The organism is Adhaeribacter pallidiroseus (assembly GCF_003340495.1).
Taxonomy (GTDB): domain Bacteria; phylum Bacteroidota; class Bacteroidia; order Cytophagales; family Hymenobacteraceae; genus Adhaeribacter; species Adhaeribacter pallidiroseus.
In genome coordinates, this window is the sequence record NZ_QASA01000001.1 from 4,957,699 (window position 1) to 5,419,071 (window position 461,373).

Genomic DNA, 461,373 nt, shown 5'->3' on the forward strand with positions numbered 1-461,373 from the left:
CTGCTGTACGTATTTTTAATTTTAGTAGCGATAGTAGTTGGGTTACTGGCCGGTAGTTACCCGGCGTTTTTTTTATCGTCGTTCCAGCCGGTAAAAGTATTAAAGGGCCGGTTAAGTGGTAGTTCGGGCAACCCGTTTATACGCAAAGCCTTGGTAGTTTTTCAGTTTGCCGTTTCCATATTCCTGATAATTGGTACCGTAGTTATTTTCCGGCAAATGCAATACGTGCAGAATAAACAACTAGGCTTCGGCAAAGAAAACATACTTAAAGTACCTGTTGATAATGGCGATATTGATCAAAAACTTTACGGATTTATGCGGCAGGTCCGGCAATTGCCCGAAGTTAAAAATGTATCGGTAATGTCCGGGGAACCCGGCGGTTTTCACGATCGGTATACCATCAAAATTGTTGAAAAACCAGAGGAGGATTGGTCCTTCCGCACTGTTTTTACCGATTACGATTACATTGCCACCTTAGGAATTAAGCTGGTAGCTGGCCGCGGTTTTTCCCGCAATTTCCCTACCGATTCTGTTTCGGCTATTATCCTTAACGAGGCCGCAGTTAAACAAATTGGCTGGACGCCGCAGAATGCCTTAGGAAAAGAATTTCTGGATGTGCCCCGGGATGGCGAGGCCTCTCCCATTCGTCTCCGGGTAATTGGGGTAGTAAAAGATTATAATTTTTCGTCGTTAAAAGAGGCTATCCAGCCCTTGGCTATCATGATGCGGAACGATCACCGGGTAATCGCGATAAAACTGGGGCCGGGTAATCCGCAGCAAGCCGTTGCGGCTATCCAGAATGTTTACACAAAAGTGGCCCCCAAATACCCTTTTGAGTTTACTTTCCTGGATCAGGACTTTGATAAACTGTATAAAAATGAGCAGAAGCAAGCCGTATTGTTTACCCTGTTTGCTACGCTGGCCATTTGTATTGCCTGCCTGGGTTTATTTGGCTTGGCACTTTATTCAACGGAGCAACGCCGGAAAGAAGTAGGCATCCGGAAAGTACTGGGCGCTTCGGTGAGCGGGGTAGTAGCCTTGCTCTCGAAAGATTTTTTAAAATTAGTGCTGCTGGCCAATGTATTGGCTTGGCCGTTGGCTTATTGGGCCATGCATAAATGGCTGCAGGAGTTTACTTACCGCACCGAATTAAATGCATTTATATTTATTGCGGCTGGCATTATAGCTCTGGTAATCGCTATTATAACGGTAAGTTTTCAGGCCGTAAAAGTAGCCATTGCTAATCCGGTAAACGCCTTGCGCGATGAGTAAGAAATATCAATTTTTAAATTTTTTGTACGTACGGCTATGTTGAAAAACTATTTTATAACTGCTTGGCGCTATTTGGTCAAACAGAAAATGTATGCGGCCATTAAAGTGGGCGGTTTTGCCTTAGGTATTGCGGCGTGTTTTTTAATTTCTTTGTACATCCAGGAGGAACTCAGCTATGACCGCCATATTCCCAACGCCGACCGAATTTACCGGACTATTGTTGAATACAACGACCCGGGAGCTTATGAAAAAGGGGTTCATTTTCCGGCTCCCTTTGCCAAAACTCTAAAAGAAGATTTTCCCGAAATTGAGAAAGCGGGGCGTCTAAATGCCAGTTCTCTTTTTGGGGCCGGCAGTGCCGAGATCAGGCGTGCCGACCAACCGAATAACTCCTACGAAGAAGGCATTACCTACGCCGATCAGGAACTAGTAGACATTCTCCGGTTGCCCATGATCTACGGGAACGCCAAACAGGCACTGGCCGAACCGAATACAATCATTATCTCCCAAAGAAAAGCCGATAAGTTCTTCCCCCACGAAAATCCGGTAGGTAAAACGCTAATTTTAAATGATAACGTCCAAAAGCCTTATAAAATAGGCGCGGTCATGCAAGATATGCCTGCCACTTCCCACTTGCAATATGACTTTCTGCTGACTCTGCAAGGAGTAGAGCTTTTTCCCGGCGAACAAACTAGCTGGCGGAATAAGAATTATATCACTTATATTTTGCTGCGCCCGGGAGCAGATGCGCTGCAATTGGAAAAAAAGTTAACCCGCATCCTGGAAAGGCACGTGGTGCCCATTCTGCAAGCCGAGGGCAATGCCGAGGCTTTAATATCCGCTAAAAACACCGTATTTCAATTGCAGGCCTTACGTGATATTCACCTGAAGTATGACGGCATCCCGGATTCCTGGACCAAATACGGCGATGTGCGGTTTGTGTATTTGTTTGGCGCTATTGCCGCCTTTATTTTAATTATTGCGTGCATTAACTTCATTAATCTTTCTACGGCTAAATCGGCGAACCGGGCCAAAGAAGTAGGTTTGCGCAAAGTGCTGGGTTCTTACCGGAGCAGCTTAATCAAACAATTCTTAACCGAATCGCTGTTATACAGCGTTATCTCCTTTGGGGTAGGACTGTTCCTGGCCTGGCTCTTACTGCCTTACTTTAATCAACTCGCCGCTAAAACGTTAGTTATTCCGTGGCGGGCTTGGTGGTTACTACCCACTTTACTAGCCGCTGCTTCTATTATTGGAGTAGTAGCAGGGGTGTATCCAGCTTTTTACTTGTCGGCTTTTCAACCAGTGAGCGTGTTAAAAGGGGCTGTTAGCCGCGGCAGCAAAAGCTCCGGCACCCGCAGTTTTTTGGTAGTTTTTCAATTTACTACTTCCATCGTTCTGATAGTCGGCACTTTTATTATTTACCGGCAAATGAACTACATCCTGCACAAGGAAATCGGTTTTGAGAAAGACCAGGTAATCTTATTGCAAGGAACTAATACTTTAGGTAAAAAGGTAAAAACTTTAAAAACAGAACTCTTGCGTTTACCCGAAGTGAAAAATGTCAGCATCAGCGATTACTTGCCTATTTCGGGTACCAACCGCAACGGTAATCCTTTTTGGGAAGAAGGAAAAACGGTGGTAGAAAAAGCAGTAGATGGCCAATTATGGGTAGTTGACCAGGAGTACGTGAAAACCTTAGGCATGAAAATGACCGTGGGTCGAGACTTTTCCCAGGATCTGGCTTCCGATTCTCAGGCAGTAGTTGTGAACCAGGCGCTGGTGCAGAAATTTAATTTTGCGCAGCCCATTGGCCAGCGCATTACCAACGGTGGCCAAACCTGGACGATAATCGGGGTAGTTGAAGACTTTCATTATGAAACTTTCAAACGAGAAATAGAACCAATTTGCCTGACCTTGGGCAATAGTCCGTCGGTTGTGGCAGTTAAAGTAAATACCCCCCAAATGGCCAAGCTGGTGCAGGACCTAACTACTGTTTGGAAAAGAGTAGCGCCGCATCAACCTATCCGCTTTAGCTTCCTCGACGAGTCGTATGCCCGCATGTACGAAGAGGTGGAACGCATGGGCCAGATATTTAGCAGTTTCGCGGTACTGGCTATTATTGTGGCTTGTTTGGGTTTATTTGCTTTGTCGGCGTATATGGTGGAGCAACGCAGCAAAGAAATCAGTATTCGGTTGGTACTGGGGGCCTCTACGTTTCATATTTTCCGGTTGCTTACCCAGAATTTTTTAAAATTAGTATTAACGGCCCTGATTATTGCGGTGCCCATTGCCTGGTACGGCATGCAAACCTGGCTGCAAGATTACGAGTACCGCGTTGCGATTACCTGGGATGTATTTATAGTGGCCGGCATACTGACCGTTTGCATTGCGGTACTTACCATTAGTTACCAGACTTTTCGGGCGGCGTTTACTAAGCCGGTGAAAGCTTTGCGGAATGAGTGATCTCCGAACCCTGGTTTACGCGATTATTGAATTATCGCAATTCGTTTATTTTTTAAATTATTCATCTTGTAAAATTAGTTTCTAAGCCTGAATTTCAATGATGGTCATCTATGGTCATCTTCCCTATTCTTTATTAACGATAAGGTATAATTTAATTGGCGGTCATTGTTATGTAGCAAGTCGGCGGGAATGGTTAGTACTTCGTGATCCGGAATAACGCCGCAGTCGGTTCGGGGCCTAGTGGGTGCTTGCCAGACGAGCGGAATATCTATTTCCAGGTGCGAATACGGTAAATGCAAAAAGAAAAACTGACTACCGTTTAAACCTTGTTTGGTGCCGCCGGTCTTCTCGCCGATTAAAGTGGCTGCTTGCGTGGTTTGCAGCAAATCGGCCATGGTAAAGGTAGTAGAACTATTTTTGGCATCAATTAACACGTACACTTTACCGGTAAAGGCCTTCGGTTTTGGTTCGATGCTGCTGCAATTGGCCGCTTTGGGTTTGTACAAGTTATCGGCAAATGATACGTACTGCAAAGAATCTTTCGGTTTTTTAAAATCCTCGTTCCAGGTTTGCAGGTAAGGCAAAAGCGGATTAGGCACGCGCAGGTACCGGTAAATTTTCTGCTCCGGGTTAGCGCAGCCAAAAGGTTGCCGGATCAGGTAAGACAGTAATTCGTTCCGGGTATCATCATCGCCGCCTTCATTGCCCCGCACATCAATAATCAGGTTTTTCGCGGAGGAGTTTTGCAACTCCGTAAACAGGCTATCCAGGTATTTTTATAATCTTTTTTCCACGACCAGGTAACAAAATTTCCGATTTTAAAATAGGCAATGGAGGAGTCTAAAAATTTAAATTGCCAGCTTTTTTCCCCTGCCGGAAGTGCCCCGTACCGGGCTACGTAAGTGGCGTGCCGTTCTTTTTTAGTGAGGGCTTTGATGGTCGCTTTTTTACGTTTTTTATTCGGCTTAATTACTTCCACCGTAAAAGTTGCGGCATTAAAGCTTTCCGGAAAGAACAAAGGGAAAAAGACATCAAACAAGGTGTAGGCGCTGCTATCCACATCCGGGGGCAATACATTCAGGTTATTTAGTTTTTTATTTAAAGTATTATTACCGTCGGCCCGGCTCACCGTTAATAAACTATCCATGATTCTCTTGGTAGTAATTCCGTTAATAGCCGTGATTTCGTCGCCGGGTTGGATGATTTTATCAGCGGCAAGATTAGCAGCCACAATTAATTTTCTTTCGATTACCTGAAATAACAAGGGAAAAACAGTTTCGGAAAAGATTGCTTTTTTAGCGGCACTTTGCTGATTCCAGGGGTTAAGATACGTATGCCCGCATTTTAGGTTTGAGGCTAATTGCGATAGCAAAATAAAATATTGTTTGTCCGTCGCAGTCATGGCTTGTCGCGCTAATTTTTCAAAATCCTGCTCTAACTGGGCTTTTGTATGGTACCGGTATAATCCCGGGTGCAATTGCTGAAAAGCCGTGCGGATAATGGTCACCTCTTCCAATCTTTGTTGTTTTAACAAGTTGTTGCTACTACTTTGGGCCAGTACGAAAAAGTGACAGGAAATAAAAAGTAAAATTAAGAGAAGTCGCATTGCTGGTTATAAGTTTCGGGTAATATAACACTGCAGAAGACAAATACAATAACCGCGCAGGGTTAGTTACTATTAGTTAGTTCGGGAAACTTACAAGAACCAGCTCTTTAAAAATTCTAGCAAAAATCTCTTCTCTGGATAGCTGATGGCAAGAATACGCCTCTTTACATTTAGTAAATAAAAAAATATAATTTGCCGCTCCAGCACTACCTATACCAGCCCATGCCCTGCCTGTTCCGGAACCGGACAAACTATTGTATCAAAACCGGACATTTTTAAATTTTAATTGCGCCGACACCTAGTTAAATCCTTAAAAATTAAATAGTTATAATCATGGCATTTTTATTACACGCTAAATAGTACCGGTAACCTAAACTGCTTCGGCCATGCTACTCAATTATTTTAAAATTGCTATCCGGAATTTGTTACGGCACAAGTTGTTTTCGTTCATTAACATCTTTGGGTTGGCCGTGGGTTTAGCGTGTTGCTTGCTGATTGCCCTGTTTATTCTTCAGGAATTAAGCTACGATCGGTTTCATGCCCATGCGGATCGCATTTACCGGGTGGGGCGCTACTTTACCGGTGAAGATGGGATGCCCGGGGTACAATTAGCCAATATTGCCCCACCCTTTGCCCCTTTGCTTAAAAACGATTTTCCGGCGGTAGAAGAAGTTACCCGCTTGTTGCAGCATAAAGCAGTAATAGCCGTTAATCCGCAGAAATTCTTTACCGAAGAGAATGTATTTTTTGCGGAACCTTCTTTTTTTAAAATTTTTACCGTGTCGCTCCGCAGCGGTCATGCGCAAACAGCTCTAAGCGAACCAAATACCATTCTGCTCACCGAAAAGCTAGTTACCAAGTATTTTCCAAAGCAAAACCCTATTGATCAGCTTATCCGCTTAGATAATAAAGTTACGTTAAAAGTTACCGGTGTATTTAAAGACTTTCCGGTAAATTCTCATTTTCACCCCAATTTCCTGGTTTCGTTTAGCACCCTGCAGGATAGCATTCTTTTTGGCCGGGAAAACCTGGCTAATTTTAGCATAAACCGATTTACCACTTACGTGTTGGTTCCCCCCAAATACAACGTAGCTTCTATCAGCGCCCAACTGCCGGCCTTCCTCGACCGGCACATTGAATACCAGAATACCCGTCCTTCGTCGTACAACAACCTGTTTTTGCAAAAACTTACCGCTATTCATTTACATTCTCACCTCGATACGGAACTGGAAGCGAACGGTGATAGCAAGCAAGTGTATTTATTTGGAGTAATTGCGCTGTTTATATTGCTCATTGCCTGCATCAATTTCATGAATTTATCTACAGCCCGCTCGTCGCTGCGTGCGAAAGAAATTGGGGTGCGTAAAGTAATGGGCGCCAACCAGAGCAAGCTCATTGTGCAGTTTTTAAGCGAGTCGCTGCTGTTTGCAGGTATTGCGGTACTGCTGGCAGCCGTGTTTACCGATCTGGCTTTGCCGCTGATGAATCACTTGACCGGTAAAGAACTAATTTTTAACCCGGCAAACGGTTGGCTGGCCGGCGGGGTAGTACTGGGGTTAGCGGTACTGGTTGGTTTGGTAGCTGGTTCATATCCGGCTTTGTATTTATCCTCGTTTCAGCCGGTAAAAGTTTTAAAAGGTAAAATTGTTCATCTCCATGGCACCGTATCGCTGCGCAAAGCTTTGGTAGTGCTGCAATTCACTATTTCGGTAGTATTGGTAGTAAGCACGGCGGTGGTGTATAAACAATTAGGCTATCTGCACACTAAGGCTTTGGGTTTAAATAAAGATTATATTGTTACACTCCCTTACATTCCATCCTTATCCCCGCGTTACCAAGCTTTCCGGAACGAACTCTTAGCCAATAATGCTGTTACGCAAGTGGCGCGTTCCATCGAAGCGCCTTCCGAGCGTTTATTAAATTCCTGGGGCGAAATGGGCGTTGAATCCGGTGGTACGTACAAGGAAGCTTCCCAATCGTTTGAATTTTTGGGCATCGACTCTTATTTCGTGCCGACTTATAAAATTAAGGTTGTGGCGGGCCGCAACTTTTCCGAGGCGTATCCTACGGATAGCACCAAGGCTTTTCTGCTGAACGAATCAGGGGTAAAAGCATTAGGCTTTAAAACGCCGCAGCAAGCCCTAGGAAGTACCCTGGATTACGGCGACCGAAGGGCTAAGATTGTAGGCGTATTGCCGGATTTCCACTTCGAATCGATGCACCAGAAAATTAAGCCCATTCTGTTTATGATTCCGCCGGCTGCTGAATTCCGGCACTTATCGGTGAAATTATCGGGCACCGATTTAAAAGCCGGAATAACTCTACTGGAAAAAACCTGGAAACAGTTCCTACCGGATTATCCGTTGGAATACGCTTTTCTGGACCAGACATTTGGCCAGCTCTATGCAGCCGAACAGCGCCAGGGATTATTATTTACCTTATTTGCCGGCATGGCTATTTTAATTGCTTGTTTGGGTTTGTTTGGCCTGGCTACGTTTGCCACTGAGCAGCGCACTAAAGAAATCGGCATCCGCAAGGTACTGGGCGCCTCCGTGAGCAGCATTGTGGCCCTGCTCTCGAAAGATTTTTTAAAATTAGTATTGTTAGCGAACCTGTTAGCCTGGCCCATTGCCTGGCACGGCATGCACCGCTGGCTGCAGGACTTTGCCTACCGAACCTCTATCTCGTGGTCTACATTTGGGCTGGCTACATTGCTGGCGCTCTTTATTGCGGTGCTCACCATTAGTTTTCAGGCTATAAAAGCCGCTATTGCTAACCCGGTGGAGGCGTTGCGGAATGAATAAGTTATAATTTAAAAAATACGGTGGTCTATCGACCAGTCCTTATCGACTAAAACTATGTGGCTTAATTACTTTAAAATTGCTTTCCGGAATTTACTGCGGCACAAAGCTTTTTCGCTGCTGAACATTGCCGGTTTATCGGTGGGGGTAGCCGTGGCTTTGCTGATCTTTTTAATCGTGCGTTTTGAGTTGAGCTTCGATACGTTTCATCAAAAACGCGACCGCACTTACCGCGTGGTAAACGAGTTTACCCACGAAGCCGGCAAAGATTACCAGGTGGGCGTACCTTTCCCGTTTGTGCCTGCCTTAAAAACCGATTATCCGCAGTTAGAGAAAGTGACTACGGTGTTCGAGGGTTATAATTCGCAGATTACCATTTTAGATGAGCAAGGAGCAATTGCTGAAAAGTTTAAGGAAGAACTAGGCGTTATGTTCGCCGAACCCGAGTTTTTTCAAATTTTTGATTACCCCTGGCTGGCCGGCGATCCGCGGAAATTTTTAGGCGAGCCCAATACCGTAGCGCTCACCCGTTCGATTGCCGAAAAATATTTTGGTTCGTGGCAAAAAGCTTTAGGTAAATTCATTAAGCTCGATAACAAACAATTGCTGCAGGTAGGCGGCGTTTTACAGGATTTGCCCGATAATACTGATTTTCCTTTTCGTTTGGTTGTTTCATTTCCCACCCTGCGCCAATTTATTGATGCCGGCGAATTTAGCAACTGGGGCAGTGTCTGGAGCAGCACGCAAAGTTATCTGGTATTACCCCCCAACACCTCCCAAGCGCAATTTGATCAGTCGTTAATTTCTTTTCTTAAAAAACACAACCCCGACGACCGGAATCATATTTACAAACTGCAACCCTTATCGGATCTGCATTTTAATACCCATTATCCCCCCATGACGTACCGCAGCATCAGCAAGCCCACTATTTTGTCGCTGGTGCTGATCGGGGCCTTTATTCTGGTGATTGCCTGCATTAATTTCGTGAACCTGGCTACAGCGCAGGCCGTGGGCCGGGCCAAAGAAACCGGCATCCGCAAAGTGCTGGGCAGCAACCGCGGGCATTTAATCGGGCAATTCCTCGGCGAAACTTTCTTTATTGTACTGCTGGCGGTATTTGTAGCGGTGTTATTAGTAATGGCTGTGCTGCCCCTGGTGCGTTCCATTTCTAACCTTCCCGAAGATTTTCAGCTGTCCTTTTCTTTAGAAGTAGCCGGCTTTTTAATTCTCCTGATTTTGCTGGTTACAGTGCTTTCGGGTTTTTACCCGGCGCTAATTTTATCGGGTTTTCAGCCGGTACAGGCTTTAAAAAGCAAAATGACCTTGCAAACCGTAGGTGGCATTTCGTTACGCAAAGCTTTGGTAGTCATGCAATTTTCTATTTCGCAGGTCCTCATTATTGCTACGCTTATTGCCATTACGCAAATGGATTATGTACGGAGCAAGGATTTAGGTTTTAACAAAGAAGCGGTATTACTGGTAAGTGTGCCCGAAGACAGTGTCAGTCAGCAGAAACTGCAAATTTTAAAAAACCGGTTTACGGCTTTGCCCGCCGTCCAGCAGGTAAGCCTGCACTCCGCTGCCCCAGCCGCCGGCAGCAATTCCATGACTAATTTCCGGTTTGGCAAGGCGTCCGAAGATGCAAAATTCCCGGTTAGCTTAAAAGCCGGCGATGTGGATTATTTCTCTACTTTTCAATTACGGTTAGTGGCCGGCCGCATTTATTTTCCCAGCGATACGGCCCGCGAAGCCGTGGTAAACGAAAAATTACTCCGGCAGGTTGGCGTAAAGAATGCCCAGGACGCTATTGGCCAGACCATCCGGATTAACGACCGAAATTTTCCGGTAGTAGGCGTGGTACAAGACTTTCATAATCTATCGCTACGCGACCCGATTGCGCCCATTGCCATCCTGGCCAACAAAAGCAGTTACCGGCAGGTAGCCTTAAAACTAAAATCCACGAGCGCCAACATAAAAGAAACCACGCGTACCATTGCGCAGATTTGGAACGAGACCTTTCCGGAGTACGTGTACGAGGCGAATTTCCTCGATGAGCGTCTGGCCGAATTCTACGAAGGCGAAACCAAACTAGCTGCTTTATTTAAAATTTTTGCCGGTATTGCTATTTTTATTGGCTGCCTGGGCTTGTACGGCCTGGTATCGTTCGTGGCGGTGCAAAAAACCAAAGAAATCGGCATTCGCAAAGTACTGGGTGCCTCGCTCACCAATATTGTAACCTTACTTTCCAAAGATTTTCTGAAGCTGGTTTTGCTGGCCAATGTGCTGGCCTGGCCCCTGGCCTGGTGGGTAATGCAACGTTGGCTGCAGGACTTTGAATACCGCATTCCGATTGGCTGGTGGATGTTTGCCGTGGCCGGTCTGGGAGCTTTAATGATTGCTTTAGTAACCGTAAGCTTTCAGGCGGTTAAAGCGGCTATTGCCAACCCGGTAGAGGCCCTACGACGGGAATAAATTTAGAACCCGACCGGCTAAACCTGAAAAATGCACCTTGCCAGGCAAAGAGCTAAAACAAAATATCTAATCCATTTACGTGAGGGTACGATCAGTTCCTGAACCTGATCGCAACGAATCTTTAAAATCTACCGGTATGATCCAGAATTACCTTAAAACAGCATTCAGAATATTTATCCGCAACAAAACCTTTACGGCAATAAATGTATTGGGCCTATCTATTGGCATCAGTGCTTCGTTGATTATTTTCTTGATTGCGCATTACGAGTTTAGTTACGATACCTCCGTACCCAATGCCGATCGGGTGTACCGGGTGGTTATGAATTTAAAATTTAACGGCGACGAAAGCCATAGCGCCGCCGTTCCCGGCCCTTTAAGCCAGGTTCTGCCACAGGAAACCACAGGCCTAGAATTAACCGTACCCGTCATGCAGTTTCAGGGCGATGCTACGGCCAAAGTAAGTATCCAGAGAGATAAAACGGCGGAGCCGCTGGTTTTAAAAAAACAAACCGGCATTGTATTTACCAATCCGCAGTATTTTTCGTTGCTGCCCCACCAATGGCTAGCGGGCTCGCCAGTTAGCGCGCTTAAAAACCCGTTTACCGTAGTCCTCACCGAGAGCCGGGCCAGACAATATTTTCCGACGGCAAACCTGCCCGACATGCTGGGTAAAGAAATAAAATACAATGAAGATTTTACCGCCACTATTTCGGGTATTGTGCAGGATTTAAATAATACCACTTCTTTCGAGGCCGTAGAATTTATCTCGTTCGCTACCATTGCCCAAACCCACCTGCAGAACAATTTTATGATGCAAGTTTGGAACGACTGGATGGCTTATTCGCAGGTGTACGTGAAACTGGCTCCCCACACTAAGGCCGCTAACGTAGAACACCAGTTAGCTTTGCTTTTAAACAAGTACAACAAAGATGCTAATAAAGATAAGGCGAATACCATACGCTTCTATTTACAACCTTTAAGTGATCTTCACTTTAACAAAGAATACGTTGGTTTTAATCAAAGAGTAGTCCCTAAATCTGTTTTGTACGGTTTATTTGCGGTGGCAGGCTTTTTATTGTTGCTGGCTTGTATCAACTTCATTAATCTTACCACGGCTAATGCGGCCCGCCGCGCGAAAGAAATCGGCATCCGAAAAACAATGGGCAGTTCCCGAAAGCAATTGATCATGCAATTTCTGGGGGAAACCTTTTTGTTAACCTTGCTGGCCGCTCTTGTATCTTTTTGCTTAGCTCCCGCCCTGCTAAAATTATTCGCTGATTTCATTCCGGCAGGTTTACAGGGGCAGTCGTTGCGACAACCGTATGTGTTTTTGTTTTTATTTCTGCTCACGGTACTGGTAAGCTTCTTGTCGGGCTTGTATCCGGCCTTTGTTTTATCGGGCTATCAACCCATTAAAGTTTTAAAAGCGCAAGCGTTCATCAGGGGCAACGAAACCAAACAAGTATGGATCCGGAAAACCTTAACTATTTCGCAATTTGCCATTGCGCAAGTTTTTGTAGTAGCTACTTTAATCGTGAGCAAACAAATTAATTACGCCTTACACACCGAATTAGGCTTTAATAAAGAAGGCATTATTACTTTCTTTTTGCCCCGCGATACGGTTACTACCCACCGGCAGCAGTTATTAAACGAAATAAACGCTATCCCCGCCGTAGAATTAGCCAGTACCGGCTTTCTGGCTCCTATGGAGGATGGCCCCGCTTTCACCCATATAGCTTACTCCCCTAAACCCGAAATAAAAGAACCGGTACAGATACGCTGGGGCGACCCGAATTATATTCATGTTTTTAAAATAAAGTTAATAGCCGGCCGAAACATCCTGGCCAGCGATAGTATTCAGGAATTTCTGATAAATGCTACTTATGCCAAGCTATTAGGTTTTCAAAACCCGGAGGACGCCATTGGCCAGCACCTCCGGTTTGGCGAAAAAAAATTACCTATTGTGGGCGTAATGCAGGATTTTCATGAACAATCCATGCATGCTGCCATCACGCCGCTGGTGTTGGGCGGCAATAACGGCGATATTTTCCATGTTAGATTAAAGCCAAACATGGCCGGAAATAATAACTGGCAACAGGCGATTCGTAAAATTCAAAAAGCGTATCACCAGATATACCCTGACGAAGATTTTGATTACAAGTTTGTAGACGAAGCAGTAGCCCATTTTTACCAAACCGAACAGCGTACCGCGCATCTTTTAAGCTGGGCCACGGGCTTATCAATACTTATTAGTTGTTTAGGTTTAGTAGGTTTGGTAATGTACACCGTTCATTCCCGCACCAAAGAAATCGGTATCCGCAAAATACTGGGTGCTTCGGTGAACAGCATTGCCGCCATGCTCTCCCAGGATTTCCTGAAACTGGTAGTACTAGCCAATATTCTGGCCTGGCCCCTGGTGTGGTACGGCATGTACCGTTGGTTGCAAAACTTTGTTTATCGCATCGAAATTAGCTGGTATCTTTTTGTATTGGCGGGAGTAGCGGCTTTACTTATTGCTTTAATCACGGTAAGTTTTCAAGCCATAAAAGCCGCTGTGGCCAACCCAGTAGAGGCCCTACGAAGCGAGTAATGTCGGAACTTACCTCTACTCCTATTCCCAAGATCAACTCCTAAAACCACTTTGTTTAGCCATCTGTATTGGATCGGTAAACGGAGTTGTTCCGTATAGCTACGAGTTAGCGGTAACTTAAAGATATAAAGAATGAAAAGGTTGAAAGCAGCCATAATATTTGGAACAAAACCAAACTTTGATAAGGACGCATTTATGTACTTTATTCTATACGTGAATAAAATACAGAGTACTTATGAGTTTTGCTTTCCTGATGTATCGAGTTATCCTTTTGAAAAAGAGGTTGTAGATTACAATACTAGTCCTCAAAAGGTTAACGAGTTTGTAAAAGAAAATTCAATAGTTGCAGACATCTTTATTTCAATTATTACCAGTAGTTTCAATAATAACTACTTTTTTTATGCGGACTATCATCAGCCTTCAATTATAACAACTGATATTTGGGATAGGCATTTATCCCCACCTTCTCTTTTTGAATATTTACTTCACAGTATTTATTCCTGTTTAATTTATACCCAAGTTTTGCCAAATGATACAACTTTAACTAATAAGCAATTATTGATAAAATTAGATTCCCACAATGATACTAGAGGATGTATTGCTGACTTTACAAGGCAAAAGTATGATGATAGAATTGATATTATACTTGGATACATATGCGAAGAACACACAAATGATATCAAACAATTCTATGGAGAAGGATATTTAAATGATTTACAATATGTAATTAGTAGAAAATGGATTGGAAGCATTGAAGAAAAAGAAAGCGCAGCATATAACTTAAAGCACATTTATAAATTTGACATAAATAAAGATAGTGGATTTAATAAAACTTTATGGGATAAAATAAAAGCTAAGTTTTATGAAATCCCAGGTTCATTAATTGCTGAAATTATCAAGATTATTTTAACTGCATTTTTAACATACTATTTAATTAAATTGGGATTTATAGACAAAGAATAAGTTACCGCTAACTTATAAAATGAATGTATTAAAAAAATATCATGAAGAAATAAAGTATGATTTGGAGCAATCTAAGGAGAGGATTATTACTAAAATAAACAAAGGAAAAACAAAGCGAAAAAGCTTTATAGACTACTTCATAGACGACCTTCCTGATTTTGAAAAAATCAAAGTTCTTTCTACAAATAAATTTGAAATACCTGTAAATCCGACAATGTTCAATCCATTGAAAGGAACAGGTAAAATTATAATTTCTCTAAAGGATAATATAAAAAAAACCGGTACAGAAATTCAAATTGAGATAATCCCCTATAATGAAGCTTATGTTGCCACTATTTATTTAGTATTCATCTTTCTGGTTGTCTGGACAGTATTTGGATTGGCAATTAGGGCAAAAACGAATACCTTTATTGTTGTTGCTTTTGGCTGGATAATTTTTCCGTTTATATTATTTATAATTCCATTGCAAAACAGAAGTAAATTGAGAAAATATCGCGACGCCTTTATCGCAATGTTAAAAAATAAGAGTAGCCGCTAACACCAGTTATAAAGCATTATAATTAGTGTTAGTAGTTATGCATGATAACAACAATTCCCGCTCCACTGACTTTTCTCTTCATCCTGCCGCTTTTAGCCTTACAATTGTCGCATGCTCCCCCCATCCGGCTACGTATTCCTGGCGAAATTTGTATCGGAACAAAACCAAATTTACCATAGCTTTAGAAGAATAAACAATAACAGAAAATAAAAGAATATGAGACAAATAATAGTTATATCCATGATTACGCTGGACGGAGTAATGCAAGCACCGGGGGGACCGGAGGAAGATACTTCCGGCGGTTTTAAATATGGTGGTTGGGTAGCCCCCTACAACGACGACGTATCGGATAAGGTTATACAAAAACTAATGCAGCCGGCAGACCTGCTTTTGGGTAGAGAAACATTTAAGATTTGGGAGAACTACTGGCCCCAACATGCAGCTAATTGGCCCAGTATTAATGATGTCACCAAATATGTCCTATCTAAAACCATAAAAAAGTCAGGTTGGAAAAACTCTGTTTTCTTTAGTAGCCTGGCAGATATTGAAAAGCTTAAAAACTCAAACGGTTCGGCCATTCAAGTGTGGGGCAGTAGCCAGCTCGTTCAGCTACTGCTAAAGCATGATTTAGTGGACGAACTCTGGCTCAAAATTTACCCGCTGACGCTTGGTGAAGGCAAAAAGTTGTTTGATAATGGACCAATACCGGCAGCCTTTACATTAGTTGAAAGTGTTGCTACCCCAAGCGGAATTATAGTTGCCAATTACAAGCGAGCCGGGGAAGTCAGGACAGGTACTATCGGATCTTAAAGAGAAACAAAGGCCCACTTACCACTATGGAATGGAGAGGAGCATTCGGTTTAATTCTCCAGAAACAATTTACGATTATTAAAAAACTGAAAAGTATTTTATCAAAAACGAGTGATTTCTACAGAACTCCGATCTTATTGGAATAAATTACTTTTCTTTAATTGGGTATTGGGATTGCTGCTGTTAATAGCTATCTGTATCCCCAGGTTTTGGCTGGTTTTAAATGCCAACCAAACTGGTAATTATGGCAACATAGGCATTATTATGGTTATTTCGGCCCTGGTTCCTTTTATTTTATTATCTAAAAAAGGCCGCACAAAAATAGGAATAACCAAGCCAGCAAGTTTTACCTGGGTACTGTATTCTTTTCTAGCTGGTATTTTAATCAGTGCCCTGATGTTTGCTTTAGGCAATGCATTATACACCAATACTATCCATAATTGGTACGTGTATATTGGAAAGTCATACAAACTGGCTACAGACTTAAATGCGCATGATAAATTCATTTATTTCCTGATTTATGCTACCACCGGAATGTGCTTTAGCCCGATAGGGGAAGAATTGTTTTTTAGGGGAATTGTGCATTCCAGTTTCAGCGCCAGTTTAGGAGAGAATAAAGCAACTGTAATGGACAGCCTGGCATTTGCCTTCACGCATTTAGCTCATTTTGGAATAGTATACATAGCTGGCAGGTGGCAATTTTTGTTAATTCCCTCTGTACTTTGGGTTTTAGGAATGTTTATCACCAGTTTGGTTTTTATCCAGTGCCGAAAAAAAACAGGCTCTATAATGGGTGCCATTGCTAGCCACGCAGGTTTTAACCTGGCTATGATTTATTTCATTTTTTATCATTTGTAAAACTTCTAACTGCTTTGTGATCCCCTCCGGTTCGGCTAGTGGTATCGCTGCTGCTTACACCTGATACGGGTAGGCAAAATTGGCCTATAAAAACTTAAAATAATGTGCGTTCGAGCTAAGCCCTTACCAACAAAAGAATATCCCTGTATAGCCAAAATGATAAAACAGTAATGTTACCCGTCTATTAGATTCTTCCAGAATAACTCTAATCCAGAATGACCGGAATAAAGAAGATTAGCTTATATTTCAGGCAGGCTTTGCTTAGCTCGAACGAACGTTAAAAAATACCCATGAATTTCATTAAACTGGTTCCCAACATATTTTACAAGAACATAAGCGGTGGTCTGAAAACTTTTGTTAACTGCCTGGAATTTACGGTAGGCTACGAGGAATTAAGTGCTGAACAACCTTTTTGTGTAGTGGAGAAAGGTGACTTGCGCATTAATTTATTCCAAAACCAGCAACTAGCGGCGGAACACCATCCTGAATTCAGGCTGGTGACGGATAATATTGAGGAGGTATACGAAAAAATAAAGGCTAAATACCCCGAATTGCTGCATCCGAATCTGAATGGAATTACGTTACGGCCTTGGGGCGCTAAAGAATTTGCTTTGATGGACGAGCAAATAGGAATAATCATCCAGCAATGGTAAAATAGAAGCTTTGCCTCACCACGGGCATAAGTTCTTGCAATTGCCGGCTGAATCTGTCGTTATTTTTAAAAAAATGCCTAGCTACTTAAAACAATAACCTTGCTCGCTACTGCGCCACCTCGCCTCCAGCATAAAACGCTAATAGCCAGACAGTTTAATAAAAAACTAACGGGCGCTACTGTACAGCTAATAATTAATACTATGTTTCAGCATAAGTACTTCTATTTGAATATTATACTCCAGCCTGTTGCATGAAAAAAATAAAAACCTCTATTCAGCCCTGGCTTTCCGTCCGGAATAGTGCCAAAGCTTTAAAATTTTATCAGGAAGCATTCGGAGCCCTAGAAACGTATCGCCTGGACTCACCAGATGGAGGTCTTGTATTAGGACTTTCTATAGATGGTGCTGCTTTTTGGGTAAGTGGGCACTCTGCAGATACCACCGAGGATTTGCCAACAAACTCCGTTGGTGATTCAATTAAATTTATTTTAACGGTTGATAACCCGGATCTGGTTTTTAGCCAAGCCCTTCGGGCAGGAGCCGAAGAAATCTTTCCGGTTGGGGAGGACTTTGGGTGGAGATTAGGAAAAGTTGCTGACCCTTTTGGTTTTCATTGGGAAATAGGAAAACAATTGTAATAAAAGCAGACCAATAGGGAGCCTATCAAACGGTAAACTACGCCGCCCGAATTAGTTAAAATTTAAAAAATTAGTCAAAATTAAAAAAAACAACCAACCCGGTAGAAGCCTTGCGCGAGGAGTAAGCATAACCTGGCTTTATAAAATGTTTGAACCCCGATTTGTTTAATTTTTGAATTACCTTAATAAATAAAATTTAAAAAATAACCTCTGTAAACCGGATAAAAGACAATACCAAGCAAACCATAGTCCTTTCATCTTTGAATTCGGCGAATTAAGGTTCAGACAAAATACCGAAATACTAGAGACCCCGACTAAAACCTAAAACGATGCTGTATCATTATGTTATAATAGCGTACCGGGCGTTGCGGCGTTATAAGCTATTTTCTTTGATTAATATAATGGGCCTGGCAATGGGCATGGCCGCTTTTTTACTGATTTTACAGTACGTCCGGTACGAATTAAGCTACGATACTTTTCACGAAAAAAGCAAACAGATTTACCGGGTGGGCACTACCTTTTACCGCGAAGGAACACCCACGGAGTATGCCGGTTCTTTCTTAGGTTTGGGGCCCGCCTTAAAAGCCGAATTTCCGGAAGTACAGGCGTTTACCCGTTTAAGTTTCCGGCGGAGCGTGGTTTCTTACCAGAATCATTCCTTTACCGAACCTAATTTATTTTTTGTGGATCCGGGCTTTTTAGCCATATTTTCCTTGCCATTGCAACCCGGCAGCAAACAAACCCTGGCGGCTCCCAACGAAGTTATTTTGTCGCAGTCGATGGCCCGCAAATACTTTGGGTCGGAGGATCCGTTAGGCAAAATTATTACCTTAAAAAGTAAGCTTTATAGTCAAAATGTAACGGTTACCGGCGTATTTGCCGATCTGCCGGCCAACTCGCATCTTGCCCTGGATTTCCTGGTTTCCGTGCCTACCTTGGCGAGCCATTTGGGCCCGGACCGGTTAAACGGCTGGGATAGCCTGGACCATTTAACCTACATTCTGCTGGCGCCGGGAGCCGATATAAAAAATTTAAAAATAAAGCTGCCGGCGTTTATTGATAAGTACCTGGGCAAAATATGGGGCGCCGAATCCGGCTTAGGAGTGGGCCCGAACCGGACTGCTTTTGCACTGCAGCCCCTACGGGATATTCATTTGCATTCTACCGTTAAGAACGAGGCCGAAGCCAGCGGCAGTTATGCGGTAGTGCAGCTTTTATTGTTTGTAGCGATTTTTATTTTGCTGTTGGCTTTAATTAACTACGTGAACCTGGCTACGGCCCGGGCCATGGAGCGGGCCAAAGAAGTAGCCGTCCGGAAAGTAATTGGGGCGCTCCGGCGGCAGTTAACTACGCAGTTTTTTGTGGAGGCGGTATTGCTGAACCTGGCCGGCGTAGTACTGGCGTTTACCTTAGTGCAGGTAGCAGGACCTTGGTTGAATGCCCTAGTGGCCAAGCCCTTTTATGTGTTTAGCTGGTCAGATTATGCGCTGTGGCTTTCCTATGCCGGTATATTGGCGTTGAGTTCTTTTTTATCGGGCCTTTATCCGGCTTTGGTGTTATCGGGTTATCAGCCGGCGCCGGCCTTAAAAGGAAAAGGACATGCCGCCGCCCGTACTTTTTCGCTCCGCAAAGGATTAATTACGCTGCAATTTGTGGTAGCCGTTTTACTCTTATCCGGCACGTACGCGGTGTACCGGCAAATGCAATTTATGCGCGCATACCATTTAGGCATGAACCTGGACCAGCTCCTGGTAGTAAAAGTGCCCCAGCAAAAAGTAGCGGATTCTGTTTTTAGTAAAAACACCAATTTTTTTAAAAATCAATTGCTTTCATTGCCCGCAGTATCCCGGGCTACCCTTTCTTCATCGGTGCCTAACACCGACATGTACAGTACTCTGGGCGCTGTGGGCCCTTTGGGTAGCAAACCCGCCGATATTGGATTTTCTTTTAATCACATTTACACCGATGCCGATTTTATTCCGGCTTACGGCATGCAAATTTTGGCCGGCCGTAATTTTTCAAAAGATTTTAGTACTGATAAAAACAACTTAATCTTAAGCGAAGCGGCGATTAAAATTCTTGGTTTTAAAAATCCAGCGGCCGCCTTAAACCAGAAAATAGAATACGAGGGAGAAAAACAAATCATTGGCGTTATTAAAGATTTTCACCAGTATTCAGTGGCGCAGGAGATTGCCCCGGTTATTCTGGAACTCCGCTTCACCGACCAAAAATACTTCTCCGCTAAAGTAAACCCCGGCCAAATCAGCCAGACCATTGCGGCAGTAGAACACCAGTACGAACAGCTGTACCCGGGCTACCCGTTTGAGTATTTTTTTATGGATGCGCATTTTGCCAAACAGTACGAAGCCGACCAACGATTTGGCCGGTTGTTTAGCTTATTTTCCGGCTTGGCGGTTTTTATTGCTTGTTTGGGTTTGTTTGGCCTGGTTTCGTACGCTACCGTGCAACGAAGTAAAGAAATTGGTGTACGCAAAGTGCTGGGAGCAACCGTAGCTTCTATTTTAACTTTGCTGGCCAAAGACTTCCTGAAACTGGTGCTGCTGGCCAACTTGGTGGCCTGGCCCGTAGCTTGGTGGCTGATCCACGAGTGGCTCGCCAACTATGCCCGGCACATACCCATTAATACCAGCTTTTTTCTATTTCCGGCCGTGGCCATTGTTTTGTTTGCCTTGTTTACCATCAGTTACCAGGCCATAAAAGCCGCCCTGGCAAATCCAGTGGAGGCGCTGCGGAATGAGTAAATGCCCCCTGATTCATCGGATTTTGGATTACCCGGATTGATAATTTAGAGACCAGAAATTTTTACTATTAAATAAGATAAACTATAAACTATAAACTATAAACTATAAACTATAAACTATAAACTATAAACTATAAACTATAAACTATAAACTATAAACTATAATCCTTCAAGCCTTTAATCCCGCGAATCAAGGTTCAGACAACGAGTAAAATAATATTTAAATGCGTGTTACCTTTTCCGGCAGATGCAGTTACCCTTTTTAGAAAAACAGATCCATTTCACTTAATAATCAAATCCATGAAAAATGTAGTGTATGCCTTCTTGTTGATTATTATTGTTTCGGGCGGCGTAGCAGCCCAAACCAATGTGGCCGCTTCCGAAGTAATGGCGCAAATAAACCGCGGGCAGGCCGTTAGCTATAAAAACGTGGAAATTACCGGCGACCTGAACCTGACACAACTAAACAACAAACAGCTGAAAGAGCAGCCGGAAGAGATGCAGCCGAACAAAGTATTCATTAGTACGGTTACGGCTCCGCTTAATTTTACGAATTGTACCTTTACGGGCAAAGTACTAGCTTACTTTAACCCAGACCAGGGTAGAATAAATTTAAATAATAACGGCGATAGCGAGGTTTACAGTACTAATTTCGCCAAAGAAGTACGCTTTAACAACTGCACTTTTCAGCAGGATGCTATTTTTAAATATTCGGAGTTTAAGCAAGAAGTTTCATTTGCCGGTAGCCACTTTAACGACGAAGCTTTTTTTAAGTACACTAAATTTGCGCAAGCCCCGGATTTTGGCCGAGTAAAGTTTACGGATAACGCCGTTTTTAAATACGTGCATTTTCCGGCGGGTACCAATTTCAGTCAGGCCGTTTTTACCGGGGATGCTGATTTTAAGTACGCTAAATTTTGGGGCCAAAGCAATTTAGAACGGACGCAGTTTAACGGCTTTGCTAATTTTAAGTACACCGAATTTTCCGACGACGTGAAAGTGCAAGGTTTGGCTTTTAACGGCGGTAAAGATTTCAAATACACCCAAATAGGCGGCAAGAAATTCAACGATGCTTTTCTGGAGAAAAAGTAAGAAACTCATCTGCCAGTTAGGATATTTAGAATTAGGTTGACGCTGGCGCGCGCGTACCGCTCGTGTCTACTAATCTAGTAGGCCTCTGGCCGGGCGAGCCAATAGACTTAGATTAAAGCAATTCAGCAGCCATTCCCAACCGGCCAGAGGCCGGACGATGATAATCACGAGCGTAGACGCTCGCGATAGGGATTTCTTTGACACTTAACAATACAAGCCGCAAGCTTGCCCCAGCCAAATTTTTAAAAAACAGGCGAGTTTGCCAATCGTCACTAGTCACAAATTCTATTTAGCTGTAAACCCTTTTAACATCATACCTATGCTCCGTAATTATTTTAAAATTGCCTGGCGCAACATGCGGCGGCACCGTGGCTTTACTTTTATAAATTTATTTGGTTTAGCCGTTGGCCTTACCTGTTGTTTGCTCATTGCCTTGTACATCCGGCAAGAGCTAAGCTACGATACTTACCACCAACATGCCGACCGCATTTACCGGGTTACCCGCAATTTCTCCGACCCGGATGGTAACGTAAACTTACATTTGGCGAGCGTAGCGCCTCCCTTTGGGCCTCTGTTAAAAAACGATTTTCCGGATATCCAGCAAATCGCCCGTACTTTGCAAACCAACACGTTATTAGCGGTAAACCAGGAGCGGGTATTTAACGAGCAGGAGGTTTTCTTCGCAGAGCCGGAATTTTTTAAAATTTTCACGGTGCCGGTGCAACAAGGCAACCCCGACAAAGCGCTAGCGGAGCCTTATGCTATTATGCTCACCGAAAAAATGGCGAAGAAATATTTTCCGGAGCAAAATCCCATGGGGCAGGTATTGCGCCTGAACAACCAGTTTAACGTGAAAGTAGCCGGCGTGTACGAATCGTTTCCGGTAAATTCACATTTGCACCCCGACTTTCTGGTTTCGTTTACCACCTTGGAAGACAGCACCATTTACGGTAAACAAAACTTACTTACCAATTGGGGCAATAATTCTTTTACCACTTATTTGCTCCTGCCGCCAAATTATCCGGTCAAAAACCTGGAAGCCCAGTTCCCCGCTTTTCTCGATCGCCACATGACCGACAACCCGGGTAATGCCGTAAAACCCTCGTCCTGGACTAAGCTGTTTTTACAAAAACTCACCGATATTCACCTGCGCTCGCACCTCGATTCCGAACTGGAGCCCAACGGCAACATTACCAACGTGTACTTGTTCTCGGCGGTGGCCTTGTTTATTTTATTGATTGCGTGCATTAATTTTATGAATTTATCTACGGCCCGTTCGTCGTTACGGGCTAAAGAAATTGGCCTGCGTAAAGTAATGGGCGCTACCCAATCTACCTTAATCCGGCAGTTTTTGAGCGAATCTACGTTATTTGCCTTACTGGCGGTGGTATTGGCGGTAGCCTTTACGGGGTTGTTTTTACCGCTCCTGAGTAAATTTATTGGCCAGGAAATAAGCTTTGGCTTAGGTAATACCTGGTGGCTGGTTTTAGCGCTGGTGGGGCTGGCCTTGTTGGTGGGGCTGTTGGCGGGTTCGTACCCGGCTTTGTTTTTATCATCGTTTCAGCCGGTAAAAGTACTCAAAGGCAAACTTACTATTGGCCGCAATTCGGTATCGCTGCGTAAAACGCTGGTAGTGCTGCAATTTGCTATCTCGGTGATTTTATTGGTATGCACGGCGGTGGTATACAAGCAATTGCACTTTTTACGCAACCAAACCTTGGGGTTTAACAAAGAGCATGTGGTTACGGTAAATTTTCCGAACGAGCTGGCCGAGCCTTATAATGCTTTCCGGAACGAAGTACTGGCCACGGGCCAGGTTGCTGCCGCGGCCCGTTCCGTGGGAGTTCCCTCCGACCGCTTGCTAAATTCCATGGGTACCGTCCGGATTCAGAAAGAAGATTCCCTGGCTCCCTCGCCGGTTTCTTTTCAGTACTTAGCCATAGATGATGCTTTTGTAAATACTTACCAGTTAAAAGTTGTAGCGGGTCGTAATTTTAATCCTCGGGAATACCTCACCGATGATTCTCTGGCTTTTTTGCTGAATGAAGCCGGCGTTAAAATGCTGGGCTTTACCAACCCCCAGGAAGCCCTGGGCCGGAACATCGAATACGGCAACCGCAAAGGAAAACTGGTAGGCGTGCTACAAGACGCGCATTTTGAATCGTTGCACCAAAAAATCAAACCTTTAATCTTTTTTATGCCCACTAGCGACGGCTACAACAATCTTTCCTTTAAATTACCGGGCAACCAATTACCAGCCGGTCTGGCGCACCTGCAAGCTACCTGGCAGAAACTGCTACCGCACCGCCCCTTAGAATATACTTTCCTGGACGAAAAGTTTGGCCGCTTGTACGCCACCGAACAGCAGTTGGGCACTTTGTTTACTATTTTTTCCGGCATTGCCATTTTAATTGCCTGCCTGGGCTTGTTTGGTTTGGCTTCTTTCGCCATGGAGCAACGCGCCAAAGAAATCAGCATTCGTAAAGTACTAGGCGCTTCGGTAACGGGCATTGTTACGCTGCTGTCGCGCGATTTTTTAAAATTAGTGCTGCTCGCGAACCTGCTGGCCTGGCCAATTGCTTGGTACGGCATGCATCACTGGCTCCAGGATTTTGCGTACCGCACCTCCTTATCGGCCTGGACTTTTGGTTTGGCTACGGTGCTGGCCCTGTTAATTGCTTTGTTAACGGTTTCGTTTCACGCCTTAAAAGCAGCCTCCAGCAACCCGGTAAATGCTTTGCGGAATGAGTAACAGGTGCCCAGTGTTACTTTTTTGATTAACAAATTTTAATTAAACCAAAAGCCAGACCTGCCGCACGGGTCTGGCTTTTTAATGCGCTTTTTTTTCCGTTGCAGATTAGTCAGTTACCGGGTGTTATAAAAGCGAACAATAATTTGTATCGGAAACGGACAATTCCGGAAAGGTATCCGGATGATAAATCTTGTTAATTTACTGATAAACAAGCATTTATTGAAATGGCATCTTATTGTATATTCTTTTTTAAAAGTAGATCGGGTTTAAGGGCTACCGGCACCCGGCCATCTATTTTAACCGAGCCACTAAGCAAACCGCTATTATTATGTCTAAACTTGTAACATTTACTCTGGTTTTTTTACTGCTCTGCTCTACCGGAAGATTGGCTGCGCAAACTCCCCGCGTATGGTCTTTAGATTCGTGCATTAACCAGGCGATTGCGCAAAATATTCAGGTAAAACAAAGCGAATTAAATTTACAGGCCAGCCGGGTAATTAACGCGCAGGCCAAAGCCGCCTTTTTACCAATCAGTCAGTTTACCGGTTCACATTCCTATAATACCGGCCGGTCCATTGACCCATTTACCAACCAACCGACCACCGAACAAATTCAATCCAATAATTTTGCGCTGTCCGCCGATTTAATTTTGTTTAACGGCGGGCAGTTGCAACACCGGTTGCAGCAAAGTAATCTGGGCTTAAAAGCCAGCCGCTACGAACTAGAGCAAACCCGGCAAACCATTGCTTTAAACGTAACGCTGGCCTATCTTCAGGTATTGTTCAGTCAGGAGCTACTAACCATTGCGGAGAACCAGTTGAAAAATACCAATTTACAGGTAGAGCGTTCTAAACACCTGGTAGATGCCGGCGCGCTGGCCAACTCTACCCTCGCCGATTTAGAAGTGCAAGCTACCCAGGACGAGTTGCAGCAGGTAACCGCCGCTACCGATTTAAAAACGGCCCGGCTTAATTTATTGCAGTTGCTGAACTTACCGGCCACTACGGCGTTTACTATTCAGCCTTTGGCAACCGAAGTACCCGCTACTAACCCTTATGCCCAAAGTACTGCCGAGCTGGTAGCCCTTGCCGAAAAAATGCAACCCGGTATTATTGGCGCCGACTTACGGGTAAAAAGCGCGAACAGAGGGGTACGGGCCGCGCGCGCGAGTTTATTGCCAATGTTAAGTTTGGGCGGTTATATTGGTAGTAATTATTCCAGTGCGGTACCAACCTCCCGGTTTGTGGCCGATGGCACCGGCTCCACCACCCGCGAAGTACCTTCCGAAACGGATTTCGTGTTAATCAACGGAACGCGCACGCCTATTATCAACACGAAAACCGAACCGAACGGCGCCATGGAAAACTTTTACTATTTCGACCAGTTGCAATTTAACATGCGCAAGAGCATCGGCCTTAATTTAAGTATCCCTATTTTGAACAGCTGGCAAAACCGGGCACGCCTGAGTAACGCGCTTATTACGGAAAAAACCGCCGAGTACGCCGCCGAAAACGTACGTTTGCAACTGCGCCAGAACATTGAGCTGGCGCACAATAACCTCGAAGCAGCCCAGATTCGTTATAAAACGGCTACTCGCCAGGTAAATGCCTCTAAAGTAGCTTACGACGCCGCGCAAAAACGCTTCGAAAGCGGCAGCGTACACTACGTAGATTTAAACCTGGCCAAAACTAATTACGACAAAGCCCTGAGTAACCAGGTACAAGCCAAGTATGATTACCTTTTCCGGGAAAGAGTATTAAATTTTTACTTGCAGGATACTGCTGCTAAGTAAAAATTTAAAAAATTAAAAAAGCTGCTTCTCCGCCAGTCTAAAATGAGCGGAGAAGCAGCTTTTTTAATTTTTTAAACACAAACGAGTAAGCTGGAATTTTAAAAAAATTCTGCTCAAATTTAGGTGCCGCGCGTTTGGCTTTTCCCAAAATCAAGTAAAATGCTTCGTTTTCCAGGCAAGCAACCGGGTATTTATTACGCACTGAAATTTAAAAATACCTATCCGGCGCTGCCGGGGCCTCGGAATACCAAGACTACTGAGATCTATCGCCATGTGACCCAACACGGACTCGGAAAATAATTAGCCCGCTCGATAGATTATTAATTTAAATATAGTATTATTAACATTAAATAAATGCGAATTCCTGTAACCACACCTGGCTTTTAAGGTGTACTATTGCTGAAATGCATTACATAATTGATTAGCAACAATACACAAAAAACAATAGCTATTCGCCAAAGTGGATATAAACACCAGTACTGGCATTTAGCAGTAAGTTGGGCAAAATCCGAAATTATAAAATGTACTTTGTGACCATACCTGTAGTTAAAGAAAGATTCAAGAAGGAGCTTACAGAAGTAAGGACTGATGAATCTGGTTGGATTAAGTACTACTACGATAAGGCAACAGAAAAGGAGTGGGTTGAATACTACCCCTATCAAGAAGACAGGGCACCATCCATTCTTAAAAGAACTGACCTGCCAACTGAGTTAGAAAGTTTAATGAATACATGCTTCTCATCGGATGAAGTTGAAGATTGGCGAGGTTTAGGTGCTGAACTTTCTTCTAAGGAATATGGCATCAGCAAGATAGCAAAGGTTCTTAAAGCTAATGCCCAAAAATGGTCAGGTGAAGCCTTATCAGAATTTAAGAAATCCTTCCGACCGATTGATAACAGAAATATTATAGGAATGAAGATGGATGAAGTTGAAAAGAGTTATCGTGAATTTGTTGATTCAAAAAAAGAAATAGATAATATTATAAAGTAAAGAAGCACTTTGCCCAACAAAACCTATAGTGCATAAACGCACCATAGCAGAGACGTTGGTAGTCATTTATGAAAAATAAACTAACCTCATTTGACGCTCAAGAAAATGAAACCATTCATGATTATGGCAAAATCTATGAAGTAGAAGAAACTCTAAATTCAGAAAGGCTGAAAATAGGAGCTTCAAAGAATCAGATTGGTCTTTTACTTGATTTTCTTGACTGTTTAAATCCGCCTTACTTTATACTTTATGTTCTGGTAGTAAGCAGATTAAAAAACGAGCATGGACGTTACCAATCTCCTTTATTGGAAACTAAACAAGAGGTTATTGACTTTCTGCTTGACTTTAAAGAATTTTTAGAAACGGACGCAAGACATCATTTCTGGATAGGGACAGCAAATAATAATGGTACTTTAATATTTGACCAGCACGACGTTATTTATGCATATGGACCTATAAATGCTTTTAAACAGATCCTTGAAAAGTTAGATTTTAAAGAAGAAGAGTTTTTGTTCCCTGCACCACATTGCCATCATTTTCACGACTCCAACGATGTATTTGAAAAAGAAATATTAAATTACTGGGAATGGAGTTTATTCCCCCTCACCGACAATGATGAGTATGATTAAGTTTAAGAAAAACATCTACCAACATGGTGTAAACGCCAGCTTTGGCCGTCAGTTACACAAATACGTTACCTGCCATTTAAAATTATGAATTTTAATTTCTTTGCAAGTAACAAAATAGATTTGGACAATTTCCAAGACATTGGAGAATTCGTTGAAAATTACCCAGATTTTCAAACAATAATGCTGAATGATGAAAATGAACTCAAATTATTGTTAGAATTAATCGGGATTAATGAAGTCTATAACCAAGATTTAAATGATTCAGAATTCGTCAAATATTGGGACTTATCTTCTTACAAACTCCCATATTTAAGTGCTGAACAGTATGACGATTTTTATAGAAACTGGATTATTAAGTCAAAAAGAGAAAATAATATGGATGAGTACGGAAGTCTAATTTTTCTGCAAGGACTAAGTTCAGATTGGAATCAAATGCATTATAGACTAATTGTAAAAGAAAAGTAAAACTTCACCCAATGTTTAGTATATACAAAAACCTTGCTTTGCTTCAGCCCTTGGCATGTATTAAACGTTAAGTGTTATTAAAATAATGAACATACAAGCAGTTAAACATGTAAGATTATTACTTGTCTTAATTTTTGGAGTAGATTTTATATTTAGAATCTTCCATCTTTCTCCTAGTCTCGTCACATTCATATTGATTCCTCTCATTTATACTATAATCTACTTAAATAAGAGTGTAATATATTTCAGCATGCTGCAATATATAGATGGTATCCTGATGCTACTTTGTATCTGCTTAGTTTTAATTATCCCATTAAAGATATATTTTACTTACTTTAATATTTACCTTTCCATTGTATTGATAAGCCTTTGCATTTATTTTTATAAAGCTTTTTCTTTAAAATTTGAGTCTGATAAGTGGAAGACAACCTTAGTATTGCTAATCGCCTTCGATTTAATTTTAATGATAATTCCTAACAATTCTATATTGGCATACTTAAACTTAAAATACAACAGATGGAGCCCAAATTTACAAAAGAAGGATTTTAAGGGCTCCCCAAAAGACAATCAGGTATTTTCGGCCATTATTGATACTGAAATTCTATATAGAGTAAACAAAGCTTATAACTATCCTGCAGGAACCGTAATCTCCATTATGGATCCTTATAACTCATATGTAATGGAGCAACCTCAAAATACAGGTCCTACCTTAAGGAATTTGGCTGAAAAATATTTATTAAAGCACGAACAAACTCACTTTGACATCACTGAATTTTATGTTAAAAAGATTAATGAAAAGCTAGCTTCTAAATGGCTTTTAAATGAGCAGGAAGCTTCTTATATAATAGAACAAGCTACAAAAGAAAATAACAAAACGCATCTACTATATGATTCTTTAACGAACCATGGCAGGGATACTCTTCAACAATCAAGATGGTCACGGGAATACAGAGAAAAATTAAAAATAAATTAACACCACCTAACCACACCTATACGGCAGCTTCGCCACTGCAAAGCTAATCCGTTAGCAGGCAGGCATAGGAACAAAAGAAAGACTTGCAGTATATACAAAAAGAATATACTTTTGTACAAACTGACAACTATGAAAAATTTATCATTAAAATTGGAAGACACTATTTTCCAGGAAACGGAAGATATTCTAGCAAAAGTCCATAAGAACAGAAACAGATATATAAATGAAGCTTTAGAGTTCTATAATAAGCTTCAAAAAAGAAGGCTCTTGGCTAAACAAATAGATCAGGAATCGAAGCTCGTTGCGGGCGAATCTCTTTCGATATTAACGGAATTTGAAGCCTTGGAAGATGAAGGTTAAGCAGTTTGAATTATGGATAGCTGATTTAAATCCAAAAATAGGAACTGAAACAGGAAAAATACGACCTGTTGTTATCATTCAGACAGATCTTTTAAACAAATCTCATCCTTCTACAATTGTTTGCCCCATTACCACAAACGTCCAGACTGCATCCGACATATTAAGAGTTCATCTGACTAAAGGAACGGTTAACGTGAAAGAGGATTATGACATCATGATTGACCAGATTAGAGCAATCGACAACTCTAGACTTATACATAGAATTGGTCAGTTGGATGATGCCGTAAAAAATAAGATAAAGCAGAATATAAAAATTGTGCTGGACTTGGATTAAAAAGCACGTCCGCCAACAACGGCTAAAAAGCATTAAAACGCATTTTAGCCTAACCGTTAGGCATGATGCTAAAACTGGTAAAGTAAAAAATCATATCTTTGAATAAGGCAAAGAAATTGAAACATGGCTATACCAATTCAATTTATCATAGACAATGAGGGGCACAAGAAGTCAGTTGTTGTGCCTTATAAGTAATGGGAAGAGCTGAACCAGCGATATGAGAAACTCCATAACAAAGTGCAGATACTTACTGGAATCCAAGAAGCTTTGAAAGAAGTAGCCAATTCCCGCAAATTAAGGAAGAAACTGCAAAGCCTGTCCGATTTTCTGAATGAAAGCAGAGATTAGGGTTACCAGTAACTTCAGTAAGCGCGCAAAATACCTGATAAAGAAGTACCCGTCTCTGGTAGATGACCTAAAGGCGCTTGAGAAAGCCCTTGCTGATAAACCGCCACTAGGCACCCCTCTTGGAAGCGACTCCTACAAAATAAGGCTTTCCATCAAAAGCAAAGGAAAAGGTAAAAGCGGCGGTGCAAGGATGATTACCCACATTGACGGCGAAATTGTAGGAACAGTGGAACAATCTACAGACGGCAAAGTCACAGTTTACCTTCTCACCATCTATGACAAGTCTGAGACTGTGTCAAGATCAGCTAAAGAATAAAGGAGCTTATCAAACACAAAAACTGACAAAAAAAGCACCTCGCCTAACATTGTGCATGAGGCCGTTAGCGGGTATTTAAAATAAAGTTTTCACTTGAAGTTACCGGAACGGTAACTTTTTTATTTAGATTTAAGTTTTAAAAGAAAGATGTGCGAGTAATAGCAAAACGAACTCTGCGGGATTTCTGGGAAAAGCATGCCGATAGTGAGCAGCAACTAAAAGCTTGGTATAATGAAGCAGAACAGGCCAACTGGCAGTCGCCAAACGAGATAAAGAAAGACTATCCTTCCGCTAGTATCTTAGAAGATAATAGAATGGTCTTCAATATCAAGGGAAATAACTACAGGTTAATCGTCAGAATCAACTACAAGTATGGTTTAATATGGATTCGGTTCATCGGGACGCACGCCGAATACGATAAAGTGGACGTTACTAAAATTTAAGTAAAAAGAAATGAACGTTAAGCTAATAAAAACAGAAGAAGATTACCAAGTGGCCCTGCAAAGGCTGGAAGAAATATTTAGCGCTGAACCGGACGCACCGGAGGGCGACGAACTAGAGGTACTTTCTTTCCTAATTGACTCTTATGAGAAGGAACACTTCCCAATTGAAGTACCAGACCCGATTGAGGCGGTAAAGTTCAGAATGGAGCAACTCGGCATTAAGCAGAAAGACCTAGCCGAAGTGCTAGGCTTCAAGAGTAGGGTAAGTGAAGTGTTAAACAGAAAAAGGAAATTAACTTTAGAAATGATACGGAATCTCCACAAAAGACTGAACATTCCGACAAATGTGCTTATCCAGGAATACTAAAAATAAAAACACCCTCTAACACTGTATATACAAGATCCTTGCTCCGCTACGGACTTCGCATATACAAGTCCGTTAGGGGCAATTTATAAGCTAAAGAGTAATAAGTTGAAGAAACTTTACCGACCTGTAGGATTAAAAGAACTGGAGCTTATTCTCACCAGCAACTCAAAGAAATTTCCTCCCCGATTGAGCTGGTAGCCAATATTCTACCCAGTCCTGAACTTTGAATATGCCGCACAGATTTGCTACCAATGGAACGTTGTGGACGACAATTCAGGATTCAGCGGATTTGTGACTGAATTCTCTCTGGATGAATCATATTTGGAGAAATTTGAGGAGCAGGTTGTCGGCGGAGACATACACAGGGAACTATGGGTGCCGGCCGAAGAATTAGAAGAATTCAATAACAGAATAATTGATGGAATACAGGTTACGGCTGCTTTTTATGGAGAGAAATACATCGGCAACATTAAAAGCTCCGACCGATTCAAAACTTTAACCGCGCAACAGCAGCTATCGGCAGTAAAGCTGGATTGGGAGAACGGGAACTTCAGTTTACTTCTCAAAGAAGAGTCCGTAGCTATTCAGGCCAACTTCAGTTACTGGAAATCACTTCCGCAAAGTGACCAACTGGAAAGCTTATTCGAGAATATGGAGAGAGAATGGAGTGTTTTACATCCAAAGAGAGCCCTAATAAAGGAAAAAAATAACGCCACTTAACCAGGCATAAACCCCATGCTCTACAGCCTGGCACGTTGTTGATACAAGCCGGCAGGACTACCGCAAGGATTTAAAATGAAAATAATTGTTATTGCGGTAATTACTGGAATAATTACAAGTTGTAATAAAAAATCTTTCTTTTCAGAAAAATCATCCTTGCCTACTAATTTCCATTCTGTTTCAAAGAAAGTAGTGAGAGCGGCGATTGGGAAATTAGGTATAGCCCCTATTTTGATAAAAATGGAAATACATTCGCATTGAAAAGGCAAATTAGGGTTTTCAGTACGGTTTGCCCAAGCCATGGCAACTGTAATAAATTAACTATAGAAAGTATAATTAAAGTAACTTTTTAGCATTTTACGTTAGCATTTACTGCAAAATACCCTAACATCAAAAAAGCCTACAAGATTTCCCAATAATGACTACCCAAAGTATTACCCTGGCTAAAACTCAAGAAGAAGATTTAAATCTATTTTTTCAATTTCAACTGGACCCGGAAGCCAATTATTTAGCCGCTTTCACCCCGAAAGACCCAACCGACAAAACGGCTTACCTGGCAAAGTATCTAAAGCATATAGCTGACCCAACTATCCAGTCGCAAACCATCCGCGTGAATCAGGAAATTGTGGGAAGCATTGCCAAATTTATGAGGGACCATGACGCAGAATTAACGTACTGGATCGACCGGAAATACTGGGGACAGGGCATTGCCACAGCGGCGCTGCAAACCTTTTTGCAACTAGAAAAAACCAGACCTATTCATGCACGGGTGGCTTTTGACAATTATGGCTCCCAGAAGGTATTAGAGAAAAACGGTTTTGTAAAAATTGGTACGGATAAAGGCTTTGCTAATGCCCGACAAGCAGAAATTGCAGAATACATTTATAAACTTTCCGACTGATTAGGTATTAACCTTGACGGACTAACCTCAGTTAAATAATACCCCCGCCGACGTGCTTACCTGAAACCCAGCATACTACCCGAACCGCATTAACTTTGCGCCCCCGGATTTATCCTAGCCCCGGCAAACGTTTTAATAAAAAAAGGCCTTAGTAACGTAAGGATCCCCAAACGCATCTATACCACCGCAAACTGGCAAACCGTACAAATTGATCTAATTAACGAACGATTTACGAATGGTAAAGTCTAGCAGAAGATTTCAGCTTAAATGCGACTGATGGCAGGCAGAAATTTAAAAAAACTCGCTCAACCACGAAAGGCGCAGGTTCCGTAAAGTAAAAATTTTATCGCCTGTTAATTCTTACATTAAACAAAACTGCCCCGCCCAGATAAGTCATATTTTTATCCAGGCGGGGCAAGTTTGTTTTTTTAAATTTTGGCAGCTTTCGGGTTTACCGGACGGCCTGTTTTTTAAAATTTTAAGTCGAAGGCTTTATTTACGCTGCTCCTATTTACAACTACAGTTGAGCAATCCGCTATTTTCGGGCGCTGGCTTTGCTCCCGTAAGTTATGCGGTAAATGGTCCCTTTTAAATCATCGGACACGTACAAAGCGCCATCCGGCCCTTGAGCCAACCCACTGGGCCGGTGCTGAATGGGACCAGTAGGCTGCACCAGGTCTACGCCGGCAAAATTATCAGCAAAAATTTCCCACTTACCCGCTGGTTTGCCGTTCTTAAACGGTACAAAAGCCACCAGATAGCCTTTCTGCAACTCCGCTGATTTACCGTGTAGCGTCACAAAAGCGCCGTTTTTATACCGGGCCGGAAACTGGTTGCCCGTGTAAAACAATAGCGCGTTGGGCGCCAGGTGCGCCGGAAAAGCGACTACCGGATCTAAAGCCTTTTCGCCACCGGTTTTCTTGCCATCGCCGCCGTATTCGGGGGCCAGCATTTTCTTTTGTTGCAGATGATCGTAATACACGTAAGGCCAACCGCCATCCCCGCCTTTGGGTACTTCAAACATGGTTTCGGCGGGTAAAATAGTACTCTGTTCGGCGGTATAATATTGCGGATACTTGTCATGAAACTGCCCCCGGCCGTGCTGCATCGCGAACAACGAATTGGTTTGGGTATTCCAGTCCAGGCCCACTACGTTTTTTAACCCGGTCGCGTAACGCAGGCCATCGCTGTAGCTCTGGTTCGTTTTACTGGTTTTAAACTGCCAGATGCCCGCTACCGAATCTAACAACGGACAAGGCATCATGCCTTGGCCGGTTCCTTCTTCGCGGCAGGCATCGTTATAAGAACCCACGGTTACGTACAGGTTGCCTTGCTTATCCAGGGTAATGGATTTAGAAACATCGCGGGCTTTGGCTACTAAACCCCGTACAATGGTTTCGGGCTGCTCCGGCTGTATTACTTCTTGTTTCGCGTTTAATTGGTACCGGTAAACCCCTGTGTTAGAAGCCGAATATAAGTAATTGTTGTGCAAAGCAATACCGGTTCCAGGATAACTGCCAATCCCGGTTTGCTGATCCAGGAAGCCATCTTGATCGGTGTCGTGTAAATGGTACAGGCCTTTTCCGTCTTTTAGCCGGGATAGTTTCACGTACACATCGCCTTGCTTACCGACCACCAAATGCCGGGCAGCCCCTAAATCATCGGCCACAATAGTAGCGTTAAAACCGGGGGGCAGCTTTAGGGTAACTGGTTCGGTGGGTTTGTTTTTAGGTACAGATTCAGTCTTCTGGTGGTAAGCCGATGCCCCTATAAAAAAGACGCAGGCAGTAGCTAGAACAGCAGTTTGTATCATTTTTCTTTTCATTAATCTTGCTCGTAAAAATTCTCTGAATTTTAAAAATTTTAAATTTCTTTAACTTTCGCTCCAGAATTATAACCTTAAATAAGTATTGCTTCTTATAGCTAACTTTGCTCTTTTCAAGAAGTCCGCATGCTAGCAGCGTACGCAATATATTATTTTAACTCAGCATTATTTTAACTACTCCCGCGTAATTTCCACGAGTTATCAGCCGGAAGCCTAAACAAGCTTTTAGAGTTAAAGGAAGATTGTAAAACATGTAATTTCCCGGATAATGCTGGTTTTTATTGCGCTTACTGGAATAACCATGAAAACGAAGCAGGCCATAAGGGATAAAGTAGTTATAGGTTTCCGCTTACTTTTATACTTATTAGGGAGGCAAATAGGCCCGTTATTATGCTGATTTTGGATTTAAACCGCTGCTCTTTATTACCAATATAGCCATTATAGCGGCCCTGGTATAAGTAACATGGTGGCTAAAAAGAAAACTATGCGACAGTATTTAGATAATTTTAACAGCTTTTATAAACAGCCATTTGCTGTTCCCCGGAAAGCCCGCAACAGGATACGAGGCATTTTAATGGGTTTTCCGGGAAAGAGTTACCAGGTTTTGGAAGTGCATTCCGGCCATATTACCCGATCGTTTTTTTAAATTTTGATGCAGCCGGGGCCGGTATATTTACCATTACGCCGATGTTACTAACTTTGCTTTTAAATGCCCCCATTATAGTTTTAATCTAAATTTTAACTTTAGTGGCGCCCAAAATCAACTTAAAAAGCAAAGTTACTCAACAAAGTAGCGGGCGGCTGGGTTAACAAAATAAAAGGTAAACAGATGCATGTAGCCAACAACAAAATTTTAATAACAGGAGGGGCCAGCGGTATTGGCCTGGGTCTTACGAAAGATTTATTCAGGAAAATAATGCTGTTATTATTTGCGGACGCCGGGAAAGTGCGCTCCAAGAAGTAGCCGAAAAATTCCCGGGGGTTATTACCCGGGTTTGTGATTTAGCCCTATAGCAGGAACGTATAGCCCTCTACGAGTGGATTTCCGAAAATCATCCGGATGTAAATGTGCTGGTTAACAACGCCGGTATTCAAAATTGGATGCAAGTTTCGGACGCTGACTTTTACCAAAAAGCTAAAACCGAACTGGCTACCAATATGGAGACCCCGCTGCACTTAACAGCGCTTTTTTTTAAATTTAAAGGCTTTAAGCACCGTGATAAATGTAACCAGCGGTTTAGCGTTTGTGCCGTATACCAAGGTGCCGGTTTATTCGGCTACCAAGGCCTTTTTTCATTCGTTTACTTTATCGCTGCAATACTTACTTCAATCCAAAAACATCGAAGTAATCGAAATTATACCGCCGGCGCTTAACACCGATTTAGGCGGTAAAGGCCTGCACGATGCCGCACCGCCGGTAAGCGATTTTATTCAAGCTATTTTTAACCAATTACAAGCCGGCAAAACAGAACTAACTTTTAGTTTTAGCGAAGTCCTGGTCAAAGCCAATCCTGAAGAATTAAAAAGCGCTTTCCAACGCCTGAATCCTAGTTAAAATTTAAATTTTTTCTCTTTATATGCCCTTGTAATCCCGGATTGCAGGGGCATTTTTATTACATAAAGAACGGCAATCAGCCTTGCCAAAAAAATGCTTGCACGTTCAGAATACTTTCTTACTTTTACTGACTGATTAGTCAGTTATGAAATATTGGTATATTCTGGTGGGTATTATCTTTTTAATAATAATGAGTGCTTTTATTTTTTTAAAACAAGCCCAATTTGGCAAATTACCTTCCGGGGCCCGGCTGGAACGCGTTAAAAAATCGCCTAATTACCGGAACGGCGCCTTCCAGAACGAAAGCGTTACGCCCGACCTTACCGACGGGGCCACCTATTTTTCGGTAAGTAAAGAATTTTTCTTTGGCAAAAACGCAAGAGTGTCCCCCACCGATTCTATACCTTCTACTAAAACCAACTTATTAACGCTGGATAGCCAGCAGGATGTGCTGGTATGGTTCGGGCATTCTTCTTACTTTATGCAAATAGATGGCACACGCTTTTTAGTAGATCCGGTTTTAAGTGGTGCAGCGTCGCCGGTGTCTTTTACTACGAAAGCTTTTAAAGGCACCGACCGCTATACGCCCGACGACCTGCCGGAAATAGATTACTTGCTTATTTCTCATGACCACTACGACCACCTCGACTACAAAACCATTGTAAAATTGCAACCCAAAGTAAAGCAGGTTATTTGCGGCTTGGGCACCGGCGAACACCTGGAATACTGGGGCTACGATGTATCTAAAATCATGGAAAAAGATTGGAACGAAGAAATAGATCTGGGAAATGGCTTTACCGTGCATACTGTACCGGCCCGGCATTTTTCGGGACGCAGCCTTAAAAGAAATCAAGCGCTCTGGACCTCTTTTGTCCTGCGTACGCCCACCCAGAAATTATTTATTGGCGGCGACAGCGGCTACGACAAACACTTCGCCAAAATCGGAGAAAAATTTGGCCCTTTTGATCTGGTAATTCTGGAAAACGGGCAGTACAACAAAAGCTGGAAATACATACATATGCTACCGGGCCAGATTTTACAGGCCGCCCAAGACTTAAAAGCCAAACGCATTTTTCCGGTGCACTCGGGCAAATTTGCGTTGGGCCTGCACGCCTGGGACGAGCCTTTGAAACTTTTGATGGAAGATAATAAAACCGAAAATTTAAAAATTATTACGCCCATTATCGGCGAACAGGTAAACTTAAAAGATACTACGCAGCAATTTTCGCAGTGGTGGCTGGGCGTTAATTAGTTGTTGGTTGATCGTTATTGGTTGTTGGGTTGCCAATTACTCTAATCAGCCAGTAAAAGAAATTTTTAAATTTTTACCATTTTACCCGGCTTGGCAAGCGGTTGTAGTTGGTTCGGGCGAGATACAGTTTACCGGATGGATAAAAAAGAAAAATTATTAACAACTGCGCTTCACCTTTTTGTGGAGTATGGTTTTCATAACACGCCTACCAGTAAAATTGCCCGCGAAGCTGGTATTGCCAATGGCACTCTATTTTACTTTTACCCCACCAAAGACGACCTGGTAAAAGCTTTGTACCTGGCCGTAAAAGGTAAAATGGCCCAAGATATTGCCGTGGAAATCGAGCACAAAGAAACCTTTCACGACATTATGCGGGGATATTATAGCGCCTCGCTCAACTGGGCTCTAAAAAACAAAACCGAGTCCCGGTTTATGGAGCAGTTTAACTCGTCGCCGTATTTAAAGCAAATTGCCGAAGAAGAAATTAAAAAAAATAACCAACCCCTGCGGGAGCTTTTACAAAAAGCCATACACGAAAAAATTATCAAACCACTGGATGTGGAAATTATTTTTACGCTGATCAGCGGGCATGTTTTTAGCATCAACCAGTACCTCGTGCGCAAGCAATTTGCCAAACCCGAACAAGACAAAGTTATTCAGGATACTTTTGATTTGCTCTGGGACATGATTACCTAAATAACGTGCGTTCGAGCGAAGCCCTTACCAACAAAAGAACATCCCTGTATTAGTCAAAATAATAAAACGATAATGTTTCCCATCTATTCCGGTCCTTCTGGAAGAATCTAACCGGTTACTTACGGGTTACATTCTTCCAGAAGGACCGGAATAAAGAAGATTAGTTTATATTTCAGGTAGGCTTTGCTTAGCTCGCACGCCTGTTAAATACTACCCAGCTACGCGCAAGCCTGGCAATACCCGGTTAATAAACAATTTACATTTTGGAGTTGGTAGCCGGCTGGTACTTTTACGGCTACTTCTTCTTTCAGGCACTCTACTTTCTGGCATTTTAAGCACCGGAAATGAAAATGATTATGGTAGTGCTTTTTTTCTTCGCAGCTGGTGCAGAGGGCAAAGTAATGCTTGCCATCGTCAGATAAAATTTTGTGCACGTAACCATCTTCGCAAAAGCTGTTTAAAATGCGGTACACCGTTACGCGGTCCATGCGGCCTTTCACTGCTTGCTCAATATCCTCCTGATTTAAAGCTTTTCCGGATCCATGTAAAATGTTCAATACGGCTTGTTTCGCCGGGGTATTTCTTCTTTTCATAAATTGTTAATGCAACATAATTGCAATAATAAAAAATAATATTAAGTTTGCCAATCAGAAATGCACAATCTGTGGCTAAAGACCAGGCTATTTCCAGCACTGCCCGCTAAGGTTGGCGGCATTTTCGTTATTTCACTCTGAAAGTTAAGACACATGACAGACTTTAAAAACTTAGATGTAATTATAATTGGTGGCAGCTACTCCGGGTTAGCCGCCGCCATGAGTTTGGGCCGCGCTTTGCGCCACGTATTAGTTATAGATAGCGGTAAGCCCTGCAACCAGCAAACACCCCATTCGCACAACTTTATTACCCAAGACGGAAATACGCCCGCGCAAATCCGGATTACGGCCCAAGCACAAGTAGCTCGCTACCATACTGTTTCGTTTTACAAGGGCCTGGCTATAAGGGGTGCTAAAACGGAAAGTGGCTATGAAATTATTACTGAAAGAAAAGATACTTTTACCGCTAAAAAATTGTTGTTTGCCACGGGTTTAAAAGACCTTATGCCGGATATACCGGGCTTTGCCGAATGTTGGGGAATATCGGTGATTCACTGCCCTTATTGCCACGGCTACGAAGTAAGAAACCAAAAAACCGGACTTCTGGGTAACGGCGACGCTGGCTTTGAATACGTCCGGATGATTGCGCACTGGACGCAAGATTTAACACTTTTCACCAACGGGCCATCTACGCTAACCCCAGCGCAAGCCGCTAAACTAGCAGAACACCGCATCGCCCTAGTCGAAACGGAAATCCAAAGCTTGCAACACAACCAGGGTAAAATTACAGAGGTGATTTTAAAAAACAATTCTGCAGTAGAATTAAACGCTATGTACGCCCGGCCTAAAACGGTGCAGCACAGTACTATCCCCCAGGACTTAGGCTGCGAATTAACGGAGCCTGGTTTCTTAAAAGTTGATATGTTTCAAAAAACTACTGTACCCGGCGTGTATGCCAGCGGTGATAATTCAGTGTTTGCCCGCTCCGTGGCCAGTGCCGTTGCATCCGGAACTTTTACCGGGGCCGCCATTAATAAAGAACTAATCGAGGAAGAATTTTAAAAATAGAACGGTTAGCGTACTATCCGGAGGTTCGCAACAATTATTAATAGGCGCAGGCAATCAAAAATTTAAAAAATACTTACTTTAGCCAACAAGAGCGCAACGCTTTACCCTTGTTAGCCGCCTATTCTCTGACAGACCTAACCCGGCCCGAAAAGCTTAATTTTCATTAACTTAAGTGCCGGAAATTCTGCTGAAAAATAATGGCGAGTAATAAAGAATACGTGCTACAATTACTTTTACTAACTACTTTATGGCCGCTACCACTTTCATTAGAACTGATTCCAGCAATCCGGATTTTCAGAAATTAGTTGCTTTACTGGACCAGGACTTAGCCATCCGCGATGGCGCCGAGCATGCTTTTTATGCCCAGTACAATAAGATAAATTTAATAAAACACGCTGTAGTTGCTTACCAACAAGAGGTGCCGGTTGGTTGCGGCGCCATAAAAGCCTACGACGATCAGACTACCGAAGTAAAAAGAATGTATGTGTTACCAGAATACCGCGGTCAGGGAATTGCCGCCATTATTCTGGCAGCGTTGGAAAAATGGGCTCATGAATTAGGCTACGCGAGCTGTATCCTGGAAACCGGCAAAAAACAACCCGAAGCCATCCGGCTGTATCAAAAATCGGGGTACAACCAGATACCTAATTATGGGCAATACGCCGGTGTAGAAAACAGCATTTGCCTGATTAAAAATTTAAACCTTGATTCGTAGGATTAAAGGATGTCCATGATTCTGAAAAAGTAATAGAACCCCGATTTTAAATTTTTAAGAGAATCTTGATTATTGTATAATAAAATTAAATTTAAAATCAGGACAATCTCTTAATCCGATAAATCAAGGTTCCGACGTATTATGAAACACGAAGAAACTACCAAGAAGATTATTGGCTGTGCCATGCAGGTACATCGAACGCTGGGTAACGGGTTTCAGGAAGTTATTTACCAAAGAGCTTTAGCCATTGAAATGCAATTAACCGGACTTTCTTTTGAACGGGAGAAAGAAATGAATATCTATTACCGGAATGAATTAATTGGCACCAGAAGAGTAGACTTCTTTGTAGAAAACATTATTCTGGTAGAGTTAAAAGCCCTGGTAAGATTAGAAGATGTTTACCTAGCCCAAGCCATTAATTACTGCGAAGCATACCAGATGGAATTAGGTTTACTCATTAATTTTGGCCCAAGAAGTCTGGGGTTTAAAAGAGTGCACAACAAAGCCTTTTCTTAAAACCATTCATATTCCTAAAAGTAAGCCAATAAGTACTTATATTCTTAGCCCATTCAATCATCCTGGTACTCCGCTAACCTTATAAAATTAAAGTTCCGACCGTAAAATGACCGATACTCAAACCATCCTGCGGCATACCCTGGCTACCATTGCTTACCGGTTAAGTAAAACTTTAAACAGCGCTGATTTAAAATTTCTGCGTTTTCAAACATTTCACGGGGTACGCACACCAGCAGAAATCATCTTTCACATGGCATCGGTTTTAAGTTTTTGCCGGGCCGCTATAGAAAATAAAACCGTGGAAAAACCGGCGGCGGTAGAAGAGGCCAAAGAAACATCCCGGTTTTTTGATTTGCTGCAACAAACCGATATAGCCTTGCAAAATCATTCCGTGGATTTAGAGTTGGCCTTGCAACTTATGCAAGGCCCCTTAGCCGATATGCTCACGCACATAGGCCAAATAGCGCTCCTCCGGCGATATTACAACCAACCCGTTCCGGCGGAAAACTTTATGCTGGCCAAAATTAAAGTAGGTAATATTTCCCCGGAAGATCAGGAAGCCTGAGTAAGGCTGCTTCCGCTGCGAAGCCGATAGTTCCTACCCGTACTTTATGTTAACTACCGGCGAGAAAATTTTAGTTTCCCAGCCCCTTAAATAATATGCCGAGTTGTTAATGCCGCACCAATTTATTCGCACCCACCAAAACCATTTAGTGAACCCAGCTTCTGTTAAAAGCTGGCTGAAAGAAAATGGAGGTGCTCTTTTATTATACAACGGCAGTTGCATTCCCGTTGCCCGGCAGCACCGGTAACGTGTAAAAAAGACTTAAAAGCTGTTCAAAAAATCCAAGAATCCCCTAATCCTATCAATCCAGGTTCCGACTACTTTTGCTGGCGCAAATACACGTTATTATGAATGGTTTCCAGGTTAATAGCGGTGCCCCCGCCGTTTACCAAACCGCTTAGCCGCTGCTCGTCTTTTTTACCGGAGAACTGAATGGCCAGGTTAGAAAATACATCGCCGTGCACGGTTTTTAAGGTAACTGCCGCCCCTTTTTTATCAGGCCAATTCATATCCACAAAACCATGCACCGACTTGGCGCGCACCGGGCCGGTTAAACCCCGCAACTCCATGCTGCAATGCACACTTTTTACCGTTACATCCGCGTCCCGGGGCACAAACACTTCGTAGTCAATCTGCTGGCAGGTAAATATTGCTACGCCGTCCTGGTAGTAATGATTTAGGTTGCGCTGGCTATCGGGGCAATCTTCGGCCCGGCCGGTTTTCATTTTTTCCCGATCAAACGTTACATCAATGCGGGCCACGCCGTTTTCGGCCGTAAAGGTGGGCTGCAGGGCATCGTTCAGGCGGCCGTTGTTAATCAGGTAGGTCATTTTAATTGAAGCATCTTTCCGGTCCCAGGCGGTAATTTTAATGTTGTTACCAAAATCGAATTACAGATCTACTTTTTTATCGGCGGGTACCGCCATGGTTTTCTCAATGATTTTGGGTTGGGCTTGTAATTGCCGCGTAAACAAACCGCACAATACAACCAGGGCCGAAAGTATTTTCATGGTATAAGCAGCTTTACGTTCCATTACTTTTGCTTCCGGATGTAAATATTACTGTGTACCGCCGAAACGTTCATTTCTACGCCGCCATTATTGGTTTTTCCTTTAATGGTGCCTCCCCCGGCAATTTGGGGTAAACCATTTTTGCTGTTGCTGGGCCGGCTAATATCAAAGTCGGTGTAAATTTCGCCGTGGTTAGCTTCTAATTCCAGGTCGGCTTTGGTGTTGCCGGGCAAGGTAATATCGATGGGGCCGTGCACCGATTTAATAGAACTGCTTTTGGCCTGGTTCAGCTCGGCAAATTTAATATCCAGATGCCCGTGTACGGTATTGGCGTTTACCGGGCCGGTGATGTTGGTAAGCGTGGCGCCAGCGTGGTGCAGTTCCAGATCTATTTCGCCAGCCGTATCCGTAAGTTCAAATTTGCCCCCGAACGGGCTGCTTTCGTGATACACCACCGCAACGTTTTTCGGCACTTTAATGGTGTAGTGGCCCCCGCGCCGGTTGGCCTGCACAATTTTTAAAATGTTGTTGTCTTTGTTTACCGACAGGCCCAATTTGGTATTATCTTCTGCCTCGCTGAATAAAGACCGCAAGCCTTCGGCCCGTTCCGGCACCTCATAGTCCGGAGCTTCAATAATTACTTCGTCGGCATTATGCCCCACGATCGCCACCGAACTCCGGTACACCTCAATTTGCACCTGGTTGTTTTTGTTGTTATCTAATTTGATTTTGTAGGTTTGGTTTTTTCCATCCGGGGTTTCATCAACCGGGATCTTTTCAAATAACTGGGTAGCTGCCCGATTGTTCCCTGGCAATTGTTCCTCGTGCCGGTGCGCTACTACCCCACCGGTCGTAATAATTATAATACCTAGCGCCGCGAGTATTCCTGTTTTTTTCATGTGCGTTTTAATTTAAAGATAGGTTTAAGTAGTCTTGTAAAGCAGTTCTCTTTTAAAGACGACTAAAGCCGGCATACATTACAGGCCTACCGAATAATTTAAAATTTTAAATTTTCGACTAGCCACCAGGTCCTGGCCGCAACTTTTTGTATTTAAAACAGGTCAATTATACCTTCCTCTTGCGGAAAGCCGGTCCCTTGTAGCAGCAGTTAAGCGGCAGCAACTATTCGCCTTGTTGGGGCCTAGGCGGGCTTGGCGGTTCTTCAAACCAACGTACCTGGGGATAACGCTTGCTTATTTTAACCAACCATTCTGAGCGTTGCAAAGCAATCTTTACTCTATATTGTTACTATGCCACCAGTAGCCAACTATTCCGTATAAGTACCACATTCCGTATTCCACACAAATAATTGCTCAATAGCGCAACTTATTACCGGCATTCAGGTTAAAATATTATAAAAAATTTACGGATTGATTTGATGACACAGCCTGTATCATTAAAAAAATTGTAATACCATCCTTCCAGTTTTTCTTAGTCAGATAAGAGGCTCCGTTGTTTTCTGTCAGTCGTTTATTCCATTATTTTTTAAAATTTTAACCAATAGGTGTAAACTATGAGAAACCCATTACTCCCGCTTTTTCCTACGCTGGTTGTTTTTCGTTCCGGACGATGCTGGCCTAGTTTTACTGCTCTCTTCCCGGTACTGGTATTTGCCTTGCTGGTATACAGCAGCCGCCTGTACGCGCAAACCGCCATTACGGGTACCGTTTCGGGTACCGGAGGCGAAGCCTTACCCGGCGTAACCGTTATCTTAAAGGGTAGCACCAATGGTACTACTACCGATGTAGGCGGCAATTATACTCTTTCTATACCGGCTGGTCAGGAAAATGGCACGTTAACGTTTTCCTTTATTGGCTATACCAGTCAGGATGTAGCTATAAACAACCGCACCACGGTAAACGTTACTTTAGCCGAAGATACCAAAGCCCTGCAGGAAGTAGTGGTTATTGGCTATCAAACCGTGCGCAAGCAAGATTTAACCGGAGCGGTTTCGGTAATTAACCCGGCGGCGGCTAACCGGGTGAGTACAAATTCGGTAGTAGAATCGCTGCAAGGCTTAGCGCCCGGCGTAAACGTTCGAAGCGGCGGCGCTCCCGGCCAAATGTCGCGGATTGAAATTCGCGGGGCCGCCAGTTTTGCCAACACCGATCCTTTGTACGTGATTGATGGTATGATTGCCGATGCTAATACCACTATTAATAACAACGATATTGCTTCTATTCAGGTGTTAAAAGATGCCTCGGCGGCGGCTATTTACGGCTCGCGGGCGGCTAACGGGGTAGTTATTATTACTACTAAACAAGGCAAAGAAGGTCCGGCGCAAATCAGTGCCTCGGCGAAGTACGGCATCCAGCAAATTCCCACACGCTGGGATGTAATGAACGCCACTGAATTTGCGGCCACCCAACGTACCCAATACCAAAATTCCGGCTTAACCCCACCGGTTAGTGTGGGCACGGGATTTAACCCGGCTATCGACACCGATTGGCAGGATGAAGTCATGCAAACCGGTAATATTCAGGATTATAACTTATCATTGTCCGGCGGCTCCCAAACGGCTACGTACCTGATTTCGGGCAGTTATTTTACCAACAAAGGCGTATTAAAAGGACACGATTTTAAACGGGGCAGTTTGCGCGTAAACACCCGCAGCACCAAAGGCCGCGTTACGTTCGGCGAGAACCTGGTAATCACTAATACTAACAGCAAAGCGCCCAGCGAAGGCAATCCGTTCTACGACATGCCGCAAATGCTGCCTACCATTGCGGTGCAAGGCCCGCAGTACGTAAGCCCTACTAACCCGGAAGGCTACGGTTTTGGCACGCTCGACGCGGTAACCTACGCCAGCAACCCGGTAGCCATTCGGAATCTGGCCCAACGCACCGATAACTTCGCCAAGCTGGTAGGAAATGCTTACCTCGACGTAAAAATTGTGGAAGGTTTAAATTATAAGTTTAACACCGGCGCCGAAGTAAGCTTTGATTTCACCAGAAATTTAAGGAAGGTGGGCATCTGGCGTTTAAATAATACGGCCTATCCCAGTTCCGTGAACGAAGACCGCTCCCGGTACTTAAATCTCTTGTTTGAACACACGCTTAATTTCAACAAAACTTTTGGCGTACATAATATCAACGGGGTAGTCGGTATTTCGCAGCAACATATTACCCGCGAAGTTACTTCCGGCGGGCGTTCTAATCTGCAGATTTATAACAACCAATACCAAACTACTATTGGCTCCGCGACGGGTTTGTCTTCGGCGGGAGGTGGCGTTCCGGTTGATTACCGCACCTACGGGTATTTAGGCCGGATAAATTACACCTATAACGATAAGTATTTACTTACCTTAACCGGCCGCGTGGACCAGGATTCGCGATTTGGCGAGAACTACCGCACCGGTTTTTTCCCATCCGTAGCGGCGGGCTGGCGCATCAGCAAAGAAGGTTTCTTTAATGCTGCGTGGGTAACCGATTTAAAACTGAATGCCTCGTACGGTGAATTAGGTATTGTGCCTTTAAATTCCTGGGATTATACTGCTTATATCAACAGTGGTCCGCGCGCGGTGTTTGGCTCGGACCAAACGGCTTACGTCGGTACCACCCAGGCGCGGTTAGCTAATCCGGATTTAAAATGGGAAGAACGCATTGTCCGGAACATCGGCATTGATGCCAGTTTTTTTAATAATCAACTATCCGTGTCCCTGGAAGCATATAATTCTTTGTCGAAAGATAATTTACTCGCCCTGACAGTAGGCGGCTATTTAGGTAATCTGGGCGGTTATCCATTTGTAAATGCCGGCTCCATCCGCAACAAAGGCATTGAGTTTTCGGCTACTTACCGGAGCAGCCAAAATGCTTTTAAGTGGGATGTATCGGGTAATTTCACCACCATCCGGAATACCGTGGAAAGCGTCGGCGACCAGGGCGGCGGCATTAACTACATTCAGGTAGGTAATACCCGAACCCAAATTGGGCGTTCGCTGGGTGAGTGGTTTTTACTTAAAACCGATGGCTTGTTCCAAACCCAGGAAGAAGTAAATAATCATACTACCTTAGTAAATGGCGCTGCCAAGCAAATTCAGCCGAACGCTAAACCCGGCGACGTTAAGTACATTGATCAAAACGGTGATGGGGCGATCAACGCCGACGACCGGGTATTTGCCGGTTCGCCGTGGCCCAAACTGCAAACCGGCGCGCAATTCAACGGCAGCTACGGTCCGTTCAGCATTAATATTCAGCTAGTGGGCGTATTTGGCAATACTATTTACAACGATGTAAGAACTATTCTGGACTCTTACCAACTCTCTAACTTCCGGAGCGATATCAACCCCTGGCGGCCCGATAATACCGATACGGAGGACCCGCGCCTGGGCGTGAACACCGAACCCGGCATTATTGATAATAACTTAACTATTAGCGAGCGCTGGATCGAAAACGGGTCTTACGTGCGCTTACGGAACCTGGAACTGGGTTATAACATACCCGAAACATTGCTCCGCCGGGGCGGTATCCAGAATGCCCGCGTGTTTGTGAGCGGCCAAAACTTATTTACCATTACCAAATACTCCGGCCTCGACCCCGATGTGGTAGGCAACACCGATCCGAATAACGGGCAGGCCCGCATTTTAGAAAGAGGGGTAGATTTTGGTAACTGGCCTGCCAGCCGCTTAATTTCCACCGGTCTTCAGTTTGGGTTTTAATAGTAGTGTAGTTTAGTCGAAAATCAGATATGAAAAAGATAATAATAAGTTCCGTGATCGCCGTAAGCTTAGCATTAGGCGGCTGCGAAAAAGAATTAGATATAGAGAATCCGAACCAAGCCACCGTAGAAGTATTCTGGAAAACCGCCGATGATGCCGTAAAAGGTGTAAATGCCGTGTACAGCACCTTGCACCGGGGTGCTATTTCGCGCTGGATGCCGTTTTATTACATTATCCGAGCCGACGAAGGCACCAGCCGCAGCCCCAACGTAAACTTAATCAACAACATGCAGGACTTCCGGATAACCGATTACAACTTCGGGGAGGCCTACGGCATCTGGAACGATAATTACGTGGGAATTTTCCGGGCCAATCAGGTACTCGATAATGTACCCAATATCACCATGGACGAAACGCAAAAGCAACGGGTACTGGGCGAAGCCAAATTTATGCGCAGCTTGTTTTATTTTCACCTGGTAACCTTGTGGGGCAATGTGCCGCTGATGCTCACTACTTCTACGCCTGCCGATAAACCACCTACCTCCCCGCAGGCTGATGTATGGGCGCAAATTGAAAAAGACCTGACCGAAGCCGCTGCTGTTTTACCACTTACCTATACTGGCGCCGACCTGGGCCGGGCTACCAAAGGCGCGGCGCAAGCTTTGTTAGCCAAAGCGTATCTGCAGCAACGTAAATTTACCCAAGCTTTGGTACCGCTGCAAGCCTTGGCAGAAGGCGAAGGAAAATCGGTATACAGCCTGATGCCCAATTACCGGGACAATTTTTTAATTACCTCGGAGAATAACCGGGAGTCAGTATTTGAGTGGCAGTTTGCGTTAAACCTTACCGAAAACCACGACGATGACATTGACCCGCGGGTAGATAATTTAAATTACGGCTCGTCGCTGCCCAAATTTATAGCGCCGCCGGGTGGCCCGGGCTTTTCCGATGGCGAAGCCAACCGGTGGGTAGTACGGGAATTTTTACAGGAAGAAACCACCAACAACCAAAGAGATCCACGTTTAGCCGCATCTTTCTTGTACGACTCTACCGATGTACGCGGTCCGGAATTTACGGTCATCTATGACCAAACCTTTCGGGAACGTTACGGCGTAGATAACCAACGAGTATGGTTCCGGAAGTTTTTGAACGATCATTGGCGCACCGTAGACGAAGCTTTTAACTCGCCTAATAACTGGCGCTACATCCGGTACGCCGATGTGCTACTCATGTACGCCGAAGCTTTAAACGAAACCGGCAGTACCGCCCAGGCTTATACCTACGTGGATCAGGTACGGCAAAGAGCGGGTTTGGCCAAGTTATCCGATGCGAAACCGGGTTTAACCAAAGAACAGTTTCTGGCGCAGCTCAAACACGAAAGAATAACCGAACTGTCCGGCGAAGGTCACCGCTGGAACGACCTGGCCCGCTGGGGTGATCTGGGGCCAGCACTGGCGCCCCGCGATCCGGGCTTTGCGAATTTCGAAAAAGGCAAACACGAGTTTTTACCCATTCCGCAACAGGAAAGAGATATTAACCCGAACCTGACGCAGAATCCGAATTGGTAGAGGCATACTTAAAAAGATAAAAGGGCCATGAGGCTCTTTTATCTTTTTATCATAATCCTATTCTCATTGATTAATGGCACTACAGTTTTTTAAATTTTTAGCTGTTCCAGTGCTTTTACCCTTCCGCCTACGGCACCTTCCCTAAAAACAGGGAAGGAGATGCGGCTTTTGGCATTTACCAGAGTTTATTTACCAGTTACCAGCTATCATTTATAACAGCTTGTTTCCGCAATATTCACGGAACAACAGTATCCTTTAGCCTCCTGGCTTGCTGCTAGCTAAAAACATTGGCGAAACATGCGTAATCCATTACCGATATCAGGTTACTGGTAGGGGCACCTGGTAATTGCAAAAAAGCTCCCCGCCTTGGGTAAGGAGGGGTTGGAGTGGTTGACTTCTCTCAAGAATAGTGATTTTTTTAAATTTTTCTTAATTCTAATCATACAAAAATTTAAAAAAGCTAACCGACAGAAAAACCGTAGCTACTAAAAAGACATCAGTTTGGCTCTAGAGGGCCTTCTAAGGTTCTGGTGTCGACGCAGGAGACATTCCGAGGAACGAGGAAAGGAAGCTTAGACCAGCCCGGAAGAGCCAAACGGGGACCGCCGGCCTTTGAGGCAAAATTTGAAGTCTGCAAGCTAGATAGCACCAACCATTGGAGACTTGAAAAGGCTCTAAAGAAAACAACGTCTTACCAATAAACTATATTTAATTTTTGATTTCTGCGTTTTATTAACAGAAGAAAGCATCTTATAAATGAAACAATATTACCTTACCCGTACACTTGTAATTTTTTTAAATTTATTCCTCTTTACGCAATGTAAAGACGACTCCGGCACCGATCCGGTGAACCCGCCCGTCAGCAACGTTCACCCGGATGAACAGCCGCCCGTCGATAATACCACGCCCACGCTTACTATTCAATGGGAGGCTACGGCTACTAAATTATCGCACAACGTGTACTCCGCGGAGTACGGCCGCATGCACCGGGTAAAAGGCGATACCTTGTTGTTTACCTACCATTTTGGGCCGCAGGGCGAAGAATGGGATAACATTGCGCTAAAAAGAAGCATAGATGGTGGTACCACCTGGTCGGAAGCCGAGGTTTTGGTGGCCGATACCGATCCGAATTACTACGGATTTTCGAACCCGGATATTTTAGTGGCGCAAAATGGCGATGTGCTCCTGACCTACACGGGCCGGGGCCGCCCCGACGATAATGTGCACGCGAACATTCAGGTACGCCTCAGCAAAGACCGGGGCTGGACTTTTGGGCCACCTACTTTAATTCCAACGGGGCGGGCCTGGGAACCGGCCATTATACAATTGCCCAACGGCGAGCTGGAATTATTTTACTCCAGCGAAGCCAACTGGTGGCCCAGTACCAATCCGCAACAGGAAATCCGGATGGTTTCCTCTACAGACAATGGTTTAAGTTGGGGCAATTCCAAATCTGTAGCTTATACTGCGGGTATGCGCGATGGCATGGCGGTGCCCCTGGTTTTAAAAGATAACAAAGGCATTGTGTTCCCGATTGAATCGGTAAATAACTCCAAATCGCCGTGGGTGGTGTGGTCGTCGCTGGAAGCTAAATTTAATTACGCGGGGGCCGGCACGGTGCAAAACAACCGGCGCTGGCTAGCTACTTCCGAAAATATCTGGGGCGGCGCACCTTACATCATCCAACTACCAACCGGCGAAACTATTCTGTCGTGCCAGGATGCGGGTGGCCGATCAGTAGGTTCCGATTGGAAAAAGAATACCATGCTGGTGCTCACGGGCAACAGCCTGGCGCAAAAGTTCACGAACATTAGTTACCCCTGGCCCAATTTACCCGCGAACGAAGGCGCCTACTACAGTTCTTTATTTTTAAAAGACGCAAGTACTTTGGTGCTGGTTACTACCCGCAATTTCGCCGATGGACACAGCGAAATTTACCTGAAAGAAGGTTACATTCAGCGGTAAAGCTAGTACTTATTTGAGCTCCTTATCTTCCGTGTTACAAACAAAATTCAAAAAAATGCGCGGTCGGGATAAGCACTGGCTGGTGCAAACAGCATCAGAAGGCATATTTGCCAGAAGAGTAAAACTTCATGTATTGGCCATTTTCTCTTCTATTTGCGTCATTCAGGAGGAAACTATTTTGCTACGTAGCTGAATAGTTTCCTCCTGAATGACGTAAAGGTCGGCATGGAGAATACTGCTCTGGAGCGGTGCAGTCGATTAGGCCTTCACAAAAGGCTGTCTTTTCGCGAAAATTCAGACTTAACTTCTAGAGTTAAAACTAGTGCCTTTCTGGGTAAGCAAGCCATCAAAAAATTTAAAAAAATCAGCAGATTAGTGGTTTAAATAGTATCCGCTGGTAATAGGCTGCCTTCTGGTAAAACAGTGTTTGGGGTCCCAATAATTTTTAATAAATTTCAAGATTATCTCACTATCCATCCAGGTTAAAAACTATTATTTCGTTTAAGTAAGTGCCGAAAATATTTTTAATACTTCTTCTCTTTTTGCTGGTTAATTCTTCTTTATTCGCGCAGCTAAAAAACGAGGGAGTACCGTTTATCAATAATTTCACGCAGAAAAACTATAAAGCTTCGCCGCAAAACGGGGCCATTGTGCAGGATAACCGGGGCGTGCTATTTTTTGGCAATAATTACGGTTTTCTGGAATACGATGGCAACCGCTGGCGCCTGGTGGAGTTGCCGAACAAAACCATTGTGCGGTCGTTGGCGAAAGATAACAAAGGCCGGATTTACGTGGGCGGGCAAAACGATTTCGGGTACCTGCAACCCGATGCCCAGGGGCAAATGAGCTATGTTTCCTTAAAGCCACTTATTCCTCAAAAATACAAAGAGTTTGAAGACGTCTGGGATATTTACCCGACTAAAGAAGGCGTTTACTTTGCTACCAGTGCCGGCTTATACCGGCTGCAAAACAACCAGGTAAATTACTACCCGGCACCAACGGGGCAGGGCGGCTCTTCCTTCTACGTGCAGGAGCAATTATTTATGCGGGTGCCGGGCAAAGGCATCTACGAATTTAAAAATGGCCGGGCTACGTTTATCCCCAACAGCGAAGCCCTGGCCCCATACAACATCGTGGACATGCTGCCGTTTACCGATAACCGTATTTTGATGGTAACCATGGAGCACGGCATTTTTGTGTACGATGGCTACAGTAGTTTTAAGCCCTGGAAAACGCCCGCCGAAGATTTTTTTAAAAAAAACCGGCTAAGCTGCGCTATTGCGCTGGCGAATGGCTACGCGATAGGGTCTACGTTGGGCGGCTTGCTGCTACTGGACCAAAACGGCAATCCGCAAAAGCTTTTAAACCGCGAAAATGGCTTGCAGAACAGCCATATTCAACACATTTACCAGGATAATTCCGGCAACTTGTGGCTGGGCTTAAACAACGGCATCGACTACGTAGAAATCAACTCGCCTTTCACGTTATTTAATGCTAAAAACGGCGTGCCGGGTACGGGGTACGCTTCGTTTCTGCACGCCGGCAAAATGTACTTAGGCACCAACGATGGGTTGTATTGCAAAAAATGGCCGACGGAAGAAAGCCCTTTGCATCCCGAACCTTTTCAGTTGGTGGCGGGCACCCAGGGCCAGGTAAACAACATCCAGCAAATACATGACAAGGCTTTACTGGCGCATCACAACGGCCCATTTGAACTCATAAACGATCAAGCCGTCCGAATTTCGGAACACACGGGCACCTGGTTGTTCCTGGCTTTAAAATCGCATCCGGGGTATGTGCTTTGTGGCACTTACAATAATCTTTTGCTTTACAAACTAGAAGCCGGCAACCTGGTGTTCGTACGCCAGATAGCTGGGTTCAAAGAATCGTCCCGGATAATGGAAGAAGATGCCGCGGGCAATATCTGGATTTCACACGTGTATAAAGGCATTTACAAATTAAAGCTATCCGCAAACTTAGATAAGGTCGAAAATTTAAAATTTTACGATGCCCGCCACGGTTTTCCGTCTAACTTGTTTATTAACGTGTATAAAATAAATAACCAGCTGGTGTTTACCGGCGAAAAAGGCATTTACCAATACAATCCGCAAAAAGATTACTTCGAAGAAAACGAAGAGTTTAGCAAGTATTTCGATAAAAATAAGCCGGTCCGGAAGCTGATTCAGGACCGCGAAGGCAATATCTGGTTTGCCGCCGGCGACGAAATGGGCGTGTTGCAAAAGCGGGGCGACGGCACGTACACCCTCGAAAAGAAAATTTTCAACAAACTGCAAGGCCGCCTGGTAGCGGGGTTTGAACACATTGCCGCTTATAACCCCACCACCGTTATCATTGGTACCAACGAAGGCTTTGTGCGGTACAATCCTACCTTTTCTTTAAATAAAAAACCGGAGAATGCTTTCTCTACCTTAATCCGGCAAGTAGAAATCACCGGCGGAACCCGCGATTCTTTGTTAACGGCGGGCGCGTATTTGGTTAAAGGCGTAACCACGACTATTCAGCCCACTGGTAAAATGCCGCACCTTCCGTACCGGCTAAATTCCTTACGCTTTACTTACAGCGCTACTGCCTACGAAGAATCGGATAAAATGCAGTACCAGTATTTCCTGGAAGGCTACGATAAAAACTGGTCGGCGTGGACCGTAGCTACCCAAAAAGAATACACTAATTTAGTAGAAGGCACCTACGTGTTTCACGTACGGGGCCAGGATATTTACAACAAAACCGGCACCGAAGCCACGTATACTTTCACGGTTTCGCCGCCCTGGTACCGAACCGGCTGGGCGTATGCGGCTTATATTATTATCGGGGTTTCGCTGCTTTTATTACTCAAAAAAATAATAGAACAACGCGAAAAAAAAGAGCGCGAAAGGTTACAACAAGAACAGGAAAAAGCCTTACGGTTGCAGGAAGCCCAGCACGCCGAGCAAGTCTTAAAAGCCGAAAAGGAAATCATTAAATTAAACAACGACAAGCTGGAGAACGAGCTGCAGCATAAAAATAAAGAGTTAGCTTCTTCGGCCATGCACGTAACCCAAAGCCTGGACAGCATCCAACGTTTAAAAGACCAGCTCCAGGAAACCATGATCCGGATTAGCGATGGCGAGGCGCTGCACCAATTGCGGAAGCTGTTACGGTCCGTGGAAGAAGAGATAAATTTTGAAAATAACTGGGAACAGTTCGAAATACACTTCAACCAGATTCACCAGGATTTTATCAAACGCCTCCGCTGCGAGTATCCGCAACTCACCCACCGCGATATTAAATTATGCACCTATTTACGACTAAACCTGTCGAGTAAGGAAATTGCCTCTTTGCTGAATTTATCCTTACGCGGCATCGAAACCAGTCGCTACCGGATAAGAAAGAAAATGAACCTGGAACAGGACATTAACCTAACCGAGTTTATTTTAAAGTATTGATTCGGCGGTAATAGAAGGAATATATATAATTATTTATGGAATCTAGCGCGAAGTGCAATCATTAATAATATGCAATTGATGAAGTTATGCGCCGTGCTAAAAGAAAGATTCTATACGTTCCAGGACTTATAAGTTTGACCTTATTAATTTACTGCTGCTACTTTTATCTGGAAAGTCACCGCATTTTTCGGCAACAATCTATGATTGAAGTTAGCTGGTGGAATCCTAAATCAAGGTTTTTCATGGGCGCAAATCCTTATAAGCCTCAACCCATAAGAAATTACATCACTTATAGGTTAACCGGCCAAGTAAACCAAGATAAAGAAACGCTTCATTTAGCTCAAGCTGAAATCAGAAAACAAAAAATACAGAATGATACTTTAAATGGGGTTCATTTTTACTTTGAGGATAAAGCCAAATACCGGAGTTTAGTAAAAGTATTTGACATTTGCTTAGAGGAAAATGTCAAATACTTTTACCATTCCAAAGTGATATCTGGATTTTCAACTTCCCGAAACCTAAAGAAGAATTTATAATTTGCGATATGTACAATCGGCCCGATAGCAATTACTTATCAGACGAAGAAATAGAAGCACAAAAAAAGAAAGAGATGGATTTTATCATCAACTCCTTGCAACAATTTTGGCCATCTCTTATTATCTTTCTGCTGTTCCCAATTTCTATCTTACAACAGAAAAGAAGAAATATTACTTCGTAATCTTTACCCAATCCACCAGTACTTTGCCTTGGCCGTTTTTAATTTTTTGTACCGTAGCTTCCGGGATGCCGTTGTAAAGGGTTTTTACGCCGTTGGTTTTATAAGGGTAAGCGCCACCTAAAGCCAGGTTTACAATTAAGTACTTGGGATTATCAAAAGTCCATTTGCCGTAATGTTCTACCATGGGGCGGGTTGCCCGGTATATAACAGCATCGTCTACTTTAAAAACCAGCGAATCCGGAGTCCAATCGACGGAGTACACGTGCCATTGGGTAATATCCGTGCCTGGTTTTAAAAAGCCTTTGTTTACCAGGGGAGTTTCGCCGGAGTAACCCGGGCCGTGTAAAGCAATACCGGTCCAGTCGGGTTCACCTACGTTTTCCATAATATCAATCTCGCCGTTATCAGGCCATTTACCGTCGCCCATGGCCCAAAAGGCCGGCCAGAAACCGGCACCGGCTGGTAACTTCATGCGGGCCGAGGCGGTACCGTAGGTAAAATCCACCTTTTTGCGCGTATCTATTCTACCGGAAAGAAAATCAAACTTTTTCCCGTCTTTGGTTACAAACCCCGGACTAAATTGCGGTTGCAGTACCAGTACGCCATTTTTTGCTCCCGCCGTTTCAGTTGGTTTTTTAGAAATAGACACGGTAGCCGCCGAATCAACGTAGGCTTGCTGTTCGTTATTTACATGAAAGCCCGTTACAATTACATTCCACTTGGTACGATCCAGGGTAGCGCCCGAAAAATCGTCGAAGAAAACTACCTTTTCTTTAACTGCGGATTTTACTGTATTGGATTTCGGGTTTTGGGCAAAAAGCGACAAGGAACATGCAAGTACCGAACAGGTAAAGAGTGCTTTCGTTTTATAATGGGTCATTCAGAAGGAGGGGTAAAGATTTTTAAAATTTTTAAATTTTTGCGTTTAAAGCTTGTTGCTTGAGCTTTTACGCGCATGGTAAAATTAACAGGCAAAGTATTAATTGCTTTTATTTTGGCTACACTTCCGCTACTTAGCCGGTACTTCAAAACTACTTCATGTTTCTGTTTTCGGGTTTCCGGAAGTTTTACCAAGCAGCGCACAAGTTAATAGCGCTTGAAACTAGTGTTTTTGTTTGCATGGTTATAGCTGTTGCTTCCGCTACCTATTTATTATCGTTCGCATAGTTGCGGAATTTAGTTTCATTTCTAGTTCATTCTTGTTCGCATAGTAGCGGCAGTAGCTTTATTTCTAACTGATTGTCGTTCGCATAGCTAGCGGAGTTGCTTTATTGCTTAGTGGAGTTGTTTCATGGCTTGTGTATTTGTTCTTTTTGTCTTGACACAAAAAGAACCAAAAAACGCAAGACGCTAAAAACTCGCGGAACAACAGAACAGTTTAGCGTCAACTTCTGCACCAGGCTAAGGCTGTTTGTTGCATAGCTAACAGGCAAAAATTTAAAAATTTTCGTCATTCAGGAGGAACCTATTTAGCTACACAGCAAGGAAGCTTCATTTAGTAATGCCCGCTTCTGTATTACAATAATGCATCCGCCTAATTTGTTGATAAAAGTTCCCCTTCGGAGGGGATAGGGGGAGAATGATTACCACGATAATATATTGGTAACTGGCGCCTGGTAAATGGTAAAGGTAAAAAAGCTCCCCGCCTCAGATGAGGAGGGATTGGGGGTGGTTGATTTCAAATAAACCGAACCTAAATCATAGACCCGTTTGGTTCAGGAGCGCAATTTTTCTATGGTTCCGGTCCACAACAACCTGCAGCAGAGCGAGGAATGGAAAAAAGCAATAGCGGCATCTCCTCCCCTGTTTTTAGAGGAGGTCGCGCAGGGGGAGGGGTGAACGCTACCACCCGCGAGGCAAACGAACTACATGTCCAGCTAGGTAGCACCCCAAATAGAAACTAAAAAAGGCTCCAAAACCAAAAGAAGCACTATCCGGAAAATTTACACTAATTGGTAAGCTTCTACTTTTTTCGCTTTGCGGGTGAGTACATGAATAATCAGCCAGGCGGTTAAATACGTAAACCCACAGATGGTAAATAACAAATTATAGCCGCCGGCTAAGTTTCCCTGGGCTTTGTAGGTATCGAGTAAATAACCCACCAGAATCGGAAAAAGAATGCCCCCAACGGCTCCGGCCATGCCCCCAATTCCCACTACCGAGCTAACCGCCTCCTTCGGGAACATATCCGAAGCCGTCGTGAAAATGTTAGTCGCCCAGGCCTGGTGCACGGCTACGGCTAAACTAATCAGGCCCACGGCTACCCACACGTCGGTGGCAAACTGGGCCAGAATAATCGAGACCTCTAAAACGGCAAAAATGAACAAAGCGGTTTTCCGGGCTTTTAAAGTAGGCATTCCTTTTTTAATGAGCCACGACGAAAAATACCCACCCCCAATGCTGCCCACCGTAGTAGCCAGGTAAATGAGCATCAGCGGTAAACTCGGTTTTTTTAAATCCAGGTTAAACGTAGAAGAAAAATAAGACGGCAGCCAGAATAAAAAGAACCAGTATATCGGGTCAATTAAACCTTTGCCAGTAACAAATGCCCAGGTTTGCGGAAACGTAAATAATTTATACCATTTTATATATTGGCCCGTGGCTGGCTGAGCCGCAGTTCCTTCTTCCTGGCCACTGGTAATAAAGTGCAACTCGGCGACCGATAACCGTTTTTGCCGCGCGGGCACTTCGTAAAAGAGAAACCAGAAGATTAACCAGACAAAGCCTAAAGCCCCGGTAATCCAGAAAACTTCCTGCCAGCCATGATATTTTAAAATCCAGGGCACGATGATGAGCGCCATAACTACCCCGATGCTGGTACCGGCGTTAAAAATACCGGTAGCTTTGGCCCGTTCGCTTTTCGGGAACCACTCGGCGACGGCTTTCATGGCGGCCGGAAAATTGCCGGCTTCGCCGAGGCCCAAACCTACCCGGGCCAGTCCAAAACCAAAAGCACTGCGGGCTACGGCGTGCAGCATAGCGGCTACGCTCCAGACCACTACGGTAATGGTGTACCCCAGCTTCGTCCCGATTTTATCAATTACCCGTCCCGATATTAGCAGTCCCACCGCGTAGGCAGCGGTAAAGGCCATAACAATGCGGGCAAAATCGGTTTCGGTCCAATTAAATTCTTTTTCCAGGGTCGGTTTTAATAAACCAATAATTTGCCGGTCGAGGTAATTAATGGTGGTAGCGGTAAAAAGCAAAGCAACAATAACCCAGCGGTAATTTCCAATCTTAGGACCCGGCATAAAGTTGAGTTTATTAAATATTTTGGTTTAAAGGTTTATATAAGATCAACGGTTAGGCGCCGGTATGATATTCCCGCACAAAGGCTTCGAAATGTGCTTTTAGCGCTGACCAGTTTTCTTCCTGAATCATTTTTTTATCAAACAGCTGGCTGCCAATACCAAAACCATCGGCGCCCGCTTGTAAAAATTGCGCCAGGTTGTTTAGGTTTACGCCCCCGGTGGGCATTAATTTTACCTGGTCCAACGGAGCTTTTACATCTTTAATGTATTCCGGACCCAACGCCGTTGCCGGATAAACTTTTACCATACGCGCGCCCAAAGACCAAGCCCGGTAAATTTCGGTGGGCGTATAAGCTCCCGGGAAAATGGGAATATCTTGCTCTACACAACTCCGGATTACTTTTTCATCTATAATCGGCGTTACAATAAACTGCGCTCCGGCGGCCAAAGCGCGTTGTAAATCAGCTTCGGTGCAAACCGTACCGGCACCTACGTTTAAAGAACCGCCGTATTGGGCCAGCGCATAAGCAATCATTTCTGCTACCCCGGGAGTGTTCATGGTTATCTCGATGGTGGTAAAACCAGCCGCCAGGTAAATGGGCAAAATTTGCCGGATACCGTCGAAAGATATGTTCCGGACTATGCCCACTAAAGGCATTTGCCGGAAGCGCTCCTGCGAAAATTGGTGTACATTCATTTAGTAGGTTTTATTAACGGTACTTGCTGCTGTTGAAAGATGGTGACTTGCCCCGCGATAGTGGCTTTATCAATGAACTCCGGCGGAATAATAATGGTATCGTTCAGTAGCTGCAATTCTTCCAGGGCCAGCTTATAAAATTTAAATAAATTGCTACCACTGCTTAAAATAATAGGGGCAGCTTCTTTTGGCAATAAACTCCTTAACTCCGTGCCGATGAGTAAACCGCTTAAATAATAGAAATTTTGTTTTTTGGTAAGGTTCCGGAATAATTGGTTGGTTCTAACGGTAAATAAGCCGTGTAAAATAGTAGAGTTACCCGATTCCCGGACCCCGCTTCTAAAGCCGTTTAACTCGGGTTCTTTTATTTCGGCACTGTCCGGACTTTCGATCGAATCTTTTAAAATACTGGCACCGGCCATTAAATTAAAAATTTCGCCGGTCATAAAAGTTTGGAAGCTGATTACCTGCTGCTGCCGGACCGTAATGTGTTTGGAGTGCGTACCCGGAAAGATAAAAATAGATTCGCCGGTAATTCCCGCCAGATCCATTAAGTGAATTAAGCCTACTAACTGCGTTTCTTCGCCGCGCATAACGTCTCCATCGGTCCGGATGCCGGAAATCAGCAACAAGTCGTGCGGAAAATCGGGCTGGCGTTCGAAATGCCGGATGCCCGCCTGGCTGCCATCTACGGCAAACGGTAATTCGGCGTACGGCAGTTCTTCCAGTCCCAGCGAAGAAGAGGCCATGCCGGAAAGCACCAATGGGGTAGCATCTAAGTTGGTGTGCAGTTTAGCGGCCAGATTTTGAATGTGGTGGCGCAGCTGCTCCTGAAAAAACTGTTTCCGGGAAACGCCGTTGGTTTTAGCTTGGTTTTTCCAGGCGTTAAAGGTACTGGCAATACCTTCCGGATTGATTACTTCGCCTAAAATCTGCCGGGTATCTTTATTTACCAATCGTAATCGAAAAGACGAGGTTCCCCAATCACAACATAATAAAGTATGGCTCATGTAATGGTTTGTTTGTTGCTGTATGAGTAGGAGTACGCTAAAACGGTTCGCGGGTAGTTTGCCAATATTGAATCATTAAAGAATTATCATGGTGTGAAAATCACTTTCGCCAAAAGGCTTACGAAAGGCCAGGCAGAGGCACGATGGTTCTTTAATGAATAGCCAATATATTAAGCTTAATCGTTAAAACAATATCCGGGCGATTATAATTTAAAATTTATTTATTATTTACCGTTAAGTTAAGCTGCCTCTTTTTTCTTCTCCCAAATCTTTCTTGTTTTATTTTAAAAAGCGCAATACAACAACCCTATTTACTGTTAATTTATCAACAAAAAACCCATATACTACATCATACCAGTAATTTATTCAATATTTTTGAATTTTATTGTCTTTTTTTTAAATTTTCGTGAGGATTAAAGCTTGCATCCCTTAAAATTTAATAAATTTTACAAAATAAATCTGGAAAGCTTTTTTTGTTTAAACGATTAAATTAAGTTTGAAATAAGCCTCCTGTTTCTATTCTTGCCAGATGAATAAAAAAGTTTCTCTTAAAGACATCGCGCAAAAAGCCGGCGTTTCTACCGCCTTAGTGTCTTATGTACTGAGTGGCAAAGAAAAAGAAAGCCGGGTAGGTCAGGAAATGGCTATTAAAATCAAGCAAATAGCCAAAGAGCTGAATTACCAGCCCAACCACCTAGCTAAAAGCCTGCGCAGCGGCAAAACGCACACCATCGGGTTAATTATCGCCGATATCTCTAACCCGTTTTTCGCCAATATCGCTCGGATTGTAGAAGACGAAGCCAAAAAATCAGGCTACACGGTTATTATTGGCAGCTCCGACGAAAACCCCGACAATTCCTGGGATTTACTCAATGTTCTGCTGAACCGCCAGGTAGATGGTTTTATTATTGTTTCTTCGGAAAACTCGCAAAACCAAATTTATTACCTGAAAGAACAACACGTTCCTTTTATTTTACTCGACCGCTATTTCCCGGAAATTCAGGCTGACTTTGTATCCATCAATAATTTTAAAGCAGCGTACGATGCGGGCGTACATTTAATAAAAAATAACTACCGCCGGATTGGGTTTATTGGCTACAAGTCGCAGCTTTTTCACATGCAGGAAAGAATTCGGGGTTACCAGCTAGCTTTAAAAGAACACAAAATTACGCCGCACAAAAGCTGGTTAAAAGAAGTCCGGATTCAGCACATCGAAAAAGAAGTCCGGCTGGCCATGGATGAATTTATGGCGGCTGAAGCACCGGTTGACGCCATTATTTTTGCGACTTACAGTTTAGCCACCAACGGCCTTAAATATTTAAACGAGCTCCAATTAAAAGTACCGGCCGATGTAGGCATCGTTAGTTTCGGGCAGGCCGAGGTATTTGATTTGTATTACTGCCCCATTACCTATTTACACCAGCCCATCGGCGATTTAGGCAAAACCGCGGTGGAGCTTTTGATAAAAAAATTAAAAAATCCGGACGAAGGCATGCGGCAGGTGTTAATGGAAGCCAAACTTATCAGCCGCGAATCTTCCAGAGCGAAAGAATAGGATTTTTTTAAATTTTAGCTTAATCGATTAACGATTTTTTAGGGTTTACTATTGCTTATTTAATTACCGCGGTAAAATCAGCTTATACATTTTAATATCCAGCTGATTATAAACGTTTTAGCAATCGAACATCGAACAACGAATAACGAGCAAAACTTACATACACATTATGCAACGAAGACATTTCCTGAAGTCCGCCATGCTGGGGTCCGCCGCCGTTTTGGCCGGTTTCCCGCTCATTAAAGCCGAGGCCGCTTCTAAAATGAAAATTACGAAAATCCGGTACTACAGCGCACCGGGTTACAACAAGCCCTTGTTTAACCAGGCCCGGGGCATTGTGGAAATCGAAACCAGCGGCGGCATTATCGGTATTGGCGAAGGCGGCTCCCGGGACATGATTGAGCAATGCGCCCAGATGATGATTGGCGAAGATCCTTTCCGGATTGAGCATATCTGGCAAACCTTGTACCGGGGCATGTTTTACCCGCCGGGCCGCGAAAAACTACACGCCCTGGGTGCCCTGGAAATGGCCTTGTGGGATATTAAAGGCAAAGCCTTAAACGTGCCGGTCTACGATTTACTCGGCGGCGCCACCCGCGATTATGTAGAATGCTATGCTACCGGGTTCCGGGCCTCTAAAGCCAAAGACGAAGAACAACGGGCCCGCGACTGCATCGAAGCGGGCTTACGCGCTTACCGCATTGGTCCCACCGGCGGCAACGGCGACGCCCCGTTTGATTTTTACGAAAACGCCAAGAAAACCATTGAGTTCTCGAAACGCATCGATGCGGCGGTAGGCGGCGGGGGCAAATGGGCCATTGATTTACACACCCGCTTTGATACGCCCGAAGCCATTAAAATATGCACCGCTTTGGAAGAGTTAGAACCTTTTTTTGTGGAAGACCCGATTCGCTCGGAAAACCCGGATGTATTCAAAACCTTGCGCCCCATGCTGAAAGTGCCGCTAACCGTAGGCGAGCAATTCGGCGACCGCTGGGATATTAACACTATGATGGAACAGCATTTAATTGATTACTCCCGGGTAACCCTGCCCAATACCGGGGGCATTACCGAATTTAAAAAAATCACGTCCATCGCCGAAACCCACTACGTCGGTATGATTCCGCATTTCACGGGGCCTTTGTCTACGGCGGCGCTGGTGCATACTTTGGGTTCCAGCAGCCCGATCCGGGCCATGATCGAACTGGCCGGGGGCGAGCCCGAGAAAATACCTTATTTCAACGATGATTATGTACTTTTTAAAAACGGCAAGCTTTACCTCAATCCGGCTCCGGGTTTAGGCGTGAAGTTCAACCCGAAAAAAGCTGATTTTGTGTTGGAAGTTACTGCTAATACCAAGTTCCCGCACCCAATTCTGCATAGCCCGGATGGCGCAGTGCATAATTGGTAAGCCACCTAGGTAGTATTTGATAGCTTACCGAGTACCTGTTAATAAGATAATTCCGGGTTAATAAAGCTGGTTGCCGATCCGGAATTTTAAAAAATAGAAGGATAATTTTTAAGCAATACTAAATGAAATCTTCTACGAATAATTCTGGTATTTCCCGACGAAAAGCGATTCAGTCGGTTTTGGGAGTAGCGGGTTTGGGCTTAACGCTGCCAGCTTCGTCGTACGCGTATGCTGCTCCGCCGCCACCCACCTACTACCGCGAAAAAGTTAAAATTACCCGCCTGGAAACTTTCCTGATTAAGCCTCGCTGGATTTTTCTGCGCATTCACACCGATGCTGGCGTGGTAGGTTTAGGCGAACCGTTGCTGGAAGGCCGGGCGCTTACCATTCAAACGGCCATTAAAGAAGTAGAACCTTACTTAATCGGCAAAGACCCGCGGCAGGTAGTGCACCATTGGCAGGCCATTTACCGCCACGCTTTTTACCGGGGCGGCCCCATTTTAACCAGCGCCTTAAGCGGCATCGACCATGCTCTATGGGACATTAAGGGCAAATTGCTGAACGTGCCGGTGTACGAGTTGCTGGGTGGCCCTACCCGCGACCGGGTGCGCGTATACGGCCGGGCCAGCAATGCCGAAGACATGAAGAAACGCGTGGCCGAGGGGTATAAAACCATTAAAACCGGCGTGGCCAAAGAAAACCAAATTCCGGCCCGTATCGTCGAAAACCCCAAGTTCATCCAGTACGCCGCCGATAATTTTGCTTCGCTGCGGCAGGCCGGCGGCAAAGACATGGACATAGGTATTGATTTTCACGGAGCTATTTCGCCGCAAACGGCTAAAGTTCTCATTAAAGAATTAGAGCCTTTTCAGCCGATGTTTGTGGAAGAGCCCTGCCAGGCGCAAAATGTAGATACCATGGCCGAAATCGCGCACGGCACGCATATCCCGATTGCCACCGGCGAACGCATTTTTACCAAGTGGGGCTTCCGCGAAATCTTGGAGAAAAAAGCCGCCAGCATTTTACAACCCGATTTATGCCACGCCGGCGGTATTACCGAAGGCCGTTTAATTGCCGGTATGGCCGAAGCGTATTACGTTCCCATTGCGCCACACAATCCCATGGGCCCAATTTCTTTAGCGGTTGGTTTGCAGCTGGCTGCCAGCATTCCTAATTTTTTGGTACAGGAACAAGTATCCTTGGGCGAAGGATATTTAAAAAAACCATTTAAACTGGAGAAAGACGGCAACGTGCTGGTGCCCACCGGACCAGGTTTAGGCGTGGAACTCGACGAAGACCAGATTAAAGAAAAAATGGGCCACGACTGGAAAAATCCGGAATCATACGACCCCCGCGACGGCTCCGTGGTAGATTGGTAAACCCAATAAAATTTTACTCCCGGAACCAACCAAACCGTCGGTATAGCCTTAACTGGCGAATAAACAACAGAGTTGCCGGACCCGGATTTTACAGCGCCAACGCTACGTCTTTCCTGAATGAGAAACAAAACTTCTCCCGCTACGGGCCATTTTTACCCGGAATAATAATCCCGCTCGCTTAAACAGATACTATTTTAAATTTTAGCACCTGAACAGAATGTAACCAGAATTACGAATCAGTAAAGAATTTCAATCAGAAACTTGCTTTCGTAACGAAATAAGAAATTGAAGTAGTTCTGACGTACCCGTGAAGTAATAAAGTGGTACTTGTAATAATTTTTTTAATGAATTCTTACAACTATCCTTGATTAAAATAGCAATCAGGTTTTAAATGAAGTACGGGTTTGCTAATAGCTTTTACCGGTTTATTACGGCTGCAAAAGCCCTTTAAAATTTAAAAAATAAAAGCTCCGGTAAGTAGATAAAGGCGTGTGCTGGAATCCCCGTCCTGGTTCTTTAAGAAACGGATACCCGATAGAATATACCTTAAAATATCAAAAATGTTTTTTCGGATACCCTTGATTGTAAGAAATACAGATAAGCCTTGCCCAAGGAGATAGTACTGCACCTTTTGATTTTGTGTCAAATAAAAATATTCAGCTAATGATGAAAAAAGCTTTACAACTCATTTTAGTGCTTCTGATGCTGTGCTGGCTTCCGGCGCAGGCCCAGAACGATCAGATAACCGGCCGCGTAACCGGTCCTGATAAAGTAGGTTTACCGGGCGTAAGTATCCAGATCAGCGGAACCAACCAAGGTACCGTTACCGATGCCGACGGAAAGTTTACCCTTGCTGCTCCGGGCAACGCCACGCTCATTTTCTCTTACATTGGGTACACCAACCAAACCGTAAACGTGAACAACCGCTCCGTGCTGGATATTACTTTATCTTCGGATACCAAAGCCCTGGACGAAGTAGTAGTAACGGCGCTGGGTATAAAAAGAGAAGCTAAAACCCTGGGCTACGCTACCGCCACCGTTAACGCCGACCAGATTGCCGTGAACCGCACGCCCAACGTCATGAGTGGTTTGCAAGGAAAAATGGCCGGCGTGAATATCTCCACCATGGCTACCGGCCCAGGCGGCACGAGTAAAATCCGGATCCGGGGACAATCGTCGTTTGGCAACCAGAACAGCCCGCTCATTGTAATCAACGGCGTTCCGGTAGATAACTCCAACTATGCCTTAGGCGGCAATTTTGGCAACCGCATTGCCAATAACTCCGACGGCGGCGACGGCCTGCAAAGCATTAACCCCGACGATATTGAATCCATGACCGTGTTGAAAGGCGCTACCGCCGCCGCTTTGTACGGTTCCCGGGCGAAAGACGGGGTAGTAATGATTACCACCAAAAGCAAAGGCGAAGGCAAAGGGCTAGGCATTGAATACAACACCAACTTTACCACCGAAACCCCGCTCGATTTCTCGGATTTTCAGTACGAATACGGGCAGGGCGAAGGCGGTGTCCGGCCCCAGGCGCCTAATCCCTTATCCGGCGTATGGAGCTTTGGCGAAAAGTTTCAGCCCGGCATGACCCAGATTTTGTTCGACGGTGAAACCTGGCCCTACGAACCGGTGCGCAACCGCATCCGCAAATTTTACAACGTAGGCACGAACTTTACCAATACGGTACGGGTATCGAACAACGGCGAAAACGGCGGCTTTAGCTTATCGTTCGCCAACCTCGACAGCAAGAGCATTGTGCCGAATTCCAAGTTCAACCGCAAAACCATTAACCTGGGCTTTAACCAGAATATTTCTAAAAAACTGTCTACCTCGGGTAATTTAAACTACTCCAACGAGTACAACAGAAACCCGCCCCAGATTAACGGTCAGGAATTTGCCACGCCTACCGTAGTTATGACTTTGGCCAACTCCATGCCTTTTGAAGCCTTGGAGCAAAACCAGTTATTGCCGAATGGTTACGAGTTTCCGTTTGCCCGCTTTCTGGTGCGCAACAACCCGTACTACGCCGTTAACCAGCATTTCGAAAACATTCGCCGCGACCGGATTTTCGGGAATATTGCATTAAAATACCAGTTCACGGATTGGCTGTACCTGCAGGGCCGCATTGCCCAGGATTATTACTCCCGCGACCAGGATTATAACGTGCCCAACGGTTACGCCGCTATTGCGCCCGCTCCGGTTGGTTTTATCAACGGCAGCTATACCCAGGATGTCCGGCGGTTCCGGGAACGCAACTACGATTTTATACTGGGCGGTAACCGCACCTTTGGCGATATTGGGGTAGATGTGACCTTGGGCGGCAATACCCGTTATGTGCGCACCGATTATAACAGCGTAACCGTGCAGGACTTTATTCAGCCGGGCCTATACACCGTGATGAACGGCCGGGTGAAAAATCCTTTCTACAGCTTATCCGAACGTAAAGTAAATTCGTTGTACGGCGCGGCTACTTTTTCTTTCCGGGAATTTTTATACCTGAACGTTACCGCCCGCAACGACTGGTTCTCGACTTTAGCGCCGCAAAACCGCAGCATTTTGTACCCATCGGTTACCGGTAGTTTCGTGTTCTCGCAGGCTTTCGAAAGTTTACCGGCCTGGCTTTCCTTCGGTAAGTTACGGGCCGCTTACGCCGAAGTGGGCGACGACAACGTAGCGCCTTATTCCAATGCTTTGTATTACAGTGTCAACAACAACTTATTCCCGAATCCGTCGGGCCAGGTAGTACCGGTGGGCGGCATCAACACGTCTACCATTCCGAACCCGAACCTGAAACCTTTGCGCGTAGCCGAAGCCGAAGTGGGTTTAGAATTAAAATTATTTAACAACGCCATTGGTTTCGACATTGCTTACTACCGCAAAATAACCAACGATCAAATTCTGGCCGCCCAGGTTTCTGATGCGTCGTCGTACACCAACCGCTTAATCAACGTGGGTAAAAGCATGAACAAAGGCGTGGAAATGCTCATCTCGGCTTCGCCGGTAAATACCCCGGCTTTTAAATGGGACGTCAGCTTTAACGCTTCGTACAACACTTCCGAAGTATTAACCCTGGGCTTAAACGCCGCCGACACCATGATTGTGGTGGGTGGTTCTGGGGGTACAACGTTACGCCAGGTAGTAGGCAAACCCATTGGCCAGTTGTATACTTTCAGCTACCTCCGCGACGACCAGGGCCGCCAGGTGTTTAATAAAACCAGCGGTACGCCGGTACGGGGCGGGCTGATAAACGTGGGCAGTGCTTTACCGAAATACTTTGGCGGTATCACCAACACTTTCACCTTTAAAGGCGTGAGCCTTTCTACCCTCATCGACTTTAAGCTGGGCCACAAAATGATTGGCGGCTCCAACATGAACTACCTGCGCCACGGCTTACACAAGCGTACCTTAGTAGGTCGCGCCGAAGGCTACGTAATTGGTCAGGGCGTAAACCCCGACGGCGAAGTAAATACGGCCCGTTCGCCGGTGCAGCCTTTCTACGAGTGGCCCAACGCCAACGGGGTATTCGAGGATTTTGTGTACAACGCCGGCTTCTGGAAATTGCGCCAGATTACGCTCAGCTACGATTTCACGAAGTTTTTACCTAACAAATTTTTCATCAAAGGTTTGCGTTTCAGCGCCGTGGCCAACAACGTGGCCGTGCTGAAAAAATGGACCGAAAACATGGATCCCGAACAGGTAAATAACGCCTCCGATAACCAGACCGGTTTAGATTTCTGGCCGAGCTTGCCTTTAACCCGCAGTTTAGGATTTAACCTCAATGTTAAATTTTAAAATTCAAGGCTAAAAAGATTAATGAACAGCAAAAGATCTGGAATCATGAAAAATTTTAAAATTTATATAATAGGCCTGCTTACCATTTTTGGAAGCTTGTCTGGTTGCGACGAAGGGTTCGACGAACTGAACACCAATAAAGTAGACCCCACTACGCTAACGCCTTCTTTCCTGATGAATAATGCCATTATCAATACCTCGTTTCAGGATGGTTTTGGTACGCTGGTGCATTTGTCGTACACTTTCCCGATTGTGCAGCAAATTGTAACGCCGTTTGGCAGCTCGCTATCCGGGGGTAATTACAACCAGAACAACGTGGATAATACCGCCCGCATCTGGACGACTTATTACCGGACCGTGGTGCGCGATATTGTGGATGTGATTCAAAAAACCCAGGGTGTAGAAGCCAGCTCCAACACCTACCACGCGGCCCGGATCTGGAAAGCCTACGTTTTTCAGATGCTCACCGATACCTACGGCGATGTACCTTATTTTGAAGCGGGTAAAGGTTTTTCCGAAGAAATTATTTCCCCGAAATACGACTCTCAGGAAGCTATTTACAAAGATATTTTAAAAGAACTCGACGAAGCTTCGGCGGCGTTAGACGCGGCCAAAACCGCCGACCCTACTGATATCTTGTACGGCGGCAACGTTATTAAATGGAAGCGTTTTGGCTACTCGCTGATGTTACGCGCCGCCATGCGCCTGACCAAAGCCGACCCCACCCTGGCCCAAACCTACGTAGCCAAAGCCGTGGCCGGGGGAGTGATGCAGGCCAACGCCGATAATGCGGCCACTCGCCACACGGCGCTGTACGTAAACTGGCTCGCCGACCATTTAGGCGCCCGCGAAAAAGCTAATTATTACTTAGCCGCGCCGTTTGTAGATTATTTAAAAACCACCAACGATCCGCGGTTAAAAGCCATTGCCGTGCGCTACGTAGGCGCCAAAAGTGGTTCGGAGCAGGTAATTGCCCGGGCCACTACCGACCCTTCCCAACAGATTGGCATGCCCATGGGCTACGATAACGTTTCTATTGCGCAAACCTTTCCTACTTTAGGCGTGGCCAGCTTGTGGGATTTTTCGCAGGTAAACATTAACACGGTGCTTAACCGCACCGCCGCGCCCACTTACCACGTAACGCATGCGCAAACCCAATTGCTCCTGGCCGAAGCCGCGGTAAGAGGTTGGGTTACCGGCGACCCGGCTACTTATTTTACCAACGGCGTAACCGCCAATCTGGAACAATTTGCCGAATACGGCGCCAATGCCGCTATTCCTTCGGCGGATATTCAGGCGTATGTGCAGGCGCATCCGCTGGATGTAAGCACTACCGAAAAATCGCTGGAGCAAATTAATACGCAATACTGGGTGGCCTCCTTCCTGAACGGATCGGAGTTGTTTGCCAATTTCCGCCGCAGCGGCTATCCGGCGCTGGCTCCCAATCCGTATCCGGGCCGCGAAATCACCGAAGAAGCGTTTATCCGGCGCCTGAATTACCCCGATACCGAACTGGTGGTGAACCAGGCCAACGTGAACGAAGCCTTAACCCGGCAAGGTCCGAACAAACTGGATGTGCGGGTATGGTGGGATAAAAAGTAATTATACCTGCCGGAGCCGGCTCCACGGCTCCGGTCTTACTCTTTTTTTTAAAAAATACATAATAAACACCCCTATTAATGGAAAAATTAAACAAAGAAGTACTGGAAAGCCGAAGAGAGAATTTAAAAAAGTTAGGCTTAGGCGCTGCGGCCGGCGTTTTAGGTTTATTTGGCACCCCGGAAAGCCGCGCCGAACAACGGGTTACCCCGGCTTATGCCAAAGGCATGAAACCCGTAAAAATTAAAAGTGTGAAAGCCATTGGTACAGCTCCCCAAGGCTCTAATTTAATTGTAGTACGGGTAGATACCACCGAACCGGGTTTATACGGTTTCGGCTGCGCCACTTTTACGCAACGCGCCGAAGTAGTGGTAACGGCCATTAACAACTACCTGAACCCCTTATGTACCGGCAAAGATGTCGATAATATTGAAGATGCCTGGCAATCGGCGTACGTGAGTTCGTACTGGCGCAACGGACCGGTTTTAAATAATGCATTGAGCGGCCTGGACCAAGCTTTGTGGGATATTAAAGGCAAGCGGGCCGGTATGCCGGTACACCAGTTACTGGGCGGTAAAGTACGTTTCGCGGTGCCTTGTTACACCCACGCCAACGGTAAAACCCCCGAAGAAACCGCCAACGATGCCAAACGCATTATGGATAGCGGCTTTAAATACGTGCGGGTACAACAAGGCGGCTACGGTGCCACGGCTATTTCGTCTAAACCGGATTTTAAAGATGCCGGGTTTGGCGGAGCCGATGACCAGTACATGAACCAAACATCTTACATGAAATCGGTGCCGAAGTTGTTTGAAGCCACCCGGAAAGTTTGCGGCGATGAGGTAGAAATCCTCCACGACATTCACGAACGCCTGGACCCGATGGATTCTATTAACATGATTAAATCCCTGGAAGATTACCGGCCATTCTTTATTGAAGATCCGTTCTCCCCGGAAAACCCCAAGTGGTTCCAGCTGCTGCGCCAGAACACCACCGTTCCGATTGCCATGGGCGAGTTATTCAACAACCAGAACGAATGGAAAGAAGCCATGATTAACCAATGGTTCGATTACATCCGCATCCACGTGTCGCAGATTGGCGGGATTACTCCGGCCATGAAAGTAGCGCGCTTGGGCGAGTGGTTCAACGTAAAAACCGCCTGGCACGGTCCCGGCGACGTATCGCCGGTAGGCCACGCGGCGCAATGCCACATGGACTTAGCTATCTGGAATTTTGGGATTCAGGAAGCGGTGAGCTTTAACGACAAAACACTGGAAGTATTCCAGGGCTGCCCCACCATGAACAAAGGCTATATGTCCGTGAATGAGGCGCCGGGTTTAGGCGTAGAAGTAAACGAAAAAGCCGCTGCCAAATACCCGATCTCCAACAAAGCCGGCAACTGGCAGGTCCGTAAATTCGACGGTACCATAATTCGGCCTTAAAAAGCACATTTTTTTAAATTTTAAATTCTTAACTCCCCTAAACCACAAAGTCAGTTGCTGAAACAGATTGTAATCATCCGGAAGCGCAATTGATTTTGTGGTTACACCAAACACGTGTAAATATTTAAAAATTCACCCTAAATAATGAAGTAATTTATGAAAATCCCTTACAATTTAGGCGCGGGCCGACCCCGGTTTTCGCGTTTAGCCTTAGTACCGGCCTTGGTACTGGCTTTAGCCCTGCAGGCCCAGGCTGCTCCGGAGCATAAATTTTTATCTGCTAAGCACAGCATAGTGGCCGAAACTTTAACCGGCTCGGTAAAAGATACCAAAGGCGTAGGTTTACCTGGCGTAACCGTTTTACTAAAAGGTACCAGCACCGGTACTACTACCGATGCTTCCGGTAATTTTACTTTGCAGGTCCCGAGTTTATCGGGCACCCTGGTGTTTTCATTTATTGGCTATTCGGCGCAGGAAGTACCAATTACGGGTACCGGGCCGTTTAATGTAACCCTGCAAGATAATGCCAAATCGCTGGAAGAAGTAGTGGTCGTGGGTTACGGTACCCAACGCAAAACCGACGTAACGGGCGCTTTAACCTCTATCTCCACCAAAGAATTTGCCCAACAACCCGTTACCCGCATCGATCAGGTTTTACAAGGCCGCGCGGCGGGGGTACAAGTAACCCAGGCTGGTGGCGCGCCGGGTGGCGAAGCCCGCGTCCGGATCCGGGGCGCCAACTCGGTATTGGGTAACAACGACCCGCTGTACGTAGTAGATGGTTTTGTTGGCGCGGATTTTACCACCGTAAACCCCAACGATATCGAAACCATCCAGGTATTGAAAGATGCCGCTTCTACGTCTATTTACGGGAGCCGGGGCGCCAATGGGGTAGTTATTATTACCACTAAAAAAGGCACCAAAGGCGGCTTTAACGTAACCTACGAAGGCCAGGCTTCTACCTCCGAAGTAATTAAAAAATGGGATGTTTTAGGTGCCGGTGATTTTGCCGATATCACCAACCAGCGTTCCGTTGCTTTAGGCTCAGCCCCCATTTTTACCCAAGCGCAAATAGATGAATACCGGGCTAATGGTGGTACCGATTGGCAAGACCTGGTTTTCCGCCGGTCCTGGGGCCAACAACATCAGTTAAGCGTTTCGGGGGGCAACGAAAAAACCACCTTCCTGATTTCCGGTAATTACCTGAACCAAAATGGCATTATCGAGAATACGGGTTACAAGCGGTATATTATTCGCTCAAACGTAAACTCCCAGCTGAATGATAAAATTTCGTTACGGTTAAACGTATCGGGTTCCCGCGTTCAAAACCACAATACCGGCTTACCCAGCGGCACCGCCAACCCGGTAGTACAGGCGCTGGCCTGGTCGCCGACTACCCAACCGTACACGGCTACCGGCACCATCACTTCTTCCGACCCGGTAGGTTCCGTAGCGACCAACCCGGTGGCGCTGTTGTACGACCGGAATTTTGACGTGGACCGGAATATTGCCAACATTGTGGGCGGCGCTAATTTTAAATTACCCGTAAACGGATTAGCTTTAGATTTGCAATACGCCGTAAATTATGTAAACGGCCAGGGCAAATACTTTAACGGCATGGATGTAACCCGCGGCAACCCTAATGCCAACCGTACTTCCAGCGAACAAATTACCCTGCAAAGCACCAACTCCTTAACGTATAACCGTACTTTTAACGAAGTGCATAACATTAATGCCGTAGCTGTTTTCGAAACCCAACAATTTACCGATAATAATTTCTCGGCTACCGGTAATACGTTAAAGTTTCCTTCGCTGGGTTACTATAATTTACCTTTAGCGGGTTCTTACACGGTTGGTTCCGGCTTTACCAAATGGACGCTTTTATCCTTACTGGGCCGGGTAAATTACTCGTATAAAGATAAATACCTATTAACGGCGGCAGTAAGACGCGATGGTTCTTCGAAGTTTGCCCCAAGCAACCATTTCAGTGTTTTCCCTTCCATAGCCGTAGGGTATAACTTAGCCGAAGAAGATTTTTTAAAAAATACCAATCTTTTCAGCACCTTAAAAATCAGAGGCAGTTGGGGCATGACGGGTAGCCAGGCTATTCCTCCTTACGCTACCTTATCGGCTTATAACCCCAATGCTCCGGTTGCTTTTAATAATAACAGCATCACCAGCGGTATCCAACTGGGTAACCCGGGTAACCTGAACCTGAAATGGGAAACTACGAAGCAGAGCGATATAGGACTGGAAATGGGCTTCCTGAATGGCCGGGTTACTTTTGAAGGCGATTACTTTGTGAAACATACCACCGACCTGCTGTTAAATCAATCTTTGCCGGCTTACGTGGGCGGCGGCACGCAAACCATTAACATCGGCGAAATCGAAAACAAAGGGTTTGAATTTTCTTTGGGTGCTACCGTTCTGGAATCCGATGGCCTTAACTGGACCAGTAACTTTAACATGTCGACGGTGAAAAACCAGGTAGTGAGCCTGGGAGGCATTGCCCCCCGGATTCCGCAGGGTACCAACGTTGGCGCTGGTATGTCTACTACCAACGAGTTCATGTTGGTTCCGGGCCGATCTTTAGGCTCTTACTGGGGAATTAATTACCTGGGTACCTGGAAACCCGGCGAAGAAGAAGCCGCTAAAGTGTTTAACGCCAAGCCCGGCGACTCCCGCTACGAAGACGTAAACAATGATGGCAAAATAACCACCGACGATTTTAAAATAATCGGGAAAGGTATTCCAACTACCACCGCCGGCTGGAACAACACATTCACTTATAAATCTTTAACCTTAAACGTGTTCTTCCAGGGTGTATTCGGCATCGACAAATTAAACTATACCCGCGCGGCTGCCATGTCGGGTAGCGGCGATGCCCGCCAGTACATTCTCTCGGAAATTAAAGACCGCTATATTCCCGGGGTTAACGAAACGTCCAACATCCCGGCGTTTAGCTCTACCAACGTGGTTTATACCCAGTCGAGCCGGTTTATCGAAAACGGTAATTACGTCCGTTTAAAAAACGTGAGCTTAGCTTATAACTTACCCGCTTCGGTAATTGGCAAAGGCAATATTAAAGTATTTGCCAGTGGTACCAACTTATTTACCATTACCAAATACAAAGGCATCGATCCGGAATCCAGCAACATTGGCGCTTCCACCGATACCGCTCAAGGCATCGACTACGGGGCGTACCCTAACTCCAAAACCTATACTGTAGGCCTTAATTTATCTTTTTAATAACTTATTAGTCAGACTAAAATGAAAAAATTAAATATATTATTACTGGCGGTGCTATTAGCGGCCGGTTCCGGCTGTAAAGATTACCTGGACGAAGAAACCAACGGGGCTTTATTAGGTGCCGAAGCCTTAAGTACGCAGCAAGGTTTGGAAGCGGCTTTAACCGGCGCGTACAAAGGCTGGCAAAATACCTGGGGCACCGGTTTTGTGCACGCTACGGCCATTGCGGCCACCATGGGCGGCGACGATGTAACCACGCATAAAGCCAGTAACAAATCTGATTTCCGGGAGTTCGACCAGTTTAACGTACCGGCTACCAACCAAAGAACCCAGGCCTTATACAGTGGCTGTTACAAAGCCATTCAGGGAGCCAACAACGTAATCGCGAATTATAAAAACACCTCCGGCGACGCCAATACCATTAACACCATTGCCGGCGAAGCCCACTTTATCCGGGCGGTATCGTATTACTGGCTTACGCGCCTTTACGGCAGCATTCCGCTGATTACGCAGGCCGAATTCTCGAATAAGTTGTTAACCATTGGCAAAACCGCGCCCGCCGACGTGTATAAGTTAATAGAAGCCGATTTGCTGGAAGCCGAAAAGCTGGTTCCGGACACCAAACGCGATCCGGGCCGGCCGAACAAAGGAACCGTTAAAGCTTACTTAGCCGATGTGTACCTCACCGAAGCAGGTTATCCGTTAAAGCAAACCGAAAAATACGCCCTGGCCGCGGCTAAAGCTAAAGAAGTAATCGATAATAAAGCCACGTACGGTTTCGATTTACTGCCTACCTACGCCGCTGTTTTCGAGAACGATCCGGCTAAAAATGGTACCGCCGAAACCGTTTTTCAAATTTCTACTAACCAGGGCAACGGTTCTACTACCAACGCGAATTACGGCTGGTCGGCCATGCCGGGCGAGGAAACCGGTTGGGATGATTACTTCGCCGAAATCAACTTTTTTAACAATTTCCCGGCGGGTCCCCGCAAAGACGCCACTTTCCGGACTACTTTTAAGAAAACCGATGGCACCACCATTTCGTGGGAACAAAGCCAGACCCAGCACCCGTATTACCAGAAGTATTACATTAAAGGCGAGGTTAAAAACTGGGCTTCGTCGGTACCGGAATCCATGATGCGCTACGCCCACGTGCTCACCATTTACGCCGAAGCCCAAGCCCGCGCCACTGGTAACCCCGACGAACTAGCCTATACTTCTATTAACGCCATCCGGACCCGGGCCGGCTTGGAGCCTTTACAAGGCTTATCCGGACCGGATTTTGCGGCGGCCGTGGTGCAGGAACGCGCCTGGGAATTTGCCGCCGAAAGAACCCGCTGGTTTGATTTAGTGCGCCTGGAAATGGTAGAAACCGCTAACGCGAGTAAAAATGCCAACGATTTACAACCGATTGGGGGCATTGCCAAAGAAGATTATACCTTCCCGCTGCCATTCTCCGAAACTTCGGTTAATCCTAACTTAAAATAATTTTAAGTTTTTAACTGATTATTTTAAAAAAGCATAGCTATCTTACTAGGTTAAAACCCGAACCGGTAGCTATGTTTTTCTAATTTTTACGCTCCTCTTTAACCATGAAGCAAACTTTTTTACTTATTACTTTTTTAATTTGTTTAGTGCCCACTATTCTCCGGGCGCAAATAAAAGTAAGTGCCGATAAGAAATATTTAACGACCAAGGATGGCAAACCTTTCTTCTGGCTGGGCGATACCGATTGGGAATTATTTCACCGGCTTACCCGCGAAGAAGCCGAACAATTGCTGGATATCCGGAAACAACAAGGTTTTAACGTAATCCAAGCCGTAGCTTTGGCCGAGTTTAATGGCGTGCGCGAACCCAACCGCTACGGCGATACGCCCTTACTAAACAACGACCCAACCAAGCTGGCCATTACCCCCGGCTCCGACCCGAACAACACCGAACAATACGATTACTGGGATAACGTAGATTTTGTAATTAAAAAAGCCGCCGAGAAAGGCCTGTACATTGGCTTGCTGCCCACCTGGGGCGATAAAGTAACTCCTAAATGGGGCGATGGCCCGGTCATTTTTAATCCGGAAAATGCCGAAGCATACGCTACTACCCTGGCCAACCGGTATAAAAACCAATGGAATATTATCTGGATTTTGGGCGGCGACCGGCCGGCCAAATACAAATCCGATCGCGAAGGAGAAATGAAAGATTACGACCAGGTACCCGTTTGGCGGGCTATGGCCAAAGGCATAGAAAGCGTAATGGGGAAAGAGGTTTTCATTACTTATCACCCCTCCGGTGGTCCTAATTCTACTTCGCAGCAAATTCACCAGGAAGATTGGCTGGACATGAACGCGTTTCAATCGGGCCACGGTTCCCGCGAAGCCAAAGCCTGGGATTACGTTACCCGCGATTTAGCGCTTACTCCTAAAAAACCTACCCTGGACATGGAACCTTGTTACGAAGACCATCCGGTAAATCCCTGGGATGGTAAATGGACTAGGGCCCGCGGTTATTTTACGGCTTATGATGTACGCGCGCGCATTTACCGCGGTGTTTTTGCCGGGGCTGGCGGCGTTACTTACGGGCACCACAGTATCTGGCAATTCCTAAACCCGAAACTGTACAAAACCATTAACGTCGGCGATACTTTGGTAACCTGGCAACAAGCTATGAAAGCGCCGGCGGCTGGGCAAATGCAATTTTTAAAAAATTTGATGTTATCACGGCCTTATTCATCCCGTGTAATGGATCAAAGCTTAATTGTTTCGGATAAAGGCAACACGTACGTAGATATAATAACAGCTACCCGCGACGAGCAAGGCGCTTACGCCCTGGTATATTTACCGCAGAACAAACCCGTAACGGTTGACTTGGCTAAAATTTCCGGCAAAGAAAAAGCTGTTTGGTGGTACGACCCCCGGACCGGCAATGCCACCAAAGGCAAAAACGTAAGCACTACTGGTAATCAAAGGTTCACGCCCCCTACTACTGGCAAAGACTGGGTGCTGGTAATCGACGATGCTTCTAAAAAATTTAAAATGCCGGGTAAGTTGTAATCCCAATTATTATTTAAAGGAAGGTACAAACCTGTTTTTTTAAATTTTCAAGTTTTTGATTGCCTTTAAACCTCCCCTACTCCTCTAACAGGGGACTTTTTACCTGAGTTTAATAATTAAAAATACTATCCGAATAGGGCAAAGGGGGAATAAATATAAATTTTTTTTGTTAACCATGCAACAGATAATATGCTATCGTAAAAGATAACAGTAGAATGTTTTGTTGTTTAAAAGTAATTGATAATAGCTTTTACGAAAAGAACAGCTGCATTACCTTCCCTGTTTTCAGGAAAGGTGCTTTTGAGGCAAAAGGGTGAATCCCACAGCAATGAAAACAATTAAATTATAGCATCAGTCCGGCCAGAGGCCTCCTAAATAGTTAGAAACGAGCACAGCTACTCGCACCAGCAACAGAAAAACAAACCAGTAAATCATGAAGAAATTATTTTTTACCATCTGCATTCTTTTCAGTTTAACCAGTGCCATGTGGGTAGTCGATTTCCCGCAGGCTGAGATAAAAAGCGAATCGGTGAAAGCAAAACTGTATTTGCCCGATGCCCAGCAAGGCTTTTACCAGGGTACCCGGTTCGATTGGTCGGGCGTTATTGCCAGCCTGGAATACCAGGGACACCAATACTTTAGCCAGTGGTTCGAAAAGTACGACCCCAAAGTGCACGAATCGGCTACCGGTCCCGTGGAAGAATTTACCGTATTGGGTTACGACGAAGCTAAAGCAGGCGATACTTTTTTAAAAATTGGGGTAGGCGCCCTGCGCAAACCCGACGATTCCAAGTATTTCTTTGCCAAGTACTACGACATCGTGGACCCGGGCAAATGGACGGTAAACAAGAAAGCCGATCGAATTGAATTTACCCACGAACTCAAAGATGCCGCTGGTTATTCGTATATCTACCGGAAAACGGTACGGCTAATAAAAGGAAAACCGCAATTGGTACTGGAACACAGTTTAAAAAACACTGGTAAAAAAGCTATTAGCACGAGCGTGTACAACCACAACTTTTTTACCATCGATAACGAACCTACCGGCCCCGGCATAGAAGTAAAATTTCCGTTTAACGTGCAGGCGGCCGGTAGCACCAGAGGCTTCGGCGATATGGTGCTGGCGGGCAATAACAAAATCACCTATACCCGACTATTAAACAAAGGCGAACAAGTATTTAGCAGCGGTTTAGAAGGTTTTGGCACCACGGCCAAAGATTATGATTTCCGGATTGAGAACCGAAAGACCGGCGCCGGTGTTCGGATTACCAGCGATCAATCTATTCAGAAAATAGTTTACTGGGCTTGTTCCACCACTTCCTGCCCGGAACCTTACATCGCGGTAAATGCCGAACCTGGCCAGGAAGTTAAATGGAAAATCAACTATGACTTTTACACCTTTCCTAAAACGGCATCTACTAATTAATACATGAAATTCAGATTAAAATTCCTGGCAGGGGGTCTACTGATCCTGGGAAGCTGCGTGCCATCCGGGCCCGAAAAAAACAAGACCAGCCTGCCCACCAATCAAGAAGATTGGCGTGCCTACGGCGGCAACAAAGCCGGCAACCGCTACTCGCCTTTAACCCAAATAAACACCGAGAATGTAAAAAATTTAAAATTAGCCTGGTCTTACGATACCGGCGAAAATAAAAACCCCAACGAACGCGGCGGGGAGATCCAATGTCAACCTATTGTAGTAAATGGCATTTTGTATGGCACCACTCCCCGGTTAAAGCTTTTTGCTATCCGGGCCGCTACTGGTGAACAACTCTGGAAATTCGATCCGTTTGCGGATCCGAACAAAAAACCCCGGTTTCATGCCATTAGAGGAGTAGCCTATTGGGAAGACGGTACCGATAAACGCATTCTGTACTCGGCTGGGCCATATTTATACGCCATTAATGCTTTAACTGGCGAAAAAGTAACCAGCTTTGGCGCCAACGGCGAAGTAGATTTGCACGAAGGCTTGGGCGATCGGGCAACGTTTGGCCACGATATCAAAGATTTGTCCGTGGACATGACTACCCCCGGCGTAGTTTACAAAGATTTGCTTATTGTGGGTTCGCGGGTATCGGAATACGGCGATGCAGCACCCGGGTATATTCGGGCTTTTAACACGCGCACGGGTAAACTGGAGTGGGTGTTTCATACTATTCCGCGGCCCGGCGAATACGGCTACGAGACCTGGCCCAAAGATGCGTACCGCAACATGGGCGGCGCGAACGCCTGGAGTGGTTTAGTGGTCGACGAGAAACGTGGTATCGTATACACCGGTACGGGTTCGGCGGCCGTAGATTTTTACGGCGGTCCCCGCGCAGGGCAAAACTTATTTGCTAACTCGGTATTAGCTTTAAATGCCGAAACGGGCAAACGGGTCTGGCATTTTCAAACGCAGCACCACGACCTCTGGGATCGCGATTTGCCCTGTCCGCCAAATTTAATGACGGTAAAACACAATGGTAAATTGGTAGATGCCGTAGTACAAGCCACCAAAGACGGCTTGATTTTCGTTTTCGACCGGGATACCGGAAAGCCCTTGTTTCCCGTGAACGAAGTAGCGGTACCTACCTCGCCAGCCTTACCGGGTGAGCATCCCTCCCCTACGCAACCCATACCTACTAAACCGGCCCCTTTTGCCCGGCAGGAACTCACCGTAGCCGACCTGACCGACCGCACCCCGCAAGCGCATGCTTACGTGTTAGATCGGTTTCAGAACAGCTTGCGGGGCAGCAAATACATGCCCCCTAGTTTGGAAGGTTCTTTATTGTTTGGTTTTGGCGGCGGTGCCGAATGGGGCGGTAATGCCGCCGATCCGGAAGGAATTTTGTACCAGAACTCCAACGAAATGCTGTGGTGGCTAAAAATGCGCGATATGCGCAATCAAGACAAAGGAGTAGTTTCACGTGGAAAATCTCTTTTTAATAGCACTTGCGCGGTATGCCACGGCGTAGATGGCAAAGGCAGCGGGGGCGGCGACCAAGCCCAAGCGTACCCGGTATTAACCGACGTGGGCAAACGCTTAACGCGGGAGCAAATTGCGGCTACTATTAGAACGGGTCGGGGCCGGATGCCCTCTTTCCAGCATATTCCGGAGCAAGACCGCGAAGCTATCATTAACTTTTTGTTAAATACCGAACAAAAAAATACGCCTACTGTAACGGCTTCGGCAGCTACTGATTTTCATAATGCGGGACAAAATTTAAAGGCCGGCGAAAACAGCGATTTCCCGTACGTGCCGCCCTTTCTAAATAATGGCTACACGCAATTCCGCGATCCGGACAATTACCCGGCCATTAAACCGCCCTGGGGTACCATGAACGCCATCGACTTAAACACCGGCGAATACCTCTGGCGGGTGCCGTTGGGCGAATACCCCGAACTTACGAAAAAAGGTGTGCCGCCCACCGGCACCGAGAACCACGGCGGCCCTATTGTAACCGCCGGCGGCTTAGTTTTTATTGCCGCCACTTACGACGAAAAAATCCGGGCTTTTGATAAAAAAACGGGCAAAGTAGTATGGGAATACCAGCTACCGGCCGGTGGCTTTGCTACGCCTATAACTTATATGGTAGATGGGAAACAATACATTGCTATTGCCGCCGGTGGTACGCGCTACCAACTAAGACCAGGCGGCACTTACGTAGCTTTTGCTTTGCCGTAATGTATATACCTGTATAGCATGAAACTTAAAAAATAGCTGGGCAATTACAGCATGCCCCGCTATTTTTTTAAAGATAACTCCAAGTACTAGCTGCCCTATTTTTTTAAATTTTAGGTTAGTTTCGTAGCTTGGCGGGCAATTAATTTCCATTTTCCTTGTTGTTTTTGCCAAATAAGCAACACGGCTAGTTTGGTGCTAGCGGGGGTGCCGCCATTATTCGTTTTAGCCGAAAAGTTATGCCGCACAACAGCCGTATTACCGAGTACCTTTATGGTTTGATCGGTTACATCCATGGTCACGAAATCATTTTCGCCGCTGGCTAAAACGCTGATAAAAGTTGCCTTGTCTTCTAATTTGCCGTTCGAGTGGCCATAGGTTAAATCGGCGGAGGTAACCTGGTCCAGCACGGTTTTATTGCCGTCCAGCATGCCTTGCCGCAAAGTAGCTACCGCGGCAGCTACTTCTTTTTCATCTTTTGATTGTTGGGCCTGGGCAGCCAATGCCGTAATAAACAGAACTACAAACAAATAAAGTACTTTTTTCATGTTAGTAATAAGGTATAAATAAGTGAATATCAAACATACCGGTGATCAAACAGCCTTAAGAACTGCTAACCACTTAGTATCCTAAAAAGAACGAAACCTTTAAGATATAAAGTTGCCGCGAGAAAGGCGATAGCTTATGTATAATTTTCTTGCTATGGCTGCGGGCACTATCAGCATATTGTTTTTAGCGCAATCAGTAGAACGCTGTTTCACAACTATTCTTATCGGCAAATCTGGTTTCTTAATTAGATCTTAGTTCAGGCACTATTCATTTTTTCAAATTTTAATGGTATTCAGGCGATTATTCGAGGCGGGTTAAAATAGTACAAACCAATGGGTAAATCACCAGGCACTTGGCAATAGCAACGTAAAACCCTATAACTCGGTGTAATCAGAAAAATTTAAAAAATTGCCATGGGCCTGATTTTTTTTGTGCTTTAACCCGCCTTTTTGCTACCAGCACCTACCTTCTTAAGCCGTTTCTGTTCAGATTTTTTTTGTAACACCAAGCTAACAACCTAGCTTTTAATTGCTTACTTTTAAATGAATGCTGGTTCCGGCTGAACGTAACTTCATTCTCCGGCAAACCAGCATACTACTCGATTAAAGGCTAACCCGAAATAATCATGGAGCGAATAGCCAATATATTTGAGCCAAACACCTCTCCGGAAAATTTACTGATCCGGCAAATCTGGCGTATACAGGATGTGCAGGTAATTAACCGCACCGAAACCATTCTGCCCAAGGGAACGGCCGAAATTATTTTTAACTTTTCAGACAACATTGCTTCTTACCGCTCGAACGAGCAAAATGCTTTTAACTTGCCTAAATACTTTATCAATGGGGTTAATTTTACGCCTTACCATCTTTCCATCCGCAGCAAACAATATTTCTTAGGCATCCAATTTCATGTTTTTGCCCTGAAATTTATTTTTAACATTCCTACAACGGAATTTAGCGACCAGGTTCTGGATGGTTCTTTCGTTTGCAAATCGTTGCCTCTTTTATGGGAACAACTCGGTTCGGCGGCTTCTTTCCAGCAACAAGTTGCCATCATTCGGCATTGGCTGCGCGGTAAAATAGAAAATGGCCCGGTACCGGATACCAACAATCGGATTATTAAACTACATACCGATCCGGAAATCATTCATTTATCGGTTCCGGAGTTAAGTGCGAAATACAACGTTACGCCCCGGCATTTAAGTCGCTTGTGCAACGACTATCTGGGAATGTGCACCGAAGATTTGGTGCTTTATAAAAAATACTTATCGGCTTTGTACCAAATGCACCAGCCGCATCCCTCTCTTACCGACATTACTTATCAATGTAACTTCTACGATCAAGCTCATTTTGCCAGAACATTTAAACTATTTACCGGTTTAACGCCGCGGCAATACAAAAAAACCATGGGAGAACTGCCCGGTCATATTTTTAAAATTTCCGGAGAAAACAATATCCTCCAACCTCCGCAAAAACAACCCAATACGCTGCTCTATCATTAAGTAGAAATTAGGAATACCCAACCAAAGCCAAACAAGTTTACAGGCCTAAAAAGAGTGACCCACATATTTTCTAAAGAACTTACGCAAAAGTTGGCAGTGCGGACACTGCTAAAGGCGGTAGGATTGTTTGTAGCTTCTATGCCGTCGTTTGTGTCTTCATAAACGACTTTTAGCGCTTTGTTTGCGTTTGGCCCATATCAATTACTTTAACCAAGTATCGGCTTATTTTTTTAAATAAATAAGTAAAAACAAATAAGCCGCCACTCCTATTGGGCTATTTGCGTAGCAAATTTCTACTTAAAACAATATTTCCTTTTTCGCTCATCCTAACCCATTCTGTTTATTTTAAAAAATTAAAAAATTTTATTCTTTCTGTACAATGTCCGCTTGATACAATTTTTACGGTTGGTACGGGTAGTATTTTTGTTAAAAAAAACCACAGTATTATCCTAAAAACGTATTTGTATGAATGCGAAAGACCTCGTTTATTCGTTTGCTTGCCTTTCTTTTGCGGGGTCATTGGGGCCGCCATTTACGAACACCGGGCAGTAGTGCCGCAATGGAGTGCGGCTCCTCCCGCTTCGTTGAGCATGTTTCAAGGAAAATACGGCCTGAATGCTGGTGCCTTTTGGATGTATATTCATCCGGTAACTTTGTTTTTGTTAATGGCTGCCCTGGCGCTTTCCTGGAAAACGGCAAGAAAGAAAAATTTACTGATTACCGCGGCTGGTTACCTGGCTATTCTGGGTATTACGGCCATTTATTTTGTACCGGAACTAATGGCTATTACGGGCACTCCTTTCTCCGAAACCGTAGATCCTTCTTTAATTAAACGAGCCCAGTTGTGGGAGCTTCTAAGCTTATTCCGATTGGCGGTACTGGTTGGACTAGCTATTTACTTGTTTTTAGGGCTAACCAAAGTGGCCGCTAAGGAGAGTAATTCTCCAACAAATACGAAAGTTAGCGTGGCGCAGCCGCAACGGGTGGGCGTGTAAGCTACCGACAGGTAACTAGAAGAAGCCACTACTATTCATAAAATCAGCTATGCCTCCTACAGATTATTGATAGTGGATTAAAACGCAAACTATAAACCAATCTTATAACAATTAACCCAATGAAAATTTCCTATCCGCACACGGTTGCTGGCACTACGGGGGAGAAAATCACTTTTTTAAATTCTTATATAAAAGACGGCGTAGAGATACTGGAAGGCGAAGTAGAAGTGCAACCCCAGGCTGGCCCCCCGATGCACACGCATCATAAACAAGACGAAAGTTTTACCAGCGTATCGGGCACCATGGCTTATCAAATTCTCGGGCACGAAGTAAAATACGCTTACCCCGGAGAAACAGTATTAATAAAAGCCGGTATACCGCATAAATTCTGGAACCCTGGCCCCGACTTGCTGAAATGCAAAAGCTATGTAAACCCACCAGACAATTTCGTTTACTTCTTGACGGAGTTATACCGTTCTATTAATGAAAATAAAGGCAAGCCCAGCCTGTACGACGGAGCGTTCTTATTGACTCATTTTAAGTCTGAATTTGCCATGCACGACATTCCCCCTTTTGTGCAAAAATTCACTTTCCCAACCGTATTATTCTTTGGTAAGCTAACCGGTAAGAATCGGAAGTTCCGCCATGCACCAACCTCTGTTCCGGCCTAGTATAGCAGTAGCTCGGCTATATTTTCTACACCCAGCCCAGATTTGTGCAAACTAAACAATTAAAGTAAACCATCAATCCTATAAAACTAAACTTATGAAAATTGCATATCCGCACACCATTACCAATAGCGAAGGCGAAAAAATTATATTTCACGGCGTACAAAAAGAGCCCGATGGGGATAGAGTTCTGGTGGAGAATTTTGTAACGCCCGGGCACGGCCCCGTAATGCATACCCATTTTCTGCAAGACGAATCTTTAACCGTGGTCAAAGGAAAAATTGCTTATATCGTGCAGGGGCAAGAAGCGCAATACGCTGGTGAGGGGGAAACCATTGTGTTTAAACGCGGCGTACCGCACCGTTTCTGGAATGCCGGCCCAGACATTCTGAATTGTATAGGCTGGATAAAACCCGCGAATACCATCGTGTTTTTTCTTTCGGCTATTTACGAAGCGCAAAACAAATCCGGGAAAGCCCAACCTGAAACCTTCGACGGCGCTTATCTTTTAACCCGGTATGCCCAGGAGTACGACCTACCCGGGATTCCTACGTTCGTGAAGAAAACCGTAATGCCTTTTACGTACAAGGTTGGCTTGATGCTGGGAAAATACAAACACTTTAAAGATGCTCCCGAACCCGTGATCAGATAAAAGTTATCAAAAAGAATAATAACTGTTATAGCGAGCTCTGCGGCGACTCATATTAAACCGTAGCACTGCCTCTACTGGTTCTCGCTTGTAACGAAGAAAATTAGTTTTTCCGGAATTTTTAGAAAGCTGCTTTTTGAGTTTTAAGCTTTTAAGTGGAGAAGTTGGCAGAATTTTTAAATTTTTGGCTACAACGATCGCCTAACCGCAAAAATTTAAAAAAGCGGGCCGGGTAAACCGCTCACTAGTTTGGCACCTGTCCAGAATCAGATAAATTCCTAATTATTTTAACAGCTGATTTTTTTAAAAATACTGGCGTGATTCGTCCTGTTTTAACAGAAAACCGGTGAGCAGCACCTCTGACGAAGTTGCCCTGATTGGTTTTAAAAATTATTTAATTTAACGGGAGTTTAAGCTAAGAAAAGAACACCTCCAGAAAGGAGCTATCCTACTCCATCTCTGTCATCCTGGAAAAATCTAATCAATTATTTACTGGTTAGCTTCTTACAGGAGGACGGAAATAGATAGTAAAAAACAGGAGAAAGATAGTTTTAACGTTCTGAGTTGTATTGCCACTTGCTGTTGGTTTAGTGCTGATGTCGAACTCACGTTCATAGAGCAGAATATTCCGCTTTATGAACGCTACGCCGCAACAGCGCCGCTATAGTTAAATGGTATTTTTAATAACTAAGTTGTTATTGTTGCCTTCTAGCCACAATAATACACGTTTATTTTTCCATAGCTAATTCTACGTTGCCTAAACCGCCGTTTATGGTTATTTCCAAAGAGTGCGAAGTCTTCCCGTACATATCGTTTACGTAATAACCGCCTTGTTTCTTAAACCCACTGTTATCCAGGCTGCCTAAGCCGTTTACTTTTACCCGTACCCCGGTTTCGCGCGGCAGTACCAGGTTTAAACTGCCAATGCCCCCGTTAATGCTGGCTTTCAGGTTATTGTTGCGCTTACCCGATAAATCCAGGTTAACCTCTCCTACGCCGGCGTTCACATCCAGTTCACTTACCGAGGTATTGGCCAGGTTCACGTTAAACTCGCCGGCCCCGGCGTCCACTACTACCCGGTTTAACTTAGCGCCGCGCAGGTCTACATTGGTTTCGCCAGCGCCCATGCGTAATTTTAAGTTAGTGGCTACTTCCTGCGGCAAAATAATAGCCCAATCGTTGCGGTCTTTATCTTTCATGTTGGTATTTTCTTCCTTGGGCTGTTTAATCGAAAGCATGCCTTGGCCGGGTTCGCCGTTGTATTTTACCTGGGGCTTCCAGGCGTCTTTGGTGTAGGTAAACCGGGCATCGGCTTTGGTGGTATTATGTGCTGTTAGTTTTAAAGTGCCGGCGTTAATCTGAATGTCGGCCAGCAAGGTTTTTACATTTTTTAAATCCAGGCTCTGCGACGTACTGTGTTGGGCCAACACCGGTTGGTAGCCCGTAAGCGTAAGCACCGCGGCGCTAAATACAGATAAAAGGATTAGTTTAATTGGTTTCATAGAAGTTGACATAAGCAATAGTTTTTGTTTTCGAATGTGAGATGTAAAAGCGAGCATTATTACACATATTTACCTGAATTTTTAATTTAAAAATGGCCCAGGTTATTAACTGGTAAATGTGTTCTTGCCCCAGTAAGCAGTAATAAAAGTGCCAGAGTTTCATGTAGCTTATTACCAGTAATTTAGTAAGCAGCAAGAGCGCACTTTCGGCAATAACTGTTCGCTTCTGATACAGCGTTCGTCCGCTTTCAGGCAATTCAAGCTATCTTCATATCAAATATAAGCACGTAGCCGGACACTTTATTTTCTGCGGCGGATGCGGCTCAAAGTTTCGGGAGTAATACCCAAATAAGAGGCGATGTACACCAAAGGCACCCGTTGCAGAATAAATGGTTGCCGTATTATTAACTGCTGATAGCGCTCTTCGGGGGTATCTAACAAAAAGGATTCTTCGCGCAGGGTTTTGCGGTTAAACATGCCTTCCATCATCAATCTTCCCAGCTTTTGCCAATTCGGGTAGTGCTCAAACAAATCCAGAAGCGTTGGCCGGGTAAACGTTATCAGCGTAGTGGGTTCCATGGCCACAATGTTAAACCGGACCGGCGTTTGGGTCATTAAACTTTGGTAACCACCCGTGGCCATATTTTCGAAGTTAAAATCGTTGGTAACTTCTTTGCCATCTACCAGGTAGTAATGCCGCACGTAACCTTGGGCTACGTAAGCGCAATGCGTACACACGCTGCCTTGTCTTAAAAAATGCTCTTTCCGGGCCAGGTACCGAATTTGGGTTTGTTGTTGAAATGCGTGCCATTCGGCATCGGTAAATACTACCAATGTCGTGTAACTCGCGCGGGCCCGGGAATATATTTCGTCGGCGGTCAAAAGAAGTAAAGCTGTTTTTTATTTTTTAAATTTTTAATGCGCCATGTCTTAAATCTTGATCTTGATCAAGGTTTAAGGGAAAATACCTGATTTACTTTGCCTCAGTAAACAACTTTATATACAAGTATTTATGAGACAAATATGTAAAATTTTCGGAAGTATTTTGCTGTTGGGTTTAAGCAGTTGCTACACGCCTCAGCCCGTGGCTGGTCCGGAGGCGCCGGCTACCTTATTTAATAAAACCTGGAGCCATTACCCGGGTTTAAAATTACACGTTTTTAACACCGGCACGAACCGGGTGCCCGATCTACTGGCGGGACCTAACCAACCCTGGCGACCGGTGCCGGCTTTTGTAATCGAACACCCGCAGCATGGTTTAGTCGTTTTTGATTGTGGACTGGGACCGGAGATAGCGCAGAAAAAAGAAAAGGCGCTGCACCCTTTAGTAGCCTTATTGTTTAAATCCCGCTCAGCGCCTGGCGGCGACCTGGCCAGCCAAATGCGCCGCAATGGGTGGTCTCCGGAAAAAGTAAGTACCGTCATCTTATCGCATTTGCACTTCGACCATACTGGCACCGCTCAGGCTTTTCGGAACGCTACTTTTGTAACCACCAAAGGCTTAAAATTTAAAAATACTTCGCGAATAGAAGGGATGGAACCTGCCCATACCAATTGGATTACGCCGGCCCAACAACGAGAAATTGATTTTACGCAGGGTAGGCCTTACGCCACCTTTCCGCGCACCATCGATCTTTTTAACGATGGCAGTATTATTTTAATTTCCGGCGAAGGCCACTCGCAAGGAGATTTGGCGGCCTTGGTGCAATTACCGCAAGGCCCGGTATTACTAGCCGGCGACGCGGTCGTTCATTTTGATTGGCTGGGTTCGGAGGACGTACAGAAAATTGCGCAAGACCAGCAAAAAGCGGCCGCAATGCGCAACCAAGTCCGAGCCCTGCAACAAGCAGCACCAGGCGTAGTAATTATTCCGGGCCACGATCTTTCCGCGGTACCCGATAACCGCCCCGATATGCAGCTGCATCAAAAAGCTTTGTTTCAGCCGGCCGCCTGGCTTACTAACCCGCAGGCAGATACTCCGGTTGCTCAGAATAAGCCGGCTACTCCTTAAAAATTTAAAAAATGCTGGGTGGCGTATCTCCCACGAACGGCATACGGCTGGTCGTCCCTTACTCCTGTTCTTTTACCCGAGCTAGCAGGCATTGCCAGGCAACTATATAATTAACCTTACTTAAATTATACTCCAATACTAATCTATGACTTTCCCTAATAAAATAATTCGCAACTCTAAAACTGGCCAGGAAATTAGGTTTTTACAGAGCGGACCAGAAACCAAGGGGCAATTGCTACACCTGCAAACTACTTACCAACCCCACTCCCGGGAACCAGCGGCGCATTACCACCCTTACCAAACAGAAGATTTTAAGGTATTAGCCGGAGAAATAAACGTGCGCATCGGGAAAGAAGTAAAAATTTTAAAAAAAGGCGACGGCTTGCACCTCCCCGCCAACACCATTCATGCGAAGTGGAACGCGGCAGAGCAAGCAGCGGTGGTGGATTGGCAAATTAGACCGGCCTTAAACACCGCCACTTTTTTTGAAACTACTACCGGATTAGCTAACGCGGGCAAAACCAACGCGGTCGGAATGCCTTCTATCTGGCAAGTGGCTTTGCTGGCAACCCATTTTGCCAACGTATTTCGGTTAGCCAAACCGCCTTTTATGCTTCAGCGCGTGGTCTTTGGGTTACTTACGCCAATAGCTTATTTACTCGGCTACCGGCCCACCTATCCCGAGTACCTGGATTGATTTAAAACGTGCTCAGCGGTAGGCTGAATTATATTAACTTAGGTAAAGTACTAGCGAATACCGCCCAGTTGGTTAATCCGGAGACGAGTCTTGCGAATAGACGTACACCTGGCTAATTACATGTAAAACGAGGTGAGCGGCTTTCGACAACAAGAAAGTTTACCAGGCAAACTGAATCCCAACTTCTTCACCAGGAAAAAGGTTGTACCATTTGGCGGATAGTGACCTAGTAGAAAACTCGCCGCCGCGAGGTGATTCGCTTATATTAACATCTGCCCCACGTACTGTTCTGTTGGTAAGCCGCTTTGCTGCTTGCCCTACGGGAACAATCCTGTTGGTAGGAGACCACAGAACAATAGTAAATTCCCGGATAATATCTCCATCAATCACATTGGGGTAACCCCATGTATCTTCATTCTCGGCAAGAGATGTATTCTGCCCAAAGGCACTTCGATTTTGAGGCAACGGGAGTTCATCAATATAAGTGGCTCCCGTTATTACGGTTCTGGTTTCTCCCGCTTTAGCATCAAATATAACATCATAGGAGCTCCCGGAGGCGTCCGCTGTTTCGCGTTCAGAGCCATACCATCGCTCAATTCTCGCCCGATTATCTGATGTAAATGCTTCAAAAAATTCAGTATTTTCAGATTGAGATACATCTTTAAGCATAAGCAGAGTATATACCATTCTAACGGTAGCCATTCGCGTTCTAGGGTTTTGTTCTGGCTGAAAACGAAGTTCAACAAGTTGGGTGGCTGCTAGAATAACGTAAGCTTTTCCTCTTTTTCTTGCTTCGTCTATGCAGGATTGTAAACCAGGATCGTTGAACTGACTAACACGTACCTTTACCAAACGAGGAAAAAGACTGGCGAAAACATCATAGCCCAGGACCCTTCCTGTACCTATTAATAGGATGCCTAAAAATATAGCGGCTAAAAGAGATATTACTAATCGCTTTTTACTAGATGCTACCCAAAAGGCAAATCCAATCCATGTGCTTGGTTGCTGGGAGTCTACAGGAGGTTCGTCTTGCTTTTCAGCATTAAAATCTTTAACCTGCATAGAAGGTGTTGGGGCTTTTCTATCTATTTCAGAATCTAATCCAAGGTCTTTGGCAAGTTGGTAAAGTTGATCCTCCGTAAGATCTAATAGTAAGACTTCTAGGAATGCTCCTTTATGCCGGATTTCATCCGGATCAATATCAATCCCGAACCTTTTGTTCAGGAACTCAGCGAGTCCGTAGCGGGAGTATTTTTTTTGAAGAATTCGACTAACTTCTGCAACAATGCTTTTGCGATCATTAACCGCCATAACAATTTTTCTCGTGGGTCTGAATTTAACTACAAAATATCTATTGCATTTTTTGTGATTAGCTTACGTTTATAGAAAGAACAGCCACTAAATGTCTTCTAAAAATAGAAGTTTATTTAATACGCAACAGGTTTAATTTAAAAAAGAAATACAAAAGCATTTCGTTAGGCCAGATGGTAAGTAAGCACTTTTAGCTTTTTTACCAACTTAAAGCGGAAGCTATAAAATAGACTAGTTTTATCTTTCGGGTAAACGGTATGTAGTTTAACTTTCAAGCATTCTACATCTTCTGCCTTAATTAAATTACTCGCATGGTTCCAACCACTTGCTACCACCGTTTACGGTAACGCTAAACCAGGAAGCTGTAATAAAACTTAGGCAGTAAAACCTCTTATAGCTTATCTGCTTCAATGCTTTATATTTATAACTAATTTTAAGGCTAATCTCTATAAAGATGACAGAAGAACAGTATGCTAAAATCCAGGCTAGACTCGAAAGGCTAGAATCTAAGAAAAAAGACATTTGGGACATAATACAAATACTAGGCACCCTATTAATACCGGTCGCCATTGCCTTTGCCGGGAATCAATATTCAAAAGCGCAACAAGCCGAAGCCTTGCAAGTAGAGCAACTCCAAATAGAACGTTCGCATGAGATGGCCCAGGTAAATGCCAGAATAGGACAGGCGGGCTTAATAGCATCCATGCTGGATCATTTATTAAGTTCGGATGTAAAAAGAAAACAACTGGCCACGGAAGCGGTACTGATAGCCAACCCCGAGATAGGTCCTACTTTGGTACGGATTGTTTCAGAAAAGGATAATAATCTGGAAGTAAGAAACTTTGCGAAGAATGCTCTCGATGAAAGAAAAAATTCTTTAGTTCAAGGACTTTTCGACGAAAAACCAGCTAAAAGAAGCGAAGCCTACACTGGCCTGATGGCAGGATGGTCTAGCAATTCGGAGATTATTCCGGAAATTATTACCTATGCCCGGCAACATCAAGCAAATGTGGATGGGGTGAACAATGTGCTTATTTTCCTAAGCCACATGAACCAGGATGCTCTGATGCCATATAAAACCGAAATAGAAACTTTTATTGGAGAGGTGCAAAGTATGGGGCAAAAAACAAAAGAGCGAGGCGCAAAATTAAAAAATCGTTTGCCAAAATAATTTTCTACTAAGTATAATTTAGATAGACTAACCAGTATAAGAGTTAAAAATTTGCGGGTAAGCCGCTTGCCTTTGGTTTCAGTCCTTCTCCATCTTTTACCTCAGTTTAATTACCTGCCTAATTCGGACTAATGGCTGTAAACTTTTCTATTAAAAACCATCTCCGATGAACATCTTCTCGGCCTATAACCATCCACATGGGTATTTACTAGGGCCGGTTTTACTTAAGGCCGAACCTGGGAATTAATAACCAATACTTTTTCCCAAATTTCTTTATTTTGTTTTATAAAACGCTGGTGCACTGGATGAACCGAATAAAGCTTTATTTCTGCTTCGTTGCGATAGGTGCAGTAATGCATCACATCATATTCCGGCTTATCGGTCAGGTCGCCGTAAACGGTAGGGCCAGCCTGGTAAGACAGAATGTAAGAGATGCTGTCTTTTAAACCGGCAAAGCCCCGCATGTGCTGTTGGATAGCTGCCGGGGTAGTATTGGCTTTAAATTTAAAACAAACAATGCGCTGAATACGGGCTTCAGGTGGTAAACCGAAGAAAGAATTTGCCGGATTGGTGGCGGAAGTAGATGCCGGTTGGTTACATCCCTGGAGCAGAAGCGCACTGAAAGCAATACTCATTCCTATTATTCTCATGTTAGATTTAATACGGCAACTTTAAAAAATAATTAACTCCCCTCCACTAGCGCAATCTCTTCCGGCGTAAGCTCATAAAGTTGGTATACCAGTTCATTTATTTGCTTTTCCAGAGCAGTAGTATCGGCTTCTAGGTTGAGCTGTTTGGTGGATAGGATTTGCCAAACACAAGTTTTAGTAATTTGCAAAACTTGCTTCAAGTGAGCATTTGCCGTCAGGCTCTTTATCCCGGAAGTACTGGCCGGAGGATTGACTTGTAAATATATAGGTGCTTTTGTATTCGGTAGTATAGGGTCAATAAATTCTTCCCGCAATTCAGGAGCATGCGCGTAACAAACCGGGCTACTATTGTTTTCCGGTTTCTGGTATTCAGGTTCGGGGAAAATGCCACTCAAAATACAACTTACATAGGCTTTCAACTCGGCTTCGCTTTCATCCTGAATTATTTGTAAGAGTAAATGGACCAGATTTAACTTAAACGCTTCGATGCTGGCGCGTTTGGGTTTTAGGAGGCGGAAGGCTTTGTTCAAGCTTTGTTTAATGGTGTACAACGGCGCAGGAATCATCTAGGGCTATAAAACGTCAGCTTAAATATATACAATTTGGCGGTTTTATTTTTGATATTCCGGCAGCAACATCTATCTTTTTTTAGCTTGTTTTTCTGATTAAAGGTACCCTGATTTACCTTAGAGAGTGGCTAGAAGTGGACTTAATCTGGCTTGGCAAAATAACGCATGCGGCTTGCTTCGGCTTATTTTACCTTTCCGGGGAAAAACCAACCTAGCATCTGCCTAAAAATTCAAAAAACTACAATTTTAAGCCCATTTTTTAAATTTTTAGGCAGATGCTGGGTTTACTATTTTCTTACTCGTCGCGCAGGCAATGTACCGGGTTAATTTTGGCGGCTTTAACGGCTTGCAGGCCTACGGTTAACCAAGCTACTACTAAGGCTAATAAACCGGCACCTATAAAGTACCAGGGTTCTAAGGTAATCTGGTAAGCGAAACTGTTTAGCCAGTGTTTCACGATTAAATAACTTACCGGCAGGGCAATAACAATGGCAGTTACTACCAGTTTAGTAAACTCACCGGATAAAAGATACACAATACTAAACGCACTGGCGCCTAAAACTTTGCGTACGCCGATTTCTTTGCGCCGGCGTTCGGCGGTAAAAGCGGCTAAGCCAAACAAGCCCAGGCACGAGATGAGAATAGCCAAACCGGCAAAGTAACGGGATAAGGCCGCTACACGCTGTTCGGCTACGTATTGCGCCTGGTAATCCTCATCCAGAAATTGAAAATCGAAAACAAAGCCCGGGTTAAACTCCCGGTAGAATTGTTGGATTTGGGAAATGGTTTCTTGCTCCTGGCCGGCGGCTAGTTTGGCCAGCACTACGGTGGCAGTTTCTGGTTCTAAGGTAAATAGCAGCGGTACTACTTTTTCGTGCAGCGATTCATAATGAAAATCTTTCACTACGCCAATAATTTCAAATTCCAGCCCGTTCTGTTCTTTCACTATTTTACCCACCGGCTCTTTTAAACCCAAAGCATTTACGAAGGCTTGATTTACTACTTTCTTTTTGGTATCGGTGCCAAACTCTTTGGAAAAAGTTCGGCCAGCCACCACCGGTATACCCAGGGTTTCAATCATATCGTAGTTTATCCGGATCTCGTTCATGGGTATTTGTTTATCTTCTATCGTAACCAGATTACTCTTGATGCCGTTAGGGCCGCTGAAACCGCCGATAAACTTATCTAACTTACTGGAAGCATTTACTACTCCCGGTATTTTCTTGAGTTCCGTCAGAAAGGTTGCCACGTCAGTAGGGGTTATTTTGCCCTCTACCTCAAATGTAATCAGCTGGTCTTTGTCGTAGCCCAGGTTTTTGTTTTGCACATATTGGATTTGCTGATACACCACCAGCACCGCCACCATAAATACAATAGACAGCGCAAACTGAAACACCACTAACCCTTTGCGGGCCCAAACCTCGCCTCCGGAACGATTGAATTTACCTTTAAGAATAGCCACCGGATTAAAGCCCGACAAATACAAAGCCGGGTAGCTCCCCGCGATAATGCCGGTTAATACCGAAATACCCAGCACGGTTAAAATAAGCGTAACATCGAAATGCAACGTGAGCTGTTTGCCGGTAATCTGGTTGAATTGCGGCAGAAAAAGCACGACGAGCCCTATAGCCAGCAAAAGTGATAAACTGGTGAGTAATAACGCCTCTCCCAAATATTGCCAGATTAATAGCTGGCGGCTGGCGCCAAAAGTTTTTTTAATGCCTACTTCTTTTAAGCGCCGGGAAGCCTTGGCCGTAGATAAATTCATGAAATTAATACAGGCCATTACCAGAATAAAAAGCGCGATTAGCGAAAACAGCTTCACGTACTCCAGGCGGGTGCCAACGGAGACGCCATTTTCGTATTTGCCATACAAATAATTGCTGGAATAGGGCTCCAGGAACAAAGTGCGGTGTTGGGCTTTACTGCTTTTACTTTGCAGATAACCCGCTATTTTTTGATTAAACTGTTTTACGTCGGCATCTGGCTTTAAAGTTAGGTAAGTGTAAAAAGGCTCCGGCATGTCCCAGTCTACGCCCATGTTCATTACGTCTTTTTCAAAAGCCTCAAACGCTAAAACAAAATCAAATTCTTCGGAAGAGTTAGCGGGCACGTCCTTGAAAATACCGGAAACGTGCACCGGTTTTTGAATGCCCATGGTTTCCCATTCTACTGCCTTGCCAATCACATTCCGGGTAGTACCAAATAACCGTTGGGCCATGGATTCCGAAATAACCAGGGAATTTCTATCGGTCAGCACCTGGTTTTTATCTCCTTGCGTGAGCGGAAAAGAAAAAATTTTAAAAAAATCTTTCCCGACAAATTTTCCGGTGGCCCGGATGTTATGGTTGTTGTAAGCTAAAGTGAATTTTGGAAAAAAAGCTGGCGGCGTAACGGTAGTGGCGTATTCCACTTCCGGCATTTCGGCTACTAAAGCCGCGGCTAACTGGTGCGGAGTGGTCGGTTTGGTAGTAATGCCGCCCGGTTCCTGCCAGTTCTCCATCACCCGGAACAACTGCTCGTCTTTCGCGTGAAATTTATCAAAATGCAGTTCATCGTACACCCACAGGTAAATGGCCAAAGCACAAGCTAACCCGCTGGAGAGGCCAATTAAATTAATGAAAAAAGTACTTTTAAACCGGAGAAAGTTACGGTAGATCAGGAGTAAACTGTGGCGGAACATACGCGTAGATTTTTAAAAAATTAATTACCAAGCACTTGTAACCAATAATACCAAATAGTAAATAGAAGCTGCCATATAGTCCGTTTATTCCGGCTGTTCTTTGGAGCCAGTTCCTGGCTCCAGGCTCTGGTGCTATCTAATTTAAAATTTCAAGTTTTGCCTCGTGGCCGGTGGGCCCCGTTTGGCTCTTCCGGGCTGGTCTAAGCTTCCTTTCCTCCTATCGTCGGAATTCTGCTGCGCAGAACCACAACCTTAGAAGGCCCTGCTGAGCCAAACTAGTGTCATCTCAGCTTAGCTGCCGCTTTTCTTCGTGCACCTGATCGAAAAGCAACTTGATTTCATCACTCTAAACAAGTAAGAACAGTAGCAAAAAATAACGGACACTAGTTTGGCTGTGAAGCACCTGCTAGGGTTCCGGTGCCGTCAGGCATCTCGACGTCAGGAGAGAAGGAAGGCTAGCGAGGGCGGAAGAGCCAAACGGGGCCCCGCGGCCGAGAGCCAACAGGTTACTGGTCCAGTTAGATAGCACCAACGCCTGGAGACTTGAAAAGGCTCCAAAGGAAACCCGTCATACACCCTATATCTTCTTTATGGCAACTTCTATTTACTTACTGGTATAAGATTTAAAAATACCCAAATTTCCATAAAAGAATAAACAACTTTAACCGATTCCGTTCTATACCGGATATCAAGTTAGAGGAGATAGGGCGAAAAATTTAAAAATCGGGCTTAGCGCAGGATATAAATTGCCTGGTATTTACCCGCGGTATATTCCTGAGCCGTCATAATTATTCCAACTAATCGGATACCGTATAGCTTAATCCACTCACTACTTGTCCGTTTGGACCTATTTCAAAGACACGTTTTTGGTTCCGGTATATCCAGTATTCCCCTAAAGCAGCGGAGTACGTATAAGCAGGCGTGCCGTATTGTTTCACTAAAGCGGTAGAAGTACTACTCTGGCCAAAGTTTTTGCTGTTTTTACCAGCGTACTCTTTCTGAGTATACCGCACCAAGTACCGGCAACAGGTAGTTTGTACGCCCAAAAGCAAATAGTTATTGTCTGGTTGCCATTGAATAAGTAAATACGGCTTTTCACTCACTTTCACCCGGGGAGCTTTATCCGGTAAAGAGGCACTAACCTTCTCTGCCCCCTTAAGTTCTGTTTTATTTACTTTAGCTTTATTCTGGGAAGCAGTTAATTCTTCCTGCGCAAACCAGCTTTCAACCCAATCTAACAGATTTCCCATAACCGATGCCTCTAATTTATTAAACAGATCCAGGTTGTAATGGGCCATGTAAGCGTGCTGTTGCTTGGCCAGCTCAAAATCCTGACGGGCGTTTTCGGGTTGTTTGTTTTTATAATGCGCAATACCTCTGATAGTATAAGCATTTCCCGTTAGTTTGGCAGAGTTTAATTCATTAATAACCCCAATCGCGGCGGCCTGATTTCCGCCGAGCGAATGGATACTGGCCAGGTTAATATAAGCGGGTACATAAGCCGGATCAATCTCCCGCGATTTTTCGGCATACCGGCGAGCTTCACTTAATAATTGCCTGAACAATGTTGCTTTAAAGGGGGCGGGTGCGGCTCTATGAATCGCGGTTAAGCGACTTTTGGCATCTAACTCTACGGGATAGACAAATCCGGGCGGCTCCTTGGCCTGGTACAAAGCCAAAGCTTGCTGTAATTTAGCCGCCGACAAGTTATTCAGAATTTCCCGGCTGGGAAACCGGTTGAGTAAGTACTCAAAACAAGAAGCAGCATCTTCAAATTCCTGAATAAAGTAAAGGAATTGCCCGGTTTTAAAAACAGCAACCATCTCTCCGGCTTCCGTTTGCTTTTTACTATAAATGGCTTTGCGTTCCTCTTTCGTAGGATAACCCTGCAACTGGTCGGCTAAACCAAAGCGCTGGTAGAGTAAATCGATAATCTTCGGAAATACGCGCCCCGTAGAAAAGCCCGCTATCTCCCCGTAGAAACACCCGTAAAAATCAGCCTCCGATTCAAACCGTTCAATATCTTTCTTGGAAGTTTCTACACTGGCCTTTCCTATCCCGAATGTGTAATACCAGTCGTGTTTTTCATAATGGTGCGCCAGTTCGTGGCTCAGCAAAACTGCCAGCGCATTAACCGAGTCTTTACCCAGTTTCCGGCATAAATCATATACTTCTTCGCTTAACTGAATTAAAGGACGGCTGCCTGGTTGATATTGGGCAATAATGTTGGGCGTACCCGATTTGCGGGCCATAATCTCTAAATGCGGCTGCGGACGGCTATTGGCGAATACGTAAGTTAAACGCGTAAATACCTGGCGCGTGATTTTATACTTAGGCGAGGTTTCCGGCAGGTTTTGCGCTTGCCCACTCCATACCGGGCCGAAAAAAAGTAACAGCATGCAACTCTCTACTATTTTGGCGAAAAAACGATTAAGCGGGTTTAACCGGAATGCTCTATTTTTTAGTGCCTTCATCCTAAGTTCTTATAATGCTTTATTCAACTCCTGATTAGTAGCGGATTTACCGTTTGGTTAGCAGCGGTTACACAAAAAAAGATACATTTAAGTACCGGATTACATGTGGTAATTTATAGAATAATTAGTACTTTCATACCATTTACCTGAAATACAACTGTTTAAATGAATTAGTAGTAGCTCCCATCACCTCTCTTAATACTTTATTGGCTAATGAAAATTTTGCTTTTACTTGCCTTATTCTTCCTTCTTGCTGGCAATACGGTAGTAAAAGCCCAGAAGCCCCAATTAGTAGCCGATACTACCCTGGCCCGCAAATGGTACACGCAAGCGTTAACTTTACAGCAGAAAGGCAGCCTCGACAGTGCGAATACCGCTTTAGCCAAAGCGGCCATATTGTACCGGAAGCACCAGCAATGGTTCCGGCACTTGGACTGCGAAAATAAGGCTGCCCGTAATTTAGTATCTATGGGTAAGTACGAAGCGGCTTTGCAGAAGGCCAGCCAGGTACAACAAGAAAGTAAAGCCAAATTTGGCCACGACCAATCCAAAGAAGCAGCCGATGCCCTCCACATTACTGGAATTGTATATTACTACAAAGGAGAATATGATCGGGCTTTGCAGTTTTATCAGAAAGCCTTGCAGCTTCGCCGTAAAATTCTGGGCGATGACCATCCCGGGTTATGTTCTTCTTATAATAATATCGGCATTATTTACTACCGTAAAGGAGAATATGACCAAGCCTTAAAATACTATTACCAGGATTTAGAAATTAGTCTTAAATCATCGGGAAAAACGCACCTGGATATAGCGGCTTCCTACAGTAATATTGGTAATGTATATTTTGATAAAGCAGATTATGACCAGGCATTTACGTTTACGCAAAAGGCTATCACTCTCAAACTGGAAGCATTAGGAGAATCTCATCCGGAATTAGCTAATTCTTACAATACGATAGGTAACATATATGCTTATAAAGGGGAGTTAGACAAAGCCCTGGGATATAATTTAAAGGCCCTGCACCTATGGCAGAAAGCTTTAGGCGAAACGCATCCCTATGTAGGCGCGGCCTACAACAATATCGGTGATATTTATCTGGACAAAGGCGAGTACGCGCAAGCATTAGACTGTTTTCAAAAAAACTTGCAGATCATTCTTAAGTCCACCAACGAAATGCATCCCGAAATAGCAATTGTGTACCATAATATTGGTAATGTATACAATAAACTAGGTGAATATGATCAGGCGCTGCAATATCTTCAGAAAGGATTACAAATCAGGCAACATCATTTAGGGCAATTTCATGATGATGTGGCTGAATCCTATAATAGTATAGGCGATGTATATTACGACAAAGGCGAGTATGACCAGGCAATGGAATATTACCAAAAAGATTTACAAATTCTTTTGAAATCTTTAGGTTCGGTTAATCCTAGTCTGGCTGCCTCCTACAATAGCCTGGGTGCTGCTTATCAAGCCAAAGGAGAATACACGAAGGCTCTTAAGCAATATCAACTAGCTATTCTGGCCAATGTACCTTCCTTCAAGGATACCAGCAGTACTTCTAATCCAACCTTAAGAAACAAGTCAGGTATTTACCTGGATGGAACCTATTTACTCACCTCGTTTCACTCGAAAGCCAGCATTTTTGAAAAATTTTATGTTCAATCGCGTGCGAAAGCGGATTTGCAACTGGCGTACCACACCTACTGTGCCGCCGATACTTTGGCTAGCCAGATTCAATATAATTATTCCGAAGAAAACGATAAAGTAGCTTTTACGAGTAAAGCCAGGCAGTTATACCAAACCGCTCTAGCGGTATGCCTGAAACTACACGACTTAACCAAGGAAAAAATTTACTTAGATAAAGCCTTTTATTTTGCCGAGCGGGGCAAGGCTAGTGTATTATCGGCTACTTTAGCAGAATCCAAAGCAAAAACCTTTGCCGGCATTGCCGATTCCTTGCTAACCCGAGACCAGCAACTGCGCACCTCTATGGCTACTTATAACCAACAATTAGCGCAAGAACTCACCAAAGGGGCAACTATAGACAGCAGCAAGCTGAACGAATACCAAACTCGGTTGTTTGCGGCCAGTCAACAACAAGAGCAATTAATTCATAAGCTCGAAAAAAGCTATCCGTCTTATTACAATCTTAAATATCAATTTGCAACTATCACTCCCGTTCAACTACAAAAAACACTGGATGAAAAAACCGCATTAGTTGAATACGCCCTAGGTGACACGTTATTGCAAGTATTTACCCTCACCCAGGATACTTTTAAGGTGCAATCCTTTTCTTTAGATCCATCCTTTCACCGGAAAATTGCCGCTTTCCGGAAAGCTATTCTTAGTCAGGATGAGGGTTTGTATCGCCGGGTGGCTTATTCCCTTTACAAAATTTTAGTGCCGCCCGATATTCCTAAATCTATCCGGCAGTTAATTATTATTCCGGAAGGCGAACTTACGAATTTGCCTTTTGAAGCCTTGCTGACCCAAAACAAAAAAACAAAGGCGCTAAAGCTACCGCTTACTTACTAGATAAATACGCCATCAGCTACGCGTATTCGGCCCGCTTACTTTACGAAAGATTAACCCAGCCCAAAGAAAAAGCTACCAAACAATTGTTGGCCTTAGCGCCGGTTTTTGCCGACACCCTCTCGAATACTACCGCTGCCAGAAACCGCTCGGTGTTAGGGTATCATCAACCTACCTCGGTTATTAACACTATTAACGCCCTGGATAAGACGCGTATGGACCAGGCTAAAACTACCACCCCGGAAGTTTCACGTGGCTGGTTACTCAACGGCCAGTATGTTTCGCCGTTGTTAGCCTCTAAGCGCGAAGTAGAAACCATTGCCCAATTGTTCCGGCAACGGCAGAACGCGGCTAAAGTATATTTGTATGACCAAGCCCGCGAAGAACAGCTCAAAGCAGGCGATATAACTCATTACAATTATTTGCATTTAGCTACTCACGGCTTCGTGAACGAAAGCTATCCCGAATTATCCGGTTTAATATTGGCCCAGGATAGTACTTCTAAAGAAGACGGTATTTTGTATATGGGCGAAATTTACAATCTGCGTTTAAATGCAGATCTGGTTACTTTATCGGCTTGCGAAACGGGCTTAGGTAAATTGGCTAACGGAGAAGGGGTAATTGGCCTGACTCGGGCTTTGATGTATGCCGGGGCCCGAAACATTGTAGTTTCTTTCTGGAAAGTACCCGATAATTCCACGGCTGATTTAATGGAAGATTTTTACACGGCCCTCATTTCGGGCGAAGACAAAGCCCAGGCCTTGCAAACCGCCAAACGGAAAATGGCCCGCGCAGATAAATATAAACATCCTTTCTACTGGGCGCCTTTTGTGTTAGTAGGCAAGTAATTGGTTGCTGGTTGTTCGTTGTTTGTTGTTGGTTGTTCGTTGTTAGAATTACAATATTGTGGCTTTTAGTAGATTATACAGAAAGATAACATCAACTAGAGGCCAAAAATAAATGCTAGTAACAGGTTCTTTTTTCCTTGTCATTCCAAAGAATTCGGAGAATTCCAGAAGAATCTTGTGAATAGAAAGTAATAGCAAATATTAAAATCATGAGTAAGTTACTGGTGAACAGGCAAATAAACTTATTCTAATTTCTATTTTTTGCGACTTCGTTTTCATAAGATTCTTTCAGAATGACAACCCTATTGATTCGCTTATTTTTGTTCGTCTACCTACCTTATTAGAGGAATTACTCTGAAAAATACTAACAACTAGCAACCAACAACTAACAACTATCTTAAAGCTTGTTTCGGGCGGAAACGTTGTAAAAGATAAGCGAGAGAATCAATACGTAAGGTATATTGTTCTTTGGCCTGGTTGTATTGCAGGGTAAGCTGGTTTGGAGCAAAGTTCCCATATAACCGTAAAGTGTCGTTAAACGCGTAAGTTGGGGTGGCCGCCGGGTATAGCAAGATCGTAGTGGTAGAGTCGGCACCAGTGCCCGAAAAGCCGATGGCCGGATCTTGGCCGGTAACCTGGTACCGGATATTTAGGGATTGGGGTTGGGTAGTTAATTCCTCCTTCTGAACCTGGGCCATGGAGGGAGTATCTTGGTTGGACCGGGAGGTAAAGTAAAAGATGCCGGTGAAAGCTAACAGTAAAAGAATAGTAGCCGCCACGGCATAGTAATAACTCGGGGTTGTTTTTGTTTTGGCTTCTATTTGGTTAAAACCAAACTGGCGGTGCATATTTTTTAAATCTTGGCGCAAATCTTCGCGCCCTATTGATTGGGTCTGGGCTATGATAGAGCGTTGCACGGCTACTTCCTGCCGGAAAGCACCATCGGTGTGTAAACGACGGTTAAAATGCTCTAGATCCTCTCCTTGTAGTTCTTCTGAGAGATACCGCTCAATCCATTCGGTATGAAAATTATTTTCGTTTTCCGGCTTCATCTTACGTATTGTATTCTGGTGAATGAAGAAATTTTTTTTTCAAGCGTTCCACACAACGAAACTTTTGCTGTTTGGCTACATTCGCATTAGAATAGTTAAGATTTTCAGCTAAGTCATCTAGGCTTAACTTCTGAAAATAATAACCTACCATAATCGTTCGGCAAGGCTCCCCTAAATCTTCAATGGCTAATTTTATGGCTGCTTCATCTACATAAGGGGCAGCTACATCTGCTTCTTCCGTTGGTATCTGAAACAGATGTTCCTCCAAATCGGTAACTGATACTTTTGTTTTTAACTTACTCAACCATTTATTCCGGCAAATAGCATACAAATACGTTTTAATGGAGGAAGCCATCGAAAACTTGCCATTTCGTACCTGCTCGTAAAGGGTAATAATACCTTCCTGATATAAATCTTCGGCCTCTTCCGGACTACCATGATGCGATCGTACAAAATTGGCAATCATGGGCCAGTAAGCGCTATAGATAAATTCTAAGGCCTGCCTTTTTCCTTCCCGAAGGCCCAGGAGCAATACCTCATCCGATTGGTGTGTTATCTTCAAATCTTATTTATAATAATTTAGAAGTGATTCTTTAGAGTAACCTACCATCTATTATTAGTATTCCGTTTGGTGGAAGGTTAACACCCGCGCTTAAAAAAAATGGTACGGCACAATATTATGCCTGTATTAGTGCCTATTAATGATAGATAAAGCCTTACCAAAAGTACCGGAAAATATTTTTTTAAATTTTTTGCTTTCCCCTGTTAACCTTTTTAAAAGTTGCCTACTAATCTGTAAACCTGAACGATAAGTTAAGTGATAAATTCAAAATAAACATAAATTTAATGAATAGTAAATACTTTTTACCACCGCTTATCGCCTTTAAACCTTTAATTATAAGCGTTTACTTTTTTAGGTAAAATTTAAAAAATTGCGCAACCAACCGATAAGAACTTACCCAAATCAATCATACATAAACAATTAATTAATTTTTAAAACCATGGAATTACAACTGGAACAAATCCGAGAACAACAAAAAGAAACCTGGAACAAATTTTCGCCTGGCTGGCGCAAATGGGACAGCTTTACCATGAACTGGCTCAAACCTTTAGGAGATGAGATTATCCGTTCCCTCCAATTAAAACCTACTGATACCGTGCTGGATGTGGCTGGCGGAACCGGCGAACCCGGACTCAGCATTGCCCGCATTGTTACGCAGGGAAAAGTAATCATTACTGACTTAGCCGAAGGAATGCTACAGGTGGCCCGCGACAATGCAGCCAGAAAAGAAATTACGAACTACGATACCCTGGCCTGCGACGTGTGCGCCTTACCTTTCGAGAATGAAACATTTGATGCCATAAGCTGCCGCTTAGGCTTTATGTACTTCCCGGATATGTTGCTGGCCGCTAAAGAAATGATGCGGGTTCTAAAACCCGGCGGCCGAATTGCTACGGCCGTTTGGGGAACGCCCGATAAAAATTTCTGGGGAACTGCCGCAATGGGGGTTATTAATAAAACCATGCAGCTACCTGCTCCGCCGCCCGGGGCTCCGGGATTATTCCGTTGCGCCAGTCCTGGTTTTATAGCTCATTTATTTCAGCAAGCCGGATTTAAAAATATCTCGGAGACCGAGGTAACCGGCCAGGTGCCCTGCGGCACCAAAGAAACCTATTGGGATTTTACCAACGATGTGGTAGCCCCCGTAGTAGCTGCATTAAGCAAAGCCGACCAGGCCACGAAAGACAAAATAAAACAAGAAGTCTTCCGGGTAGTAGACGAAAGATGCCCCGACAACCAAGCAGCCCTGGATTACGGAGCGGTAATTATATACGGCGAAAAGTAAAGATTGCGGTTTTTGTTCTTACGAATAAAGTAATCAAACAAAAACAATCTTAAAAGCAATTGCAATCATTCCGGAAAATCTTGTGAGAACAAAGTGGTAAAAGTAATAATCCGAATAAGCTGGTTGCTTATTCAATAGTAATTAACGGCTAATACTTTCTTATCACAAGATTCTTCCGGAATAATTAAAAAACAAAATAGTTGTTCTTGTAAAATTACAAGAACAACACCTGGTACTTTTGGTCCTATTTTTTTAAATTTTTAGCATTAAACTAAGTACGACCAAAGATTTTACTGTTATTTCTGCATTCAATTAAGCTAAAAAAATAGCGTATTTATTCTATTTAGCTATAGTGTAAAAGCAGGCCTGCAAATTGGTAAATTTTCTTTTCACTTGCTTTTATTCTAAATTTTAAAAAATCTGAAGCAAGACTTTTTAACATCCTCTTTTCTCAAAATTATTCTATTCACAACCAGCTGTTGTGATTTTTCCTACTTCTTACGTCTACAATTTAGCAAAACATTCAATCCAATCTTAGAATTTTAAAAAATCATGAAAATCAGCATGTTTACTATTTTGCTGTGCTTTATTCTGTATCAAATGCCAACAAGGGCGCAGCAAATATCTAACTGTCAGGCTTCGCCTTATCCTATTATGGTAAAGCAAGCAGATGGTTCTCCACTCACCATTATCGGAAAAGGCAACCTACTAAATTCCTGGACCGAAACCATTGATGGATATACCGTAGTAAATAGAAATAACAACTACGAATATGCCAGAAAAATAAAGGGCCAGTTAGTACCATCGGGGATAGCAGCCCGCAATACGGAAGCCAGAAAACCCACAGAAATAGCCTTTCTGCAAAAAATAACAAAATCAATTAAACCCGATGTATCTCTGCCATCTGCATCTAACTCTCCGGCACTTTATAATGCCAAGCCAAAGCCATCCGGAAAGCACCATTTAGGCACTCCCCGAACAGGTCGTATTAAAACCTTACTTATTCTGATTAAATACCCCGATATGGCAAATACCTACAGTCCTACAAATTTTTATAACCTCATGAACCATTCGGAGTTTCAGGGTTTAGGTAGTTTTAAAGATTTTTATTATCAAAGCTCCGTGGGGTCTTTATTTATTGAGACCGACGTAGTTGGTTGGTATACCGCTGCGCATAGTTACGCATCCTATGGTCGCCACAATGGCGACCAACGAGCTACTGCCCTGGTGCGAGAAGCAGTAGATGCCGCCGAGTTGGCCGGGGTAGATTTTTCGAAATATGATAATGACAAAGACGGCATCGCAGACGGGATTATGGTGGCTCATGCGGGTCCAGGAGCCGAAGAGGGCTCTCAATTATAATACATCTGGTCTCATCGCTGGATACTATCCGCCGGAAACAATCAGGTGCGATACGATGGGGTATGGATTGACGATTATATAGTTAATCCGGAAAAAAGAATTTTTACTAATGATATGGTTGGCCGGGGTATATTCTGCCACGAATTCGGTCATTTACTAGGTTTGCCTGATTTATACGATATCGATGGCAGTTCCGAAGGTTTAGGAGAATGGTCGTTAATGGCAGGGGCCGCCTGGTTAGGTAACGAGCATACGCCCGGAAATTTTTGTGCCTGGTCCCGGCAAAAGTTGGGCTGGCTATTGCCTCCCATTATTAGTATGCCTGGTAATTACTCCTTGTATTTTGGCAGTGGCATGGGTTACCAGATCAACACAGCTTTACCCAACGAATATTTTCTACTGGAAAATCGCCAGAAGTTTAATTTGGATATTGGTTTAAAAGGCAGCGGCCTCGCCATTTACCACGTCAACTCTAATTTATCCGGCCAATCGGGTAATGCCAACGAAAACATGAAAATGGTGGATTTAGAAGAAGCCGACCGCCAGGACGATTTAGATCGCCGATTTAACCGGGGCGATGAAGGCGATTTATTTCCCGGCTCCACTAATAAAACAGCTTTTAATGATGGTACTTACCCCAGCGCTAAAACGTACACCAATGCGAATACGGGTATAAATATTCATGGTATTCACATATTCAACGATGGCAATACTTCTCTATTCAAAGCCATTTTCGCCTTCGGCAACGTTTTACCAACGGGCGGTTACGATTTGCCGAATGCCTATTTACCCTGCGGTTCCGGTGATTTTATCAACAATTTTAGTCTGCACACTTTGGTAAACAACAATTCTGCTTGCAATGGTTTGGCTAACAATTACATCAATCACGAGCCTTCGGGCACTAAAACCACGCAATTAGCCCGGGGAAAAACTTTTACTATTAGTATGCAATCCGGACCAAAACCACAAGGCTTTGGGGTTTGGATAGATTATAATGAAAACCGGGTTTTTGATGATCCCGGCGAAATGGTGTATCGTTCCGGGGTGGCGGGTACCGGGGTATTTACGGGCACCATTACTATTCCAACCAACATCACTACCGGTATAAAACGCCTCCGGGTAAGAAGTTTAAATAATTACGTCCCGGATGCTTCCGACGCCAGTAAAGATCTTGGCCTTGGCGGCGAAACCGAAGATTACACCATCGAGATAGACTACTGCATACCAATATATGCCAACTCTTGTACCTTCGGCGATTATATAGATAATTTTAAATTTAATACGCTACAACACGATAATTTTGGTTGCCTGAACACTCCCCGAAACTACTCCAATGTGCATCCTTTCTTTTTCTCTACTACCGTAAACCCAGGTCAGAGCTATCCTATCAGCGTACAATCCGGGCCTAAACCACAAGCATTTGGGGTCTGGATTGACTTTAATAATGACCTGGATTTTAATGATGCCGGCGAATTTGTTTATCGCTCGCCTTCGTCGGGCACCGGGGTTTTCAAAGGCACGGTTACCATTCCGGCCAATGTGGCACCGGGTCAAAAACGCCTGCGGGTAAGAAGTAAAAATGGTGCTGTATTCTCCGGCAATCAATCCTGCGATCCGTTTGATTACGGCGAAACCCAGGATTATACCATTACCATTAAGGAAGGAGATGTAACTTCTGCGGAGTGGAACAAGCGCTTTGGCGGTTCTGGAGCTGATAATTTATCCCGGATGGTCAAAACGCCCGATGGCGGCTATTTATTAGGCGGTCATTCCTCCTCCCCTGTCAGCGGCGATAAAAGCCAGGGCAGCCAGGGTCGTAATGACTTTTGGCTGGTAAAAACCGACGGAACGGGCAATAAAAAGTGGGATAAACGCTTTGGCGGCACGGAAGAAGAATACCTGAATGCCCTGATCCCTACTGCTGACGGTGGCTACTTGCTCGGCGGCAACTCTTTGTCGGGTGTTTCCGGCGACAAAACGCAAGCTTCCCGGGGTGGCAAAGATTACTGGGTAGTAAAGATTAATGCGAATGGCACCAAGCAGTGGGATAAACGGTTTGGCGGCACCGGCGATGATGACTTACACACTTTAATACAACTACCCAGTGGCGACTATATTCTGGCCGGGCATTCTTTATCCGGTGCCGGAGGCGATAAAACCGAAAACAGCCGGGGAGCGAGCGATTACTGGGTAGTGAAAATTAATAACAGTGGGACAAAAATCTGGGACAAACGCTTAGGCGGCTCCGGCGAAGATTGGCTGGAGGCCGCTGTACTGAATACCGATGGCACTCTGCTGCTGGGTGGTCGTTCCACTTCCGGGCAAAGTGGCGACAAAACGCAACTTTCCCGGGGCGGTGAAGATTATTGGGTAATTAAAATTAACGCGAATGGCGGAAAGTTGTGGGACAAACGCTTTGGCGGCAGCCAGGATGATAACTTACAAGCTTTAACCCGGACTTCGGATGGTAACTACGTATTAGGGGGCACTTCGGCATCGGACGCTACCGGTGATAAAACTCAAGACAATCGGGGGGAGAACGACTTTTGGATTATAAAAATCAACAGCAGCGGCAGTAAATTGTGGGATAAAAGGTATGGCGGTGGCTTAAGTGAGGAACTGCATTCTTTAAGTCAAACTTCGGATGGCGGCTACTTATTAGGTGGTAGATCTAAGTCAGGCATTGGCGGCGAAAAAACGCAAGGCACGCAGGGTGGTTATGACTACTGGATCGTAAAAACGTACAATACTGGTAACTTCTCGTGGGACAGGCGCTTTGGCGGCAACGCCGACGAAGACTTACGCACGGTGCTACCGACAACCGAAGGGGGGTATGTGCTAGCGGGTCGATCAGCTTCGGGTATCTCGGGCGATAAAACCCAATCTTCGCAAGAACGCACGGATTACTGGCTGGTAAAAATGGCACCTATCCCGGAAGAGATTATTCCCGCAACAACTGCCAACCTTACAGTTACCCCTGCCCCCGATCTCACAGCAGAATCAACAACTGTAACGAAAGCCTTCCGCTTAGAAACTTTTCCAAATCCGTTTACGGATAAACTTACTATTCGCTTTACTCCTTTAAAAACAGAATCAGTTACTGTAAAGGTGTACAACAGCCAAGGGGTAGAAGTAAGAATGTTGTGGAACGGACAAGTAGAAGCAGGTAAAAAGGTAGAATTAAACTGGCCCATTACTTCCGAAAAAGCCGATTTATACATTATTCGGCTCATTTCGGCTACCACTCCCGTTTACCAAAAGGTAATCCTGAGAAAGTAGATAGCCGATTCTGCAGGAGGATTGTGGGAAGGCAGAAACAGCTTTTCTACAATCTCCTATACTTCAGGTTTATGTTTAAAATAAAAAAGCCTAATTACCTACTTTCATGATAGGGCCGCTAGGCTTTACAGAACACTACTTTCGCGAGCGTCCACGCTTGCGATAGAGCTAGAATTAGAGCTTATCAGCGCTTTTCCAAGCGAAACATTTTACACCTTATTGGCTTAACGGAATGCCATCGGTCAAGAGACTGAGACTGCCCGATGTCTCCTGGCACCCACCTCGCTTCGCTAAAACTGGCACTAGAACAGGTGTTGCCAGAAGTATCTGTTGCCAAATTTTTAAATTTTTAAAAATATTTTTCTTTTCTCCTGTTAACCTTTCTTACAAACACCTACTAATCTATAAATCAGAAGAAAAGGCCTTCGTTCTTCTGTAAAAAGTTACGGCGCTGCAGCGGCCAAAAACTAAAAAACAAGTTGAAAAATCTTGGTTTGTGGCCCTGTGCTACCGCCCAAAGATTTAATCCATCAAAATAATCCTAAAATCCATTTTAACAATTAATAATCCAGTAAAACCATGAAAATTAAAATTTTTACTATTTGGCTGTGTCTCATAATGCCCTTTTTTACAGCCATGGCACAACTTAAATTAACTGCTCCGGAAGAGTACACTTATTACCGGAATGGAAAAAAAGTACGCTTAACTCCCCAAACCGACGAGGTTTATGTCACCTATTCTTCCAAAGTAAATCTTGCTACAGGAAAAATGCAGGCGGCTAAGTTACAAAACCAGGTAACAAAAGTAGAACCGCGGGATGTATTTGCCCCCCTGAATGCGGTGCGGTACCGATTAAATTCCCGCAATAAAGCCCTATCCATTTCCGGGCAAGCTATTACGAATCAGTTCACCAGTAACCCGGAGGTAATTACAGCTTATCCCGCCTTTAAAATCGGAAAAGATAAAGTTTACTTGGGTAATAAAATCACCTACGTTTTGAAAAAAGATAGCAATAAAGAAAAAGTAAATGCCTTCCTGAAAAATAACAAATCTGCGGTAGTGGAGAAAATTGATTTGGGAGACCGAATCATGTACGTAGTAGCCATTGAAAAAGGAGGCAGTGTTTTTAAAATAGCCAATGGCTTGTACGAAAACGGCTTAGTAGAATACGCCGAACCCGATTTTTCTTTTTCCGGCCGTAGCCACTATCTGCCCAACGACCCTTTTTTCACGTCGCAGTGGTTTCTTCACCAGGAATCAGACGCCGACATTGATGCTCCGGAAGCCTGGGACATCACTACCGGTTCTAGTTCGGTGGTAGTGGCCGTCATGGACGGGCACGGCTATGATTTGGCCCACCCGGATTTGGAAGGAAAAATAGTAAACCCCTACGATGCTTATAACGATAGCAATACGCCTTTTCCTCAGAATGAGTTCGCCAACCATGGCACCCCGTGCGCTGGTATTATTGCCGCTGCTACCCACAATCGCAAAGGTGGGGCCAGCGTGGGCAATAATATTAAGGTAATGCCGGTTAGTATGGGGCACGACGTGCGGGATGGCAGCAATGGCGACGGCGACTGGAGTACGAACAGTATCTCTATTGCCCGGGCCGCCGCCAAAATCATCGCCACCCCCGGAGTAGTAGCGGTTAGTAACAGTTATAATTTTAACTCGTCTGATTTTGCTGCTGCCGTGGAGGTTAGTTTTAATGCCATGTGCTACAATAGCCGGGGTGGCTTGGGCGCTGTTATCCTGGCGTCTACCGGCAACAACGGGCAACCAAACGCCAAATTTTACCCAGCCGCTTACGATGTTGTCGTGGGTGTAGGTTCTTCGAACAATTACGATACCCGGACTCCTTCTTCTAATTATGGAGGCTATACTGATATTGTTGCTCCGGGCACGAATATTCTCACGCTTGACCGCAGTGGCCCTCCCGGTAAATCCAGCGATGATTATATGTTATTCGACGGTACGTCCGCGGCTTGCCCCGTAGCTGCCGCCGTAGTAGGATTAACCGCTTCGCTTCGCCCGGAATACGGGGTAATGCAACATACTATAGCCTTATTAAAATCAGCGGAAAAAGTGGGCGGGTATACTTACTACCCCGCAGCCGGACACCCGTACGGCACCTGGAACAATGAAATGGGCCACGGCCGGGTGAACGTGCATCGAGCCTTGCAATTTATTCAGGGTTTGCCCCAGGTTTACGGCTTTAGCCCCGCCGGCGGACCGGTAGGAACCAAAGTAACGATTACGGGCAAAAGTTTTCTAGGAGCCAGTTTAGTTACTTTTAATGGCGTGAGCGCCGAGTTTTCGGTCTTGAACGAAACCACCATTCTGGCCACTTCCCCGGCCGGGGGCACATCGGGGTATATTCAGGTGAGTAATGCTGCCGGAACGGGTACCAGCCCCAAGCAATGGTCCTTGTCCGCTTACTGTACCCCACTCTACGAAATGCCTTGCGCTACCGGCGATTACATTAATTTGTTTGGTCTGAATACCTTGCTCAATCTTAATTCGGGCTGTAACGGCCAAACCGCTAACTACATTAATTATGAACCCATAGGCGCTCATACCACCAATCTTTCCAGAGGGAAGAGTTATTCAATCAGCATGCAAGGCGGACCCAACCTCTCCCAAGGTTTCGGAGTTTGGCTGGATTACAACAATGACGGCGATTTTAATGATACCGGCGAGTTTATTTATAAATCACCTGGCGCCGGTAAAAATGTATTTTCCGGAACCATAACCATACCCGCTAATGCCCCTACCGGTTTGCGGCGGCTGCGGGTTCGCACTAAGTATTATGCCGTGCCTGCCGCCAATGAATCCTGTACCACCTTTAATACGGGCGAAACGGAAGATTATACGGTAGCTATTGGCTACTGTGTACCTACCTTAAACTGCCAGTTAGGGAATTACATTAACAATTTTAGCTTTAATACCTTGGCCCACAACAACTCGGGCTGTGAAGGAATTATAGGAGGTTATTCCAATTTTCCTCCTTCCGGAACGCTCACTACAACCGTGGCCAAGGGACAAAGATATACCCTTAAAGTGCAGTCGGGCACTCTTCCGCAAGGTTTTGGGGTATGGATCGACTACAACAACGATCAGAATTTTGATGCTAATGAGTTTGTGTACGGGTCCCCTATTGGTACGGAACTTTACAGCGCTACGGTTACTATTCCTACCAATGTTTCTACGGGCCTACGCCGGATGCGGGTGATGAGCAAGTACAATACCTTGGTTACCGGAACGGATGCTTGTACCGATTTTGCTAACGGCGAAGTTGAGGACTATACGATTACAATTGCCAATGGCGGAGTAGCTTCTACGGAGTGGAACAAACGCTTTGGCGGCACCGGAAACGACTTATTATCCATAGCCATTAAAACGGCCGACGGCGGTTACCTGCTGGGTGGGCAATCCGACTCAGACATATCCGGCGACAAATCGCAGAGTAACCTGGGCGCTTACGATTACTGGATTGTAAAAACAGATGCCGCTGGCAACAAACAATGGGAAAAACGCTACGGCGGTTCCGGCCGGGATAACCTGAATGCCTTGGTGCAGACCTCTGATGGCGGTTATTTATTAGGCGGCAATTCTTTATCCGGAATTTCCGGCGATAAAAGTCAGGCCAGCAGAGGCGGCCGGGATTATTGGGTAATAAAAATATCTAACACCGGTACCAAGCAATGGGATAAACGCTTCGGTGGTTCCGGGGATGAAGACTTAAAAGTGATATTGCCCTTAGCTAATGGAGAATACCTGCTCGCCGGCTTTAGCCTATCCGGAGCAGGCGGCGACAAAACCCAAGCCAGTAAAGGCGGGCAAGACTTCTGGGTAGTAAAGCTTAACTCCACCGGCGGGAAGCTTTGGGATAAGAGTTTTGGCGGCAACAGCGACGATATTTTAAATGCGGCCATTACCACCACCGATGGAGGCTTTCTTATCGGAGGAGGATCAGCTTCGGGTGCATCCGGCGATAAAACGCAAGCTACCCGGGGTGCCCGCGATTACTGGGTTGTTAAGCTTAACGCGAATGGTGCTAAGCAATGGGACAAGCGCTTCGGCGGCAGCCTGGACGATGACTTACAAGCTTTAACGCGTACGGCGGATAACAACTTTTTATTAGGAGGAATTTCGGCCTCCGCCGCTAACGGCGACCGCTCCCAAACCAGCCAGGGCGGAAACGACTTCTGGATAGTTAAAATCAATAGCGATGGTACTAAATTGTGGGACAAACGTTTTGGCGGCAGTAGCAGCGATGAACTTAAGTCTATTACGACAACCAGTGATGGTGGCTATCTTTTAGGCGGCCGGTCCAATTCAAGTAACAACGGCGATAAATCGCAGGGTAGCCAGGGCAGCTACGACTATTGGATTGTGAAAATTAATACTACCGGTGGCAAACAATGGGATAAACGCTATGGTGGTAATGCGGAGGAAGACTTACGCACTGTATTTCCGACCAGTGATGGGGGTTATGTGTTGGCGGGCCGGTCAGTTTCGGGTATTTCGGGCGATAAGACGCAGGTCTCGCAGGGTGGCACTGACTTCTGGTTAGTAAAAGTGCCTCTTGTCAGCATAGTCTTAACCTATCCGGTTGATTCTACTCCTGCTGCTGACGCCGCAAAAGTAGTCGAGTCCGAAACAGAACCAATAAAAGCAAAACTTAGCCTGAATACCTATCCTAACCCTTTCCGCGATAAGCTCACCGTTGATTTTACTCCCGAAAAAACCGGACAAGCTACTATTAAGGTGTATGATAGCCAGGGAACCGAAGTAAAAACCTTGCTCCAGGGCGAGGTCGAAGCCGGCAAAAAGTACGAATTAAGTTGGCAACTAACCTCCGAGAAAGATGGTATTTATATCATCCGGTTAAGTACCGCCGGCGCGGTAACCGCCACAAAAGTTATTCTAATTAAATAAATCAGGTTTTAACAAAATTGTGCCCGGTAGAATAGTTTATACGAACAGTTCTACCGGGCGCAAGCCTACCGCCATCCAATCCTGGAAAGAAATTTAAATTTTTAAAATCAAAGGCCTGCGTCCTCTTTAAACCTGCTTTTTTAAAGGAATTATGGCCCATTTTTTAAAAAAACAAACATCAAAATAGCACATAAATAAAAATGAAAAAAAGAAACATGATTGTTGCTGCTACTCTGTTCTGGGCAGCTACAACATTAGCAGCCCGTGCCCAAAGTTGGTCGGTAACCGGCAATACCGGCACCAATCCAACTACGCATTTCATCGGCACGAAAGACGATAAATCACTAATTTTCCGTACTAATAACCGGGAACGCTTACGCATTGCCCGAAATGGGTTCGTAGGAATTGGTCTTGCTTCACCCCAAGCTTTACTACATATTCCCTCCCGAGGAAATGTCTCGCTTTCTTCTACAGATAACTTTTTATTAGGCTCGCTTACCTCGCATAATCTTGCCTTTGATTACAATAAAATACAAGCGCGGAATAATGGCTTGGCCAGTACGCTTAACTTAAATAATGCGGGCGGCCAGGTTATAGTTGGGAAAGATGGACTTTTTGTAGACGATTCAGGAGAATCTTATGCTTTTAGTAGCTATAAATCTGGCCATGGCAATGGTATTTATATGAATAATACTTCCGGTATTAGTATCAGCGCGGCTATTATGGGCGTATCGAACGGTCCGGGAATTGGATTACTGGGCTTTGCCCCGCTCTACGGCGACGGGGTTATTGGACATTCCCAAAATGGGCCTTTAGGAACAGTCGGGGTGGAAGGTAGTCATGCTGGAGTGGGAACGGGAGTTTTAGGACGTAGTCAGGACGGTAACGGGATTGCCGCTATTTCTAGCAATAACTATGGTTTATACGCTACTACTACCCATGGTAATTATGCCGCCTACTTTAATAAAAGCATCTATGTAAATGGCGGGTATTATTCCAGTTCCGACCAGAAATTAAAGCAAAACATCCAGGATTTTAACAGCGCCATAGGCATAATTAATCAATTGCATCCTAAGAAGTACACTTACCGCCAGGATGGTGCTTATAAGTTATTGAAATTGCCGCAAGAGGAACAGTACGGTTTGCTGGCGCAGGAGGTAGAAAAAGTTTTACCAAGCCTGGTAAAGAACACGAAGTTCGACCCCGCTCTGGATGCTACTGCCCCCAGAGTAGATGCCAAGGGAAACATTATCCGGCGCCCAGATATTAAAGCCGAAACCATTGAGTTTAAAGCGTTAAATTATACCGGACTTATTCCAATCCTGGTAAAAGCCATTCAGGAACAACAGGATAAAATAACCCAACAGGACCAAAAAATAGAAAAGCTGGCTACCCAGTTAAATCAGCCTTTAAGCTCCCAATCGTTGCCGGGCACTTCCGGTTCGATTAACAATGGTGATTCTACCAATACAGCATCGCTTACCCAAAATGTACCTAATCCTTTCTATCGAACCACCACTGTTAACTTTTACGTGCCCGAACAAGCCGGCCCAGCGCTGATTACTATCCATGATTTTAATGGGAAAATTTTAAAAACCTATCCTGTCTTATCAAAAGGAAAGGGCCAACTAACCATAGAAGGCGGGCAGTTAAAGCCGGGCATTTATTACTACTCGCTCCTGATTGATAACAAGCCGGTTGATACCAAGCGAATGGTACTCCATAAATAGCCATGTATTTGGTTATTCTTAAGCGTGGCCATTCCGGTGATTATTAACAGAAAGAACTACTCCTGGAACTGGACTTCTACCGTTACCCGGGCATAAAAACGGACTCCAAAGCCAAAGCTTTCTGCCCTTATGACGGCTCCTAAAGGAGCATTTAATCGAATTTTAATTTTTACTCTATTTCCTTTGAATTTTTTAAAATCTAAGTCGTCTCGGCTTATCAATTAATCTATCCTAAAACCTTATTCAACTTAAAAACATGAAAACAATCCGTATTTTTTCCATTGCACTCCTCTTTTCGTTAGCCTGTTCACTGGCTAGCTGTGAAATTTTTCCTGATCATAAGGGTGAAGTTAAAGTAAAAAACAAACCTATGAGCGGGCAGTTATTAGCCGATTGGATTCGTTTACATCTTAAATTAATCCGCAGCACTACGGGGGTGGGAACGCCCGCTTTGAGCCGGCATTTTGCTTACGCCAGTCTCGCGCTGTACGAATCTATTGCGCCAAGTGATAAGCAGTACCTTTCGTTGAGCGGACAATTACAGGGCCTGACTTCTTTACCTGCGCCGCCGGTAGGTAAAGATATCTGCTGGCCCGCCAGTGCGAATGCCGCCATGGCGAGTATGCTCCGGGCTTTTTACGCGAACACGCCCCATAGTGCCACCCGCATTGATTCTTTGGAAAACGCCTATGCTCAGAATTTCGCGCAGACAGGCTTTAATACCGCCAGTATAGAAACAGGGGCCTCCTACGGAAAAGTAATGGCCCAGGCAATTCTGGAATATGCCAAAACCGATGGTTTCACGGCCGTGCATCCGCCCTATGTAGCACCTACCGGCGAAGGATTATGGATACCCACTCCTCCCGCCTTTGCCCCCGCGGCGGTTCCTTATTTAGGTACTAACCGGAAGTTCGTAAAAGATAACATTGTTCCACTCGTACCTCCAACCGCTTTTTCCAAGGATCCGGGCTCGGCTTTTTACGGCATGGTAAAAGAAGTATACGACGCTTCTACCCATTTAACGGAAGAACAAAAAACCATAGCTGCTTTTTGGGAAGACATCCCGAATGGAAAATATTACACGGCTTCCGGCCATTGGGCTTCTATTTTAAGGCAAGTAATTATGTCAAAAAAACTTTCTTTATTGGAAAGTTCGGTAGCTTACGCCAAAATGTGCCTGGCCGTGAATGATGCTTTTATTAATTGTTTTACTGTAAAGTATCAACATAATCTCATTCGCCCGGTTACCTACATCCGTCAATACCTGAACCAACCCGAGTGGTCATCCGCGATTATGACGCCTAATCATCCGGAGTATCCTTCCGCTCACACTTCTCTCTGCATGGCCGCCGCCACAGCTTTAAGTGAAGCTTTAGGCAATCGCGTCTCTTTCACCGACCAAGCCTACAGTGATGTGGGCTTCCAGCCCAGGCACTTTCAAAATTTTGAAGCTGCTGCTCAAGAAGCCGGTATGTCGCGCTTTTACGGTGGTATTCATTATAAAGCATCGATAAATGCCGGCCTGGAACTCGGTAAAAAATCGGCGCAAAACTTAATCAAGCACCTGCAATTTCGTAAATAATTAAGGGTGGAAACTGCTAGCAATCACTAGCCTTTTACAGCACCTATTCCTGGCCTGATGACTGGAGAAAGAGAAGCTTTAAACATTTGAAACACAACTTCCGGCAAAAACGATGAAGCGCCCTTGCTTCATCGTTTTTGCCGGAATAATTTAAAAAGAGTGTCGTGGTAGCCTGTAAGTACTTCTTCGTTTTTTAAAAATTTCTGTTTGAGCGCTTCTTCTTTAAATACGGAGGCCCTTCATAGTCAGGTTTTCAAATAAAGCCTGATTAACCGCGGAATAACTCCCCTAGGAGATTGATTAGGAAAATAGCGGGATTTTGCGCTGTAACGGGAACTAAAATTAAGATAAAAATACTATTCAATTTTTTTTCATTCTTTTACCCCGATGGACGCTGTAGCCAGCTAACTAGTGTACAAACGAGATCTGTTGTTCCTTATTTTCATTTTTTCGCCTCTTAAGTTTACCCAATAAAAATCAGGAGAGAATTACACCGAACAAACCAACGCACTTTACTCACTCCGCAAAGCCTCTACGGGATTTGCCAGAGCTGCTTTTAAAGCTTGGAAGCTCATAGTAATAAAAGCAATCACTAACACCAGTGTTACGGCTGCACCAAACATCCACCAGGTAATGCTTATCCGATAAGTAAAGGCTTGCAACCATTGCTGCATGATGTACCAGGCAAAGGGCATTGCTACCAAGCCAGCTACCACAATTAATTTTAAAAAATCTTTAGACAATAGCACCGCAATGCTGTTTACCGAAGCCCCCAAAATTTTCCGGATGCTGATTTCTTTCGCTTTTTGCGCCGTGGTGTAGGCAACCAAGCCGTATAAGCCCAAGCAAGCAATTACCAAAGATAACACCGAGAAGTATAAAATTAGTTTAGAGAAACGCTCCTCGGCCTGGTATTGCTTTTGAATAAACAAATCCAGAAAATCGTAATCGAACAAAGCCGCCGGAAAGTGCTTGGCCCACACTTTTTCTATTAACGCCAGACTCTGCCTCCCTTCCTGCACATTAATTTTTAAAGTAATCCGGGCAAAATGCTGGTTCTGGTAATTAATGGCCAAAGGTTCAATGGCTTGATACAACAACTGAAAGTGAAAATCCGGAATAACGCCAACAACGGTTCCCGGCTGCCCGTCCAGGGTAAAAGGTTTGCCAATAGCATTTTCGGCCTTTATCCAACCAAATTCTTTTACGGCCCGCTCGTTCAGAATTATTTGTTGTTGACTGGTATTCGCGGCGCTAGGGGTAAAGTTTTTACCGGCGAGTAATGGAATACCGTACACCCGCAGATAGTTGGCATCGGCGCTAAGGGTGGCGGTATTAACCGGCAGCGGTTTGCCAGCCAGGTCTATGGTCCAGGATACAGCGGCATCCAGCCCATTCACAATTAAGGAATTAGAAGTAGCCACTCCCGTAATAAGCGGGCTGGCAGTTAACTCATTTTTAAAAGCCTCGTATCCCTTAATAACGTTAATGTTGCCGTGTACCCGTAAAAAAAGCAGCCCTTCTTTATCATAACCCAGTTTTTTATTTTGGATGTATTGCATCTGCGTGTAAATAATTATTACGCTGGTAATAAGCATTAAACTAATTGCAAATTGCGCGATTACCAATGATCGACGTAATCGTACTCCCTGCGCACTGGCTCGGAATGCTCCTTTTAAAATACTGGCTGGTTTAAAAGCCGAAAGCACCAAGGCTGGGTAAATACCCGAGAGCAAGCCTAAAAAAAGAGTAACCCCTGTTAAGAAAAGCAGCAGGTACGGGGAAGCAAACAGCGACCGGTTTTTACCAGTAAGTTGGTAAAAAAAAGGCTCGATAAAAAAGGACAAAAACAAAGCTAACAACAGCGCTAGCAAAGCCATAACCACCGATTCGGACAGATACTGGAAGATTAATTGTTTTTTATGAGCTCCTACCACTTTTTTAATGCCTACTTCTTTGGCGCGGCCGGTTGCCCGGGCCGTGGCCAGGTTAGTATAGTTAATACCGGCCAGCAGTAAAATAAAAACACCAATGGTAGCAAAAGTATACACCTGGTTCTTATCGCCGCTGGGGGCTAGCTCGTTCTGCAGGTGCCCCGAAAGATGAATATCTCGTAAAGGCTGCAAGGCAAAAGCGGAAATTGCCCGCCCCGGCGCCAACTGTTCGCTGGTGTATTTCGCGTAAAAGCGGCTGATTTTGGCGGAAAAAGCTTTGTTACTGACGCCTGGTTGAAGCAGTAAGTAGGTGTACAAGCTGCTGTTGCTCCAGTCGTTCCAACCCGCCGGATTGGCTGCCGCAATGGTACTAAAAGAAGCAAGAACCGTAAAGGAGAAATGTGCATTCGGGGGCGGATCAGGAGTAATGCCGGTTACTTTATAGCTGGTTCCTTTACCGTCCTTATCGTACATATAAATAGTGAGCGTTTGTCCCACAGGGTTAGCATTCCCAAAATATTTCCGGGCCGTTGATTCCGTTAATATAACGGAATACGGTTCCTGTAAGGCAGTCGCCGCATGGCCCTGAGTCAGGTGGTAACTAAAAATTTTAAAAAAAGAAGGCTCGGTGAGCAGAATAGATTCTAGCGTTTGCTGGTTCTGGTGTTGCACCAGTTCTTCCCGGCTATCCATCCGGACCGTGTTTTCTATTTCCGCATAATCCTGCTGCAAGGCCTGGGCCATGGGGGCGCCCGTGGCCGCCGATTGAGAAAGTCCGTTTTCCGTTTTAATGGTTTGCGTTAGCCGGACAATCCGGTTTACATTTTGGTTAAAGGCATCGTAGCTTAACTCATCTTTTACCCACAGAGCAATAAAAGCAAAGCACGTGAGCCCCGCAGAAAGGCCCACTATATTCAGGAAGGAGTAGGTTTTATCTTTGGCTATCCGCCGCCAGGCCTGCGCGAAATAATAGGGTATCATAAAAAAACAATTATGGTTTTTACTCTAATTCTCCATTCAAAAAAACAAGTACCGCTACTACTCTTGCTCCTCCTATAATCCTCCGGAGCCAGGTTCCGGTTACTCATTCCGCAAAGCCTCTACGGGGTTAGCCAAGGCAATTTTAATGGTTTGGGTACTAACCGTTAATAAAGCAATTATTAGTACAATAAAGGCCGGAACAACAAATAGCCAACCGGTAAGCGGAATCCGGAAAGCGTAATTTTGCAGCCATTCCTGCATACCCCACCAGGCCAGTGGTAAAGCCAGAACATTGGCTATTAAAACCAGCTTCATGTAATCTTTAGCTAACAGGAATAAGATGCTGCTCACAGGTGCTCCGAGTACCTTGCGAATGCCAATTTCTTTGGTGCGCTGTGTGGCAGTAAATAAACACAGGCCAAATAAACCCAGACAAGCCACAAAAATTGCGAAACCCGTAAACAACCCGAAAACGTATCCGAACTGCTGGTCCGTTTGGTATTGTTGGTTAAAAAACTGATCGAGAAAAAAATACTCGAAGGGGCTGCCGGGAAATAAGTTTTTATAGGTGAGTTCAATTTGCGCAATGGTTTGGTTGAGGTGCGTGCTATTTACTTTTAAAGCGTAATGCGTTACAGCGCCCAGATTTTCGGTAACGTGAAAAATAAGTGGCGTGTACGCTTCTTTAAGAGATTGTTGGTGAAAATCGCGTACAACAGTTACTACTTCGTTTTTAAAGTTCTTACCGCTGCCATTCCGCATGAAAATAACCTGCCCAATTGCTTTGGCTGGACTAGAGAATCCGCAGGACCGGACGGCTGCTTCGTTGAGCATAATAGGTGCTATCTCCCGGGCAGCCATTTGTTTGGCTCTTTCCGGAGTGATTTTTTCTCCCGCCATAACGGTTAAATGAAATTGATCGATAAATTCTGGGCCAACGGCCATCGTTGGCCGGTTTACAGCGGCTTCGTTGGGGACATCGGCGCGGTTAAAATAACGCGGCGCCCAATCAATGGCAATGCCCGGTACGTTTGAGGTGGCCGTAATGCCGGTAATACCTGGGTAGTGGCTTATTTCTGTTTGAAAGCGCTCGTTTTTTTTGTAAAAAGTTACCTCTTGTTCCGGCGTTTCCCGCCGGGCTTGCGGAGCAGCAATAATTAAGGTATGGGTAAGGTCGATGCCTAAATCTTTGTGGCGCATGTAATTTAATTGCCGGTAAACCGTAAAAGTGCCGGCCATTAAAGTAACCGAAACCACAAACTGAAAAATAACCAACGAATGCCGGAGCGTTAACCCCTGACTCAGCTTACCAACCGGCCCCTTTAGTACTTGCACGGGCTGGTAAGCCGAAAGAACCAGCGCCGGATATATCCCGGCAAGCAATGCACCTACCGTTAACAATCCCAAAAAAGCACCCACAAACCAGTATTGCGGCTCTAAGTGAAAAGAACCAGGTATGCCCACTAAGCGGCTAAACCAAGGCAAAGCAATCTGCACCAAACCCAGAGCTAAGGCCGCACTGCATAAATTAAGTAACAGCGATTCCAGAAAAAACTGCCGGATTAAGTGTCCCCTTCGCGAACCTAAAACTTTCCGGATGCCTACTTCTTTGGCTCTTTCGGTAGCCCGGGCGGTAGCCAGGTTAATGTAATTCACATAAGCAATAAGCAAAATGATCCCCGCCATAAAAGTCAGAAACCACACCATTTGGCCGTTACCACTCCCGGGTACTTCTTCGGCTAAACGGGAGTATAAGTGAATACGGGTTAAGGGTTGTAAAGAAAGGATTTGTTTGTACCGTAATTTTCCGGTTTGCGCCGCCAGATTTTGAGTCGTAAATCCGGCTAATTTAGCTTCTAAACGGGCTACCTTCGTATGGGGAGCTACTAAAACGTAGGTGTAAGCCGACCAGGTATTTGGCCCGCCTTCCTGCCCCGTGACTTGGCGGGAAACCAAAAAACTAAATTTTAAGTGCGAATTAGCGGGCACGTCCTGGCATACCCCCCGCACGGTAACTTTATAATGATGCCCTTGGTTATGATTATCGAGCGTAAGTACTTTTCCCAGTGGATTCTGCGTACCAAAGTATTTTTCGGCGGCTTTTTCCGTAATAATTACGGTATTAGGCTCATTTAACGCCGAAACAGAGCCTTTTATAACCGGAAAGGTAAACAAGCGCAAAAAAGCCGCATCCACAAAAAATAAATCCGATTCGTTAAAAGCGCGCGGTTCGCCATCTGTTCCTACCGTAGAAACGACACCTCCTAACCAAGGAGCCGCCCGCGTAACTTCTTTTACTTCGGGAAAAGCAGCTTTTAAAGCAGGTCCGAGCTCGGGCTCCGTTTTGGCGCTTTTTTCAATTAAATCCCCAGCCGTATAGTGTGCTAGTTGCAAGCGGTAAATCCTATCGCTGTTTCCATGAAACCGGTCATAACTCCACTCAAAGCTAGTGTACTGCAAAATGAGCAAACACGCCGCCATGCCCAAAGCTAAACCAAAAAGATTTATACCCGATAAAAACTTGTTCCGCCACAACGTACGAAAAGCTACTTTAAGATAATTGTACCACATGGCTTTCTATTTTTAATAAAAGTAACTTTACTCGCTGCGCAAGGCATTTATCGGGTTAGCTACGGCGGCTTTTATCGCCTGCAAACTAATTGTGAGTAAGGCAATAAATACGGTAGTAGCACCGGCTAAGGCAAAGATTTCCCAGCCCAAGTTCGTGCGGTAAGCAAAATCCTGAAGCCATTGATGCATGGCCCAGCCTGCCAAGGGCCAGGCAATAATATTAGCCAGTAGTACTAATTTTAAAAAATCTTTGGAAAGGAGTGCCACAATTAAGCGCACCGAAGCCCCCAGTACTTTGCGAATGCCTATTTCTTTGGTGCGTTGCTGCACGGTAAAAGTAACCAGGCCAAACAAGCCCAAGCAGGAAATAAAAATGGAGATAAAAGCAAAACCGGTAGCCAGTTTACTCACCAGCCGATCGTGGCGGTAAATGCGCTCGCAACTTTGGTCGAGGAAGTGGTATTCAAAAGGCGTGGCTGACTCAAATTGCAGGTGCAGTTTTTGCAGACTGGCAATGGCTTGCGGAGCTTGGCCCGACCGAGTGCGCACATAAATCATACGGGCCTCTTGCGGCCGCAGGGTTATCAGAACCGGCATAATAGGATCGTGCAAACTGCTTACGTGAAAATCTTGCACCAAACCAATAATTTTACCTTCCTTGCCCTGAAAGCTTAGTTTCTGCCCGACAGGGTGTGGCAGGCCCATAATTTTTAAAGCTTCTTCGTTTACGATATAGCTCAAGCTATCCGTTGCCAAATGCGGGGAGAAATTTCGTCCTTCTTTTAGCTTTGCGCCCATAGTGGGTATAAAATCAGCATCAGCCTGAATCACCTGGAAAGAAATTATATCTCTGGGGTTTTTACCTTCCCAGTTCAGGCTTTGCGATGTAGTAACACTGCCTAGTAATTCCTGGCTCGATTGGGCTACTTTACTTATTCCGGGTTGCGCCAGTAGTTCGGTGCGGTACGCCTCAAAATGATTTAAAACGCCGCCTGTTCCCTGAAAGTAAATCAGGTTTTCCTGGTTTAAACCCAAATTTTTGTTTTTCATGTATTGAATTTGCCGGTATACCACCCCCGTAGAAACAATAAGGCCCGTAGAAAGCACAAATTGAAAAACCACCAGTCCTTGCCGCAGAAATCGCGCGCCGGCGCTTACCTTAATGGTACCTTTTAACACCTGCACCGACTGAAATGCCGATAAAAAAAGTGCCGGATAACTGCCAGCGAGCAAGCTGGTGAATAAGGTAATGCTTATTACCGTTAAGAAAAAAGCCGGGTTAGTAAACGGAAGACAGATGCTTTTCCCGGTTAGCTGATTAAAAAATGGCAAAGCATACGTTACTACGGCCAAAGCAATAACCATCGAAACCAAGGCCAGTAAGAAAGACTCTGTCAGTAATTGACTAATGAGGGAAGTGCGGCTGGCCCCAATTACTTTGCGTACGCCAACCTCTTTGGCACGCTGTGCCGAGCGGGCTGTGGCCAGGTTCATGAAATTAATGCAGGCTATTAGCAGAATAAAAATGGCTACCACCGAGAATAAACGCACGTAAACAATGCGCCCCCCAGCGGGTTGGCCGTTTTCAAACTTATTATATAAATAAAATTGCTTTAACGGCTGCAGCATTAAAGTAGAAATAGATGCCTTCGCTTGCTTTTTTACAAAATTTTCTATTTTACTGCTCACGGCATTTGCCCCGGCATTATCGTGTAACAACACAAACGTCTGGATAGAGCTGGCCCCCCAATCGCGCAGCCAATGATTGTTTTGAAACAGCACCTCAAAAGGAAGCACGTACTCAAATTGCAAAGAAGAATTCTTGGGCACATCGCGGAATACACCAGATACCACAAACTTGTCTGCATCCCCTATCTGAATTACTTTGCCTAAAGCCTGTGGTACATTTCCGAAGTGTTTTTGGGCAAACGACTGAGAAATAACAATGGAAGAAATGTCTTGTAAAACGGTTTTAGCATCGCCAATTAGTAAAGGGAAAGAGAATATTTTAAAAAAGTTGGGATCGGCGAAGTGGCCTTGTTCTTTAAAAGCTTTTTCGCCTATTTTCAAAATTCGTTCCTGGGCAAAAGAAACCCGCGTAGCATCAACTATTTCGGGGAAATTTTCTTTCAGGGCAGGGGCCAGTAAGCCTTGGGTATCCGGACCAGTTCTTATCTCGCCGTTTGTAAAATTGAGGTGATGCAGCACCACGTAAAGCCGATCAATCCGTTTATGAAAACCATCGAATTGCAACTCATCTACTACCCATAATAAAATAAGCAAGCTAGTAGCCAAGCCCAACGAAAGCCCGGTAATGTTCAGAAAAGAAAAACCTTTTTGCCGCAGCAGGGTACGACCGGCAATTTTAAAATAATTGTATGGCATAGTCGTAGCATTTTTAAAATATCGGAACCATGGGTATACCGGCTACCAACGTTACTTTTTACCTGGGTCTGAATTATTACAAATTCCGGTAGGTATTAGCGCAGGCTACAAACTTTGCATCCTGTAACTTATTCCTTCTATAAGTAGCCGTAATAAAAATGCCAGATATTTATCTATCTATATAGCAGCAAGTTACCTTAAAATACCCCGTAATAAAGATTAGCTGATTGTCCGGTATTGATACAAACTCTGTTCGCTTTTGCAACAACCCAGAATAGGTATAAAGAGGTGTAACAGATACCTCTGCTTTTACCCAAAACAATAAAAGAAAGAAGGTCCAGGCGGTAAGAAGTAACTACTTTTTGCAGGAATTTTCAGGTACGTTACCTGTAATAAAAAGAAAAATCCGGTTTTTCGCCCTATTCTACATTATTTTAAAATAAATGCTATATTCGCTAATCCTATCATATTAAAGAAGTTAGCGGCAGGTTTAGGATTTCAGAGTTACCCAGTTTAATTAAAAGTTAACCGCAGGGTCGACCTTACTGCTTAACGGTTATCTCATTTATTCAATATTTCAAATATAAATAAATATGGAAACCAACGTACAATCCGCAACCTCTACTTTTACCACGCCTGATGGACTGCATGTTTTTTACCGCCGCTGGGAAGCGGCTGGTAGCCCCAAAGCGCTTATGGTTCTGGTGCACGGCTTTAATTCCCACAGCGGCTACTTTCAGTGGGTAGCAGAACAGTTAACCGAAAGCAACTTTAAAACCTACGCCCTCGACTTGCGCGGCCGGGGTAAATCCGACGGAGAACGCTATTACATTCCGGATTATAACGACTTGCTCGCTGACATTGACCAATTGGTAAACCTGGCTCAGGAGGCCCACCCGGGTTTACCTACCTTCTTGTTGGGGCACAGCGCCGGGGGGGTGCTTAGTTCCGTTTATACTTTAAAGCATCAAAACAAGCTCCGCGGATTTATTTGCGAAAGCTTTGCGTTTCAGGTACCGGCTCCGGATTTTGTTTTGGCGGTATTAAAAGGCATTAGCCACATTGCTCCGCACGCCCACGTATTAAAATTAAAAAACGAAGATTTTTCCCGCGATTCTTCGGTGGTAGAAGCCATGAACCACGATCCGCTCATTGCGCACGAAGTGCAACCAACTAAAACCGTACAACAATTGGTCTTGGCCGATGAGCGACTGAAAGCCGAAATGCCTGCGATTAACTTGCCTTTGTTGATTCTGCACGGCACCCTGGACAAAGCCACCAAGCCCAGCGGCAGCCAATATTTTTACGACACGGCCGGTTCGCTAGACAAATCTTTGAAACTATACGAAGGCCATTACCACGACTTGCTGAACGACCTGGATAAAGAAGTAGTAATGGCCGATATTCTGCATTGGTTAAACAGCCGCGTGTAAGACGGCAGGCGCCAACAAATAATTACCGTTCAAATAATTGAGGAAAACCCTGGTACAGATGAAGTTATGTCAGCTACTTGCTCTTTCTCGGGCCTTGGTAGTACTTCCCACCTGGCTGGCGGCGTTGGCCCAATCATCTCCGCAGCCCCGGAAGGCGCTTATTTGCTTAAGGTATGATGATGGTTTGGAGAGCCACCTGACTACCGCTATTCCGCAACTAAATTCTTTTAATTTAAAAGCCACCTTTTTTCTGAATGCCATTAAAGGCTCCGCGGAAGTAATAGGCCAGGCCTCGCCAGCTTTACTGGGCTGGAAGAAGGCCGCGCAGCAAGGGCATGAGTTGGGAAACCACACGTTATCTCACCCTTGCCCTACGGCGTTGGGCTGGCCACAGGAAGTAGCCATTGAAGCTTACGCGACGGAGCAAATCTTACAAGAGGTGCGGACACTAGATGCTTTGTTAGATCTGATTGATACTCAGAAAACGCTTCGTGCCTTTGCCTATCCTGGCCACAACACCCTGGTAGCAAGTCAGGATTATTCTTTCCGGTTACAAAAAGAAGAATTGGTTCAGTATGGCCGTACGGGTGGGAACAGAAACAGTGTAATCAAAAAATTTTAAAATTTGAACCCTTTGCAGGTGCCCAGTTGGCTAGTGGAAGCAGGTACGGCCGCCGCAGAACTAAACGCCTACGCGGAGCAAGCGAAAACTGCGGGAGGCATGGCCGTTTATTCATACAAAGGCATTGGCGGCCAGTTTTTTTAAATTTCGAAGCAAGCGCATCAGGCATTCTTGCTGTACCTGCGCGCCAACCAGCCATACTACCAGGTTATTACTTTTTCCGAAACAATGAAACTAGTTTCCGCTCGGTAACTTCTTGCTGCGAGCCTCAACCATGCGCCGGATTTAAGCCGAACAAGCCTCCTTTTACCAATAACCCAACGACTAAACTACTGCTTCACAATAAAGTACAAGATTTGTAAAAATTTGCTTCCAAGTCTTGTACTTTATTCTGAAGCAGCCTTGCCTTAGTAATCTGGTCGCCAGATAAATATAGTACCAACAGTTGCGTTGAGAATAACGACTAATCTTCTTTCAGCGATTCGATGGCCATGCCATGAATTTTGAGCGAAATGTATTTATCGACCGTGGTAAAACTATAGCCTTTTTGTTTGGCTTGCTTAATAAAATTACCGTCTATATCGTGGATCTTGGCTTCTACCGCTTTCTCCAGGCTAATATTTTGCAACCCGGCTTTTTTTAAATCGGCCACAAACGCAGCATCTACTTCATGAATTTGGGCGTCCATCATTTCCCGGAAACTTAAATCGTTAAAACCTAAAGCGCGAATTTCTTTGATAGAAGTTGGATTTAAATCATGAATCCGGGCTTCCAGTATTTGATCTAAAGTCAGGTTTTTGAGTCCGGCCGCTTGCAAGTCTTTAATATAAGCGGCATTTACCTCGTGGATGTTTAATTCCATCATTTTATCTAAATTTAACGCCCCAAAGCCCAGCGCCCGCAGTTCTTTTACCGTAGCCGGATTGATATCGTGGATTTTGGCCTCGATTACTTTATCGAGCGATAAATGAGAGAGTCCCGCATTTTTCAAGCTTTCTACGTAGCTTCCGTTAACATCATGAATCCGGGCTTCCATTATTTTTTTCAGACTCAATTCTTTAAAGCCCGCGGCTTCCAGTTCCTGCACATAGGCTTCGTCGATGTCATGGATTTTAGCTTCAATTACTTCCTGCATGCTCGGCTTTTGGTGATTGTATTTTTCAAACAAGGCCAGAAACTTTTGATAATCGGGCATCGAAATACCGTGAATGGCTACTTCTAACAAGCGTTCGCCTGGTACCTCTCCGTATTGTTTTTTTAAAAAATCGACGTACTGCCGGTTTACTTCCCCAAAAAATAAATGAAACAAGAAGTTTTTATCTGGGCTGGTAATAGTATTCGCAGCCAGGTATTTTTTAAAATCCGGATTCTCGGTAAAAGTATATTTTCCCTGGCTTACCTCAGCTTCCAGGGCACCGTTTAACTGAAGCGTTCCTGGTTCTTTGGTGGCTACGTACATTTCCTTCCCGGTTTTCTGAAAAGTTTTTTTATCAAAACACCGGGTCATGTTCCAGTGCGAGGCGGTTTGGCTGCCTTTAAACTCCAAACAATATTCGCCTTTTTCCTGGTGGCTGTACCAATACCCCGTTGTCATGTCTACGTTATTATCCCGGATGTTACTAGAAACGCGCTGGTTTTTACGCGATGCAGCCGCCGCTACTTGTACCAAAACACGCTCTTTTTCGGAAACTACTTTTTCGGGTACTATATCACTAGATTTGGCCGGCAGCGAGGCAAACAAGATATCACTGGCCGGCAACTCCTGACTGGTAGCCGGTTTATTCAGCAGCAACAATGTGCCAAAAATAAAAGGCACCAGAAAACTGTATTTCCAGTAGCCGTGCGGAGTAGATTTTTTTGCATTCATCATCTTAATTCTTTGTTTTAAAAGCGACTGATTATAATTAGTAGTTATGCTGAGCGGTTTATTGGGGGTAGCTATTTGCAGCAAATTTAATTGATATTGCCTGGGGCTTACAGGTTCTTGCTCCAGCAGCAAGGCATCGGTTTGGTACTCGTTGTTTTTTTCGATTTCGCGTTTTAAGAACCAGCTAAATGGGTTAAACCACAGCATAATCACGGCTAGTTCGGCCAGTAGTAAATCAAAACTATGGCCTAGCCGGGCGTGAATTTTTTCGTGGGCAATTATCTGCTCGTACGTTGCAAAGTCATAATCATTGGGGTAAATAAAGATGTACCGGAAAAAAGAACAGGGGGCTTGCCGGTCGGGGGTATTTACAATAGTAATGGCGCCATCGGTTATTTTATCCGGATTGGTAAAAATTTTAAATAAAATAGTACCCACCTGAAAAAGCAGGCTAAGGGTAAAAACAACCACCCCGAATAAATACAGCCGGATCAGCCACGTTAACCAGCTCATTGTTGCGGGTTCTGGTGCCAACTCGGCCGGCTTTGTCGGTTTTTTTAAATTTTTGGTTAGCCGCTGCGGTACGGGAGCAACTTGTTTGTGGGCGGCCAATTTATTATCCCGAATGGTAGCTAGCTGGCTCTCCGTGGCCGTTTCGCGCTGGTTTGCCGGGCGTTCCGGTTGTTGCCAGATGGTAGTTAAATAACCCTGATGGCGGACCAATTCCGGCAAAGAAACAAAAGGCAGCACAAAGGCCAGCACCAAAGAACCCACCAGGAAAAACCGGTTGGCGGCAAAAAAGCTTTCCTGCTGCAGCAGCAGTTTATAAAATATAAAAGCGGTACCAACCGCGAAAGAAGCCTTTAATAATAACTCCATCATAATCCAGCCGATTTAATCTGTTTTTTGCGAATTTATAATGCGGATCAGTTCGTCGAGTTCTTCATTCGACAGGTTTTCTTCTTTCGCAAAATGCGTAATCATATTGGATAAAGAATTGCCGAAGTATTTCTGTTTAATTCCCGCTACATCCTGCTTCCGGTAATCGGCCAGCGCAATTAAAGGCGCATAGCGGTACGTATTGCCTATTTTCTCGGCCCGCAAGAAGCCTTTATCTGTTAAGATTTTAACCATGGTGGCAATGGTATTGTAGTGGGGTTTTGGCTCGGGCAGCTCCTCTATAATGTCTTTTACAAAGGCATTTTGCAGTTGCCAGATAACCTGCATAATCTGCTCTTCTCGTTTTCCTAATTTTTGCATAAGAGAATTGTTTCTCAATACTACTAATACATTAGTAGAAATCCTAACGCATTAGTATAAAAATTAACCAGCTTCCTATTTGCGGCTTTAATTGCCCAGAAAGCTGGTTTATAGAAGATTACAGGTAGTTAAAACGGCTGGTTACTCGCTCCGCAGCGCGTTTACCGGATTGGCTATGGCGGCTTTAATAGCCTGAAAACTAATGGTAGCTAAAGAGATTAGAATAGCCAAAGCCCCGCCGATACCAAAAATCCACCAGGTAATAGAAGTGCGGTATTCAAAATTTTGCAGCCAGGCTTGCATGCCCCACCAGGCCAGCGGCCAGGCAATAATATTGGCCAGTAACACTAATTTTAAAAAATCTTGCGAAAGCAGCGTTACAATGCTGGTTACGGTAGCTCCCAGCACTTTGCGGATACCAATTTCTTTGGTGCGTTGCTGCGCGGTAAAAGCCATTAAACCAAACAAGCCCAGGCAACTGATAAATATGGCTACTCCGGCAAAAGCTTTAAACAAGCGCAGCATTTTTTCGTCTTGTTCGTAGTACTGGGCCAGCTTTTCGTCTACGAACTGGTAATCAAATACCTTTTCCGGGAAAGTTTGTTGCCATTGCTGCTTTATTAAATTAAGCGTTTGCGCGATATGTTGGGTACTAATTTTCAGGCTTAAAGTTTGGTACCGGTCCGAACCGGTGCTCATTACAATGGGCGAAATTTCGTCGTGCAGCGAGGAATTATTAAAATCTTTTACCACACCCACAATGGGTAAAGCGGGTTGTCCGTAGAAGCGGAGCAGTTTACCAATAGCTTGCTCCGGCCGTTGAAGGCCTACTTTCCGCAGAAATGTTTCGTTTACCACTAGCTCCCGCATGGTATCGGCTGCCTGGTATTTTCGCCCGGCCAGTAGTTGCAGGCCATAGGTCCGAAAGTAAGCCGTATCGGCTAGTTTTACCTGGGGCTCCAGGTAAGCCGGTAAGCTTTTATGATCAAACTGTTCTAAGCCCCGGCTCGAATTAAAGTCGATATCAGCGGGTAAGGCTCTACTGTAACTCGCCTGCTGAATTTGCGGATTTTGCAATAACTGTTCTTTAAAAGCCCGATGTTTTAGTTGGCTCAAGCTGTCGCTATCCATCCGCAGAAAAACTAGGGCGTCTTTTTGAAAGCCTAAGTCCTGGTTACGCACAAAATTCATTTGATTAATGACCAGAATAGTGCCTACAATGAGTACTTGCGAAATACTAAACTGCACCACTACTAAAGCCTTGCGCAACGAAATACCGCCCACGGTTTGCGCTATACCTTTATTTTTTAAAGCCAGCACCGGTTGAAAACCCGATAAGACCACAGCCGGATAAGTGCCGGCGAGTAAGGTAACCAGCACCAGCATGCTCAGCATAAAAAACAAGAGTTCGGCTGAAAATAGAGGAAGACTTTCCGGCAGTTTTAATAGTTGTTTTAGCCACGGAAAGCTTTGGTAAGTCAGCCCTATCGCCAGCACCATAGCCACTAAAACGAGTAACCCGGTTTCGGTTAATAACTGGCGAAACAGTTGCCAGCGGCTGCCCCCCAATACTTTGCGCACGCCAATTTCTTTAGAACGCTTGGCGGCCAGGGCGGTAGCTAAATTCACAAAATTAACGCAGGCCATAATAATGAGAAAAACCCCGATACCCGCAAAGAGCCACAAAGTTTGGCGGGAAACCGTAGAACCGGTAAAAGTACCGTACTCCTGGTTAAAGTGAATATCCGCCAGGGGCTGTAGCGTAGGATAAGTAATTTTGGGTGGGGCCACGTTTTTATTGTGCGAAGCGGTGAGCAGTTGCTGGAACCGGCTGGCGGATAAATTTTCCGGTAAGGCCACGAAACATTGAAAATCGCTGTCAATGCCATCCCAGCCTTTACTTCTTACAGAAGAGTCCAAGGTAGCAAACGAGACCAGCACTTTTAAGGGAAAATTAGTATTAGCGGGTGGGTTCTGCAAAATGCCCGTTACTTGTAAGGTTTTATCATCTATCCGGATAGACTTGCCAATTGCTGTTTGCCAATTGCCGAAATATTGTTGGGCCGCCTTTTGGGTAAGCACCACCTGGTTGGGAGCCGAAAGTGTAGTTTTAGCATTACCCCGTAAAAACGAAAAATTAAAAATTTTAAAAAATTCCGGCTCCAGAAAAAATACTCCGGCATCTTCCCGGAACATTTTGGGAGTGGCGTTTTTTTGTTCGCCCAATACGGTAACCTGACTACCACCATAATGCGACAGCTGCGTTACTTTTACTTCGGGATAATCGGTGCGCAACACTTCCGGAAAAGGCACGTGCACGCCAGCTTGATGTCCGATGTGATCTTGGAACCGCAACTCCGTTACTACCCGGTAGATACGCTCTGAATGCGCATGAAACCAATCAAAGCTGCTTTCAAACCGCACGAAAACCCAGATGAGCAAGGCACTAGCTAAACCCACGGCTAGGCCCACCACGTTGAGTAAAGTATAATACCGGTGACGGAGTAAGTTCCGGATACCAACCAAAAAGTGCGTATGAAACATATCTTCAACAATTAAAAGGTTCTAAGTTTTTATTCTTATGGCTAGCTGGTGCTTTTCTTACTCGTTGCGCAGCGCCTCTACCGGGTTGGCTAAAGCAATTTTAATCGTCTGCGTACTAACACTTACTAGGGCAATGAGTAAGACGATAAAAGCCGGAATAACAAATATCCAAGCGGTAAGCGGAATGCGGAAAGCGTAGTTCTGCAGCCAGGAGTGCATGCCCCACCAGGCCAGCGGTAAAGCCAGAATATTGGCTACCAAAATCAGCTTTATGTAATCTTTAGATAACAGGAACAAGATACTGCTCATGGGGGCGCCCAGTACTTTGCGGATACCAATTTCTTTGGTGCGTTGCACAATGGTAAAGAAAGCCAAACCAAATAAGCCTAAGCAAGCGAGTAAAATAGCTAAGCCTGAAAAGAACGTGAAGAGGATGTTTAGTTTTATATCGGCCCGGTATTGTTGATCGAATTTTTCGTCTAAAAAGAAATAAGAGAAGGTTTTGCCCGGAAAAGTAATTTGCCAGCTGGCTTCTACTTTTTTTAATGTGGCCGGCATATTACGGGTATTTAGTTTAAGGGAAACATAACTGGTAGAATAAGGATAGTAGCGGAACACCAAAGGCGGATAAGCTTCTTTCAGGGACTGGTGGTGATAATTTTTGACCACGCCGATAATGGTGGTATAATTGGGTTCGGCGCTGGTTTGAAAAGTAGTGCGTTTGCCCAACGCTTCGGCCGGCGTGCGATAACCCAGCAACCGGGCTGCTGCTTCGTTAATTATTATTTCGTTTTGGTTTTGCCCGTTCGCCCGAAAATTCCGGCCGGCTATTATTTGCAAATTTAAAGAAGGAATAAAATCGGCATCTACGGCGAAATAGTAATACGTATAGCCTTGTTGCTTTCCAGAAGCGCCGTAAGGCAGAATACTCGTAGAATTTAATTCGTTTGTTCCTAAACCAGGCAGGGTTTCCGAATGGGTCACCGCTTTTATCTCCGGGTTGCGGAGCAGTTCGGTTTTTAAACTTAACCCCCGGACCCGGTTGAGGGAATCGCTGCCGACTACCCGTGGTCCCGGCACTACTAATACTTGGTTTAAATTAATTCCCAAATTCTGTTGCCGCATAAAAGTAAGCTGCCGGTGAATGGTAAAAGTGGCCACTATTACCAGAATGGTAGCCGCAAATTGCCCGATTACCAATCCTTTTCGTAACCAAAGGCCATGCGCGGAGTGGCTGAATCTTCCTTTTAAAACATTTACCGGTTTAAAAGCGGCTAACACCAATGCCGGATAAATACCCGACAGCAAAGAACCAATTAAAAATAATCCTAAAAATACAATCCAGAATATAGCATCCGACGTAATATGGAGCAGCAGCGGGATACGGGTCACCGCCCGAAAAACGACTAAACCTTGCGTAAGTAAAACGAGCGTCACCAGGGCCGCTAAAGCATTTACCAGTAAAGCTTCGAACATAAATTGTTTGATTAAACGCCAGTGCGTAGAACCAATCACTTTGCGGATACCTACTTCTTTGGCCCGCCCTACAGCTCGCGCCGTAGACAAATTCACGTAATTAATCCAGGCAATTAAAATAATAATACCGGCAATACCCAGCAGGAAATATACGGTTCCGGCGTTGCCGTTTTCTTCGGGTTCGTAACTTTTATGCGAATGCAGGTGAATGACTTTTAAAGGCTCGGCTACTGCTATCTCGTGCTTTAACCGGCTTTTTGAGAATAAGACCAACTTTTGATTAAATTGATTTAAGTCGGTATGGGGAGCCATCCATAAATACGTATAATCATTATTGCCGCCCCAGTCATCGAAAGGCTCGCCCCATTGTTTGAGCGTGGCAAAGGAAATTAGAATATCAAATTTGAGATGGGTATTTTCCGGCACATCGGCGATTACCCCCGTAACAATTAAATTATCTTTTTTGGCGTACCGGGAGAGCTGCAGGGTTTTACCAACGGCGTTGCTGTTACCGAAATATTTTTTTGCGGTGGAAGCGGTAATAACCACCTGGTAAGGCGCGGACAAGGCCGTGGCCGGATTACCGGACAAGAATGTGTGCGTAAATATTTTGAAAACCGAAGGGTCGGCTACGTATACCCGGCGTTCGATAAAGGAGCGGCTAGGGGTACCAAATTCTTTTCCGGCGTATTCGTGCAACCGCGTAAAATCGCGTACTTCGGGCATTTGGGCTTTTAAAGTGGGGCCTAAAGGCCGGTACGTTTCAGCGTCGGCCATTTCAAATTCAGGTCCCTTGTAAAAATTCAAAGTTACCCGGTAAATAGCCCCCACATTTTTATGAAAATCTTCGTAGCTCCATTCGTACCGGACATACTGCACAATGAGCAGACAAGCCGCCATGCCCATGGCCAAGCCAAAAATATTAATAAACGAAAATACCTTGTGCCGCAGCAGGTGGCGCCAAGCGATTTTTAAATAATTGTAAAACATAGAAGTAGCATTTTTAGAATGTCGGAACTATGATTTATAAGATTGTAGGATTACTCATTGCGCAAGGCTTTTGCCGGGTTAGCTACCGCGGCTTTAATCGACTCGTAACTCACCGTTAAGCCGGCAGTCAAGAGAGCGGTAAGGCAAGCCGTTAGTAAAATACTCCCATTTATGCCAATGCGGTAAACAAACCCCTCCAGCCAGTTATTCATGGCCCACCACGCCAGCGGAATGGCAATGACCATGGCAATAGCGAGCAGGCTGGTAAAATTGCGGGAAAGCAAGTACACAATATCGAATACCGAAGCGCCCAATACTTTGCGGACGCCAATTTCTTTGGTGCGCTGCTCGGCCATAAAAGCCGATAAACCATACAAGCCCAGGCAGGAAATAAAAATAGCCAGCACGGCAAACACGTTAAAAATAGCCCCCATGCGCTGCTCACTTTGGTAAAGGTTGGCAATATCCTGGTCGAGGAAGTTATAGGTAAAGGGAAAGGCGGGATTTAATTGCTGGCTGATTTTGCCTAAAGCCTGAATGGTGGCCTCGGTGTTGCCCGGTTGGGTGCGCACTACAATGGTTCCGTTCAGGGGCCGATAATATAAGACCAGCGGCTCAATGGCGTGCTGCATGGGTTTAAAATTAAAATCCTGCACCACGCCAATAATATTCCCTTTCACGCCCCCGAAAGTGAGCGACTTGCCTATGGCAGTTGTCAAGTTCATTCCCATAATGCGCAGAGCTGTCTCATTCACGATAAAATTAGCCGTATCGGACTGTAAGCTTTTCGAAAAACTCCGGCCACGCAACAGCTTCATATGAAAAGCCGAGATAAAGTTTTCGTCGACGGCCATTTCCGGAAAAACCGGCTGCGAAGCGGGGTCTTTGCCTTCCCACTGCACATTAATGGTACCTGTAATCAGGTTGGTAGGCAAATCCGAAACAGTAGTAAAATTGCTGGTTAGAGCGTTTTGCTGTAGTTCGGTTTTCAGAGCCTGTTGCTTATTCCAGAGCTCGCCGGTTACGGGTATATAAACCAGGTTTTCTTTATCAAAGCCCAGATTTTTATTTTGAATATACTGCAATTGCTTATACACCACGGCCGTGCCCACCAAAAGCACAATAGAAACCACAAACTGCGTTACCACTAAACCATTGCGGAAGAATACGTTACCGGCGCCTAGTTTAAGGCTGCCTTTTAAAACCTTTATGGGCTGAAAACCCGATAAGAAAAGGGCCGGATAGCTGCCCGATAGCAAACCCGTTACCAGTGCAATACCCAGCAAGGTAAACAGCAGTTTTACATTCCTAAAATTAATAGCCAGGCTTTTTTCCGCTAAGCTGTTAAAGGCCGGCAGCAAGGCCCACACCAGAAAGGTTGCCAGTACCAGCGCTAGTATCGAAATAATAGTAGATTCGCCTAAAAATTGCCAGATAAGCTGGCGGCGGTTAGCCCCGATTACTTTCCGTAAACCTACTTCTTTGGCCCGGCGCGCCGAGCGGGCCGTCGCTAAATTCATGAAGTTAATGCAGGCTACCGCCAGAATAAAGAAAGCTACTACTGAAAATACCCGGACATACTGGATGCTGCCGTTGCCGGGAAGGTCGCGCAATAAGTTAGAGTGTAAATGAATACTGGTTACGGGCTGCAGTTGAAAATCGATCTTCAGTTTATCGTAGTTTTTTTTAAAAAATTGATTTACCCGTTGGCTCAGCTTTTGTAAAGCCGCCGGCGACGTAACCGCATTTTCGTGTAATTGCACATAGGTGTAAAAATTAAAATTACCCCAGCGGTTTTCTTTTAAATCCTGGTTCGTTTGGGCAATAAACGAGATAGGTAAAATAAAATCGAACTGCAGATGCGAGTTAGCCGGCACGTTGGCCAGAATACCGGTTACCACAAAATTATCCTGGTTGTCTTTGCGGATAATCTGACCAAGCGCTTCGGCTTTCCCGAAGTATTTCTCGGCCATGGCCTCCGTAATGAGAATGCCATCGGGGCGATGCAAGGCGGTTTTGGGGTCACCTTTTAGCAAGGAAAAAGAAAACAATTCCAGAAAGGTAGCATCGGCAAAAAACACTTGCTTTTCCTCGAATTTGCGTTCGCCAACCCCAAACAAATTAGTAGAATGCCATAACCGCGCTGCATTTTTTACCTCGGGTATCTGGGCAACTAAAGCGGCTCCCATAGGGGCGGCACTTACTGCTGCTTTAATATCCGGCGTACTGGTAGTTATGCGGTAGAGGTTATCGGCGTTGGCATGAAAGCGGTCGTAACTTAATTCATCCTGTACCCACAGCATGATGAGGATGCTGCAAACCATACCCATAGCCAAGCCAAAAACATTAATAAAAGAAAAAGCTTTCTGGCGGAATAAATTACGCCAGGCGATTTTGAAATAGCTGTACCACATGGTTATACTCTTTTTAGTTAAATTCTTTTACGCACACATTCTTTTACTCACTCCGCAACGCATTTACCGGGTTAGCTATAGCGGCTTTCAGGGCATGTACACTAATGGTAGCCAGGGCAATAAGTAAAGCCGAAGCAGCGGCAATGCCAAAAGTCCACCACGAAATAGGGGTGCGGTATTCAAAATCCTGTAGCCATTGGCTCATGCCGTACCAGGCTACGGGCCAGGCAATGAGGTTGGCGAGTAACACCAGTTTTACAAAGTCACGGGATAGCATGACCATAATATGGCTCACCGATGCGCCTAACACTTTGCGGATGCCAATTTCTTTGGTGCGCTGCTCGGTGGTGAAAGAAGCTAAGCCAAATAACCCCAAGCAAGCAATAAAAATAGCCAGCCCCGCAAAGGTGGCAAAGATGCGGCCCAGTTTCATTTCGGCCTGGTACTGGTTCTGCAGGCGGTCGTTCATAAAAGTAAAATCAAAGGGGTGTTTAGGATCAAAGGCATTCCACTTCTGCTCTAATTGCGCCAGCGTTCCCGCCATATCCGCGCCCTGTACTTTTACTACTATAAAAGAAGCCTGCCGGGTATTGGCAGTTAAAACCAGCGGTTCCACTTTCTGGTGCAACGACTGGAAATTAAAATCTTTTAAAATGCCCACTACCACATGGCCAATAGAATCATTGCCGCCCCCGTAATTTACGCGTTGGCCCACGGCCGCTTCGGGCTTTTGCCAGCCAAAGGCGGCTACCGCGGCTTCGTTGAGCATAATAGCCCGGGCAGTATCGGTGGCAAAGTTTTTATCCAGAAAACGGCCGGCTACCAGTTCCAGGTCAAAGGTTTTCGCTAAATCAAAATCGGAGGGCAGCACAAAGCCAATAATCGAATTATCCTGGCTGTTGCCTTTGCCAATTGGGTTCATGGGGGTGCGCCACCAGCCATCATCCGCTGGGATAGAACCAGTAAGGGTAGCTTGTTTTACGTTGGGCAATTGCCGGATTTGTTCTTTTAAGGCGCGCGATTTTTTAATATCCTGGTTGCCCGGAATGTTGATGATCAGCATTTGGTCTTGGCTAAAGCCCAGCCGCTTGTTTTGCACGTACAGCATTTGGTTGTATACCACGGCAGTACCTACAATCATGGCAATAGAAATAGCAAATTGCAGCACTACCAAGCCTTTCCGCAAGCCGCTGCCACTGGCACTGCCTATTAGCCGGCCTTTTAAAACCTGCACCGGCCGGAACCCGGATAAATAAAACGCCGGATAAATGCCCGCCACTAGGCCCGCGAATAAAGTAAGCGCCAGTAAACCCAACCACAACTGTGAATTGCTTAAAAAATTTATCTGAATGTATTTGCCGGATAATTGATTAAACAAAGGCAGCGCCAGGTACACGATACCCATTGCCAGGAGCAAAGCAAAGAAAGATAAAAGCAACGATTCGCTTAAAAACTGCCGGATAAGCTGCCCGCGCGAAGCCCCGATAACTTTGCGTACCCCTACTTCTTTGGAGCGGTTTTGTGAGCGGGCGGTAGCCAGGTTCATAAAATTAATGCAGGCCAGTAAAATAATGAACAAAGCCAACGCTGAGAACAAATACACGTTTTTAATGTCGCTTACGGGTGCCAGCTGGCCGCCAAATTCCGGATTGAGGTGTACCTCGAGCAAGGGCTGTAGGTGCAGCGCGGGCGGTGGCGGCGTACCCGGCGCATTGGGTTGGTATTTCTTCGTGAAAGCTTGCAATTTCTGGTCGAAGGCCGGTGCATTAAAGTTTTCGTTTACCAGCAAATAGGTGGTAAAGCCATAGGAGAACCACTGGTTTAAAAAACCACCGCCGACTAAGCGCATGGGCACCAGAAAAGCAGGGCGCACTTGCGTAGTACGCGGCACTTCGGCCAATATACCGGTTACTTTTAATGTATAAGGCGCTTGCGTTTCCAATTCCATTATTTTGCCGATGGGGTTTTCGTGGCCAAAGTATTTTTGGGCTAGTTCCTGGCTCAACACAATAGAGTTTGGCTCGTTTAAGGCAGTGCGGGAGTTACCAGCTATTAATGGATAATCAAATACCTCAAACAAAGTAGAATCGGCGAAATAGCCGCCGGTTTCGTATAAGCCCTTATCGCCGAACCGGAGTAGGGCCTGGTTACCAGTGCTCAACAGCCGTACAAATTGCTTTACTTCCGGGTAATCAGCTTTTAATTGCGGTGCCATGCGCGGCGAAGTAATCGCGGCCTTTTCGGGAGTACCGTTATTATCAATGGTAATCGTAAGCCGGTAAATATCTTTGGCCTTCCGGTGGTTCTTTTCAAAGGCCAACTCGTCCTGCACAAATAACAAGATAAACGTGCAGCAGGCAATGCCTACGGCCAGCCCGGCCACGTTAATAAATGAATATCCTTTGTGGCGCAGCAAGTTGCGGAGAGCAATTTTAAGATAGTTGTTTAACATACTGCCAGAATTGTTTAATTGTCGGAATAAGTGGTGATGAACTGGTAAAAGCCGCCGCGAGATTCTTCCGGAGTACTTTCACCAAAGCTAGCTATACTGTCAATAATAAAAATGCCATGTTAGCAACATGTTGTTTTTCAATAAATTAAGGCAATTTTTTAAATTTTCCACTGTAAAATCGTCCGGTTTTGATACAACTTCTTGTTCGTTTTTGCAACAACCTGAGTTTAGGGTAAACAGTTGATTTAACAACTAAATCGGGCGCCAGTGTTTGTCGCAGCAGTATTTGGTGTCGCTGAACATAAAATCAATTTCTCGACGAAAGTATGGCGGTGGCCGAATCTAAAGAACAACTGTTGCCGCTAGTACAAACTACAAACTCGCACCAGCAAGCAAGCAAATTCCGCCAGTATGGAGACCCATGTCATACAGTTAAGGAATGCCACCTATTGTAAACTTTAATCAGCTACTTTAAATCATCTCCCAACTTTCTTCGAAGAAAGACTTTTTTCATCTTCTTGCCTTAACTGAATGACATGGGTTTGGAGACTAACTTTGCTCTATTAAGTTACCAGTGGCGCTACGCTGAACACGGGTGCCCGATAAAGTTGTCCGTAACGTTATGCTAAACAGCTTGCAACACCCACCAGTTTATCCGGAGAGCAAGCACGTTTTTTAAATTTTTACTTTGATTACCATTATTCCTTATATTTTATTTACTTCAGGCTGCTATTTGTTTAAACTTTACGAAATAGCTACCAAAAATACCTATCAGGCCACCCTATGGTTCCTTTTTCAAAAATCTGCTTTGTATTCGGGATACTCCTGCTGGTGGGATCGGTGCGGGCGCAGGAGCGGAAACGGGCGCGGGAATACGGCTTGAAAATTGGCATCCTGCCCACCGGAAAAAACAACGCCATTACCGATGTGCCCGGCGTAAAAGTAGGCCATACTACCCTTATTCAAGGCGAAAATATCCGGACGGGCGTAACGGCGATTGTGCCGCACGCGGGTAACCTGTTTCAGGAAAAAGTACCGGCGGCGGTGTACGTGGGTAATGGTTTTGGCAAACTGGCCGGCAGTACGCAGGTGCAAGAACTTGGTAACCTGGAAACGCCTATTGTACTCACCAATACCTTAAGTGTAGCCAACGCCCTGAACGCTTTGGTAAGCTATTCGTTGCAATTGCCCGGCAACGAGAAAGTACAATCGGTAAACGCGGTTGTGGGCGAAACTAATGATGGTTACCTGAACGACATTCGGGGCCGGCACATTACAGAAGCGCACGCCCGGGAAGCTATTCAACAAGCAAAAGAAGGCCCGGTAGCCGAAGGCAACGTAGGCGCGGGCACCGGTACGGTTTGTTTCGGGTTTAAAGGCGGCATTGGTACGGCTTCGCGGCAACTTAAACCCGAGCAAGGGAGCTATACCGTAGGCGTGTTGGTGCAAACGAATTTTGGGGGCGTATTGCAGATAAACGGAGTGCCCATGGGCGAAGAATTAAAAAATTACCTGAACGAACAAATGCAAGCGAAAGCCGATGGGTCGTGCCTGATCGTGGTAGCGACCGATGCCCCCGTGGAGGCGCGTAACCTGGAACGAATAGCCAAACGGGCCTTGCTGGGCTTAGGCAAAACCGGCGGCATTGCGGCCAACGGCAGCGGCGACTACGTGATTGCTTTTTCTACACACCCTAATTTACGCATTTCGCATAACTCAGCAGAAAAAACGCAAACCGTAACTTTACTGCGCAACGATGATGTAACACCCTTGTTTTTAGCCACCATTGAGGCCACCGAAGAAGCCATTCTGAATTCGCTATTTAAAGCCGAAACTTTAACCGGACGAGAACAGCATCGTATTCCAGCTTTACCGATTGAGCAAACGCTTAAAATTTTAAAAAAACACCATGCCCTCCAGCCCTAACCTGTACGTTTACCACCGCGGCGAAATTATTCCGTTAGAAAAAGCTTTTTTGCACATCAGCGATTTAGCGGTGCAACGCGGCTACGGTATTTTCGATTTTTTTAAAATTATAAACGGCATCCCGTTGTTTCTGGACGATTACCTGGCCCGCTTTTACGAATCGGCGAGGCTGATGCACTTACCGGTACTTTTAACTCCGGATGAACTCAAAAAAGTGTTGTACCGGTTAATGGCGCAAAACCAAATCCCGCAATCGGGTATAAAAATGGTTTTAACGGGCGGCTACTCCGAAGATGGCTACACGCCCGCCGCACCTAACCTGCTCATCACCCAGCAACCCATTACCTTGCTTACCGCAGCCCAGGTGCAGCAAGGCATACAAGTAATTACCTACTCCTACATCCGGGACCTGGCCGAGGCCAAAACCATTAATTATTCTACCGGTATCCGGCTGCAGCCCCACATGCGCGCCCAGGGGGCGCAGGATATTTTATACCACCAGAACGGCATTATTACCGAGTGCCCCCGCAGTAATCTCTTTATCGTTACCCACGACAATCAAGTAATTACCCCGAAGAAAGATGTATTGAAAGGCATTACCCGGAAAAATGTACTGGAGGTAGCCCACCAGAAATATGCCACCGTAGAAGGAGTCGTAACGCTAACTGATCTGGCGCAGGCCAAAGAAGCATTTACTACCAGCACCACCAAGCAAATTTTACCCGTTGTGCAGGTAGATGATCAGGTAATAGGGAATGGTAAACCCGGCACCGTAACTTTAGATTTGTGGCAGGATTTACTGTCTTTGGAGAAACAGCAGGCTTTGGTAAGGGTCTAATCAGTTAAATTATTTGGTTCTTCTGATAAATCAGAGTTATCAAATAATGAAAGCTTTGAATCATATGGAACCATGTAGATCTCTGCAATATCCTCAGGATTAAAGGTTATATCGGTTACTTCTCCTGTTTTAATATCATATGCTTTCAAATCACTCATTATGTTTGGTTCGAATGAAAAAGTAATAAACTCTTCTTCCTTAATATTATTTTGTGATGAGAAATCTTTTATTATCCTAAAATACTTAGCCCCTAATTTCGGTTCTGAAAATAATATAGGAGGACATAATGTTACTGAAGAAGGGCTGCCATTATATAAACCATTGTTTTTATCTGTTAGAGAAAAAGGCAGAGGAAATTGAAAAATATAACTTTGGAAGTACAATGCAAATACATGATTTGGAATCCTATTTTTAGGTTCAAATTTCCTGAACAAAAAGCAAATTGGGTTAGCAACTGAATGATTATGTGGCAATTCATAATAGGCGATTTTTGCCACTTCTGAAAAAAAGTTATCATCTTCTTTTAAATGCTGAAACGCATATTTATAATCATCTACATATTTTTCAGGTATAATGGATAAAGCAACTTTTAAAAATGCTTTATAAACTTTGATTGGAACATAAGATGGCTTTAGAAACTTAATCTCTGCTTTACCTGCCCTATCATCAATGGTAAAAATACCTTTTGCTAAGGTAGGAAGCGATAAACTTATACCATCCTTTATACCATAAAACTCTTTTCTTTTTGCTAATAACTTGTAACCAGAAGAATTAAAAATTGGTATTTTATTGTCCTTACTTTTTACGCCAGATAAGGTCCGCGATACTCCAAGGAAATTTGCTAAATTATTCTCGTACTTTTTACCAAAAAAATCATTGCAACTATCACATTCAAAATCAGAGATTAAATACTTATTACCTAGAAGCTCTGGTATAATATGCGATATATTATTAAAGGTTGTTTGCGAATAGTCTCGCCCACAAAAACGGCATTTCCTTTTTTCCTTCGGTTTAATATTTTTTATTTCTTCGATTGGACAAATCGCTAATCTCTCTATGCCGTAATTTTTTAGAAATCTATCCCTTTCTTCAATAAGTTCTGGGAATGTACAAAATTCCATTTTCATAAATTTATTTTATGAATCCTCAAAAATCTAAAATTTTTAATTTATTATTTAAAGACTAAGTTAATAACTTCTAATAATAAGGCCTCCGCTACATTGGATTACGATAGCTTCTATCTTGAAATTTAGCTTAATTTTGAATATTTTTTATACTTCTGAAATATCCTTTTTTGTTATAAAGTAAAAAAGAGCACGAACGGAAATTAAAGAATTCGCTTTTTTTGAATGTAAAACATTAAAAGTAATTAATAATGGGCATTTTGGTTGTGCTTAGAGTTAGCGCAGCGCTCTACCCATAACCGCACTTACTATCAATAATCCACCAAATGGCAGGTAGTTATTACTTATAGGTATTGCAGCTGCCATACCACATAGCTTTATCTTACTTACCACTTATGAGGTGAAATCCACCACTTGTGGAATAGCCGTTGTTAGTACTGTTTAAATTCTGCACCTTTCCGGTATAGTGTATAACCCTTTAACAACCAAACAAATGAACCGGATAAAATTAATCCTCATGCTACTCCTGCTCGTGGCAGCCGGCAGTTGCGAAAAAGAAAACGCTTTCGTTGGTAGTTCCCCCATGGCCCCATCTGGTACCGGAGCAACTGCTTCTGCCGGGAGCCAGCAAGACGCCACGCTATCACTCTCCAAAACCCAAGCTTTAGCAATAATTAATGCCCATTACAGCGATACATTTTACCCAATTAAACTCGAACAGGTAAAAGGGCAAAGCCGGCAGCAGTTTACATTATGGTTGCAAAGTACTCCCTTAGCTTCCTCTAAATCTTATTTGCTTCCCTTACTTTCTAACCCAACCACCGAATATGTTCTATTAAATGTTACGTTGCGGGCAACCGGTAAAAAGGCTACTGTGGGGTTAGTGGGCGTTCCCAATGCGCTAACTAATAGCTACGACGAGGCGGTGGCGGTAGTGGCACCCGTTATTCCAGTAAGTATCCCTGTAAAGATTTGCAAATGGAAAAATTGCTCCCCTCGAGGAAAATGCCGGACTTGGGTAAGCATTATTCCGGCAAGCGCCAGCTGTCCTACGAACGAATGCAACAAAAACCACCCCTGTGATCCCAGCGATTTTACCGGAACCTGGGGTCTTGTTTCCCTGCATCAGGCCATAGCAGCGTTTTAATTTTTTAAATTTCAACAGTTCTGCTTACCTCATTTTTAAAAATCTGCTGCGTTAGGCGCTTTAAGAAGATGCTGTTATGCTACTTCATCAGAATTTGTACTTCCCCAGGATAGCCTCTCCCAAAAACGGATAAGTTGTTTTTTAAAATATTTTTTAGAACAGAAAACGGTCAGTGGTTTACCCAGCAATCATTTATCGGGGCTTTCTGTTGCTTTTCTTACCATTAGTAATTATCTTGATTAAAGGTTTCGTTACCAATAACTTAACCGGGTAATTCTATCTTATGGTACAGCTATGAAGCCTTGCTTCTTCGGGTTACCGCTTGCTCTGGTTTTGGTAGTAACCAGCTTGTTTCTGCACGCGCAAGTTATACCCGAAAAGTCGCGGCCAAAAGCCAACAACCCGCTGGTCTCTCCCCTGGCGCAAGCCGAAGTAGATAGCTTACAACTGCTCTTGCGCCTTACTCCCCTTACAGGTAAAATCGCTATTTACGGCCAGTTGTGTTTTACGTACGCCAGTACCATCGGTAATTTAGAACGGGCGCACCAGTATGCCGATAGTATCCAGCTAGTAGCTACTCAGTTAAAGAGTAAGGCGGCCTTGTCCACTGCTACCTTTTATGCGGGCATGTTGGCTCGCCTGGATGGCCAGCCGGCCGAAGCCCTGCGGCATTTTAACCAGCACCTGGCTTTTTGTAAAACCACCAAAGACTCCGCAGGCGTAGCCAATAGCCTGATTCACATAGCGGTAGTAAACAACGAGTTGGGCAATTATGATAAAAGCCTGGCCATTAGTTACCAGGCGATGAACCTGTACGAAAAGATTGGTGATTGGTACGGAGTAGCCCGGTCCGCGATGAATATTGGGATGTTATTCGTGTCGATGAAAAAAGGAGAAGATGCCATTGAGATGTTTCAAAAATCGCTGGCCAGTTTTACGCGCGCCTCCCCTAACGTAAACGCAAAAATGGGCAAGCTGCGCGCTCTGATTAATCTGGGCGATGCGTACGCCAAAATGAAGCAATACGAAAAAGCCCGCCGTTTTTTTAAACAATCGTTGGCCCTTAGTCAATCGATCGGGTCGCCGCGCACGGCCGCCACCAGCTTGGGAAATATCGGGGAAGTATTAACCGCTACTAACCAATACGATAGCGCCTTGGTGTATCATCTCCGGGCCTTGGCCATGCGGGAACAAGCTCTGCAAAGAGACAAAATGGCGATTAATCTTACCTGGATCGGCGAAACTTACCTGGCTTTAAAAAAATATCCGCAAGCACAGGCGGCTCTCTTAAGAGCCCTGGCTCTGGCGCAAGAGTACCATTCCAAACCAACGCAACGGGATGTGTACGAAAAGCTATCGGTATTATCCGCGGCTCAGCAAGATTTTAAAAAAGCCTACCACTACCACCAGTTATTTGCCTTAACCCAGGATAGCATTTTAAACGAAGAAAGCGCCCGGCGCCTCAGCGAACTGCAAACCAAGTACGAAACCGGCGAAAAAGACAAGCAAATTGCCCTGCTGGCGAAAGAAAAGCAAGTGCAGCAGAAAGAAGCCCAACGCCAAAAGTTGCAGCAAAGGGCCCTGGTGGGTGGTTTATTGTTAGTACTGGTTATTGCCTGGTTATTTATTTACTTACTGCGCCAGCGCCTGAAAAATCAAAAAATAGTACTACTCAAAAATCAGGAAATTCAGGAATCTAACTTAAAGCGCCAAATGACCGAACTGGAAATGAAAGCCTTGCGCGCCCAGATGAATCCGCATTTTATATTTAATTGCATGAACTCCATTAACCGCATGATTCTGGACGGAGAAACGGATGGCGCTTCCCGGTATTTGGTAAAGCTTTCTAAATTAATTCGCCTGATTCTGGAAAATACCGAAAAATCTTTTGTTTCTCTGGCCAATGAATTAACCATGCTGGATGCGTACTTGCAACTAGAGAACCTGCGCTTTAAAGGCCGCATCGGGTATGCGTTCCGGGTGGATGAAGCCATTGATCCGGAAATTACTTTTATTCCGCCCATGGTGCTGCAGCCGTTTGTCGAAAATGCCATTTGGCACGGGTTAATGCACAAAGAAAAAACCGAAGAAGGCACTATTTGCATCAGCATTGCCGAAAAAGAAGATACCTTAATTTGCGTGATTGAAGATAACGGCGTAGGCCGGGAAATGGCGACTAAACTGGAACGAAAGCCGGTAGGCCGGAAATCATTGGGCTTACAAATTACCGAAGAACGGCTGCGGCTGTTTCATAAAGGCAAAATGGGCCGTTTTGTGCAAATAACCGACTTAAAAGATGCCGGGAACCAGGCAACCGGTACCCGGGTAGACATACAGGTACCCCTAGGCTAAAACCATGATCCGTGCCATTTTAATCGATGACGAAGCCGATGCCCGGGAAGGACTAAAACTGGCCCTTACCAAATATTGCCCGGAAGTAGCTATTCTGCAGGTATGCGAATCGCCCCAGCAAGGCTTAGAAGCCATTGAAAAACTGGAACCCGATTTAGTTTTCCTGGATGTGCAAATGCCCGGCATGTCGGGGTTTGATTTATTGCAACAAATCCGGCGCATTAACTTTGCCGTTATTTTTGTAACCGCTTTTGATCGGTATGCCATTAAAGCCATTAAATTCAGCGCGCTGGATTATTTGTTAAAACCCATCGATGTAGACGACCTGATCCACGCGGTACAAAAAGTAAAAGAACAAGCCCCGGCTCACCGGCACGCGGCGCATTACCAGTCGGCGTTTAGCAATAGCCAGTATACGGCCGGTAAAATTGCGAAACTCGCCGTGCCAACCCACAACGGCATCGACTTTTTTTTAACCGATGACATTATTTATTGCCAGGCCGACGGGAGTTATACCACTTTGTTTTTAAAAGGCAAAGCCAAACAAGTAGTATGTAAAAAATTAATTGATTTTGAAAACTTATTAGCCGAATCCGGGTTTTGCCGGGTGCATCATTCCTCGCTCATTAACCTCAAACACATCCTCAAATACATCAAAGGCGAAGGCGGATACGTTATTTTAACGGATAATTACCACGTGGATATTTCGCGCCGTAAAAAAGAAGAATTTCTCCAATTACTGGATCGCTTGTAAGAGCAAGAAATTAGATGCTAGATATTAGATGTTAGACTTTGGACCATGCCAATCAGTTAAGCGCATCCGATAAAGAATGTCCCTCTTGGCAGAAGGTTGGGGGATGATTAACGCCAGGTGAACCAAAGTAGGAAAAAGGCAAAACTCCTTGATTTCAAGAAGCTAGATATCGGGCTCCTATTTTTTTACTATCCAGTAAATTAGTGAATATTTTATACTAAGTACGTAGCCAAAAACAAGTAAAAATGTTCTGTCATTCAGGAGGAAACTATTTAGCTACGTAGCCAAATAGTTTCCTCCTGAATGACAGCTCTGGCACCTGCTTGTATCTTTTAAGCTAATCTTAGTCAGGCACTTTCTTAGTACAAATGCCAAAATTTCCTTCCCAAAATATCCTTTTCTTTCGCCAACTCCTAAGTATCAACTTAGTCTTTTCTCTTCGCTACATCTATCTGGTGATTAACCTGATCACTTATGTGGCGAAACAAACCACTTACAAAACCAGATTTACCACTGCTAAAAGATTACTGGTTTTACCGAAGAAGCACGCCTACCTTTCCGATGTTCTTTCTGAATCCAGGTTAACACTTCTCATTTCAGGACTTAGGAAAGACTAAAACCTTCTAAAAATTTAAAAAAGGAGGCTATCATGGCAGACAAACTAAAAGTAACATTTACCACCATTAACGTTACCAATAACGGCGAATGGCGGGGCAAAGGCGAAGTTTACTGGGAATTAACCGTAGACGACCAACCCGTGGATTATCGTTCCCTGACCAACCCTTTAAAATTAGCCGACGGCGAAACGGTGCAATTAATTAAAAGTGCTACCGTACGCAAAGCGGCGGGCCAGCCTTTAACCATTCAGGGTTCGGTGAGTGAAAAAGATAATCTGGATAAAGATGACTTTGCGGAATTTCTGGATACGTATACCGGTTCGGCTGGTTGGGGATTAGGTACGCACAAACGGGTACTCCGCGACGGCAACCTGGATGTAACGGTTACTTACAAAATTGAGCGGCAGTAAGGTATTCAGGCTAAATTTTTAAAATTTCCCAGCCTCCCGTTTGTTGCTCATAAAGCCCCGACGTTCCGGTTGGTCGGGGCTTTCTTTTTGCTTTTCCCAACGAAACGGTTGGTCACGCAGGCGTAACCCCGGTAATTTTTAAAAAAGGATCGGTCAGAATAGTCATTAACCATCCGCAACACCACCCTTATCTTTATTGGTCTTCCTGCTGATTCCTTTCCGGAAGGTAACCGGTATAACTTTTTACTTATTCTTTTTTTCCGTTCATTAAATTTCTCGCGCACCACCCCTATTACCAACTTCCTTCTCTTGGGCAATGGTGTTGTAAAAACAACCGCTTACAAAGCAAACGCCACCACTCGTGTAGTAGCCGTGGTTTCTTCTGGTCAAGGCCTATAGCTTAACCAAAAATTTAAAAATTACTACCGGAATACCAACCAGATCAGGTTCTAATCCTCCCCTGGCAACCGGCAGCCCTCCTCCACTAGTCCGCTATCTCTAACCGGGCTATGCTCCGCGCCATTCTCCGCTTTACCTTATCTACTTTACCTATTTTTTTAAAACACCATGAAAACTTCATTCTTAAAACTTGTTTCGGCCATCTCGGTACATGGCCTGGCCTTTGGGTTGTTTCTGGGTTGTCAACCCGAAGATCCGGCCCTTAATCCGGCAGAAACCCGTACTGCTGCTACCGAGCAAAATCTCTCCGGTTTGGAGATTTTCCCCCGCAAGCTTACCATTTATGCTTTGCACATCAACCAACGCAAAGACCCCGCGCATCCGGAATTTTGTATACCGGCTTCCAATAACTCCGTCTGCGTGCAAACCGTGGATATTGTAATAATTGCGCCCTGGCTTTCGTCGGGGGTGCAGCTTATAAATCCGGCACCACCTTGTACTACCTGCCCAGCCCAGGTCTTTCAGCAGTTAAGTAAAACTACCATTCCGGACTTTCGCACTTTGGCGGGAGTAAATACCACCACTAACTGGCCAGACCACGTGATTGCTTTCCCGCTTACCCGCAGTGCAATGGGCCTGCAATTTTATGGCCGCCAACCCAACCTAACCCGGCAAAGCTTTACTTTAAAAAATACCATTCCTTTATCGCCCACAGAAAGAACTAATTTGGGGGTAGCCGGCAAAAATCTTGTTAGTGGTTCTTATCCGGTGCGGTACAACGCCCAAAACAATACCTATACGGTGGTAGTGGGTGTTCGCTAAAATGGCTGTTCCGTTAAAAAAAGCCGCGTACCTGGTAATATCTGCTCTGGTGCTATCCTGGTCTTCGCTAGCTGCTGCATCTTTACGCCCGGATTTACGACTTTTCATCTGGAGAAACCTAGTACCCAGCGGTAAACCCGATCCTGTTAAAAGATAATTCCTTTTCAGCCTCCTGTTGCTTATAAAATTTAAAAAAATCTTCTTTCACTAAATAAATTAAAAATGAAAACTTTATTAACCCTGGTTCTTTTATTTACCTGTCAGTTGGCGCTTGGCCAAGTGCAGTACTTTCAACGTGAGTTTAATTTAAACTACGTAACTCCCGTATTCCGCCACGAACGCTTTAACAGCGGCCTTAGAACGCAGCATAACTTTGATGGGAATAACCCTTTTTACTACGTGGGCATTGGCACTTCATACAAAAACCCGGCGCTACCGGCTCCCAATAATACCGCCGACCGCCTGCGATTTACCCGTTTAAGTACCACCAGCGCCGTATTAAGTAACCGCAGCCACCAGTTTACCCGCGATGGCAAAGCCTTGGATGCGCATGCCAACAGCATTACCGAAATACGGGTAGCCAGCGGCAACGGCGGCTACGTGGCCGTGGGAGACGTAGTAAATAATGCCATAACGGGAGCGGGAGTGCCGGGTGGCAGCGATGTTTTGTTTACTAATTTAAATACTAATGGTTTTGTGGTTAATTCGTCCCGGATGGATATAGGCGGCGGCAGCGACATTGCCTGGAACATTAAAAGATCCAACACGCTGGTAGCCGGACAACTTACCTACCTGCTGTGCGGCGAATCGAAGCGAGGCAGCACGCATACCGATGCTTTTGTGGCCCGGGTAACAACAGCCGGCGCTATTATCTGGTGTAACCGGTTTAACTTCGATCCGGGAGGAGGTCAGTACAATTCGGCTCACAATTCGGCAAAGCAACTCGTGGAAGATGCCAACGGCAACATTTACGTAGTAGGCACCTTGCGGGATAATACCGGTAATAACGGCACCGATGGCTTGGCCTTTAAATTGGGTCCGGGCGGCAATCTTATCTGGGCCAATAACTACCACTCGGCGCCCGACGATCAGTTTCAGGCGGTGCGCTTAACCCAGGATAATAATTTAATTGTGGGTGGCTTTACTAATTTCGGAGGAGGTTATAATATGCAGATTACCAAGCTCACCGCCGCCGCCGGCGTTATTCAGTTCCAGAATATTCTGCGGGCTATTAATAACAACAACCTGTATCCCAGCAAATGCTACGACATTCTGGAAACGCCCGGCCCTAATTATTACCTGGCCGGTTTGGTAATACAGAACGGAGTGAACCGGGAAATGCTGTACCGGACAGGTGCCGCAGGAAATGCAATTGCCTGGAACAGTTACAACCCGATGTTGTTTTCGGTGGGCTTTGGTTTGAGCTACGTGCCGGATGCTAATTGCCCGGGCATTGCTTATTTCTCGTCGATGAAAAATACCAATAACCCTTTATTTAGCGACAGCCATATCATGAAAATCGATTTCGGGACGAAAACCTGTAATTACATGTTCCCGAAAGACCCCAGCAATTTCCCCTCGGTCCTTGTCAGACATTCCCGGTCGCGGCGAATGCAGCCATCCGGCACAGTAGCCGGACTAAGTTGCACCACCGTTACTTACGATGATAAACTGATTTGCAAAGTAGATTGCCCGAATCCTTCGACTAGCGTTAGTCCGGCCCCTGATTCCCGGATAATGGAAGTTCCGGAAATCAGCCGGCAAATAAAACTGGCGCCTAACCCGGTAACCCACACGCTGCACGTAGAAGCCAACTCCCTGGAAGCCGGTGAATACGAATTGCAGTTAACGGATATGCTAAACGGGAAAGTAGTGCACGAAAGCAAAAAAAGCAGCAACCAGGGAGCGCTCATTACAGATGTAGATCTTTCCTCGGCAGCTCCCGGAGTATACCTGTTAACCATTAAACGCGGCACCTTTGTAGCGCGACAAAGAGTTGTGAAACAGTAACCGCTGATAAATGCCGGATAAAAGGTCGTCTAGAGAATAGGCGGCCTTTTTTGTTATTACCTCAACATACTTTTTTCATCTGAAAAGTAATGCCAAACGAATAAGGGTGAAAGCCAGAAGAAGTACATTTTTAAAAATCTTGAAGATTGAGAACCATTGGTACGCCCCTGCGCCGCTTCCCTGGCTCCTGGCGATAGGTATGCGCTTGGTTTTAATTTATCCGATAGCCAACCAAGTAATGTATAGGTACATTTTTACTCACTACGCAGCGAATCCACGGGGTTTACGGTAGCAGCTTTTACCGCTTGAAAACCGACGGTTATTCCCGCAATAAAAAGAGCTAACAAGCCGGCGGTTACAAAAACTTCCCAGCTGAGCGTAATGCGGTAAGCAAAATCCTGCAACCATTTTTCCATAAAATACCAGGCCACCGGTGAGGCCACCACCAAGGCTACCCCCACTAACTTTATAAATTCTTTCGATAACAGAAAAGCTATTTCCTTTACGCTGGCCCCTAATACCTTGCGAATACCAACTTCTTTCCGGCGGCGTTCGGCAGCAAAAGCGGCTAACCCAAACAAACCCAGGCAGGCTACAAAAATAGTAACCAAAGTAAAAAGCGAAAGCAGCGATTGTAATTTATCATCGGCCTGGTACATCTGATTAAAATTCTCGTTCAGGAAATTAAACTCCAGCGGATACTCCGGAGAAAAGCGGTTCCAAACTTCTTTTACCCGCCCTATGGTATGGTCGATGCCGGCCGTCTTAATTTTAACGGCTACTTTCCAATACGCATCCGGGTAAATCTGCAGCACGGCCGGTTCTACTTTATCGTACAAACTCTTATAATGAAAGTCTTTGACTACGCCGATAATTTTACCTTTTTTTAAAGAGTCAGGATTGGCCCAGGTTTGCCAAAGCAACGGCTGGCCCAATGCTTTTTGCGGGGTTCCCAAACCCAAGGAAGCAACGGCCGTTTCGTTAATCATATAAGCCGCCGTTGCATCGGATTTTATTTGCTTCGAAAAGTCGCGGCCCGCTATCACGTCCAGGCCCAGGGTTTTCACGTAATCATGATCGATTAATAACTGCGTAACGGCCACAGCTGTATTCTCTCCGTTACGGGGCACCAGTATTTCGTCGCCGGCAAACATATCGCCCGGAAAGCCATAACCGATGGAAACCGCAGAAACTCCCGGCAATTGCAACAGTTCATTTTTAAAGGCTTCGTAGTTCTGGTTTAAATGATCGCCGCGCATCGGGAAAAACATAATTTCTTCGCGGTTAAAGCCCAAATCTTTTTGGTGGAGATATTCTACCTGGTTACTAACGACCAGGGCGCTGATAATTAACAAAACCGATAAGGCAAATTGCACTACTACCAAGCCATGCCGCAGCCAGGGAATTTGACCAGGCACACTATCCGTTACCACGGTTCCTTTTAGCACTTTAACCGGCTGAAAGCCCGATAAAACCAAGGCTGGGTAAAAACCGGCCAAAATGCCTACCACTCCGGTAAGCGCCCCTAAGAACAACAACCATTGCGGCTGGGTAAAGAAATTAAAAGTTATTTGTTTGCCGGTAAATTCGTTTAGTCCCGGCAACGCGAACAAAGTAAGTATCCCGGAAACAACGACACTGATAAAAGTAAGCAATAACGTTTCGCCGATAAATTGTTCCATTAATTGCCGGCGGCTGGCACCAATGGCTTTACGAACGCCCACTTCTTTGGCTCGCTGTAAAGACTTAGCGGTAGCCAGGTTAACAAAATTAAAACAAGCAATAAGTAAAATAAAAACGGCTACCAAACTTAAGGCGTTTACATAAGTATGATTGCCTTTGATAGTTAAAAGATCAAATTTAAAATCGGCGGAATATAAATGAACTTGCTTTAACGGCTGAAAATAAGGCAAGTAAGTAGAGCCGCCTTCTTTTAGAATAGGATGCACTTTTTCTTTTACTAAACTTTGAAATTTAGTTTCTATGGCCTGGGCATCTACTCCTTTTTTTAATTTTACATAACTGTAAAATTGCTGCCAGGTCCAGCGGGTCATGCGCTCTTTCGGAATTTGCTGCGAGGCCAGCGGCACGATAAAATTAATGGCCAAATGAAACTTTGGATTGCTTTGAAATACGCCTTTTATTGTAAAAGCTTCTTTATTAAACAGAATGGTTTTACCTACCGGGTTTTCCGGGCCAAAAAACCGTTCGGCCATTTTCTGCGAGAGCACCATAGATGCCGGGTCATCCAGCGCTTGCAAGGGAGTACCGTAAGTAAAAGTCAATGGAAAAAAATTAAAAAAAGTAGAATCCGGAGCAATGCCCCCTTCTTCGTACAATTTTTTAGCGTTTGCCTCAAAAAGGTCTTTAGAAGGTATTCGCAAAATACGCAGGGTTTCCGCTACTTCGGGATACTCTTGCTGTAAGGTAGTAGCAAACATCGGGGGAGTGCCGGCATTGTTTTCGGCTCCCTCCTGGCTGGTCCGGACGTTATAAATCCGAAAAATCTGGTCCCCCTGCGGAATAAATTGATCGAATTGTTTTTCGTCCCGCACAAATAAGCCAATGAGCAAACAAGCGGTGAGCCCCAGGGTAAGGCCGGCGATATTAATAAACGAAAAGCCTTTGTGCCGCAGCAAATTCCGGACGGCGATTTTGAGATAGTTGCGAAACATGATGGAAATGATGCGTTTACCTAAAATTTATGAAAGAAATCTTTGGTCACCAGGCAGATTATCTCATGACCGCATTATTGTGCTTGTTTTCTGTTAAAAATCAGACGGAGAAGTAATAATTTAGCTGTTGGGTATACCCTACTCGTTCCGCAGAGAATTAACCGGGTTGGCCAGTGCTGCTCTTATGGATTGGTAACTCACGGTAAGTAAGGCCATCACCAGCAGCGCCAATCCTGCTATTACAAATACTTCCCAACTAATGGCAATGCGCGAAGCAAAATTTTCGAGCCATTTACCAATTAACACGTAAGACAAGGGCGTAGCAATTACAAACGAAACAAGTACCAGCTTTACAAAATCTTTGGATACTAAGCTCACAATACTCGACACGGAGGCACCCAGTACTTTGCGCACGCCAATTTCTTTGGTGCGCTGCTGCGCCACAAAAGTGGCCAGGCCAAATAAACCCAAACAGGCTATAAAAATGGCAATAGCGGTAAAAACCAGAAAAATGCGGCCAATTTTCTCGTCGGCCTGGTATTGTTTATTAAATTCCTCGTCGAGGAAAGCATACTCATAGGGATTTTGCGGGAAAAGTTCCTGCCATTTTTTCTGCACAAAAGCCATGGTGGCCGGCAAATCTTTCGTGTTCAGCCGCAAACTAATGGTGTTGAGCCGCCAAGGCACCATCGCCATTATCAAGGGCTCGATAGGTGCTTGCAGCGACCGGTAGTGAAAGTCTTTGTACACGCCGATAATTTCTCCATCGCCGCCAAAACCAGCCGCCAGCTTTTTGCCAATCGCTTCTTCCGGCGTGGCCCAGCCAAAGGCTTTCACGGCCTTTTCATTAATTAAAAAAGCAGATTCTTTATCTGTTTGAATCGTTTTGTCAAAATTCCGTCCCGCTATTATCGGAATGCCGTAGGTTTTCAGGAAATCAAAATCAGTAAATAAATAATACATGGATTGCCCTTTGTCGTCGGCCTCGTCTTTTAAGGAAACCGCAAAATTTTGTACTTCCTGCCCGGGTACACTGGCCGAGGTGGTGGCGCTCACTACCGCCGGATGCCTTTGAAACTCACTCTTAATTTGTTCATAGTTGTCGGCCATAGAGGTGCCCCGGACGGGTAAAACCAGCATTTGTTCTTTCTCGAAGCCCAGATTTTGGTCTTTCATAAAATTTAATTGCCGGTATACCATCATGGTACCCACCAGCAGCATTAGCGAAATAGTGAACTGGCAAACTACCAAAGCTTGCCGCAAGCCGCCGCCTTTTGCCCCTAAACTTAAGCTGCCCTTCAGCACCGTTACCGGCCGGAAAGAAGCCAGCACTAATGCCGGATAAATGGCCGCCGCTATGCCTACCAGCCCGGTAAGTCCCAACAGGGTTAAAATAAATTGTGGCGTAAAAAGCAACGCAAAGGCATAGGTCTGCCCCGATAAAGCTTCAAACAAGGGCCGGGTAAGAAAAACAATGGCTAAAGCCAAAACCAGAGCCATAAACGTAAGCAGTAAAGACTCGCACAGGAACTGCATCATCAGCGCCTTTTTAGTGGCCCCAATCACTTTACGCACCCCCACTTCTTTGGCCCGGTTAGCCGATTGCGCCGTAGTAAGATTGATGTAATTCAGCGAAGCAATAAAGATGATTAAAACGGCCACTACTATCAGAATATACACATTAATGGCATTGCCCGGCACTTCGGCCTCATCTTTTAACTGCGAGTGCAGGTGAATAGCTTTTACCGGCTGCAAGAAATAATGGTACGTAACCCCCCAGTCTTTTATTTGTTCGCGCACGTACTTATTGGCGGCGGTTTTAATTTGTTTTTCGAAAGCCGGAATATTTACCTGCTCTTTTACTTTAATGTAGGTATAAAACATCGTAGAATGCCAGTTCTCGGCAACATCCTTTTTATACCAATCCTGCTTATTCCAAGTAGCCAGCGAAGTAATTAAATCCATTTTCAGGTGGCTGTTGTACGGCAGGTTTTTTAAAATTCCGGTTACCTCAAATGGCTCTTGATTTACTTTTAAAATCTTACCCAAAGGTTCGGTATTGCCGAAATATTTTTTAGCTAGTTCTTCCGTAATTATTAAAGTACCCGGCCGGTTTAAAGCCGTTTGCGCATTTCCTTTTACCAGCGGCAGGGTAAATACTTCCAAAATTTGCGGATCGGCCAGGTAAAAAGTGCGTTCATAAAAGCTTTTTCCCGGTCCGTAAGTCACTAATTGATTACTTTGCTTAACCAACCGGACTGCTTTTTCTATCTGCGGAAAATCTCGTTGCAAAGCGGCTGCCAGAGGTGCCGACGTTTGAGCAAATACCCGGTTATCGGCCCGGCTCTGAATATCAATAGCCACGCGGTACAAGCGGTCGGCAGCCGTGTGGTAGGTGTCGTAACTCAGCTCATTCCGGACAAAAAAGAAATAATTAAGCAAGCCGCTATACCTATTGCCAGACCGGCCACATTTAAAAAAGTGTAGCCTTTGTGCCGGCCTATGTTCCGGAAGGCAATTTTTAAAAAATTCTTCAGCATAGGATTAAGAGCTGGTTAAAATTTAAACTTTTAATTATTTCCCAATTACTCACTCCGCAAGCTTTTTACCGGGTTAGCAATGGCGGCCTTTATGGCCTGATAACTAACAGTAAGCAGCGCAATAAGCAAGGCTCCAGCACCAGCCAGACCAAATACCCACCAGCCAATAGTAGTGCGGTACTCAAAATCCTGTAGCCACTTCTGCATGGCCCACCAAGCAATGGGCCAGGCCAGAATATTGGCGATAAGCACTAATTTTAAAAAATCACGGGATAGCAGCGAAACAATATTGGTGAGGGAGGCGCCCAGTACTTTGCGGATGCCAATTTCCTTGGTGCGCTGTTCGGCGGTAAAAGTAGCTAAGCCAAATAAGCCTAAGCAGGCCACAAAGATGGTAAGACCCGAAAAGATACTCAGGATACGGCCAATTTTTTGCTCGGCCCGGTAGGTTTCGGCAAAACGCTCGTCCATAAAAGTATAAGCAAAAGGCGCGTCGGCGGTAAAGCTGTTCCATTGCTGTTTCATGGTTGCCAGCAAACCGGCTAAATCTTTGGTTTTAGCTTTTACAATGATAGAACCAGAGTTATTGTCTATAATCATGAGCAGGGGCGTAATGCGTTCGTGCAGCGATTCAAAATGAAAATCTTTTACCACGCCAATTACGTGGTATTCCTTCTTATCACCCTCGTTGCTAATAAACCGGAAAACTTTACGGTTTAAAATGTTCTTCCCCCAGCCAAATGACCGGGCCGCGGCCTCGTTAATCACCATGCCGGTAGAATCCGAAGCAAAATCTTTTGAGAAATTACGTCCGGCTACCAGCTGCATGCCCAAGGTAGGAATGTAATTATAATCCACGAAGTACTGCCGGGTGCTCACGCTTTGGGCCGCATTGTTTTCGGGCAATACCACCGAGTTTTCAGAATTGGTAGGGCCCACCGGCACAAACCCCGACACACTCGCATTGACTACCCGCGGGTCTTGCAAAAGCTGCTGCCGGAATACTTCTTCTTGTTTGCCCAGCACGTACGTATCGTGCAGTACCACTACCTGGTCTTTGTCGAAACCTACTTTCTTGTTCTGGATGTAATTCAGCTGTTGATACACCACCGTAGTGCCAATCATTAAAGCCACCGAAATAAAAAACTGGAATACTACTAACCCGCTGCGCAAGCTCAAACTTTCCTTGCCAGCCGTGAGAGCGCCTTTTAAAACTTTCACCGGCTGAAAGGACGACAGGAAAAAAGCCGGGTAACTGCCCGCCAACACGCCCACGATTAAGCCAAACACTAATAAACCGGGTAACAGCCAGAAATTAACCGTAAAACCAAGGCTTAGTTCTTTGCCGGATAAATCGTTGAAAACCGGTAAGGCCAGATACACCAAAATTAAAGCTACCATTAAAGCAATCGCGCTCAGCAAAATAGATTCGAGTAAGAATTGCTGGATTAATTCTTTTTTTACCGAGCCCAGCACTTTGCGAATGCCTACTTCGCGGGCCCGCTTAGAAGCGCCCGCCGTAGATAAATTCATGAAGTTGATGGCCGCAATCAGTAACATAAATACCGCAATCGCCCCAAAAATATACACGTACCGGATATCGCCGCCCGGCTCCAGGTCGTTGGTTAAATCCGAGCGCAAATGAATATCGGTAACAGGTTGCAGAAACAAGCCTACATCGTCGCCTTTTTCCCGGAACTGTTTTAGGCTCATGCCCAAAGCTTTCTGCACTTCGGGTCCCATGTATTTTTCTATTACCTGCGGCATTTTAGCCTGTAGCTGTTTGTAATCGTAACCGGGGCGCAATACCAAATACGTATTAAAATTATTGCTCATCCAGGTGGTTTGTTTGGCTTCTTCTAAACCAGCCATGGAAGCCAACATATTAAAATGAAAGTGCGAATTGGCCGGTATTTTATCGATAACGCCGGTTACTTTGTAGCTGGTTTTTTCGTTTTTAAACAGCAGTATTTTGCCCATAGGGTTTTCGTTGCCGAAATACTTCTGCGCGGTGGCCCGGGTAATAACTACGGTATTAGGTTCCCGTAGTGCGGTTTTGGCATCGCCCTGCACCAAAGGCAAGGTAAATACCTGAAAAAAGTTAGCATCTACATAGGCAAACTTATCTTCCTTAAATGTGTTGTTTTGGTACGAAATAATGGGAGCACTATTTACCCGCACCCGGGTGGCTTCTTCTACTTCGGGGTAATCGCGCCGGAGCGTTTCGCCGGTGGGTGCCGAGGCCGTGGGCGTTTCCATGGTTTCCCCGTTCAGGGTAACTTTAAAAATAATACGCACCATGCGGTCTGCTTTGGTATTGAACCGGTCGTAGCTAAGTTCATCGGCCACGAACAACATAATCACCAAACAGGTAGCAATGCCGATAGCCAAACCAAAAATATTGATAGCCGAAAAAGCTTTGTTGCGCCACAAGTTGCGCAAAGCGATTTTGAGATAGTTTTGAAACATTTCGTTTACAGTTGAATGGGTTGATAATGGTGTGTTATACTGTTAGAACCTGGAGCTATGGGTTTAAAGGATTGCCATAATTCCGGATTCTGTTGCTATGTTTTTTTAAATTTTCTATTCAAACATTAACCAGGTTAATTTTTAACTCCCCTAAATTCAGGTTCTGGCTACTCGTTCCGTAGTGAATTTACCGGGTTAGCTACCGCTGCTTTTATAGCCTGAAAACTGACCGTTAGCAGCGCAAGAATAAGCGCGCCAGAGCCGGCCAAAGCAAATACTCCCCAGCCCAGCGATATGCGGCACGCATAATTCTGAAGCCATTGGTGCATCACCCAACCCGCCAAAGGCCAAGCAATTAAATTGGCAATTACTATTAGTTTTAAGAAATCACGGGAGAGCAGCGATACAATGTTGGTGAGCGAGGCGCCCAGTACTTTGCGGATACCAATTTCTTTGGTGCGCTGCTCGGCGGTATAAGTAGCTAAGCCAAATAACCCCAGGCAAGAAATAAAAATGGTAAGTGCGGTAAAAAGCACCACTAATTTCCCTACTCGCTTTTCATCGCTGAATTTCTGTTCGTAGGCTTCGTCAACAAAGCTAAATGCAAAGGGGTAAGCCGGATTGTATTTTTTAACCAGGGCTTCTGTTTTGCTTAAGTTTTCGGTTATGGTCTGGTTATTTTTAAATTTAATGTGCACCACGTTAAACCAGCTTTTGGCACCCAGTATTACCAGGGGTTCGGTGGGGGTGTAAGGCGAGCCCAGAATAAAGTTTTTTACAATGCCTACCACTTTCCACTTTTGGTCGTCAGTCACAATGGTTTGGCCAATTGGATCTTTAAAGCCCATTACTTTAACGGCCGATTCGTTTAGCATACAACCCATAGAATCGGTTGGAAAATTCTTCAGGTCGAAATCGCGGCCCGCTGTTAATTTCAGGCCAAAGGTAGGCACCAGGTCTTCGTCGGCGCACAACACGTTAAAGTTCACCAACAGTCCGGGAGTTTTACCGGCCCAGTTTACCTTGGCAGAGTTGTCCCAGAGTTCGGTAATTGGCGAGTTGGTTTGAGTAACCGAAGCGGCCACGCCGGAGCGGAGCAGGTCGTTTTTTAATAAGCGATAGTTCTTTTTCAGGTCGCCGAAATATTGCACATGAATGAGCATCTCTTTTTGGTAACCAGTATCTCTTACCTGGGCGTGTTTTATTTGTTTTTGAATAACTAGGCTCGAGATAATTAAAACAATACCAAAGGTAAACTGCACAATTACCAATAACTTATGGAAAGGAAAGGCTTTTTGGCTTTTATGAAAAATGCCTTTAAGTACGTAAACAGGTTTAAACGCCGATAAATAAAAAGCTGGGTACACCCCGGCAGCGGCTCCGGTAAAAAGTAGAAACAAAACAAAAATAACCCAGAAATAAAAGTTCTGGTAATCAATGGCAAAGTTTGCCAGCATTAACTCGTTAAAGGTGGGCAAAGCCAGGAAAACTAACCCCAAGGCCACCATACCGGCTAAAAAAGCCAGGAAAATAGACTCACCGAGAAACTGAAAAACCAGGCCTTTTTTAGTAACACCCAATACTTTCCGGACACCCACTTCCCGCGCCCGCCGCGCGCTGCGCACAGTGCTTAAGTTCATAAAATTAATGCAGGCCATTACCAGTATTAAGCCCGCGATAATGCCAAAAAACCGGACTATTTCAATACGCCCGCCGGCTACTTTCCCGTTCTCGAAATTAGAATACAAGTACCAATCGGTAAGCGGATGAAGGAATAATTGTAAATCTTTTTCGCCATGTCTGGCAGGTAAGTTTTTTAATTTTTCCTGCACCTGCGCCAGGGATGCGCCGGGCTTTAACTCCACGTACGTATGAATGGGATTGGCGTCCCAACTGGTTGCGTCTTGGCCCCAAGGATTTTGTCTTCGGAAATATTCGTAAGGCAGCAGGTACTGGAAATAGAAGCTAGAGTTTTGAGGAATGATTTTTAAAACCCCGGTAACTTTAAAATTTTCTTTATTATCCAAACGGACGATTTGGCCTATGGGATCTTGTTTTCCGAACAACGCTATCGCAAATTCTTCTGTAAGAACGACACTCTGCGGGTCTTGCAGGGCAATAATTGAATCTCCTTTTATTAAAGGAAAGCTAAATAGCTGCAAAAAATTAGGGTCGGTACAAAGGCCCGCCGCCGCTATTTCTTGCGCGTTTACTTTAAACAAATGGTTGGTAATATAACTGGTGCGGCAAGCGCTTTTAATTTCCGGGAAACTGCTATGTAGGCTGGAAGCCAGCGGGGCCGGAGTAGTATTGCCAGTTAGTACCCGTCCTGCTTCCTGCACATTGGTAAAAACGCGGTATAAAGTAGCCTTTTTCTCGTGAAACTGTTCAAAACTTAATTCGTGGTGAATCCACAGGGTAATTAATATAAAACTAGCCATGCCCACAGCCAGACCCGCAATATTGATAAAAGAAAAAGTCTTGTTTTTAAAAAGATTGCGAAGGGTAATTTTAAAATAATTCTGGAGCATGAAATATTACGTAAAATTTTTAAAAGCTCGTTTTCTATTGATGCAAGTATTTAGCTGTGCCGTACATGATTGCCATAGATTATTATTCTGGTGCTTCAATACCGCTAGCCATATAGGATCATTCACTCTGTAAACTCTTTACCGGATTGGCTAGTGCCGCTTTAATAGCCTGAAAACTCACGGTGAACAAAGCTACTACCAAGGCCGCTACTCCCGCCAGGGCAAATACCCACCAGCCTAAATCCACGCGGTAAGCAAAATCCTGGAGCCATTGGTGCATGGCATAACCAGCCAGCGGCCAGGCAATAACATTAGCCAGCAGTACTAATTTTAAAAAATCACGGGAAAGTAAGGCCACAATGTTGGGAACCGACGCCCCTAATACTTTGCGGATGCCGATTTCTTTGGTGCGCTGCTCGGCGGTAAATGTAGCTAGGCCAAACAAGCCTAAACAAGCCACTAAAATGGTAAGCCCGGCAAAAACGCCCAAGATTTTACCAATCTTTTGTTCGGCCTGGTACGTTTGGTTAAAACGCTCGTCCAGGAAAGCATAATCAAAAGGTTCTTCGGCGTTTAGCGCGTTCCATTGTTTCCGGGCGGTGGCTATTAAACCGGTCATATCGGGGGTTTTTGTTTTAACTATTAAAGTACCGCCATTCTGGCCCAAAGTCATGACCAGCGGCGAAATAGGCTCGTGAAACGATTTAAAATGAAAATCTTTGATTACCCCGATTACCCGATAAGTGGTTTTCACGCCTTCGTTATTGGTGTACGTGAGCGTATGGCCTAAAGCTTTTTTACCCCAGCCAAAGGCACTGGCCGCTTTTTCGTTTAAGATAATGCCCGTGGAATCGGTAGCCCTGGTCGAAGAAAAATTACGGCCGGCCACGAGCTTCATGCCCAGCGTAGGAATGTATTGGTCATCTACCTCGTAGCGCAGCGTTTTTACCAACTGGGCGGTTTTATTGTCGGGGTAAACCATGTAGTTGTTGTTATTACTCGGGCCAGCCGGCAGGTAACCAGATGAACTCACGCTGACTACCCGGGCATCTTGCTCGAGTTGCTGCCGGAAAAAGGTGGCTTTTTTACCTAAGGCATATTCCGGCAGTAACAATACCTGGTTGCGGTTGTAGCCTAATTCTTTGCTCTGAATATAGCGCAACTGCCGGTACACCACGGTGGTACCAATCATTAAAGCAATAGAAATAAAAAATTGAAAAACGACTAAGCCACTGCGCAAACTCAAGCTTTCTTTACCCGCCGTAAAACGGCCTTTTAATACCGCCACTGGCCGAAACGATGACAAGAAAAACGCCGGATAACTGCCCGCTAAAACACCCACGAATAAACCAAAAAACAAGATGCTGGGGAGTAGCCAGGCATTAGAAATAAAATTCAGGGATAAATTGATTCCGGCCAAACTATTAAAAAGCGGCAAAGCCAGATAAACTAAACCTACTGCCAATGCCAGCCCCATACTGGTGAGTAAAACAGATTCGGTGAGAAATTGGGTGATGAGTTCTTTTTTTACGGAACCCAATACTTTACGAATGCCTACTTCTTTCGCCCGTTTAGAAGCACTGGCCGTAGAAAGATTCATGAAATTAATGGCCGCAATAAGTAGCATAATCACCGCCACTGCCGCAAAAATATAGATGTACTGCATGCTGCTGTTGTTACCCAACTCGCCTTTTAAGTGGGAGTTCAGGTGAATGCTGGTGAGCGGTTGCAGAAACAAACCTAAATCGTTGCCATTTTGCCGGAACTGGGCCAGACTCGTACCCATGGCTTGCAACAGCTGTGGCCCCATGTATTTTTCGACTACCTGGGGCAGTTTAGCTTCCAGTTGTTTGTAGCTGTAACCTTGGGGCAGTACCAGGTAGGTATAAAATTCCGATATCATCCAGGAAGGCGATTTCGCATCCGGGAAACTGGCCATGGAGGCAAAAACATCAAAATGAAAATGCGCATTAGCGGGCATTTTTGCAATTACCCCGGTTACTTTAAGCGAAGCGTTAAAATCTTTAAAAAAAAGTACTTTGCCCATGGGGTCGGCGGTGCCAAAAAACTTGCGGGCTACTTCCTGCGAGATGACAATGCTGTTGGGCTGGATTAAGGCGGTTTTGGGGTCGCCCTGTACGAAAGGCAAGGTAAATACCTGAAAAAAATTGGCATCCACGAAGGCAAAAGCGTTTTCGCGGAAAGATTTATTGCCGTACACGATGCGCGGCGAACCGTATTGCCGCAGGCGGGTAGCTTCCTGCACTTCGGGGTAATCGGCCAGCAGGGTTTGCGCTACGGGCGGCATTACGTGCGCTTCTTCCATGTTATCCCCCTGGATAGAACCCCGGAAAATTACGCGCACGATGCGGTTAGCTTTGGTATTAAAACGGTCGTAGCTGTATTCGTGCTGCACAAACAACAAAATCAATAAACAAGTGGCCATACCCAGCGCTAAGCCCGATATATTAATGGCCGAGAAAGCCTTGTGCCGCCGCAAATTGCGTAATGCTATTATAAAATAATTTCGAAACATGGCCGCAGAGGTATAAAGCAGAAACTTAGATAAGACAGTAAAAGCCCGGGAGCCCTCCAATTAATTGGCGCCCCCGGTTAACCCTACCTACCCCAACACAAGGAATAAAAATGCCAGACTGCTATAAATTTAAAAATCAAGCATTTACAACATAAAACCAAGAGAACAATGCTTAAAAATGTCCGGTTTTGATACAGGTTTCGTTCGTTTTTAGAACAAGTTTTACCTAACCCCGCACAGATAGGCTTTAACTGTTTTTTAAAATTTATTTTTTTATCCCGTATACAGAGCTCCCTGTTTGCCAACCTTAAGCGTTATAGCCGGTTCTATTAGTGGAATATTGCTCTTAGTTCTGGGTCTATTTGCCAGAACGTAGTTTAATGAAGCCCCTGGTTCTTGGCATCCAGCGTATAAACTTTTGGGTATCCCGGAATAAGATTCCAGAGGTTGTACAGCTCTGCTTTTTATGAACTACTACGGATTACAGTAATCGCAATACCTGGGATCTTCTACTACTTTATGAGGGTAGGACTTTTTAAGTTGGGGGTACGGTCTACTTCGGCATCGGCTTTCCAGGCCGCAAAAAGCGTTTCTTCCTGATTCGTCGTAGCCCAGATTGCTTGGCCCTTATCGAAATAAGAAGCCGCCCAGCCCGAAATTCTAGCCATAATAAAGCGGTTTCAATCCTGGCCGGTCAGTTGGGTAGCCACATCCGCTACCGTGGCCACCCGGGCCATTTCCGGCACTGCGTCTCCTATTTTCTCCTTTCCTGTTTTTAGCTTGCCGTAGGCGGAGGGGTTAACGGGGCCCGCCGGTCACGAGGCAATCATAAAGCTAGCAAGTTATACAGCGCTAATGCCTGGAGGCTTGAAAAAGCTTCACAAAAGATCCATAGAGCTGTAAGGAAAATCTTTTCTCCTTATAACTCAGCAAGGCCTATTGTAGCTAATTGCTACAATAGGTTATAATAGGCAAGTGCATGTGCTTTTATATTTTGAACGGTTTCTTTTAATGGAATATATTTAATCGACATAGAACCAGAATACTAGAAAATTACGCTATTCATTATTCCAGCAAAGCCATGTTGCTAGCAGGGTTAAAACACCAAATAAGCTATTTTTAAATTTTTCACTTATTTGCTCCATAAATTATTCATCGTTCAACCCTTTCCCCTGCAGAATCTGCGGACTGCATTTTTCAACCCGGGCCAGGCGTGTTTTTGCTTGTTTGGGGGCTGCAAAATAAAGTAAGTAAGCTCTTTGCCGTCCGGGCGTTAAAGCCTCGAAAGCCGTTTTTAGGGCAGGAGTTTCCGCTAGTTTTTTTTCAAATTCTATTGGCCTTGCGAATGCTGCGGTCTTTTTTAAATCTACTTTCAAATTAAGTTTTTCCACTTCTATGGCTTCGTAGATATACGCTTTCAGGATTGGTTCCAGGGCCTTGATTTCCTGAACCTGCGTGAACCGAAGCTGGCGGGCGGCTTGCACGTTTTCCGTTTGCTGAACAAGAACACCCGCTGTATCCTGCAACAAAGCTCCTTTAAAAAATAATACCGCACAGTACGCTTTAAATACATGAATTAAAACCAGGTTTTTGCTCTCAAACAAGTAACACGGAACACCCCATTTCAATTCTTCGGTTAGCCCACCGTTCAGCATAATTGTTCGTAGTTGCGCTAATTCTGGCTGCCACCGGGTGTTTTTTAAAAAATAAAAGTCAACCTTCGGATTTGTTGCGGTCATGGGTAGTACGGTTTAATTTGTTGATTTAAGTTAGCGGGGCCGGCGCAATTCAAACCTTTAACGAACCGCGAAACGCCCGGGCCCCGTAGTAAGAATCTGCCCCATTATGGTAGGTAAAAACTTGGTTGTACCGCCGATCACAAAAAAGAGCGCCGCCTAGTTTGCGAATAGCCGCCGGTGTTTTTACCCAACTCGACGTTTTGGTATCGAAATTACCCAATAGCTGCAGTTCCCGGTATTGCTCTTCCGATAAAAGCGCAATGCCCATTTCTGCGGCCATCTCGGTAGCGCTATTTTCTGGTTTATGGGCTTTTCTTGCTTCGAGGGCTTCGTGATCGTAGCAAACACTACGGCGGCCCTTTGGGCTTTCGGCAGAACAATCATAAAAAATGTATTCCCCGGTTTTTTCATCGTAACCCACCACATCCGGTTCGCCGCCCGTCTTTTCCATTTCGTGCAACGACCACCATTTTTCCGGATTAGCTTCCAGCTTTGCCTGTACTTTCCCCCATTCTATACCTTGGTGACGGCCCTTGTTTTTCTCAAACCGGGTTTTTAAAATGTTCAGAAGTTCTGCTTGTTGTTCCGGGAGCAACTCTTTTTCATAGTTAAAATTAGTGTCCATTTTTTTAAATTTTAGCTGTTAAACAGGTTTATGCAGGGGATTAACGGAAACGATTTTTCTATCGGCCGGTCGGAAATACCACGATATTACCGTTAGAACCAGAAGAAGCAACGGCGGGAATATTTCCTGGATAGGATTACCCGCTGCGATATGCGACATTACGGCTCCCGACATGGCAAAGAAAAAACCAGCATAAGCCCATTCTTTGAGCAAGGAGAATTTAGGAACAAGCACCGCGACAACAGCCAGAATTTTCCAGACGCCGATAATGGTGAGTAAATAAGCCGGATAGCCCAGATGCGAAAAGTTTTCTACCTCTTTGTCCATTTTCAGTAATTGAACGATGCCGGTGGAGGCCATGCCTAAGGCAAGCCAAATAGTAGAAATCCAGTAAATAATTTTATCTCGCTTGGTCATAAACAGAAATTTTTAATTGGTTTACCACTTCTTGTAATCGGTTATGCGCCATATTGATGCCTTGCGCAAAAGGCAAAGCCAGCATCTGGTCGCGGTGCGCCACTGATTTGTACACGATATGCATGGTTAGTTGGCTGGTAGCATCGGTTAGTTTTTTAAATTCTAAAAATTCCAGTTGCACCGGAAAGGGCGTATTCTCCATTTCAAAGGTCCGGGTAATTTTCTGGTCCAGCACAAACTCGTGAATCACCCCATTAAAACCGTGTTTGTTTCCTTTGGGATCGGTGGTCTCGAACTGCCAGCTGCCGTGTTTTTTATTTTCCAGTTTCAGCACCTTTGTTCCCATCCATTGCTCCACCAAATCGGGTTCGGCGTAGGCTTTAAAGAGTAAGTTTAAGGGCAAGTCAAACTCCCGGGTAATTACAATTTCCTGTTTGGCTTCTTCGGCCTTAATTTTTGTTTTTCGCTCCATACGGTTTTATTTATCTGGTTTGTATTGTTTCATAATGGCCTCCAGTTTATTAAACCGGTCGTCCCACATTTGGCGGAAGGGTTCGATAAAGTCGGCTATTTCTTTCATTTTTTTGGCGTTTAGGTGGTAGTGCACTTCCCGGCCATTTTGCTCTTGTTTTAACAGTTCGCATTCCGTGAGGATTTGCAAGTGCTTGGATACCGTTGGCCGGGCGGTATCAAAGTTAGCCGCTATGGCCCCCGCGGTCATGGATTGAGTGGCCACCAATAACAGAATCGCCCGTCGGGTTGGGTCCGCTATGGCCTGGAAAACATCTCTTCTTAAATTCATTGTGTAGTTATTTGACTACAAATATACGCGTAGTTATTTAACTACATAATTTTTTTTAAGTTTTTTTAGAAATTGTTAGTAAAAAACGGACGATTGCTAGGGGTTAAATTTATAGATTCGTGACTTTGGTACATATCATAGACACTATGCAGCAAGCAGAAAGCCGCAGCTAATAGCAGCTGGCATCAGTTTGGCTGTGGAGCACCTGCTAGGGTTCCGGTACTGCACAGCAGTATTCCGACGCGGAGCGAGGAAAGAGAGTCTAGCCAGTGCGGAAGAGCCAAACGGGGCCCGCCGGCCACGAGGCAAACCTGAAGCAACCTAGTTAAATAGCACCAATACTTGGAGACGGGAACCGGCTCCACAGAACTGCCGATAAAGGCAATAAACTTCTTTATCGCTTTAGAAAGATTATTCTTAAGGTTTTCAGATTTTGGCTAACCCTAGGCAGCAGGCAGCGCCTTTAAGCACTAATTGCTTAAGCTCCTATCAAAATCACGTAAACACAAATAAAATTTTAAAAATTTCATTACAAAATTTCGACATAGCCTTCCGTTCCGTGTACGCGAATTTGTTGCCCGTCTTTTATTACTTTGGTGGCATTTGCTACACCCACCACGGCGGGTAAGCCATACTCCCGGGCGATAACGGCACCGTGGGTCATCAGTCCTCCCACTTCGGTCACCAGGCCTTTAATGGATACGAACAGAGGAGTCCAGCTGGGGTCAGTAAAAGTGGTAACCAAAATATCTCCTTCTGTTAGATCTGCCTGTTCCAGGTTTAAGATAACCCGGGCCCGGCCTTCGGCTACGCCGGCAGAAACAGGTAAACCCACTATTGCTGCGTCCGGCAGATGTTCTCTTGTGTACTTACCTACAATTACTTCTCCATCCGACGTAATTACTCGCGGGGGTGTGAACTTTTCATATACTTTGTACTCGGCTTTCCGCTGGTTGATAATGTGATAGTCCAATTGATTTGTGCGGACGACTTCGCGTAATTCATCAAAAGTAAGGTAGTAGATAGCCTCTTTTTTAAAAATAACGCCTGCTTGCACCAGTCGTTCGGCCTCTTTCAGCAACGCCTGTTTATAAACATAGTAACGATTAACGATGCTGTACTTGGGATACTCCCGGTAACCGATGAAGTTCCGCAGCAGGCTGATTTGGTGTTTGGTTTCTTCTACTTTTTGCGCACCATCCGGCAACTGCTGCAACCGAGCTAATAACTCTTGTTCTTTTTTAAAGCTTCTTGTTGCCCCTGCGCAAACTTCCGGCTACCAGCTCCGGGCTCCATGTTTTTAATATTATTGAGGATTAAGGGTACTAACGCAATCGGCTTTTCGCTCCAACGAGTTCTTGTGATATCAATTTCTCCCGGGCAGCGCATACCGTATTTATCCAGATAAGTTAAAATAGCATCCCGCGCTTCTTGCCCCCCGTTAAACTGGATCAAGTTTTTTAAAAAATCTTCCTCTTTTACCTGTTTTAAATACGCCACTACTTCCGGGTAAGGACGAATCACATCGGCCACATCCAAGAGCGCTAATCCCATTTCCGAAGTGATATTGTTGGGTGCCGACTGCGAGAGCGTGTCGGCTACATTTTTCTCTCCCAACCACTCCATCATTTTTTCATTAAGCCAAGTTAAAGCATTCATGCCCGTCATAATGGCCCCAAAACTTTTCGGATAAGATAAACGCTGCTGTAGCTTTAGTCTGTCTTCCAGGATAAAGTCTATTAACTCCACTCCTGATTTCGCCTGGATATCGTGCTTTAACGTTTCCAATAAGGTTTGGCTGTCTTTAATTAATTCCGTAATAATCGATGGATCGTTTTGAAGCTGCACCTGAAACGCTGCCGGCGACATACCTTTTGGGCTACCGGAACCCGGCTCAATCTCATTGTCTGGCAACGACGAAATAAAATCTTTTCGCTCCAGGATGGTCGTTAAGGCACTCTTTATGAGCGGATCGGATTTGCCCAGCACATTTACCAGAAACGCTCTTTTGGCTGGAGAAGCCAGGTCCGGGGCAACATCCACGAACAACCTGCCGCCCGCTTGATACATGGGGCGGCCAGCGGTTAGCTGCCACAAAGACAAACCCAAGGGCTTCATGGGGTCGGTCATCATTTGCTGATGGCCAACCGATACATACACGTGATTTTCCGCATCCTGCGCTTCCGGGATTGGGTACAGCGTCGTAATTGGCCGGCTCTGGACCACATAAAAAGTATCATCTACCAAACACCATTCTATGTCCTGGGGGCAATTAAAATAAGCTTCGATTTTTCGGCCCAGGCGCTCTAATTGCAGAATTTGTTCATCGGTTAGGGTTGGCGTATTCTGCTGCTCCGGCTCTATGGCCTGTTCTTTTGTACCACCGTTTTTTACCGCCAAAATAGCCCGCTTCTTGGCGGATATTTTCTTATCGATAATCTGGCCCTTACGCACTTTATAATTATCGGCGTTTACCAATCCGGAAACGACGGCCTCTCCCAATCCGAAGCTGGCATCAATGGATAGCACTTTCCGGTTAGCCGTAATGGGGTCGGCGGTAAACAAAACACCGGCGGCCTGCGAAAAAACCATTTGCTGCACCACCACCGCCAGGTAAACTTTACAATGATCGAAATTATTTTGCAAACGGTAAATAATGGCCCGTTCGGTAAAAAGCGAGGCCCAGCACCGGCAAATATTTTTAAAAATTTCTTCTTTCCCGATGCTATTTAAGTACGTATCCTGCTGGCCGGCAAACGAAGCAATGGGTAAATCCTCGGCGGTGGCGCTGGACCGAACGGCATAAGCATTATCTGCTCCAAGCCTTGCCAGGTGATGGGTAATCTCTTCCTGAATATCCTGCGGAATAATTGTTTCTTCAATGGCTTGGCGAATTTCCGCGCTTAATGCCACAATTGTAGCCCGATCTTCTACCCGCAGCAACGATAAAGATTTTAATAATTCCTCCACGAACGGCGTTTCCTGGAGAATCCGTTTAAAAGCTTCCGTAGAGATACAAAAACCCGCCGGCACCTGAATTTCTTCTATCCTGGTAAGTTCCCCCAGGTTAGCGCCTTTCCCTCCTACTATGGCTAACTTTGTTTTATAAATTTCCGGAAAACCCAATACGTAAGAACCCATTTTTTTAAATTTTACGCTTGCTGGTGGTTGAGTGTAGCGGTTGCTTCCTGCATTATTGCAATAGCTTTGGAAAAGTAGATTTCCAAGATCTTGGTTTCTTCACTGGAAAAAGACTCCAGCAATGCTACCGACTTGCTCCGAAACTCCTGATAAAGTGGTTCCAGCAGCACCATGATATTTTCGGTGTTTGGCTCAATAATTACTTTGCGGCGATCGTTTTCCGCAAATTGCCTTTTTACCAGATTTTTCTTTTCGAACCGGTCTATTAAGCCGGTAACGGCTCCCGTTGTTAGGCCGGATAATTGGGCCAGCTCCCCAGCCGTCATTTGGCCTTTTTGCAGGAAGAATCCCAGGTATTTATGGTCGGTTCCGGAAAGCCCCGCCCTGCGGGCCACGGCTTCGTGCATCTGAATAGACGTATAGGCGTATTGTTGGCTCAGTTTTCTTACGGCATCCGTTTCCATTTTATCTTTGCAGCTAAATATCTTAGTTACAAAGATAACTAATTACTTTATTGCCTAATAGTTTTCAAAAAGAAATAATTGCTAGAAGCATTAGAAGAGATTGCTGACCAATATTGTTATCTTGATTAGCCGATACAACTTGTCGTGATATAAATTAGGCATTTATGGTTCTTTTACCCAATATACAACTTTGCAAAATTTAATAACGAGCTATTCTCAGCCTGGCACATAACTATTGATCATACGCTATCGCTATTTTACGTTTGATTTACTTTTACCAAGATTAGAACAAAACCACCGAAACAACTGGTTTTTTAAGTTATCTGAACTGTTTGGGTTTTAATTGCTGACCCGCTAGTTCGGCTATTTCCGCGATGCGTTTTTGCCGGGTGTCTGGTCGTTTGGCCAGCACGAGCCATTGCAATATGCTTTTCTTAACGGACTTACTTAAATTTAAAAAATAATCCTGCGCCCCTGGTTGCATGGCAAAGGCCTCTTCCAGGTCCGGAGGTATTGTTAATTCTTCTACCTCGTCCAGAATAGTCCAGAAACCGTTTTGCTCGGCTGTGCGCATGCTCTGGTAACCGGCCGGCATTAGCAAGCCTTCGCTTATCAGGCGTTGTATTTTGCCTTTGTTTATTTTGGACCAGACGCTATTTGGTTTGCGTTTACAGAAAAACTGCATAGCTGTGCCGTTACCCAAAGATTTTTTGGTACTGTCGATCCAGCCAAAACACAGGGCTTCGTTCACCGCTTCCTGGTAAGTTACGGTAGGGATATCCGATTGCTTGCTATAATAAATAAGCCAAACCGATTGCTTAGCTCGATGATTTTCGGTTAACCATTGCCGCCATTCGGGCCGACTGGTTGGGCAAAAAGTTTCTATTTCCTTATCCATCCAGAGGTTCTATTGCGGGGCTACTAAAATAATACTTACCAGAAAAATGCCTACTACATGGTAGGTGCCGCTGATAATGCCGTAAAGAATGGGACGCGGAATATTAGGGTTAATGGCAATATTAACGGTACTGGCAAACAAAAAACCTACCCCAACCAGCACTGAAAACCCTAAAGCTTGATTAAAAGATTGAAAGTGCAGCGCATAAATTAATAGGGCACTCGCCACGGTAATCACGAAAGAACAAAGCGCCGGCCCAACTATAAACAGGGGTTTGTTGGGTAACGTTTCGTTGGCCTTACCTAAAGAAATTTTGTATTGTTTTTTAAAAAATAAGGTAAACCATAAGGCTCCGAGTACGAAATACACGACAAAGGCGAGCATCACGCTCATCCAATTTAAATTGGCTATATAGACTAATCATCCGGTTAATTTTTTAAATTTATTGATAATACAAATCTAAACTGGGCGAATGACAGCCTTATGTCAGGGGTGGGAAAAGAAATTAATGATAACGGTCGAAATATTCTTGCAAGGTCATTTGGTGCGGCGTAAACTTTTCGGCGAGAATTTCCAGTTTATTAATCCGGTCTAACCGGAAGTAACGAAACGCCTGGCGTAACCGGCACCAGGCCACTAATAACCAATTTTCCTGGGTGCTTAATAAAGCAAAAGCTTCAATTGACCGGCTCGACGATTTCTGCGCTTCGTTGGTGTATTCCATTTTGGCGACGTAAAAGTTGGTCAGCGCAAATTGCAAATCCGATAAATAATAAATAAGTGCTGTTTCTTTCCCGGTTCATATTTTCATCGAACCGGGTCCGGTCGGCGAGTAAGTTGGCTTTATCTTTTACCGTGTGCCCCAGTACCGCTTTTATTTTGTTAATTGCTTCGGAAAAATCCTTTACCAAAGAAGCGTCTTTGTTTTTTAAAACTAACTGCTCCGCCAGAATCAAAGCATTGGCCTGGTTTTCCGTGAACATGATAGGCGGAATCCGGTAACCTTCCATTAAAGTATAGCCTTTTCCGTCTTCGGTTAAAACAGGTACGCCGGCTTGTTCTAAAGCTCTGATGTCGCGGTAAATAGTCCGGATACTTACCGAAAACCGGCTAGCTAATTCCGGTGCCGTTAAAAGTCGTTTGGTTTGTAGTTGGGTTAATATAGCGGTCAGTCGCGAAAGTCGTTTGGTATCGTTGCTATTCATGATTGCCGCTTCTCAAAATTAGATTTATGCCAGAATTATTGCGGTTCGCTGAGGCTGTAAGGTAGCATTTTCAAATTTACGATGCGGCATTGTAGTACGGGCATACCGGAATTAAGCAAAATTTTAAATTTAGAGCATGCTTGCACCCGAGCAGGATATTGCTACCAGGCGGAGGATAGCTGTACTTCTGTTTAGCTTGGCACCGCCTCCCAATTAGTAATAAAATGCGGCACCTTAAGTTTCCCCTCACCTTATAGCAATATCTTGTTTCGTGCTTTTTTTACCAGGGACTTACTTCGGTTCCGTCTTCTATGTCGTTGCTGAAGAATTTTCCGGTGGGTGCGTTCTCGTCGGTCAGGGTATGCTTTATGATAAAAGCGGCAGCACTTTCCACGGTTCCGGGGCCGCTAAAATGGTTGAAATCGGTGGCCGTGTAGCCGGGGTCAATTGCATTTACTTTAAAGGGCAAATCTTTTAGTTCGTACGCCAACAAAATAGTAAAGGCATTTAAAGCCGCTTTAGACGGTACGTAGCTGGCCAGTTTTACATTATAGTACTTCCAATTCGGGTCGCTGTGTAAATTTAAAGAACCTAGTCCGGAGGTGATATTGCTGATCCGGGGGCTCTCGGATTTTTTAAGCAATTCCAGAAAAATTTGGGTAACGTTAATGGCACCAAAATAATTGGTTTCAAATACCTGCCGGATTTCGTCCGTGGGAGTATCCAGGGCGCTTTCCGGAAAGCCGCGGCTAATGCCGGCATTGTTGATCAGGATATCCAACTTGCCTTGTTCGTTTTCTATCGTGTTTTTGGCCGCCAAAATAGTATCGGGCTCGGTAACATCTAATTCAACGGCTCGGATGTTCTGAAAACCATTTTGGCTTAATTCTTTTACAATGGCTTGGCCTTTATTTAGATCGCGGCTGCCTAAATAAACGAATAAGCCTTTTTTAGAAAGTTGTTTAACGGTTTCCAGGCCAATACTTCGGTTGGCACCGGTAATTAATACAGTTTGCATGTTTCTCTTTTTTTAATGAACAGTACAAAGGTGCTTTAAAGAAAGAAGATCTTTTTTGCCAATTGGCAAATAAGAGTTTACCGAATGTTTTTTCTAATCCGGCTAAGCGAAGACTGGGTGATGCCTAAATAAGAAGCTAAGTAAACGAGCGGAATCCGGTTAACCAGGATGGGGTATTTTTCCATGAACTGCAGGTAACGGGTCGTGGCGTCTTCGGCCACTAAGGGGCTAATCCGTTCTATTTTTAAGAGCAAGGCTTTGGAAGTAATTTTATGCACAATCGCGTCCCAACCAATAATAATATTTAGCAAATCCTGCCAATCGGGTTTCGCAAAAACAATCAGCCGGCAATCGGTTACGGCTTGCACATAAGCCGTAGACGGCAGGTTATTATCGAAACTGGCCAAATCCACCACAATGTTATTTTCGTCGATAAAATACTTGGTAATTTCTTCGCCTTTGTGGTTGTAATAACAAACCCGCATAATGCCTTCTACCAAAAACCCAAACTGCCGGGCCACCTGGCCGGCTTGTAAATAATATTCTTCTTTTGGCAGGTGTAACTCCGTAGCCTTGCTCGATACTAAGGCGATTTGCGCCGGGTTTAAATTGCCAAACTGCAAGATATAAGTCAATAATTCTTTCATTCTTACGAGTTAAGCAGCATTATTTTTAAAAATTTTGTCATTTGGCAAAAAGCGGGGGTTGTTGTAGAGTAACTCCCAGGCAAACTTTGTAAACTTTACCAAGAGGTGGTTGGTTACCAATTTTTACGCGAGCTGCGTTTACTGATACAGGGCTGCTAACATCTATCGGATAACTTCCACGGTATTTAAACCTTCGGCCTGCAACTTTGCCACGGCTTCCGATATACACATAATACCCGTTTTGCAATAGTTGCTGGCAATTATAAAACCAGTACGTTTATTGGCGCCGGTAATAAATGCTGTTTCATCTGTTTTGCTTTTAAATGACGAAAACAAAGGTCAACAGTAGGTAAGTGTTACGGGTAGGCTATTTGCGGGTATTTGTAACCAAAATAAGAATTTGGATACTATCAGGCACGCGTTTAGTTTTTACCCCCTTTACGATCAAATGCTTCGGGCTTGGCGTTCAAGTAAATTTAAAAATACCATATTGTCAGCTATTCTAAAGTTTGGCAGTAACAATAAGCTTTTCGTTAATAAATCTGCTTACCCCTTTTTAACATTAGCTTGTAAAGCCCTGCTAACAATCAAATACAAACCAACAAAGGTAATTTCTTAATTTTTGATCATCCAGAACCAGTTCCCGGATAGCATCCGGCAACTGGTTGCGCTGCCATTGGCATTCTTTTCGGCCCATCTCCTCCCGCTCGCTTTCTTCCACCGACTCCCTTACTGCTCTAATGGCGTAAGCCGCTGCTCCCAACTCATGGGCCGCTACGTGAGCCACCGCCACCGCTTGCCCGGCGGCTAATGCGGCAAACTTGGCCGCCGCGGGCATTTCTTTAGCGGCTGCATTTGTAACAAAAGCAGCTTGGTGGGCTTGTTTCATGGGGATCTCTCCTTTTGCCCAGGCCCGGGTTAATTCTATGGCTTGGCTGGGCCGTTCATCAGTCAGGTTGGCTTGCTCAAACAGGGGAAGTACGTGTTCGGCACAATTAGCCGCCCATAAAGCCAGTAATTGGTGGTTGGCATCAGTCAAAGTTCCTCTTCGCCTAATGGTTATAAACCGGGGGCTCTTTCCTTGGGTAAAATCATAGCCTAACCAGTGGGTTTAATAGTTGGTTTGATTTGTAGAAATGGCAGATCACGTTCCTGGCTATGCGGCGGCTAAGCTGCCGTGCAGGTTTTGTTAGCCCAAGTTATTCTTTTTTCATTATTGTTTTTGGCAAATACCAGCCATACCTCTGATAAGATGATGGAGGTAAAGGATTGCCATTTTCATCAAATACTTCTATTTTAGTTAGATACTTTTCCTTAGAATAATCACTTCCGTAGTTTTTAGGATTTTTATAGTAACATGTTGCTTGCTACTTATTTGCCCATTTTCATGATAATTAATTATTTCTTGCCTTAAGCTATCTGTGTTAGAAGATTTCCATTCCTCAAAAAGCAATCCATCTGAGGCAGGGATGCTTCCTTCATTTAGGTAAAGTTTTCGGCTATTAATATTTCCAAATTCATCGTATGTAATTAAATCTTTTATAGTGGCCTTCCATCCTTTTGCTGCTGAAGCTGAATGCCTTTCTTCCCAAGAACCAATTTCTACGAAATCAAACTTATTTGCTACGTCAAGTTTCCTTATTAAAATTTTTCCTTTTGTATAATCGCCTAAATTGTTAGTTCCCTGCCATTCTTTAATAATTTTCCCATATTCATAAATACTGTCCTTCTCAGCCTTACTTAGGCTATTATGATACCACATATGTTGGTTATACTTAAAGCCATTTAAACCAGCACAACTAGATATACTGATAAGAATTGAAAAATATATGAATGTCTTCATAATTACCGCCAATGTCTAATATAAACGACGGCGAAGGCCGCCTACCGACGCTGCCGTTTACACAAGGTTACCTACTGGGCTTTTTTATTTTATACTTTCTAATTTCTTAAGCTCTGTTACATTTACTTCTTGAGTCAAACTGCAAATGTCTGTGCGCAATACATTTTCACGAGCAACTTCTTTTAATTTTATTTTTGTACGTCTCTTTCTTTTTGATACTTCAATTTCTCTTTCTGTCCATTTATCACCATAGACGATATATTCTTTCCCAATCTCAAATTCAAATCCGCAATCGCCTCCCCCTTGTCCAGTAATAACAGTTATTGTATCGGGAAGTAATAATTCTGGCTTGAACTTCTTGGTAACAGCTATTCTATAGGCTTTATACTTTCTAATCATGTAGCTGTACACTTTCGGGTCGAACTTTAAGCCAGTCAGTGAAAGTCCTGCCGTGTCATAGTAATTGTAGTCGGAAACACTTATGGCTGTTCCTTTCACAACTGCGTCAACAGAAGAGTATCCCTTTTCCATTGACAGTTTGTCCTTACCAACGCAAGTGCAAGCAAAGCTTTCTGTCGCCGCACTTAACAGAAGCATGCATGTCAAAATTGAAAAGATCTTTCCGAAGCTATTTTTCATACTATACCTTGCAGGTAACGATCTCGTATATGAGGCGTTTATGCACTATAGGTTTTGTTGTGGTACGGTGTTCTGCTTAGTAGCTTCTAGGTATTTTCTTCTTTTTACAATTATTACAATTGTTGCTATTACCATTAAGGTCAAACAGATAAAGAAGAATAAATCAGCATAAATGTAGTTCCACACCTCTTGATTAGTCATTTCTCTCTCTGTATTGTTTATCATAATGCTTCTGGAGTAAGTTCTTACTTTACCCACAACAACAAATAAATAACTCAAGGAAAGAATTAACGCTGCACCTGTCGCCAAGAGACCAAAAAATAATCCTCTTCTTTTGCCTGTAATTATACCAACTCCACCCATAATTAGGAGCAGCCAGAAGGCAAATACAGTAACTACTTCTAAGAATGGTCTAGGATGACTGAACGTATTATTGGCCAGTCCCCAAGTTTGATTATAAAACAGAATATGGTAACCAGATTTAAATAAAAAGTATGAGGATATAGCAATAACCATTATACCAATTAAAGTAAAGAAACTACGGCTACTGATTATTTTCTGAATCATTCTAATTATTTCACTGCACCACAACTTACGTGGCTAAACGACGGCATAGCTGCCGTATAGGTATAGTTAGCGGCTGTAATCTTTTCTTAGTTTTGAACTAATAACATATCCTACAAACGCTTGCCAAACTGCAAGAGGTAGAAGTAGTATTTCAAAATGTAAGAACCGATTAAAAGTTACATATAGTATTAATAGTATTATTAAAGGCATAATTCCACTTAATCCTATTAGTACATAATCCGTTTTCCTGTTTAAGAAATTATAAACAATTGCCCCGAATAGTACAGCAGAGAAAAAGCCAACAAAGAAAAGTAGCGGTAAAAAAAAGTAACTTAAAAATACTAGAAGCCCAATTACAACTGATGATATAGAACTAATAAACATCCAAAACAAAATATGGAGGTAAATGTCTTCATTTTCCTTATCCTTAATTAGTAAATCGAGATTTGGAATTATTAGTGCTAAAAAAAATAAGGAACCCATTATTAAGGGTATAAAGAATAAGTGGGTTTTACCAGAATTAATAAAGCTATTTATTATATCTATTTCAGAATAATTAATGGCAGAAATAAAACAAAGCATTGTAGTCACAATGACTCTTGGGTGGAAATATATTTCTTTCATTCTAGTTTATTACCGCTAACTTGCAGCTAAATGTAATAACATTCGTTTAGCCTACCAATATAGCAGTATAAACGGAGTAAGAGCCCCCAATTTCAGTTTTTTACCGAATAGCTTTACCAGAACTTACCAGGGTACAAACTAAGCAGCAGAGATAAAACCAGTGCTTGTACTTTAGCTGTTATTACCCCTGATTTTTAATGCAACATACCGGCAGGTACTTCTACGGGCGGCCGATCTGGAGTAACGGGAATGGCTTTACGCCCGGTTACCAGAATGAGTAACGCCAGCAAGGTAGAGCCCGCCATAATGGCGGCCATGGGGATGGCCGATTGTGGTTTACATAAACTTAACAATACCGTAGCTAAAGCCCCAAAACCCATCTGGGCGGCGCCCATTAAAGCCGAAGCGCTGCCCGCATTTTTAGAAAATGGGCTCATAGATAAAGCCGAGGCATTGGGAAAAGTAAAGCCGAGGCAGCACAAATAAACAAATATAAATCCGATAGTTGTAGCTAAACCTAACCAGCCGAGGGCCGTTCCGGTTACTAATAAAAGCGCCGTAATCGTTTGGCAAATAAGGGCCGTAATAATAATTTGTTCGCTGCGGTATTTTCTTAATAAAACGCTGTTTACCTGGCTCGCCCCGATTAAACCAATCGAAAGAAAAGCGAAAATCCAGCCGTATTGCTTTTCACTTACTTTAAACAGCTCCATGAATAACAGCGGCGAACCGGATACGTAGGCCAGCAAACCGGAAAAAGAAACTGCTCCGGTAAACGCATAGGTATAAAACTGCGGTACCCGCAATACATGGTAAAAATTAGTAAGAATGGGCTTGGGCTTAAGCGAATAATTTTTGTCGGGTGGGCTGCTTTCGGGCAAACCAAAATACACAGCCAGTATAATAACCGCGGCCATGCCGGCTAAAATTAAAAAAACAACTTGCCAGCCAAAATCCGTCGTCACGTAGCCGCCCACGGTAGGCGCTACCATCGGCGAAACGCCCACTACCAGCATCAGCAACGAAAACACTTTGGCGCTATCCTGCACCGGAAACAAATCGCGGACCATGGCCACGGAGGCTACCGCGGCGGCGCAACTGCCAATGGCCTGCACAAAGCGCAACAACACCAGCGCCTCGATGGTAGTGGCAAAAGTACAGGCCACCGACGAAAGCAGGTATACTACCAGGCCCACGTACAGTGGTTTCTTGCGCCCGAAGCGGTCGAGCAAGGGTCCGTACAACAACTGCCCCGCCGAAATGCCAATAAAAAAGCTGGATAACGAAAGCGAAACTTCGCCGATAGTGGTGCGCAAATCTTTGGCAATGGCCGGGAAACCGGGCAAATACATATCGATGGAAAAAGGGCCTAAAGCCGTAAGGGTTCCCAGGATAAGGATAAGCGTAAAATATCTCTGATGGGTCATGCTGATGGAGTACGGGAAAGCGACAAAGGTAAGATTAGTTTGCCAGCCGGGCCGCATGTTTTAACGGCTACCGGTATTTTGTTTTGGTTAAGTTTAAGCTAAACTCTTTTTTCTTTTTAAGGTTGCGGGTAGCCCAGCCGTATTTTTTAAAAAACTTATTCTGCTGGTAACAGAACTGGCCTGAACTTAAGCAAAAAGCAAGTGCCTACTCTTCCATTACCCGATGTAAAGTTAGTGCCCAATAAAAAAAAAGAGGTTGCTAAAAGCAACCTCTTTTTTTAGTAAATAGCCTGCTGCCTAAGCTATCCCGAAACGAATGGCCTGTTCCAGGGGAGTATACCCCGTATCCGAATTTGCAAGGCATAACTCTTCTCGTAACAGCAAAGGCGGTTGGGCCATAAATTTAGGCGTACTTCCGCGGTGCGGTTGGGCAGCATGCACCAGAAAAGGATGGCATAAGTAAACTGTTCCCGCCTCACCAGTGGCATAAACTTTCTTTCGCGGGGGCAGTTCGTGTAGCTTATCTGCCAGCTCCATAAATGAAAAACCCCGCTCCCCTTCTTTAGATAACAGTTTGGCCACGTCGAGATGAGACCTCTCCCAGATAACAGTTGGCGCATCTTTTTCGCTTACATCCGAATACAAAATTAACAGCAACAAGGCCCGGCCTTTCGATTTTACATTAATCCGCCATTCCAGAAAGTTGCCGGGGTTATCCCCCGGAAAGCTGGCATCTACGTGTTTGCCCGTGTCATTGGGTTCCTGATTAGATGGAAACCGGATTGGAAATGTGCCTACACTCCGGCAAGGAATCCATTTGTTCTTCCCAACCAGTTGATCAAAAGCCCGGTGCAGCCTGGCTGTGTTTACAGACGCAACAAAAGAGTCTTGCGCGTACATTCCTAAACGGATAACGGGCTCCGTCCAGGTCGAGGGATTTGTTCTATTACCAGGAAGATCATTCCACAAAATATCTACGGCCGCATCGGCAAGCTCCCTGGAAAAAGCGTTATTCAGGCGCACATACCCTTTATGAATAAAATGCGCTATTTCATTTTCAAGCAATAAATCTGACATGATTTTTAAAATTTAAAATCCCGCCCCCGTGCACGCCAGATTACAAATAACCCGCCGGCCCAATGACCTTTTTGTGCACTAAAAATTTAAAATAAAGGATTGGCTGCGCGGTGTATGCCTACCGCGCCTGGCTTAAGAACTAAGCCAGGAAAGGATTTTAGAGCATTACGGTCATTCTCATACCGCTAAAATTAAGAATTATTTGCAAACGGCGAAATTAAAAATTACATGCCCATTATCGGGCATAAACCGAAAGCGAGCAGCGGAACAGCATGGGCGTTCGGTTCAGATATGACCCTGTTTGCTGTAGAAATGTGGCCAGCCTTGGTTACCAGCCAATGTACCCAAGATTACGACCCGGAAAAGCTGGTAAACCTTTCCCGGGCCGTATTGCCTTGTGATAACTTCTATTTACTGCCTTAAATTTTAGTAACGCTGCCAGAGCCACTTTTCACTACGTTTACTTGAGCATTACCGGAATAAGTAACTTTGCCGGAACCGCTTAACACGGCATTTAAGGTTTCTTCGGCCCGGATGGATGCTTTACCGGAGCCACTCACCGAAATTTCAGCCGCACGGGAATTTAAATCTTCGCCGTCGAACTGGCCCGAGCCACTTATTTCAATCTTGGCATCGTTCGTTTTTCCTTCTAACGCCATTCCGCCGGAACCACTAATAGAAGACGACAGGCTGGAAGCAGTTACTACTGCCGTCAGCCGGCCAGAACCGCTAACCGCAGTAGTAACCCGATCGCCTTTAACAGTTCCTTTTACTTCCATATTGCCAGCACCACTCACCGATAAATTGTTCAGGCTGGGCGCCGTAATATAAATCGTTACTTTTTTAGAACTCCCAAACCACTTTTCGCTCCCTTTCTGCATTTTTAAATGTAAAATACCATTTTTTACGGGAGTCTCAATTTTATCCAATAGGTCACGGTCGCCTTCTAAACGCAGGCTTTCTTTCGCGCCAATGGTAACATACACGTTAAACGGAACGGCCGCCGCCACCCCGGAGAAAGACCCCACCGGTCGGTTTTCTTCGTCCATCAGGCGAAAGACAGGCTTAGCAGACGCCCCAGGTAGAGCAGTAACCTGCAAAAACGAAAGCATTAAAATACAGGCAAAAAATAAACTGGCATTTTTCATAATTGGTTATTTTTAAATTTAAGGTGATAACATTAGCAGCAGCATTGGAAAACTCAGGAACCCAGCCCTGAAAACAATAAGAAGCACCCGTTGAATGATGATTTTTTAAAATTTACTTCGTTTTAAAATACCAATAACCCATTGCTCCTACTAAAATACTAAAAAAGGTAAGCGCAGCATACTGATAATCATTTAAAAATGAGGATGCTTGTTTTGCCTGTCTGGTGGGTACCGGAGTTTGCAAACGCGGCCGTAATTGCTGCCATTGTTGTTCTACCACTTGCGGGGGCAGGCGATTAGGGGCAAACGGAATTCCCCGGACAATAAGCGCGGCATCTGCAACCAAAGCTTGCTGGTGCGGGTTCTGTTGCCAATAGGCGGCCCATTTAACTCGGGCTTCCCCATCCACCTGGTGAACCCAATCTATAAAAGATTTATCTGCTAGTAGATCCGCTAACCGGAGTTTCCTGTTTTTTGGATGGCGCATTTTCCCTGGAATTTAAATTTAAATCTACTCGGTTCTTAAACTCTTTACCGGGTTGGCCATTGCGGCTTTTATCGCCTGAAAACTAATGGTGAGAATGGTAATTACTAAAGCCAGCACCGCCGCCAGCATAAATACTTCGGGACCAATGCTAATGCGGTAAGTATATTTTTGCAGCCAGTTTTGCAAAAAGTAAAGGGCTACCGGCGAGGCAATAATGCAGCTTATTAAAACCAACAGCATAAAATCTTTCGAAAGCAAGAGCCAAACTTGCTGCACCGAAGCACCCAATACCTTGCGGATACCAATTTCTTTGGTACGTTGCTCGGCCATAAAGGCAGCCAGCCCAAATAAACCTAAGCACGAAATAAAGATAGCAAGGCTGGCAAAAATTCCGGCCAACTTCCCGATGAGCACTTCCAGGTTAAACTTTTCGGCGTAGGATTGGTCGGCAAACTGGTAACTGAAAGGGAAAGCCGGGCTGTACTTATTAAAAATTGTGCTAAGTCGGGCGATAGCGTTCTGGGTTTTGATGTTGGGGGCTAAGCGGTAGGTAATAAACGTTTGCGGATAAGGGCTATACATAAACATAGTAGGCTCGGCGGCGGCAAACGGCGAGGTCATTAAAGCATCTTTGGCTACACCTACTATTCTCATTGGCTGGCCATTAAAGGTAATGGTTTGATTAACGGGCTCCTTAATACGCATCCGTTTAATAGCCGCCTGGTTAAAGATAACGCTTATCGTATCCGAAATACCGGTAAAATCCCGGCCTTGCGGGATGGTAATGCCCAGTGTTTTAAAATAATCATCGGCTACCCTAATAAAGCCCATTTCTACCGACTCGCCCGCGTGTTTACCGGGCCAGCGGTCAATGTCGCCGTGCCAGTAAATACCGGTAGCCGGGCTGGAAGCCTGCGTCATGCTGGCCACAATGCCCTGTTGTTGCAATTCATTTTTCAGTACGGTATAATTTTTAATTAAATCGTTATTAATTTCGGTTACCAGCAGCCGGGTTAAATCGTAGCCCGTGGGCCGATCTTTAGCGTATTGAATTTGCCGGTATATGATAATGGTACTGATAATTAAAGCAATAGAACAGCTAAATTGCAATACCACCAATATTTTGCGGGGCAACGCGGCCGCTTTGCCCACGTGCAGCGAGCCTTTTAAAACTTTTACCGGGTTAAACGACGAAAAGTAAAACGCCGGCCGGCTACCGGCCAAAAGAGCTACCAGTAACACGCTGCCCAGAGTAATCAGCCAAAAAGTTAAATCAAACACCGGTAATTTAATAATACTCCCTATCAGGGTATTAAAGGCCGGTAAGGCCAGTTGCACCATAATGAGCGCACAAACAAAAGCCAGCAAAGCAAACACCAACGACTCCGCTAAAAACTGAATTACTAAATCTTTTCGCTGCGAACCAATCGCTTTTCGTACGCCCACCTCCCGGGCTCTTTTCTCGGACCGGGCCGTGGTTAAATTAATAAAGTTGATACAGGCAATTAATAATATTAATACCCCGATAACACCAAACATCCGGACGTATTCGATAAAGCCGCCGGTGTCTTTACCATTCACGTATTCGGAATACAAGTGCCAGTTTTGCATCGGCTGCATGATTACTTCCGAATGTTGGGCGTTAAAGCTGTCTTTCTGCCGTTTCTGGATGTTCTTTATTTTAGGTGCCACCTGAGCATAAGTGGTTCCGGGCTTTAATTTGGTAAAAATCTGGTACGAGTTTTCGGAGAAGCCGCTCTGGCGCTGTTGCTTTACATAACCTTCGGTGGCTTCGAAATAGCTGAAAGGCACCAGGTATTTAAATTTAAAAGTAGAGTTAGCCGGTAAATCTTTTAAAATACCGGTAACTTTTAAATCATTTTTATTATCGAACCGCACAAATTGATTTAATGGGTCTTCGTTCCCGAATAAAGCCTGGGCCGTTGACTCGGTAAGCACTATGGAATAAGGATCTTGTAAAACGGTTTCAGCGGTACCTTTTACCAGCGGATACCGGAACATTTTTAAAAAATCGCCATTCACCTGCCCGCCCTCCAGGTAAATCTTTTTATCATCTACTTTCAGGCCATGCGCATTCATCCAGTCGGTTTCGGCTACGTATTCTATTTCGGGTATTTCGTTGCGCAAGGCATCGGCCAGGGCCAGCGAGGTAGTCGGGAAATTAAGAATGTCGCCGTTGCTGTTAAAGTTGCGCCGCACCTGGTACAAGCGCTCGTAATCCGGCAAAAATTTATCGTAGGAGTATTCGTGGTGCACCCATAAACCAATCAACAAGGCTACGGCCATACCGGTACCCAACCCCAAAATATTTAAGGCGCTGTATCCTTTGTTCCGCAGCAGGTGGCGCCAGGCAGTTTTAAAATAGTTTTGAAACATCGGTTAGCTCAGGTTAAGGTTTGAAATTTAGTTCAGATTAATTGGTTGAAATATTTGTTTTATCCTTCCGCCCTTCGGGCACCTTCCCTTAAAACAGGAAAGGAGAGGCGGCTTTCCCTTTTACCAGTAGCCATTTACCAAAGAGCGCTGAACAACGGACCAGTTTAACGTTAATTTGTGCATCGGGCTCAGGCTTTTTGTTACCTGGCTACTGAAAGCTTCATCATTTTTAAATTTTTATCTGTTTACTGGCGCAAGTTTTTAAACCTGTGCCTACAGATAAGGTAAAGTCTGGGACTTTACTCCGGCCCCTGGCCGGCAGGAATTTTTATGAGATTTCTTTTAAAAAGCATTCGTTCGCTTGGCCAGAGGCCTACCGGATAGTAGACACGAGCGAAGTTGCTCGCGCCAGATTTAATTTGGCAGAACTTAAGGGTCCTGCCCCTCTCGAATGAACAGAGCGGATAGCCAATCAAAACAAAAGCAGCTATTGTTGCTTACCTGATACATTTACGACTGAATGATTTGATATATCGAAATCGGTTTCTCATCTAAATTTTAAAATTTTCACGTTTTAGTGCGGCTATACAGCAGTTCCAGCGGAATCATAGTGTCCGCCTGGTGGGCTGGTTTCCACCAGATTGGCGAAAGGCGCGGGCCACCCGGCTTTTGCAAGTACTCCACGCGGATGGGATAAAAGCCTTTTTGCAGGGGTAGCAGGTAACTTTGACCGGTGCCGGCCACATTGTTTTGGCCCATTATTAACTCTTTCCCCAGGTAAACCCGCGAGGTGCTATCGTCGGCCATCTGGAAAATATAGTAGCCTTCTTCCGGAACCTCCAGAAAGCCTTCTACCAAACAGGCAAACCCGCCGGAATTTTGAAAATTATTCCCGTTGAAATCTTTCCCGGCCAAGCCGGATTGAACGGGTTTTAGCTTTTTGAGATCGGGCCATTTCTGATAGTTTCCGGCGTAGTACGTATAGCGCAATCCGCCCGGCTGCACCGCTTTTGGTTTGGGAACCGCGGCTAAAGCCGCCGAAATTTTAAAATTTCCGCGCAGAATCCGGGTATATTCCTGCCGGGGGCTGAACGACTTTACCGTAATAGTAGTAGTCTCCGAAACATTAAAGTTATTTTCTTTTTTTAAGGTTGCCGAGGCTAACGTAGGTTCCTGCCCATTGGTGGTATAACGGAATTGCGTATTGGTAAAAAAATTAGCACACTCCACGGTAAAAGGCTTACCCGGTACCACCAGCCCGTTCCTGGGTTTGAGCAAAATATTACCTTCGTGCAAGTGCCCGGTATACGAAAAACGGAGCCCATCGTACACGCCTTTCCAGATCGTAGAAAAATGCGTTTCGTCGGGGTACTGGGCCACTTGCCAGAGTAAACCGGCGGGTGCTTTTTGCTGCAAAACGGAATCCAGAGCCGCCACTCCCATATCGTGGTAATCTCTGCCATCGCGCACGGAGAGCCAGAGTGTGTTGTTAATCCCCGCCATAGTGGGTAATTTTTGCGCGGCCATTTTGTTCACGTAGCCGTTGTCCCACCATAAACTAGGCTCCACGGTTAAGTAAGATTTAAAAAGCGTGGGCTCCTGTAAAAAGGCATAGACCGTAAATAGGCCGCCCAGCGAGGTACCGTACAGGGTATTGTTTTCTTTTTTGGTAGGATACTTCTGGTTGATGTACGGAATTAACTCATTTTTAAAAAAAGCCAGAAAATTGGCGGCTCCCCCGGAAACCGAACCATCTTTCACCGCGGAAGGCGTAAAATCCCGGTCGCGCAGGTTTAAATCTTTCTGGTATAAATTAGGTACGCTCACCAGAATCATATTAGACGGAATGTAGCGGGCATACTCCATAAAGCCGTAGAGTTGAATGGCTAGGTTGGTGTTCCATTCGCCGTCTAAGATGTACAGTACATCGTACTTATTAGTGTTGCCTGCTTTATAATTCTGAGGCAAAATAACTCCCATCTTTCTGGTTTCTTTTAAAATGGCCGAATACAGCGAATCCGGTAACGTGTTTACCTTTTGCGCCTTTATTGGGCCAACGAGCAGAAAACCGATAAGAAAACCGGCAATGAAAAAAGAAATTTTTAAATTTTTCAATTTTTGTAAGCTTAGCTCTGGCTGAATACTTTTTTAATTACTCCGTCCGTAAATTCTGCACTGGGTTGGTGCGGGCCGCCCGGATAGAGCGGTAGATTACCGTGATACCCGCAATTACTAAGCTAAACAAGATAGCCATGAAAAAGCTGCCCGGCCCTATGGGGTCGCGGTAAGGGAAGTCTTGCAGCCAGGCCTGCATGGCGTACCAAGCTAGTGGTGCCGCTACAACAAAGGCAATAATAATCAGCACGAAAAACTCTTTCGTAAACAGCCCCACAATATTGGCTACTGAAGCGCCCAACACTTTGCGAATACCAATTTCTTTGGTGCGCTGCACGGCCATAAACGATACCAAACCGTACAAGCCCAAACAACTAATAAAAATGGCAATGCCGGCAAACAGGCGGAACAGGTTAAACATTTTTACTTCTTCGCGGTAAAAATTGGCGATATCTTCATCAAGAAACGTGAATCCGAACAAGCTTTCGGGGTAAGCTTGCTTCCAGAGTTGCTCTACCTGGGCCATCGTAGCCCGCAGGGCGGCTGGTTCTAACTTCAGGCCGATTAATCCGTTGTGGGGCACTTTACGCATAAACACGCCCGGAATTTCGTCTTTTAAGGAGCCCGGATGAAAATCTTTTACCACCCCGGCAATCCGCCGTTTCTTACCGTCCCAGTCTACTTTCTGGCCAATGGCCGCTTCCGGCGTAGCAATGTTCATGGTGCGCAGCACGGTTTCGTTTACCAGAATATCTGCCGAATCGGTTTGCAAGTCTAAGTTTTTACCGGCCAGCAAGGTTAAGCCGTAGGTTTGCAGGTAGGTATGGTCAATGGGAATTTCGCGGATGTAATATTCTTTGGTGGGGTCGGAGCCCGGAAAAGTAAAGGTGCTCCATTGGTTATCTTCGCTGGAAGGCGCAAAAACCGCAAAGCTCACGCTCTTTACGCCAGGCAGTTGTTCGAACTGCTGGCGCAAAGCCCGGGCCGTTTCGGGTTTATTCTCGGCCGGCACCGGTAAAGTAACCACTGCTTCTTTGTTAAAACCTAAAGATTTATTCCGGAAATATTCCAGCTGGTTAGAGACGACCATGGTGCTGATTATTAACACCTGGGCAATAATAAACTGGCCCACAATCAGGCTGCGGCGTAAAGAAAAAGCGTTTCCGCGGGAAACGGTAATCTTGTTTTTTAAAGCCAACACCGGCTGAAACCCCGATAAGACCAATGCCGGATACAGGCCGGCCAGCAAACTTACAACTACCGCAATACCGCCCAAAAACGCGAGTAAACTACTATCCGTGAAAGGATTAAATTGCAGGTTCAGATTTAAAAAACCTTTAAACTGCGGCAATAAAATAAAAATAATAACCGCCGCCAGACTGGTAGCCAACAAACTGAGCAAACTGGTTTCGGCTAAAAACTGCCGCACCAGTTGGCCCCGGTTGGCACCCAGCACTTTGCGCACGCCTACTTCTTTGGAGCGTTTCACGGATTGGGCGGTGGCGAGGTTGATGAAATTAATACAGGCAATAAACAAAATAAACAACCCGATCAGGATTAATCCGGTAATGTTTTCTTTGGCAACAATACGACCGTTCAGGTTACCAAAACGTTCATCGTAATGCATTTCCCGCAAAGGCTGGAGCAAATGGGTACGGCGGCTAGCCTCCAAAGCACCCATGTATTTTTTCTCCATTACCGGGATTTTTTTCTGCAGCTGGGCTACATCGGCTCCGGGCCGGAGAAGCACTAAATGCACATTACCCATCCCAAAACTATTCCAATCATTCAGGTTCCACTGGGGCATGTGTACTTTAAACGAACTCCAGGAAATAAGTATTCTAAAAGGCAAGTCCGTATTATCCGGGAAGTCTTCCAGAATACCCGTTACTTTTAAGGTATGCTTGGCATTTAATCTAACTGTTTTACCCATCGCGTTCTGAACAATCTGATTACCAGTACCGCCAAAATACTTCTGGGCTACGGTTTTGGTAAGTACCACCGTATTAGGTTCTGTTAAAGCTTGCTTCGGGTTACCGGCTAACCACTGCGCATCTATAATCGAGAAATAATCCGGGGCTACGTAGGCAATCCCGGATTCTTTGTAAAGCTGGTTATTTACTTTTATGGAGCTATTAACGGACGAAAATGCCGATGTATAAAATGCGGTTGTCGCTTGTTCTATTTCGGGGAAGGTTTGTTTTAAAGCACGGGCTACCGGCATGGGGCCACCACCGCTAAAACCACCCGTTTTTAAAAATTTAGTATTTACCCGGTAAATGCGGTCGGCTTTGCTATGAAACGTATCATAGCTCTGCTCGTAGCGTACTACCAGAAAGATCATCAGGCAACAGGCAATGCCTAAGGCCAAACCCGCTATATTAATAACAGAATACGCTTTGTTCCGCTGCAGGCCGCGGAAAGCTGTCGTGATAAAGTTTCTCAGCATGGTTGCAGCAATAAAAGTTTGTAAAAAAGCTACGTAGAAACACTATTCAGCCAATGCTTCCGGCAGCTGCTAGGAGTAAACTCTAATAAAAGTGCCAAACCTACAATTTACTAATGTACAGATATTTAACAAGAGAATACCACATCCATTGTCCGGTTTTGGTACATTTTTTTGTCCGGTTATGTAACAAGATTAGGGGTTGTTTTAGCCCATACCGGCAGCACTCTAAGCTATTACGGACAATGCGCCGGTGCCCTTGCTAACAAAGACGACAGAAGCGTGCATACATTACAGACTTTAGTAGAAAAAGCGAAAAATTAACTGAACCTGAACGGGTAGGCTGACGGGATCATTTAAAATTTAACATTAGCAGATAGTCAGGCTAACCTTTTATTCCTAAAAGCATCATTCAGGCAGTTTGTTCAATAATCCGGGCCATTCTTCCATACGCAATTGTAGATTATGGTTACTAAAACCGGCCGCAGTAATTTATGGCGCCTTTTCAAGGAGCCAGGCAAGCCTCGTTTGGCTTTTCTTAACGATGGTGCGGATTTACTTCCGGGCCTTGCCAAATAAAACAAGAAAGCGGCAGCTAGTAAAAGCCAGGCAGTTGCCGCTTTTGCCAGTTCGATAAAGCACCACGATAAATCAAAATTCTCATTCAAAAAGCAATAGCTTATTGTTTTTCTATGATTTCTACAATTTTTCTTACTGCTTCTTTATGTCCGCCGAAAATATTTTCTTTCGTAAATACGGACATTTTAATATCAGGCTCTACTCCCGAAACTTCATAGTATTTACCATTGGGCAGGATTAATCTTTGATTAGATAAAGTACAATAAAAACGGCCAATAGACTTACCCAACATGCCTGACAAGATTCCTAAAGTATTCGTACCCACCAGTTTTACGTGGGCGTTTGCTTTCATGGTCATCGCAAAAACTTCGGCCTGGCTTCTGCTAATATCGGTCATTAAAATATAAACGGGTTTCGTAAAAATTACTTTGTCGGCCGGTTGAATGTATACTTTTGCTTCGTCATGAAACGCTTCGTTCTGGTAAACCTGGCTGGTATAGGCTAATTTACGTTTATCGGTAAAATAACTCGCCAACGTTAAGCTCGCCGCATCGTAGCCGCCAAAGTTAAAGCTCACATCCAGAATAATGGCTTTTTTCTCTTGGCATGCCTGAATGATATGATCCAGATAGTAGTTAAGCGAATCTATTTGCTGCTTTCGGGAATAACCTTTAGGAGCAAAACCGTCGAACGAGTAGATGCTGATATAGCCAATGTTGTTGTTCAGACTACCCCATTCTAATTTGCCATTCGCCACTTTATACCCTTTGCCATGCAGCAAACTGTCCGAAATATTTTTATAATTGGTATTAAAAAACAAATTGAAGTAGTCATTTAAATTTTTAACATCCGATTGGCTTTTAAAAACCGCCGCTACAATCTCCGCGGATGGGGTCATGCCGTATTGCAACGTTTGCCCATTCTCTTTGATAACTTTGGTATGCTGGTCTTTGGTACGGGTAACAATTTGCCCCAATAATTCAAATAATTCCTCTTCGGTGGTACTATCCGAAATTTTACTTGCATATTCCGTTTTGATCGCGTTCCAATCTAAATTTCTTTCTTGGCTGAAAGCATAGTTTTCCTGGTAAGTTTGAATAAAAAGATTGAATAATTGCTTGGCCCCTAAGTTTTGCATTTGGGAGAAGCTCAAGTGGTTTTCCGGTAACCGGTCTATTTTGATATAGTCCCGCTTTATTTGTAATGCCGTGGATTTAGCTCCAAAATCAGCGCCGTAAATGCTAAGGGTATCGTTATGCAAGACGAAGCGGGCATTACTATTCAAAAGTCCTTCGAGGTAATCGTTCTTTTCTTTGTAGCAGAAATTCTTGGTATAACTGTACAGGAGAATACTATCCGAGGTGGCATCTAACATATACCCGTTCCCGATGGATTGCCAGTAGCCTCTAATAATGGGGTTAACAGTACCATTTTCTCTTAAAAAAGAATCCGGCGGCGCTATGGCTTTATTAGGTCCTGGGTTTGTTACCGCACACCTACTAAACAGTATTATACTTACCGCAATAACAAACAAAACCAATACTTTCATTTTATCTTTCTGGTTGTAGGCAATTAGTTGGTGCAGATTATGCGATAGTCTCTATGCGGTTGCCGATAACGTTTTAGCATAAGAGAATACTGCAGTGGCGCAAGGATTTAGTATATACTATGTTGGACATAGATTTCTTTTTATTCACTAATAACTGCCGATCCAGAAATTAGCTCTTTATTGAGGATCTCTTTAATTCTAGGCACAAGTATTACATAAAGTCAAATAAGTATTGTTTGCTGCGTGAAGCACTAAAACTAGGATAGCGGTATTTTTTAAAGTTCTGTTGGTACTGTAAATTCTTGTCAAAGGTGAATAAAGCGTCAAAGTTTCCTGCCATTAACAACTTTATTAATTCTCCGTTTTGATTTCCATTCCAGCCTTTGTCGCTAACTGTATAAATTTCATGTTCCGGAAAGTCGAGTTCAAGCCGCTTTGGTAAGTTTTTGTCAAGCAGCAGCTTCATATAACTTTCCTATATTCTTAGAAGTCATTATTTTTTCGGCAATTCCTAAAACATTAATTGCTTGTTCTTTACTTACGGAAGGAAAATCTTCTAAAAATTCGTTTAAAGAAACTCCTTTTTCTAAATGCAGGAATAGTGTCTCAATTGTAACTCTGGTTCCTTTGAAAACAGGTTGCCCGCTCAAGATATCTTGGTCAATGCTGATGTAGTCTTTGATATCTATCATAATGTTAAATATACAACTTTTACAAGATATGATAGTTCTTTAGCTTGCGTTCAACAAGTATGTATTCGGCATATTACGCATGTTTAATACCCGTTAGCTGGATTATGTAATGGGAAAGTTGTTGCTGTCAGTGTTGGATTCAAATTATTGTAGCCTCACCCCAATACTAATGTAGAATAGAATTGGCATTGCTCAAAACGTGTGCTATTACCAGCATTGCCGCAACATAGTGTTAGCGGCTCCATTTCCATAACAAAAAAGTATTTCATCTATTACGAACTATAAGCTATTTACTTTTTTGTCAAATGGTAATGCCTTGTTAAGAAGTTAAAAAAATCCTTATCAAATTGTTTGGGTGAAATACCTAAAGAGGCCTGAATTTTTCCACCCGTACGAATTAATTTCAAAACAGCATCCCATCCCCATGTACTAACTATATACTCTGTGATATAGTATCCTAACTCGTAGCTTTTGCCATAGTCTTGTTTTTCTTCGATTTCCATGATTGAAGGGTAATTACCGTTTATTAGATAATTCAGCTGGTCTGGAGTAATCCATTTACAACAGCCTTTATAGATGGCAACGCCTTCCCAGAGCCATACAGGTGGTTGCTGCTGACCAGGTCTTATTTGGAGTGTTAACAAATGAACATATTCATGCACTAGTGCGCCCGTAGAAAGGCTATCTGGTTGGCCGGTTACTTGCTCAATACTAACTCTTATTTCCTGATAGTCCTTTACACTCCTGATACTCCCGCTTTGCCAAGCTGGTGCTAAAGGGGTATTCATGGCATTATGATACACCTCTAAAGTTGAGTACAGCCACACTGAGATTTTAGGCATATTCGCTACTCCAAATTCCTTTATTAGCCTACTATAAGCGGATTCCAGAGCATTGATCATCTTGAACACTTTTACAGAATCCTTTAGATCGTAGTGATATGCGAACGCCTTTGTTTCGTATTTACCCGTTAATGACTTGTCTGTATCCACAGCATACGGGTCTAATTTATCGTTACGAGTGGCCGTTAGGTTAGTAGCAAAATCTCTTTTGGGCCGGTTTATTTGAAGAGCCTTTACCTTGTCAGCTCCTAATGAAAAACTAACGCTATAATCTTTTAGCTTCATTCCCGAAGGGTTTTCTTCAGCTTTGAAACCGAATCTGTGATCGCTCAATTCAGAAAGTTCATAATCAGGCTCTCCAGGCACCACCAAAATCAGCTTATGGTGCTCATTTTGATACACCCGTAAGAGCATATCAGGAATCTCTTTTACCTCATAGTAACCTACATACTGGCTCAGTTGATCCACCTTTTGACTTAGAGCGGGTGTGCAGCTTAGATATAGGATAATAAGATAAATCGAGACAAAACTTTTCATATGTTACTTATAAGTTATCGGGTGTTGACAGTAACTGCCGCTAACTTTTAAATATACGAAAGTTCTGTCGTGCTTTGTGTGTTCATTTAAACTATTCTTATTTTTGTTTGTATTATAGGATGCCGATAAATACAAAACTTTTCAATCATATCCATTTTTATCTCTAATTTGTCGAAAGGGCTCCGGATTTTTTCGAGCATAAGATTACTTGCAGGAGAACAACGCAAGAAAGTGAAAATACTAGTATCTTTGCGGCCTTATTAGATTATATCATGATTTCAGTAGATTCGGTTAGTGTAGAGTTTAACGGGGCGGCTCTTTTTAGCAACGTGGGTTTTAATATCAACGAAACCGACCGCATCGCCCTGATGGGGAAGAACGGCGCGGGAAAATCGACCTTGCTCAAAATTATTGCCGGCGTTAGTAAACCTACCCGGGGCAAAGTATCGGCGCCGAAAGATGCCGTAATTGCTTATTTACCGCAGCATTTACTCATCGAAGACGACGCAACGGTGTTCGAAGAAGCCTCCAAAGCGTTTGGGAAAATCTTGGCTATGAAAACCGAAATGGACGAGCTGAATGCTCAACTGGAAGTACGCACCGATTACGAATCGGAAGAATACTACGCTATTATTGAAAAAGTATCGGAGCTCAGCGAAAAATATTATTCCGTCGAAGAAATTAACTTTGATGCCGAAGTAGAAATAACGCTCAAGGGTCTGGGCTTTTCCCGGGAAGATTTTTCGCGGTCGACGCGGGAGTTCAGCGGGGGCTGGCGCATGCGCATTGAGCTGGCCAAAATATTGTTGCAGCAACCCGACCTGATCTTGCTCGATGAACCAACCAACCACCTGGATATTGAATCGATTCAGTGGCTTGAAGAATTTCTGGTAAATAATGCCAAGGCGGTAATCGTTATTTCGCACGATAAAACTTTTGTGGATAATATTACCAACCGTACCATTGAGGTAACCATGGGCCGCATTTACGATTACAAAGTAAATTACAGCCAGTATTTGCAATTACGGCAAGAGCGGCGCGAGCAACAGCAGCGCCAGTTCGAAGACCAGCAAAAAGAAATTGCCGAAATTCAGGGTTTTATCGACCGTTTTAAAGGCACTTATTCCAAAACCCTGCAGGTGCAATCGCGGGTAAAAATGCTGGAGAAAATAGAATTGATTGAGGTAGACGAAGTAGACACCTCGCATTTAAATTTAAAATTTCCGCCGGCGCCGCGTTCCGGTAATTACCCCGTAATCGTGGATCACTTAACTAAGAAATACGGCGACCACACCGTTTTTCAGGATGCGTCGCTTACCATTGAGCGGGGCCAGAAAATAGCTTTTGTGGGCAAGAACGGCGAAGGGAAATCGACGCTGGTAAAAGCCATTATGGGCGAAATAGATTACGAGGGTAAACTGCAACTAGGTCACAATTCTTTAATTGGCTATTTTGCCCAGAACCAGGCCGCCTTGCTCGACGGCGAACTCACCGTTTTCCAAACCATCGACCAGATTGCCGTGGGCGACGTGCGCACCAACATTAAAAATATTCTGGGCGCTTTTATGTTCAGCGGCGATACCATCGAGAAAAAAGTAAAAGTGTTGTCGGGCGGCGAGAAAACCCGTTTGGCGATGATTAAGTTATTGTTGCAACCAGTTAATTTGTTAATTCTGGATGAGCCAACGAACCACCTGGATATTAAAACCAAGGATATTCTGAAAGACGCGCTGAAAGCCTTCGACGGCACTTTAATTCTGGTGTCGCACGACCGCGATTTTCTGGATGGACTGGCGACCAAAGTATTTGAGTTCGGGAACAAACGCATTAAAGAGCACTTCGAAGATATTAATGGTTTCCTGCGCAACAAGAAAATGGAAAACTTGCGCGAGATAGAACGAACTGCGAAAAAGTAAAGGGTTTGCTGGTTCAACTGTTTCCGGACTAGCTGGAGATATACTATTATATAACGTGCGTTCGACGTAAGGTTAAGCTATTAATTTAGCTTGTTGCTGCGTGAATTTAAGTTTCGGTTTTTGGGGTAAAAAGGAATAAGCTACCAATCCGGAGAGCAGGTTAACCAGCCAGTTGTTTTTACTTCTATGCCGGGTATGTTGAATCTGGCAGGTGTTCTTCAAAAAATCATTTACTGACTCGATCAAAGCCCTTTTTCGGAGCATGAGTTGATCAAACAGGGGCCGGAACGGCTGTTCCATGTTCTTGCGAAGTTTAGTGATCAGGTCCACGCCTTTGTCTTTTAAGCGTTCTTTCAAACTGTGACTAATATAACCTTTGTCGGCAAAGAGGCGGCCCCACAGGTTTTTGGTAAGCAGTTCCACTGGCTTTCGATCATCGGTATTGCCTGTAGTCAGGCAAAAGGAGATGATCTCTCCTTGATGATTGATGATCAGGTGCAGTTTGAAGCCAAAGAACCAACCAGTGGAAGTTTTCCCTCTTTGTGCCCTTCCCGCAAAGACCTGGTGCTGATAGATGCGGGGATTGGCACAAACGGCTAAGGCGGTGGAGTCGATAAATGCCACGCCTTGGCTCTGCTTCACCTTATGTCGGCTCATAAATAAAGCAAGCGGCACACTGCAGGCTTGCATGAGTTCTACAAAGCGGTTGTAAGATACCAAATGTGGAAAATAGGAGCGATAGCTGCGCAGCACTTGTCTATGATAATAATCTTTAAAGGTGCGGTAACGCGACAAGTGAAACATAATCACAATGGTCATCACCTCACTCAAGCACAGGCGGCAAGCCTTTCTTCTTTGTCTGCTAGGATCAGCTAGCAAAATTTTCTCTCATTCTCCTTGAAACTGTTTCCAGAAATCGTGAACTTCACAAAAAATCTTGATGATTTTCATGGCTTTTTAGGTGTAAGGTTGGCTTCCACCTCTTTTTACTTAAAAAGCCTTGTTTTTTGTTCCATCCTTATGTCGAACTCACGTTATATTACACTTATTCCTATCATAGGTTATAAAGTGAAATCTGATAAAAGCCGCAATCTTTTAATCACGATTACTACTTTACCTGCACTTGCTTTATTCTGTTTCTGCCGAAAAATGTGGGGAAGTACATCAGCTCGGCTTTGGCCGGGTTAAGGGTATAAGTACCCGTATAGCGCGGTAAAAGTTGAATCGTGAAAGTATATTTTCCTTTCGGCAATTGCGCGCAGAAGATGCTTACTTTATGGCGATGGTACTGCCGGTGTTCTTCGTAAGCGCTTTTTTCCGTTTTGGATTCGTAAGAACAGCCCGCCGGAATAGGCACTTCCAGCATTACGTAATCGGCATCCGCTTTTACTTCTACCTCTACCCGCATTTCTGCGGGCTTACCGGCCGTTAGGGTAGCCTTATCTTTTGCTTTATTTAAAAAAGTAGTAAGTATAAAATCTTTGCTTACGGGCTCCGGCGCTTGGTTCCAGGTAATTTGGTAGGCGGTGAAGTAGAGCGGCAGTTTTCCTTGCTTTTTAACGGTTACGGGTTGGGTTAAAATAAACGTGGTATCCAGGTGGGATTCCTGCATTGCCAAATTAATGCCTCCCGAAAAGCTTAGACCCGCATTTAACCGGCCTGATTGAGCGCTTCCTTTTGGGAGCAAATCGGGCAATAAAGTTTCTAAAATTTTGGCGGATTCGTAGGTATTGCGCCAATGACCGGCCCTTCGTTCGCTTAATAAGTAGGCCCGAATTTTAGTCAGTTCCCGCTCGTGGTTGCCGGCGGTTTTTAGTATTTCGTAGGCCAGTAAAGTATTGGTAATGTTATTGTCGAAAAGGCTGTACTTGGCTTTACCCCAATACATACTGCCCAGCATGGTTTGCTGCTGGTACTTTTGGAGGGTATCTAAAGGAGCCGGGAGTTGCAGTTTTTGTTGCAGGCGCGTTAAACGGAGTTGTTCTTCCAGAGTAGGCTTTTTCTTTTTTTGGAGTTCCTGTACGTAACGGTTATAGTCTACTTTGGCTTGTAGCTGGTGCAAGGTTTCCAGAGAGGTAAGCTTATTTAGGCCAGGGGCTTTTTCCAGTTGATCCACCAGGTAGTCGGTTAATTTTTGCTCCTGGTATTTTACCGGGTACTTCGCGTTTTTCGCCATTACCAAGGCTTCCAGCACGTGCGCGGTAATCCAGGAATAAGCCGGCCCGTTTTGCCACCAAGTCCAGGGACCGGTACTCAGTTGTGTTTTTTCTAAGTGGCGGATTAATCTCCGCACCATCCGGTCGTGTTCAAAGGGCTGCCCTAGGTGTGCCCGGATTTGTTTCTCCAGGAGCAATCCTTTTAACTTAGAGGCTGCTTGTTCGCTGCACCAGTACTCGTAGTGGTGCAAATAGTCAATTTCTTCCAGCAGGACGGGTAATACATGACTTTGAGCGGATAATCTTACCGGACCTTTCGCGGGATCAAGGTTTAAAGTAAAAGTAGTATCGGCAGAAAGTGGTAGAAACCAACCTGTTTTTTCTTCTACGCCTCGGGCATACACGGGAATGTACCGTTTCTCGCCATCGGTAAAACCAGATGGCTGTTGCAGGCTATACTGCACTTCTAACGAATCCGCGCCATGAGCCGGCGCTGTAATTTGCAGCGTGTCGGTAAAGCTTTTTTGCAGTAATTTTTTAAATTTTTTGCCCGGCACCCCACCCACCTGGTATTGGGTAGTAACCAGAACAGAATCCGGCAAATAATTTAAGGCTTTCCCCAGTACGGTAGTTCTATCGCCTTCAACCAGGAAACGCGGCACGTGCAAGGTAGCCATCATGGCTTTAAATGAATTAATTGAAGTGCTGTAAATACCGCTGCGCTTTTTCGCATCCATGCCGATGACGTAGGCGTTCCATTGGGTTATATCGTCAGGGAAAGTAGTTTTAAAATGGACTTCGCCTTTTTTGTCGGTAACCAGGCGTGGCTGCCAGAAAGCATAATCTGAAAAATTACTCCGGATAGCGTTGATTGGCTGTAATTCCTGTTCGGTTGGGTTCCCTGCCGTTGTGCCTTTTTTAGTGGTAATTAAAATAACACCAGCGGTGCCAACCGATCCGTATAAACCCATGGCTTCGGTACTGCTCAGGATTTTTTTAGATACTATATTTTTAATATCAGCTTCGGCACCACTGTAAGGCACTCCGTCTACTAACAAAAGCGGCCGGGCATTTTCTGCTTTCACGGTGGCCGCTCCCCGGATAAGAATACCCGCAGCCCTACCCTGCAGTTGCGTAGCTACTGCCCCGGTTAACACCTTTCTTTCTTGAAAGCTATAACCAATTACTACTACTTCTTGTAACGCCTTGGCATCCGTATTCAGTTTGGCATTAATTTCATCCCGTCCGTGAATGTTTACTTCCGCGGTTACATAACCGATAAAGCTAAACGTTAAGGTACCGTTTGCCGGCACGTATATCTCGTAACGGCCATTATAGTTGGTGGTAGTGCCCGTGGTAGTACCTTTTAAAACTACGGTTACTCCGGGCAAGCCTTCGCCGCTGGCGTTATCCTGCACGACTCCCGTAACCAGGTGGTTATAGTGCGCTGATCCGTTGGAAAGGCTATAAGTAATTTCATGTGCTGTTTGTAGTTGTAATTGCCGATCTTCGGCTTTGGTTTGAGTTGTTTTTTTAAATTTTTCGATTTTTTCCGCCACTAGTTGTAACAGGTACTTACTTTGGGCAGAAGAAGCTACCTGCGTTTTTTTAAAGTGTACCTGCGTTTGTCCGTTTGGTTTTACGTTTACCTGAGCGGTAAGAAAATCTCCTTTGGTTAAGGCCAGCGTTAGAACATACGCCGCTGGTTCGAGATTAAACAATAGCGAGTTATTTGCTGCATAAACCCGCAGCGAATCGGGATAATTTACTTTGTGGAGCAGTACTAGTTTTACGTCTTGTTTCATAGCGGACTCCAGGGTCCAGCCTAATTTACCGGTGTTCTTCTTTCCGGCATGATAACCATTAGTAGTGTAAATTTTTTGCAGGAATCGCTCGTACTGGGCCGCTTCCCAGCTTTCTTCAATTCGGCGCGGGGTAAGCGCTTCCTGGTACAACAACTCCGGTTTACGTTCCCCCTTATTCCAAATGGGCAGCATTATTTTTTCCCGGGGTAATTTGTATTCCTGCATTTTTAGTAATTGCGGCGCGAAGTAATATTGGTAGCCGGCTTCCAGCTCAAAATTGGTAGTAAAGTGGTGCAGCCGCACGTACTGCATCCAGAGCGGGCGAAAAGGACCGGCCAAAAGTGTTTCGCGGCCACCAGCAGGATAGTACGCTATTTTATCTGTATTGCGCGTGAGTAAATGAATCCGGTTGCCTTGTTTTAAATAAGCCAGGGTATCGCTGCTTTTATGATTTACCCAAAATAAATATTGGCTAAGCCTGTTCTGTTCGTAACCAGATAAACTGCTTTTTTGCGCTACCTGGGTCAGCAGCGGATTAGGGGTGGTGATGTCGGCGCTGAGAATAAGCTTATGCTGGTGCTTTAGGTATACCTTGTCCAGGGTAATCAGCTTATCCGAGGTGCGCAGTTTAATAGTATGGAAACCACTATCGGCCGCAAAGGAATAGGCGGGTAGCACATCGGTTTGCGAGAAATAAACCGGCACTTCATCCAGGTATACGATGTGCACCGGCACTACCCGCCCCGAATCCACGACAAAGGGGGAAACCTGGGTAATGCTGTCGCGGGGAACACTGTATTCGGTAAACAATCCTTTTTCCGGGTAAAGAAATTGATAGTAGGCCATGCTGTCCAGGCCCAGGCGGTAACGCCAGTAATTCCAATCGAGTAGTTTTTGGTCACTCTGGCTGATTTCTTCTTTCGTTAACCGGCGGTATGGCTTTTGTTTTTTGTACCGGTCCCAGGAAGGAATGGTCGGGATGTTCGGTTCTTTAAACTTTGCGGTAATGGCGTAGGCGGTAACATCTACGCCCGAAGCAGGTTTACCGGCGGCATTTTTTACCTGAACCGTTAAATTAGTAGCCTGGCCCGGGTAAATTACCGAGGGTGCCTCCAGATTTAACGACAAAAGGTGTTTCGCCAGGGGGATGGCTTCCTCTAATTGCTGCATTTCGCCGGCCCACAAATACCGGACGGCTACAAAGTAAGGTTTTCCGCCGGGAGCGGGCCGTTGCAGGAAAAAATGGGCTTCTTTTCCCTGCCCACGGGCTGCCAGTTTTTCGCCCCGATAAACAAAGTACCAATACGGAAGCCGCCGGGGATTCTGGAGCTTAAAAAACACCGAATCGTTTACCCGGGAAGTATGCAGGCTTACTAACGCCTCAGTTTCCGATAAATCCAGGTCAGCCCTTAAGCTGCTATCCACCACCACCTCGTAACTGGCCGCAAACGCATTTAGAGGCAGGCGCGCGGGTAATTGCAGCGGTATAGCCGTTATTTCGTCATCATCCGGATTGTAGGCAATTAACCGGGCAGTTTTTGATTTTTCTGCCCCGGCTAGCTGGTATTGTACCAGCAAGCTATCCTGCAGCAGCGAAATTTTTAAATTTTCGTTGGTATGCTCGTAAGTGGCGTTTCTGGCTAAAGTGCTAAGCTCGTTGTTAGCGGTCCGGAAAGTAGCGGTTACGGTATAATCCAGGGATGCCCGAGGAAAAATTTTGTCCGGAATAAGGATAGTGGTTTCGCCTACGGCCTCTAATGGCTGCTGGTGCACCCACAACGTATCCGGTATAAATACTTCCGGCTCCTGCGTTTGCTTTACCTGGCCGGTTACAATGGTAATTTCCACCTGGGCATCGAGCAAGTTTAAACCATTGGCATTGGTACCCCGTGCGATTAAACTATTCATCCGGCCGGCCGGGTGCTTGTCGTATTTCAGGTCAAGGGTATACTTGTTTTCCTGCAGCTCATAATCTTCGTATTTAAAAGTGTTGCTACTATATTTCTTCTTGGACCTACCTTTTTTTAAAAAAGCCAGGGTATAAGCCCGGTCTAGTTCCAGGTTTAAACTATCCGTTAACACAAAAGAGCCGGCGTAGGCTCCGGGCCGGTAAGGTTTTACTTCTCCTAGAATCTTAGCTGGTTTCTCGTAATTACTTACTTGCAGGATTGCTTTTTTCCTGATCGGCTGCCCAGCTTTATTTGTTACAAAAGCTTTGTACCGGACCGTATCACCCGGCTGGTACATGGGCTTATTGGTAACCAGATACCCTTTGTAAGGCGAGGCAGGCTCCCGGCGGTACTGGCTGTCGAACAAAGCAAATACGCTTCTTACCCAGCCCTCCGGATAATGCCCCGGATAGAACGATAAACCCGGTAAGCCGGGCGCCACATGTACCTAAACGGGGGCAGGTAAATTACTTTGGTTATTCTATTACGCGTCTGCCCGTAATCTTCTTCTTTACCGAGCTTTTCAAAAAAGGTAAATCCGTGCCGGGTAACGGTAAGTAAACCCTCTTTAGGAGCTTGTTTTAGCCGGTAGGTTTGGGTGAGCGGATCAAATAAAATTTTTTTAGCATTCAGGCGCACATCGGCATCCGGAATATTGGTACCCAGACTATCGTGCACCAATACGGCGAAAGCTGGTTTTACGGGTAATATTTTGGTGGCTACCGCGGAGTAGGTGTGCAGCGTATAAGTTAAATCGGGGCCTTTGGTATACAGAAAAAGATAATGCCCCTGCGGCAACGTTTTATTGAAACCCTGATCAACGGTAAAAGAATCCACGAGGGTATGCAGGTAAGCGGTATTTACTACCCGGGGGCTGCGCTTATAAATAGCCGCCGCTTCTTTACCCGTAACCTGGTAAACGTAGGTAAAGTAACTGCGGATTTTAGATTTGGCCAGGGGGCCGGCGGTTTGAGCCCAACCCGTTGAAATTACGGTAAGGGTGAAAAACAGAAAAAATAATTTTTTGAACATAGAATAACTCCCAAAACACTAAATATACAAATTTATATATTAATAATAATACATATCTGAAATTGCAGTTGATCGCCTATTTATTCCCGGCGGGCCTTTGCACAACCTAGGGTATAAATGCTTTTATTGAGGGCGGGTACGGCCGTATAGCCGGAATCACAAGATACGGATGAAAGTTTTAACCGGGCTGGCAATAACGTGCCCTCTTCCCCGGTAACCATGGCAGGAAGAAGCAAGACCATAGCTAATACTTGATTTACCAGCAGAAAACAGGCACAAGGCCGGCCGGAACCAAAACGTTTTTTTAAATTTTCCGGCCCGATGCCACCCCGGAGGAGGTATGCCAGGAGAACTTATTAAATTCTTTTACTTACCAGTCCGGAGGTGCCATTCTTTGAGTTGCTTTACAACTAGCGGCATTAGTTAGCGGGTTAAAGTTTTCCTGGCCTTTGCATTATCTTCTTTTTCAAAACATCTTAAACGAAACCTTAACCGGAATCGTAACTACGGCTAATAAGGGCTTCTTACTCGGAGGTACTTCTTTATCAGGCCAAAGTGGCGACAAGAGCGAAGGGAACCGGGGTGGCAGCGACTTCTGGCTAATCAGCGTGGATAAAAACAACAATAAACTCTGGGATAAAACCTACGGCGGCAGCGACCAAGACGGAGCTTACTCTTTGGGCCGGAGCGGTAATGCGTATTTTATCTCGGGTCAAGGCAACTCACCGGCTGGTGCAGATAAAACGGCAGCCAGCAGGGGCGGCAAAGAATTTTGGTTTTTGAAACCAGATGCCAATGACGCTAAAGTTTGGGATAAAACCTTCGGCGGCACGATAGACGAAGAACTCCGGGCCAGTATTTATACCCAGGCTGGCGGCTATCTGCTAGCGGGCCGGTCATACTTCGGCAAAAACGGGGATAAAAGGCAGGATAGCCAAGGCGATAGCGCTTATTGGCTGATTAAGATTGCCCTGGAAAAAGCTCCTGCTTTAGCCATGCGGCAAGTAACAGCTTCCCCTACCGAAACAACTGCTCCGGCCAAGAAACTCCCGGTACACGTTTATCCTAATTCTTTCCGGGAAAAAGTAAAGGTGTGTTTTACCTTGCCACAAACCGAAGCCACTATTATTACTGTTTATAACGGCCAAGGACAAGTCCTTACCACTTTGTTCCCCGGTGAAGCGCAAGCTAACCGTACGTACGAAGCAGAAGGGCATGCCCCTGATAAACCGGCTGGTATCTATTTTTTTAAAATTACAAACGCCGCCGCTGCATCAGCAGCATAAACTGCTTTTAACCAAGTAATAACTTGGGCTCCTGACAGCAGGCTGGGAAAATTTTCCAGCCTGCTTCGCTTCGCTTTTATTCCTGCTCCTTAGCTGCCTCGGCCAAATTATATTATAGATCCCTATAACTTAATCCAAACCCAGGAGAATCTGTGATTGTGTGTATATCAACCTTTTAACCCAGTAGCTATGCTCTACTTTTCCCAAAACAAATTTTTTATTGTTACCCTTATTTGTTGGTTGTTTCTCCTGCCTGGTTTAGCCGAGCGCACGCAGGCGCAAAATAAACCCAGTTATAAAATGGATGCCGCTCATCCTTTAGCAAAGATCGGAACCGAATTAGCCGAACTGCACTTGAACCAAAAAGCAGGTACCAGCCAAATTCAAAAACTAAGTTCAGGTGGTCTTCGCAAGAAAAGTCCCTTGCAAATAGAGGGCGATTACGTGGTAATAGAAGCCATCGCGGAACCAAACCAAACCGCTAAGTTGCTCTCGGAATTAAAAGCGTTAGGCATGACCCACGCGGCGGCTTATGGCCGCATGGTATCCGGATTAATGCCTATTAGTACGTTAAACAAAGTAGCCGCTTTACCTAACCTGCATTTTGCCCGGCCCGCGTACAAGCCTATTATTAAAGTGGGCGAGATTACCAGCCAGGGCGACGCGGCCATGTTCGCTGATTCGGTGCGGAAATCGCAGGTTTTAAAAGGCAAAGGCAGCAAAATCGGGGTATTATCTGACAGTTACAATCTCGAGAACGGGGCCGAAAAAGGAGTTAAATCCGGCGATTTGCCGGGTAAAGGCAACCCCAATGGCTATACCACTCCCGTGCAGGTGCTGGAAGATGCCCCTGCTTTTGGCGGAATAGACGAAGGCCGGGCCATGCTGGAAATTATTCATGATGTGGCCCCCGCCGCTACGTTGGCCTTTCATACAGCAATTGGCGGGCAGGCCAATTTTGCCCAGGGCATTCTGGATTTGCAAAAAGCCGGCTGTAATATCATCACCGACGATGTTAGCTACCTGAACGAACCCATGTTCCAGGACGGTATTATTGCGCAGGCCGTGAATGAAGTAACTAAAAAAAATGTTGGTTACTTTAGTTCCGCGGGCAACCGTGGCCGGCAATCGTACCAGGCAAAATTTAAAAATTCCGGTAAAAACGTAATAGTAAATGGCATTAATTACGGCGTAGCGCACGATTTTGGGAACGGTGATATTACCCAGAGCATTACATTACCCCCAGGCGGCGGCATTGCCCTGCCTTTACAATGGGACGATCCTTTCTTTTCGGTGAGTGGCTTACCGGGCGCCCAAACCGACTTAGATGTATTGGTTTTTTATAAAGGAGAGCTGCTGCCGGATTTTTCTTCTTTAGAAAAAAACGTGGGCAATGATCCGTTCGAATTCCTGGGGATCAGCACCGACCCTACCGACACGGCCGAAATTGAAATTGCGATTGTGAAGTACAGTGGCCCCGATCCTACTTACATTAAATGGATAGATTTCGCCAACGGAGAGCCGACGGAACACGAAACAAATAGCTCCACCATTTCGGGCCATAGCAATGCGGCCGGCGCCGTGAGCACCGGGGCAGTTTTCTGGGGCTATACCCCGGCTTACGGAACTTCCAAACCAGCGCGCGAAGAATTTTCCTCGGCGGGGGGTACTCCTATTTTGTTTGATGGTGCGGGTAAGCGGATAAAAGAAGTGGTACGCCGGAAACCCGAAATTATGGGGCCGGATGGCGTAAATACCACTTTCTTCGGCCAAGCGGTGCAAGGGAAATATTACTTTTTTGGCACCTCGGCGGCGGCTCCTCACGCTGCCGCAGTAGCTGCGTTGATGCAGGAATCCGCTGGCCTGACTTTAAGTCGCGACCAAATTTTAAAAGTAATGCAAGAAACGGCGCTGGACATGGAGGATCCTGGCTTTGATTTTAATACCGGTTATGGCTTTTTAAATGCTTTTAAATCGGTAGGTGCCGTGGCCAAACCCGGTACCCGGTCTTTGGTTATGCTTAACGCCAGTAATAGTCAAGAACTGCAAACACTTAGCGAAGGATCCGTTATTAACCTTACCCGACTGGCTACGGCAAAAGTGCGTTTTCGGGCTCAAACCGGACCCATGAAGGTGGGCAGTGTTATTTTAGAGTTAAATGGTCAGAAAATTACGGAGAATAAAGCGCCTTACGATTATCCCAACTCTACGGATAGCTTTGAATTAACCCCCGGCGATTACACGCTAACCGCCACGCCGTACACCCAAGCGCAAGGCGCAGGAGAAGCGGGTATTCCCTTAACCATTCATTTTAAAGTAGTAGAAGAAAAAATTCTGCGATTTGAGTTAATCAACGTGGCGAATGGCAAAGTAATCCAGACTTTAGAAACCGGAGATATTTTGTATTTACCAGCCTTGCCTGAAAAGCTCAACATCAGGGCCATTACCAGTCCGGCCGAAGTGGGCAGTGTTCAGTTTAATTTAAATGGTATTGTTACCATTGAAAACCGCCGCCCGTACGATTTAACGGGTACCTCCGGAGGCGGCCTTAATTTCACCAATAGCTTGTATATATTATCGGCCACTACTTACCCCAATGCTTTGGCAAAGGGCAAAGCCGGCGATAGCAAAACCATTACTTTTGGGGCAACCAACCTGCCAATAGATTTGGCTGCTGATCAGGCTTTCACTGTATTTCCGAATCCGTTTGCCGGGAAAGCCAAAATTCAATTAAAAGCTGCGGCAACAGGTAATGCTTCCCTCATTATTTACAATCTAAACGGCGAACCGGTTACCACCTTGTTTAACGGCAACCTGGAAGCAGGCAAGCAATACGAGTTTGAACTGGACGGAAGCCATTTACCCGATGGATTTTATGTCAGCCGCTTCGTTACCAAGTCGGGGGTAGCACACCGAACCATCAAGCTGCAAAAATAAATCTCTTGCTCCTGATTCGTTTGACCTTCAGCTAATTATACCGGGCGAATCGAAAATTTAAAAAAAGCTTGCAAACAGATAACGCTTATTGATTATCTGTTTGCAAGCTTTTTTTAAATTTTTGAATTCCGGAGAAGCCTTCCCCGGCACTAACGCTTTAAGGCATTTACCGCACCGATAACGACACATTACCGCTGCCCGCGTCGGCACTTATCCGGACACCGCCCCCGTTTAATTTACCGCGGACTTCGTCTTTTTGGATGGTGCCGTTAAACGCAGCGAGCTTGCCTACATTTACCTGGTCGGCTTGTAAATCCAGGTCCGCAGCAATGTTTTTAGGTAGATGCAGGGTAATATCGCCGCCCGAGTTACTCAGCCGCACGTATTTACCGGGTTGTTTAATGGCTACCTCTAAGTTGCCGCCGCTCGTAGCTGTTTCCAAAGTGCAGGCCATGTCGCGCAGGTCAATATCGCCGCCGGACGTACGGGCACTTAACTCCCCGGAAACGTTTTTGCCATCTACATCGCCCCCGGAAGTATGGGCTTCTATAACGCCATTTAAATTAGTTAAGCGCAAAGAGCCCCCGAGGTAACCAACCGTAGGTCACCGGTACAATCGGTAGCTTCTATGTCGCCGCCGCTGGTAGTTAAATCAATGTTATCTTTCGAGTTCTTCAGATGAATGCTGCCGCCGGAAGTACTGCCTTTGGTGCGGCCGCTTACCCGGTCGATGTTTAAATCGCCGCCGCTGGTGGTAAAGTGCTGCTCGCCCGCAATATTCGCTAACTGAATACTACCGCCACTGGTAGATAGATCCGTCGAAATTTTTTGCGGTACAAATACCCGAAACGAAATATTGAGGCCGCGTTTCCAATCCATATCTCTTTCCTTGGGCCGGGCCCGGGCAATGAGCTTTCCGTTGCTGGCCGTAACCGTAAGTTCGTAATCGGCGGTTATCCGTTGTTGAATTTCTTCTTTGGTAAGCGTTTCGCCGGAACGGTTATTATTCTGGTTTACGTACACTTCTACGCGGGCATCGGCATTACTGCCGCCCGTTACGGCAATGCTGCCACCGGAGGTTTTTACCTCCACACTTTTAATGGATTCGCTGGTCAGCGATTTGGTAAGGTAAGGCTCTTGCCCAGCTTTGATTTGAGCGTTTGCCGTAAAACCAAGGCCAATTAATAATAGGGATAAATACGTTTTCATAGTTTAGTTCTTAGTTTTTAAATTTTTGAATTCTTGTGCGGTTAGTAGCTTGTTTTATCTGTAGATTCTGAAAACCCGCCTCTGGTTGCCTGCTGATTTAAGCGGAATGTGGCAGCGTGCCCGTTTGTTGCAAAGCCTCGAATGGTATTTGGTAGTCTCGAATGCAAGATCTGCCGCAAAAAATGCCAGCCGCAACGGGAGTCAATAATAAAGACGAGCAGGTAAGCCAAACATTACAAAAAATTTAAAAAAATCAGGTAAAAAATTTAAAATGTGTGGGAACCGGTTTATAAGTAGTTGGTCGTTATTAGTTGTTCGTTGTTCGATTGTTAGTATCTTAAAAATAAACTACTTAGTCGAACCTGTGCATCTGTTTAATTTTGCCCAAGTACTTAGAAGTAATGGAGCGGTTTTTTAAAAATTTACATTACTCCAGCGCGAAAAATTTAAAAATTTGTCTATTCATCCTTCAAACTCTGGGCAGGGTTCACCGAAGCGGCTTTAATGGCTTGGCTGCTCACGGTAAGCCAGGCCACGAGTAAGGCCGCCAGTCCGGCTCCCGCAAAATACCACCACTCTAAATCTATCCGGAATTCAAAATTATTGAGCCAATTGTTTACTACCAGGTAACTCAGCGGCAACGCAATACAAATAGCCACCACTACCAGTTTGGTAAAATCGCTGGATAACAAATACACAATACTAAACCGGCTGGCCCCTAACACTTTGCGTACGCCAATTTCCTTGCGCCGGCGTTCGGCGGTGAAAGCGGCTAAACCAAACAGCCCCAGGCAGGAAATAAGAATGGCAAACCCGGCAAAATACTGGGAAAGGACGGCCACCCGTTGTTCGGCTACGTAAAGGGCTTGAAAATCCTGATCCAAGAATTTATAGTCAAAAGCAAAGCTAGGATTAAAGGCCTCGTGCAGGCGGCGCACCTCGCTGATCACTTCTTTGGTTTGCCCCGCCCCGATCTTAACCATAATGGTATTGGTGCGCGGAGGGTCTAATACAAAAAACAAGGGCTTTACGTTTTCGTGCAGCGATTCAAAATGAAAATTTTTCGCTACGCCCACAATTTCCCGATCGGTACCCCACAGGTTAATATGTTTACCTACCGGATCTTTTAAACCCATGGCGGTAACGGCCGCCTCGTTAAAAATAATTTTGGTGTTATCGGTAGCAAAATTTTTGGAAAAGGCCCGTCCGGCAGCCATTTGAATACCCAGCGTTTGCAGCAGGTCGTAATTCACGCTTACTAATTCAAAATCAATACTTTCATTCGGATCTTTTCCTTCCCAGTCCAGACCACCCGTGGTATTGTGGCTGCCAATAATACTGCTGCTAATGCTGGAGGCATTTACCACGCCCGGCGTATTTTTTACCGCGGCCAGAAATGCGTCCTGGTTTTCGTAGAGTTTGCCCTGCCGGTCGAAATAAATAATATTGTTTTTGTCGTAGCCCAATTGTTTGGTTTGAATATACCCAATTTGCTGGTACACCACCCATACCGCTACCATTAAAATTACCGATAAGGCAAACTGAAACACCACTAATCCTTTGCGAATTAACACTTCCCCCAAAACGGTTTGCAACTTTCCCTTTAATACCGCAACCGGATTAAACCCGGATAGATATAAAGCGGGATAACTGCCGGCAATCAAGCCGGTGCACAAAGTAACCGTCAGGATGGCCAAGATAAAGGAAAGGTCTGGAGTAAGGGTTAACTGTTTGCCGGTAATCTGGTTAAAAGCCGGCAATAATAAAACCACCAGCAGGAGGGCTACCCCCAACGATACAAACGCCATGAGCAGCGACTCGCTCAGGTATTGCCAGATAAGCGTGCTGCGGGAAGCGCCCATTACTTTCTTTACGCCTATTTCTTTGGTGCGGCTGCTGGCTTTGGCCGTAGAAAGGTTCATGAAATTAATGCAGGCAATTAAAAGAATAAACAAGGCAATAACCGAAAAAAGCTTCACGTACACGATTCTGCCGCCCGTTTGTACTCCGTTTTCGTAGTGGCCATATAAATACTTCTGCGAATAAGGTTTCAGCAACAACTGCCGATTAGTACTGCCCACTTTGCGGGCTAACAGGTTCGCAATTTTATTATTAAACTGTTTCGGGTTTGCGCCGGCTTTTAAAACCGCGTAGGTATGCGTGCCATTGTTTCCCCATTCTAAAACACCGGGATTGATGTCTTTCCAGGCTTCAAAAGACAGCAAAAAATCGAACTGTTCGGAAGAATTAGTTGGAACATTTTTAAAAATACCTGTAACGATTACGGGCTTTTGTAAAGGTCCCACTTTCCAGACCATGGTTTTGCCCACCACATTTTGCGTCGTGCGAAATAATTTTTGCGCCAGTTGTTCCGATAGCACAATGGCGTTTTTATCGCGCAACACGTCTTTGGCCTGCCCCTGAATAAGATTATAGGAAAAAACCTGGAAAAAGTCCGGGCTGGCAAATTGGCCGGTTCCCTTAAAAGCTTGGCGATCTTCTTCGCCGATAGAAAGAGTAAATTTGGGAAACCACGAATAATGCATCACCGCCGCCGCAAATTCCACTTCCGGCATTTCTTCCGCCAAAGCTTGTGCTACCGGGCCGGAAGTCATTTCACTCACGATAATGTCATTCGCGTTTTGCCGGCGTTCCATCACCCTAAATAGTCTTTCGTCTTTCGCGTGAAATTTATCCACGTGTAGTTCATCGTTTACCCAGAGGTAAATAAATAAAGTACAAGCCAGGCCCGTAGACAAGCCCATTAGGTTTATAAGAAACGTACTTTTAAACCGGAGAAAGCTGCGATAGGCTAATAGTAGGATATGCCGGAACATAGTGAATGGTTTTAGAATTACTAGTCAGGATTTACTATCCGGAGTAAATATTATTTCGCCGAAAATAGATATTGAAAATGCAGTAAGAACAATGCCAATTACTTAAGTTATTATTTTTCAACGTTTTATACGCCAGATTGAGCGCAATATTTAAAAAAAATGTCCGGTTCCGGTACAATCTGTTGTTCGTTTCCGAATCAGCCGGAGCGGGTTTCGGAAAAGCAGTTTTACCTTGCTGCAGCAGCAGAATAAAACCGCCAAAAAGTTTATTTCACTACTACCACCGAATTTTTGTACCCATTTTCTTCCGCAATTTCGGGGTTGCCCGGATCTAACACCCAATCGCCGTCTATTACTATTTTGTACGAGTATTTTCCGGGCGTTAAATCCAGGCGGCAGACCCATTCGTCGCCTTGTTTTACAAAGAAATTACGGTACGCATTCCAGTTGTTAAAACTGCCGGCCAGTGTTACAAGTTTGGCGTTACTATAACCTTTTAATTTAAATTCTGCGTTACCCTTTGGTACTTTAGCGGCGGTAAGCTGATCGGCCACTAGTTTAGCTTCTTTGTTCTTTGGGTCCAGGGTATAAGCCTTTAAGTAATTTTGGGCAGCCGTTTCTTTTTCACCGTTTAACAGGCAGGCATACGCATAGCTATCGTATACATTCGCCGATTGCGGATACGCTTCCAGGTTTAACTGCAGCACTTCTTTGCCTTCGGCTACTTTGCCGCTGCGCAAGAGTTGGTAACCAATACTGTTCATCTCGTCTTCGGCAATATCCGGTTTATGATCGGATTTTAAGAAAGGTTTTATGGCGGCGGTTACGCCTTGTTTGGGAATATTCTGCCGGAACAAAAAGCCAGGGTTGGTATACGGTTGGTAATCAATAAAACCAATAGCCGGCTGCTCGCGGTTAGTTACCAAGTGTACTATTCGGTTAGCAACGCTTAAACCATTATTGCTGTTGGTAAAATACACTACGCCCATTTTTTCTTTCGGGTAAGCCAGTACGTAACACCGGAAACTGTAATTATCGCCCCAATGCCAGAAAGCTTTATCACCGGAAACTTCCTGCAAACCTATTCCTAGCCCCCAGGCGACTTTTTTGGATAATGCTGCCGCGGCATTGGTTCTTTCTTCCGGCACCTGAATTTGCGGTGTGAGCATGGCTGCTAGAGTTTGCTTTTTCAGGCCGGTTCCGTTTAACACGGCCGTAATAAACGCGGTATAATCGGGAGCGGTGGTGTGTAACGAAGCAGCAGCATTGGCAGCAGTTGGTTTGTTTTTCGGCAAAGGATTGCTAAAACCATCGTGCGGAGTGGCGGCTTTCGTATCAAAATCGGGCCGCCAGACATAACTGCTGTTCGGCATGCCGAGCGGCCGGAATACTTTCTCGGTTATAAAATCGTTTAAGGGTTTGCCCGTTATTTTCTCTACTACTTTTTGCAGATACACGTAGCCTTCGCCGGAGTAACTAAACTTTTGGCCGGGTTCAAAATTAATCCGCAGTGAATCGTTGTTGCGCCAATTCGGAAAGCCGCTAGTATGGCTCAATACCATGCGGGCCGTAATTTTTTTATAGCGGGCATCCCTTTCGATATCCGGGTAAGGCAAGTAGGTATACAGCGGCTTATCCAGGTTTAGCAATCCTTGATCCACTAACTGCAGGCAGGCGTAGGCAAAAACCGGTTTACTCAGAGAGGCCGCTTCAAAAACAGTATTAATCGCCATTTTTTCTTTGGTTTCAATGCTTTTTACGCCATAAACCTGCGTGTAGGCCATTTTGCCATCTCTGATTACCGATATAGCTAACCCCGGAATAGAAGCACTATCGAGTAGTTGCGGAATGGTTTGGTTTAGCTTAGCAATTAACAAACTTTGCTGACTACCTCCCTGTTGCGCCACACTGCTCCAGGATTGCCCGGTGAAAACCAGGCTTAAGCATAGAATCATCCATTTTTTAAATTTTTGCATTTTTAACGGTAAACGAACAAATCTTTTCTTCATGAGCTAAAGCATTATTTGCCGGAAAGGGAATTTACTTACCATCAGAAAACTACTCGGTGCGCAGGCTCTTTACCGGATTAGCCACAGCCGCTTTAATAGCCTGAAAACTCACTGCCAGTAAAGCAATTGAAATAGCAGAAATCCCGGCCAGAATAAAGAGCCCTGCCGAAAGCGGCACCCGGTACGCAAAATCCTGCAACCACCGGTGCATGGCCCAACCCGCCAAAGGCCAGGCTACAACATTGGCCAGCACTACTAATTTTAAAAAATCGCGGGAAAGCAATGCCACAATGTGGGTGACCGAAGCGCCCAATACTTTGCGGATACCTATTTCTTTGGTGCGTTGCGTAACCGTAAAAGCTACTAAACCAATTAAACCCAGGCAAGCAATAAAAATGGCTAAGTCGGTAGCCAGGCGAACGATAGTTGCCATTTTTTGCTCGTTGTCGTAAAAATGGGCGATAGTTTCGTCGAAGAAAGCGTAATTAAATTTTTGTTCAGGGTAAAGTGCCTGGTACTCTTTTTCCAGCTTTGCCAGCGTCGCTTTCACTTCCGCGGCTTGTTTGCCACGGGTAGCCAGCTTCAGGCTAATAGTACGAGCAAATTTATTTTCGGCGCCGATGAATACAGGCTCGATAGACTTATGTAAGGACTGCACGTGAAAATCGGCCACTACGCCTACAATAGGCAGTTTTTTATTGTCCAGCATGGCATAGTGCCCTACCGCTTCGTTGACTTGCTTAAAACCAATGGCTTTGGCGTAGGTTTCATTAATTAATATTTCCCGTAAAGTGTCGCTGGGAAAGATGTTACGCCCGGCCAGCAGCTTAATACCGTACAAGTTAATAAAATTTTCGTCGCCGGACTTATTATGCACGTTCCAGCTGATCTCTTCTTTACCAGCGTGGTATTTAAAGACCATGGTGTTGGTACCACTGCGAGCGGGGGTAGAGTTACTTAAACTAACCTGCGCCACTTCGGGCATTTGCCGGATTTTGTTTAACAGCACAAACTTATTTTGGGTTTTATCGCGCCAATCCAGCTCAAAGGTTACAATTTCGTCTTGTTTAAAACCCATATCCTGGCTGCGCATAAAATTAATTTGCGCTCCTACTACCAAAGCCCCCAAAATAAAGGCCTGCGAAAGCGTAAACTGAAACACAATCAAGGTTTTGCGGAGGTACGCTTTGCGGGTAGTCGTAGAGGAGATTTGCCCTTTCAGCGATTGAATAGGGGCCGCTGCCGATAAAACCAAGGCCGGATAGAAACCAGCTAACAGGGTAGTTATAATGGTAAGACCAACTAGAAACAATAACACTGCAGGGCTAAATAGGGGCAAGTGAATGCCCGGCGGCAAAAATGACCGGAATACGGCCAGGAGGGGATTGGTAAGCAGTACCGCCAATAATACGGCAACTAGGGCTAACACAAAAGTTTCGCTCAGAAATTGTGTAATCAGGCTATACCGGCTACTACCTAATACTTTGCGCACGCCTATTTCCTTGGTTCGTTGCACCGATTGCGATGTAGCCAGATTAATAAAATTAATGCCTGCCATGAGCAGCAAAAAAACCGCTACTCCCATAAGCGCGTAAAGTGTAGGGCGGTGCGCCAGTCGCACAAAATCACTGCCGTAGTCGGCGTTAAAGTGAATATCCGCGAGGGGCTGCAGTAAAAAAGAACGATTGTTATTATATCCATCTTTTGGTATGTGCCGGTCAATTAAACCAGGAAACTGTTTTGCTATTTGGGCCGGAGTGGTGTTCGGAGTTAGTTTTATTAATAATTGCGAAGAAGAACTGGTACCGCCCCATTCTTTTAGTCCTAGCTTATTTTCCCAGTCCGGACTTTGGGCACTCGCCAGCGAAATAAAATCAGTAAAATGGAAGTCGGTGTTTTGCTGAAAATCGCGCACTACCCCCGCCACTGTTACCGTTAAGGTATCTTCCCCATCCAGGTAGGTGAGGATTTTGCCCAGGTAATTCACCGGCTTTTGGTTACCAAAATATTTACTTGCTTGTTTCTCGGATAATACGACTTTATATGGCTCGTGCAGTGCGGTTTGCGCATTACCGGCGAGCCATTCGTATTTAAAAACAGCAAAATACTGCGGATTGACGAGTATGTAATTAGCCTTGGCGGGGTGATAATCAGTGGCGCTAAGATCCAACTTTTTCATTTTTCCTTTGGCTTCGGGAATATGCACTTGCTGCGCATAAAATAGGTGAAAAGGGGCGACGCTCGCCAGTCCGGTTATTTCTTGTTGCATAGCGTTTGGTAAGGCCCCCGACACCCCGCAATTTTTAAAAATTTCACCGGCAAAACCTGTTTGCGATACTACCCGGTAAATCCGGTTCCGGTCCGCGTGGAAGGTATCGTAACTTAATTCAAACCGCACGAGCAAGTAGATAATTAAACAGGCACTAACGCCAATGGCTAAACCCAGTATATTAATCGCCGAAAAAGCGGGGTACTTCCAGAAATTGCGAAGGGCTATTTTAAAGTTATTGCGGAACATGCTAGCTGGATTAAGATTTATAAGATTACTGATACTTAAGTTGAAAATACCTTAAACAGACTTATTCGACTACCACCACTACTCAGATTTAATCTAACAAACTTTCATAAATTAAAAAGAAAACTGTAGCGATTAGAGCCCCCGCCCCGCCCCGAAACCGGGTAATCCCACCACCGATAGTTCTGTTCTTACTTAATTCGCCGCTACCTGTTACCGGAAAACAAGGAAGAAAAATGCCAGAAACGTATATAATTAAAAATCAGCGAAATAAACCACTTACTTCTTCTCAATTGTCCGGTTTTGATACAACTCTCGTTCGCTTTTAGAACAACATTTATCTGCTTTATCCAGCGCAGGAAATTAGCTCGATAAGTAAATAATTTTTATAAATTAGTACCCTGGTCAGAGTGGCGGGCAGCGCGGCATTTCTCTTTTAGCGTGCCAGAGAAACGGTTACTAACCTCTTTAAAAATTGATGAACGTAACCGGAGCCCTTATTTTAAATGCCTAATAAACCTAGTACCAGCTTCCTTGTTCGCTTAAATAAATTTAACTGCACCTATAAACTTATTAGTTGGTTTGCTAATTAAAGCGCCTTCTTTATGCTGCGGATTGTTTGCCCGTAGCAAGGTAACCTTTTTAAAAAAAGCATTATCATGCATTTTGAGTTTAACTTTTACTCTTCGTTACTGCTGGTATTTTTTGTGCACGGCTTGGTATATGCAATTTTATTATACCGAAAAAGCCTGGTTAAAAAAAATGCCGCCGATAAGTGGTTGAGCTTATTTTTGTTATTGGGCATCTTATATATAGCTCCCTGGATGCTGGGTTTTGCCGGCTGGTATGACCAGCAGACTTACCGGGATTTTTTATTATATACGCCTCTTCAACAGCTGTATTTGCTGGGGCCCGTCTTGTTTATCTACGTGCAAAGTTTGCTTAACCCTTTGTTTCGTTTTGGCAAACACCAGTGGCTTCATTTGCTGCCGGGTTGGTGCTACCTCGGGTATGGCGTGGTAATGGTAGTAGCGGATAAGATTTTTTTAAAAAAATATTATTTTCTACAGGATGGCCTGGACCGCGACTTTGATTTCTGGTACCAGATAACCGGCTTTACGTCCATCACCATTTATTTCTTTGCTTCGTTGCGCTACTATGTTGTGTACAAAAAACTAATGGCACAAGTAGTGAGCTACGCCGATACCTTGTCTTTTAGCTGGATGAAGAATTTCTTGGTGGCTTTTTTGTTTATTTTGGGCCTGCAATTATTTTTTTACTTGCTTACAGCACTGTTTCCGGAGGCTAATTCGTATGTTGGCTCGTGGTGGTATTACTTTTCTTTTGCCCTGATTCTGTATTACATTGCTATTACGGGTTACGCGAATTCTATTAAAACTACCATTGCGTTTACTCCTAATTTGTTTACGGCCCCACCTACTTTATGGCTTACGCCTAACCCTTTGGTACCGTTCCATCAAAATGATGCGGAAGAGGCAGTGAAAGTAGAAATAGCCATTACAACCCCTGGCTCTCGGACTACCGCCTTACCACTTGATCCGGCCATAGAACCTTGGAAGGAGAAAATTTTAACTTTAATGGAAACCGAAAACTTGTATACCAACCCGGAGCTTTCGTTAACGCAATTAGCCAAACAAGTACACAGTAATCCCGCTTTTGTATCTAAAGTTATAAACCAAGGTTTTGGGATGAACTTCAACGATTTTGTGAATCACTACCGTGTTCGGGCAGTACAACGTTGCTTACAGGCCGGTCAGCATAAAACCCATACCCTGTTGGCCATTGCTTACGAATGTGGTTTTAATTCTAAAGCTACTTTTAACCGGGCTTTTAAAAAATATACTGGCCAAATTCCGCAGGAGTATGTAAAATTACGGGCAGGGCTTACCTGAGCAATCAGGCGTTTAAAAGGAAACACTTTTTAAGTAAGGTGGCGCTGGATTTTACGTTTATTGTAAGGTTTTACTACCTTATTTTCTGGTCTCAAAACATCATTTGCGGCGATTGCAGAAATTAAAATTTTAAAATTTGTTAGCATCAACGCTCTTGGTAACCCTGTTATGACAACTAAATTCTTAAAAACTGTTTTATTTGCTGGCTGCCTGCTACTGGCAACTGATTTGTACGCCCAAAAAACTACTCTGGCCCCGGTGGTAATTTACCTCAAAAACACGGCTTTACTTCCTAAAAAGTTTAATCTTATCTCATATGCGCCTTCCGAAGCGGGGAATACAGCCGTTAGTCAATACTTTATGCCGGGCAAAGAACAAGCATTTACTTTTGAGGAAGGCACTAAATTGTACTTAGCCTCTAACGAGCAGGTAGCCACCGTTATGTCCGGCCAACGGATTGATAAAGAAAAACCTTTTCTGGTGGTGAAAAAAAGCGATGCGGGTAAAACGTTTTCCTTGAAATAACAGCACAAAAACCACCGGAAAACACTTACATGTTCTGCGTACCCCGGCGGTTCTTGTTTGCTAGTAAGCGTAATTTTAAAAATACGCGTACGGATGCTTTACAGAAGTATCTCACTCCTATAATTTTAAAAAGATGCTGAACAGAATTTGTAATCTTGTTTGCCCGCGTATTTAAATTTAAAATAACCAGGAATTTACTCCCTGCGGAGTGCTTGCACCGGGTTTGCCAAAGCGGCCCGAACTGCGTGGAACGAAATAGTAACCAAGGCAATTACCAACGTGGCCACACCGGCCAGGCCAAAAATCCACCAGCTCACGGGCACTTGGTAGGCAAAATCCTGTAACCATTGATGGATGCTGTACCAGGCCAGCGGCCAGGCCACCACGTTAGCTATTACCACCAAACCCACAAAATCTTTGGATAACAGGGCTACAATATTCGTTACCGATGCGCCTAATACTTTGCGCACCCCAATTTCTTTGGTGCGGCGCGCCACGGCCAGGGTAGTTAAACCAAATAAGCCCAGACAAGAAATAAAAATAGAAAGCGCCGAAGCAATATTCACCATTTTTCCTAAGCGCTGTTCCTGGCGGTATTGGTTTGCCAGGTTCTCATCCAGGAAAGTGTACGCAAAGGGCTCGTTGGGTGAAAGGCTTTTCCAGGTTTTTTCCAGCAAAGCTACTTGCTCGGTTAAATTACCGGTCTGGAGGCGTACCGAAATATCGGGTTGCGGCGACGAAGAAAACATTAAATTTTCGATACCCCGGTACAACGAGTCGGGTTGCATGACCAGCACCAAAGGTTTTACGGGCGTGTGCAGCGATTCAAAATTAAAATTTTCTACTACGCCAATTATGCGGTGCGCCGGAAATTTGCCCGGCAAATGTGCGTTTAGCGGGTCTTGCCAACCGTATTCTTTTACCAGAGCCTCGTTTACAATAATAGACTGCGATTTATCGGCGGTATTATTTTCCTGGAAGTTGCGGCCTACCTTTAACCGAATACCGTAAGCCGGAATAAAATGCGCGTCGATGTTATTCTGGGCAAATTCGCGGTAAACTTTTTTAGGATCGGTGTAACCTACCCCAGCCCAAGGACCGCTGCCAAACGCAAACGCCGAAGCAGCCACTTCGGCCACTTCCGGCCGGCTCTGAATAGCTTCGCGAAAACGGGCAATTTGGGCCTGGCCCGCTTCGCCGCTCTGCGTAGCCGGAATGACTACTATGCGCTTAGTTTGGTAACCCAAGGGCTTACTTTGCAGAAAATGCATTTGCTGGTTCATTACCAGAGTGCCGACTATTAAAAAAACCGATAATGCAAACTGCACAATTACCAGGCTCCGGCGAAAAAAGCTTTGGTCGCCGGTAATAGTTAATTTGCCTTTTAATACTTCTACCGGCCTGAAATTAGAAAGTACCAATGCCGGATAACTGCCGGCTACTAAGCCCACTACCACCACTAATACGCCCAGCAGACCCATGGTACCGGCATCAAAAGAAAATTTTAAATTTTTATCGGCTAACTGATTAAATACCGGCAATAACAGCATAGCCAGTACAAATCCGGTAAAAACCGCCAGCACCGTTAAGAACAAGGCTTCGCCCCAGAACTGCTGAATCAACTGGCTCCGGATGGCACCCATTACTTTACGCACCCCTACCTCGCGGGCGCGGCCAGCCGAGCGACCTATCGACAGCGTCATGAAATTAATGCAGGCAATGAGTAAGATAAAGCCGGCAATGGTACCCAGAATATACGAATAAGCCGGATTGCTGATCGGCTCCATTCCTTCGGGCAACGTGTTGTTGAGGTGAATATTCCGGATAGGCTGCAAATGCACCGCGTAAGCGCCGGGTTGGTATTTTTCGCCGAGGGCGGCTTTAACCATGGCGGGAAACTTGGCTTCCAGTTGGGCCGCGTTGGTACCGGGGCGCAACAACACGTACGTTTCGCCGTCAACTTGCTGCCAATGTTTTAAAAAATTTTCGCTGCGGAGGCGCTTGATATGGGCAAAAGACAATAAAAAATCGAACTGAATGCTGGAATTGACCGGTACGGTTTGGGCAACCCCCGTTACCGTAAAGGCTTGCACTGCAGAATCGAGCTGTATTTTTATAAGTTTGCCTACCGGATTTGCCTGGCCGAAGTATTTGGTAGCCATGGCTTTTGTAACTATTACGCTGTTTACCTCCGCCAGCGGTGTTGCGCTACTTTGCTGCACCATCCGGAAGTCGAACATCGGGAAGAAATCGGGCTCCACCAAGTGCAGGCGTTCGTTAAAAATTTCACCTCCGGTTTGTACTTTACCCTCTATGCTCACTACCCGGGTCATTTTTTCTACTTCCGGATAATTTGCTACCAGAGCGGGTCCCAGCGGGTAAGGCGTAACGGTGTTAACCATGGGTTCGTTCTGGTAAACTTCACTGATCCAAGGCCGGTACAGGCGATCGACTTTGGCGTGAAAATCATCGTAACTCCATTCGTGCCGGATAAATAAGCCAATTAACAAACAACACGTTACCGCCATACTCAAGCCTAACAGGTTAATACTGGAGTACGTTTTATGCCGAAAAAAATGGCGGATGGCAATTTTAAAGTAGTTTTTCAGCATAGGATGGGCAATAAACCGGTAATCGGAGTATTTTTTTAAATATCCGTTAAACTAAGTTGGAAAATAAAAAAGAATTAAAACTTATACGCCGGAGAATTGCTCCTTTATGTTTTCGAGTACTACCTCGCCGTCGAGCAGGCGCAGGATGCGGTGCGCATAGCGGGCGTCGTGCTCGGAGTGCGTTACCATGATTACCGTGGTACCGTTTTCGTTTAAGTCGGTAAGCAGTTCCATTACCTCGTTACCATTGCTGGAGTCCAGGTTACCGGTCGGCTCATCCGCCAGAATTAAACGGGGTTTTTGAATAACGGCCCGGGCCACGGCTACCCGTTGCTGCTGACCACCCGAAAGCTGCTGCGGAAAGTGGTTGCGGCGGTGCATGATCTGCATTTTCTCGAGTACGGCTTCTACTTTTTGCTTCCGTTCGGCAGCGCTTACGCCCAGGTAAATTAAAGGTAATTCCACGTTCTCGAACACGGTTAACTCATCAATCAGGTTAAAACTCTGGAACACAAAACCAATGTTTTTCTTGCGCAACTCGGCCCGCTGCCGTTCCGAAAAGGTAGCTATTTCTTGCCCCAGAAACTGAAAGCTGCCGCCGTCGGGCTGGTCGAGTAAACCCAGAATGTTTAACAAGGTTGATTTACCGCAACCCGAAGGCCCCATAATGGCTACAAACTCTCCTTCGTTAATCACGAACGAGACTTTATTCAGAGCTTTCGTTTCCACTTCTTCGGTGCGGTACACTTTTTCGAGGTTCGAGATAGTAATCATAAGTAGGAGTTATTAATATTTTTAAATTTTAATTTTTTACCCTTCCACCTTAAAGGGCACCTTCCCTGAAAACCGGACGGGAGGTGCCGCTTTCAATTTAAGGTTTATTTTGGTGCTTGTACTTTATAAATTACGGACAGGCACAGCCCTTTTTTAAAAAATGCGGCCTATTCTTTTTCTTCGTTAATTACCAGTTCGCCCATGTCTTCGTAGTTTTCGTAGCTCGAGGTTACCACTTTGTCGCCCGGACTCAGGCCCGACACGACTTCAAAATATTCCGGATTCTGGCGGCCCAACCGGATTTCGGTTTTATAAGCTTTATTGCCGTTTTCATCAATTTTAAAAATCCAGTTGCCGCCGGTCTTCTGGTAAAAGCCGCCCCGCGGTACCAATACCGCCTGGGTTTGGTCGGATAAAGCTAAGCGTAATTGCAACGATTGGCCGCGCCGGATACCTTTGGGTACTTCGCCCACAAATTCCATATCTACCTGAAACTGGCCGTTGGTAACCTGGGTAAATACTTTTTTCACGTTTAAGTCGTAATCTTTACCGGCAAAAGAAAAGGTAGCTTTTTGGCCGGTAAATACCCGCGAAATGTAATGCTCATCAATATTGGCGCGTACTTTAAAACCATCCAACACGTCGATCTGGCCCAGGCGCTGGCCGCGGGTTTTGGATTCGCCTATTTCGGCGTTAAGCGAAGTGATCTGGCCGTCTACGGGCGCTTTTACCATTAAATCATCCATTTTCTTGCGCATCAAAGCCAGGTTGTTTTGCATGCGCTCCACCGATTCTTTCATCTGGCCCAATTGCTGGTGCATGTTCAACGAATCCTGCTTTAAGGTGCGCATGGTTAACTGGCGTTTCCGGACCTGGTAATCGTATTTGTATTTGGCTTGCAGAAATTCTTGTTGGGGCACTACTTTTTCTTCGTAGAGCTTTTTGTTCATTACGTATAAACGCTCGGCGTCGCGCAGGTTATAATCAATATCGGCCAACTGGTTGAGTTGGGTGATGCGGTTTTGCTGCATTAAGTTGCGGGTGGTGTTCATGTTGTTAATCAGGTCGAACACGGCCGTTTCGCGGTTCATCATTTCGAGTTGCAAATCGGTGTTGGCCAACTGCACGATGGGCGTACCTTCTTTTAACGTAGCACCATCTTCCACTAAAATCTTTTGAACCGTACCGCCTTCGGTCGCATCGAGGTAAATGGTTTTAATGGGGAGCACGATACCATCCAGGGGAATAAATTCCTGAAAATTGCCCTTGGTAACACTGCTAATGGTGATTTTATTCGTATCAACGTTTAATTTGGCTTTGCCGCTGGTCGAAAAATAAGAAGCGCCTACCAGCACCACTACCAAGGCGCCCATAGCCAGGCTCACAATCCGTTGCGTTGTCCACTTCTTTTTCTTAATTAAAACATCCATTGTTGTATTTATTAATAAATAGTCTTTTTCTTGGGTTGGAGTAAAGAAATAAAAATGCCAAACCTATAAAACCCTTAATTTCAGATATTTAACCTGTAAACAGGTATAAAATTTAAAAAAATTGTCCGGTTTTGATACAGCTCATTGGAGTAAAGTGTCCGGTGATGTAACACGAAAGAAGGAGCAGTTATTCCGTTCGTATTAAATAAAAGCATTATGACTGGATTGATTAACTTTTAGTAAATATAAGCTTATCCGGGGAGCTGGTAAGTACATTTTTAAATGGAGACCTGACAAACGAAATCAGCAGCCATCAGGAGGCAGCATCCAGGAGGGAGTTGTGTTTGGTATCGCGCATGGTGAGGTATACCAACAGGGAAATAAAGATACAACCCGTAACGTACCAGTAAAAATAGCTTTCGTTACCGGCATTTTTAAAACGAAGCGCCACGTACTCGGCGGTTCCGCCAAAAAGAGCCACCGTTACGGAATACGGAAAACCTACGCCCAAGGCCCGGATTTCAGTCGGGAACAACTCCGCTTTCACCACCGCATTGATGGACGTATACCCGCTAACAATCAGCAGAGCCAGCATAATCAGCCCGAAAGCTTGCCATTGGCTGGTAGTCTGGCTTAAAGTGGTAAGCAAAGGCACGGTGGCCAAAGTACCGAACAGCCCAAACCCAATCAGTAAAGGCTTACGGCCAATATGGTCGGAGAGTAAACCAAAAAGCGGCTGCAGGGCCGCATAAATCAACAGCGATACAAACGTTATTTGCGTAGACTGGCTTTTGCTGAGGTGTACGGTATTTACCAGAAATTTTTGCATGTAGGTGCTGTAGGTGTAAAAAGCAATGGTACCGCCCAGGGTGAGGCCAACCACTATCGCTACGGCTTTGGGGTGCTGCAAGAGTTGCTTAATGGTGCCGTTCTTTTTCAGTACAGCCGTACCTTTTTCCGGGTTAAAAGCCACTGATTCCGGCATGTGGCTGCGCAGATACAGCGCCGTTAACGATAAACCGGCGCCCATCACAAACGGGATGCGCCAACCCCAGGCATGCAATTGGGCTTCGGTTAAAAAGAACTGCTGCAAAAGTAACTGAATGCCCAAAGCAATCAACTGCCCGCCAATTAGGGTAACGTACTGAAAGCTGGAATAAAAACCCCGCCGCTTAGTTGTAGCCATTTCGCTTAAATAGGTAGCCGAAGTCCCGTACTCGCCACCTACGCTTAAACCTTGCAGCAAACGGGCAAATAAAAGCAAAACAGCCGCTAGCACCCCAATAGCCTCGTAAGCAGGCGTAACTGCAATCAGCAAAGACCCAAACGACATCAGCAGCACCGAAAGCGTCATGGCAAACTTGCGCCCCGCTCGGTCGGCCAGGCGGCCAAACAACCATCCGCCAATGGGACGCATGAGAAAGCCTACCGCAAAAATACCCGCTGTATTTAAAAGCTGGGCCGTGGCACTGCTCTTGGGGAAAAACACTGGCGCAAAATAAATGGAAAAAGCCGAGTACGCGTACCAATCGTACCACTCCACCAAATTGCCCATCGAACCGCTGATGATGGCTTTCAGGCGGTTGGGTTGATAAGCGGGGGCCTCGGTGGAACCCGTAATTGCTGCTGCTGAATTGCTCCGTATAGCCATAGAACCCGTTTGTCGCTGAAATAAAGAAATGTGATACTACTCAAGTAAAACTAATTATTTTAATTTAGCAACAGCTTCCTTTAGTGGCCGGATTATCTGTACATAGCCAGATCGTAGCTTTAAATGCGATTATCTTAAATTTTCATTATTTGTAACAAAGCAAATACTGCCAATTACCTCTTAAGCCATTATTTGTGTACCTACGCCTATACCTTATAAATACCAGCATAGAACCTGGCTCGCTTTATTTATCTCCCGCAGTTATCCTTAACCCAGAAACATCTGCTTAAATAACTTGTGTAGAAATCGGGCGAATTGCAGCCGCTGAAAAGCATAATTTAGTATTAACTTAAACCAAGGCGATGCACCTTCGACAGAATTATACGTTTTCTTATAATCTCCCCGGAATGTTAGTGATTCTTACTACATTGAATAACCCCGTGGAGGTTTCGTAATTTATAAATTAAAAATCTATGTATAAACTAATCGGGAAAGTTCTCGCTGTTGGGTATTCGTTCATTATTTTTCTGCTGATCTGCTGCGCCTTTAGTTTAATTTTCTTCGGCGTAACCGAGTTGTGGCAGGGCATTCACCCCAACGCTACTATAGACCTGCGAACCCGGTTCAATTCTATTCTGGAAAGCATTGGCTTATTAACTATTGCCGTAGTAGCCCTCGAACTCGGGCAAACCATCTTGGAAGAAGAAGTACGGCGCGAGGCGCACGTGAGCGCTCCCACCCGGGTCCGGCGATTTCTATCCCGGTTCTTAGTAGTCATCATTGTGGCCCTCTCTATTGAGTGCTTAATTACTATTTTTAAACTGGCCTATAAAAATCCGGAACAGTTGCCGCAAGCCGCTTCTATCGGCATTGCCGCGGGTGTGCTGCTGGTGGCTTGGGGCGTGTTTATTAAATTAAATAAGAGCGCCGAAGAAATAGAACCGGAAGCCATGGAGAAGACCAAGCAGGAAGATAAAAAGTTGGAGTGAGAAATTAGACTGCTTTATTTTTCTGCCTGGTTTATGAATGGTGTAAACCCGTTTGTGAAGACACAAACGCGGGCGTAGAAATTTGTTGCTGTATTAATCCCTACCTTAACAATAAAAATTTTGTTAAAAAATTTGACAATAAAAATTTTGTCAAATTTGGAATTTTAATAAACCTGTTAATGGCATCATAAACGATTTTAGCACCCCTGCCCGTGTTTGTGTCTTCACAAACACTTTCTTCATTCTATCGTTACTTCCAAGCTAGGAGCTGGGGAAAATCTATTTTTACACCGCCACTATTCTACACTGGAAAACTCTACTTAAACCAGATAAATACAAAGAAGTCATTCTAAACTTCTTGCGGTTTCTGGCAGCAGAAAAGAAGATAATAGTATACGGATTTGTTATTATGCTTAACCACCTGCATCTTATATGGGAGCTTACGCAAATTGTAAGTGTCCGCGGAGCGAAATGTAATAAAATCAAAAAGGGAGCTTTCTTAGCTCCCTTTTGTATATTTAACCACTAATGTTATTTAGCACTTTCAAGTATCTTCTTTACTTCAGTCGAAAGAATTTTTTGAATATCCTTTACAGTTGAGTGTTCAGTAATCTTATCATTAGAACGAACAGAAGAAGCAACAAAATGGCCTTTTGTAGCTTTACCACTATCCCTTTTAGAATAAGTACCAACCATTTTTAATGTTTCCATTGCTTTATAATTAATTTTATGTATTCCTTTGATTAAATACGCTAGCTAAATAATTAAGGTTCATTTCAGGTTTAAAGTAATGTTTACGCTTAATCCATACGAAACCATCCCCTTTGGTTATTACTGCAACATCTACAGGACCACCTACAGATTCTTCCTCAAAGCTAACCCTTCTTTTTAAATAAGTCAAATCTATCAAAGATTCTGCCATCTCAGTTAAATCTTCTTTAGATAAAGTACCTATTGTTCTCAATATAGGAAACAAATTTCTTTCGTTACAAACCTCGTCAACAATTTTTTTAAATTTATCTATAAGAGCAGGTGTTGTATTAAGTATAGCCTTTATGGCATTACTATCTGTATTTGTAGGAATAGCATTTTCAATATCTACATTATAAATATCTAGAATAGTTTTAAACCCGGCAGTTATATTATTTATAATAAATGGATCTATACCTTTTAAAAAAGTTGAAATTATGTCAACTTGTGCAAATGGAGTTATAGCTCCGGTATTTTGAGTACTTATAATAACATCTTCCGACAGTTTATACCTAATCCGATGATCTATAATACCTCCAATTATATATGACCTTAATTTAGGAAACACATCATCTTCTCCAAACCCGGTAATAATAATACCAGAATATGGATTGTCAAATATATCTTTGACAATATTTAAATAGATAAATTCTTTAAATGCTATAAGAGAGGTTTCTGCAAGACTTAGGTTTACACTACTATATAAATTATTAATATAAGTAACAATATTAACTTCATAAGCAGCTAAAAACATTTCTTGTGTATAATCAATAAACTCAATTAGAGTATTAGTATTATTAATACTCTGAATATTCCGCTGAATTATATTAACTAAAATATTATTAAACTCCTGGTTTACATCAATTTGGCTTTTATCAGGGAAAGTATCTTCAAATTCAGTGCTTGCTACTTCATGTATACTTTTAACTACATTAAAAATAGTTGTATTTAAATATAATTCTACATCGTAAGTATTAACTCTTAACTTGATTTTATTTAAATAAGTAATAAAGTCATTCGCATATTCAAAGAGATTAGGAAAATTCCGTGTTCCTAATTCTTTCTTATACATTTTTATGATTGTTTCCCATGGTATACCCATGAATTCGGCAGAATTATATATACTTATACCAACTGGGTAATTGGAAGCAAGATTGAATATTTTATTTGCATTATTGTAGACTTTATTTACTTCTCCACCACTCACTGTTGAGGCACTATCAGCAGCAAGAGCAACAGCAGACTTATTCAAAACACCGATTATTGCAGTCATTATTTTAGTTATTTATAGCAATTAAAGCATTAAAAATTGATAGTCCAATTTCTTATAAACAAATAATTATATAATTATATATAATCACTCCCTCACCCATACCAAAATCTTTCTAAATACACAATCCCCTTCCTGGCTTTGCCTTCCGGTTTTTACGGTGTAAATTTGAACGGTATAACCCGAAGCCTAGTGCCGCATGGAAGAACTGATTAGAAATTACCTTAAAATTGCCACCGAGCTGCGTATCAGCATCAAGCAAGTACAAGCAACCGTAGAATTATTAGACGAAGGCGCTACCGTGCCTTTTATTTCGCGTTACCGCAAAGAAGTTACCGGCTCTTTAGACGAAGTAGCCGTGGCGGGCATCCGCGACCGCATGGAACAGCTCCGCGAACTGGATAAACGCCGCGAAGCCATTCTCAAATCCATCCGGGAGCAACAAAAACTAACTCCCGAACTCGAGGCCCAAATTAACGCCGCCGAAACCATGGCGGTGCTCGAAGATATTTATTTGCCTTACAAACCCAAGCGCCGCACCAAAGCCACCATTGCCCGCGAAAAAGGTTTGGAGCCATTGGCCCAGCGTTTATTTGAACAAGAGAAATTTGACGTAACCGCCGAAGCCCAGCAATACATCAGCGAAGAAAAAGAAGTAAAAGACACCGAAGAAGCCTTAGCTGGTGCCCGCGATATTATAGCCGAGTGGATTAACGAAAATCCCGATGCTCGGGCCCGCATGCGGAACTTGTTCGAAAAGAAAGGCATGTTCAAAAGCCGCGTGATGGTGGGCAAGGAAGAAGAAGGCCAGAAATACAAAGATTATTTTGAGTGGGAAGAACCCATCGAGAAAGCCCCTTCGCACCGCGTATTGGCTATGCGCCGCGGCGAAAACGAAATGATTTTGATGCTCAACGCGCAACCCGAGGAAGAAGAAGCCATTGAACTGCTCGAAAGCCTATTCGTGAAAGGCAGTAACGAAGCGGCTCAGCAGGTAAAAATAGCCACCAAAGACGCCTACAAACGCATGCTGAAGCTCTCGATGGAAACCGAAATCCGGATGCTGTCGAAGAAGCGCGCCGACGAAGAAGCGATTCGGGTATTCGCCGATAATTTACGGCAATTATTACTCTCGGCTCCGCTGGGCCAGAAAACCGTTTTGGCCCTGGACCCGGGTTTTCGGACGGGTTGTAAGCTGGTGGTACTGGACAAACAAGGCAAATTACTGCACAACGAAAACGTGTATCCGCACACCGGCGCCCGCCAGGCCCAGGAAGCGGCCAGTACCGTTAAATATTTAGCCTCCAAATACGAAGTAGAAGCTATTGCCATTGGCAACGGCACCGCCAGCCGCGAAACCGAAACCTTTGTGCGCGGCTTGGGCTTACCCAATACCATTGCCGTGGTAATGGTAAACGAAAGCGGCGCTTCTATTTACTCGGCCTCGGATGTAGCCCGCGAAGAATTTCCGGACCATGATGTTACCGTGCGGGGTGCTGTTTCTATTGGTCGTCGTTTAATGGACCCATTGGCCGAACTGGTAAAACTCGATCCTAAAAGCATTGGTGTGGGTCAATACCAGCACGACGTCGACCAGTTTGCTTTGAAACATTCTCTGGACGATGTAGTGATGAGTTCGGTAAACGCCGTGGGTGTAGAAGTAAATACCGCCAGTAAGCAATTATTAACCTACGTATCGGGCTTAGGTCCGAGCCTGGCGCAAAACATTGTGGAATACCGCAACCAAAACGGCCCGTTCCGTACGCGCGCCGAACTGAAAAAAGTACCGCGTTTAGGCGACAAAGCTTTTGAACAAGCCGCCGGTTTCTTGCGCATCCGCCACGCTAAAAACCCGCTGGATGCCAGCGCCGTGCACCCCGAACGCTACGAACTGGTAGAACGCATGGCGAAAGACTTAGGCACTACCGTCACCGACCTGATGAAAAAGCCGGAGCTGCGCAAGCAAATAAATTTAAAAAATTACGTAACCGACACGGTTGGTTTGCCTACGCTCCAGGATATTATGAGCGAGCTGGCTAAACCCGGCCGCGACCCGCGCGAAAGTTTTGAGGCGTTCTCGTTTACCGAAGGCGTAAACGAAATCAATGATTTACGGACCGGCATGAAGTTACCCGGCATTATTACCAACGTAACCGCTTTTGGGGCCTTCGTGGATATCGGCGTACACCAGGACGGTTTAGTACACGTGAGTCATTTATCCGACCGCTTTGTAAGCAATCCGCACGAAGTGGTGAAAGTGGGTCAACGGGTAGAAGTTACCGTTTTGGAAGTAGATGCCGCGCGTAAGCGTATTTCCTTGTCCTTAAAAACCGAACCTAGTGCCGCAAAGCCAGCTGGTGGAGCGGGCTCCGGTAAAAAAGGCGATAAAAATAAACGCGAAGAAGAACCGCAAAACGATTTTGCTGCGAAACTGGCTATGCTGAAAGGAAAGTTTAAGTAATTACTAGCAACAATTTGTTAAAAGAAGCTAGCTTCTTATTAGAAATTTAAAAAAACGGGCTTAATAGCGTTAACAGAATGGATGTTATTACCGCTTTTAAGCTTGTTTGCGGTAAGGCTTATTTGTGCCGGTGGTAATCAAACTCATAATCTTCTTCGTAATTATTGCCGGCATTTTCTTCTTCGTTGTCAAATGCATCATCCGGTTCGTCATCCATCATTTCGTCCTGGTACACCGTTTTGTCCAACTCATCTTCTTTATTTAGTTGGTAAACCAAACTCAGGTATTGCCAATAGATCAGATTTGCAAAATTACCTGCCGGCTTTGCACCCTCCGCTTTTAATGGTAGCAGTTTTCGTGGACTGTTGTGGTGGCCGGCAATAATGCATGTCGCTTGTTTCATCTTTTTGTAGCTTATTTCTACCGAAGGTAAGTGGTCTAGGTATTTGAAAATAATGCCGGCCGCACATTTAACTAAAATATAATATGTTATTCCCGGTAAACCGAAAATTTTAAAAGCAGGCAGTTGGTGGTGTAGCCAAAAGCAGTTTAGGCATTAATCTGTGGTACCTATTACCCAGCTCTATTGCCCAAAGTGCGGAAATATTCCCCAAATTATTTTTTACATCTAAAAATTCAAATTTACATAATTAATTGATTTTTAGTATATTAACTAATTATAAAGGTTTCTGGCACAGCTTTCGAACAAGGGGATACACCAATTAATGTTAAATAGCTTAAAATTACTATTATGAAGAAAATTGTTGTATCCGCTTTTTCCCTGTTTCTATTAGGCGCTGTATCTGCTAATGCTCAAACTACTACTGGTGGTCAGTCTGGAACCGCAACCCAAACTACTACCCCCAGCACGACGCCAGGTACTACTCAATCTGGAACGCAAACAGGTACGGCAAGCGGTACGCAGGAAGGAACCGCTGCTGGCACCACTACTACACCAGGCACTAGCGCTACGGGTGTTGGTACCGGCGCTGCCACGGGAACTGCTGCTACGGGTGCTGCCGGAACGGCCGCTGGTACTGCTGCTACCCCTGCTGCTCCGGCCGGAACAACGGTAGCCCTGGAAGAACTGCCTGCTCCGGTTAAAGCCACGCTGGCCAGCGAAAAATTAAAAACCTGGACTCCTTCTGCCGCGCAATTAGTAACCGATGCTACTACCGGTAAAGAGTACTACTCCATTGAGTTAAAACAAGCCAACCAAATAGGCACTGTTAAATTAGGTAAAGACGGTAAACCAGTTAAATAAATCTAAAAGCCTTTAACAAGTCCAACCTTATTGCAACCACAAAGAAAAGCCGGGAAATACCCGGCTTTTTTTTATTTTTACAGCTTCCACGTATTCCAATAAGGCATGGCAAAAATATTAGTGATAGAAGATGATTTAACCTTTGCGCTGATACTGGAAGGCTTTTTAAAAAAACAAGGCTTTGAAGTAAACGTAGCTCACCGGATTAAAGACGGTATTAAATTATTAGGCAACCAACCATACCAACTCGTACTCATGGATTACCGGTTACCCGATGGTACCGGTTTTGAAATTTTAGAATTTATCCGGAACCTGCCGGCGGCAATACCCGGCATTATGATGACCAGCTTTCAGGACGTGGGCACGGCGGTCCGGGCCATGCGGCTGGGGGCCATTGATTATATTACCAAACCCGTTAACCCTGACGAGTTGCTCATGGTCATTAAGGAAGTGTTGCCTCTGGAGAGCGATACCGCTAAAAGTAAAAGCAGCAATACGTCGCTATTTATCGCCGGCCACAGTTCTGCTTCCAAACAATTACACGAATTTATTCAACTGGTAGCGCCTACGGATATGTCGGTGATTGTGCAGGGCGAAAGCGGCACCGGTAAAGAATACGTGGCGCGCACCACTCACCAGCAAAGCAAGCGGGGCGAAGCCCCTTTTGTGGCCGTCGATTGCGGCGCCATTTCCGGGGAAATAGCCAACAGCGAATTGTTCGGGCACGTAAAAGGCGCTTTTACCGGGGCTACCAACGATAAGCAAGGCTTGTTTGAAACCGCCCACGGCGGCACTATTTTTCTGGATGAAGTGGGTAATCTTACCTACGATATTCAGGTAAAGTTATTACGGGCCCTGCAGGAACGGATTATTCAACCGCTAGGGAGTAACAAGCAAGTAAACGTAGATGTGCGGGTAATTACCGCTACCAACGACGACTTAGCCAACAGCGTAAAAAACGGCGATTTCCGCGAAGATTTGTACCACCGTTTAAACGAATTTAAAATTAAAGTACCCGCCTTGCGCGACCGGGAAGCTGATTTAGAAGAATTTGTGGCTCACTTTATTGCTTTGGCCAACCAGGAACTAAACCGGAATGTGCAAACTTTTTCGCCGGAAGTAATGGCTATTTTTCGGGAATACCATTGGCCGGGTAATTTGCGCGAGCTAAAAAACGTGGTGAAACGGGCAGTGCTCTTGTCGCCCGGCGAAATGGCCGGCCTGGAAACCTTACCCGAAGAAATGGAACAAACCATCCACGAAGCCCCTAAAACCGATAGTCCGGATTTAAAAGCCCTGCAGGAAGCCAACGAACGCGAACTGATTTACAAAACCTTACAAGAAGTAAAATACAATAAATCCAAAGCGGCCCGCCTGTTAAACATCGACCGGAAAACTTTGTACCTGAAATTAGCCAAGTATAACCTGGAGGGATAGGAAAAATTTTAAAAAAACTATTTTACCGGCACGGTTTCCAGGCTTTTTATCTTTTGCTTGATTTTCTTGTTAAGCTCTTTTAACTCCTGCTGTAAAGGAACCAGGTCGGGCATTACCGTGGATAAAGGTTGTTGGTTGTTGAGGGCTACTTCTATTTGGCGTAAACGCCCCGCTAAATCTGGGGCGCCCACCTGGCCGGTACGGCCCGCTAAGCGATGAACTAATTCGGCCACGGATTCCGGCGCTTCTTCTTCCAGGCTTATTTCCAGCTCGTCCAGATCCTGTTCCGAATCCCAGATAAACTGATTTAAAATAGCTCGTAATTGCTCTTCGTCGTTGCCGGTCATTTTTGTTAACAAAGATAAATCCAGTTCGGCTGTTGGAAGTGCCAGTGCCGGTGTTGGTTCCGGAGTAATGCCGCCGCCAATAATATGTTGGTCATTGATCCAGGCGAGTAGTTCCGGCTCCCGGAAAGGCTTCATTAAAATGCCGTCGAAACCTTCGGCCAAAATGATTTCCCGTTCTTCTGGCAAAGCCTGGGCGGTAAGCGCCACCATTTTAACGAGCTTGCCTACTTTTTGCCGCAAACCCCGGCAAAGCTCCAGGCCATTTATTTCGGGCATCCGGATATCCATTAAAACCAGTTTAATGGTAGGATCCCAAGGCTGGTTTAGTACCGCTGCGGCATCGGACGTACAGGTATTTAAAATATTAAATTTATTTAAAATAGTGCTGCAAAGCTGTAAGATAAAGGCATCATCGTCTACCACTAAAACCTTACCGCTGGGGTTACCCGGCGCGATAAATTTAAGCGGTTGGCTGGCGGGTAATTCCGGCGCTGCCGCTACGGGGGCCATGGCAAGCGCAAAAGGCATTTTCACCACAAAACAAGATCCTACGCCCGGCTCACTGCCTACCTCAATGGTACCATTCTGACTTTCGACCAAGGTTTTGGCAATACTTAAGCCCAGGCCGGTACCCCCGTGGGTACGCACAACCGACGCATCGGCTTGCTCAAATAGGTAAAAAATACGTTCCAGCTCCGGAGCCGGTATGCCAATGCCCGTATCTATCACCGAAAAAGTTATATCCACGAGTCCTTTACCGGGCGCACAATCTACTTGCAGCATAACGCTACCGGTATGCGTAAACTTAATGGCATTCCCCAACAGGTTATACAATACTTGCCGCAGCCGGAAAGCATCACCGGAAACAAACAAAGAGGTGGGTATTGTACTTTTTAAAATTAAAGCCAAGGATTTCTGCTCAGCGGGTACCCGCATGGTATTAATCACGTCGGCAATCACCTGGTGCATGTTAAACACCTGGTCTTCAAAAGTAAACTTACCGGAAGTAATGCGGCTGTAATCGAGTACTTCGTTTACAATCTGGAGTAAATGTTCCGCGGACCGGTAAATAGCGTCCAGAGCTTCCCGTTTGGGCTGCGGTTGCTGGTGCACCTGTTCGGCAAAACCAATAATGGCCTGCAAAGGCGTTCGGATTTCGTGACTCATGTTGGCCAGAAAGCGTTGTTTTACCTGCCCCAGGTGTTCGGCTTCTTCTTTGGCGGCAATTAATTGTTTCCGGTACTGGTGGCTGCGGGCAATATCAATTAAAATTAAATAGGCCAGAAAAGCCGCTACCGCGAAGAAAACCACCATAATGCCGTTCATGCGGCTAATGCTGGCCCGCACCACTTCCGTAGCCTGCTGGCTGTTTTGCTTATCCAGGTTAATTTCTTCGGCTTCTATTACGTGCAGAATAGCCAGCAACTGGGTATGCAGCTGGTTGTTGGTATGAATTAAAGCCAGTTCGCGGTTCAGGAGTTTGGTGGTACGGTCGTGCTGCTCACGCTCCATGCGGCGCATCATTTTTTGAATTTTCCAGATAGAACTATCCTGCTTGGCAACGGCCAGCGTATCTACTTGTATTTTAAGCTCTTCTTCTACCTGTTTTAAAGCCGGAATTACCGGTTCTTCTTTGCGGCTGCCAAATAAGCGGCTGAAAAAAGATTTTCTCGGCTTTTTCTTAACTACCAGGGGTTGCAGGGTATCGGCGTTGGGTACCGTGGTGGTGGTTACGTACCGCTGGTTGGTAATAACAATGCTGGTGTCTACCTTGGGCTTGTTGTTTTTGGCAATGTACTTCGATACGCCCTGTATGCGCCGCGAGAGCGCTTCGTTGTGCACTAAATCTTTCCGCAGTTTTAAATAACTCATGAAAAGTTTATCCCGCGAGCGCAAAATAGTTTCCATGGAATCTAACCGCCGCACTTGCAAGGGATTGCTGGTACTTAAGTCGCGCAGCGTGTCCAGGGTTTGCAGCAGGTACTCCGATTCTTTTTTAAAAGCCGCGTACGGTTGGTTGGGGTTTTTAATAGCCTGCACCCGTTGGAGCTGGTCGAGCTGGGTAATAGACTGAAAAAGATTGTTAACTACTTTTAATTTCTCGTTCGGGGTAGATAATTTATTCACCGTAAAAAGCATTTCTTCGAAGCCCACCCGGGTAACCACCCAGGATAAGCCAATGGCAATAGCGCCGATTAAAAAAGCGGCGATTACCTTCCGGCGAATGGATTGTAAGAAAAATTTATCGGTAAATTTGGCCATCCTGTTATGGGGTACTTAAAAATTTTGCAACTCCTCGGGTGGTTACAAAAAGCGCTATCTGCCTTTTATTCTATTTAGCTGCCGCCGGCCATTACGCTCAGAATAGGAAACGGATTGTTACTTATTTTAGCATGCACCTAGAACAATAGCACTAAATTAAAGAACAGAATTCTGAGCAAATTTAAATATTTTACCTGATTTGAAAATGCCTAAATTCAGGTAAGCCTGATTATTACCATTAAATAAAAGATAAAGAACAAAATTGTTTTGAATAAGCCGAAATATATGGAAATAATCAAGATTCATTAACTTTTTGCAGGATATCTTTTAGGTTGAGGTTTTAACGACACCCCATTTCAGTAAGTTCCTGTTTTGTATTTACCTGATTTATTTAGCCTTAATCCTTCATCAGAAGCAGCCCACAATTGGATTATACCTAACTACTACTGAATCACTTAGTAAGTAATAACCTTTGAAAAAACTAATTTTTATTTATCCGGAGTGTTTTACCCGTTCCTTATAATTAATTTAATTTGGTTTTAACAAATGCATGTACCTTTAACGGGCAAACTGTTCGGGCAAAGCTCCGTAAGGGAGTATCGCTGAGAAGTATTTTTTAAATTATTGACTATGCGTATCCGTAAAAAAGTAACCGCTATTTTACCCATTGAAGCGGGCAAGTTCGAAGCGCTAAGCGTGTTTGTAAAGGCGGCCGAAAAAGCTAACTGGACGGAGGCCGAAATCCAGCAGGTGATTGATGAAATTGTAGAAGCTTCGGACAGTGAAGCACTGCTCATTTTTCAGGAATACACGCAAGCCTGAGACGTCTTTTAAGCAGCAAACGGCCCGAAAATTTAAAAAATTAGCTTATGCCCTTAAATAAAAAACTAGCCGAGAAACTAAACAAACGCTTTGCCCCGGACAGTCGCCTCGATGATACCTACCAAGGCCTGGATCTTACTTATATTACCAACGAACTGGGCGAACCAATAACCTTATTTATTGGCAAGCGCCGCCCGGATGGAGCCATTACCGGCGAACGCTACGTGCGCACCATAAAACGCGTTCCCAACTCCGACCAGATTGCATCAAGCCACTGGGATTTAAAAGGTAAAGTATCGCGGAGTTAATGCAAGCAGATTGTATCAGGTAGTAGGTATCAAGTATCAGAAACTACTTTGCTTTGGCTTACCTAACAGTAACTTATAACAGCTAATGTTAGCTACTTTCCGGATTTTTTCACCAACTCCGTAACTCCCAAAAATCCGCCGCCATCGGCGCGGACTACCCGCCAACCCATTTTCTGTAAAGCGCGCCGCACAAAAAAATTTAAAAATCCGTGAGCTACCAGCACTACTTTACCGTCTGTAGCGGCTTGCTGCCCTAATTTTAGCGCGGCTTTACGCGCGCGTTTCCGGGCCTGACCAAAAGTTTCCAAGCCTTTGTTGTTTAATCCTAACAGCCATAGTATCCGAGCGCCGTACAGCCAGAATTTAATCGGGAATTTAATTTTTGGTACCCGAAAAACCTGGCGCTGAAATTCGTTAAATAGGGCATCTTCGATTAATGTTACCCCGGGGCCAAAAATAGCCCGGGCGGTTTGCTTAGCCCGTGGCAAATTACTGCAAAATACCTGCGTAACGTGTTCGTAGGGCAAACCGGCGGGTTTGGTTACGAGCTGTTCGATGGCGCTGGTATCGTAATTTTTTAAAAATTGACCGGCTTGCTGCTGATTAAAAAATCCCTTTTTAGATACGTCCGGCCGTTGGTGCCTTATCAGAAATATATGTTGGGTAACCGGTTGATCCATGTATAACAATAACCTTAGTATCTGGCTTAAAACGTGGTTCCTTGGCTGTAATTAAATAATTTTTAAGCAAACTAAATCCGCTACTTTCTTCAGATCTAATAAATAGCTGGCCGTTATTAGTTGTTGGTTGTTCCCCATCCAACGGGCTTTACCTTCTAACCCATGGTTCTGTTTAAAATTTTTTAAAATCTGGGGTAACCGGGATCTTTTTCCAGAATCTTTTTAGCAACAGTGTATAAAATGGGGCAACCTGCTAAAGCAAATGCGTATATATTCCAAAATGTGTGTACTAATAATCAAAACTATGAAAAAGCTAAGTCAATTATCGTTCATTGCCGTTTTTACGGCGTTCTCGTTGGTAGCCTGCCAAACCAAAAGCACCGAAAATGCGGCTGAAAATAACGAAGCAGTAATGGAACAGGAAAACCCAGCCGCTACGGATGCCGAAGATGCCAATAATGCCTCGGTAGAAGGCGATACCAAAGAAACCGGCGATAACATCGAAGACCAGGCCGAAGCCGCCGGCGATAAAACCGAAGCCGCCGCCAACGAAGCTGGTTCGGATATAAAAGAAGCCGGTCAGGAAGCAGGTGCAAAGCTAAATGCAGCGGGCCAGGACATAAAACAAGAAGCGAAAGAAGCGGGAGCCGAGCTTAAGCAAGAAACCCAGGAAGCAGGCGCAAAATTAAAAACTGGTGCCCAAAAGGCCAAAGCCAAAGTAAAGGAAGAAGCCAACGACGCCAACAACGCGGTACAAGGCAACTAAGTTAATTTGCAGTTTTACCCATTAGTTTCCAGCAGGAACAAATAATAGTTTGTTCCTGCTGGAAATACTTACAACCTGTAACTTGTAACCTGTAACTAACTTTACAAACCATCGCCGTATTTAAAATATTCGTTTACCGTTACGGGTAATTTACCATTGGCACTAATACGACCAGCTACCAGTTTGGCGGCGGCTTCCTGCACGGGTAACAGCTGCTGATAACCCACAATTAATCCATCGGCTTTCCGGATTTCGTTTATTTTAGTAAGCGTATAGGCGTTATCAAACAATACAACCAAACATTTTTTCTGATCCAGCAACTCATTTACTAAATCCAGTTCTTCTTTGGCGAGCAGCAAGGTATTACTGGGCCGGATGCTGGGTCCGTACAAACCAATAACTACCTGCTTGTATTTTTTAAGCTTCCGGCGCAAAGCCAGGCGGGCCTTTTTATCGCTGCGCCGGGGCAGCACAAAGTTCTCAACCAATACAAATTCGCCCAGTTTCTTTTGAAAAAAAGTGGGTCGGGATGCTCCTACCGCTAACACCGCGTATTTTACCCGCTTTTTACGCGGCAACGGAATTATGTGCCGTTGGTTATGCAGCATGGTTAAGGAGCCTTCGGCGAGGCGGCGGTTGGTTTCGTAGGCCCGCGACGTGGTTAAGTTGGCGTATAAACTATCCAGTACAATGGGCCGGTATTTATTTAAGCCTACCCAGTACTTTGCCGCTAATATTTTTTTACAACGCCGGTCAATGTCCAGCTGGCTCAAGCGCTTTCGCCGGATAGCTAATTTGATGGCCGCAATGGCTTTGGGTACACTTACCAATCTTTCCAGTACGTCGTTGCCGGCCAGCAAAGCTCTTACTTCGGCTTCGCCGGGTTTAAAAAACTTGGTTAAACCTTTCATTACCATGGCATCGGTAACTACCAGGCCGCCAAATTTGAGTTCTTTTTTTAATAAATCGGTAACAATGGGCCGCGAGAGCGTGGAAGGTAAGTTAGACGTAGAATCAAGCTTAGGTAAATGCATGTGCGCCACCATAATTCCGCCTACTCCCGCTTTAATAATTTCCCGGAACGGGTATAACTCCAGCGAGTCCAGGCGGTCGCGGCCGTACGGAATAACCGGTAAATCGTAGTGCGAATCTACGTTGGTATCGCCGTGCCCCGGAAAATGCTTGGCCGTAGCAATAATGCCCTCACTCTGCATGCCCAGCATGTAGGCCAGGCTTTTCGACGCCACGTCGGTTTTGTTTTCGCCAAAAGCCCGGTAACCAATAATGGGGTTGGCCGGGTTGTTATTAATATCTACCACCGGGGCAAAGTTCAGGTGCATGCCCAGCCGTTTAAATTCCAGCGCAATTTCGGCGCCCATGCGGTAAATTAAACTATCGTTATTAATGGCACCCAGCAACATGGGCAACGGGTATTGCACGGCACTGTCCATGCGCATGCCAATGCCCGATTCGGCATCCATGCTAATGAGTAAGGGCACTTTACTGGCTGCCTGAAACTTATTCGTGAGTTTGGCTTGCCGCACCGGCCCGCCCTGAAAAAAGATCAGCCCGCCTACTTTATATTTTTTGATTAAATGAATAACATCTTCTTCGTGTTCGGGTCCTTTGTTCGAAAAAGCTTCCACAATCATGAGCTGGGCAATGCGCTCGTCGGGGCTTAAGCGCCGGAACACCGAATCGACCCACCGGTTTTTACGGTGCAACGAGGTAATTAAAGCATTGGGATATTTAATGGTATCGGCAATTTCTACTTCGCGGGCTTTAAAAACTACTTTGCGGGCGGGTGGGTCTTTCTCGCGGCAAGAACTTAGGAGCGTACTAGCCAAAGGCATTATTCCTAAGAGCAAAAAGCAGAATAAACGAAGCGTAGCGGCGTAATTTTTAAAAAAACACATGTATTCAGGCTTAGTGCGCGCGTTTCATCCGGCGAAACTAACAATTAGTATCAGCAGATGTACCTTTAATTAAGGTTTAGTGTTACAAATCATTAACTTCTCTGGCCTATTTTCCGGGAATCGCCCTATACTTTCCTTAAATTAACAAACTTCTGCGGCATAGTTTTTTTTATATTTATTAATAGCAATGGGTTATAGAACCGTTTGGCGCATTTGGGCTACCGACTAATCCGTTGGTTTAAATACCGGTCATAAAAACAATTACAGGCGAGGGCTTTTTTAAAATTTTATGGCTATTGGTGGTTCTTTACGGGTGACGGAAGCATAAAAGAAAACTTAGTACAGCTTAAAATCCTTTCGCGGCTAAATTTTCTTTTAACTTTAAGCCCAAATTTTAATGAGGTATGATACAGAAGAGTAACCGGCTGCATAATGTGTTTTATGAAATCCGCGGCCCCGTTTTCGAGAAAGCCATGGAGTTAGAGCTGCAAGGCTATAAAATAACCCGTTTAAATATTGGTAATCCCGCGCCGTTCGGCTTTGATGCGCCCGACGAAATTATTCACGACGTAATTATTAATCTGCGCCGCGCCCAGGGTTATACCGAGTCGAAAGGTTTATTTGCGGCCCGTAAAGCCGTGATGCACGATTGCCAGCGCAAAGGCATTGCCGATGTAAAAATTGATGATATTTACATTGGCAACGGCGTTAGCGAATTGATTCTGCTTAGTATGCAGGCGCTACTCAACAACGACGACGAAATTCTGATCCCCGCGCCCGATTATCCGCTCTGGACCGCCTCGGTAAACCTGGCCGGGGGTAAAGCCGTGCATTACCTCTGCGACGAAGCCGCCGATTGGTTCCCGGATCTGGAAGACCTGGAAAGTAAAATTACGCCCCGCACCAAAGGTTTGGTAGTAATCAACCCCAATAACCCTACAGGAGCGGTTTATTCCGAAGACGTGCTGCGCCGCATTGTCGCCATTGCCGAACGCCACAACCTGATTATTTTCTCCGACGAGATTTACGACCGCATTTTGTACGACGATGCCGTGCATTATTCGCCAGCGGCTTTTTCGAGCGATATCTTATTTTTGACTTTTAGCGGTTTATCGAAGAACTACCGGGCGGCCGGTTTCCGGGCCGGCTGGATGATTGTGAGCGGCGCCAAGCACCGCGCCAAATCGTACATCGAAGGATTAACGGCCTTATCGAGTATGCGTTTGTGCAGCAATGTGCCGTCGCAGTTTGCCATTCAAACAGCGCTAGGTGGTTACCAAAGCATTAACGAGTTAGTAATGCCCAACGGCCGCCTGCGCAAACAACGCGATGCCTGTTACGAAAAACTGATTTCTATTCCGGGAATTACCTGCGTAAAACCCAAAGGGGCCTTTTACCTTTTCCCGAAGCTAGACGTGCAAAAGTTTAACATTAAGGATGATATGCAGTTTGCCCTGGATTTGCTCGAAGATCAGCACATTCTAATTGTGCACGGTACCGGCTTTAACTGGCCCTACCCCGACCATTTCCGGATTGTGTACTTACCCACCGTGGAAGAATTAAACGCTACGTTGGCGAAAATGGCTTTATTCCTGAAAGATTACGAGGGCATTGCAAAGATTCAGTAGTCATGAGATTAGTGGCCAAAGTAAACCTACCTGATTCGGAGACAAAACGTCTAATAATTTATGATTCGGGCAGTGCAGTTTATTTATTTGGCTATAAAACAATGGAAGATTCTCCTGCAAATTGGGATGAATAGTTTGAAAATGTAGAAGAAGCTAAAGAATCAAGCAGGGACAAATATCAAGTAGAACCTACAGCTTGGCAGCAAATTCCCGACCCTATGGAAAATTGTCAGCATGATTGGATAGATCCAGTCAGAGTTAAAGGCCGGATATTGGCAAGCCTGGTTGGGGAACATGGGAGAAATTTAAAAATGGAAAGTGGATAGATTTACTTTAAACATTGTTTAAACTCTCCCGCCAGCTTGTAGCTGGCGGTTTTAAATAAAGTCAAGTTTTCAACTTGACGGCAAGCTGAAAGCTTGCTCGTATGGCTTATCACCAGTTACGCTTCGCTAAACTGGCGACAGTTAGAATAAGTAAGAGCTATAATTACATTAACTTACGGTGGGTTTAAACCCACCGCTATGTAAAGGAGTAAAAACGTCATCTCAACTTCTTCCGTATTTCTTACCAACTACCGCTTATTATTAACCTAAACCTTGCCCATGTTTCTTGCACCGTTTGAGCAACTAAAGCGAAAACCAGCTTTCGAGCGGAAAGAGCGGAACGCCGAGGAGTTATTATTCCAAATTTTATTCGATGACCACGGCGCGTACCTGGAAACGGTAAACCGCAACTTACGAGTTATTGCCGCCGATTACCGGCAATACAGCGGACCGGTGCGGGAGGTGTTGCGGGCCTTGGAAACCATTCAGCAGAAAAACAGCTTTGTCATTGACTGGGAAAAGAACCCCGATCAGGTATACCTTGCCGATTACGATTTTTTGCTGTGGCAACTGCGTGAGTGCAGTAACCTGGTAAATGAGCAAGGTAAAAATTTGCTGTTCGCGCCCGGCGAAGGAAAGATAATCGTGCGGCTGGAAGGTGAAAGTCCGCTACAAGGCCAGGTAATTCTGCAACACGAAAATCAGGAATTTACCAACTGGCAACTTATTAGCGAGAGTTACTTATTAAGCGAGAACCAAATTTACCAGGTAAAGCCGTTGGGCAGTAATTTTAAACATTTACCCTTGTTTCAGGCCTCAGTTCCGGTTCCGGATGTAGAAAAATACCTGTCGCTGCTTTTTTCATCTTTCCCGGAGGTAATGGTCCAGTACCGCGACTACCAAACCGTTACGCTTCCCGAACCCCTGCCGCCGCAGCCTACGCTTATTTTTGAAAAAATCGACGAAAATAATGCTTTGTATTTACGGGTAACGCAGGTGTTGCCCAACTTCGACGTGGATTTTCTGGAACAATACGAAGTAGATAAAATCGTGAACCTGAATGACCTGGAAAATACGATCAGCGTGCGGCCGGTGGCCTACCAACCTTACGCCGATTTAGTGAACGAGGTGGTAAGCCTGGTAACCGGTAAAACCAAATCCAAAAAAGCCCTGCATAGTTTTTACCAGGAAGACAACCTGCTCGTAATTCCGGAGCCAATTGCCCGTGATTTTTTGCGCAACCAGTTGCCGTATTTGCTGCACAAGTACCAACTATTCGGGGCCGAAAAATTAAAATCGTACAAAATAGCGGCGGTAAAGCCCAAGCTGCTGCTCATGCTCCGTTCCAGCATTGATTTTCTGGAAGGCGATGCTTCGCTGGAACTACAAGGGCAAAAGTTTTCGCTCTTCGACGTGATTCAGCAATACCACAAAAACCGCTACATCCAGCTTTCCGATGGTACGCAGGCCATTCTCAACGAAAAATACATTCAACGCCTGGAACGGCTGTTTAAAAAGAAAAAAGACAAAGTAAAGCTGTCGTTTTTTGATTTACCGCTCGTGGAAGAGCTACTCGAAGAAAAAATAGCCAACGAGTATTTCGCTCGGTCGCGCGACGTATTTCAGGGTTTTAACGACCTCAAAAAGAAAAAAGTAAAACTGCCCGCCGTGCAGGCGCAACTACGGCCTTACCAGGAACAAGGCTTTAAATGGTTACATTATTTGCACCAGCATCAACTCGGCGGCTGCCTCGCCGACGATATGGGTTTAGGTAAAACCCTGCAAGCTATTACCATGTTGTCCACGGTTTATCCGGCACAGCAGCAGCCTTCCTTAATTGTAATGCCCAAAAGTTTACTGTTTAACTGGGAAAACGAACTCCGCAAATTTAATCCCGCGCTTACTTCGTACACGTATTACGCCACTACCCGCGACCTGGCAGAAGCCGTAAAGCATCATTTAATTTTAACCACTTACGCCATTCTGCGCAACGATATCGAAAAATTTAAAGAACAAGCATTTTATTATACCATCCTGGATGAGTCGCAGAACGCTAAAAATTTAAATTCGCAAGTATCCAAAGCCGTGCTGCTACTGAACGGGCAACACCGGTTGGCCCTGAGCGGTACGCCCGTGGAAAATAATTTAACCGAGTTGTACACTTTGTTCCGGTACCTGAACCCGGCTATGTTTGGCTCCGCCGACGAATTTAATCGCTATTACACTTTGCCCATTCAGCAAAACAGCGATAAAGAAGTAGCGGCCGAGCTCCGGCGCAAGGTTTACCCTTTTATTTTGCGCCGCCTAAAAAAAGACGTGATACAAGAACTGCCCAGTAAAATTGAGCAAACTTTGTTCGTGGAAATGGCGGAAGAGCAGCAACGGTTGTACGAAGAACGGCGGCGCTATTACCAAACTTTCCTGAAAAACCAAATCATCCAGGAAGGCATCCAAAAAGCGCAGTTTTTTATTTTACAAGCTTTAACGGAACTCCGGCAAATTGCTTCGGTGCCCGAAAGTAAAAGCGATAACCTGGTAAGCTCGGCCAAGCGCGAAGTTCTTTTGGAAAATATTCTGGATGCTGCCGCTAACGGCCACAAAATGCTGGTGTTTACCAATTTTTTGAACGGCATGGAGCTTATCGGGCAAGATTTAAACCAGGCCGGCATTGATTTCGTGGAAATGACGGGCTCCACCTCTACCCGCACCCGCCAGGAAAGAGTAACCCGTTTTCAGCAAGATCCGCAGTGCCGCGTTTTTCTGATGACGCTAAAAACCGGGGGCGTAGGCTTGAATTTAACGGCCGCCGATATGGTTTTTATCTTCGACCCGTGGTGGAATACCGCCGCCGAAAACCAAGCCATCGACCGCGCACACCGCATCGGCCAGGATAAAACCGTGTTCAGCTACCGCCTGATTACCAAAAATACCATCGAAGAAAAAATCATGCATTTACAGGAAAAGAAAAAAGAACTCTTCGCCAACATCATCGCCTCCGACAGCGCTTCCATTAAATCGCTCAGCGAAACGGACATTGAATTTATGCTGGGGGCTTGAAGGTTGCAGGTTGAGAAGTTGCAAGTTACAGGTTGCAGGTTGCAGGTTGAAAGGTTGGAAGGTTACTTTAAATTTTAAAAGATACCGCTGGCGCGAGCTTCCTCACTGTTAGGTGTAGAGTTCGCGTGAGCGGTCTCTACGCTCTTCCGGACTGCCAATCTCTGATTGGCGTTTATCAATAAAATTCTCTGCTACGCCAATCAGAGATTGGCAGTCCGGAAGAGCGTAGAGCGCTTTGCTAACTCTACGCACAACTAAATGGTAAGGTAGTAAGTTTTAAGTTATACGTTTTCAAAGTATGGTTTAGCAAGTACTTAGATTAAACAAAACGTACACTTGCTTCAGCCTCAGTATATATTTAATTAAATCAGAGGTATAACCAAAGTTTAATTTTTAAATAGCTACTAGCTTTTGAATGGCCATTAGCTAAAGCTAGTGGTTAAGAATTAAAGCGGGAGACAAGTCACTATTTACAGCTAACTCTAAAAATGCAGAAAATAATCCCGATAACCGGTAGAACGGAAATGCCCGATGAACTCAGCCCACGGGAGTTGCAGGAAGTGGTAAGTGCGGCTTATACCAAAGATAGTATTTATCCTTTTTTTAAAATTTTCCTACGCAGCTTTATTTTAAATAATGTTACGTTATGCCGCCAGTACCACGTGCCTTCTTACTCGCAAAAACCCAACCCGACTAAATCAGAGTTAATTGCCTGCCTGGTGCCGTTCTTTCAGCACGGCGAGTTGTTCCGGCAAATGCGAGCGGCTTTACCTGACCCGATGCCGGCGGTAGTAGATAAAATAATCTGGGAAGGTGGTCAGAATCACGAAAGCCTGGAAAAACATTTTAACACGAAAGTAGCCTACACCAACCAGGAACTCGAAACTTCTTATCCTAATGCTGTTACCGAACTGCATCCATTGTTCTGCCTTTTCCGCGACGATCCTACTGACCGGGATTATTCGTACTGGTATTCGGGGCGCAATTTTAAAAACGAAACCTCTTACCTGCATTTTTTGTATTTCCCGCGGCCCCTTAATGCCCGGCTTAAGAAATTTACGCCGGTTCCTTTCGGGTTCGACCTGATAGCAATATCGCTGCCGGAAAGTCCGGGCTTACAGGTTTATACCAACCACGATAGTTTGTTTTCGGAATTGCCAGTGGCCTTATCGTACGTACAGCAAGGGAAATTGAGCATTTCGGAATCGGGCTTATTAAACGTAGCATCGGTGAGTAAAATGCGAAAATACTGCGGCATTAAAGAATTTTACCCAGATAATGGCGATAAATACGCCGCCAGCATTCGCACCCGCTTTATTGCCGAAATGGTGCTGGCTTTAAATCGGAAAGGCTTTACTACTTACGACGATTCGGTAGCTTTTCTGAAACAAGGTTTCCAGCTCTACGAAAAGGCTCAGTTCTCGTCGGCAACCGTGCTTTTTCACCTGAAAGGCATAAACAAGGCAGATACCAATCCAGTGGTTAACCAAACCCTGTTTTCATTGCTGCAACAATTACCGCTGGGGCAGTGGGTGGCTGCCGATAACCTTCTGAACTATGCCTTGTACCGGGAACTACCTTTAGAATTAATACGCGATTACGTCGCGCATAACAACGTGTATTTTGAATCGGATGATACGTACGGGAAAACTAAAAAATATTTGTACCGGCCTTACTACCGAACCTTGCTTACCGAGCCGCTGCTGCGGGGTACTTTTTACTTATTTGCCACTTTTGGTTTGGTAGACCTGGCGTATGGCTTACCAGCCAACCCGGCAGCCGAAAAATTTAAAAAAAAGCATATCTCGGTATTCGATGGCTTGCAGGCGGTGCGCCTGACAGCTTTGGGCGCATACCTATGCGGCTTAACCCAAACCTACGAAGCGCCAGTAACGCCGCATGAAAAAATCTTATTAGACGAGCAGCATTTGTTTATTTCTTATACCGGAACTAATAAACCCCTCCTTACCATCCTGGAAAAAGTAGCCCGCAAAGCCGGCGAGCATTTGTTTAAGGTAGATTACGAAACCTTGCTGGGCGACTGCAACACCAGCCTGGAAGTAACGGCAAAATTAAACATGTTTAAGCAACTGCTTTCGGCAACCCCCCCACTAATTTGGCAGGAGTTTTTTGCGGCCATTCAGGAACGAAACGTAGCTTTACCTGCGCTTAATGCTAATTACCAGCTTTTTGAATTGCCCTCCAACAAAGAGTTAATACGCCTGGTAGCCAGCGATGCTTTCCTCAAAAAACACATCATCAAAGCGGAGATGTATCACGTTATTATCCCCAAAACCAGCATCAGCAAAGTAAAAAACTACCTGAAAAAGTTTGGGTTTTTAATTGATTTTAAGGAAGTAAGTTAAGTTATCGGTTAAAATTTTATGCCAGACAAAATCTTAAAATCCTAAATTTACCACCAGCAATTCCACTTGTAAGTCCTTCTCTTGCGGCAAGTACGAAAAACGTACACCTAAATTCAATAAAGTCCTGTTAAAACGCATAAAATTAAAATCGGTACTTAACTCCGCACCTACTGATTGGTATTCCCGGTTGGGCTGGTAAACCACTGCCTTACTTCTCCCCTGGCCGTAATCAAAAAATACATTGCCCCGCACCCGCTGGAAGTACAAAAAAGGCCCTAAAGCTAAATCGGGGTACCAGAGCGGTAAGCGGTACTGCACAAAACCACCCGTAAAGTTTTGGTGCGAGTGGTAACTATAGCCCCGCGGAAAAATGATGGTACTGGCAAACCGGTAATTTTCGACGTTTTGGTGCTGGTAATTACCGCCAATCTGGAAAGAATGATGCTTAAACAAACCCGGGAACGCCAGTTGCGCCGTCGTCGCGAATAAACCACTTTTGTAATCCCCGCCCAGGGGCGTATGGTAATAATTTACCGCCAGGCGCTGCTCAAACCGGCCGGCTAAATCGCGTTTGCTCCGGCTATGGCTGCGAACATAAGCCACATTGTAATGCAAATGACGCAGCGTTCCGTTTGCTTGCTCCGTTAAAGCAGTCCGGGGCCGCTCGTAATCCGAAATGCTGGTGACACTTGCGTCGGCGCCAAAAATTAAGGATTCTGAATAACGGGAGTGCGTTAAGATTAAGGGCACCTGAAAACCGGCCGTTACACTTTTTTCGCGCCAGCCATACGATAAGGTATCGTCTTCTACTTCGGCGCGTTGACCGATAGTGCCGGCTACGTTCAGAATGGGGTAAAAACCTTGGTAACTAACCCCGACTTGGCCCCGGCTGGTTTTCTCGTTGGCGTTGTAGGTATAAGCCGCTGTAGCTACGGTAGTACTGAGCAAATCCTGGGAATAAACAGTAGCCGTCCAGGTATTATTAACCGGGTCCCGGCCCGGCGACCAGCTATGCGGTTTAAATATTTTTTTAAATTTTGAATAATGCTGCACGGGATAAACCTGGTTAGGCACCTGCGTTAAAATGTCCGGGTTACCTTCATGCTCTACTACGGGCTGGTAGTATTGTATCCGGGTATCCGGCACTTGCTCCCGGGCTACCCAAGTGGCTGGCGTGTGCGGCATGCGCGCTACATTATACCCATATTTGGTAAAATCGTTGAAGATAATCTGCTGGCCGTCGTGGCTAATGGTAGCGTTAATGCCGGCAAACTGCCGGGAGGTTACCTGGTATTGCTGCCCGGTGGTTAGGTCCAGGGCAAACACATTTTCGATGCCGGTATAGGGCGCATTAAAGTACACGTAATTCCCTATTAGTATTGGGTGCCCGATGTTCTCGGTGGTAGGGGGCAGCACTTCGGTAAAAACCTCCGTTTCGGTGTTAAATAAACTAATGGTCCGCTGGCCATTGGCGGTGCGGAGCAATACAATGTTTTTACCGTCCGGGGACCAGCGGGGCATCGAGAGAAAATCGTTTTGCGGCGCGGCTATTCTTTTTAATTCATTCCCGGTAGCCGCATCCAGAATAACCAGCGCGTATTCGTTTTTTAAAGAAGCCTCGATGGCCACTATTTTACTGGCATCCGGCGAAAAGGCGGGGGCGGCTAAGCGGGTTTTGCGCTGTAAAACCTGCTGTTTACCGGTAGTAATATCATAAGTTTTTAAAACCGAATACGTTCTTACCTGCCAGCGCGGATCAAACGCATACTCCGACCACACAATTTTATTCTGCGCCACCGATAACATGGCGTTACCATTTAACGGACCCGGCGTAAATAATTTTTCTTCGGAACCATCGGTTTTAACTTTTACAAACTGCGGGTAATCGCCCAAGCCGGATTTAAGCACAACTACGCTACCATCCGGGAGTTCCTGCGGAAACTCGTAGTTGGTGTAAACAGAATCTGTTCGTTTAGTGATGGTAGTAGCTGGAGTAAGTTTAATTTGGTTCACCTGTCCGGTCCAGAGCGAATCGAGTTCGTGTTGCATGCGGCGGTAGTTGGCGGGCAAGCTGTAACCACTTTCGTAGCGCAACGACGACGAAAACACAAAAGGAACAAAGAACCGACTCGCCGCCTGGTCTATTACGCCGCTCCAAAAATCGGCCCCGTAATGTCGCCGGCCGTAAGTTACAAAGTGGTAGCCTAATACGTAATGGTTGGGTACCGGATCTTTAAAAGACCCTAGATGTTGCTTGTTGTACGAGTACTGGCGGCCGCTGAGTAAATTGGTGCGGAACAGTAAATCAAAATCCGGGGTGCGGCCCCGGCCGCTACGGGTAAAAGCGGTTTCGGTACTTACGGCATCGCCTTCCCAAAACCAGTTCGGGATAGAAATATTATTCGCGATGGACAGGCCATATTCGCCGCCTAAATAATACATTAATTTCGTGGCACTTTGCCGGGCTTTGTCGTATTGTACCACGTGCCGGAACTCGTGTACCGCTAATAAATCGAGCCAGCGGTTAGTGCCCAGCAAGGTGTAATCCTGGGGCGGCATGGTGTAAAACTCCGACCGGCGCGGCGCCAGCGTTACAAAGCCGTTAGAAATAGCGTTGCGGTTCTGCAAAATTAAAGGCAAGCGGCGCGGCTCTTTCTTTAGGGTACGCGACAAAGGGGCGTGTAAGTACTGTAGGGTGTTGGCCACTTTTTGCGCCTGGTCTTCGAAACCTTCCGGGAAAATTACCTGAAACTTTTCGGTGTTGATTTGCCGCCACGACACATCGGGCGGGTTGGTTTCCAGTTGCGCCTGGACCGTATAATTTAAAAACAGGGAAATAAATAAAAGCAATACCTTGCGCTTCGGCGAAAAAAGCAACGTACTAGTATGCATAAAAAAAGGATTGAGTAAGTTTAAAATTTTAAAATTATCGGGATATTGGCGACAGTTCTTCCTCGAAATCAGGATTAAGTACTACTTGTCCCGAAACAGGAAAGCCGCAAGCGGAAGATAATATTTTATTTCTATTTTACAGAATGGCCGTATTTTGCCCGGCGTAAGAAAGAAGACATGGTATTGGATGTTAAATTTTTTAAAAAATTAATTTACGGCATAAAAGTATTTGATTGCATCAACCCAGCACATAAGTAGTTCAACTTAATTTTATCCGGAACCTTAAAAAACAAGTATTTTTAAATTTTTAGAATAAATATGGCTCACCCGGTTACTGCGCCTCCTATAACTTCCCGCTTGCTGGCTTGGCTTTGCCAACCCGTCGATAACAGTCCCCTGATTATTTTCCGGTTGTTCTTTGGTTTGTTACTGGCTTTGGAGGCCAGCGGGGCTATTGCCACCGGTTGGGTAAAACATAATTTAATCGATCCCACGGTACAATTACCATTTATCGGTTTTGAATGGCTGCAGCCTTTACCCGGCAACGGCATGTATTTTTACTACGGTTTCATGTCGGTACTCGGGTTGCTCATTATGGTGGGCGCTTATTACCGCGTGAGTTTAGCGGCTTATACCCTTATGTGGTGGGCTACTTACCTGATGCAGAAAGCCAGTTATAACAACCATTATTACTTTATTATTCTGCTTGGTTTTTTAATGCTGCTGGTGCCGGCAAACGCTTACGCTGCCTGGGATGTGCGCCGGAAACCCGGAATAAAATCCTTAACCTGCCCGCGGTGGTGCCTGGCTATTTTTGCCGCCCAAATTGGCCTGGTGTATACCTTTGCCTCCATTGCCAAAATGTACCCCGATTGGGTGCAGGCCATGCCGATTAAACTGTGGTTCAGTGTAAAGGCGCACTACCCTATTATCGGGCCGTGGCTGCAAAACCATCTTTTACAGGTGTTTATCGCTTACGGCGGCATCTTGTTCGATTTACTGATTACCCCCTTTTTACTGTGGCGCCGAACCCGCAAGTGGGCCTTTATTACCTCGCTTTTCTTTCATTTATTTAATTCGGCGGTATTTCAGGTGGGCGTTTTTCCATACATCGCTATTGCGTTATCGGTATTCTTTTTTAATCCCGAAACCGTCCGACGCATATTTTTAAAAAAAAAGCCGCAACTATCCGGAAACGGTAAGTTAAGTCTGCCGGAAACAGAAATTACCCGTACGCCACCTGTTCTTTATTTACTCGCCGTTTATTTTCTAATCCAGTTAATTTTACCAGTGCGGCATTGGTTTATTCTGGGCGACGTGCACTGGACCGAAGAAGGACACCGCATGGCCTGGCAAATGATGATGCGCGCGAAAACCGGCACTATATCCTTTGAAGTGCGCGACCCGGTTACCCATCAAAGCCAAACCGTTTACCCTAACCAATTTCTTACCAGCAAACAAGCCAGCGTTATCGCCGTGCGGCCCGATTTAATCTGGCAGTTTGCGCAATTTTTAAAAAAACACTACCAGCAGCAAGGCTACCAGCAAGTGCAGGTTTTTGCCCACGCGCAAGCCAGCCTCAACGGTCGGCCGTACCAGCCGTTTATTGATTCTAAAACCGACTTAGCCGCGGTACCCTGGCAGCCTTTTCAACACGCCGACTGGATATTACCTTATACCCCATAAATAAACTTACCCGTACTTGCTTACGCGCTCATGAAACCTAACTCTTTTATCTTATCCTGTCTAACTATTGCTTTTACTGTAGCGGCTGCTCCAATTTTCAGTTTTGCTCAAACCATTATAAAATCAGATCCGGTTATCAACCAAATGGTGCAGGAAGTTTCGGCGCAGAACCTGGAAAATACCGTCCGGAAACTGGTCAGCTTCGAAACGCGGCATTCGTTAAGTTCTACTACCGATAAAAAGCGCGGCATTGGCGCTGCCCGGAATTGGGTAGAAAGCGAGTTTCAAAAAGCGGCTGCTGCTTCTAACGGCCGATTAACGGTAACCCAGGATAAGTACGTGATCAAAGCGGATGGGCGCCGGATTCCGGTGGATGTAGAAATGGCGAATGTAATGGCTACTTTAAAAGGTACCGACCCCACCGATAACCGGGTGTTTATTGTTTCGGGACATATTGATAGCCGCAACACCGATGTAATGGATGTAAAAGGCAAAGCCCCGGGCGCGAACGATGATGGTTCGGGCGTAGCCGCCGTAGTGGAACTGGCCCGCGTAATGGCTACGCGTTCTTTTCCGGCTACAATTATTTTTGTGGCGGTGCAAGGCGAAGAACAAGGTTTGTACGGCGCCAAGCATTTAGCCGACCGGGCCAAAAAAGAAAACTGGAACTTGGTAGCCATGCTCAACAACGACATGATCGGCAATTCTTTATCCGATGAAACCAACCTGCGCGATAATACGCACGTCCGGATTTTTAGCGAAGGCGTACCCGCTCTGGAAACCGAAGAAATGGCTGCTTTACGTAAAAGTATTGGTGGCGAAAACGACAGCCGCAGTCGCCAGTTAGCGCGCTATTTAAAAGAAATGAGCGAGCGCTATGTGCCGCAATTAGAAGTAGTACTTAACTACCGCACCGACCGCTTTTTGCGGGGCGGCGACCATACGCCATTCAGCCAGGCTGGTTTTACCGCCGTGCGCATTTGCGAAATGAACGAAAATTACCAGCACCAGCACCAAAACGTTCGCACCAAAAACAACATTGCCTACGGCGACTTTCCCGAACACATTGACTACGATTACTTACGTAAAAACACGGCCCTGAATTTAGCCACTTTAGCCAGTTTAGCCGCTGCCCCGGCTTCGCCCGAAAACGTGGGAGTGGTAACCAGTAACCTTACCAACCAAACCGAGCTGCGCTGGCAGACGCCAACTACCGGTAAAAAACCCAATGGTTACTACATACTCATGCGGGAAACCGCTATGCCCATGTGGCAAAAGAAAATTTACGTAAACGACACGAAAGCCCTGCTCCCCTACTCCAAAGACAATTACTTCTTCGCGGTACAAGCCGTAGATAGCGAAGGTCACGAAAGTTTACCAGTAATGCCTAAGCCAATCCGATAGAATAATTATACGGAAGTTTCACAAGTCATAAATAAACTATAAAAATAAGCTGATCTTAGATTCGGGAAGAACAATGTGAAATTTAAATTCGTAAATTCATATCATGATAATAGAACGGACTGATAACGAAATAATACTCCGGTTGCCTTCTAATATTGACCCTATTGGCTTACAACGTATTATTAATTATTTACAATATAAAGAAGCAACTGCCAGCAGTGAAGCAACCGAAGAAGTAGCTAATAATCTCGCTGATGAATCTAAAAAAAGATGGTGGACCGAAAATAAACATCGGTTCCTTAAATGAATATTGTCGTTGATACCAATATTGTATTTAGTGCTTTACTAAATGCTAATGGTCTTATTGGTGAATTACTCTTAAATTCCCAAAACGAATTTCAATTCTATTCGCCTGAGTTAATGACAGAGGAAATCCTACGATACTCTGAATAAATTGATGAAAGCTTCAAAATTAACGGAAAGTCAATTCTCTCAATCTTCTTACCGGATATTCACCTCCATTGAGCTTATTTCTGAAGAAGTAATATCTACTAGTTCGTGGAAAAAAGCATTAGAGTTTACTGCCAGTATAGATGAAGATGATACACCATTTGTGGCCTTAGCCCTAGAGATAAATGGATTATTGTGGACCGGCGACAAGAAATTACTTAAAGGATTAACGGAAAAAGGATTGCAGAATGTTTTATCCACGCAAGACTTATTCCAACTCCGGCGAAAACTTTAACTATAACTGCAGCACGGCCCAGTAAACCCCTTTTACAACTTCGCCCATTTTCGCAAAGTCTAAAGTATCAATGGTATCGGAAACCTGGTGGTAGTTCGGGTTGCGGTAAAACGACGTATTGGTAATCATCACGGCGGGGTAACCGTTAGCCCAATAATTTAAATGGTCCGAAAAATCAACCCCTGGAATAGAAGAAGGCGCGTTTAACGACTGCACATCAATGGTGCTGCCAGCCAGCATGAACTTTTTTACGTGCGCTACCAACTGATTTTGGTTTAAATCGCCGACTACCGAAATAAAATTAGCTTTATCAGGATAAATGGCATCCATGCCGGGTACCGGGTACCGCTGCGAACCTTTTTCCTCGGAGTAGTAACCAATCATTTCGAGACAGATCATTGCTTTTACCGTTACGCCTTGTTTTTTTAAAAATTTAGCGTGTACGGCACTGCCCATCGATTCGGTTTTAAAAAAAGGTGGCTCCTCCAGGCAAAAAGATGCTAAATCGATGCGGTATTTTAAATTAGCTTCTTCGGTGTGTAAAAGCCGGGCCAGTTCCAGTAAGCCGGCCACCCCGCTGGCATTATCGTCGGCGCCGGGTTGGTTCCCGCACACGTCGTAATGCGCTCCCAGAATAATGCGTTCGCCGGTGGAAGGACCCAGGGTACAAATAACGTTTTTATACGTTTGCCCACTCACTAGAAACTCCTGGTAACTTACCCGGTCGCTTATTTTTTAAATTCCTGATAAATGTAAGTGGCCGCCAGCTCTATACCTGCCTGATTAAAGGCTTGCCGGGCCGGTTCTATCCGGGTCAGATATTGGACATCGTTGTAAAGCCGGTCACGGGATACGGCAATTGTGGGAACAGTCTTCATCTTCTTACTAAAAACAGGATTAAAAACTACATAAGCGCTTATCAACCCAATACCCGTAAAAATTGCCAGTAAAATCAGCGCTTTTTTCATGGGCTGTAGCTAATAGCTTTAAAGTTAGCAGGTTTATAACGGGTGAAAGTTTGATTGGTTAAGCTTTTACCTGGGTTTATAAGAGCTTTTTCTGTTAAGCTTTTCAAGTCTCCGGGCACAGGTGCTTTCTAGTTTGATCAGGCTGAGGTTGCCGGTGCCGGCTGGCGCATAAACCCCTTTACCCTAAAGGGTACCTCCCCTAAAAACAGGGGAGGAGAGGCTGCTACTACTTTTTCATTCCTTTCCTCGCTCCGTTGCGGAATACTACTGTGCAGAACCGGAACCCAAAGTTCTCAGAATCTAAAAGGCACTTCTAAGTCAGAATAATGCCAGTTTAGAGTAGCGACACTTTATTTTGACATAACTAGAAGTAATGAAGCTTTGAATGAAGTAGTTCGTACTTACGATTTATTAATTTTAATAAGCTTTTCTTATTCCTGGTCTTCAGAAGAAAACTATTCTGCTACGTAGCCAAATAGGTTCCTCCTGAATGACCGCATTTTTTAAATTTTGACGGCTATGCAACAAACAGCTTTAGCCCATTGCAGGAATCAACTCTAAACTGTTTTGTCATTCTCATTTTAAAATCATTAGTAAATGGTAGTTGGTAAATGTAAAAAGCAGCCTCTCCTTCCCTGTTTTTAGGGAAGGTGCCCTTTAGGGCGGAAGGGTTGATACCTGAGCAATGAAACTGTTTCACTCAGAAACCAAAACAACAGCCATCGCTAGGTCAATAAAAAATTTAAAAAATCAATCAAAATACGCTTCTTTCCCCGGATCATCCAGATACTCAAAAAGCATTTGAACCTGCGACGGCGTGTTGCGCTCCAGCGATAGTTCCGGCAAGTTCGTCCGGTCGAAAAAGCCGACACCTTGCGTTTCCATGCCTTGCTGCAGCGAACCACCAGTAACCTCGCACAGTATAAAAATCTTGTAAGTATGGTACGGCGACGGGGGATGCGGATGGTGTTTTTTATCGAGTACCGCCAGCAGCCGAACGGGCTTTACCTCTAAGCCGGCTTCTTCCTGGGTTTCTTTCACCGCTACTTCAGCCGCCGAATAACCCACGTCGGCCCAGCCGCCGGGCAGCGACCAGCAATTATCAATTTTTTCGTGCACCAGCAAAATCTTGTTGGCCTCAAATACGACGGCGCGCACATCTACCTTCGGGGTTTGGTAACCGGTTTCGTTGGTAAATAAGTTTTTAATTTTTTCTGGGTTTTCGCCGGATAGCTCCTGCATGATCTGCACGCTGATGGCGCTTAATTCTTCGTACCGCTCGGTGTCGTAACCGTTTACGGCGTAGGTTAAACCGGCTTGCGCAATGGCCTGCACGCGTTTCGCAAAGGCCAGCCACTTATCTGTTGTTTCGGATGGTGCCATAAAAATAAAATCAACAAAGCGGCTTAGTGGCCGCTGAGCAATAAGTTTTTTAATTCGTTAATGCTTAACTCCGTAAAATCATCGATAACTAAATCGGTGTGGCTTAATTCTTCGGCGGTGTGGGTGGTGGTAATGCCCACTACTTTCATTTCGGCCTTCTGACCGGCTTCTACGCCTACTGTGGAGTCTTCCATTACAATGCAATTAGCCGGTTCTACGTGCAGTAACTCGGCGGCCCGTAAATAAATCTGCGGATCGGGTTTGCCTTTAGTTACCTGGGTAGCATCTACCACGGCATCAAAATAAGAACGGGTATTGGTGGCATCCAGAATAAAATTGATGTTACTGATGGGCGCATTAGAAGCTAAGGCAATGGGAACACCAGCATTTTTAAGTTCTTCTAAAAAAGCTTGCAAGCCGCCGGTTAATTCTACGTGGTCGCGGTAAATATCCCGGAATAAGGCTTCTTTTTCTTCGCTTAAATCGGTTAGCTGATCGCTGGTAAAGTTGTTGCCGTTGGCGAAGGCTTTGTCCTGCATAAATAATTGCAGGGCGTCGCGGTTGGTGCGGCCATAAATGTAATAGCTTAAATCTTTGCCTTCTAAATGAAGCTGGTGCTTTTCCGCAAATTTTTCCCAGGCTTGTAAGTGGTACGGGTTCGTATCGCAGATCACACCGTCCATATCAAATAATACTGCTAATTCTTTCTTCATTTTACGTATTGGTGGCTATACTTAGCCGATTTCTTAAAGTCGTGATCATACGGATTTAAGCCATAAAAGTCGGTTTATTTCCAGAAGTAAACTTCTTTATTACAAAATAAATCTTAAAGTAAAGCTAGTTTTTATGAAGCGGTGGTTTCTCTACTGGCTTTATTTTTAAAAATTCTGCTGCAAAACTATCCGGGCTTCTTACAATTTAAAAAGCATAGCATAAAATTTTTTCGCAACAAAATGGTACCTCAGTAACCAGAAACGGTTTAATAATAAATAAAAAAAGCTGCTCCGGTAAAATGGAGCAGCTTTACAGTAGGAACCTGTAATATCTTATTTACTTTTTACGGCTTTTATTAAATCTTTGGCATCCTTGCCGGCTTCTAGGGCCAAGTACTCGGCTTGTAAACTTTTAATTTTTAATTCGTCGTTGGTAGAAATAGAAGTGGTAATTTCTTGTTTCCGGTTGTTCAGTTGCCGGTAAACGTAGTCGGTGTAATCCCAGTCGTTCTGGTCCCAGTTGTGTTTTTTAGCCCGGACCATGCCCATAAAAACCAGATAAGCTTCGCATACATTAGTAGCATTTATACTATTTAAATTCTGATATTCGCCCAGTAACTGTTTCTGGCGTTTTTTAATTTCACCGGCCTGCAAAGGCTTGCTGGTACGTTCTTTATTTTGTGCTTCCCACGCTTTGTATTTGGCTTTTGTTGCCAGGTACTCGGCTTTTGCATCTTTCGATAAACTATCCAGGCCTTTCTCTAAATGAGCGGTTTTGCGCTTAAACTCAGCTTGTATCTCGGGTAGATTTTCGTTGGTAGCCGAATCTACTTTGTTGGCTTTCTGGTTTACCCAATCTTTAAATTTTTTTAATTCTTTCACGGCATTGGTATTTCCCCGGACTACCAGAATGGTATCCCGGGAATCTTGCTGGTCGACTCCGGCGCTGGCCGTAGAGGCTTCTTCTGCCTCGATGGTTCGCCGGGATTCACACGCGGACAGGGCGGTTCCGAGCGTAAAAAAAAGTAACAGGAAAGGCGCTGATTTATTCAATAATTTCATAGTTGGTGCGTTCATCAGTATATAAACTGCCATTGGAGTATTTTGGTATATACGTAATTTAGCCCCGGAAAGTCTAGGCTTTAGTTAAGGTAAGTAAATAGCTATTTACCAGCAAAATAACCGGTACTAGCATTCTGTCAGGATAAAACAGGTTGGCAGAAATATTGCATCTAACAGGTACATGCCCGATTAGAAAAAAAGCAGATTTTACCCGCTTCTATTCATTGATTAAGGACATTTTTAGAAGAAAAATAACGGTTACTGGTTCCTATAAAACATGAAAAAATTCTGGCAGAAAATAGCATACGTACTGGCGCTTACCGTGCCATTATTGCCGCTTCCCGATACGGCGACAGCGGCCCACCCACATGTTCTTTCCAACGCGGCTCCGGCGGTAAACCCCGCAGGAGCGCGCGATATTATTAAAGAAATTATTGACGTAGTAGGCTTAAAGCCGCGGTTTGAAGTACGCGAATCAACGGAAGTACCCAATGCAGCGGCGGTTATTTACAACGGTAAACGCTATATTCTGTACAACGCGCAGTTTGTGGCTTCGGTTAACAATGCGGTTAAAACCGACTGGGCGGCTGTTAGTATTCTGGCGCACGAAATAGGTCATCATTTAAACGGTCATACTTTAATCCGGGGTGGTAGCAACCCGACTGATGAACTGGAAGCCGACGAGTTTTCGGGGTTTGTGCTTCGGAAAATGGGCGCTACTTTACCGCAAGCGCAAGCCGCCATTGCGGCCTTAACCGACGAAAGTTATTCGGCTACCCACCCGGGCCGCTCGTCGCGGTTAACGGCCATTAGTACCGGTTGGCAAAACGCCAATGGTCAGATTGTAGCCAGCGCCAAACCCAATACCAAAGCAACTCCGCCGGTAATTGCGCAAGCCGAAGATCCGGAGCAACCAGTAGCTACCCGGCCGGTAGTACGCAAACAAGCCACGGCGGCCGGCCTGGATAGCCGTTCTATTTTGGGAAAAGTTACGTTTGAGGCGGCGCCCCGGGAACAGTTTTACGTGACTACACGTTATAATCTCGTACGTGTTACTGATGAGGGCATAGAAGTAGTTGGTAAACTTTCCCGTACGAATAACTCCGAAGTACCTTTTGTTTTTGAAAGCGATTATTTTCAGTCGCTGTATTTAACCCAGGAGGGGATGATTGTAAACCGTCGTGGACAAAAAGTGGGTTACGTGAGTTAGCATTAAGATTTTTTAAATTTTTTACTTTCCTGTTTTCTTGTTTCTTTGTTTGTAAGCCCTTGCCGGTAACCTTTGGCAAGGGCTTTTTACGTATAGTAAGTTATGGGTGCTTTATTAAAAAATTATTACTTAAATACACGATATGAAGGCTACATAGGTTTTTGTAAAGGTTGATCCTATTTAAGGTTTATAATTGTCCCAATATTCTCTGGGTGTAACAATTTTAGTATATTCGAATTCAGTTATTGTAAAATCAAGCGTATTTCCTGTTATTAAATAATCAGCTGAACTTACCGCTGCTAACTCTAAAAATTTATTATCACTTGTATCCGTTAAAACTTCTACTTTCCGGTTAGTTTGATAGAATGATGACAAATCTTTTAATTTAGCTAATACTACTTCTGCTTTAATTTTGAACGCATAAATTCTACTAAATTTTTCCCTTCCAAGTACCTCAATATACTCTGTAAAAATTTCGGTTAAAAGGCAGGGGTTCACTAATTGTTTAAAAACTAAATTATACAAAATTTTGGTTGGTACAGAGTTAGAAATTAGTGCTGATACAATCACATTTGTGTCAAGGATGATTTTTTGCATCGCGTACTGCTTTTATTTCTGCATTAATCTCATCTAAAGTCATTTCAGACAATCCGGCTTCCTGCGCGATCTCATTACATTCTATTAAGGCTTTCCTGGCATATTCCAGGTTTACTTTTTCAATCAAGTCCGAAAACTTGATTTCTTGCCCGTTTCCTAGATCGTACTTTTGAAAGTCGGTTTCACTTACTTTTATTTGGATGATTCTCATTTGATCTTTAATTCAAATTTCTCTTCTAGTCTAAACTATTTTCTTAACTCTTGTTAACTTTTTGTATTATTTCTCTTTATCGTTGTCCTTAGTAAATAAATTTAGCTGCTGTTTTTCTCCTTCTTTCTTCTGTCTATGTCGCCGACCCTCTGGTGTTTCTATCGGTTTATCATTTTCAAAGTAGTTATTAACTCTAGTAACCTCAAAGCTTGTTATTCTTTCTACTCCTTCATTGTCTATTTTTTTGTGTACTACTAAATGGCAATTTATTGCAGTTCCATTTTTAAATTTGATTTCACCTACCTGAACTAGTGTTTTAAATTCTTTAGATTTCATTGAAAATGGAATTGGCTCACCATTATAAATCCCCATCCATTTATAATTCCCTTTTTTTAGTACAGGTGAGATGATTTCAATGACAGCGTTATCGATTTCGGTTGGCTCTAGTTCATCACTAACTAAAATAAATTCTTTGAAGCTTCTTCGATAGACGACTTGTTCATTATATCGTTCCTTTTTGTTACTATCAGAAACTAAAAATGAAACTTTTTCAACTTTAGGATACTTTTCAAGTACTTCATAAAAGTTTGATTTCTTTTTCTTAATTACACTATTTTCTTCTAATTGTTGACTATTCTTACTTATTTCCTGTCTTAACTTTTCAATTTCAAGCTTCAGTTTTTCTTTTTCGAGTTTATTTATCTCAGGATCTTCAAAAAATTTTTCTATTAGCTTTTCTGTCGCCTTGCTGATAGACGTTGTTATTGGCGTAACAATTATACTTGTCAAAAAAGCTACGATTAATGCGACCGTAATTGTCGCTTTTTTGTTTTCATCTTTAGCTGCAACTTTAAACCATCTTCTAAGTCCGCCATCAGCTAAAGGTTCTGTTTCAATAATAATAACTATCTTAAATACCGATGCAATTTCTCGAATTATTCCTAAGAACTCATATTCACACTTGTTCTGAACAACAGCGTCCATTAAATGAGTATTGTCTGTAAACCAATTATGAAGTTCTATTGTCCTACGGTCAATTATTGATATTTCATTTTCAATACCCATTTTTTATTCAAACCTGTTGTTAGAGGTAATCGTCTTAATACTTCTACAGCCAATGAAGAGCTTAACTTCATATGGCATAAGTATTTAATATAGCAGTGCCTACTTTTAATTACGTAAGCTCTTATATGTTATACATCAGGCCATGTTGTGGTAAACAGCTTGCACGTCATCGTCTTCCTCAATCTTCTCAATTAAAGCTTCAATTTCTTCGGCTTGCTCGTCGTTTAGCTCGGTGCGGGTGTTGGGGATGCGTTGTAATTCAGCGCTGGTAACCGGTAAACCTTTTTCTTCCAGGGCTTTTTGCATGGCCCCGAAATCGGTAAAAGCAGTTTCCACAATTATTTCGCCTTCGTGCTCGTAAATATCTTCGGCGCCATAATCAATTAAATCCAGTTCCAGTTCTTCTGTATCTAAACCTTCGGCGGGTAACCGGAAAATGCCTTTGCGGGTAAATATAAAATCCAGGGAACCGGTTTTGCCTAAGGTGCCGCCCGCGCGGGATAAATATACCCGGATGTTGGCTACCGTACGGTTGATATTATCGGTAGCCGTTTCTATCAGAATGGCAATGCCATGGGGGCCGTAGCCTTCGTATACTACTTCTTCGTAATCTTTTTCTTCTTTGCTCGAGGCTCGCTTAATGGCCGCCTCTACCCGGTCTTTGGGCATGTTTACGCCTTTCGCGTTTTGAATAGCGGTACGCAAACGCGCGTTTGCATCCGGGTTGGGGCCATTTTCTTTTACGGCCATTACGATCTCTTTGCCTAAGCGCGAGAACGCTTTCGACATTTTATCCCAACGTTTAAACTTACGGGCTTTTCTAAATTCAAATGCTCTTCCCATAGTAATTTATAATCTAATGTTTTTGTTCTTTTGGCTGAATGTTAAAAGAAGCAAGTTACACTTCTTTCGGGTTATGGAGCAAGTAAGTTTTAAGTTAGAAGGTTGGAAAGTTAAAAGGTTGAAAAGTTGCCAAGTTGTAGTTTTAACCTATTTTCCGCTGCGTATTATAACAATTCCTTCATAGAACTACTGATTTTACCGATCAGATCGCTAAAATTACTCCGAAGAAAATTTTATCGGTGCTGGGTGAGCCGTTGAAACCGGCCAGAATATACCCAACACCCACCCCACTATACTCGCCAGCAAACCATACAACAGCGGATTAATGGTAGTATCGAGCCACAAAGCCCCTAACCAAACCACCATGCCGGCTACCATCGAAATAATGGCGGCTAATGATGATACGCGTTTGGTATATAAACCCGCTACCAACGGCACAAACAACGACACCAAACTTAAAGCCGACGACGAACTTACCAATTCGTAAATGTTACTTTTTAACAAAGCCATGATTAACCCCACGCCCGACACCAGCAACACGCAAACCCGCGACAAAAGCAAAAGTTGTTTATCGGTGATTTTAGTAAAATAAGGCTTAAAAATATTCTCGCTGAGGATAGCCGCGGGCGCCAGAATAGCCCCGCTTGCCGTACTGATAATAGCCGAAATTAAAGCGCCGAAAAACAAAATTTTAACCCACAACGAGGTAGAATGCAGAATCAGGCCGGGCAACAATAATTGGGTATCGCCTTGAAGCAATGTTGGCTGCAGGACCTTGGCATATAAAACCAGAATGAGCGGCAGCAAAGCAATGGTTAAGTAAAGACCAGCCGCCGCTAAAGAAGAGTACACCGCCGTTTGCTCCGACTTAGCCGACATAACCCGCTGAAATACGTCTTGCTGCGGAATAGAACCTAAGCCAATGGTAAGCCAGAGGGCCAGGTAATTGAGCCAGGTAGTAAAAGAATTTTGCGGCGGTATAAAGTCGAAAAAATGCGGCGGCACCGTGCGGAGTACGTCCTGCACCGGCACTTTGTCCACAATATTAATGGTAACGAAAATTAAGCCGCCAATAATCATAATGGTTTGCAGAAAGTCGGTAATCGATACCGACCACATACCCCCCATGTACGTATAAATAATAACGGCTACGGAGCCCAGAATAATACCCAACGTGATAGACAGCCCGGAAATTAAATTTAAAATAATGCCCAGCGCTACCATTTGCGCCGCCACCCAGCCAAAATACGAGATCACCAGAAAAAACGAAGCTACCAGTTCGGTGGTGCGGTTAAAATACAACCGGTAAAAATCACCGAAAGTAAGCAGGTTAAGCCGGTAAAGCTTTTTAGCAAAGAACAATCCTACCAGAACCAGACACAGCGCGGCGCCAAACGGATCTTCAATTACGCCCAGTAGACCATTTTCGGCAAACTCCGAAGAGGCGCCTAAAACGGTTTCGGAACCAAACCAGGTTGCAAACACTACAGCCGTAGAAATGTAAAAAGGCAATTGCCGTCCGGCCAGTAAAAAATCGCTGGTGTTTTGTACCCGGCGTGCCGCCCATACGCCGATAAATACATTGATTAATAAGTATAACCCGATAAATAACAGTAGCATTTTAAAAAATAGCTGGCAAGAAAAGTATGTACGGCCGTAAATTACAGATTATTGGGAGCAAATACTTTCCTGCTTTTACCATTGCTCTGTTTCCTAAAGGTGAGCATAATTTAATTTAAAATTTTCGGGTGCTTACTTCATCTAGGTAAAGCTTTGATAATGACTATACTTCAGCTTTGCTAACCGTTCAGCAACTCGTTTATGTCACAAAAAAGCGCCAAAATATCCATTAACACTTTGCGAAAGTAAGCCGTATAGCTGAAACATACCAAAATGATTGGACAACACTAAACCATAAAACTATGAGCAAATTAAAAAATTTAGATGATCTCTTTCAACACGAGATTAAAGACTTGTACAGCGCCGAGAAACAATTAATTCAGGCGTTACCTAAAATGGCCGAATCGGCTACTGACCCGAAATTAAAGCAACAGTTTGAACAACACCTGGAACAAACCAAAGCCCAGAAAGAACGCATCGAGAAAGTATGCGAGTTGTTAGGCATTTCGCCGGGCCGCATGAAGTGTGAAGCCATGGAAGGTTTGATTAAAGAAGGTCAGGAATTAATTGCCGAAGATGCTGATCCGGAAGTAAAAGATGCCGGCCTGATTGCCAGCGCCCAGCGCATCGAGCATTACGAAATTTCGGGTTATGGTACCGCTGTTCATTATGCCGAGCGTTTAGGCCATGCCGAAGCCCAACAGTTATTAAGCGAAACGTTAAAAGAAGAACAAACCGCGGATACCTTATTAAATAAACTGGCGAAAGGTTATATCAACCAAAAAGCCATGTAGTAAATGCTTTTTGACTGCTTAAAAGAACCTGCCTAAAGCAGGTTCTTTTATTTAGGATCTATTGACAAGTTCAAAAGCCAGCAGCAACTGGTTTTTTTAAATTTTTGCCTTTTATGGGCAGTAAAGTGCTCAGCCGGACAAGTTAATAACTTTAACTGCTCAATATGAGTACCTATAGTTCGGCTTTACCGAAGCCCATTGGTACATCTGTAAACATAACTTATATAATCATGGAAAAGAAAGAACCGCAGGATAACAAAATAAAAGACGAACAAACCCAAACTACCAACAGCCAATTAACCGGCTCCGACGATGATAAAGTAAAGCGAAATCTAACAGGAACCGGCGCAAGTAAATCCGACGAAAATTGGGACCAGGAGCAGCAACAGGAAGACGAAAGAGACCTGGAAGACCGCGACACCAATGATGGTGATGCTAACACGGAGAATAATTTTTAATTAAGCAGGAGCAGTCTGGTTTAGGCGCTACTATAATAAACTTTACTGCTCCTTTTCTTTCTCCCACAAAAATAATTTAAAAATTTTTGCTTTAAATAGTACTAAAAAAGTTAGGATGCAAAACTGCTTCTTAAGCGTAGCACTTGGCTTTCAAATTCTTTCGCAACCATCTTTTTACCTATTTTGCGGCAAAAAACAGTATTTTACAAATAAGTTTATTCATTTATTTAGAACCTTGATATAGTTAAAAAAGAAAAGTTCAAGAAAAAAATGGAATAAACTAAATCTTAAACTTGCGCGTTTAAGATTGATTACCAATGAAATTAGTGTCCAACTAACTTTTTAAACATGTTAAGATACAAAATCGATGGTATTTTCTTCTTATTTATTTCTTTAGTTACGTTCCCGCACCTCGTGTCCTACTCAAAGGAAGAAAAGCCAACTTATTCTACCACTTACCATTTTGAGAGCCTTCTTGATAGAGCCAACTCCTTTAAATCAACCCGGATTACTACTGCCAAAAAAACCCTCCAAAAAAAGAAAACGGCGCCTGTTGAAGAATTACACATCACCCATGTTACGGCTTCTGTTTATTTCCCCGAAGAAGCGCAAACTGATTCTTCTCCCTTAATTACCGCCGATGGTTCGCGTATCAACGAAATTCACCCCAAAAAACATAAATGGATTGCAGTATCGCGCAATTTGCTTACCCGTTGGGGCGGCCACATTGAATTTGGCGATAAAGTAAAAGTAAGCGGCATTTCGGACCGCCTGGATGGCATATACGTGGTCCGCGATACTATGAAAAAACGGCTCCGGAACCGCATTGATATTTTAGTAGGTCCCAACGATAAGGTAATGGGCCGCTGGAACGATGTAAAGCTTACTAAGCTCTAATTCAACTTCTGCCTGGGAGCAGTTACTTTTTTCTTTAGTATTGCTATAATTTAGTTTTATAGCGTAAAACCTTATTCCGGTTACATAACAGTAGTTGTTGTGTAATAAGCAGCCTGGCCTTTGTTGCCATCAGGGCTGCTTTTTTAATTTTTAAACCTTCCGCAACTACTTTGTTCGGCTGTTTTATCCGGTACGGTGTTCCACAGGTACCATAATAAAAATTTAATTTGGAATAAAAATAAAAGCCTCTACTTTTGCACCCGCTTTCCCCGATCTACTTTTTCGCCCCACTCAAAACAAACAAACAAATGACCCCACGACACCTGTAGCATTTTAGTAAACCTTTGACCATCAAACCAATCCAAATTTAAACAACTATGAAAATCCTTTTGTACCGGGTGCTGCTCACGGCCTTCGTGATGAGTCTCTGCCCCTTATTTTCTGCCAGAGCGCAGGAAAAAGTAACCTTGAGCGGTTATCTTAAAAACAAAGCTTCCGGCGAAGGTTTAATTGGCGCCAGCATTGGCGTAAAGGAATTAACCGGCGTGGGCGCTACCACCAACGAATACGGTTTTTACTCCCTCACCTTACCCAAAGGCATTTACACCATTCAGTTCTCGTACATTGGCTTTGCGCCTTTCGGCCAATCGGTAACACTTTCGGCCAACAAAAAGCTGGATGTAGAACTATCCGAAAACCAGACTACCCTCCGCGAAGTGGAAATTACGGCCCGTAAAGAAGACGAAAACGTGAAAACCATGGAAATGAGCACCCTGAAAATGCAGGTAGCGGAGCTCAAAAAAATGCCGGCCTTAATGGGTGAAGTGGACGTGATTAAAGGCATCCAGATGATGCCCGGCGTACAAACGGCCGGCGAAGGTACCTCGGGCTTTTACGTGCGCGGCGGCGGCGTAGATCAGAACCTGATTCAACTGGACGAAGCCCCAGTGTATAATGCCTCGCATTTATTGGGCTTTTTCTCGGTGTTTAACGCCGATGCCATTAAAGATGTGCAGCTATACAAAGGCGGTATTCCGGCCGAATATGGGGGGCGTTTATCTTCTTTACTCGACATCCGGATGAAAGAAGGTAACTCCAAAAAGTTGGGTGTTTCGGGTGGTATTGGTACGCTGTCGAGCCGGTTAACCGTAGAAGCACCTATTGTAAAAGATAAAGGATCGTTTATGGTATCGGGCCGGCGCACCTACGCCGATTTATTTTTTAAATTAAGCTCCGACGAGGCTCTCAAAAACAACAAACTTTACTTCTACGATCTCAACTTAAAAGCTAATTATAAACTCAACAACAACAACCGTTTGTTTGTATCGGGCTACTTTGGGCGCGATGTGGCTAAAAATTTATCGGCTTCTTTTAACTGGGGCAACGCTACGGGTACTCTACGCTGGAACCATTTATTCAACGACCGGCTATTTTCCAATACCACGTTAATTTTCAGCGATTTTGATTATTCCTTGGGCTCCACGGATAAATCATCGGAATTTACCTGGACCTCACACATTAAAGATTACAGCCTGAAAAATGATTACACGTTTTACATTAACCCGCGCAACCAGGTTAAGTTTGGTTTTACCGGCACCTACCATCAGTTTTTACCGGGCAAAGTGGTACCGGGTCCGGATTCGTATTTTAACGAAATTAAGCTAAATTCCACAAGTGCTCTGGATGGTGCCCTGTACCTGAGCAATCAGCAAACGCTTTCGCCGCGCTTGTCCGTAGAATATGGCTTGCGTTTATCGGGTTTTGCCAACGTAGGTTCGGGCACTGTTTACGAATATGGCTCTGATGGCCGCACCAAGATAGATAGTACCGTGTATGGTTCTCTGGATAAGATTAAATCTTACGGCGGCTTAGAGCCCCGTTTCTCGGCCAAATACGAGCTAGATGACGTTAGTTCTATTAAAGCTTCTTACAACCGCACGCGCCAGTACCTGCATTTAATTTCCAATTCTACTTCGTCGCTGCCTTTCGACGTGTGGGTACCGAGCAACCAGTACACCAAACCGCAATACGCCGACCAGGTAGCTGCCGGCTACTTCCGGAACCTGCAAGATAATATGTTCGAAACGTCGGTGGAAGTATATTATAAAAAAATGTACAACCAGATTGATTACAAAGACAACGCCGAGATTTTTTTAAATAATCGCATCGATACGGTGTTGTTACGCGGCGAAGGCAAATCGTACGGAGCGGAATTTTTTGTGCGGAAGCAGAAAGGCGCTTTAACTGGTTGGGTAAGTTATACCTTAGCCAAAACCGACCGTACGGTACCGGGCATCAACAATGGCCATGCGTACCCGGTACGTTACGATAAACGCCATTCGGTAAATATTGTAAGTACTTATCAATTAAGCCCGAAATGGAACGTGGGGGCGAACTGGGTATATTACACGGGCGGCGCTATTACGATGCCGGTAGGTAAATTTGAGTACAACGGTCAAACCTTCCCGGTATATTCGGCCCGGAACGGCTATCGCTTGCCGGCTTATCACCGCCTCGACTTATCCGCTACTCTGGAAAAGCCGCAAACCACCTATAAACGGTATTACAGTTCCTGGACGTTCTCGTTGTATAATGCTTATTCGCGCAAAAATGCTTTCTCTATCTCGTTCCGCGAAAACGAAGATAATCAGGGCCGTACCGAAGCCGTGAAAACTTATATGTTCGGTATTATTCCGGCCGTTACCTACAATTTTAGTTTTTAATCTTTCCAAAAGCATTTCATCATGAAAAATATACTTTTATTCTTCAGCTTAATAGCGCTCCCTCTAGCAGGTTGCGAACAAGTAATTGATTATGAACTCGAACAAGGTACCGAAAAAATTGTTATTGAGGGACTTGTTACTGACCAGCCCGGACCCTATACCGTGCGCGTATCGCGTACTTTGGGTTATTTGCAAAATGGTCGTACTCCCGGCATTGCCGATGCCGAAGTAACCAATTCGGATGATAAAGGCCATTCGGAAGTATTACAAGCCAAAGGCGAAGGTATTTACCAAACTTCGGAGCTGGTGGGCACCATTGGTAATACGTACTTTTTTAAAGTAAAAGTAAACGGCCAGGAATACACTAGCCAATCGTATTTAAAACCGGTGAGCATCCTGGATTCGGTTACCTATAAATTTAAAGAAAAAAACGCCGAAACAGATGAAGGATATTACGCGACTATTTACTTTCAGGAGCCAAAAGGCAAAGGCGATTATTACCGGTTTAACATTTGGGTAAACGAAGAGCCCGAAGACGACATAGTAGCCATTAACGACGAAGTATACGACGGCAATTACGGCGACCCGGAAATTGATATTTCCCTAAAAAAAGGCGACAAACTACGGGTAGAAATGCTTTCGCTGGACCGGGCCGGTTACGACTTTTTACGGGTACTGGGTACCATGCAGTATTATACCGGTGGCCCGTTTGATGCGCCACCATCTAACGCTCCGAGTAATATCAGCAATGGCGCCATCGGTTATTTTGGAGCTTCGGCAGTTACAATAATAAATTCTACGGTAAAGTAACCTGCTGTTTTCGCTACAAACAAAAGCCGCCGTTACTAAGGTAACGGCGGCTTTTGTTTGTAGGAATTTTAAATTTTTAAAATTTGAGTAAAAAACTTACCTGAAAAATATAAGCATAATCTTTTAATCTAGCTTTTTAGGTTTTAGAACATCGTCTATGGTATGTACTACTATATTTTTGGTGGTTTCGTGGCTACCGCTAATAGGTATGCTGTTAATGGAAACGGCGTTGAATTTCCGGAAAACAGTAATACTATCGCCGGCTAAAGTAGGTAAAACAGCCCCATCTTTTAAATCTATCAATGCATACCGGCCCAGCACTATATGATGTTGCATAATGGGTTGTAGCTTCTCGGCACTTTCGTATTGGAGTTCTTTTAAAGCGGCTTCGGTAGGAGCAAAAAAAGTGTACGGTTTATCGCTGGATAAAGTGGCTAAAATACCCGACTGAATAATTAATTCCCGTAAAACAGGCCGCTCATTCGAAAGCGAAATAATATCAGCTGTTAAGGTGTTATTGGTGGAGCCAGCGGTTACAACGGGTATGGCGCTATTTAGCAGTTGTTGGGCCCAAGCCAATGAAGTACTGCTGCTAAAAAGCAGTATTAAAAATTGAACGGCCAATGTACTGGCGCAACGCTTCATGAGAGTATACAGAAGGAATAACCAAATCAGGTTATTCCTTCTGTATACGCGAGATCAAGCAATCAGAATCAGAAAAATTTAAAAATTTTCGTTTATTAGTTAAAGAACGGTAACCGCCATGCTCCAATTTGCTCAATAAAGTTTACTCCGGAACCGGGTAAGAGCAAAAAGCTTACGACAAAACCAAATACCGCCCCGTAAAAATGCGCACTGTGGTTGATACCGCCTCCCATTCGCTGCCCTTGGTAATAAGAATAAATCAGATAAACAAAGCCAAAAATAAAACCCGGCATACAAATAAAAGCAAACAAACAAATTAGATTTAACGGATTAAACAAGATACTGGAAAATATAATAGCCGATACAGCGCCTGAAGCACCTAAGGCCCGGTAATCAAAATCTTTTTTGTGCTTGATGTAAGTAGGAATATCGGCTATAATCATTCCGCCCAGATAGATAAGCAAGTAAAGCGCTATACCCATTTCATAACCAAAGCTAGCCATAAACACCCGCTCCACCACTTCGCCAAAAAAATACAACGACAGCATGTTAAAGAATAAATGTGTCCAGTCGGCGTGCAAAAAGCCGGAAGTAACAAAGCGGTACCACTGGTTCTTTTTATTTACACTAAACGGATGGAAAACCCACTTATCTAATAAATCCTGATGCGACCAGGCATAAATGGAAACTCCGGATGTCAGGATAATTAGAATCAGGGTGATGCTCATGTTTTTACTGTTTTATTATGAATTGCTGAATGGCTAAATGGTAAATGGTACTTGGTAAATTTTTCAGCTTTCACGGGCCATTAGTTCAAAAGCTAAGCTTTGCAGTACTTCTTTGCGCTCGGCTGGAGCATCTACTGCGTGCAAACTTTGCATAGCTTCCTCGAAGTAATAATTTATTTTGGTTTGCGTTTGCGCTTTTATCTGCAATTGGTCATAAATAGCGGTTACTTCCTGCACCTTTTGTTCCGGCGAGTATACCGCCTGTTCCCGGTATTTAGCAAAAACTTCTTTTTGCTCCGGGTTAGCTTGTTCCAAAGCGGTTAATAACAGAAAGGTTTTTTTATCCGCTAAAATATCGCCACCTACCTGTTTACCAAATTTTTCGCGGTCGCCGTACACATCCAATAAGTCGTCGCGCAGCTGAAAGGCAATGCCAATATTAATTCCAAAATTTTTCAACAGCAAGGCATTGTTTTCGGAGGCATTGTTTAAGGTGGCTCCTAATTCTAAGCTAAAGCCCAACAGAACTGCCGTTTTCAGGGTAATCATGTGCAGGTAATCCGAGATACTTACTTCCTGGCTGCTTTCATAATTCATATCCAGCTGTTGACCTTCACAAACCTGGGCCGCTGTATGACTAAATAGCGTAAGTACTTTTCGTAGCTTACCCGTTTCTACTTGTAAAAAAAACTCATAAGCCCGCACCAGCATTACATCGCCGCTTAGAATAGCAATGTTTTGGTTCCACTTTTCATGCACGGTAGGTTGGCCCCGCCGGAGCGGAGCTTTATCCATAATATCATCGTGCAGCAACGAAAAATTGTGGAAAACTTCTGTGCCAATGGCGGGTAACAATACGTGATCTAATTCATTTCCAAATAAATGCGCTGCTATTAAAGTAAGCGTTGGGCGTATACGTTTACCGCCCAGACGCATAATATACCGGATAGGCTCATACAATTCAGAAGGGTTATCCCCAAAAGAAAGCGTGGATATCTTCTGATTTATTCTTTGAGCAAAATCGGCGATAGTTACCGGCAAAGCGTGCTGTAATGGCTGGTTCAAAGTAATTCTGTTTTAATCATCAAAGCCATAATAATCTTTTAAATTATAGCCGTCAGGTTTTGCTTTTTTGGAAGCGTCTGTTTTAGTGGTATCCGTCTTTTTACTTCGGGTAGCTTTCTTAGCTTCCGTTTGCTCGGTTACCAGGAGTAAGTCAATGGTACGATCGTTCAAATTTACACCTTTTACTTCTACGGTTACTTCGTCGCCGAAAGAAATTATGCGTTTATTACGCCGGCCAATAATCCGGTAATTCTGCGCATCCAGTTCGTAGAAATCATCTTCCAGTTCGCTTAAGCGTACCATGCCTTCGCATTTATTTTCCTGAATTTCCACGTACAAGCCCCATTCGGTTACTCCCGAAACAATGCCTTTAAATTGCTGCCCAATGGTATTCTGCATGAACTCTACTTGCTTGTATTTGATGGAGGCCCGTTCGGCATCAGCCGCTCGTTTCTCCATTTCGGAAGAATATTTACATTTTTCTTCGTACTCTTCTTTGTTCTCGGATTTGCCGCTATTCAGATAATGAAATATCAACCGGTGCGCCATCATATCGGGGTACCGGCGAATAGGCGAAGTAAAGTGCGAATAATGTGCGAAGCCTAAACCAAAATGGCCTAAAGGTTCGGTCGTATATTTCGCTTTAGCCATTGTCCGGATTGCCAAATTCTGCAATACGTTTTGTTCGGGTTTGCCTTCGGTTTGTACGGCCAGTTTGTTTAGCTCATCCGAAATTTTATCAATGTTATCCACCGTTAAGTTATAGCCGAACCTTTTTGCAAACATCGAAAAATTTGTCAACTTATCCGGGTCCGGCGCATCGTGGGTACGGTACACCATCGTATTCCGCACTTTGGTTTTTTTTATGTTAAACACGAATTCCGCCACCTTGCGGTTAGCCAGCAACATAAATTCTTCAATTAACTTATGCGCATCTTTGCGTTCTTTTACATATACCGATAAAGGCTTGCCTTGTTCATCGAGCTTAAACTTTACTTCCACGGTTTCGAAACTGATAGCGCCGTTTTTAAAACGTTTATCTTTTAACTCGTGGGCAATTTTGTTTAAGGTTAGTATCTCCGAAGCAAAGTCGCCTTCGCCGGTTTCAATGCGTTGCTGCGCTTCTTCGTAGGTAAAACGGCGGTCGGAGTAAATAATGGTTTTGCCAATCCACTGGTCATATAGTTTGCCGGTTTCATCAAGCTCAAACACTGCCGAAAAGGTTAACTTTTCTTCGTGCGGCCTTAAAGAACACAAGCCGTTCGATAACTTTTCGGGCAGCATGGGAATGGTGCGGTCTACTAAGTAAACCGAAGTGGCCCGGTGATATGCTTCGCGCTCTAAGGCTGTTTTTTCCTGAATATAATGCGTTACGTCGGCAATATGCACACCAATTTCCCAATGCCCGTTTTCTAATTGCCGGATAGATAAGGCATCGTCAAAATCTTTCGCATCTAGCGGGTCGATGGTAAAAGTAGTGATATTCCGGAAATCGCGACGTTTGGCAATTTCTTCTTCCGGAATAGCCACTGGAATAATTTCCGCTTCTTTTTCCACATTTTCGGGAAACTCGAAAGGCAAGCCAAACTCGGCCATAATCGAGTTAATTTCGGCTTCGTTTTCACCGGCCGGACCAAAATTGCGCACTATTTTGCCAATTGGGCTTTTGTTACTGGAGGTTGGCCATTCGGTTATTTTTACTACTACTTTATCCCCGTTTTTAGAGTCCAACAAATCATCTTCGCCCACAAATACATCAAAGTATAGTTTTCGGAAATCGGGGATTATAAAAGCAAAGTTTTTGGAAAGTTCTACTCTTCCTACTATCTCGTCTTTGGAGCGTTCGAGTATTTCTACTACTTCGCCTTCTTGCCGGTCGCCGCTCCCCGAGGAATATACGCGTACTTTAACGCGGTCGCCGCCCATAGCAAATAGCAGCTTTTCACTGAATACCCGTACATCTTCTTCCGTTTCGTCCGACACAATGTAAGCGTATTTGGGATTTGCTAAATCCACAATGCCAGTGATGTAAGAAGCCGTATTGTTTAAAACGTAATTACTGCCTTCGAGTATCTTTAGCTTATCTTCTTTCCGGAGTTGCTTTAAATATTCGTTTATTAAATCGCGGCCTGCTTTATCGTTCACCCCCAACCGACGCGACAATTGTTTGTAGCCGAATGCCTGCTCCGGGTTGCTTAAAAATATTTTATATAATCTAGATTTGGTTACTGTTAGTTCTTTACCCCGTGTTTTAGCAGTATTACCTGCTTTATCAGCACGATTGCTGTTACCACGAGGTGAGGTTTTTTCTTTGTTTCGCATGTATTTTTTAAAATAAATCAGCTGTTAAGGTACTTATACGGGCATAAAGCCTGAGATGTAAGTAAGTAATAAGTGTATTATTTAAATTGAAGCTGATTTTTGATATTTTTTTAAATTTTTTATTTTTTAACGCTGCTTCCGGAACATACAACCATTATTCCTCTTGCTTGTTTTGGAATCAGGTTGCTTTCCGGATGGTACGTTTTTGTTGGGCCGCCACAATAGCTTTTATTTCCCCCGTTGGTATGGCCTGAATTAAAGTGCGGGTATATTCGTGCTGTGGTTGCTCGTAAATTTGAACAGCAGTTCCACTTTCTACTATCTTCCCTTGGCTCATCACAAAAATGCGATCCGCCATAAAACGGGCAACCGCTAAATCGTGCGTTATAAACAGGTACGTAATTCCAAAATCTGCTTTTAATTTATTTAACAAATTAAGCACCTGCGCCTGCACCGATACATCTAATGCCGAGACGGATTCGTCACAGATGATACACTGGGGTTGTAAAGCCAAGGCCCGGGCAATAGATATGCGTTGCCGCTGACCGCCCGAAAATTCATGTGGATAACGAGAGTAATGCTCCGCGCTTAAGTTCACAGTTTGAAGCAGTTCTAATACGCGTTCTCTTCTTTCTGCCTCTGTATTATAAACATTATGTACGCGCATAGGTTCCATTATGGCTTCCCCAATTGTTTGCATCGGGTTAAGGGAAGCATACGGATCTTGAAATATCATTTGTAAGTTCTTTCGTTCGCGGCGCAACTCTTTACCGGATAAGCTGGCAATATTAACGTTGTTAAAGTTAATGCTGCCGCTGGTAGGTGCTACCATTTTTAAAATGGCCCGGCCTAAAGTAGTTTTCCCACAACCCGACTCTCCTACCAAAGCAACCGTTTCGCCAGGGAAAACACTAAAACTTACGCCATCTACTGCTTTGATAAACTCCTGATTACGACAGAAGAAAGATTTACGAACCGGGAAAAATACTTGCAGGTTTTCCACAGTTAATAGCGGATTATTTTTTCTCTTTAACGGATTTGTGATGAGGAAAGGCTCCGGCTTTGCAGGATTTTTAAATTTATTATCAACTAAGGAATTTGATCTCTCCCGAATAATGCCTTCAGCGGATACTTCCATGAAATCTGCCACCGTAGGTAAAACTTTTTTCCCGAAAGATAAAGCAGGTCGGCACGCTAGTAAGCCTTTGGTATAAGGATGTTGCGGGTTTTCGAATAATTGTAAAACCGGTCCTTGCTCTACAATTTTACCTTTATACATAACCAAAACGCGATCGGCAATTTCGGCCACTACTCCTAAATCATGCGTAATAAACAAAACAGAAGTTTGGTGTTGCACCTGTAAATCTTCTAACAATTTCAGGATACGCGCTTGCACCGTTACATCCAGCGCGGTAGTTGGTTCGTCGGCAATAAGGATAGCCGGATTACAGGCCATCGCCATGGCAATCATAACCCGTTGCTTTTGACCGCCCGATATTTCGTGAGGATAAGCTTTTAAAATTTTATCAGGTCGAGGAAGTTTAACTTGTTCAAAAAGCGTTAACGTTTTCTCGTTGGCTTCTTTACGGGATAATCCTTTATGCAGTTGCAGCACTTCCCGCACCTGAAACCCGCAGGTATAAACCGGGTTAAGCGAGGTCATAGGTTCCTGAAAAATCATTGAGATTTCATTGCCCCGGATTTGCTGCATTTCTTTCTCAGGCAGCTTTAACAAATCTACTGTTCCAAACTGGCGAGAATTATAGATGATTTCGCCGCCGCTAATTTTACCGGGCGGGCTGTTGATAAGCCGTAAAACTGACAAAGAAGTAATCGATTTGCCCGATCCGGATTCACCCACAATAGCTATTGTTTCGGCAGGATACAAATTAAACGAAATTTGATCTACCGCTTTTACAGTTCCGTGTTGTGAGTTAAACTCTGTTTGTAGACTGTTTATTTGTAATAATGGCGTTGTTAGCATTAAAGCAAGTTCGGATAAATATTTACTTTAAGGATACCATATGATTATCTTTTCCGGAAACTTTATTATAGTTTTTTACTTATTTGGCAGCGATGTGGTTTACTAACACATGCACGTGAAACACGGCAATGGCTAAATTTTAAAAATTTGGACTAAACAAAAAGTAGTTAAGCTTCTTAAATTTAAAAAATGGTTGGTATTACAAATTAGAAACTAAAAAGCCACCCCGTTACAGGATGGCTTTTTAGTTTTTTAAATTTATTTTATACTCAAGCTTCCAATTTGGCGTTAGTAGTTTCTGGGTGGCTAGTTTCCGTATTTTCTTCCGTTGACGTGGGAACCGGATTTTTTTCGGGTAAGCTGGAGAAAAAGCGTTTTTGATTAAATAAAATAATTAATACGCCAATAAAAATAGCCGAATCAGCCACGTTAAAAATGGGCCACAACGACATAGCCGTACCGCCAATTACAGGAACCCAGTTCGGAATAATACCTTCCCAAATATCCAGGTAAAACATATCTACAACCTGGCCATGAAACCACGGGGTAGGCGAGCCATAAGGAGCATTGTCGAACCAGATACCATAAAATACACTGTCAATTAAATTGCCGATGGCACCGCCTAAGATTAAAGCTACGCACCAGATAAAGCCCGGATGCGCCCGGTTTTTCCAAAGGTAATACAGGCCGTAGCCAATAAATACCATAGCCACCATCCGGAACAAACTTAAGATGAGTTTGCCATAACTCGAACCCAGTTCTACCCCAAAGGCCATTCCAGGGTTAAGGGTATAATGTAATTTAGCCCAGTCACCGATTACGTGAATTTCGCCAGGTAAGCCCATTTCCATATTATAATGGACTACAAATTTCACAACCTGGTCGATAATAATAACCAGCAGACTAAGCAGGTAATATTTTAAATATTTCATTTACAAAAATTTACTATAAACTATAAAGAATGAAGGCCGCTAAAATTTAAAGTATTAAACTTAAACAATTCTAGTAACACATAATTCAATTCCTCCGGTTCTTAATTATCAAGATTTACCTGTTTAAATTACTTCCAACTTAGCGGTTAGGGTATATTCATCAATCTCTAATGCGGTACCATCCGCCATCATCTCGGTTAACTGCACGCCGGAAGCCTGAGTTTCTTCACTGATATACTTTTCAAATGCTTGAACTGCGGCATTTACTTCGGCATTATTATTCAGTAACGAAATCCGGATCCGATCCTGTACGTCCAAGCCGCTATCTTTCCTTAAGTTCTGAATGCGATTTACTAAATCGCGGGCGATACCTTCTTGTTTCAGAGTTTCGGTTAAGGTAATATCTAAAGCTACCGTTAATTTACCTTCCGAAGCTACTAACCAACCCGGAATATCCTCCGAAGAGATTTCCACATCTTCCGGCGTAATGGTTACGGATTCAGAACCTAAAGCTATGGCAAATCCATTTTCTTTTTCCAGTTGATTAATTTCGTCCTGGTTCATCTTTTGAATAGCGGCTGCTACTTCTTTTAATCGTGGCCCGTAAACCTGGCCTAATTTTTTAAAATTTGGCTTTATTTTCTTCACCAAAATACCGGAAGTATCATCAATGTATTCGATGGTTTTTACGTTTACTTCCGACAAGATTAAATCGGCTACTGCTTCTATTTGCTGCCTGGTTTTTTCGTTTAGTACCGGAATTAAGATCCGGGAAAGCGGCTGCCGCACTTTTATGGTTTCCTTTTTCCGAAGGGAATGCACCAGCGACGATACCGTTTGCGCCAGTTGCATGCGTTCTTCTAATTCCGCATTGATAGCTGATTTCTTTACCTGTGGATAATCGGCTAAATGCACCGACTCAACCGGATTTTTACCCGAAACTTTGTTTAAATCTAAAAACAGTTGATCCATGTAAAAAGGCGCTACCGGGGCAGCCAATAAAGCAACCGTTTCCAAACAGGTATAAAGCGTTTGATAAGCGGCAATTTTATCTTCGTTGTACTCGCCTTTCCAGAAACGCTTGCGGTTCAGGCGCACGTACCAATTACTTAAATCATCGCTTACAAAATCCTGAATGGCCCGGGTAGCTTTAGTTGGGTCATAATCGGCGTAAGCAGCATCTACCACGCTTACCAACGAATTTAATTTCGAAATAATCCATCGGTCACTCTCCGTCCGGTTTTCCAATGAAACTTCGGCTTCGGCGTAGGTAAAATTATCCAGGTTAGCGTACAGTGCGAAAAACGAATATGTATTCTGTAAAGTACCGAAGAACCGGCGCTGTACTTCTACAATGCCATCGGTATTAAACTTCAGGTTATCCCAAGGCGGCGCATTCGAAATCATGTACCAGCGCGTTGCATCCGGTCCGTAGGTTTTAATGGTTTCGAACGGATCGACAGCATTGCCTAAGCGCTTGCTCATTTTATTGCCGTTTTTGTCGAGTACCAAACCGTTGGCCATTACATTTTTAAAAGCCACGCTGTCTTCCAACATTACCGCAATGGCGTGTAAGGTAAAAAACCAACCACGGGTCTGGTCCACTCCTTCCGCAATAAAATCAGCCGGGAAGTTCTGCTTAAAGGTTTCCTGGTTCTCGAAGGGGTAATGCCACTGCGCATACGGCATCGCGCCGGAATCAAACCAAACGTCGATTAAGTCCGGTTCGCGGCGCATTGGTTTGCCGGTTTTGCTTACGAGTATAATGTTATCCACGTAAGGGCGGTGCAAATCCATATCTGAAACAATGGTTGGTTCCATTATACCGGCAATAACAGCTTTATCCACTTCGGTTTGTAATTCGGCAACTGAGCCAATGCATGTTTCTTCATCCCCTTTTTCGGTGCGCCAGATAGGCAAAGGCGTACCCCAAAAACGGGAGCGCGACAAGTTCCAATCAACCAGGTTTTCTAACCAGTTACCAAACCGACCTGAACCGGTTGATTCGGGTTTCCAGTTGATGGTTTTATTTAACTCTACCAGTCGGTCTTTTACAGCGGTTGTTTTAATAAACCAGGCATCCAATGGATAATATAAAACTGGTTTATCGGTGCGCCAGGAGTGTGGATAAGTGTGCTCGTACTTTTCTACTTTAAAAGCTTTATTCTCTTCTTTTAAAATAATGGAAATAATAACATCCGTTGTTTTATAATCCGGGTTGCTCTCATCTTCATTGGTGTAATTCTTAACGTAGAAGTCGTCTGGGCCAAGTGCTTTATGGGTTTTGATTTTATACTTTTCAACACCTTCCAGCAGCTTTATTCCAACTTCGTTAATAAATTTTCCTCTCCGATCAACGGTGGGTAACTCATTTCCGGTTTCATCTTTTATGGTTAAAGCCGGAATACCATGTTGTTTGGCTACCCGAAAGTCATCCGCTCCAAAAGTTGGTGATGTATGCACTACGCCGGTTCCGTCGGAGGTGGTAACAAAATCACCCGCAATAACCTGAAAGGCTTTATCAGCATCGTAAAATGGTTGGAGGTAAGGCATTAATTGTTCGTACCGGATACCTACTAATTGCTTACCCGTAAACTCCTGCACAATCTCAAACGGAATAGCTTTATCGCCGGTCTTGTAATCCGAAATTTTTAAATTTTTATTTTTTTCGGAGAAATACTTACCTACCAGTTCTTTGGCAATTACTATACTCACCGGTTTATGGGTATAAGCGTTAAAGGTATTTACCTGCACATAAGTTATCTTATCGCCAACAGCCAGAGCGGTATTAGAAGGTAAGGTCCAGGGGGTGGTTGTCCAGGCCAGAATAAAGACATCGCCGTTAGGTTCCGAGAAAAGGAATTCTGATTTTGAATCTTTAATTACTTTGAACTGGGCTACGATAGACGTATCTTTTACTTCTTTATAGCAGCCGGGCTGGTTGAGTTCGTGCGAGCTTAGTCCGGTCCCATCGGATGGCGAGTACGGCTGAATGGTATAACCTTTATATAAAAGGCCTTTTTCGTACAGCTTTTTCAAGAGAGCCCAGATAGATTCGATATAATCGTTTTCGAAGGTGATGTACGGATTGTCCAGGTCTACCCAGTAACCCATTTTCTGGGTTAAATCGTCCCATTGACTTTTAAAGCGCATTACTGTTTCGCGGCACCGGGCATTGTAATCTTCAATGGAGATTTTTTTACCAATGTCTTCTTTAGTAATGCCTAATTCTTTTTCTACCTGAAGCTCGATAGGCAAACCGTGCGTATCCCAGCCTCCTTTGCGGTTTACCTGAAATCCTTTTAAAGTTTTGTACCGGCAGAAGATATCTTTTACCGCCCGGGCCATTACGTGGTGAATACCCGGCGTACCGTTCGCCGATGGTGGACCTTCGTAGAAAACAAAAGGCGTTTTACCTGCCCGGGTCTCTACCGATTTTTGAAATATTTTATTTTGATTCCACTGGGTTAGCACGTCTTCGGCTAATTTGGCATAATTCAGGTTCTTGTACTCGCTATACTTCACTGTTATTTTTTAAATTTTTATCTATGGCAATTATATCGTAAGCTTTAGAAAACGAGCTATTTTGTTTACAAGTATTCTAAAAATGCTTTAGAAGCAATTTAAGTTCGTGCCCCGTAAGAACTAAGTTTTATATGCTTAAAGATGCTTGTGGCTTCTTGTTCTTGAAATTAGCCGGACAAAAATAAGAAAGCCAATCAACAAAACCGAAGAAGTACAGAATATACTGATAATTACTATTATAACCTGAATACACGTTTTCTCCTGTTTGATCTTACTTTAACACGAGTTCGCGGTTAATACGGTCTTATTTTTTTAAATTTTACCCGTGAGTAACTATTTAATTCAGCAAGGCTAATTTTTTATTATGATCTCATTTATAATTTTTTGCTAAAAAAATTTTTAAATAATAACCCCTGTTTTTCTTAACACTATTTTAAGTTCAATCATTAAGTTTTACACACCTTCCGGAGCTAATAATTGCCTTTAGCTAAGAAAATATGGATAATACTTTTGGAACATCTGTGCATTTTGCTTCTTTTCTGCATCCAGAAACTGTTAATTTTGCTTCCACTTTATAATCTATTTTAAACTATGAAATTAAAATCTTTTTCAAACCTATTGACTGTGGTACTCTTGGTGGTACTTGGATTATCTTTTAGCAGTTGCTCTACTTCCCAATCTTTCTATTTTGCCAAAGGTACGGGTGCTTTTAAGGATCCTTATAAAACTAATTCTCCGACAGCTAATACACTAACGGCTAATGCTACCTCTGATCAATCAGCCACTGACTTAACAACCTTATTGCAAGCTCAGGTAACTGCTGTTACTGCAGAAAACAGTACCCAGCATGTTACTCAGAAAATTATAATTCAAAAACCTTCGCGTAAAGAGCTAAAAAATTTAAAAATACGCTTAGAAGCGGTGCTGGATACCACCAAAAAGCGGGAACGCGTTACCATTAAAACCAATGAAAAGAAAGTAGATGAGCTACGCAACGAAGTAGAAAGTTTGAAGAACTCTGTACGTACAGAAAAACAAAGCGATAAAGTAGTTGTTTCTTTTGACAAGCCCCAAACCAGTTTATCGAAGGAAGCAAAAATTTTAATTATTGTGGGTGCTGCCTTGTTGTTAATTGGTTTACTTTCTCTCCCTATTATCGGACCGGTGCTTGGGGTAGTTTTGGGTATTGCGGTTGTAGCGGCAGCGCTGGCTTTAGTTTTAGGAATTGTGGAAATTGGTTAATGTATCTACCATTAACTAGTATACAAAAGGTCTGATTAAGTAATCAGACCTTTTGTATTTAAGATAAAATTTAAAAATTACCGAGTTAAAGCCGAAAGCTTTTGCTGTAGTTCTTTGTCCTGGGGATTATCTTTTAAAGCTTGTTGATAAGCGGCGGTGGCTTCCTTAATTTTTCCTTGCAACTGATACAAGTCGCCCCACCGAGCTAAAACAATACTGGATTGCGCAAATCGTTCATCGGCTAACTGCAATATACCTTCGGCTTCTTTTAACTTAGCCGGCTTTTGGTGCATAAACTCGTAAGCCATATACGTAAGTTGGTTCTCATTCAACTGTAATTTTCGATAGCCCGCCATGGCTTCTGGAATACGGCCTTGTTGCATTAATTCATTCGGCAAAAGATCATCGTTTGCTAAACGAGGCATTACTTTATCTATACCCAAGATTTCCACACCTGTTATTTGATTTTGATTGTTACGCCGAAACACACCTTTAAACGGAAAATCTGAAAAGGCAATGGTATCGGGAGCAATGGGGAAACAATAAATAGGATTACCTTGATTGATAGTTTCTACTAAGTAATTTTTTTCCTGGCGAAATTTTACTACTTCATCCGGTGCTCGTTGATAGCGGCCTGCATATTGTTGTAATTGGTTAGTGGCTAAAGCAATCGGATTAATTTGGTCGGGTAAAAAAGCAGTCCAGTTATAAACTTTAGCCACTGCCCGTCGGATTTCTTTTCCTAATTCATCGGCAGCTCCATCTTTATTCATCATAATAACTACGCCATTACCTTCGGTTAAACTGCCAATGGCGTAGGCCAGAAAACCCGCATTAACCCCGGTATGTTCAAAATAAATACCCGCCGGATTTTGGTTATCGTGGCGTTGCAGCAGAAAAGCCCCTAGGCCCATATCTTCGTGGTAAAAGCCTTTAGTTACCGCAACTTGTGGTTTAAGCATTTCCGTGATTATTTCACGGGACAAAAGCTTACTTTGTCCTTGATAACTTTTTTGTAACTGAATAATAAGCTTTGCTAAATCGGAAGGAGTGGAATATAAACCAGCAGCGGCTTGCTGTGGATAAACGTATGGCATTCCTTTGTACCAACTATTTTCGGAGTACGCCCAGGAAGCTAATTTTTGAAATTTAACGGGTAAAGGTTGAGCAAAAGTGGTGTGTGGCATGCCCCATTTTTTAAAAATATTTTGATAGGTGTAATCCGTAAAACTCTTTTTGGTCATATCCATTATAGCTTGTTGCGCAATTAAGTAGGCACCACCCGAATAACGAAACTCTTTGCCCGGCTGGGAGTTTACCACAACCGGCCGGCTCTCTGCCGGAGGTAGCCCATTTAATATTTCAATAATGGTAGGAAACGGCGCTTCATTGGGAGTAGATCCATAATAAGAAGATTGGCTAACACCTGCCTGATGACTTAACAGATAACGTAGAGTTATAGGTGTATTTTGGGTATACTGGTTATCTGGCAATTTCCAGGAAGTCAAATAATTATTAATTGGGGAATCTAAAGTAAGTTGCTTTTTATCCACCAACTGAAGAGCGGCTACTGCGGTTACCAACTTAGATATAGAACCCGCCGAAAACACGGTAGTGGTAGTAACCGGCATTTTGGTAGTAGTATCGGCTAAGCCGTAGCTTTTTGCCCAATCAATTTTTAAATTGCGGATAACTGCTATACTTAGGCCTGGTACCCGATAGTGTTTCATCCGTTCTGCCAGGTTCCATCCTGGAAAATCTTTTATTGGTACATAAGGCATCAAGCTATTTTCTACTTGCTGGATGCGTTCTGTTTCGGGCAGTAGTTGCTGGGCATAACTAAAGCTTATCTGCAGGCTAAAAGAAATTAAGAACAAAAGGCGAGTTTTCATTGGGAGCTTTTTTTAAAATAAAATTAGCTCTCATTCGGTAGTGCTTCGCCCCGATTTATAAGTTGGGACTCTTTTTTAAAGAATTTAGGAGCCATTCCGGTTCGTTCCTTAAAAACCCGGTTGAATGTTGTTTTGGAAGAGAACCCAGCATCTAAGGCAAGACCCAGTAAAGAAAATCTTTCATCTTCCGCCTTCAGCATACGTTCCTTTACTTCCGCAATTCTAAAGTCATTTACAAAATCGGCAAATGTTTTTTGTAAACCGCTGTTGATAATTCTGGATAATTCATTTGTTGGCAAACCAATCTGTTGCGCCAAAATAGGGAGGGATAAATCCGGATTTTTGTAAAGTTTTGCTTCGTGCATCACTTTGATTACCTGATCTAATTTATCTTTATCCACACTAGAGTTCGCTGCCTTTTTGCGGATTAGAATGGTAGGTTTTCGCAGTAAGCCGTACAGTGCTAAGCTGTACATAAATAGGGGTAGCACCAAAGCAGTCAAATAAAACTTTGGAGCAGTAGGTTCCAGATATAAATGATTAAAAAGCGGATCAATGGCAGCTACTATATAAAACAGTATCAATCCGCACAAAAAATAATAGTGCCGGCTATCACGTTCTTTAGAAATGCCCCCGAAAGTAATACTGCTTATGCCATAACACAACACCGATAAACAAGCCCCGTAATGTTCCAGGTAGCGGGTATAAGGTTTATGCACCGAAATCCAGAAATCAGCTTTTACGCTAAGCGGTTGAAAAACTAAAAGTAAATAAAAAATGCCTTGCACCATTACCGGCACAAAATGCCAATATGATATACGGTTAATTTTTTGAACCCTGGATTTTACGTAGAAATAAATAAGCGGACCAAAACTCCAGGAGAAAAAGAAAGGGCTAAAGTATAACCAGCGGTTGCGGTAATAAATACCCGAACGGCTCAGAAAGTAATCTGTTATTTGCAGGGTTAATCCTAAAAGTAGCCAACCAAGCCAATAATGACTTGGTTGCTGCTTTTTAGTTGTTAATAAATAAATGCCCGTAGTAAAACCTTGTACAATACAGAATACCTGAAACAGTACTACCCAATCAAAATAGACTTGCATGCGGAATGTTTACCGGTTAAAATTTAAAAATTAGATTAGCAGCTGATCAAAAGCAATCTTTTGCTTTTTTCTAATTTATTAATGTTACCCAAGATAAACAAATAGTTTATTTACCAGTATTCCGGATTTAGAGATAGCTTCTGTTACAAATTTTCAAAAATTCGTTTCAGACTTACGGCTTCGCCAATGTAAGTTCTTAACTCGTTAATTGGCATTCGTTTTTGCTCCCGGGAATCCCGATCCCGCACGGTTACTGTATTGTTTTCTAATGTTTCATAGTCTACGGCAATACAAAACGGCGTACCAATTAAATCTTGGCGAGTGTAGCGCTTACCAATTGCATCCCGCTCTTCGTATATGAGATTAAAATCAAATTTTAAATCGTCGAATATTTCCAATGCTTTTTCGGGTAAGCCATCTTTGCGCACCAACGGGAAAACGGCCGCTTTTACCGGAGCTAAAGTAGGGTGTAATTTCAAGTAAGTCCGGGTTTTGGTTCCTTCGCCCTCAGTTACTTCTTCTTCGGTAAAGGCATTGCACAAAGTCATTAAAAATAAACGATCAGCCCCGGCCGAAGTTTCGATTACATAAGGTACGTAATTACCGTATGGTTTTCCTTCTTCGTTTAAATCGTTATCAAAGTATTGTTGCTTCTTTTTCGATAAGGCCTGGTGTTGGGTTAAATCAAAATCGGTGCGGGAGTGAATACCTTCTACTTCTTTAAAACCAAACGGAAATTCAAATTCGATGTCTACCGCGGCATTGGCGTAATGGGCTAATTTTTCGTGATCGTGGAAACGCAGCTTTTCAGTGGGTATACCCATTACCTGGTGCCACTTCATCCGGATAGTTTTCCACTTCTGATACCATTCCATTTCAGTACCGGGCCGTACAAAATATTGCATTTCCATTTGTTCAAATTCGCGCATCCGGAAAGTAAACTGCCGGGCCACAATCTCGTTCCGGAAAGCCTTCCCAATTTGGGCAATGCCAAAAGGGATTTTCATGCGGCCGGTTTTCTGCACATTCAGGAAGTTAACAAATATTCCTTGAGCCGTTTCCGGGCGCAGATAAATAGTAGTGGATTCATCAGCTACCGAGCCCGTTTGGGTCGAAAACATTAAATTAAATTGCCGAACTTGGGTCCAGTTAGCCGTCCCATTTCCAGACTCAAAAATATCTACCTGCTTAAAAGCATTATTAAAAGCTTCAGGACTACCAATTTTTAATGTATCTTCAAGAAAATTGATATCTTTTTCAATAGACTCTATTGCAGTTTCTCCTGTCCAAGGTCCATCAGGTATATGATCTTTAATTTGATCCTGCTTCTTTTTAATTTCAAAAAGGATCGCTTTTAATTCATCAAGTTTATCCTCAATCAACACATCGGCCCGATAACGTTTCTTTGAATCTTTGTTATCAATCATGGGGTCATTAAAAGAATCCACGTGCCCGGACGCTTTCCAGGTATCCGGATGCATGAAAATGGCGGCATCAAGGCCCACTACATTCTGGTTGAGCTGGGTCATGCACTTCCACCAGAGATTTTTAATGTTGTTTTTTAATTCTACGCCATTCTGGCCATAATCGTACACGGCTTGTAAGCCATCGTAAATTTCGCTGCTCGGGAATACAAAGCCGTATTCTTTTGCGTGCGAAATAATATCTTTTAACTGTGTGTTTTCCAGGGTTAGTTTTTCTGCTTGTGTTGCCATAACCGCAAATATAGAAATTTAGAACGGAGCCGAAAGTAGGTAAATAGAGGAATAATTTATAAATATTGATTGAAAGTTTTTTAATGTGGGCTGTTTAGTTTAAATTTTTTAAAAATATCTCCGAAATAGTTACGAATTTACCTTTGTTTTAACGGGATTTAACAATTCCTTAACAATAGCCGCTGCAAATTAGCTTAATTTTGCCTGCATTTTTACCCAACCTCAACCAACCTTTATGCTCGGATTAGAAACTCACCTTCTACTTCTACTTTTTCTCTGTCTACTTGCGGCTTGTGCCTTCGAGTTCGTAAATGGCTTTCACGACACCGCTAACGCTGTAGCTACTGTTATTTATACGAATACTTTACGCCCGTGGGTAGCCGTAGTTTGGTCCGCATTCTGGAATTTTATTGGCGTATTTGCCGGCGGTATTGGCGTTGCAATGGGCATTGTATATTTATTACCCGTAGAAGCCTTGATTGACCAGAACATCTACCACGGCATTGCCATGATTGGCGCCTTGCTTTTAAGCGCTATTCTCTGGAACTTAGGAACTTGGTACTATGGTTTGCCTTCTTCCAGTTCTCATACCTTAATTGGTTCTATTTTGGGAGTTGGCGTTGCTTTTTCTTTGCTCCCGGATAATACTTCCGGTGCTGCCGTAAACTGGGACGAAGCTATTAAAACGGGTTTATCATTGATTGTTTCTCCTTTTCTGGGCTTTACCCTTACTGTTTTCTTAATGTTTATTTTAAAACGGTTTGTAAAAAACAAGGCTATTTTCCGGCAACCGCATAAACGTAAGCCCCCACCCCTTTGGATTCGTTTAATCTTGATTTTAACCTGTACCCTAGTTTCTTTTTTCCACGGTTCTAACGACGGTCAAAAAGGAGTAGGTTTAGTTATGTTAATTTTAATTGGTATTGTTCCTACTTTTTTTGCCCTTGATAATAGCAGAAATCCCTTGCTTATTCAATCATCATTAGCCCAGGTTGAACAAACTATGAGCCGGATTGATACTACCGTTTTATCACAGGCTGATGCGGCTGTAGTAGCTAAAATGAATAACCAAGCCAAAGATCTACATAACTTATTTGCTCCTGTTAAAACTATTGAAGATTTACCCAAGAAAAGCCGTTTTCTTATACGCAGAGATATTTTATTGCTTGCTCGGGGTTCAGAAAAGATTTTAACTAGTCCAGGTATTCCGCTTAGCTTATCCGACCGCGATTATTTAAAATCCAGTATAAGTGAACTGCGCTCCTTCACAGACTACGCCCCGGATTGGGTAATTCTGATGATTGCGATGTCGCTAGGTTGTGGAACCATGATTGGCTGGAAACGGATCGTAAAAACTATTGGGGAGAAGATTGGTAAAGAACATTTAACTTATGCGCAAGGTGCATCGGCTGAGTTAATGGCCGCTGGCGTTATTGGCTTTTCCACATTCATTTTTAAATTACCGGTAAGTACTACTCACATACTATCATCGGGCATCGCAGGTAGTATGGTAGCTAATAAAGGCATTCGCAATTTAAATCCCAGTACCATCCGTAATATTGCATTAGCCTGGGTACTAACTTTACCTGTTTCTATGTTTTTAGCTGGCTCATTATTTCTTATATTCCGATGGGCTATTTAATTTAGTTATCCACCTTTACAAAAAAAGCCGCAAATTAATTTGCGGCTTTTTTTATTATAGCGAAGTTGTAATTAAGCTAATCCTTCTGATGGCCATTGTACTTCCAGATCATCGTTGATGAAAACTCCGAAATTTATTGCAATCAGTTTATCATCTTCAAAATACAAGTCTAACATCTCCTGTTCAAACGACCAACGAAGTTCTCCTGTTTCTAGCTTCTCTGTTTCATAATCCTTTAAGTTATTCTTCTGCAACAAATCTTTAATTTCTTCAGTGGATTTCTGAATAACGTTTACATTAAAAAGCTGAACGTTGTCATCCTCCGTTTGAATACAACTTAAGCGGTAATCATCTTCCCGGTCGAAGAAGAAGGAGTATCCTTTTTCCCAGTAGTTAAATGCTCTATGTTCAAATTCATCATCTTCATCAGATTCTTCAATTTCTTCAGGTTCACCCATAATATCTTTTACCTGGTCTATTGAAAACCCAAAATAAATATTGCTTATACCGGTTCCGAGTTGTATTTCGTTTTCTTTCATAAATATATTTGTAAATAAAAGTATTAATTTTTTAAATAATTCTCATTTGCGCAAGTGTTGTTACTTATAAGCCGTATTTAGATTTATGTTCCGCCATTAAATATTGGTACACAGCATTGTTTTTAGCTTCCATCCATTTTTTTTTAAAAATAGCTGCCGATTCTGCTTTTACCTGGTCTTCCTCTATGGGTAGCAAATATTTTTTACGAGCTATTTTCTCTAATTCTTTAGTAGGTTCTTCCTGAGGATTTTGTTTATACTTCTGGCCAGATTTATGGTTGGCATATCTTCGGGAGCGCGTATATCCCATTTGCAGGAACTTACGGGCCATATCTGCTCCTACAAAGTCTTTTGCTTGCAAATACTCCAGAAATAAAGAATATATCTTCTTAGAAGATTCACTGGCTATATCTGGCGTTTTAAACCGCCAGTAGGGCAATATTTCTGATTTATAAGGTTCTACCAATAAAACGCCTTGTTCTCCTTTACCTACCCGGTATAACTCCGGCCTTTTTCTAAAATCTGTATTTTTAAAATCTAAAGTGTAATCGAAAGACATACCTTAATTCTTTTTACTCTTTATACGAACGTAGATTTAAAAGGCTAAACAAGATAGTTTTCCATCTTTCCACATTTATAATAAGTTTATTATTAAAAAGAAATTTTAAATTAAATCTTTAAACCTTCATCATTAAGCCTGTTTATAAGTGGATAAACTTACCTATTATTCTTTTTACACCAGCCACTCGGACTAATCCACGAGTTATACGCTTTTACAAAACAATAAAGTATGCCGAAAGGAATACAATTAGACTTATTTAGTTAAATTCTCCACATATACACATAAATAATTGTGCATAGCTTATTAGAAACTAACAAGTGAATAAATTTAAAATGAATAAGACTTTAAGCTTTATTTTCCCACAACTAAGTAATCTGTACTTCTATTTTTAAATATGCTCGCATAACTAATGAAAGTTATGAGTTTTAAGTCTAGACTTTTCCACAGGTTATTAGTTACTTTTTAAGTACTACTAAAAAAGAAATAACCAGAATTAATCTGGTTTTTTTAGGCAATGATGATCTAAAACTCAAAGGGAACATCTTGTACCCAGTTAATTCTTACTTCTATAGGTTTAGGCTGATTGATCACTTTTTCGGGAATAGTCTTTAAATCCTGATTGCCGGCACGCCACTCTCCATTTTGATCTTCATCTATTTTTACCCGTATACGATAAGAACTGGGTTCTAATTCTGCTAAGACTAATGATTTAGGTGTATCGTATGTTTTAAGTATTTTATAGTCTTTATCTAGTAGTTCTAGAAAATACTTTTTGTAATTCGTATTAATTTTTAAGTCTATAGTGCCTCCTTGATCTTTATCTGCTACTAATAAACTTACTTTTTGTTTTTTAAATCTATCACCTGAAACAGGTATCAGTACTGTGGTATCAATTAGGATGTCTATTGTTTTCTTGGCTTTAGAATTTAAGGAAAAATTTAAAATATTTTTACTCTTATTCAACTTTACGTCTTCTGGATAGTTCAATACTCGATTAGTAACGGAATCTTCTACCAATGTAACTACCGGACCTTTATTTAAACGCAAGGGTGCATCAAACTTTAATTGCAAAGCTTCATTTCCTTTAACTTGGTTAGTTTTAGGAATTACTTGAAAGTTTAGGTCTCGACGGGCTTTTTTTCCGGAAAATACAATATCAACTGTATCAACCTTGGCGTTTTCTGCCGAATCCAGAGCCGTTATAAAGTATTTCCCTTTAATCTGATTAGTATTAGGAAATAAACGAACTGTTTTTGTGTTTTCACTAATTAGGCTATATAAATCGGTAGAATCACCCCCTGCAATTTTTACTGCGGTAATACCTTCATTATAGTTTAAATGATATTCATCTAAATACGGCTGCTTAGATGTTATATAAGGGGCTTTAGTATCAATCCGAACTAATTGTAAATCCTGTGGAGGAGTTTGCGCAGTTATTTCAATAGGATTGGCTAAGTACCCGATTTTTTCATTTTCATCATTATAGATGTTATCGTTATTCTTGTCGTGATGCGCATATAAATAATAAGTACCATACTTGATATTCTGTAACAAATAAGTCCCATCCTCTCCCGTTTTGGTTAGATAATAAGGTTTATTTTTACGAATAGTAGCAGTATCATTTACGGCGTATAATACAACATTAATGTCTTTTGCCGGTGTGCTGGTAAGCAAATCTGTAACTACACCTTGTACTTGGCCTGAATCCAGGAATGCTCCGGTACTAAATGTTAAAGTCAGATTTTTAGGTTTATTGCCTTCGGTAATATCTTCTATACCTTCCCGGAAATTCAAAAAGTAAGTAGTATTGGGTTCAAAATTTTTTTCAAAACTTAATTTTACCTCTTCCCGATCTACTTCTGAAATAATTTGATTTTCGGTACTTGGAGATATAATTAACTGCCGATTAAAGTCTTTTAAACGTATTTCTTCGTTAAAGCGCAAAGTAATTGATTTACCAGATACTTGTAATGACTTGTTGGTTGGCGAACTACTTACTAATTCAGGGCTTTTTATATCTTTTTCGCCACCTTCGGGTGGACTAATGCTGGCACAGCCACAAACAATAAACACAAAAAAGTAGTTGATTAATTTTCTAAAATCAGACATTCTTATTATTAGACTGCTTTGACGCAAATTTTTGGTGGCGGGATGATTCTTAGCAGATAAATTTTAAAAAAAGTGTTAATAACTAGCAAAAAATTTAAAAATTATAAATCATAAGGTGCTCATATTTTAAACATTACGAATTTTAAACATACATATTAGTTTTTTTTACCAACATAGATTAAGCTGGAATAATCGTTTGCATTTTTGCTGGCATAGTTGTTAGATTTTAAACCAGTCAGTACAGATTTTACTAAAGCGGTGTTTCCAGATATATATTTCTCACTTAAAAGACTTACATAATATGCATCAAATTTCATCGGTATAGTTTCAACTAATTCAATTTTGTGCTTTTTGAGAAATCGCTTCATGGTATTTTGCGTGAAGTGATATAAATGACGAGGCACATCGTAGGCTGCCCAATTCTCTTTGTACACCTTTGCATCATGCGAATCGGCATTTGGTACTGCAATAATCATTATACCACCAGATTTAACGAGCTGGATTAGTGTTTTAAAAGTTTCATTTAGCGTATGTATATGTTCCAGAACATGCCATAAAGTTATTACCTGAAAACTTTCGTTGAGAAATATCTCTAGTGAATTTCCTTCGCCAGCTATTTTTTGGTTCAACAAATCTTGGGCTTGGGTGCGGGCTAAATTATTCGGTTCATAGCCTTGCACCTGCCAACCATTTTTTTTACATGCAGCTAGAAAATTACCTGTACCGCAGCCATAATCCAGTATAGAATCTTTAACAGAAAGTCGATTGATTAAATCAACTTTCTGCTTAATGGTATACGTACGGACAATTTTATAAGCTTGGTTAGTGAGTCCAGTAGCTTTGTTGGTGTGCGAAATATATTCTTCTGATTGGTAGTATTGATCAATGCTAGATTCATCCGGTCGAGGATTCGTAAACTTAAAACCACAATTTTCACATTGAACAATAACAAAACTTTCTTTTGAAACCGAATTATCTTTTACAACCATAAAGTTTTTAAAACTTTCCTTGTTGCAAATAGGGCATTGTTCTAGTCTTTCGTAGTTCATTTACTTTCCTAAATACACCATTAATATGGATATATCCGCCGGCGATACTCCACTAATGCGAGAGGCCTGGCCAATTGTTTCGGGATTAATTTTTAATAGCTTTTCGCGCGCTTCTTTAGAAAGGGCTGACATATTTTTGTAATCAAGTCTTTCTTTAATAATGTAATTTTCCAGCTCCTCTATTCTGCTAGCCATTTGATGTTCTTTATCAATGTAGCTGGCATACTTTACCGCGATAGACGCTTGCTCTATACTATCAGGTAAGTATTTACTTAAATAAGTTTTTGCGACAGGTACGGCCTCCATAATATGGTTAATATCTACATTAGGCCGTTTAATTAAGTTACCTGCTTTGGCCTTCTCGGTTATAGGTGCAGAATTTAAACGTTGTAGGATTGCGTTTATTTCAGCTGGTTCTACCGATTTATTGTTTAGATAATCTATAATTTCCTGCGTTTCGGATATTTTCCGGTTTACTTGATCTAAGCGTTCCTGACTTGCCAAACCAAGATCGTAACCTTTTTTTGTTAAGCGAATGTCCGCATTATCCTGGCGTAATAAAATACGATGCTCAGCTCGGGAAGTAAACATACGGTAGGGCTCTTCAGTACCTTTATTTACTAAATCATCAATAAGTACGCCTATATAAGCTTCGGAACGTTTTAAAATAAAAGAGTCTTTTTCGTGAATTTTGTTGTGGGCATTAATCCCGGCCATTAAACCTTGGCAAGCAGCTTCTTCGTAACCAGTAGTACCGTTTATCTGACCGGCAAAGTATAAGTTTTCAACCAACTTCGTTTCTAAAGTAAGATTTAGCTGCGTGGGTGGGAAAAAGTCATATTCAATAGCGTATCCAGGTCGAAACATTTTAGCATTTTCAAATCCGGCAATACTGCGTAAGGCTTTAAATTGAACATCTTCGGGCAAGGAGCTAGAAAACCCATTAACGTATATTTCTACTGTACTCCTACCTTCTGGTTCCACAAAAATCTGATGGCGATCTTTATCTGCGAAGCGGTTAATTTTATCTTCAATGGAAGGGCAATAGCGCGGACCTAAACCTTGGATGCGCCCTTGGAACATAGGCGATTTTTCAAACCCTGTTTTTAAAATTTCGTGCGTTTCCGAACTAGTATAAGTTATATAGCAACTGCGTTGCTCTTGTAATGATTTAGTTTTGGTGTAAGAAAATTTAGAAGGGTTTTCATCCCCTTTTTGCTCTTCCATTCGAGAGTAATCTAAAGATCGGCCATCTACCCGCGGCGGTGTACCCGTTTTCATGCGGCCAGCTTCAAAACCTATACTTATTAGTTGTTCGGTAATACCCGTAGCTGCTCTTTCAGCAGCTCGTCCACCGCCAAATTGTTTTTCACCAATATGGATAATACCATTTAAAAAAGTGCCATTGGTTAATACGACTGCTTCTGACTTAAACTCAATACCTAATGCTGTTTTTATACCAACTGCTTTACCTTTTTCTACTAAAAGGCTTGTGACCATTTCTTGCCAAAAATCAATGTTTGCAGTTTGTTCTAAATTCATGCGCCATTCTTCAGCAAAGCGCATGCGGTCGCTTTGCGCCCTAGGGCTCCACATTGCCGGTCCTTTTGACATATTCAGCATTCTAAACTGAATCATTGTTTTATCGGTAATAATGCCACTCTGTCCGCCCAAAGCATCTATTTCGCGTACGATTTGTCCTTTGGCTACTCCCCCCATAGCAGGGTTGCATGACATTTGCGCAATGGTATTCATGTTCATAGTTACCAGTAGAACCTTAGAACCCATGCGGGCAGCAGCAGCAGCAGCTTCACAGCCAGCGTGTCCGGCACCCACTACAATTACGTCGTATTTTGCGGTGATCATAAGATATGTTTAAATGTGTTTCACGTGAAACAATAGAGATGGTAGATTAAATTCCGTCTGTAGTAAAATCACGCAAAGATAACCAGTAATCTTCTTTTTGCCGCATTTCCGTTTTGTTTGATTCTGTTTTATCATCATACCCTATTAAATGCAAAACACCGTGTATGATTACACGGTGCAGTTCCTCTAAAAGTAGTACGTTAAAATTAATAGCGTTTTCTTTTACCCGGTCTATACTAATAAATATATCTCCTTCTATTGTTTGTTCCTCATCCGAATTATCAAAGGTAATAATATCGGTAAGGGTATCGTGATTCAGGTAAGACTTATTTATATCCAATAAGTAATCGTCGTAACAGAATATAAAAGTTAAATTTTCTAAATTAAACTCGTAAAAATTAATAACTCGTGCTATCCAATCTTTAAGCTTATTTTCGTCCGGAATGGTAAAAGGAATATCTTCGGCTATAAACTCTATTGGTAAATCAGGCATTGTTAATGTAAAACGTTAATTGCACATTACGACCTTCGTTGGTGAATTTAACTTCATCGCATAAATGCTTCATCAGAAAAATTCCTCTACCACCCGGGTTTTCTAAATTTTCAGGAGCGGTAGGGTCTGTTAAGGCATCGGCATTAAAGCCGTTTCCTTCGTCTTGCACTTCAAACCGGAGCAAATCTGGTTCTACGAAGAGCGATAAGTATACGTTTTTATCTTTATCAAACTTATTACCGTGCCTGATGGCATTGTTAACAGATTCTGTTACGGCCACCATAATATTGCCGTATATGTCATCTTCGATGTGAAATTTTTCTTTCGAGTTGTCGATAAAACTTTCTACTACCCGAATGTTTTCAATGAGAGAAGGAATCTGAATTTTAATTTGATTCATAATGGTCGTTTAATAGCGCTAATATATGCAAAGTTATTTTCCTATTTTTTGAAAATATTCGTTCACCTCTTTCTTGTAATAAGGTGTAAAGGCCGGCGAAATAGTTTTTAGTAACTCTGTCTGTTTTTCTTTGTTCTTAATATACTTTTCAAAAGATGGCGGCACGGCACGAGCCAACTCCTTACCTGATTGCGATTCCCGTTTATTATCCAGTTCTCTTTCCCGAGCTGATTTCTCTGCTTCTAGCAAACGCGTTAATATTTCGCGCTGCCGCATGATTGTTTGCTCCGTAAGTCGTTTATTAACGAGATCGGTTTCGGATTGTTCCATCATTTTATTTAATTTATCGAGCTTGCCGCCAGCACCATCACTTCCCTCCTCTTTGGTGCCTTTGCCTTCTTTGCCGCCTTGTTTCTCTAATTCTTTTAAAGCATTGCGCAAACGTTGCTGTTCGGCAGCTAATTTAGCTAGTTCTTCCGAAAGTGCTTTACCCGACAAGTTGCCTTTTTTTAAATCTTCCATTTTCTGATTAAGCATTTGCTGCATTTTACCCATTTCACCGGATCCTGGTTTAGGTTTGCCGCCTGGCTTAGGCTTACCTTTGCCTTGCATTTGTGCCGCCATAGCCATTTGCTGTTGCATTTGCTTAAGGGCATCGTTTAACATTAGCGCTAGGTTGTTTACCGAGGTCATGGTGAGTTGCTGGTGCATGGTTGCTTTACCTACGTTGCGTTCCTTAATCTGATTCAAACTTTCCGAAATATTATTGTTCATCGCCCCTACCTCACGGGTTACAAAAGACTGAATCTGAAATACCTTTTTAGCTAACGAATACAAGCTATCTTCAATAATTTTAGCATCATCTTTCAGCTTCATTTGTTGTTGCCCCAAACTTATAAATCGGGGGTCGCTCTGGCTCACACTCCGGAACGATTTCATCAGTTCTTCCTGATCGAAAGAAAGTTTAATTAAATTATTTAAAATATCCCGTAAATGATCCAGATTCTGTTGTGCTTCTTCCATGCTGCTGCTCTCAGATTCTTGTTCCATTTTCTGCGCCATCTGTTGCATTTTCTCAGCCGCATTTTTCTGTGATTGAGCCGCTTTCTTATTTTGCTTCTTATCTAATGATTCCTGGCTATTCTGCATTTCTTGGTCGACCTGCTTTTCTTCCTGCTTGGTGTCTTCCATTTGATTTTGATCTTCCAGTTCCTTATTTAACTTTTCTAGATCATCCAGTTCTTTTTTGACATCTTCAAACTCTTGTTGCAGCTCTTTTTGTTCTTGCTGTAACTCCGGGTTAGGCGCCTTCTTCTCTTCAGTTTTATCCGAAAGCTGTTCTTGTTCTTTCGACAGCTCGTTTAGTTTATCGGTGGCACTTTCCAGCTTTTGCTCAAATTGCAGTTGCTTAAATAATTCGAGAGCTCGTTCCAGTTCTTTTTCTAAATTATTTTCTTTGTTATCCAACTTATCCAGCAGTTTTTGCAACTCCCGTTCGTTTGGCATTTGTTGTTGCAAAAGTTTTTCTAATTCTTCGTACAATTTCTTAGTTTCTTCATCAAGTAAGTCTTCCATAAGCTTTTGCAACTGCTTAGTTTTTTCGGCTAGCTCCAGGCTCTTCTCGTCTACCTTATCTTGTTGCTGATTTAGCTGATCAAAGGACTCTTTCATGGAGTTAATATCACGCTCTAATTGCTTCTTTTTTTCGAGCAAATCTTCTATCTGCTTTTTGTCCTGCCAGTTTAATTCCTTCTTGGTTTTAAGCTTTTCTTCGGATTGCGATATTTGCTCTTGCAACTTTTGCGCTTTTTGTACCGACTTACTCATTTGGCTTTGCATGGATTTAGCATTAGAAGCTATTTCTTTGTTTAGCTCGGTGCGAGAAGGTATCTTCAGCGACAATATTTGCGAACGGGCACTTTTAGGTCCTCTAATGCCATCGTTATCCCAAACCTGCACAAAATATTCCAGCTGCTGACCTGGGGTAATTTTTAAATTTGCTACGTTCCAAGGATAGTAGTACGACTGGCTGTTCTGTTGCGGCTCTAAGCGTAAGGGGATAATTTTAAAATTTCCACCTTGTGAGTTATTCCCGCTCGTTACCCGGTAATAAATATTTAACCGCGATAAACCATAGTCATCGGCTACCGTGCCACCTAACACCAGGTTATCAAACCCCACTGAATCCTGAAAGCTTTCCAGGATAATTTCCGGCACCCGGTCCGGAATAGAAGTAATCAGGAAGCTCATTTTATCTTTGTTGCCGCTGTACTTGTTTTTGAGCCGTACTTCGTACTCCTGGGTAGCGTTTATTTTTTTGCTCACTGTAAAATCAGATTCTTCTTGCGTAGCGGCCAGAACAGATGTTGGATTGGTAAAAGCCAGCTCTAATTGCTCCGTTGCTAGAGTGACAAAATTCCAGGTAATCAAACTTCCTTCGGGCACCGTTATACTGCCGGTGTTATTAATCGCTTCCGGTTTTTTTTGTAAATACTTGGGATATTGAATCTGTAAACTAAAATCTTTAATGTTCGGACGCGAAAGCACATCGAGCATGTACGGGTCCGAATAAAAACCGGAACCGGCCAGCTGAAATGCCAGTGGTTTTTGTAAATTCTGGAAAGTGTAGGTAAACGTATTGTTTTTATTCCGGATCAGGTTTTGTTCCCGGCCATTGTATATTACTTTAATTTCGTTCGGAATGGTTTTACCTTCCAGCTTTACCTCCAGTTGAAAATCTTCATTGCGGAAAGTTTCCAATTTACGATTTTGGACGATGAATTTGAAAGGAGCTTCCGGCGCATAATACTTCTTGTAATTAATAATGCGTTCGGTGCCTTTTACGAATAAATTAGGGTAGATTAAAGTAATAAGCAACATTAAACCAACCGGAATTAATACGTATTTTAGCAAAGGCTTATTTTCCTGCAACTTCACACTTTCGTCAAACTTAAATCCCGCTAAATGCTGGCTTTTTTGCTCAATGCTGGCCGCTATTAAGTCATTGGTTTTGCTGAGATCTTTTAGCTGGATGGTGTTTAAAAGCTTGTCTTTTATTTCGGGATAAAAAGTTCCTACTTTCTGCGCAGCTTGCTCGTCGCTCAGTAATCGTTTAAAGTTGGCGAAGGCGCTGAGTGGAGTAAATATCCAGCGCAGAAAAGCGTAGATGATTATGCCTAAGAAAGAGAAAAATAAAAAAGCCCGCACGTAATACGGAAAATAAAAAAAGTATTCCAGCAGGTTATAAATCAGGAAAAAAGTTAAAAGCAATCCCACTGAAAAAATACTTCCTTTAATAAGTAAATTAAGGTAGAACTTTTTCTTGAAAGCCTGCAAATGCTGCAGCACCACATCCATCGTAACATACTGATTCATAACCTAAAATAAAAGATTCAAGTAAAAATAACTAATAAGCTGGTATTCATGTAATTAGGGAAGAGTAGCTAAAGTAGTTTGGTTAAAGTAAATATAACACAGTACTCGCTATTAACCTGAAACTTAATGCTTAAAATAAAACGATAAAGCCGGTTAATACGATATAATCCAATTAGGCTATTTCGGAGGTTAATTCTACTAATACCGGACAATGATCAGAATGTTTGGCTTCGGTTAAAATAGTGGCTCGTTTTAAACGATTTTTTAATGGTTCTGTAACAATGGCGTAATCAATACGCCAGCCTAAATTTTTGCCCCGGGCACCAGCCCGGTAACTCCACCAGGTGTAATTATGCGGTTCCTGGTTAAAGTGCCGGAAAGAATCTACGTAGCCATGGCTTAGAAACTGCGAAAACCATTCTCGTTCTTCCGGTAAAAAGCCGGAGCTATTCGCATTTGATTTGGGATTATGAATATCTACGGGTTGGTGGCAGATGTTGTAATCGCCGCAAATTACCAAATTAGGCAATTGGGTACGAACTTGGTTGATGTATTGGAGAAAATACTCCAGCCATTGCATTTTAAAATCCTGACGGGTATCGCCGCTCGATCCGGAAGGCATGTACACATTTACCACGGAACAATCATCAAAGTCAGCCCGCAAAACGCGCCCTTCCGCATCGTATAATTCGTGGCTGCAACCTACAGTTACATTATTCGGTTTTTGTTTTGAAAATATGCCTACCCCACTGTAGCCTTTTTTAACGGCCGGATGAATGTATACGTGGTAACCTAATGCTTCAAAAAGCTGTTTATCGAACTTCTCTTCGTCGCACTTTATTTCCTGTAAACAAATTACATCGGGGTCAGCAGCCTGTAACCAATCCACAAAACCTTTACTTACCGCTGAGCGGATCCCATTTACATTATAACTAATAATTTTCATTTAGTTTTCCTGATCAAAATATTCTAATATATGCCATTTCAGCATTTTTTCCTGTTCTTTTAAATTAGCCGAAGGTATGGATTTTACCGTTCGGTAATGCGGCCAGCCTTCCTCATCGCGGTGCGTAAATTCATAATAGCCGGATAAGCTAAATAATTTACAAGTTGCAATATGCATTAAATCTTGTTTTTGTTCTTTAGTAAACTCCCGAAGGCCCTGGCCTAATTCCTGAATACCAATTAAAAACAAGATGCCATTTAGATGGAGCGTCTTCCCAAATTTTTCGCGTAGATCCCGTAAACGCTCCAACCACCGGTTTTCAAAATCGGCGTTGTAATCAATTCTTCTCACAGCCATTTAACTAATTTTTAATTCTTCCCAATATTCCACCGCTCTACGGAAATGCGGAATTACAATAGATCCACCAATTAAATTTGCAATGGCAAAGACCTCGTATACTTCTTCGTCAGTAACGCCGCATTCCTGGCATTTACCTAAGTGGTATTTTACACAATCGTCGCAACGTAATACCATAGAACAAGCTAAGCCCAGCATTTCTTTGGTTTTTACATTTAAAGCGCCTTGTTGGTAAGCATTGGTATCGAGATTAAAAAAACGTTTAATAACTTTGTTATCCGCCGCCATTATTTTTTCGTTCATGCGCGTGCGGTAATCATTAAATTTTTCTACTTTATTCATTTTTTAAATTTATTACGTATTCTTAAATTAAACCTTGTTTGCTACTTGGTAATGGTTAACAACAAAGGTCTAGATTATAAAATTACAAAATAGCTCCGTTTTCTGAACAGGTATGTTGGCCCCAATTACGAATATATTTGCTGATTTTATATCGTTGTTGTTTCCGCAGGAGTGTCTAGCCTGCCAGGAGTTACTGGCCCGTGGTGAAAAATCAGTTTGTACGGAGTGCCGGATTAATTTACCTTATACCAATAGTCATCTTTTGTTTAATTCAGATAACGGGCTGCTACAGCGTTTTTACAATAAAGTACCGGTAAAATATGCCTTTGCTTACCTGTATTTTAACCGATCAGGTAGGGTACAGAAGCTACTGCATGCTTTAAAATATAAAGGCCACGAAGAAGTAGGGGAAACGCTGGGTAATTGGTACGGAGCCGAATTAAAAGAAAATAATTATCACCAGCAGTTTGATGTGATTATACCGGTGCCGCTGCACACCAAAAAATTAAAAAAACGGGGTTATAACCAATCGGATTCTTTTGCGAAAGGTTTAGCACAGATGTTAGAAGTTAATTGGCAACCCCACATCCTGAAGCGAACCGCTGATACCAGTACTCAAACTAAAAAGACCCGTTTGGAAAGATGGCAAAATGTAGGACAGCTTTTTACGGTAGCGGATCCCGCTAGTATTCAAAATAAACGAATTCTGCTGGTTGACGATGTCATGACTACGGGAGCTACATTAGAAGCATGTGCTCTGGTGTTGTTAGAAGCAGGCGCCCAAGAAGTGAGTGTGGCGGCTATTGCGGCGGCCTAAAACAAAAAAGGTCTGCTGTTGAGCAGACCTTTTTTTATAATTTTTAAAATTCTTATTTGTTAGAGCCAGTATTAATCATGGCGCAACGGAAACCAATAGTAGCAGTAGCGGAATCCTGAGCCATAAAGCGACGGGTACCCGGCGATAACCAGTAAGCCACGTCTCTCCAGGAACCGCCTTTAAATACGCGTACTTCATCGTTAATCAACGACTGGAAACCAGCTATATCGTAGTTAGCAGCCGGATCGCTAATACCACCTCCCCGACGTACCGGGTTTAAGTCTTCTACGTCCTGGAACGATAATGGACGGTACACATCTTGTACCCACTCATTTACGTTACCCGCCATATTATACAAACCAAAATCGTTCGCAGGATAAGCATATACCCATTCGGTAATCATGGCGCCATCGTTTAAGGAACCAGCAATACCCGCGTAGTCACCCCGGCCCCGTTTAAAGTTGGCCAGGAATTCACCTTGACGTTTGCCATACGGATTACGCATTTGGTGACCATCCCAAGGATATAAACGCTTGTTCGATTGATTTTCGTCTTCGTCTAATTGGGTACCAATCATAGCCTGAGCGGCATATTCCCACTCCGCCTCTGTAGGTAGACGATAATTTGGTAAAACTAAGCCCGACTCGATAGATAAAGAACCACCTTCGGCCGGAGCTTCAGCGGCCGCACCTTTTTTCTTTTTGCCGAATAACTTAAAGCCACCTCCCCCGGAAGCACCTCCGTTGCGGGCCATGTTTTCGTTTACTTTGGCAGTACGCCACAAGCAATAATCGTTAGCTTGTTCCCAGCTTACTCCTACCACCGGATAAAACCGGAAGCCCGGATAACGCAGGTAATATTGCTCGTAAGGATCGTTGAATGATAATTCCCGTTGCCAAACAGTAGTATCGGGTAATGCTTTTGTATAAACTTCTTCAGCTGAATCTTTTTTAATGTGGGATAGATATTCTAACCAATGGATGTTGGCTACCTCCGTTTCGTCCATGAAGAAAGAAGCAACAGTAACCGTTCGCTCGATATTATCGCGGGTCATAGCTACGTCTTCTTCCATAGAGCCCAAGGTAGTACGGCCACCCTCAATAAACTTAAGTCCCGGACCTTCGGCCAGTGGTTCGTAACTGGCAACCTGAAACCCTTCCTCCGTATTATACTCAATTCCGGTTTTAGCACTAATATCGCCTGGATTGGTGCTGGTTGGATTTCCTTTTCTGTTACAAGCGGTAAGAATAACGGCGCTCGCGGCGGCGTAACCTAAAAATTTTAACAACTCCATAAAAGATGTTGGCTCCTAAAAATATTAATTTTCTAAATTTACTGCAATAATAACACTATTTAAAATGCCGGACAAGAGATATGTTTATAATTTTTCTTAGATGCCCGGCCTTTGAAAATTTTATCGTAATCGATCTTATCAAAAGATATTCCTATTTCGTGTGCTCCGCCGCTCCGGCTGCCCGCCCCGGTAAAAACAACATCATAACTATAGGCAATTCGAAAAGGTTCTAAAACAATGCCGGTTATTATAGCAACCGATTGATCATAAGGCAAATCGCTGGTTATGGGTAATCCCCGGTACAATAATCCTAACGTAATAGGCGTATAGGTTAAGTATAAACCCAGGTCGGTTTTTTTAAAAAACTGTTGCTGCGTGTACGTAATAGTTGGCGTTACACTGAACTCATATAAATATGCATCGCGGTAATAGTTAGACACGTAAAATTTATATCCGGTGTTAATGGTAAATTTTACTGGTAATTTAGATTCGTTTGCGAAACCAATGTTGGGCTGGTTTGCATGGTGCGCGGCTAACCCTACCCAGAATTGGTTATTGTATAGTATACCTCCGGCTGCTACACTTAAGTAAGATATCGGATCGTAAATGTAACTTTCCTGAGAGGTAGGATTAATGCTGCCATTATTGTTTAACTGATCGCCAAATATCAAATCGTTGAAAGAAAAACGCTGCGAACCATAAGTAGCTTGTAAAGCGACACTTGCCGCAAAGTTATTGTTTAGTTTTGTTTGATAGGAATAAATACCGCCAACCTGGGTTCGGGTAAAACCTGCGGAGCCTGCTTTATCTACGGAGGCAATAAAGCCAGCAGCGGTTTTTTTATTTTTAAATTTATAATCGCCGGCTATCTGTTGGGTTACAAATCCTTTGTCTACATTAAACCATTGGGTGCGGTAAGCAGCGGCAATGCTATAATCTGACCGGAGCCCGGCAAAGGCCGGATTAATATGTAAACGATTGGTAAATTGCTGGCTAAATTGATAATCTTGCCCCACTGCCCAAAAACTGCCAAAAAGGAAAAGGCACAAAATTTGAAAACGTTTTACCAGCATATTATACGAAGGTGCAAGCCTTACCGAGGTTTCTGTGTGCCCCGGCAATAATACCAAGGTATTCAGAAAAACGTTGTATTTAAACCAACTGGTATGTTCATTCGTCTAATTAATTCGTAATCGGGCAAAGAGAACGTATTTTTAAATTTTTGCCGATCTTAAACTATAGAACGCCTTATGAAAAAAGTATTTATAGGATTTACCATTTTTATTGTGGTGTTACTGGCCGCCGCGGCTCTGGCACCCTACTTATTTAAAGATAAAATAAAACAGGTACTGGATAAACAAATAGCTAAAAATGTTAATGCGAAAGTTTTGTATCAAACCGATAAGGTAAATGTAAGTTTGTTCCGCGACTTTCCTAACCTGGCTTTGAGCATTGACGATTTAACGATTATCGGGCAAGATTCTTTTCAGCGCGATACCTTAGCCGCCTTGCCCAACTTTAGTTTGGGTCTGGATTTAATGAGCGTGATAGCGGGCGACCGCTTAAAAATTCGTTCGGTAAAACTGCAAGATCCGCGGCTGAAGATTAAAGTTTTAAAAAGCGGCCGCGCCAACTGGGATATTTTTATTGCGGATACTACTGCCACCGAAACGCCGGCCGACACGGTTAATGAATTTAAAATGGCCATTAAAGGCTGGGAAATTAATAACGGTACCTTGGTTTACGAAGATCTGAGCATTCCTTTTCGTACAAAGGCTTTTCACGTGAACCATACCGGCAGCGGCGATTTTGAACAGAATGTATTCGATATGAAATCGCGGACCACAGCCGATGGCTTTACCTTTAATTTTGACGGGATGGATTACCTGGATAGTACCCAATTGGATGCCGATATTACCTTAGCCATGGATTTAAACCAATCCAAATACACCTTTAAAGAAAATAGCATTAAGCTAAACGAATTTGGTTTTGGTTTCGATGGATCTTTGGCGATGCCCTCTGAAGATATTAATATGGATTTAACGTTTAAAGCCGCTGATACGGATTTTAGGAGTATTTTATCCGTAGTGCCTGGGATTTTTACCGAAAAATTTAAAAATATTAAAACAGAAGGTAAAGTTGCCTTCAATGGTTATGTAAAAGGTACTTTTAACGACACCTCTTTGCCCGGTTTTGGTACCGATTTAAAAGTTACCAATGCCATGTTTAAATATCCGGATTTACCACAAGCGGCTACTAATATCAACATTGATATGAACGTAGATAATAAAGATGGCGTGATAAATAACACCAACATTTTAATCCGGCAAATGCATCTGGATTTAGGTAAAAACCCGGTGGATGCAAAAGCTTCGATCCAAGGCTTAGAACCCATGAAAGTAGATGGTAACGTAAAAGCCCGCGTGGATTTAGCCGAAATGACCAAAGTTTTTCCGATTGCCGACATGACTTTGCGGGGTTTATTAGCAGTTGATGCGGTAGCCAAAGGTACTTACAGCAAAACGCAAATGCCGGTGGTAAATGCCAAAATGAACCTCACCAATGGTTTTGTAAAAGCCAAGCAATTTCCGGCGCCTATTCAAAATTTAAATATGGTATCTACCATTACCAACACTACCGGCAATACCGACGATACTAAAGTTTTAATTGAACGCTTTAATATGTTGCTGGATGGGGAACCGTTGGAAGGTCGGGTATTTGTGCAGAATCTTGATAAACCCGCTTTTGACGCTCGCATTAAGGGTATTCTGGATTTAACCAAAATTACCAAGATTTTCCCGCTCGAAGGCATGACCTTAGCCGGTCGCATTAACGCCGATGTAAGCACCAAAGGGAAAATGACCGATATTGACGCCGGCAAATACGCGAACATAACCTCTAGCGGGAATATGCAGGTAACAAACCTGACCTATAAAAGCACCGATTTGCCGCAGGGTATGAAAATTACGTCGGCCAATACCGTATTTAATAACGAGAAAATTGAAGTACGCGACATGAAAGGTTTTGTGGGTAAAAGCGATGTGCAGGTAAACGGTTCGGTATCAAATTACATGGGTTATTTGTTCGGTAAAAATCAACCACTGCGGGGTAACTTTAATATGGCTTCCACGCGCTTCGACGTGAATGAATGGATGGTAGATGAAATGAGCGGCGAGCCGGTACCGGAGGAAGCTGCCGGCGGTGTTATTCCGGTACCCGAAAATCTGGACTTTGTTTTAAATACCACGACTAACCAGGTAGTGTATGATAACTTAAAGTTGAATGATTTAAAAGGAACCATCACGCTCCGCGACCAGGTTGCCAAACTGGACCAGGTGGCTTTTAATACCTTGGGCGGTTTTTTTGTAACTACGGGTTCGTATAACACCCAAAACCTGCAGCACCCCGCCTTTACTTTCGGGTTAAATATTAAAAATCTGGATTTTAAATCGGCTTATAATACATTTAATACCATTAAGGCCTTAGCTCCGATTGCGCAGTTTCTGGATGGTAAGTTTTCTACTAATTTTAACTTTAACGGCGAGCTAAGCCCCGATATGATGCCGGTTTACAGTACCTTAACCGGAAAAGGTTTAATTGAAGTAGTAAAAGCCGTGGTTAACGATAACGTAATTATAAACCGCATCAGTGAGGTTACAAATTTTAAAGATTTAAAGAACTTTACCATCGAGAACAAAGCTTTTTCCGCCGAAATCGTGGGCGGTAATCTGGTAGTAAAACCATTTGATTTTAATGTGGGTAACATTAAAACAACCATTGGTGGTACCAATAGTTTTAATGGAGGGTTAACTTACGCGGTAGCGCTGGATGTGCCCACCGGTAAAGTAGGTAATGCTTTAAACGCGAAACTTACCTCACTTACCGGGGTAAAAGATATAAAAGGTACCGAACGCGTTACCATGAACCTGAATGTAGGTGGTACGGTTACCAACCCGAAAGTATCACTATCCACGGCTAGTGCTAAGTCGCAGGCCAAGCAAGTGGTGCAAAGCATTGTGCAGGATAAAGTAGATGTGGCCAAAGCGCGCTTGGAACAGGAAAAACAAAAAGCGCAGGATAGCCTTAAAGCCGAATTAGACCGTAAGCGAATAGAAGCAGAAGCTAAAGCCAAAGCCGAAATTGCGAAACGCACGCAACAAGCCGAACAAAAGCTAAAACAACAAGCTTCGGAAAAATTGAATAATTTATTTAACAAGCGTAAACCGGCTACCGATACCGCTAAGCGCAACTAAAGCTTAACAATTTTAAAAATTTAAAAAAACTAGACTGTAAATGCGGTCTAGTCTTTATTTTATCACTTAAGAATAGTACTCTAACAAATTCAGGTTTTTCTTGGATAATCTTACCCCAAATAGGTGATTGGTCAACTATACGGGTACTGACCTTTGTAGCTTTCTAATTACGCTACGCAGCCGGGGCCGATTGTACCGTTGTACTAGTATCGGATAAACATTAAATAAAATATTAAGCAGAATAAGCCAACGAGCTTCTGCAACAGGATATTGGAAACAAACGAATACCGTAATTATTGCCACTAGAACCGCGATAATTAAATGTCCAAATTAGGAAACTCGAGTTGCCCTTTCGGATTGTAAAAGAGGGGTAAGGTTCTTTTTAATGAGATTCTTTTTCTGACTTAACTTTTCCCAGCCACTTAGAACCAGTAATTTCCGGAATCCATACACGCCGAGTTTTTCGTAGATCTTACCTTCTTTTTCAAAAGCATATTCTTCAAAATACTTAAAAGTAAGGGCTGGTTTCAGTTGCAATTCAACCACCGAAATCCAGAACATAAGCGAAAAGTTTAAAGTCCAGCTAAACAGAAAAGTGGTAACACCTGCGAAGTGCGAAAAAGTTAAAATAAATAGGGCAGTTCCGAGAGTGGTTAGCAAAATGATCCCCCACAGGAAAAGTAATTTTCGGCTAGCACCAGACATTTTTTAAATTTTTTAAAAAATAATAGTTGAAGTTACCAGTTCAGATAGGCTTATCTTATTAGTTAAAAAATATCTGTTGCTGACCTTTACTTCGAACGCTCGCGTACAAACATAATGTAATCTGTATTTACTGGTTCTAAACCATTTTGGCGCAAGTCGCGGGCAATCTGTGCCCGATGGTAAGTGCCGTGATTAAATACGTGCAGTAAGATATCCTCCAGCGAAGTATTAAATAATTCGCCCTTCGTATTTTTATAAGTAATTTCGGCTTCTAACTCTTCGGCTGTGGAATCGGCCAGACCAATGAAGCGCTCAAACGTGCTTTGGTGTACCCGGCGGCATTCAGTTAAACTATGGTCATCGAAAACCTGTACCGGGCTTTCTAAATGTTGGATGCGAGCTAGCCAAATTACTTCGGCATTTAATAAGTGGCTGTACAGATGTAAACTCGTGGCAGGAACTTTATCACCAATTTTTTCCAAAGTTTCCAGCACCCGTTGATTGGCCCAACTGGTATAAACTGCCAGTTTTTGTAAAGTATCTGCTGCCATTTTTAATTTGTTCTTAACACGTAATTACAAACTAAATAAAGTAAACTAAAGCCATCAAAAAAATAAAAATTTAAAAAAGCTGTAGAGCCAATCTTAATTTGCTGAATGCGTAGCTACCGCAATTTTAGAATCAGCGGTTCCGTAATACAAAAACCACTTGTTGTTTAAAAAAACTAAACCTTCCAGAAAACAAACATTCCCTACCTGGCCGGTAATTTCATATTCTTTTTCGGGTTTCATAAAGTAGTTGGCGGTACGCTGTAATACTTTAGTGGGGACTTTAGGATCGAGCAAAATTTGCCCGGCTGTGTACGTGCCAGCAGGCAAAGCCGCCGTACCGCCTTTATCCAGGTTCATACTGTTATAGATCAACAAAATACCAGCTTCCGTAATCATAGCGGGTGGGCCCGGTTCCACTAACCGGCTATCGAACTGGCCCGGACGCGGGCCAAAAGCAACGGCTAGTTTGTTATTTTCTTCCAGGGGAGTCCAGTCGAGCAAATTATCCGAAGTTGCCATAAACATGTCGGTATCGCCCCAATACATCCAGTACTTGCCATTTATTTTATTGGCTACTATCTGACTGCCTTGGCGCTGGCAAACAATCGCTCCCGACTTCGACCAAATATCTTTATACTTGCCATTATAAGCTTTGCCAAAAGCTAACCCGTGTTTTTTCCAGGTTTGTAAATCTTTAGAAGTAGCTACGCATAATCGGGCTGTTTTTCCATCGTAGGTGGTATAAGTCATTACGTAAGTGCCTTCCAAGGTTTCTACTACCCGGGGGTCTTCGCAACCACCTTCCCACTCGTACTTCTTCATGAAATCATTATCGGGGTACAATACGGGGTTGGGCATTCTTTTAAAATGTAAGCCATCCTGGCTAATAGCTAACCCAATGCGCGAGGTACCGGCAAACTTACCAATTTTGTCTTCAGCCCGATAAAGCAAATGCACTTGGCCATTCCGCATTACGGCTGCCGGGTTAAATACGTCTTTTTCTTCCCACTTTACCGAATCGCGTCGGATCGGATCATAGAATTTTGTAGTACTATCGGGGCCCAGAATAGGGTTTAGTGCATCTTCTTTTCGGAAAGGTCCTAAAGTCCAGGCCTCGGTTTTAGTAACTTCTTGGTTTGCTTGTGAACTGGATTCCGTACTACCGGATTTTGTATCTGCTTCCGTTTGTTTAGTTGATTGTTGATTACAACTTACAAATAAAAACAACAAAAAATTTAAAAAATAAAGGCAGCGAACGGTAGGCATAACTGTAGAATTCTTCTAGTATGTTATTGGTGTAATTGCTTTTACGTCAGCAATATGTTAATAATAATTTATTAATACCTAATATGGTTATCCACACTTTTATTTTAGTGGTACTGGTTTATAAATGATAGTTTGGGTATCAGCATTATTGAGTATAAGAATAATTAGGATATACCTTACTAGTACTGAAGATACAAACAAGTTTACTGATCTGATTTTGTAAAGAAACTGGAATATTGTTGGATGCCATTGGCGTAAGAAGTTGGTTGAACCTGAAACGCTTTTTCGAACTTCTGAGAATTAAAGAGATAATCGTATTGATATTGGTAGTACAACTCTGCAGTCTCCCCAACCAGCTTGTTAAATAAGCCGATGGTTTGAAGCATTAGCTTATTTACTTTCATAAAATTTGGTTTCGTTTCAAAAATACTAGCCGCTAACTGAATAAATTCATGGCCGGTAAGCGCTGGGGCAGTAGGTAAATGCCAGATTTGATTATCCGTTTCGGGATGTTGACCTAATAAGTATACAGCTTTACCCGCATCTGGAATGTAGATAAACGAATGTTTACTGGCCGGTTCGCCGAGCCACATAGCTTTCGCTTTTTGCGCGTATTTAGCCAGCACCATCGAATCGTAGAAGCTGTTAAGGCTTTCGGTGCCGTAAAAGTCAGGAGCCCGGGCAATGGTGGCGCGTATATTACCCATTTTAGCTTCGTTCATTAACTTTTCGGCTATTTGGGCCCGCACTTCACCTTTTACACTGCTGGGATTATACGGTGTTTCCTCGGTCATAGGACCGCGCACATGGCCGTACATATACACGTTATCGAAAAAAATAAGCCGGGCCCCGGTAGCTTTGGTCGCATCTAGCAGATTTTGCATAATTACCGGCCATTCGGCGGCCCATACTTTTTTATTGTATTGCAAGCCAGCGCACATATAAATCACTTCGGAGCCTTGCACGGCCTGTAATACCTGTTGATAATTCTTTAAATCAGCTCCAACCCAAGTAGCTTTTTTAAATTTTTCTATTTTCCGGCGGCTTACTAACCGCACGGGTTGGTTATTTTTTAATAATTCCTGCGCGAGCGCATTGCTGACGGGTCCGCCAGCGCCTAATATAGTATGCATCTTTTTCTTATTTATAATTGATGCAAGCTAGGCCCGATTAATCGTTAAAAACGTTAACAAAAGATAAGAAAGAACAATCGTAACAAATTAATAATGCTAGCTTTCTGTTTGCAACGTCTTTGCTATGGTGCGTTCAAATGCACTACAGCTTTTGTTAGTAGTTTTATTTTTTATATCTGTTTAAATAGAGAAGTTGCCACTATTAAAAGTAAATCGAACAAAAAATCATTCTTTATTTAAACGCTTTTTCATTCCGGTAAAAATAATTACAGTAATACAAATGATTATCAAAGATTTAAGTGGAATTGTAAGATTAGCATTCCCAAAGATTGACCCAACTACTAAATTTAAAAAGATAGTAAATCCACAAATCAGATAAACAATTATTCTTATGGCTTGATATTTCCGCCATATAAGACTTATAATGAAACATATAATAGGAATAATATGAAAAAATATGTAAACATCTTGAGCATAGCTATTCAAATCTAAGGCGAATAACGGGAGATTGATGAACTGAAGAAATAATACCAGATATATTACCCTATATTTCATAGTTGTATTCTAAATAATTTAATCTCAGCAAGAATTTTAATACTAAAATTTCACTATTTTATTAAATCCAATATTACTCCCAACTAAAGATATAGTAAGAATGCTTATAAACGTTTTTTAAATTTTTAAGCAGCTACTGAATTGCCTTTACTTCTAACAGCGGCAAAAATTCGCTTCCGGATGCGGGAAAGTGATACGGGCGTGATGCCTAAAAAATTAGCTATGTAATGCTGCGGAATGCGCTGTAACAAATCGGGTTGCTGTTGTAATAATTGGCGGTAACGCTCTTCTGGTGTTTGCGTAACAAATGCTACTACGCGGTCTTCGTAGCAGCAAATAAGATACTCGGCTACCAATCGGCCAAAACGCTCCATTTTAAAAGAAATTTTTGGGTTATTGCTTAATTGTTCTAAAGTAGCGTACGAAAAGCAAATGACTTCGGCATTTTCCATGGCTTCAATGTTAATAACACTGGGTTCTCTTTTCAGGAAGCTGCGGTAAGAACTAACCAGTTCTCGCTCGAAGCAAAAGTAATTACTAATTTCGATGCCTTCTTTTAAAAAGAAAAACCGAAAGGTACCCGAATAAATAAAACCTACTTCGTTACAAACACTGCCACTGGTAATAAATACTTCGCGTTTTTTAATTTTTCGTAAATAAAGATGGGCCGCAAACAAGTCCCATTCTTCATCAGAGAAAATAACAAAAGTTTCCAGGTTGCGCCGGAAAGTGGCTAACATAAAATCAGTTAATTCAGCCATAATTATTTAACTTTAATATAGAAGCACTAATTAAAGTTAAGTTTTTCTAATCAATTTAGTTTGGATCAAAGTAATAATTTAAAAGTATAAAGGCCTAAGTTAATTCGGTGAAATGGAAAACGCAGCTATTTTAATGGGCTATGCTTACCTTTACGCCATTATTTGCGTTGGAAAAAGGAGGAGATGGAATGCAAGGCTACGTTATCCAGATCTAAAAAGAATATAAACCGGACAGATAGGCTATTCATATGGAAGCAAAACGATTAAATAAATTTATCAGCGATACCGGTTTCTGTTCCCGCAGAGAAGCCGACACTTTACTGGAACAAGGCCGGGTAACGGTAAACGGCAAAATTCCGGAGGCGGGCACTAAAGTTACGGCCCAGGATAAAGTACGGGTGGATGGGGAGATACTGCGTGTCCGGCACGAAGAACCGGTTTATTTGTTGTTTAACAAACCCGCGGGCATCGCTACCACCACCGACCTTTCGGTACGCAATAATATTATTCAGGCGCTTAACTATCCCGCTTCCCTCCTGCCCATCGGGTTTTTAGACCGCGATGCCGAAGGTTTGCTGTTTTTAAGTAACGAAACCGAATGGGTCCGTAAAATGACCAAGGCAGACGCCCGCTACGAAAAAGAATATCTAGTAACCGTAGATAAACTGATTAATACCGACTTTCTGGCGAAAGTAAGCGAAGGCGGCTTTCCGGAACCGGGTACCGAAAGAAAAAAGAACTTTGTTACCAAGCTAGGCACCAACCGGTTCCGGATAGTGCTGGAGCCCAGTACCAACCACCACGTAAAAAAAGTGGTTGAAGGTTTAGGCTATAAAGTAGTGCATTTACAAAGAACACGTTTAGCCGACATAACTCCGGGTAAATTGCAGGTTGGCATGTGGCGCACCTTAACCCATGCCGAAGTAGAGAGTTTAAAAAATGTGGTTTCTCAAAAACCCCAAAGAACTTTCGGTTCTTCCAAAATAGCAAATGATTTTACCGACGAAGGCCTGGCTCCCCGAAATGCGGTAGCCGCTAAGTCACGGGCTACCGCTAAACCAGATTCTCCATCACGAAGTACTTCTTCTGTCAGCAAAAACGCTATAAGCTCGTCGCGCAGTATGGGTTCAACTGGTCAGAAGCGAATTGGTAAAAGTAAACCCGCCTCCACCAAAACAGGTGCTCCCAGAAATAGCGGCCGAAGAACCGGGGGCTCGCCTAAAAGGTAGCGAACCTTGGTCTATGGTTATTTGGTTTTATATAAAATTTTAAAAAATTAACTTTATGCCTCTCCCCGCGAAATAGCGTAGAGCTCGTACCAATCTTGGTGGTCCAGGTCAATGGTAAATGCATTAGCCGCATGGCGGAGCCGTTGTTCATCGCGGGTGCCCAAAAGCGGCAAAGCGCCTAATTTAATAATCCAGGCTACGGCAATGGATTCCAGATCAGCATTATATTTCTCAGCCATATCCTGTAATTTCTGACGAACCCGTACCGCTACTTCGTCGGTGCCGTTGGCAATACGGCCATCCGCCAGCGGCCCGGAAGCAATCGGGCGCATGTAGCGTTGCCGGCTGTAATCAATCTGGCCATTATCCAGTGCCAGCGTATTTAATAAATTCAGTTCGATGTGATTGGTTACAATCGGAATGTTGAGGTAGGCGGCTAATAATTGGTGCTGAAAAACCGTGAAGTTGGCGACCCCTATATTTTTAACCTTACCGGATTCTTTTAACTGCCGGAGCGTAATAGCGGTTTCCTCTAAATTAGAAATAGGATCGAGGTAGTTTAATAAAAAGATATCGATGTACTCGGTTTTTAAGTTGCGCAGCGACTCGTCCAAGCTACGCAATATATGCTGGCGCGACGTATCGTAATGCTTTACGCGCACTTCGGGCTTACTGGGGTGCGGCAGCCGCAAACCACACTTAGTAAACAAAACAATGTCTTCGCGGTTAAACGATTTCTGACTAATGACTTGCCCAAATAATTCTTCGGCGTGGTAGGTACCGTAAATGTCGGCGTGGTCGAAAGTATTGATTCCTAGTTCCAGGCAAAGATTTACGATTTTTTCCATAGAAGCCGGCGTGGTATTTTGTTCCTCTTGCCAGCGGTGAAAGCTGTAAACGGCAGGTGATACTTTAGGTCCGGCGTCGCTTAAATAAATTTTCTGCATGAATCAGTTTTAATTAAAATTCGGATTGTTTTCGGCAATCAAACTTAAACGTTATTCTGGATATTTGGTGCACAAAATAAAAATTAGCCACCAAAGTGTTTTGCATGTTGCCCAAAATCAGTTGCTAAAAAAGTAAAAATTTAAAAAATTGTTTGCAATAACATTAGCCCGGTCTTTTTTTGGTGCCGCGGGTTGGTGGGGCCGAGAGCGGATCTTCGGGCCAGTGGTGTTTGGGATAACGCCCGCGTAAATTTTTCCGGACATCGAAGTACCCGGTATTCCAGAAGCTACGCAGATCGCGGGTTACCTGCACCGGCCGGGAAGCCGGCGAAAGCAAATGCATCAGCAAAGGCACTTTGCCTTTACCAATTACCGGAGTATCTAACATGCCAAAAACTTCCTGCAAACGAACGGCTAAAACCGGTGCATTAATATCGGTATAATCCAGCGCAATGCGGGAGCCACTGGGTACGGTTACGTGTGTAGGCGCTAACTGGTCCATTTCCTGGCGTTGCTCCCACGACAGATTCGTCAATAGCATTTCGTTAAAATCCAACCGGGTTACTTGTTCCAGAGAACGTAAATTTAGCAGATGCGGCCGTAGCCAATCAGTTGCTGTTGCCGTTAATGCTTTGTCCGAAACATCGGGCCAGCGCTCCGGTTCTAACTGCTGCAGAAAGAGTAAACGTTGCCGGGTTTTTTGAGCTTCTTCGGACCCGGGTAGCTGGCTAATTCCTTTTTCCAGTAAAGCTTGCAGCAGCACGGTAGCTACACGCTCCGGGTCGGGTTTGGTGAGCGCCGTTTCTTCCAGAATCAAAGCGCCTAACCGGGTAATTTGGCGGGCATTAATCCGGCCGGTATTTTCTTCCCAGCGTATTTCCTGGTGCTGCTTTAGTTGATTACTGAAATGCTGCTGGATTTCTGATTTAGTGATGGAAGCTGCCAGTAAAATGCGGGCCTGGTTACTGGTTTCCAGGTGAGCCACGCTGTAAAATTCCGCTTCGGAGAAAACCTCGGTAGCTAAACTTGCCCGTTGTCCGGTAATTAACCGTACCCGGCCCGAAGTTTCCCTTTGAGCCAAACGGTCCGGGTAAGCCAAAGCCGTTAGCAAACCGGCTACTTCTGGCTGAAGTTTTCCTTCTGGCTCCCGCAGACGCTGCCGTAAATGTCGGGCTTGTTCGCGTACTCGGCGTATTATATTTTCATCTACCAGAAAGCCGGGCGTAGGTGGCCGCTGACCGGCTAGTAATTCCAAACGCAAGGGTAAGTCAGGTAAGAGATTTGTCCGGCTGCTATCCTGTGGTTTTAAAAAATCTCTTTCTGCGAGTAAAGCTGCCAGGGCGCAAGCTGTAGAACCATAACCTAAATCGTGACCCCGTATAACCAGATGACCTAACCGGGGCGGTAAACCCAGCGCTGCTAAAGCTTTGCCGTGGCGGGTAGCATTGCCCGTAGCATCTATGGCTTCGAGGCGCAACAATAGGTCGCGAGCTAAAGCAAGAGCGGCAGCAGGCGGAACATCCAGCCATTTTAATGCATTTATTTCTTTAATTCCCCAAATAGCAAGCTCCAATGCTAAACTACTCAGGTCAGCTTCACAGATTTCAGGTGTTTGACGGTCGGTTAGTTGCAACTGGTCCGCCGACGACCATAAACGGTAGCACGTTCCGGGGCCTAACCTTCCTGCCCGGCCCCGGCGTTGATCCGCGGCCGCCAGCGATACCGGAACCGTTGCCAAAGTGGTAAGCCCCGTGCGGGGAATAAACTGCGGTACCCGGGCCAACCCACCGTCTATTACTATTTTTACACCCGCAATGGTTAAGCTGGTTTCGGCAATGCTGGTAGCCAATACTACTTTTCGCTGACCTAGGGAGGCTGGTTGAATAGCCGCTTGTTGCTGCGCTAAACTTAATTCGCCGTGTAACAGATGCAATTGAGTATTGGCGGGTAATTTATCTTCCAGGTGTTGGGCTACTTTCCGCATTTCGCCCAAACCCGGTAAAAAACTTAAAATATCGCCTTCAGGATGTTGCGTTAAAGCTTGGCGAATGGCTTTCGGAACTAAAGCAGTTAACCGGTCTAATGGGCGATTGCCGGCGGCAGCCACTTCGGCAGGCGGTAAATAATGCGTTTCCACGGGGAACATGCGTCCTTCACTGCGGATAACCGGTGCTTCGAGCCAGTTACCAATACCCGCCGCATCCAGAGTAGCGCTCATTACTAACAAGCGCAGGTCGGGGCGTAAAACAGCTTGGGCATCCAGCGCTAAGGCTAAACCTAAATCCGCTTGTAAACTTCGCTCGTGAAATTCGTCGAAAATAATAACCGAGATTTCTTCTAAGGCAGGGTCGTCTTGTAAGAGTCGGGTTAAGATGCCTTCGGTTACTACTTCAATCTGGGATTTTTCGGAAATAGCCCGCTCCATCCGGACGCGGTAACCAACGGTTTCGCCCGCTTTTTCGCCGAGTAAATCGGCCATTCGTTGCGCGGCCGCCCGGGCCGCCAACCGGCGCGGTTCGAGCATAATAATTTTCCCGTTGTTGCGCCAAGTTGCCTGAAGTAAGGCTAAAGGTACTAAAGTGGTTTTCCCGGCTCCCGGAGGTGCTTCTAATACCGCCCGACTGTTAACTTCTAAAGCTTGTAAAAGCCGCGGGAGCACTTCGGTAACGGGTAAATTGGGTATATTTTTAAATAAATCAGTTGCCAGCATACATATGCAAAGGTCGTTATTCTTTATTTAAATAACTTATTCACGTAATCAAATACGCATAATCAATAATCTAAAGTTGTTAAACCCTAACTATTAGAAACTATGAAAGCATGGGATTATAAACAATATATAAATCCGAAAGTAATACATGATTTTCCACTCAATTTTAATTGCAGGTATTGTGGACATGAAATGGAAGTTCAAGAAATTAAATCTTTTTGGGATATTTCTGCAGATGAGTTTATAAAAACATTTGAAGAATTAAAATTTTACATGAGAAAAGAGACAGGAGTAGGTGACGAGACTTTAAATCTAAGACCCGACACTTTGGATGATGAGTCTACTACCCTACTGCTTTGTAAAATTTGTGGTTGGTGGCGAATCCAAAAGCATTTATCCATGTGGGCACCAGCGCAGTTGTGGGACTCTTACTTTGGGGTAAGTGGTGTTTTAAAAAATATGGATTGTACTAAACAAGATATTCCTATTAAAGAAATTCGTAATTATTTAGCTGCCCGCTATGATTATCGCTTCCACATTCACCCAAAAGTTTTTGAAGAAGTTGTTTCGAGTGTGTTTAGAAGTCTAGGTTACAATAATTACATTACAGCCTATTCAAATGATGGCGGGATTGATGTTGTATTAGAAAGGCCAGGAAAAGAACTAATTGGAATACAAGTAAAACGTTATAAAAAAGCTATTAAGGTAGAACAGATAAGATCTTTTTTAGGAGCTTTAATGATTAATAATATGGCCAAAGGACTATTTGTATGTACTTCAGATTTTCAGTCAGGTTGTCATCGGATAAGTAAATCCTTCGCAATTAAATTAATTAACGGCCAAAGTTTTTATCAGGCTTTGAAAGAAGCCCAATTAAAAGATAATGGCAATGCTTTTCAAATTGATAAGAATTCAATTCCTAAATTATATTATTTTGACAGTCTTCACCGAAACAGCTTATAGAATAGCGTCCTTGATTGAGTTGCCTTATTATTGAACACTAATGATAATAGAAAAATAAGTATTTCAGACCGCTTTTCCTTACAACAACAAGCTATCTACCCGGTGGGCGTGCACCATGCCTTCGCACGGCGACCACGAAAAAATGGTGAAACGGCCATCCTGCGAAGCTACCAAAGCATGCGCATTGCGTTGGTCGTATACAAATTGAGCTGCCGATAAATGCCGGGTGCCGCCGTTCTGCGCCGGATGAATAATTAAAGGCTCCCCGCCCACAATAGGTTCCGTTACTACTATTTGCTCTACGGGTGGTTTATCGGGTGGGCGGCGGATTTTAGCACCAAAAGCGAGTAATTCATATTGGTCGGTGATAATGGTAGCGCCATCTACGGCCGTAACGCCCGCTACTCCTTCTACGGCTTGACGGAGCTTGGCTTGCCAGTAACTAGTACTTTGCTCTTGCTTTTCTTGCTGCAGAACGGTGGCTAAACCCGCAAAGGCCGGCTGAATAGCATAGGAAATCGGGTGAATAATAGAATCGCGCCAGGTTTGGGTACCGTGCGGAACCACCAGCAAGCTGCCTCCCCGTTTATGAGCCCGCATCGAAGCCGCTAATTGTACCAACACATCTACGGAGCCATTCCAGGAAGTGGGAGTCGTAAAACCCAGCAAAGAAGTTAGTACCGCCGGGCAATCGGGCAGACTGGCGCTTTGCTCATCAATTACCTTTACTTCATCACCTTTTAATACCGCAACATTTACAAATTTCCCAAAAACATCTAACCCCCGATGTTTGATGACCAGCAAGCCAGGCTCAATTACTTCCAGCACAAAACACAAGCTCGGAATAATGCGGGTAGCTCCCCAAACGTATAAATCATCCCCTTTTCCCCAAACGCCCAAATGAATACCGGGCCGTTCTACGGCTGGAGCCAGTTTTGTAAGACTAGCGGGCGTAAGAGCCAAGCTTTGTTCAAATAGCATGGGCTGGACAGCTTGCTCCGGCGGCAGAAAAGCTAAGGAAATTTGCGTAGAATGGCCTTCTTCGCGCCGTAAACTTGCCCAAAAGGCTACGTCCACAATGGTTTCAATGGCTGCTCTTTCAGGGGCGGTAGCCAGTTGATGACCTCCTTGTTGGTGGGCCGCCCCCAGATGCTCCGCAAAGTGTTCTTCAACGGCAGGCGCTACTACCCGGGCCGCCTGGTAGCGGGTTTGGCGGTTTATTTTTAAGCGGGGCGCGGTGGGTAAAGGCTCACGTTTTAACATATAGATAATTCGAAATTACGCTGGATTCTATTGGGGTGCAAACAAACAGAACGTTATAATGTTGCCGGATGATGCAACAGAAAAGAAGAAGCTTTAGAAAAAGTAGAAGGCAGCAACGGTTATGTTTTCTGAATTTTTTAAATAAAAGTTAAGAAGGCAAAAAGAAACAAGCGCTGTGTGGCATACAATTTATTTATAATATATAGAAAAAATATTTGTTAAATTTTTATTATTTCTAAATTTTTATTATAATTGTTACAGACATAATGCTGATTTCGTGAAGAATAGCACAATGCTGTTTTAAGAATACCTGCACCAAAACAAATGACCTAACCCAATTAATCAACCAATTAAAATTACCACAATGGAAAAACTTCAGGCAATGCTCCGGCTCATGGAATCAGATGAATTTTTGTTAATCACTAAAACAAAAGATCAGGATGGTATAACGTATAACCGCGATATGACAGACAACCACGCGCGACGATTTTGCCTGCAAGTTTATCACCATGTTAAAAACGGTCAGGAAACCTTAAATGCTTTTAAGCAACTATTTAAATAGATCTTGTTCTGTTTAGCTTACCCTAGCTTTACAGTTACGTTAAATCTTCCGTTTAAACACTTATAAATTTAATTTACTAAATAAAGCCAGAGAAGGAATAAATACTCCTCTGGCTTTTTATTTTAAGTAATTACAGCGAATTTTAAATACAGCAATCATAAACGAAGCAACAGATTGTTAAAGTTAGTTTTATCACCGGATTGTTTTTAAATAAAGAGCTTCTACTTTTTGGCGGGCCCACGGCGTTTTCCGCAGAAAAGTTAAGCTGGATTTAACGCTGGGATTACTTGTGAAGCTATTAATGTTTATGCGGGAGCCTAATTCGTCCCAGCCGTAGTACTCTACTAAGTAAGTTAAAATCATTTCCAGCGTTTTGCCGTGCAAAGGATTATTCTTTTGTGCTTCCATAAGTATAAAGATGCTAGAATTGAAGAAAAGCGCTTACTAATTGCTTAGAGATTTAAGATGCTATTCAGAGCAGTTGGAGCCGTAAAGTTTTGATATAAGTAGTTGGTCGTTTTTAGTTGTTCGTTGTTAGATCGTTAATAAATTAATAATAAAGTACTTAAAATCAGATTTTTATCAACTTAATTTTGTCCTGTTACTTATAATAAATTAGTATATATTTGAAACAGCAGCTTCTTTCCTTGAATTACTAATGAGCTTATTTATGAAAATAAAGTTACAGGTAAACATTCTGCCAAGAATGCAATTAAAGGATATTTTTTTAATTTTTGTCTTTATTTACAGCCACACAAACCTGTTTGGCCAAGCTAATAAACTTCTTTTTAAAGATGATTTCAGCCAAAATACCATGGGTGTTAATTGGCGCCCAGACTTGTTCTGGAGTATTGGCAATGGAGTAGCTTATAACAATTACGATTTTAGTACGCTCCTTAGCCTACGCCGTTTTTCTGCGCCTTCTTACGTGATCGAAACTACCGTAAAAGGCTTCTCTTATGCCTACGGGCGCCAGTTCCACTTTACTTTCGGGCAGGCCAATGATACTGCTAACCAAGCCTACGTGGTTAGTTACTTTCCCGGAACGGCTGGCCTATTAACTTTAGGACGCGCTACCGATAATATATTTTATCCGACCACTTTGGATCAGACCGTGATTTATCCGGCATTTGAAGCAAACCGATGGCAAAAATTTAAAATTATAAAGTATAAAAGTGGCCTTATTCAGGTGTACCTGGATAAAGGGGCTGGTTACAGTTCCTTACCCCTGTTGGAAACCATCGACTCTACTTACCAGCAACTGGGGCATTTTGGCTGGACGGTATCCACGCAAACCGCTCCTTTAACCTTTACAGTAGACCAGGTAGAAGCCCGGACACCCGCCATAGAAAAGCCAGCGGTCCGGGAAAAACCCGTTGAAGACAACCTGATTTCGCAAGTGATTGCTACCAACAACAAGCCATATCCGATTACTAAACTACAAACAGGCACCAAGCTCTACTCCGACCGCGACTACACCATTACCGCTTTACCCGCTTATCTGCAAGGGGCTTCCTTTATTCAAACGGCCAATAATGAAAAGCATAATACCCAAGCAGATTTTCTGGCGGTTTTTTTAAAAAAATCGGTAGTTGCTTACGTGGCTTACGATTCGCGGGCCACTGCGCTCCCGGCCTGGCTGGCAGATTGGGAAAAAACCAACGATAGTATTACCACTTCCGATTCGGGCACCAACTATTTTAAAATTTACAGTAAAGTGCTGGAAAATGGCGGGTATATCCCTCGCTTATTTTTGTTTGGCGGCAATCTGGCTAGTCCGGCTACCGGCGCTAAAACCAATTACCTGGTGGCAGTTGTAGAAGAACCCGCGTTTAAAATACTGGAAGCCGAAAAAGCAAAAGTAATAGGGGCCAAAATAGCGAATAACCATACGGGATACAGTGGCACTGGCTTCGTCGATTTTATTCATAAAGAGGGCGACTACATTGAATGGACAACCCAAACCCAGATACCCGGTACGCATGTGTTATCGTTTGTTTTTTCGAATGCGAGTAAGGCCGAGCGTTTTCTGGCCGTTACCGTGGATGGTAAAGATGCCGGAATTCATTCCTTTATTCCGATTACCAGTTGGGATAGCTGGGCTAGTTACTCCGCTCCGCAGGTTTATCTTACCAGCGGGCAGCACAAAATAAGAGTAACTGCTATTGGTACCAGCGGCCCAAACCTGGATTGTGTGAGCTTGTCGTATATGTCGGCTTCGCGCCAGGAGCAACTTGCCGGCCGTTACGCAAAAAAGTCTCCTGCGCAACCTAAGTTTTTTCCTTCTGAAGTAAAAGCTTTGGCTTACCCTAATCCTTTTACGAACAAAGCCACTATTACTTACTCCTTACCCGAGCAAGCCGCCGTTTACCTGACGGTGTATAACCAGCAAGGGCATCAAGTAGCAGTTTTAGTAAACCAAGTGCAGCCAGCGGGCAACTATAATGCTCTATTTAACGGGGCTAGTTTACCGAAAGGCTTGTATTTATATCGCTTACAGGTAGGCGTAAAAGCATTGGAGAGCGGTAAATTATGGAAACAGTAAAGTGAAAATTTAAAAATGGAATGCTTTGCAGGTACTCCTCAGCCGTTATTTACGCCTATAGCTGCTTACTGCCGTTATTTTGTTGTTTGCATAAAGGTGATAATTTCTTGGTAGCGCGGGTTTCGGGAATTAATAAATTGCGTAATCATCGGGATGTGTTTTTTACCTTTTAGTACCTGGTATTGCGGCGGCAAACCCATAGCACGTAAAGCTTTTACAAATTTTTCGTTGCTCTTACTAATGGAAGGATACGTGTTGCCGCCTTGGTAAATTAAGAAAGGGGGCATACTGGGGTGCAGGTGGTACAAAGGGGAGGCTTCTTTCCACTCTGTGGGATTAGCTGTAAAAGTTTGCAGATAGGTGTGGCCCGTGGGTAATTTTTCTTCCTGCAAATAGCCGTACATATCCAGGCCGGCGGCATCAATTAAAATAGTGCCTTTAATAGAGTTTTCTAAACCCAGGCTATCCAGATACTGGTGGCGTACGGTAATAAGTGCTGCCAGATGGCCCCCTGCCGAATGGCCCGCTACAAAAATATTATGTGGGTCGCCGCCGTAATTTTTAATATTTTCTTTGGTCCATTTAACGGCGCTAGCGGCGGCAGTAGCCATTTGGGCGTAATTTGCTTTAGGGCTAAGCGGATAATCGATAATAACGGCTACCACATTCTTCCGGGCTAACCGGTTGCCCAAAAAGTTATAGGTAGCTTTTTTACCAGAATTCCAACTGCCGCCGTGCATAAAAATTAAAACTTTTTTTAAATTTTTACCCTGCCGCCGTGGCGCAAATACATTTAAGTGCTGCTGCTCTTTTGTATAAACCCTTGATTGAAACTGAGTATAAGCAATGTTTTTCGTTCGGTGAATGCGCTTAAAAGTACAACCCGAAAGGTTGCCCAGTAGATAGCATACAATTAGCAATAAAGAATAGCAAGTGTGCGTGTTTGTTGACATTGTAAAAAGCAGTTGGTAGTATTTTAGTTAATACCAACTACCTCTTACGAATTGTTTATTGAAGCAAGTATAAAGGATGTAATTATTCTCCGGTTCATCTTATGCGAAATAGTCCGCTTTTTACAAATAAATTAAGTAAAAGCTTATTTTATTACGGCTGGAAACCAAGCAAAAGCTTGTCTACTGCTGATTCGAAATATAATTCTGCAAGCTATCGATGATAAATTTTTGCTCTTCCATCAGGTGTTTTACAATATCACTCATCGAAATAATGCCTACTACTTTATTACTATCGTCCAGCACCGGTAAGTACCGGATCACCTTATCGGTCATCAGGTTCATGCATTCTTTAATGGTGGTAGTGGGGTTCACCGTAACCGGGTGGTCGTTCATTATTTCTTTGATCAGGGTTTTCTTAGAAGCTTTCCCTTCCAGAATAACCTTACGGGCGTAATCTCTTTCCGTGAAAATACCGATAAACGTATCGGCATCCATTACCAGCAAAGCGCCTACGTTTTTGGTCATCATCATTTCTAAGGCATTATAAACCGTAGAATACGACTCAATGGTAATGGTGGCATACCCTTTCTTTTGCAAAATATTTCGTACGAGGCTCATAATTATCTTTTTAGGTTTAGCAGCTGGAGGTTTAAAGCATTTATATATTTAATAGGACAATATATAAAAAAAGCTGTTATAAAAAAGATTACCGGATAATAAGTGCTTAAAAGCAAGGCATTTTGCTGTTTTACCTTATTTTTTTAAATTTTTATTCACTTCGTCGAGTAAATATTCTTTCGGGTCGGAGTTGTATTCCCAGAACATCACGCCGGCCAGTTTGTTATCGAGCACAAACTGGCATTTTTCCCGTACCGATTGTTCGTCTTCGTAAGTGATAAATTTCTTGTCGGCGGCATTGTACAAGTAAGGCGCTTTGGCTTTTTTATCGCGGTAGGCTTTGTAGCCGTTTTTATTGATGAGGCTATCTTTCAGCATGGTATAGCCGCCGCCCGGGGCAGTACCGGTAGTTTTCTGGCCAATTCCTTTTTTCTTGGCTTCGGCCAGGTTAAAGCCTTTGCCGTAAAACGCCAGACCCATTACCAGTTTAGACGTAGGAATGCCTAAAGCGGCGTAATCTTTCACCGCTTTGGCGGCGTAGTCTTTGGTGTCGTATTTTTTAGAAGCGTATAAGTTGGTATGGTGGCCGGCTACCGGTCCACCGGAATAATCGTAGGTCATCATATTAATGTAGTTCAGGTACTGCTGCGCTTTGCCCATTTCGGTGTGGTTAATGAAATCCGTGAAAGTAGGAATAGCGGTAGTCAGCAAGTATTTCTGGCCGGTTTGAGTTCCTAGTTTGTCCAGTTCCTGCCGGATAGCGGCAAACATCAGCGTGAAGTTTTGGGTGTCTTCGGGGCGGAAAACATTGCCTTCTTCGCCTTTAATGGCCGGGTATTCCCAGTCGATGTCTACCCCATCCAGTTTATTTTCCTGCATAATGCGTACGCAACTGGCCGCAAATGCCTGCCGCGAAGTGTCTGATAGAACTGCATCCGAAAAGTTTTCGCTCCACGACCAGCCGCCCAGCGAAATTAAAATTTTCAGTTCCGGATTTTGCTTTTTCAATAAGTTCAGCTTCCGGAAATTAGTGGTATCGGTGGCCAGATTGGTGAGAAATGCCCGGTTGCCTTTTACATCTACGAAGGCGTAGTTGATGTGCGTTAACTTATTAGCGCTAATGTTTTCGGTATTCACCAGCCCCCGGAAGCCACCCACGTACCCGATTATGACCGGTTTGTTGGTTGCCGGTACGGTTTGCGCCAGTACCTGGGCCGCCATTGCAAAGGTGATCAGAAAGCAAAACAGGAAACAGGCATAGCCTTGTTTTTTTAAAAAAGTAGTTGGTTTTTGCATAAATTTATTCTTTCTGTTTTGTGGTTTTTACGATGAAGAAGCGGTTCTTATTATGGACACCTATTTGCCGAATTAGAATGAAATTTAAACTCCTGTAGCCAGATATATTTTAAATTTTTGAGTTTTCCGGAAGGATTAGCAGCAGGGTCTAGCTTTACTAATGGAAACTTGTTTGTCGCGTAGCCGAACAGTTTTCTCCGGAATGACCAAGTCTGTTTCGGACCACCTGAGTCTATCCGGCATAATTACACTTACCGCACATCGGCCATCCATTTGCGGATAAGAGGACTCAAACAAATTAGCAGAACGCCAATGCTCAACGACCATAGGCCAATTTTACTTAAGATAGCCGCGTAGTAAGGCAGCGATAGCACGGGGTTATTTACCACATCTGCCGGAACACTCATTAATGCCCCAATTTTACCGGCCAAAAACTCCCCTACTGCCGAAGCAAAAAACCAGATTCCCATCATTAAGGCTACTATGCGGGTAGGGGAAAGTTTAGTAACCATGCTCAGACCTATGGGCGAAAGACACAGCTCTCCGCAGATAATAAAGAAGTACCCCAGAATAAAAGCCGTTAAAGAAATTAAACCGGTTTCGGTACCCATTTGACAGGCCGCATAAAAAACGTAAAAGCCCAGACCCACCAAAATAAACGAAAGCCCGAATTTGAGCGGAGTAGATGGTTCTAATCCTTTGCGGTTAAGGACCGGCCAGAGCCAGGCAAAGAAAAAACTGAGAATAACAACCCAGGCGGGCGGTAGAAAGTTATTTACCGATAAAGCCGGCAACTCGGTGCCGCCCACGTGCATATCCACGTTGCGCATGGCGAACAAGTTAAGCGAACCGGCATTTTGCTCGTAAAAAGCCCAGAACAGCGCCGAAAACACAATCATGACCAAAGCGGCCATTAACTTAGTGCGCGCTGCCCCATCCATCTGAAACGCCATGATTAAAATATAAATCAGCGACACGGCTCCTAACCCAAACATGATGTAATCCATGAAGTGGTACTGATTAAAGAGCGCAACTACCGCCGGAATAACCAACAACGAAGCCGCATAAATTACTAGCTCGGTGGGAATGCCGGCAAATAATGGTTTTTTTAAATTTTTTACATCCGGGGGCAAGCCGCGGTGTTGTAAAGAGTTTTTACCTAAGTAAAATACTAGTAAGCCCAGCAACATAAAAATGCCGGCCAACCCAAAGCCGTAGTGCCAGTTAATGCGTTGCCCCACGTAGCCGCACAGCAAGCCACCTAACGCTGCTCCAACGTTAATACCCATGTAAAAAATGGAAAAACCGCTATCCCGACGAGGGTCATTTTCGGCGTACAAAGTGCCTACCAAGCTGGAGATATTGGGTTTAAAAAAACCATTACCGCAAATAATAAAAGCCATGCCGTAAAAAAAGCTCCAATCCTGCGGTACCGCCATAATCAAATGCCCGATGGACATGAGAATACCTCCGAATAGCACGGCTTTGCGGTACCCTAAAAACCGGTCGGCCATCATGCCGCCAAATAAAGGCATTGTATACACCAAAGCCGCGTAGGAGCCCAGGATAGCGTACCCTTTCGGCTCCGGGAATTTTAGTTGGGTAACCATATACGCCAGCAGCAAGGCTTTCATGCCGTAAAAGGAAAACCGTTCCCACATTTCGGCGAAAAAAAGCAGGTATAGTTGCTTCGGGTGACCAGTTGTGGCGGGTGGCGTTTCCGTAATTTGGGTTTCGGTAATATCCATTCAAAAAGTAATCTTATAATTGTTGCTGGAGGCAGATGCCCGAGTAACGGAAAGTAAGCATTTTTATTCCGATTACATAGGCATTTTAAAACTACGGAAAATACGAAGCTTAGGCTTATTCTATGTAAATTCTACCTGATTGCAAAGTATTCCTTTGGAGCCGGTTCCCGTCTCCAGGCATTGGCGCTATCTAACTGGCAAGCTTCACGTTTTGCCTCCTGGCCGGCGGGCCTCGTTTGGCTCTATCGGGCTGGTCTAAGCTCCCTTTCCTCGTACCTCGGAATTCTGCTGCGCAGAACCGAACCTTAGAAGGCCCTCTTGTACCAAACTGGTATCTTTACTAACAGATAACTTATTCTGATAACGGGAAACATAAAAAAATAAGCGAGGTGTAGCCGAAGTGTAACTTATGTGCTTGTTGGCATGGGTTCATTTTAATAATCCAATGGCTTATTATTTAAAAATTTGGCTGCTAACATTTGAGCATTACGAGCTATTAAGCCATTGATTTGTTCTGCATGCTCTGAAAATTCAATCCAGAATTCTGCTTTTATTTTTCTAATTGCTTCTAATAAATCTCCTTCGAACAAGTCCCCTTCTGCCAATATGTTTATTTTCAATTTATCAATGGCTAAAGGAAGAAGATATTTGAGTCCAATTCCTTGATTAATCAATATTCTCAAATCTTCTATACTTAGTTGATTCAATGGAACTTTCCTTAATGCATGGCAGCGAGTAACTGTATAGCTTTCTTCTTTTAATTTTTCCAATAATCCTTTTCAAGATTTTCTAAGCTTTTAAATCTCCAGTTATTCTCAAGCGCCATTTCCATATGAATCGGGTTAATTTCAATTATCTTTTAAAAAGAAAAAAATAATTTAAAATTAGAAAGGCAGTTATAAAATTCTATTAAACCTAAATCTACTTTTACAACTATCCCAAACGTTAATCCAGATAATCCTATAATCCTTTAATCTTGGTTTTGACAAACTTACTTTAATTGCTTTTTCATGCCTTTGATTACCTGCTGGGTTTCGGCTATGCGTCTTTCCAAACCAGCGCGATATTGCCAGCCGCGGTATTGCGGATCGGTTTGGCGGGTTTTTAAATTTTTCTTAAGTTCTTTTAAGTACTGCTCACTTAATTTTAAATATTGAGGAGCGGTAACCGGGTTGTGAAAGTTTTTTCCATCTACCTGCACATAAACGGGCGTGGTATGAGCGGCTTGGGTAGGATTACCGTAAGCGCGAGCCGCCAACCAAATGCCTTGTTCCGCCGGAATATCCAGCGTTAAAGACAAATGATCTGGGGATTGCCCAGCGTCTGAGGGGGTAACCCGGCCTAAAACTCGGCCATGCCCGACAATTTCTAAACTTTGTAAAGGTACCTGAGCGGTGTGGCCGTACGCGTGAGCGGTGATGTGCAAAGTGGTGCCTTTACTTGCCTCTAACTTACTACCGGGTAGTTGATCGTTTACTGTAAACTGGAGCATAGGCCCGTTGGAAACAAACGTATGTCCGGCTGCCAGACCGGCTTTCCAGCTGTTATAAGTTAAGGGGCCATCCACGTAAGTATAAAAACGCACATTGCCCAAACGAGCCGAACGTTCCGGGGGACCTTTGTCGTGATCCTGCCCGCACCACGGGAAATCGGAACCTGCTACGGCGGTTATGGGTATGCCTAAATCGAGCAAATGGTAGTAATGGTTCGTAATTAAAGGCTTATCCGAGGCACAGAATTGCAGCAGTTCCAGCACATCTATTTTCCCGCGTAAACCATCCAGGGTCAATCCGCGGTAGCCGTGAAAGGTCTCGGCCTGGTGCGCGTAGCCACCTAGTCCACCCAATTCGCGGAGCTTGTCAAATACTTTATCGTAGTAATAATATTCTTTCCCAAACCGGACTTTATCGGAAGCGCCGATTCCTAAAGCGTGACCTAACTCCGGGGTGCGCGGATCTTCCTGGCCAGAGGTAAGCAAATAATCTTTTTTCTGATAAACGCCTTTTTCGCCCCAGGCATATTGCGGATAATACGTTTCCCAAAAATCGCCCATGCGCAGCATGACGCCTACGTGCACATCTTCGGCCTGGGTCCAGGTGAGTAGCAGGGAATCTTCGCGGGGCGAGCGCCGGATATGAATGTGATCGTCCGCGGAGTACCAGCCTTTTTCGGGCATGTTGATCCACCGTTTTAACTGGTAGGTTTGCTGCTGAACCTGTCCGGCTATTATCTGAATATCGTGCTGTTGTTCTACAAATTCCGGTCCTTTGGCCAATGTTAAATGGTAGGTACCCGGTGGCAAATCCAAGCTGAATTTACCCGCAACGTAAAAAGAACTATCGGGTTGATAGTCGTAGCCATCGGCATGGTCCCATACGCCGTACATTACCGCGGTGGCTTCTTTGGGTAAATTTTTAACGGCCCAACCATTCCGACTCAAGCGCACCCGAACCGGCATTAATTGATTTGTAGTAGCATCTATTACCTGTACTTCTAGGTAGCCGGTAGTTGGTTGTTGGGCGGATAGATTAATAGGCAGCAGCAAGACAAGTAGGATGACATTGAAATGTAATAACCTCGCTTTTGGCCTTATGTTGTGCATTTGAATTATTGTCAGAACCTGGAGGATGTCTGAATCGCAGATTTTCGCGGATTTCACGGATTACGCAGATTAATTTATCAAGAGTAAGATGGATAGAATTAGAACATAGATTACTTGAATAGCGCTTAACAGTATTAATAAAAAGCTCCCCTCCTAAGCTTAGGAGGGACAGAGGTGGTTAATTTTCCGGAAGAAGCGTTTTCTCAAAAGCATGAAAACCGTTCCGAATTCATCTTGCGCTTCCAAATCATCCATTCTCTAATTTACCCATCATCCAGTTAATCTTTTAATCAAGGTTCCGACAATAATCTGCGTAATCCGTGAAATCCGTTTAATCCGCGATTCAGATAGCTAAAGCGGGCTTTTCTGCTGCTTCGTGCCGTTCGCCGATTTGCTGGCGCCACATGGCGTAATACAAACCTTTTTGCTGGAGTAACTCCAGGTGTTTGCCCGATTCGGCAATTTTACCGCGTTCCAATACGTAAATGCAATCGGCGTGCAGTACCGTAGATAGGCGGTGGGCAATTAAAATGGTAATGTGGTTGGCGCTCAACGAAACATCGCGGACCGTTTTACTGATTTCTTCTTCGGTTAAAGAATCCAGGGCCGAAGTTGCTTCATCGAAAACCAGCAAAGTAGGGTTGCGCAATAAAGCCCGGGCAATACTTAAGCGTTGCTTTTCCCCGCCCGAAACTTTTACGCCCCCTTCGCCAATTACGGTGTCCAGGCCTTTATCGGCGCGGGCCAGTAACGTATGGCAGGCGGCTTTCCGGAGGGCTTCCAGACATTCGGTATCAGTGGCATCCGGTGCCACAAACAATAAATTTTCGCGGATGGTACCGGCAAATAATTGGGTATCCTGGGTAACAAAGCCTATCTGTTCGCGCAGACTATCCAGGTCCAGTTCATTGCCCGGTACGTTGTTGTACAAAATGCGGCCTTGCTCCGGTTTGTACAGGCCCACCAGCAATTTTACCAAGGTAGTTTTCCCGGAACCCGACGGGCCCACAAAAGCAATGGTTTCGCCTAAGCGGGTTTTAAAAGAAATGCCATCCAAGGCCCGGTTGGCTGCTGTCTGGTGTTTAAAGTTAACTTTCTCGAAGGCCAGCGTTTGAATAATGGGTAGCGTAACCGGATGAGCCGGCTTTACTTCTTTGGGAGTATCTAATATTTTTTGAAAATTATCCAGCGAAACTTCGGTTTCGCGGTAAATATTAATGATGTTACCCAACTCCTGCAACGGCCCGAAAATAAAGAACGAGTAAATAAACATGGAAATAAAATCGCCTACGGTAATGCGGTTCGTAAACACCAGATACAGCATGAGCAGCAAAATAACGTTGCGCAGTAAGTTTACGCAGGTGCCCTGCACAAAGCTTAAACTCCGGATGTATTTTACTTTTTTAAGTTCTAATTTTAAAATTTTATCGGTGGTGTTATTTAATCGTACGGTTTCCTGTTGGGCTAAGCCTAAACTTTTTACCAGCTCAATGTTGCGCAGCGATTCGGTAGTAGCTCCAGCCAGCGCGGTTGTTTCGGCCACAATGGTTTTCTGGATTACCTTAATTTTTTTACTCAGTACTGAGCTTAAAATACCCAGAATTGGCACCGCCGAAAAATAAACCGGCGCAATGACCCAATACACGTTAACGGCATACACCACCACGAAAATAATCCCGATTAAGGAAGTAAATAGCACGTTAATGGCGTTGGAAATCAGCTTTTCGACGTCGATGCGTACTTTTTGCAGTTTGCCCAAGGTTTCGCCGCTGCGCTGGTCTTCGAACACAGAATAAGGTAAATCCAGGGAATGGCGCAAACCGTCGGAGTAAATCTGGGCACCCAGTCGCTGGGTAATTACGTTCACGTAGTAATCCTGAAAAGCTTTGGCAATCCGGGACACCATGGCGACGCCCATCGCCAGTAAAATTAAGGTACCGGCTCCTTTAAAGAACTCCGGGGTCGATAATTTTAATTTTTTAGTAACCGCCGCGGTGGCGTAATCATCAATGATTTTCCGGAGAATAAGCGGGTCCAGAAGCGAAAAAGTTTGGTTAATGGCCGCCAGCAACAAGGCCAGAAAGACTAACCACTTATATTGTTTTAAATATTCAAAGAGCAGTTTCATACGGAAAGATTAAGGCGGAAAAGGTATTAATTATAAGTAACCAGCACCTTCTGTAATTTGTTATCGACACCCGAAAGTTCTTCATTAGTCTCTAAATTGAATGTTAAAGCTAACGAGTTGACTTTCAAACCAGGATAAAATTTAAAAAGAACGGTAAGTTTATTTTGGTGTCGGTAATTTACTTAAATTGGAGGTTATAAAAAACGGAATCACTCTGGCGAGTGGTTCTCTTTGCCTTTTTCTACTGAACATTCATCTTAACGCATCTAAATTTTTAAAATTCATGGCAAATAACCGTAGAAGTTTCCTGCAAAAGCTTGGGTTAGGCACTACCGCCTTAGGTCTGAGTTCTGCTTTTTCGTTGCCCACGTTGGCAGGTTCCGCGAAAGCAAAAAAGGAGGAAGAAGAACAAATTTTGTATATCGGCGAAAAAATCGCGATTGCCAATACGGCTTATGGCAAAGTAAGGGGTTTTAAACTCAGAGGCATTTACACTTATCTGGGCATTCCGTACGGTGCCGATACTTCCGGTGAAAACCGGTTTATGCCGCCCAAAAAACCAAACCCTTGGACCGAGGTAAAGCCCGCTATCTGGTGGGGCAATACCGCGCCGCAAAACATGGAAAAGCGCTACGCCGACCCGGTAAGTTCGTTTATCGACCACTGGAACTACGACGATGTGAGCGAAGATTGTTTGCGCCTGAACGTATGGACACCCGCAATCGCTGACGGTAAAAAACGGCCGGTAATCGTGTGGTTGCACGGTGGCGGGTATACCAACGGCAACGCCATTGAGCAAGACGGTTACCACGGCGAAAATATCAGCCGCCGCGGTGATGTGGTGTATGTTTCGATTAATCACCGTTTGGGGCCGATGGGCTTTGCCAACTTTGCCGGCGCTAATGCTGCCAAGTACGCGGCCTCGGGTAACGTGGGTATGCTGGATTGCGTAGCGGCCCTGGAATGGGTAAAAGCCAATATCACCAACTTTGGCGGCGACCCGGGCAGTGTTACCATTATTGGCCAGTCGGGTGGTGGCGGTAAGGTGTGTACTTTAATGGCCATGCCTTCGGCGAAAGGCTTATTTCATAAAGGCGTAGCCTTGAGTGGCGCAACTTTAAAAGTTACCGAAAAAGAAACATCCGAAAAACTAGGGGCTTATATATTACAGGAAGCCGGTTTAACCAACGACCAGGTTGATAAACTACAAACGCTGCCCTGGAAAGAATACTACGAAATAGCCACCCGGGCCAGTAAAAAATTAGCCGACGAAATGAAAGCCGCTGGTAAGCGAGGCGGTGGCTGGGCACCGGTAGCCGATGGTAATTTCCTAACGCAACATCCTTTCGATCCGGTAGCCTCTCCCCTGTCCGCGGATGTTCCGTTAATACTGTGTTCTACACTGAATGAGTCGTCGCCGAGCCGCTCCGATGCTTCGCTGGAAAACATTACCCTGGATGCTGTAAAAGAAAAAGTAAAAGACCGGTTTGGCGAAAATGCCAGCAAAGTAATCGATTCGTATGCCAAAGCTTTCCCCGAAAGAAAACCCATTGAAATCTGGTCGATGGCGGTGAGTAACCGGCAGAATGTAGTAACCCTGGCTAATGCGAAATCGAAGCAAAAAGCGCCGGTGTACGTGGCCTGGTTTGGCTGGCAACCACCCTTATTCGATAACCGCATGCGCGCCTTCCATTGCAGCGATATCAGCTTCTGGTTTTACAATACCGATTTAATGTATACGCATACGGGCGGCGGTTCGCGCCCTCGAAAACTTTCGGCTAAAATGGCGGACTCTTTTTTAAAATTTGCTCGTACCGGCAACCCGAATGGCGGCGGTTTACCTACCTGGCCCCGTTACACTCCCGAAAATGGCGAAACCATGTTCCTGGATGATGTGCCCGTGATTAAAAACGACCCCGACCGCGAAGCGCGCAAAGCTTTGGCCTAATTTTTAAAAATTCTTAGTTAAGGGTAGAGCTCGCATAAGTGGTCTCTACCCTTTTAGTGGAATGCCAATCTTCTGGCTAATGTCATGGAGTTACACTAATTGAAGGAAAAGTCCCCTTGGAATGGGGTTGGGGATGATGGGCAGTGGTTGAGTAAAATTTTAAAGCATTTAATTCCTTAGCAAAAACATTGATCTTCTGATTGACGAAATTCAGCTAGTACTTTATTAGCCTCTTAAAAAAATTTAAAAATTCTATCTGCCAGCCGATCTACTGCTTGCCATATTTCTGCAAGGCCGCTTTAAAATAACGGCCCTGGCGGGTAGGGGTAAATTTCCAGTCGCTAAACAACATAGGGGCCCATTGCGGATCAAAAACCCAAACGGTATAAGAAATACCATTGGCATCGGCGTACTTGGTAATAGCATCGCCGTACGATTCATCGCTAATAACCGGCACGTGCGCGCCTTTATCATCGGGGCCGCAAAAGCCGATTTCGGTTAAAATTACCGGGTATTTTTTGGCCACGTTGCCCCAGTCCAAAGCCCATTGGGGTTCCCAGGGCTTTTCGCGTTTCATAGGGTACGGATGACTGACGTAGGCAATGCCTTGCGCATTTATAGGATCTTGGTAAACCGGAGTAAGATCATAGGCCCAATTAAACCCGGCTACTAAAGGTACCGCCTGCGAACCGTTGGCCCGGATAATCACGATTAGTTCTTCCATGATCTCTTTCCATTGCGGCCAGGTGCAGGTACCGGCTTGTCCGCCCATTACGGTAGGTTCGTTAAACAGTTCAAATAGCGCTACGGTGGTATTGCCTTTGTAATGTTTGGCTATGGTGCGCCAGAACTCGAGCGTTTCTTTTCTGGTAGTTTCGTACATGGGGTTTTGGTACAATTCCGAGCGCAGATTGCCGATGCTGTGCCAATCAATAATCACGTACAAGCCTAATTCGGTAGCCCACTGTACGCCCTGGTCGAGTAGTTTGATATAATTCTGTTCTCCTTGTTTGCGCCAGGCATTCGGGTGAACCGGGAACCGCACCACATTGGCGCCCCAGCTTTTCATTGCTTCAAAATATTCTTTGTTCCAGTGACCGTCGCGTTGTAGTTTGTCGGGGTCGCTGGTATCCAGGCCTCTGAAAACAATGGGTTTATTGCCGGCCGTTACAAACTTATTGCCTTGCACACTTACCAGTGGCAAGGTAGCAGCGGTTTGCGCAAAAGAAAAATTCCCGGTCAGCAGCAGGCCAACCAGCATAATCAAAGAAATCTTTTTAATCATTGGTAGTCGGGGAAAGTATTTAAACCGGAAGATAACACGAAAAAGATTGCTAAGGTAGTTGAATGAAAAATAATAGAGGATGTTTTGCCTACCGGTTTAAACCAGGTAAAACAAATCCGGGCGAAAGGAAAAATTTTAAAATTTCAGCAAAAGCAAAGGGCTGCTCCGAGTTAAGAAGCAGCCCTTTGTTGTTATTTTTTTACTCTCTGGTTAGAAGTTCATTTCGTCGGCACTCGGGCCGTAACTGCCCGGAATGGGAATGTTTAACAAGCGCAGGTAAACGCCCATCTGCGCCCGGTGGTGGATAAGCTGGCTGAGCGCATGCCGGATAACTTCGTATTTGGTGTAAACGGCGAAAATTTGTTCTCCGTCGCGCAAAGTCCAGGTAGGCAATAAATCTTCTTCGGAAGCTTTACTTAAAGATTCGGTACCTACGGCAATAGATTCTTCTAAAAGCTGCATCAACTCGGCCGTATTGTTTATTTTTTTTGGATTGTATGGTTGCGCACTAAAATCCAGTTCCTCGGTGTTCAAAGCCATGGTTATCCAGGAAGGTAATTCGGCAATGTGCGTAGCCAGTTGCCGGATGGTCATGCTTTTTTCGTGCGGTTGCCAGTCGTACTTGTCGTCGGGGATGCGGGACAGCATTTTACGGGTAGTTTCAGCTTCCTGCGCCAGTTCTTTGGGTAGTAAATCGAGTACGGACAACGTTTGTGTTTCAGCCATAGTTTTTAAATTTTAGTAGAGTTGTTAGGTACTACAAATAACCACAGCACCACTGACAACCCTATGGCAGTGTATTTTTTAAATTTTTATTTTTTTTGAATTTTTAATAACCTGACTACCTACCCGAGCTTATCTGTGCGCGATTACCTGAATTGTTACTTACCACAACTCCTGTATCAATTTTACTGCCCGGTATTTAACGGCAAACGCCTAACTACTTTATGGTTGTAGTTAGGCGTTTGCTTTTGAATAATTTAAATATTGTAAGAAGTACTTATTTAGTGCGGTTGAATACGAATAAATCTTTAAACACCCATTTGCCATCTTGCTGGTTACCGCGGGCAATCACAAACTGATTGGCCGAACGCTTTTCGTATAATATCCGGAGATCTTCGCCTTCTTTCTGAAAAATAGCTTTGTCTTTGCTGGCTTCCACAAAATTATAGCGGTCTTGTTTGTCCTTTTCTTCGTGGCCAATTAAGCCGGGGGCAAAATGCTTTACCAGCGACACTAAACCTTGCGGCGTTTGCTCGTAAACAAGTATTTCGTACATGTCGGCTTTGCCACCTTTCATCATGCGCATAGAACCCATAATGTTGCCATTCTCCGGTGCTACCCACACGCCATCAATGCTTCTGCCATCCGCGGTAGTCGCTTTCCAGTTACCCTGAATAAAGCTTACATCGGCTACGGAGCCGCCTTTAGGTTGGCTTTGAGCATACACTTGCGGCAATAACCCCGCGAAAACAAAAAAGAATAACAAGGCATACATGCGTTTCATAGAAGCAGAAGTTTGGTTAAATTTTAAAAATTTAAATATATAAAATGGTTTTAATTGCCTGTGGATATTAAAATAATTCAGTATGAGAGTTTATTTAATTAACTATGGTGCGGATTTTTTCCGTGCTTTACAATACAGAAAAAGTTTTCGTTCGCATAGCATTGGCTGAGGCTTTGGTCTCTGAGTGAAGTTGTTTCATTGCTTAAGTATTTGTTCTTTTTGTCTTGATACAAAAAGAACCAACGAAAATCAAGACGCTAAAAACTCGCGGAACAACAGAACAGTTTAGCGTCGTCTTTTGCACCTGGCTTAGGCTGTTAGTTGCATAGCTAACAAAATTTAAAAAATTAAAAATATTAGCGTAAAATAAAAAGTAGTCATTCAGGAGGAACCTATTTCGCTACGAAGCGGAATAGGTTCCTCCTGAATGACTCTGAATAAATTATGTTATTTTAAATTTATATCTATCGCGAGCGTCCACGCTCGTGATGCTTATCGTCCGACCTCTGGCCGATTGAAACTTGCCGGCGGCTATGCTTTTAAGAAAGGTTAATCCGTTTGCCCGGCCAGAGGCCTTCCGCATGGTAGCCACGAGCGAAGACGCTCGCGGCGGCAGCATTTTTTCAACCTTTAACTTTCCAACCTTTCAACTTTCCAACCAAATCAAGCCGTTAAACTAACCCGTTTACCACTAGCAGCCGATTTGTAAATGGCTTCTACAATCCGGATGTCGCGGAGTCCTTCTTCGCCGCCCACGGGCATGGGTTTGCCTTGCATAATGGTGCGGGCATCGTCGTCCATTTGGTTGGCTTGCTGCCACGGTTGCTCGTACGGATGGTTGATTTCACCCAGCGGACTGCTGCCTTTTACGCCGGCGTAGGCCGAGTAAGGCTCCATCTTGATTTCGCCTTTGGCACAATTAATTGTTAAAAAATTCACGTTTTCGCCAAAGCTGGTTTTAATATCGGCCAATACGCCGCCCGGAAACTCCAGGGTAGCTACCGCGGTTTCGGCTAAGCCGTTCTTATAAATTTCCGGTCGGGTGGTGGAGGTTTTCGCCATGGCTACGGCAACTGGTTCCATACCAGTTCCCATGCGGGCGCCTTGTATGGCATACACGCCCATGTCGTGCATCACGCCACCACCCATTTCTTTTTTCTGTTTCCAATGGTCGGTGCGGCCTTCGCGGTAACCGGCGGCGCAACTTACTTTTTGCACTTTGCCCAACAGTTGTTTCTGTACAATGTTGCGGTATTCTTTGGTGTTGGGTTCGTGCTGCAAACGGTAGCCAATAGCCAATGATTTCTTGTTTTTCTTACAGGCGGCAATCATAGCCTGGCATTCCTGCGAGGTTACGGCCATGGGTTTTTCGCACCACACGTGTTTACCCGCATTGGCAGCCCGCTCCACGTACTCGCGGTGCATGGATGGGGGCAACACCACGTAAACTACGTCAATATCGGGGTTGTTGGCAATAGTATCGAAGTTCTGGTAATTGTAAATGTTCTTGTCCGGAATGTTGTATTTTTTCTTCCAGGTTTCGGCTTTATCGGGCGAGCCGGTTACAATGCCGGCCAGGTAACAGTTTTTGGTTTGCTGCAAAGCCGGAGCCAGCAAATCGGTGCTGTAATAACCCAGGCCCACCAGTGCTACGCCTAACCGGTCTTTTTGCGGACGGGTAGCGGCCAGTAAAGTGTTCGGCGAAAAGATAGCGGTAGCACTGCCCAACGCAATCGTTTTTATAATGTCTCGGCGAGAAAATAAAGTCATATTTTTAAATTTTAAAAGTTTATAAAGACACAAATATCAAGATATTAGATGCTAGACACTAGACGCTAAGCTTCTAGTTAGTTACGTTAGTAATCCGGAGAATAGTACGTTAAAAGTTTCCGCATAAGCAAGTAAAATAGCTTTGTTTCACGGCATCGTTATTTCTAAATTTTTCGATTTAGCTCCGCAGTATCAAGCTTGCTCCCACAGTTTATTCTGCTTATAATTTTTATCAAAATATGCCAAGATAAGTATTTTGTGCCTTTTCCCTAAACTTAAACAGAATAAACTTATCTGAAAATTTGTACAAGCTTCTGCACTTGGTAAAATGGTTAGAAGAGTTCCAGGGATTGGCTTTAATTAATTCTGTACCTTCGGGCTTTGGTTGGTATGCTTAAAAATTAAGGTTTATTTCATGAAAAAATACTTCCGATCTCTTTATCTCGCTTTATTTCTGTTGCCCGGCAGTATAGCCGTGGCGCAAACCAAAGATCCCGTAGTAGAAAGCATTGTAAAAGAAGCAAACGAAAACTCACAGCTCGAAAAGCTGGCCCACGAACTTATAGACGTGATTGGTCCCCGGTTGGTAGGTACACCCCAAATGAAACAAGCCGGCGACTGGGCGGTAGCCAAATACAAAGACTGGAACATTAGCGCCCGTAACGAAAACTGGGGCGAGTGGCGCGGCTGGGAACGCGGCATATCCCACATCGACCTGGTATCTCCGCGCACTGAATCGCTGGAAGGCATGCAACTGGCCTGGAGCCCCGGCATGAAAAAAGCCGTAACGGCCGAGTTAATTATTATTCCGGACCTGGCTGATTCCACAGAATTTAAAAAATGGCTGCCCGCGGTTAAAGGGAAGTTTGTCCTCATCTCCATGAACCAGCCTACCGGTCGGCCGGATTACAACTGGCAGGAATTTGCCAAGAAAGAATCTTTCGAGAAAATGAAAGCCGACCGTGCTGCCCAAACCGAAGCCTGGCGCAACCGCATCAGTAAAACCGGACGTTCCACGCGGAACCTACCCGTAGCTCTGGAAAAAGCCGGCGCTGCCGGGGTGGTTACCTGTAACTGGTCGAATGGCTTTGGGGTGAATAAAATATTTGCCGCTTACACTAAAAAAATACCCACCGTAGATATGTCGCTGGAAGATTACGGCCTGCTGTACCGCCTCACCGAATCGGGTCATAAACCTAAAATACGGGTGCAAACCGAGTCGAAGGAAAAAGGCGTAGTGCCTACTTTTAACACCATTGCCGAAATCAAAGGCTCCGAGAAACCCAACGAATACGTCATCCTGTCGGCGCATTTTGATTCCTGGGACGGCGGCACCGGCGCCACCGATAATGGCACGGGCACCTTAACCATGATGGAAGCCATGCGCATTTTAAAGAAAGTGTACCCGAACCCCAAACGCACCATTCTGGTGGGCCACTGGGGCAGCGAAGAACAAGGCTTAAACGGTTCGCGGGCTTTTGTGGCCGACCACCCGGAAGTTGTGCAGAACGTGCAGGCGGTATTTAACCAGGATAACGGTACCGGTCGGGTAGTGAACTTAGCGGGTCAGGGTTTTTTAAATTCTTATGAGTATCTGGGCCGTTGGCTAACCCAGGTTCCCGAAGAAATTCGTTCGCAAATTCAGACCAGTTTTCCGGGTTCACCGGGCACCGGAGGGTCGGATTTTGCTTCGTTTGTCGCGGCCGGTGTTCCCGCGTTTTCTTTGAGTTCTTTGAACTGGTCGTACGGCACCTACACCTGGCACACCAACCGCGATACCTACGATAAGATTGTGTTCGATGATGTGCGGAGCAACGCCATTTTAACCGCTATTCTGGCGTACATGGCCAGCGAAGATCCGAATAAAACGTCCCGCGATAAAGCGGTATTGCCGATTAATTCCCAAACCGGGCAACCGGGTACCTGGCCGGAGCTGCGGCAGCCCACGCGTAAAGGTGGTTTGGATTAAAGATATTGGGTTGGTTATACAAAACACTTATTCTGAGCTTAATAAAAAAGCGGCCTTCTCGAAGGCCGCTTTTTTAAAAATTTTATTTGGTAAACCTTGAATTCTCGTCTAAGAACTACCGCTAGATGCTAATTCTTCCATCGGTTACTTCTATCCTTCAGGCACATCTTTTCAATCTAGAATTGAAGCATGGAAAGCATTTCTCCTTTCGGTAGTTCCCGGGCAGTATAGACAAGATTGAGCTCTTGATTGGCATGGGTTTTTTCTAATTTTAGTAGCTCTTTTACAGCTATGGTCATGTTTAAATCCGATCCGGTGGCATCGGCAAATTCCCATTTCTTTATTATATTACCTTTCGCATCTTGCAGGGCAACGCTGCGGTTGGTGCCCGCGCCGTTTTTGATAGTGCAATGGTTATAACGAATGCGCAGCTGATCGGTATCTTTAGCTGTACGCAGCGGAAGCACCCGTAAGTTCAACGGCTGATTTACCCATTGTTTTAAAAGGAGTTGATCGTTCAGATAGATCGAGTAACTGTCCAGGCCAAACTTAGCGGTGAAACTAAAGGCAGCACCGCTTAGAATAATCAGCGTAAATAACCTGATAAACGCTTGATTGATTTTGATCTTTTTCATAGGATAATTTTTAAGTTTTTTAAAATTCTTATCCTAAATTAACCGAATGCATTATAAATCAGGAAAATAGTAGACCAACTACCAGAATAGTAGATATGGGCTGTTTATTATTACATTCGTCTATTATTTAAGTAACTGGTCGATATAATTTCGCCGCCTTCTTACTTTTTGTTTCTTTACCACGAAAGTTTACCAAGCCCCATTACCGCTTCTTTACTCTGTACCGATGGATCTGCTGGATAGAACCTTGAAGCTGCCTTTTTCCAATCGCCGTGTTTCTTTAAAATACGCCTTGATCCACAGCGCTTATTGGGTACTGATTACCGGATTTTTTATTTATGAGAAAAAGTACCTGATTCAGAAAGCGAATTTGCCTTATTTTATAATTTGTGTAGCCGGCCGGGTAGGGCTCCTGATCGTAATCGCTTACTTAAATCTTCAGTACTTTTTACCGCGCTACCTTTTAAAAAAACAGTACCTGGCGTATTTTATAGCGGTTATCTTGTCTGTACTTGGGTACTTAATGGTGCAAAGTTTGTTCGATTATTACTTGTACGGGTACGTGGTAGGCCCCTTGCGCGACAGCCGGTTACTGGGAACTTTGTCGTATAATTTTTTTAGTACTTTATGGTACCTGGGTTTAATGCTCGCGCTTAAATTAAGTCTGGACTGGTACGGACAGCAGCTGCTTATTCAAAAAATTACGGTCGAAAACTAAATGCGGAAGTGGATTTTCTGCGGGCCCAAATTAATCCGCATTTCTTATTTAACATCCTGAATAACCTGTATGCGCTCACGCTTAAAAAATCAGAGTTGGCTCCGGACGTGGTGCTTAAGCTAGCCGATCTGATGGAATATATGTTATATGATAGTACCGCTGAAAAGGTATTATTGGAGAAAGAAGTGGCCTACCTCCGCAACTATTTTGCACTGGAACAACTTCGGGTTAATGGCAATTCAGCGATGAGTTTACAGGTGAACGCCAACTTTAACGGTCAGGAAATTGCCCCGCTGTTGTTATTGCCTCTGGTAGAAAATGCTGCTAAACACGGGCTGAATACCCCTGGAGAAAACAACTGGCTAACCGTAAATATCGGGTTGCGGCAATCTACCTTAACGGTGATCGTGGAAAATACAAAACCGCCGGTGGTGAGCAGTAAAAGTAAAGGCGGTATAGGCCTCGGTAATCTACGAAAACGGTTAGAGCTACTCTATCCGGCGCGGCATTGCCTGCAACTGGAGGATAAAAAAGATTGCTTCTGGGCCAGGCTGATAGTTGAACTCTAAGGTATTCACAAAATAAAAAATTTAGTTATGCTACGAGTGGTAGTAGTGGATGATGAGCCGCTCGCGTTGGAAGTATTGGAGGGCTATTTAAAAAAACAAGCGGTATTCAGGCTATTACCTTATTTAGTAGTGCCCGGCAAGCTTTACAATACTTCGAAAATCAAAAAGCAGATGTATTATTCCTGGATATAGAAATGCCCGAAATAACGGGAATTGCGTTTCTGGAAAAACTAACTGATCCGCCACTTACCATTTTTACCACCGCCTACCGGAACTATGCTTTTGAAGGATTTGAGCTAGGTGTCATTGATTTTTTATTAAAGCCCATCTCCTTTCCGCGATTTACCATAGCCATGGAGAAGGTTCAGGACTTTATTTCCCTTAGAAAACAAAACACCCACTTAGAGCCGGGTACACCTGCTCCGGAATTTATTTTTGTAAAAAGTGGGGTAAACAGAATTAAACTTTACTTTAACGAGATAACCCATGTGCAAGGGTTAAAAGATTACGCCATCATTTATACCGCATCCGGCAAAATTGTAATTAAGGGATCGGTAAAAATGGTGCAGGAAATGTTTCCTCTATTACTTTTCATCAGGGTGCATAAGTCTTTTCTGGTAGCGAGTAAAGTTATTAAGCGCATCGAGCGTAATCAGATTATTATCAGTAACTATCACATTCCCATCGGCAGAAATTACCGGGAAGACGTAGAGAAAAAGATTGGAATGTAATTAAAAACTACCTGAGTATGGGACCCCAGGTACCTGTTAGGGAGAAGTTAATTTTAAATGGTTTTAACAAGCTACTGGAAAATCGCTGGTTCTAACCTAAAAACAAAAAGCGGCCTTTTTGAGGGCCGCTTTTTTTAAAATTTTACTCTGTGGACAATGGACTATCGTTTGTAGACTAAAAACTAACTTTTCAAGCTGCCGGTCATGTCTTCGGGGCGCACCCAGTCGGTAAATTGCTCATCGGTAACGTAGCCGGTGTTGATGGCGGCTTGGCGCAGCGTAGTACCTTCTTTATGCGCTTTTTTGGCGATTTCGGCGGCTTTGTAGTAGCCAATGTGCGGGTTAAGCGCCGTTACCAGCATTAACGAGTTTTCCAGGTGGCGCTGAATAATTTCGTGATTGGCCTGAATCCCATCGGAGCATTTTTCGGTAAACGATACGCAGGCATCGCCTAATAACCTAGCGGATTGCAATACATTGGCCGCAATTAAGGGCTTAAACACGTTCAATTCAAAATGGCCCATCGAGCCACCAATCGATACGGCTACATCGTTACCCATTACCTGAGCACAAACCATGGTTAAAGCTTCGGGTTGCGTTGGATTTACTTTACCCGGCATAATGGATGAACCGGGTTCGTTGTCCGGAATAATAATTTCGCCGATGCCGCTACGGGGGCCGGATGACAAGATGCGGATATCGTTGCCTACTTTCATGAGGGCAACCGCCGTGCGTTTTAAGGCGCCGGATAATTCTACCATGGCATCGTGCGCGGCTAAAGCTTCGAACTTGTTGGGAGCCGTAACAAATGGATAACCGGTAAAATCGGCAATTTTTTGCGCTACCAGTACATCGTACCCTTGCGGCGTATTTAAACCGGTTCCTACGGCTGTTCCGCCCAGAGCTAATTCTTTTACAACTTCTAAGGCGTTATTAATAGCGCGGATGCTGTTATTAATTTGTTGCACGTAACCCGAAAACTCCTGACCCAAAGTCAGGGGTGTAGCATCCATAAAATGCGTGCGGCCGGTTTTTACCACGTCTTTAAATTCTTCTACTTTGCGTTGCAGCGAGTCACGCAGGGTTTGCAGGCCGGGCAAAGTAATCTCGGCTACTTGCTTGTAAGCCGCAATGTGCATGGCCGTCGGAAAGGTATCGTTCGACGACTGCGATTTGTTTACGTCGTCGTTGGGGTTAATTTGCTTTTTTTCGTCGTTTAAAGAACCACCCAGTAACACGTGCGCGCGATTGGCAATTACTTCGTTCACGTTCATGTTGCTCTGGGTACCCGAACCAGTTTGCCAGATCACCAGCGGAAACTCACCATCGTGCTGACCGGCTAAAATTTCGTCGCACACCTGGCTAATGATATCGCACTTATCTTGCGGCAATACGCCCAATTCCAGGTTCGCGTGCGCGGCGGCTTTTTTCAGGTAAGCAAAGGCATACACAATTTCTTTGGGCATGCTGCCTTCCGGACCAATTTTAAAATTATTGCGCGAGCGCTCGGTTTGGGCTCCCCAGTATTTATCGGCAGGCACGTTTACCGGCCCCATGGTATCTTTTTCTACGCGAAAATCCATATTGTTTTTCTAAAAAGGTAAGTTTTACAAAACGGCTCGAAAGTAAAGAATAAATTCTCGAAAGCAGCGCGAAAAGCGGTTAAAAGTAGAAAGGAACCCCACCGCCTACGGCACCTCCCCTAAGAACAAGGGAGGAGAGGCGGCTTATGACATTTAAGGCGGCTAATTTTAGCTCGTAACAACTTTAATCGGTATATTTTAATTTTAAATTAAAATACCTGCGACAGGAATTATTAGAAATTCTTTCTTTTAAAGTTTCTTGGAATAAATTAAAAACAGCATACATCGGCGAGAAACATGCTATGCAGCAATAGCCGCCTCTCCTCCCCTGTTCTTAGGGAGGTGCCGCAGGCGGAGGGGTTTACAAGTAATTGAGCAACAGTAAAACCAAGCCCACAATTACAATTAAACCGCCTAAACCACCCAGGATCGGCACGATTAAACCCAAGAGCGCCACAATTAAACCCAGAATAATTACCTTAATAGCCACATCATTGGTTACAGGACCTTCGGCTATTTTTTTACTGTCTTTCAGCTTTTTAATTTCCTTTTTCGCCGTTTTTATCTCTTTCTTCACGGCTTTTAAAGTGGCTGCTTTTTCGCGGAAAGTAGCTTTAGGCGTAGTAGCCGTCGCGTTTTTAAGAGCTGCTTTTACTGCTTCGTTCCGGCTGATTTCGGCGGTTAGTTCGGCTTGCTTTGCTTGCTCCGGCGATAAAAAAACGGCCAATTCTTCGGTAGTGCTGGCCGTTATGGGTGCAGCTTCCGGGGTAGCTAATGGCGCGGTAGCTTTTTCCACTCTTTTAAATTCTGTGGGATGGTTCGAGAACAACAGGCGTTGCGGCTCTTGCGAGCAGGAGCTTACCAGAATTGCTAAAAACAAGGCCAAAACAGCATTAACCGGACGGGTAGAAAAAGAGATAAAGTTTTTCATAATATAAGCGGATTAAATAATTTAAATCTGATATACTGTTCCTCTCCTAAAAAAGATGTGTTTTTTCCTTTTATGCCCGGTATTTCTCTTAAAACCATTAGAATTCAACTCACTACATTATTGCATACGCAGAACTATCAAATTGATGCGTTAAAGAACGAAAGGCTTTGAAGAATATACTTAAAGCAAATGCGGACATTAGATATAATTGGGGTATAAGGCTACTTCGGTTAAAAAATTCGGATTGAAAAAGTGGAATTATAATTTAATTTGATTTCATTTGTTGGAACCCAATAAGTTTTTTTAAATTTTCGAGGATAACTGTAAATGGGCCAGGGGCTTTTACCAGCATACTTTCCGTTTATGCTGATAAGTAGTTACAATTTGTTTCAAAATTTAAAAAATTAAGATAAAAGAAGACCAGTCCACTCCGGCTGGTTTTCCTGTTTCTACTATATGATCACAACCTCCTCTCCTACGCCACCTTCTAAGCTCAAGCAGCTGCTGCAAATACCCGTGATCGTAGCGGCCCTGGGTTATTTCGTAGATATTTACGACTTACTGCTGTTTAGCATTGTGCGGGTGCCCAGTTTAAAATCCATGGGTTTAGCCGGCGACCAATTACTCGAAGACGGCTTTTTTCTGATAAATACGCAAATGTCTGGTATGTTGGTAGGCGGCATATTGTGGGGCATTTTGGGCGATAAAAAAGGACGGCTCTCGGTATTGTTCGGGTCTATTTTGCTGTACTCACTGGCTAATATCGCCAATGGTTTTGCTGTTACGGTTACCCAGTATGCTTTGCTGCGCTTTATTGCCGGTATTGGTTTAGCCGGAGAACTCGGGGCTGGCATTACGCTGGTAGCCGAAATTTTACCGAAAGAAATCCGGGGTTACGGCACTTCGCTGGTAGCTTCGGTAGGTATTTTGGGCGCGGTGCTCGCCTACTTTATGGCCGATTTATTTGACTGGCGCATTGCTTATTTTATTGGCGGCGGTTTAGGTTTATTGCTCCTGGTGTTGCGGTTCAGCGTTTTTGAATCGGGGATGTTTACCCAAGTTAAAGAACAGGAAGTAGCGCGGGGCAACTTTTTTCAATTATTTTCTTCGGGCCGCACCTTTGTTAAATACTTGCGCTGCATTTTTATTGGCTTGCCCATTTGGTTTGTAATTGGTGTGCTGGTTACGTTTTCGCCGGAATTTGCGGTAGCTATGGGCATTGCGGAACCAGTGCAAGCGGGCAAATCCGTGATGTTTGCTTACCTGGGTTTATCGGTCGGCGATTTAAGCTCCGGTATTATTAGTCAGTATTTCAGGAGCCGGAAAAAAGTAGTGCTGGGTTTTATTTTGCTGAGCATTGTTTGCGTGTTAAGTTACTTGTTGATTGATTTACCTACGGCTAGTGCTGTTTATTTTACCTGCATGGCTCTGGGCTTTTCCATTGGTTACTGGGCTTTGTTTGTGACCATTGCGGCCGAACAATTCGGTACCAACATCCGGGCGACGGTGGCTACCACGGTGCCTAATTTTGTGCGGGGCAGTTTAATCCCGGTAATCTGGCTGTTTGGTTATTTTAAAACCCACACCGGCCTGATGCAAAGTGGGTTATTAGTGGGCACGCTCACGTTTATTATTGCCTTGGTAGCGCTCTGGGGCATGTCCGAAACTTTTGGCAAGGACCTGGACTTTATCGAACGGTAATCGGCGTTGTTCTTGGCAAAATCTACAACATTTAATCTTCTCCGGAGTTAATACAGGAAGGACTAGCTACTGCTTGCCAGAGAAAACGTTGCTGTGCGGTACGCTGTCCCGATTATTTTAAAAAATTAACTTATCCGAATGTATGGATCCATATTACGCCAATAAAATGGCGACGAAAACGGAGTTGGAGCTGTTGGAATATTTTACTAACCACCAAAAATACGTACCAGTGGCGGTATTGGCGGCTGTAGCCGAACTGCAAAAACGAGGTCGCTCCTTCACCGAGGCCGAACTAGCTACTTTAGAACCCGAGCGCCAGGCCGTAAAACAGGCCGCTCAAGCCGAAGCCGCCCTGGAAGCGGAAGCAGAAACAGAAGAAACCGGCGAAGTATCCCGTTTGTACACGCCCAATGCCATTGTGGGGTTTTCTATTTTTTTTAGTTTATTATTTGGAGCGATGTTGCTGGCTACTAACATCCGGGAAATGAATAATCGGAAAGGGAGTTGGGTAGTAATTGGCTTTAGTATTGTTTACATGGCCATAGAAGTAACGCTTTTTCAGCTATACCGCAACTCTACTTTAACTTTAGGTTTAAACTTGATTGGGGCTTTAATTTTAAATTTTTACTTCTGGCCCAAGTACATTGGCCTGGAACGGGACTACGAAGCCAAACCCATCTGGCGGGCCTTGCTCATTTCTATTCTAATTATATTGCCCTTAATTGTTATTGTTAGCTTAATGCCGCAACAGCAATAGGCGGTTTTGCCTTCAATAAATAATAAGTATCGGGACAAAAATAAACGTAAGGATATTTCAAGGTAATGTTTTAGTTATCAATAGTTTATAGGTCGAACAACGAACAACTAATAACGACCAACTACTTATTAAAAATTAATTTTAGCTACTACTACTTCAAAGCTTTAAAGCGTTTTGTCGCAGATCCAAACCAAACTTCGAAAGTTAAAATTAAGGTAGAATCTGTTAATTCTTTAATTTTAAATTCTTTACTTTTTACAGGGTCTTTTCTGAACCGGGATTTTAGAATTAACACCGATTTGGTATAAGATAAATGCCACTCTCCTACCATTGTTTCACCAGAGTGATAAGTTGTTTTGTACTTATTATTTTGAAAAAACTCGGTTATATGCATTATAGTATCCGAAACGTGTGCAGGCTTCCGATCAGCTCCAAAGTAGTAGATAAATTTCCACTTTTTATTTATTAGTTTACTATTTGGTGCTGATTCTTCGATAGTAATAGTAGGCCTTTGTTGAATTACTCTAGCCGGAATATTCAAGTAAAAAGACTTCGCGAAATCTATGTGATACAATAAGCAAATAATTGATAACGTAAGAAAGTTTACCATCTTTGATTAGAATTTTAACAAAAAGTATTTTGAGGTGTGTTGAAAAAGACGGACAGTTAATTTGCTTAGTTGTTAGAATATAATTGTTCAAATTTAACTGGACTTAGGTAATTTAAGCTGGAGTGTCTTCGTATTGGATTGTAATACATTTCAATATACTCAAAGATTTCGGTTTGGGCATCTTCTTTATTATCAAAAGCCCCCTCCTGCATCAATTCCGCCTTAAAGCGACTAAAACAGGACTCCATAAAAGCGTTATCATAAGCATTACTAGCCCGGCTCATACTCTGGCTAGCCTTCTTATCACCCATCAATTTCCGGAAGGCATTGCTGGCATATTGCCCACCTCGGTCGGAGTGGATAATCAAGCCTTCCTTCACCGACCGGCTCTGATAGGCTTTTCTAAAAGCGGCTATTACCAGTTCTTCTTTCATATTATCCCCCAACTGCCAGCCGACTATTCGGCGGGAGAATAAGTCCAGCCATACCGCCAGATACAGAAAACTACCAGTAGCCATAGCAATATAAGTGATATCTCCCACCCAGACCTGATTCGGAGCCTCAGGGAAAGGCTGCTCTAACAACAGGTTAGGACTTATCGGGTAAGGGTGCCGGCTATCCGTCGTGCGAGGAACAAAGCTGCGCGGCTGGATGGCCCGGAGTCCGTGCTTTTGCATCACCTGACGAATCCGGTAAGAGCCAGCGTTTACTCCCTTTTCTTTCAGTTCAGCTAGCAGGCGTCTAACGCCATAACGACGGCGGTGTTTCTGAAAAGTATCGATGATAGAAGTTTGCATCTGGTTTTCTGTTTGATTATTGCGCTTTGATTTTACTGATAACCAGCTATAATACGCACTGCGGCTTAGCTGAAGCACCTGGCATACTACCTGTACCGGCCATTTTTGGGTATGCTGCTGCACAAAACGATACCGTTCTTTTAAGTCTGTCGGCTGAAAATGGCTAACGCTTTTTTTAAAATGTCCCGCTCCAGCTCTAGTTCCCGGATGCGTCGCAGCAAAACCTGCTGGTCAGTAGTGGCGGATGCATTTTCTCTCCCAACTGCTCCTTTGTCTTCTTGACGACTCCGCCACCGATAGATGAGGTTCTCGCCAATGCCCAATGACTCGGCCACTTCTTTTACCGGCCGACCATTAGAAACCATCTGCAGTACTTGCTGCTTGAAATCAGCATCGTACTTGCGACGCTTTTCTGGAGTCTTTTTTTCTTTCATCTGGATTTGCTAAGTTAAGCAAATCAACTGTCCGTATTTAGTAGAGCATCTCATTTATCCAGAATAGTAAGATACATAAAAAGGATAAAGTATGTGCTAAACTTCATTCTCTATAAAAATGTTTCTTGCAATTTGCCTGCAATATAGGGGATAAATTAAATTGCTTATTTCAGTTTTCCTTATTTGCTGCTATCCAACTGCCCTGCCTTTATTTCACCGTAGTTTAAGTAATCTTGCCTGTCACATTTATCTGGTCGTTCATTCTCCGTTAAGAGATTTGCCTTACTTCTTTCATTTATTTTTTAAATTTTATAGCCATTTGATGACGAAAAACCTCTACATTTTTGTTTTATAAAGACGGACACATTGGCTTGAGAATATTAGATTTTTCTGCCTTCTGGAAGTTTTCCGTTACCTTTATTCACTCAGAAAATACTAAATGGCGAAAATAAAAACCTCTTACTTCTGTCAAAGTTGTGGCGCGCAATCGGCGAAATGGATTGGCCGCTGCCCGGCTTGCGGCGAATGGAATACCTACGTAGAAGAAGTACTGCAACGCGAAGAAGCGGCCGGTCCGGCTTCCTGGAAATCTTCCTCGTCGCTGCAAATCTCCAATAAACCCCGGCCCATTGCCGAAATCAGCTACTCCGAAGAGTCTCGTTTTGATACCCACGACCAAGAGTTAAACCGGGTACTGGGCGGCGGCATTGTACCGGGTTCCATGATTTTAATCGGCGGCGAACCCGGCATTGGTAAATCTACTTTAATGCTGCAGATTGCTTTAAATTTAAAAAAACAGCGGGTTTTGTACATTTCCGGCGAAGAAAGCGAGCAGCAAATAAAAATGCGCGCCGAACGCCTGGGCGCGCAACATCCGAACTGCTTTATTTTAACCGAAACCGGCACCCAAAATATATTCAAGCAAATTGAGCAACTGCAACCCGAAGTTTTAATCGTTGATTCTATCCAAACCTTACATTCCGCTTTTATTGAGAGTGGGGCGGGCAGTATTTCGCAGGTGCGGGAATGTACGGCCGAGCTGTTGAAATACGCCAAAGAAAGCGGCACGCCGGTATTTTTAATCGGCCACATTACCAAAGAAGGCAACCTGGCCGGGCCGAAAATTCTGGAACACATGGTAGATACCGTTTTGCAGTTCGAAGGCGACCGCCACATGACGTACCGCATTTTACGAACTACAAAAAATCGGTTTGGCTCTACGTCCGAATTGGGCATTTACGAAATGCTGGGCACCGGTTTGCGACAAGTAAATAACCCCTCCGAAATCTTAATTTCGCAGCGCGAAGAAAATTTTAGCGGCATTACCATTGGCGCGACGCTAGAAGGGAACCGGCCGCTATTAATTGAAGTACAAAGCTTGGTAAGCCCGGCTACCTACGGTACGCCGCAACGCTCCAGCACCGGCTACGATGCCAAACGCTTGAACATGTTGCTGGCGGTATTAGAGAAACGCAGCGGTTTTAAACTAGGCTTGCAAGACGTGTTTCTGAACATTGCGGGCGGTATTAAAGTAGAAGATCCGGCCATTGACTTAGCCGTGTGTGCTTCTATTTTATCGTCGTTTGAAGATCTGGCGATTCCGCATACTACTTGTTTTGCCGCGGAAGTAGGTTTAAGTGGCGAAATACGGGCGGTAAACCGCATTGATAACCGCATTGCCGAAGCCGAAAAGCTAGGCTTTCAGGAAATTTATATTTCCAAGTTTAACTTAAAAGGCATCGACCAGAAAAGATTGGGCATAAAAGTAAATGCGGTAAGTAAACTGGAAGAGGTTTTAAGCTCTTTATTTGGATAAATAAAAGAAACGGAAATGGTTTTATTGAGGTATAGGGATAAAAGTCAAAAAGTTAAGGTAAAATAGCGATTGTTCTATCGGATTTCATAAATTCGAACCACTAGATAATACGACTGACTATTCAGGTGATTAAACGCAATAATATAAACCTGTTAAAACCGCTACGAAGAACTTTTTATACATAAATAATTAATCCAATCCGACCTGAAGCCCTGGTTTCCACCGCGTGAAATCAGGGCTATTTCATGTCCATATCTCCGCAAAGGCCAGCGTAGTAGTTTTTTAATTTCAGATAAGTTCTTCCGTTCTGGTTTTAAATGCGTACTAAACAGATTGATCTGCTGACTTAAGAACACCGTTTCCCGGCAAAAATTTAAAAAAACGCGATGGTAACACTATTCTAAAAGGTGGATGCCTCATTTTAGCGCAACAAGAAAGTTTTGCGTAGGTCTTATCCGTTTGTTCGTTAATATTGTACTTTGTTTTTGTTGACTATTGGCCATGACCGGAAAATTGCACGATGCTTTTAATTTGTTTTCTAAACTTACCTGGCGGCGGGCCGGTAACATGGGGCAGGTGGTAAGCAGCTACCTTTTATCAAAGCTTACCAAAAAAGCAAGGCACTGGGGCCACCCCATTAGTATTTCCTTCGAGCCGACTACCTCGTGCAATTTGCGGTGCCCCGAGTGCCCCAGCGGTTTGCGCTCGTTTACCCGGCCTACCGGCATGTTACCCGAGCATTTATTTAAAAATACCATCGACCAACTGCACCAAAAGCTGCTTTATTTAATTTTTTATTTTCAGGGCGAACCGTATCTGCATCCTCAATTTCTGGAAATGGTACAATATGCTTCGGCTAAAAAAATATACACGGCTACTTCCACGAATGCGCATTACCTTACCCAGGAAAATGCCCGTAAAACCGTAGAATCAGGTCTGGACCGGCTTATTATTTCCATCGATGGCACTACCCAGGAAACCTACCAAGCCTATCGTGTGGGCGGCAGCTTAAACAAAGTTATCGAAGGTACCCGCAACCTGCTTAAATGGAAAAAAGAGTTAAAATCCAGAACGCCCTTTGTAATTTTTCAATTTCTGGTAGTACGTCCCAACGAACACCAGTTAGCCGATGTTAAAAAATTAGCCGCAGATTTAGGCGTAGATGCTATCTGGTTTAAAACCGCCCAGATTTACGATTACGCCCAAGGCTCTCCCCTAATCCCGACCATTGATTATTACTCGCGCTACCAGCACAACGGTAACGGTACGTACCAGATTAAAAATAAACTACTCAACCATTGCTGGCGCATGTGGCATTCGTGCGTTATAACCTGGGATGGCTTGGTTGTACCCTGCTGTTTCGATAAAGATGCCGAATACCGAATGGGCGATTTAAAAACGCAAACCTTCCGGGCCTTGTGGCGTGGCACTACGTACCAAAAGTTTCGGGGAGCGGTTTTGAAATCGCGCAGCCAGGTAGAGATGTGTAAAAACTGCACCGAGGGCACCAAAGTATGGGGTTAAGTTGGTCAGAGATTGTTGATTTTTGGCAATTATAGGATTTTCGCAAAAGCTGGCAGTGAAGACACTGCCCAGGAGCGGTGCCATCCTTTGTGTCTTCACAAACGGCTTTAAATGTATTGGGCGATAGCCCTAAATTATTTAGAAAACAATAACTTACCTGCCTGTTCCCGAAAATTCTTACCTGGTTTACCGGTTATTTTACATGGAAAACAAACTAATTACCATTGCTACTTTTCCGGATGCTTTAAAGGCCCAGATCATGCGCGGTCGCTTAGAGGCTGAAGGCATACCTGCTTTTATTGCTGATGAACACACCATTACCAACCAGCCTTACTTGTACATGGCCTACGGCGGCGTACGCCTGCAGGTAGCCGAACAAGACCGGGAACGGGCTCAGCAAGCCTTACAAGCCAGTGAACCATTTTCGGTAGATCCGGCTCCGGAGCATTTCCCGGACCAATGCCCCAACTGCCACTCCCCTAAAGTAACCGAAACAACTTCCATCAACCAGCCCTCGTTATTAAGCCTGCTCCGTAACGTATTAACGTTTCGCGACCCACAAACACCTGTCCGGCGATTTACCTGCGCGAATTGCGGTTATAAATGGATCGTTGAAAACTAAAAAAATGACTCAATTGGAAGAAGCCTTAAGTCTGTTAATTAAAAAACTGGAGATATGGATGAAGCAGCTTATTTTAATGCTGCCCAACCTGTTTATTGCGCTCATCCTTTTAGTGGTTACCTTTTACGTAGCCCGGCAAATGCGCCGGTTCTCGGAAAAATTACTACCCCGCGTATCGCACAGTGCCGCCTTGAATAACTTATTTGCCACCATGGTGCAAACCGGTACCTTGCTAGTAGGCGTTTTCTTTGTGCTTACCATCTTGAAACTCGATAAAACAGTTACTACCATGCTGGCCGGGGTGGGAATTATTGGTTTAGCCCTGGGTTTTGCTTTTCAGGATATCGCGGCCAACTTTATTTCGGGGGTAATTATTGCGGTACGGAAGCCATTTGGCGTGGGCGATGTCATCGAAACCAACGAATACTTTGGCACCATTGAGCGCATTAACATGCGCACCATTGATTTACGGCGGGTAACCGGCGAACTGGTAAAAGTACCGAATCGTAAAGTGTTTGAAAGTGTAATGGTTAATTACACCCATTACGGCATTCGGCGCATTGATTTAAGAATGGGCGTATCGTACGCCGAAGACCTGGAACGCGTGCAGCAAATTGTGAAAGAAGCCGTAAACGGCATTAAAGGCATGATTGAAAACCGCGAAGTGGAAGTAGTATACGATGAGTTTGGCGATAGCTCTATTAACTTCCTGGTGCGATTCTGGATACAGTACAAACGCCAAACCGACTACGTGCACGCGAAAAGCGCGGCCATTATAAAAATTAAAAAAGCGTTTGATGCCGGCAATATTCAAATTCCATTTCCGATTCGTACGCTGGATTTTGCCATTAAAGGCGGCGAATCGCTGAACCAGCAGTTAAAAGAAACCTTAGAAAAAGCCCGGAGAAACGCTTCGCAAAACGGTAAAAAAGAAGCGGAAGATTCCTAAACCTTCCGCTTTTTTAAATTTTTCATGTCTTAACGTAATCAAGTACGTCAACAAATTTAGCTGTATTATAAACTGGTTATTAGTAAGCAATTAATCGAACAACTAATAACCAACAACGAACAACTATTAAGTGGTTTTATTTAATTTCTTACCTAAGTTCTCTACTTCTACCAGAAACTCATCTACTTCCGCATCGGCCATGGGGCCATACGAGTTGCTGATCGTGCCTTTGGTACCATCGTTACATTCCACGGCGTACAAAATAGACATATCGTCCGGATCGGTTTCGCCTTCGAAACGGAAAAAATTGACAATGCGCACTTCTTCTACCCCGTAGGATTTATCGCTGTTAAGCGAACGCAGGCGACCATCCGCAATCCGAAAATCTTCGGTAAAACCTTCGCCGTTTAGGCGGGCTTCCACTTTAACCAGCGTGGTTAATTCTTCTTTATCTTGCATAATTTTATAATTTTTAAATTTATAGGCCAATCAAAAAATAGTATAGCCGCTATACGTAAAAACCGCAACTTGTTTGGCGATGCATAGCAATTATTTAGACCATGGCGTTAATTTAAAGGGTAACCTTTAACTTAACGGCCAACAATCCTGCTTACGTACTTCCGGATTTTTGTTATACGTAATTTTTGTATAAAAAAAGAAATAATCTATTTCTGCTAAACAAAACGGTTTAATTATGAAGAATGTATTATTCCTACTTCTACTTTTTCTGTTGCCACTGAGTTATGTTCAGGCTCAAAAAGCAAAAACCGATACCGGTGACTCGGCGGCCATTCTGCGGGTATTAAACAAGCAAGTAGCCGCCTGGAACCAAGGCAACATTCCGGAGTTTATGCGCACTTACTGGAATTCGCCGGATTTAGTTTTTGTATCGGGCACCACGGTAACCAAAGGCTGGCAACCCACGCTGGAACGGTATCAGAAAACGTATAGTTCGCGGGAAAAAATGGGAATTTTAAAATTTACTAATTTAAAGGTGCGCGCGGTAGCCAAAGATTCCGCTACCGTTTTAGGCAACTGGGCTTTAACGCGAGCCAACGATCATCCGCACGGGGAGTTTATTCTAAAACTTCGGAAGCTTAATAACCAATGGTACATTGTGCGGGATCAAACCAAGCAATACTAGTTACCTCCGGAAAGTGGATCGAAAAAAGCTTTTAAAAGCAGGCTTAAAGTTAAAAAAAGAGGAAAAATTTAAAAATTAACGAACCGGGGCAGATTTGGTTTCCAGGTCTTTCTTAATCTTTTCAAAATCAATGGTAGAACAGGCGCCTCCACAACCTTTGGCGCAGCCACCGCCCGCTTTCGGCCGGAAATTAGCAATTAGTAACCGGATGACGTAGGCGGCCGCTAAAGCAAAAACAATAAAAATGATAATTTCCTGTACCATAGTTAGGCGCGATTTTCGGGTATTCTGCCCGTTCTTTTATAACTATTGCCGCCGTGAAAAAGTTTAGTAGTAGTTTTCGTATTGTAGTTTGTCTTATAAATAGAACTTATAAAAACCTGTTGTAAAAATTTACTACTTATAGCTTACAACTTCCTTCTTACCATTACCAATACTGGGCAATTACTTGCAGCATTTCGGCGTGAACCTGGCCGTTGCTGGCCACTATTTCGCGGTCAAATACCGGGTCGCCGTTGTTATCGGTAAACAGGCTGACGTAACCACCCGCTTCTCTTACCAAAATTACGCCCGCCGATACATCGTAGGAATTCAAATTAAATTCAAAAAAGCCTTCGAAGATACCTTTGGCCACGTAAGCCAAATCTATCGCGGCGGAACCTAAACGGCGCACCCCGTGCGATTGCTGCATGTACGCTTTTAAAATTTGCAGATAGGTATCGGTTTTGCCGAAATCGGTGTACGGATAACCGGTTACTATCAACGAGTCCGAAAGTTTTTCTATACCGGATACACGGATTGGTTTGTCGTTGCAAAAGGCGCCGCCGCCTTTGGTGGCGTAAAAACATTCGTCGTGGCTTACTTCGTAAATTACGCCCAGCACAATTTCGGCGTGTTGCATTAAGCCAATGCTGATGGAGAAAAGCGGCAAACCGTGCATAAAGTTGGTGGTGCCATCGAGCGGGTCGATGATCCAATTGTATTCGGCGGCCCGCTCCGTTACGGTTCCTTCTTCGGTAATAAAACCCGCTTCGGGCAAAATTTGCTGCAATTCCTTTACTAACTGTTCTTCGGCTTGCTTATCTACGTACGATACCAGGTCGTTTAATCCTTTGTGTTCAATCTTGCTGCGGTCAAAAGACTGGGCTTCGGCCCGGATAAAAGCGCCGGTAATTTTGGTAATAGCAATTACTTTTTCACACAATTCGGGAAGCAGCATAAAGCAAATTTTTTAAAATTTAGATATAAAACAGATAAATGCCGCAGTTTACTGCTAAGCGCCGCAAAGGTTATGAATACTCCGGAATATTTCGGTATCAGAAGGTAGATTTGTTTTGGTAGGCCGGCTTTTTTTGTTTTTCGTGCAGGTAAATAAATGCGGCCCGTAAACCGAGTAACCATACCAACGGAAAAAATGCCGGATGGTACTCCTGCGGTAGCCAGCGCCATAGTATTAACAATAGAGCCATTAAACCAGCAGTTAATAAAAAGTAATTTTTTAAAAAATCACGAGTTTTTCTTTGGAGTAAAAGCAAAGCTAGAGGCAAATGTAAAGGTATGGCCCAGAGTAAATTTAAGTTTTTAGGAAAAGCCTTATACTCCGAACTGGTTGTTAAAAACAGTAAAACAAAGCCCAGCAAACCGGTTAGGCCAAAAATTATAACATCAAACGTATAGGCGGCGCGTTGCTGCTGCCATTGCCAAAAAGTGAGGAGCGCTCCTAAGCCAAACAAAAGCCAGCAAACAACCATTGGTTTTAAAATAGAATCTGTAGTAGGTTGGGGTGCCGTAGCTTTAAATAGAGTAGTAACCGGTTGCGCAAACGCGTACTTACCGGTAGCCGAACTTACGGTAGCCTTAGCAAAGCTTTCTTGCAGGTAATCCGGGATAAACATGTATTGGGTCACGGTTGCTTGCTGGTCGCTGGGTAAACCCATGGCCAGGTCTACCCCAAAATCGGCCCACGGAAAAGGATTCTGGTAAATGCCCACAATCTGCCGGAAACTTTGCTTTTTTTGACCTACCGCCGGGTCGAATTTTAAGTTGGAATGTAAGGTGTTGGTAAACACATCCCGGATGCGGGTAGCGCAATTATCAAAAAAGAAATCATAATAATACTCGCGGTTTTCGGGCAGGTAGTTGGTTTGTAAAAACCGGAATACTTCGTTTTTCTGCTGAGGAGTTAAATTAAGGACTTGCTCGTAAACCGACCGGTTATAGTACTGGTAAGCCGCTAAAAAATCCGAAAAGTCGGATACAGCCAGTTTGTACTTGAGTTTGCCCATTACAAATTTGGGGTAGAAGTTAGGCGTTCTAAAATCAAAAGTGCCGTAATTAAATACGTAATCAATGCCATAGCTAGGATCGTTCACCCGGATAGCGCTGTGCCCGTACATGGAATATAATTCGTCGCCGGGCGAACAGGTAATTAAGCTAATGCGCGCGTCTGGTGATAAACTTTGGGCTTGGATTGATCCGCTGCTGAAGCCCCAAAAGCATAAAACCAGCAGCAGGCACTTATTTTTAAAAAAACGAGGTAAAGTCATGAATAAATTTTAAAAATACACGCGAAAGAGTTAGATAAGTCTAGCTTATATGTCATTAATAGTTTACCAGTTATTTATACCCATCGAGAAAATACAATAGGCAAAGCTAAATAGGTATTTACACTAAACGTAATTACGGAGTGGTTCATTTTGGCGGATCCATTTATTTCGAGCCTTCCAGTACCAGCACAAACTCACCTTTAATTGCTTTTTGCTGAAATATGCCAATAACCTCGGCCAGTGTGCCGGTAATTGTTTCTTCAAACATTTTGGTAAGTTCCCGCGAGACCGATACCTGGCGTTCTTCCCCGAAAACTTCTTTAAATTGTTCCAGGGTTTTAAGTAAACGGTGCGGCGATTCGTAGAAGATCATGGTTCGTTCTTCGGTTACTAAACTTTGCAAGCGGGTTTGCCGGCCTTTTTTAATGGGTAAAAAACCTTCGAAAGTAAACCGCTCGGAGCTAAAGCCCGATTTTACCAGCGCCGGCACAAACGCGGTTGGGCCCGGCAAGCACTCTACCGCTATATTGCTTTTCAGACATTCGCGCACCAGTAAAAAGCCCGGATCCGAAATAGCGGGCGTACCCGCATCCGAAACCAGCGCCATTTTCTCGCCTGTCAGCATGCGTTGTACTAAATGGGCGGCGGCTTTGTGTTCGTTGTGCAGGTGGTGGCTGTGCATGCGTTTTTCAATACCCAGGTGCTGCAACAGTTTCCCGCTCGTGCGGGTATCTTCGGCCAAGATCGTATCTACTTCCTTCAGGATGCGAATGGCGCGTAAGGTAATATCTTCGAGGTTGCCGATGGGCGTAGGTACCAGGTACAGCCTGGTTTCGTCGGTAGTAGCCATACGTCAAAGGTAGGTAATTTGGATGAAGGAAGAAGTTATTTTGCGCTACCTCTATTTACTTTAAAGAATAAGCTGCGGCTATTTCGTCAATGCGTTGCGCTAATTTGTGATCGCGTTTGGTAACCGTGTTACTAGCGTCGAAGGTGTACAATTCAAAGCTTACCACATTATACATATTGCGCCACTCCGGATGGTGATCCATTTCTTCGGCTACGGTGGCTACTTCCGTCATAAAGGCAAAAGCCGATTTAAAATCGGGGAACCGGAAAGTTTTCTTTAATCGGTTATCTGTTTCAACCCACATTATCTAAAATTAAATAAAGGCTTTTATTTACTAATTGATCGTTGTAAAAGGGTAAGCGCGGCAGCATGTAAGTCTTAATAGTACTGATACATACTTGCCTGACCTTAAAAATATAGTATTATTCTACTTTAAGTTACGAGTTTTCAACTTTTTAGCCTAAATAAGTACAACGAAATAGAAATTTATAGAACTGCAATAAAACCCTTTCGTATAGAATGGCTCTCGTGCAATTTTTTTAAATTTAACTATGGAAAACAAACCCACTTCACAGCCGGATCAGCACCAAGCTGACCAGCCCGGGGATGAATATAAAATGACACCTAAGCCGGAAATTATCCGGGATAATTATAAAGGAAGTGATAAATTAGCCGGTAAAGTAGCATTTATTACGGGTGGCGACAGCGGTATTGGTCGGGCCGTAGCGGTGCATTTTGCCCGCGAAGGCGCCGACATTGCTATTGTGTACCTCGATGAAAACGAAGATGCCCGCGAAACCAAACGATTGATTGAAGCTGAAGGCCGGCAGTGTTTGTTAATAAAAGGCGACTTGCGCGACGAAAGTTTTTGTAAAAATGCGGTGCAGCAAGCCGTAGACGAGTTTGGAGGTAAGCTCAATATACTCGTAAATAATGCCGCCGAGCAGCACGAGCAAAAAGAACTCGAGAGTATCAGTCAGGAGCAATTAGAGGCCACTTTCCGGACAAACATTTTTGCTTATTTTTATATTGCGCAAGCTGCTTTACCGCATTTGCAGAAAGGCGATAGTATTATTAATACAACTTCGGTTACTTCTTTCCGGGGCAGTAGCCATTTAATGGATTATTCGGCTACCAAAGGCGCTATTACTACTTTTACCCGTTCGCTGGCGCAAAATTTAGCCGAGAAAGGGATTCGGGTAAATGCGGTAGCACCGGGTCCTATCTGGACGCCGCTGATTCCGGCCACGCTCGAGAAAGTAGCTGATTTTGGTTCCGATACGCCTTTAGGCCGGGCCGGTCAACCCTCCGAAGTAGCGCCGGCTTATGTATTTCTGGCTTCCGAAGATGCCTCGTACATTACCGGTCAAATAATACACGTAAACGGAGGCGAAATAGTAGCGGGTTAATTTTTTAAACCTACTCTTGTAAAAAACAGTAAAACAAGGCAATTACTAACGGGTACTTCTTAATTATACTAACTATAATAAATTTAAAAAATGGCAACTGTAATGAATAAAGCTATGAGTGAAGAAACAACAAATCGTGTCGGGAATGTAAGAGTTCTGGACACTGATACTGATTTTGAAGAAATGAATGCCGGGCATATTATTCCCAACGCCGATCCACCAAAGAATGAACACGCCCGGGGTGGTTTTGGCGACCGCGATGGCCGTAACGGCTACGGTACGGATTCTCCTAACGGTGACACCGCGCTATCCATGAACGAAGATTCCGAAGATCCCAATGCCCATTACGATGGCTTGCAAATTGGCCAGCAGCTAAACTCCGGAACCTCTATTGTGGCCCTGGAGGAAGACGAAGATGATGAGGATGATCTGGATTTAGATACCGACGAAGATTTCGATGACGACGATGTAGATATTAGCGAAATACCCGACGATGATATTGATGACATTGATCTGGACGATGATTTCGACGATGACGCGGATGATCTGGATTTAGACGATGACGAAGACGTTGACGATGATGAAGATCGGTTTTAACCCGTTTTTTTAAATTTCTCCAAACGTTTTACGGTACTGTCAGCCGCAATTAATATGTTTAAGTACTTGTAAAACCTATCCAGGTGTTATCAGGGGTATTTGTAGCGGGTTTGCTGGCGTAATAAAAACTAATTGCTGTTGAACGATCTTGAAAACTAATTAACAGAAAGCATTATTCATTTTAAAGAAGAAGGAGGTAATTATGCCGTACAAAAGTAATAATACCAACCAGCAGTCGAAAGAAAATACTGGTGACCCTACCGGCATGGGAAAAGGTAATTTAACCGATATTAATGCGGAAGAATCGCTGGAGATTACGGATGAACTCAGCGAAAAGTACACCGACGAAAATGGTGATCCGGATCTTCCCACTACTCCAGGCAGCCATCCGAACCGAAACACAAACAAACCCAGTATTGATAAGCCATCGTACGGGTAATTAACAGTGTAGCAATTAAAATAAAAGCTCTGTGGTAACACAGAGCTTTTATTTGTTATATATATTAGAAAATTACTTACAAAGTTAAACGAATTACTTTTTTCTTAAAAAACACCTTTTTACATTTACTAAATTAAAAAAGTATAGTTATATAAATTAAAAATTTTTACTGCCACTCCAGAAACTTTCTTCTATCCTGATTTACCGCAATAAAGTAAAGGTTTAAGCATCATGCGCTTGAATTAAAAATATTTCTACGTTTAAGCTATAATTTCTTGTGGGGCAGTAATAATAAAACTCAATAATAATAAAAAAAATTATATAATTTTGGCTAAGCCAGAAAAGTGCAATAAAAGTAATAAGCAGTAAATTTCAGATTAATAGAAGTAGTGATGGAGAATGTTTATTTATATTTTAGAATTACCCCGGGCTTCAAATGCTTTTGTTTATTTCTACTGTTATTGGTAGCGCAGGCCGCCAGCGGGCAAACTCCCGAAATAAATGTTAGAATAAATACCACCAATAAGCCAAGCACCAGTACGCACACGTTTGCCAATCAAAATGTGAATACTACTAGTAATCCCCCAGTAACCTTTACCATTGAGAATCTTGGTACGACTAACTTAGCTATTTCGGGAGTTACTTTATCCGGACCAGATGCGAATCAGTTTACACTTACAACAACCGGGGTTACTGCTGAAGTAATACCGGGTGCTACCACTACTTTTACGGCTAACTTTGCTCCTAAAAATATTACACCAAGTACTAAAAATGCGGTTATAACTATTGCCTCCAACGACGCAGATGAAAGCGCATATACTATTAATGTAACGGGTAATGCCTTTATTTATAATGGTGCTATCACTACCATTAATCCTGCTGCAGGAGCCGCTATTGGTGCTACTGTAACCATTAACGGAAATAACTTAATTAATACTACTGGCGTAACCTTTAACGGAGTGGCTGCTACTTTTACCATAGTAAGCACTACCCGCGTTACAGCGGTTGTGCCCGCTGGTGCTACAACCGGCCTGATAAGTGTTACTAATCCGGTTGGTACCGTTAGCAGCGCTCAGCCTTATAATATTATACCCAAAATTACCAGCTTCACTCCTACTATTGCTGCTACGGGGAGTACCATAACCATTAACGGAACCAGCTTTACCGGAGCAACTTCCGTTAAATTTAATGGTTTAGAGGCTGCCTCTTTTGTCGTAAACAGTAGTACCAAAATTACTGCCGTAGTGCCGGCGAATGCTACTACTGGCCAAATCTCCGTAACTACTCCCAGTGGAACGGGCACAAGTGCCGCTTCTTTTACGCCATCCCCCGCTATTACATCTATAACCGGACCCGGAGGAAGCACTTCGGCGACCGTTGGTAATACGGTTACTATTAATGGTACCAGTTTTACTCCTGCTGCTACCGTAAAATTTGTTGATAAGAATGGAAATGCTTTAACCGCTCCTAAAAATTATGTGAATAATACGCAATTAACGGCTGTTGTTCCTTTAGGAGCTGTTACTGGCCTAGTTACGGTAACTACCAATGCGGGTGCAGCCAGCGCTACGTTTACTATTGCCAACACCACTTATACCTGGAACAAAACAACCGGCGACTGGACCGAACCCACTAACTGGACGCCTGCCCGTTCGACTCCTGCCGGCACGGATATCCTTCTATTTGATGGAACAGTTACTCCTACGGCTACTGTTAATTTAAATTTTGCCACCTCTGAGACTGTTGGCTATTTAGGGGTTATTGGTAATGCTACAATTACTTTTTCGGTGGCCGCCGATAAAATTTTAAATATTGATAACAATGTGTCCGAGATAGAAGACTTTAACTTAGCTAATTTATCTAAGTTAATTGTTACTAATTCTGTACCCGATGCTGATTTAGTTATTAATCTGATGCGCGGTGAAACCGGTTTGATAGGGGGAGGATTGGAGTTTAGGGGTACTGGCTCCGCGGAGCATCGTTTAATAGCGAACAACAGTGCTACCAATGGCAATACGTTAGTGTTTCAATCGAACAGCACTTTTACTGCAGCCGGAAATTTTACTGGTTCTCCTTTTGGTAGTGATTTTAACAACTCCGTCCAGTTTTCTTCCAATGCTACTTATTATAATCAATCGCCTGCTGGTGGTTCACCTTTTGGTAATTCCAGTTCCAGTGCAGTAATAGTATTTGATCCTAATACTATTTATCGCCACGATGTTAATACGCCACTTGACCTGCTAAATCGGACGTACGGGAGTATTAATATCAATTTACCTGCTTTTAATCAAACTGCTACGGGTGTTGGAAATTTAACCTTGCAAAGAGATCTTATCTTAACCAATGCTACAGCGTTTAACCTTAATCTAGTGGGTAATATCATTATAGGCCGGAATATAACGGTAACCCGGGGAAACTTAAATTTTAATTCTACTTCCACTACTATAAGATTAGATGGTTCTGGCGCTTCTAACAAAAACGGCGCGATACAAGGTGGTGCCACTACGGGCACTATTAATTTAGGAACAAATGCGCACCTGATAATTGAAGCGGGAGCTATTGTAACGGCAACAAAAACCGTTGCCGGAACCGGTAGAGTGAGTATAAGCGGCACGGTACGGACAGGAACTACGAATACGGCTGGGTTATCGGGTAGCGCTACCACGCCCTTTGCTAATACCCTACAACCTTTAAACTTTAATGTTGGATCAGTAGCAGAATATAATGGTACAGGCTCACAAGCCATTTCTGGCGAAAATTATTCTAACTTAACTATAAGTGGGGTTAGAACCGCGGGTTCTGTTATTACGTTGCCGGGCACTTTAAGAATATCTGGTACTTTTACGGTTGCTCCTACGGGTGCTACTCCTTCCTATAACACTACCCTTAACAATAGCACTATTGACTTTAATGGCGACGATCAGATTATTCCCGCGTTTGATTACAACAATGTGGTTATCTCCGGAACTGACGATAAAATTTTAGGCGATAATGTTATTATCAGCGGTAATCTTAGTATGGCCGCTAACAAGTTGTATACTTACGATGAAGGGAATAACTATAATTTAATTCTAGGAGATAATGCTACTATTAGCGGAGAGGCTGCGGGCCGCTATGTAGTGGGTAATTTAAGTACTACTCGTGATTTAACTTCCAGCGGTTCTGATTTTGGGAATATAGGCATACTTATAGGTTTAGGGCCTTTGGGCTCCCAAGACTTAGGGCCAACGGTTGTTAACCGGATTTCTGGCCCTAACAGCAGCGTATTGGTTGGAGAATACCAAGGAATTAATCGTACCTGGGAGGTACAACCCACCAACCAGCCAACGGCTCCTATTAATGTTACTTTGTTCTGGGTAGCCGACGATGACAATGGGAAAGACTTGACCACGGCCCGAGTCTGGAAAACGGAAGGAGATGACCCCGATACCTATTATGATGTAAGTAAAACCAACCAAAATGTCGTTAACAATCGTAGGATCAATGCCACTATATATTCTTTTTCCATTTTTACCGTCTCCGACCAAAACAATCCTTTACCCGTTGAGCTAAGTTCTTTTGAGGTGGCTAAAAAAGGCAGTACCGCGGTATTAACCTGGCAAACGGCCACCGAAAAGAATAATCAAGGCTTTGCCATTGAGATTTCGGAAGATGCCCGAACATACAAAGAAGTAGGCTTTGTAAAATCGTTAAATTCTAATTCCAGCACTCCGCAAAGTTACGCATTTACGCACCGGGCCATCAAAGCCGGAACTTTCTACTACCGTTTAAAACAAACCGATTGGAGTGGAGCCACCCGGTACTATGGCCCGAAAGCAATTACCTTTGATCAGGTAATCCCGGCTTTGGCCGTATTCCCGAATCCCTTAACCAGCAATACGCCTGCTTTATCGGTTCTGGTTGGCAGCAGTGTGGCGGAAAGTGTGGATATTACCGTAACGGATGTACTCGGCAAGGTAGTTTATCGCCGAAGTGTAATCGTAAATCCGGCGCAAAACGAAGTAAAAGTGGATTTAAATAATCAAGCGGCGGGGGTATATATCATCCGGGTAATCAGCCCTTCTACGGGTACTAACCAAACCCGCATTGTGAAGCAATAATTAAAGTAACCATATTTGAATTTTAAAAAAGGAAGCAACTGCTTCCTTTTTTTATGTACCGCAATCTGCCCGGGCAATAAAATCGTTTATAAAAAGCAAATTTTTAAATTTTCAACAACTTGCCAATGAAATGGTATCTGTATTTACCTGAAAAATGGCATTGGTTTATTAAACTTCTCTCTGTAATTTTGGACTCACTTTACCATCACGTACTTATTTAAAATGCAGAAAGATACCGCCATATTTAATTTAATCCAGCAGGAAAAACAACGCCAGATGCACGGTTTAGAATTAATTGCTTCCGAAAATTTTGTATCGGAGCAGGTAATGCAGGCTATGGGCAGCGAATTAACCAATAAATACGCGGAAGGCTTACCTGGCAAACGGTATTATGGCGGCTGCGAAGTGGTGGACCAGGCCGAGCAATTAGCTATTGACCGGGCCAAAGAATTATTTAATGCCGCTTGGGTAAACGTGCAACCGCACTCCGGAGCGCAGGCCAATGCCGCCGTAATGCTGGGCGTTATTAACCCCGGCGATAAAATTTTAGGTTTCGACTTATCGCACGGCGGTCACTTAACGCACGGCTCGCCGGTTAACTTTTCGGGTAAACTGTACCAGCCTTTATTTTACGGCGTGGAGCAAGAAACAGGCCTGATTGACTGGGACAAAGTGTACGACATTGCCGTAAAAGAAAAACCAAAATTAATTATTTGCGGCGCTTCGGCTTACTCCCGCGATTGGAATTACGAGCGCTTGCGCGAAGCGGCCGATGCCGTAGGCGCTTTGTTAATGGCCGATATTTCGCACCCGGCGGGTTTAATTGCCCGCGGGTTACTCAACGACCCGTTTGAGTTTTGCCATATTGTAACTACTACTACGCACAAGACTTTACGCGGTCCGCGGGGTGGTATGATTATGATGCCGCAGGATTTTGAAAATCCCTGGGGTTTAAAAACACCCAAAGGCGAATTGCGCCTGATGTCGTCGGTGTTGGATGCGGCGGTTTTCCCGGGAACCCAAGGGGGCCCGCTGGAGCACGTCATTGCTTCTAAAGCCGTATCGTTCTTCGAAGCTTTATCCGACGATTATTTAAATTACATTATTCAGGTGCAGAAAAATGCGAAAGCCTTAGCAAAAGCGTTAACGGATCGGGGTTACCAGATTATTTCGGGCGGCACCGACAACCACTTAATGTTAATTGACTTGCGCTCGAAAGGCTTATCGGGTAAACTGGCCGAAAACACCTTAATTAAAGCCGATATTACCATTAATAAAAACATGGTGCCTTTCGATGATAAATCACCGTTTGTTACCTCGGGTATGCGCATTGGTTCGGCGGCCGTAACTACCCGGGGTTTAAAAGAAGCCGACATGGAACGGGTGGTTTCTTTGATTGACGAGGTTTTAATGAACCACGATAATGATACTAAAATTGCAGCCGTAAAACAGGAAATTAACGCCTGGATGCAGCACGTTCCTTTATTTAATTTTTAATATCTAGCCCGGAAAAGTAGCGGTGGAAGAAGAAGTTGTAGTAAGTAGTGGTGAACACGAAATGTCGTTTATCGACCATCTGGAAGAATTAAGATGGCATTTAATCCGTTCGGTAGCATCTATTTTGGTTTTTGCCACGGGAGCATTTCTATCGAAAGATTTTATTTTTCATGATTTAATTCTGGGGCCTTCCCGCGCTGATTTTTTTACTTACCGTAAGTTATGTGAACTGGGCGCTTATTTGGGCCGGCCGGAGGTATGCATCGATAAAATTTCGTTTACGCTGCAAAGCCGCGAAATGAGTAGCCAGTTTACCACCCACATGACGGTTTCGGCCATTATTGGTTTAGTATTGGCTTTCCCCTATACTTTCTGGGAGATCTGGCGGTTTATTAAACCGGGTTTGTACGAACGCGAACAAAAAAATTCACGCGGGGCGGTATTTTTCGTATCGCTATTATTCTTTACCGGTACGTTGTTCGGTTATTTTATTGCGGCACCGCTATCCATTAACTTTCTGGCTTCTTACCAGGTAGATCCCAGCATTCTGAACGAGTTCGATTTGGCTTCTTATATTTCTACCCTCACCACCATGACCTTTTCGTGCGCGCTCATGTTTGAGTTGCCCATGATTGTGTTTTTCCTGGCAAAAGCAGGTTTGGTGTCGCCGGAAATTATGAAGTTGTACCGCCGGCACGCCATTGTGGTAATTTTAATTATTGCCGCGGTTATTTCGCCACCCGATGTAATGAGTATGATGCTGATTGCGATACCACTGCTTTTACTTTACGAAGTAAGTATTTACATCGCCAAAGCGGTGCGCAAAAAAGACATCGACCGGTTAAACGATGAACTGACCAGTTAAGATTAAAAAATAAATAAGACTTAATTTTTAAAAATTTAAAAATCTGTTACAAGTTAGGTGGGGTACATACCCCCGCTGGTAACGTAATCTTGCAACTAAATTTTATGGCTTTAACAATTGCTGTTGGCGGCGATCATGCCGGGTATGCGTACAAGCAAAACATAATAAACTTGTTACAGCAACTAGGGCATACGGTGCAGGATTTTGGTCCTAATTCCAGTGCCTCCGTTGATTACCCCGATCATGTGCATCCCTTAGCCAAGGCCATTACAAACAAAGAAGCTGATTTTGGCATATTAATTTGCGGCAGCGGGAATGGTGTAGCCATAACGGCCAATAAGCACCCGCAGGTGCGGGCTGCCTTGTGCTGGTTACCCGAGCTCGCCCAATTGGCGCGGAGCCACAACAATGCGAATGTACTTTGTATACCGGCCCGGTTTATTTCGGAAGAAACGGCTCACGAAATGGTACAGGAATTTCTGATTACTCTGTTTGAAGGTGGTCGCCATCAAACCCGCGTTTCCAAAATGACCTGTTAAGTGCCGCAAAGGTCTTCATTCTTGTGAAAATTTAAAAAAGGGCTTGGTATGTAGTCTGCCAAGCCCTTTTTTTAAATTTTATCACGTGTTCCTTTTACTTTTTGTACTAGATGCTTATTAACAGAAAACCGCCTTATTTATTTTATCCGTTGAAAAACTTGCGGGTTGTTGGTAACAGCTTGGTAAGCACCAAAAGCATTCGGAATTTTGTATTGTAACTCCCGCATCAACTGAGGATCGGCTACGATATAATCGGGGTAGTGCGTGGCAATGTTCTGGTAAATTTTAAAAACGGCCTGGTACGTGTCCAGTTCATTAAAGTCGTTTTTGGCTATGTCCCAGTTTAAGTAAGGCGAAGTGAGCCGGTTATACTGGTAGTAATTTAAGTCGCGGTTAAGAACCAGCAAATTTTTATCCTGGATAATGGCGTATTTCGGGGCCGGATTCACCAGCAAGTCGGTTAGTTTAATCTGGAAAAACGGAACCCAGCCTAAAAAAGTAAGAAAGCGCAACAAGATAACGCCCGAAAAAAACACCAGAAAAAACGTTTCGCGGATAACCGCTTTCCGGATTTGTAAAAAAAAGGAGGTGCCGTAATAAGCCAGGGCGGGTAAAAATAACAATAATGCCTGCGTAGAGATTTTCTTACCAATAATAGCAATTACTACCGCTACTGGCAACCAAACAAGCATTAACTGCAAGATTTTAGCCTGGTAATTTAATCCGGGAGCATGCGTAATGGTGTGTAATACCGTAAAAATTAAAAAAACCAAGGGCAAAGCCAGAATCTTTAAAACATCTACCGGCACCAGTAAAAAGTCTACCTGAAAATTCCAGTCGGGTAGTAAATGAAAGTCTAGGAAATTGGTGATACTGCCGGTGTACAAATAATAAGTAAGCACGACACTGTACGGAAAAATAAATCCGCAAATTAAAAGCAAGGAGCTGCGGAACGAGCTGGAAGCAAATAAAATAATGGCGAATAAGGCAATTACTAAAAATAACACCAAAGGCAAATAGCACAAAGCCCCTAAACCCAGAATAAAGCCCGCCTTAAATAATTGACGGTTGTTCTCGCCTTCTTTCGAAAAAGAAATTAAATAATTAAGCGAAAATATAACGAAGGTCATGCCCAGTAAAAGCGGCGTAAGCGTATCCAGTTCAAAAAAAACACTGCTGGCAACCAGGTACAGCAAAGCGGGCAAGTAAGTACGATCCGGATGAACGTTGTGCCGGTTAAAAACAGAATTAAGCCGCAGTGCCTGAATCAAAATTAAAAAAATCGGTAGTAGGCGGTAAACCAGCAACGAGCGACCAGCCAGTAAGTCAATGAGCCAGTAAATTCCGGCGGCGAGTGGTGCTTCACTGTCAAAAATATCGCGGTACAATAAATAGCCGTTGGCCATACGTTCACCCAGAACCATTTCTTTTAATTCGGGCAAGGTAAGTGGTACTCCCCAGAATACCAGCGGAATCCGGATCGCCAGAAAAAGTAAAACCAACGAAAGCAGCCGGGATAAAAGTAAACTGCGGAAGTAACGAATCAAGTTATTCTAGAAATTAGAAATTAAAAATTATGAATTAGAAATTTAAAATTTTAAAAAATGATTCATGTGGCTACTATTTATAATGGGGTAGAACGATAACGGGTACTTTCCTTTATCATACATCTGTTTTTGATGGTAAAAACAATTTATAATTTTTAATTTCTGATTTTTTAAGGTGTAATTTTTAATTCAGCGTAAGCACAACGGAGCAGGTAAAAGTGCGAAAATAATGTGATATTTGCAGGCAGATGGAAAGTAAAAGACAACAAAAGTTCGCCAAACTAATTCAGAAGGAGTTAGCGGAAGTGTTTCAGCGGGAATGCTCCCACTTATTTCCGGGAGCCTACGTGTCGGTGAGTGTGGTGCGGGTTTCGCCGGATTTAGGCGTAGCTAAGGTGTACCTGAGCCTGCTGATGGGAACGAACGCCAAAGAATTGCTGCAGGAAATAAAAATAAATACCAAAACCATCCGGCATTTACTCGCGCAGCGCATAAAAAAACAAGTACGGGTTATTCCGGAGTTAATCTTTTTCCTGGATGATACCGCCGAATACGCGGCCCGGATGGAACAGTTATTTTCGGGCTTAGACATACCGCCGGCCGATAAAGAAGAATCCTCCGAAACCAACGACGAGGATAAATAAACACGAATACTTTAGGAGCATCCTTTAATGCGGGTGCTGTTACTTTTGCTAATCTGGCATGCAATACGACCCCATAAAACGCATCTTGGGCGCAGCGTTTAATAAAACTCCTTTTCTCCGCCGCCTTTTTTATAATCTGCTCGATTTACTGTTGCTGCGAACCTGGCACGTGCACAAAGAATTACGCGCCTGGGCCGGTAATAAGCGCAATCAACCCATTCATATTCTGGATGCCGGTTCCGGTTACGGCCAGTACACCTATTACCTGTCGGGCATGAGCACCAAATGGCGCATTTTGGCGGTAGACGTAAAAGAAGAACAAATTGCCGATAGTAACCGCTTTTTCGCCCAAATAGGCCGGCCGCACGTGCGCTTTGCCGTGGCCGATCTGGTTACTTTTCAACAACCCGAGACGTACGATCTGGCTTTATCGGTAGATGTAATGGAGCATATTCTGGAAGATGTGGAAGTTTTTAAAAATATTCATGCTTCTTTAAAAAAAGGCGGGATGTTATTGATTTCTACCCCTTCGGACCAGGGCGGCTCCGACGTACACGACAACGACGAAAGCTCGTTTATTGAAGAACACGTACGCGATGGCTACAACATCAACGAAATTGCGGATAAATTAAAAATTGCCGGCTTCGATAAAGTGCAGGCGCGGTACTCCTACGGCCAACCTGGGCAAATATCGTGGCGCTTATCCATGAAGTACCCCATCCTGATGCTGGGCAAATCCAAAGCTTTTTTCGTGATACTGCCTTTTTATTACCTGGTAACTTTTCCGTTCTGTCTTATTCTAAACTGGCTCGATGCCAATAACAATCATAGCACGGGCACCGGACTCATTGTAAAAGCCTGGAAGTAATTTAAGTTACAGGTTGCAAGGTGCAAGTTGTAAGGTTAGAAAGTTTGAAGGTTGGAAGGTTGAAAAGTTGGAAGGTTGCACATTATCAGGTGGAAAGTTGAAAGGGTTAAACTACCGATGATAGCGTTCTTTTAATGGAAGAAGCAGCCTCTCCTTCCCTGTTTTTAGGGAAGGTGCCCTTTAGGGCGGAAGGGTTACATTTATTGTTTTTACCCATTATACCTATTTAGCAAAATAACCGTAAGGCTAATGGATTATACCCTTAATAGTCTTTTTTAAAATTTTATTCAGAATATCATTATTTACTTGCCTCATGAACGTTCCTTTTCTCATTGCTAAACGCTACTTTATTTCCAAGAAGAAAAGAAACATCATTAATATTATTTCTATTATCTCCATGGTAGGCGTAGCCGTAGGTACGGCTGCTTTAATTATTGTGCTATCGGTATTTAACGGCCTCGAAGATTTAATCCGGAGCATCTACGGCAGTTTCGACCCGGATTTAAAAGTTACTTCGGTGCAAGGTAAAGGCTTTGAACTGGACGAAAAACTACTCGAGAGAGTTCGGAAAACGCCGGGTGTTTTAATCGTTACCGAAGTAATTGAAGACAACGCCTTGTTGCGTTACGAAGACCGCCAGATGGTGGTAAAAATGAAAGGGGTAAGCCCCAACTTTTTTGCCCAGAATAAAATAGATTCGGCGGTTATCGAAGGCACTTATCAATTGAACCGCGCGGGTAATAATTACGCTTTAATCGGGCGGGGAGTGCAATACCAGTTATCTATCCGGGCTACCAACGCCATTGTACCCATGTTTCTGCTGTACCCCAAAGCCAAAGCTTCTTTGTCGCTGGATCCGGAAAACACCTTTCGCGAAAAGCCGATTATGGTAGGTGGGGTGTTTGTAATTGAGCGGCAGTACGACGATAGTTATATTTTTGTGCCTCTGGAGTTTGCCCGCGACTTGCTGGCTTACGGTACCAAACGAACTTCCCTGGAAATACGCGTAGAAAGTCGCCGGAAGATTAACGAAGTAGAGCAACGGTTACAACAAGTACTCGGCCCCAATTTCGACATTAAGAACAGCGACGAACAACATTTGAGTTTGCTGCGGGCCGTGAAAGTAGAAAAACTATTTGTATTTATCACCTTTGCCTTTATTTTGCTCATTGCCTCGCTTAATATCTTTTTCTCCTTATCCATGTTAGTTATTGATAAGAAAAAAGATATTGCCATTCTGGCGTCAATAGGTGCCACCCCACAGGTCATCCGGAACATATTTCTGGCCGAAGGGGCAATTGTGGCTTTTGTGGGCGCTTTTATTGGCTTAGCTGCTGGCTTATTAATCTGCTGGATTCAGCAAACGTTTGGGCTGGTTTCCATGAACATGGCTACGGCTTTAGTAGAAGCCTATCCGGTAAAAATGCAGATTCAGGACTTTATCTTAACCGGGGTTGCTATCTTTATTATTACGCTGTTGGTTTCTATCAGGCCGGCCCGTACCGCTGCCGCTACGGATGTACGCGATAATATTTAAAACTTTCTTTCCTCTTCTTTGTATTCCTTGCGCTTCCCGCTATTCCTAAAATGAACTAAAAATGGCGGAACTTAGCGTTTTATAAAGCTTGGTTATAATTTGAAGTCTAATTGCAGTATTTTAGTTGTTTAGTGTGATAGGGGGTTTATTTTTAAACCTACTGTGGCGCAAAGTTCAGCTAAATGTAAAAAAAACATCTAAAAGCAAAGGCTTTCTTTTATAATTTGAATTAATGTAAATTTTTGAGAGTAATGCTTCTTACTTCTATAATCCAACTTCCTTCCTAATACGCTGCTTCGGCCACAGCTTCTATAGTTTACTTAATCATCTACTAATCAAGTATTTAATTTGAACGCATCTGCAAACCGCCATTGCTAATTCTTAAGAACAATCCACTTTTTGTAAAAAATACCATAAGTAAATCCAGATTTTTTTAAAAAATATTTAACAAAGTTGTTGTTTTATTAAAGAAGAATGTCAATATTCACATTGCACCTTTACCCTTTGTTATGAAAGTATACACTACGCAGCCATTTCAAATTGTTTACTCGTTATTTGAGCACGAGTACCTGGGCTATTTATTTGAGTCGTTTGTGGTACAGGTTAATTCTAAAGGGCAGTTAACGTTGCAACACCAAAACGTAGCCACTAAGAACGCCGATGAGTTTGCGGGGCGGCTCGATGCAACTGATTTTAAATTAATTCACCTGACGGATCAGATTCAGCAGGATGCTATTTTAAAAAAGTTCTCTACCAAAAAGCTGTCGGTAGCTGACTTTTTTTTAAAAACCTACGATGCCGAAAAAGGCGACAAAGCTACGCAAGAGGCCATAGACACTTACGTGCAGCACCAGATGGCGAAAATTTTGGAATTGCTCGGGGGAAACAAGTATTTATCATGGGCAAAGACGGCGAACCTACCTGGAAGCAAATTTCGGTAGCGCCCCAGAAAGCCAGCATTCTGTTTCATTTCCGGCGCAACGAAGACAACACCCATTATTTCCCGACGATAAAATACCAGAACGAAAAACTGGAATTTCAGAACCGCAACGCTACGTTAATTTGCAACGAACCCGCCTGGCTGTTGCTCGACGATGTGTTGTATTCTTTCCAGAAGGAGGTAGATGGTAAAAAGCTCCAGCCTTTTTTGAGCAAAAAGTTTATTGTTATTCCGCGCAAGGTTGAAGAAACTTATTACCAGAAATTTGTAGCGCCTCTGGTAGAGTCGTTTGATGTGTACGCCAAAGGCTTTGATATAAAATCGGAAAAATATAATCCCAACCCTTTCCTGACTTTTACCGAATTAACGGACGTGGATGCTGCCCCGCAATTATTCGGGACGCCGGCCGCGCGCTTGGGCAATAAGTTAAATAGTACCGCTACGGCGGGAGTACCGAGTCGCTCGAATAAGATTTTGTTTAATCTGAGCTTTCAATACGGCTCGCACACGGTAAACAATAACCAGGAAGCCAAAAGAATCAGCGTAAACGTAGAAAAAACGCAGGATTCGTACATCTTTCACCGCTTAATCCGCGACATCGACCACGAGAAAGAATTTATCCGGGAGTTATCGAAACGGGCGTTGGAAGTTAAAAACGGCAAAGCGGTGCTGGAAAAAGCCAATGCATTTTCGTGGTTAAACAGCCACGTGCAGGAGTTGGAGCAAATGGGCTTCACCATTAAACAAACCAATACTTCAACTAAAAATTACTTTATTGGCGAAGTAAGCGTGAGCGTGGGCATCCGCGAAAACGCCGACTGGTTTGATATTTACGGCGTAGTAAAATTTGGTGAGTTTGAGGTGCCGTTTATCAAATTAAAGAACCACATTCTTACCAAGAACAACGAATATCAGTTACCCAACGGCCAGATTGCCATTATTCCGGAGGAATGGTTTACCCAGTACATTGAATTGTTTGCGTTTTCGGAAGGCGAAGGCGAATTAAAGCTGCGGAAGCACCATTTAACGTTAGTAAACGAACTGCAAAACGGCAATTTGGCAGTCGTAACCATGACCCGCAAACTGGAAAAACTCCGGGAATTCGAAACCATCGAAGACAAACCATTGCCCGCCGGTTTTAAAGGGGAATTGCGGCCTTACCAGAAAGCCGGTTATAACTGGTTGCATTTTATTAAAGATTATAAGTTTGGCGGCTGCCTCGCCGACGATATGGGTCTGGGGAAAACCATCCAGACCTTGGCTATGTTGCAGTACCAGAAAGAAGCGGGTGCGCAAAGTGCCTCTTTGCTGGTAATGCCTACCTCGTTGATATACAATTGGTTAAATGAAGCGCAAAAGTTTACTCCGGGTTTACGGGTGTTAAACTACACGGGCACCTACCGCGAAAAAACAGCATCTTTGTTTAAGCATTACGATATTATTCTGACCTCGTACGGCATTGTGCGCCTGGATATTGAGCTGCTGAAAAATTATTATTTTGATTTTGTGATTCTGGACGAATCGCAGGCCATTAAAAACCCGAGTTCGAATACGTCGCTGGCCGTCCGGAATTTAAAAGCGAAGCACCGGCTTATTTTAACGGGTACGCCTGTCGAGAACAGCACCATGGACTTGTGGTCGCAGATGTCGTTCATTAATCCGGGTTTACTCGGAAACCAAAATTTTTTTAAAAATGAGTTCTTGCGGCCCATTGAAAAAGAGAAAAACGAGGAAAAAACCAAGAAACTGCACGCTTTAATAAAACCGTTTATTTTACGTCGGCATAAATCGCAGGTAGCCACCGAGTTGCCCGAGAAAATCGAGCATACTACGTATTGCAAAATGACCGAGGAGCAAGAGCACGCCTACGAAGAAACCAAATCGTTTTACCGCAACAAAATTTTAAAAAATATTGAAGAAAGCAACAGCGTAAACACGCAGTTTATGCTTTTGCAAGGTTTAATGAAACTGCGCCAGATTGCCAACCACCCGCGCATGGCCGACGCCAATTACGAAGGCGATTCGGGCAAGATGAAAGAAGTAATCCGGATGACGCGCAGCGTAGTAGCCGAAGGACACAAAGTTTTAATATTTAGTCAGTTTGTGAAACATCTGGATATTATACGGGCTTCCCTGAACGATAAGCAAATTCCGTATACGTACCTGGATGGCAACACCAAAGACCGCCACAAACAGGTAGAGCGCTTCCAGACGGACGAGAACATCCGGGTGTTTTTAATTTCGTTGAAAGCGGGTGGCGTAGGCTTAAATTTAACCGCGGCCGATTACGTGTTTATTCTGGACCCGTGGTGGAACCCCGCCATCGAAGCCCAAGCCGTGGACCGGGCGCACCGCATTGGCCAGCAAAACAAGGTGTTTACCTATAAGTTTATCACCAAAAATACCGTAGAAGAAAAAATCCTGGCCTTACAAAACAAAAAAATTCAATTGGTTACCGATTTAATATCTACCGACGAAACCATTATTAAAAGCCTCACCAAAGATGACATTGAAAGCCTGTTGGCATAGGAAAAATTTAAAAAACTAGAAAGCCCGGTGAATTTTAGAATTTACCGGGCTTTTTTATGTGCTTATGTGTATTTTAAGTTTACGTAGAAAGACCACTCCTATGAACGCTAGGCTTAATAAGGGTAACACGTTTGATGGTATTTTTAAAACTATCTGTAGTTCTTTTGCCAGTGGATAAAATCAAAACCACAAGGAATGTAAACGTCCGGTCTGATAGAACTGTAAGTATTTAGCGAGGCATCGATTTTTACTAAGGCAGTTTTGGTTGGTAATACAATAATATTTATAATTCTAGGGTTACTAAAACTCTGAAAGCCTGCCTCTGCAATGAGTGTATATATTCCAGGCTTTACATGGTCAAAAATGAATTTACCAGAAGAGTCCGCCAAAGTTATTTGTTCATAAACTTTACTTCCCATTCTGCCAAATAGCGTAACCTTCACGTTTGGATATCTTTCTGACAGATGAGCTTCCCGAAAACTTTCATCAAAAGGCGCTATACTTCCTGCTATCTTGCCAGTCGTATCTAGTAAAAGGCGAGGTACTTGCTCGCCAAGGAATTGCGTTGCTGAATTGTACTCACAATGTAATTGAATACTTCCAAAGGTAACTGAATCAGCAGAGACAATAATATTTTTTACTACACTTGTGCGCCATAAAACCGGCTTTTGGCGGCTGCTATTATCGGTGCTAATAAATTGAATCTCTAACTCGTACTTGCCAGGCACTACATTTTTAAAATAAATAGAATCATCAGAGAAATAAGTCTTTTCTCCTGTAAGTGTTACTTTTTTTATGCTAAAATCCCCAGAACTCATTATAAAAACGCCACCGGTTTTCAGATTATATCCTTTGTCTTTAACTAGGGTGCATGAAACTAGAAGTGCCCATAACATTAAGTGGGACATGGATAACAAGAGATAACCAGGTTTTCCCCGCATGGTCAATATTTATAATAACTCCTGCACGATACTCTCCCACTCCTGCTCTAAAGTGGCCTTCGGCATTTTACGGCCGGCACGTTGGTACCAGTAATTGGCATTCAACTGGTCGCCTTCTTTGCGGTGCAGGTACGCGTGAATCCAACAATAATTAGGCGTGTTCTTCTCCTGGGCAATTTCGTGCGATTGGCGCCAGTCGCCTTTGCCGTCGTACCACAAAGCTTGCAGTTCCGGGCTTAGTTGGGTGGGTGGCGTATCTTGCGTGAGCGAAGTTTTAAATTCCGAAAATGTCATAGTAGTAAAGGCTTTACTTTTGCGAGAGCTAATTTATTTGGAATATCCGGATGTCGGTGAAAACCCGTGAAAACATTTCGGGGCAGAACGAGTTAAATGTGCAAAGTAAAAAAGTTAAGCTACCAGAAAATTCATGAATCAGGCAGTAGTCATTGGGGCGGGCATTGGCGGCATTGCGGCAAGCATTCGGTTGGCGGTGCAAGGTTACGCCGTAACGGTGCTGGAAGCAAACGCTACCTTCGGGGGTAAAATGACCCAATTTACCCTGAACGGCTACCGCTTCGACAAAGGACCCTCGCTGTTTACCATGCCGCATTTGGTGGATGAACTATTTACTTTAGCTGGCCGCCACCCGCCCGATTATTTCCGGTACCAGCGTTTGGATATTATCACACAGTACTTCTTTGCCGATGGTACCCGTTTAACCGCTTACCGTGAACCCGAAAAATTTGCCCGGGAAGTAGAGCAAAAATTTAAAATTCCGAAGGAAAAAGTTACGGCTTACCTGGCTAAAAGCGCCCGCATGTACGAGGCCACCGCGGATACCTTTTTGCATAAATCACTGCACCAGCTACAAACTTATCTAAGCCCTGCGGTTTTAAAAACTATTCCGGTTTTGCCCGAATTAGGTTTAACCACTACCATGCACGCAGCCAACGCCCGGCAATTTAAAGATAAACGGATAGTGCAACTCCTCGACCGCTTTGCTACTTACAACGGCTCCGATCCCTACCAGGCACCGGCCACTTTAAATTTAATTCCGCACTTAGAACACAATATCGGTGCTTTTTACCCGGAAGGCGGTATTTACGCCATTGCGGAAAGTCTGGTAAAATTAGCCACGGAACTAGGCGTCGTTTTCCGGTATCAGGAGAAAGTAGCAGAAATTCTAACGCAAAGCAACCAGGTTGCCGGTGTGCGCACTGACCAGCAAGCAGTAGTGCCCGCCGCGGTAGTGGTTAGTAATATGGATGTAGTACCTACTTACCGCAAATTACTACCGCAGTTGAAAGCACCTGAGAAAACCTTGCAACAACCGCGTTCCAGCTCGGCGCTTATTTTTTACTGGGGTATTAACCGCGAGTTTCCGGAATTGCACTTACATAATATCTTCTTCAGTAAAGATTACAAGCAGGAGTTTGAGCATATTTTTCAGCACAAAACTATCAGCCCCGACCCCACGGTTTATGTGAATATTACGTCTAAATTTTCGCCGGAAGACGCCCCGAAAGCCAGCGAGAATTGGTTTGTGATGGTAAACGTACCGCACAATAGCGGTCAGAATTGGACTGACTTAGTAAAAGTTACACGTGAAACAGTTTTGCAGAAACTAAGCAAAGCCTTAAACACCGACTTAAACGCTTACATTACCTGCGAGCAAATCTGGGACCCGGTGGGCATTGAAGCCGATACGTCTTCGTTTGCGGGGGCTTTGTACGGCAGCAGTTCCAATAACCGCTTAGCGGCTTTTCTGCGACACCCTAATTTTTCGAGTAAAGTAAAAGGATTATTTTTTTGCGGCGGTAGTGTGCATCCGGGTGGCGGTATTCCGTTGAGCTTATTATCGGCCAAAATTGTGAGCAGTTTAGTGCCCCAGCCAGGTAAATAAATAAAAAATTTAAAAAACAGACGTGTTTGCACCCATCCCCAGAAAAATTGTTGTAGCTCTTGTTATCCTTCTTATTTTCTACGCGGTTGGTTTTTACGGTTTGGTGTACAGTAATTACCAGGCTTACTTTTTAAGGTTAGTGTCGTTTAACCTGCTGCTGACCAATTTTATTTTATTCATTTTTCACCGCGATGTTTCCCGCTCCTTTTGGGTATTTGCCTTAATCGTATTTTTAACGGGCTTTTTTGCCGAGGTAATTGGCATTCACACAGCTTTACTGTTTGGGCATTATGCTTACGGCGCTTCTTTGGGTTGGCAGCTCTTTCGGGTGCCGGTTATTATTGGCTTAAACTGGCTGATGCTGGTTTACACGTCGGGCCATTTAATTAATTATTTGCTGCAAACGCCGTGGTGGGTAAAATCCATAATAGCGGCCACTTTAATGGTAGCTTTGGATTACTTTATCGAACCCGTAGCTATTGCGCTGGATTTTTGGTCGTGGCGTTCCGGCGAAATTCCGTTATCGAATTTTACCGGATGGTTTGGCGTAGCGTTGTTGCTGCAAGTGTATTTCCAAAAAGCGAAATTTTTAAAAAATAACACTTTAGCCCCTTTTGTGTTCTTGTTGCAGTGCTTGTTCTTCATCGCGCTGTATGTAGTTATTTAAGTTTATCAAGAAAATAACATTTGTATTTAATAACAGAGATTATGGCAAGTAAAGCGTCAGCTTAAAGTAGTACCATTTTTAGTATAGCATGAATATGGCTGCTTTAAGGCAAAAGCATTAATAAGTTCTATATAACCTTAATAATTAAAAACAATGGTAAACCGTTACTTTAGAGGGATAAAGTCTATTCTTTGAGTAGGTTGGTTATGGTAGATTAGCACTTTGAATAGATGATTGGCTAAACAGAAAAAGTTATTGGTTAGGTGTATTTTCTGCAATAATTAAATATATTTTTCGTATTTAATTAGTATTCTAATAAATAGTCCGGTTTGATTTTACTTTTTCCCTTTCTCCTTTATTCTGATTTTTTGTCTTCTGCTGTTTTTGCCAGCTCAAAATATTGCGTACCGGCATGGTTATTAATCAACTTTAATTCTGTAAATTATACTTTGTAAAGTTACATCTGGGAACAAAAGAAAAATTGCTACTTTTTGTTTGCCAAAATTGGTTTATATGCATAAAAATAATTACTCCAAAAAAGCCCGACAGCTACCATTCTTATTAATTTTAGGCGCTTTAAGTTACTCCACCTTGCCCACCCCCGTAATTGCCCGCGAACAGACCGTAATGGTCTGGGATGTTCCGGTTACGGGTACGGTAAAAGTACAAAGCGCGCAGGGTACCGAAAACGGCACTGGTATTACGGTAGTGGAACGCGGCACCAATAACGGTACCACCACCGATGCGAATGGTAGTTTTAAACTTACGGTAAAAGATAACACCTCGGTATTGGTGTTTTCCATGATTGGGTATAAGAGCCAGGAAATACCGGTAGCGGGTAAAACTACCTTTAACGTTACTTTATCCGAAGATATCAGTACCTTAAACGAGGTAGTGGTTACAGGTTACCAAACCATCGACCGCAAGCTATTTACTGGATCGGCGGCCCTACTCAAAGCCGAAGACTCCAAGCGCGAAGGGGTAAACGATGTAAGCCGTATGCTCGAAGGCCGGGTAGCCGGCGTATCGGTGCAGAACGTGTCGGGTACTTTTGGCGCGGCGCCAAAAATTAGGGTGCGGGGCGCTACTTCTATTACCGGCGAAAACAAACCATTGTGGGTAGTTGATGGCATTCCCCTGGAAGATATCGTAAACGTATCAAACGAGCAATTGTCAACCGGTGATCCGTCTACTTTGGTGGGTTCTTCCGTAGCGGGTCTGAACCCTAACGATATTGAAAGTTTTCAAATTTTAAAGGATGCATCGGCAACGGCCTTGTACGGGGCCCGCGCCATGAATGGGGTGATTGTCATAACCACTAAAAAAGGGAAGATCGGGAAACCTATTGTTTCCTACACGGGTAACTTTACCACTTATTTAAAGCCTACCTACAATAACTTCAATATCATGAACTCTGCCGACCAGATGGCAATGTACATTGAACTGGAGAAAAAAGGTTGGTTAAATTACTCCGATGTAGCGCGTACTCAGAACGGAGGCGTATTTTCTAAGCGGGCTGATCTGATCGACTTAAATGCTATTACAAATCGTCAGCAAGGAGTGGAAAATACGCCGGAAGGCCGGGCTGCTTTTTTAGAACGGTACGCGCGTGCTAACACCGATTGGTTTGATATTTTGTTTCGGAACTCGTTTATGCAGGAACATTCGTTGAGTGTGTCGTCGGGTACTGAAAAATCGCAATTCTATATTTCCACCAGTTATTTACAAGACAATGGCTGGACCGTGGCCGACCAGGTAAAACGGTTTACCGGTAACGTACGGGCTAACTTTAATGTGTCCGATAAAATATCGTTCGGTTTAATTTCGCAGGGATCCATTCGCGACCAGCAAGCTCCCGGTACTATCGGGCGGGTGAGTAATCCGGTTACAGGCCAGTTCGATCGCGATTTTGATATTAACCCGTACAGCTACGCTTTAAATACCAGCCGTGCCCTTACGGCTTACGACGAATACGGCAACCGGGAGTATTTCCGGCGCAACTTTGCTCCTTTTAATATCTTGGATGAATTAGAAAACAATACACTGGATATATCTCTGCTGGATTTAAAATTACAAGGCGAATTCTCCTACAAAATTTTGCCGAATTTAAAATACAGCTTTTTAGGCGCTATCCGCTACGCCAAAACCGACCAGGAACACAAAGTGTGGGAAAATTCGAATATGGCTAATGCTTACCGGGCCGCCGGCGATGCCACTATCCGGGAACGTAATAAATTTCTGTACCGCGACCCGGATGATCCGGAAGCTCAACCAGTAGTGGTACTACCGTACGGAGGTTTTTATAACACCAAAGACGATAACTTAACAAACTATAACTTCCGGAACCAACTGGAGTGGGATAAAACTTTCAACGAAATTCATACAGTACGATTGTTTACGTCGCAGGAACTGCGGTATACTGACCGGCAAAATAAAACTTTTAACGGGTATGGGTATCAGTACGATAAAGGCGGTGTGCCTTATGTAGATTACCGGTTGATTAAGCAAAATGTAGAAGGCAATTTTAATTATTACGGCATGACCATGGGCTACGAACGGTTTGTGGCGTTTATGGCCAATGGCGCTTATTCGTACCGTGGTAAATATAATTTAAACGGCACTGTGCGCTACGACGGGTCTAATTTGCTGGGCCAGGCACGTACCGCCCGCTGGCTGCCTACCTGGAATGTGAGCGGCTCCTGGAACGTAGATACCGAGCCTTTTATGCAGCGGGTAGATAAAATAAATCGTTTAACGCTGCGGGCTACTTATGGTTTAACAGCCAGTATGGGTAGTGCTACCAACTCCAGTTTAGTTTTAGAAAACGCCAGTACCCGCCGCCCTTATTTATCGGAAGTAGAATCGGGCATCTCGATTAAATACCTCGAAAATTCGGAGCTTACCTGGGAAAAGCAATACGAAACCAACGTGGGCGTAGATGTTGGCTTATTTAACGAACGTCTTTCTGTAACGATTGATGCCTACCAACGGCAAGGATTTGATTTAATTGGCCGGATTCGGACATCGGGTATTGGTGGTGGAGGATATGGTGGTGCTTATAACGAGCCCTACGAACTAGGATACAAAGTAGCCAATTACGCCGATATGGAATCAAAAGGGTTAGAATTAACAGTCGGGAGCAACCTCATTAACGAAACAGATTACGGGTTCCGGACCCAGCTTACCGGCGCCTACAACAAAGGTAAAATTACCGAGCTTAGAAATGATCCCGATATTTGGTCTTTGGTAAGACCAGATGGGGGCTCTTTGCAAGGATACCCGTACCGGGGTTTGTTTTCCATTGATTTTCAGGGGTTAAATCCTAACAACGGGATGCCCCAGTTTATTAATGAAGAAGGCGAAACAAGCCCCAATGTGTATTTGCAGAGTACTAAAATTGAGCATTTGAAATACGAAGGTTCCATAGATCCCATCGTAACAGGCGGCTGGTTTAACTCATTCCGGTACAAAAACTTATCTATTTCGGCGTTGGTAACTTTTAGTGCCGGTAATGTGGTGCGGTTAAACCCAGCCTTTAAATCGAGCTACACCGACTTAGATGCCACGCCCAAAGAATTTTTAAATCGCTGGGTACTGAGCGGCGACGAAAACAGAACCAACATCCCTTCTATTCTGGGTAAGGTGGAAGAAGCCCAATTAACTGGTTATCCTTACAACAATTATAACTACTCTACCACGCGGGTGGCCGATGGTGATTTTGCCCGATTGAAGCAAGCCACCTTAACTTACAATTTACCCGCCGCTCGTTTAAGTAGTTTAGGCTTTAATACTTTGTCGGTAAGCTTAGTGGCCAATAACATCTGGCTGATTTATTCGGATGACAAGCTAAATGGCCAGGATCCCGAATTTTTTGGTGCAGGTGGGGTAGCTACTCCTATTCCGCGGCAATTTACTTTATCTTTAAAAGCCGGGTTCTAAGAAGTTAAAAGATTAGAAAGGTAAAAATTTTAAAAAAACTCTTCTTTTCATTTCAGGAGGGTTAGAGGTGGTTGATTGCTCAGAATGATTAACCAATTTTTAAGGTAAAATAAGTACATGAAGAATATACTCAAATATACTTTGCTCAGCAGTTTGCTGGCTTTTACGGGTTGCGAAGATTACCTGGAACAAGCCGTTGACCAGCGTACCCAGTTAAATACCGTGGAGAAAGTAAGTGAATTATTAGTTACCGCTTATCCAAAAGCTGATTACGCTACTTTCACCGAAGCCATGTCGGACTTAGCCGATGATAAAGGTGTTAATTCGATAACGGCCGAAGATGTGGTGATTAACCGCGATTCATATTTTTTCCGGGATGTAGAAAATAGAACCGAAGGCTCGCCGGACTTTTACTGGTATTCGAGTTACGCAGCTATTGCGGCAGCAAACCATGCACTCGAAACTATCGCGAATGTGCCCAACCCTCAGGACTATAGCGCCCAAAAAGGCGAAGCCCTAGTAGCTCGTGCCTACGCGCACTTTATGCTGGTTTCGCTGTTTTCAAAAATTTACGACCCCAATACGGCGGCTTCCGATCCGGGAATTCCCTATGTAATTACTCCTGAAAAAGTAGTATTTGGGCAATACGAGCGCAGAACTGTAGCTTACGTGTATGAGCAAATTGAGAAAGATTTACTCGAAGGCTTACCTCTAATTAATAATACCAGTTACCGCGTGCCTAAATATCATTTTACTACTGCCGCGGCCCACGCCTTTGCTACACGTTTTTATTTGTTTAAGCAAGATTACGCCAAAGTAGTGGAACACGCAAATCAGGTATTTCCGGGAGGTAGCATTGGCCCAAATTTACGACCTTGGGTAAGTGTTTACAGCAATCTCACTTATCGCGAAGGATCGGCTATATACACGCAAGCCTCCGAAAATGCTAATTTACTTCTGGTAGAAGCTCCTTCTTTATGGGCCCGGAATTATCCTATTTATCGGTACGGCTTATCTAACAATATTGCAAACTACTTTTTTCGTTCGCCCAATGTAACTGGTGACGTTTGGTCTTATCCACTGTACATCCAAGGAACAGATAACATTTTTATTCTTAAATTCCGGGAGCATTTTGTGCGTACCGATGTAAACGCCGACATTGGTCAACCTTATACTATATTTCCGTTATTTACCGCCGAAGAAGTATTGTTTAACCGGGCCGAAGCTAACCTGGCTTTGAACAACATCGAAGCTACCCGGGCGGATTTAAATCTGTACGCCAGTACCCGCATCGCCGATTATGATGCCCGTACGCACGGGATTACCAACGCCAAAATAAATGGTTTTTACAACACTGGTGGTAATATCCGCCAAGGCTTGCTTTTCACTATCCTGGATTTTAAAGCGGCCGAATTTGTGCACCAGGGGATGCGCTGGTTCGATTTGCTCCGGCATAAATTACCCGTAACACACTATACCTTTACAGGACAAGTGGTAGCAGAATTAGGTTCGAACGATCCACGCCGGGTGCTGCAACTTCCGCAAGAGGTAACTTTGGCTGGTTTAGAGCGCAATCCACGGTAAAAATTTAAAAAATTGTGTTTATGCAAACAACTTATATAAAACTAATAGTGGCTTTTCTTACAATAAGCTGCCTGACAGCTTGCTCTAAAGAAGAAGAGCTGGATGTAGATGTAACTAAATTAACGAGTGATACTTGGGTAAAAGGGCCGTTGGATACCTGGCTGTACGATAACATGGTAGTTCCGTACAACATCGAGGTAAAGTACCGGTTTGACCGGTATGAATTATCGTTAGGCAGAAACATTACTCCGCCCCGCGAAGACCGGGTTATTCCGGTAATAGAATCCATTAAGAAAACCTGGATTGCTCCGTACGATCAAATTGCAGGCCCAGCCTTTATTAAAAGGTTGTCGCCGAAGCAGTTTGTGTTAGTGGGCAGTCCGGAGTACAACACCAACGGTACCATTACTTTAGGTACCGCCGAGGGCGGTCGTAAAATTGTTTTATTTAAGTTAAATGATTTTGCCACGGATAATAAGCGGGAAGTAAAGCAAATGCTGCACACCATCCACCACGAGTTTGGGCATATTCTGCACCAGAATATTATGTATCCGCAAGAATTTAAGCGCATTACTCCTAGCTATACCGCCAGCTGGAATGATTTTGATTTAGCCGATGCCAACTCCCGCGGTTTTGTTACGGAGTATTCCCGCAGTAACCCCGACGATGATTTTGTAGAAATGATATCTATTATGCTGATTGAAGGCCGGACGAACTTTGATGCAATGGTAAATGGGCTGGTTTTACCGGATCCGAATGATCCGACTAAAACAGTTCCGAATACCGCGGCGCGAGCCGCTTTACGGCAGAAAGAACAAATGATTGTGCGCTACTTCAAAGAGTCGTGGAATATTGATTTTTATACTTTACAATTAAATGCCCAAGCGGCTATAAACGCTTTATAATTAAAATACAGCTTTGCTCCGCCCGAAATAAGCGGCTTCACGATAATCGCATGAAAAAAATATATCTTTTAAGCTTGTTGTTGCTTCTGCTTTTTACCGCCTGCCAGCAAGACAACAATGACCCTGCTCCGGGCCAACGTCCGGAAGAACGCCTAAGCCAAGCCCTAACCGATTATAAAACCCAACTGGTGAGCGCGCCATATGGCTGGAAAGCTACTTTAAAACCAAATGGTGGCGGGTTGTACAGCTTTTTTTTTAAATTTAACGAAAACGATCGGGTAGCTATGTCGGCCGATATTAGCTCCGGCGCAGCTGGGCCACCCGCCGAAACTACGTATCGCTTAAAAGGCATGCAGGTGCCCGCCTTAATTTTTGATACCTACTCGCCCCTGCACATTCTCGCGGACCCAGATCCGCAAGCCCTCCTAAAAACAGTGGGATTACCGGGCGAACCCGGCCAAGGCTTGTTTTCTGATTTTGAATTTACAATTGATTCATTGGCCACCAACGTGGTGCAATTAACCGGCAATCTGCAACAAAGTAAAATGATTTTGGTGCCGGCCACCCAGGAAGAATTTAACGCGTATACGGCCGGCCAACTAAAAGTGGTAATTGATCAAACTACCGCCTATCAAAAAGCAAATCCATTTATTTACTTATTATCCGGCGATGGCACCAGAGTACAAGTTAATATAAATGCCGCTACGAAAACCTTTTCGCTGATATCATTAGCAAACGGCAATGTTCAGATTCTGAATAGCTTGTTTACGTATACCACCCGCGGCATACTTTTGGAACCCGCCTTAGTTGTTAATGGCACCGCTATTCAGGAGTTATTCTGGGACAGTGCCAACCAGGTTTTCTATGCCGAGATTAATGGCTCCCGCGTAGAGGTGCAGTCCTCCCCTACTCCCATTATACCCTTGCACAACTTTGTGGGGGTAACTTTTAACACCATTGCCGTGCCGCCGCAAGCCCTGCCAGGCTGGTCCCCGGATTTTACGAGCAAGCAACAACAAGCCGCCAGTGCTATTCTGGCTGGTCCGTACGCCCTCCGGTTAGATTACATGTACTTTTTGTTTGATGTCCAATCGCGCACGATGGCTTTAAACATTATTGTTTACCAAGGGAATAACGGATTCCTGGCCCTTTATCCGTTTAGCTACACCAAAACGGCAGATGGGGTTTATAACTTTACGGCGCAAACGCCTAACGGCAACGCGCAGGTAATTGCCGAAGATATGAGTCCGCTCCTGAATCACATCAACAACGATAATTTTACTATGGATTTTTTCCAGGACCCGGATGCGGGTACCTTAGGCCAGATGAAGAGCGTACAAAATCCGGAGTTTTACTTTACCGGGGAGTTTCAGACAAACTAAAACAACTTATAAGCGATAACGGCTATTTGATTTAGCTGGTGTACAGAAAAGTTTTAACTTTCAACCAAAAACCAATATGTGCGTAATTTGTTCTTAAAAGAATGGAATACCTAAAAGTTTGTACTTTTACGCTAATCAGGCACGTTTTGCTAAAAGCTAACCTATAAAACACACCAATTATGGATAAACGAACATTTTTAAAATCGGCGGCATTGCTCGGCATAGCCGGGTTGGTAAAACCCTTAAACTTACTGGCTAACCCCGTGGCCGATACTTTTACGCTTCCTAAATTGCCTTACGAGTTTAGTGCGCTGGAGCCGCACATCGATAAGCAAACCATGGAAATTCATTATACCAAGCACCACCAGGCCTATGTTACTAATTTAAACAAAGCCGTAACCGGTACTGCCTTGGCGACTATGAAAATAGAAGATATTATTAAAGATATCAGCAAGCACCCGGTAGCCGTGCGCAATAACGGCGGGGGCCATTGGAACCATACGTTTTTCTGGAACATTTTATCGGCGCAAGGTGGCAAACCTACCGGTAAATTGGCGGCCGCTATCGAGAGCGACTTAGGCGGCATGGATAAATTTAAAGAAACCTTTAACCAAGCCGCTACTACGCGCTTTGGTTCGGGCTGGGCCTGGTTAATTGTGGAGCCGTCGGGTAAACTGGCCGTTACTTCTACCCCTAACCAGGACAACCCCTTAATGGATGTCGCCGAGAAAAAAGGTAAACCCGTAATTGGCCTGGATGTGTGGGAACACGCCTACTATCTGAAATACCAAAACCGTCGGCCGGAATACATCACCGCCTTCTGGAACGTATTGAACTGGGCCGGTGCCGAAAAAAACTACGTAGCGGCGCTGCAGAAATAAAATTTTAAATTTTTTAAGAATAGCTTTTAGTTAAAGGATCAATTGATCTTTACTAAAAGCTATTTTGTTTTACAGCCTATCCTGAACAAAATTTTATCCGGAAAATAAGTTGGTTAATCCCGGCTAAAAAGCTTTAAAACAAGTAAAGTAGATTTATCGGGAGCGTTTAAATAAAAGGTTTATTCCGTACTTTTGTTACAGGTTACCATCTGTTATTAAGTAAGATGATAAGAGCAGATGCGACCAGATTTTTAAATTTTTATCTTTTACGAGCATAAAATATGGATACTATAACCGAGAAATTAGTTGATAAAATTCCGTCGTTAGATTTAGCTGATTTTACTTCCGGTAACGCCGCGCGTAAGCAGCAATTCGTGCAGAATTTGGGCGAGGCATTTCAAAGTATTGGCTTTGTGGCTATCCGCAACCATGGTTTAAGCGACGAACTTTCGAAGCAATTATACGCCGCGGTGCAAAAGTTTTTCAGTTTGCCCGACGATGTAAAACAAAAATACGAAAACCCCACTTTAGCGGGCCAGCGCGGTTACGTGGGCAAAGGAAAAGAACACGCCAAAGGCCGCAACACCGGTGATTTAAAAGAATTTTACCACGTTGGTCAGGATTTACCCGCTGCCGAATTACAAGCCGAAAATTACCCGGCTAACATTTGGCCCAACGAAGTACCCGAATTTAAAGAAATGACCTTAGCGGCTTACCGCGCTCTGGAACAAGCCGGTACGCACATGCTGCGCGCCATTGCGTTGTACTTAGGCTTAGACGAAGATTACTTTGATGCCCGCGTACACCACGGCAACAGCATTTTACGCGCCATTCATTATTTCCCGATTGAAAACCCGGACAGTGTACCGGCCGATGCCGTACGAGCCGCCGAACACGGGGATATAAACTTAATTACTTTATTAATGGGCGCCAGTGCCGATGGATTACAAGTATTGCGCCGTGATGGCAAATGGATTCCGATTACGGCTTTGCCCGATCAGATTGTGGTAAACGTAGGCGATATGCTGTCGCGGCACACCAACAACAAATTAAAATCTACCATTCACCGGGTCGTAAACCCGCCACGTGAACTCATGCATACTTCGCGTTATTCCATACCATTTTTTATGCACCCGCGTACCGAAATGGATCTTACCTGTTTGGATGGTTGCATTGATGCCGAAAACCCGAAAGCTTACCCCGACACTACCGCCGGTGAATTTTTAACCGAGCGCTTAATTGAATTGGGTTTATTGAAGAAGTAAATTAGTCGATAGTCCACAGACCATAGTTGATAGTTGTTAGTCCATAGTCTACAGTTCACCGGATATACATGTGATAAGTTAAGCAGATTGGAAAAAACGAAGGAAGTGACCTGCATAAGCAACGTTTTTTTAAATATTCAACTAATTTTACCAATTCCGGGCTATGGTCTGTCGACTATGGACCATCGACTATCGACTATTTGATTAATTATAATTCTGTTGCCTGTGGACCATGGACTGATAAAAGAACCTAAACCAGTGGAATCGCGGCCATGGTCCAGAGGTCAGAAAATCTTAAGCCCCAGGAATTACATTTTTCTGAAAGATGTGCTTTGGTTGGCGCTCACCGCTTTTGGCGGACCACAGGCGCATATTTCGATGATGTTTAAGATTCTGGTGGAAAAACGCCGCTATTTGACCGAGGCGGAGTTAATCGAGTTAAATGCGCTTTGCCAGATTTTACCGGGCCCTACCTCTACCCAAACCATTACGGCTATTGGCTTCCGCATGGGCGGGCCTAACTTAGCCTATCTTACTCTCCTTGTCTGGATTGCGCCGGCTACTATCATCATGACCTTGATGGGATTAACCATGTCGTATTTGCAGGCTAATAACATATCGCTGCGGTTTACCCGTTTTATTTTGCCCATGGCCGTGGGCTTTGTGTCCTTTGCGGCTTACCGCATTAGTTCTAAGGTAGTTAATACCAAAACCGGTATTGGCATGATGGTGATCTCGGCTAATATTTCTTATTTTTTCAATATGCCCTGGGTGTACCCAATTCTTCTGATTGCAGGTGGAGCGGTTACGGCTTTGCGATACAAGGCACAACCCATTGAGCCGGATAAAAACATTAAGATTAACTGGAGCAATTTTATTTTGTATACCGCCGTGTTTATAGCGGCGGCGGTATTAGGCGGCACTACCCAAATGCGCGGCTTTAAGCTATTCGAAAACTTTTACCGGAATGGCAGTTTAATTTTTGGCGGCGGGCAGGTACTCATTCCGTTGATGTACTCGCAATTTGTAGAGTTTAAGCAATACTTAACTTCCGAAGAATTTTTGTCGGGGTTTGCGATTGTGCAGGCCTTACCCGGGCCCGTGTTTGCGTTCTGTTCGTACCTGGGTGCCTTGGCTATGCGCGATTATGGCATTGGCGGACAGCTATTAGGTTCTTTAATCGGTACGGTGGGTATTTTTCTGCCGGGTACGTTTTTAATCTTTTTTGTTATCCGGTTTTGGGGCGAACTCCGCAAGTACCGGGTTATTAAAGCTTCACTGGAAGGAATTAACGCCGTTAGTTCGGGTATGGTAGCGGCGGCCGCCATTTTGTTGTATCATCCTATCGACACGAATCTGGCGAATATTGCCATTGTAGTCGGCACTTTCTGCCTCTTGCTCTGGACCGAAGTACCACCCCCTTACATCATCTTAACGGGCTTGCTAACCGGGCTTTTATTTTAAAAAATTTAAAATTTTACTCGCCTTGTAGCGTAATTACCAGCCAACGGCGGGTAGCGTGGTCGCGATGTTCGCCGAGGTAAATGCCTTGCCAGGTTCCCAGATTGAAAGCACCATCCGTAATAGGTATAGAAACCGAATTGCCCAGTAACGAAGCTTTTATATGCGCCGGCATATCATCCGGACCTTCCAACGTGTGGCGGTAATGCGGGGCATTTTCCGGTACCATCTTGTTGAAATGGCTTTCAAAATCCTGCCTTACCGTAAAATCCGCGTTTTCGTTAATGGTTAAACTGGCCGAGGTATGTTTAATAAAAATGTGCGCCAACCCCACTTTTATGCCTTCCAGTTCGGGCAATTCGGCGGTAAGCAAATCGGTAATTAAATGATAACCGCGTTTAAGGGCGGGCAAGCGAATACTTTTTTGGTACCATTTCATTCCTTCGTACGTTCGTAAGCGCCCGGATCGGGTGTGTTTGGGTGGCGGTTTTTATTATCTAGGTCTTTGGTGATTGCGGGCAACGCCCAGGCTTTGTTGCTGGCCGGCGATAAGGTATCTAACCGGAAATCCGGCACATTCGCTTCCAGCATGCTAATAGGCGCTTTAAATTTGGGATCGAGGTTCAGCAAATTATTACAGCAGACAAACGCCGGATGTTCGGCAAAGCTAACGGTTTGCAACACCGAATTTTTAAATTCTAACTGCGGCGTGGTACCGGCTTCATTTTTCATTTGAATCTGATCGGCGTAATTGCTGTTGCTTCGATTACCCGACCAAATAATAGAATTTTGCACGAATAATTTAACGCGGTAACTGGAAATAGGTTGATCAACTTCTTTTAATTGATCTGCGAATTGCAAAGTAACGGTTTCGGGCCGAAAGCCAACGGTGTAATTGGCCAGGGTACAATAAATAAACTGGTAGTTACCGCCGCCCAAACCCTGCACCGCACTCTGCCCACAGTTGGTTATCAACGAATTTACTGCCCGCACATCGGCTCCGTAGCTCCGAATGCCAGTTTCAAACATATTCTGGATAACGGTTTGGTTAATTTCCAGATCGTAATCCGCTTCATCATTATCTGGATTAGCCGCCCAAAGTCCGTAAGTAGCATTTTTAATATCCGCAAAATAAAGGTGATTATCCTGGCTGGTTGCTTCAAACTTAATGCCCTGCCATTGACCGGGCACATCGTCGTACAATAGCTCCCGCCTAATTCCTTTAAAAGAAACTCGTTTGTTGCTGGTGCCATTTACCTGCAAGCTGCCGTTAACAAGTAAAGCGGCATCTTTCCCGAAGTAGATCTTTGCACCTGCCTCGATGGTTAATTTTACGCCGGCGTTTACTTTAACAAAGTGATTTATGACGTGTGGTTTATCAGCTTTCCAGGTAGTGTTGGCGGTAATTTCGGTTTTGTTATGAAAGTAGGCGTTTTGGCCGTAACTCACCACGGGTATTTGCTGGCGATTAGAATTGGTTAAAAAGGTAATCGCATTGGTTAGGATGAAAGCAGAAGTATCGGAAGTAGCCGGTATTTTCACTTTTACCAACACCAACAAGCTATCCTGGCCGCGGAGCAGTAGGTTATTTACTTCGTTAGCTTCCTGTCCATCGATAATTAACTGGTAAGCTGCATCAGCCTGAGCTAGCTTTACTTCGCTTATTTTTACAGCTTTCTCCTGACGGTTGTACACCCACACGGCCCGGCTCACGCTGCCGGTATTTACAAAAACGGTATCGAACTTAATTGAATCGGTGGAGAACTCCAGTTTAGCAGTTGGATTGGTGGTAATGATGTCTTCTTTTGGTTCGCAAGCGGTTAAACTGTATAGGAGCCAGCAGAAAGTGAGGCAAAAAGCAGCTAATCTTGCGGATACTTTAATAGTAAAAACTTGTGTCGCTTTGGGTAATAACACTGCTTTGATTAGTAATTGTACTGGTAATGCTGCTGTTATTCTTTGGAGCCTTTTCAAGCCTTCATTCATTGGTGCTATCTAATTGGCTACCTACAAGTTTGCCTCCTGGCCGGCAGGCCCCGTTTGGCTCTTCCGGGCTGGTCTAAGCTTGTTTTGTTCGTGCCTCACAATGCCTCGTGCCTCGGCACCACAACCTTAGAAGGCCCTCCACAGCCAAACTGATGTCGTTTACTTTTAGCTGCGGCTTATCTTTCACTCTAAATAGCTATATGGTCTAATATGACCTAATAAAGACTTTGTTGCAACGTTGAGAATGGGATAGGTAAAAAAGGGATTGCAGTCTATCTTTGTAGTGACGAAACCATAAAGAAGAGATGTTACCATCGCCTACAATCCCGGCTAAAGATAGGTATAAAGTTAAAAATTGGAAAGCCTATACTAGCAGTTTAGTTCAAAGAGGTAGTTTGACTTTATGGCTGGAAGATTCCGTGTTAAGAGCGTGGCGCGAGATTGATCCGAGCCAGAAAGTAGTAGGGGAATGCTTATATGCTGATTGTGTAATCCAATGCTGTTTGTTGTTAGGCCAGGTGTATCATCAGCCGCTGCGGCAGACGACCGGCTTTGTTTCTAGTTTGCTGGCGATGTTAGGCTATAAAGATTATGCCGTACCAGATTATACTACTCTTTGCCGCCGACAAAGCTGCCTGCCAGTAGAAGTAAGTAAAGCATTAGCCCGCAACCGAAAGCTAGCTATTGCGCTCGATTCTACCGGTTTAAAAGTATACGGGGAAGGCGAGTGGAAAGTAAGAAAACACGGGGCTTCCAAGCATAGAACTTGGCGCAAATTGCACATCGGTATTGCTGTTGATACCCAAGAGATCGTTTTTGTGGCGTTGACTACGAATGGGGAAGATGATGCGGTGGTCGCGGGCAAGTTGCTGCAAGGCAAGACTGCTCAGCTGAGTAGTTTTATAGGGGATGGCGCTTATGATGACTTTAAGTTGCGAGAGCTCCTAGCAGGGGGCATTAAGCAAATTATACCCCCGTCCAAAGATGCAGTGGTACATAAAGGTACCCAGAAGAAGCCGGTACCAGAATACCTACGGCAGCGCAATGAGGCAGTCGAATATAGGCAAGAGCACGATCGAAAAGCCTGGAAAATCCAAGCTGGCTATCATCGCCGAAGTTTAAATGAGGTAGCTATGTTTCGCTACAAAACTACTTTCTCCGCCCAGATGAGGACCCGGAAAATAGAAAATCAGAAAACAGAAGTAGAACTAAAATGTAAAATCTTAAACATCTATCGCCACCAGGGAATGCCTCTGGCCTACCTAGTAGCTTAGCTACTGCTCGCTATAAGCGAGCTAGTAGAAAAGAGTCCCGTTGCAACAAAGTCACTATTAATTGTAACTCAGTATAGAACTTACAGCTAGTAAAAAGCAATCTCCAAAGTACAAATTTTTAAATTTTAGCCACTTTATAAAACAAACGTAGCGAGCATTACTACCCGCTACGTTTGTTTTAACTTTTCAACCTTACAACTTTACAACCTTCTAACTATTTAACCTGCAACTTGTAACCTGCAACTTGTAACCTGCAACTTGTAACCTGCAACTTGTAACCTGCAACCTAATTAAGCTACCCCTTCTTTCAGGCGTTCGGCGTTTTCGGCAATGCGGAGTTCTTCGATGAAGTCGTCAATCTGGCCATCCATTACGTTGGGCAGGTTGTACACGGTATAACCAATGCGGTGATCGGTTACACGGCCTTGTGGGTAGTTGTAGGTCCGGATTTTATCGGAACGGTCGCCGCCGCCTACCATGCTTTTGCGCTGGGCACCCATTTCTTCGTTTTTCTTGGCTAATTCTACTTCGTAAATCCGGGAACGCAGTACTTTTAAGGCTTTATCATAGTTTTTCAGCTGCGATTTCTGATCCTGACACTGCGCCATAATACCGGTTGGTAAGTGCGTTAAACGAACCGCCGAATACGTGGTGTTTACCGACTGTCCGCCTGGTCCGGAAGCACAGAACAAATCTTTCCGGATTTCATTCATATCCAATTCAATATCAAATTCTTCTACTTCCGGTAGTACTACTATGCTGGCTACGGAGGTATGGATCCGGCCTTGGGTTTCGGTAGCGGGTACACGTTGTACGCGGTGCACCCCCGATTCGAATTTCATTTTGCCGTACACATCTTCGCCGGAAATACTGCTGATAATCTCTTTATAACCACCAGACGTTCCTTCCTGCGCATCGATTAATTCCATGCGCCAGCCTTGCTTTTCTGCCAGACGGGAGTACATGCGGTGCAAATCGCCGGCAAAAATAGAGGCCTCGTCGCCACCGGCACCGGCCCGGATTTCGATAATAATGTTCTTACTGTCGTTCGGGTCTTTCGGAATAAGCAAATTTTTAATTCCTTCTTCCAGTTCTTCCAGTTGCGGGTAGAGCTCATCGAGTTCTTCCTTAGCCATTTCCCGGAACTCTTCGTCTTTTTCCGTAGCAATTACTTGCTTGGCATTATCAATGTTGCCGAGCAGGTTCTGGTATTTTCTGTACTCAATTACAATTTTTTCGAGGTCTTTGTATTCTTTATTAAGCGACTTGTATTTTTTCATGTCGCTCATACTTTCGGGTTGTTGTAAGAGCTCACTTACTTCTTCAAAACGCTCTTTTATAGCCTCTAACTTATCTAACATAACGGCAATGTATCTGTTTTAAAACGCAAAGTTAATAAAATTTACCGGTTGTTGGTGAACCGTTTAAGTAAATTGCCAGGAGTAGTTCTGATGCTGTTCCTGTTGTTTCGCATTTACCTATCCCGGATATTTGTTTGTATTTAAACGCCTTTATCAGCCGGTAAGTATTACAACTATAAAACCCCATTTTATGCTGATTTGTTCTCTTTATCGGAAGCTGTCTCTGTTCCGGTCTTTATTTTTACTTCTTACCAGTACATTGGCACTTAGCAGTTGCGAACCGAAAAAGCTGCCGAACGGGAAAGAAATAGCCGAGGAAATGGAACGCCATTTGGTTAAACGAATTACCAGCGAAATGATTTCGAAGGAAACCGGCCGGGTGGGTGACAGCATTATCCAGACAGCGGATCAGCAGATGCTAATTTTTTTAAAAAATGAGCTGGATTCAAACGATTTTAAAGCTGCCCTGCATTACCGCCAAGTAATGAAAGATTCGGTATTAACGCAGATGGCGCAAAAATACCAGGCGCAGTTAGGGCGAAGTGGCAAAAGCTGGTCGAATGCCGCCACCGATCCAGCGAGTTTACTGCTGCAAGAGCAACTGAAACAATACCAGGCCTTTCAGACGCAAAAGCAAACTTTGAAACCGCAGGTAATCCGGGTAGGCAGCGAAGAGTTGCTCTATACCAAACCAATTTTTATGACGGATGCTTTATGCCTCCAATGCCATGGTCAGCCAGAAAAAACGCTCACTTCGGAAAATCAGCAGTTATTACCGAAAAACTTTAAGACTACGCATGCTGGTTATCAATCGGGCGATTGGGCCGGAATGTGGTACGTACGGTTTAAATCGAAAGGCATCCTGGATAGCATCACCCAGAAAAGGAAAAAGTCCCGGCGCGGCCAACCGATTTTCGGTAAACCCGATTCGGTGAAGAAGTAATTAGCTTGTTATATGTGCTTGGTTACAGGCAGCAAAATTTTAAATTTTTAAAAATTAGATAGCTCTTCTTAAAATGCGTTTGCTCAGTTGGCGTACTTGCAACTTTACTTAACTTCGAACTTGTTCATACGTATCAAATATTTTAATTTTACACGTATGGATACGAAACTTACTTTAGTACTAGACAAGAATATTATTGAACGAGCTAAGTCTTACGCTTCTACTAAAAAGACTAGTTTATCCAAGTTGATAGAGACTTATTTAGATCGGGTTACGGCTGAAGAGTAATCTAATGAGGAAATTTCACCTTTGGTAAAAAGCCTTTCAGGGGTTATTTCTATTCCGGAAAATTTAAATCATAAAGAGGAATATGCTAATCATTTAGCCAACAAATATATGAATAACTAAAATATTCATTGACACAGATGTCTGTCTGGATTTATTAGCCAAAAGAGAACCCCATTATCTACACGCTGCTATTTTGTTCACCTTGGCCGACAAAGGGGAGCTTCAATTATTTGTTTCTTCTCTTTGTTTTTCCAACTTAAATTATCTGCTATCCAGACAATACTCCCTAACGGAAGCGAGAAGAATTTTAAGTAGGTTTAAAGTACTCGTACAAGTTCTACCAGTAGATGATAAAGTTATTGAGTTAGCCCTGCATTCAAAATTTAAAAATTTTGAAGATGCTATTCCGTATTTCACCGCTATAGAATCCGGAATTACTTTTTTGCTGACTAGAAATATAAAAGACTACAAGAAAGCGGAAATACCAGTACAGACGCCAGAGCTTTATATACAGGCAAGAGAAAAATAAAAAATGGTTGCTGTCAACCAAGGACAACCTATTTTTGGTAAGCTAAATTCGGTGAAGAAGTATTAATGGACTTGTCTAAAAAGTGCTTTAATACTTTTTAGCTGTTGTTAGGCGGAGTATTTTTTTTCCTTGTTTTTCTCTTTTTACAGTAAAATATTACTTTCAATACAACTTTTTTCAATTAACACTTAGCAAGAAATTACAAGAATATAAAGGTGTAACAAACTTAATAACAAGAGTATGTTTAAAATAAATTAAGGTGTTATTCCTTGTTAATGATAAGTTTGCCGGAATAATAGTCATCGTAATTGAAAGAAGAAAATGCAACTCTTCTAACAAAATCTTTGCTCGTATAAATGGTTATTGTCGCTTTAGAATATTCCTCAGGTAACTCTTCAATTGAATCTATTTGATTTTCAGTATAATTGGGATGCTCTTCTTTAAAATCTTCAATGTCTACATTCAGGGCTGCCCCAGGACTATTAAGCCCAGTTTCATCAATAATTTTTGAAAGATACCATTGGTTATCGTGTTTACTAAATGTAAAAAAAAAATCCTCACGGGTATAAGAACTACGTACTCCTTCCCCACTTCCAAAATAACTTATTAAAAAGCCTGTACCTATAGAATCTGGATATATACCATCTGGCTCATGTAATGTAGATATAGGATAATCTAAAATGTTGTTGTTAGATGCTTTTAAAGACAGCATCTTGTTTCTGTCCCTAATTATAAGCAAGACATTCAACTTTTCTTCACTTGCTTCAATCACTTCATAATCCAAATTGCCATCTTCATCTTTTGGAAGTGGTTTACCGATAGATAATAGATAGTCACTTGAACCATCCGCATTTATATCACCTCGTTCAAGAGCATAAGTAACCTGACCTTTACCAACAAATGATTTAAGTTCATTAGGAATCTCTATTCCACCCTTTTGTGGTTTTGTATTATTAATTATAGCATCAGATTCAGCTGAATCTGCCTTTATAGTTGTAGCAAAAGCATCAAATGCAGGTTTTTCCTCTTCTACTTTTTTGGTTGAGTTATCATTATAACTAATGATAAATAGAGAAAATCCAATAAATAGATGTAAGATGTTTTTCATATATTCTTATTACTGCCAACTACCTACCCCACCAAAATTTTAAAAAATTACAGATAAAAGTAACCTTCGCCTACCAACACGCTCTTCCCTCCTACTTTTACTTGAGTAATGGTATTACTTTCTTGGCCAATAGTTAAATACAATAAACTAGAGCGGCCCATTTCGTAGCCTTGCTCGCAAATGATACTGGCAACTGGTTGATCAGGTACCAGTTTGTTTTGCACCAAATAACAACCCAAAGGACCGCAAGCACTGCCGGTGGCCGGATCTTCGGGGATGCCAAAAGCGGGCGCAAACATGCGACCATGTACCGTATTCGCCGGATCTTCTGTTTCCAGGGAAAACAAAAACACACTTTGGCTCCCGATGTGGCTCAATTGGTTTTCAAAAACTTCGTTACGTAAACGCGCTTTTTTTACCGCTGCCAGGTTCTTGAGGGGTACGCATAAATAAGGCACCCCGCACGACACCACTTGAGCGGGAGGCTCCGGTAAAATATCATCCAGGCTCAACGAAAGCAGATCGGCCAAAATTTGTACATCCGTCACAATCTCCCCGAATTTGGGTAAAGGTTGCGTCATGGTAATCAAACCGAACTCTTTCCCATTTTGCTCGAAGGCTACGGGTATGTCGCCCACGCCTTCTTCAAAAACTAAAGGATTTCGGCCAGCGGTAGCCAGTAGTTCTTGTTGCAGCAACACGAAAGCGGTGCCAATGGTCGGGTGTCCGGCCATGGGTAACTCTTGGCCAGGCGTAAAAATGCGCAGTTTAATATCGTTCTGCGAATTTACCGGTGGTAGTACAAATGTAGTTTCCGAAAGATTCAATTCTTTGGCAATCTGCTGCATTAAGTGCTCCGGCACTTCTTCGCCTTTTGGGAATACGGCTAATTGGTTACCACCAAAAACGCTATCTGTGAAAACATCTACCAAGTAGTAAAAAGCTTTTTTCATGACTGGGTAGCGGCCAAAGCCTGATCAATGTCGGCAATTAAATCGTTCACGTTTTCTAAACCCACCGAAATTCGGATCAGACCCGCGGATATTCCTACCGCTTCCCGTTCGGCATCGGTTAGTTTTGAATGGGTGGTAGAAGCCGGGTGCGTGATAGTGGTGCGGGAGTCGCCGAGGTTAGCGGTTTTAGAAGCTATTTTTAAAGCATCCATAAACTTGTGCGCGCGGGCATATCCGCCTTTTACTACAAACGTTACAATGCCACCGCCTTGCTTCATTTGCTTTTTCGCCAGTTCGTACTGCGGGTGCGAAGGTAAAAACGGGTACAATACGCTTTCCAGTTCCGTGTGCTGATCCAGGTGTTGCGCTATGGCCAAGGCGTTTTTGCAGTGCCGGTCCATGCGCACCGGTAAGGTTTCGAGGCTTTTGCTTAAGACCCAGGCGTTAAACGGCGACAATGCCGGACCGGTATGGCGCGCAAAAAAACGGATTTCGTCGATTAAATCCTGTCGACCTACAATAACGCCGCCTAAAACCCGTCCTTGCCCGTCGATAAATTTAGTGGCCGAATGAATGACTAAGTCGGCCCCGTACGGAATGGGCGTTTGCAAATACGGTGTAGCAAAGCAATTATCGACACTTAAGATTAGATTATGCTTCTTTTTTAAATTTCCGAGCCATTCCAGGTCAATTAGCTCTAACTGCGGGTTAGAAGGTGTTTCGATGTAGATGAGTTTAGTATTTGGCTGGATTAAGGCTTCCCATTCTTCGGGGCGAGCGGCATCGGCGTAGGTAAAGGTAATGCCCCACTTAGCTAATACTTTAGTTAGTAATTGATGCGTAGAACCAAATACCGACCGTGAGGCCAAAATATGGTCGCCGGATTGCAGAATAGCGCCAAACCCCGAAAATACGGCTGACATACCCGTAGCAAATGCAAATCCATCATCAGCACCTTCCAGCACGCACATTTTATCAATTAACTCCGACGTATTCGGGTTAGAAAAACGGGAATAGATGTTGCCTTCTATTTCGTCGGCAAATAAGGCGCGGCCTTGCTCGGCTGTTTCGAAGGTAAAGCTGGAGGTTAAATAAAGCGGCGTAGAGTGCTCGCGGAACTCGCTGCGTTTCGGGTAGGTGCGGATTACTTGGGTTTCTTTATCTTTCACGGGTTTGATTCGGGTTACAGGTTACAAGTTGCAGGTTGCAAGTTATGGGTTGAAAAGTTAGATAGTTGTAAGGTTGAAAAGTTGCAGGTTACAGGTTGCAAGTTTCAAGTTAAAAAAGTTATGAATTTGAAAGCTGAGTTAATTAAATTTTGCTTTTAAGTGCTTACCATTATTTTCTTTGTCATTCAGGAGGAAACTTGTTGGCTACGCAGCTTGTAAGTTCTAGTGGTTAGTAATTAATTCTGACTTAAGTTGCTAATAGGTTGATTAGGTGATTGATTCTAGAAAAATTAATCTTTTAAAAAATCATGGTGATGATGTTGCGCAGACTTACTACGATAACAATTACTCCTACTAAAATCATCATGGTTTTTATGGGCAGTTTACGTGCCAGCACCGCCGCAATTGGAGCCGCCACTACCCCACCCAGTACCAGTCCGGCTACTACCTGCCAGTGATTAAAGCCCAGCAGTGTAATAAACGTAATAGAGCTGGCCAGCGACACAAAAAACTCCGCCAGGTTTACTGATCCAATGGTGTACAAAGGACTGCGGCCACTGGCAATCAGCGACGAAGACACAATAGGTCCCCAACCGCCACCACCCACTGAATCCAGGAAGCCGCCAAATGTGGCGAGTACACCTAATTTCTTAATGGGTTTGCGCTTGGTAGTTTTCTTTATAGCTTTTTTGATAATAACGCCGCCCAGGAACAAAGTATAGCAAGCCACCAGCGGTTTAATGATATATAAATAGTTTTCGGCGGATGAAAGAATGTAAGCTCCCAGAATAGCTCCTAATACACCGGGCAAGAGTAAATTTTTAAATAATTTGCTGTTTACATTCCTAAAACGCAGGTGCATGAGGCCCGATACGCCGCTGGTAAATATCTCGGAGGCGTGAACGCTGGCACTGGCTATAGCGGGTGGAATGCCCACCGTGAGTAAAAATGTGCTGGCGCTCACGCCGTAAGCCATGCCCAAAGCGCCATCAATCATTTGGGCCACAAAACCCGCCAGCATAAACCACAAAATGCTCGAATCAATTTCGCCGGCCAGGCGCAGCGCGTAACCGCCAATAATATCGAATGGCAAAAAACTAAACAGCAGATGCCCGGAAATCATCAAACCTAAGCAGGCAAAACCAATGAGTACCCGGTAGCGCCAGGAATGCTTGATGTGCTGCACCAAAGGTACCGGTGCGGGTTTAGAAACTTCGGTGATAGCGGGAGGAGCTGGTTTATCCACCAGCATAGCCGTGATGGTATTTAGCTGCTTTACTTTTTCGGCAAAATCACCTTTTAGGCTGTTCCGGATTTGTTGCAGGTTATCCAGTACCGATTCCAATTCGTTCGGGAAAGTTTCGTTTAATACTTCTTTTACTCGTTTGGCTACCGTGGGCGATTTGCCGTTGGTAGAAATCGCAATTTTTAAATTTCCTTTCTGGACGATAGAACTCAGGTAAAAATCGCATTCGTTAGGGGTATCAGCTACGTTGGCGAGCAACTTGCGAGCTTTGGCCTGTTGTTTAATTTCCCGGTTTAAAGCTTTATTATCGGTGGCCACAATAACTAAATCCTTGCCTTCCAGATCCGTTATTTCGTAAGGTCTTTCGATTAAAGTAACCTGCGGGTAGGTTGCAACAAATTCCCGGATTTGCGGCAAAATTTGCGTAGCTACCAAAGTAACTCTTGCTTCGGGACTGTTGCGGAGCACCGCCGTAACCTTTTCTTCGCCCACAAAGCCACCGCCTACAATTAAAGTATGCAGTTCGTGCAGCTTCAGAAAAACCGGGAATAAGTAATTCTCCTGTGCCGTAGCGGTGAGTGGGTTAGAGTCAGTTAACACAATATTTTAAATCACAGATTAAACGGATTATACAGATTACGCAGATTATTGTCTGAATCGCGGATTTACTGAATTACGCGGATTTCTAAGTTTACTAATAAGTAGAAATCCGCGCCACTCATGGAAAAACATTGCTCCTGAAACAGGAAACTTCTACCCATTTCAGGAGCATCATTGAATCCGCGTAATCCGGTTAATCCGCGATTCAGACAAATTAAGCGTTCAGCAAATCAACTAATACTTCCGGCCGTTTTACTTCGTCGCCGCGGAAGGTTTTAGCCGCCGTTAAGAAGCTATCGGCTTCGGTTAAGAATTGTAACGCAAACTCCTGGCTAGGCTCGTTCTGATTGATTTGCAGCACATGCGTTTTAAAATCTGGCTCGAATGTAAAAGTACCATTGGCTACAAAGTTGGTATCAAAATCGTTGATAATGCCGATTTGCGTGTTACAGGCAATTCCTTTGCCCAACAACAAGGCTTTAGCGGTACCTACAAAAATGCTGTAGCTGTGGTAAATAGAATCGGCGTACATGCCATTTTTTAAAGCTTCTACGGCCCACTCCAGCTTTTCTTCTACCTCGTACAATAAAGTAGCCACCAGGTCAATCATGACGCCGGCGCACTCTCCTACGCCAATGGCCGTCGCGTATTCTTCTACGTGGCCCCAGTCTTTGTAATCATCGGGAGCCATGGTGCTTAAATCGGCCAGCGGTTTTAATAACTGGTAGAAGTAGTTTTTGCCTTGGCGGTCGTAATACGAGTTAAAGTATTCGCCGTCTTGTGCGTTGGCTTCAAAGTCGTTGAACAAGAAGCGCAAAATGTGCGGACCACGTTTGGTAGGCACTTTAATTACCCGGTCAGCTACGCGGCCTTCGCCGTTACCCAAGGTGCCACCACCCAACATTACCTGTAAAGCCGGCACTACCGCGGTGCCGTGTTTAATAGAACTGCCGTGAAAACCAATGTTGGCCAAACCATGTTGCCCGCAAGAGTTCATGCAACCACTAATTTTAATTTTTATGTCGTGGTTATAGATTAAATCCGGAAATTCTTCTTTAATCATGTCTTCCAGCACTTCCGTAATGCCCATGCTGTTGGTAATACCTAAGTTACAAGTATCGGTGCCGGGGCAAGTAGTAATATCGGCAGTGCTGTCGAAACCCGGTTTGGCTAAACCTAACTTGTTTAATTCCTGGAAGAAATAAGGTAAAGCTTCCGGGCGAATGTATTTAAAAAGTAGGCCTTGGTTAGCCGTAATCCGGATATCGTCGGCGGCAAAATCTTGCACCAAAGCGGCTAGTTTACGCGCCTCAGCGGTTTTAATATCGCCCATTAACACGCGGGCTTTTACCGAGTAAAATCCTTTTTGCTTTTGCTCGGTTACATTGGTTTTTAACCAGGCTTCGTAATGGTTCTGATTTAAAATTTCAACGGCCGGAATCTCGCGAGCGGGCGCTGGTTCCGGTTGCTGTACGCTGTTGCGGTCGATGGTATAGGTCTTGCTTTTGATGGCGGTACGTTCCTGGGCCACTAAGTCCATGAAAGCTTCAAAGCCAATTTTAGCAATTAAGTATTTCAAACGCGCTTTGTTGCGGCTGGTGCGTTCGCCGTGGCGGTCGAATACCCGGATAATGGCTTCGACTAACGGAATAACCTGGTCTTCGGGTAAAAACTCGTAACCTAGTTTGGCCAGCATGGGTTGCGCGCCAAGCCCTCCACCCAATACTACCCGGAAACCGCGTACTTCTTCGCCGTTTTCAATTTTTACTTTCGGTACAAATCCTACATCGTGCATGTAGGCCATAGCGGTATCGGCTTCGGAGGCCGAGAACGCAATTTTAAATTTCCGGCCCATGTCCTGGCATATTGGGTTGCGCACAAAATACCGGAAGGTTTCGTAAGCGTACGGCGATACATCAAACGGTTCTTCGGGGTTAATGCCCGCATCATAAGAAGCTGTTACGTTCCGTACGGTGTTCCCGCAAGCTTCGCGCAAAGTAATATCATCTTCGGCCAGTTTCGCCCATAGTTCGGGGGTGCGATCCAGGCTTACAAAGTGAATCTGAATATCCTGACGCGTAGTTAAGTGCAGGTTTTTGCTCGCGTACTCATCCGATACATCGGCAATTTTAAGTAATTGCTTTACGGTTAAACGGCCGAAAGGCAATTTTATACGCACCATTTGCACGCCGGGCTGGCGCTGCCCGTAAATACCGCGCGTTAAACGCAGGCTCCGGAATTTTTCGTCGGCGATCTGGCCGCCCCGGAATAGACGTATTTTTTTATCGAGATCAATAATCTCTTTGGAAACCAACGGATTTTCAAATTCGGTCCGAAAACTTAACATGGTATACTATTTAAATCTTTTATCTTTTTTAAATTAAAAAGGCCTTCTCTTACTGGAGAAAGGCCCGCGCAAAACTATGGATTCCGCAGAACGCAATAGCTTATACCGGCCGATCTTTCTGAACGGCGAAACAACACATACAACAACAGGAAGCCATTACATTTAACATATTATTTATATCGTTTTAATAGAATTAGTCCGGAATTAAAAAGGCCTTTTCTGGTTGCAGAAAAGGCCTTTTCGTAATTATATCAATTCACAATTAAGCCTTTCCTGCCGGAGCCATACAACAGAAACCACAGCAAGCTGCGGGTACCCGATTGTTGGCCGAAGAAAAAGCGTTTGTGTTCATAATCTTAATTTGGTGCCGTAAATATATAAGTATGTTACGAACTTTCAGCGGCTTAGATGTATTTTTTTAAAAATCCGGTGAAATATTGCAAGTTATGCAAGCAAATAACATTTCTGTTGTTGAATTGTTCCGCGAAGCCCTGAAATTATCCCGCTGGTATTAAAAATTTTTAAAAAAGTTGAAGCGGTAGGCTCCTGGAACCTGATAAACTACCGCGTTATTACTAATTTTTTAACGGAAGTACTGCCATCTTTATACCATAAACGGCAGGTATACAAGCCATTTGCTACCGCAGGTAAGTTAATTGTAACGAAATTGGCGGCTGTAGTTTGGGTAAGTATTATTTGGCCGACGCTGTTTATAATCTGGATTTGCTGGAGTTCTTTATTGGCCGGTGCTTCAATGTTTAACTGATCCTCCGCTGGATTGGGATAGAGAATAGCTTCAGTGCCCGTTACCCGGATGTATTGCGTTTTGGTAACCGCATCGGACACTGAATTAAAGCTAGCAGTTAGTGTAACGGTATAAGTTCCAGGCTGATCGTAACGAACCAACGGGTTTTGCTGATTAGAGCTTGCCACATTCGCCCCTTCAAAAGTCCAGTTCCATTGATTGGCTTGCACGCCCACGCTGGCATCTTCGAATTGCACCGTAGTGCCGGCCACAATAATCGTATCAGATACTACAAAGTCGGCGGTTAAAGGTACGCTGCAAACTACGGCAGTAGTTAATATATTCTGGCGAACCGTACTCAAAATACTTTGCATGTATTCGGCCTGGCCCTGGGTAAATAAATTCATGCAAGCATCGTCGGTATAATCCAGGTAATTTTGGTACATGTCGCCGCCTTGTAAACTGTTGTTACAAGAGGTTACGGCACTCGTTGGGCAGCCATTACTGGCATCTTCCTGGTTAGGCGTATCGGCAATATCGTCGGAGTCGGTACAGCTGGCATCATCCGGGCCCCAGATATGTTGCAAGCCCAACCAATGGCCTACTTCGTGGGTGCCCGTGCGGCCCAAATTGTAACTAGAAGCAAACGGATTTACCGGGGGTTGCCCCACGGTGGTGTAATCCAGCACTACGCCATCGGTTTCGGTTGGTCCGCCGGGGTATTGCGAGTAACCCAGCGTTTCGCCCGATAGATTGCACACCCAAATATTTAGGTAACGGTCCGAATCCCAGGCATCTTGCCCGGAGAATCTCGAAAACTTCACGTCATCGCCCAAGTCGAAACCTGTTGCGGTGGTACTTTTTCGGGTAATGCCGGTAGTCATTCTGCCAAGCGGATCGCGAGTTGCCAAGCAAAACTGAATGCGGGTGTCGGCGGCGATGCTTTTAAACTGCGGTAAAGTTTGCGTGGAATCAGCGTTCTGACGGCGATAATCCGTGTTCAAGACGTCTAGTTGCGAGAGTATTTGCTCCGTAGAAATGTTCTCGCGGGTGGTACGGTATACGATATGAAATACCACGGGTACCACAATAACCGGTTGCTGTAAACGGGCCCGTTTTTTTTGCTGCTGGTAGGCTTGCGCCTGGCGTTTTACTTTTTGCTGCTGGGCCGCCATGCCCGGTATACGCTTTTGCAGTTGTTGGGTAACCTCGTTGGTAGCGCATTGTCTCGACGGAGCTACTTGCTGCGCTTTTACAGAATGGGTAAATACTAACCAGATAAAAATTAAAAAAAAGGAATGTGCTCGCAACTGCATGAGCTGTAAGTTAAAAAATAATTTATGAGATGTTTTAGTCCTACTTAGAGATACCAGAAATTCTGGTTCTATAATCGGTAACTGTTACGTTTTGTTTTTAGTATTTGATTGCTAAAAATACTTTTATTTACAAATTAGATAATCACGAAAAAGCCCAGCATAGAGCCAGGCTTTTGAAAGTTTTAAAAATTATAGTTTTATGCTCTGGCTTTATGGCCAACTGCGGCGTAGTACCAGATAAATAAATAACAAGGCACCATAATCCAATAAGCTTGTTGCAGGTTAAGCACATCGGCCAAGCGACCATAAGCCAAGGGTATTAAAGCGCCACCCGCTAAGGCCATAATCAAAAACGACGAACCAATTTTGGTAAACCGACCTAAATCCGCAATAGCCAGGGGCCAGATAGCCGGGAAAACTAAGGCATTCGCCAAACCCAGCAAAGACACACTCAAAACAGATATGTAGCCATCGGTTAAAATAGCTACCACTGATAAGATAACACCGAGCACCGCCGAAATCTGGAGCGCTTTTTCTTGTTTAATGTACTTCGGAATCGTTAAAATACCAATGATGTAGCCCATAATCATGGCTATCAGGGTACACGACGTAAAGAATTTAGCGGTATCTAAAGAAATGCCTTGCGCATTGTGCGCGTAACTGATCACCGTATCACCGGCCATTACTTCCACGCCCACGTACAAGAACATCGCCAAGGTACCCATTATTAAATGCGGGAATTGCAGAATGCTGGTTTTGTTGGTATTGGCTACGGCTACGGTTTCATCTTCCTTATCGGTATCGATTTCGGGTAAGCCGGAAAAGTAAATAAGTACGGCCAGTACCAAGAGAATAGCCGTCATGATAATATAAGGCGTGATTACCCGGGAAGCCAACTCACCTAGTTCAGTAGCTTTTTGCACGGCGTTCATGCCGTTTAAGCGTTCTACCAAAGTATCGGCTTCGGATAATACAATGCTACCCAGAATAATAGGAGCAATGGCGCCGGCTACTTTGTTGCAAATACCCATAATACTAATGCGTTTCGCGCCACTTTCCCGTGGCCCCAGAATAGTGATATACGGGTTAGAAGCCGTTTGCAGAATAGCTAAACCAGTGCCCTGCACAAACAAACCCAGTAAAAACAAAACGTACGTACGGGAGGTAGCCGCCGGAATAAAAATTAAACAACCTACCGCCATGATCAACAAACCCACCGACATGCCTTTTTTAAATCCGGTAGCCTTGAGTACCCACGCCGACGGAATAGCCATTACCAGGTAAGAAATGTAAAAGGCAAAAGCTACCAGGTACGATTCAAAGTTATTGAGCTCGCAGGCGATTTTTAAATAAGGTATAAGTACCGAATTAAGCCAGGTAACAAAACCGAAAATAAAAAATAAAGCCCCGATAATAATAATAGAGCGCATGTAATTGGCATTGGTGGTAGCCGAACTTGTAACGGGCTCCCGAGATACCGAACTGTTGGTCATGAGTTTTTGGAAAGAAGTTATGAATAATACCGTGCACGTACGTGTCAGCCGAAAGTAGTAAATTATTTTGGAATTACAGCAAGCTAACTTACCAAATCAAATTAAGCAGCGTAATGTAAATTTGCAGGATAAAACCAGAAAACTGCTATAAAATTAGCAAAGTGGGCTTGTAAAGGATGGCAAATTTTTAAAAAATAAACTGATTTACTGAATTATACCCTTAATGCGGTATTCGAGCGGGCGCAAGAAAACGGTTTTTTGGGTACCGCTTATCTGGTAACTGATAATCTGATTCTGGCCATTAACCGGCTCGCATTGCAGCGAAAAATCTTTGGTTGATTTTACTAAATAATTGTCATCCCGGTGCCGGCCTTTGATCGCTACTACTTGTTTATCCGCGGAAGTAGTTACTTCTAAATACTCCACGGGCGCATCGCGGTAGCCTGGGCGTTTGCGGTAAATGGTTTTGATCCGGCCATTTGCTTCGGGGGTAGTAGTTATGGCGTAGGCGGCGCGCAAGGCAGGCTTATTGATGTCGGCTTGGGTAAAAGTTTCCAGTTCGTGCTCCCAGTTGATGGTGCGCAGCACCTTGATTTCTGGTGCGTCGGGCGGGGTAACAAAGGTTTTCTCTACGGCTATTGGTGCCGATTGCAGTTGTTTAACTTGTCCCGAGATAAATTGGCTTAAGTTGAAGTACGCCGGCGAAGCAATTGCCTTGGGATTCGGTTTTACCGATTCGTTTTGGCAACTGCTGAACCAGGTAAGGCTTAGTATCAGGAAAAATTTAAAAAAATACCTCAAAATTAATTTTTAAGCAAGCTGTAATAACGATTGTCCGGTCATATCGGGTGGTTGAGGTATACCCATTAATTGCAAAATGGTTGGAGCTAAATCGCCTAATTTACCGTTTTGCAAAGTTCCCGGGTAATCGTTTGAAGCCAGAATAAAAGGTACTAAGTTAGTAGTATGTGCGGTATTAGGCGTACCATCGGGGTTAACCATCATTTCGGCATTACCGTGGTCGGCAATAATAATGCAAGCATAATCACTGGCCAGGGCCGTCGTTACTACCGCATCGGCGCATTGGTCTACGGTTTCCACGGCTTTTACCGCCGCTTCGAACACGCCGGTGTGGCCCACCATATCGGGGTTAGCAAAGTTTAAGCAAATAAAATCAGCGTTTTTGTCGCGGAGTTCCGGTACTATTAGATCGCGCAGCTCAAAAGCGCTCATCTCGGGTTTTAAATCGTAGGTGGCCACTTTGGGCGAAGCGGCCATTAAGCGTTTCTCTCCGTTAAAAACGGCTTCGCGGCCCCCCGAAAAGAAAAAGGTAACGTGCGGGTATTTCTCAGTTTCGGCAATTCTAATCTGCGTTTTACCAGCATTGGCTACTACTTCGCCCAGCGTATTATGTAAATTATCTTTATCAAAAATCGGCTTTACGCCTACAAAGCTATCGTCGTAATTGGTGAGGGTTAAATAATACAGGTTCAGCTTGTGCATGTTCTGCTCGTGGAAGTCGCGCTGGGTTAAAGCTTGCGTAATTTCGCGGCCCCGGTCGGTCCGGAAGTTAAAGCACAATACTACGTCGCCTTCTTCCATTACCGTTACCGGCTTGCCGCCGGCATCTACTTTTACAATCGGTTTTACAAATTCATCAGTAACCCCAGCTAAATAAGAATCCTGCAGCGATTGAATAGGGTTGGTAGTAGCCTGTCCCATGCCGTGTACCATTAAGTCGTAGGCTTCTTTAACCCTTTCCCAGCGGTTATCCCGGTCCATGGCGTAGTACCGGCCCACAATAGAGGCTAGTTCGCCGGTGGTTTGGTGCAGGTGCGCCTCTAAATCCTGCAAATAACCTACGCCGCCCTTGGGGTCGGTATCGCGGCCATCGGTAAAGGCATGCACAAATACTTTTTTCAAACCTTTTTCGGCGGCAATGCTGCACAAGGCTTTTAAGTGATTTAAATGCGAGTGTACGCCACCATCAGACACTAAACCCATGAAGTGTACTTTTTTATCCTGATGTAGCGCGTATTCCAAAGCTTCCGCCAGCGCCGGCATTTTCTCCAGCTCGTGTTCCCGGATGGAAACATTTATCTTCACAAGATCCTGGTACACTACCCGGCCGGCGCCAATATTCATGTGGCCAACCTCAGAATTTCCCATCTGGCCTTCCGGTAAGCCTACTGCTTCGCCGGAGGCTTCTAATTTTGCGTGCGGAAAACGCTGGTAAAGCGAATCTACAAACGGAGTATTTGCCTGATCTACAGCCGATACGGTCGGATTAGTAGAAATTCCCCATCCATCCAGAATTATCAGAATAACTTTTTTGTTCATGCTGCAAATATAATATTCTGGCTTAAAATGTATAATTTTTATTAATTTGAACCTCCAAAATCCAAATTCTATAACAATATTCAGAAAATACGTTGGCACAGTTTTGGTGGGTACGCCAGCTAATTACTTTATTATAACTTATGAAAAAAATTAAACTAGTTCTAACGATGCTGGCTCTAGTAGCTACCTCTTTGGTATTTACGGGTCAGGCATACGCGCAGGACGATGTGCTGGGTGGAATCCGGACGGCACTAAGTGAAGGAAATTCCAGGGATTTAGCCCAGTTTTTTAATACTTCTGTAGAAGTTGGCATTGATGGTAATAAATCTACTTACAGCCAAACCCAAGCCGAATTTGTGCTTCGGGATTTCTTTAGTAAGCAAGCACCTACGGGTATTGAGAGTGTCCACAAAGGATCCTCCGATCAAGGCTTGACTTACGAGATTATGAAGTATAAGTATAACGGAGGCTCTTACCGGGTAATGGTGTACATCAAGCAATTTAAAGGTGAAAACCTGATTGATACAATTGAATTCACGAAAGAATAAAGAATGAGAATATAACTACTTTCTGTTGATAATACTTATGGTACAAAAAAATTAAAAGGCGCGGCCCTCGTTGGTGCCGTGCCTTTTGCTTTTTACCAGGTACATCGATAAACGTTTTTTTAAATTTTTAAGAATTTTCTTTTTAAATGCCCGAATGATTCTGGTTATTATTAGTTCAGTTTGTTATAAACCCGCAACTTGCAACCTATAACTGCTAAATACCCGTATTAGTAAGCTTGTGAGACCATCCTACATAACCGACGAAAGTTTAAAGCAATTTATAAAACAAGCATTAGCCGAAGATATCGGCGACGGCGATCATTCGTCATTGGCGTCTATACCGGATAGCGCCCAAAACGAAGCTAAGTTGCTGGTAAAAGGAACCGGCATTCTGGCCGGAGTAGAACTGGCTCAGGAAATCATCCGAGAGGTAGATGCTACTTTAACCCTGGAAGTATTTATAACGGATGGTACTCCGGTAAAACCGGGTGATATTGCCTTTTATGTAGCCGGTAAAGCGCAATCTATATTAACCGCCGAACGCCTGGTTTTAAATTGCATGCAGCGCATGAGCGGCATTGCTACTTTTACGCACCAGTTAAATCAACTAATTGCCGGCACCAACGCCCGGTTACTGGATACCCGCAAAACTACGCCCAACTTTAGAATGCTGGAAAAATGGGCGGTATTAATAGGAGGTGGGGTAAACCACCGGTACGGGTTATTCGATATGATTATCTTAAAAGATAACCATGTGGATTATGCCGGGGGTATTAAACAAGCGATTACCGCTACCCACGAATACCTGCAACGCACCAACCGCCAGTTAAAAATTGTAGTAGAAACCCGGAACTTGCAGGAAGTGCGGCAAGTACTGGATACTGGAGGAGTAGACCGGATTATGCTCGATAACATGACGCCGGACCAATTACGGGAAGCTGTTCAATTTATTAATGGCCAGTACCCAACGGAAGCTTCCGGAGGTATTACCGAGGAAACTATTGCCACCATAGCTGCCACCGGCGTAGATTTTATCTCGGTAGGAGCACTTACCCATTCTATCCGCAGCCTGGACCTGAGCTTAAAGGCCAAGAAATAAAACTTATTTTTATTAGAAGTTAAGTCGTTAATTCTGGTTTAGAACCAGTAAAAATATACCGCTGCTTTTTTAACAAGGTAAATTTTTGCCTACTTTTGTGCTCGATTGTAGCGCATCTGTTTTACAATCCCTAATTAATAATTCTTAAATTTCTAATTTATTTCCGTGATTATTAAAACCAAAAAGTACAAGCTAGAAACAAGTACGTACATTAAAATGGCCATGCTGGAGATCCTGCGCAAGCAATGGTGGTTTATTATTGGGCCAATTGCAATTGCGTGTCTGGCCTTTATCTGGCCTTCGTGGTGGTTTATTTCGGGCGCTATTTTAATTGTAGTGCTTTATTTGTTGTTTTGGGCCGTGCAGTTTACCGGCGTTACCCAACTGGAACAAAACAAAATTATTTTTGAAAAAATGGCCTACGAGATTGATGGTCGCCAGATTTTAATGAAAATAAACGAGAAGCAGGGCATGCCCGTAAATTGGGATATGATTAAAACGGCTAAGAAAACCAAAGATGCTTATTTCTTATCTTTATCTAAAGCGCAATTTATTCATTTGCCCTTCCGGATTTTCAATAATCCAAATGATTTAAAAATGATGGATGCCTACCTGAAACGAAAAAATTTAATCGCCTGATCTGGTAATTACAACTTTATTAGTGAAAAACAATCGCTATAAAAATTAAATAATTAATACGTTTCAGTATCTATTCTCATAAAGTATCGTTTTTATAAATAATTAATTTTTAGATTCAACCAGTAATAAATATATGACTACTAAAGCTTTTACCTTAGTCTTAGCCTTGAGTACCGCATTTATGGGAGCTTGCAGCAGCGAACCTTCGGATTTACGCCCGGAAAATAAGGTTTCCGTAGATTACGTACCAGCGGGCACCCGGGACTCTCCAAACCTGGACAATACCGATGATAATAGTGGGCATGACAATGCGCGGCAAGACGTAAACCTGAACCACGATGAGCATGCGAACAAAGCCCTGGATAACTCTAAAGAGCAGGTTGAAGAGTCGACCAAAACGAACCAGAAGGAAGCGGTAGAAAACCACGAATAATTATTTACTCTGCAATAAGGCAGTTTTATTAAACCAGATTGCTTAAATTTATTGCGTTACCTTTTTTAATAAAATGAAATTTAAAAATACAGCTTTAGGATTAGCGCTAGCCAGTAGTGTGTATGTAAGTGCCTGCAATAAGCCGGCTTCCGAAGAAAACGCAGCAACCACCGAAGCTGCAAAAACTACTACAGCTCCGGATTCGGCCAGTACGGCTCAGTTTGCTTATATCTGCTCGATGAAATGTGAAGGCAGTGCGAGCCACGAACCAGGCAAGTGCCCGGTTTGCAGTATGGATTTAGTGAAGAACCCGGATTATACAGGAGCTACGGCTACACCAGATTCTTTAGCTTTATAAACACTTACTACCATAACGTAAAAAGGCCGGTAATTTTAAATTACCGGCCTTTTTACGTTATGGTTGCTCATAATTTACACTCCAGTAAATGAAGTTGTAAGTTACCTAATACTAATGCGCTTGCCTTCTTTGTCAGGTAGTAAAAAACAAGTATCTCGGCAGTCTTAAATTTAAAATTATACCGGGTTTATAGTTACGAAATCTCGTAGTTTAATGTTATTAGCCACCTCTGCAGGCCGCAAGAGATTGTACTAACCGGAGTGGAAGTCACCCACCCGTAATTGATAGGCACCCCAAAATACTGCTTTGCCGGATATACCCATCGATTACGGTAGAATGGCCATTAGTTGTAAAATTTTCATAGTAAAAACATACTGGGCGCTTCGCATCTACTTCTTTTTGGATGAGTAGCTTTACGCTGTCCTCTTTTATAATATGCCGGATGTTTTCTTTTTGGGCAATGGCATTCGTTAGTTCTTGGGGTAAAGGTCGGTTACCGGTAAAGCAGCCGTAAAATTCTGCCACTTTAGTTTATAGCTAGATTAAGTAGCTTAGATAACGTACCGGCAACCTCCGGATTTATTTAATAGAGAATTAGCTAAAAACTATTTTATAGCGAAAGTTGCTATTTGTTTTGGATTGAAGGCTGATTTAATTATCCAATAGTCTTATTTCATAAATAACTCTTACCTTTGCGGCCACTTAATAAAAACACCCATGTACCAGCAAGAGGAAGAGTGGTTTAGTACCTGGTTTAATTCGCCGTATTACCAAATTTTGTACAAAAATCGCGACACTCAGGAAGCGCACGCGTTTCTAGATAAGCTAATTGCCCATCTAAATACGAAGTTTACTTACCGGATTTTAGAGATGAATTGCGGCACCGGGCAGCAAGCGGCTTACTTGAATCAAAAAGGGTTTCATGTTACAGGCCTCGATGTTTCGGAAAAGAATATTGCTCGTGCTAAACAATTTAAAAACGAGCATTTGCAATTTTACCAGCACGATATGCGGGACATTTTCCGAACCGCTTACTACGACTTAATTTTAAATTTATTTACCAATTTTGGCTATTTTGATTCTGAAACCGAGAACGTAGTGGCTTTGCGTTCTACAGTTTCGGCTATTAAACCGGGTGGTAAACTTGTTATTGATTTTATAAATACCAATCAGGCCATTCAGCAGGTAACGGATGGCGAAGAGAAAACCATAGATGGCCTTTTATTTCAAATATCCCGGAAAGTAGAAAAAGGCTTTCTGGTGAAAACCATTGCGGTAACTGACCAAGATCAGCAACATACCTTCTACGAAAAAGTGCGGGCCCTAACCTACGATCAGTTCATGGAATACTTCCGGATGACGAGCTTGCGCTTGATAAATGTTTTTGGTTCTTACGAATTGGAGCCTTTCAATCCGGAAACCAGCGAGCGCATGATTTTTATTCTTAAAAAATAACGCCCACCTTGGTATGCTCTTCGCAAGTATTATTTTATTTTTAACGGTTATGTTTTCCGGTGCCTTGGTGCGATTCTTTCCGCAGCATAACCAGCAATGGCTAAAGTTGATACTGGCTTTTAGCGGAGCTTATTTATTTACCTTAACCGTTATTCACGTATTGCCGGATGTGTTGGTAGATGCTCCTGATCCGCACGCGGTAGGTTATTACATTCTGGCTGGCTTTTTTCTGCAGCTAATTCTGGAGATATTTTCGCAGGGCATTGAGCACGGCCACATGCACCACCACGAAAAGCAAACCGATACCATTCCGTATCTGCTTTTGTTTTCCCTAATGATCCATTCTTTTTTGGAAGGCAGTATTTTAATTAAAGGCGAACATCAGCTATCAGGGCACCACCACGCGGGTTCCGATAACTTTTACCGGATCTTAGCGGGTATCGCCATCCACCATATACCGGCCGCTTTTGCTTTAATGTCTATTTTGGTATCGCGGTTGCAAAATTTTAAAAAAGCTTTCCTTTATTTGATATTTTTTGCCATTGCTTCGCCGCTGGGTTTGTGGTTCAGTAATTACGTGTTGCACGAGCAAGTACAAACGGGTAATTTGTACATTATTCTAACCGGTTTGGTAGCCGGTAACTTTTTGCATATATCTACCACCATCCTCTTCGAAACCAGCCCCGAACACCATTTCAACCGGCGTAAACTAATGGCTACTCTGGCGGGCGTAATGCTATCTCTTTTAACGGATTGGCTGTAGTTACCAGTTCTTCGCTCAAATAGGAGGCTAAATTTAAGAATGTAAAGTAATCTTAACTTTACATTTGCGGGGGTAATTAGGGCACCATGGAAGCTCGTTATTTACTTCCGAACCAGTTTAAGAACCTTAATTACATACTTTTATTACTAGCCTGGCTGTTGTGGGGATAGCGCAACATGGTCTCTTCTAAAGTAAAGCAAGAAGACGAGTTTATTTTAAAAATTACGTTAGAATCTTTGGTTTGGGCCACCTACTTAAACTTGTTTGTGCTCATAAGCGCCTTGTTGTTTATTTCTTCAGGCTTATTTATAGAAAATGTATTTGCTAACTTTTTAACGTTTCTACTCTTTTTTATTGCTCGTTTTCATGGGGTATGCTAGCAGTCGCAGCGAGGAATACCGGCATGAAGAACCGCGTAAAAGTAGAATGGGCAGATAAAATATTATCCAGGAAGAACTCGCCGGCCACAAGGGAGGTAACCGGCAAACCATTCACGCCATTGAATTGGGTAAATACATTCCGTCTACGGAGCTGGCCTTCCAAATAGCGCAACTTTTCGGCAAACAAGTAGAGCCGCTATTTACTCTCGAGATCACAGATTAAGTTTAGTTTCACCGAAAAATTTAAAAATTTAAATTTTAATCGATACTCCAAGAGATTATCCGGTACGTAATCAGCTAAGTTTAACTTAATAAGAAGTTGTACAATCTTTACCGGACAATCTCTACCCACCCTTTCCAGTTACTGCCTTTCGTGTTCGTTAATTGGTAGTAATAAATACCTTCGGGTAAGTCTTTCCCATCCCAGGTATTTTGGTAATTCTTCTGATCGTATACTACCTGGCCCCAACGGTTAAATACTTTTAAATCGGTAGGCAGGCAGGTAATGCCGGGCACAAACGTATCGTTTTTGCCATCGCCGTTTGGGGTAAAAACATTCGGGATCAATTGCTTTTTGTCGGTGATTACGGAAATTATTTCCTGGGTAATCTGGCAGTTATCGCCAAAGTATACCGTAAGGCTTATTTTAAAAGTTCCTTCCTGGGTATAAATATGGTTGGGTACGGGTTCATTAGAGGTAGCGCCATCGCCAAAGTCCCACAGGTAACCAGTGCCCCCGGTGGTAGTATTCATAAATTTAGCCGTGAAAGGAGCGTAGCCTCTCAACTCGGTTGCCGAACCACACTCGGTAGGCTCGGCACTGGCTATTATAGTTGGTACCGGAGCTACCGTAATAGTTTTGGTAGTAGTACCGATGCATGCTCCTAAAGTTAAGGAATAAGTGAGTACATTGGTCCCAATTACCTGAGAACCCGGCGTAAACAAACCATTTGGGCTAACGCCGTTTCCTGACCACGTGCCGCCCGGAGGTACTTCATCCGTAATCTGGAAAGGAGCCGTATCAGCGCAAACTACCTGATCAGGGCCTTGCACAAACCGGGCTGTAGGATCGATCGTGATTATTTTAACGGCTGTGGCAGAGCAATTATTAATAACCACGGTGTAGTTAAGCGTATAGGTGCCGCTCATATCGGCGGTAGGGGTAAATAAACCACTAGTACTTACTCCGGTTCCCGACCAGGTGCCGCCAGCCGGGGAAAAGTCGGTTAATTGAATAGGGGAGGAGCCCGCGCAAATCCGTTCATCAGGCCCTGCAACAACGGCTGGGGTTTGATGAACGACTACTTGTTGTTGACTAATGGAAGGGCAATCGGGGCCATTAGCTGAAATATATGTAATGATGTGGGTTCCTACACCCGCTACGGCCGGATCAAATACATCGCCCGTTACGCCAGGGCCGGAAAAGACGCCACCTGCTACCGAACCAACTAAGGGAATAGCGCCGTTGGGCAAACAAATAACAGGAGGCAAACTTGTAAAAGTAATTGCCGGCCCGGCTTCTACCGTAATGGTTTTAGTGGCGATACTCTTGCAACTACCATTGGCTACCGTATAACTAAGGGTTTGTACGCCTATTAAATTAGGACTTGGCGTAAATTTACCATCCGCAGTTACGCCTGGGCCCGACCAGGTGCCGCCTTCCGGCGAAAAACCAGTCAGCTGAATAGGTGCTGCGGTGACACATACCGATTCATTATCGCCGGCGCGGGCCGTTACAATGTTAAAATCAAACTTAAAGGCGGCGTTGTTACAGTTATTAGAGGGGTTAACCGCTGACCAGGCATTAGGCGTGGTAGGAAATAAGGAACTACGACCGCATCCTCCGCACACGGCCTGGTAAACAAATCCCCGTTTATCAAAGCGGCTGGTACCGCCGTCCACGTGCTCGCCACGCTCTCCGGTACCACCAATAAAGGTGGCGTACTCTAAAGCCGAGGCATCGCTGGATAACAGCATCAGGTAAAAATCTTGTCCATCGGTAGTGGCTTGCTGCGCGTTAGCAGTAACCGGCAAACCCTGGGTAGTGCCGTTATTATAAGGTCTATTGGCATTAACGTCGCCGCCCCAGCCGCACACGTAAAGGCGGTTACAATCATCCACTAAAAAAGCCGTCGGCGATATATTGGTTACTACTGGGTTATCATTACTTCCAAATACCGTCGATAAAATACTGGCAGATAAATTATTGTTTAATTTTTGAATAAACTGGCGGCCATTGGCAACCGTATACACTCCCCGCGTAATTGGATAATTACCTCGGGTTTGTCCCAACAGGTATACATTACCCGTACCATCCAATTGCACGAAATACGCTTGGTCGAAACTGCTGGTGCCCAGGTACGAAACCCGTTGTAGCTGTTGCCCGTCGTTACTGATTTTAGCTACGAAACCATCCGCTGCACCGCCTAGGTATTCAGGCCGGTACGCGCCGGTAACACCGGGTAAGGTAGTACTACTGGTACCGCCGCAAATAAAAATAGAATTGGTAGCTGCTTCTAATTGAATAGAATAAGCGGCATCGGTGCCGGAACCTCCTAAATACGAACTCCACGCTATAGTACTGAGGTTAGCATCTAATTTAAAAATAACGGCATCGGTTGCACCTCCACCGCTTTGATTTTGAAAACCATTTTTAACCGGAAAATCCGCAGAAGCGGTTGAAGAAACCACGTAAACATTATCGGCATCGTCGGTGATAATATCACTCCGGAACTGGTCGCCGTAGTTGTGCGTGAGGGGTGATTCCAGGTCCAGCAAACCCTCGTTCCGAGAACCTCCCATGAAAGTAGAAGCTAACAACGCGGAACCATCGGCGCTAAGGCGACTGATAATTAAATCGGAGCCTAGCCCATAACCAACGCCCGGCAAGGGGTGCGTGGATGATCTATTGCCATCCGCATTAATACTAAGGTCGCCGATAAAAGTGGAATTTACCGCGCCAGCCGTTACGGGATAATCTTCGGAACTGGTGGTACCCAAAATCATGAGCTCATTCTTGCTATTGACCACTAAGCTACTGGGCAGATCGGTGCGGCTACCGCCTAAATACGTGGCGTATATTAGCGAAGCCGGGCCACTCGCTGTAGGGTTATATTTTAAAATAGCAATGTCCCAGCCACCGTTAACTTGCGGGCTAGTTTCGGCATTGCCATTCCACTCGATATCGTAGGCGCCTGCCGTAGCCGGGAACCCAACCGCCGTGGTAGCGCCTCCGGAATAGATATTGCCATCGTTATCGTAAGTAGCCGTAAACCCCCAGTTATCGGCAATAGAACCACTAAACGACGAAAAAACCAGTTCCGGATCAATAAGCAAAGGCACATTAGCGGCATAACCCGCCGGGAAATCAAACGAAAGTACTTTTCCATCTAATTTAAACCGGCAAGGCACTTCGCGCAATTGGCCATTAATGGTTTGGTAAGCCACCGGCTTGCGTTCGATCACGGTATTAACCGACGTGGTAATTTTTAAATCGCCGTTGCTTTGCAAGGCTATCGCCGCCCCATCGTACTGTAGTTTAATTTGTTTAGGGTCGGTGTTTGGCTTTAGCAGAAATTCGTATTTTAAATGAGCTTCCTTTTGATAAAGCCGCATGGCTACGTTGGCGTATAAATTTTGGTAGTTTACTTCTCCGTAACTTTTTACGCCGGATGCCCATTTTTTAGGATCGTTGCCCAGATAATAATTCCGTAGGCCCGGCCGCAAATCGCTGCCATTTACTTTAACCGTATTTTTAGCCGCATTCAGAAACGTTACTTGATACGAATGGCCCTTGATTTTAAAAGGAAGCGAGGCATTGCGTACAGGTACCGTCTGGTCGCTATGATGATTAGGTATTTTAGAGCCATCGAGAAAATTATAAACAAAACTAGCATCCTGCAGAAAAAGCCGGCCATCGGGTAGGTCGGCGGCGAAACGGACGGAAGCCGGCCATTGGTTTTTATTTTGAATAAATTGGAGACTCTTATCTGCTGCTGGCTGGCTACTTATCCGGGCCGGCATAGAAGACGGTTTGGCTGTTTGGGCCTGAGCAACCGAAATAATAGAAAGACAACCAATAAGCAGTTTGCTGAAAAGAGGTAAAAATTGCTTCATACTCATAAACTTCTGGACTATAAATATATTAAGAAGTTTTGAATCCCTACTCCTTAGTTGAATTTTCTAAAGTCATTACAAATTATAGTTGCTAGAGTACTATTATAAGGGCTGTAAGCCAATCAGTTTTGTATGCCACAGGCTATGTAAATAGTATTTTTTCTATGCTTGGCTCAAGAGCGAAAATAAGGAACCAGAAAATTTAATGTTTCAATTAAACCTTCAGGCAACGTTTCGCTCATGTACCGCATTCCTACTTTTGAACGCAAACTTAACAAAGAAAACTACTTGGATATCGGGCAGCTAATAGAACAATGCCGGCAAGGGAATGCTAAAGCCCAGGAATGGGTGTATTAGACCTAGGCTGCTATTAAGGTGGTGCCGGAGCTGCATATCACCGATAATTTTGGCAGTGTATTTTCGGGTATCAGCGTTATTTTTAAAAAATAGAGCACCAGCCGGTTTATTGTTAACTTTTCTTGGGTTTAAGTACTTTAATTTTTACCGGCGCTACCCCTGCTTGTACTATTCCTAACCGGCTGGCCGCAGCCCGCGATAAATCCAACATCCGGCCGCGGGTGTGCGGACCTCGGTCCGTAATCCGTACTTTTACCGACCGGTGATTTTTGGGGTTCGTAACCCGTACCCGAGTACCCAGCGGAATTTTTTTGTGCGCGGCCGTTAACTTGCCTTTGCGGTAAGGCTGGCCGTTCGCCATTTTTTTACCCTGAAATTTATCGGCGTAATAAGAGGCATTGCCTTGCTCGGTGTAGCCTTTCCAGGAAGTAGTGTTGCGGGCACAACTGCTCAGCAGACAGGTAACCAGTAGCGCAAACAACCGGCCTTGTAATTTTGAAAAAAGCATACGGGTATTTAGAGTTCCATAATATCTTCGAACCAGATGTCGGGCTTTGCCTGAATAAATTGCTGCATCATCTCCACGCATTCGGGTAAATTTAAATCAATTACTTCCACGCCGTGCGCTTCCATAAAAGTGCGGGCCCCACTAAACGTTTGCGATTCGCCTACGATTACTTTAGGTATTTTAAATTGCACAATGGTGCCGGCGCACATGTAACAAGGCATTAAAGTAGAGTAAATAACGGTGTTGCGGTAGCTGCCTATGCGACCAGCATTATTCAGGCAATCCATTTCGCCGTGCAGAATAGGGTTATTTTCCTGTACCCGTTTGTTATGGCCGCGGGCAATTAACTGGCTATCTTTAACTAGTACCGAGCCAATCGGAATACCGCCTTCTGCTAAGCCTTGCTGGGCCTCGGCTATCGCCATTCGCATAAATTCATCCATGTTGTTTACTTAAAAAAATTAACTTAAAAACACGAGCCGCTCTTAAACAAGTTAAACAATGGTCTCATCCTGCATAAAATTTAAAAAAATAGATGCCGGTAAAATAATGCGATGCCTTGCAGCAAAAGCATTTTCTTCGGATTAACCCCCTCAAGTAATACTTTCAACTATTACGCTGATTTACTTACTGCTACCGATCAGGAGATGGTTGCTGGGCTAAATCATAATTGTACAACTCAATGGCTTCGTTTAAATGATCTTTCTGAAATAAGTTCATGATCCACGGAATGGCGGCTAAGCCCAAACCTACGTACAAAGTAGGATCGGCTCGCCGGGCGGCGTTCGGTGCCGGAGTTTTTAAGGAGTTCACTAACCCGTATACAAAAACGCCGGAGCCCAGTATGGTTAAACCTGTTTCCAGGCGTTTACCTCGCCGGTATTTCTCGAGCACTTCCAAACTGCCGGCATTTTCCGAGAGGGCACTTCTTAAATTCTGATAGTTTAAATCGGCGAGTGGGCCGCCGTCTTTCGAAAAATAATACACCCGCCGGGTAGAAGGCATGCCGTAGCCATACCCCCCGTACCCATACGGGCCGTACATGCCCGGATAATAATTATCGTACGACGTTCTAGAAGAATAAAATTTAGAAATTTTGCCTACCGAAACGCGTTTCGCGAAGTCGGAACGTTTGCTGTTGGTAATGCGGGTATAAAAACCTTCCTGATCCTGAAAATACTGTACAGCTGCCATGTCGTACTGCGCCGAATCGTTTACCAGAATAAAGCTTTTCTTGAAAATAGGCGACTTCATTTGCAGCTTGCGGGCATATACCCGTTGGCCGTTGTTTAAGCCAATAAACATACCTGGTTCCTGTAAGTTGGTTGGCGCTACTTGTCCGCAGACATTCCGGACAAGTAAACTTAAAAAGAGAAAAATTAAATTCTTTTTCATGCTAATTAAACGAACCCACTGCAGGCAAGCGTATTTGAGCAAGATAAGCCTTTTAAATTTTTTTCTGGTTACCAGGTTAATCTTTTTGATTAAAGCGGTGCTTTTGGTTATAAAAAGTTGCCAAATTTTATTTAAATTAAATATTGGTAAAATTTATAATTTCTGATAACGGTAAAGGATACAAAACAAAAAAGGATACCGTTTAAGTATCCTTTTTTGTATGGCTGCGGTTATAACCCATTAGTCTTTAATAGTAATATCTATATTACGGGTTTTGTAAACCGATGTGTGATAAGGCAAGCGTACCTGTAGTTCCTGAACTTCGTAAACCGCATCGATGCGCGATAAATCTACCTGCGGGGGCAGCGTAAACTGCTGGCTAAACAGCGGAATTAACGAATTAGAATCTTCTTCAAACCGGTGAGCCGCAATTATCGTTAATTGATTTTGGTCTAACGCAATGTGGTAAGCTTCCGGACTCACCGCAGGAATAGAAACCCGAATAATAGCTCCTTTTTCCTGTTTATCTATTTTTACTTGCGGCAAGCTAATACCACCACCTAAAGTATTTAAAACATCAATCTGGTGGGCAATTTGTTGCAAGAACTCTTTATTTTTAATTAGCTTCATCTCTATCTCCTGGGTAATGTTATGCTTAGTATTATGCAAATGTTATACCATGTAGGTCAGGAGGTTTAATTGCTGCTGTGAAGGCGTATTTTAAGTCAGTATGGCCCTTTTTCTTAAAAAGAACGACATATTGACGGAAATCAAGATTACCTTTAGGTAAAACCGGTAATAATTTCCGGAATGCGATAAATAAGAAATGTTTTATTATCAGGCGCGCGTTCAGAAGCTGCTTCACAAGGATAATTTTTAAAATCTCGGCCTAAAGCCAAAGTAGCTGTATATTCGTAGATAGAGTAATATAGCTTGTAGAAAGATAAATCAGCAGAATAATGAACAGCTTTAAACCAAGAGCTACCTGTTATTTGTTATACCAGCGAGGATTTACTTTAACTGAATTAAATCTTTTTAAACTTATTTGATAACATGAACCGAATCTTTGTTAATTTATTAGCCGTTTTGTTTTTAGGGCTGCATTCCTGTACCGAAGCCAAAACAAAACCGATAACTACAGCGCCTTTGCCGCCGCTCCCGGCCGCCGAAATAAAAGCAAAAGGCTTGGAGCTGGCTACTTTTGCCGGGGGCTGTTTTTGGTGTACCGAAGCCGTATTTGAGCGTTTAAGAGGAGTTGATCGGGTAATTTCCGGTTATACGGGTGGGGCAGAAAAGAACCCAACCTACGAACAAGTGGGAGCCGGTGAAACGGGCCACGCCGAAGCGGTACAAATTTATTTCGATCCGAAGCAGGTTACCTATCCGGAGTTGCTCGAAGTGTTTTTTGCTACCCATGATCCTACTACGCTTAACCGCCAGGGTCCGGATGTGGGCAAGCAGTACCGTTCTGCCATTTTTTATCATAGCGAGGAGCAAAAGCAACAAGCATTGGCTTACGTAAAAGAGCTGGAAACAAAAAAAGCTTTCCGGCGGCCTATTGTAACCCAACTGCAACCTTATAAAATGTTTTACACCGCTGAAGGGTATCACCAGGATTACTACGAACATAACCCCAATAACCCTTATGTTCAGTCAGTGACGGCACCTAAAGTCCACAAATTTGAAAAACAGTTTCGGGCTAAACTAAAAACGACTGCTTTGAAGGCGAGCGTTAATTAATTTTTTTTGCATTTCTTTAAACGGCTACCCAATAAGGTAGCCGTTTTTATTTACTATAAAACAGAATAAAAATAAATTTACATAGTACCTTGCAATGCATAATACTATATGTATATTTGTGCCGGTAGTTGTAATTCTTACTGCTTCCCAGATAGATGTATTAATAAATGAACGGTACAATGAAACAAGCCACAACACCCTTTTTCTCTACTGGTAGTAAGAGATGGGGCATCTTCTTTTTACTTTTAGTTTTACATATTTCGGGTCCGGCAGCAAGCCAGGCCCAAAGTATTTCGGTGCAGGTGAATAGTTATCTAAAAACGCAGGTAAAAGAAACCACTGCTCGAGGTGTATTACTGGTAGCCGAAAACATGACGGATTGGCTTAGTCAAACCAACGCGGCACCGGTTAGCATAAGAAAAACCAATACGCGCAACAGTGGAAATACGTCGAGTCAGCAGGGAGGAAATACGACAATTGCTAAATTAAAATGCCCAGCCGTATCTAAAACGGTGAAACGGCCTTAAGTAAATTTTTTAAATTTTACTTTGGCTTGTTGCGGTAAATAGTCTTTTAAGAAATAAAGGGTATCAAATACTTAAATGCACATCGCCCCTTACCGGATAACCAACGCAGGTGAGGATTAAACCATTCGCTAAGTCTTTGTCCGTTAATACTTCGTTATACGATAACCATACCTTACCTTGCGTGCAGCGCGCCACGCAATTGCCACACCGGCCAGCCTCGCAACTATAAGGCAGTAATAGTCCGGCTTCTTTAGCGGTCTGCAAAATAGTTTTTGGATACTGTACTTGCAAGCGGTATTCTTGCTGCCCATAATTTATGTACACAGCGTGCGCTTCCGTATCGGGGGGCTCATGGCGAATAATAGGTTTATCGGTGCTGAAATTTTCTTTCCGGATATTAACTGCTGGTATATGGGCTTCGCGCAAGGCATACGTGCACATGCGCATGTAATTGATAGGCCCACAAATATAGCAAAGCACTTGCACGGGCGGTGCCGCCACGTGCTGTTGCATAAAAGTATGTAGTAAAGTTTTATGCAAGCGGGCACGGCTTAAATAAGTGTTATTGCTAAATAAAAACTCAATTTGCAGCCGTTCCGAGAATTGCTGAGCCAATAGATCTAGATTTTTTTTAAAAATAGTATCTGCTGATGAATGATTACTGTACAACAGCGTAACTGATAAATGAGGATGCGCGTGCAGGATTGTTTTAAGTAACGAATAAACAGGGGTAATGCCACTGCCAGCCGCACAAAATAAAACGTGCTGATAACTAGTAGTAACCAGTGGTAACGTAAACAAGCCAGCTGCGCCTGTAGTGTAAACCTGATCGCCAACCTGAGCATAATCTACCAATTGCCGGGAAAAAATACCGTTGGGAATTCGTTTTACCCCAATCGTTAATGGTTCTTGCAATTCCGGCGACGACGTGATAGAATACGAACGCCTGACTTCGCCAACGGCTGTTTGGCGCACCAACGTTAAATACTGACCTGCTTGGTACGAAATTTTGTTTTCAGCATTTTCGCTAAAACTAAACGTTTTTACAGTGGGTGCTACTTCTCGTATTTCCGAAATAGTCAATATTTTATATAAAGAATCCATAATCCCGGGGTAACAGATATACCATCATTTCCCCTCGTACGCTTTAACAGGTGTAAAGCTTCTTACTCTACCGTATAAGCATCTGCTATTATTAATAAAAGCGTAACCTTTGTTTTGGCGGTAAAAATATACGTAAGGTTCCCGATTATCTATAAAACACAAGTAAAGTGCTTATAAAACGAGTTGTTAGCATCCCGCGGTAGGTACCCAACAAAAAAGAAGAAAAAGAAATCAGCTAATTAGAAAATTTGTTGGAAGTTAAAATAGGAGCTGGCTCCTTAGATAGAGGTCTTAACAGAGTAATCTGGCCTTCGCCACCATATTCCGATACGTATATATTGCCCGTGCTTATATCTTCGGTTAAATCTAGTGGTAATAAAAAGTCGGCGAATCCCGAAATAGCTCTGCCGGGAGTTTCCCGATTAATGGTGTGATCTTTACCACTAGGGTCTAGCACAATAATATCGCGGTTTTCCATTAACCGTACTACTAAGATTTTTCCTTTTAATTGCTCTTTAAAAGCATGGCTTTTGTATTCAATAATACCATTAGGCGAGTTGTGCATCGGAAACTCATACACAAACCCACGGTAATTAGGATCGGGCTGTATACCCACCGGATATTGATTAAACTGGGCCAGATCAATGTTAGCCGTAGGATTACCGCCATTTAATACGTACTCGCCCCGGCTAGGATTAGGATGACCGTAGTAGCCTCCTTTTTCTACGCGTAATAAATAATCGTTTTGTGCTTCTCCTACATTGGTAACGGCTGGTATTTTAGGCCCAGCGTAAATACTGCCATCTGGCCGCCGGGTACCAGCCACCGAAGCGGGCGTGTTGCCACCAGCGCCAGAACCATTGGTAGTTACATACAGTTCTCCGTTGCTGTGCCATACCAAATCGTATGCATTTCGGATGCCCGATGCATAAATGGTTAAAGGAGCATTAGCCGCCAAAGGATCGTAATTTCCACCGTTAGTGGTTTGTACATCTAAAGGCAGCTTTACCGATTTTAATTTTTTTAAATCCAAGCGTAAAATAGCCGCCGAAAGCACGTGCTCCTGGCGGTTATCCCAGGTACTATCGGGGGCACCCATGGCAGTATTGCTGCCTTGGCAAAAATACAAAGCCTGGTCGGGGCCAAAAGCAATGCTGTTGGTTAAATGATCTTTAGCAGAGCGGGGCAAGTGAATAAGTACGTCCTCAACTTTTTCTAATTGCGGGCCAGATAAACGCGTTAATTTTCCATCCCAATCCGGGCCATCGGAGAACACGAAAGAACTGTGACTAACCCATGCAATTAAATTGGTAGCCGTTGCCTTGGGGTCGAAAGCTAAACCAACCGCCAAACGAGGAACTCGTTTGCCGCTTGCATCCTGCAAAGAATAAATAACTTCCGGGTCCAGCAGCGTTCCATCCGCTTTTATTGCAAACCGCTTAATTTTTCCATCTACGGTGCAGGCGTACAATTTACCATCCGGGCCCATGGTTACAGTGGTGTGATGGTCGAGCGTATTTTTTAATTTTATTCTTGCGAAAGCTACCTCTTCGTTCACAGCGCTTGCCAGACGAACGTGCGATAGGTCTTTTACGTCTTCCAGCAGGTGTTTTATGGCTAACCGGAGTTCTCTTAATTTTTGCTTTTGCGGCGAACAGGAAGGAAATAATCCTGTAGCGAGTAAAATAGCAGTTATTAAAAAAACTTGAGGTAATTTAACTTTCATTAGAATATAAAAACTTCGAAGATAAAGTACCTGTCAAGTTTAATAACCAATAGGACTTCATGATATATGTAAAACTAAATATTTTATTTATACTTAAAAATATTACTTCTTATTTACACCTTTTTATTATTAAGAAATAATAGAAATAAACGAATAGTGACTAGTTTTGGATTGTAATTGACAAAGTAAAGTTAAATAGCTAAGTACGTAATATTAGGCTAAAAGTTGATAAAATTGGATATTTTGAGGGCCTGATAAATAAAAATGAGTGTTTTTTACTTGCAACTGCGTATAAATCATAACTACTTATGGTTGCTTTTATTATTAAATGGGCTTATAGTCTATAACTTTTAATAAAAAATTTAGAAGGTTATACCAAAAATCTAGCCGAATTTTTAGCATGTTGTTAAATTAGTTATATATATTAATATAATTATTATATACGAAGTCTTACTTAATCCGGATTGGATTACTGGAAGCCGCTAGACTATTGTTGCATTATTAAGTAAATTGAGGTAGAGTAAAGAGATGATAAGCTTTATTAGCCAGGAACTTGTACTCAAAACTTATCTAACCTAAAATATGAGGGTGCCAGGGTTCTGGCATCTGGTTTTGTGTTCTTTTTACCCGCATCTGATTCCAGTAAAAACAATTTTTTAAATTTAGAAAAATATTTACGCTTTAATTTTGAGTAGAGTAGTATAATAAGCACGCTGGCAATTATAAGAATTAAATAATGAAAGGAACAAACCGGGCTGATATTTATCCGGGCTTAGAGGTAGCCATAATTTTAAAAAAAGACCAACGCAGTGGCAAACAAACCGAAGGCATTGTAAAAGATTTACTCACCAGCTCGGCTTACCATTCGCGGGGCATAAAAGTGCGCTTGGAAGATGGCCAAATTGGCCGGGTAGTAGATATACTGGAATAACCCACCGGCTTACATGCATCAATAAACTTAAAAGAAATTTAAAATTTAGCAGTAAGTTTCCTCCCGTTATGGTTTCGGTGGTGCCGTATAATTAAGCCAAAAAAGTACTAAGAAGTTTTAATTCACTGGCTTTTTAAAGAAAATAAAGGTTTTGGCGAGCCCTATAATTGAAAAATGCGGTTACTAGAGCTACTTTTAACGCGCAAAAGAGTATATATAGCTTCAGATAATCGAGCGTATGAGTAGTTCAAAACCATCGTACTTGTATACGGTAATTAATGCTAAATGCCCCCGGTGCCGCGAAGGTAATATGTTTCCGCCGGGTACTTTGTATACCCGCCGTTTTGCCGATATGTACAAACAATGCCCTTGTTGCGGGCAAAGCTTTGAGCCGGAACCCGGGTATTATTACGGAGCCATGTACGTGAGCTTTGGTTTTAGTACGGGCATTTTTCTGGCCGTTTTATTTGTGTTAAGCCAGTTCGTAAAAGAACTAACCTTAGGCATGGTAATGGGCACCATTGGCATAATTGTAATTGGTTTGCTGCCGGTTATGTTTCGGCTGTCCAGGGCTGTCTGGATCAACATCTTTTTTCGCTACGAGGGGCCGTGCAGTCAGATTCCGAAAAAGTAGCTTTATAGTTAGGTTAGTGCTTTAACTAAAATTCTGTATCAGCAATTACTTTAAGTAAAAGGACCAATTGAAAGCTACATTCCAATATTGAAAATACAAGGTTAAATCACTGATATTTAATTTATTATATTTTATTTTGCCTTGATACTGGTGTCTTACTACTTGTGTCCATTTACTTAACTGACTTAACAGGCTGAAAATTTTTCAGAATTTGTCAGAAATTTTAGTTGAAAAAACTGTCAGTTTTTCAGAAAATAGGTTTGGCAAGTACCTTGTTATAAGCTAGTTAAATTTTTTAATTAATCGTTTAATCATAACAAGTTAAAGTTAAAAGGAGGATTTAATCATGAAAGCTTTAATGAAAAATGACCGCAGTTTTTTTCCAGCCATCCCTTCTTTTTTTGATGACATGTTAACCCGGGATTGGTTTAACTGGCCCCTTTCGCAAACAACCAGCAGTAACTCGTTACCAGCCGTAAACGTGAAAGAAACCAACGAAGCGTTTGAGCTGGAAGTAGCCGCACCAGGTATGAGCAAGCAAGATTTTAAAGTAGAACTGGATAATAACCTGCTCATTATCTCGGCTCAAAAAGAAAACCGCCACGAAGAAAAAGACGAAAAAGGCAATTTTGCCCTTCGCGAGTTTAATTACCAATCTTTCACCCGCACGTTTAGCTTGCCCGAAAGATTAGTAAAAGGCGAAGAAATTTCGGCGCGGTACGAAGATGGCATTTTATACATTGCTATTCCGAAAACCGAAGAAGCCAAAGTAAAACCGGCAAAACAAATTGAGATACGTTAAGTAAAAGGCGGGGCAACCCGCCTTTTTTATTACTTATAACCCAGCGTAAAAGTCGGACTATTCCCACCTTCGATTATATCTTCAATTCAGAATTTTGCAAGTTGGTGCTTGCTTTAAAATTAAAGGCAAAAAGCTGTGAGTAAAAGCAATATTGCTTTTTATGCATCTGCTGGGCTCCTATTTACCAGCTCAATACCAGAATAAAGCTAAAAATTTAAAAAACGCCTTAAGTTTTAAAGGTAAATATCTAATATTCTTTAAAATTTAACCTATTACTTTATGTTCTAAAGCCGTATGTCAGTACTTTTACTTTTGTCTCTTTCTTCCTTAATATACTCGCTCTATGAGTTCAACTGATTTAACTACTCCTGTTCTGGAAAAGATGCAGCGCTTAACTTTTTCGGACGATAATATTTATGATTTTTTTAGTTTAGCCAATCGGGCGTATTTGCTGGTTTACCTGCACGGGAGCGATGGAAAAAAAGAGCATCTGGATAAAATAAAAAAAGTGATTGACACGCAAATCCGGCCCCTGCTGGAAGAAGAGTTAACGATGAACGAAAAAAAGAACTTGTTTGATACAGCCAAAACAAACATAGAGGCTTACATAAAAGCCTATGCCCAACAGGCAAAGTAATGCACAACTGCGTACGGCGACAGGGAGTATTAGCGTACCAACTCATGTGTCTGGCGGAGTAACCTGGTTGCTTGCTGCTTTATAGAGCAAGCATCTTAAGCGGACTGAGGGGATTCACGCTGCTGTAAACAAAAGCTTGTTCTTCGGTTATTATACCCGCTTGTACCGGATTTTGGTGAATGTAATTTACCTTTTGCCTGACCATCTCCTTCGAAACTAAATCTATCGGGTGGTTGTGGTGCTGCCAGAATTGGAACTCAATGTTGTAATTATTCCTGCGGGCAAAATGCCGGAGTAAGTAAAGCAGCCAGTCTTTCCGGCTTTCCTGCGGGTTGCCTTGGATAAGTTGCAATATTTGCTTGGCGGTATAACTTTTAAAATCCCGCAGAATATCGCTAAGGGTACCCGTTTCGGCAGCAGCAATGAAGTGTACATGGCTGCTCATGATGCAATAAGCGTAGAGTTGCAAACCCTTCTTTTCCTGACAATACTGTAGATTTTGTACGAGGCAATCGCAGTACTCGCGCCGGATAAAAACATCTATCCAACCCACCACGGTAAGCGTTACAAACAACAACCCGCCTTCGTACGTTTTATAAGCCCGCGACATATCCCGGATTATACGGGTTTAGATTAGCTGTTGGAATGTTTTAGTAGAAAGATTTAAGCAAAGCAGAATTAAAATTTTAAAAAATTAATATCGCGAGCGTCCACGCTCGTGAGGCCCATCGTCCGGCCTCTGACTAATAGGGATTTGTTGCTGATTCGCTTTTTAGAAAAGCTATATCGGTTTCCGTGGCATGTGGCTCCCTATTACTATATATTGACAAGTATTAAGTTTGGTACTTATTCGCAAGTAATGGCAGTAATAAATTATAGACTTATTTTTTTGTGCGATATTAATATTATATTTTGGTGAATTATAAAGATATATCTTTGTAATCGTTAATTTCGTTATACCCCCATGAGCAAATTAAACAATGCACCTCTTTTAGAAGTTGTTTATGAACTTAGATGGAAAGTTACTAACCAAGAAGATTTATCTAAATATCAATATTTACATGGAGATTTATATTCTTTATTAAAGGATGATTATCCTATAAGAAAACAGTTATCTTCTCCAGAAATACCGTTAGGTCTATTAATAAATTCGCCTGTTCATCAATTTAGGCGAGCATCCAACGATTATCCTTTATTCCAAATAGGTCCTGGCATTATAACTTTAAATACAATAGATGAGAAATATTATTGGGATGAATATTTTCAGTGGTCTAGAACATTAATTGAATCTTTTTTTAAAGTTTATCAATATAGTAAAGCAGAAAAATTCAGTCCTACTCTGATTTATATTGATTTCTTTAAACTAGATATAAGAGAAAATGATGTATTAGAATTTATTAATAAAAATTTAAGTATTAGCCTTAATCAAAGTTTTCATCAAACACAGGAGAAAGCTAATGCTGTAAGTTTAGGTCTAACCTATTACACCGAACTTGGGCAATTAACTATATCACTTAATATTGGGAAAAATGCAATGCAGGAAGAAGGATTGATTCTGCAAACCCAATTAAGTGGGTCAGAATATGAAGCTGATTCTAATCGAATCTTACAGTGGTTAACCGATGCTCATGAGTTTTGTAGCAATATTTTTAAAGAAATGACGAAAGGTAATCTTTATGAATCTTTTAAATAAATAAGTATGATGCCTGTTATCCTTGAGTTACCATCAGTGAATACAAACTCCATACCCTCTTACAAGAGTGGAATTGAGTGTATTACTTCACAAAGCTTTACAACATTTTCTTATCCTAATAATATTGTAAGTTTTGATACAGAATTAATTCATGAATATTATAGAAGAGTTAACCGGTCTTCTTTTACTAATCATTTTATAAATGAGTTTCCCAAAATAAGTTTTTCAGAAACTGCTGTAGATGAAACTACTATAGATTTTAATACCCGTGATTTTGATACTGAGATTACTTTACCTGTTAAAAAAAGGTTAATAATCAAAGCAAAGGTCAAATCTGTATCTAAGTTTGTTCCTAAGCCTTATCTAGATTAATGGATTATCCTTGGTATACTGTTCTTGAAAAAGATATTGAGTTACAACAAGGAGATTTTATTCCTGAATGCCCGATAATTATTCCACCTACCTCCTTTGAAGAAGGTGAAGAATACGATATTGAAGTCCAACAGATTGATTCAATTATTATGTCTCAATCTTGTGATCTAGTAAATGGTAAAATTGCTATAGTACTTGTATGTCCCTATTATTCACTTAAAACTTTTGTTGAAGGATTACGAGAAGATGAAAAAAGCAAAAGAGGGTTAGCAAAAGTTTTGGATAATTTAAGAAAGGGACATTTACCAGGGTATCATCTTCTTGATAAGGATGCTCAAATAGATAGTTTGCATGATTACCAAGTAGTTGATTTTAAAAATGTATATGGAATAAATTTTGGAGCCTTACAGAAACTTGCAGAATCATTACCAAACAGGATAAGGCTACTTCCTCCTTATAGGGAACATCTTTCTCAGGCATTTGCAAGATACTTTATGCGAGTAGGTCTTCCGCAAGATATCAAAATAGAGGGCTATTAAATATAAATTTAAAAAATATAGAATTGCTTACTTATAAAAAGAAAGGTCACTATAATAAGTGGCCGTTCTTTTATAAGTAAGCAATTCTATATTCTAGCTACCACATGCCTCGCATGCGTCTGGATTATCCAGGGAGCAAGCCATGTCGCTGAGGTTCTGGTCCGCGACGTTCATTGGTTCCAGGGTTTCGGCGGCTTGTTTTTCTACCGTGAACTTGATCGCATCGGCGGCGGCTTTGGTACGCAGGTAATACATACCGGTTTTCAGGCCGCGTTTCCAGGCGTGGAAGTGCATCGAAGTCAGTTTACCGAAGTTCGGGTTCTGAACGTGCAGGTTCAGGCTTTGGCTTTGGCAAATGTAGGCTCCGCGGTCGGCGCTCAAGTCGATAATAGTTTTCTGCTTAATTTCCCAAACCGTTTTGTACAGATCTTTGATGTTCTGCGGAATGTTCGGGATATTCTGAATAGAACCATTCGCCGAAATAATCTGGTTTTTCATGCTGTCGTTCCAGATACCCAGGCCAATTAAGTCTTTCAGCAGGTGCTTGTTCACCACCATAAACTCGCCACTCAACACCCGGCGTACGTAAATATTAGAAGTATACGGCTCAAAGCTTTCGTTATTACCTAATATCTGCGCGGTAGAAGCGGTTGGCATTGGTGCTACTAATAAAGAGTTACGCACGCCGTGTTCTACTACTTCGTTGCGTAAAGCTTCCCAATCCCAACGCTTCGATTCTGGGGTAACGCCCCACATATCAAACTGGAAAATACCACGGGAAATAGGCGAACCCTCAAAAGTAGAGTACGGACCATCTTTCTTCGCCAAGTCTTTCGAAGCCGTCATGGCAGCAAAGTAAATGGTTTCGAAAATGTCTTTGTTCAACTGGGCCGCTTCTTCGCTTTCGAACGGCATGCGCAAGGCAATAAATGTATCGGCTAAGCCTTGAATACCCAAACCGATCGGCCGGTGGCGCATGTTCGAGTTTTTCGCTTCCGGAACCGGGTAGTAGTTAATATCAATTACCTTGTTCAGGTTTTTGGTAACGTGGTAGGTTACCTCATATAACTTATCGTGGTCGAAAGTTTTCCGGCCGTTCTCTTCTTTTACGTAGCGCGGCAAAGCCAAAGAAGCCAGGTTACATACGGCAATTTCGTCCGGCGAAGTATATTCAATAATTTCGGTACATAAGTTACTCGACTTAATAGTACCTAAATTTTGCTGGTTCGACTTGCTATTGGCGTGATCTTTAAACAACATGTACGGCGTACCGGTTTCGGTCTGGCTTTCCAAGATAGCGAACCAAAGTTCCTGGGCCTTAATGGTTTTGCGGGCACGGCCTTCTTTTTCGTATTTCTCGTACAAACGCTCAAATTCTTTACCGTAGCAATCGGGTAGGCCAGGGGCTTCGTTCGGGCAGAACAAACTCCAGTCGCCGTTGCTTTCTACGCGCTTCATAAACAAATCCGGAATCCAGAGGGCATAGAACAAGTCACGGGCGCGCATTTCTTCTTTCCCGTGGTTCTTGCGCATATCCAGGAACTCGAACACATCGGCGTGCCACGGCTCTAAGTAAATCGCGAAAGCACCTTTGCGTTTTCCACCGCCCTGGTCAACGTAACGGGCGGTATCGTTAAATACTTTCAGCATCGGTACCAAACCATTAGAAGTACCATTAGTACCTTTAATATAAGAACCCGTTGCCCGGATGTTGTGCGCGCTTAAGCCAATACCACCGGCGCTCTGCGAAATCATGGCGCAGTTTTTCAGGGTATCGTAAATGCCCGGAATACTGTCTTCTTTCATGGTCAGCAGGAAGCAGCTCGATAACTGCGGTTTCGGCGAACCCGCGTTAAACAAGGTAGGTGTAGCGTGGGTAAACCATTTCTCCGACATCAGGGTATAGGTTTCCAGCGCCGAATCAATGTCGTTTTTGTGAATACCAATGGCTACCCGCATGAGCATGTGTTGCGGACGCTCTACAATTTTGCCATCAATGCGCAGCAAGTACGAACGCTCCAGGGTTTTATAGCCGAAGTAATCATAGTTGTAATCGCGGTCGTAGATAATGCTAGAGTCGAGCAAGGCCGCATTCTTCCGGATAATTTCGTACACGTCTTTGGCAATCAAAGAAGCGTTTTCACCGGTTTTCGGGTCCTCGTAGGTATACAGCCGTTTCATGGTGCTGCTGAACGACTTAGCCGTAACCTTGTGCAAATTCGAGATCGCAATCCGGGCCGCCAGAATAGCGTAGTCCGGGTGCTTGGTGGTGAGCGACGCCGAAATTTCGGCGGCCAGGTTATCGAGTTCTACGGTGGTTACGCCATCGTAAATCCCATCAATTACCTTTTTAGCCACCTCAATCGGCGATACATAAATCATGTTCAGGCCGTAGCAGAGCTTCTCTATGCGGGCCGTAATTTTATCGAACTTGACGGACTCGCGCCGGCCGTCTCTTTTTATAACTAACATAGTCTGTAAAAATATAGGTTAAAGGGTTCCGGCCAGGCGCAAAACGCCCGGTAATAGCCCGATTGCGGAGTGCTCCTTCGGACGAGGTTTGATAAATATTTATCTGAATTTTAAGGGAGACGAAGAGGCCGGAAAGTTTTGGAAGATAATTCGCTATTTTTTCCGGTTTCCTCATTCGTTCGTTTTTGATTAAAAATCTTCGTCGAGCGAGAAAGCGTTATCTACCCGCTCACTCATTACGCCCGATTTTTGATATTCGGCAACGCGTTTTTCGAAGAAGTTTGTTTTTCCCTGTAACGAAATCATTTCCATGAAATCGAAAGGATTAGTGGCATTATAGATTTTAGAACAGCCCAACGCTACGAGTAGCCGGTCGGCTACAAATTCGATGTACTGGCTCATCAGTTTGGCGTTCATTCCTATCAGGGCTACGGGCAATGCGTCGGTCACAAATTCTTGTTCAATCGACACCGCATCGCGGATGATGGTTTGTACGCGTTCTTCGGGAAGCGGGTTTTGCAGCATGGAGTACAGCAAGCAGGCAAAATCACAGTGCAATCCTTCATCGCGGGAAATTAATTCGTTCGAAAACGTTAAACCGGGCATCAGGCCCCGTTTTTTGAGCCAGAAAATAGAGCAGAAGGAACCTGAGAAAAAGATGCCTTCCACGGCGGCAAAAGCAATTAAACGATCGGTAAAGTTTTCGGAATTAATCCATTTTAAAGCCCACTCGCCTTTTTTCTTCACGCAATCTACGGTTTCCAGGGCGTTAAATAAGCGGTCTTTTTCTTCCGGATTCTTAATGTAGGTGTCAATCAACAGGGAATACGTTTCGGAGTGTATATTTTCCATCATAATCTGGAAACCATAAAAACAGCGGGCTTCGGGCAACTGCACCTCCTGCATAAAGTTTATGGCCAGATTCTCGTTCACGATGCCATCGGAGGCCGCAAAGAAAGCTAACACGTGCGAGATAAAGTGCCGTTCGCCATCATTCATGCGCTCCCAGTCTTTATTATCCGCCGATAAGTCAATCTCTTCGGCTGTCCAAAAGCTGGCTTCGGCTTTCTTGTACATTTGCCATACGGCGTCGTTCTGAATTGGGAATAGGACAAATCTATTCGGGTTCTCTTGCAATAAAGGCTCCATAGATACTAATTAAAAAGTAAACGAAAAATGGTAATTACGAATCACTCTGAAACCAGCGGGATAACCGGTATGTACTTGCCGCTACTCTTTTCTAAAGGTGAATCTGATTCAAATATACGGAAGAAGGCTTCGGATATACCTCTCGGAACTATTTATTTCTCCACAAATTATACCTTTATTCTCCACAAATTATGCCCGCCCAAATGTTGATAAATAAACCAATTTATGCACAGGAGGTTTTGAAAGAGGCATGAAATTAGGGTTAATTAGTTGGGAATGAATGCGATAAATATAAGAAGAGGCCTTAAAATTAAAATTGGGCATATTTGGTAATTACGGCAACAAATATTACCTTTGCCCCTAATTATAAAACCAAAAAAGTAAGCTTCATGTACGCAATAGTTGATATCGCAGGTCGTCAGACCAAGGTAGAAGGCGGTAAATTCGTCTATACCAACAAGCTTTCCGGCAATGAGGGTGACGCCGTAGAGTTCGCCAATGTATTATTAACCGAAGACAATGGCACTATTAACGTAGGTGCGCCGTTTGTGGACAACATTAAAGTTACCGGTAAAATACTTGGCCATGTTAAAGGAGATAAAGTTATTATCTTCAAGAAAAAACGCCGTAAAGGTTACAAAAAGAAAAATGGTCACCGCCAGGATTATACGAAAGTATTAATCGAAAGCATTGCTTAATTATAAAGAGCAGGTATTTTACAAGTAAATCAATTAAGAACAATTTTGGGCTTAGCCTAAAGTAAAAAATAAAAGAAAATGGCACACAAAAAAGGAGCAGGCTCGTCGAACAACGGTCGCGAGTCGCATAGCAAACGACTGGGTGTAAAAATTTACGGTGGCCAGTCTATTATCGCTGGTAACATTATCGTGCGTCAGCGCGGTACCGCGCATCACCCAGGTTTAAATGTTGGTATTGGGAAAGACCATACCTTATTTGCTTTAACCGATGGTAAAGTAGAATTTAAAAAAGGTCGTAAAGACCGTTCGTTTGTATCGGTTATTCCGGTAGAAGCACCTGCAACTGTAGCAGAAACTGCTGCTGTAACGGAATAATTTTTTAAATTTTAAGAATTTTGAAAGGCTGCCTTTGGGTAGCCTTTTTTGTTTTGTTCTTTTTTGAACTGACTTGGCATAGTCTCATTAGAGCAATTACTTTCTATTAGCTTGGTGGCCTCATGGCCGGAGGTAAACCCCTCCGCCTGCGGCACCTCCCCTAAAAACAGGGGAGGAGATGTGGCTACTACTTTTTATTCCTTTCCTCGCACCATTGCGGAATGCCTCGTTCCTCGGCACCGGAAGTCTACAAGGCACTCAATAGCCAAACTGGTGATGTTGCTTTTAGCTATTGCTTTTCTTGGTTGAGAGTATCAGCACAAGAGAGTGGTTGCAATTATCACGTAGGTTTTTCAGGCTATTTAACTGCAATTTAATTGTCGATATGTAGGCCTAAGTTAGTTAAAAACGGTATTTCAGAGCTCCCCTCCTTGGATAAGGAGGGGCAGGGGTGGTTTACATTTCACCTGCTTGATTTACCAACCTGCCTCAACCAAGAAGCGAATGCTTGTAAAATAGAACAATGCCAGTTTTTGTTTTGAGGGCCTTTTAGCGATTCGGTGTGGCGTAGCCACATTCCGCAGCGGAGCGAGGAAAGAAAAAAGTAATAGCAGCATCTCCTCCCCTGTTTTTAGGGGAGGTCCCGCAGGGGGAGGGGTCAATGAGGCCTTAGCGGAATTAGAAAGTAATAGCAAAAATGAGACTCTGCCAAGTGGGTTCAGAAAGAAAAATCAACTACTCTTCCTTATATTTAGCCAATACTCTAAATACCGTATGACCCGCAACAATCAACTGCTTCTAACCCTAGCTGGAATAGTCGGAACACTTTTGCCTTTTATTTTACCAAGTGCCCAAGCACAGGAAATGAGCTTCGAGGAATATGAGCCCAAATCAACCTTGGTAGTACCGGAACATCCAGTAACCAAAGCCAAGTATCCGTTTATTGACATCCACAGTCACCAAAACTCCAATATGAGCAAAGCGGCCATGGACAAGATGGTTAAGGAGATGGATGCTTTAAATATGCGCACCATGATCAATTTAAGCGGAGGCAGCGGCAGCGAATTAAAAAGCGGTGTAGCTAATTTAAAAGGCAGCTATCCGAACCGCTTCGTAGTGTTTGCCAACGTGGATTTCGATAAAATTGATGATCCGGATTTTGGCCGGAAAGCTGCGGCCCAATTAGAACAAGACGTGAAAAACGGGGCGCAAGGATTAAAAATTTTTAAAAATTTGGGCATGACGGTGAAAGATAAAAACGGTAAAAGAATTCCTACTGATGATCCCCGGTTGAACCCTATTTGGCAAAAATGTGCTGAACTAAAAATTCCCGTACTGATCCATACCGGGGAGCCGCGTTCCTTTTTCGACCCGATTGATAAAAATAACGAGCGCTGGCTGGAGCTCAAACAATTCCCGAACCGGGCTCGCCCCAGTAGCGAATATCCCAGTTGGGAAAAAGTAATGCAGGAACAGCACAACATGTTTGCGAACAATCCCAAAACCATCTTTATCAACGCGCACCTGGGCTGGCTTGGGGGTGATTTAGCGCGGTTAGGTAAGCTCATGGATAAGCTCCCGAACATGTATACCGAAATTGGGGCGGTACTCGCGGAAATAGGCCGGCAACCCCGTTTTGCCCGCGAGTGGTTTATTAAATACCAGGATCGCGTTTTGTTCGGCAAAGATATTTACGCCCCTACGGAATATTACACCTACTTCCGGGTACTTGAAACCGACGACGAATACTTCGATTACTACCGCAAACGCCACGCTTTCTGGAAAATGTATGGTTTAAACCTACCAGATGAAGTGCTGAAGAAGTTGTATTACAAAAATGCTTTGAAAATTATCCCCCGTTTAGATGCCAGCGATTTTCCGAAGTAAATAGAATTAGGCCTTCTGCAACTCAAAATGTTATTCTTGTTCGCATAGCGTCGGATATTGCTTTGGTTTCTAGCTGATTCTCGTTCGCATAGCTACGGCTGTAGTTTTAATTTCGGAGTGAAGTTGTTTCATTGCTGAGGTTCTGTTCTTTTTGTCTTGATACAAAAAGAACCAACGAAAATCAAGACGCTAAAAACTCGCGGAACAACAGAACAGTTTAGCGTCAACTCTTGCACTTGGCTCAGACTATTTGTTGCATGGCATACTGGCAAAAATTTAAATTTTAAAAAATATCTGTCCACGCTGTCATTCAGAAGGAACCTATTTCGCTACGCAGCAAATCACTTTCAATTAGTAATACTCTCTAATCATCCTTTCCATCGTAATAAAAAGTCGCCCTTTGGAGGGGGTAGGGGGTAGGATTAATTTCAAGACAAAGTATAGTAACTGGCCTCCGGTAAATGATAATTAAAAAGAAAGCTCCCCGCCTTAGATAAGGAGGGGTTAGGGGTGGTTGAAATTACGTAGAGAACAACTAAAATTTAAAAATTTCTGCATTCCGCCTCAACAACACCATCAGAATCCATCAATAAACAAATAAGCCAAAGCTAAAATCATAGACACCCGTTTAGCTCAGGAGTGCCTCCTAAGATTCCAGGGCGCAGCATTCTACAGCAGAGCGAGGAAAGGAAGAAGCAATAGCAGCATCTCCTCCCCTGTTTTTAGGGGAGGTCCCGCAGGGGGAGGGGTCAACAAAGCCCACGAGGCAAAACATGCAGTCTCAAGCTAGATAGCCCCGACATCGGGAGACAGAAACCAAGTCCCGGTGTTGGGGCCAATCGGCAAACTCAATCTTTCTCGGGTTTACCTTTAACTTCCGTTACCGGACTGTCCAGCAGCTGCGTAGTTTTTACTAAACGGACGAATTCGGCGCGGTAACCTTCGGCATCGGTTCCTTTGGCATTTTCAGCCAGATGAAGTACGCCGGCGTAAGTAGCTTGGCCTTTGTGTTCGGAAGCGCGGAGCAACATGCCAAATTCGGCTACGGCTGCTGCGAAACGCAAGTTCTCCGAAGGATTGGCGGTTGGCGTAGGGGTTACGACGTGCTCGAGTAATTTACTGGTATTGCCCGTGGGCGTTTTGTAGCGCAACTTTAAAGTGAGCAGTTCGCCGTTGAAGTTATTTTTATCGGTGTTTTTAACGGACTGATATTTGAGCGCATCCGCTTCGGGTACGTTCTTTTTGCTATTGGCCGGCACAATCTCGTATAAGGCCGTTACCGTGTGGCCCGCTCCTAAATCACCCGCGTCTTTTTTGTCATTTTTAAAATCTTCGTCGGCTAGCTGGCGGTTTTCGTAACCAATTAAACGGTAAGCTTTCACGTGCGTGGGGTTAAACTCGAGTTGCAATTTTACGTCTTTGGTAATGGTGAATAAAGTGCCACCAAACTCGTTTACAAATACTTTTTTGGCTTCCTGAATATTATCCACGTAGGCGTAGTTGCCGTTGCCTTTGTCAGCCAGTTTTTCCATACGGCTGTCTTTAATGTTGCCGGTGCCAAAACCCAGTACCGTTAAAAATACGCCGCTTTCCCGTTTTTCTTCGATGAGCCGTTCCAGTTCCGAGGTGCTGGATACGCCCACGTTAAAGTCGCCGTCGGTAGCCAGAATAACCCGGTTGTTGTTATTTTTTAAAAAATGTTCCTGCGCCACGTTATAGGCCAGCTTAATGCCTTCGCCGCCCGCCGTGGAGCCGCCCGCTTGCAGTTTATCCAGGGCAGCCAGAATTACTTCTTTTTGGTTACCCGCAGTTGGGGGCAGCACCAAACCCGCCGATCCGGCGTAAACCGTAATGGCAACTTTATCCTGCGGGCGCAGTTGGTTAATCAGTAATTTAAAACCCGCAATTACCAAAGGCAGTTTATCCGGCGAATCCATCGAGCCCGACACATCAATCAGGAAAACCAGGTTTGCGGGCGGTAAATTATCGGTAGCAATATTTTTTCCTTGCAAAGCAATGTGTAGCAATTGGTTATCGGGGTTCCAGGGGCAAGCAGCTAATTCAGTAATTACGGCAAAAGGATCTTCGGCTTTAGGCTGCGGGTAATCGTATTTAAAATAATTTACCATTTCTTCGATGCGCACGGCATCTTTAGGTGGCTTCTGGCCATTATTTAAAAAACGGCGCACGTTGCTGTACGAAGCCGCGTCTACATCAATAGAAAACGTAGAAAGCGGATGGCGCTTTGCTGCCAGGAAATTATTATCTTCTATCCGGTCGTATTCTTCGGTATTAAACGGCGCCCGCGGGTAATAATCTCTTGGTGCACTCATCCGGGTTTCACGGGAAACGTTTCCTCCTATTCTAACGCCACTTACCACCCCGGCCACTTTGCCGGCTAATCTTTGTGTGTTGTTATAGCCCGTTACCACTACTTCCTGCAAAGCATGGTTATCCGGTTTTAAAGCTACTTGTATATTACCGGAAGCATGTAGTTTTACTTCCTGGGAAGTATAGCCAATAAAACTAAAAGTTAAGGTTTGAGTGGTGTCGGGTACTTTTAATTTAAAATTTCCGGAGGTATCGGTAACTGTATTCAGCGAAGTGCCTTTTGCCTGAACAGCAACTCCGGGTAACGGTTGATTCGTAGCGGCATCCGTCACTTGTCCGGCAATGGTTCGGGCCAGGCCCAAATGAGAGAAAGCGGTAAGCAAAAAGAAAAGGGCGAGCAGGGAGCAATAGTTTTTCATGGCAGTGGGGGTTACATTTCTTCCATGATGTGCCCGCTTCCGGATTTACACACGTCAACTCGTATTTTCCAAAATAAATTCTTTTATTTAGGTAAGTTTTACATGGCGATACATGTTCCTCAAATTATTCTCTAAAACTCCCCAGCCACCCACCGATTTAGAACTGGTACAACGCTACCAGGAAACGGGTGATATGGCGCACCTAGGAGAATTGTTTGAGCGGTATACCGATATGGTTTATTTGGTTTGCCGGAAATATCTGCCCGACGAGGATACCAGCAAAGATGCCACCATGCAGGTATTTGAACAATTAATACAATCGTTAAAGAAACACCAGATTTCTAATTTTAAAAGCTGGCTGCACGTTACCGCTAAAAACTATTGTTTAATGCAGTTGCGGGCGCAAAAGAGTAAACCTACTATTTCTTTAGATGCCGAAACTAATTTGCATGTGCAATTCAGCGATGGTTTGCATCATAGCAACGGCGAAGCCGAAGCTTTAGAACAAGACTGGCAATTGCTGGAAAGAGCCCTAGATGGATTGCCCCCGGAACAACGCTTTTGCCTGGAGTTGTTTTACCTGCAGGAAAAAAGTTACGGCCAAATTGCCGAGCAAACCGGCTACGAGGTAAACCGGGTACGCAGTTATATCCAGAACGGACGCCGAAATTTAAAAATTTACGTGGAAAAACACCATGATGCAACCTGATACTTCTAAATGGCTTTTGCCCGACGATGGACATCCTTCGCTGGAGCAGTTGCGGCTGTATCAGCAGGACGAAGAATTACCCGCGCGCAGCCGGCATCAGGTAGAAAAACACTTGTTGGATTGTGAGCTATGTTCTGATATTCTGGCCGGCATGGCGGTTAGTAACCGGGCCCAAACCCAGGCCGCGGTTATCCAGATTAATCAAAAAATTAAAAAAAGAATAGAATCGGGACAGCAAAAGAAAGTGCGACCCATGTATGTGCCTTTAATGCGAGCAGCGGCGGCCATTGTAATTCTGGTAATAAGCGCCGGTCTTCTCCGGTATTTACAGCAATCAGATCAATCGCCGGTTTCTGAAAAAAGTAGTATTGCGCAAAATAAACCAAACCCAGTTGTTACTATTCCGGAGCCAGTGGAAACCCCGGTAATTAAACCCATCGAACCTGAACCGCAGGTAGCAATAAAGCCAATGGTAATTCCGAAAACCGAAGTCATTGCTCAAGCTAAAACTAAAACAACTAAGCCAGCTAAACAAATAACTCCTGCGGCCGATAAACCGCAGGAACTAACTTTCCCGATTGACTCCGCCGTAGTGCTGGATGCTTTCGCGGTGAAAGCCGAAGATACGCCACGAATAGGATTCACTAATTCGGAGTCGCCGAACAAGGTATCCGGTTCCGTAGATTTGCAAGGAGCGTTCAACAAAGTAGCTTCTTCGTTAGCCCGAAAGAAGATGGATATATCGATGCAGCAAACCAATGCTTTTACCGGCCGGACCGTTATGGGTAAAGTTACTGATACCAGCGGCGAGCCTCTGGCAGGAGCCAACGTAATTGTTAATGGTACGACTACGGGCACTACCACCGATGCTGCCGGAAAGTTTATTTTAAATGTACCGCCCGGAAAAGAGGCGCTAACTTTTAATTACATTGGCTACGAAACGCAGGAACAAAAAATTAATGCGAATATTCCGCTGGCGGTCCAGTTGAAAGAAGATCAACGTAGTTTGCAGGAAGTGGCAGTAGTGGGTTACGGCGCAGCCAAAGATGGTACCGTAGAAGTTACCCGGGCCAAACCCCAGCCGGGCCGCCAAGCCTTCAACCAATACATTCGCGAAAATTTGCGGTACCCCGTCGAAGCGCGGCAGCAAAAACAGGAAGGCCGGGTAGAGGTAGGATTTACGGTAACCGAACAAGGAGCATTAACAAATTTTAAAATTTTAAAAAGTTTGAACCCCACCTGCGATGCCGAGGCTATCCGGGTAATTAAAGAAGGTCCGGCCTGGCAACCTACCGTTATGCAAGGCCAGCCGCAACCCGAAAACGTGCAGGTAAGCGTGCGGTTTAAGTTGTAGGTTCGTGCAGGGAGGCTGTAATTTTTAAATTATTGACTTGTTTTTAGGCGGAATAATCCGTTGATTGATGATGGCGTTTCCGGTACTTTTCCCAATTATTCTAAAATGCTCTACAGGAATTGTAATTTAGCATTGCGAAAATGGGATGGAGCATGAAGCGTATAGTAAAAAACAGGTAGTTCGGTTTTTCTATAAAAGGATAGTTACGTAAATACTTCGGCGAGATAAGTTTTCTATTTTAATAAGAATACTAATCTTACTGACAGAATTTTATTAGTCGAACAACGAGCAACCAATAACACAAAACCTATGGCCAACGTCTTAAACTATTTACCCGAACTGGAAGCCGACGAAATGGCTTTTGTGCAAGGCTTTTTTCAAAATTTTAACGAGCAGCAAGCCCAGCAGTTTACGGATATTTACCGCTTACGCCGGAAAAGACCCGAAATCATTCTGTTTACTTCTTTGCTTGGCTTTATTGGGTTTGCCGGTATTCAGCGGTTTGTAGTGGGTGATATCGGGTTGGGTATTCTGTACTTTTTTACCGCCGGACTCTGCTTTATCGGTACCATCGTGGATGTTATTAATTACCGGCGCATCGCGTTTAACGCGAATGTGAAAGAAGCGCAACGCACCCACATCCTGGTAATGGGACAAGCTGGGGGTAGTTTCTAAGCTGCTCATACCTTCCGAAATAGCAAAATTTTAAATTTTTACTCTTGCGAGATATCCAACACTTTCTTGCTTATCTGATCCAGTAAGGTTTTTGGTATGAAATCCGATAAAGTTAGCCCCATTTGGTTCTAAGCAATTCCAGATTATTATCGAGCAAAGCTTTAATGGCTAATAGCGCATCGTGTTTGGTCTGATTGGTGCGGCCGGTAAAATATTTTTCGTTCAACTTTTGAAAAAGCCCGAAAAAGTATTTTTTAATTTCCGGACGTTTGTAGAAGATATAAAACTCATAATCATCTATATCGCCTACAATAGAAATACTTACGCCATGTTTGTTATAAATATTTTCAATTTCCAGAGAAGGCGAAAAGTAAATTTTATCTCCTTTTGTTTCGGCTACATTTACTTCGTTCAGGAGTTTGAGCCAGGGTACTTCATTAAAAATATAAAAATAGTCTTTGCGTTCGATGGGGGTGAGTTCCATCGCCTCGGGTTCGCAGGGCTTACAAATAATGTATCTGAAAGAAGACATAAACGGAATAATAAAAATTAGCCGTAACGGATAGTAACCGCTAATTAGGTTCAGGTTTTAGGTTAATGCTAGGTTTTTACCGTCTTGTGAAATTCCTCTATGATATATTCTAGTAAATAGCTGAGTTTTTTAACAAATCGGTAGTATTTTCATTAGTGGATTTCTGTATTATTCGGGCACTAAAGCCAAAACCATCAAACTGCGTACACTTCCGGACGGCATTTGGTCAATATTTATATAAGTAATTGTAAATATATTAATTATATAATATAAATAGAAATTAGTTCTCTAGTTTTTACTTAATATTTAAAAAAGAAGGCGGAGCGATCAGCTTCAATCAGCTAATCAGAAGTAAAAAGGGTTTAAATCAAAGATTAAGGTTTACAGAAATCCCGCATTAAAAACACATCTGGATACATGGCACTATTTAGTAAATCCGAGAAAGTAACGCAGGCAGTTTATTTTAGTCCGGGAACGGACTGCTTAAACGCCATACTGGCGCAAATAGAAGTAGCTCGTACTTCGCTGAAAATTTGTGTATTTACCATTAGCGACGACCGGATTACCCACGCTATTTTACAAGCGCATCGCAATGGGGTTAAAGTAAAAATTGTAACAGACAACGAAAAACTGTATGACCAGGGCTCCGATATCCGGCAATTAGCGCAAGCGGGCATTCCGGTGCGGGTAGATCATACATCAAACCACATGCATCATAAATTTGCAATTTTAGATAACACGGTGGTAGTAACCGGCTCGTACAACTGGACCCGCAGCGCGGCCCTGTACAATCATGAAAATATTGTCATAACCTCGGCTAAACCAATTGTAGAAGGTTTCTGCGAAGAGTTTGACCGCTTGTGGGCCGAGATGAGCTCTTTATAGGATTATCCCTGGTTTTTGGTTTGATAAAAGAATAGCGATAAGTAACTAACCTGACCGTCAGAAATTTCAATTTTTTAAAATTATTCAACCTCGCCCCAGGTACCGCGGAACAAGACTACCCGCCACCCATCGGGATCTTCGAAGGTAAACGATTTATCTTGCCAGTAAGGGTTCTCGGGAGAAACCGGGAAATAACCTAAATTTTGTAGGCGCACTACAGCCTTGCTGAACTCTGTTGGATCAGGAATATACAATACGAGTAAGTTGTCTTTGGTAGGAGCGGCGCCAGGAGAACCGGCTTCGTGCTGTGTGAACTCCAGGTGATACTCCCGGCCTGGTAAACCCACCATAACGCCGCTGTACCCGGCATGGTCGGTAAAGGAGCTTAACTGGGGTAGGCCTAAGCCTTCGGTATAAAACGGAATAACTTTGGTGAGTTGATTCGTGGGACGGGCAATCCGAACCTGCGCAAAGGAAATCATACGGCTGGAAAGAGAAAAATTTAAAATTTTGCGTTAAATAATAGCTCTAGCGATTAAGGCTCGACGTTCTGGATGAGAGATAAATTTAAGGATTAGTTGGCTTGAGTTGCGGGTAATCCAGCACCAAATTACACATCGCTTTTACGCCCAGTTTAAAGCCGCTTTCGTCGATGAAAAAATCCGGAGTGTGGTGCGAGGGCGCTTCCAGGCGGTTTTTACCTTTGGGCATGCCGCCCAGAAAAATAAATAAACCGGGTACTTTCTCCTGGAAAAAAGAAAAATCTTCGCCGCCGGTTACTGCCGGGCGCAATTCAATATTTTCCGGACCAGCGGTGCGCTGCAAAGTGGGCAGCATTTTTTCGGTTAAAGCCAGATTGTTAAACGTTACCGGGTACCGGATGCTCAGCGGAATTTGTACTTCGGCGGTAGCGCCGGCGCTTTCGGCGGTTTTGGTAGCTATTTGCTTTACGCGGGAGATCAGCATTTTTTCGTCGTCGGCGCTTAAAGCGCGCAACGTACCCGTCATTTCTACCTGCTCCGGAATGATATTCGAGCGGTTGCCGCCCTGAATGGTGCCAATGGTAACAATGCCCGGGTTCTCGGTAACGTTTAAATTGCGGCTGACAATGGTTTGTAAATTATTGATAATCTGCGCCGATACCACAATCGGGTCGATGGCGGACCAGGGATAAGCGCCGTGGGCTTGCTTGCCTTTCACGGTTATTTTCATGTCGTTGACGCTGGCCATGGTGCCGCCCGGCCGGTAAGTAATTTTGCCTACTTCGGTTTGCGAGTTTATGTGCAGGCCAAAAGCCACGTCTACTTTCGGGTTCTCCAATACGCCTTCTTTTACCATTAATTCGGCGCCGCCTTCTTCGCCGAAAGGCGCACCTTCTTCGGCCGGTTGAAAGATAAATTTAACGGTTCCGCTTAGCTCGTTTTTCATACCCGCCAGTACTTCGGCCACGCCCATTAAAATAGCGACGTGCGAGTCGTGACCGCAGGCGTGCATCACACCCACCGGTTGTCCGTTGTAAGTAGATTTTACTTTCGAAGCAAAAGGTAGCGGTACGCGTTCGGTTACGGGTAAAGCATCCATATCGGCGCGCAGAGCTATTACGGGTCCGGGTTTGCCGCCTTTTAAGATACCTACTACGCCGGTTTTAGCTATGCCGGTTTTTACTTCTATGCCCAACGCTTTTAAATGCTTGGCCACGATAGCGGCCGTTCTTTTTTCGTTGTTGCCTAATTCCGGATTCTGGTGAAAGTCGCGGCGCCAGGTAATTACTTTTTGTTCTACTTTATCAGCGGCCTGGTCTACTTGATTGGTTAAAGCGGTTTGCTGCGCTACGGCCGGCAAAGCTAAGAGCGCTCCTAGTAGCAGTGAGTAAATATTTCTCATGAAAATAAGCTTCGGATTTGTTTACAGGTTAAAGTAACAATAAGTAAAGCAAAAGCCAATTCAGGAGTAGGAGCAATTAGCGGAAGAAAAGCAATGGCCATGCTTTCATCTAATTTTAAATCGGTAAAACTAGAAAAACTAACTGGCAGCATTGAAAAAATTTAAAAAAAAACCCGGAAAGTTTACGAACCAGCCGGGCTTATTAAAAATTTAAAAATAATACTAGAAGAACATGGTTTTATTTAAAGCCACCACCGCGGCTTTAAAATCTTCGCGGGCCACTACAAATTGCACGTTTACTTTGCGGAGCGAAAAGCCGGCGCTTTTAATATTAATGCGGTGTTCGGCTAAAGCACCGGCGGCTTTGGCTAAAACACCGGGCTGGTCGATGTTGGAGCCGATCATGCACACAATGGCTACTTCCTCCACGGTAACTTCCTGAAACTGCTTTTCCAGGGCTTGTACCAAATCGGCTTTATAATCTTTTGCCCAGATAACCATGGAAATGCTGTTAGCGCTGGTGGCTTTAAAAATATAGCTGATATTAAACTGGTGAAACGCCTGCATTACTGCGAAATCGGAACCCACGGTGCCTACCATTAAAGGATCGTAGATATCCAGAATAATTACCTTATCGGTGCCGGTAATTACTTCTACGCGCTTGTTGGGCCACACGTAATCGCGGGTAATTAAGGTGCCGGGATGATCGGGTTCGAAGGTGTTTTTAATCCGCAGGTTAATGCCGCTTATTTCCAGCGGTTTGCTGGCCTTCGGGTGAATGGCTTCCATGCCCACGTCGGCTAACTGGTCGGCTACATCGTAATTGGTATTTACCACGGGTACGCAGTTCTCTAAACCAACTAATGCCGGATCGGCGGACGATAAATGGTATTCTTTGTGGATAATGGCTTCCTGGGGTTTTAAGGCCACGGCTACTTTGCAAAAAGTAACTTCGGAATAGCCCCGGTCGAACTCCCGCATAATGCCTTCGGTACCTTTGGTGTAGCCCGTAACCACCGTAATGGTATTTTCAAAATCAATGCCTTGCAGCGAATGCGCGATCCGTTGATCGATGGTATACGGCTCGTGGTCGTGGAAACCGCTTAAATCTACCAAGGTGGCGTGCACGCCCTGGTTCTGTAATATATTTACAAAGTTAAAAGCCGAATGCGCTTCGCCGATGGAGGCTAAAATTTCGCGGGCGGCTTGTAAAATGCTGCCGGCGCTTACGTAACCAGAGGCCAAAACATTCACCAGATTTTCCAAGAATTGCTGGGCTTCGTGCAGGCGCTGCCGGATGAAAGTATTGGCTACTTCTACGTTCAAGCCCAAAGGTTCGTAACTTTTGTTGATTTCCTGTAATTTTTCAGAAACCAGGCTCAGCGATTGGTGAAAATCTTTGTGGCCCACAATGTGGTGGTACACGCCCGGTTCGCCGGTTTTTTTATTTTCGAGCAGTAAATTGGTAACGCCTGCAAAAGCCGACACTACAAAAACCCGGTTATATAAGTCACCGCCGGTTCGGCCATGATAAATAATGTTTTCTAAAACTTTATCCAGGGCACTCATACTGGTGCCACCAATTTTTTCTACGGTTAACATGCTTTTTGTAAAATAAATGAAAGTTCGCCGATCAGAGGCGGGTATAAATTCCCCGGGTTAAATACCGAACAGCTTTTCTTTTTAATTTTCAAACTTACTAAAATGAAAATAAGCTTACCAAAACAGCCCGCTTATTTTCGCGCAAGGAATAAATTAAAATTTAAAAAAACCGCCGGGCTACAAGTTATACTCCTGAATTTTCCGGTAAAGTGTGGTTAAACCAATGTGCAGCAAGCGGGCCGTTTCGGTTTTATTGCCCTGCGTCTGCTGCAAAATTTTAAAAATATGGTTGCGTTCCATGGTGCTCAGAGCGGTTTCGCTTAGCTCCGCGGCGGGTAAAGGAGTGTATTGCTGAAACTCCGGGGGCAACAAGGGCAACGTTAACGTGTCGCTATCGGCCAGGATAACGGCGCGTTCTATCACGTTTTTTAATTCGCGAATGTTGCCCTGCCAGGCGTATTCCTGCAGCTTTTGCACGAAGGCGGCATCCATTTTATTTATCCGCCGGGTTAATTTAGCGGCGTAGCGGTGCATAAAAAAAGTAGCGATTTCGGGAATATCCGTTTTCCGGACGCGGAGCGGGGGAACCGTAATTTTAAAACTGGACAAGCGGTAATATAAATCAAGGCGGAAATGCCCCGCTGCGGCTTCTTGTTGCAAATTCCGGTTGGTGGCCGCCACCATACGGACATTTACCTGCACCGGTTTGGTGTCGCCGAGTTTGGTAAAAGTCTGGGATTCCAGCACCCGCAGAAACTTCGCCTGTAGTTCCAGGGGCAATTCGCCAATTTCGTCTAAAAATAAAGTGCCGCCGTTAGCTTCTTCAAACAAGCCTTTTTTATCGGTGAGGGCGCCGGAAAAAGCACCTTTGCGGTAGCCAAATATCTCAGATTCGAGTAAATCTTTCGGGAAAGCGCTGCAATTAACGGCCACAAAAGGTTTGGTATTGCGGCTGCTACCCCCATGAATGGCTTGCGCAAATAATTCTTTCCCCGACCCGGTTTCGCCTTCCAGTAAAACCGTAGAATCGGTGGGCGCTACCCGGTCGGCCAGATCTTTGGCTTGTTTAATCGCGGTTGAATGCCCCAGAATGGTATCGAAACTGTACTGTTTACTAACCTGCTTTTCCAGTTCCAGCACGCGTTGCTGCAAAGCGGCTTTTTCCATGGCCCGGCTTACCAGCGGAATAATTTTATCGTTGTCATCGCCTTTGATTAAATAATCAAAGGCGCCGTTTTTCATGGCCGTTACGCCATCCGAGATAGTGCCGTAGGCGGTAAGCACAATAATTTCTACGGCCGGGTAAAGCGTTTTTATTTTAGCAGTAAGTTCTATGCCGTTGCTATCCGGTAGTTTTACATCACTGAGCACCAGTTGAATTGGTTCTTTTTCGAGTAGCCGCAAACCAGCTTTGCCGGTGGGCGCTTCAAAAACCTGGTAGCCCTCCAGGCCAATAATGCGGGCCAGCAAACCACGCAGTTTGTCTTCGTCGTCGATGATTAATATGTTCCCGTTAGTCATTTTTTAAATTTCTGCTGCTCAGTTTTCTTATTGGCGATACTATGGCGCGGAAGTTACTTCCGGGTCTTACTTGCAATCCTTTCCTGAATGCAGATTTCTTTTCTGGTTTTATGCGGAAAGTCACGGAAGTAACTTCCGCGCCATAATTGTTACCGGTGGTCATTTTTTAAATTTTTTAACCTAATTTGTTTACCGGCGGGACTGTACAATATGCCCCTCCTGGCGAATGAAAGTGCCGGTCCGGAGTAAGTCTTCCACCAACAAATCTATTTGTTCCCGCAACTCGTCGGTGAGCCGGGGAAAACCTAAGAGCTTACTAGTGGCGGGGGCAATGTCTTCGGCAGTAATGCCGTACGATTCGGTAATTACTTTTTGAATAATCAGCTTAATTTCTTCCGGCGCAATTAAATCCAGGTCCCGGGCCGAGGCGGGCAATTGGCTCCGGTCCCGGGGTTGCGGCTGGGCCATAGAGGTAAGCCATAAGAAATCACCTTGTTGCCGGAAAGCATTTTGTTGCAAGCCAAATTTAACCGCTGCTTCCAAGGCCGCTTTTATCCGGGGACCAATTTTAGGCACTTCGGCGGCCTCGGCAATGCGCCGACTCACTTCCGTAACGTGCACCGGACTTTCTGCTTGCACCACCTGCCACACCCACTCGGCTAAAGTAGCAACGGGAACTTCGGGGAGGGGCTTATTCCCGTTTTTTATCGAAAGATTTGCTACCTGGTACAAGGGTAAACCTGTTTTTTGTTCTGTATTAGTTGGCGAATCCCGGGGAACTAATGCATCTGCTGGTTGTGGTTTAGGCGATGAACCGGGTGTTTTCGATATTGCTTTTTTACCCATGGCTTGTTCTATAGCCGCAACCAGACGGTTTAACTCGGCTTCCGGATTCCGGAACCAATCAGTACTCCAGACGTGGTATAACTGCCAACCTAAACTTTCCATTACAGATTGCCGCAAGCGGTCCCGGTCGCGGGCGGAGCGAGCACTGTAATAGGTAGCGCCATCGCATTCTAGCCCCAGTACATATCTACCTGGTTCCTGCGGGTCTACCGCAGCAAAATCTACGTAAAACCCGGCAGAGCCTACTTTGGGTTTTAGTTGATACCCTAAGTTTGTCAGGGCTTGATAAACAATCTCCTCGAATGGAGCCGCCTCCACTTCTGGGGTAATAATGTTTTCCTCAGTTGCTAAATAGCCATTTTGCGCGTAGGTTAAAAAAGTTTTAAAAGCCTGTACCCCGCGCGAAGGTGTCCGGTTTAAGTCAATATCGTCGGGCGATAAATTGGTAAATATTTCACAGCGCAGGCGCGCCCGGGTAATAAGTACGTTTAAGCGCCGTTCGCCGCCGGTACTGTTCAACGGGCCGAAATTCATGGTTAAGTTACCATCGGCGGTGCGACCGTAACCCGTACTAATGAAAATTACATCGCGTTCATCGCCCTGCACGTTTTCTAAATTTTTTACAAAAAACGGTTCGTTGGGGTGGGCCTGAAAAAACGCTTCGGCTTCCGGGTCGGCTTTGCGTAGAGTTTCGAGTTGGTTAATAATGGCCTGCATTTGCGCCATGCTGAAAGCAGCCACTCCCAAGGTTAGCTCGGGATGGGTGCGGGCGTGCTGCATAATCGCTTGCGCCACGGTTTCGGCTTCCTGCGGATTAGTGCGCGTTTTGCCGCGGTCGTAAAAAGTATGGGGTAAGTGGTGGTAAATTAAGCCGATTTCTTTGCGGCCCGCATCGGGGCTGGGGAAAATAACCAGTCGGTTTTCGTAAAATTCCTGGTTGGATACCGCAATGAGCGACTCGTGCCGGCTGCGGTAATGCCAACGCAACATGCGTTGCGGCGCTCCCTGCGCCGCAAACAAACCCAGAATACTTTCTACATCCGTGGTAATATTTTCTTCTTCTACTTCTTCCTCGTTTACCAGCGAATCAAAGAAACTCGTGGGGGGCATTTGTTTGCTATCACCCACCACAACGGCCTGTTTAGCCCGCATAAGGGCGCCAAAAGCATCGACGGGTTTTACCTGACTGGCTTCGTCGAAAATCACCAAATCAAATTGCAGGCATTCGGGAGGTAGAAAGTTGGCAATAGAAAGCGGTCCCATCATAAATACCGGTTTTATCGCTTGAATGGCATTACCGGCTTTAGCCATTAATTGTCGGATGGGTAAATGGCGGGCTTTTTTCTCAAATTCCCGCCGCAGAATACCTAATTGGCCCCCGGCCTGGTGTAAAGGTAAATTTTGCCAGTGCGTTAAGGCCAACTTAGCCCGATTATAGGCCAGCATTAAGGTATCTAATTCGTTAAATTTTAAGATTACTTCTTCGTGACCGGCCCGTTGGAACTGCTGCAAAGCCGGACGTTCGGCGTAAGCTTTTTCCAGAAGCGCTTCCAGCCAAGTTTGCCGGAAAGCCGGGTACAAGTAAGTTCCAGCTTCGGGCCAGGTTAAAGTCCGGTTTATTATTTCCTGTAAACCTTCTTGTTGTAAGCGAGAGGTTAAATTATTCCAGCTTACTATTTGGTGGAGTTCGGGTAAACGTTGCTGCCATTGCTGCAGCAGCGTTAATTGTTCGGTAAACGGCAAGTTTTCTAAATAATTTTCTTGCTTAAAGCGCAGCACTTCGTCCAGCAAAAGTAATTGTTTTACTTCGGTTAAGTGAGCGCGATGGTTTAGTAGCTGTTGTTCCAGTTGTTGTACGTTTGGTTGGATAGCAGCTAGGTTTGGTTCGCCCGCCAGAAAATCCAATATAGTTTCAGGAACCAGTTGGCTGGTTACATCTTGGTGCAGCTCGGTAAGCCAGCTTTGTACTTTTGCTAAATGCGGCCAATCCGAGCGTTCGCCCCACCATTGTTTTCCGAAAGTAGCTTGTCCTAACTCCTGGAATTCCAGAATTACTTTTTGCTGCCGGTTTGCTTCCAAAATAGCATCTACCAGCTTTAATTGTTCGTTGGTACTATCCGGCAAAACTGTTTTGCTATAACCGGCCAGCTTTTTTTTACTTTTCCGGTAAGCATTTGCTAAGAAACGCCACCATTTTTCGCCGTAGGTCATCAAATTTTCCCGAATCTCTAAAGCTTCGGCCGTAGCTGTCCAGGCCTCCGGGAGCAGCTTGTTTTGAAATTCCACCTGAATAGCCGCATACGTTTTACCCGCCGTAAGTAATTGCTCCAGTTCGGCTTGTTGCTGCAACCAGCTACCTGCTTTTATCACTACGCCCGCATAGTTGGGGCTCTGAAGCAAGCGGTTTGCCAATGCGCTTAACGCCACTGTTTCGGAGCGGTTGGTTGGCAAAGGCACCATCATAACCAAAGCTAATTGCTGCGCTTTTGGTTGCAGGGCGGTTATGGCCTGGTGGGCAGCGGCTAAAGCTTGCGCAATTTGATTTTCTTCGGCGGGTAGTAATTGCTGACGCTGGCTGCCCCAGAATAATAGTCTAGTAGGTTCGCCGGTTTGTTTTAAACGAGCTTGTAATTCCTGAACCAGCGCGTCGCGCCGGCGAAATTCATCGCGCGACCAGCTTAATAAAGTGGGTAAAGCAAAACGGGGCAAATCGGCCTGGGGGTATTTTTCGCGCAACTGCAAAAGCTCGCCGTAAACATCGTACGTAGTTAAATCGCTTTGCGCAATGGGTTTATTTACGGCTTCGCAGTAGCTGTTCAGGCGTTCGCGCAATTGCACGAGTAAGTTAAGTTCGCTTTCCTGTTCTTTAACCTTGGGTTTGCCTAAGTTCAAAGTGCGGGCCAGCTCCTTGGTTACTTCTTTTTTGTTGGTTTTATGGCTGTGCAATTCCAGACAGGCTTCGCCCAGGCCAACTTTATCTAAGCGGCGTTTTACTACTTCCAATGCCGCCATTTTTTCGGCGACAAACAATACGGTTTTGCCTTTGCCAATCGCTTCCGAGATAAGGTTGGTGATGGTTTGCGATTTACCGGTACCGGGCGGCCCCTGAATGATTAAATTGCGGCCTTGATTTACGTCCAGAATAGCCAGCGTTTGCGACGCATCGGCATCTACTACCTGGCGCACTTCGGTGGGATTTAAATGCGGGTCGAGGTGGTCTTCGTCGGAAATAAACGGGGCTGGTTCCTGAAACCCGTTTTCGTGCAGTAAGGCTTGCAGCAGCGGGTGTTGTGCTGGGCTCGCTTCTTCCGACCAGTTAGCGGCATCCAGGTCGTTGTACATCATAAACTTCCCGAAAGAGAAAAAGCCCAGCGCAATGGCCGTAGAATTTATCAGCCAGCCTTTGCGTCCCACAATTTCTTTCCAGACTTCATCAAAATAGCTGGTTACATCTACTTCTTCGGTATCGGGTAGTTCCGGAATGCGGAGGTTGAAATCGGCTTTCATCTTGGCAATTAGCGATAAGTTTTCGCCTACTTCGCCGCCGGTATACCGCAACTGAAACCGTTCCCGCGCCGAGGAACGCCCTAATTCTACCGGAATTAACAAGATCGGCGCTTGCCGGGCATCGTCTTGGTTGCCGGTTTCGTACCAGGTAAGCATGCCCAAGGCCAAGTACAAAATATTTACGCCTTGTTCTTCTACAAACAGCCGCGAGGCATGATAGGTCTGCAGTAAGCGGTTTTCCAGTTTAAGCGTGGTTTCGCGGGTTTGTAGTTTATTATCGGTTTGGGCTGGGGTAATGGTTATCGCCTCGCCGGGACTTTTACCATTTTCAGAGGAGTTGAAAACAGTATCCAGAATGCTGTTGGCCGTTTTGCTATCGACGGGTAGAAACGTCATGGCTTTGCCTTCGGTTACCAGTAAGCGGTAAACCTCGGCGGGTACTTCGTTTACAATTTCTACGCCTTTGGCTTGCAAAGGCCGGTAATTCAAAAGCGGATTGCGTAAACTCAAATCGAGTAAATCGCGGCGCGAAGCTTCCAAACGGGTACTTACTTGGGATAGGGCAGTCATGAGCAATATTTCAGATTCTATGCGAATCTAAATGTTTTCCGGCAACAAAACCGGTATTTTTCCGAAAGAGCAAACCCGGACATTTTTATAGGTAAGTAACTAGGTTTTCTAAGGAGCGTGATTTTTAAAAATTAAAAAATCACGCTCCTAAAAATCTACCTACTGTATTACCAATTACTGACGCGAGCGTCCCCGCTCGTGTCTAACCATGTGGTTGGCCTCTGGCCGGGCGAACCGAAAAACTTTTCTTTGAAAGCGAATCAGCAACAAATTTTAACCGGCCAGAGGCCGGACGATAATCATCACAAGCGTGGACGCTCGCGATATAACCTCGCGGGATTACTAAGAATTAACAGCCTTATTGTATATGCGAGGTACTCGGGGCATTTGATTAATGGATCGTGGCTATGGCTCTTTCCAAGGCGCGGTCTTTGCCGCTTAATACTTCGGCTTTGGTGTTTTGTATGAGAATACCCGGAGCAATGCCAATTCCTTCGTAGCTTTTACCATCGGCCGGGCGGATGTCGTTTACGCTGATGGTGTAGTACCAACCGTTCGGTAGTTCGCGGCGGGCCTGGTCGGAGTAGCAACCCAGGGTGGTATCTCCCACTTGTACGATGGGCTTTTCGGCTTTTAAAGCCCACAGGAGAATTTCACCGGAACTGGCGGTCCAGCGATTGGTTAATACTACGATGGGTTTGGTGTATTGGCTTTTGCCTTCGGGTTGTACGTACCACTTTACCGGCGCTGTAAAATCGGTGTGCTTTGGTCCGTTGCGCTTACGCGAGGTCATAAAAAAGTTTTTAGAGGTGGCAAACCGGCCGGCAATGTACGCGCTGCTTTTATCGTAGCCGCCTTCAAAATCGCGCAGGTCCAGCACTAAACCGTCGGTGTTTTTTAAATAATCCAAAAGCGTATCCATAGCTTTCGCGTAGTATCCTTCGTCTAAGCCAGAATCCAGCAGATGAATATAGCCGATTTGGGGCGAGAGTTTCCCGTAGGTGATAGACTTGCTGTATTCCTTAGCTTCGGTGAGGTATTTATCTTTTACTATTTGCAACGAGAAATCTTCGTGTTGCAGTTTGCCACCCAAGCCTCCGTCGTACCGCATAGGGTTTGGGCCCGGCGCCAGCATGGTTAAGTGGCTGTCGTTAAAATGTTCGAGCATTTTAGAAGTAATTTTAAATAATTCGGCATCGGTAGTGGTGGGTTTTACTTGGGGGCGGTATTGCTGGTAAAGCGCATTCCAATCTACATTTTTAACCGCGATAAAAGCCGATAAGCGATCGTACTCCTGCCACAGCATTTCAAAATTTTGCTCCGGATTATTAGACTTGGCAGGTCCAACTAAAGTTTCTTCGCAGGCTCCCAAGCCTATTAGTAAGAATAAAAACAACAATGTATTTATGATTAATTTTTTCATGGTTTTAAGAAGTGGTAAATTAGAATAGGTGATTAATTTGGAGATTAGCGGTATGCGAATAAGCCTTAATAGATTGTGGTTCCGGAGCGTGCAGCCATTGAAAATCGTAAGCAACACCCGCTTGCCAATGACGGCCTAACCGGTACTGATAAGTTGCTCCGAAAGAAAATTTTTGAAATTTATCCGGAAAGTTTAGTTCGGTTCCTTCGTCGAAAAAAGCGTGGAAGTTGCTGTGCGTAGGGTCCGAAATAACGTTGCTATACGGCATGCGCGACACTACTGCCAGAACCGGAATAGCCGCTTTAAACTGAAGCTGTTGTTTGGTATTTAGCTTTTTTTCGTATTGGATTGTTGCGTTTAAAGTAGCGAAATTGTTGGCCCAGGTACTCCACATCCCAATATTATCGGAGTAGCCCAACCATTCCTGCAATGTAATTCCGGCAAAAATTTCTTTGTTGCCGCCGGTTCTGAGTTTTCGCAAATAGCCCGCTTCTATTTGCCCGATGTACAAGGTGGGCGCGTGTACAAACTGGCTGGAAGTAGTTTCGCCATAGATGTTGGCGCTGGTAAAAGTATATTCCCGGGCGCCGAGGCCTTTGGGCAAAGCAGTTCCGGTATTTGCCTGCAGATTTACAAACGACCGGGATTTAATGCCGGCATGTTCGTACCCAATGCTTACCCCGTTTAGGTTGGCCTGGTAAATATTCGGTGAGGCTTGTTTATCCAGGAAGTGGAAGCTACTGCGTTTATACGCAAAGGTAAGTTTCGATAATTTCAGGTCTTGCGCCTGGGCTTTTACATTAATGCAAAAACCTGTTATTGCCACAAGAGCAAGCATACAAAGTTGTTTCATAGAGGTTAATTGTTAGGCAATAAGATACCAGCCTGGTTGTGCACCAGATTTTTAAAAAATTTAAAAAAATACAAGTTGATTTAGCCCGGAGTAGTCCGGCTTTGAGGTTTATTTGTTAACGGCCGAGCTTAGCTTTTTTTTACGGATCAAGCCCAGGGTAAACTCCATCTCGGCGTCGCGTTGTTGCAGAATATCATCAATGGTAGGTACCACTTCGTGGTCGGGTAATACGCCACGGTCTTTGTAAGGGTAGCCCGAAACGGCCATGTGGTAATCCCATTGCGGCGTGGCTAGTTCAATACCGGTATTCGGCAATACCGCCACTACAAAAAAACCACTGGTATTGCCATAGTACCCGCCACCGGTTTCGCGGCCCACGAACGTAGCGCGTTTATTATGGTGAGCAATAGCGGCAAACTCCGAAGTTACCGAGAAGCTGTAACCGTCTGTTAACACGTACACATCGCCTTTAAAGGGGTTACGTTGCGGTTTTTGTTCTTTTAAAGTTTTCTTAAAGGAAATGGTGTAATGCCCGTCTTTGCTTTTGGTAATTAAAAACCGCCGGTAGATCGGGAACATTTTGGGTACCCAAGCAACGTGC

The 461,373-nt window shown here is 43.9% G+C and carries 360 protein-coding genes and 5 pseudogenes (2 of these 365 cut by a window edge); 174 read left to right on the forward strand and 191 right to left on the reverse strand.

Annotation, left to right across the window (positions count from 1 at the left end):
• Positions 1 to 1,272, forward strand: partial view of an ABC transporter permease gene (locus tag AHMF7616_RS19795; protein WP_115374454.1) — the 3' portion only. It extends 1,122 nt beyond the left edge of the window; only the last 1,272 of its 2,394 coding nucleotides appear in the window; its start codon lies beyond the left edge, outside the window; it ends in the stop codon at positions 1,270 to 1,272.
• Between the two features lie 36 nt (positions 1,273 to 1,308).
• A complete protein-coding gene (locus tag AHMF7616_RS19800; RefSeq protein ID WP_115374455.1) occupies positions 1,309 to 3,738 on the forward strand; it encodes an ABC transporter permease in 2,430 nt (809 codons plus the stop codon).
• Positions 3,739 to 3,842: 104 nt separating this feature from the next.
• Here the strand turns inward: AHMF7616_RS19800 and AHMF7616_RS19805 are convergent, their stop codons facing one another.
• Both AHMF7616_RS19805 and AHMF7616_RS19810 read right to left on the reverse strand, forming a co-directional pair.
• Entirely contained in the window at positions 3,843 to 4,487 is a 645-nt protein-coding gene (locus AHMF7616_RS19805) for a S41 family peptidase (RefSeq protein ID WP_158546211.1), read from the reverse strand.
• A complete protein-coding gene (locus AHMF7616_RS19810; protein WP_147275733.1) occupies positions 4,460 to 5,344 on the reverse strand; it encodes a PDZ domain-containing protein in 885 nt (294 codons plus the stop codon). The genes AHMF7616_RS19805 and AHMF7616_RS19810 overlap by 28 nt, the downstream gene beginning before the upstream one ends.
• A 386-nt stretch (positions 5,345 to 5,730) precedes the next feature.
• On the opposite strand from AHMF7616_RS19810, the gene AHMF7616_RS19815 reads away from it, so the two are divergent.
• The 23 genes from AHMF7616_RS19815 to AHMF7616_RS26790 all read left to right on the forward strand — a co-directional run bounded on the left by AHMF7616_RS19815 (position 5,731) and on the right by AHMF7616_RS26790 (position 32,008).
• Complete coding sequence (locus AHMF7616_RS19815) at positions 5,731 to 8,148, forward strand: ABC transporter permease (protein WP_115374458.1); 2,418 nt, start codon at positions 5,731 to 5,733, stop codon at positions 8,146 to 8,148.
• Positions 8,149 to 8,202: 54 nt separating this feature from the next.
• Positions 8,203 to 10,617: an ABC transporter permease gene (locus AHMF7616_RS19820; protein ID WP_115374459.1), complete on the forward strand. Its 2,415-nt coding sequence runs from the start codon at positions 8,203 to 8,205 to the stop codon at positions 10,615 to 10,617.
• Between the two features lie 136 nt (positions 10,618 to 10,753).
• Entirely contained in the window at positions 10,754 to 13,207 is a 2,454-nt protein-coding gene (locus AHMF7616_RS19825; RefSeq protein ID WP_115374460.1) for an ABC transporter permease, read from the forward strand.
• Between the two features lie 132 nt (positions 13,208 to 13,339).
• A complete protein-coding gene (locus AHMF7616_RS19830) occupies positions 13,340 to 14,170 on the forward strand; it encodes a hypothetical protein (protein WP_115374461.1) in 831 nt (276 codons plus the stop codon).
• Positions 14,171 to 14,189: 19 nt separating this feature from the next.
• Positions 14,190 to 14,708, forward strand: a complete 519-nt coding sequence (locus AHMF7616_RS19835) for a hypothetical protein (protein WP_115374462.1) — start codon at positions 14,190 to 14,192, stop codon at positions 14,706 to 14,708.
• A 216-nt stretch (positions 14,709 to 14,924) separates the two neighbouring features.
• Positions 14,925 to 15,518 carry a dihydrofolate reductase family protein gene (locus tag AHMF7616_RS19840; RefSeq protein ID WP_115374463.1) on the forward strand — a complete coding sequence of 198 codons (594 nt, stop codon included), beginning with the start codon at positions 14,925 to 14,927 and terminating at the stop codon, positions 15,516 to 15,518.
• Between the two features lie 396 nt (positions 15,519 to 15,914).
• On the forward strand, positions 15,915 to 16,376 hold the full coding sequence (locus tag AHMF7616_RS26785; protein ID WP_199474279.1) for a CPBP family intramembrane glutamic endopeptidase: 462 nt from the start codon (positions 15,915 to 15,917) through the stop codon (positions 16,374 to 16,376).
• Positions 16,377 to 16,666: 290 nt separating this feature from the next.
• A complete protein-coding gene (locus tag AHMF7616_RS19850; protein WP_115374464.1) occupies positions 16,667 to 17,029 on the forward strand; it encodes a VOC family protein in 363 nt (120 codons plus the stop codon).
• Positions 17,030 to 17,280: 251 nt separating this feature from the next.
• Positions 17,281 to 17,667: a VOC family protein gene (locus AHMF7616_RS19855; protein ID WP_115374465.1), complete on the forward strand. Its 387-nt coding sequence runs from the start codon at positions 17,281 to 17,283 to the stop codon at positions 17,665 to 17,667.
• Between the two features lie 329 nt (positions 17,668 to 17,996).
• On the forward strand, positions 17,997 to 20,429 hold the full coding sequence (locus AHMF7616_RS19860) for an ABC transporter permease (protein ID WP_115374466.1): 2,433 nt from the start codon (positions 17,997 to 17,999) through the stop codon (positions 20,427 to 20,429).
• Between the two features lie 299 nt (positions 20,430 to 20,728).
• Positions 20,729 to 21,520, forward strand: a complete 792-nt coding sequence (locus AHMF7616_RS19865) for a pentapeptide repeat-containing protein (RefSeq protein ID WP_147275734.1) — start codon at positions 20,729 to 20,731, stop codon at positions 21,518 to 21,520.
• Between the two features lie 319 nt (positions 21,521 to 21,839).
• Positions 21,840 to 24,272 carry an ABC transporter permease gene (locus tag AHMF7616_RS19870; RefSeq protein WP_115374468.1) on the forward strand — a complete coding sequence of 811 codons (2,433 nt, stop codon included), beginning with the start codon at positions 21,840 to 21,842 and terminating at the stop codon, positions 24,270 to 24,272.
• A 328-nt stretch (positions 24,273 to 24,600) separates the two neighbouring features.
• Positions 24,601 to 26,064, forward strand: a complete 1,464-nt coding sequence (locus AHMF7616_RS19875; protein ID WP_115374469.1) for a TolC family protein — start codon at positions 24,601 to 24,603, stop codon at positions 26,062 to 26,064.
• Positions 26,065 to 26,594: 530 nt separating this feature from the next.
• The gene (locus tag AHMF7616_RS19880) at positions 26,595 to 27,053 is read left to right on the forward strand and encodes a hypothetical protein (protein WP_147275735.1); all 459 of its coding nucleotides are present in this window, start codon (positions 26,595 to 26,597) and stop codon (positions 27,051 to 27,053) included.
• 68 nt (positions 27,054 to 27,121) lie between these two features.
• The gene (locus AHMF7616_RS19885; RefSeq protein ID WP_115374471.1) at positions 27,122 to 27,682 is read left to right on the forward strand and encodes a hypothetical protein; all 561 of its coding nucleotides are present in this window, start codon (positions 27,122 to 27,124) and stop codon (positions 27,680 to 27,682) included.
• A gap of 84 nt (positions 27,683 to 27,766) precedes the next feature.
• Positions 27,767 to 28,147 (forward strand): hypothetical protein, encoded by a 381-nt coding sequence (locus AHMF7616_RS19890; RefSeq protein ID WP_115374472.1) that lies wholly within the window; start codon positions 27,767 to 27,769, stop codon positions 28,145 to 28,147.
• A 250-nt stretch (positions 28,148 to 28,397) separates the two neighbouring features.
• Positions 28,398 to 29,120 (forward strand): hypothetical protein, encoded by a 723-nt coding sequence (locus AHMF7616_RS19895; RefSeq protein ID WP_147275736.1) that lies wholly within the window; start codon positions 28,398 to 28,400, stop codon positions 29,118 to 29,120.
• 129 nt (positions 29,121 to 29,249) lie between these two features.
• A complete protein-coding gene (locus AHMF7616_RS19900; RefSeq protein WP_115374474.1) occupies positions 29,250 to 29,480 on the forward strand; it encodes a hypothetical protein in 231 nt (76 codons plus the stop codon).
• Positions 29,470 to 29,814 (forward strand): type II toxin-antitoxin system PemK/MazF family toxin, encoded by a 345-nt coding sequence (locus AHMF7616_RS19905; protein ID WP_115374475.1) that lies wholly within the window; start codon positions 29,470 to 29,472, stop codon positions 29,812 to 29,814. The genes AHMF7616_RS19900 and AHMF7616_RS19905 overlap by 11 nt, the downstream gene beginning before the upstream one ends.
• Before the next feature lie 331 nt (positions 29,815 to 30,145).
• Positions 30,146 to 30,478 (forward strand): hypothetical protein, encoded by a 333-nt coding sequence (locus AHMF7616_RS19910; RefSeq protein WP_115374476.1) that lies wholly within the window; start codon positions 30,146 to 30,148, stop codon positions 30,476 to 30,478.
• A 149-nt stretch (positions 30,479 to 30,627) separates the two neighbouring features.
• Positions 30,628 to 30,921, forward strand: coding sequence for a type II toxin-antitoxin system HigB family toxin (locus AHMF7616_RS19915; protein WP_115374477.1), 294 nt, complete (start codon positions 30,628 to 30,630; stop codon positions 30,919 to 30,921).
• Between the two features lie 10 nt (positions 30,922 to 30,931).
• Positions 30,932 to 31,288 (forward strand): helix-turn-helix domain-containing protein, encoded by a 357-nt coding sequence (locus AHMF7616_RS19920; RefSeq protein ID WP_115374478.1) that lies wholly within the window; start codon positions 30,932 to 30,934, stop codon positions 31,286 to 31,288.
• 261 nt (positions 31,289 to 31,549) lie between these two features.
• The gene (locus AHMF7616_RS26790) at positions 31,550 to 32,008 is read left to right on the forward strand and encodes a hypothetical protein (RefSeq protein ID WP_199474281.1); all 459 of its coding nucleotides are present in this window, start codon (positions 31,550 to 31,552) and stop codon (positions 32,006 to 32,008) included.
• A gap of 20 nt (positions 32,009 to 32,028) precedes the next feature.
• On the opposite strand, the gene AHMF7616_RS19930 is transcribed toward AHMF7616_RS26790, so the two are convergent.
• A complete protein-coding gene (locus AHMF7616_RS19930) occupies positions 32,029 to 32,310 on the reverse strand; it encodes a hypothetical protein (protein ID WP_115374479.1) in 282 nt (93 codons plus the stop codon).
• A gap of 116 nt (positions 32,311 to 32,426) precedes the next feature.
• Between AHMF7616_RS19930 and AHMF7616_RS19935 the strand changes: the two genes are divergently transcribed.
• Positions 32,427 to 32,909: a GNAT family N-acetyltransferase gene (locus tag AHMF7616_RS19935; RefSeq protein WP_115374480.1), complete on the forward strand. Its 483-nt coding sequence runs from the start codon at positions 32,427 to 32,429 to the stop codon at positions 32,907 to 32,909.
• Positions 32,910 to 33,444: 535 nt separating this feature from the next.
• Here AHMF7616_RS19935 and AHMF7616_RS19940 read toward each other — a convergent pair.
• Positions 33,445 to 34,722 carry a PQQ-dependent sugar dehydrogenase gene (locus tag AHMF7616_RS19940; RefSeq protein WP_233507667.1) on the reverse strand — a complete coding sequence of 426 codons (1,278 nt, stop codon included), beginning with the start codon at positions 34,720 to 34,722 and terminating at the stop codon, positions 33,445 to 33,447.
• A gap of 496 nt (positions 34,723 to 35,218) precedes the next feature.
• On the opposite strand from AHMF7616_RS19940, the gene AHMF7616_RS26495 reads away from it, so the two are divergent.
• The 4 genes from AHMF7616_RS26495 (at position 35,219) to AHMF7616_RS19960 (ending at position 38,237) form a co-directional block, all read left to right on the forward strand.
• Complete coding sequence (locus AHMF7616_RS26495; protein ID WP_158546212.1) at positions 35,219 to 35,380, forward strand: hypothetical protein; 162 nt, start codon at positions 35,219 to 35,221, stop codon at positions 35,378 to 35,380.
• 570 nt (positions 35,381 to 35,950) lie between these two features.
• Positions 35,951 to 36,289: an SDR family NAD(P)-dependent oxidoreductase gene (locus tag AHMF7616_RS27255; protein WP_233507668.1), complete on the forward strand. Its 339-nt coding sequence runs from the start codon at positions 35,951 to 35,953 to the stop codon at positions 36,287 to 36,289.
• 145 nt (positions 36,290 to 36,434) lie between these two features.
• Entirely contained in the window at positions 36,435 to 37,541 is a 1,107-nt protein-coding gene (locus tag AHMF7616_RS19955; RefSeq protein WP_115374483.1) for an MBL fold metallo-hydrolase, read from the forward strand.
• 135 nt (positions 37,542 to 37,676) lie between these two features.
• Positions 37,677 to 38,237 (forward strand): TetR/AcrR family transcriptional regulator, encoded by a 561-nt coding sequence (locus AHMF7616_RS19960; RefSeq protein WP_115374484.1) that lies wholly within the window; start codon positions 37,677 to 37,679, stop codon positions 38,235 to 38,237.
• Positions 38,238 to 38,455: 218 nt separating this feature from the next.
• Here the strand turns inward: AHMF7616_RS19960 and AHMF7616_RS19965 are convergent, their stop codons facing one another.
• Complete coding sequence (locus AHMF7616_RS19965) at positions 38,456 to 38,830, reverse strand: Fur family transcriptional regulator (RefSeq protein WP_115374485.1); 375 nt, start codon at positions 38,828 to 38,830, stop codon at positions 38,456 to 38,458.
• A gap of 153 nt (positions 38,831 to 38,983) precedes the next feature.
• Here AHMF7616_RS19965 and AHMF7616_RS19970 point away from each other — a divergent pair, with 153 nt between their 5' ends.
• The 5 genes from AHMF7616_RS19970 to AHMF7616_RS19990 all read left to right on the forward strand — a co-directional run bounded on the left by AHMF7616_RS19970 (position 38,984) and on the right by AHMF7616_RS19990 (position 41,941).
• Positions 38,984 to 39,892 (forward strand): NAD(P)/FAD-dependent oxidoreductase, encoded by a 909-nt coding sequence (locus AHMF7616_RS19970; RefSeq protein ID WP_115374486.1) that lies wholly within the window; start codon positions 38,984 to 38,986, stop codon positions 39,890 to 39,892.
• A 253-nt stretch (positions 39,893 to 40,145) separates the two neighbouring features.
• Positions 40,146 to 40,613 (forward strand): GNAT family N-acetyltransferase, encoded by a 468-nt coding sequence (locus tag AHMF7616_RS19975; protein WP_115374487.1) that lies wholly within the window; start codon positions 40,146 to 40,148, stop codon positions 40,611 to 40,613.
• A gap of 141 nt (positions 40,614 to 40,754) precedes the next feature.
• Positions 40,755 to 41,129 carry a GxxExxY protein gene (locus AHMF7616_RS19980; RefSeq protein WP_115374488.1) on the forward strand — a complete coding sequence of 125 codons (375 nt, stop codon included), beginning with the start codon at positions 40,755 to 40,757 and terminating at the stop codon, positions 41,127 to 41,129.
• A gap of 106 nt (positions 41,130 to 41,235) precedes the next feature.
• A complete protein-coding gene (locus tag AHMF7616_RS19985) occupies positions 41,236 to 41,694 on the forward strand; it encodes a hypothetical protein (RefSeq protein WP_115374489.1) in 459 nt (152 codons plus the stop codon).
• A 109-nt stretch (positions 41,695 to 41,803) separates the two neighbouring features.
• A complete protein-coding gene (locus AHMF7616_RS19990) occupies positions 41,804 to 41,941 on the forward strand; it encodes a LytTR family transcriptional regulator DNA-binding domain-containing protein (RefSeq protein ID WP_199474283.1) in 138 nt (45 codons plus the stop codon).
• Between the two features lie 70 nt (positions 41,942 to 42,011).
• On the opposite strand, the gene AHMF7616_RS19995 is transcribed toward AHMF7616_RS19990, so the two are convergent.
• Together AHMF7616_RS19995 and AHMF7616_RS20000 are read right to left on the reverse strand one after the other, a co-directional pair.
• Positions 42,012 to 42,524 (reverse strand): DUF4097 family beta strand repeat-containing protein, encoded by a 513-nt coding sequence (locus tag AHMF7616_RS19995; protein WP_115374490.1) that lies wholly within the window; start codon positions 42,522 to 42,524, stop codon positions 42,012 to 42,014.
• A 203-nt stretch (positions 42,525 to 42,727) separates the two neighbouring features.
• On the reverse strand, positions 42,728 to 43,603 hold the full coding sequence (locus AHMF7616_RS20000; protein WP_233507669.1) for a DUF4097 family beta strand repeat-containing protein: 876 nt from the start codon (positions 43,601 to 43,603) through the stop codon (positions 42,728 to 42,730).
• 614 nt (positions 43,604 to 44,217) lie between these two features.
• On the opposite strand from AHMF7616_RS20000, the gene AHMF7616_RS20005 reads away from it, so the two are divergent.
• From AHMF7616_RS20005 to AHMF7616_RS20025, 6 genes are all read left to right on the forward strand, one after another.
• Complete coding sequence (locus tag AHMF7616_RS20005; protein ID WP_115374491.1) at positions 44,218 to 47,361, forward strand: SusC/RagA family TonB-linked outer membrane protein; 3,144 nt, start codon at positions 44,218 to 44,220, stop codon at positions 47,359 to 47,361.
• A 29-nt stretch (positions 47,362 to 47,390) separates the two neighbouring features.
• Entirely contained in the window at positions 47,391 to 48,929 is a 1,539-nt protein-coding gene (locus AHMF7616_RS20010; RefSeq protein ID WP_115374492.1) for a RagB/SusD family nutrient uptake outer membrane protein, read from the forward strand.
• A gap of 756 nt (positions 48,930 to 49,685) precedes the next feature.
• On the forward strand, positions 49,686 to 50,894 hold the full coding sequence (locus AHMF7616_RS20015; RefSeq protein ID WP_115374493.1) for a sialidase family protein: 1,209 nt from the start codon (positions 49,686 to 49,688) through the stop codon (positions 50,892 to 50,894).
• A gap of 55 nt (positions 50,895 to 50,949) precedes the next feature.
• A complete protein-coding gene (locus AHMF7616_RS26500) occupies positions 50,950 to 51,087 on the forward strand; it encodes a hypothetical protein (RefSeq protein ID WP_158546213.1) in 138 nt (45 codons plus the stop codon).
• Positions 51,088 to 51,436: 349 nt separating this feature from the next.
• Positions 51,437 to 54,337, forward strand: a complete 2,901-nt coding sequence (locus tag AHMF7616_RS20020; RefSeq protein ID WP_115374494.1) for a ligand-binding sensor domain-containing protein — start codon at positions 51,437 to 51,439, stop codon at positions 54,335 to 54,337.
• Positions 54,338 to 54,423: 86 nt separating this feature from the next.
• On the forward strand, positions 54,424 to 54,873 hold the full coding sequence (locus tag AHMF7616_RS20025) for a hypothetical protein (protein ID WP_147275737.1): 450 nt from the start codon (positions 54,424 to 54,426) through the stop codon (positions 54,871 to 54,873).
• A gap of 171 nt (positions 54,874 to 55,044) precedes the next feature.
• Here AHMF7616_RS20025 and AHMF7616_RS20030 read toward each other — a convergent pair whose 3' ends face one another.
• The 4 genes from AHMF7616_RS20030 to AHMF7616_RS20050 all read right to left on the reverse strand — a co-directional run bounded on the left by AHMF7616_RS20030 (position 55,045) and on the right by AHMF7616_RS20050 (position 60,013).
• Positions 55,045 to 55,935 carry a glycoside hydrolase family 16 protein gene (locus AHMF7616_RS20030; RefSeq protein ID WP_115374496.1) on the reverse strand — a complete coding sequence of 297 codons (891 nt, stop codon included), beginning with the start codon at positions 55,933 to 55,935 and terminating at the stop codon, positions 55,045 to 55,047.
• A gap of 1,063 nt (positions 55,936 to 56,998) precedes the next feature.
• Positions 56,999 to 58,306, reverse strand: coding sequence for an MFS transporter (locus AHMF7616_RS20040; protein WP_115374498.1), 1,308 nt, complete (start codon positions 58,304 to 58,306; stop codon positions 56,999 to 57,001).
• A gap of 52 nt (positions 58,307 to 58,358) precedes the next feature.
• Positions 58,359 to 59,003 carry a bifunctional 4-hydroxy-2-oxoglutarate aldolase/2-dehydro-3-deoxy-phosphogluconate aldolase gene (locus AHMF7616_RS20045; protein WP_115374499.1) on the reverse strand — a complete coding sequence of 215 codons (645 nt, stop codon included), beginning with the start codon at positions 59,001 to 59,003 and terminating at the stop codon, positions 58,359 to 58,361.
• Positions 59,000 to 60,013 carry a 2-dehydro-3-deoxygalactonokinase gene (locus AHMF7616_RS20050; protein WP_115374500.1) on the reverse strand — a complete coding sequence of 338 codons (1,014 nt, stop codon included), beginning with the start codon at positions 60,011 to 60,013 and terminating at the stop codon, positions 59,000 to 59,002. Before AHMF7616_RS20050 ends, AHMF7616_RS20045 begins: the two co-directional genes overlap by 4 nt.
• A gap of 529 nt (positions 60,014 to 60,542) precedes the next feature.
• Here AHMF7616_RS20050 and AHMF7616_RS20055 point away from each other — a divergent pair.
• The 11 genes from AHMF7616_RS20055 to AHMF7616_RS20105 all read left to right on the forward strand — a co-directional run bounded on the left by AHMF7616_RS20055 (position 60,543) and on the right by AHMF7616_RS20105 (position 81,160).
• Positions 60,543 to 61,568 carry a LacI family DNA-binding transcriptional regulator gene (locus AHMF7616_RS20055; protein ID WP_115374501.1) on the forward strand — a complete coding sequence of 342 codons (1,026 nt, stop codon included), beginning with the start codon at positions 60,543 to 60,545 and terminating at the stop codon, positions 61,566 to 61,568.
• A gap of 169 nt (positions 61,569 to 61,737) precedes the next feature.
• Positions 61,738 to 62,979 carry a mandelate racemase/muconate lactonizing enzyme family protein gene (locus AHMF7616_RS20060; RefSeq protein ID WP_115374502.1) on the forward strand — a complete coding sequence of 414 codons (1,242 nt, stop codon included), beginning with the start codon at positions 61,738 to 61,740 and terminating at the stop codon, positions 62,977 to 62,979.
• 122 nt (positions 62,980 to 63,101) lie between these two features.
• Positions 63,102 to 64,358 (forward strand): galactonate dehydratase, encoded by a 1,257-nt coding sequence (gene dgoD, locus AHMF7616_RS20065; RefSeq protein ID WP_115374503.1) that lies wholly within the window; start codon positions 63,102 to 63,104, stop codon positions 64,356 to 64,358.
• A 666-nt stretch (positions 64,359 to 65,024) separates the two neighbouring features.
• A complete protein-coding gene (locus AHMF7616_RS20070; protein WP_115374504.1) occupies positions 65,025 to 68,156 on the forward strand; it encodes a SusC/RagA family TonB-linked outer membrane protein in 3,132 nt (1,043 codons plus the stop codon).
• A gap of 45 nt (positions 68,157 to 68,201) precedes the next feature.
• Positions 68,202 to 69,758: a SusD/RagB family nutrient-binding outer membrane lipoprotein gene (locus tag AHMF7616_RS20075; protein ID WP_115375704.1), complete on the forward strand. Its 1,557-nt coding sequence runs from the start codon at positions 68,202 to 68,204 to the stop codon at positions 69,756 to 69,758.
• A gap of 77 nt (positions 69,759 to 69,835) precedes the next feature.
• Positions 69,836 to 71,197 (forward strand): enolase C-terminal domain-like protein, encoded by a 1,362-nt coding sequence (locus AHMF7616_RS20080; RefSeq protein ID WP_115374505.1) that lies wholly within the window; start codon positions 69,836 to 69,838, stop codon positions 71,195 to 71,197.
• A gap of 156 nt (positions 71,198 to 71,353) precedes the next feature.
• Complete coding sequence (locus tag AHMF7616_RS20085; protein WP_115374506.1) at positions 71,354 to 74,446, forward strand: SusC/RagA family TonB-linked outer membrane protein; 3,093 nt, start codon at positions 71,354 to 71,356, stop codon at positions 74,444 to 74,446.
• 21 nt (positions 74,447 to 74,467) lie between these two features.
• The gene (locus AHMF7616_RS20090; RefSeq protein WP_115374507.1) at positions 74,468 to 75,934 is read left to right on the forward strand and encodes a RagB/SusD family nutrient uptake outer membrane protein; all 1,467 of its coding nucleotides are present in this window, start codon (positions 74,468 to 74,470) and stop codon (positions 75,932 to 75,934) included.
• Between the two features lie 104 nt (positions 75,935 to 76,038).
• Entirely contained in the window at positions 76,039 to 77,496 is a 1,458-nt protein-coding gene (locus AHMF7616_RS20095) for a glycoside hydrolase family 140 protein (RefSeq protein ID WP_115374508.1), read from the forward strand.
• Positions 77,497 to 77,929: 433 nt separating this feature from the next.
• Entirely contained in the window at positions 77,930 to 78,922 is a 993-nt protein-coding gene (locus AHMF7616_RS20100) for a hypothetical protein (RefSeq protein ID WP_115374509.1), read from the forward strand.
• Between the two features lie 3 nt (positions 78,923 to 78,925).
• Positions 78,926 to 81,160 (forward strand): outer membrane protein assembly factor BamB family protein, encoded by a 2,235-nt coding sequence (locus AHMF7616_RS20105; protein ID WP_115374510.1) that lies wholly within the window; start codon positions 78,926 to 78,928, stop codon positions 81,158 to 81,160.
• Between the two features lie 110 nt (positions 81,161 to 81,270).
• Here the strand turns inward: AHMF7616_RS20105 and AHMF7616_RS20110 are convergent, their stop codons facing one another.
• Positions 81,271 to 81,705, reverse strand: a complete 435-nt coding sequence (locus AHMF7616_RS20110; RefSeq protein WP_115374511.1) for a nuclear transport factor 2 family protein — start codon at positions 81,703 to 81,705, stop codon at positions 81,271 to 81,273.
• A gap of 626 nt (positions 81,706 to 82,331) precedes the next feature.
• Here AHMF7616_RS20110 and AHMF7616_RS20115 point away from each other — a divergent pair.
• The 4 genes from AHMF7616_RS20115 (at position 82,332) to AHMF7616_RS20130 (ending at position 85,522) form a co-directional block, all read left to right on the forward strand.
• On the forward strand, positions 82,332 to 83,207 hold the full coding sequence (locus tag AHMF7616_RS20115; protein ID WP_115374512.1) for a helix-turn-helix domain-containing protein: 876 nt from the start codon (positions 82,332 to 82,334) through the stop codon (positions 83,205 to 83,207).
• Between the two features lie 497 nt (positions 83,208 to 83,704).
• The gene (locus AHMF7616_RS20120) at positions 83,705 to 84,202 is read left to right on the forward strand and encodes a hypothetical protein (protein WP_199474285.1); all 498 of its coding nucleotides are present in this window, start codon (positions 83,705 to 83,707) and stop codon (positions 84,200 to 84,202) included.
• A 119-nt stretch (positions 84,203 to 84,321) separates the two neighbouring features.
• On the forward strand, positions 84,322 to 84,873 hold the full coding sequence (locus AHMF7616_RS20125; protein WP_115374513.1) for a cupin domain-containing protein: 552 nt from the start codon (positions 84,322 to 84,324) through the stop codon (positions 84,871 to 84,873).
• Between the two features lie 94 nt (positions 84,874 to 84,967).
• Positions 84,968 to 85,522 carry a cupin domain-containing protein gene (locus AHMF7616_RS20130; protein ID WP_115374514.1) on the forward strand — a complete coding sequence of 185 codons (555 nt, stop codon included), beginning with the start codon at positions 84,968 to 84,970 and terminating at the stop codon, positions 85,520 to 85,522.
• A gap of 725 nt (positions 85,523 to 86,247) precedes the next feature.
• Here AHMF7616_RS20130 and AHMF7616_RS20135 read toward each other — a convergent pair.
• Both AHMF7616_RS20135 and AHMF7616_RS20140 read right to left on the reverse strand, forming a co-directional pair.
• A complete protein-coding gene (locus AHMF7616_RS20135) occupies positions 86,248 to 87,033 on the reverse strand; it encodes a toast rack family protein (protein ID WP_158546214.1) in 786 nt (261 codons plus the stop codon).
• A 288-nt stretch (positions 87,034 to 87,321) separates the two neighbouring features.
• Entirely contained in the window at positions 87,322 to 87,903 is a 582-nt protein-coding gene (locus AHMF7616_RS20140) for a Crp/Fnr family transcriptional regulator (protein WP_115374516.1), read from the reverse strand.
• Positions 87,904 to 88,033: 130 nt separating this feature from the next.
• Here AHMF7616_RS20140 and AHMF7616_RS20145 point away from each other — a divergent pair, with 130 nt between their 5' ends.
• Positions 88,034 to 89,032, forward strand: coding sequence for an MBL fold metallo-hydrolase (locus tag AHMF7616_RS20145; RefSeq protein ID WP_115374517.1), 999 nt, complete (start codon positions 88,034 to 88,036; stop codon positions 89,030 to 89,032).
• Positions 89,033 to 89,177: 145 nt separating this feature from the next.
• Entirely contained in the window at positions 89,178 to 89,729 is a 552-nt protein-coding gene (locus AHMF7616_RS20150; protein WP_115374518.1) for a cupin domain-containing protein, read from the forward strand.
• A 159-nt stretch (positions 89,730 to 89,888) separates the two neighbouring features.
• Here AHMF7616_RS20150 and AHMF7616_RS20155 read toward each other — a convergent pair whose 3' ends face one another.
• Positions 89,889 to 91,040: a hypothetical protein gene (locus AHMF7616_RS20155; protein ID WP_115374519.1), complete on the reverse strand. Its 1,152-nt coding sequence runs from the start codon at positions 91,038 to 91,040 to the stop codon at positions 89,889 to 89,891.
• Between the two features lie 454 nt (positions 91,041 to 91,494).
• Between AHMF7616_RS20155 and AHMF7616_RS20160 the strand changes: the two genes are divergently transcribed.
• A complete protein-coding gene (locus AHMF7616_RS20160; protein WP_115374520.1) occupies positions 91,495 to 92,211 on the forward strand; it encodes a hypothetical protein in 717 nt (238 codons plus the stop codon).
• 224 nt (positions 92,212 to 92,435) lie between these two features.
• Here AHMF7616_RS20160 and AHMF7616_RS20165 read toward each other — a convergent pair whose 3' ends face one another.
• The 4 genes from AHMF7616_RS20165 to AHMF7616_RS20180 all read right to left on the reverse strand — a co-directional run bounded on the left by AHMF7616_RS20165 (position 92,436) and on the right by AHMF7616_RS20180 (position 98,512).
• Positions 92,436 to 92,861 (reverse strand): Dabb family protein, encoded by a 426-nt coding sequence (locus AHMF7616_RS20165; RefSeq protein WP_115374521.1) that lies wholly within the window; start codon positions 92,859 to 92,861, stop codon positions 92,436 to 92,438.
• 32 nt (positions 92,862 to 92,893) lie between these two features.
• Entirely contained in the window at positions 92,894 to 93,427 is a 534-nt protein-coding gene (locus AHMF7616_RS20170; protein WP_115374522.1) for a DUF7149 domain-containing protein, read from the reverse strand.
• 298 nt (positions 93,428 to 93,725) lie between these two features.
• On the reverse strand, positions 93,726 to 96,113 hold the full coding sequence (locus AHMF7616_RS20175) for an ABC transporter permease (RefSeq protein WP_115374523.1): 2,388 nt from the start codon (positions 96,111 to 96,113) through the stop codon (positions 93,726 to 93,728).
• Between the two features lie 797 nt (positions 96,114 to 96,910).
• On the reverse strand, positions 96,911 to 98,512 hold the full coding sequence (locus AHMF7616_RS20180) for a hypothetical protein (protein ID WP_115374524.1): 1,602 nt from the start codon (positions 98,510 to 98,512) through the stop codon (positions 96,911 to 96,913).
• A 288-nt stretch (positions 98,513 to 98,800) separates the two neighbouring features.
• On the opposite strand from AHMF7616_RS20180, the gene AHMF7616_RS20185 reads away from it, so the two are divergent.
• Complete coding sequence (locus AHMF7616_RS20185; RefSeq protein WP_115374525.1) at positions 98,801 to 101,128, forward strand: tetratricopeptide repeat protein; 2,328 nt, start codon at positions 98,801 to 98,803, stop codon at positions 101,126 to 101,128.
• Positions 101,129 to 101,139: 11 nt separating this feature from the next.
• Positions 101,140 to 101,973: a CHAT domain-containing protein gene (locus tag AHMF7616_RS20190; protein WP_115374526.1), complete on the forward strand. Its 834-nt coding sequence runs from the start codon at positions 101,140 to 101,142 to the stop codon at positions 101,971 to 101,973.
• Positions 101,974 to 102,365: 392 nt separating this feature from the next.
• On the opposite strand, the gene AHMF7616_RS20195 is transcribed toward AHMF7616_RS20190, so the two are convergent.
• Both AHMF7616_RS20195 and AHMF7616_RS20200 read right to left on the reverse strand, forming a co-directional pair.
• Entirely contained in the window at positions 102,366 to 103,025 is a 660-nt protein-coding gene (locus AHMF7616_RS20195) for a hypothetical protein (RefSeq protein ID WP_115374527.1), read from the reverse strand.
• Position 103,026: 1 nt separating this feature from the next.
• A complete protein-coding gene (locus AHMF7616_RS20200) occupies positions 103,027 to 103,587 on the reverse strand; it encodes an RNA polymerase sigma factor (protein ID WP_147275738.1) in 561 nt (186 codons plus the stop codon).
• Between the two features lie 439 nt (positions 103,588 to 104,026).
• Here AHMF7616_RS20200 and AHMF7616_RS20205 point away from each other — a divergent pair, with 439 nt between their 5' ends.
• The 6 genes and pseudogenes from AHMF7616_RS20205 (at position 104,027) to AHMF7616_RS20230 (ending at position 117,769) form a co-directional block, all read left to right on the forward strand.
• Complete coding sequence (locus tag AHMF7616_RS20205; protein ID WP_115374529.1) at positions 104,027 to 104,872, forward strand: class I SAM-dependent methyltransferase; 846 nt, start codon at positions 104,027 to 104,029, stop codon at positions 104,870 to 104,872.
• A gap of 1,062 nt (positions 104,873 to 105,934) precedes the next feature.
• Positions 105,935 to 107,875 (forward strand): annotated as a pseudogene (locus AHMF7616_RS27260) (M6 family metalloprotease domain-containing protein); the annotation flags it as partial.
• Between the two features lie 87 nt (positions 107,876 to 107,962).
• The gene (locus tag AHMF7616_RS27960; RefSeq protein WP_394335787.1) at positions 107,963 to 109,513 is read left to right on the forward strand and encodes a T9SS type A sorting domain-containing protein; all 1,551 of its coding nucleotides are present in this window, start codon (positions 107,963 to 107,965) and stop codon (positions 109,511 to 109,513) included.
• A gap of 636 nt (positions 109,514 to 110,149) precedes the next feature.
• Positions 110,150 to 114,457: a GEVED domain-containing protein gene (locus AHMF7616_RS20220; RefSeq protein ID WP_158546215.1), complete on the forward strand. Its 4,308-nt coding sequence runs from the start codon at positions 110,150 to 110,152 to the stop codon at positions 114,455 to 114,457.
• A gap of 200 nt (positions 114,458 to 114,657) precedes the next feature.
• Positions 114,658 to 116,187, forward strand: a complete 1,530-nt coding sequence (locus AHMF7616_RS20225; protein WP_115374533.1) for a tail fiber domain-containing protein — start codon at positions 114,658 to 114,660, stop codon at positions 116,185 to 116,187.
• Between the two features lie 256 nt (positions 116,188 to 116,443).
• A complete protein-coding gene (locus tag AHMF7616_RS20230; protein WP_115374534.1) occupies positions 116,444 to 117,769 on the forward strand; it encodes a vanadium-dependent haloperoxidase in 1,326 nt (441 codons plus the stop codon).
• A 512-nt stretch (positions 117,770 to 118,281) separates the two neighbouring features.
• On the opposite strand, the gene AHMF7616_RS20235 is transcribed toward AHMF7616_RS20230, so the two are convergent.
• From AHMF7616_RS20235 to AHMF7616_RS20245, 3 genes are all read right to left on the reverse strand, one after another.
• Positions 118,282 to 120,684, reverse strand: a complete 2,403-nt coding sequence (locus tag AHMF7616_RS20235) for an ABC transporter permease (protein WP_115374535.1) — start codon at positions 120,682 to 120,684, stop codon at positions 118,282 to 118,284.
• A 99-nt stretch (positions 120,685 to 120,783) separates the two neighbouring features.
• Entirely contained in the window at positions 120,784 to 123,255 is a 2,472-nt protein-coding gene (locus AHMF7616_RS20240) for an ABC transporter permease (protein WP_115374536.1), read from the reverse strand.
• A gap of 27 nt (positions 123,256 to 123,282) precedes the next feature.
• A complete protein-coding gene (locus AHMF7616_RS20245; RefSeq protein ID WP_115374537.1) occupies positions 123,283 to 125,640 on the reverse strand; it encodes an ABC transporter permease in 2,358 nt (785 codons plus the stop codon).
• Positions 125,641 to 126,233: 593 nt separating this feature from the next.
• Between AHMF7616_RS20245 and AHMF7616_RS20250 the strand changes: the two genes are divergently transcribed.
• From AHMF7616_RS20250 to AHMF7616_RS26505, 3 genes are read left to right on the forward strand one after another with little or no spacing between them, the layout of a single operon-like run.
• Complete coding sequence (locus AHMF7616_RS20250; protein ID WP_115374538.1) at positions 126,234 to 127,073, forward strand: alpha/beta hydrolase; 840 nt, start codon at positions 126,234 to 126,236, stop codon at positions 127,071 to 127,073.
• Positions 127,074 to 127,131: 58 nt separating this feature from the next.
• Complete coding sequence (locus AHMF7616_RS20255) at positions 127,132 to 127,695, forward strand: polysaccharide deacetylase family protein (protein WP_115374539.1); 564 nt, start codon at positions 127,132 to 127,134, stop codon at positions 127,693 to 127,695.
• Between the two features lie 3 nt (positions 127,696 to 127,698).
• Positions 127,699 to 127,839, forward strand: a complete 141-nt coding sequence (locus AHMF7616_RS26505; RefSeq protein ID WP_158546216.1) for a hypothetical protein — start codon at positions 127,699 to 127,701, stop codon at positions 127,837 to 127,839.
• Between the two features lie 319 nt (positions 127,840 to 128,158).
• Here the strand turns inward: AHMF7616_RS26505 and AHMF7616_RS20260 are convergent, their stop codons facing one another.
• From AHMF7616_RS20260 to AHMF7616_RS20285, 6 genes are all read right to left on the reverse strand, one after another.
• Positions 128,159 to 130,444 (reverse strand): M56 family metallopeptidase, encoded by a 2,286-nt coding sequence (locus AHMF7616_RS20260; RefSeq protein WP_115374540.1) that lies wholly within the window; start codon positions 130,442 to 130,444, stop codon positions 128,159 to 128,161.
• Between the two features lie 12 nt (positions 130,445 to 130,456).
• Positions 130,457 to 130,822, reverse strand: coding sequence for a BlaI/MecI/CopY family transcriptional regulator (locus AHMF7616_RS20265; protein WP_115374541.1), 366 nt, complete (start codon positions 130,820 to 130,822; stop codon positions 130,457 to 130,459).
• Positions 130,823 to 130,963: 141 nt separating this feature from the next.
• Positions 130,964 to 133,366, reverse strand: coding sequence for an ABC transporter permease (locus AHMF7616_RS20270; protein WP_115374542.1), 2,403 nt, complete (start codon positions 133,364 to 133,366; stop codon positions 130,964 to 130,966).
• Positions 133,367 to 133,423: 57 nt separating this feature from the next.
• Entirely contained in the window at positions 133,424 to 135,832 is a 2,409-nt protein-coding gene (locus AHMF7616_RS20275) for an ABC transporter permease (RefSeq protein ID WP_115374543.1), read from the reverse strand.
• 50 nt (positions 135,833 to 135,882) lie between these two features.
• A complete protein-coding gene (locus AHMF7616_RS20280; protein ID WP_115374544.1) occupies positions 135,883 to 138,246 on the reverse strand; it encodes an ABC transporter permease in 2,364 nt (787 codons plus the stop codon).
• Positions 138,247 to 138,289: 43 nt separating this feature from the next.
• Entirely contained in the window at positions 138,290 to 140,698 is a 2,409-nt protein-coding gene (locus AHMF7616_RS20285) for an ABC transporter permease (RefSeq protein ID WP_115374545.1), read from the reverse strand.
• Positions 140,699 to 141,481: 783 nt separating this feature from the next.
• Between AHMF7616_RS20285 and AHMF7616_RS20290 the strand changes: the two genes are divergently transcribed.
• Together AHMF7616_RS20290 and AHMF7616_RS20295 are read left to right on the forward strand one after the other, a co-directional pair.
• A complete protein-coding gene (locus AHMF7616_RS20290; protein WP_115374546.1) occupies positions 141,482 to 142,624 on the forward strand; it encodes a DmpA family aminopeptidase in 1,143 nt (380 codons plus the stop codon).
• The gene (locus tag AHMF7616_RS20295; RefSeq protein WP_115374547.1) at positions 142,608 to 143,462 is read left to right on the forward strand and encodes an aminotransferase class IV; all 855 of its coding nucleotides are present in this window, start codon (positions 142,608 to 142,610) and stop codon (positions 143,460 to 143,462) included. The genes AHMF7616_RS20290 and AHMF7616_RS20295 overlap by 17 nt, the downstream gene beginning before the upstream one ends.
• Here AHMF7616_RS20295 and AHMF7616_RS20300 read toward each other — a convergent pair.
• Positions 143,459 to 144,589, reverse strand: coding sequence for an HNH endonuclease (locus tag AHMF7616_RS20300; protein WP_115374548.1), 1,131 nt, complete (start codon positions 144,587 to 144,589; stop codon positions 143,459 to 143,461). The two genes, AHMF7616_RS20295 and AHMF7616_RS20300, sit on opposite strands and share 4 nt — an antisense overlap.
• A gap of 490 nt (positions 144,590 to 145,079) precedes the next feature.
• Between AHMF7616_RS20300 and AHMF7616_RS20305 the strand changes: the two genes are divergently transcribed.
• The 6 genes from AHMF7616_RS20305 (at position 145,080) to AHMF7616_RS20340 (ending at position 153,097) form a co-directional block, all read left to right on the forward strand.
• A complete protein-coding gene (locus AHMF7616_RS20305; protein WP_115374549.1) occupies positions 145,080 to 145,733 on the forward strand; it encodes a hypothetical protein in 654 nt (217 codons plus the stop codon).
• Between the two features lie 294 nt (positions 145,734 to 146,027).
• A complete protein-coding gene (locus AHMF7616_RS20310) occupies positions 146,028 to 148,085 on the forward strand; it encodes a tetratricopeptide repeat-containing sensor histidine kinase (RefSeq protein ID WP_115374550.1) in 2,058 nt (685 codons plus the stop codon).
• A 4-nt stretch (positions 148,086 to 148,089) separates the two neighbouring features.
• Positions 148,090 to 148,839 carry a LytR/AlgR family response regulator transcription factor gene (locus tag AHMF7616_RS20315; protein WP_115374551.1) on the forward strand — a complete coding sequence of 250 codons (750 nt, stop codon included), beginning with the start codon at positions 148,090 to 148,092 and terminating at the stop codon, positions 148,837 to 148,839.
• Between the two features lie 649 nt (positions 148,840 to 149,488).
• Positions 149,489 to 149,866 carry a hypothetical protein gene (locus AHMF7616_RS20325; RefSeq protein WP_115374553.1) on the forward strand — a complete coding sequence of 126 codons (378 nt, stop codon included), beginning with the start codon at positions 149,489 to 149,491 and terminating at the stop codon, positions 149,864 to 149,866.
• Positions 149,867 to 150,433: 567 nt separating this feature from the next.
• Positions 150,434 to 151,087 (forward strand): hypothetical protein, encoded by a 654-nt coding sequence (locus AHMF7616_RS20335; protein WP_115374555.1) that lies wholly within the window; start codon positions 150,434 to 150,436, stop codon positions 151,085 to 151,087.
• A 222-nt stretch (positions 151,088 to 151,309) separates the two neighbouring features.
• On the forward strand, positions 151,310 to 153,097 hold the full coding sequence (locus AHMF7616_RS20340) for a T9SS type A sorting domain-containing protein (RefSeq protein WP_115374556.1): 1,788 nt from the start codon (positions 151,310 to 151,312) through the stop codon (positions 153,095 to 153,097).
• Positions 153,098 to 153,351: 254 nt separating this feature from the next.
• Here the strand turns inward: AHMF7616_RS20340 and AHMF7616_RS20345 are convergent, their stop codons facing one another.
• From AHMF7616_RS20345 to AHMF7616_RS20465, 29 genes are all read right to left on the reverse strand, one after another.
• A complete protein-coding gene (locus AHMF7616_RS20345; protein WP_115374557.1) occupies positions 153,352 to 155,772 on the reverse strand; it encodes an ABC transporter permease in 2,421 nt (806 codons plus the stop codon).
• Between the two features lie 138 nt (positions 155,773 to 155,910).
• Complete coding sequence (locus AHMF7616_RS20350; protein WP_199474287.1) at positions 155,911 to 158,214, reverse strand: ABC transporter permease; 2,304 nt, start codon at positions 158,212 to 158,214, stop codon at positions 155,911 to 155,913.
• The gene (locus AHMF7616_RS26795) at positions 158,178 to 158,312 is read right to left on the reverse strand and encodes an ABC transporter permease (RefSeq protein ID WP_199474289.1); all 135 of its coding nucleotides are present in this window, start codon (positions 158,310 to 158,312) and stop codon (positions 158,178 to 158,180) included. Before AHMF7616_RS26795 ends, AHMF7616_RS20350 begins: the two co-directional genes overlap by 37 nt.
• Positions 158,313 to 158,357: 45 nt before the next feature.
• The gene (locus AHMF7616_RS20355) at positions 158,358 to 160,781 is read right to left on the reverse strand and encodes an ABC transporter permease (RefSeq protein WP_115374558.1); all 2,424 of its coding nucleotides are present in this window, start codon (positions 160,779 to 160,781) and stop codon (positions 158,358 to 158,360) included.
• A gap of 167 nt (positions 160,782 to 160,948) precedes the next feature.
• Positions 160,949 to 163,312 carry an ABC transporter permease gene (locus AHMF7616_RS20360; RefSeq protein ID WP_115374559.1) on the reverse strand — a complete coding sequence of 788 codons (2,364 nt, stop codon included), beginning with the start codon at positions 163,310 to 163,312 and terminating at the stop codon, positions 160,949 to 160,951.
• Between the two features lie 118 nt (positions 163,313 to 163,430).
• Positions 163,431 to 165,848, reverse strand: coding sequence for an ABC transporter permease (locus AHMF7616_RS20365; protein WP_115375705.1), 2,418 nt, complete (start codon positions 165,846 to 165,848; stop codon positions 163,431 to 163,433).
• Positions 165,849 to 166,360: 512 nt separating this feature from the next.
• Complete coding sequence (locus AHMF7616_RS20370) at positions 166,361 to 166,516, reverse strand: putative inorganic carbon transporter subunit DabA (RefSeq protein WP_115374560.1); 156 nt, start codon at positions 166,514 to 166,516, stop codon at positions 166,361 to 166,363.
• Between the two features lie 480 nt (positions 166,517 to 166,996).
• Positions 166,997 to 167,587, reverse strand: a complete 591-nt coding sequence (locus AHMF7616_RS20375; protein WP_115374561.1) for a YdeI/OmpD-associated family protein — start codon at positions 167,585 to 167,587, stop codon at positions 166,997 to 166,999.
• A gap of 49 nt (positions 167,588 to 167,636) precedes the next feature.
• On the reverse strand, positions 167,637 to 168,212 hold the full coding sequence (locus tag AHMF7616_RS20380; RefSeq protein WP_115374562.1) for a DUF4256 domain-containing protein: 576 nt from the start codon (positions 168,210 to 168,212) through the stop codon (positions 167,637 to 167,639).
• An 18-nt stretch (positions 168,213 to 168,230) separates the two neighbouring features.
• Positions 168,231 to 168,629, reverse strand: a complete 399-nt coding sequence (locus tag AHMF7616_RS20385) for a DoxX family protein (RefSeq protein WP_115374563.1) — start codon at positions 168,627 to 168,629, stop codon at positions 168,231 to 168,233.
• On the reverse strand, positions 168,613 to 169,101 hold the full coding sequence (locus AHMF7616_RS20390; RefSeq protein ID WP_115374564.1) for an SRPBCC domain-containing protein: 489 nt from the start codon (positions 169,099 to 169,101) through the stop codon (positions 168,613 to 168,615). Before AHMF7616_RS20390 ends, AHMF7616_RS20385 begins: the two co-directional genes overlap by 17 nt.
• A gap of 6 nt (positions 169,102 to 169,107) precedes the next feature.
• A complete protein-coding gene (locus AHMF7616_RS20395; protein WP_115374565.1) occupies positions 169,108 to 169,431 on the reverse strand; it encodes an ArsR/SmtB family transcription factor in 324 nt (107 codons plus the stop codon).
• A 529-nt stretch (positions 169,432 to 169,960) separates the two neighbouring features.
• Positions 169,961 to 170,647: a PEP-utilizing enzyme gene (locus AHMF7616_RS27270; protein ID WP_233507672.1), complete on the reverse strand. Its 687-nt coding sequence runs from the start codon at positions 170,645 to 170,647 to the stop codon at positions 169,961 to 169,963.
• A gap of 5 nt (positions 170,648 to 170,652) precedes the next feature.
• Positions 170,653 to 172,572, reverse strand: a complete 1,920-nt coding sequence (gene ppsA, locus AHMF7616_RS20400) for a phosphoenolpyruvate synthase (RefSeq protein WP_233507674.1) — start codon at positions 172,570 to 172,572, stop codon at positions 170,653 to 170,655.
• Between the two features lie 11 nt (positions 172,573 to 172,583).
• Positions 172,584 to 173,036 carry a MarR family transcriptional regulator gene (locus tag AHMF7616_RS20405; protein WP_115374566.1) on the reverse strand — a complete coding sequence of 151 codons (453 nt, stop codon included), beginning with the start codon at positions 173,034 to 173,036 and terminating at the stop codon, positions 172,584 to 172,586.
• 319 nt (positions 173,037 to 173,355) lie between these two features.
• Positions 173,356 to 173,934 (reverse strand): YdeI/OmpD-associated family protein, encoded by a 579-nt coding sequence (locus AHMF7616_RS20410; RefSeq protein ID WP_115374567.1) that lies wholly within the window; start codon positions 173,932 to 173,934, stop codon positions 173,356 to 173,358.
• A gap of 9 nt (positions 173,935 to 173,943) precedes the next feature.
• Positions 173,944 to 174,318: a DUF1761 domain-containing protein gene (locus AHMF7616_RS20415; RefSeq protein WP_233507780.1), complete on the reverse strand. Its 375-nt coding sequence runs from the start codon at positions 174,316 to 174,318 to the stop codon at positions 173,944 to 173,946.
• A gap of 121 nt (positions 174,319 to 174,439) precedes the next feature.
• Positions 174,440 to 174,658, reverse strand: a complete 219-nt coding sequence (locus AHMF7616_RS27800; protein ID WP_317047620.1) for a helix-turn-helix transcriptional regulator — start codon at positions 174,656 to 174,658, stop codon at positions 174,440 to 174,442.
• Positions 174,612 to 175,139: a helix-turn-helix transcriptional regulator gene (locus AHMF7616_RS20420; protein WP_317047621.1), complete on the reverse strand. Its 528-nt coding sequence runs from the start codon at positions 175,137 to 175,139 to the stop codon at positions 174,612 to 174,614. The genes AHMF7616_RS27800 and AHMF7616_RS20420 overlap by 47 nt, the downstream gene beginning before the upstream one ends.
• Positions 175,140 to 175,419: 280 nt before the next feature.
• Positions 175,420 to 176,157: an SDR family NAD(P)-dependent oxidoreductase gene (locus AHMF7616_RS20425; protein ID WP_115374569.1), complete on the reverse strand. Its 738-nt coding sequence runs from the start codon at positions 176,155 to 176,157 to the stop codon at positions 175,420 to 175,422.
• Between the two features lie 77 nt (positions 176,158 to 176,234).
• Positions 176,235 to 176,804 carry a Crp/Fnr family transcriptional regulator gene (locus AHMF7616_RS20430; RefSeq protein ID WP_115374570.1) on the reverse strand — a complete coding sequence of 190 codons (570 nt, stop codon included), beginning with the start codon at positions 176,802 to 176,804 and terminating at the stop codon, positions 176,235 to 176,237.
• 162 nt (positions 176,805 to 176,966) lie between these two features.
• Positions 176,967 to 177,140, reverse strand: coding sequence for a Rossmann-fold NAD(P)-binding domain-containing protein (locus AHMF7616_RS26510; RefSeq protein WP_158546217.1), 174 nt, complete (start codon positions 177,138 to 177,140; stop codon positions 176,967 to 176,969).
• 244 nt (positions 177,141 to 177,384) lie between these two features.
• Positions 177,385 to 177,843, reverse strand: coding sequence for a putative immunity protein (locus AHMF7616_RS20435; RefSeq protein ID WP_233507676.1), 459 nt, complete (start codon positions 177,841 to 177,843; stop codon positions 177,385 to 177,387).
• Positions 177,844 to 178,104: 261 nt separating this feature from the next.
• Entirely contained in the window at positions 178,105 to 178,647 is a 543-nt protein-coding gene (locus AHMF7616_RS20440) for a hypothetical protein (protein ID WP_147275739.1), read from the reverse strand.
• Between the two features lie 84 nt (positions 178,648 to 178,731).
• A complete protein-coding gene (locus AHMF7616_RS20445; protein ID WP_147275740.1) occupies positions 178,732 to 179,286 on the reverse strand; it encodes a hypothetical protein in 555 nt (184 codons plus the stop codon).
• Between the two features lie 45 nt (positions 179,287 to 179,331).
• Positions 179,332 to 179,853 carry a hypothetical protein gene (locus tag AHMF7616_RS20450; RefSeq protein WP_147275741.1) on the reverse strand — a complete coding sequence of 174 codons (522 nt, stop codon included), beginning with the start codon at positions 179,851 to 179,853 and terminating at the stop codon, positions 179,332 to 179,334.
• A 66-nt stretch (positions 179,854 to 179,919) separates the two neighbouring features.
• On the reverse strand, positions 179,920 to 180,477 hold the full coding sequence (locus AHMF7616_RS20455) for a hypothetical protein (RefSeq protein WP_115374575.1): 558 nt from the start codon (positions 180,475 to 180,477) through the stop codon (positions 179,920 to 179,922).
• A gap of 194 nt (positions 180,478 to 180,671) precedes the next feature.
• On the reverse strand, positions 180,672 to 181,961 hold the full coding sequence (locus tag AHMF7616_RS20460) for a multidrug effflux MFS transporter (RefSeq protein ID WP_317047622.1): 1,290 nt from the start codon (positions 181,959 to 181,961) through the stop codon (positions 180,672 to 180,674).
• A 240-nt stretch (positions 181,962 to 182,201) separates the two neighbouring features.
• On the reverse strand, positions 182,202 to 182,981 hold the full coding sequence (locus AHMF7616_RS20465; RefSeq protein WP_115374577.1) for a phytanoyl-CoA dioxygenase family protein: 780 nt from the start codon (positions 182,979 to 182,981) through the stop codon (positions 182,202 to 182,204).
• A 228-nt stretch (positions 182,982 to 183,209) separates the two neighbouring features.
• Between AHMF7616_RS20465 and AHMF7616_RS20470 the strand changes: the two genes are divergently transcribed.
• Positions 183,210 to 183,404, forward strand: coding sequence for a hypothetical protein (locus AHMF7616_RS20470; protein ID WP_115374578.1), 195 nt, complete (start codon positions 183,210 to 183,212; stop codon positions 183,402 to 183,404).
• On the opposite strand, the gene AHMF7616_RS20475 is transcribed toward AHMF7616_RS20470, so the two are convergent.
• From AHMF7616_RS20475 to AHMF7616_RS20520, 9 genes are all read right to left on the reverse strand, one after another.
• The gene (locus tag AHMF7616_RS20475; RefSeq protein WP_115374579.1) at positions 183,401 to 184,129 is read right to left on the reverse strand and encodes a head GIN domain-containing protein; all 729 of its coding nucleotides are present in this window, start codon (positions 184,127 to 184,129) and stop codon (positions 183,401 to 183,403) included. The two genes, AHMF7616_RS20470 and AHMF7616_RS20475, sit on opposite strands and share 4 nt — an antisense overlap.
• 112 nt (positions 184,130 to 184,241) lie before the next feature.
• Complete coding sequence (locus AHMF7616_RS20480; RefSeq protein WP_115374580.1) at positions 184,242 to 184,616, reverse strand: hypothetical protein; 375 nt, start codon at positions 184,614 to 184,616, stop codon at positions 184,242 to 184,244.
• Positions 184,617 to 184,640: 24 nt separating this feature from the next.
• Positions 184,641 to 187,013, reverse strand: coding sequence for an ABC transporter permease (locus AHMF7616_RS20485; RefSeq protein WP_115374581.1), 2,373 nt, complete (start codon positions 187,011 to 187,013; stop codon positions 184,641 to 184,643).
• A 567-nt stretch (positions 187,014 to 187,580) separates the two neighbouring features.
• Positions 187,581 to 189,128 carry an alpha/beta hydrolase-fold protein gene (locus tag AHMF7616_RS20495; RefSeq protein ID WP_115374583.1) on the reverse strand — a complete coding sequence of 516 codons (1,548 nt, stop codon included), beginning with the start codon at positions 189,126 to 189,128 and terminating at the stop codon, positions 187,581 to 187,583.
• Positions 189,129 to 189,165: 37 nt separating this feature from the next.
• Positions 189,166 to 191,577, reverse strand: a complete 2,412-nt coding sequence (locus tag AHMF7616_RS20500) for an ABC transporter permease (RefSeq protein WP_115374584.1) — start codon at positions 191,575 to 191,577, stop codon at positions 189,166 to 189,168.
• A 676-nt stretch (positions 191,578 to 192,253) separates the two neighbouring features.
• Positions 192,254 to 193,702, reverse strand: a complete 1,449-nt coding sequence (locus AHMF7616_RS20505; RefSeq protein WP_115374585.1) for a S41 family peptidase — start codon at positions 193,700 to 193,702, stop codon at positions 192,254 to 192,256.
• 211 nt (positions 193,703 to 193,913) lie between these two features.
• Positions 193,914 to 194,168 (reverse strand): hypothetical protein, encoded by a 255-nt coding sequence (locus tag AHMF7616_RS20510; protein ID WP_233507678.1) that lies wholly within the window; start codon positions 194,166 to 194,168, stop codon positions 193,914 to 193,916.
• Complete coding sequence (locus tag AHMF7616_RS20515; RefSeq protein WP_115374586.1) at positions 194,152 to 194,394, reverse strand: DUF433 domain-containing protein; 243 nt, start codon at positions 194,392 to 194,394, stop codon at positions 194,152 to 194,154. The genes AHMF7616_RS20510 and AHMF7616_RS20515 overlap by 17 nt, the downstream gene beginning before the upstream one ends.
• A 290-nt stretch (positions 194,395 to 194,684) precedes the next feature.
• Positions 194,685 to 195,773 carry a gluzincin family metallopeptidase gene (locus AHMF7616_RS20520; protein ID WP_115374587.1) on the reverse strand — a complete coding sequence of 363 codons (1,089 nt, stop codon included), beginning with the start codon at positions 195,771 to 195,773 and terminating at the stop codon, positions 194,685 to 194,687.
• 272 nt (positions 195,774 to 196,045) lie between these two features.
• On the opposite strand from AHMF7616_RS20520, the gene AHMF7616_RS20525 reads away from it, so the two are divergent.
• Positions 196,046 to 197,689: an ABC-F family ATP-binding cassette domain-containing protein gene (locus AHMF7616_RS20525; protein WP_115374588.1), complete on the forward strand. Its 1,644-nt coding sequence runs from the start codon at positions 196,046 to 196,048 to the stop codon at positions 197,687 to 197,689.
• Between the two features lie 72 nt (positions 197,690 to 197,761).
• Here AHMF7616_RS20525 and AHMF7616_RS20530 read toward each other — a convergent pair.
• The 3 genes and pseudogenes from AHMF7616_RS20530 to AHMF7616_RS20540 form a co-directional block, all read right to left on the reverse strand.
• Positions 197,762 to 198,640 (reverse strand): annotated as a pseudogene (locus tag AHMF7616_RS20530) (IS982 family transposase).
• A 157-nt stretch (positions 198,641 to 198,797) separates the two neighbouring features.
• Complete coding sequence (locus AHMF7616_RS20535; protein ID WP_115374589.1) at positions 198,798 to 204,041, reverse strand: carboxypeptidase-like regulatory domain-containing protein; 5,244 nt, start codon at positions 204,039 to 204,041, stop codon at positions 198,798 to 198,800.
• Positions 203,981 to 204,631 (reverse strand): hypothetical protein, encoded by a 651-nt coding sequence (locus AHMF7616_RS20540; protein ID WP_115374590.1) that lies wholly within the window; start codon positions 204,629 to 204,631, stop codon positions 203,981 to 203,983. The genes AHMF7616_RS20535 and AHMF7616_RS20540 overlap by 61 nt, the downstream gene beginning before the upstream one ends.
• Positions 204,632 to 205,080: 449 nt before the next feature.
• On the opposite strand from AHMF7616_RS20540, the gene AHMF7616_RS20545 reads away from it, so the two are divergent.
• A complete protein-coding gene (locus AHMF7616_RS20545; RefSeq protein ID WP_115374591.1) occupies positions 205,081 to 205,917 on the forward strand; it encodes a T9SS type A sorting domain-containing protein in 837 nt (278 codons plus the stop codon).
• Between the two features lie 189 nt (positions 205,918 to 206,106).
• Positions 206,107 to 208,854 carry a S8 family serine peptidase gene (locus AHMF7616_RS20550; RefSeq protein ID WP_115374592.1) on the forward strand — a complete coding sequence of 916 codons (2,748 nt, stop codon included), beginning with the start codon at positions 206,107 to 206,109 and terminating at the stop codon, positions 208,852 to 208,854.
• Positions 208,855 to 209,020: 166 nt separating this feature from the next.
• Here AHMF7616_RS20550 and AHMF7616_RS26800 read toward each other — a convergent pair whose 3' ends face one another.
• The 5 genes from AHMF7616_RS26800 to AHMF7616_RS20570 form a co-directional block, all read right to left on the reverse strand.
• Complete coding sequence (locus AHMF7616_RS26800; protein ID WP_199474291.1) at positions 209,021 to 209,431, reverse strand: DUF4097 family beta strand repeat-containing protein; 411 nt, start codon at positions 209,429 to 209,431, stop codon at positions 209,021 to 209,023.
• Positions 209,422 to 210,063 carry a hypothetical protein gene (locus AHMF7616_RS26805; RefSeq protein ID WP_199474293.1) on the reverse strand — a complete coding sequence of 214 codons (642 nt, stop codon included), beginning with the start codon at positions 210,061 to 210,063 and terminating at the stop codon, positions 209,422 to 209,424. The genes AHMF7616_RS26800 and AHMF7616_RS26805 overlap by 10 nt, the downstream gene beginning before the upstream one ends.
• Positions 210,064 to 210,521: 458 nt before the next feature.
• A complete protein-coding gene (locus tag AHMF7616_RS20560; protein ID WP_115374593.1) occupies positions 210,522 to 212,900 on the reverse strand; it encodes an ABC transporter permease in 2,379 nt (792 codons plus the stop codon).
• 266 nt (positions 212,901 to 213,166) lie between these two features.
• Complete coding sequence (locus tag AHMF7616_RS20565) at positions 213,167 to 214,909, reverse strand: serine hydrolase (protein ID WP_147275742.1); 1,743 nt, start codon at positions 214,907 to 214,909, stop codon at positions 213,167 to 213,169.
• 49 nt (positions 214,910 to 214,958) lie between these two features.
• Positions 214,959 to 217,427, reverse strand: coding sequence for an ABC transporter permease (locus AHMF7616_RS20570; protein WP_115374595.1), 2,469 nt, complete (start codon positions 217,425 to 217,427; stop codon positions 214,959 to 214,961).
• A 656-nt stretch (positions 217,428 to 218,083) separates the two neighbouring features.
• Here AHMF7616_RS20570 and AHMF7616_RS20575 point away from each other — a divergent pair.
• Both AHMF7616_RS20575 and AHMF7616_RS20580 read left to right on the forward strand, forming a co-directional pair.
• The gene (locus AHMF7616_RS20575) at positions 218,084 to 219,337 is read left to right on the forward strand and encodes a helix-turn-helix domain-containing protein (protein WP_115374596.1); all 1,254 of its coding nucleotides are present in this window, start codon (positions 218,084 to 218,086) and stop codon (positions 219,335 to 219,337) included.
• Between the two features lie 168 nt (positions 219,338 to 219,505).
• The gene (locus AHMF7616_RS20580) at positions 219,506 to 219,862 is read left to right on the forward strand and encodes a hypothetical protein (protein ID WP_115374597.1); all 357 of its coding nucleotides are present in this window, start codon (positions 219,506 to 219,508) and stop codon (positions 219,860 to 219,862) included.
• A gap of 194 nt (positions 219,863 to 220,056) precedes the next feature.
• Here the strand turns inward: AHMF7616_RS20580 and AHMF7616_RS20585 are convergent, their stop codons facing one another.
• The 4 genes from AHMF7616_RS20585 to AHMF7616_RS20600 form a co-directional block, all read right to left on the reverse strand.
• Positions 220,057 to 222,474 (reverse strand): ABC transporter permease, encoded by a 2,418-nt coding sequence (locus AHMF7616_RS20585; protein ID WP_115374598.1) that lies wholly within the window; start codon positions 222,472 to 222,474, stop codon positions 220,057 to 220,059.
• 81 nt (positions 222,475 to 222,555) lie between these two features.
• Positions 222,556 to 223,248, reverse strand: coding sequence for an ABC transporter ATP-binding protein (locus AHMF7616_RS20590; RefSeq protein WP_115374599.1), 693 nt, complete (start codon positions 223,246 to 223,248; stop codon positions 222,556 to 222,558).
• A 167-nt stretch (positions 223,249 to 223,415) separates the two neighbouring features.
• Positions 223,416 to 224,678, reverse strand: coding sequence for an efflux RND transporter periplasmic adaptor subunit (locus tag AHMF7616_RS20595; protein ID WP_115374600.1), 1,263 nt, complete (start codon positions 224,676 to 224,678; stop codon positions 223,416 to 223,418).
• Between the two features lie 313 nt (positions 224,679 to 224,991).
• Positions 224,992 to 226,329 (reverse strand): MFS transporter, encoded by a 1,338-nt coding sequence (locus AHMF7616_RS20600; protein WP_115374601.1) that lies wholly within the window; start codon positions 226,327 to 226,329, stop codon positions 224,992 to 224,994.
• A gap of 473 nt (positions 226,330 to 226,802) precedes the next feature.
• Here AHMF7616_RS20600 and AHMF7616_RS20605 point away from each other — a divergent pair, with 473 nt between their 5' ends.
• Complete coding sequence (locus tag AHMF7616_RS20605) at positions 226,803 to 227,318, forward strand: hypothetical protein (protein ID WP_115374602.1); 516 nt, start codon at positions 226,803 to 226,805, stop codon at positions 227,316 to 227,318.
• A gap of 531 nt (positions 227,319 to 227,849) precedes the next feature.
• Here AHMF7616_RS20605 and AHMF7616_RS20610 read toward each other — a convergent pair.
• Positions 227,850 to 228,029, reverse strand: a complete 180-nt coding sequence (locus tag AHMF7616_RS20610) for a hypothetical protein (protein WP_115374603.1) — start codon at positions 228,027 to 228,029, stop codon at positions 227,850 to 227,852.
• A gap of 16 nt (positions 228,030 to 228,045) precedes the next feature.
• A complete protein-coding gene (locus AHMF7616_RS20615; protein WP_115374604.1) occupies positions 228,046 to 229,341 on the reverse strand; it encodes a hypothetical protein in 1,296 nt (431 codons plus the stop codon).
• Between the two features lie 196 nt (positions 229,342 to 229,537).
• On the opposite strand from AHMF7616_RS20615, the gene AHMF7616_RS20620 reads away from it, so the two are divergent.
• Positions 229,538 to 231,799 (forward strand): Tex family protein, encoded by a 2,262-nt coding sequence (locus AHMF7616_RS20620; protein WP_115374605.1) that lies wholly within the window; start codon positions 229,538 to 229,540, stop codon positions 231,797 to 231,799.
• A 118-nt stretch (positions 231,800 to 231,917) separates the two neighbouring features.
• Here AHMF7616_RS20620 and AHMF7616_RS20625 read toward each other — a convergent pair whose 3' ends face one another.
• On the reverse strand, positions 231,918 to 232,202 hold the full coding sequence (locus tag AHMF7616_RS20625) for a hypothetical protein (protein ID WP_115374606.1): 285 nt from the start codon (positions 232,200 to 232,202) through the stop codon (positions 231,918 to 231,920).
• A gap of 348 nt (positions 232,203 to 232,550) precedes the next feature.
• Here AHMF7616_RS20625 and AHMF7616_RS20630 point away from each other — a divergent pair, with 348 nt between their 5' ends.
• The gene (locus AHMF7616_RS20630) at positions 232,551 to 233,063 is read left to right on the forward strand and encodes a hypothetical protein (RefSeq protein WP_115374607.1); all 513 of its coding nucleotides are present in this window, start codon (positions 232,551 to 232,553) and stop codon (positions 233,061 to 233,063) included.
• Between the two features lie 105 nt (positions 233,064 to 233,168).
• The gene (locus AHMF7616_RS20635) at positions 233,169 to 234,500 is read left to right on the forward strand and encodes a sigma-54-dependent transcriptional regulator (RefSeq protein ID WP_115374608.1); all 1,332 of its coding nucleotides are present in this window, start codon (positions 233,169 to 233,171) and stop codon (positions 234,498 to 234,500) included.
• Positions 234,501 to 234,517: 17 nt separating this feature from the next.
• Here AHMF7616_RS20635 and AHMF7616_RS20640 read toward each other — a convergent pair whose 3' ends face one another.
• Positions 234,518 to 237,109 (reverse strand): hybrid sensor histidine kinase/response regulator, encoded by a 2,592-nt coding sequence (locus AHMF7616_RS20640; protein WP_115374609.1) that lies wholly within the window; start codon positions 237,107 to 237,109, stop codon positions 234,518 to 234,520.
• 630 nt (positions 237,110 to 237,739) lie between these two features.
• Between AHMF7616_RS20640 and AHMF7616_RS20645 the strand changes: the two genes are divergently transcribed.
• On the forward strand, positions 237,740 to 237,931 hold the full coding sequence (locus AHMF7616_RS20645; RefSeq protein WP_115374610.1) for a hypothetical protein: 192 nt from the start codon (positions 237,740 to 237,742) through the stop codon (positions 237,929 to 237,931).
• Positions 237,932 to 237,978: 47 nt separating this feature from the next.
• Complete coding sequence (locus tag AHMF7616_RS20650) at positions 237,979 to 238,239, forward strand: hypothetical protein (protein WP_115374611.1); 261 nt, start codon at positions 237,979 to 237,981, stop codon at positions 238,237 to 238,239.
• Positions 238,240 to 238,331: 92 nt separating this feature from the next.
• On the opposite strand, the gene AHMF7616_RS20655 is transcribed toward AHMF7616_RS20650, so the two are convergent.
• Complete coding sequence (locus tag AHMF7616_RS20655; RefSeq protein ID WP_115374612.1) at positions 238,332 to 238,919, reverse strand: histidine phosphatase family protein; 588 nt, start codon at positions 238,917 to 238,919, stop codon at positions 238,332 to 238,334.
• Positions 238,920 to 239,223: 304 nt separating this feature from the next.
• Between AHMF7616_RS20655 and AHMF7616_RS20660 the strand changes: the two genes are divergently transcribed.
• Positions 239,224 to 239,685 carry a hypothetical protein gene (locus AHMF7616_RS20660; RefSeq protein ID WP_147275743.1) on the forward strand — a complete coding sequence of 154 codons (462 nt, stop codon included), beginning with the start codon at positions 239,224 to 239,226 and terminating at the stop codon, positions 239,683 to 239,685.
• A gap of 101 nt (positions 239,686 to 239,786) precedes the next feature.
• Here the strand turns inward: AHMF7616_RS20660 and AHMF7616_RS20665 are convergent, their stop codons facing one another.
• Positions 239,787 to 241,601: a glycoside hydrolase family 3 protein gene (locus tag AHMF7616_RS20665; RefSeq protein ID WP_115374614.1), complete on the reverse strand. Its 1,815-nt coding sequence runs from the start codon at positions 241,599 to 241,601 to the stop codon at positions 239,787 to 239,789.
• A gap of 404 nt (positions 241,602 to 242,005) precedes the next feature.
• Here AHMF7616_RS20665 and AHMF7616_RS20670 point away from each other — a divergent pair, with 404 nt between their 5' ends.
• The 3 genes from AHMF7616_RS20670 (at position 242,006) to AHMF7616_RS20680 (ending at position 248,978) form a co-directional block, all read left to right on the forward strand.
• The gene (locus AHMF7616_RS20670) at positions 242,006 to 243,229 is read left to right on the forward strand and encodes a pyridoxal phosphate-dependent aminotransferase (protein ID WP_115374615.1); all 1,224 of its coding nucleotides are present in this window, start codon (positions 242,006 to 242,008) and stop codon (positions 243,227 to 243,229) included.
• Positions 243,230 to 243,834: 605 nt separating this feature from the next.
• Entirely contained in the window at positions 243,835 to 246,612 is a 2,778-nt protein-coding gene (locus tag AHMF7616_RS20675; RefSeq protein WP_115374616.1) for a DEAD/DEAH box helicase, read from the forward strand.
• A 488-nt stretch (positions 246,613 to 247,100) separates the two neighbouring features.
• Positions 247,101 to 248,978, forward strand: a complete 1,878-nt coding sequence (locus AHMF7616_RS20680; protein WP_115374617.1) for a hypothetical protein — start codon at positions 247,101 to 247,103, stop codon at positions 248,976 to 248,978.
• A gap of 33 nt (positions 248,979 to 249,011) precedes the next feature.
• Here AHMF7616_RS20680 and AHMF7616_RS20685 read toward each other — a convergent pair whose 3' ends face one another.
• Positions 249,012 to 251,870: a BamA/TamA family outer membrane protein gene (locus AHMF7616_RS20685; RefSeq protein WP_115374618.1), complete on the reverse strand. Its 2,859-nt coding sequence runs from the start codon at positions 251,868 to 251,870 to the stop codon at positions 249,012 to 249,014.
• A gap of 318 nt (positions 251,871 to 252,188) precedes the next feature.
• On the opposite strand from AHMF7616_RS20685, the gene AHMF7616_RS20690 reads away from it, so the two are divergent.
• From AHMF7616_RS20690 to AHMF7616_RS20710, 5 genes are all read left to right on the forward strand, one after another.
• Positions 252,189 to 253,556 carry an HTTM domain-containing protein gene (locus AHMF7616_RS20690; RefSeq protein WP_115374619.1) on the forward strand — a complete coding sequence of 456 codons (1,368 nt, stop codon included), beginning with the start codon at positions 252,189 to 252,191 and terminating at the stop codon, positions 253,554 to 253,556.
• 30 nt (positions 253,557 to 253,586) lie between these two features.
• Positions 253,587 to 254,960: a M20/M25/M40 family metallo-hydrolase gene (locus tag AHMF7616_RS20695; RefSeq protein WP_115374620.1), complete on the forward strand. Its 1,374-nt coding sequence runs from the start codon at positions 253,587 to 253,589 to the stop codon at positions 254,958 to 254,960.
• Positions 254,961 to 255,063: 103 nt separating this feature from the next.
• Positions 255,064 to 255,267, forward strand: a complete 204-nt coding sequence (locus AHMF7616_RS20700) for a hypothetical protein (RefSeq protein WP_115374621.1) — start codon at positions 255,064 to 255,066, stop codon at positions 255,265 to 255,267.
• Positions 255,264 to 255,413, forward strand: a complete 150-nt coding sequence (locus AHMF7616_RS27965) for a PIN domain-containing protein (protein ID WP_115374622.1) — start codon at positions 255,264 to 255,266, stop codon at positions 255,411 to 255,413. Before AHMF7616_RS20700 ends, AHMF7616_RS27965 begins: the two co-directional genes overlap by 4 nt.
• A gap of 4 nt (positions 255,414 to 255,417) precedes the next feature.
• Entirely contained in the window at positions 255,418 to 255,705 is a 288-nt protein-coding gene (locus AHMF7616_RS20710; RefSeq protein WP_147275744.1) for a PIN domain-containing protein, read from the forward strand.
• Here AHMF7616_RS20710 and AHMF7616_RS20715 read toward each other — a convergent pair whose 3' ends face one another.
• From AHMF7616_RS20715 to AHMF7616_RS20730, 5 genes are all read right to left on the reverse strand, one after another.
• On the reverse strand, positions 255,706 to 256,404 hold the full coding sequence (locus AHMF7616_RS20715) for a M28 family peptidase (RefSeq protein WP_233507680.1): 699 nt from the start codon (positions 256,402 to 256,404) through the stop codon (positions 255,706 to 255,708).
• A 29-nt stretch (positions 256,405 to 256,433) separates the two neighbouring features.
• Positions 256,434 to 256,673: a hypothetical protein gene (locus AHMF7616_RS27275; RefSeq protein WP_233507682.1), complete on the reverse strand. Its 240-nt coding sequence runs from the start codon at positions 256,671 to 256,673 to the stop codon at positions 256,434 to 256,436.
• A 750-nt stretch (positions 256,674 to 257,423) separates the two neighbouring features.
• Complete coding sequence (locus AHMF7616_RS20720) at positions 257,424 to 258,056, reverse strand: NUDIX hydrolase (protein WP_115374624.1); 633 nt, start codon at positions 258,054 to 258,056, stop codon at positions 257,424 to 257,426.
• A gap of 23 nt (positions 258,057 to 258,079) precedes the next feature.
• Complete coding sequence (locus tag AHMF7616_RS20725; RefSeq protein WP_115374625.1) at positions 258,080 to 258,769, reverse strand: HAD family hydrolase; 690 nt, start codon at positions 258,767 to 258,769, stop codon at positions 258,080 to 258,082.
• Positions 258,770 to 259,102: 333 nt separating this feature from the next.
• A complete protein-coding gene (locus tag AHMF7616_RS20730) occupies positions 259,103 to 259,831 on the reverse strand; it encodes a hypothetical protein (protein ID WP_115374626.1) in 729 nt (242 codons plus the stop codon).
• Between the two features lie 277 nt (positions 259,832 to 260,108).
• Between AHMF7616_RS20730 and AHMF7616_RS20735 the strand changes: the two genes are divergently transcribed.
• Positions 260,109 to 261,041 carry a M48 family metalloprotease gene (locus AHMF7616_RS20735; RefSeq protein ID WP_233507684.1) on the forward strand — a complete coding sequence of 311 codons (933 nt, stop codon included), beginning with the start codon at positions 260,109 to 260,111 and terminating at the stop codon, positions 261,039 to 261,041.
• A 180-nt stretch (positions 261,042 to 261,221) separates the two neighbouring features.
• On the opposite strand, the gene AHMF7616_RS20740 is transcribed toward AHMF7616_RS20735, so the two are convergent.
• From AHMF7616_RS20740 to AHMF7616_RS20760, 5 genes are all read right to left on the reverse strand, one after another.
• Positions 261,222 to 261,638 carry a putative toxin-antitoxin system toxin component, PIN family gene (locus AHMF7616_RS20740; protein WP_115374627.1) on the reverse strand — a complete coding sequence of 139 codons (417 nt, stop codon included), beginning with the start codon at positions 261,636 to 261,638 and terminating at the stop codon, positions 261,222 to 261,224.
• The gene (locus tag AHMF7616_RS20745; protein WP_115374628.1) at positions 261,619 to 261,849 is read right to left on the reverse strand and encodes a hypothetical protein; all 231 of its coding nucleotides are present in this window, start codon (positions 261,847 to 261,849) and stop codon (positions 261,619 to 261,621) included. Before AHMF7616_RS20745 ends, AHMF7616_RS20740 begins: the two co-directional genes overlap by 20 nt.
• A 66-nt stretch (positions 261,850 to 261,915) precedes the next feature.
• Entirely contained in the window at positions 261,916 to 262,914 is a 999-nt protein-coding gene (locus AHMF7616_RS20750) for a hypothetical protein (RefSeq protein ID WP_115374629.1), read from the reverse strand.
• Between the two features lie 135 nt (positions 262,915 to 263,049).
• A complete protein-coding gene (locus AHMF7616_RS20755) occupies positions 263,050 to 263,757 on the reverse strand; it encodes a YebC/PmpR family DNA-binding transcriptional regulator (protein ID WP_115374630.1) in 708 nt (235 codons plus the stop codon).
• A 216-nt stretch (positions 263,758 to 263,973) separates the two neighbouring features.
• A complete protein-coding gene (locus AHMF7616_RS20760) occupies positions 263,974 to 265,377 on the reverse strand; it encodes a high affinity choline transporter 1 (RefSeq protein ID WP_115374631.1) in 1,404 nt (467 codons plus the stop codon).
• A 302-nt stretch (positions 265,378 to 265,679) separates the two neighbouring features.
• On the opposite strand from AHMF7616_RS20760, the gene AHMF7616_RS20765 reads away from it, so the two are divergent.
• The 5 genes from AHMF7616_RS20765 to AHMF7616_RS20785 all read left to right on the forward strand — a co-directional run bounded on the left by AHMF7616_RS20765 (position 265,680) and on the right by AHMF7616_RS20785 (position 271,059).
• Positions 265,680 to 266,171: a YciE/YciF ferroxidase family protein gene (locus tag AHMF7616_RS20765; RefSeq protein WP_115374632.1), complete on the forward strand. Its 492-nt coding sequence runs from the start codon at positions 265,680 to 265,682 to the stop codon at positions 266,169 to 266,171.
• 164 nt (positions 266,172 to 266,335) lie between these two features.
• The gene (locus tag AHMF7616_RS20770) at positions 266,336 to 266,629 is read left to right on the forward strand and encodes a hypothetical protein (protein WP_115374633.1); all 294 of its coding nucleotides are present in this window, start codon (positions 266,336 to 266,338) and stop codon (positions 266,627 to 266,629) included.
• Positions 266,630 to 266,977: 348 nt separating this feature from the next.
• Positions 266,978 to 267,526, forward strand: coding sequence for an RlpA-like double-psi beta-barrel domain-containing protein (locus tag AHMF7616_RS20775; protein ID WP_115374634.1), 549 nt, complete (start codon positions 266,978 to 266,980; stop codon positions 267,524 to 267,526).
• Between the two features lie 377 nt (positions 267,527 to 267,903).
• Positions 267,904 to 270,249, forward strand: coding sequence for a TonB-dependent receptor (locus AHMF7616_RS20780; RefSeq protein WP_115374635.1), 2,346 nt, complete (start codon positions 267,904 to 267,906; stop codon positions 270,247 to 270,249).
• Between the two features lie 21 nt (positions 270,250 to 270,270).
• A complete protein-coding gene (locus AHMF7616_RS20785) occupies positions 270,271 to 271,059 on the forward strand; it encodes a DUF4249 domain-containing protein (protein ID WP_115374636.1) in 789 nt (262 codons plus the stop codon).
• 123 nt (positions 271,060 to 271,182) lie between these two features.
• Here the strand turns inward: AHMF7616_RS20785 and AHMF7616_RS20790 are convergent, their stop codons facing one another.
• The 7 genes from AHMF7616_RS20790 to ileS form a co-directional block, all read right to left on the reverse strand.
• Positions 271,183 to 271,704, reverse strand: coding sequence for a fasciclin domain-containing protein (locus AHMF7616_RS20790; RefSeq protein WP_115374637.1), 522 nt, complete (start codon positions 271,702 to 271,704; stop codon positions 271,183 to 271,185).
• 95 nt (positions 271,705 to 271,799) lie between these two features.
• A complete protein-coding gene (locus AHMF7616_RS20795; RefSeq protein ID WP_115374638.1) occupies positions 271,800 to 272,432 on the reverse strand; it encodes a rhomboid family intramembrane serine protease in 633 nt (210 codons plus the stop codon).
• 63 nt (positions 272,433 to 272,495) lie between these two features.
• Positions 272,496 to 273,497 carry a polyprenyl synthetase family protein gene (locus AHMF7616_RS20800; RefSeq protein WP_233507685.1) on the reverse strand — a complete coding sequence of 334 codons (1,002 nt, stop codon included), beginning with the start codon at positions 273,495 to 273,497 and terminating at the stop codon, positions 272,496 to 272,498.
• A 12-nt stretch (positions 273,498 to 273,509) separates the two neighbouring features.
• A complete protein-coding gene (gene rnr / locus AHMF7616_RS20805; protein ID WP_115374639.1) occupies positions 273,510 to 275,819 on the reverse strand; it encodes a ribonuclease R in 2,310 nt (769 codons plus the stop codon).
• Between the two features lie 178 nt (positions 275,820 to 275,997).
• The gene (locus tag AHMF7616_RS20810) at positions 275,998 to 277,803 is read right to left on the reverse strand and encodes an ABC transporter ATP-binding protein (protein WP_115374640.1); all 1,806 of its coding nucleotides are present in this window, start codon (positions 277,801 to 277,803) and stop codon (positions 275,998 to 276,000) included.
• 269 nt (positions 277,804 to 278,072) lie between these two features.
• A complete protein-coding gene (locus AHMF7616_RS20815; RefSeq protein ID WP_115374641.1) occupies positions 278,073 to 278,735 on the reverse strand; it encodes a lipoprotein signal peptidase in 663 nt (220 codons plus the stop codon).
• 123 nt (positions 278,736 to 278,858) lie between these two features.
• Positions 278,859 to 282,260: an isoleucine--tRNA ligase gene (gene ileS / locus AHMF7616_RS20820; protein WP_115374642.1), complete on the reverse strand. Its 3,402-nt coding sequence runs from the start codon at positions 282,258 to 282,260 to the stop codon at positions 278,859 to 278,861.
• Positions 282,261 to 282,851: 591 nt separating this feature from the next.
• On the opposite strand from ileS, the gene AHMF7616_RS20825 reads away from it, so the two are divergent.
• Complete coding sequence (locus AHMF7616_RS20825) at positions 282,852 to 283,502, forward strand: hypothetical protein (RefSeq protein ID WP_115374643.1); 651 nt, start codon at positions 282,852 to 282,854, stop codon at positions 283,500 to 283,502.
• A 77-nt stretch (positions 283,503 to 283,579) separates the two neighbouring features.
• On the opposite strand, the gene AHMF7616_RS20830 is transcribed toward AHMF7616_RS20825, so the two are convergent.
• From AHMF7616_RS20830 to AHMF7616_RS20840, 3 genes are all read right to left on the reverse strand, one after another.
• Complete coding sequence (locus tag AHMF7616_RS20830; RefSeq protein WP_115374644.1) at positions 283,580 to 285,394, reverse strand: serine hydrolase domain-containing protein; 1,815 nt, start codon at positions 285,392 to 285,394, stop codon at positions 283,580 to 283,582.
• A 23-nt stretch (positions 285,395 to 285,417) separates the two neighbouring features.
• Positions 285,418 to 286,497, reverse strand: coding sequence for a helix-turn-helix domain-containing protein (locus AHMF7616_RS20835; RefSeq protein WP_115374645.1), 1,080 nt, complete (start codon positions 286,495 to 286,497; stop codon positions 285,418 to 285,420).
• Between the two features lie 143 nt (positions 286,498 to 286,640).
• Positions 286,641 to 288,212 carry a glycine--tRNA ligase gene (locus AHMF7616_RS20840; protein ID WP_115374646.1) on the reverse strand — a complete coding sequence of 524 codons (1,572 nt, stop codon included), beginning with the start codon at positions 288,210 to 288,212 and terminating at the stop codon, positions 286,641 to 286,643.
• Positions 288,213 to 288,447: 235 nt separating this feature from the next.
• Between AHMF7616_RS20840 and AHMF7616_RS20845 the strand changes: the two genes are divergently transcribed.
• On the forward strand, positions 288,448 to 289,854 hold the full coding sequence (locus AHMF7616_RS20845; RefSeq protein ID WP_115374647.1) for an inorganic phosphate transporter: 1,407 nt from the start codon (positions 288,448 to 288,450) through the stop codon (positions 289,852 to 289,854).
• A gap of 71 nt (positions 289,855 to 289,925) precedes the next feature.
• On the opposite strand, the gene AHMF7616_RS20850 is transcribed toward AHMF7616_RS20845, so the two are convergent.
• From AHMF7616_RS20850 to AHMF7616_RS20900, 11 genes are all read right to left on the reverse strand, one after another.
• Complete coding sequence (locus tag AHMF7616_RS20850) at positions 289,926 to 290,393, reverse strand: hypothetical protein (protein ID WP_115374648.1); 468 nt, start codon at positions 290,391 to 290,393, stop codon at positions 289,926 to 289,928.
• 64 nt (positions 290,394 to 290,457) lie between these two features.
• On the reverse strand, positions 290,458 to 290,952 hold the full coding sequence (locus AHMF7616_RS20855) for a DUF4385 domain-containing protein (RefSeq protein ID WP_115374649.1): 495 nt from the start codon (positions 290,950 to 290,952) through the stop codon (positions 290,458 to 290,460).
• A gap of 525 nt (positions 290,953 to 291,477) precedes the next feature.
• Positions 291,478 to 293,064, reverse strand: a complete 1,587-nt coding sequence (locus AHMF7616_RS20860) for an Ig-like domain-containing domain (RefSeq protein ID WP_115374650.1) — start codon at positions 293,062 to 293,064, stop codon at positions 291,478 to 291,480.
• Positions 293,065 to 293,219: 155 nt separating this feature from the next.
• On the reverse strand, positions 293,220 to 294,113 hold the full coding sequence (locus tag AHMF7616_RS20865; protein ID WP_115374651.1) for a class I SAM-dependent methyltransferase: 894 nt from the start codon (positions 294,111 to 294,113) through the stop codon (positions 293,220 to 293,222).
• Entirely contained in the window at positions 294,114 to 295,976 is a 1,863-nt protein-coding gene (mnmG, locus tag AHMF7616_RS20870; protein WP_115375708.1) for a tRNA uridine-5-carboxymethylaminomethyl(34) synthesis enzyme MnmG, read from the reverse strand.
• A gap of 49 nt (positions 295,977 to 296,025) precedes the next feature.
• Positions 296,026 to 296,472, reverse strand: coding sequence for an rRNA maturation RNase YbeY (gene ybeY / locus AHMF7616_RS20875; protein ID WP_115374652.1), 447 nt, complete (start codon positions 296,470 to 296,472; stop codon positions 296,026 to 296,028).
• Positions 296,465 to 296,872, reverse strand: coding sequence for an ATP-binding protein (locus AHMF7616_RS20880; protein ID WP_115374653.1), 408 nt, complete (start codon positions 296,870 to 296,872; stop codon positions 296,465 to 296,467). Before AHMF7616_RS20880 ends, ybeY begins: the two co-directional genes overlap by 8 nt.
• A 33-nt stretch (positions 296,873 to 296,905) precedes the next feature.
• Positions 296,906 to 300,247 carry a DUF4175 family protein gene (locus AHMF7616_RS20885; protein ID WP_115374654.1) on the reverse strand — a complete coding sequence of 1,114 codons (3,342 nt, stop codon included), beginning with the start codon at positions 300,245 to 300,247 and terminating at the stop codon, positions 296,906 to 296,908.
• A 172-nt stretch (positions 300,248 to 300,419) separates the two neighbouring features.
• A complete protein-coding gene (locus AHMF7616_RS20890; RefSeq protein ID WP_115374655.1) occupies positions 300,420 to 301,193 on the reverse strand; it encodes an exodeoxyribonuclease III in 774 nt (257 codons plus the stop codon).
• Positions 301,194 to 301,550, reverse strand: coding sequence for a hypothetical protein (locus AHMF7616_RS20895; protein ID WP_115374656.1), 357 nt, complete (start codon positions 301,548 to 301,550; stop codon positions 301,194 to 301,196).
• Complete coding sequence (locus AHMF7616_RS20900; RefSeq protein WP_115374657.1) at positions 301,551 to 301,892, reverse strand: carboxymuconolactone decarboxylase family protein; 342 nt, start codon at positions 301,890 to 301,892, stop codon at positions 301,551 to 301,553.
• 112 nt (positions 301,893 to 302,004) lie between these two features.
• Between AHMF7616_RS20900 and AHMF7616_RS20905 the strand changes: the two genes are divergently transcribed.
• Positions 302,005 to 302,709, forward strand: coding sequence for a ComF family protein (locus tag AHMF7616_RS20905; protein ID WP_115374658.1), 705 nt, complete (start codon positions 302,005 to 302,007; stop codon positions 302,707 to 302,709).
• A gap of 52 nt (positions 302,710 to 302,761) precedes the next feature.
• Here AHMF7616_RS20905 and gldJ read toward each other — a convergent pair whose 3' ends face one another.
• Both gldJ and AHMF7616_RS20915 read right to left on the reverse strand, forming a co-directional pair.
• Complete coding sequence (gene gldJ / locus AHMF7616_RS20910; RefSeq protein ID WP_115374659.1) at positions 302,762 to 304,003, reverse strand: gliding motility lipoprotein GldJ; 1,242 nt, start codon at positions 304,001 to 304,003, stop codon at positions 302,762 to 302,764.
• Positions 304,004 to 304,062: 59 nt separating this feature from the next.
• A complete protein-coding gene (locus AHMF7616_RS20915) occupies positions 304,063 to 305,076 on the reverse strand; it encodes a PorP/SprF family type IX secretion system membrane protein (RefSeq protein ID WP_147275746.1) in 1,014 nt (337 codons plus the stop codon).
• Positions 305,077 to 305,253: 177 nt separating this feature from the next.
• Here AHMF7616_RS20915 and AHMF7616_RS20920 point away from each other — a divergent pair, with 177 nt between their 5' ends.
• Positions 305,254 to 308,256, forward strand: coding sequence for an AsmA-like C-terminal region-containing protein (locus tag AHMF7616_RS20920; RefSeq protein WP_115374661.1), 3,003 nt, complete (start codon positions 305,254 to 305,256; stop codon positions 308,254 to 308,256).
• 135 nt (positions 308,257 to 308,391) lie between these two features.
• On the opposite strand, the pseudogene AHMF7616_RS20925 reads toward AHMF7616_RS20920, so the two are convergent.
• The 5 genes and pseudogenes from AHMF7616_RS20925 to AHMF7616_RS20950 form a co-directional block, all read right to left on the reverse strand.
• Positions 308,392 to 308,961, reverse strand: a pseudogene (locus tag AHMF7616_RS20925) (glycosyl-4,4'-diaponeurosporenoate acyltransferase CrtO family protein).
• 86 nt (positions 308,962 to 309,047) lie between these two features.
• Positions 309,048 to 309,512 (reverse strand): DinB family protein, encoded by a 465-nt coding sequence (locus AHMF7616_RS20930; protein WP_115374663.1) that lies wholly within the window; start codon positions 309,510 to 309,512, stop codon positions 309,048 to 309,050.
• 93 nt (positions 309,513 to 309,605) lie between these two features.
• Positions 309,606 to 310,778 carry a glycoside hydrolase family 130 protein gene (locus AHMF7616_RS20935; RefSeq protein WP_115374664.1) on the reverse strand — a complete coding sequence of 391 codons (1,173 nt, stop codon included), beginning with the start codon at positions 310,776 to 310,778 and terminating at the stop codon, positions 309,606 to 309,608.
• A gap of 203 nt (positions 310,779 to 310,981) precedes the next feature.
• Positions 310,982 to 311,911: an NAD-dependent epimerase/dehydratase family protein gene (locus tag AHMF7616_RS20940; protein ID WP_115374665.1), complete on the reverse strand. Its 930-nt coding sequence runs from the start codon at positions 311,909 to 311,911 to the stop codon at positions 310,982 to 310,984.
• 680 nt (positions 311,912 to 312,591) lie between these two features.
• Positions 312,592 to 313,227: a Crp/Fnr family transcriptional regulator gene (locus AHMF7616_RS20950; RefSeq protein ID WP_115374667.1), complete on the reverse strand. Its 636-nt coding sequence runs from the start codon at positions 313,225 to 313,227 to the stop codon at positions 312,592 to 312,594.
• A gap of 248 nt (positions 313,228 to 313,475) precedes the next feature.
• Between AHMF7616_RS20950 and AHMF7616_RS20955 the strand changes: the two genes are divergently transcribed.
• The gene (locus AHMF7616_RS20955; protein WP_115374668.1) at positions 313,476 to 314,456 is read left to right on the forward strand and encodes a pseudouridine synthase; all 981 of its coding nucleotides are present in this window, start codon (positions 313,476 to 313,478) and stop codon (positions 314,454 to 314,456) included.
• A 53-nt stretch (positions 314,457 to 314,509) separates the two neighbouring features.
• Here AHMF7616_RS20955 and AHMF7616_RS20960 read toward each other — a convergent pair whose 3' ends face one another.
• Both AHMF7616_RS20960 and hrpB read right to left on the reverse strand, forming a co-directional pair.
• The gene (locus AHMF7616_RS20960; RefSeq protein ID WP_115374669.1) at positions 314,510 to 315,403 is read right to left on the reverse strand and encodes an aldo/keto reductase; all 894 of its coding nucleotides are present in this window, start codon (positions 315,401 to 315,403) and stop codon (positions 314,510 to 314,512) included.
• 163 nt (positions 315,404 to 315,566) lie between these two features.
• Complete coding sequence (hrpB, locus tag AHMF7616_RS20965; RefSeq protein WP_115374670.1) at positions 315,567 to 318,113, reverse strand: ATP-dependent helicase HrpB; 2,547 nt, start codon at positions 318,111 to 318,113, stop codon at positions 315,567 to 315,569.
• Positions 318,114 to 318,215: 102 nt separating this feature from the next.
• Here hrpB and AHMF7616_RS20970 point away from each other — a divergent pair, with 102 nt between their 5' ends.
• Positions 318,216 to 319,076 carry a restriction endonuclease gene (locus AHMF7616_RS20970; RefSeq protein WP_115374671.1) on the forward strand — a complete coding sequence of 287 codons (861 nt, stop codon included), beginning with the start codon at positions 318,216 to 318,218 and terminating at the stop codon, positions 319,074 to 319,076.
• A gap of 78 nt (positions 319,077 to 319,154) precedes the next feature.
• Here the strand turns inward: AHMF7616_RS20970 and AHMF7616_RS20975 are convergent, their stop codons facing one another.
• Entirely contained in the window at positions 319,155 to 320,339 is a 1,185-nt protein-coding gene (locus tag AHMF7616_RS20975; protein WP_233507686.1) for a putative sensor domain DACNV-containing protein, read from the reverse strand.
• 364 nt (positions 320,340 to 320,703) lie between these two features.
• On the opposite strand from AHMF7616_RS20975, the gene AHMF7616_RS20980 reads away from it, so the two are divergent.
• Entirely contained in the window at positions 320,704 to 320,901 is a 198-nt protein-coding gene (locus tag AHMF7616_RS20980; RefSeq protein WP_115374672.1) for a hypothetical protein, read from the forward strand.
• 192 nt (positions 320,902 to 321,093) lie between these two features.
• On the opposite strand, the gene AHMF7616_RS20985 is transcribed toward AHMF7616_RS20980, so the two are convergent.
• The gene (locus AHMF7616_RS20985; protein ID WP_115374673.1) at positions 321,094 to 321,309 is read right to left on the reverse strand and encodes a VF530 family protein; all 216 of its coding nucleotides are present in this window, start codon (positions 321,307 to 321,309) and stop codon (positions 321,094 to 321,096) included.
• Positions 321,310 to 321,571: 262 nt separating this feature from the next.
• Here AHMF7616_RS20985 and AHMF7616_RS20990 point away from each other — a divergent pair, with 262 nt between their 5' ends.
• On the forward strand, positions 321,572 to 323,446 hold the full coding sequence (locus AHMF7616_RS20990) for a T9SS type A sorting domain-containing protein (RefSeq protein ID WP_158546218.1): 1,875 nt from the start codon (positions 321,572 to 321,574) through the stop codon (positions 323,444 to 323,446).
• Between the two features lie 74 nt (positions 323,447 to 323,520).
• On the opposite strand, the gene AHMF7616_RS20995 is transcribed toward AHMF7616_RS20990, so the two are convergent.
• The 7 genes from AHMF7616_RS20995 to AHMF7616_RS21025 form a co-directional block, all read right to left on the reverse strand.
• Positions 323,521 to 324,399: an alpha/beta hydrolase gene (locus tag AHMF7616_RS20995; RefSeq protein WP_115374675.1), complete on the reverse strand. Its 879-nt coding sequence runs from the start codon at positions 324,397 to 324,399 to the stop codon at positions 323,521 to 323,523.
• A gap of 180 nt (positions 324,400 to 324,579) precedes the next feature.
• On the reverse strand, positions 324,580 to 325,017 hold the full coding sequence (locus tag AHMF7616_RS21000; protein ID WP_115374676.1) for a CBS domain-containing protein: 438 nt from the start codon (positions 325,015 to 325,017) through the stop codon (positions 324,580 to 324,582).
• A 135-nt stretch (positions 325,018 to 325,152) separates the two neighbouring features.
• Entirely contained in the window at positions 325,153 to 326,313 is a 1,161-nt protein-coding gene (locus AHMF7616_RS21005; RefSeq protein WP_233507687.1) for a glycoside hydrolase family 18 protein, read from the reverse strand.
• 251 nt (positions 326,314 to 326,564) lie between these two features.
• Positions 326,565 to 328,061, reverse strand: coding sequence for a peptide MFS transporter (locus tag AHMF7616_RS21010; RefSeq protein ID WP_115374677.1), 1,497 nt, complete (start codon positions 328,059 to 328,061; stop codon positions 326,565 to 326,567).
• Positions 328,062 to 328,495: 434 nt separating this feature from the next.
• Positions 328,496 to 328,831: a contact-dependent growth inhibition system immunity protein gene (locus AHMF7616_RS21015; RefSeq protein ID WP_115374678.1), complete on the reverse strand. Its 336-nt coding sequence runs from the start codon at positions 328,829 to 328,831 to the stop codon at positions 328,496 to 328,498.
• A 221-nt stretch (positions 328,832 to 329,052) separates the two neighbouring features.
• A complete protein-coding gene (locus AHMF7616_RS21020; protein ID WP_233507688.1) occupies positions 329,053 to 330,606 on the reverse strand; it encodes a CehA/McbA family metallohydrolase in 1,554 nt (517 codons plus the stop codon).
• Between the two features lie 400 nt (positions 330,607 to 331,006).
• Positions 331,007 to 332,791, reverse strand: a complete 1,785-nt coding sequence (locus tag AHMF7616_RS21025) for an ABC transporter ATP-binding protein (protein WP_115374679.1) — start codon at positions 332,789 to 332,791, stop codon at positions 331,007 to 331,009.
• A gap of 283 nt (positions 332,792 to 333,074) precedes the next feature.
• On the opposite strand from AHMF7616_RS21025, the gene AHMF7616_RS21030 reads away from it, so the two are divergent.
• Entirely contained in the window at positions 333,075 to 334,739 is a 1,665-nt protein-coding gene (locus AHMF7616_RS21030; protein WP_115374680.1) for a carboxylesterase/lipase family protein, read from the forward strand.
• 268 nt (positions 334,740 to 335,007) lie between these two features.
• Here AHMF7616_RS21030 and AHMF7616_RS21035 read toward each other — a convergent pair whose 3' ends face one another.
• From AHMF7616_RS21035 to AHMF7616_RS21050, 5 genes are all read right to left on the reverse strand, one after another.
• On the reverse strand, positions 335,008 to 336,024 hold the full coding sequence (locus tag AHMF7616_RS21035; protein WP_233507689.1) for a glycoside hydrolase family 5 protein: 1,017 nt from the start codon (positions 336,022 to 336,024) through the stop codon (positions 335,008 to 335,010).
• A 210-nt stretch (positions 336,025 to 336,234) separates the two neighbouring features.
• On the reverse strand, positions 336,235 to 336,750 hold the full coding sequence (locus tag AHMF7616_RS21040) for a DinB family protein (RefSeq protein ID WP_233507690.1): 516 nt from the start codon (positions 336,748 to 336,750) through the stop codon (positions 336,235 to 336,237).
• A gap of 274 nt (positions 336,751 to 337,024) precedes the next feature.
• Positions 337,025 to 337,531: a DUF6265 family protein gene (locus tag AHMF7616_RS21045; RefSeq protein ID WP_115374681.1), complete on the reverse strand. Its 507-nt coding sequence runs from the start codon at positions 337,529 to 337,531 to the stop codon at positions 337,025 to 337,027.
• Between the two features lie 442 nt (positions 337,532 to 337,973).
• A complete protein-coding gene (locus AHMF7616_RS26515) occupies positions 337,974 to 338,150 on the reverse strand; it encodes a hypothetical protein (RefSeq protein WP_158546219.1) in 177 nt (58 codons plus the stop codon).
• A 44-nt stretch (positions 338,151 to 338,194) separates the two neighbouring features.
• Positions 338,195 to 339,301 carry a Gfo/Idh/MocA family protein gene (locus tag AHMF7616_RS21050; protein WP_115374682.1) on the reverse strand — a complete coding sequence of 369 codons (1,107 nt, stop codon included), beginning with the start codon at positions 339,299 to 339,301 and terminating at the stop codon, positions 338,195 to 338,197.
• Positions 339,302 to 339,716: 415 nt separating this feature from the next.
• Here AHMF7616_RS21050 and AHMF7616_RS21055 point away from each other — a divergent pair, with 415 nt between their 5' ends.
• Entirely contained in the window at positions 339,717 to 341,270 is a 1,554-nt protein-coding gene (locus AHMF7616_RS21055; RefSeq protein ID WP_115374683.1) for a M20/M25/M40 family metallo-hydrolase, read from the forward strand.
• Positions 341,271 to 341,446: 176 nt separating this feature from the next.
• Here AHMF7616_RS21055 and AHMF7616_RS21060 read toward each other — a convergent pair whose 3' ends face one another.
• The gene (locus AHMF7616_RS21060) at positions 341,447 to 341,905 is read right to left on the reverse strand and encodes a hypothetical protein (RefSeq protein WP_115374684.1); all 459 of its coding nucleotides are present in this window, start codon (positions 341,903 to 341,905) and stop codon (positions 341,447 to 341,449) included.
• 226 nt (positions 341,906 to 342,131) lie between these two features.
• Here AHMF7616_RS21060 and AHMF7616_RS26810 point away from each other — a divergent pair, with 226 nt between their 5' ends.
• From AHMF7616_RS26810 to AHMF7616_RS21070, 4 genes are read left to right on the forward strand one after another with little or no spacing between them, the layout of a single operon-like run.
• The gene (locus AHMF7616_RS26810) at positions 342,132 to 342,623 is read left to right on the forward strand and encodes a hypothetical protein (protein ID WP_199474297.1); all 492 of its coding nucleotides are present in this window, start codon (positions 342,132 to 342,134) and stop codon (positions 342,621 to 342,623) included.
• 8 nt (positions 342,624 to 342,631) lie between these two features.
• Positions 342,632 to 343,192 (forward strand): sensor histidine kinase, encoded by a 561-nt coding sequence (locus tag AHMF7616_RS26815; RefSeq protein WP_199474299.1) that lies wholly within the window; start codon positions 342,632 to 342,634, stop codon positions 343,190 to 343,192.
• A 27-nt stretch (positions 343,193 to 343,219) separates the two neighbouring features.
• Positions 343,220 to 343,384: a hypothetical protein gene (locus AHMF7616_RS27280; RefSeq protein WP_233507692.1), complete on the forward strand. Its 165-nt coding sequence runs from the start codon at positions 343,220 to 343,222 to the stop codon at positions 343,382 to 343,384.
• Positions 343,306 to 343,923 carry a LytR/AlgR family response regulator transcription factor gene (locus AHMF7616_RS21070; RefSeq protein ID WP_233507781.1) on the forward strand — a complete coding sequence of 206 codons (618 nt, stop codon included), beginning with the start codon at positions 343,306 to 343,308 and terminating at the stop codon, positions 343,921 to 343,923. The genes AHMF7616_RS27280 and AHMF7616_RS21070 overlap by 79 nt, the downstream gene beginning before the upstream one ends.
• Before the next feature lie 182 nt (positions 343,924 to 344,105).
• On the opposite strand, the gene fumC is transcribed toward AHMF7616_RS21070, so the two are convergent.
• Positions 344,106 to 345,506 carry a class II fumarate hydratase gene (gene fumC / locus AHMF7616_RS21075; RefSeq protein ID WP_115374685.1) on the reverse strand — a complete coding sequence of 467 codons (1,401 nt, stop codon included), beginning with the start codon at positions 345,504 to 345,506 and terminating at the stop codon, positions 344,106 to 344,108.
• A gap of 361 nt (positions 345,507 to 345,867) precedes the next feature.
• The gene (locus AHMF7616_RS21080) at positions 345,868 to 346,437 is read right to left on the reverse strand and encodes a hypothetical protein (protein WP_115374686.1); all 570 of its coding nucleotides are present in this window, start codon (positions 346,435 to 346,437) and stop codon (positions 345,868 to 345,870) included.
• A gap of 456 nt (positions 346,438 to 346,893) precedes the next feature.
• Between AHMF7616_RS21080 and AHMF7616_RS21085 the strand changes: the two genes are divergently transcribed.
• Both AHMF7616_RS21085 and AHMF7616_RS21090 read left to right on the forward strand, forming a co-directional pair.
• Positions 346,894 to 348,138, forward strand: a complete 1,245-nt coding sequence (locus AHMF7616_RS21085) for an MFS transporter (RefSeq protein WP_199474301.1) — start codon at positions 346,894 to 346,896, stop codon at positions 348,136 to 348,138.
• A 142-nt stretch (positions 348,139 to 348,280) separates the two neighbouring features.
• Positions 348,281 to 348,895, forward strand: coding sequence for a hypothetical protein (locus AHMF7616_RS21090; protein WP_115374687.1), 615 nt, complete (start codon positions 348,281 to 348,283; stop codon positions 348,893 to 348,895).
• Positions 348,896 to 349,046: 151 nt separating this feature from the next.
• Here AHMF7616_RS21090 and AHMF7616_RS21095 read toward each other — a convergent pair whose 3' ends face one another.
• The 3 genes from AHMF7616_RS21095 to AHMF7616_RS21105 form a co-directional block, all read right to left on the reverse strand.
• The gene (locus AHMF7616_RS21095) at positions 349,047 to 349,436 is read right to left on the reverse strand and encodes a hypothetical protein (RefSeq protein WP_147275747.1); all 390 of its coding nucleotides are present in this window, start codon (positions 349,434 to 349,436) and stop codon (positions 349,047 to 349,049) included.
• 134 nt (positions 349,437 to 349,570) lie between these two features.
• Positions 349,571 to 350,425 (reverse strand): IS3 family transposase, encoded by an 855-nt coding sequence (locus AHMF7616_RS21100; RefSeq protein ID WP_115373200.1) that lies wholly within the window; start codon positions 350,423 to 350,425, stop codon positions 349,571 to 349,573.
• 17 nt (positions 350,426 to 350,442) lie between these two features.
• Positions 350,443 to 350,736, reverse strand: coding sequence for a transposase (locus AHMF7616_RS21105; protein ID WP_115373199.1), 294 nt, complete (start codon positions 350,734 to 350,736; stop codon positions 350,443 to 350,445).
• A 439-nt stretch (positions 350,737 to 351,175) separates the two neighbouring features.
• Here AHMF7616_RS21105 and radA point away from each other — a divergent pair, with 439 nt between their 5' ends.
• The 4 genes from radA to AHMF7616_RS21125 all read left to right on the forward strand — a co-directional run bounded on the left by radA (position 351,176) and on the right by AHMF7616_RS21125 (position 355,647).
• Positions 351,176 to 352,552 (forward strand): DNA repair protein RadA, encoded by a 1,377-nt coding sequence (gene radA / locus AHMF7616_RS21110; protein WP_115374689.1) that lies wholly within the window; start codon positions 351,176 to 351,178, stop codon positions 352,550 to 352,552.
• A 501-nt stretch (positions 352,553 to 353,053) separates the two neighbouring features.
• Positions 353,054 to 354,076, forward strand: coding sequence for an SPASM domain-containing protein (locus AHMF7616_RS21115; RefSeq protein WP_115374690.1), 1,023 nt, complete (start codon positions 353,054 to 353,056; stop codon positions 354,074 to 354,076).
• A gap of 202 nt (positions 354,077 to 354,278) precedes the next feature.
• On the forward strand, positions 354,279 to 354,698 hold the full coding sequence (locus AHMF7616_RS21120; protein ID WP_115374691.1) for a putative signal transducing protein: 420 nt from the start codon (positions 354,279 to 354,281) through the stop codon (positions 354,696 to 354,698).
• Between the two features lie 4 nt (positions 354,699 to 354,702).
• Entirely contained in the window at positions 354,703 to 355,647 is a 945-nt protein-coding gene (locus AHMF7616_RS21125) for a mechanosensitive ion channel family protein (RefSeq protein ID WP_115375715.1), read from the forward strand.
• Positions 355,648 to 355,773: 126 nt separating this feature from the next.
• On the opposite strand, the gene AHMF7616_RS21130 is transcribed toward AHMF7616_RS21125, so the two are convergent.
• The gene (locus tag AHMF7616_RS21130; RefSeq protein ID WP_115375716.1) at positions 355,774 to 356,106 is read right to left on the reverse strand and encodes a hypothetical protein; all 333 of its coding nucleotides are present in this window, start codon (positions 356,104 to 356,106) and stop codon (positions 355,774 to 355,776) included.
• 235 nt (positions 356,107 to 356,341) lie between these two features.
• On the opposite strand from AHMF7616_RS21130, the gene AHMF7616_RS21135 reads away from it, so the two are divergent.
• Positions 356,342 to 356,791, forward strand: a complete 450-nt coding sequence (locus tag AHMF7616_RS21135; RefSeq protein ID WP_147275748.1) for a YybH family protein — start codon at positions 356,342 to 356,344, stop codon at positions 356,789 to 356,791.
• Between the two features lie 75 nt (positions 356,792 to 356,866).
• On the opposite strand, the gene AHMF7616_RS21140 is transcribed toward AHMF7616_RS21135, so the two are convergent.
• The 5 genes from AHMF7616_RS21140 to AHMF7616_RS21160 form a co-directional block, all read right to left on the reverse strand.
• Positions 356,867 to 357,055, reverse strand: a complete 189-nt coding sequence (locus AHMF7616_RS21140; RefSeq protein WP_115374693.1) for a FeoB-associated Cys-rich membrane protein — start codon at positions 357,053 to 357,055, stop codon at positions 356,867 to 356,869.
• Positions 357,056 to 357,218: 163 nt separating this feature from the next.
• Positions 357,219 to 358,010, reverse strand: coding sequence for an inositol monophosphatase family protein (locus tag AHMF7616_RS21145; RefSeq protein ID WP_115374694.1), 792 nt, complete (start codon positions 358,008 to 358,010; stop codon positions 357,219 to 357,221).
• Between the two features lie 97 nt (positions 358,011 to 358,107).
• Positions 358,108 to 359,337 (reverse strand): Lnb N-terminal periplasmic domain-containing protein, encoded by a 1,230-nt coding sequence (locus AHMF7616_RS21150; RefSeq protein WP_115374695.1) that lies wholly within the window; start codon positions 359,335 to 359,337, stop codon positions 358,108 to 358,110.
• A gap of 163 nt (positions 359,338 to 359,500) precedes the next feature.
• On the reverse strand, positions 359,501 to 360,187 hold the full coding sequence (rsmI, locus tag AHMF7616_RS21155; protein WP_115374696.1) for a 16S rRNA (cytidine(1402)-2'-O)-methyltransferase: 687 nt from the start codon (positions 360,185 to 360,187) through the stop codon (positions 359,501 to 359,503).
• A gap of 55 nt (positions 360,188 to 360,242) precedes the next feature.
• Positions 360,243 to 360,491: a 4a-hydroxytetrahydrobiopterin dehydratase gene (locus AHMF7616_RS21160; protein WP_115374697.1), complete on the reverse strand. Its 249-nt coding sequence runs from the start codon at positions 360,489 to 360,491 to the stop codon at positions 360,243 to 360,245.
• 247 nt (positions 360,492 to 360,738) lie between these two features.
• On the opposite strand from AHMF7616_RS21160, the gene AHMF7616_RS21165 reads away from it, so the two are divergent.
• The 7 genes from AHMF7616_RS21165 (at position 360,739) to rpiB (ending at position 369,633) form a co-directional block, all read left to right on the forward strand.
• Positions 360,739 to 361,596 carry an SDR family oxidoreductase gene (locus AHMF7616_RS21165; protein WP_115374698.1) on the forward strand — a complete coding sequence of 286 codons (858 nt, stop codon included), beginning with the start codon at positions 360,739 to 360,741 and terminating at the stop codon, positions 361,594 to 361,596.
• A 114-nt stretch (positions 361,597 to 361,710) separates the two neighbouring features.
• Positions 361,711 to 362,193, forward strand: coding sequence for a hypothetical protein (locus tag AHMF7616_RS26520; RefSeq protein ID WP_233507693.1), 483 nt, complete (start codon positions 361,711 to 361,713; stop codon positions 362,191 to 362,193).
• A gap of 202 nt (positions 362,194 to 362,395) precedes the next feature.
• Positions 362,396 to 362,632 (forward strand): hypothetical protein, encoded by a 237-nt coding sequence (locus AHMF7616_RS21175; protein ID WP_115374699.1) that lies wholly within the window; start codon positions 362,396 to 362,398, stop codon positions 362,630 to 362,632.
• Positions 362,633 to 363,093: 461 nt separating this feature from the next.
• Positions 363,094 to 366,732 carry a choice-of-anchor D domain-containing protein gene (locus AHMF7616_RS21180; protein ID WP_158546221.1) on the forward strand — a complete coding sequence of 1,213 codons (3,639 nt, stop codon included), beginning with the start codon at positions 363,094 to 363,096 and terminating at the stop codon, positions 366,730 to 366,732.
• 222 nt (positions 366,733 to 366,954) lie between these two features.
• Complete coding sequence (locus AHMF7616_RS21185; RefSeq protein WP_199474302.1) at positions 366,955 to 368,229, forward strand: serine hydroxymethyltransferase; 1,275 nt, start codon at positions 366,955 to 366,957, stop codon at positions 368,227 to 368,229.
• A gap of 22 nt (positions 368,230 to 368,251) precedes the next feature.
• The gene (gene tatC, locus AHMF7616_RS21190; protein ID WP_394335768.1) at positions 368,252 to 369,094 is read left to right on the forward strand and encodes a twin-arginine translocase subunit TatC; all 843 of its coding nucleotides are present in this window, start codon (positions 368,252 to 368,254) and stop codon (positions 369,092 to 369,094) included.
• Positions 369,095 to 369,198: 104 nt separating this feature from the next.
• Positions 369,199 to 369,633, forward strand: a complete 435-nt coding sequence (gene rpiB, locus AHMF7616_RS21195; RefSeq protein WP_115374702.1) for a ribose 5-phosphate isomerase B — start codon at positions 369,199 to 369,201, stop codon at positions 369,631 to 369,633.
• A 137-nt stretch (positions 369,634 to 369,770) separates the two neighbouring features.
• On the opposite strand, the gene AHMF7616_RS21200 is transcribed toward rpiB, so the two are convergent.
• Positions 369,771 to 371,180 carry a hypothetical protein gene (locus AHMF7616_RS21200; protein WP_115374703.1) on the reverse strand — a complete coding sequence of 470 codons (1,410 nt, stop codon included), beginning with the start codon at positions 371,178 to 371,180 and terminating at the stop codon, positions 369,771 to 369,773.
• A gap of 248 nt (positions 371,181 to 371,428) precedes the next feature.
• On the opposite strand from AHMF7616_RS21200, the gene rbfA reads away from it, so the two are divergent.
• From rbfA to AHMF7616_RS21220, 4 genes and pseudogenes are all read left to right on the forward strand, one after another.
• A complete protein-coding gene (gene rbfA / locus AHMF7616_RS21205) occupies positions 371,429 to 371,824 on the forward strand; it encodes a 30S ribosome-binding factor RbfA (RefSeq protein WP_115374704.1) in 396 nt (131 codons plus the stop codon).
• A 58-nt stretch (positions 371,825 to 371,882) separates the two neighbouring features.
• The gene (locus AHMF7616_RS21210; RefSeq protein ID WP_115374705.1) at positions 371,883 to 372,692 is read left to right on the forward strand and encodes a class I SAM-dependent methyltransferase; all 810 of its coding nucleotides are present in this window, start codon (positions 371,883 to 371,885) and stop codon (positions 372,690 to 372,692) included.
• 313 nt (positions 372,693 to 373,005) lie between these two features.
• Positions 373,006 to 374,229, forward strand: a complete 1,224-nt coding sequence (locus AHMF7616_RS21215; RefSeq protein WP_115374706.1) for an ABC transporter permease — start codon at positions 373,006 to 373,008, stop codon at positions 374,227 to 374,229.
• A 509-nt stretch (positions 374,230 to 374,738) separates the two neighbouring features.
• Positions 374,739 to 377,698, forward strand: a pseudogene (locus tag AHMF7616_RS21220) (SNF2-related protein).
• A 149-nt stretch (positions 377,699 to 377,847) separates the two neighbouring features.
• Here the strand turns inward: AHMF7616_RS21220 and AHMF7616_RS21225 are convergent.
• Positions 377,848 to 378,639, reverse strand: coding sequence for a carboxypeptidase-like regulatory domain-containing protein (locus AHMF7616_RS21225; protein ID WP_115374707.1), 792 nt, complete (start codon positions 378,637 to 378,639; stop codon positions 377,848 to 377,850).
• Positions 378,640 to 378,648: 9 nt separating this feature from the next.
• Positions 378,649 to 378,933: a hypothetical protein gene (locus tag AHMF7616_RS21230; RefSeq protein ID WP_115374708.1), complete on the reverse strand. Its 285-nt coding sequence runs from the start codon at positions 378,931 to 378,933 to the stop codon at positions 378,649 to 378,651.
• A 133-nt stretch (positions 378,934 to 379,066) separates the two neighbouring features.
• Here AHMF7616_RS21230 and crtD point away from each other — a divergent pair, with 133 nt between their 5' ends.
• The 9 genes from crtD (at position 379,067) to chrA (ending at position 392,629) form a co-directional block, all read left to right on the forward strand.
• The gene (gene crtD / locus AHMF7616_RS21235; RefSeq protein WP_115374709.1) at positions 379,067 to 380,542 is read left to right on the forward strand and encodes a 1-hydroxycarotenoid 3,4-desaturase CrtD; all 1,476 of its coding nucleotides are present in this window, start codon (positions 379,067 to 379,069) and stop codon (positions 380,540 to 380,542) included.
• 22 nt (positions 380,543 to 380,564) lie between these two features.
• The gene (locus AHMF7616_RS21240) at positions 380,565 to 381,209 is read left to right on the forward strand and encodes a carotenoid biosynthesis protein (RefSeq protein WP_115374710.1); all 645 of its coding nucleotides are present in this window, start codon (positions 380,565 to 380,567) and stop codon (positions 381,207 to 381,209) included.
• Between the two features lie 513 nt (positions 381,210 to 381,722).
• Positions 381,723 to 385,148, forward strand: coding sequence for a SusC/RagA family TonB-linked outer membrane protein (locus tag AHMF7616_RS21245; protein ID WP_115374711.1), 3,426 nt, complete (start codon positions 381,723 to 381,725; stop codon positions 385,146 to 385,148).
• A gap of 117 nt (positions 385,149 to 385,265) precedes the next feature.
• Positions 385,266 to 386,732, forward strand: coding sequence for a RagB/SusD family nutrient uptake outer membrane protein (locus tag AHMF7616_RS21250; protein WP_115374712.1), 1,467 nt, complete (start codon positions 385,266 to 385,268; stop codon positions 386,730 to 386,732).
• A 20-nt stretch (positions 386,733 to 386,752) separates the two neighbouring features.
• Positions 386,753 to 387,637, forward strand: a complete 885-nt coding sequence (locus tag AHMF7616_RS21255; RefSeq protein ID WP_115374713.1) for a zinc-binding metallopeptidase — start codon at positions 386,753 to 386,755, stop codon at positions 387,635 to 387,637.
• Between the two features lie 50 nt (positions 387,638 to 387,687).
• Positions 387,688 to 389,019, forward strand: coding sequence for a DUF4302 domain-containing protein (locus AHMF7616_RS21260; RefSeq protein ID WP_115374714.1), 1,332 nt, complete (start codon positions 387,688 to 387,690; stop codon positions 389,017 to 389,019).
• A gap of 179 nt (positions 389,020 to 389,198) precedes the next feature.
• Positions 389,199 to 389,900: a superoxide dismutase gene (locus tag AHMF7616_RS21265; protein ID WP_115374715.1), complete on the forward strand. Its 702-nt coding sequence runs from the start codon at positions 389,199 to 389,201 to the stop codon at positions 389,898 to 389,900.
• A gap of 290 nt (positions 389,901 to 390,190) precedes the next feature.
• A complete protein-coding gene (locus AHMF7616_RS21270; protein WP_115375718.1) occupies positions 390,191 to 391,165 on the forward strand; it encodes an isopenicillin N synthase family dioxygenase in 975 nt (324 codons plus the stop codon).
• 291 nt (positions 391,166 to 391,456) lie between these two features.
• Positions 391,457 to 392,629 (forward strand): chromate efflux transporter, encoded by a 1,173-nt coding sequence (gene chrA / locus AHMF7616_RS21275; RefSeq protein ID WP_115375719.1) that lies wholly within the window; start codon positions 391,457 to 391,459, stop codon positions 392,627 to 392,629.
• A gap of 13 nt (positions 392,630 to 392,642) precedes the next feature.
• On the opposite strand, the gene AHMF7616_RS21280 is transcribed toward chrA, so the two are convergent.
• On the reverse strand, positions 392,643 to 393,065 hold the full coding sequence (locus tag AHMF7616_RS21280) for a secondary thiamine-phosphate synthase enzyme YjbQ (RefSeq protein ID WP_115374716.1): 423 nt from the start codon (positions 393,063 to 393,065) through the stop codon (positions 392,643 to 392,645).
• The gene (locus AHMF7616_RS21285; protein ID WP_115374717.1) at positions 393,062 to 394,543 is read right to left on the reverse strand and encodes a hypothetical protein; all 1,482 of its coding nucleotides are present in this window, start codon (positions 394,541 to 394,543) and stop codon (positions 393,062 to 393,064) included. The genes AHMF7616_RS21280 and AHMF7616_RS21285 overlap by 4 nt, the downstream gene beginning before the upstream one ends.
• Before the next feature lie 374 nt (positions 394,544 to 394,917).
• Between AHMF7616_RS21285 and AHMF7616_RS21290 the strand changes: the two genes are divergently transcribed.
• Positions 394,918 to 395,886, forward strand: a complete 969-nt coding sequence (locus AHMF7616_RS21290) for an IS5 family transposase (protein WP_115372075.1) — start codon at positions 394,918 to 394,920, stop codon at positions 395,884 to 395,886.
• Between the two features lie 290 nt (positions 395,887 to 396,176).
• Here the strand turns inward: AHMF7616_RS21290 and prfA are convergent, their stop codons facing one another.
• Positions 396,177 to 397,247 (reverse strand): peptide chain release factor 1, encoded by a 1,071-nt coding sequence (gene prfA, locus AHMF7616_RS21295; protein WP_115374718.1) that lies wholly within the window; start codon positions 397,245 to 397,247, stop codon positions 396,177 to 396,179.
• A gap of 190 nt (positions 397,248 to 397,437) precedes the next feature.
• Here prfA and AHMF7616_RS21300 point away from each other — a divergent pair, with 190 nt between their 5' ends.
• The 3 genes and pseudogenes from AHMF7616_RS21300 (at position 397,438) to AHMF7616_RS21310 (ending at position 399,007) form a co-directional block, all read left to right on the forward strand.
• A complete protein-coding gene (locus tag AHMF7616_RS21300) occupies positions 397,438 to 398,190 on the forward strand; it encodes a c-type heme family protein (protein WP_147275749.1) in 753 nt (250 codons plus the stop codon).
• A 156-nt stretch (positions 398,191 to 398,346) separates the two neighbouring features.
• Positions 398,347 to 398,598 (forward strand): annotated as a pseudogene (locus tag AHMF7616_RS27285) (DUF6364 family protein).
• A gap of 7 nt (positions 398,599 to 398,605) precedes the next feature.
• Positions 398,606 to 399,007, forward strand: coding sequence for a type II toxin-antitoxin system VapC family toxin (locus AHMF7616_RS21310; RefSeq protein WP_262511750.1), 402 nt, complete (start codon positions 398,606 to 398,608; stop codon positions 399,005 to 399,007).
• Positions 399,008 to 399,269: 262 nt separating this feature from the next.
• Here AHMF7616_RS21310 and AHMF7616_RS21315 read toward each other — a convergent pair whose 3' ends face one another.
• From AHMF7616_RS21315 to gpmI, 9 genes are all read right to left on the reverse strand, one after another.
• Complete coding sequence (locus tag AHMF7616_RS21315) at positions 399,270 to 400,115, reverse strand: hypothetical protein (RefSeq protein WP_115374721.1); 846 nt, start codon at positions 400,113 to 400,115, stop codon at positions 399,270 to 399,272.
• Between the two features lie 47 nt (positions 400,116 to 400,162).
• Complete coding sequence (locus tag AHMF7616_RS21320; RefSeq protein ID WP_115374722.1) at positions 400,163 to 401,068, reverse strand: PhzF family phenazine biosynthesis protein; 906 nt, start codon at positions 401,066 to 401,068, stop codon at positions 400,163 to 400,165.
• Positions 401,065 to 402,237: a trans-sulfuration enzyme family protein gene (locus AHMF7616_RS21325; protein ID WP_115374723.1), complete on the reverse strand. Its 1,173-nt coding sequence runs from the start codon at positions 402,235 to 402,237 to the stop codon at positions 401,065 to 401,067. The genes AHMF7616_RS21320 and AHMF7616_RS21325 overlap by 4 nt, the downstream gene beginning before the upstream one ends.
• 298 nt (positions 402,238 to 402,535) lie before the next feature.
• Positions 402,536 to 404,083, reverse strand: a complete 1,548-nt coding sequence (locus AHMF7616_RS27805) for a TSUP family transporter (protein WP_317047623.1) — start codon at positions 404,081 to 404,083, stop codon at positions 402,536 to 402,538.
• Positions 404,084 to 404,297: 214 nt separating this feature from the next.
• Entirely contained in the window at positions 404,298 to 406,430 is a 2,133-nt protein-coding gene (locus AHMF7616_RS21335; RefSeq protein WP_115374725.1) for a HEPN domain-containing protein, read from the reverse strand.
• 561 nt (positions 406,431 to 406,991) lie between these two features.
• Positions 406,992 to 408,491, reverse strand: coding sequence for a M43 family zinc metalloprotease (locus AHMF7616_RS21340; protein WP_115374726.1), 1,500 nt, complete (start codon positions 408,489 to 408,491; stop codon positions 406,992 to 406,994).
• Positions 408,492 to 408,688: 197 nt separating this feature from the next.
• Positions 408,689 to 409,984, reverse strand: a complete 1,296-nt coding sequence (locus tag AHMF7616_RS21345) for a sugar MFS transporter (protein ID WP_115374727.1) — start codon at positions 409,982 to 409,984, stop codon at positions 408,689 to 408,691.
• Positions 409,985 to 410,188: 204 nt separating this feature from the next.
• Positions 410,189 to 410,785: a hypothetical protein gene (locus AHMF7616_RS21350; protein ID WP_115374728.1), complete on the reverse strand. Its 597-nt coding sequence runs from the start codon at positions 410,783 to 410,785 to the stop codon at positions 410,189 to 410,191.
• Positions 410,786 to 410,794: 9 nt separating this feature from the next.
• Positions 410,795 to 412,324: a 2,3-bisphosphoglycerate-independent phosphoglycerate mutase gene (gpmI, locus tag AHMF7616_RS21355; protein WP_115374729.1), complete on the reverse strand. Its 1,530-nt coding sequence runs from the start codon at positions 412,322 to 412,324 to the stop codon at positions 410,795 to 410,797.
• Positions 412,325 to 412,464: 140 nt separating this feature from the next.
• On the opposite strand from gpmI, the gene AHMF7616_RS21360 reads away from it, so the two are divergent.
• The 5 genes from AHMF7616_RS21360 (at position 412,465) to AHMF7616_RS21380 (ending at position 415,401) form a co-directional block, all read left to right on the forward strand.
• Entirely contained in the window at positions 412,465 to 412,872 is a 408-nt protein-coding gene (locus tag AHMF7616_RS21360; protein WP_115374730.1) for a DUF4783 domain-containing protein, read from the forward strand.
• Between the two features lie 238 nt (positions 412,873 to 413,110).
• Positions 413,111 to 413,971, forward strand: a complete 861-nt coding sequence (gene nadC / locus AHMF7616_RS21365; RefSeq protein ID WP_115374731.1) for a carboxylating nicotinate-nucleotide diphosphorylase — start codon at positions 413,111 to 413,113, stop codon at positions 413,969 to 413,971.
• Positions 413,972 to 414,136: 165 nt separating this feature from the next.
• Positions 414,137 to 414,610, forward strand: a complete 474-nt coding sequence (locus AHMF7616_RS21370) for a YcxB family protein (protein WP_115374732.1) — start codon at positions 414,137 to 414,139, stop codon at positions 414,608 to 414,610.
• A 133-nt stretch (positions 414,611 to 414,743) separates the two neighbouring features.
• Positions 414,744 to 415,043, forward strand: coding sequence for a hypothetical protein (locus AHMF7616_RS21375; RefSeq protein ID WP_115374733.1), 300 nt, complete (start codon positions 414,744 to 414,746; stop codon positions 415,041 to 415,043).
• A gap of 73 nt (positions 415,044 to 415,116) precedes the next feature.
• On the forward strand, positions 415,117 to 415,401 hold the full coding sequence (locus tag AHMF7616_RS21380; protein ID WP_115374734.1) for a heavy metal-binding domain-containing protein: 285 nt from the start codon (positions 415,117 to 415,119) through the stop codon (positions 415,399 to 415,401).
• Positions 415,402 to 415,668: 267 nt separating this feature from the next.
• On the opposite strand, the gene AHMF7616_RS21385 is transcribed toward AHMF7616_RS21380, so the two are convergent.
• On the reverse strand, positions 415,669 to 415,926 hold the full coding sequence (locus tag AHMF7616_RS21385) for a C10 family peptidase (protein WP_115374735.1): 258 nt from the start codon (positions 415,924 to 415,926) through the stop codon (positions 415,669 to 415,671).
• Positions 415,927 to 416,118: 192 nt separating this feature from the next.
• On the opposite strand from AHMF7616_RS21385, the gene AHMF7616_RS21390 reads away from it, so the two are divergent.
• The 3 genes from AHMF7616_RS21390 (at position 416,119) to AHMF7616_RS27290 (ending at position 418,222) form a co-directional block, all read left to right on the forward strand.
• Positions 416,119 to 416,856, forward strand: a complete 738-nt coding sequence (locus tag AHMF7616_RS21390) for a class I SAM-dependent methyltransferase (protein ID WP_115374736.1) — start codon at positions 416,119 to 416,121, stop codon at positions 416,854 to 416,856.
• A 13-nt stretch (positions 416,857 to 416,869) separates the two neighbouring features.
• Positions 416,870 to 417,619 carry a ZIP family metal transporter gene (locus AHMF7616_RS21395; protein WP_115374737.1) on the forward strand — a complete coding sequence of 250 codons (750 nt, stop codon included), beginning with the start codon at positions 416,870 to 416,872 and terminating at the stop codon, positions 417,617 to 417,619.
• A 444-nt stretch (positions 417,620 to 418,063) separates the two neighbouring features.
• Entirely contained in the window at positions 418,064 to 418,222 is a 159-nt protein-coding gene (locus AHMF7616_RS27290) for a helix-turn-helix transcriptional regulator (RefSeq protein WP_394335789.1), read from the forward strand.
• A 107-nt stretch (positions 418,223 to 418,329) separates the two neighbouring features.
• Here the strand turns inward: AHMF7616_RS27290 and AHMF7616_RS21410 are convergent, their stop codons facing one another.
• The 6 genes from AHMF7616_RS21410 to AHMF7616_RS21435 form a co-directional block, all read right to left on the reverse strand.
• On the reverse strand, positions 418,330 to 422,115 hold the full coding sequence (locus AHMF7616_RS21410; protein ID WP_158546222.1) for a DUF7948 domain-containing protein: 3,786 nt from the start codon (positions 422,113 to 422,115) through the stop codon (positions 418,330 to 418,332).
• Positions 422,116 to 422,584: 469 nt separating this feature from the next.
• Positions 422,585 to 422,980, reverse strand: coding sequence for a septal ring lytic transglycosylase RlpA family protein (locus AHMF7616_RS21415; RefSeq protein ID WP_115374741.1), 396 nt, complete (start codon positions 422,978 to 422,980; stop codon positions 422,585 to 422,587).
• Positions 422,981 to 422,988: 8 nt separating this feature from the next.
• On the reverse strand, positions 422,989 to 423,423 hold the full coding sequence (locus tag AHMF7616_RS21420) for a nucleoside deaminase (RefSeq protein ID WP_115374742.1): 435 nt from the start codon (positions 423,421 to 423,423) through the stop codon (positions 422,989 to 422,991).
• 190 nt (positions 423,424 to 423,613) lie between these two features.
• The gene (locus AHMF7616_RS21425) at positions 423,614 to 424,375 is read right to left on the reverse strand and encodes a hypothetical protein (RefSeq protein WP_115374743.1); all 762 of its coding nucleotides are present in this window, start codon (positions 424,373 to 424,375) and stop codon (positions 423,614 to 423,616) included.
• Between the two features lie 240 nt (positions 424,376 to 424,615).
• Positions 424,616 to 425,005 carry an Hsp20/alpha crystallin family protein gene (locus AHMF7616_RS21430; RefSeq protein ID WP_115375720.1) on the reverse strand — a complete coding sequence of 130 codons (390 nt, stop codon included), beginning with the start codon at positions 425,003 to 425,005 and terminating at the stop codon, positions 424,616 to 424,618.
• A gap of 31 nt (positions 425,006 to 425,036) precedes the next feature.
• Positions 425,037 to 425,240, reverse strand: coding sequence for a hypothetical protein (locus AHMF7616_RS21435; RefSeq protein ID WP_115374744.1), 204 nt, complete (start codon positions 425,238 to 425,240; stop codon positions 425,037 to 425,039).
• Positions 425,241 to 425,428: 188 nt separating this feature from the next.
• Between AHMF7616_RS21435 and msrA the strand changes: the two genes are divergently transcribed.
• Complete coding sequence (gene msrA, locus AHMF7616_RS21440) at positions 425,429 to 426,115, forward strand: peptide-methionine (S)-S-oxide reductase MsrA (RefSeq protein ID WP_115374745.1); 687 nt, start codon at positions 425,429 to 425,431, stop codon at positions 426,113 to 426,115.
• A 179-nt stretch (positions 426,116 to 426,294) separates the two neighbouring features.
• Complete coding sequence (locus tag AHMF7616_RS21445; RefSeq protein ID WP_147275750.1) at positions 426,295 to 426,642, forward strand: hypothetical protein; 348 nt, start codon at positions 426,295 to 426,297, stop codon at positions 426,640 to 426,642.
• Positions 426,643 to 426,705: 63 nt separating this feature from the next.
• Here the strand turns inward: AHMF7616_RS21445 and AHMF7616_RS21450 are convergent, their stop codons facing one another.
• Together AHMF7616_RS21450 and AHMF7616_RS21455 are read right to left on the reverse strand one after the other, a co-directional pair.
• Positions 426,706 to 427,746: a ferredoxin--NADP reductase gene (locus AHMF7616_RS21450; protein WP_115374747.1), complete on the reverse strand. Its 1,041-nt coding sequence runs from the start codon at positions 427,744 to 427,746 to the stop codon at positions 426,706 to 426,708.
• Between the two features lie 235 nt (positions 427,747 to 427,981).
• Positions 427,982 to 429,472 carry a PQQ-dependent sugar dehydrogenase gene (locus tag AHMF7616_RS21455; protein ID WP_115374748.1) on the reverse strand — a complete coding sequence of 497 codons (1,491 nt, stop codon included), beginning with the start codon at positions 429,470 to 429,472 and terminating at the stop codon, positions 427,982 to 427,984.
• Between the two features lie 736 nt (positions 429,473 to 430,208).
• Here AHMF7616_RS21455 and AHMF7616_RS21460 point away from each other — a divergent pair.
• From AHMF7616_RS21460 to AHMF7616_RS21475, 4 genes are all read left to right on the forward strand, one after another.
• Complete coding sequence (locus AHMF7616_RS21460; RefSeq protein WP_115374749.1) at positions 430,209 to 430,403, forward strand: YwbE family protein; 195 nt, start codon at positions 430,209 to 430,211, stop codon at positions 430,401 to 430,403.
• A 238-nt stretch (positions 430,404 to 430,641) separates the two neighbouring features.
• The gene (locus tag AHMF7616_RS21465) at positions 430,642 to 431,037 is read left to right on the forward strand and encodes a DUF983 domain-containing protein (RefSeq protein ID WP_233507698.1); all 396 of its coding nucleotides are present in this window, start codon (positions 430,642 to 430,644) and stop codon (positions 431,035 to 431,037) included.
• A gap of 346 nt (positions 431,038 to 431,383) precedes the next feature.
• Positions 431,384 to 431,839, forward strand: coding sequence for an Hsp20/alpha crystallin family protein (locus tag AHMF7616_RS21470; protein ID WP_115374750.1), 456 nt, complete (start codon positions 431,384 to 431,386; stop codon positions 431,837 to 431,839).
• A gap of 343 nt (positions 431,840 to 432,182) precedes the next feature.
• Positions 432,183 to 432,476 carry a hypothetical protein gene (locus AHMF7616_RS21475; protein WP_115374751.1) on the forward strand — a complete coding sequence of 98 codons (294 nt, stop codon included), beginning with the start codon at positions 432,183 to 432,185 and terminating at the stop codon, positions 432,474 to 432,476.
• 79 nt (positions 432,477 to 432,555) lie between these two features.
• On the opposite strand, the gene AHMF7616_RS21480 is transcribed toward AHMF7616_RS21475, so the two are convergent.
• Positions 432,556 to 433,086 carry an REP-associated tyrosine transposase gene (locus tag AHMF7616_RS21480; RefSeq protein ID WP_115374752.1) on the reverse strand — a complete coding sequence of 177 codons (531 nt, stop codon included), beginning with the start codon at positions 433,084 to 433,086 and terminating at the stop codon, positions 432,556 to 432,558.
• A 354-nt stretch (positions 433,087 to 433,440) separates the two neighbouring features.
• Here AHMF7616_RS21480 and AHMF7616_RS21485 point away from each other — a divergent pair, with 354 nt between their 5' ends.
• From AHMF7616_RS21485 to AHMF7616_RS21495, 3 genes are read left to right on the forward strand one after another with little or no spacing between them, the layout of a single operon-like run.
• The gene (locus tag AHMF7616_RS21485) at positions 433,441 to 434,169 is read left to right on the forward strand and encodes a TIGR04255 family protein (RefSeq protein WP_115374753.1); all 729 of its coding nucleotides are present in this window, start codon (positions 433,441 to 433,443) and stop codon (positions 434,167 to 434,169) included.
• 6 nt (positions 434,170 to 434,175) lie between these two features.
• On the forward strand, positions 434,176 to 434,541 hold the full coding sequence (locus tag AHMF7616_RS21490; RefSeq protein WP_115374754.1) for a hypothetical protein: 366 nt from the start codon (positions 434,176 to 434,178) through the stop codon (positions 434,539 to 434,541).
• On the forward strand, positions 434,541 to 435,080 hold the full coding sequence (locus tag AHMF7616_RS21495; RefSeq protein WP_115374755.1) for a hypothetical protein: 540 nt from the start codon (positions 434,541 to 434,543) through the stop codon (positions 435,078 to 435,080). The genes AHMF7616_RS21490 and AHMF7616_RS21495 overlap by 1 nt, the downstream gene beginning before the upstream one ends.
• A 93-nt stretch (positions 435,081 to 435,173) precedes the next feature.
• Here the strand turns inward: AHMF7616_RS21495 and AHMF7616_RS21500 are convergent, their stop codons facing one another.
• Together AHMF7616_RS21500 and AHMF7616_RS21505 are read right to left on the reverse strand one after the other, a co-directional pair.
• Positions 435,174 to 437,552 (reverse strand): ribonucleoside-diphosphate reductase subunit alpha, encoded by a 2,379-nt coding sequence (locus tag AHMF7616_RS21500; protein WP_115374756.1) that lies wholly within the window; start codon positions 437,550 to 437,552, stop codon positions 435,174 to 435,176.
• A gap of 189 nt (positions 437,553 to 437,741) precedes the next feature.
• Positions 437,742 to 438,701: a ribonucleoside-diphosphate reductase small subunit gene (locus AHMF7616_RS21505; protein ID WP_115374757.1), complete on the reverse strand. Its 960-nt coding sequence runs from the start codon at positions 438,699 to 438,701 to the stop codon at positions 437,742 to 437,744.
• Between the two features lie 389 nt (positions 438,702 to 439,090).
• Here AHMF7616_RS21505 and rplU point away from each other — a divergent pair, with 389 nt between their 5' ends.
• The 3 genes from rplU (at position 439,091) to AHMF7616_RS21520 (ending at position 441,661) form a co-directional block, all read left to right on the forward strand.
• Positions 439,091 to 439,399, forward strand: a complete 309-nt coding sequence (rplU, locus tag AHMF7616_RS21510; RefSeq protein ID WP_115375722.1) for a 50S ribosomal protein L21 — start codon at positions 439,091 to 439,093, stop codon at positions 439,397 to 439,399.
• Between the two features lie 78 nt (positions 439,400 to 439,477).
• Positions 439,478 to 439,774 carry a 50S ribosomal protein L27 gene (rpmA, locus tag AHMF7616_RS21515; protein ID WP_115374758.1) on the forward strand — a complete coding sequence of 99 codons (297 nt, stop codon included), beginning with the start codon at positions 439,478 to 439,480 and terminating at the stop codon, positions 439,772 to 439,774.
• Positions 439,775 to 440,548: 774 nt separating this feature from the next.
• Entirely contained in the window at positions 440,549 to 441,661 is a 1,113-nt protein-coding gene (locus AHMF7616_RS21520) for an amidohydrolase family protein (RefSeq protein ID WP_115374759.1), read from the forward strand.
• 848 nt (positions 441,662 to 442,509) lie between these two features.
• On the opposite strand, the gene AHMF7616_RS21525 is transcribed toward AHMF7616_RS21520, so the two are convergent.
• On the reverse strand, positions 442,510 to 444,411 hold the full coding sequence (locus tag AHMF7616_RS21525) for a vWA domain-containing protein (protein ID WP_115374760.1): 1,902 nt from the start codon (positions 444,409 to 444,411) through the stop codon (positions 442,510 to 442,512).
• A gap of 112 nt (positions 444,412 to 444,523) precedes the next feature.
• On the opposite strand from AHMF7616_RS21525, the gene AHMF7616_RS21530 reads away from it, so the two are divergent.
• The 3 genes from AHMF7616_RS21530 to AHMF7616_RS21540 all read left to right on the forward strand — a co-directional run bounded on the left by AHMF7616_RS21530 (position 444,524) and on the right by AHMF7616_RS21540 (position 447,149).
• A complete protein-coding gene (locus AHMF7616_RS21530) occupies positions 444,524 to 445,120 on the forward strand; it encodes an RNA polymerase sigma factor (protein WP_115374761.1) in 597 nt (198 codons plus the stop codon).
• Positions 445,107 to 446,474 (forward strand): energy transducer TonB, encoded by a 1,368-nt coding sequence (locus tag AHMF7616_RS21535; protein WP_115374762.1) that lies wholly within the window; start codon positions 445,107 to 445,109, stop codon positions 446,472 to 446,474. Before AHMF7616_RS21530 ends, AHMF7616_RS21535 begins: the two co-directional genes overlap by 14 nt.
• Positions 446,475 to 446,783: 309 nt before the next feature.
• Entirely contained in the window at positions 446,784 to 447,149 is a 366-nt protein-coding gene (locus AHMF7616_RS21540; protein WP_115374763.1) for an NINE protein, read from the forward strand.
• Positions 447,150 to 447,261: 112 nt separating this feature from the next.
• Here AHMF7616_RS21540 and AHMF7616_RS26830 read toward each other — a convergent pair whose 3' ends face one another.
• Complete coding sequence (locus AHMF7616_RS26830) at positions 447,262 to 447,681, reverse strand: hypothetical protein (protein WP_199474303.1); 420 nt, start codon at positions 447,679 to 447,681, stop codon at positions 447,262 to 447,264.
• 417 nt (positions 447,682 to 448,098) lie between these two features.
• Here AHMF7616_RS26830 and AHMF7616_RS21550 point away from each other — a divergent pair, with 417 nt between their 5' ends.
• Positions 448,099 to 448,566, forward strand: coding sequence for a phospholipase D-like domain-containing protein (locus tag AHMF7616_RS21550; protein ID WP_115374764.1), 468 nt, complete (start codon positions 448,099 to 448,101; stop codon positions 448,564 to 448,566).
• A gap of 80 nt (positions 448,567 to 448,646) precedes the next feature.
• Here AHMF7616_RS21550 and AHMF7616_RS21555 read toward each other — a convergent pair whose 3' ends face one another.
• From AHMF7616_RS21555 to AHMF7616_RS21590, 8 genes are all read right to left on the reverse strand, one after another.
• Positions 448,647 to 449,048, reverse strand: coding sequence for a VOC family protein (locus AHMF7616_RS21555; RefSeq protein ID WP_115374765.1), 402 nt, complete (start codon positions 449,046 to 449,048; stop codon positions 448,647 to 448,649).
• An 85-nt stretch (positions 449,049 to 449,133) separates the two neighbouring features.
• Entirely contained in the window at positions 449,134 to 450,450 is a 1,317-nt protein-coding gene (locus tag AHMF7616_RS21560; RefSeq protein WP_115374766.1) for an amidohydrolase, read from the reverse strand.
• 222 nt (positions 450,451 to 450,672) lie between these two features.
• Positions 450,673 to 452,052, reverse strand: a complete 1,380-nt coding sequence (locus AHMF7616_RS21565; RefSeq protein WP_115374767.1) for an aspartate kinase — start codon at positions 452,050 to 452,052, stop codon at positions 450,673 to 450,675.
• 177 nt (positions 452,053 to 452,229) lie between these two features.
• Positions 452,230 to 453,573 carry a sigma-54-dependent transcriptional regulator gene (locus AHMF7616_RS21570; protein WP_115374768.1) on the reverse strand — a complete coding sequence of 448 codons (1,344 nt, stop codon included), beginning with the start codon at positions 453,571 to 453,573 and terminating at the stop codon, positions 452,230 to 452,232.
• 189 nt (positions 453,574 to 453,762) lie between these two features.
• Complete coding sequence (locus AHMF7616_RS21575; protein WP_115374769.1) at positions 453,763 to 458,496, reverse strand: DUF3320 domain-containing protein; 4,734 nt, start codon at positions 458,494 to 458,496, stop codon at positions 453,763 to 453,765.
• Positions 458,497 to 458,887: 391 nt separating this feature from the next.
• Entirely contained in the window at positions 458,888 to 459,919 is a 1,032-nt protein-coding gene (locus AHMF7616_RS21580; protein WP_115374770.1) for a S41 family peptidase, read from the reverse strand.
• Between the two features lie 19 nt (positions 459,920 to 459,938).
• Positions 459,939 to 460,772, reverse strand: a complete 834-nt coding sequence (locus AHMF7616_RS21585; protein WP_147275751.1) for a hypothetical protein — start codon at positions 460,770 to 460,772, stop codon at positions 459,939 to 459,941.
• A 108-nt stretch (positions 460,773 to 460,880) separates the two neighbouring features.
• Positions 460,881 to 461,373 carry the final stretch of a S41 family peptidase gene (locus AHMF7616_RS21590; RefSeq protein WP_115374772.1) on the reverse strand. The gene runs 1,028 nt beyond the window's last position, so the window shows 493 of its 1,521 coding nt (coding positions 1,029–1,521); its start codon lies beyond the right edge, outside the window; its stop codon occupies positions 460,881 to 460,883.

Coding starts and splice junctions, on each gene's coding strand:
- AHMF7616_RS19800 (WP_115374455.1), top strand. CDS start 1,309: ATGTTGAAAAACTATTTTATAACTGCTTGGCGCTATTTGGTCAAACAG.
- AHMF7616_RS20340 (WP_115374556.1), top strand. CDS start 151,310: ATGAAAACTTTATTAACCCTGGTTCTTTTATTTACCTGTCAGTTGGCG.
- AHMF7616_RS21045 (WP_115374681.1), bottom strand. CDS start 337,531: ATGAAACGCATGTATGCCTTGTTATTCTTTTTTGTTTTCGCGGGGTTA.
- AHMF7616_RS20825 (WP_115374643.1), top strand. CDS start 282,852: ATGAAATTAAAATCTTTTTCAAACCTATTGACTGTGGTACTCTTGGTG.
- AHMF7616_RS20070 (WP_115374504.1), top strand. CDS start 65,025: ATGAAAAAAGCTTTACAACTCATTTTAGTGCTTCTGATGCTGTGCTGG.
- AHMF7616_RS21050 (WP_115374682.1), bottom strand. CDS start 339,301: ATGACTTTATTTTCTCGCCGAGACATTATAAAAACGATTGCGTTGGGC.
- AHMF7616_RS20040 (WP_115374498.1), bottom strand. CDS start 58,306: ATGCCGGGTCCTAAGATTGGAAATTACCGCTGGGTTATTGTTGCTTTG.
- AHMF7616_RS21060 (WP_115374684.1), bottom strand. CDS start 341,905: ATGAAAAAGATCAAAATCAATCAAGCGTTTATCAGGTTATTTACGCTG.
- AHMF7616_RS21230 (WP_115374708.1), bottom strand. CDS start 378,933: ATGACATTTTCGGAATTTAAAACTTCGCTCACGCAAGATACGCCACCC.
- AHMF7616_RS20445 (WP_147275740.1), bottom strand. CDS start 179,286: ATGAAAAATAGCTTCGGAAAGATCTTTTCAATTTTGACATGCATGCTT.
- AHMF7616_RS19935 (WP_115374480.1), top strand. CDS start 32,427: ATGACTACCCAAAGTATTACCCTGGCTAAAACTCAAGAAGAAGATTTA.
- AHMF7616_RS20955 (WP_115374668.1), top strand. CDS start 313,476: ATGGAAGCAAAACGATTAAATAAATTTATCAGCGATACCGGTTTCTGT.
- AHMF7616_RS21265 (WP_115374715.1), top strand. CDS start 389,199: ATGGATAAACGAACATTTTTAAAATCGGCGGCATTGCTCGGCATAGCC.
- AHMF7616_RS21585 (WP_147275751.1), bottom strand. CDS start 460,772: ATGAAACAACTTTGTATGCTTGCTCTTGTGGCAATAACAGGTTTTTGC.
- AHMF7616_RS21500 (WP_115374756.1), bottom strand. CDS start 437,552: ATGTTAGTTATAAAAAGAGACGGCCGGCGCGAGTCCGTCAAGTTCGAT.
- rpmA (WP_115374758.1), top strand. CDS start 439,478: ATGGCACACAAAAAAGGAGCAGGCTCGTCGAACAACGGTCGCGAGTCG.
- AHMF7616_RS20360 (WP_115374559.1), bottom strand. CDS start 163,312: ATGCTCCAGAATTATTTTAAAATTACCCTTCGCAATCTTTTTAAAAAC.
- AHMF7616_RS20105 (WP_115374510.1), top strand. CDS start 78,926: ATGAAATTCAGATTAAAATTCCTGGCAGGGGGTCTACTGATCCTGGGA.
- AHMF7616_RS21105 (WP_115373199.1), bottom strand. CDS start 350,736: ATGAAAGAAAAAAAGACTCCAGAAAAGCGTCGCAAGTACGATGCTGAT.
- AHMF7616_RS20055 (WP_115374501.1), top strand. CDS start 60,543: ATGAATAAAAAAGTTTCTCTTAAAGACATCGCGCAAAAAGCCGGCGTT.
- AHMF7616_RS20630 (WP_115374607.1), top strand. CDS start 232,551: ATGAAGAAAATTGTTGTATCCGCTTTTTCCCTGTTTCTATTAGGCGCT.
- AHMF7616_RS21395 (WP_115374737.1), top strand. CDS start 416,870: ATGCTCTTCGCAAGTATTATTTTATTTTTAACGGTTATGTTTTCCGGT.
- AHMF7616_RS21470 (WP_115374750.1), top strand. CDS start 431,384: ATGAAAGCTTTAATGAAAAATGACCGCAGTTTTTTTCCAGCCATCCCT.
- AHMF7616_RS21520 (WP_115374759.1), top strand. CDS start 440,549: ATGACCCGCAACAATCAACTGCTTCTAACCCTAGCTGGAATAGTCGGA.
- AHMF7616_RS20620 (WP_115374605.1), top strand. CDS start 229,538: ATGGAAGAACTGATTAGAAATTACCTTAAAATTGCCACCGAGCTGCGT.
- AHMF7616_RS20465 (WP_115374577.1), bottom strand. CDS start 182,981: ATGTCAGATTTATTGCTTGAAAATGAAATAGCGCATTTTATTCATAAA.
- AHMF7616_RS20045 (WP_115374499.1), bottom strand. CDS start 59,003: ATGAATGTACACCAATTTTCGCAGGAGCGCTTCCGGCAAATGCCTTTA.
- AHMF7616_RS27960 (WP_394335787.1), top strand. CDS start 107,963: ATGGTCAAAACGCCCGATGGCGGCTATTTATTAGGCGGTCATTCCTCC.
- AHMF7616_RS20110 (WP_115374511.1), bottom strand. CDS start 81,705: ATGAAAAAAGTACTTTATTTGTTTGTAGTTCTGTTTATTACGGCATTG.
- AHMF7616_RS20685 (WP_115374618.1), bottom strand. CDS start 251,870: ATGCATACTAGTACGTTGCTTTTTTCGCCGAAGCGCAAGGTATTGCTT.
- AHMF7616_RS21255 (WP_115374713.1), top strand. CDS start 386,753: ATGCAAACAACTTATATAAAACTAATAGTGGCTTTTCTTACAATAAGC.
- AHMF7616_RS19840 (WP_115374463.1), top strand. CDS start 14,925: ATGAGACAAATAATAGTTATATCCATGATTACGCTGGACGGAGTAATG.
- AHMF7616_RS20720 (WP_115374624.1), bottom strand. CDS start 258,056: ATGGCACCATCCGAAACAACAGATAAGTGGCTGGCCTTTGCGAAACGC.
- AHMF7616_RS19830 (WP_115374461.1), top strand. CDS start 13,340: ATGAAAAGGTTGAAAGCAGCCATAATATTTGGAACAAAACCAAACTTT.
- AHMF7616_RS21380 (WP_115374734.1), top strand. CDS start 415,117: ATGAAATTTAAAAATACAGCTTTAGGATTAGCGCTAGCCAGTAGTGTG.
- prfA (WP_115374718.1), bottom strand. CDS start 397,247: ATGTTAGATAAGTTAGAGGCTATAAAAGAGCGTTTTGAAGAAGTAAGT.
- AHMF7616_RS21130 (WP_115375716.1), bottom strand. CDS start 356,106: ATGCAAGATAAAGAAGAATTAACCACGCTGGTTAAAGTGGAAGCCCGC.
- AHMF7616_RS19905 (WP_115374475.1), top strand. CDS start 29,470: ATGAAGGTTAAGCAGTTTGAATTATGGATAGCTGATTTAAATCCAAAA.
- AHMF7616_RS19895 (WP_147275736.1), top strand. CDS start 28,398: ATGCTGCAATATATAGATGGTATCCTGATGCTACTTTGTATCTGCTTA.
- AHMF7616_RS21455 (WP_115374748.1), bottom strand. CDS start 429,472: ATGAAAGTTAAATTACCTCAAGTTTTTTTAATAACTGCTATTTTACTC.
- AHMF7616_RS20480 (WP_115374580.1), bottom strand. CDS start 184,616: ATGCGCCATCCAAAAAACAGGAAACTCCGGTTAGCGGATCTACTAGCA.
- ybeY (WP_115374652.1), bottom strand. CDS start 296,472: ATGCCTGATTTACCAATAGAGTTTATAGCCGAAGATATTCCTTTTACC.
- AHMF7616_RS21040 (WP_233507690.1), bottom strand. CDS start 336,750: ATGGCTGAAACACAAACGTTGTCCGTACTCGATTTACTACCCAAAGAA.
- AHMF7616_RS20600 (WP_115374601.1), bottom strand. CDS start 226,329: ATGGCTATACGGAGCAATTCAGCAGCAGCAATTACGGGTTCCACCGAG.
- AHMF7616_RS20405 (WP_115374566.1), bottom strand. CDS start 173,036: ATGGAAACGGATGCCGTAAGAAAACTGAGCCAACAATACGCCTATACG.
- AHMF7616_RS19885 (WP_115374471.1), top strand. CDS start 27,122: ATGAAAAATAAACTAACCTCATTTGACGCTCAAGAAAATGAAACCATT.
- AHMF7616_RS19815 (WP_115374458.1), top strand. CDS start 5,731: ATGCTACTCAATTATTTTAAAATTGCTATCCGGAATTTGTTACGGCAC.
- AHMF7616_RS20700 (WP_115374621.1), top strand. CDS start 255,064: ATGATAATAGAACGGACTGATAACGAAATAATACTCCGGTTGCCTTCT.
- AHMF7616_RS21565 (WP_115374767.1), bottom strand. CDS start 452,052: ATGTTAACCGTAGAAAAAATTGGTGGCACCAGTATGAGTGCCCTGGAT.
- AHMF7616_RS20810 (WP_115374640.1), bottom strand. CDS start 277,803: ATGCTAACAACGCCATTATTACAAATAAACAGTCTACAAACAGAGTTT.
- AHMF7616_RS21420 (WP_115374742.1), bottom strand. CDS start 423,423: ATGGATGAATTTATGCGAATGGCGATAGCCGAGGCCCAGCAAGGCTTA.
- AHMF7616_RS21055 (WP_115374683.1), top strand. CDS start 339,717: ATGAAAAAATACTTCCGATCTCTTTATCTCGCTTTATTTCTGTTGCCC.
- AHMF7616_RS20575 (WP_115374596.1), top strand. CDS start 218,084: ATGCATTTTGAGTTTAACTTTTACTCTTCGTTACTGCTGGTATTTTTT.
- AHMF7616_RS21430 (WP_115375720.1), bottom strand. CDS start 425,005: ATGAAGCTAATTAAAAATAAAGAGTTCTTGCAACAAATTGCCCACCAG.
- gldJ (WP_115374659.1), bottom strand. CDS start 304,003: ATGGAGTTGTTAAAATTTTTAGGTTACGCCGCCGCGAGCGCCGTTATT.
- AHMF7616_RS21375 (WP_115374733.1), top strand. CDS start 414,744: ATGACTACTAAAGCTTTTACCTTAGTCTTAGCCTTGAGTACCGCATTT.
- AHMF7616_RS21260 (WP_115374714.1), top strand. CDS start 387,688: ATGAAAAAAATATATCTTTTAAGCTTGTTGTTGCTTCTGCTTTTTACC.
- AHMF7616_RS27275 (WP_233507682.1), bottom strand. CDS start 256,673: ATGAAAAAAGCGCTGATTTTACTGGCAATTTTTACGGGTATTGGGTTG.
- AHMF7616_RS20940 (WP_115374665.1), bottom strand. CDS start 311,911: ATGCATACTATATTAGGCGCTGGCGGACCCGTCAGCAATGCGCTCGCG.
- AHMF7616_RS20585 (WP_115374598.1), bottom strand. CDS start 222,474: ATGCTGAAAAACTACTTTAAAATTGCCATCCGCCATTTTTTTCGGCAT.
- AHMF7616_RS20645 (WP_115374610.1), top strand. CDS start 237,740: ATGCGTATCCGTAAAAAAGTAACCGCTATTTTACCCATTGAAGCGGGC.
- AHMF7616_RS20595 (WP_115374600.1), bottom strand. CDS start 224,678: ATGGATGTTTTAATTAAGAAAAAGAAGTGGACAACGCAACGGATTGTG.
- AHMF7616_RS21480 (WP_115374752.1), bottom strand. CDS start 433,086: ATGTCGCGGGCTTATAAAACGTACGAAGGCGGGTTGTTGTTTGTAACG.
- AHMF7616_RS20960 (WP_115374669.1), bottom strand. CDS start 315,403: ATGCAGAAAATTTATTTAAGCGACGCCGGACCTAAAGTATCACCTGCC.
- AHMF7616_RS20665 (WP_115374614.1), bottom strand. CDS start 241,601: ATGTGTTTTTTTAAAAATTACGCCGCTACGCTTCGTTTATTCTGCTTT.
- AHMF7616_RS20930 (WP_115374663.1), bottom strand. CDS start 309,512: ATGGCAGCAGATACTTTACAAAAACTGGCAGTTTATACCAGTTGGGCC.
- AHMF7616_RS21390 (WP_115374736.1), top strand. CDS start 416,119: ATGTACCAGCAAGAGGAAGAGTGGTTTAGTACCTGGTTTAATTCGCCG.
- AHMF7616_RS21570 (WP_115374768.1), bottom strand. CDS start 453,573: ATGACTAACGGGAACATATTAATCATCGACGACGAAGACAAACTGCGT.
- AHMF7616_RS20370 (WP_115374560.1), bottom strand. CDS start 166,516: ATGGCTAGAATTTCGGGCTGGGCGGCTTCTTATTTCGATAAGGGCCAA.
- AHMF7616_RS20150 (WP_115374518.1), top strand. CDS start 89,178: ATGACTTTCCCTAATAAAATAATTCGCAACTCTAAAACTGGCCAGGAA.
- AHMF7616_RS20525 (WP_115374588.1), top strand. CDS start 196,046: ATGATTTCAGTAGATTCGGTTAGTGTAGAGTTTAACGGGGCGGCTCTT.
- AHMF7616_RS20550 (WP_115374592.1), top strand. CDS start 206,107: ATGCTCTACTTTTCCCAAAACAAATTTTTTATTGTTACCCTTATTTGT.
- AHMF7616_RS20740 (WP_115374627.1), bottom strand. CDS start 261,638: ATGCAAAAAATCATCCTTGACACAAATGTGATTGTATCAGCACTAATT.
- AHMF7616_RS20165 (WP_115374521.1), bottom strand. CDS start 92,861: ATGAGAATAATAGGAATGAGTATTGCTTTCAGTGCGCTTCTGCTCCAG.
- AHMF7616_RS20690 (WP_115374619.1), top strand. CDS start 252,189: ATGGCTCACCCGGTTACTGCGCCTCCTATAACTTCCCGCTTGCTGGCT.
- AHMF7616_RS20460 (WP_317047622.1), bottom strand. CDS start 181,961: ATGCGGCCCGGCTGGCAAACTAATCTTACCTTTGTCGCTTTCCCGTAC.
- AHMF7616_RS21410 (WP_158546222.1), bottom strand. CDS start 422,115: ATGAAGCAATTTTTACCTCTTTTCAGCAAACTGCTTATTGGTTGTCTT.
- AHMF7616_RS20155 (WP_115374519.1), bottom strand. CDS start 91,040: ATGGCGGTTAATGATCGCAAAAGCATTGTTGCAGAAGTTAGTCGAATT.
- AHMF7616_RS21540 (WP_115374763.1), top strand. CDS start 446,784: ATGGCCAACGTCTTAAACTATTTACCCGAACTGGAAGCCGACGAAATG.
- AHMF7616_RS20000 (WP_233507669.1), bottom strand. CDS start 43,603: ATGAAAAAAACAGGAATACTCGCGGCGCTAGGTATTATAATTATTACG.
- AHMF7616_RS20270 (WP_115374542.1), bottom strand. CDS start 133,366: ATGTTTCATACGCACTTTTTGGTTGGTATCCGGAACTTACTCCGTCAC.
- AHMF7616_RS26495 (WP_158546212.1), top strand. CDS start 35,219: ATGCGACAGTATTTAGATAATTTTAACAGCTTTTATAAACAGCCATTT.
- AHMF7616_RS21445 (WP_147275750.1), top strand. CDS start 426,295: ATGAAACAAGCCACAACACCCTTTTTCTCTACTGGTAGTAAGAGATGG.
- AHMF7616_RS27965 (WP_115374622.1), top strand. CDS start 255,264: ATGAATATTGTCGTTGATACCAATATTGTATTTAGTGCTTTACTAAAT.
- AHMF7616_RS20985 (WP_115374673.1), bottom strand. CDS start 321,309: ATGGAAGCACAAAAGAATAATCCTTTGCACGGCAAAACGCTGGAAATG.
- AHMF7616_RS20240 (WP_115374536.1), bottom strand. CDS start 123,255: ATGTGGTACAATTATCTTAAAGTAGCTTTTCGTACGTTGTGGCGGAAC.
- AHMF7616_RS19900 (WP_115374474.1), top strand. CDS start 29,250: ATGAAAAATTTATCATTAAAATTGGAAGACACTATTTTCCAGGAAACG.
- AHMF7616_RS19820 (WP_115374459.1), top strand. CDS start 8,203: ATGTGGCTTAATTACTTTAAAATTGCTTTCCGGAATTTACTGCGGCAC.
- AHMF7616_RS21185 (WP_199474302.1), top strand. CDS start 366,955: ATGCAGAAAGATACCGCCATATTTAATTTAATCCAGCAGGAAAAACAA.
- AHMF7616_RS20790 (WP_115374637.1), bottom strand. CDS start 271,704: ATGAAGCGTTGCGCCAGTACATTGGCCGTTCAATTTTTAATACTGCTT.
- AHMF7616_RS19920 (WP_115374478.1), top strand. CDS start 30,932: ATGAACGTTAAGCTAATAAAAACAGAAGAAGATTACCAAGTGGCCCTG.
- AHMF7616_RS20250 (WP_115374538.1), top strand. CDS start 126,234: ATGGAAACCAACGTACAATCCGCAACCTCTACTTTTACCACGCCTGAT.
- AHMF7616_RS20915 (WP_147275746.1), bottom strand. CDS start 305,076: ATGCTGGTAAAACGTTTTCAAATTTTGTGCCTTTTCCTTTTTGGCAGT.
- AHMF7616_RS20580 (WP_115374597.1), top strand. CDS start 219,506: ATGACAACTAAATTCTTAAAAACTGTTTTATTTGCTGGCTGCCTGCTA.
- AHMF7616_RS21150 (WP_115374695.1), bottom strand. CDS start 359,337: ATGACTTTACCTCGTTTTTTTAAAAATAAGTGCCTGCTGCTGGTTTTA.
- AHMF7616_RS20920 (WP_115374661.1), top strand. CDS start 305,254: ATGAAAAAAGTATTTATAGGATTTACCATTTTTATTGTGGTGTTACTG.
- AHMF7616_RS21035 (WP_233507689.1), bottom strand. CDS start 336,024: ATGATTAAAAAGATTTCTTTGATTATGCTGGTTGGCCTGCTGCTGACC.
- AHMF7616_RS19865 (WP_147275734.1), top strand. CDS start 20,729: ATGAAAAATGTAGTGTATGCCTTCTTGTTGATTATTATTGTTTCGGGC.
- AHMF7616_RS21485 (WP_115374753.1), top strand. CDS start 433,441: ATGAGCAAATTAAACAATGCACCTCTTTTAGAAGTTGTTTATGAACTT.
- AHMF7616_RS20390 (WP_115374564.1), bottom strand. CDS start 169,101: ATGGAGCGAAAAACAAAAATTAAGGCCGAAGAAGCCAAACAGGAAATT.
- AHMF7616_RS21345 (WP_115374727.1), bottom strand. CDS start 409,984: ATGACCAACAGTTCGGTATCTCGGGAGCCCGTTACAAGTTCGGCTACC.
- AHMF7616_RS21460 (WP_115374749.1), top strand. CDS start 430,209: ATGAAAGGAACAAACCGGGCTGATATTTATCCGGGCTTAGAGGTAGCC.
- AHMF7616_RS21535 (WP_115374762.1), top strand. CDS start 445,107: ATGATGCAACCTGATACTTCTAAATGGCTTTTGCCCGACGATGGACAT.
- AHMF7616_RS19955 (WP_115374483.1), top strand. CDS start 36,435: ATGAAATATTGGTATATTCTGGTGGGTATTATCTTTTTAATAATAATG.
- AHMF7616_RS20635 (WP_115374608.1), top strand. CDS start 233,169: ATGGCAAAAATATTAGTGATAGAAGATGATTTAACCTTTGCGCTGATA.
- AHMF7616_RS20300 (WP_115374548.1), bottom strand. CDS start 144,589: ATGAAAATGGAATTTTGTACATTCCCAGAACTTATTGAAGAAAGGGAT.
- AHMF7616_RS20230 (WP_115374534.1), top strand. CDS start 116,444: ATGAAAACAATCCGTATTTTTTCCATTGCACTCCTCTTTTCGTTAGCC.
- AHMF7616_RS21555 (WP_115374765.1), bottom strand. CDS start 449,048: ATGATTTCCTTTGCGCAGGTTCGGATTGCCCGTCCCACGAATCAACTC.
- AHMF7616_RS20410 (WP_115374567.1), bottom strand. CDS start 173,934: ATGGATAAGGAAATAGAAACTTTTTGCCCAACCAGTCGGCCCGAATGG.
- radA (WP_115374689.1), top strand. CDS start 351,176: ATGGCGAAAATAAAAACCTCTTACTTCTGTCAAAGTTGTGGCGCGCAA.
- AHMF7616_RS21245 (WP_115374711.1), top strand. CDS start 381,723: ATGCATAAAAATAATTACTCCAAAAAAGCCCGACAGCTACCATTCTTA.
- AHMF7616_RS21210 (WP_115374705.1), top strand. CDS start 371,883: ATGCAATACGACCCCATAAAACGCATCTTGGGCGCAGCGTTTAATAAA.
- AHMF7616_RS20315 (WP_115374551.1), top strand. CDS start 148,090: ATGATCCGTGCCATTTTAATCGATGACGAAGCCGATGCCCGGGAAGGA.
- AHMF7616_RS20185 (WP_115374525.1), top strand. CDS start 98,801: ATGAAAATTTTGCTTTTACTTGCCTTATTCTTCCTTCTTGCTGGCAAT.
- AHMF7616_RS21145 (WP_115374694.1), bottom strand. CDS start 358,010: ATGCTGCTTCCCGAATTGTGTGAAAAAGTAATTGCTATTACCAAAATT.
- AHMF7616_RS21085 (WP_199474301.1), top strand. CDS start 346,894: ATGATCACAACCTCCTCTCCTACGCCACCTTCTAAGCTCAAGCAGCTG.
- AHMF7616_RS20855 (WP_115374649.1), bottom strand. CDS start 290,952: ATGTCTTTCGATTACACTTTAGATTTTAAAAATACAGATTTTAGAAAA.
- AHMF7616_RS26830 (WP_199474303.1), bottom strand. CDS start 447,681: ATGTCTTCTTTCAGATACATTATTTGTAAGCCCTGCGAACCCGAGGCG.
- AHMF7616_RS21120 (WP_115374691.1), top strand. CDS start 354,279: ATGGAAAACAAACTAATTACCATTGCTACTTTTCCGGATGCTTTAAAG.
- rbfA (WP_115374704.1), top strand. CDS start 371,429: ATGGAAAGTAAAAGACAACAAAAGTTCGCCAAACTAATTCAGAAGGAG.
- hrpB (WP_115374670.1), bottom strand. CDS start 318,113: ATGCTGGCAACTGATTTATTTAAAAATATACCCAATTTACCCGTTACC.
- AHMF7616_RS21030 (WP_115374680.1), top strand. CDS start 333,075: ATGGCAAATAACCGTAGAAGTTTCCTGCAAAAGCTTGGGTTAGGCACT.
- AHMF7616_RS21335 (WP_115374725.1), bottom strand. CDS start 406,430: ATGTTAAGTTTTCGGACCGAATTTGAAAATCCGTTGGTTTCCAAAGAG.
- AHMF7616_RS20980 (WP_115374672.1), top strand. CDS start 320,704: ATGGAAAAACTTCAGGCAATGCTCCGGCTCATGGAATCAGATGAATTT.
- AHMF7616_RS20090 (WP_115374507.1), top strand. CDS start 74,468: ATGAAAAAATTAAATATATTATTACTGGCGGTGCTATTAGCGGCCGGT.
- AHMF7616_RS20840 (WP_115374646.1), bottom strand. CDS start 288,212: ATGGCAACACAAGCAGAAAAACTAACCCTGGAAAACACACAGTTAAAA.
- AHMF7616_RS21580 (WP_115374770.1), bottom strand. CDS start 459,919: ATGAAAAAATTAATCATAAATACATTGTTGTTTTTATTCTTACTAATA.
- AHMF7616_RS20815 (WP_115374641.1), bottom strand. CDS start 278,735: ATGAAATATTTAAAATATTACCTGCTTAGTCTGCTGGTTATTATTATC.
- AHMF7616_RS21140 (WP_115374693.1), bottom strand. CDS start 357,055: ATGGTACAGGAAATTATCATTTTTATTGTTTTTGCTTTAGCGGCCGCC.
- AHMF7616_RS20245 (WP_115374537.1), bottom strand. CDS start 125,640: ATGCCATACAATTATTTTAAAATTGCCGGTCGTACCCTGCTGCGGCAA.
- AHMF7616_RS20990 (WP_158546218.1), top strand. CDS start 321,572: ATGAAAATAAAGTTACAGGTAAACATTCTGCCAAGAATGCAATTAAAG.
- AHMF7616_RS20115 (WP_115374512.1), top strand. CDS start 82,332: ATGGAGCGAATAGCCAATATATTTGAGCCAAACACCTCTCCGGAAAAT.
- AHMF7616_RS20180 (WP_115374524.1), bottom strand. CDS start 98,512: ATGCTGTTACTTTTTTTCGGCCCGGTATGGAGTGGGCAAGCGCAAAAC.
- AHMF7616_RS21360 (WP_115374730.1), top strand. CDS start 412,465: ATGAAAAAAATTAAACTAGTTCTAACGATGCTGGCTCTAGTAGCTACC.
- AHMF7616_RS20335 (WP_115374555.1), top strand. CDS start 150,434: ATGAAAACTTCATTCTTAAAACTTGTTTCGGCCATCTCGGTACATGGC.
- AHMF7616_RS26795 (WP_199474289.1), bottom strand. CDS start 158,312: ATGCTGAAGAATTTTTTAAAAATTGCCTTCCGGAACATAGGCCGGCAC.
- AHMF7616_RS20710 (WP_147275744.1), top strand. CDS start 255,418: ATGAAAGCTTCAAAATTAACGGAAAGTCAATTCTCTCAATCTTCTTAC.
- AHMF7616_RS21090 (WP_115374687.1), top strand. CDS start 348,281: ATGGATCCATATTACGCCAATAAAATGGCGACGAAAACGGAGTTGGAG.
- AHMF7616_RS20050 (WP_115374500.1), bottom strand. CDS start 60,013: ATGAGCCATACTTTATTATGTTGTGATTGGGGAACCTCGTCTTTTCGA.
- AHMF7616_RS20085 (WP_115374506.1), top strand. CDS start 71,354: ATGAAAATCCCTTACAATTTAGGCGCGGGCCGACCCCGGTTTTCGCGT.
- AHMF7616_RS20220 (WP_158546215.1), top strand. CDS start 110,150: ATGGCACAACTTAAATTAACTGCTCCGGAAGAGTACACTTATTACCGG.
- rsmI (WP_115374696.1), bottom strand. CDS start 360,187: ATGGCTACTACCGACGAAACCAGGCTGTACCTGGTACCTACGCCCATC.
- gpmI (WP_115374729.1), bottom strand. CDS start 412,324: ATGAACAAAAAAGTTATTCTGATAATTCTGGATGGATGGGGAATTTCT.
- AHMF7616_RS26785 (WP_199474279.1), top strand. CDS start 15,915: ATGTTTGCTTTAGGCAATGCATTATACACCAATACTATCCATAATTGG.
- AHMF7616_RS20015 (WP_115374493.1), top strand. CDS start 49,686: ATGAAACAATATTACCTTACCCGTACACTTGTAATTTTTTTAAATTTA.
- AHMF7616_RS20735 (WP_233507684.1), top strand. CDS start 260,109: ATGAAAAAATTCTGGCAGAAAATAGCATACGTACTGGCGCTTACCGTG.
- AHMF7616_RS20660 (WP_147275743.1), top strand. CDS start 239,224: ATGAAAAAGCTAAGTCAATTATCGTTCATTGCCGTTTTTACGGCGTTC.
- AHMF7616_RS20900 (WP_115374657.1), bottom strand. CDS start 301,892: ATGAATAAAGTAGAAAAATTTAATGATTACCGCACGCGCATGAACGAA.
- AHMF7616_RS20785 (WP_115374636.1), top strand. CDS start 270,271: ATGAAAAATATACTTTTATTCTTCAGCTTAATAGCGCTCCCTCTAGCA.
- AHMF7616_RS27280 (WP_233507692.1), top strand. CDS start 343,220: ATGCTACGAGTGGTAGTAGTGGATGATGAGCCGCTCGCGTTGGAAGTA.
- AHMF7616_RS20770 (WP_115374633.1), top strand. CDS start 266,336: ATGAGTACCTATAGTTCGGCTTTACCGAAGCCCATTGGTACATCTGTA.
- AHMF7616_RS20640 (WP_115374609.1), bottom strand. CDS start 237,109: ATGGCCAAATTTACCGATAAATTTTTCTTACAATCCATTCGCCGGAAG.
- AHMF7616_RS19855 (WP_115374465.1), top strand. CDS start 17,281: ATGAAAAAAATAAAAACCTCTATTCAGCCCTGGCTTTCCGTCCGGAAT.
- AHMF7616_RS20415 (WP_233507780.1), bottom strand. CDS start 174,318: ATGCTCGCCTTTGTCGTGTATTTCGTACTCGGAGCCTTATGGTTTACC.
- AHMF7616_RS20100 (WP_115374509.1), top strand. CDS start 77,930: ATGAAGAAATTATTTTTTACCATCTGCATTCTTTTCAGTTTAACCAGT.
- AHMF7616_RS20265 (WP_115374541.1), bottom strand. CDS start 130,822: ATGCAAAAATTAGGAAAACGAGAAGAGCAGATTATGCAGGTTATCTGG.
- AHMF7616_RS21495 (WP_115374755.1), top strand. CDS start 434,541: ATGGATTATCCTTGGTATACTGTTCTTGAAAAAGATATTGAGTTACAA.
- AHMF7616_RS20570 (WP_115374595.1), bottom strand. CDS start 217,427: ATGTTCCGCAATAACTTTAAAATAGCCCTTCGCAATTTCTGGAAGTAC.
- AHMF7616_RS20865 (WP_115374651.1), bottom strand. CDS start 294,113: ATGAACTACGAAAGACTAGAACAATGCCCTATTTGCAACAAGGAAAGT.
- AHMF7616_RS20145 (WP_115374517.1), top strand. CDS start 88,034: ATGAGACAAATATGTAAAATTTTCGGAAGTATTTTGCTGTTGGGTTTA.
- AHMF7616_RS20655 (WP_115374612.1), bottom strand. CDS start 238,919: ATGGATCAACCGGTTACCCAACATATATTTCTGATAAGGCACCAACGG.
- AHMF7616_RS21450 (WP_115374747.1), bottom strand. CDS start 427,746: ATGGATTCTTTATATAAAATATTGACTATTTCGGAAATACGAGAAGTA.
- AHMF7616_RS20675 (WP_115374616.1), top strand. CDS start 243,835: ATGTTTCTTGCACCGTTTGAGCAACTAAAGCGAAAACCAGCTTTCGAG.
- AHMF7616_RS20395 (WP_115374565.1), bottom strand. CDS start 169,431: ATGAATTTAAGAAGAGATGTTTTCCAGGCCATAGCGGACCCAACCCGA.
- AHMF7616_RS20860 (WP_115374650.1), bottom strand. CDS start 293,064: ATGTCTGATTTTAGAAAATTAATCAACTACTTTTTTGTGTTTATTGTT.
- AHMF7616_RS20670 (WP_115374615.1), top strand. CDS start 242,006: ATGATACAGAAGAGTAACCGGCTGCATAATGTGTTTTATGAAATCCGC.
- rplU (WP_115375722.1), top strand. CDS start 439,091: ATGTACGCAATAGTTGATATCGCAGGTCGTCAGACCAAGGTAGAAGGC.
- AHMF7616_RS26520 (WP_233507693.1), top strand. CDS start 361,711: ATGAGTGAAGAAACAACAAATCGTGTCGGGAATGTAAGAGTTCTGGAC.
- AHMF7616_RS20650 (WP_115374611.1), top strand. CDS start 237,979: ATGCCCTTAAATAAAAAACTAGCCGAGAAACTAAACAAACGCTTTGCC.
- AHMF7616_RS20590 (WP_115374599.1), bottom strand. CDS start 223,248: ATGATTACTATCTCGAACCTCGAAAAAGTGTACCGCACCGAAGAAGTG.
- AHMF7616_RS21125 (WP_115375715.1), top strand. CDS start 354,703: ATGACTCAATTGGAAGAAGCCTTAAGTCTGTTAATTAAAAAACTGGAG.
- AHMF7616_RS20730 (WP_115374626.1), bottom strand. CDS start 259,831: ATGAAATTATTGAATAAATCAGCGCCTTTCCTGTTACTTTTTTTTACG.
- AHMF7616_RS19980 (WP_115374488.1), top strand. CDS start 40,755: ATGAAACACGAAGAAACTACCAAGAAGATTATTGGCTGTGCCATGCAG.
- AHMF7616_RS19975 (WP_115374487.1), top strand. CDS start 40,146: ATGGCCGCTACCACTTTCATTAGAACTGATTCCAGCAATCCGGATTTT.
- AHMF7616_RS20830 (WP_115374644.1), bottom strand. CDS start 285,394: ATGAAAACTCGCCTTTTGTTCTTAATTTCTTTTAGCCTGCAGATAAGC.
- AHMF7616_RS20440 (WP_147275739.1), bottom strand. CDS start 178,647: ATGAAGACATTCATATATTTTTCAATTCTTATCAGTATATCTAGTTGT.
- AHMF7616_RS21560 (WP_115374766.1), bottom strand. CDS start 450,450: ATGAGAAATATTTACTCACTGCTACTAGGAGCGCTCTTAGCTTTGCCG.
- rnr (WP_115374639.1), bottom strand. CDS start 275,819: ATGCGAAACAAAGAAAAAACCTCACCTCGTGGTAACAGCAATCGTGCT.
- AHMF7616_RS19995 (WP_115374490.1), bottom strand. CDS start 42,524: ATGACCTACCTGATTAACAACGGCCGCCTGAACGATGCCCTGCAGCCC.
- AHMF7616_RS21165 (WP_115374698.1), top strand. CDS start 360,739: ATGGAAAACAAACCCACTTCACAGCCGGATCAGCACCAAGCTGACCAG.
- AHMF7616_RS20515 (WP_115374586.1), bottom strand. CDS start 194,394: ATGATAGATATCAAAGACTACATCAGCATTGACCAAGATATCTTGAGC.
- fumC (WP_115374685.1), bottom strand. CDS start 345,506: ATGGATTTTCGCGTAGAAAAAGATACCATGGGGCCGGTAAACGTGCCT.
- AHMF7616_RS21010 (WP_115374677.1), bottom strand. CDS start 328,061: ATGGATATTACCGAAACCCAAATTACGGAAACGCCACCCGCCACAACT.
- AHMF7616_RS20905 (WP_115374658.1), top strand. CDS start 302,005: ATGTTGGCCCCAATTACGAATATATTTGCTGATTTTATATCGTTGTTG.
- AHMF7616_RS21575 (WP_115374769.1), bottom strand. CDS start 458,496: ATGACTGCCCTATCCCAAGTAAGTACCCGTTTGGAAGCTTCGCGCCGC.
- AHMF7616_RS21320 (WP_115374722.1), bottom strand. CDS start 401,068: ATGAAAAAAGCTTTTTACTACTTGGTAGATGTTTTCACAGATAGCGTT.
- AHMF7616_RS20795 (WP_115374638.1), bottom strand. CDS start 272,432: ATGAGCATCACCCTGATTCTAATTATCCTGACATCCGGAGTTTCCATT.
- AHMF7616_RS21475 (WP_115374751.1), top strand. CDS start 432,183: ATGAGTTCAACTGATTTAACTACTCCTGTTCTGGAAAAGATGCAGCGC.
- AHMF7616_RS20375 (WP_115374561.1), bottom strand. CDS start 167,587: ATGACCGCAACAAATCCGAAGGTTGACTTTTATTTTTTAAAAAACACC.
- AHMF7616_RS21135 (WP_147275748.1), top strand. CDS start 356,342: ATGAAGAATGTATTATTCCTACTTCTACTTTTTCTGTTGCCACTGAGT.
- AHMF7616_RS21225 (WP_115374707.1), bottom strand. CDS start 378,639: ATGCGGGGAAAACCTGGTTATCTCTTGTTATCCATGTCCCACTTAATG.
- AHMF7616_RS20075 (WP_115375704.1), top strand. CDS start 68,202: ATGAAAAATTTTAAAATTTATATAATAGGCCTGCTTACCATTTTTGGA.
- AHMF7616_RS21530 (WP_115374761.1), top strand. CDS start 444,524: ATGTTCCTCAAATTATTCTCTAAAACTCCCCAGCCACCCACCGATTTA.
- AHMF7616_RS20505 (WP_115374585.1), bottom strand. CDS start 193,702: ATGAAAGTATTGGTTTTGTTTGTTATTGCGGTAAGTATAATACTGTTT.
- AHMF7616_RS19860 (WP_115374466.1), top strand. CDS start 17,997: ATGCTGTATCATTATGTTATAATAGCGTACCGGGCGTTGCGGCGTTAT.
- AHMF7616_RS20935 (WP_115374664.1), bottom strand. CDS start 310,778: ATGCCTACCGTTCGCTGCCTTTATTTTTTAAATTTTTTGTTGTTTTTA.
- AHMF7616_RS21465 (WP_233507698.1), top strand. CDS start 430,642: ATGAGTAGTTCAAAACCATCGTACTTGTATACGGTAATTAATGCTAAA.
- AHMF7616_RS20680 (WP_115374617.1), top strand. CDS start 247,101: ATGCAGAAAATAATCCCGATAACCGGTAGAACGGAAATGCCCGATGAA.
- AHMF7616_RS20510 (WP_233507678.1), bottom strand. CDS start 194,168: ATGAAGCTGCTGCTTGACAAAAACTTACCAAAGCGGCTTGAACTCGAC.
- AHMF7616_RS20610 (WP_115374603.1), bottom strand. CDS start 228,029: ATGGAAACATTAAAAATGGTTGGTACTTATTCTAAAAGGGATAGTGGT.
- AHMF7616_RS20080 (WP_115374505.1), top strand. CDS start 69,836: ATGGAAAAATTAAACAAAGAAGTACTGGAAAGCCGAAGAGAGAATTTA.
- AHMF7616_RS20470 (WP_115374578.1), top strand. CDS start 183,210: ATGCCCATTATCGGGCATAAACCGAAAGCGAGCAGCGGAACAGCATGG.
- AHMF7616_RS20260 (WP_115374540.1), bottom strand. CDS start 130,444: ATGATGGAGTTATTATTAAAGGCTTCTTTCGCGGTTGGTACCGCTTTT.
- dgoD (WP_115374503.1), top strand. CDS start 63,102: ATGAAATCTTCTACGAATAATTCTGGTATTTCCCGACGAAAAGCGATT.
- AHMF7616_RS21315 (WP_115374721.1), bottom strand. CDS start 400,115: ATGAAAAACATCTTACATCTATTTATTGGATTTTCTCTATTTATCATT.
- AHMF7616_RS20850 (WP_115374648.1), bottom strand. CDS start 290,393: ATGAAAGAAAACGAAATACAACTCGGAACCGGTATAAGCAATATTTAT.
- AHMF7616_RS20755 (WP_115374630.1), bottom strand. CDS start 263,757: ATGGGAAGAGCATTTGAATTTAGAAAAGCCCGTAAGTTTAAACGTTGG.
- rpiB (WP_115374702.1), top strand. CDS start 369,199: ATGGCTTTAACAATTGCTGTTGGCGGCGATCATGCCGGGTATGCGTAC.
- AHMF7616_RS19940 (WP_233507667.1), bottom strand. CDS start 34,722: ATGATACAAACTGCTGTTCTAGCTACTGCCTGCGTCTTTTTTATAGGG.
- AHMF7616_RS20540 (WP_115374590.1), bottom strand. CDS start 204,631: ATGTTCAAAAAATTATTTTTTCTGTTTTTCACCCTTACCGTAATTTCA.
- AHMF7616_RS27800 (WP_317047620.1), bottom strand. CDS start 174,658: ATGGAATACACCAACGAAGCGCAGAAATCGTCGAGCCGGTCAATTGAA.
- AHMF7616_RS21175 (WP_115374699.1), top strand. CDS start 362,396: ATGCCGTACAAAAGTAATAATACCAACCAGCAGTCGAAAGAAAATACT.
- AHMF7616_RS19810 (WP_147275733.1), bottom strand. CDS start 5,344: ATGCGACTTCTCTTAATTTTACTTTTTATTTCCTGTCACTTTTTCGTA.
- AHMF7616_RS19930 (WP_115374479.1), bottom strand. CDS start 32,310: ATGGCTTGGGCAAACCGTACTGAAAACCCTAATTTGCCTTTTCAATGC.
- AHMF7616_RS26805 (WP_199474293.1), bottom strand. CDS start 210,063: ATGAAAACGTATTTATCCCTATTATTAATTGGCCTTGGTTTTACGGCA.
- AHMF7616_RS20725 (WP_115374625.1), bottom strand. CDS start 258,769: ATGAAGAAAGAATTAGCAGTATTATTTGATATGGACGGTGTGATCTGC.
- AHMF7616_RS20625 (WP_115374606.1), bottom strand. CDS start 232,202: ATGAAACAAGCGACATGCATTATTGCCGGCCACCACAACAGTCCACGA.
- AHMF7616_RS21160 (WP_115374697.1), bottom strand. CDS start 360,491: ATGTGGGTTGAAACAGATAACCGATTAAAGAAAACTTTCCGGTTCCCC.
- AHMF7616_RS20095 (WP_115374508.1), top strand. CDS start 76,039: ATGAAGCAAACTTTTTTACTTATTACTTTTTTAATTTGTTTAGTGCCC.
- AHMF7616_RS20275 (WP_115374543.1), bottom strand. CDS start 135,832: ATGTTTTACAATTATTTAAAAATCGCTTGGCGCCACCTGCTGCGGCAC.
- AHMF7616_RS21000 (WP_115374676.1), bottom strand. CDS start 325,017: ATGAGCCTCGTACGAAATATTTTGCAAAAGAAAGGGTATGCCACCATT.
- AHMF7616_RS20285 (WP_115374545.1), bottom strand. CDS start 140,698: ATGTTAAACAACTATCTTAAAATTGCTCTCCGCAACTTGCTGCGCCAC.
- AHMF7616_RS21415 (WP_115374741.1), bottom strand. CDS start 422,980: ATGCTTTTTTCAAAATTACAAGGCCGGTTGTTTGCGCTACTGGTTACC.
- AHMF7616_RS20310 (WP_115374550.1), top strand. CDS start 146,028: ATGAAGCCTTGCTTCTTCGGGTTACCGCTTGCTCTGGTTTTGGTAGTA.
- AHMF7616_RS20475 (WP_115374579.1), bottom strand. CDS start 184,129: ATGAAAAATGCCAGTTTATTTTTTGCCTGTATTTTAATGCTTTCGTTT.
- AHMF7616_RS19835 (WP_115374462.1), top strand. CDS start 14,190: ATGAATGTATTAAAAAAATATCATGAAGAAATAAAGTATGATTTGGAG.
- AHMF7616_RS21025 (WP_115374679.1), bottom strand. CDS start 332,791: ATGAAACTGCTCTTTGAATATTTAAAACAATATAAGTGGTTAGTCTTT.
- crtD (WP_115374709.1), top strand. CDS start 379,067: ATGAATCAGGCAGTAGTCATTGGGGCGGGCATTGGCGGCATTGCGGCA.
- AHMF7616_RS20235 (WP_115374535.1), bottom strand. CDS start 120,684: ATGATACCCTATTATTTCGCGCAGGCCTGGCGGCGGATAGCCAAAGAT.
- AHMF7616_RS20130 (WP_115374514.1), top strand. CDS start 84,968: ATGAAAATTGCATATCCGCACACCATTACCAATAGCGAAGGCGAAAAA.
- AHMF7616_RS20880 (WP_115374653.1), bottom strand. CDS start 296,872: ATGAATCAAATTAAAATTCAGATTCCTTCTCTCATTGAAAACATTCGG.
- AHMF7616_RS20520 (WP_115374587.1), bottom strand. CDS start 195,773: ATGAAAAGTTTTGTCTCGATTTATCTTATTATCCTATATCTAAGCTGC.
- AHMF7616_RS19990 (WP_199474283.1), top strand. CDS start 41,804: ATGCCGCACCAATTTATTCGCACCCACCAAAACCATTTAGTGAACCCA.
- AHMF7616_RS20420 (WP_317047621.1), bottom strand. CDS start 175,139: ATGAATAGCAACGATACCAAACGACTTTCGCGACTGACCGCTATATTA.
- AHMF7616_RS21505 (WP_115374757.1), bottom strand. CDS start 438,701: ATGGAGCCTTTATTGCAAGAGAACCCGAATAGATTTGTCCTATTCCCA.
- AHMF7616_RS19825 (WP_115374460.1), top strand. CDS start 10,754: ATGATCCAGAATTACCTTAAAACAGCATTCAGAATATTTATCCGCAAC.
- AHMF7616_RS20255 (WP_115374539.1), top strand. CDS start 127,132: ATGAAGTTATGTCAGCTACTTGCTCTTTCTCGGGCCTTGGTAGTACTT.
- AHMF7616_RS20025 (WP_147275737.1), top strand. CDS start 54,424: ATGCGCCGTGCTAAAAGAAAGATTCTATACGTTCCAGGACTTATAAGT.
- AHMF7616_RS20175 (WP_115374523.1), bottom strand. CDS start 96,113: ATGTTCCGCCACAGTTTACTCCTGATCTACCGTAACTTTCTCCGGTTT.
- AHMF7616_RS20765 (WP_115374632.1), top strand. CDS start 265,680: ATGAGCAAATTAAAAAATTTAGATGATCTCTTTCAACACGAGATTAAA.
- AHMF7616_RS21550 (WP_115374764.1), top strand. CDS start 448,099: ATGGCACTATTTAGTAAATCCGAGAAAGTAACGCAGGCAGTTTATTTT.
- AHMF7616_RS21490 (WP_115374754.1), top strand. CDS start 434,176: ATGATGCCTGTTATCCTTGAGTTACCATCAGTGAATACAAACTCCATA.
- AHMF7616_RS20615 (WP_115374604.1), bottom strand. CDS start 229,341: ATGACTGCAATAATCGGTGTTTTGAATAAGTCTGCTGTTGCTCTTGCT.
- AHMF7616_RS20295 (WP_115374547.1), top strand. CDS start 142,608: ATGCCCTCCAGCCCTAACCTGTACGTTTACCACCGCGGCGAAATTATT.
- AHMF7616_RS20775 (WP_115374634.1), top strand. CDS start 266,978: ATGTTAAGATACAAAATCGATGGTATTTTCTTCTTATTTATTTCTTTA.
- AHMF7616_RS20325 (WP_115374553.1), top strand. CDS start 149,489: ATGGCAGACAAACTAAAAGTAACATTTACCACCATTAACGTTACCAAT.
- AHMF7616_RS20695 (WP_115374620.1), top strand. CDS start 253,587: ATGAAACCTAACTCTTTTATCTTATCCTGTCTAACTATTGCTTTTACT.
- AHMF7616_RS19970 (WP_115374486.1), top strand. CDS start 38,984: ATGACAGACTTTAAAAACTTAGATGTAATTATAATTGGTGGCAGCTAC.
- AHMF7616_RS20560 (WP_115374593.1), bottom strand. CDS start 212,900: ATGTTCCGGCATATCCTACTATTAGCCTATCGCAGCTTTCTCCGGTTT.
- AHMF7616_RS20485 (WP_115374581.1), bottom strand. CDS start 187,013: ATGTTTCAAAACTATTTTAAAACTGCCTGGCGCCACCTGCTGCGGAAC.
- AHMF7616_RS20890 (WP_115374655.1), bottom strand. CDS start 301,193: ATGAAAATTATTAGTTATAATGTAAATGGGATCCGCTCAGCGGTAAGT.
- AHMF7616_RS19960 (WP_115374484.1), top strand. CDS start 37,677: ATGGATAAAAAAGAAAAATTATTAACAACTGCGCTTCACCTTTTTGTG.
- AHMF7616_RS26500 (WP_158546213.1), top strand. CDS start 50,950: ATGCGCGGTCGGGATAAGCACTGGCTGGTGCAAACAGCATCAGAAGGC.
- AHMF7616_RS26810 (WP_199474297.1), top strand. CDS start 342,132: ATGGATCTGCTGGATAGAACCTTGAAGCTGCCTTTTTCCAATCGCCGT.
- AHMF7616_RS19965 (WP_115374485.1), bottom strand. CDS start 38,830: ATGAAAAGAAGAAATACCCCGGCGAAACAAGCCGTATTGAACATTTTA.
- AHMF7616_RS20195 (WP_115374527.1), bottom strand. CDS start 103,025: ATGAAGCCGGAAAACGAAAATAATTTTCATACCGAATGGATTGAGCGG.
- AHMF7616_RS19890 (WP_115374472.1), top strand. CDS start 27,767: ATGAATTTTAATTTCTTTGCAAGTAACAAAATAGATTTGGACAATTTC.
- AHMF7616_RS20500 (WP_115374584.1), bottom strand. CDS start 191,577: ATGCTGAGAAACTTTATCACGACAGCTTTCCGCGGCCTGCAGCGGAAC.
- AHMF7616_RS20290 (WP_115374546.1), top strand. CDS start 141,482: ATGGTTCCTTTTTCAAAAATCTGCTTTGTATTCGGGATACTCCTGCTG.
- AHMF7616_RS20605 (WP_115374602.1), top strand. CDS start 226,803: ATGTATAAACTAATCGGGAAAGTTCTCGCTGTTGGGTATTCGTTCATT.
- AHMF7616_RS21115 (WP_115374690.1), top strand. CDS start 353,054: ATGACCGGAAAATTGCACGATGCTTTTAATTTGTTTTCTAAACTTACC.
- AHMF7616_RS20430 (WP_115374570.1), bottom strand. CDS start 176,804: ATGAAAGAATTATTGACTTATATCTTGCAGTTTGGCAATTTAAACCCG.
- AHMF7616_RS21080 (WP_115374686.1), bottom strand. CDS start 346,437: ATGAAAAACTTTATCTCTTTTTCTACCCGTCCGGTTAATGCTGTTTTG.
- AHMF7616_RS20385 (WP_115374563.1), bottom strand. CDS start 168,629: ATGACCAAGCGAGATAAAATTATTTACTGGATTTCTACTATTTGGCTT.
- AHMF7616_RS19875 (WP_115374469.1), top strand. CDS start 24,601: ATGTCTAAACTTGTAACATTTACTCTGGTTTTTTTACTGCTCTGCTCT.
- AHMF7616_RS20425 (WP_115374569.1), bottom strand. CDS start 176,157: ATGCAAACTGTATTAATTACCGGTGCCAACCGAAGTATTGGCCTGGAA.
- AHMF7616_RS21290 (WP_115372075.1), top strand. CDS start 394,918: ATGTTACCATCGCCTACAATCCCGGCTAAAGATAGGTATAAAGTTAAA.
- AHMF7616_RS20160 (WP_115374520.1), top strand. CDS start 91,495: ATGACAGAAGAACAGTATGCTAAAATCCAGGCTAGACTCGAAAGGCTA.
- AHMF7616_RS20750 (WP_115374629.1), bottom strand. CDS start 262,914: ATGGGTATTGAAAATGAAATATCAATAATTGACCGTAGGACAATAGAA.
- AHMF7616_RS19910 (WP_115374476.1), top strand. CDS start 30,146: ATGAAAGCAGAGATTAGGGTTACCAGTAACTTCAGTAAGCGCGCAAAA.
- AHMF7616_RS21340 (WP_115374726.1), bottom strand. CDS start 408,491: ATGCAGTTGCGAGCACATTCCTTTTTTTTAATTTTTATCTGGTTAGTA.
- AHMF7616_RS20225 (WP_115374533.1), top strand. CDS start 114,658: ATGAAAAAAAGAAACATGATTGTTGCTGCTACTCTGTTCTGGGCAGCT.
- AHMF7616_RS21280 (WP_115374716.1), bottom strand. CDS start 393,065: ATGAAATGGTACCAAAAAAGTATTCGCTTGCCCGCCCTTAAACGCGGT.
- AHMF7616_RS20355 (WP_115374558.1), bottom strand. CDS start 160,781: ATGTTTCAAAACTATCTCAAAATCGCTTTGCGCAACTTGTGGCGCAAC.
- AHMF7616_RS19985 (WP_115374489.1), top strand. CDS start 41,236: ATGACCGATACTCAAACCATCCTGCGGCATACCCTGGCTACCATTGCT.
- AHMF7616_RS21425 (WP_115374743.1), bottom strand. CDS start 424,375: ATGAAAAAGAATTTAATTTTTCTCTTTTTAAGTTTACTTGTCCGGAAT.
- AHMF7616_RS20170 (WP_115374522.1), bottom strand. CDS start 93,427: ATGATTCCTGCGCCGTTGTACACCATTAAACAAAGCTTGAACAAAGCC.
- AHMF7616_RS20975 (WP_233507686.1), bottom strand. CDS start 320,339: ATGTTAAAACGTGAGCCTTTACCCACCGCGCCCCGCTTAAAAATAAAC.
- AHMF7616_RS20345 (WP_115374557.1), bottom strand. CDS start 155,772: ATGTTTCGCAACTATCTCAAAATCGCCGTCCGGAATTTGCTGCGGCAC.
- AHMF7616_RS21525 (WP_115374760.1), bottom strand. CDS start 444,411: ATGAAAAACTATTGCTCCCTGCTCGCCCTTTTCTTTTTGCTTACCGCT.
- AHMF7616_RS19850 (WP_115374464.1), top strand. CDS start 16,667: ATGAATTTCATTAAACTGGTTCCCAACATATTTTACAAGAACATAAGC.
- AHMF7616_RS21215 (WP_115374706.1), top strand. CDS start 373,006: ATGAACGTTCCTTTTCTCATTGCTAAACGCTACTTTATTTCCAAGAAG.
- AHMF7616_RS20030 (WP_115374496.1), bottom strand. CDS start 55,935: ATGACCCATTATAAAACGAAAGCACTCTTTACCTGTTCGGTACTTGCA.
- AHMF7616_RS20305 (WP_115374549.1), top strand. CDS start 145,080: ATGAACCGGATAAAATTAATCCTCATGCTACTCCTGCTCGTGGCAGCC.
- AHMF7616_RS20995 (WP_115374675.1), bottom strand. CDS start 324,399: ATGTCAACAAACACGCACACTTGCTATTCTTTATTGCTAATTGTATGC.
- AHMF7616_RS20845 (WP_115374647.1), top strand. CDS start 288,448: ATGCTCGGATTAGAAACTCACCTTCTACTTCTACTTTTTCTCTGTCTA.
- AHMF7616_RS20745 (WP_115374628.1), bottom strand. CDS start 261,849: ATGAGAATCATCCAAATAAAAGTAAGTGAAACCGACTTTCAAAAGTAC.
- ppsA (WP_233507674.1), bottom strand. CDS start 172,572: ATGGGTTCTTACGTATTGGGTTTTCCGGAAATTTATAAAACAAAGTTA.
- AHMF7616_RS19870 (WP_115374468.1), top strand. CDS start 21,840: ATGCTCCGTAATTATTTTAAAATTGCCTGGCGCAACATGCGGCGGCAC.
- AHMF7616_RS20780 (WP_115374635.1), top strand. CDS start 267,904: ATGAAAATCCTTTTGTACCGGGTGCTGCTCACGGCCTTCGTGATGAGT.
- AHMF7616_RS20455 (WP_115374575.1), bottom strand. CDS start 180,477: ATGAAAGAAATATATTTCCACCCAAGAGTCATTGTGACTACAATGCTT.
- AHMF7616_RS26515 (WP_158546219.1), bottom strand. CDS start 338,150: ATGCTGCCGCCGCGAGCGTCTTCGCTCGTGGCTACCATGCGGAAGGCC.
- AHMF7616_RS21005 (WP_233507687.1), bottom strand. CDS start 326,313: ATGCAAAAACCAACTACTTTTTTAAAAAAACAAGGCTATGCCTGTTTC.
- AHMF7616_RS21250 (WP_115374712.1), top strand. CDS start 385,266: ATGAAGAATATACTCAAATATACTTTGCTCAGCAGTTTGCTGGCTTTT.
- AHMF7616_RS20135 (WP_158546214.1), bottom strand. CDS start 87,033: ATGTCAACTTCTATGAAACCAATTAAACTAATCCTTTTATCTGTATTT.
- AHMF7616_RS20280 (WP_115374544.1), bottom strand. CDS start 138,246: ATGTGGTACAGCTATTTCAAAATCGCCTGGCGTAATTTATTCCGCCAG.
- AHMF7616_RS20005 (WP_115374491.1), top strand. CDS start 44,218: ATGAGAAACCCATTACTCCCGCTTTTTCCTACGCTGGTTGTTTTTCGT.
- AHMF7616_RS20950 (WP_115374667.1), bottom strand. CDS start 313,227: ATGGCTGAATTAACTGATTTTATGTTAGCCACTTTCCGGCGCAACCTG.
- AHMF7616_RS20205 (WP_115374529.1), top strand. CDS start 104,027: ATGGAATTACAACTGGAACAAATCCGAGAACAACAAAAAGAAACCTGG.
- AHMF7616_RS20760 (WP_115374631.1), bottom strand. CDS start 265,377: ATGCTACTGTTATTTATCGGGTTATACTTATTAATCAATGTATTTATC.
- AHMF7616_RS20895 (WP_115374656.1), bottom strand. CDS start 301,550: ATGGCTGTGAGAAGAATTGATTACAACGCCGATTTTGAAAACCGGTGG.
- AHMF7616_RS20365 (WP_115375705.1), bottom strand. CDS start 165,848: ATGTTTCGAAATTATTTTATAATAGCATTACGCAATTTGCGGCGGCAC.
- AHMF7616_RS20835 (WP_115374645.1), bottom strand. CDS start 286,497: ATGCAAGTCTATTTTGATTGGGTAGTACTGTTTCAGGTATTCTGTATT.
- AHMF7616_RS21300 (WP_147275749.1), top strand. CDS start 397,438: ATGCTGATTTGTTCTCTTTATCGGAAGCTGTCTCTGTTCCGGTCTTTA.
- msrA (WP_115374745.1), top strand. CDS start 425,429: ATGAACCGAATCTTTGTTAATTTATTAGCCGTTTTGTTTTTAGGGCTG.
- AHMF7616_RS20125 (WP_115374513.1), top strand. CDS start 84,322: ATGAAAATTTCCTATCCGCACACGGTTGCTGGCACTACGGGGGAGAAA.
- AHMF7616_RS20970 (WP_115374671.1), top strand. CDS start 318,216: ATGAAAGCATGGGATTATAAACAATATATAAATCCGAAAGTAATACAT.
- AHMF7616_RS20060 (WP_115374502.1), top strand. CDS start 61,738: ATGCAACGAAGACATTTCCTGAAGTCCGCCATGCTGGGGTCCGCCGCC.
- AHMF7616_RS20885 (WP_115374654.1), bottom strand. CDS start 300,247: ATGAATCAGTATGTTACGATGGATGTGGTGCTGCAGCATTTGCAGGCT.
- AHMF7616_RS20565 (WP_147275742.1), bottom strand. CDS start 214,909: ATGAAGAAAAGATTTGTTCGTTTACCGTTAAAAATGCAAAAATTTAAA.
- AHMF7616_RS20010 (WP_115374492.1), top strand. CDS start 47,391: ATGAAAAAGATAATAATAAGTTCCGTGATCGCCGTAAGCTTAGCATTA.
- AHMF7616_RS20380 (WP_115374562.1), bottom strand. CDS start 168,212: ATGGACACTAATTTTAACTATGAAAAAGAGTTGCTCCCGGAACAACAA.
- AHMF7616_RS20450 (WP_147275741.1), bottom strand. CDS start 179,853: ATGATTCAGAAAATAATCAGTAGCCGTAGTTTCTTTACTTTAATTGGT.